Source organism: Gloeotrichia echinulata CP02 (assembly GCA_038087035.1).
In the GTDB taxonomy this organism is placed as follows: domain Bacteria; phylum Cyanobacteriota; class Cyanobacteriia; order Cyanobacteriales; family Nostocaceae; genus Gloeotrichia; species Gloeotrichia echinulata.
This window is the reverse complement of the sequence record CP051187.1, coordinates 4,539,267-5,000,639: the sequence shown is the minus strand read 5'-3', so window position 1 is coordinate 5,000,639 and position 461,373 is coordinate 4,539,267. Positions and strand designations below refer to the sequence as shown.

Below are 461,373 nucleotides of genomic sequence, written 5' to 3'. Positions count from 1 at the left end.
AGCGTCTCGTTGGCGCAGCCTCTCGTAGAGAAGAGATAGCGCTCCGCAGGAATCGCTCAACTTCCTTTTTTTGTACTTCCTTGATCGTGATTGAACTTGAGAATACAGATATAATTATAATTGAGAACGCACAGTTATTTAACTGAATTTTTTATGGCATTAACATCACGTATTATTCATAGCGACCCTGATATTCTAGGGGGAACACCTGTTTTTGTGGGAACTCGTGTACCAATAAAAACCCTGCTTGATTACCTTGAAGCTGGTGATTCATTAGAGGTATTTCTAGACCACTTCCCTAGTGTCACACATAAACAAGCGATCGCGGCTCTTGAATTAGCAAAGGAAATGCTAACAGCCTATGCGAATCCTGCTTTTTGATGCTTATTATTTGTGCGATACGCTTTTTTGCTAAACTATAATCAGGGAAACAGCAAGATGAGATTATGAACTTAGATACAATTCAACAAGATATTGCGTCTCTTCCTCCCCATGCACAACAAATCATAGTGGAACTCGTAGAAGTCCTGAAAAAACGCTACCTTGTGAATCAACACGAATCTTCAGAAAATTCCTTGCAAGACTGGTCAGACTTTATCGGTTGCAGAGAAGCTGAAACAGACCTCTCAAAAAACTATAAAAACTACTTAGACCGTGAACTTAACCAAAAATATGATCATAGTTGATACAGGTTTTTGGTTAGCTCTTGCCAATAAAAAAGATACAGTTCATATATCCGCCAAAAAAACGATAGCTGCGATTTTGTAGGGTGCGTTCCTCACAACAATTCCTAATTACTCAACCGATAAATTTTTGGGAACGCACCAAGATTGTGGACTTTAATCAAGCGATCGCTCAATATCCAAATAAATCAATACTTCTATACATAAGCTGACATGTAATTATTTAAACTCATATATTGCTAATTGCGTATTTATATTGAGAAAAACCCAGGTTTATATTTCAATAGCAAGAAAATAATTATACTTAACTAGGACTTACGCACTGTACAAATTTGGCATGGTATGCTTTTACCAAAATACGTTGTTTCAGACTTTGATTAATTATTACTTCGATGGTAAACAGACCCGCGTTTTCGGGGTTTAGCAATGCTAAACCCCTACGACATCTCCGGTTTTTTCAGCCCATATTTTGTGTTTTTTGTCAATGCGTAAGTCCTATTAACTACAAATCATTATCTTTTGCATAATTCCAAACTATCGGGTCTATTGTTGCTTTCATGCCTATATCTCGAACATGAAGTGAGTCTGGAAAAAGATCGCTCAAGCGGGTGGATAATTTAGGGGATAAGTTTTCATCAAACAGTAATTTCATGCTGATAAGGTCGAAATCATCAGCCGACGTTCACGGTCAGCAGCATAAGCAATACAAGCTTTTAAATCTTCTCGCGTCAGATCGGGAAAATCATCAAGAATTTCCGCTTCGGTCATCTCGGAGGCTAGGTATTCAAGCACTTCATAAACTGTAATTCGCAAGCCACGTACACAAGGCTTACCACCGCGTTTATTCGCTTCGATTGTGATATAGTTTCTATAATTCATAGGTGGCGAGTGCATTTTTGCCAACTTATTTGATGATACCATGTATTTGTGCTAAAAACTCAATAATTTCACCGTTAAACATCTTTGAGAAGTGCGATGGGCAAAGCCCAGTCTGCGACCATCGCTCAATATCCAAACAAAAATACTCACGCCCGAATCACAGTAATCGCACGTTGATTTTCCGTCACCACAACCTGAGTTGACAAACGTTCTTCCATTGGTAGGGCATTTTTGTGCCTATCAAACACAAATAACCAACCAAAATCCAACCCCAAACGCCCTAAATAGGATTCTAATTGCTCAATCCCCTCAGTTACGGGGTCACGCTTTTTCTCCCGCCATACCTTTAACTCGATCCCTAACGTTACATCTTTGTAACGCAAACATAAATCCATTCTGTCACTACCAATGGCATATTCCCGCTCCAGGGTGCCACCACCGTTAATCACACGATGCAAGAAAGCCATTAATACTATGTGGGGGGCGATTTCATGGTAGCCCGTACTACCTAATAATGGTTCCCCGTGCTGTCGCCAAAACTTGAGAAAAGCTTGTAGCAATGCATCTATATTTAACTCACCTTCTGGGGTTAACCAAGTCGGTGCAATCATTGGCAGGGAAGCCATCGGTGTGACAGTTAATACCCTGGGTAAAACTTCCCGATAAATTGGATTAGCAATAGTTAATCCACCCTGGGGATGCATTTTACATAAACCCAAATCAATCACAAATTGAATATCATCGTTGGGTATATCCCCCAATTCCAAACCTGCTAACATCGGTTCGATAATCGCTTTTATCCTTGGTTCCCGTAAGCGTTCGGCTAAAGAATCGAGATGAGTATCTTGACGGGCAATTAATATTTCCTTGGCTTGTAAAATATGTTCTTTTGTAATAGCAATACTTCTATCCTTAACCATTTTTTCCACAACTTCCTTCGCTAATGCATTGACTAACCAAGGTTGTCCCTGAGTTAAATCAAAGGCTGTTGCTGCTGCTTCTTTTGTAAAAATTTGTCCAGTTTCCTGGGTATGTTGTTGGTATAGTTCTACAACTTCCTCAGCATTAAAATTTCTCAGGGTAATCGAACTGACTTTAATATTAAAAGGACTCGATGTGTTTAATCTGTCACTACCACCCGATGCCACCTTATAATCTCGCACATCGCGTAAACCAATTAATCCAACAGTTGAGGGAAAATTTTCTGGACGACTGCGATAACCATCTCGCAACTGTCGCAAAACCGAAATCAAGGTTTCGTCTTGTAAAGAGTCAATTTCATCGATAAATAATACCAACGGACGCTCGATCGCTCGTGACCAAGCTCTTAAATTTTCGCCAATTCTCTGCCCAGGAGCATTATAAACCCAAGTTGGGGGTTGTAGTTCTGGGGGTAGATTATCCTCAATTGTATTCCGCCAAGCTCCCAAAATCGCTAATTCTGCTGCACCTGGGTCATGATTAAATGCGCTTCCCACCTCCGCCGATACCACTACTGCTGCATAACGTCCAGTTGCGGTAAGTTGCTGCGCTAGGGCTAACATTGCGGTTGTTTTCCCTGTTTGTCGGGGTGCATGAATCACAAAATAACTTTCTTGTTCAATCAGCACCGACAAGTCGGGGAGACGACTTGTTGCTGAGAGTGTATAGTGTTTGTCAGCTTGACAAGGACCTGCAATATTGAACCAGCGAGACATGGGATTTTGGCAGTTGGCGGACACTTTGAGTTTAGACGATTTTGGGGTCTGCGACCATCGCTCAATTTTCAAACAAAGAAATCAATCATTCAAAATATTCACGCTCGAATCACAGTAATCGCACGTTGATTTTGGGTCACCACAACCTGAGTTGACAAACGTTCTTCCATTGGTAGAGCATTTTTCCTCCTGTCAAACACAAATAACCAACCAAAATCCAACCCCAAACGCCCTAAATAGGATTCTAATTGCTCAATCCCCTCAGTTACGGGGTCACGCTTTTTCTCCCGCCATACCTTTAACTCGATCCCTAACGTTACATCTTTGTAACGCAAACATAAATCCATTCTGTCACTACCAATTGCATATTCCCGCTCCAGGGTTCCACCACCGTTAACAACACGATGCAAGAAAGCCATTAATACGATGTGGGGGGCGATTTCATGGTAAACAGCGCTACCAAGTAATGGTTCCCCGTGCTGTCGCCAAAACTTGAGAAAAGCTTGTAGCAATGCATCTAGATTTAACTCTCCTTCTGGGGTTAACCAACTAGGACTAATATGGGGTAAACTATCCTGGGTTCCTTGCACTAAAACGCGGGGAATAACTTCGCGGTAAATCGGGTTAGAAATAACTAGTCCTCCCGCAGGATCGCGCCGCAATAACCCTAAATCTAGTAAATATTGACGATCATCGGCTGGGGTATCGGGTAATGCTTGTCCTGATAAAATCGGCTCAATGATATCTTTAACTCGTTTCTCTCTGAGTTTTTCAGCTAAAGAATCGAGATGAGTATCTTGACGGGCAATTAATATTTCCTTGGCTTGTAAAATATGTTCTTTTGTAATAGCAATACTTCTATCTTTAACCATTTTTTCCACAACTTCCTTCGCTAATGCATTGACTAACCAAGGTTGTCCCTGGGTCAAATCAAAGGCTGTTGCTGCGGCTTCTTTTGTAAAAATTTGTCCAGTTTCCTGGGTATGTTGTTGGTATAGTTCTACAACTTCCTCAGCGTTAAAATTTCTCAGGGTAATCGAACTGACTTTAATATTAAAAGGACTCGATGTGTTTAATCTGTCACTACCACCCGATGCCACCTTATAATCTCGCACATCGCGTAAACCAATTAATCCAACAGTTGAGGGAAAATTTTCTGGACGACTGCGATAACCATCTCGCAACTGTCGCAAAACCGAAATCAAGGTTTCGTCTTGTAAAGAGTCAATTTCATCGATAAATAATACCAACGGACGCTCGATCGCTCGTGACCAAGCTCTTAAATTTTCGCCAATTCTCTGCCCAGGAGCATTATAAACCCAAGTTGGGGGTTGTAGTTCTGGGGGTAGATTATCCTCAATTGTATTCCGCCAAGCTCCCAAAATCGCTAATTCTGCTGCACCTGGGTCATGATTAAATGCGCTTCCCACCTCCGCCGATACCACTACTGCTGCATAACGTCCAGTGGCGGTAAGTTGCTGCGCTAGGGCTAACATTGCGGTCGTTTTCCCTGTTTGTCGGGGTGCATGAATGACAAAATAACTTTCTTGTTCAATCAGCACCGACAAGTCGGGGAGACGACTTGTTGCTGAGAGTGTATAGTGTTTGTCAGCTTGACAAGGACCTGCAATATTGAACCAGTGAGACATGGGAGGTTGGCAGTTGGCAGACACTTTGAGTTTAGACGATTTTGGGGATCGTAGGGTGCGTCAGCAGGGAGAAACTCTTGACCCTCCGAATTTTAGATTTTGGATACTTCTCTACGAGAGGCTACGCCAACGACTTCGCTCAGTACAAGTTTTGGATTTTAGATTTTTGGGGTACCTTGCAGACCCCATGTGGTGGATAATTTAATTTCTGGAAGTCCCTTAACGAATCGCGGAAGTCCCCACCCTCAACTCGTGAGTTCGGTGGGGATAGGGAGTGGGGGATGAGGATTACATCTGGAATTGATTTTTTACCAGGTAAAAACAAATTCTGGATGGATGACGAATCCCTAGGATTTTCTGCTAATATATTTACTGTCTTGACCATCAATGCCATAAGCGAAAACTAAGCTAATAGGTATATGTCGCAAGAAGAAGATTTGGGTCTTGGGAATCAGGACTCCTGCCCTTGGAGGGAATGTCAGACCAAAAAAACTACGGAGTTTTTGAGGCTATTCCTGATGAATTGGGAGAGCTACAGACTTCAGCCGTAGGCAAGTCTGAGTAGTTCACATACGTGTCTTGTACTTCCTTAACTGCGTAGACGCGGAGCGGCTTGTCGCTAGACATCGCTAATCTAGGGTTAGGGAAAAATTAGGTAATACCTGAGAAAATCAAATAACTTTTAGCAGAGAAAAATAAATGGATTTACTGCTTGCTGTCTTTGCTTATGGCGTGACTAACCGTGGGTTTATCGCCTAATTTAAGGAAAAGCCAGGGAATCATTACACCTATCCTTGTAAATCCTTACTATATAAGCAATTCCCCAATTTATTTCCATATAACTGCTGTGAGGCCATTGACCGCCTAATAAAGCGTAAATTTCTACAGGTTTGGCTGAAATAGTAATACCGATTTCGTAAGACTTACCAGTGAAGGCGGTAAAGCGTCTACAAGCTTCATCATAAAAGTGGCTTTTGCGATAATTTTTATTGGTCAAATCAATAGCAAATAGACCATAAAAATAGCGGGGTATACTTTGGATCGTTTCGACAATTTGCCCTAAATTTCTCGCTAAAATTGCGTTACGGGGAACTTCTGTACCCCAAGCTGTGTCTAATGCCCAAGATGCAGAAGTTAAGTGGGAACCGCCACAAATCCCGCAAATTCTAGGTGTGACAATTAATCCGGCTTGGGGGTCTTTTCCCCGGAGAATAATTTCAAACCCGCGAAAAAGTTCGGCGTGTGTCCAAGCGTTGACTACATACCCATTTTCAATTTCGACTCGGACATCTAAATCGCCCTCAACTCTGCCAACGGGTGATATATCTAATGTTTGAATTGTCATTTGTCCTTTGTCATTGGTCATTTGTTAGTTGTCATTTGTCATTTGTCATTGGTCATTTGTTAGTTGTCATTTGTCATTTGTCCTTGAACAATGACGATTGACTAATGACCATTGACAAATAACTAAACTGTGAAAAAGTCTTCTTCAGCCCAAGATGGTGCTGTGTCTTTGGCGACCATTGTGAGTAGGGCGTAGTCTTTCTTTTTAATACCTGGTGGTATATCTTTAGGAACGCCCATGACAGTTTGAGTTTTAAATACAGTTCCTGGTTTGAGGTCGTAGAAGGGAAATTCTGGTTCAGTACAACCTAAACAAGGCATTCCGGCGCGGGTTTTGGAGGAAACGCGATTCCACAAAATGCGGTTACAGGAAGAATGGGTCATGGGGCCACGACAACCCAAGTCATAGAATAGACAGCCTTTGCGTTGACCAAATTGGGCGGTTGTGGCTTTGTAGGCGAAATGGACGTTGCGGGTACAACCGGTTTGGGTGTAGGTGTTAAAGAAGGTTTGGGGACGTTGTAGTTCGTCGAGAACAATGTCCGCGATGCGTCCGGTGGCGATCGCCACTAATATCTGAGTAATCCAGTCTGGATGGGCTGGACATCCGGGAATGTTGATGACTGGTAGTCCTGATTTGGCTACGAAATTTTTGCCGAAAAAGCCGCCTGCTTCTCGCTTGAGAAATTGTAAGCCTTCGGATTCGCTGGGGTTGGGTGACATTGCGGGGATTCCGCCCCAAGTGGCGCAGTCTCCTACAGCGACGATATAGTTAGCAGCTTTCGAGAGGTCTGCTAACCATTTTTTCATGGGGCGATCGGCAAAACGATTCCATTCGCCTGTGCCGTTGGGAGCATTGACAACTGAACCTTCAAATACGAGGATATCCAGGGGAATACGTCCGGTAATGCAATCCCACAGCAGTGTTTGCAAGTTATTGCCTAATTCTATTCCCAAAGATGGATGCCAAAGTAAGTTAATGCCAAAATCGGCGATTAGGTCGCAAACTGTTGGTTCTTCAGCATTGAGAAATGACATATTATATTCACTATAGAATATAAATTGACAACGATGACCGAAAAATGGTTTTATGGTCGAGTTTCGACTATCGAGCAACAAGAAGATCGCAACGCGCTAAAAAAACAACTCCAGAGGGGTAAAAATGTTGGGTGCGATCGCTTTTATTGGGACATTCAAAGTCGCACAACAGAAGTCCGTGCTGGCTTGCAGCAATTAATCGATGATTTAAAAATATCATCGAAAGGCACCGTCAGTGATTTAATTGTGACAAGAATTGACCGAATTGGGTCATCATCCAAACTGTTCTACGCGCTGTTAGAAGTATTACGGAGTAAGGGTATTAGGCTGGTAGCACTTGACCAAACAATTGATACAGAAAGTTTGGGCGGTGAGTTGACAATTGATATTTTGCTTGCGGCTAGTAAATTTGAAATTAAAATGTTGTCCAGTCGTGTATCTGCAGAACGCAAACACCGTATGGTTCAGCGCAAAAGCCATAGGTTTGCGCCGTTTGGCTGGAAGGTTGTTGATGATTGTTATGTCAAGGATGAAAGTTGGTGTGTTTCCCTATTAGAGGGAAAGCGCAGTTTTAGAGTTTGGGAACTTGCTTTATTTATATTTAATGTATTTGCAGAATGTGGTAGTGCCAGAAAAACTTGTAATATATTAAATGAGATGTTTGGCGTATCTGGCAAAGTAGACGCAAAAAGCCCAAAATCAAAAGGGAATCATCGCATCATGCCCAATGATATTGAGCAATTGGATTTATTTCCCAATAATAAAAAAACATATCAACGATACCCTTGGACTAGCTTACAGTGGTCGCCGGCTGGGCTAAAAAACTTTTTAGTAAATCCAGTACATGCAGGGGGAACACCGTTTAACGTCACCAAATCTAGTCCGTCAGGTAAACAAATAAACCATTTTGATAAGTGGGATTGCAACTGGGATACCCATGAAGGGATGATTACCCGCGAACGACATGAACAAGTAAAACGCACTATTCGCCAAAATCTTAACAATAAATGGGCTGCACGACAGGAAGATATTAACCCATTTGCCAATTTATTAAAATGTGGTAGATGTGGAGGCGCATTAACCCGCATGTCCTCGCGACGCGATCGCCATCGACAATATACAGCTTACTATCAATGTACCTATTACTCCCTCGGACGTTGCGATGCTAAGGAAATGCTTAGTAGTCCCAGATTAGATTCACAGGTGGCTGATTTGTTAGTAGGTGAAGCTACTAGATTAGCTGGTATGGTAGATTTGGGAGAAGACAAGCATCAAGAAAGTTCAGAAGTTAAAGAACTGCGGGAAACCTTAGCAGGACTGGAAAAGTTACCTACTAATCCTTTTGTAGAAAAAGCCAAAGATGGTATTCGTGACCAAATCGCTAGTATCTTAAGCCTGAACGAAAACATGACAAAACGTAGCCTATTGGTTCTTGAAGAGTTAGTCCAAATGTTTCGTGACCGCGAATACTGGGATAGTCGGACATCTGAGGATAAAAAACGAATGTTAAACAGACTTGTCCGTCGTATTATTGTTGAGGGGCGGGTTGTTTTGGGTATTGAGTTTCTTTAGTTTCCTTTGGCGTAAAATTTCTCGATATTCGTCTAATTGGCGTAACCAAAATTCTTTTTCTGATTCGATTCTCATTTGTAGCGTTCTCCATCCATAAATTTAGATTAGCTTTGAGTGGCAAAATTTCTGTTCTCTGCGAACAACGCTTATTTGTCAGACCACAAAAGTTCTCGGCGAATGAAGAAAAGTCACCAATCCCAAAACCAGCCACTAAGTCGGGGCTGTCCCTCTGGTCCAAGCCAATTTTAGATTTTAGATTTTAGATTTTAGATTGTTTCGGTCCCTTGCAGGCCCCGCAGAATTTTAGATTTTAGATTTTAGATTTTAGATTTTAGATTTACAGCAATTTTCACCCAATAACCACAGATCTTCGTAGGGGCGCAAGGCCTTGCGCCCCAAAAGCGTGGTCTATTTACCTGAAAATGGCTGTAATCCAAAATCCAAAATCCAAAATCTAAAATTGTTTGCCCCTTGTGGTCGGGGTCAATCCAAAACTTGTACTGAGCGAAGTCGAAGTATCCAAAATCCAAAATCGTTTGACTGCTCTATACAATCAGTATTTACGCTGTTAGCATTTGTAAAAATAACAGATAATTGCACCGCAGACATTAAAAGATGGTGTAATCAAAATTCAGGTGGTCGAGGGTAGTTTACAGGAAATAAAAATTGTTGGGAATCGACGATTAAACAATGGATATATTCGTTCGCGCATCCTACTTGGTGCGGGAAAACCCCTGAATGTACCGCGCTTACTAGAAAAGCTCCAACTACTCCGCCTCGATCCGCTGATTCAAAACCTGTCAGCTGAGTTACAGACTGGTGTTCGTCCGGGAAGCAATGTGTTAAGAGTAGAGGTTAAAGAAGCAAATACGTTCACAGTTACCACAACCCTAGATAATGGGCGATCGCCAAGTGTGGGGAGTTTTCGCCGGGGAGTGAATCTACAAGAAGCGAATTTACTGGGCTTAGGTGACACCCTCAGTGTCGGCTATGTCAATACCGATGGTAGTAATACTGTCAATGCCAATTACACATTGCCCATTAACGCCCACAATGGTACTGTCTGGTTTGGTTTTAATCAAGGTTGGAATCACGTAATTGAAGAGCCATTCAGCGTTCTAGATATTCAATCAAATACCACATCTTATGAATTGGGCTATCGACAACCATTGCTGCAAAAACCCAATCAGGATTTAGCTATTGGGCTATCGTTCTCGCGCCAACAAAGCCAAACTGCGTTGGGTATTGATAACATTGGGCCGTTTCGACTCTCACCGGGTGCAGATGAGAACGGTAAAACCAATATTTCTGCTTTACGGTTTTTTCAGGAGTATACCCAGCGCAGTAATCAGTACGTGTTTGCAATGCGATCGCAATTTAGCATAGGTGTAGATTGGTTTGGTGCGAATGTGAGTGAAGATGCTCCAGATAGCCGCTTTTTTGCTTGGCGGGGACAGGCGCAGTGGGTGCGACAATTGGCACCAGACACGCTATTTTTAGCCAGAGGCGATTTACAACTCGCTGCAAATTCCCTCTTACCTTTAGAGCAATTTGGTGTTGGTGGACAGCTAAGTGTCCGGGGCTATCGTCAGGATACATTGCTTACAGACAATGGCATGTTTTTTTCCGCAGAATTTCGGTTGCCCATTGTGCGTGCCCCCAACCAGGGAGGAGTGCTACAATTGACACCCTTTGGCACTACCAATACCATTGTCAACCCAAATGGTAATAACTTTACTATTTTGAATGGAATTGAAAAAGGTAATAATTTATGGCTCTTGCGTGTGTAGCGTGCTTAATTATTAATGAAAGTCGATTAAATTGCTTTAATAACAAGGCTTACAGGCGTTTATAATTTGATTTTTAGTAACAGGAGCTCAAATACAAAAAATAATGGCTTTTATCGGAGCCACGCAAGGGTTTCAAACTTATTTTTTAACAAATTCAGCACGCTAAGTACGGAAGAGCCGCAAGAACCGTCATTTTTATCGACTGGCACAAATAGATCAGCGTTCCTGTTTAGGTTTTTTGATGACCCTTTACCGCAAGCGTTTGACCAGTTCATTTTATGCCATCAAGTCATCTCTGCAGCGTCGTTTGGATTATCTGTTAACTCAACAGGGAAGCGTTTTAAGTGACGACGATTTGGTGGATGTGGATAATGAAGATGATACCATAATTGCGGGACTGGAATCTTTCTTTGAACCAGTAGACCCCCAAGAAATTCAATATCTTGAAGAATTACTACGCCAATTTGAAAACACTGGGGAAGATAGCAAGCTTTCTCGCTTTATTCAAATTTTACGCCAAGAATTAACTGAGCGAGAAAGTGCGATTGTTTTCACCCAGTACACTGACACGATGGACTATCTGCGAGATACATTGAAGGAGTTGTATGGTAGTCAAGTAGCTTGTTATTCTGGTCGTGGTGGTGAATTGTTGACAGTTAACAGTTACCCGTTGACTGAACAATCCAACCAACAGTCAACAGCCAACAGTCAACCAAATTGGTGTTTAGTTCCCAAAGAAGAAATTAAACGCCGATTCCGCCAAGATGAAATCAAAATTCTCCTCTGTACTGAATCTGCTTCCGAGGGTTTAAACTTACAAAATTGCGGAGTGTTGATTAACTATGATATGCCTTGGAATCCCATGCGGGTTGAACAGCGCATTGGCAGAATTGACCGCATTGGACAAAGGTATTCTACTGTGCGAATCCACAATTTTTACTATGATGGCACAGTAGAAGCGAAGGTTTATAAAAAATTACGCGATCGCATTAATGCTTTTGCCACTGTTGTTGGTAATCTTCAACCTATTTTAGCACAAGTCCCCACTTTTATTGAACAAGCGGCTATGAGCGCTGACCCTGAAGAAGAAGATGTTTTAATGTCTGAATTCGATTCTGTGTTAGACAGTCCACCACCTCGTTTAGCAATTGAGGAAATGGTAGCGATGGATTTGGACGCTGATTTAGCAGAAATTCAAAAACCCATTTCTGCTGCTCCCTTTACACCAGAAACAATTGAGCAATTATTCACCTCCTCCGCACTTTTAAAAGCCAATGGTGTGCAGTTTGAGAGAAGGACTGAGGGAACTTGGCAACTGACTTATAAAAGGCAGAATTACACAGTTACTTTTTATCCTAATGTTTTTGATGAAACGCCTTCCCTACGATTAATGAATTTTGGCGATCCTTTGTTTGAACAATTGCTGCAAGTAGTTGATTCCTCTAGTGATAGATAAGTCGGTATTTATTAAAAAAATTGCACAATATTATATATATGTAATCATTTGCAATCTTTGTTAATAAAATCTTCATAGAAAATGTCTAAAAAGGACTACTACTCTGTCAAGATAAAAATGATGGACTGTAGTGTGGGCATCTTGCCCGCGTGAGCGAGACGCTCACACTACCAAAAATCCCTCAAAACAAAATTGACAGACTACTACTCCCGAACCGCTGGAAGATTACCGTTCCCTACGGGACGCTACGCGTAAGCGAAGCTATGCCGCAGGCTTTACGCGGAGCGTCCCGTAGGGAAATAATTTTGAGCTTCTGCATTCGCGTTGGCGGAGCCTAAGAAGAGAAGCGTCTGTCTTCGACACGCTACGCGAACGTAGAGAAGAAGGAAAATTATAGCGGTTATCGGTTGAGTCCAATACACTCGTAAGGGCACGGCGCTGCCGTGCCCCTACACGCGACGATATAATTTTGTATTGTATCCAACTGAGAACCGCTATATAGGTAATCTTAGACCGGGAAGTGACTAATTGACGATTCCCAGGTTTAATGTGGGTATTTCGCTGCTCAAAATCCAAATCTTTGGGAAAATTTAACAACTTTGAATTTTTGTAATTTTTAATTTTTTATTTATAATTTGCTGAAACCCTTGAAGCTTTAAGTGGTATAATCTTTATGAGTAAGTTAATCTTTTTTAGTATATTTAGGTAATTTAGACTTAAAAAACATTACACATAGAAGCGAACGAGTGGATAAAAAGTTGTGTTGAGTACAGAAATGAGATAATTTATTATTTTTTGGAGTTCTGTGACTGCATGATGATTTTTCAGAAAAAGTGATAATTTAGTTACTATAAAAATCCGAAAGTAATTACTCATTCGTCATTTTAAACCTGTGCAAATTCATTCTTTCTCAGAATTCAACCCTGGCTCACCTAGGCGTTATGACGGTGGCTTACAAAGAGTGCTTGAGCGCCTTGTGAGAAATGTTCAGCGAGATAACTTGGTTCGAGAAACGATCATCCAACTCAGAGAATCGCTCCAGGTTGATCGGGTGGTGTTGTATTATTTTTATGGAGAATGGCAAGGCCAAGTGACCTGTGAATCTTTAAGTTCTGATCAATACTCAATCTTCGGTTCAACTGGTGCTGATGATTGTTTTAACCAAGAGTATGCCAATTTATATTTAGCAGGAAGAGTGCGGGCGATCGCGGATATTAACTCAGAACCAATCCAAGATTGTCACCGAGATTTTCTCCACAGTTTGCAAGTCCGCGCCAACCTAGTTGTACCAGTTTTGATGCCCAGAGGATTATGGGGATTGTTAGCAGCTCATCATTGTCAATCACCTTACCCTTGGTCGCCATCAAATATTGAACAGATGACAAAAGGGGCGCAAACCCTAGCAAAAGCGCCTTGTATCCTAGAAAGTTAGGCGCATAAGGTTTTTTTGGCAAAATCAGATATCTTAGATCACTTCGACAGAATGATGGCGCGGAACGCCCACCGTAGCCATCGCGAAATTTTTTGGTTTACTGAATTTGCTGATGAGAACAGGACTTCTGCTGGCAATATTTGCAGTTAAGCTCATTATACGCCTAATCGCCGGGTAATATTAAAGTTTTTGGCCAACTTTTTGGCGTCGTCGCAATATCTGTAGGGGCGCAAGGACTTGGACCCTGTAAGCATGGTTTATTATATTTCCTAGCAACGTATTTATATCTTTATTAAATGGAAATGGTATTATTTATCTGCAACAATTGTCACTTTATAGATGAATATCTGAAAAAGATGATATTTTGGTAAAAGTTAATGGTTTTTTTGATTTTATTATTGTAACTTAGGCATAAAAATATCCTTTGAGTACAAGCTTTTTTGTCCAAATAATTGAGGTAAAAACTTGCCTTTTTCCATAGCCTGTATGGCTTTGAGCTTGAGTACAAAATAGCCCGCACCCTATCCCGTAAATGCTAGTACACCAGCCGAAAAATACTAGAACCCATACCCCAAATAATTTTTTAAACCTTGATAAAGTAAGACTTGTAGGCTTTGAGTACAACCTTAATAAATTTAATAATCTTAATTGAGCTAGGCTAAACTCTGATATCGAGGGGCGACTGATATAAACATTAGTAGGATTTACGCAGAGATTCCCCTCTACCCCCCAACATTCCCAGGTGAAAACCTGACGAACTAGGGGGGACTTCTTAAGTCCTAAATGTTTAATAAACGGTTAACAGTTAACAGTTAACAATCAACAAACTGATAACGTGTTTTTATTTATTATCAGGGCTACAAAATCCTTTATTGTTTGTGAACACTCAAAATTAGTCTTATCTCTCATTTTTGCGCCTATGCGCGTGGAGGGTGAGATTTCTTTGTCGAAATTTACGTTCACAACCTAAACTAGGATAACTGTATTTGCGAAGTAGAAGCAATAACCTACTTGGCCAAACAAAAAAATATTGATATTAATGGGTGCATACTGCCTATGAAGGGAGAGCCAAGATGAGAGTCAAAGTTCTAAATGTTCTCACAGTCTGTGCAATTACCTTAGCTGTGCTGTCTCCAGAAATACTCGTATTAAGCATAGTTTGGGGACGACATATAGAGCTAATAAAAACACAGAGCTTAACTTGTGAAATCAACAATAACATTAGGGTATATGACGCTTTGGCTCTTCAGTCAGAGGGTAAAAATATTCCGCAATCTCAGGCTAGCATAAAAATCTCTGATTGCGCTCTGAATCACCAAAAGCCGATTACTGTTCAACAATACCAATTTACCACTATTTTGCAATTGTTTTTCGTACTTACCCCTATTTGCTTGGGGTTAGGAATTATGATTTACGATAGGTATCTGGTCTATCGTGCTGCAGTTTTGCGAGAACAGGTTGAAACATTAGAAAGATTGTGGCAGCAAAGTATCGAGCAATAAGCATTTCAAATTTCACTCATTCTAAATCTACAAAAGCACCATGACAGAAGAACGCGAACTCTTATATTTTGATTTGATTGACCAGCTACTCAGATGTCCTAATGGTCAGGAACCGGAAGTTTTAGAAGCACAACCAGAATTAATTGATTCTGGCTTTGTATATGCAATGCTGAAAGTAGCAAGTGTATTCGCTCACGAAGGCAATCAAGATGGTGCCCAATTTTTGTTTTTTATTGCTCGTGAATTAGCCAAACAACTAGGATTATACCCTGAAATTGAAGCTACCAATTCTGATGTAGAAGTTTCAAATAAGGAGTAAGAATGTTATTGACAGCAACTGATGCAGGACTTATAGCATTAGAGTTTATCATGGCAGACTGGAACATCTCTGAATCTCACAGAGAGTGGTTCGCAGTTTTTAACTCTCGTCTGATTGGTGAATCTTGGTACGTTGTGGAACTGGGTGTAGCAGGATTTCCTGATCGGTGGTTCATTCAAGTTTACGACACGGGAGCCTGTGACCCAAATTATACATTTATCTCGCCTATTCGTGGTTCAGATGGATATATAGATCTCATCGATTTACCACAATTAGTGGCAGAGGTTTTAGTGTCTGAACGTAATGCCCGATAGTTAAAATTCAAAATCCAAAATTTATATGTGCAATTTAAATGTACATTAATTAAACCTGGAAAATTTGAATTAATAAATTCGAGCATCAATATAATCGATAGACCTCTTGCTAAAGTAGATTGTTTTGAAGTTAACCACGGATATAAATCTGTGGTTACACTGCTGGATTTTGATTTTTTATAGGTTAAACGGAGGTGGTATCTTATTTGATATTGCCTCACTTTATTATGATGGAATTTTAATATATCTACCTAAATAGGTAGAGCAAATGTTATCTTTGAATGACAAATATATGTTATATTAATAGCGTGATGAACGCTACAAAAATATCATTTGCTATGATTGCTGAAGACATCCTAGCCAAGGAATTTACAAGAGTCGTCAATCACTATTACCCAAGTATCGGGGAATTACTTAATGGGTGTTATGTGAAAGTCATCACCTGTTATTGGGGACGACCTGCTAAACGCTTACAATACATAGGAATTTATTGCTCTACCGAAATGATGCCCTATGTGCAAGCTCAAAAAGAAATCTTGAGAGAAATAGCAGACAATATGGGACTCGTTCAGGTAGTTTGTATTAATGCCAAACCAATACTGCGCGATCCGATGTCGAAACTCAAAAAGACCAATCCGCGCTTATGGTTGGAATTACAGTGGGTTGCAACCTAAACAGGACTTACTTACGTGTCACATTTAAAGAATGGTGCGTGACGCCACAAGTCCTGGCGGACAATATTTATCGCAGCGTCACACACCCTAGGATTATTAATGTGCCTCCAGAGTAGGTCTGACTAAAATAGCTATTGCCAAGAATGAAAACTGGACTTTTCTGCAATTACGACAATCATCACCAAGATACCCGTCGCGCCCTCAAAGAGCAAGTCGCGCTGGTCAAACACGCGGAAAGCTTAGATTTTGAAGAAGCCTGGGTGAGCGAACATCATTTTAATGAATTGAATCTCAGTCCGTCAATTTTGGTGTTGATGGCACATTTGGCGGGAGTAACTTCAACTATCCGATTAGGGACAGCAGCGGTGTTGCTGGCGTTTCATGACCCGATTAGGGTTGCTGAGGACATTGCGACTTTGGATAACCTGTGCAATGGACGGCTAGCATTTGGAATTGCTAAAGGTGGACCCTTTCCCGAACAAAATAAGCATTTTGCCATTCCCATGAGTGAATCCCGTGGCATGATGCTAGAGTCAATCGCATTGATTCAAAGGCTTTTATATGAAACAAATGTATCATTTAATGGGCAATATTATCAATGCGATCGCCTGACAATTTATCCGAAACCTTTACAACCAAAAATTCCCGTTTATGTAGCTAGTGGTAGTGATGACAGCATTGAATTTGCTGCTAAAAACGCCTTTGGCTTGATGGGAGGACCACCGTTTTCTCTGGAAAGATTGAAGAAAACTGTTGCCAAATATCGTGCTTTAAATTCCAGTGATTCTGAAGACTTAATACTGGCACGTTTCTTCTTTGTCGGCAGAACTTATGATGAGGCTGTGAGTGAGGCGTTACCTTATATCCGTAAATTTAGCCTGAAAATGAAAGCCAATTCGGCGCAAGTAATGCAAAAGAGTTCGCCCAATCATCAGTTATTTGATCATACAAATATTTGTTATGACGAAGACTATTTAATTGAGAACTCAATTATCGGTGATGTGGGAATCTGTCGCGACAAAATCAAAAAATTTCAGGATGAATTGCAACTAGGTACACTAGCACTTAAACCCTCGTCTTTTGAAGAGCAAAAAAACCTGGACAGCTTGACGCGCTATAACCAAGAGGTGCGGAATTATGTCTAAATTAAACCTGCTTCCTCCTGATGATTTACCACCAACTGAGGTGACAACCCAGGATGGAATGCTGTATCTAGAAATAGAACAATCGATTGGCAGATGCTTTTATCAAGCCTGCGATCGCATTACCCAAGCATTGTTGTCTAATTGTCAGTGGTATCTTACCACTAACTCTACTACTCTGATGCTGATTATTGACTGCCCTGATATAGTATCTTACTGGCATATCGTTAGCAATATTCCGCAATTGGGTAATCGGTTGGAACGGTTTACCAAAAATGCCAAAATCAGGGTTTATCCCCCATTTGGTAAAGGTAATCCGTTTGAAATCGGTGTCAAGGAAATCTCAGCTTATCGCGATTGGTTGTAAATCAAAACTGGTGGGTTTGTGTTGATAGCTATGATCGAGAATTATTAACAGTCCATGTACGTCGATAATTTTGGATAATTATCGACGTTTTTCTGTGCTTAAAGCTGATCTCTCACCTCTTACTCTCTACGACTCTGCGCCTCTGCGTGATACAAACGAAAATGTTTATGCAGAAATTAAACTAGAAGAACTTCCTACCTTTTGAGATAGCCAAGCATACCAATTATCTAAACCTGAGCCAGTCGTAGCCGAAACTTGAAAAATTTGAATTTGCGGATTTACCTGCTTCGCATAGTCTAGACATTTTTGTAGATCAAATTGCAGGTAAGGTAGTAAATCAATTTTAGTAAGAATCATTATCTCACTAGCGCGGAACATGTGGGGATATTTTATTGGTTTATCTTCTCCCTCTGTTACCGAAAGAATTACTACTTTGGCTTGTTCGCCTAAATCAAATAAGGCGGGACAAACCAAATTACCCACATTTTCAATCATCACTACAGAATTTAGCGGTGGGTTGAGTTGTTGTAAACCCCTGTCTATCATTGATGCATCTAAATGACAGCCCGTACCGGTGTTGATTTGGACAACTTTACAGCCTGTTTCTTTAATTTTTTCAGCATCATTAGTTGTTTCTTGGTCGCCTTCAATGACACTGATAGACAACTTATCTTTTAAATCATTGATTGTGCGAGTTAAGAGTGTAGTTTTTCCTGCTCCAGGGGAACTCATTAAATTTAAAGCCAGGATATTTCGACCTTTAAACCAGCCGCGATTTTGGGCAGCTAAAAGGTTATTTTTGGCTAAAATATCCTGTTCTAAGGATATAGTTGTGTTATGTATTTTGGCGTGAATGTGGGATAGTTCCTCATAACTGTGGGAATGGGTAATTACAGTTCCATCGGCTAAAGTGTGAGTATGATGATGGTGATTGTGTTCAACTGCACCATTTTCTAAATTTGTAACTTTAGCTTCAGCATCATCCGAACAACCGCAGGTTACACACATACTTCCTCTATTTCTATTTCTTTAATTTTTAGTTCTTCACCATTGATTAAATCTAATTCCAGGCTACCACATTGACATATACCAAAAGGCTTGTCTAAAGCAATTTCTGCACCACATTGGCGACATTTTCCTAAACCGGTAATTTCTAAAATTTCTAAGGTTGAGCCTGCTAAAACTGTACCTTGGCTGCAAATATCAAAACAAAATCGGATAGCATCAGGCATTATAGCAGAAAGTTTGCCAATTTCTAATAACACTCGGCTAACTTTTGCGCCTTTAGCGTGTTCGCTGACGATAGCGACAATATTTTGGGTAATTCCTAATTCGTGCATAGATTTATTACGCTGCGCGTGTCAATTGTTAGTTGTGCTTTGTTCTTTACTAATAACAAATGATGACTCTGACTAGTAAGGTTTTTTGGCACAGATATACTGATTCAGGACTTACGCTAGTCTCACATTTACAGCACTTTTCAGGTATTTAGACCACACGCGGATATCTGTATTTCTTTGTTCCTTTGCGCCTTTGCGCCTTTGCGTGAGATATAAAAATGTGGTTCATTTACCTGAAAATCGCTGTAAAGAATGGTGCGTGACGCCAGAATTCCTGTACCTGCGTACAATATTTATCGCAGCGTCACGCACCCTACGATTATTAATGTAGTGCAGATGACCAATGACAAATGACCTAATTATTTAACAAATTCGTGGTAATTGATCACCGACAAGCATATCAACGATGCGTTCAGTATTAAAAGCAGTTTTTAACAAAACAACACCAGGAGGTGAAGGAATAACTGTACCGATAATACAGGCGTCTTTTCCCGCTGGGTGCAATTTCATGGCTGATAAAACAGTGTTAGCTTTTTCGCCTGGTACTACTACAACTAACTTACCTTCATTTGCTAGATATAAGGGGTCTAAACCGAGAATTTCGCAAACCCCTTGAACCTGTTCATTGACTGGTATAGACTTTTCATATATCCGAATTCCTACATCAGAACTGAGAGCAAATTCATTTAAGACTGTAGCTAAACCGCCGCGTGTAGCATCCCGCATGGCGTGAACTTCGGGACATACTTTGAGGATAGTTTCTACTAAACTATGCAAAGGCTGACAGTCACTTTCTATATTAGAATCTAATGCTAATTCTCCACGGGCGATTAAAATAGCAGTACCATGATTTCCTAATTCACCATTAATAATGATTGCATCTCCTGGTTGAATATTATGAGCAGAAATATTAACTCCTGGGGGAATTACGCCAATTCCCGCAGTATTAATGAACAATTTATCAGCAGCACCACGATGAACAACTTTCGTGTCACCGGTAACAATTTGGACGCCTGCTTTATTAGCTGCTGCTTTCATACTAGCTACAACACGCCGTAAAGTTTCTATTGGTAAACCTTCTTCTAAAATAACGCTACAGGTAAGATATAAAGGTTTGGCACCACTGACGGCTAAATCATTTATTGTCCCATTGACAGCTAATTCTCCAATATCACTACCAGGAAAAAATAACGGGTCTACAACATAGGAATCAGTTGTAAATGCTAGTCTATCTCCTTGTTGCATGAGACTGGCTAAATTAAAACTGGCTTGGTCTTCTAATTGAGAGAGAATCGGATTATCAAAACTATTAACAAAAATATCATCAATCAAATCGCGCATCGCTTTACCACCGCTACCATGTGCGAGATTTATATGAGTATCTCGCACCTTACCTTGACGACGGCGAACTTGTTCAATTTTTTGAAATAGGGGGTTTTCTAGTGAGTGATTTTGGGATAAATCCATATTTTAACAGTAGATTCATATTTAAATACCAATTAAATACCAGAAATTCCCCTGAATAATATTACGTATTGTTTAACGGCTATACGCAGTAAAAAAAATTATCTACCGGCTTCATCATGTCTACCACGATGTCTATCAGAATGCAATATCCCGCCAACAGCCCAATTTTCTCGTGCAAATTCATCAATATGAACAGTTATCCATTCAGGTTTGGTATCTAAAGCTGAAACTAAGGCGTTAGTAATGGCTTCTACTAGTCGCCGTTTTTTCTCGATGGAATGACCTTGGGCAATTTGAATTGTAACAAATGGCATAGATTTTATCCTCCAATCATGTTTTAGTTTGGCTATTCCACAGGATTAGCACAGGAAGGTAAGGGTTCTTGGTTCAGGCTAACCTTTGATGGTTCAGCCATTGTTTTTTTGGCAATATTCGACAGTTTGCCATATTTATAATAAGCTGCACAAGCCCCTTCAGAAGATACCATGCAAGCACCAATTGGTGTTTCGGGTGTGCAAGCTGTACCAAATACTTTACATTGCCAAGGTTTTAAGACTCCCTTAAGAATTTCGCCACATTTACAGGCTTTATGGTCGGCTATTTTTAGGTGAGGAATTGTAAATTTTAATTCAGCATCAAATTGAGTATATTCAGGACGAATTTTTAACCCTGAATAGGGGATTTCACCCAAGCCGCGCCAATCAAAATTATCTCGGACTGTAAACACTTGATTCATCGCTGTAAGTGCTACAGAATTTCCTTCATTTTTGACTATGCGATTGTATTGGTTTTCAACTTCACAGCGATTTTCTACTAGCTGATGCAATAGCATCCAAATCGATTGGATGATGTCTAAAGGTTCAAATCCTGAGACAACTATTGGCTTATGATATTGTTGAGAAATAAATTGATAAGGGTCAGTGCCAATTACCATGCTGACATGACCAGGACCGACAAAGCCATCTAATTGTAAATCGGGGTTATTTAGTAGTGCTTGTAAGGCGGGAATCACGAGGACGTGATTACAAAACATACTAAAATTAGGAATATTTTCCGCTGCAGCTTGGAGAATTGTAAAAGCTGTGCTGGGGGCTGTAGTTTCAAAGCCTAAAGCAAAGAAAACTACTTCTTTGTCGGGGTTATCTTTAGCAATTTGTAGGCTATCGAGAGGAGAGTAAACCATGCGAATATCTGCGCCCGTGGCTTTGGCTTGGAGTAAGCTGGTGTGAGAACCAGGAACCCGCATGGCATCACCAAAGGTGGCGAAAATTACGTTAGAATTTTGGGAGATGGCGATCGCATCATCTAATCTCCCTTTTGGCATAACACAAACTGGACAACCAGGTCCATGAATTAATTCAATGGTATCTGGCAAAATTTCCTCAATACCGTACTTAAATATAGAATGGGTATGACCGCCACATACTTCCATTATTTTAATAGGTTTCCCTAGGATGTGACATAATTTTTCTATTTGCCATACTAAGGCTTCAGCTTTGTAAGGGTCGCGAAATTCGTCAACGTATTTCATATTAATTCTGGTTATGGCGCTAAAGCGCTACTACGAACTAGTTATTAGTAATCAACCATTAATTCTTCTATTTCTTGCAAAAGTTGTAATGTTTCTGCGGCTTCTTGGGCGTTAATGCGATTCATCGCAAAGCCTACATGAACTAATACCCAATCTCCAATACACGCTTCGGGGGGATGTTGTTCGTCAATGATGCAAGCTATATTTACTTGTCGCTTGACACCAGCAACGTTGACAATGGCTAATTTGTGATTAATGTTTGTTATTTCGACAATTTGACCGGGTATTCCTAAACACATTTTTATTTTCCTTTTTCAGGATAAAGGAACAAAAGAGAAGACGGACAAGAACCTCACCCCCAACCCCCTAAGCGCAAGCGAGGAGGGGGCGATAATATACATCGCTAGACGGGGAAACGTTATATAGCTGAAATCTTGAGCAATGACAAATGACAAATGACAAAGAGTAATGAGTAATGAGTAATGAGTAATGAGTAATGAGTAATGAGTAATGAGTAATGAGTAATGACAAATGACAAATGACAAATGACAAATGACAACCCTAAGCAGTATGGTTTATTTGCACCGACCTACTTAACTAATTAATTGAGATGCAGCAATAATAGCTTGTCCGAGGGATAAACCACCGTCATTAGATGGAACTAAACTGTGAGTTAGGACATTTATTCCTAATGCTTGTAGTCTGGAAGTAACTTGTTCTAATAAAATGGAATTTTGAAATACTCCTCCTGTCAGGACTACTTGATTAATGAGATGTTCTTGAGTAAGTTTTTGTACCATCTCGACAATTGTTTTAGCTAAACCTTTGTGAAATTTAGCGGCGATTATTCCTGGAGGAATCTGCTGCTGTAAGTCATCGAGCAAGGTTTGCCACATTGGACTAGAGTCTATACAATAAATACTATCGAAAATCGTAATCTTAAAAGGATAAGTTTGCGTTTCTTCATTATTCTTTAAGCTATTGACATTGACTAAGGCTTCCATTGCGATCGCCGCTTGTCCTTCATAGCTACATTCTTCTGGATAAACACCGATAGCCGCTGCTACTGCATCGAACAAGCGCCCTACTGAGGAAGCTGGGGGAGAGTTAATACCTTTTTCTATTAGCTGATTTAGTAGCTTTAATGGCTTTTTTTCTAGAAATTTGAATATTTCTAAATCTCCGTATTTTTGGGTTAAATTATCCCAACTGTCGATTGCTAATAATTGGGCGTAGGTGTTACGCCAGGGCTGATATATTGCTTGTTTACCGCCAATCATAGCCACTGGTTTAAATGTTGCTAGTCGCTGGAATTTGCGGTAATCTGCTAAAAGGAATTCTCCACCCCAAAGTGTACCATCTTCGCCATAACCCAAACCGTCTAAAGCAATACCTAAAACTGGTTGATAATTTCGAGGAATACCATTTTCCGCCATACAAGCAGCAATGTGGGCGTGATGATGTTGGATGGAATAAAGTTTGATTTGATTGGCGGTTGCTAGTTCTTGACCGAGTTTTGTAGAAAGATATTCTGGATGTTTGTCAATGGCAATAAATTCTGGTGTATGCTCAAATAAATTTAAGTATAATTTTAAGGTATCCTGATAGGCATTCAAAGCCGCAGCATTTTCTAAATCTCCCAAATGTTGCGAGATAATTGCTTCCCCTTCTCGCAATATACAAAAGGTATTTTTCAACTCGCTACCCATTGCTAAAATTGGCGGAATATTATCAAATCCTGGTGGTAACTTAATTGGTGTTGGTGCATATCCTCTAGCGCGGCGAATTGTTTGCACTTGCTCACCAATAACTCGCACGACCGAATCATCTACCCGGTTAACAATCTCGCGATTATGAAACAGAAAATAATCAGCAATATTGCCTAACTTTTCTCTGGCTTCATCATTATCAATACATTGGGGTTCATCGGAAAAATTGCCACTTGTTAAGACAATTGGACGATGCATCCGCTTGAGAATTAAATGATGTAAAGGCGTATAAGGTAACATGAAACCAAGTGTATTTTGCCCTGGTGCAATTGAAGGGGCGATAGGTGAGTAATCATGAGTTAATTCCCCATTACCAAATCCCTTTTTTCGTAATAAAACAATAGGCGCAGCGGAACTTGTTAATAATTCTCTTTCCTGAGCGTTGACGGTGCAATATTGTTCAATTACTGATATATCTCGCGCCATTAAAGCTAAGGGTTTATAATAGCGTCCTTTACGTTGGCGGAGTTTTTGTACAGAGGTTTCTTGAGTGGCGTCACAAGCAAGATGAATACCACCTAACCCCTTAATTGCCACAATTTCGCCTTTTTGCAGTAGGGTACAGACAGCATCAACATCATCTAGCATCGAAAACATAGAAGCAGTCACAGGCTTACCATCGGGACGTTCTAACCAAGCTTGTGGTCCGCAAATATAGCAGGCGATTGGTTGGGCATGAAAGCGGCGATTTTCTAGATTATGATATTCTTTTTCACATTCTGGACATATGCTAAATCCAGACATACTAGTATTGCATCTGTCATAAGGAATAGTCCGAATAATACTTAAGCGAGGACCACAATGGGTACAGTTTGTAAAGGGGTAACGATAAAAGCGACTAAAGGGGTCAAAAATTTCTTTTTGACATTGGAGACAAGTAGCAGCATCAGGGACAATTTCTGTTTTAACTGCGCTATTTACACTGTGAGAAATTATAAAATCATCAAAATTAAATTCACCCTCATAGACACTTCTAATTAACTCATTAATTCTTGCCAAAGGTGGACATTCTTGCTGTAATCTAGTGACAAATTCTGTTAAATCAGCTTCACTACCAGCAACCCGAATTAACACACCTTCTCCATCATTACAAACATCACCACGCAACCCGCAAGCTTTAGCGATGCGATATACAGTAGGGCGAAATCCCACCCCCTGAACAGTACCGCGAACCCTAATTTCCTCCACCTTCATATTTTTCCCTTCTCTGCGTTCGCGGAGCATGTCGTAGACAGACGCTCCGCAGTTTATATTAGACCTCTTGCAAAAGTACCCTAACACCCCACCCCGCAGAATTTTAGATTTTAGATTTTAGATTTAATCCACAATCCAAAATCTAAAATTCGTAGGGTCAAAGACCGGGTGGGGTTCCTTTTTTTTTGATTTATATAAGAAGTTTATTATCCAACTTCCACAACAAAATTCTATTATTACCAGAATCAGCAATTACCGCCATATCACCACAAACATTCACCCCATAACACCAATTTAAACTATCTCGCCTCGCCAATCCAAAATCCCGATTTTCACCCTTACTTTGAAAATTATTTTGTCCCATGATCGCATCTGCTCCAACCCCTTGCAGTGATAGAATTGATTCTGGCTTCTTCCATCCTAACAAACGAGAATTCGCAGTATCAGCTACCAGCAACCAATCACCAGCAACAGATACACCATAAGGCATACTCAAGGTACTACTATTAGGAAAATAAATCCCTTGATTCATTTGGACAGAATCAAAGCTTTTTTGTCCTAAAACTACTGCAGAAGGTTGATTATTTTCTGTTGGTATCCCCTCCCAAATCATCACTCGGTTATTACCAGCATCGGTGACGACTAAATTTTCTCCCCAAAAGGTGATATCGTGACACCAACGCATACTCGACGCGGAAGGAGAACCCCCGTCATTTTCGTTGCGCGATATCATATCTGGTTGTCCCAAAACTAAATCGGCTGGTTGACCATTTTCTATTGGTAATTGGTGCCAAATTAATACCCGGCGATTTCCGGTATCGGTAACAAATAGCCGTCCTTGATGATAGAAAATGCCATAAGGCCAATGCATTGTATTCGCAGACGCAGTTTGTTTTCCCCTATTAGGTTCTGTGTCGGTAAAATTAGCTTGTCCTAACACCAAATCGGCTGGAATATTGTTATCTTCAGGTAAATTTTGCCAAATTAATACCCGATGATTCCAAGCATCAGCCACCGCTAACCCTTTACCCACAGCACAAATTCCTGTAGGTACACTGAAAGTTGCTTTTCCTGGTGTATGTTTAGCATTTTGTCCCTCATGGTTAAAGTCTGGTTGTCCAATTACCCAATCAGCACTTTGACTGTCTCTGGTGGGTAAGTTCCGCCATCCTAATAACCGATGATGTCCTGTATCTGATACCCACAAAGGACCGATTTCTGATAATAAACAAGCACCGCGAGGAGCAAACATTGTTGTGTCACTTGGTACTACAGGTATTGCTAATTTTTCTGGTTCGATAATGTTACCTAAAATTACCTCTGCACCTTGAGGTGAGAAGAGAGAATTTGGGGAAATTTCTTGGTTTTGTTTCTGCAATTTTGGTTTAAAGATTCCGAATTTTATTTTTTGTAGGTTGTGTTGGGTTAGCCTACGGTAAGCAAGCTACGTTCCTCAACACAACCTACAGTTAGTATTTGCAAATATTCCCTATTTCCTATTCCCTAGCTACAGGTTAACAAAAATGCGATCGCCTTTTATCTGTATGGGATATGATTGTAGGAAAATATCGGGCGCGGTTAAACATTCACCTGTCTCTAATCTGTACTCAAATTCGTGGATCGGACAGGTGATGATCCCATTTTCTACTTGACCCTCAGCTAGGGGATTTCCTAAGTGAGAACAAGTGTTGCGATAACAGGTGACATTCACACCTTGACGATGTAAAATTAAGGAATTACCTAAAACTTGTACTGCCAATACACCAGTTTCGGGAACTTGATCAATAGTTGCTACTCTGATCCAAGTCGATCCTCTCTGTGGGTAAAATGGACTGGTTAAACTAGAAGCATTGCTATCAACAGTCGGACGATTATTGACAGCAATAACTGTAGTAATTTCTGGACAATGGGATTTAATCGCCTGTTCTACTCCTTGCGATAAAGTCAAGGTAGAAGCTGCACAATTACTACAAGTTCCGGTTAACCTGACTTCTACCTTATCTGGTAGTTTAATTGCCACTAACTCTACATCACCGTTATGGCTTTGTAAACCTGGACGAACTTCATCAAGCGCTATCTGAATACGGGTTTCTAATGGTGGTCTTGGCGGTTTTACTAATTCGTGATAAAGCAATACTGCGTATACTACTTCATCAGCAACAGCAAGACGTAAAGCTGACATTGAGTCTTCTTTGAGGCTTTTGATCAACCGCTTCAATGCTGCTTTATGTAAAGACTCAATTGCTCTTTTCAAACCTACAACTACGCATTTCTGACTTTCGTCCCACTCGTCTATAATTGATTCAAAGCGGTTAATTTCTTGAATCAATTCATCAAGTGTTGGTGTGTGTTCAATGAGTGTAATCATTGGTTATTGTTTACTCTTAACTATTCCCTAATGCATGTAGACCGATAACCTTAAACACTCAACTCACACTTACTTCATTTTGAAATCCTTCAGAAGAAATGGCATTACTGCACCTGTCACTAAGCTAGATATTACTATTGTTAACCAAAAGGGAAATTCGGTTTGTGCAAGTGACAACAATATCAAGAAAGCTATGCTACTACCAATAGCTGTTTGTCGGATAAAATAACCAGGATCGCGCAGTAGCTTTCCTTTAAAAAATAATTTGGCGGAAAACCACCCAATATCAAACATATTTCCTCCTATCTATAAATTTTGCAGTAAATTCAGCAACAATAGCCCTAATAATATGGCGGGAATTACTCCAGTCGGTCCAAAGAATCCACCCAATATTGCCGAAAAATTATAACCTATATCTTTTCCAGCTAACAGCATCCCACCAATCGCCCCGCCAATCATAGATAATACCGTGGCTACTAATACCCACACAAATCCTGTGATGATATTAATGTCACCATTTGCGAAAAATGTGATAAAATCCCTAAGATGAGAAACGCTGAAAATCTCACTCATAATTTCTCTTCCGTTTAGTAATGTGTTAACCGTCAACCGTCAACTGTGAAACCTCAAATTGAATTTCTTGCAAAGCTTGCGCTACCACCTCGGCTTGTTCTATCTGTTCATGTTGGCGAAAGATTTCCCCAGCTTCTTGATAATATGTACGCGCTTTTTTGAGATTTTGTAAATTACCCGCTTCTGGTTTTTGTGGGTCGTCGGGTAAGTTGAATAAAGCGTTAGCTTTGTTAGAAATTGTGTTAGCGTATTCTAGCGGCGTGTCTCTGGAGTTACGCACTTTCAACGCTTCGTCATAAGCTGCGATCGCTCGCAAATTATTCTCTACAGGATGGGAACTCACTAAATATTGCAAAGCGTTACCTAAGTTGTTTTGCAACATCGCATATTCCCTAGGGTGGTCAATCAGAGTAATATGCTTGAGTGCTACCTCAAATGACTGCACAGCAAGCCCTTGACGCAAGTATTCCCGTTCTGATGCTAGGGGCATAGAAAGGTAGGCGATCGCAATATTGTTGTATAAAATTGCATAATCTTGTGGGTAATCCTCCCAAGTAAATACCCGCAAAGCTTCATGATAAGCCTGGATGCTATCTGTGATTCGTGCCAAATTAAACGGCACCAACGACTGTAACACCAAACCGAAATTCATCTGCGCCTGGGCCACTTCCTCTGGTGAAGCTAATTGTTGTAAAATCGGTAAGGCCTCTTCATAACCAGCTTTCGCCTGCAGCAGCAGTTCGGACCCCCCATCCGGGATTGTCTGTAAAGTCCCAGCCATCCCCACCAGCGCCTGAGCTTTCAGGAGGGGATAATCCTCACCACACATCTGATATGCTCGATAATACAGCGAAACTGCATACCGCAAATCCTTGGCAGTTTTCGGCCTTTTTTGAAAGCCTAAAGCCATCTCGATCAGGATCTGGATTTTTTCTTCTGTCGTTGCTGATTCCGACGCAATGGCCGCGATCGCAGCCTTCACGGCTGAATCTGTAATACTAGGATTCATAACTACCGTACTCTAGCCCATTGGAGAATTGAGTCTTTCAACACCTACGAAAATTCAACAATAATTAGTGACATCTCCTACACCAACCCTACGGGTATGGTGTAGGCTTCTGAAGTCCTGTTAAGGATGTTCAAAATTTCCTTTGTAATACTGTCAGACATAGTTCCAACTATGTCTATTTTCTTACTACGGCGTTTTATACTTGGCATAATGCCCAAGCCAAGTCTCTTCAAATTGATAGCGGCATTAATGTCTCTATCAACTCTCAAAGATTCAATCTCATCCCAGTAATCTCTAGTATCAAGATTAGGAAATACTATCTCGTTCCGATAACTGAGAATTTGACTAGTATAAGCAGGATTTTGAGGTATCACAACGGCACCAGCTTTTGCGGCTATGTAACCTAATATCTCAAAAAACTGTCCAAATGCTGCATCCATCCAAGATTTATTTAATCCAGACTTTGCTGATTGTCCATTGGGTAAAAACTTACCATTTTCGTCTGGCTTTGGTGCATTTCTTTTACTCAAACCTTGTAAATTAAGTTTTTCATGGAAAAATACTTTCTTACCACTTCTTACAAGTTTATGGGCAGTCTTATATTGAAAATCCTTACGACTTCTAGCGATACGTTGATGCTGTTTACCTTCTTTTTTAGCTAGTTTTCTTCTAGGTTTACTACCAGGTTTTCTTTTATTTCTCTTGATTGATACTTTATCCAGTTTATGTTGGTTTTTACGTAGTGATTTTAAAGAAGGTAGTTTGTCACCTGCGGATGTAGCCAGATAATCATCACCATGTAAAACAGCGTCCAAACCCATTGAATTATCCCAAGCTGGAACAATTAAATCAGGATTAAAATCAGGTACAGAGGTATCTTCCAGACACATCTGGATATACCAACCATCTACTTTTTTGGTTACGCTGATTTGTTTAAGTTTAAAACCACTGGGCAAAGGTCGATGCATTCTGACTTGTACAACACCCAATTTAGGTAATCTTAGATATAACCAGTTTTTCCGAACTAGTTTAATCCAATCATCTTTAGCACTTGCAAAAGTCATTGTGCCAAAACTAGCTGCTGTTTTAAAACGTGGCTTACCCGAACGCTTACCCTTTTTATCACCAACCATAAACCTTTCAAAAGCCTTATCAACTCGCTTACAAATATCTTGCAAAACAGTTGAATCAACACGAGAAAAATCTAGTAACTCTCCACTATGCATTACCTTGATAAAATCTTTCTTTATTTCTGGTAATTGCAACTTTTGAGAGTAGTAACTTGGCCGCTCAAATAAACCAGGGAAAGTGTCTTTCCAAAAAGGAAACGCTTTTAGCTGCAAGTGATTGTTCTGCCACCATGAAAACCGCTCACCCAATTGTCGGTTGTACCAATAACGAGATATTCTTAACCACTCGTTAAGCTCTATCTTTTGATTAGTATCTGGGTAAAACTGATACTGGTAAGTTGTTTTCATCGTGATTCGACCTCTCACTTAACTTGTTATATGCTAGCATGAATGTACGAACAATGTACAGCCATCATGAAAAAGATTAGGGTTAAGGATGTCTGAACGTAGATATAATAAGTTGCAGTTATATTCAATACAAGTTGATAAAACAATGACACAAGTTTTAGAAGAATTTATCGATTCACTACCGAATCCAGAAATTGACAAAAACTCGACTGCCATTCAATCTGTTTCACCTGCGGTAAAAATTGATTGAATGGCGTCTCCTTTTTGTCGCGCAATTCATCCCGACACCAACACGAAGTGTATGGTGCGGGGCTTCTTGCTGTTTAAGCTAATTCGTAATTCCTAATCGCCCTTTTTTACCACAAAGCTGCAAAGGCATGAAAAAAAGAATCAACTTTTTACACTATAAAACACTCTATTGACAAATTTCTAGGGGGTAAATCCCAATATTAAGGACAGTTTTAACTACCTTAAGTCTTGATTAACTTATTCTGTGTCAGCAGAGAACAAAGTCAGAAAAATCTCACAATCTTATTTGCACATATTTTATGCAATTTCTGCATTTTTGTCAAAAATATTAAATTGTTTATTTGTATTTAAATTTAACATTTATTGGTCAAAATCTACTTTTACTTTGCCAGCAAAACCCTTGACATACAAGAACTTCACTGAAAATTTACAATCTGGTAGCACAGCCAAGAAATGACATTGGTTTATATATTATTCATATTTTAGCCAAAAAGTCTGTCATGCCTACAACCTTTTACTTAAAATTTAAATATACTTAAGTTTAGGCGAAATATTAAATTTTATTTAACCACAATGAATTTACTAAAAAAATCCTTTATTTTAGAAGATCAATATCGATAAAAGGGATTGGATATCAGGAATACTCTTCCCCAGTCCCCTTGTTCAACAGGTAAATCATATAAAAATATCTAGCAATTGACACTCTCAGGGCTAAAGCCACTGAGTTTCCCACTTCCCGCGAGGTCCTATGACTAACTTACTCTGGCTACAAGGCGGTGCTTGTTCAGGCAACACCATGTCATTCGTGCAATCGCTATAGAATTAAATTTAGAAGTCCATGATTGCGTGCTGTAAAAGTTTCCTCATAGGAATACGCGGGATGCGGGAAACTCAGCGTCTTCAGACCGCTCGTGGTCAGCGGCACGAGCGACTTCAGTCGCAGTGGTATTTGTGTTAAAATTAGATCGTGAGTAAGAACAAAAAACATCTACGTGTTGAAGCATCCTAGTATCGGAGAAATCCCGGCTCCTATGAAACAACGGTTAGGTTTAAGTCCTGGCGCAGTATGACAGGAAAGAGCAAATAAAGGCTTGTTGCGGAGCGTACCGCAATACTGCGTAGGATTTGCAGGGGAGGCAGGGGAGGCAGGGGAGGCATGGGAGGCAAAACTCAACGCCAGCCTCCATTTCTCCCCCTGCTCCCCCTGCTTGCCTCAACCAAGAAATTCCAAAACCTACGCAGTATTGGAGCGTACCGCGTCTTGGCTTAGTGATGGATTCTGAAAGCATTGGAAAAAATAAAAGTAGCTAGAAACCTAAGCTTGACTTAGAGTGACTAGGTAGACGGCGTTTGACGGTCGTAGCGAGAGTTTTACTCTGTCTGTAGAATCTCAGTGTCTTTAGACCTGAGAGTGTCAAAGTTTTGGCAATTTTTCTCCTGACTGGGGATTGACCAAGCCAATTTTAGATTTTAGATTTTAGATTGTTTCGGTTCCTTGCAGGCCCCGCAGAATTTTAGATTTTAGATTTAATCCAAAATCCAAAACTTGTACTGAGCGTAGCCTTCGGCGCCCGCTCTTAAGTCGTTGGCGTAGCCTCTGTCTGCGACACGCTACGCGAACGTAGAGAAGTATCCAAAATCTAAAATTGTTTGGCCCTTGTGGTCGGGGTCAATCCAAAATCCAAAATCCAAAATCGTTTGACTGCAGTCGGTGCATGGTATCCTATATAAGCCAAACTGTATTTCCTCAACATTATGGGCAGCACCTTCGGACATTTATTCCGCATCACCACTTTTGGCGAGTCTCATGGTGGGGGTGTGGGCGTTGTAATTGATGGTTGTCCACCACGTTTGGAAATTTCCACCGAGGAAATACAATTTGAGTTAGACAGGCGACGCCCAGGACAAAGTAAAATTACGACGCCGCGCAAAGAAGAAGATAAGTGCGAAATTCTCTCTGGGGTGTTTGAAGGGAAAACTCTGGGGACACCCTTAGCGATTTTGGTACGCAACAAAGATACTCGTCCCCAAGATTACGACGAGATGGCACAGAAATATCGCCCTTCTCACGCCGATGCTACCTATGATGCTAAGTATGGAATTCGTAATTGGCAGGGTGGCGGTAGATCCTCAGCGCGTGAGACAATTGGGAGGGTGGCTGCAGGTGCGATCGCCAAAAAAATTCTCCGTCAAGTCGCCAATGTGGAAATTATCGGTTACGTCAAGCGCATTAAGGATTTGGAAGGCGTAATTGACCCCAACACCGTTACCTTAGAAGATGTTGAAAGCAACATCGTCCGCTGTCCTGATGCAGAATTGGCAGAGCGGATGATTGAATTAATTGAACAAACTGGTAGACAAGGCGATTCTATCGGCGGTGTGGTAGAATGTGTGGCGCGAAATGTCCCCAAAGGTTTAGGCGAACCAGTATTTGATAAATTAGAAGCAGATATCGCTCAGGCTGTGATGTCTCTCCCCGCTAGCAAAGGCTTTGAAATTGGTTCCGGTTTTGCAGGGACGCTGTTAACGGGAATTGAACATAACGACGAATATTATATTGATGAAAATGGTGAAATTCGCACCCTCACCAACCGTTCTGGTGGGATTCAAGGGGGAATTTCCAACGGCGAAAATATCATTTTGCGCGTCGCGTTTAAGCCGACAGCGACAATTAGAAAAGAACAGAAAACTGTAACTCGTGAGGGTGAAGAAACCCTACTAGCTGCTAAAGGGCGACATGACCCTTGCGTATTACCACGTGCAGTCCCGATGGTTGAGGCGATGGTGGCTTTGGTGTTATGCGACCATTTGTTACGGAATCATGCTCAGTGTAAAGTTTTGTGACAATTTTGCTGTTTCAGCGATGATTTATGGTTAAAGGGCGACCTGAAAGATCGCCCTTTATTTTACGTGATTTACAGCCATTTTCAGGTAAATAGACCACAGGGTAGGGGCGCAAGGCCTTGCGCCCCTACGAAGATCTGTGGTTCAAATGAGTGAAAATTGCTGTATAAGCCGTTACAGTTTTTAACAGTCCCAGTTGCTTGAGTATATTACTGAAAGGAAATTTCATTATTGTTAATTTTTGCCTCAAGTTTATCCTTAACATCTTGACTAAAGTTGAAATCAGATGCTAATTCATTTAAATCTTGATATTTTGTTGTTTGTCTGCGTTTGATTAATTTATCTATGGTGGTCTGTTTAACACGAGTACCTTTAAAAATACTAGTCAAAGTAGGTTTATCTGCTGTATTTATATCAATTATTTTTTTACTATGCTCATCGTCTGAAATAACTTTAATAACGTTAACTTTATCAGCTTTAATAAACGTAATTTTTTTTAGTTCCAGTTTTCTTTGTAAAAGTACTGGACATTCCGGAGCAATAAGAAAGGCTAAATCGGGTGGAAGTCCGTCTGAGTTAACTGATTTGAAATCAACATCTTTTAACCATTTTTCAAATGTTTCTAAATGACTTTTCAGAAGCTCATAGTTTTTAGCTTCACCAAAAGCTCTTGCAATAACCTTCTCATTGTGTAATAATTCTGCATAACAATCAAAAGCATGACCTTCTAGCACAGTTGTAGTTGAAACTGCTGATAGCTTGTATGTGAACTTGCTTAAATAACTGTGCCATTTTTGTTTACACTGTGCTTCTAGTAATTCACGCGCATTACCTTCAAATAGCTGCTCAGGTGCCTCACTAAAGTATTTCTCATGTATTTCTAAAACTGCTGATGCATAGTCACGGCAGAAAATTCTCAAATTTTTTGCTGGTTTCAATGGAATATTTTTTATTTCTTGCCATGCTTTGTGAAAATCTTTATATCCTTTGTAAGCTCCTTCAATTCGTTTATCAATTTCGCTTCTTATCATTTCAAACTCTTTATTATAGCCAGGACTAAGGTTAATAGGTGAACCTTGTATTATGCTTTCTAAAACTGAATCTCCTGCTATAAATCCTTGTACGTTGTCTGATGTCCCTACTATGTACATTAACAAATGTATTCTTGATTTGAATTTCTGACGTACTCGCTTAATCAATGCTTTAAACAAAGCTCTAGTTTCTTGAATAAAATTAGGAAAACTTTGCAGGGAATCTAATTCATCTGTAAGATATACAAATGTAAAACGTGGTTCAACTGCTGAAACTTCAGTAAGAACATGAAAGAAAAAATCTTCAAATGCAACACCACTTTCAACTAAAAATTTATTAAACTTAGGAGCAAATTGAATTTCAGATTTGGCAGATTTTAATTCATTAACCGGTGACTTATCTAACAAATCATTTAATATACGTTCTGCTACATCTTCGACAGATGAAGTAAGATCTTTATTATGTAATAACTCCCAAAATGTTTGAGCTAAAATATGACAATATAATTTGATACTAAAGCTTTGTTCTCCACCAATAGTAAGTAAATCCGAAAGCTGAAATCTAATAACTATAGCAAGTTCTCTATAAGTAGGTTTATTTTTAGTTAGCTCATGTAGGTAAGTAAGTAATGATGTTTTTCCACTACCAAGCAAGGCTGCTACAAACCTAAACGTAAAGTAACCATCATCAAAACTATGCCTAATATCATCCTCAAGTAGTTCAGTTATATTACTTATTTGACGCCCAGACATACTCTTGGCTATTGAGCCTTCACCAGATACTCCAGGAGGACTCACTACACGTTCAATCCAAATATCTTCAATAAAACCTTCCCCTCCCTGTATTTGTTGAAGAAAGTTTTTGATATATCTTTTTTTTCCTGCATCTTCTGGCATAAATTATTCTACCCATTGAATTAATTCATCATCTTTTTCGGTAACGGCAAATATCTTGCCTTCTGTTTTCAAACGAGCGAAATATTTATCTAATAGTGATTGAGAAATGGCATTTGTTTCCTTAAGTTGCGAACAAATATCTTGACCACGAATAGCAACCACTCCGCGCAATTCTTGCTTATTTTTCTCCTCAATATAAAGCTCTTTAAATTTTTCTACAAAGGTTTCAAACTTCATATCATCAGCAAGCATTGCTGAAGTGTAATCTTGAAAAGATGTTAATGTAAGGCAATATAAAAGAGTGTTTAAAACTTTTTGTCCTTTTGAAGAATTAAATTTATAATCACTTGTTTGAAGATTAGTAACTAATACTTTTTTCCCTTCCTCTGTAATTGAAAGCCGACTTCTTTTAGGTGATTCTAGTAATTTTTTTTTACACAAAGCTTCACAAATTTTATCAGCGTTCTTTTGTTGTTCCTTTGATAAATGTTTTTTTACAATACCTTGAGTCACTGTACCTTCTTCTGAGTAAGCAAGTGTGTAAAGTAAATAAAGTAAATACTCCGTGGCAAGTTTAGTCATAATTTCCTTTTTATGCTTACACTGATGATTTTACAAGAACATGCCAGATTCTTTACATGGTAACAAAAACATTACTGCCTCTATACTATTTATAACATACAGCAAGTAGCTTGTCTAGTTTGTTACCCATAATACTTAAGCAACAATATGTGCTTTATATTACTAAATAATTATTTTATTTACTGAAGAAAAAGTTCAAATCCTGAATGAGTTATTAATCAGGCTGGAAACATTTGATTACTTTCCCTGGTTGTAAAATTACGGGCACGAAGGAAGCAACAAGAGGTTGAGCCAAGATAGCTACATATTCAGATACCCCTGATAACCCTTTTCGCAAAGCGGCGCTAGAATTGCTATATAATTTGCAACAAAACTTACAAGTCACTCAAAATCGAGATGCAGATGATAGGGAATTACTTATGCGATTAGCACCACTTTATCAACAAGACCGTGAACTGGCGATACAAGAAGGAGAACAACGCGGACTACAGCAGGGAGAACGCTTAGTAGTAGAAAACTTGCTGAAAGTGCGTTTTGGTGAATTAGATAATGACCTGCAAGCAATTATTGCAGCTTTATTGGCGTTACCACCAGAAGAGTTTACCCCCTTACTATTGCAATTATCCCGCGAAGAATTAATTGCTCGGTTTCGCTAGGAAACTTCCAATTTCCCAAATAGCCAATGAAAGTAGGGTGTGTTAGCCAAAAGTAGACACCGCAACCAAGGTAGTGTCATACTCTTGTTTAACTCATTCTACAACTGCTAATGGATAATTTATTTTTTGATATTTCGCCAAATAACGGCATTATTTTATTGGGGTCAATTCATGGATTTTGTGACAGTTTTAGGATTAGTTGCTGCTTCCATCACTACGTTCTCATTTTTGCCGCAGATGATGAAAATATGGCAATCTAAATCTGCTAAAGATGTCTCCTTTGTCATGTTGATTTGTTTCAACACAGGCATATTTTTATGGCTTATCTATGGAATTATTCTCCAACAACTGCCGATAATTTTGGCTAATGCTGCCACATTATTTTTCAACTTGATAATTTTATGGCTTAAAATTAGATATAGATAAAGTTCCCCATAAAAAATACCTGTGACATCATCTGTATTTGACTCTGAACGCCTCTTATTTAGCCCCACCACCCCCAACACCGACGCTATCCGGCTGATTTTTGCTTTTCCCAATGAGTACAGCGTGGGTATCACGAGTCTAGGCTATCAGGTGGTGTGGGCTACTTTGGCAATGCGTGATGATTTACAGGTGAGTCGTCTATTTACTGATATTCACGAACAATTACCCCGAAAGCCGGAAATTGTCGGATTTTCGATTTCATGGGAACTAGATTATGTGAATATTCTCAATTTGCTGGAATCTTTAGATATTCCGATTCGCGCCACTTCTCGTGATGATCATCATCCGATAATTTTTGGTGGTGGTCCTGTTCTCACCGCTAACCCTGAACCCTACGCCGATTTTTTTGATGTGATTTTGTTGGGTGATGGGGAAACATTGCTGGGAGATTTTATTGCTGCTTATAAATCAGTTAGAACCGCCTCAAGAAATACTCAACTTATAGCACTTGCACAAATACCGGGAATTTATGTTCCTAGTTTGTATGCCGTGGAATATCATGCAACAGATGATGGAGTCAAGTCCATTAAGCCCATTTTACCAGAAATTCCCGCATTGGTGCAAAAACAAACTTATCGAGGAAATACTTTATCCGCTTCAACTGTTGTCACCAAAAAGGCAGCATGGGAAAATATTTACATGGTGGAAGTGGTGAGAAGTTGTCCAGAAATGTGCCGGTTTTGTTTAGCAAGTTATCTCACTCTACCTTTTAGAACTGCTAGCCTGGAAACTTCGTTAATTCCAGCCATTGATCGAGGTTTACAAGTTACAAAGCGATTAGGATTATTGGGTGCTTCTGTAACTCAACATCCAGAATTTGAAACCTTGCTCGATTATATTAGTCAACCCAAATATGATGATGTGCGCCTGAGTATTGCTTCGGTAAGAACCAATACGGTAACAGTACAACTTGCACAAACTTTAGCCAAACGAGACACGCGATCGCTCACCATTGCTGTAGAAAGTGGTTCGGAAAAATTACGACAAATCATCAATAAAAAGCTACATAACGATGAAATTATTCAAGCTGCAATCAATGCTAAATCTGGGGGATTGACAAGCTTAAAACTTTACGGAATGGCGGGAATTCCCGGTGAAGAACTAGAAGATTTAGAGCAAACGGTAGCCATGATGCGTAGTTTGAAAAAAGCAGCCCCAGGATTACGATTAACATTTGGATGCAGTACATTTGTACCTAAAGCACATACCCCATTTCAGTGGTTTGGGGTAAATCGTCAAGCAGAAAAGCGGTTGCAGATGTTGCAAAAAAACCTGAAACCCCAGGGGATAGAGTTTCGCCCAGAAAGTTATAATTGGTCTATTATTCAAGCTTTATTATCCAGAGGCGATCGCCGACTGTCAAAGCTATTAGAACTTACCCGTAACTTTGGCGATTCCTTGGGTAGCTACAAACGTGCTTTTAAACAACTCAAAGGGCAAATTCCTGACTTAGATTTCTACGTCCACGCCAATTGGTCAACGGAACAAGTATTACCCTGGAGTCACTTGCAAGGGCCATTACCACAGTCTACACTAATCAAGCACTTGGCTGATGCAACCAGTCATTTCGACTCATCCTCCAAAGAACTTCAGCCATTAAAATAATAATTTTTTTACGCCGAAATAAACTCTACATTAAAATTGAGGAGAACACCTAAAGATGCAAACAACTGCTGAGTATTATTGCGCCTATTGCGGCGAACCGAGCTTAACCTTTATTGATTTGAGTGCAGGGGGACTTCAATCTTATATAGAAGATTGTCAAGTCTGTTGTCACCCAAATATTTTGTATGTGCGAGTTGATGAAGATACTCTGGATATCGAAATTGATACAGAATATGAAGAAGGCTGATTTGTAAGTTTTTTTGTTAGGTTTTTCTTTCCATGCGGCACTTTAAACATTCCTCCGTCATTAATGCACCAGTAGAAGTAGTTTGGAAATTTCACGAAAGACCAGACATTTTACAACTGCTGACCCCACCTTGGCAACCTGTTCAAGTCGTCCGGCGTGACGGGGGACTCGAAGAAGGCGCAATTACAGAGTTTCGCCTTTTTCTCGGACCATTACCCTTAACTTGGTTAGCCCGTCACACTGAATACGAAAAATATCGCCTATTTACTGATAAACAAATATCAGGGCCTTTTGAGTCTTGGGTACATAGACATGAGTTTGTAGCCGAAAATGACAAAACTAGGTTAACTGACGCTATTTCCTTCTCTATGCCCGGTGGAGAAGCAGTTGAATTGATCAGTGGTTGGTTAGTGCAGGTGCAACTAGAGGCGATGTTTCGTTATCGCCACTACATAACAAAACGGGAATGCGAATAGAAGGCAATAGGCAATTACCTGTATCCTTGCCAAGGCATGACTTCCAGTTTACCACTAGCCTGGAATACTACTTCGTAGTGGGCTAGAGGTTCATTGCTCTTGGGAGCAACTAAATTGGAGCCATAACGTGCTTGTAACATCGTCGGAAGTGGTGTTTCCTTTTGATAATCTACAGCAAGTTGGTTAAGTGGTTCATAATCGGCGATCGCACCATCTTTGTTAACAGCTACCCGATACTTCAAATCTCGCTCAAAGTTGGGTTTACCAGCCCAATTTTGGCGAACTGTATTATAAAGCTTCTCGTTTAAATCTTTGACTGTGTTAGAGTCAGTAATCTTTACCCCAATTACCTCTGGTGTCTTCGTGTATCCCCGCCAAGGACTGACTTCTGGAATACCTTCTCTTGTAAAAACTACCCTAAATTGGGCAATTGGTTCTTGAGCATTGTTCGTGCGGCTAGCGGGATTGTAAAGTAAATTCGGCAGAGGAGTTTTCCCCACCTCCTCATTTGCTCCTCGATTCACCGCTTTATAACCAACAATCTCACCATCCGCCGCCACACCCACACGATAAACCAAATCCTCTGACAATCCTGAGCGATTAGCCCAAGCGGGATTAATTTTGTTATAAAGTTGGCGATTCAATGCACGTAGCTGGGATGCATCAGTAATTTCGGGAACTGTATTTAAGAGTGCTTCTAAATCTGTAACTGTGGGCGTTGCACTAGCAATCGGTGTGGCTGTAGGACTTACAGCCGCAATGGGGCTTGGAGTCGAAGTAGCCCCAGGATTAGCGCTAGGTATTGTCGAACTAGTCTGCTCTTGTGGCTTCGGTTCTGGTGGGCGTACTTGCGGCGCAGGAATCAAGCTAAAAGCCAATGCAGCCACTGCTAAACCCGAAACTCCGATACCAGCAGGTACCGCCTGTTTGACCAAAGCTTGACTAGCAATGCCACTAGATCTGGCAACTGGTTGTAATTCTAGCGACAACTCTGGTAAAGTTTGGCTGTCAGCAAAAAATTGATCTACTGCTTCCACTAAATCAAACAACTGCACCGTATTTAAATCTATTTCAACAGGCGGTTTATTATGGTTACGATTAGCATCAAAACCGTCTGATTCTACCTCCGAATGCACAATCAATCTGTGTCGGTTGCTGTCAATTTTCCACAACTCTACTAGTTCTGATTCCTGGTTGTGTGCTTGTGGGTTCGGAACATTACTCAAAAATTCTTGGGCATAGCCACTAACCGCCCTCACTAAACTTTCAAAAAATTCCCGCCCTCCCACCAAAGGCTGATTATAGCTAGATAAATAGCATTCTGCATTTACCAAAATTGACAATTCTGGGCGCAATTCCTGAAATTGTACAGCCCTAGTTACATCACTTAGTCCCTCTAACAGCAGAGTACAATTAGGTAGACTATACTTACGTTGAATATTCATTCTACTTCCCCGTCAAAAAGACTAATCCAGAACCGCTGCATCCCAGCCGTGCCAGTACAAAATAATAATTCTCCCAACAAATGTATAGCTAATTCATCTAATTTTTCATCAGAATTTAATGCTAGTACACCAGAACGCCGGGAATTCATCCGGCTTTTAAAATGCACTCTAAATCTTTCTAGGTAATTAGAAAGCCGCAAATTTTGTTCCAGTGGGATCTGCTTTTCATCCATTTGTTGATATATCATCAGCAACTGGCGAATCACAACTGTTAACCGTCTGGCTATATAACAAGCAATTACTACCAAAGCCTTAGCTTCCATGATACTTAATGGACGGCGCATGTGCGCTCTCCGCAAAGGGTTAGAGCTACGCATTCGCCACAAATTCACTCGGTCTTTAATAATTCCTTTCAAATCCAATTCTTCAGCAAATGCCAAAATGGCTTCAGAACCACCCAGTTCTAAAGCTTCAATTGCCAATAAAATCAAATCAATTTGCAACCGGGTTCTCCGGGGACATCCCTGTCCCTCAATCGCCGGGTCAGGTAAAGTGTCCAGAATCATCGGTAGTGACTGGGGGGTTGGACTGTTCAACGGCGTTAAACTCGCGGAGACATTCATTCTCAAAATACCTTATGCGGTGCCAATAAACTAAGTAAATCTAATTTAAGATAAGTAGCCAAACAAGATCATGAAACTTGTGGCAGTAGTAGTGCTGCATGATATATACATTACTTACTAGTTCTACTCAAAGGTTCCCGTATACTTAAATCTAATTTTTTAACACATAACTCCACCTGTCTCATTTAGTAGTGTAATTCCATACCTAGCTTGGGTTACATTCTAATTATCGTCAATGCATGGCGACATATAAGCCGCTATGGTCGGCGTATGACATTATAGTGTACGATTTTTCAGGTATCTAGGAATAGGGACTGGGGATTGGGGATTGGGGACTGGGGACACTTCGGCAAGCTCAGTGCATCGCTGGGGACTGGGGACTGGGAACTGGGAACTGGGGACTGGGGACTGGGGGTTAATCAACAGAAAGTGAAGTTTCAGGCTCTGAGGCTAATACTTGAGCCTCAAATGCTGAAGTTTCTCGTTCCAAACCTGAAGTTTCTCGTTCCAAACCTGAAGTTTCTCGTTCCAAACCTGAAGTTTCTCGTTCCAAACCTGAAGTTTCTCGTTCCAAACCTGAAGTTTCTCGTTCCAAACCTGAAGTTTCTCGTTTCAAACCTGAAGTTTCTCGTTCCGAAGCCAAAACTTGAACTTCTACCAATCCCCAATCCCCATTCCCCATTCCCCATTCCCAATCCCCAATCCCCAATCCCTAATACCAATTTTATGGATTTGAAGTCTCTCATTCGTGACATCCCAGATTTTCCCAAACCCGGAATTTTATTTCGGGATATCACCACGCTGCTGCGCGATCCAGAGGGACTGCGCTACACAATTGACTTTTTTGCCGAACAGTGCGTTGAGAATGGACTAACAGCAGATTATGTTGTGGGTATGGAATCACGGGGGTTCATTTTTGGTTCTCCCTTAGCTTACAAATTAGGCGCTGGGTTTATTCCGGCTCGCAAAAAGGGTAAATTACCAGCAGCAGTGCATTCGATTGAATATCAACTTGAATATGGTACAGACTCCTTAGAAGTACATCAGGATGCGTTACAGCCAGGTAGCCGAGTTTTAATAGTGGATGATTTAATCGCCACAGGTGGAACCGCGAGCGCAACCGCAAAGCTAGTGCAGAAAATTGGCTGCGAACTAGTGGGATTTGGGTTTATCATCGAGCTACGGGATTTACAAGGGCGCAAATATCTACCAGATGTACCTATTATCTCTCTGATTGAATATTAGTCATTGGTCAATAGTCATTTGTCATTGGTCATTGGTCATTGGTCATTGGTCATTGGTCATTGGTCATTGGTCATTGGTCATTAGTCATTGGTGATTGGTGATTGGTCATTGGTCATTGGATAACTGACAAAGGACAAATGACAAAGGACAAAGGACAAAGGACAAAGGACAAATGACAAAGGACAAAGGACAAAGGACAAACTACATATGACTTCTACGAAAATTTCCTTGGAGACATTTTGGGACTGGCTGATCAGACTAGTTACAAGTGAGACTTTTGTTTATGTGGTGAAGCGGCTATTACAGGCGTTGTTGACTTTGTTATTAGCAGCAGCTTTGTCGTTTTTCATTATTCAATTGGCTCCAGGAGATTATGTAGATACACTGAAGCAAAATCCGAAAATTTCCCCAGAAAGACTTGCAGAAATCAAGCGCCAGTTTGGTTTAGATAAATCTTGGCCAGAGCAATTTTGGTTGTGGCTATGGCGAATTATCACCAAAGGAGATTTTGGCACGAGTTTTGTTTACCAACGGTCAGTAGCATCACTTTTGTGGGAGCGGATACCAGCGACTTTGTTATTGGCGATCGCATCTTTAATCATCACATGGGCGATCGCCATTCCTTTAGGTATAATTGCCGCTGTCAAGCAAAATAAGTTAGTTGACCGAGTTTTACAGGTCATTAGCTACACCGGACAAGGCTTTCCCAGTTTTATCACCGTCTTAGCCCTGCTAGTCTTTGCCCAAATTACCTCCCCGCTGTTCCCAGTTGGTAGCATGACTAGTATCAATCATGCAGAACTCTCGTGGTTTGGCAAATTCCTCGATCTAGGTTGGCACATGATTTTACCAACTATTGCCCTCTCGGTTACTAGCTTTGCCGGCTTACAACGTATCACTCGCGGCGAATTATTAGATGTTCTGCGCCAAGATTACATCCAAACAGCTCGTGCTAAAGGATTACCAGAAAACCGTGTAATTTACGTTCACGCTCTTCGCAACGCCATCAACCCCTTAATTACCTTATTGGGTTTTGAGTTGGCTGGTTTATTAAGCGGTGCATTTATTGCTGAACAATTCTTCAACTGGCCAGGCTTAGGGAGATTAACTTTACAGGCTTTACAAGCTCAAGATTTGTATTTATTAATGGCCAGCTTGGTCATGGGCGCAGTACTCTTGATTGTAGGCAATTTAGCCGCCGACTTGATGCTAAAAAGCGCCGATCCACGCATTCGCCTAGAAAATCTCAATTAGTCAGTTGTCATTTGTCATTTGTCAGTTGTCATTTGTCAGTTGTCATTTGTCATTTGTCATTTGTCATTTGTCAGTTGTCAGTTGTCAGTTGTCATTTGTCATTTGTCATTACTCATTACTCATTACTCATTACTGATTACTCATTACTGATTACTCATTACTCATTACTCATTACTGATTACTCATTACTGATTACTCATTACTCATTACTCATTACTCATTACTCATTACTCATTACTCTTTGTCATTTGTCATTACTCATTACTCATTACTCATTACTCATTACTGATTACTCATTACTCATTACTGATTACTCATTACTCATTACTCATTACTCATTACTGATTACTCATTACTCATTACTGATTACTCATTACTCATTACTGATTACTCATTACTGATTACTGATTACTCATTACTGATTACTCATTACTCATTACTCATTACTGATTACTCATTACTCATTACTGATTACTCATTACTCATTACTGATTACTCATTACTCATTACTGATTACTCATTACTCATTACTGATTACTCATTACTGATTACTCATTACTCATTACTCATTACTCATTACTCATTACTCTTTGTCATTTGTCATTTGTCATTATTTATGGTTCTTCAATCTGCAAAATATTCAGCTTCAATAGATATACCAAAGTAAAAATTAATTGGGGCGAAAGGACATCTAGATGATTTTCTCGAATACTAGTAACAGTTTGTTTTCCTTGTTCCTTGATAGTTTCTAAAATAGCCTGAATAATCTGTGGCGATAATCTTTTATCTGCACCATAATTAGTAATCCAATGCTTGTTGATTACTTCTAAACCCTCAGAATTACCTAAGCTACCTAATCCTAGTAACATATCGTCTTTTAACTGAGTAGTCGGGTAATGGGAAAATAACCTAAATGGGTCATCACATAGAGGGTAAGGTGGAGTATTTGGTTGTAGGGGTGCAGATGTAACAGATGATGTCCGAATTTCTGCTAGCCTGTGCCACAGTTGCTCATACTGAGGGATAATCACTTGCCAATCATAAGTTTCTTTTACCCTTTGTTGACCATTCTCCCCCATTTTTTTTCTCAGTTCAGGGTTAGTAATTAAGGTGACTAATGCTTGGGTTGTGGCGTTAATATCTATAGCAGTCGCCATTGAAGATTCAGCTAAATAAGTACTGTAATTGATTTTTTCTACTAAATAATCTGCTGCTAAATTTAATCCCAAACCAGAAGCAGGAGAAACCGAGGGAATTCTCAAACCATCTACTCCATGACGCACTGATTCCTTATAACCATCCCAATCAGAGACAATTACTGGTAAGCCAGAAGCCATCGCTTCAATCGGAGTTAATCCAAAAGTTTCTTGAATATTATCAACTAATGAGATAAAAATATCTGCAGTCTGCCAAATTCCTTGGCGTATTTCAGGTTTACGTCCATCGACAAAAATACAGTTAACTGATGGACAAAAATTTTTAGCACTTTCTTTAAAGCCTATTGCTTCTCTTTCATCTTCAAACCAACCTGCTTGAATTAGATGTATTTTCTGATTTGTGGCTTTTGCAGCTTTTTCTAAAGCGATATACATTGGTACAGGATGCGCTTTAGCATAAAAACATAATCGACCGACAAATAAAACTACTATATCTTCTTGGGGAATATTTAAAGCTTGACGAATATTTTGACGAAAATTTGTGTTGTTCGTAGCTTGAGAGAAAGCAGAAAAATCTACACCTAGGGGAATAATTGGCAGTTGAATATTGATATTTGGTTTACCACCTGTACGTTGTGCCAAATATTCAGCCCAATTATTTAAAATATGTAATACAGCAGTTTTTACAGCTTGAGAAGTGCAGATGAGCGCATCCCAAGATTGCAAAGGTGCGATTAATAAATCACCCATAGATTCCATAATCCCAATACTGGCTATGGTATGGGTAACACCACATAAACTATATGCCTTTTGGTCAACAAATCTTCTTTGCCATGCTAATTTAGAAAGCCTCGGATCTGGATGATAAAGTGTCCCTGGTAATGAAAGGCTAGTGGGATTATCCTTGGGAATCCATATTCCTTGACGAGTTCCTTGTATCCAAGGTTGAATACGTTGGCAAAATTCTATAAATTCAGAACGGGTATCTGTATAGCAGTAGATAGAATCAGCTTTACCATACTGTATCAAAGCTTTGAGAAATCCCTCACCCGCCGATTGACGACCTAATAATCTTTTGTCTTGTGTATCGTAACCATCTCGTTTGTAGAAAATTGCGGATGTAATATTCATGATAATTTTTGGATATTGTAAATAGAGACGACCCAATAGGTCGTCTCTAAATGGAAAATCGTAAATAGAGACGACCCAATAGGTCGTCTCTAAATCGAAATTAGAACACGAAGTTAGTGGAGGTTAAGAGAGTAGCACTGACATTTAAAGTAGCTAGAGTAATAGCAGTACCTGGTCCACTACCATCAATGTCAACCTGAACTTGATTACCAGTTAGTATTAGATAACCGAGATCTTTCGCATTCTGAAAATCAGTAAATGGAGAAGGGCTTGGGAATACACCAGTTAGCCGCAACTTGTCATCGATAACACTAAAGTCAGTGATGTTATCACCAGCTTCACTTACGTTAGAGAAGACAAACACATCATTACCAAGACCACCAGTGAGGGTATCACTACCAGCACCACCACGGAGAGTGTTGTCATTAGCGTTACCAATAATGATGTTATTGCCGCCGTTACCTATACCGTTGATGGCTGTATCAGTGAGGGTGAGGTTTTCCACGTTGGTAAACAATTGCCAATCAACAGAAGAAATTATGGTATCAGTTCCCCCGGTTGAGGACTCCGAAATTAAATCATCAGCACTATCAATAATGTAGGTATCGTCACCAGTACCACCAATCAAGACGTTACTGCCAGCACCACCAGCTAGGGTGTCATTACCAGCATTACCATTGAGGTTGTCATGGCCATCACCACCAATTAGGCTGTCATTACCAGCATTACCATTGAGGGTGTCATCACCAGCACCACCAATTAGGCTGTCATTACCATCGCCACCATTGAGGTTGTCATCGCCATCATCACCACTGAGACTGTCATCACCAGCATCACCATTCAAATTGTCATTACCAACACCACCACTGAGAATGTCATTATCGGCACCACCACCGAGGTTGTCATCGCCATCACCACCAATTAGGCTGTCATTACCAGCGCCACCAGTGAGGTTGTCATCGCCATCACCACCAATTAGGCTGTCATTACCAACACCACCATCAAGGATGTTGTTGCCAGAGTTACCAGTAATGTTGTTATTGAGGCCGTTACCTGTACCGTTGATGGCATTTGTACCAGTGAGGGTGAGGTTTTCCAGGTCGGCACCCAATGCCCAAGTAACAGAAGAATTTACGGTATCAGTTCCCTCGTTTGCGTTCTCGACAATGTTATCGCTCAGACTGTCAACGATATAGCTGTCATCGCCAGCACCACCAGTGAGGGTGTCATTACCAGCACCACCATCAAGGGTGTTGTTACCAGAGTTACCAGTAATATTGTTATTGCCGCTGTTACCTGTACCGTTGATGTTGGCTGTACCACTGAGGGTGAGGTTTTCCAGGTTGGCACCCAATGTCCAAGTAACAGAAGAATTTACGGTATCTGTTCCCTCGCTGGCGTTCTCAACAATGGTATCGCTCAGACTGTCAACGATATAAGTGTCATCGCCAGCACCACCAGTGAGGGTGTCATCACCACCACCACCATCAAGGATGTTGTTGCCAGAGTTACCAGTAATATTGTTATTGCCGCTGTTACCTGTACCGTTGATGGCGTCTGTACCAGTGAGGGTGAGGTTTTCCAGGTTGGCACCCAATGTCCAAGTAACAGAAGAATTTACGGTATCTGTTCCCTCGCTGGCGTTCTCAACAATGGTATCGCTCAGACTGTCAACGATATAAGTGTCATCGCCAGCACCACCAGTGAGGGTGTCATCACCAGCACCACCATCAAGGGTGTTGTTGCCAGAGTTACCAGTAATATTGTTATTGCCGCTGTTACCTGTACCGTTGATGTTGGCTGTACCACTGAGGGTGAGGTTTTCCAGGTTGGCACCCAATGTCCAAGTAACAGAAGAATTTACGGTATCTGTTCCCTCGCGGTTCTTGGGTACTTAGCGTGCTAAAATGTTAAGATATTTTTTAATAATGTTTAATAAAATAAATTATGAAACGAATAATGACTCAACTCCTAAATTTGCCTGAAGTATTAGTAGAATCAAGCCTACAAGAGGGTCAAGTCCTAATTCTATCAGTAGGTAAAAAAGCGAAAAGTGCATCGTGCCCACACTGTGGTCAAAACTCAAGACATTTACATCAAAATCAAAAATGTTTAGTGAAAGATTTACCGATGGGGGATTTTGAAGTAATACTGAATGTCAATAGACGAAGATTCAAGTGTAAAAAATGCCGAAAAACATTTAATGAAAAGCTAGATTTTCTAGGAGCAAGAAAGAGGTATACATACCGATATGCGGAATATATTATCAAACAAGTGATTAATAGTAATGTAAGTAATGTGGCAAGAAATAATGGACTAACTAATGAAGAAGTCATATCAATGCTTGAAGATGTAGCTAAAAATGTGATGCCAATAGATGTCAAAGATTTAAGAAGATTAGGAATAGATGAAATTAGTTTGGTCAAAGGACAAGGAAAATTTATTGTCGTGCTAGTAGATATAGATTCAGGTAAATTGATAGGTTTAGTAAAAGAAAGAAAACAAATTGAAATCAAAAAAACCATGAGAATGTGGGGAGAAAAAGTTTTGTCACAAATAGAAGAAGTAAGTATTGATATGACAGGCAATTATAAATCTTTAATTGAGAAGATTTGTCCAAACGCCCTTGTAACGGTAGATAGGTTCCATGTTACTAAATTAGTACATGAAGAATTAAATCGAGCTAGGATAGCAGAAAAGAAAATAGCATCTGAGTTAAATGCCCCGGAAAGAAAAAAAGTATTTGAAAGTTTAAAAGGAAATAAATTTACAATTCTAAAAGCCGAGAATAAGCTCACCGAAAAGCAAAAAGATAAATTAAATAGAATTAAACAAGCTTCTCCTTTAATAGCTAGAATGCATTCATTAAAAGAAGATTTTCACAATTTATTTGAAGACAATAAAAATGTGGTAACGGGAACGCTAGAATTAATCAATTGGTTAAAAAAAGCTGAACCATATTATCAAAGAAGTGTGCAGACAATTAAACGGTGGTTTGGAGAAATAGTCGGATATTTTGAACGAAGGACTACCAGTGGAGTAGTAGAAGGAATAAATAATAAACTGAAGTTAATAAAGCGAAGTGGATTTGGATTTAGAAACTTTCGTAATTTTGAGATTAGAGCTTTACTTTCTTGGCATTATCCTATCAATTTAGCACGCTAAGTACGCAAGAGCCTCAATTCCCTCGTTTGCGCCTTCATCAATGGAATCGCCAACACTATCAACTGTATAGACATCATTACCCGCACCACCCTTGAGGGTATCATTACCAGTACCACCGTTGAGGTTATCATTTCCCGCACCACCAACAAGGCTGTCATCGCCAGCGCCACCGCTGAGGTTGTCATTACCAGCACCACCATCAAGGATGTTGTTGCCAGAGTTACCAGTAATGTTGTTATTGAGGCTGTTACCTGTACCGTTGATGGCGGTTGTACCAGTGAGGTTGAGGTTTTCTACGTTGGCACCCAATGTCCAAGTAACAGAGGAAATTACGCTATCAATTCCCTCGTTTGCGCCTTCATCAATGGAATCGCCAACACTATCAACTGTATAGACATCATTACCCGCACCACCATCAAGGGTATCATTACCAGTACCACCGTTGAGGTTATCATTACCCGCACCACCAACAAGGCTGTCATCGCCAGCGCCACCGCTGAGGTTGTCATTCCCGTCATCACCATCAAGGGTGTTGTTGGCAGAGTTACCAGTAATGTTGTTATTGAGGCTGTTACCTGTACCGTTGATGGCGGTTGTACCAGTTAGGTTGAGGTTTTCTACGTTGGCACCCAATGTCCAAGTAACAGAGGAAATTACGCTATCAATTCCCTCGTCTGCGCCTTCATCAATGGAATCGTCAACACTATCAACTGTATAGACATCATTACCCGCACCACCATCAAGGGTATCATTACCAGTACCACCGTTGAGGTTATCATTACCCGCACCACCAACAAGGCTGTCATCGCCAGCGCCACCGCTGAGGTTGTCATTCCCGTCATCACCATCAAGGGTGTTGTTGGCAGAGTTACCAGTAATGTTGTTATTGAGGCTGTTACCTGTACCGTTGATGGCGGTTGTACCAGTTAGGGTGAGGTTTTCTACGTTGTCAGCCAATGTCAAAGTAACAGAGGAAATTACGCTATCAATTCCCTCGTCTGCGCCTTCATCAATGGAATCGCCAACACTATCAACTGTATAGACATCATTACCCGCACCACCCTTGAGGGTATCATTACCAGTACCACCGTTGAGGTTATCATTTCCCGCACCACCAACAAGGCTGTCATCGCCACCGCCACCGCTGAGGTTGTCATTCCCGTCACCACCAGTGAGGGTGTTGTTGATAGAGTTACCAGTAATGTTGTTATTGCCGCTGTTACCTGTACCGTTGATGGCGGTTGTACCAGTTAGGGTGAGGTTTTCTACGTTGTCAGCCAATGTCAAAGTAACAGAGGAAATTACGCTATCAATTCCCTCGTCTGCGCCTTCATCAATGGAATCGCCAACACTATCAACTGTATAGACATCATTACCCGCACCACCCTTGAGGGTATCATTACCAGTACCACCGTTGAGGTTATCATTTCCCGCACCACCAACAAGGCTGTCATCGCCAGCGCCACCGCTGAGGTTGTCATTCCCGTCATCACCATCAAGGGTGTTGTTGGCAGAGTTACCAGTAATGTTGTTATTGAGGCTGTTACCTGTACCGTTGATGGCGGTTGTACCAGTTAGGTTGAGGTTTTCTACGTTGGCACCCAATGTCCAAGTAACAGAGGAAATTACGCTATCAATTCCCTCGTCTGCGCCTTCATCAATGGAATCGTCAACACTATCAACTGTATAGACATCATTACCCGCACCACCCTTGAGGGTATCATTACCAGTACCACCGTTGAGGTTATCATTTCCCGCACCACCAACAAGGCTGTCATCGCCAGCGCCACCGCTGAGGTTGTCATTCCCGTCATCACCATTTATGGTGTCATTACCAGAACTACCGATGAGGTTGTCATTACCAGAAGTACCGTTTATTAACATGAGTAATTACTCCTGCAAAAGTTACTGAAATAGGTTAAAATGAGACTGGAAAATGGACAGCGTAATCTTTTATTCCCGTACAAGCGCTAGATCAAAGTGTCAGAAACCCCACGCCTTTAGGCGTGGGCTTGAAAAAGCCACTAATCGGGAGTGTGTGGAGTACGTCACATTTGTCTAGCAAGTCAACTTTGAATGTTTGGTAATCAAGACTAAAGTCCTCACTACCAAAAAATCATTACAAACCTGGCCAGTTGTCTTTTTTAGTATCAGCAACTGACTCCTTACCCCTTGGGAGGGCTGGCTATTTTTATCCTTACCAAAAAACTGGGTCTAGAGCCGCCGTCCTAGAAGGACGGCTTTTTGGTAAAATAGTGGCAACAGGCAGGGCATTGTCTGTCGTTGCTCAGTGTCATGGATTTAGCTAGCTTCTTGTCGGGAGTGACTTTTCCGCACCCTGTTGTTTGTCAGATCGATTCAAAAAACCTTGGCAGTCACTCTCAATAAGAGTTAGATTTTTCTTTGGCGTAGTTTATGTGACATTGATATTCTAGATTATTTTTCCGTAATTGTACGTATACTGATTCACGTTTTACAAAAATATTCCTTGTAATAAGCCAATTTGCTTCCGTTAAGATAAATGATTAGCAAAATATTAAAATTATTTTATACATAAAATATAAGTATTCATGCTGCGGGTCTCTACGTTGAAACGTCAAGTAATGTCTGGTTTGCTCCAGATTTTATGTAGCAGTATTGTGCCGAAAATTTGGAAGTTCCACAGATGCTAATGACTTGCGCCCTTTGGGTGGACGTTGGGGATAAACTACTGGTGAGGGGGATTTTGTGTCGGTATCTTGGGTTAAATCTGTGGGTTGTAATTCAACTTCGGTTAATTGTGATATCTCTGACCAATAATCTTCATTTTCTACAGATGCAGTCGCTTCGGTGACTACCGTAGTATATGAAACGTCTGAACTTTCATTTACTGTTACTGGATAATCTTGCACTGAGGAACTAAAGGTGTTGATGGCTGGATGAATTTCTGCTGCTAATTCTACTTCTGGTTCAGTTTCGGCTTGTTCATTATCTCCTAGGGTTGTGGCTAAAGTGTCCCAGATAGGTTGAGCATCAGTAGTTGCTGGTGGTGATGCAGATGGAGATTGGGAAGCGAAAAACATTTGGATGAGACTATTGAGTTGCTCGTTAATATTTGATGAACCGGAAGCTGAAACTTCTGAGGCGATAATTGGGGAATCATCGATTTCTGACGAGGGGTCTGATTGTGCTGGTGCTGCTGTGTCTGCTTGATCTGACCAGTCCCAAGGAGATGATGGTTCAGAAACAGGGTGATAACTGGTGTATGGATCTGATATTGAAGATGGCGTGTGGGATTGATCTAAATTATCAGTTAAATCATCTGATTCTACTGACCAAGGCTTGATGGGCTGGGCGTTGGGAAACAAAGACCGAGCTTTTTTGGAAAATCTTGTTTGCTTGCTGGCGACGTTCTGGGCAGAATTTGCTGTATCGTTGAAATTGTCATCACTGGGGACCGGTGTCTCCAAGCACTTTTCCAGCGCTGCTTTAAATTGCAAGGTCTGGCGTTGTTGTCGCATCAGCCTAGTACGTAACTCTCGACAAGCGGTTTCTGATTGTAATAGCTGTTGAGACTGTTCACTATAGTTAGTTTGCAACAGCGCACATTCCCGCTCTAATTGGGCAAGGCGTTGTTGACTAATTTGTAATTGTGCTTTATAATTATCTATGGAAATTTCTTGGCGTTGAACCGTTTGGACAGCAGTTTCTAATTGTTGAAACAGAGACTGTATCTGTTCTTGGGCGGCGGCAACTTCCTGAGTTTGTTGGTTGAGCATGGACTCAGTGACGCCAGAGCGTTTTTTCTGCCACTGCAATGCTTTTTCTGACTCGCTTAAATCACCTTTTAACTGCTCGACTTGTTCATACAAGTGATTATTTGCAGCCTGTAATTCTTCATTCAATAAAAGCAGCTTCTGAAATTCAGAGTTAATCAGTGCTTGTTTTTCACTATCAGGCTCTGCAACCCAGTCCTGCTGAGTTGTGGAGCCTGATAACTCTGGAACTGCGGTTTGAGGCGGTTCGTCTTTTGCTGGCACCAGGAGTGGTAAATTCGTAATTCCCACATTTTTATAAGGCACAACTGAGTCAAAAGGAGAGGTTCCCTGCTCCGGTTGTGGCGAATTAGCAGAATTTACGGATTCAATAAAAGCCCCGTTGTTTGAGGTGTCAGATTCATTCATTACTCTTAACCCGCCCGCTTAAAAATGTTCAGCACTGCTGGCATTTGCTTATCAATTATGCCCTGCTTTTAGCCTTGGTGACTAGAGACGCAAGGCGTAGATCCCCTACCTTACAGCCATTTTCAGGTAAATAGACCACGCTTTTGGGGCGCAAGGCCTTGCGCCCCTACGAAGATCTGTGGTTCAAATGAATGAAAATTGCTGTAAAGCCAAGTGTCACTCATTCGTCTTTAATCGGTGTCCGCCATTTTGCATCCATCACTGATGCCGTTATAACACTAACAGGTTATACTCCGTCAACCTGGGAATGACAGGGATTGTTGTGCCCTAGAAATTATTTGTACTGATGTACCCTACTGTATAAAAAAATATACAATCTGTATGGTGCGTCAGAGCGAGAAACTTTTGACATAGCTAGAAATTATTTGTACTGACGCACCCTACTACTCTGTCAAGATAAAAATGATGGACTGTAGTGCGGGCATCTTGCCCGCGTGAGCGAGACGCTCACACTACCAAAAATCCCTCAAAACAAAATTGACAGACTACTACTGTGGATAATTTAATTTCTGGAAGTCCCTAAGAATATTTACAATTCACGGTAGCCAGTGGGGATCAAATCCAACTAAGGGAAGTTTTTCGGGTTTGATTTCGGTATTTGTGCTATCACTGATGGGTAATAGGGGCATTAACCAGAGGCTACTGGTAGCGATCGCCGCTCCATCATCAGTTTTCAAGGTGTTTGCGGATGATGCGGGGTTGGGATTTGTCTGTGTGACTACTTGGTCAAATAACAAGCCTAAACCATCAGGTGATAAATTCATTCGCACGTTCCGTTGGTCGATGGGTAGGACTAGTAGTGGTTTCTGTTGTCCGGTTTTCAGGTCAATGGCGACTAAATAGGGCTGTTCTATGTATTGTTCCTTTGATACTAGCTGTGTCAGCAAGCAGTAGAGGGTGGGTGAAGCTGGATCAAACTGACAGCTAAGTATTGAGCCTGTGGTTTTTAATAAGGGTTTTTGAATGCCTTGGTTGGTTACTAAAAATAAATCTCGCGTAAAATCAGTATTAAACTTTACCATTGCTGCTTGGGAGCCGTCTTTAGAAAAAGCTTGGACTAACCCAAACTGCGGTAGAAAATCTAGGGGTTTACTCGCATCGCCTTGTAGGGGTAAAATGGCTGCTCCCTGTCCTTGAGCAATTGCTATAGCTTTACTATCTGGGGTGATGATAAAGTCTCCCCCTTGTTGGCTTGGTAGGCGTTTAGCAGTGGGTTTTTCTCCTGATGGGCTGTTGGTTGTAGACATTAACCATAGTCCAAAGTCGCCGGGATTATTTTTGTTTCCCCGTTGAATGACGATAATTTGTCCATCTGGTGATAAGTCAAATTTCAGATTTTGATAGTCTTTACTATCTAAAACTTGGTCAACTCTACCTGGTGATTCGGCTGGCTTGTCAGGGTTGTTAGAAATACCGGTTGTCACGGTGTACAACTGCGCTGATAACAAGTCTTGATTTCTGATGGTACGCGCCGAAAATAAAATCTTATCTCCATCTGGAAATGGCTCGAAATCCATGACAATCAGGTCTTTGGGGGTAAGTACCTTTTTTTGTTCTTGGGTTAAGTTGTAGAGAATTAACTGTCCCTGGTCTTGTTCACCAGCTCCTATATAAGTAATGGCGCGATCGCGGCTGCGAAAACTGCCAATAAACGGCTGTATTACCCTATTTTTGCCTTCTTGTTCCGAAAATTTATCTCTGGCTCCTTGCAACTGCACTTTATAATTTGTGCCATAGGGTGCTGGTGTCACCAAAGTATAAACCATCCGCCGCCCTGCCCAACTAACTTTACCTGCTAGGGGCGGCTCGATTTTTAAATTATCTTCTACGCTTTTGGTGTCCATTGGGCGGCTAAAATTGAGGGTAAAAGAGATATCTTCTGCCCCAATTTTTTGGTTTTGCCAAGTAAACTTCCGTACACTAGGTTTTACTGCGTCACCTTGCCAGATGATCAATCCTATCAACAGACTCAGCAGGAGCATCAGTGCGATCGCTACACGATCCAATGGTTGGATAAATGCTTTCGATTTTGTCATTTGTCATTTGTCATTTGTCAGTGGTCATTTGTCATTTGTCATTTGTCAGTGGTCAAGGGTCATTTGTCATTTGTCATTTGTCAGTGGTCAAGGGTCAAGGGTCAAAGGTCAACAATTGGTTAATGGACTTTGGACTTTGGACTTTGGACTTTTGACTTTGGACTTTTGACTTTGGACTAATAAGTATAAGGATTCTTGGGTTGGGGAATTTTTTTCAGGGAATTGGCGGCGATAGTGAGTTGGCGTTTATCTGAGAGAGTTTCTGTAACCATCTGTCCTTCTACTTCTAGCCAGATATCAGCTGGGTACTGTTCGGTATTTGCGGTGAGTTTGACGGGTAATCCTACAGGATACGCATCCGCAGCACAGCAGGTGAGGATAAATCGTGCTAAAAATAAATATTCTTTTCCTAAATCTGGTGGATGAATGACAAAGCCATTTACCTTGACTTTTTGTCCTGTATATGCATCTGGCTCAGGATAGACATTGAGGGTGCGTACCCAGTCTACGAGCGATCGCTCTTCTGGACGAATGGTAGCGCGAAAGCTTTGGGGTTTAACCCGTGATGTTCCTAATAAATCAATGGTTACTCCCCGTTGGAGTGCTTTGTCACTGGCAAAGACTTGTGGTGTGATGATGAAACCCAGAAGCGCGGCTGTCAATAGCAAGCTACTACCCCAACCAGGGGGAAATACATTGATATGCATAGCATTGGATATCTCTTCAGGGCGGCGGCGTCGCCAAAGTTGTCCGGCTTTAAAAAAACCGATAATTAATAACCCAACAGCACCCGTATTTACTAACCAAAAATAATCGGGATGAATCAACAGATTCAGCTTGCCGGTGAACCAGTATTTGATAATTAAAATCCCCCAAGCTGTAATTGCCAAGACATCTAGCCAAGGCATTAAGAAGTTTGGGATTTTAGATTTGGGTTTGGGAATTGAAGTCATGGGTGAAGATTCAAGGGGTCAAGGGTCAATGGTCAAGGGTCAATGGTCAAGGGTCAATAGTTGGTTAATATTTGGACTTGGGAATCTTGACTTTGGACGCTTGACCCTTGACTAATTTTAAATGACGTGCAAATTCAAAAATAGGGTGAACAAAAATGCCAGGAGTGCGGCTAAAGCAAATAGATAAAATAAAGCTTTAGGTTTGAAAATTGATAACATCAAACCGACGCCTTTGATGTCAATCATCGGACCGAATACCAGAAATGCTAACAAAGAACCACTGGTAAAAGTGGAGGCAAAAGACAGGGCGAAGAAGGAATCGACTGTTGAACAAATAGACACCACTGCTGCTAATATCAGCATGGCGACAATTGAACTAATCGGACCTGCACCTAGGCTCAGGATAATTTCACGGGGTGCTAGGACTTGAATTGCGGCGGCGATCGCACTTCCGATGACCATGACTGCGCCTAATTCCCGCAATTCTTGGACGATATTATCCAATAAAAGACGCAGTTTATCTGCTAGGGGTTTACTGGGGCTAGATGATGGGGTAGTCCCCTGGGATAAATTACTATCTAGCCGCCTGGGGATACCTGCTTTTCCTCCTAAAACATATGTTCCTGGTTGCAATAAACTGAGATCTGTTGTTTCTTGTGTGATTACAGAACGTCTACCACGGCGTTTTTGTTCAGGCGATGGGGGAGGATTAAACTTGAGATAACGGGCGATCGCTGGAGTGACAATCGGACTTAAATCCTTTTGAAAACTAAAAACAAAACCGATAATTGTGGCGATTAATAAAGAAAACACGACTCGTAACACTACTATTTCTGGCTGGTCGCGAAACGCTGTCCAAGTTGCCCAAATCACAATGGGGTTAATTGTCGGTGCTGCTAGTAAAAAACCAATTGCTACTGGTGTGGGTACTCCTTGCATCAACATCCGCCGCGCTACTGGCACGTTACCACACTCACACACCGGAAATAAAAAGCCAATTGTACTACCCAATAAAGCGCCCAATAAGGGATTTTTGGGCATTTTTTCTACTAGTTTCCGCTCATCTACAAACAATAACAGGAAACTGGAGAACAATACCCCCAGAAGCAAAAAAGGCATCGCCTCGACTAGCAAACTCAGAAATATAGTGAAACCATTGTTCAGTTGATTCATGGGTGTCGCAGTCAACGGCGGTTTGGAGTTTTTAGGTTATGCCTAGTCATTCTATCGGAATGGGGATCAAATGGACGTAGGGACAATGAAAGATCATTTTACTGATAAATTAGGTATTGAATAGTTCTATAGCGTTGAACAGCGTAAGATGGCTCGCGCTGCGCTATCGAGCAAGGTATCCTTGTGGTCGGGATCAACCCAAAATCCAAAATCGATTGACTCTTGTTCAACCATTGCTAGTCCTAGATAGTTGTGTGTTTTCGGTGCATTTACTGACGATGGTTTTTCCTTTGATTATCTGACTTCGGAAATTGTTCCGCTCCAGAATGTTAGTCCCTACCTGCAAGAGGTTGAATAATCCATAGTTGATTTTTGTGTATTTTTGCTGAATAGTCTGCTATGTTTCACGCTTTTTCATAAATGGGTTACAGTTTTTCAACATTTGGGTATCACTTTTGATGGCTATGATGCTTGATCTTGCGTATTCCCGACAACATCTAATATCAACTTTAGATGCTTTTTTACTATAAAAACTCTCAAATTGCAAGATAAAAGCTTAACATACGCGATAATAGGCGCTCAGTATTTTGTCCAAACATCTTCCTCTGTGTTTCTACAAAGCAGTCCCTACAGGAACTCTAGAACTACAGGCGTGGGCGTTGTCTATTAGCGGGATGACTTTCATGTTTTGCGGGGGCTAGGCGTCTCACCTGTCCCCTGAATTTCCTGGATGGGGGCTGTGAGTTCCACCCCACACGAATCATGCTCAGGTTATGTGCAACGCTATCAGAATGCTTGGTTAGATCATTCATCCCCTGCTGATCGGCTTACCATCGCAGGTGAGGAATCAGGGGGTGGATAAAGCGCAAGGTCAAAAAGAATTGATATTTTTGATGTAAATTGGGAATACAGATCTATTCTTTGGTGTCAGAAGATTTGAGTTTTACCAATCACAAATTTTTTTATTACTTAAAGATATATTTGATTAGACAATTAACAATGCTGCCACCTACTAGGGACTACCAAAAAATAAATTACCCAATATTTGAGTCCGTAGGGTGCTTCAGGAGCGAGAAAACTGGGGTTAGGCAAGAGATTACTGGTACTGACGCACCCTAAAAATTAAGCTATTCAATAATTAATAAATCCATGATGCAATAAATTTATTGTTTATGTTATATTCAATGGCGCTAGTGATAGCTCATCAATGCTAACCTGGGATATTTATGCTAAGGATGCACTGCTGCGACTTATCAGCTAAACTTTCGCTGGATGCTGGTATTCATAATCTTAGTTTAGAGTCTACATTGCTAGAATTGCCGCTATGGGAGCTTCAATTGGAGAGTTCCGACTTGGGTTGTGTATTAGCAAATCAATTTCAAGCTAATCCTCTATTACCTGGTGTCATATTGGTAAAAAAGGGTGAATTTGTAGGTATGATTTCGCGGCGGCGCTTTTTAGAATATATCAGCCTCCCTCATGGACTAGGAACATTTACTCATAGCTCTTTGCAAGATTTATACGAAGTTTTACCATCAGATATTTTGATTCTACCAGGTGAAACGTTAATTCTAGTAGCAGTTAGGCAATCGTTAGAACGGAATCTGGAATCATTATATGAACCAATTGTGGTCAAAACTGGGACACAACAATATGGTTTAGTTGATGTATATCAATTACTGGTTGCTGAATCTTTGATTCATGAATTGACAACAAAATTGCTGCGCGAACAAAACAGAACACAATTAGTCCAAACCGATAAGCTGACAACTTTAGGACGGATGGTGACTGAAATTGCCCACGAAATTAGAAATCCGGTTAACTGTATTCAAAGCAATTTGCCGTTTTTATTACAGTATTTTCAAGAATTGCGGGAGTTAGTCTTAGCTTATGAATCTGAATATCCAGATTCATCACCGATGATCCAGGAAATAAAAAATAAAATAGACCTGGATTTTATTTTGACAGATTTGCAACAAGTTTTGAAAAGTACAAATCTTAGTTCAGTGCGGTTAAAGCAAATCATAGGTAGTCTACGTAATTTTTCTCCTAGGTCGGAACAAAAACGTCAACTATTTGATATACATGAGTGCATAGACAGTACACTATTGATTCTCAATAACCTGATATATGAGGATATTGCCATAATTAAAAACTATGGTGATTTGCCGCTAATTCATGGTTATGTAGGGCTATTGAATCAGGTATTTATGAACCTCCTGACTAATGCCATAGATGCTCTAGCTGACAAGAAAACAACATCAAAAGATGGGCAACCTCGGATTGAAATTACTACAAAAATTATAGAACAGGCAAATTCTCAATGGGTAGTTATTATCATCGCTGATAATGGTGTGGGAATGCCACCAGAAATTCAAAAGCAGATTTTTGAATATTTCTTCACTACTAAACCAGTTGGGAAAGGGACTGGATTGGGATTAGCAATTAGTTATGAAATCGTTACAAAAAAACATAATGGGCAATTACAGGTAACTTCACAACTGGGAGTGGGGACAAAATTCCAAATTTTGCTACCCTTAGTCAGTTGAGTGTTGACTGTAGTTCATTATAAATTTCCCCCCATCACCCCATCCCCCCCTTGAACAGAGATTAGTAGAGGCTAAAATATTAGCTTAATCCTTGCTATTATCTGTAAAAAAAACCAGAGTTTCCAGTGCCACAAGAATTCAGTTTTGAAATATCACCACCATTTTTGTCTCAAGGTAACGATCGCGATCTCAGTTTAGATTCAACCCTCCAGGAATTGTCAATGTACAATTTCCCGGTGGAAGTTAGCTGTACGGCGATAGAAGTTGCTAATTATTTTGAAAAATACCCCTTACTACCAGGTGCAATATTGCTAGAACAGGGACGGTTTTTTGGGATGATTTCGCGACGACGACTGCTAGAGTTTTTGATTCGTCCCTACGGACAAGTGTTGTTTTTACGCGAACCCTTGGGTGTGATCTATAGCTATGCGCGGACAACGATTTTGCAGCTTCCTGATACCACACCAATTTTGAAAGTCATACAAATTACCTTGAAGCGATCGCCTGAATTTGTTGCAGAACCTGTCGTAGTACAAACTGCACCTGATACCTATAAGCTATTAGATGTGCATGAATTAAATCTTGCGGCTTGGCAAATTCGGGGAATCGAAACACAGGTAAGGAATGAACGTAGCCAAGCCCAAATGATTCAACATGATAAAATGGCAAGTTTGGGGCGTTTGGTAGACGGGGTAGCACACGAAATTTTGGACCCCGTAAGTTTTATTTGGGGTAACTTAACTTATGTCTCTAACTATAGTCAAGACCTGCTGAAGCTGATAGCTGCTTATGATAACAATATATCTCAAGTTTCAGATAACATTAACAATCTCAAGGAAGAGATTGAATTTGATTTTTTAGAACAAGATTTCTCCAAGGCGCTAACTAGTATTCGCACGGGCGCAGAAAGATTAAAAAAATTCGTCACCAGTTTACAAAATTTCTGCCATATCGATGAACTTTATCCCAAACCAGCCGATTTGCACGCCTGCCTAGATAATATCGTATTATTAATTAATAGCCGCATTAAAGGAGAAATCGAAATAGTCAAAAATTATGGTCATTTGCCACCAGTTTATTGCTTTCTAGGGCAATTAAGCCAGGTATTAATGAATATTTTCAGTGAATCTATAGATACTTTACTCAATGAAGCTATACGACAGCAGTTTCATCCAGATTCTACAAAACCTGCTGAACAACCACGAATTGAGATTACTACACAAGTTATTTCCCAGCCAGCAACCAAACCAGAAGCACCAGATTCTCGCTGGGCTTTAATTCGCATTTCTGACAATGGTACTGCTATGTCTCAACAGTTACAACAGCAAATTCTTGAATCTTTTTCTGAAAAAAAACGCGCTGATAAAGAAACTAGTTGGTCTGTAAGTTATGGAATTATCACAGCAAGACATGGGGGTAAATTAAATTTCCATTCCCAACCTGGTGTGGGTAATAAATTTGAAATATTATTGCCTTTGGTTTGATGAAAATAGACTGGGGATTGGGGATTGGGGATTGGGGATTGGGAGTGTCAAAGTAGTTTCAAAACACACCCTAATCTCCAGTCTCTCTTAAAACAAATTTTCACCCCGTTGGTAAATTTCACGGGCGTAGTCAGTCCAAGCACCTTGTCCCCAATAACGAAAACAACTAGTTTGTAGCAACAGATTATGTAGCAGAATATGACGATAATTAGATGTTCTAGTAATAGATTCTGCTGAGTCATTTGCTAGCAAAGTATCATATTTTTGGTGAAATAAACTGCTTAATTTATACATAGGAGATAGGACATTTTCATATGCTTTTACCCAACTGATATGATTAGTCCATGAGGCTCCATCTAGATGAAAATTGGGATTGGTTAGCTTTAATTCTTGAATGGCATTTTCTACAGCTTCTGGTTGACAATTGTCTGGGGAGACTTTCTCCCAAATATAATGCTGTCCCACTGGCTGACAAGCGGGAAAGTCTTCAGATTTACAACCAGCTTCTGCAAGTAATTCTAAATATTCTGTACCACACAACCCAACAACGCCTGATTTACCTCCCCCGTTCTGTACCATATCCCACCAAGCTTGTTTAAAAGCGCTGGGAAATTCATTCATCATGACCCCACCATTTTCGCCATCGCCGATTTGGGTGACAATTGGTGGTATTAAAACACTTCCCAATTGTTGTTTTGATAAGGTTTTGGCTTCATAGTAGGGCTGCATTTGAGCAACTAATTTAGTATCTGAACCTTGGGTTTTAATTAAGGCGGTGATGCTAATTGTTTCTCCTTGGGAATTACGGGCAATTAGACGGTGTGGTAAATGTTTATTGATAATCGATTGACCGCTAATTGTTTCTATGGTGTGTTCTTGAACTAATAGCCAATGGTATCCACATTCTTTTAAGGCTTTGACAAATGCAAACAAGGTATCAGGATGATTTGGTAGATGCATTTCTGGAGGTGAAAATCCTTTAACTCGCGCCAGTGCATCCCAACCAAAAATTGCTGCAAATTGATGTTGCCATGCGATGATATGTAATTTTAAATCTGGGATTGGTGTGGAAGGAATCACCGCATGACTCCACATTGTACCCAACCACTCCACATAAGGTTGATAGACCGGGTTGCAAGTGACGCGCTTGAGGTTGTCGAGGATGTCACTACGTCCCATTTGCCTGAGTCCCCACAACAGATTACCAGAGTAATCCAACATCACACGGGGATTACAACCTTGATTTAGCAGTTCGGGAATAAAATCGCCGATACGACTGTAACAATAGGCAAAAGGCCCGGCATTGTGATTATCCCCTTGATGGGGATGTTCAAACATATATTGCAAATTGCTGATGAGTTCGCCACTATGTCCAGCGGGTATAGTTGGCTGGTGCATGTGTAAGGCGATCGCAAATCCAGCCTTGATGTCTTCTAGTTTAATATTCGTTGTCGGCAAAAATACAGGCGCATTCTGGTTAACTACCGATAGCACTTCTGTTTCCCAACCAGAAATATTTGGTAAATCATCGATGATTTCGGGCAAATCTGGAAGATTGGTAGGTACAGTCAACATTTCGAGTTGCTCCGAAACAAAGGTACATCTTATTATCTGATTCCAGCACCTAATTTAGTTAAGAAATTAGCGAAACTGTGAACCCCACCCCCTAAGCGCAAGCGAGGAGGGGAGTAGGGGCGCGGTTCCCGCGCCGTGAGTTGGTGGGGTGTTGTTAAGACTTACGCGCCGAGACGAAAGTCAGCATGTTTCTTGACCAGAGTAAATCGCCAAAACGATGGAATTTTGTCAAAAGACTCCTGATCAGGTTTTGCTGAGGCTGTTGTCTACTTGACTGTGGCGGCATTGCTATGTTTAATATTTGCTCTAGCAACCAAGGTGCAAAGCGTTGACACCAAATAGCTAAATGACTTTGCCATCCGACGACAATTTCTGGGGAATTTTTTTCTAGTCCGGCGACTAGTGCTTGTGCTACTTGCTGGGGAGTCATGGGGATCACCCAGCGAAATAATTTGAAGTCCCGCACCATGTCTGTATCTGTTAGGGAAGGTAGTAATGCTTTGACCTGAATATTGTGTGGAGCTAGTTCGCGGCGTAAGGCTTGGGTAAAGCCAATAATTGCAAACTTGGTAGCCGAATAAGTCGCCATTGTCGGCGCTGCTATTTTCCCCATCAAGCTAGAGACATTGACAATTGTCCCTTCCCGTTGGCTGACCATTCGTCGAGCAATCAAACTGGTGAGGTTGTACATTCCCAATAAATTCACAGACAGTTCGTCTTGTAATTGGGGGAGTTTAGATTGCAAAAATGAATTTTGATATGCGACTCCCGCACAATTGACCAGCAGATGAATCTGTCCATAATTGCGCCACAATTGAGCAACAGCAATATTCACCTCAACTGTCTGAGTCAAATCTATTGGCAAAATCGTGGCTTCGACTCCCATCGCCTCGATTTCCTGGGCTACTTGGGTTAATTTTCGGTCATCGCGTGCTACTAATATGACTCGCTTGATATCTTGTTGTGCTAGTTCCAGGGCGATCGCACGCCCAATCCCACGGGAAGCACCAGTAATTAGTGCTATTTTACCTTGAATCTTCATTGGTTTTTACCTCCAAAATCTTAGTCTTACTGCGCTCTCTGTCACATCCCTGCACAGCGTCAGACAAATCATCAATCCCAACTAAAATCAAAATCATCTTAAGCCTGTTGCCAAGTCATACTTCTGGGCTAATGTGCAATTCCTCTTCATTAGTCTAGAAAACCGCATAAATCTGTCATTTACTACCCAAAAATCAACATTTCCCACAATTGGCTGAATCGATATAGCTCATAACTTATTACATCTCCTCAATCTGAGCGTTCATCTTATCGTTGCCATACACACGTTAACAATTAAATCAAGTTCTCGCAATCTTTTTTAATAAGTATTTCTTAATACTTGTTTATAATATTATATATATCCGAAATATTTTTATATAAGTTTTTATGAATACTACTAGTCAAATATGGAAATCCCTTGACATTTGGCATAACTAGCTGCCATTTACCCTAGAGAAACACCAGGTTTGTCAAATTTCCACTGTTTTCATCAGAACTTTGACACTTAGGTAAAATATAATCTTTCACACTTTATATAGGATTTTTTGTAAGTATATTTGCGATTTAATGTGCAAACACTCACCAAACCAATTTTTCGCAGAAATACATTGATCCCTGTAGTCAATTCGTGATTATGTTTGCGTTTTCGTCTCGTTCCCAGCCTCATAGCTGGGAATGTGATCTCATAGGCTCTGCCTTTTGTCAAGCTACTGGAGGCGGAGCCTCCCAGAATCAATACTGCTCGGATAAGCAGGGGAAGCAGGGGAGGCAGGGGAGGCAAAACTCAACGCCAGCCTCCATTTCTCCCCCTGCTCCAAGAGCTTGCCTCAACCAAGAAATTCCAAAACCTACGCAGTATTGCTCCCAGAATGGGTTAAGAGTCTAGAGGCTCTTAACCAGTCAGGGCAAAGGCTGTATCTTAACTTACTCGCTTCTGACGCACCCTACAAATTGGATATTTTTTTAATTGTCAGTCCCTAACTCACATTAAGGTGAGGCTGGAGCGGCTGATTGTGGAGTCGATCCATTTAATACTTGAGTCAACTGATCTGGCGTTAAAGATTGCAAAAGACTGAGATTGAGCGGCTCTTGACTAATATATTTGGCATAAGATGGCTGTAAATAGGGGCGGTATTCGGGGCGATTGAGCAGATGGGTTTGCAAGAAAGCTACACTCAACGCTTGGAGATAGGAATAACCAGCAGTCCGCACAGGCCCAAGCAAAGCGCCTGGTACAGGTAAGACATCATTCTCTGGAGTTGGTTCCGCAATGGCCGTAAAGTGGGTAGCGTTTTCGAGTAAAACTAGATACTTGTTGGGGCTAGAAAGCCAAGTGAACGGCTGAATCTGTTCAGGTACTGACGGGGCGAAAATATCTTGACTAGCTGCTACTAGCATTGTCGGGACTTGAATTTGACGCAGGCCGCTTTCGCCGAAGATCGTACTGTCAATAGGATTAATAGCAATGATCGCCTTAATGCGATCGTCCTGTAGCTGATAATCTTTTCTTGGTAAATCATTAGCGCCACACTGCAACAGAACCGACACATTCAAGGATCGATTGGGATTACAATCGCGATAAATCTTCTCAAAGTTAATCTTTGCTCCCGCCAAGGCCAAAACAGTATAACCACCATAAGAATGACCAATCGCCGCGACTTGTTGGAAATTGAGTTTCCCTTTGAGGTCAGGATTGGACTTGTCTAGACGCTCGAGTTCATCGAGTACATACTTCACATCCATTGGTCGATTGATAAATTCCATTGGTTCTGGCGACCCAGCCAAACCTGCAAAATATTGCTGAAAGCGTTTAGCATTACTACCAGGATGTTCCAGCACAACAACAGCAAAACCATAGGATGCTAAATGATTTGCAAGGTAAACAAAAGCATAGCGGTCTGAGGCGATGCCATGAGAAATTACAATTAAGGGAAAGGGCGGCACCGGAGAGTTTTGACTGGTTTTCGCTGCTACTTGCGGTAAATAGACATCCACAGGTAAACTGCGATCGCGGGATCGGTCATCGAGAGTAAAGCTGATTTTCTGCGGGCTAAATATTCCCGGCTGACGTAAATCTACCTTTTGGGAGAAGTCAACATTTGCATTAGCTGCTTGTGCGCTCGCCTGTTGTTGAATCAAGCCAACAACTGCATCCCTGGTTTTGAGCAAATCTGACAAATTTTTGACAATTTGTAGCCCTGCTGAGAAATTCAGCCGCAGACTCTGACTGGGAAACCGACGCAAAAAATTTAACACCGTTAAACCTTGGGGATCAGCAGCCGCTACAATCAATGCGCCACGTATAGCATAGAAACCGTTCTGGCGCGAATCAGTCAAAATCAATTCTCCCAGGCGTCGCACCACCTCCTCACCTAAAGGTGAATAGGTAAATTGAGATACTAGAGTAGGTGTTACCTGGAAGCGCTGTTGCAGCAGATCCCGGAGTTGAGCCAGTTGTTGAGGAGTAGCACGATCAGCATAAAATGCTAATTCATCATTGATTTTACCTTCTTTAGCAAAGATTTCCAAAGAATCGGTAGATAAGGAAAATTCGCCAAAGGGAGGGTAAAAAAAGCTAATGCGTTCAGCCCCCAATCCAGGAGTTGCGGTCAAAATCGTAGATAGGAGTCCTAAACTCAGGTATCTCAGCAGTTTTTTCATAACTTGGCGCTAGAGCTAAAATTATTGCTAGCAAATTTTTCAGCCGTAAAATATCAGCAGCGCGATAATTATATATATATATATAGATGTCAAAGTGTATCCTATGTCCTTTTCCTACGCTTGTTCTATTGTCGTCCTCAATCAACAACAAGAAGAAAATAAATCCCACCACAACCAGCACCAAGATGTACGGCTCTTCCGTACTTAGCGTGCTGAATTTGTTAAAAAATAAGTTTGAAACCCTTGCCTGGCTCCGATAAAAGCCATTATTTTTTGTATTTGAGCTACTGTTACTAAAAATCAAATTATAAACGCCTATAAGCCTTGTTATTAAAGCAATTTAATCGACTTTCATTAATAATTAAGCACGCTATACACGCAAGAGCCACTATTTGTTTAGCCGGATAAATTTTTAGATACCTCTAAATCCACACGATATGATACCAGCTGTAGGGGCACGGCATTGCCGTGCCCCTACGCGAAATCTATATGTATCAGCGTTTTTGTAGTATTATATGAGACTTTGAAAACACGCCCTAGTCCCCAGTCCCCAGTCCCCAGCGATGCACTGAGCTTGCCGAAGTGTCCCCAGTCCCTAGTCCAAAGGTAAGACATCGTGAAAGTGGCTATAGTCGATGTAGCGATGCCCATCAGATGGGTGGTGTATAATATCGACAAACCGATAATTCCATAATATTTGACTAAAGCCGTAAGTATGGTGGGCATGGACGACCTGGGACACTGTTTCATCAATACCACTCAAGGAGACAACAATAGTAGTATTTGTCTGGATGAGTGATTCTGCTGTCATTCCATAGAGAGGACTGGATTCATCAATTACATGTATCGCTAGCCAACTTAACGCGAAACCGGGTGACTGGTTCCTCACCAGTTGCAGATCGTAGATCCGACGTAACAATTGTCCTTCTGCGGTAACGTCATCGCGCATCAAGTAGAGCCGCATCTGCGCTTCTAAAATCAAATTGCGGCGTTGGTTAGCAGTGCGAAACATCAGCGTGGGCCTTCCCTCGTGAGGTGTAATAATAGCGACATTACTAAACAGCACACGGGCAGTAGGTCGCGAGAATCGGGCAAATGCGAGTCCCGTCATGACAGCAATTGCCATCAGACCTGCCATTGCTTCAATGGTAACAATAATATTAGCGTAAGTTGTTTTAGGATACATCGCACCGTAGCCGATGGATGCCAAGGTTTGCACACTAAAAAAGAACAGATCTAAAAAAGAACCAGGTCGCGCATTTGTAACACAATCTCCGCCAGCCTGGTAAGCTAGAGCAAAAATTGTATTAGTAGCCAAATACATCAGAGCAATCAGCACCAAAAAGCCTGGCCAGGGAATCGTCAGTAGCAAATGGTAAGGGTCACGCCAGTAGGAGTACCAAGCGCCCATACCCATAATCTGAAACTGTCCGTCCTGAATCTTGATATGAACTCGTGGAAGTAGACGCTGTGGTTGCTTTCGCGAAGGTCTCCTCAGTCGAAATCTCATTGGAAGTAGCCAAAATCACTATAATTCGTTAACATAACTAGGTTTACAATGCTTCTACTGTCAGTATTTTAAAAATAAGTACAGTTAAATAGCAACAAACTGGTGTAATTCATCGTTTATGAATCGAAATTTTTGGATTACTGCTTTAATTGCGTTCATTAATTCCCTGAGTTTTACAATTTTAATTCCCATTATCTATCTTTATGGCAAACAATTTGGACTCAGCGATTTCGAGACTAGTTTGTTATTTTCAATTTACTCGATAGCGCAGTTTTTTGCGACTCCCGTCATTGGTAAACTGTCTGATCGCTTTGGTAGAAAACCTTTACTGATTATCAGTTTAGCAGGGACTGTGATTGCTAACTTGATAGCTGGAACTGCGACCACAGGACTCATTCTGTTTGTGGCTCGACTTTTGGATGGGATCACCGGCGGAAATATGTCTGTTGCTCAGGCGATTGTTTCTGATATCACCAGTCCCAAAAACCGCGCTCAGGGGTTTGGTTTTTATGGAGCCGCTCAGGGGTTAGGTTTTGTATTAGGACCAGCCATCAGTTTGCTGGCGCAGCAGATTTCTTTGGGTGCAGGGTTTTTGGTTTCAGGTGCGGTTGCATTTGTAGCCCTGTTGATGACAATTTTCTTTTTACCAGAAACCCTCGAAAACAAGATTGAGAATAAACACAATATCTTCGATTTGGGTTTAGAAAATTTAGTCACAGGTCTGTTCATGCCTAGAGTTGGTATTCTGCTAATCATCAACTTTTGTATTGGGACAACTTTTACGATATTTACCTATGCCTTTCAACCATATTTTATTAATATTTTAAAGCAGAACAATAGTGCTTTAACACTATTGTTTCTGGCTTTTGGAATATTAGCTGTGATTATGCAGACTTGGGGAATTTCTATTCTCAAACATAGATTTAATATAGTAAATATATTATTTTTTAGTATATTTATCCGCAGTCTGTCGTTTACTTTAATGCCAGTTTTTCCCAACATTGTTTATTTTGTGGTAGTTAGTCTATTATTCTCATTGTTCAATTCTCTAATTCAGCCGATGATTAACACGCTGATTTCTCTAAATACGCAACCACAAGAACAAGGAACAGCAATGGGCTTGAACGCATCTTATTTAAGTATTTCTAATGGAATAGGTCCTGTGATTGCAGGAATGATAATTCATCAATCTAATCCCAGAACCTATGGTTATCCGTTATATTTAGCTGGGGTGCTGACGTTTGTAGTGTTATTTTGGGCAATGACTAGGCGCCAAAAATTTACACCCCAATTTAAGAACTGAGAATTTTAATTTGCTCGTTGATCCCAGTTGAATTTCGTTCCTACAATTAGGATGACGAACTTAGGCGCTAAGGCGGTACTATAAACGGTTTATTTTTCTGATTTTTCAGGCTTTGGTTCTTGACCTTTAGAACAACGGTCAAACCATTCCTGATATTTTTTTTGCTCGGCTTCATTTTCGACAACAATTGACACGCGCACCTGCTGACAGCCGTGATTTCTTTCGAGGGAAATCGCATTCAAAAATAAACTAGCAATTTTGGGTGAGCGAAACAACCCACTCACCGTTAAGCTACCATCCAAATTGGCAAATTCATATATTTCATCGCTAATTAAATCAACACTGGAAAATTCTCCTTCACTTAAATCAATTTCTGCTAGTTGTTTGTGTTCTGGGCTGACTTGTTCGACGATTAGTTTCTCTCGCCGAACAGGAACTTGTACCATCCGAGTTTCGATTTTTTTGCGAACAATGACATCAAATATTTTTTGCGGATTCCTGTTAACAACTAATCGCTCTTCTAGTAACCGAATAATTTTTTCGTCCCCAACTTTTTCTAATCTGGCTATTTCTACAGAGTCATTTGTAATTTGATGATTAGCTTCGGGCGTAGCAGAATTTTCTGAGATTTTTTCCACGTCTATTACAATGATTTTGAGGTAAATAGACCACGTGGTAGGGGCGCAAGGCGTTGCGCCCCTACAAGGATCTGTGGTTCAAAGAAATGAAAATTGCTGTATCAGTACCTTACAGGCTCCGCAGAATTTTAGATTTTAGATTTAATCCAAAATTCAAAACTTGTACTGAGCGTTCGCGTAGCGTCCCGCTCTTAAGTCGTTGGCGTAGCCTCTGTCTACGACACGCTACGCGAACGTAGAGAAGTATCCAAAATTGTTTTCCCCTTGTGGTCGGGGTCAATGCAAAATCCAAAACTTGTACTGAGCGTTCGCGCAGCGTCCCGCTCTTAAGTCGTTGGCGTAGCCTCTCGTAGAGAAGTATCCAAAATCCAAAATCGGTTGACCTCCAAGACAGAAGATATATGTGCCAGTTGCGTAAGTCCTGTAGTTATGAGATTTAAAGTTATTTCAGGACTCGCATAAGTCCTATATTTATGATTTATTACTCATAACTGTGTACTGATGAGGTTAATTAGCGTTCCTCAACCGGGAACCCATGAGGATTCACATCTAACTCTTCTCGACGCACAGTTTCTTGAGCCTCAGCTGTCTCTTGCTCCACAACTTTTTTCACCCTGATTTCTTCCCGCACAAAAGCTTCTTTGCGAATATCAGGAGTTTCTTCGTGGACTTCCACACGAGCAACTTCGCCTTCAAGGAAACTAGCTTCACCAGGAGGAACTGTAGCACCTGCATTTGTTGGCGTTACACGCTCAATCACCACACGCTCTTTTTCCACAGGTACTGCTAGCCTTGCAGTATCGGTTTCAACGTGCTTACCAACTGATACTTCTCCAGTTTTATGGCGAATTTTACTTGCTATCAAGCGTTCTTCATACAATCTAAAAGTTTGATGATCCTGTTCATTGAGTGCATATAAAGAAGGTTCTTGTTGATAAGTGTAGGTATCACGGCTGTAAGCGGGTGTAGTTGTCGGCTGATAACTTGTACCCAAAGGGGCTGATGCTTCCACAGGTGTTGATGTTTCTATTGTCTGTTGAGAGTAATTTGGATTGCGATATACCCCGCGCACCTTCTCTTCATAATCGTAATCAAGGCTTTGACGTTCACTAAACTCAGGTAAATCCTCGGCTTGCAGTCTAGTCATACCAATGGCATAAACGCGATTGCTATTATAATCAATGCGGGAACGACCAATTGGCAATAATACTTTTTTACCAAAAATCCAGAAGCCCAAGTCAACAACTAAATAGCGAAAATGCCCTTCTTCATCAACTAAAACATCACTAACTGTACCAATTTTTTCATTCGTGCTTTCTGTATAGACTCCCAGACCCTTAATATCCTTACCTTGAATAGCATCTCGGTAGTTGGGGTCAAAATCTGCTAATTTCTGAAGTACCATTCTACTTTACCTCACATTTTTCCTGCAATCTCCTGATAGCCAATATAAAAAATAAGACAATATTCTCACTCTTTCTGCCGACTGAATTACCTCAATAAATCGTCATCTTAAGAAATATATTTTTTGTGCTTATTGAGAATAAAGAAATATTTTTTATTCAATTTATACATATAAAATAAGCCCAAACACTATAGCGTTTCTCGCCCTAGTAAGGTACACCCGTAGGGGCACGGCATTGCCGTGCCCCTACACCGCGTGATACAATTTTGTACCTCACTTAACTGATAATCGCTATATAGAATATAGAAATATGATTTTTTTTAATCTCAATATTTGTAGGGTGGGCATTGCCCACCCTACGTAACTTAACTATTGCCTTTCATTATTTACCGTGATTCATTTTGAGTCTTGCCACTTTGATTTACATGCAAATCACCTTTTGTATCAATATCTAACTCTTCTCGACGCACGACTTGTTCTGTTTCAAAAGTTTCATGGTCTACTACTTTCTTGATTCGGATTTCTTCGCGCACAAATGCTTCTTTATGAATGTCGGGTCTTTCTTCGTATACTTCTATGTGTGCTACTTCGCCTTCGTGGAACTTCAGTTCATTGGGATCTACTACAGTTCCTGCTGCTATAGGTAGAACTCGTTCGATCACAACACCCTCTTTTTGAATAGGTACTGAAACCCGTGCAGTATCCCTTTCAACGTGCTTACCAACTACTACTTCTCCAGTTTTGATGCGATTCTTATTCGCAATCAATCGTTCTTCATACAATCTAAAAGTTTGATGATGTTGGTCACTCAGGTTGTATAAATCCGGGTCTTGCTGATAAGTATATGTATGGCGATCATAAGTTACATTGCCAGTTGGTGGACGATAAACGTTGCGAACTTTTTCTTCATATTCGTCATTGATTATCGTTTCTTCTCTGTACTCAGGTAAGCGTTCAATTTGCTGTTTGCTCAATGCATCAACATAGACACGTTTGGCAGAATAATTAATCCGGGATAGACCAATTGGCAGTAATATTTTCTTAGTTGCAGAATCTAAGCTAATATCGATAACTAAATACCGAAAACGTCCATTTTCGTCAACTAAAGCATCGGCGACAGAGCCAATTCTCACTTCACCTTGGGTATAGAGTTCTAAAGCTTTAACATCATCACCACCAAAGGTTTCTCGGTAGTTATGGTCAAATTCTTCAAGTTTGTAGAGAGGCATAACACTATTCCAAAATTCTTTTGACTATCTATTGATCAGCCTAAAGATTATTTGGCTTTTTTTCCTCTGGCTGGCGACGGAATCACAGGGTGATATTTTATTGGAAGTCGGCGGTTTATCCATCCCCTTGTGGGTGGTTGAGGTTGCTCAAGAGGCGACTTAGTAGCGGGTTTTAGCATTGGTGACTTTTCTCCATACCCTATGCCCCAATACATGCCCTAATATGCCCTAAAACTTCATCTCCTTGTGGGTGGAGTTTTTTATGTGTTCTGGTGTACGCATCTGATGATAGCTACTTACCAAATTGCAATTATTATGTATGAATACAATTTCATTTCCCAAATATGAGTATTCTTTTCAGCAAGAAGTTCCACATATCTGTAATATTTGCTACCTTATTCCTTACCAGTTTAGGCAGTATTCATCTATATACGCAGTCAAAAACTCAACAGCTAGCCCAACAACATCAGATTGCTCAGAATATATCTTTTACTCAGCCAGAAAATTCTACTCTGTCTCAATCAGATATTTCCCTCGCCTCAATTAAAGCTGCTCAGATAATTACCACAACTTTACTTAATCCTTTGATTGCTCCACAAACAAGTTATGAAAATCTAGACAAACAAAATAAAACTATATTAGCATCTGCAGCCTATCGAGTCATTGATGAGTTACAAAATTATAAATATAGCGTTGATGGTAATCAGGTTTTCACTGTCGGAAAATTGCCAACTACGAAAGTTAATTTTAATCAAGCAAATTTACTCAGCGTTCTCGTAAATACGAGAAAATATTTCCAAGATTATTCTACAGAAGACCCTGATATTTCCCGGACAGGAATACTTGCTAGTCAAGGAGTTAGCGTAGCAGATATTCTCAAGACCTTAGATTTTATGATTGCTGTTTTAAAAGAGGATATTGCCAATAATCGAGCCACTCGGTTACAAAGCCCTAATTTTATTAACACCCATTTTCGCGTCATTAAATGGTCTGCATATAACCCAAAAACTACCAATCAAAAACAACTGCGAATTACAAAATATGCTGTTTTTATTCATCCAGGTTCGCAGAAAAAAACCTCTACTTTTAATACAGCAATTTATAGCTTAAAAGACAACGCGCTGACTGATAAATTCTATACTAGATACACAAAGCAGGATGTTTTGTCAGGGATTTATGAACCAGGGGGTAAAGAATTTGGCAATGCTGAACCTATCGCCTACCTAACGCGAACTGGCTTAGAAGAAGCCCTGATGCAGGGAACAATCCTGATTAATTTTCCTGATGGCTCGCAAGCCTATTTTAATGTAGACAGAAATAACGAAATACCTTACGTTCGCGGATTAAAAGCGACAGCACAAAAGCGTTACTGGTATTTTAGAAAAGTTGATGCTATCAAAGGTTATGGATATAAAATAGATGCAAAAATTTCTATCAAGCCAGGAGTGACTTTTGCTGGAGATGTCCTCAATATTGGTTTAGGTAAAATAATTGTGATTGAGCAGATTATAGGTGGAAAAAAACACCTACAAATGGGAGTCATCGCTGATACAGGCGGCGCATTTTTACCCAATCTTTATCAACTAGATTTTTTGGCAGGGATTTTCAAGAATCAACAAGATTTTGGGCAGCATATCAAGAAATTGCCTGACTATGCTACAGCATATATTTTAGTCAAAAAGTGACGGTCGCTTTGCTCAAATTCAAAATCTATTGTAGGGGCGCAAGGCCTTGCGCCCCTATCACTTGAACATTTAGGGAGTGACAATTGAAAAAATCCCCATTGAAATAATCCTGATTTTTGTTAAAATGTCTAAAGTTTGGTTATCAAAGTTGCAACAACAAAGAGCGATCGCCGTAATTCGCGCCGATCAAATGAAATTGGCACAGCAAATGGCTTTGGCTGTAGCATCTGGGGGAATGCGGCTCATTGAAATTACCTGGAATAGCGATCGCCCTGCTGAATTAATCGGTCAATTACGTTCTCAATTACCAGATTGTATCATAGGCACTGGGACGTTATATAATGTCCAGCAGCTGCAAGAAGCGATCGCCTCTGGGGCACAATTTCTCTTCACACCCCACGTTGACCCAGCGATGATTCACGCAGCAGTTGAGCAAGATATACCCATCATCCCCGGCGCCCTCTCTCCCACGGAAATCGTCACCGCTTGGAATCATGGCGCCACCTGTGTCAAAGTCTTCCCCGTGGAAGCAATGGGAGGGGCTAACTATATCAAAAGTTTACAAGCTCCTTTAGGTAAAATTCCCCTGATTCCCACTGGGGGAGTCACCCTAGAAAATGCTAAAGGATTTTTGCAAGCAGGGGCGATCGCAGTTGGTTTAAGCGGTCAATTATTTCCCAAACAACTGGTAACAGATGGAAATTGGCAGATCATTACTCAACAAGCTAGAAAATTAATACAAGAATTAGGGTATTTTAAAGTACCAACTCAAAACTATCCCTAAACTCTATTATGGAGGTTTATTTACGATGAAAAGCCTGATTGATTCCAATTGGATGCGTGGTTTAAAAATATTCCTTGCTGCTGCTACATTCTCCTTGAGTGTTGCGAGTCCGGGATCGAGTCTAGTCTCGACAAATTCGCAGAACCAAACGATTATCAAAACTATCGAAACGCTAAAACAATCCGATCAACGCTGGATTCAAGTTAATCTTACAAAGCAACGGTTAATTGCTTGGAAAGGTCGAACGCCAGTTTATGCGATCGCTATTTCTTCAGGGAAAAAATCTACCCCCACTCGCATCGGTATTTTTAAGATTCAATCCAAATTTAAAACTACTCGAATGCGAGGGAAAAATTATGATGTTCCCAACGTACCCTATGTAATGTTTTACCAAGGAAGTTATGGAATTCACGGAGCCTACTGGCACCGGAGATTTGGGACTCCAGTTAGCCACGGCTGTGTAAATCTCGCGCCTAATCACGCTAAATGGCTATTCAACTGGGCATCGATTGGCACACCAATTGTCATCCGTAAGTAACCATCAATTAACAACGCTGCAATTGTGTTAACAACACGACAATTTCATCAATTGCTCGTCGCAAAACACTCACCGGCTGTTCACTTTGATTCACCATAATACTAAAAACCAATGGCTCATATTTAGTCCCATTCACATAACCAGATAGGGAAACAGCACCAGTTAAAGTACCCGTTTTTGCTTGCACAATCCCCTCTGCAGATGTATTGCGAAAACGGTTTTTGATCGTCCCACTTTTGCCGGCGACAGGTAAGGATGCACGATACACAGATGCAACTGGTGTTTTCGCTATTCCTCGTAATGTTTGCACAAAAGCTTCTGGCGCAATTAAGTTACGACGTGATAAACCAGAACCGTCTACCAAAACGTAATTTGTCGGATCAACTCCTAACTTAGTTAAATTGGCTTTGACATTTTCTAAGCCAATATCAGCGGTATTTTTATTTGATAATCTGGGTTGTTGAAAAGCTAATGCTCTCAATAGGGCTTCAGCATAAAGATTATTACTATTCTGGAGAGTTTCCATCAATAAGTCTGATAAAGGTGGGGAATCTACAAATGCTATTTCCTGTTGTTCATTACCACCAGTTGATACCAATGTTGCGCCTAAAGTAATTTTTTCCCGTGTTAAAGCAGTGCGAAAGCGGCGTAAAAAATAATAATTAGGATCAACGACAGGTAAAGTTACTAAATATGGTTCAGAATTCCCTGTTAATTGTCCTTGGATTCGCAAGACGTTTCCAGATAATTCGCGGGTAACGTTAATGAATGTGGGATTTTGCCCCACTGTTGCTGATTGATTAATTATCCGCCATTGTCTGGCTTCGTTGGCATCAGTCCAGGCGATTTGTAATGGTTTTCCTACGGCTTGCGGTATCAGTTTGAAGCTAAAAACATTTTCATTTAAAATAAAGCTGCTAACTGGTGCGCCATAGTCTGATTGTAGGTCTTCCCATTGCCAGGTAGAGTTAACAATATCGCCTTGAATATAACTATCATCAGCAATCAATTGTTTGATTTGGGTAATTCCCTTTTGTTTCAATTGCTGTGCTAATGCTTGCAATTGAGTATCACTTAAGCTGGGATCTCCCCTACCCACGACACGCAAAACACCATCACCGGTCTGATATATAGAGGTGCGAAAGCGAAAATTTGCACCCAATTGCTGCAATGCTGCGGCTGTTGTCAACAATTTAGTATTAGAAGCTGGTGTAAAGTATTTCTGAGCATCTCGACTGTAAAGAGTTTGTCCAGATGACAGGGGTTGTACTAAAATTCCCCAACGCACGCGACTAAATAGGGGACGATTGATAATAGCATCTACGGCTGACCCTAGTTGAGCAGGACAAATTGATTTTGTGGTGCTTGGGGGTGCAACTGGTGTTGGTGTTTGCGCTGTCGCTGTTTGCTGGGTAACACCAATCTGCGTACCCAGCAACAGCAGGATTAAACCTATAGTAATTTTTTTGGACATCACATAGTTATCAAAACTACTTGATGATGATAACTTGGGGTTGCGCTTTTTTGTTGTGCTGCCGGTATCAGTTGTCAATTATCTGTTCAGTGCTATACTGTTATTCTTTTACCGAACACAATAGGGCACAGCATTGCTGTGCCCCTACCAATGATCTGTATTCTATGCAATTGAGAACCGCTATAATTACAAAATTGGATCACGCGGTGTAAGGGCACGGCACTGCCGTGCCCTTACGGGTGTACCTCACTCTTGACGAGAAATGCTATAGTGTTTGCTTTGTTGCTTGAGCCATCCTCCTAGTAGTCTGTCAATTTTGTTTTGAGGGATTTTTGGTAGTGTGAGCGTCTCGCTCACGCGGGCAAGATGCCCGCACTACAGTCCATCATTTTTATCTTGACAGAGTACTAGCTCTACGCCAATGGCAGTGATTAATTTACCTGCATATTCGTAGCGGTCTATGGCAATTAAATTAAAGTCGAATAAAATCCGGGTTTGATAGCGTAAAATATCTAAGTGACTTTGGAGTAATTCTAATTGAGTGAATTTTTCTTGGCTATAACGAGCGACAAGCAACCCCTCTAGTGAATCATACAATCCATTTATCATCCTGTCGCCCAAGGTAAATCTATGATTTTTGGGCAGCCGATTAAGAATTGGAATGTACCATTTGATTAAATCGTAGGTTTTTTGGATAATCGACAATTCTTCCATTAATTCTGTAAATAAAATTTACATGATTATTATCAGCAAACTATGCTATTATTACATTTAATGGTTTAGATGCTGACATCCATAGTTCTAAAAAAAATTGATCGCTCCGCTCCGCTACACTTCAAAAGGGCAAAGAGAAGAAGTGCAGAGGGCAAAAGGGCTAAAGTGTCAAGGGCGAAGAATCCACGCGGCCGCACCCACACACACAACGCGAAAACCGATATTGTAGGAGCGGTTGTCGGGGTAGTAGTTGTTGCGAGAAGCAGAACGGCAATAACCAGGATAGGTGCTCCAAGAACCACCGCGCAGCAGCCGGAGATTTCGATTATCATTATCATTCACCCAAGCACGTCCGTCTCTAGGTGCGCCATTATAATTATCATGCCAATGGTCTTGACACCACTCCCACACATTACCGTGCATATCATACAAACCAAAGGCATTGGGGGCAAAGGTGCCTACAGGTGTTGTTTGCTGACGATATTTACCTTTAGGTTCAGATGCGTAAGTGAAGTCAGAATTATAATTAGCCAAGTCCGCCGTAATTGTTTCACCAAAATAAAACGGCGTATTAGTCGCAGCACGACAAGCATACTCCCATTCTGCCTCACTTGGCAAGCGATAGTTACGCCCCGTTATATTACTTAAGTTTTGACAAAACTCAACCGCATCATTCCAACTCACTTGTTCTACAGGTCGGTTATCACCTTTAAAACTGGATGGATTTGTCCCCATTATAGCTCGATACTGCGCCTGAGTAACTTCATATTTCCCCATGAAAAATCCAGGAACTGCTACTGGATGCTGTGGACTTTCATATTGACTTCGACCTTTCTCCCCCGGTGGTGAACCCATCATAAAATCACCACCAGGAATAGCCACCATTTCTAGAGTTACGCCATTCCCCAAATCTTCCATGAAAGATTTTGCTTGACGTGTGTCTCTATTGGTAATATTTCCTTGTGCGTTGACTCTGACTATTTCAAACTCAAAAGTTTTTAAAGGAGTCGCGCTAGAATTGGGTAAGGTATTAGTATTAGTATTAGTATTTTTCGTAATCGAATCAGCCACCACTGCTATCACTAAACCGCTTCCTCCCCAACCAAGGCGCTGCAAAAATTGTCTGCGGTTGATTAACGAGGGACTAGAGTTTCGTGATTTAGCAAAACTCGGCTCTTGAATTGGTGGTTTAACAACTATTCCCAGCTTTCTTAATACTTTTCTCCACCAAGCATATCTTTTCTGATTTTGTAGAGAGCGACTAAATTCATCTGATACTTTCATCGCCAGTACAGATTGTCCTCTCATAAAGCCTAAAAAAATGTAATCCCGTAATTGACTATTAACAGATGCTTGTTTAGATAATAAATAAAGAATTGGATTAGCTAATTTTGGCAGAAACTGATGATATTGTCTAGCTATTTCTAATTGTAATTTGCTAACAGAACCTTGAACAGCCGTAATTAATAAATTTTGCAGCGCAGTCCGAATTATCTGCTGTTGCTCTGGGGTAAGTGTTGTAATTAGGTAAACACGCAACCAGTCTGGCATATAACCATAACGTAACCACGGTAAACGAGCTAAATCAGTTAATGAACACACTTCTATTAGAGATGCACCTGACTCGATTTTCAGCACATTACCTAAATAAATAGTCATGTTCCAGTGCAACTCTGGAAATACAGCACAAGCACTCAGCCAATAAAAGCCATGCTTACCAAGATATTTTTCTAATGTGTCCAACATAGCATTAATCTGCTCAGTTGGTGGGGGATTACGTTCTATCCAAAAATAAGGACGTGTACGCAACCCATCTGGTAGAGGTATTCGCGTTTCTTCCCCAACAAAATAAGTCGCCCATCCCTGGCGCAATCTTTGACTCAACGCCTCTAACCCTTTGAGTGTTGCGGGTAAAATCATAAATTCTTGTGCCAGTTCTAATTCCTGATACCCCCAATTTTCCACTGGTGTAGGTGTTAAAATTGCCCGGTTATCCCAGTTAGTCAACTGATTTACCCAAGGCTCTAATTCCCCACTAATAGAGCTAAAAAAATTCTCTGTATCAGAAATTATCACCAGAGAATGTTCACTATATTTTGAGATAATATCTCTGAGTCTTAATGGATAACTTTTGTCATCATCGGCAAAACAGATTCGTGGATCATCATCAAAAAAATAGATGGTAATAAATACTCCTTCGTGTTTTAGACCTTCTATTATTCCTTCAATAAATTTCGCTTGATGGTCACGGTAACTAGTGCGGTTAATCAGAAAGAGATATTCTGGGAGAACTTGATAAGTTTGATAAACTGGAGTTAGCCATCCTCCCCGGCTCAGAGTTGCATCAATAGTTTTATTCACATCAATTTCGTTAGATGGCACACGGATGCGATGTCTTAAACTCTGAGCAATTTTTAACAATACAAGGCTGGGAAATAATTTCTCCTCAAATCCAGTAATAGAAATTGTTTGTAGCTCAGGCTTTTGTGTTGTACTATGACGTTGCAGAAATAGGTTAGCACGCCACAACCACCACAGTCGCCAGACTAAAAATATAATAAGATAAATAATCAATACAAATAACAGTATTCGCCAATTAAATGGCAAGCTGGGAGGAGGTGTTTTACTCGGTTCTGTTTTGACTAGTCTTGGCGGTACTGTTGGTAGTGTCCCTGTTGGTGTCGGTAGTGGTTCTGTTGGTGTGGGAATTGGTGCTGTTGGTGTTGGTCGTGGTTCTATGAAAGACCGCTTCTCTGTGTAGGACGGAAATAGGGGAATAGAAATAAAAATAGTTATAGCAATAACAAGAAGTATGAGACGCTGAATTTGATAGGAGTGTGCGCGTTCTGTTTCTAGTTCGGCGGAAAATGCTTCAGCTTCTACATCTACTTTCTCTTGAAAAAGATTGGTGTTGCTAAATAATTTCACCCAATTGTCAAAACGTTGCTGAAATTCTTCTTGCTCAATTGGTGAACTACAAAAAATCGGACTTAAAAAATTTCTTAGTCGCTCTGGACTATCTAGATTTTCTCCCTGAGCAATCAATATTAATATTAAATCCTGGGCTGCAATATATTGAGGTATACCAATTTTGTAACCTGCTTCCCTGAGTTCATCAATGAACGCCATCAAGACATCAGGATTTAGCCAATCTGGGTAGTTTTTTTCTGTTCCTGTATCCACTGTTCTACAACTTTTCTCGCTTTTTCTTGATCTTCTGCAGTTTTGATTAAGCTACTCAGAGTGCGAAAAACTACTTCCCTTTGCATTAAAGGATTTTCTGATTCTTGAGTAAATTTTTGTAAAATTATCAGCCAGCTTAATAATTCAGAAGTTGCAGGTTTTTTTCTCAACCCAATTTGGGGAGAACGTAACCGATAAAATAAACTGAGAGCAGCTTGTAAAAAAGGACTACTACCAGCATTTATCCCTAAACGATTAGCGACAATTTCCCCCAGGCGCTCCAATTCAGGAAAAGGAATATCGTAATAAATACAACGTCTCAAGAAAGCATCTGGTAAATCTTTTTCCGAATTACTAGTAATAATTACAATCGGTTGTAAGTTTGCATCTCCCACAATTTTTTCATTAGCTAATTCAGGAACTCGAAAATACATCAATTCTAATTCATTGAGTAAATCATTGGCAAAGTCACGGGGTGCTTTATCAATTTCATCAATTAAAACTACAGAACGCCCTTTCTCGGAATGTATAATTTCTGATGGTAGTAAATGCTTGACTTCCTCTGGATTTTTACTGCGTAAAATTGCCAATCCTAAAGCTTGGAAAGTAATATAATCTAAAAATTTAGTTTCAGTCACTCCACTTTGCAGATCTTGGAAACGCTTTAATGCATCATAAGTATAGAATAACTCACGAGCAACACTTGTAGATTTAGTTTCAAACTTCAACGGCTCCCCAAGTCCAAGTTCCCATGCTAGACTGTAAGCCAGTTGAGTTTTACCTGTCCCTGGTTCACCAGTCAGGAGTAGAGGTTGTCCTAACAACAGTGCCACATTACACGCATCTTTTAAACCCGCATCTGCAATATAATTCTCTGGCTGGAGTAATTGAGAACGTGGAGACACAGGTAGAGTTACTGGTAACTCAGATTTTTGACGGTTTCCGATACCTGAATAAAAGGGAAACTTCATGTGATTTATCCCTCATCTGATAGATTAGATTTTAGCAGTTTGATTAAGTTCTCAGCTAAATCATCCATCGGTATTGTATTCGATGAGTGTTTTTCTTCCCATTCGTAAAACAACTCTCTAATTTCTTTGAGCAATTTATCAGCCATTGCTTCTCCAATAACATTTTGAGTATATTCCATACGTACCCAATCCTCAACGTCTCCTCGATTTATTCCAGTTAGCTCTGGTAAAACAAGACCTGACAAACGATTAAATTTATCAAAATTAGATTGTGAAAGTAATTCTATCTGCTGAGAAATTTTTTGATTGACTCTCTGGTAGCGATCTAGATTGAAAAAATAACGTACAAACCTCAAAAATAAGCTAATTTTATTAGATTTTTTAGTACGCTTTTTCCGCCTAGTTTGGTATTGAATCAATATACATATTATTAAATTTTGGTTAATCTGAATAGGCAATGTCTGCCAAAAATTCAGGAGATTATGCAAAATTTCAGATTCTTGTTTTTGCAATTGTTCAGTCAATAAACAAGTGTGAATAAGAATAGGAATGGGAGATTTATTAAAAAAACCATTAATTTCTTCTAGAGAAGCAGAATTACGTTTGATAACTATCTCTGCTAATCTGTTGCGTAAGTAATCTGAAATTTCATGGTAATTCTTAAATTTTGGAGGAGAGGGTAAATAATATTTTTTAATTGAGTCTTGTCCTAAAAGTCTAGGTAATAAAACTGTATGCAAACGTTCTAAAAACTTGTCATGGCTTTGAAACTCATCTCCATGAATGATACAGATTATAGGAGAGAGTGGCGCTTTTTGCATTAACTTTTTTATGCTCTTTTCTAGTTCATGCTCCTGCTGGCTACGGTTGACTAAATAGGGTAATAGAGGAGGAATTTTGCGTTGCTGTTGCTGTAACTTCTTATTTATGGGAACAACAAACTGTATTTGGTTATTGTTCCCATAAAATACGGTGTTACTATTTCCCAGAATTGCCTGATTTTTATCCCCTTGAAGTGCGGTGTTTTCATTCCCCTGAAGTGCATTTTTGTTTAGAGAAATATCAGGCGACTGGCTCATATAGTAGTCTAGTTTAATTTTTTCAAAAATCTAAGTATCTGTAATATCTGTAGGGTGTGTTAGCGTAGCGTAACGCACCATCTGAAGGCTTTGGTGCGTTACTACGCTAACACACCCTACGTATATGTTCAAAAATCAATTAGGAATCCTATAATTTAGTTCTATAATCCCAACAGATGAGAACCTGCAGCCGCTCCCAGCCAGAGAGCAATTTTGGTAATAATTGGTTTAGCTATTGTCCAAATTTTCTGACTAGATTCTACAGTTTTACTAGTTTTATCAAGTGTGTCTGCAACACTAGTTAAACGCTCTAATGCTCGGTTTTTATTCGGTTCTTCTTTGTCTGTGGCTTTCTTTGCTGCACCTAAATCTTCAATTACTTCTTCTTTGGTATCTGCTGGTAATCCTGCTTGTTGAATTAATGTTTCCAGTTCTAAAAACAACTTGATAATCTCATCTTTAGTGAGAGCAGTTTCAGCATTAGCACCTACTTGGTTTTGTTGTGTGACTTGATTTCCATCTCCCAGGACTACCTGATTATTGTCTCCTTGAACTGCGCGGTTATTATCGCCTTGAAGGTTATTAATTTTACCACCTGCTGAACCGCCAATTGAAAAACCACCTGGGTTGTTAGTCATAGTGCCTACCTCTGGGATTTGTGTGCTTGAATAAAAATTAGAGCGTGCTAACGCTGTCATTACCAGAAAAATTCTGGTTTTGCTTTAGATACATCATGAGTATCCTATTTTTCGGATTTTTAGGCAATGCCAGTCAAATTACATGACTTAGGCGATAATTCACATCTTGCACCTTTACGCATAAACTCTGAATAGACCCAAAATATGTATCGTCTAAAATTATGGCTCTTGCGTGTGTAGCGTGCTTAATTATTAATGAAAGTCGATTAAATTGCTTTAATAACAAGGCTTACAGGCGTTTATAATTTGATTTTTAGTAACAGTAGCTCAAATACAAAAAATAATGGCTTTTATCGGAGCCACGCAAGGGTTTCAAACTTATTTTTTAACAAATTCAGCACGCTAAGTACGGAAGAGCCGATATATTTACAATATCGCCCAACACATTCAGATGTGGTACAAAATTATATCGCATGGTGTAAGGGCACGGCAGTGCCGTGCCCCTACGAGTTTACAGCTTGGTACCACACTCAGCACAAAAGTTGTGATTGGGAGCATTTTTCGCGCCACAATGGCTGCAATAGACTGGTTCTATCGCAGCTTTTGGTGCTTGCTTTGGTAAGCCAACCATCTGGGCGTTGCTCTTACCTGGCGCTACCATTGGATAGCAGTTTTCATCTCTGGTGACGCGGACATCCACAATTACTGGCCCATTATGTGCTAGCATTTCGGCGATCGCATCTTTGAGTTCTTCATGCTTGCTAATCACCATGCCTTTGATGCCGTAGGCTTTTGCCAATAATTCAATATCTGGCATCCCTACTTCCATGTTAGAACATGAGTAACGCTCGCCGTAGAAGGCTTGTTGCCACTGGCGCACCATCCCTTGCCAGCCATTATTGAGAATTACAGTCTTGACATTAATCTTATATTGTGCTAGCGTCCCCAGTTCCTGCAAACACATTTGGAAACTGGCGTCACCGCTGATACAAATCACTTCTTCATCGGGAAACGCCACTTTCGCGCCCATAGCTGCTGGGACACCAAATCCCATCGTTCCCAAACCGCCACTGGAAATCCAGCGCCGGGGTCCATTTTTGAGGAATTGTGCTGCCCACATTTGATGTTGACCGACATCTGTGGTGTAGTAGGCGTGGGGGGCTTGACTACCGATTTCGACAATCACCTCTTGGGGTGAGATGCTATCGGGATAGTGGGGCACTTCTAAAGGATATTCTTCCCGCCAGCGGTTAATCAAGTTCAGCCATTCTTGATTTTGGTTGGGTGTCGGTTTGATTCCGGCGCTTTTACATCGACGCAAGATATCAAGCAGCACGTTCCGCACATCACCGACGATGGGCACTTCTGGCACCCGATTTTTACCCACTTCTGCAGGGTCAATGTCGATGTGAATTACTTTGGCGCGGGAGGCGAATTCATCTAATTTACCAGTCACGCGGTCATCAAATCTGGCGCCGACACAAATCAGCAAATCACAGTCAGTCACAGCAAAATTGGCGTAGGCGGTGCCATGCATCCCTAACATTGCCACCGACAGAGGATGATGTTCGTCAAAGGCGCCAATACCCATCAAAGTTGTGGTGACGGGGATATTGAATAACTCAGCTAGTTCCTTAACTTCCTCATGGGCAGCAGCGGCGATCGCACCCCCACCCACATACAATAGCGGACGGCGACTCTCACGAATTAATTTAATGGCTGCATTAATTTGTCTGGGATTTCCCTTCACCGTCGGGCGATAGCCAGGTAACTTCACCGTACCCGGTTCCACAGGCACATAATCAAATTGTTCTAAAGCCACATCTTTAGGGACATCAATTAAAACCGGTCCCGGACGCCCCGTACTAGCGATGTGGAAAGCTTCGGCTACAATCCGTGCCATATCCTTCGGGTCGCGCACTACATAAGAGTGTTTGACAATTGGCAAGGTAATCCCGTAAATATCGGTTTCTTGAAACGCATCCGTACCAATTGACGCCCGTGGCACCTGTCCCGTCACCACAATCATCGGAATTGAATCCATGTAGGCGGTGGCGATACCCGTTACCAAGTTAGTTGCCCCTGGACCTGAAGTACCAAAGCACACACCCACTTTGCCAGTAGCACGGGCGTAACCATCAGCAGCATGGGATGCGCCTTGCTCGTGTCTCACAAGTATGTGCTTAATACTACCAGTCTCTTCTACCTTGTAGAGGTCATCATAAATTGGCAGAATTGCCCCACCGGGATAACCAAAAATATACTCAACACCGTGACGCAGGAGACTATCTAGCAGAGCAAAACCACCAGAGGCGCGTGTGGGAGCTACGGGGGCTGAGTTAGCAGCAAAGGGCTGCAAGTGATTCTCAGTTTGTGGGAGACTGATTGGAGAAGGCGAATCTCCTCCGGGCACACTTCGTGAACGCACTGTCAAACCTCAGAGAATAGCTAAGTTAATGCGGAAATTCTGTAGTCACGATTTCATTTTAATAGAAAAGTTTCATTAAAGTCTTATATATCTTTATATTTTAATGTTGGGGACTGGGGATTGGGGATTGGGGATTGGGGATTGGGGATTGGGGATTGGGGATTGGGGATTGGGGATTGGGGGTTTCGGGTTTTGCATAGCGTGGATCTATTTACCATCAAAGTAATGATTAATCAAAGCCTGAAACTCAGGATTTTGATAAATGCACACAATGATTAATTTGTACAGTGCGTAAGTCCTAGATTTGGGAAAATACTGAAAATTTTGCCCAACTGCAGCGAAAGAAACTCATATTAAATCTTGCAGTACTCGACGGGTATTTTGCCAAGCCCAAACCCCAACAGCCGCAACAACAAGGCTCATTCCCACCAGGACAGTGCGTAAACCGAGAGTATCAGTTAACGGACCTGTAATTGCTAGGGGTAAGGACAGGGCAATATTTACGGCATGATTTTGAAAGCCAAATACTTTACCATGCATTGTGGGTGGTGTTTGTTGTTGAATTAGAGTTTGCATTGGTACACCAATTAGGGACGCACCCACACCCAATAACCCACAGAGTCCTAGCGCTAGCAAGAGGTTGTGAGTGAAAGTGAAGACCCCTAAAACCAGCGCCATCATCAAAAATCCAATTAAGGGTAAGGGTTTATGATGCAATTTATCACCCCAGTGACCTAAAAACCCTGCACCAAATACCATACCTACCCCAGCAGCTGCTAAGAAAAAACCAAACTGTTTTTCCTTTAACCCAAAGTCTTCTGCTAATCTAATAGCCAGTACCGTTAATGCTGCAAATACGCAATACAAAGTTGTCAGTTGCAGCATAGCATTCAACACCAACCGGTTTTGCTTCAAATAGCGCAAACTTGCTGTAAATTCTGCCCAAGGTTTACCTGTAGCGCGTCGCTCTGCAGTTGATTTGTGTTCTTGAAAATGAATCGGCTGCATAATCGCACCCGATAACAAATATAATGCACTAACTATCAATTCTTGACCGTACTCTTGTCCCAGATAGCTCTTTGCCCAACTTAATATTGGCTCGCCCACTGCAAAGCCAATTATTAAAGCTCCCATCATCGTACTGCTAAACAGCGCATTGGCTGCCATTAAATTCTCCCGTGGCACCAACAAGGGAATCGCTGCTTGTTCCGCCGGTGCAAAAAACTGCGTCACCGTGGAGATGGCAAATGTGAGTATCAACAGTATCAGGAATTCTCGTGGTAAAAACGGAATTAATAAAGTTAATAGCCCACGCACGACATCCGAGCCAACCATAATCAGCTTTTTGGGCAACCGGTCAACAAAGATACCACCTGCAGAACCAAACAAAATCGCTGGGATCGTAAACGCCACCATCAAAGTGGAGTACATGGTGTTTTGTGCCAATCCTGCAGGAGGTGGATAATTTTCGAGCAAGGCAATCATCAAAACAAAGAATACCTTATCTGCTAACTGGGAAACTAGTTGCCCAATCCACAGGAGCAAAAAAGCACGGTTTTTTACCAGTGAGCCAAACCCATTATTCACAGCAGCAGGTTCAGTAGGAAACATTAGATACTTAAATATATTACTAGGGTAGATGGAGAGTGGGAGAGTCGGAGAGTGGGAGAGTGGGGGAGATGGGGGAGTGGGGGAGAATTTTTATAACTCATAATTCATAATTGATAACTCATAATTGATAACTCCTCACTCCCTATTCCTCACTCCTAGTCACGAAATCTGTTTTCCGGACTATTTTCTTGATAGCGCATTAAGAGCAAATGTAAAAATTCCGCAGCACTGAGGCGATCGCTTGGGGGGGGAACTCCCAAAGACGGGTCTACCCAGCAACCTTGTACGGTTTGAGGCGATCGCCACATCGATAAATGCTCAACTGCAGGTTCGGCATAAAAATTATCTTGCCCAGCGCCGAGCCAAGATGAACTCCAGTGAGTAAAATAATCATGGCTCATCCTATGTATGGGAAAATTACCCACAAGTGGTACGCCCCAGCCATCTATAGCAATAAATGCTTTAATGTTACCTCCTAAAAGTTGCCATCCCGAAGCGGCGACAATCGCCCCGACTACACCAGCACTAAAGCTAATGAATATAACTGGGGATTCTAGCCTATCTTTTAGGCGATCGCCCAAAAAATGCAAAATGTGAAATGCGGATAACGTCAAATAACCCTGTCCAGGAAAAGTGAGTATTTTCTCTGTATTTTTACTGGTTGACCGCTCAGAAATTCGATCTAAACACCCTGATATAAAGCTCTCAGTTAAGGCTGGCTCATGGATTCCAGGGCAAATGATGATGCTCATCTGTCTTTGCTGTATGCAGTTTTCACTATTATCTGGAACGGAAAACTTATCAGTTTTAAATTAAACATATGTTTTCCGTAATTATAAGGCAACTTGACTACAAAAAATCGGTTCACCAGTAACTTCGGGTAAATAAACCACACTTTTGGGGCGCACACCTTTACGCGTAAGGGCACGGCGGTAAGGGCACGGCGCTAAGGGCATGGCGGTAAGGGCATGGCGGTAAGGGCACGGCGGTAAGGGCACGGCGGTAAGGGCACGGCGGTAAGGGCACGGCGGTAAGGGCACGGCGGTAAGGGCACGGCGGTAAGGGCACGGCGGTAAGGGCACGGCGGTAAGGGCACGGCGGTAAGGGCACGGCAGTGCCGTGCCCCTACGAGAAATCTATGCGTATCAGGGTTGTGGTGAAATAGTATCAGTCCTAGTAGTCTGTCAATTTTGTTTTGAGGGATTTTTGGTAGTGTGAGCGTCTCGCTCACGCGGGCAAGATGCCCGCACTACTAGGGTTCTTGCGTACTTAGCGTGCTAAATATGTTGAAAAATAAGCTTGAACTCCTTGCTGGGATAAGATGACAGCCATTATTTACTGCCTTTTAGGTCTGATGATTAAAATTTTGGCTATAAGCGCCTGTAAGCCTTGATTTTAAAACAAAGTTATCGACTGTAATTAAAAATTTAGCACGTTAAGTACGCAAGAACCAAAGCTGCTGATCTATTTCAACAACAAGGCAGAACACAATATTACCAAAAAGTGCTGGAAATACTCAGAAAGTACTCCTAATAGTCACAGCCCCGTAGGGGTTTAGCATTGCTAAACCCCTACAACTTGATCAACGCAGCTTTTATCTCCGTTGACGGAGCTTTTATCTCCGTTGACGGAGCTTTTATCTCCGTTGATGGAGCTTTTATCTCCGTTGATGGAGCTTTTATCTCCGTTGATGGAGCTTTTATCTCCGTTGATGGAGCTTTTATCTCCGTTGACGGAGCTTTTATCTCCGTTGACGGAGCTTTTATCTCCGTTGACGGAGCTTTTATCTCCGTTGACGGAGCTTTTATCTCCGTTGACGGAGCTTTTATCTCCGTTGACGGAGCTTTTATCTCCGTTGACGGAGCTTTTATCTCCGTTGATGGAGCTTTTATCTCCGTTGATGGAGCTTTCAAAGGAAGAAAATCCGAACAATACTAAAAATAGCAGCACTTAAAACTGCACTGGCGGGAACTGTAATTAGCCAAGCAGCGGCGATGTTTTGTAAAGTTGCGAATTTAATGGAATTTATATTTTGCACCAGTCCAATCCCCACAACACCGCCAACTAGGGCGTGGGAAGTGGACACGGGTAAACCTAGCCGGGAGGCGAGTAGGATGGTGGTACCGGTGGCGAGTTCGGCGCAGAAACCACTGCTAGGTTGTAAAGTAATGATATTTTTGCCAATTGTGGCGATAACTTTTTTACCCCAGATAGCTAAACCACTAACAATGCCGATACCACCAAGGATTAAAATCCAAAGGGGGATATTTAAACCATTTGTGGGTACGCTACCAGTTTGATTGATATAAACGATCGCCGCTAATGGAGCGATCGCATTTCCCACATCATTAGAACCATGAGCAAAGGCGACAAAGCAAGCACTGAGCAGTTGAAAGCGTGCAAATACAAGCTCAATGGGGTTGGGAATTGGGGAGTCAGAAATTTTTTCCTCGTACCCCTTATCTCTCCAAGCTCGCAACTGTCGCCAAATGTAAAGGGTTAGTGCAAATGTGGTTACAGCACCTGTTAATAGGGGGATGTCATAAGCGGGTATGTTTAACCCAAATTGATCAATTAAAAAATTGGTTAGCGGTTGAGTCACAGAAGGTAGGACAATGATGCCAAATACCCCCAACAGCAGCGCACTCAACCAGGGAATCCATTCTTGTAACTGGGCTATTTGATTTGGTTGCTCTAAAATCCAGTGTTTGATTTGAGTGTAAAACAAAGCGGCGATCGCACCACTAATTAACGGTGTTAAAATCCAGCCGATTGTAATTTTGCCAATTGATGACCAATCAATTGCACCGACTCCCAAAGCGACCCAACTAAATCCGGCGATCGCACCCACAACTGCATGAGAAGAGGATACAGGCAAACCCCTGGTAGTGGCAATCATCAGCCACACCCCAGACCCCAATAACACTGTCACCATCCCCAATACAAACGTCTGTGGTGTAGCCGCGAATAAAGCGGGATTAGCAATTTTTGTGGCTAGGGTTTCGGTTACCTGATGCCCAAATAATACTGCCCCAGCAAACTCTAACACCCCAGCAATGATTAGCGCTTGCGTTAGGGTGACAGCTTTGGAACCGACAGAGGTACCCATTGCGTTAGCAACATCGTTAGCACCAAGGTTAAAGGCGACGTAAAAAGCTAGTATAGCGACTATAGCGAGGGTGATCAGCATTTTTTGGGGACTGGATTAGTGGGAAGCTTGAGGTTCTAAACCCAATACTTCTCCCAATCTTCCCATCTTTCCATCCCTTGCACCCCAATACTGCGTAGGTTTTGAAAATCGCAAAGCGTGAAACCCTTGTCTTGACGTTACATGTAACGTCTCTACATTCGTTAACCGAGCAGTATTGCCTTGCACCCTAGCACTCTGTCAAGATAAAAATGATGGACTGTATAGCGTTTCTCGCCCTAGTGAGGTACATCGGTAAGGGCACGGCAGTGCCGTGCCCCTACATCGCGTGATACAATTTTGTACCTCATCTGAATAGGAAGTGCTATAGTGCGGGCATCTTGCCCGCGTGAGCGAGACGCTCACACTACCAAAAATCCCTCAAAACAAAATTGCCCGCGTGAGCGAGACGCTCACACTACCAAAAATCCCTCAAAACAAAATTGACAGACTACTAGAAACTATCTCGAATTTCTCCGCAAATCTTGCTCGATAGTCGAAACTTTCACCGCAAAATTGATGATATCTTGTCCAGTGCGGAGATTTTTGGCTTCACCATTATTCAGAGCCACAATGTAAGGGTCGCCGTCAATCACAGCCACAATCGGACCACCCGAAGAACCGCCAGCAGTGGCACAATCATGTAATAAAAAACCACTCTCTTCTCCAACAATACTGCATCCAGCCTCAAAACTTGCCGTCCATCCCGGCCCTGCACTGAAATATTTTTGATAGTTCTCGTTAGGGAAATCCTTAGAATAGCCTACGAAATAGAAAGCTTTGCGATTGCTAATCAGGGTGGCAGAAGGTAGAGATTTCCAGCCTAAATAGCCGTATTTGCGACCTAGAGGCTGATTAAGTTTCAGAATTGCCCAGTCACGAGAACTCAAATTGCTGCTTTGGCTGAAATCTGTACCGTAAAAAACTCGTTTAACTTCTGCTACGTCTCGGTAATTCCTATCGATGACGTTGGGCAGAAACTGGATTCTGGTGCTTAATTTACCAGTTTCGGGGTCAATAACGCAGTGAGCATTAGTTAAAACTAGATTAGCGTCGATTAACGTGCCTGTGCAATAATAACCACTGCCATCGGCTGTCGTTCCTTTGATTCGACCAACTGCTGACCAAGGATATTTGCTGCTAGTCATGGGAATGCGGTTATCTATAACTCCAATAATTCCTCTAGAGTCGCCTTCGTTAGGTTTCGCCGCCCGTCCCAAACCATCTGGGATAAAAGGTTTACCATCACCTTCGAGCTTAAATTCACCTGCTTGTTCAGCATTGATGAATTCGGGTGTGTTGCTTTGCTGTGGTTTGTCCTGTGCTTTTACTTGTACAGATGTCCAACCACCCAAAGCTATAGCACTAAGAATTCCAACCAAAAAAAGAGCGAGAAATTTCCTATTCATTGCTACTAATTCCTCAAAGTAAATATTTGAACTGACTGGGGATTGGGGATTGGGGATTGGGAGTAATGAGTAATGAGTAATGAGTAATGAGTTAGGAGTTATTATTCTCCCTATCTTCCCCAGCGATGCACTGAGCTTGCCGAAGTGTCTCCAGTCCCCAGTCCCCAGTCCCTAGTAGTCTGTCAATTTTGTTTTGAGGGATTTTTGGTAGTGTGAGCGTCTCGCTCACGCGGGCAAGATGCCCGCACTACAGTCCATCATTTTTATCTTGACAGAGTACTAGTCCCCAGTCCCTAGTCCCTAGTCCCTAATCCCTAGTCCCTAGTCCCCAGTCCCCAGTCCCCAATGCCCCATGCCCAATGCCCCATGCCCCATGCCCCAGCCCCCCCTGCTCATCGCCACTCGCCTTGCAAGGTGAAAGCAGCCCAATAATAGGGGTTTCGCCATGTGTCTTGTCGCCAGAGGTTGAGCTGCGCTTGACGCAGGGCAACCGCAGGTGATGTTTTTTGCTGCAACATTGTGGTGTAGAATTGAGGCGTTAATTCTGAAGTGGCTAGATCGTTGACTTGCCACAAGGTGACGACAAGACTTTTTGCCCCTGCATACATAAATCCTCTTGTCAAGCCCACTAACCCTTCACCTTGGACATCTTTACCGACACCAGTTTCGCAGGCACTCAGGACAACTAAATCGGCATCCCAGTCTAAGTTAAAAATGTCACCGAGGCGCAGGGTTCCTGGTGTCTGGGGTTTGCCTTGTTTGTTGAATTGAGCGAGGACAATTCCTGATGATTCTGGGTTGATGGGGTCTGCAAAGCCGTGGGTGGCAAAGAGTATGAATCGATACTGTTTGAGTTTTTGATTAGTGACGAAATTGTAATTGGCGTCAAAATCTAGGGCTTGCAGACTTTGGTCGGGTGAGACTAGTTTTAAGATTTGTTGGGCTTCTGTGCGGGTACCCGGTAGCCGGTTCCATCCTGTACGGTTAAGATTTTTTGCAGAACGTTGAAGGCTGGAGCGTTCGAGGTTGAGTTCAGGCCCTAGGGATGGGGGTTTACCTGTAAGTCGTTCGTCGTCAGTCGCAAATACAGGGTCAGCGAGGACGGCTAGGGTTTTGGGCGCTGGTGGGCGGTTGTGCAAATCTTTGCGGTGGGTGGCTATGGCGGTCACGGAGGGGAGATGGACAATTTCGTGGTTGACTAGGAGGGGCTGATAATTAGATTTCCCTGGCTGTGGTTCTGATAATGCTGCAAAGGGTATTTCTTGCAATGGTCCATCGGCGACAATCACCAAGCGCTTTTTGCCTAATTTCTCTGCAACCGGTGTCAAAATAAGTTTGCTGAGTTCCGTTGCTGCTTGGGTAATTTCTGCAAAATCTTTGGCTTTTTGGTCTGCGGATAACCCCTGACAGTTGATGTATTGACATTTTTTCAATAGTTCTGAGAATTTTCCTGCAGGTGCTTTGATTTTTTCCCGTCCAGGGAGTTCATAACTATCAACAGAATTGGGAGTGATAGCCCAAAGATAACTGCGTTCCTCTCCTAGAGAATATTGCAATAACAGGGTATCTTTATCTAATTGCTGTTGAATTTGGGGTAATTTTAAAGGTTCGGGATATTGCAATGCAGCATATTTAGGGCTACTGGTGCGGATTTTTGTTTGTAGTTCTTTTTGTTGATTGAGCAGAGTTTCAATTTCTTTTTTTAAGGCGGGTCTTTGGTTTTCTTGATTACTGGGTAATTCTTGAAGTCGTTTTGCTAGCGCATCGAGTTTCCACTGTAAGCGGCGTTCTTCTGCTAACAATTTTGGGTCAACGCCTTTACGAATATCTGCACGGGCTTCGGTTAACAGTTCTATTAAACCCCTAGCGCGGGAACGCTCACTAGTGTGAAGGGCTTCGGCGTCGTATCCTTTTGATGGGTCTTGTTTGTGCAGTTCCATCAAAATGTCGATTTTCAGTTGATAATAATCTTGTTTGGTGGCAAAAAAGGAGGTTCGTAAGTCTTGACTAGCAACTTCTTGGCGGATGTTCTCGATGATTTTTATTGCTTTATCTATTTCAGTGAGGGCTGCTGGGAGTTGGTTGTTTTGGCGTTGCAATTTGGCAATATTGTAAAGACTTTGGGCTTGTTCAGGAAATAAGCCCATTTCACCATAAATAGCAAGTTGTTCTTGATAGGCTTGTATGGCTTTTTCTGGTTGTTTGAGAGATGCGTAAGCTTCAGCAGTTCTCGTGATATAATAAGCTGCTATGTTCCTATAGCCGGATTTTAGTGCTAGGTTTCTGGCTTTTTGAGCGTATTCTAGAGACTGGGAATAATTTCCTTGTTTAATCTCAACTTTAGCGAAGATAGAAAGTACATGTGCTTCGTTGATTAATTTATACTCATTAATCTCTAAATTACGAGATAGATCTAGAGCCTGATTGCCAACTTTAATTGCTTGTTGATAATCTCCCAAATTCAAGTGGCTATTACTAATACCAATTAGTGAGCCAACTTCATGATTACACTTTCCCGTTGTTCGGGATATAGACAAGGCTTGCTGATAATAATTTAGAGCTTGTGGGTAATCTTGTAAGTCCCTATAAAACCTACCTATATTGGTAAGAGTACTAATTTGTGTCGAGCGATTACCAAGAATTTTCGATAGAGATAATGCTTGATTATAAGCACTTAAACCCTGAGAATTTGCACCTAAAGACAAGTAAACATCGCCGAGAGTATTCAAAGTATCTGCTTCTGGTGAACGATCTTTAATTTGACGTTGAATGTCTAACGCTTGATTCAGAAAATTAATTGCTTCTTGTTTTTTACCTTGCTTGTTTAGAATATTAGCAATAGAGGTAAGGGTATTTGCTTCTGCGGGTTTTTCACCCATTATTTGCCTTAGTTTTAGCGTTTGTTGATAAACTTCAAAAGCTTTTGGATATTCCCCGATTGGTTCGTATCCCAAACCAGCAATAAATTCTAGAAAACTTACCTCACCTTGAAGAATCTCTTCCTTGCGCGATTCTTGAACTAGTTGGTTCCATTCTTCGATATTATTGTTGGTAACTGCGTCAGAATTAGGGGTTGCGGATTGATTCGACGAATCCTTTGGTTGCTCAATATCGGGAGGCTTTTTTAATGATGCTAATTGATCTGTACAACTTGAGCTGGCTAACGACCCGTATAACAAATTGTATGGTATATCTCTCTTAAATTCTGGATCGAGAGTATTAGCTTGCTTGAGAATTTCAATGCTTTTGTTGATTTCACCTAACGCAAATAAGTAAAAACCACCAATAGATGTAAGTATATTAGCTTGTTGGACGACATCACCTTTTTGTTTCCAGAAATCCAAAGCTTTGTTGTAATAATCAAGTGCTTTCTGTTTTGCGCCTAATTTTTCACCGTAAATACGTCCAACGCTACTAAAAATGCTAGGTAGCAAATTGGAAGTTTCAGGGAACAGTGATGGAACTTGCAGGTAGAGATCAATCGCCTTTTGATATTCTCCCATTTTCTCGTAACTCATGCTAAGTAAACCGGTGGCTGCTCCCTCACATTCTTTATCCCCTAAAGCTTGACAAATAGGTAGTGCTTTGTGAGCATATTCCACAGCTTTGGGATATTCACCTCGAAACCAGTATCGTCTAGCAATTTCATTGAGTGTTGTGGCTTCTTTTTGGCGATCGCCTGCTAAACGCCAATATTTTAGGGCTTCTTCAAATTTAGGAATGATTTGAGTTAATAAGGGTGCATTCTGTTTTTGTAATTCAGAGGCTTCTTGTTGTGCTTTTTGCGCCGCAGCGCGATTTGCATCTTGTGGCGTCCCTGACTGCTGCGCTATTTGTAACTGTGTATTTCTCGGTGTCGCACCCACAGACTCAGCCAGCATTACCACACTCAGCAAAACTGTTAAACTGTAACGGGTCAAATTCGGTAGCCAGCACCAAACAATTGAGCGAGACTTTGCACTCCCCATTATTCACCTCAATGAGTAATTTTTATACCGTTCTTTCTGCCTGCGCTATCTGTGAATAGGCATTTTTGAAATTGTCAATAGGTCAATAGAGATATTATTTATATTTCGCTCTGATTATATAACGTATTTTTAGTAGGGTAAATTGCGGTTACGATTTTAGTAACAAATTGGATGATTTATTTTTTGCTATTCTCTTTTCTCACCGTGATCTACTATGAATAACTTTGACTGGTTAAGAGCCTCTAGGCTCTTAACCCATTCTGGAAGGCTCCGCCTCCAGTAGCTTGACAAGAGACAGAGCCTCTTGAATACATTCCCAGCCTGGAGGCAATACAGTTCAGTTAGGCTCGAATGATATACACTGTAGGGGCACGGCATCCAAAATTTTTTGTTCTAATGACAATTTTATTCGTGCCGTGCCCCTACGACAATTTTCCTTAACTGAACTGTATTGAGCCTGGAGGCTGGGAACGAGAGGAAAGTGAACCGGTCTCAAAACTCCGTTCATCTCCCTCCAAGCTAGATTCATCTCCCTCGGAGCTAGATTCATCTCCCTCGGAGCTAGATTCATCTCCCTCGGAGCTAGATTCATCTCCCTCAGAACTAGATTAATGAAGCTCTATGCCCCATCCCCAATGACATTACAGCAGTTTTCACGTAGTTGAACCACACTCTCAGGGCACAGCAGTGCTGTGCCCCTACGGCAAATGTGGTTTATTTACAGGAAGATGCTGTAACCAGAGAAATTTAATTGCACCTCATCCCTGAAGCACACAGATTATGGCATAATAAGCCGATCGCACACTCTAGTTCAGCTACGAATTGTGGAATATACCAACTCGATGAATGAACTGGCTGAAGCACTCCAACAGCCAGCGGATCTGACCTTTGAACTTCCCGATCCGGAAGATGAAGGGATTCCAGAGATGGAGTTTCAACAACAGTTGGATGTAGCATGGCAAGTATGCGATCGCTTTGATTTGCAAACCGAAATCTGGCGGGGGCGCATTTTACGGGCTATCCGTGACAGGGAAAAAAAGGGCGGTGATGGTCGCGGTACCGGTTTTCTGCGATGGCTGAAGGAACGGGAAATCAGCAAAAGTCAAGCTTATGCCTGGATTCAATTAGCCAACAGTGCTGATACCCTCATAGAAGACGGTAAACTTGACCCTGGTGCAGTCAATAACTTTAGTAAACGCGCCTTTGTCGAAACCGCCAAAGCCGTCCCCGAAGTGCAACAGATGGTCAGTGAAGCCGCGCAAAAAGGCGATCGCATTACTCGGCGCGAAGTCCGTCAACTCAGCGACGAATGGACAGCCATGTCTTCTGACTTGCTACCGGAACCCGTCAGAGCAAAAGCCGCAGATAACACCTTGCCGCCGCGCTACATCGCCCCTCTAGTCAAGGAAATGGAAAAACTGCCCGAATTGCACCAAAAATCCTTACAACGTGACATAGCCGCCAATCCTGATGTTGATACTCTGAAACAAGCAACCTCAGAAGCGCGTTATTTGGCAAAATATCTTAAAGGCGCCGCTCAAGTCCAAGCTTTAAATGAACAAGAGATAGATATTGAAACAGCCTTAGAAGAAGCGCAAAGAATCGGCTGTTTGAGCATAGCTGCGGACTTAGTAAATCAAGCTTCTCAGATAGAACAAACCATAGGCAAATTATATATGACATGGAAACGCATCAGTAATTTAGCCGATAGATTGTATGTTGATACTGGTGCAAGTACACCAAACCTGCGATCGCTCCTCAGTTGCTTAGAACCCCTCGGCGGTGAAGTCATGGAATTACAACTTAGTGGCGCCGTGGAACACACCGTTCGCCTGCAAATTCAGGAAGTTAATTAGGGATTGGGGATTGCACTTCGGCTCCGCTCAGTGACCAGGGATTGGGGAGTTAGGAGTTAGGAGTTAGGAGTTAGGAGTTAGGAGTTAGGAGTTAGGAGTTAGGAGTTAGGAGTTAGGAGTTAGGAGTTGGGAGTTAGGAGTTAGGAGTTGGGAGTTAGGAGTTAGGAGTTAGGAGTTAGGAGTTGGGAGTTAAATACAAATAACCAATGACAAATGACCAATGACCAATGACCAATGACAAATAACAAATGACAAATAACAAATGACAAATGACAAATGACAAATGACAAATGACAAATGACAAATGACAAATGACAAATGACAAATAACAAATCCCTAATTATAGGCTACAGGACAAGATGCCGTATTCATGGCTGGGCTATGGGGGGTAACAGTGGCTGCTTGAGTCACCAGAACCACATTACCATTGCTATCCAGCACCCATCCTTGGGCTTCGACAATTTCAGTAGGGGGATTGACAGAATTATCTTTTGGTGATGTATTTTCTATTTTGCTCGGCTGTTGAATTGCCACCTTGTCGTTGATATCACCAGCACGATTCTCTCCCTCCAGCGTAATCCAATCTGCCAGCACTGCATCAGCCGTCAATGGCTCTGAGGGACCTGCTGCTATTCCACCACGACCCGTGATGACAAACGAACCCATATAGAGTTTTCCCAGAGAACGACAGATAGGAAGAATTTGCTGGGAAATATCAACCACATTTTCGCGTATTTCCACTAATCCTTTACTGGGGTCAACATCGGGTGTGTTGATTTGTATAGTGCCATTTAATGAAGGGTTTTGCTGAGAAAACGCCGTGATATCACTGCTTGGGAGGTTGCTTGGCTTTAGTTTATCTGGGTCTTGTGTTCCCAGCAACCGCTCCAAGTCAGCGCGAGTGCGGACTACAAACCCAAAGATTTGATTAGCGTTGATTGTGATTTTACCGCCAGAGCCATAGAAAGCGTTGGCTGTGATATCGTTATTTCCTAAAGGCTCGGCGATGATGAAGCCATTAGGTGCATTGATCGTGATATTACCGCCATCGCCAGGAGCCTGTGCTGTGCCGGCATTAGTGGTGATTTGGCTGTTACCGCGCATCCGTAAGAACTCCTGCACCTGCAGGTTAATATTTCCACCCTGACCTAAATCACTATTAGATGTGAGTGTTCCTTGGTTATCTAGGAGGATGGAGCCAGCGGTTATATTGAGAGCGCCTGCTTTCCCTAGAGTGGGTACATTCTTGAAAAATACACTCCTGGCAGATCTGACAGATATTGTACTCTTATCCCGGACGATCAATTCTCCTGTGGTAATTGTCACTTTTCCTGCATCTCCGGAAGTATAAGTCCTAGCGAACAAGCCACTGGTAACATTGGGAGTATATATTGAAGTTCCAATGAGTTCTACTGACTTAGAGGCATTCACAGTCAAATTTCCTCCTGCTCCTATACCTGCTATGAATTCTGAATTATTAGAAAAAATTCCAGTCGAATCTGTTGCTATTCTTCCCCCATCTTGGAGACGCAACCTCCCAGTGTTGATATTTATTTCACCCCCATTTCCGGCAACAAAACTTGTACTCGACAATACACTAGGTGAAACAGTATTATCTTTGTTGAAATAACTACCAATTATTTCAACAAAATCGGTGGCATTCACGGTCAACTTTCCTCCATTACCCCTGCCCCTGGTATTAGTAGATATTGTAGCGCCATCCCGAAGAATTAATTTGCTGGTATTAATCGTTAAGTCTCCGCCATCTTTTGCACCAGTAGTTTGAGTGCTTAATATAACATTATCGCCGGTTAGCTCAACGGTGTTACCTCGCACCTGGATATTGCCTACATTACTATCTTTGTTACTAGCTTCTACCTGAGATGGAACTTGAGAACCATCATCACTTCCCCGCTGGATGAATCGAATATTCTGGAAATCCTGGACTTTTTCATATCTCAAAACCCAACCTTGGTTATTTGGATTGAGAGTAACCAAACTATTAGCAGCAACACTTCCTAACTCAATTCGTCCCGATGCTACTGTTAAGTTTCCGCCCTCTAACATGATATCACCGCCTACCAGTGCCAATGTTTTGTCAGGCTGCACTTGTAGACCAACGGGAGATCCCAAACTATTGGTTACTCCATCTGGACTTTTTGCTTGAGATTGATTGATGATGGTAGCCGCAGTTGCTCCAAATTGTAAGCCAATGGGAACACTTACAGTTAGCAAGGGTCTGGTTTGGGGATCTGTGGCACTAAACTTTGTACCATCAGCAAAGTTCAGACTACTCGCCGTAGTCGCTAGAAATGAACCGCCAATTTGTAAAGAAGCATTGGGACCAAAAACAATTCCGTTGGGATTAATCAGAAACAGGTTGGCTGTTCCATCTGCTTTGAGAATCCCTTGAATATCAGAAATAGACTTACCCGTTACTCGACTGATGATATTCTGAATATTTTCTGTATTTTTAAAATAAGCCGTACTACCAGCAGGGACAGAAAATTCCTTAAAACTGTGGAACAGATTGCTTCCTACTTGGGTTCCACCTTCAATATTGATAATATTTCCCTGTGGTGTCACTTGAGAATTAGTGGGTAGAGTCCCATCCTGGGTAATTTGGGCAATAGCTGAGTTTGCACAAAAAGCTATTGGACAACATATTGCAATTCCTAGACTTTTAAACCAGACCCAAAAATTACTCATAACAGATACTGCACCTCACTAAAAAATACGAATAGCTGAACAATGGTTAACCCCCGCACCTAGGGAATAAACAAAACTATATTACGAAACGTAAATATGTCTGAAATCCTTACAAATGACCAATTACCAATGACGACTAAAGCCTGTAATGTTTATTTGCTCCGACCTACTTGTAGCCATTGATAACAGAGTTGAGTATACATCCAAATTAGATTAGGGACACAAAATGTTGTGTCCCTACCCATATAATTCATTCAGATCAAAATTTAGATAGACTACATCGAAATTGGCAACTTGCGTTTAAGTTGAGATGATATAAACAGAAATCTCAAATACATTTGTACTTTTTTTCCTTGTCATCCCACCAGCAAAAATTCTGTAGCTCCATATTAGGAGGCACAACTGAAGCTGGAAAATTCTGAGCTTCTTGGCTGCCAACAGTATAATTCAATTCAGCTTGAGCAGCGTCAATACAATTGTCTTCTGATTCATCTTCATTTCCAATCGCCTCAGCAACTTCAGTGTTATTCAGGCTTAGGCTCGATTGGTTTTGAGTATCGTCTTGTAACTGCTGTGCTGTTTGATTACTCATGACACTTTACGCTCCTAAAAACTTGGTAGATAAGTCAACTGGTCTTGCGATGTCCTAATTACTTATCACCTTGCTTTCCAAGAATTACGCAAAAATTAGGCGAGCTTTACAAAAACTTCATATTTCAGGCTGAATTTCCTCCGGGTTATTACGGTGACTGCAGTCTGCGGGCATGGGGCATGGGGCACTTGTACTGAGCGAAGCCGAAGTATGGGGCATAGGATAATACAGGGATGTTAGACTGGAATGCAATATGTCGTAGGGGCACGGCATCCACAATCTTTTGGTATATACAATTATCAAATTGACGCCGTGCCCCTACCATCTGTGTTCACACCAAGCGTATTGGGGCATGGGGCACGGCATCCACAATCTTTTGGTATATACAATTATCAAATCGACGCAGTGCCCCTACCATCTGTGTTCACACCAAGGGTATTGGGGCATGGGGCACGGCACCCACAATCTTTTGGTATATACAATTATCAAATCGACGTTCCCTACCATCTGTGTTCACACCAAGGGTATTGGGGCATGGGGCACGGCATCCACAATCTTTTGGTATATACAATTATCAAATCGACGTTCCCTACCATCTGTCTTCACACCAAGGGTATTGGGGCATGGGGCACGGCATCCACAATCTTTTGGTATATACAATTATCAAATCGACGTTCCCTACCATCTGTCTTCACACCAAGGGTATTGGGGCATGGGGCACGGCATCCACAATCTTTTGGTATATACAATTATCAAATCGACGTTCCCTACCATCTGTGTTCACACCAAGGGTATTGGGGCATAGTAGGGGCACGGCACCCACAATCTTTTGGTATATACAGTCATCAAATCGACGTTCCCTACCATCTGTGTTCACACCAAGGGTATTGGGGCATAGTAGGGGCACGGCACCCACAATCTTTTGGTATATACAATTATCAAATCGACGTTCCCTACCATCTGTCTTCACACCAAGGGTATTGGGGCATAGGGCACGGCACCCACAATCTTTTGGTATATACAATTATCAAATCGACGTTCCCTACCATCTGTGTTCACACCAAGGGTATTGGGGCATGGGGCACGGCATCCACAATCTTTTGGTATATACAATTATCAAATCGACGTTCCCTACCATCTGTGTTCACACCAAGGGTATTGGGGTATGGGGCACGGCATCCACAATCTTTTGGTATATACAATTATCAAATCGACGTTCCCTACCATCTGTGTTCACACCAAGGGTATTGGGGCATGGGGCACGGCATCCACAATCTTTTGGTATATACAATTATCAAATCGACGTTCCCTACCATCTGTCTTCACACCAAGGGTATTGGGGTATGGGGCACGGCATCCACAATCTTTTGGTATATACAATTATCAAATCGACGCCGTGCCCCTACCATCTAATTCTTCATTCCCGTTGTCGCAATCCCGCGAAGAAACTGGCGCTGACCGATGAGGAATAACACCATGACTGGTACGGTCGTAATTGTCACTGCAGCCATCATCAAGGGCCAATTATTGGTATATTGCTCCTGAAATTCTGCCAAGGCTAGCTGCACGGTTCTTAATTCTGGACGGGTGGTAAAGACTAAGGGCTTAAACAAATCGTTCCATTCGCCGATAAAGGTGAACAAAAACAGCGTCACTAAAGCGGGACGGGCTAGAGGTAACATGACTCGCCACAAAATTTGCAGCCTGTTGGCCCCGTCTATCGCTGCTGCTTCTTCCAACTCCACGGGAATTGTCTGGAAATATTGACGTAACAGGAAAATCCCAAAGCCATTCACAGCTGTTGGTAAAATTAGCGCCCAATAGGTATTGATCATGTGTCCCCACTTCAATACCAAAAAGATGGGAATCACCAACAACGAAAAGGGAATCACTAAAGTTGCCAAGACAATCAGCAGTAGGGCTTGCCTACCCCGAAATTTTAACCTAGCCAGGGCGTAACCTGCCAATGCCGAAGTCGCAATCTGAAACCCCGTCACGGCGATCGCTACCAAGGTAGAATTAGCAAACGCCAACAAAAATTTACCCCGATCCCATGCATCCCGGTAATTAGCGAAAGTCCAGTTATTTTTGGCTAAACCTTCTGCACTTGCTCCTCCTGGAGTAAAAGAAGTAAGGAAGACGACAAACAGGGGTAGTAAAACAATCACAGCCCCCAGTAGTAGGACTCCTAAGCTCAGAAAATTGGCTCCTTTCAGATTCCCATTTGATTTGGACATGAATTTTGCTTCCTAGTATTTGTTTTTCTTGTACTAGAGCATCGCCCCCAGCAACCGCTAATCTATAACATAGTGACTTGTTAAGTTAAATTAAATCACAGTGATCGTTACCCTAAATTCATGGGGTAAATTTAATTTTGGTATCAAATGATTCAAGTTTACAGGGGTGAAGATAGAATGCAGCAGCTTGCAACTCAATCGGAAATTGATTTCCACAGTGACATCTACAAAGACGCCTACAGCCGTATTAATGCGATTGTGATTGAAGGAGAACAAGAAGCCCATGAGAATTACATCCAACTAGCCCAACTGCTGCCGGACAATCACGATGATCTAATTATCTTATCGAAGATGGAAAATCGCCACAAGAAAGGATTTGAAGCTTGTGGACGCAATCTTAAGGTAGTGCCAGATCTCCAATTTGCCCAGGAATTTTTCGCTGGATTACATGCAAACTTCCAAACAGCAGCAGCAGCAGGTAAAGTCGTCACCTGCTTGCTGATTCAGTCTTTGATTATTGAATGCTTTGCCATAGCAGCATACAATATTTACATTCCTGTGGCTGATGATTTTGCCCGCAAAATCACGGAAAGTGTGGTCGAAGATGAATACAAACATTTGAATTTTGGAGAAGCCTGGTTAGAAGCAAATTTTGCCGATTCTAAAACGGAACTAGAACAGGCAAATCGCGAAAACCTCCCCATTGTTTGGAAAATGCTGAATCAAGTGGAAGCCGATGCCAAAATCTTGGGCATGGAAAAAGATGCTTTGGTAGAAGATTTCATGATTAGCTACGGAGAAGCATTAAGTAATATTGGCTTCAGCACTCGTGACATCATGCGCCTGTCAGCCTACGGACTTACTGCCGCTTAAAAAAGCTAGGAGTGAGGAATTATGAGTTATACTTCTAAGTCCTCACTCCTAACTCCCAACTATACTAATTCGACGCAGCACGCACTTAATACATCAATACATGTTTGGTCTAATTGGACATTTGACTAGTTTAGAACACGCTCAAGCGGTAGCTGAAGAATTGGGCTACCCAGAATATGCTGATCAAGGATTAGATTTTTGGTGCAGCGCCCCACCCCAAATTGTTGATAATATTACTGTTACCAGTGTGACAGGGCAGACCATAGAAGGGCGGTATGTGGAATCTTGCTTTTTGCCGGAAATGCTAGCAAATCGCCGGATTAAGGCGGCAACGCGGAAAATTCTCAATGCTATGGCCCATGCTCAAAAACATGGCATTAATATCACGGCTTTAGGCGGGTTTTCTTCAATTATTTTTGAAAATTTTAACTTAGAGCAATTTGGTCAAGTCCGCAACATTAAACTAGAGTTTGAACGCTTCACTACTGGCAATACCCACACTGCCTACATTATTTCTCGCCAGGTAGAACAAGCATCGAAACAACTGGGAATTGATCTTAAAAGTGCGACGGTGGCTATCTGTGGCGCAACTGGGGATATTGGGAGTGCAGTCACACGCTGGTTAGATGCAAAAACAGATGTCAAGGAACTGCTGCTGATAGCCCGGAACCAAGAACGGCTGCTAGAGTTACAAGCCGAATTGGGGCGGGGTAAAATTATGGCTTTAGAAGAGGCGCTGCCCCTAGCTGATATTGTAGTTTGGGTTGCCAGTATGCCTAAAGGACTGGAAATTGACCCCACGGTTTTCAAACAACCAAGTCTGTTGATTGATGGTGGGTATCCTAAAAATTTAGGGACAAAAATTCAGCATCCTGATGTATATGTGTTAAATGGTGGAATAGTAGAGCATTCACTGGATATTGACTGGAAAATCATGAAAATCGTCAATATGGAAGTACCAGCACGTCAGTTGTTTGCTTGTTTTGCCGAATCCATGCTCCTAGAATTTGAGAAGTTATATACGAACTTTTCTTGGGGGCGCAATCAGATTACCGTAGACAAAATGGAGCAGATAGGTCAGGTGTCAGTTAAGCATGGATTTAGACCACTGCTAGTTTAGCTACTGGTAATTGGGGCATGGTAGTATTATTTGCTTATGCCCAATCCCCAATCCCCAATCCCCAATCCCCTTCCAATGCCCAATGCCCCATGCCCCATGCCCAATCCCTAATCCCCAATCCCTAATCCCCAACTATGACAACTACCGAGCGTAAACCGCTACTCTTGGATTTTGAAAAGCCGCTAGCAGAACTCGCGGCGCGTATTGATCAGATTCGGGCGCTGGCAGAGGAAAATGGTGTGGATGTTTCTAGTGAAATTCGTAAACTAGAAGCACGCGCTATGCAGCTGCGCGAGGAAATTTTTAGTAATCTATCGCCTTCTCAGCGCTTACAGGTTGCTCGTCATCCCCGACGCCCTAGTACGCTCGATTACATTCAGGCTATTAGTGATGAATGGATGGAGTTGCATGGCGATCGCTGTGGTGGTGATGATCCGGCTTTGGTTGGCGGTGTCGGTCGTTTGGGCGGACAACCAGTGGTGATCCTGGGACATCAAAAAGGTCGGGATACTAAGGATAATGTCGCCCGCAACTTTGGTATGGCTTCACCCGGTGGCTACCGCAAAGCACTGCGATTGATGGAACATGCCAACAAGTTTAACATGCCAATTATCACTTTTATCGATACCCCCGGAGCTTGGGCGGGTATCGAAGCCGAACATCAAGGTCAAGGGGAAGCGATCGCCTATAATTTGCGAGAAATGTTTTGCTTCGATGTGCCAATTCTTTGCACGGTAATTGGTGAAGGTGGTTCTGGTGGCGCTTTGGGTATTGGTGTCGGCGATCGCCTAATGATGTTTGAACACGCCGTTTATACCGTTGCTACCCCCGAAGCCTGCGCCGCTATTTTGTGGAAAGATGCTAGCAAATCTCCCCAAGCGGCTGTGGCTCTGAAAATTATTTCTCATGACCTCAAAAATTTGGGCATTATTGACCAGATATTACCTGAACCCATCGGCGGCGCTCATTCTAACCCACTCCAAGCAGCTACAACCCTCAAACAGGCGCTATTGGAAAATTTGGATATACTCAACCGCTTAACTGCTGCACAAAGACGCCAACTGCGCTATGAAAAATTCCGCAAAATTGGTGTTTTCACCGAAGCCGCCCACTAAAACCTCTAAAACGAGTGGACATGATCGATCAATATGCCAGCAGTGCTATAATTCGTTTGGTTGCTTAAAGATTTTTAACATTCTTGTCAGACTATTACAGCACAATGGAAACAAACCTACCATTCAAAACAATTGAAAAGCTTATAATACAAGCTTTTTGAACTTTGAATCAGAAATTCTGCACAGCGGTGCTATTACTCGATGTCACTAATTTTGAGGGGTTGTTTGTAGTTGCGCTTGAGTGCTGCGACAATTAAGAGCGCTAAATGGTTTTGCACATGTATCCCGAAGTTTTATGAGTTTTCAGCAGAGACAAAAAGCCCTAATTACTGGGGCTAGTAGTGGAATTGGGAAAGCAACTACTTTGGCGTTTGCAAAGGCAGGAATAGATGTTGCCTTAGTCAGCCGTTCTATTGATAAGTTGGAGGCAGTTGCAGCAACAGCAAGGGAGACAGGAGTAGAAGCAAAAGCTTATGCTGTCGATTTAGCTTGTGTCTGGGAAGTAAAAGACAAAATACAAGCGATCGCCGATGACTTTGGCGACATAGACATTCTAGTAAATAATGCTGGAATAGCTTACACGGGTAATTTGAGCGAAACCCCTTTAGAAGACTGGCAACAAGTGATTAACTTAAATCTCACTAGCGTGTTTCAGTGCATCATGGGAATTTTGCCAGGAATGCGCGATCGTCAAATAGGCACCATTATCAATATTGCTTCTATTGCGGGAAAGCAAACCTTTGCCGGTTGGGGCGCATACTGCGTCAGCAAAGCTGGTCTGATTGCTCTTTCTCAAACCGTGGCACAAGAAGAACGTGCCCACGGTATTCGTGTCACTGCTATTTGTCCCGGGTCTGTCAATACCGAACTTTGGGATACAGAAACAGTCCATGTGAATTTTGACCGTTCAAAAATGTTAACGCCAGAAATTGTGGCTCAGTCGATTCTCTACACAGTGCTGTTACCAAAACAGGCAGTTGTTGATGAATTAACTTTAATGCCCAGTGCGGGCGTCCTCTAAAAGTCGAGTGAGAAGTTAAAAGTCAGAAGTGAGGAAGAAAACTCATAACTCCTAACTCTTAACTCATAACTCTTAACTCTTAACTAATTCCAAGCATAACGAAGACTGACATCATGACTATCGCTGGTTCCAACGGTTCCAATTGCTTTCAATCTCCGCTAATTCCCGATTTGGCAGATACCATCAATCCCAGACCTGATCGCAATACCCATGATGGACGAGAACCGGATTTGCATCCGCCTAAAGAAGAACACATAGAGCAAATGACGGAAGCCGTACGGCAAATAATATTAGGTGTCGGAGAAGACCCCGAACGCGAAGGACTCCTAAAAACGCCCAAGCGTGTAGCAGAGGCGATGCGGTTTCTTACCAGTGGTTACAATCAATCTCTAGAAGAACTCGTTAATGGTGCCATCTTTGATGAAGGACATAACGAGATGGTGTTAGTGCGGGATATTAATTTCTTTAGCCTATGCGAACATCATATGTTGCCGTTTATGGGTAGAGCGCATGTTGCTTATATCCCTAACCAAAAAGTTGTGGGATTAAGTAAACTGGCTCGGATTGTTGAGATGTATTCTCGCCGCTTGCAAGTACAAGAAAGGTTGACCCGTCAAATTGCTGAAGCAGTTAAGACTATTTTGGAACCCCAGGGTGTCGCCGTGGTTATGGAAGCTACTCATATGTGCATGGTAATGCGGGGTGTGCAAAAACCCGGTTCTTGGACTGTCACCAGCGCAATGGTTGGTGTGTTCCAAGAGGAGCAAAAAACCCGTGAGGAATTCTTTAACTTAATTCGCCACCAAGTAGGGTTCTTTTAAGTGGTGAGTGGTGGGTCAATGGTCAATGGTGATAATTCTTGTCCCCCCACCTCCCCACTTCGCCAGGAGTCTAGGTTTTGAAGGACAGCAAATAACTTTGCCACCTTGTCTAAATCCTTGTCGCCAGGTGCCCGTTCTACACCACTAGATAAATCAATGCCTTTGGGGTTAACTTGATTGATGGCTTCGACAACATTATCTGGTGTCAGCCCTCCAGCTAAAAACCAAGGACAACTTGGGCTAAAGTTTTGTAGTATACTCCAATCTATGGTTAGTCCTGTACCACCTAGCTGCTGGGGATGATAGGCATCTAGGAGCAAAGTATCTATATATTTGGTATAATTATCTTTCACCTGAAGATGCTCAAGGCTGCGAATTCTTAAGGCTTTAATAATTTCTATTTTGGGCAGAGCTTGACGCAGTTGGGAGCAAAATTCTGGTGATTCATCCCCGTGTAACTGCACACCAGTCAAACCAGAATCAATCACTGTTTGATTGATTTCTAAAATGCTGGCATTGGCAAATACGCCAATTTTGTCAATTTTTTCCGGTAATTGTGCGATCGCTGCACGGATTTTTTCTGGATTCACATAGCGGGGTGATGTGGGTACACAAATAAATCCTAGGGCTGTTGCACCCAGAGAGGCGATCGCTACAGACTGTGATGGTTGAGTAATTCCGCAAATTTTAATCCGCATGGCTAGCTTGAAAAACTGGTAAGTGCTGAGTTTTGAGTTGAAGAATTAATTTTTCATCCGTTATAGTACAATGGAGTTGATGTCCACTACTAGTACTCTGTCAAGATAAAAATGATGGACTGTAGTGCGGGCATCTTGCCCGCGTGAGCGAGACGCTCACACTACCAAAAATCCCTCAAAACAAAATTGACAGACTACTAGAGATATTTAGATAATCAAAAAAATTAATCTCTATTTTGCCAAGAATTTTGAATGAATTTTCTCCTAATAGATTCTATAATTTTGTAGGATTACATTTATTTTTCAATTCAGGAGACAAAAGCTTGATTTCATCAATCTTACTAGCAGCAGCCTCTGTTCCTACCACACCTATATGGACTCCAACAGTGGGGATTGTGATTAGCGTCAGTAGCATCATAGCTGTTTTGCTAACTTTGAAGATTCAATATCCCCAAGTTGGACCTAAGTTACCTATTCTCCCTATAAGTATTCCTGCATTTGTCGGTGCTATGGCTTTTGGCCATATTATCGGAATTGGTATCGTTTTAGGTCTGACTAACATCGGTCGTCTGTAGATTTAAGATGAGAGAGACTATAAATTTCATGTCACTCTCATAACAGATAATGGTTCTTTTTCCTGCAAAAGTAGGGGCGCAAGGCCTTGCGCCCCTAGAAAGCTTACTAGGGCGTCTTTTAAATAATTAAAATGGGTTTGTGGTTTGATCGGGAAATTTATTCACGGCTCAAAAAAAAAATCGTATTGGGAGTGGTATGTCACCCAACGGTATTGGAATTTAAGCCAGTTTTCTCACACTATTACAAAGAAAATAAAGTATTTGATAAAAAGTCCATCGAATAGGTTTAAGAATAAAATGGAAGATGAAATTATGCATCATCTCTCCAGTTTTATGATTACAATAATATACAATCATCAATATAGGTAAAAATATTGCATATATAATAAATGTAGGAATTAATGAGGAATTTTTGGCAATTTTTCGAGCTATGACTTCACCTTGGGGAAGATTTACAGTGTCTATTTCATCAATGCTTTCCATATAAAAAGCTTGCAAAAGCATACTGTCTCCCTCAGCAATATAAGACTACTTGCTACGTTGTAAAATTCACCCTATCATAATTTGCGATTTAGAAGAGATCAGTATTTTACAAAATATTGCTAATTTGAGTAGATTGGCGCCAATAAAGGGCGCTAGCTTTCGCGTAGCGTCTGGGAGAGGAGAGGGTCGTGATTGGTTATTGGTCATTAGACAGCTGCAAAAAATCAAAACAACCGTCTGACTATTGATATCATGTCCGGTTATATGACCGTAATAAAATAGTCTGTAGAGACGTTACATGTAACGTCTCTACATTGCGGGTATTATGGGTAAGCTCGCGGACATGATATGACTCTTGGTCAAGACTTGGCGAGAAGATTGGATAGGCTTTGCATCAAGTTATATTTTATTACATACCATAAGCAAATATAACTTTCTGGAGAGGAATATTATTTTTATTTGATCAGCGTGATTAAGTAGCGTTAATTGTCTATCCTAGAGGTTAGAGCGTCTGAACCAGTCCAGCATATAGAAATCTGTCTATGAGTTGCTAAACTGCATACAGGTTGACACCCATCACTGGTATTTTTCACAATCTATCTCAATCTATCTAATTGGGATGGCTATAGGAATAATATCGGTTTTCTATGAAGATACACTATATTTGATCCGCCGCAAGCAGGGAAAGTATATTATGACAAATTAGTATAAGTCCTTTGATTAAGGCAGAAAATATGTATAAAGGAGTAATTAATAATGTTTAGATAATTAACGGTAGGAAATATGTAGTTTTAGGAAAATGTAATGCAAACAAATTGGAAAATTGGGTCTTTATTTGGAATTCCTCTGTTTTTAGATCCTTTGTGGTTTGTAATTTTAGGGTTAGCAACCCTGAACTTTGGGGTATCTTACCAAGAATGGGGAAATGCGATCGCCCCGATTGCGGGGATGGTGATGGCACTGTTGCTATTTGCGTCAGTATTATTACACGAATTGGGTCATAGTTTGGTAGCGCGATCGCAAGGGATTAAAGTTAATTCGATTACCCTGTTTTTATTTGGCGGCATTGCTGCTATAGAAGAAGAATCGAAAACTCCAGGAAAAGCGTTTCAGGTGGCGATCGCAGGTCCGTTGGTGAGTATCACCTTGTTTGTCCTGTTGCGACTGCTAAGTAATATACTACCTCAAACCAGCCATATCAGTGAAATGGTTGGAGATTTGGCGAGAATCAACTTAGTTTTAGGTCTATTTAACCTAATTCCCGGCTTACCTTTGGATGGGGGACAGGTATTAAAAGCAGTATTATGGCAAGTAACAGGAAACCGCTTTCGAGCTGTACACTGGGCAGCAAAGGCGGGACAAATTTTAGGTTACACTGCGATCGCCTTGGGATTTGCTATCGATTTCTTGACCAGGGAATTGGCTTTGGGTTTGTGGATTGTGCTGTTGGGTTGGTTTGGTATCCGCAACGCCAAAAGCTATGACAACGTGACGACATTGCAAGAAACCTTGTTGAAGGTACCAGCTGCTGATGCGATGACCCGCGATTTTCGTGTAGTCAATGCTAACCAGACATTGCGTGCTTTTGCTGATTTATACCTATTAAACACCGCCGCTACAGAGGTTTATTTTGCTGCTGCTGATGGACGTTATCGGGGTCTGGTTTCCATTGACGACTGGCGTTTAGTCGAAAGAAGTGAATGGGAAACCAAAACCTTACAAAGCATTGTCCATCCCTTGACAGAAATACCTACTGTTGCTGAGTCAACTTCTTTAGCTGAGGTAATTAACAAGCTAGAAAATGAACAGTTACAGCGGATCACCGTGCTTTCTCCCGCTGGTGCTGTAGCTGGTGTGATTGACCGGGGAGACATTGTGAAAACCTTGGCGCAAAAGTTAAATTTGCGGATTAGCGATGCGGAAATTCAGCAAATCAAGGAAGATGGTAACTATCCATCAGGGTTGGAGTTGGGGGTAATTGCAAAGTCAACTATTAGTTAGGTTAAGATTTTTGGCGTTGCTGAGTGAAAATATGAATTTGTTGGGCTACGTTAATACCAATTTCGTAACGAAAAATCAAGGTTTTAGCCATGTACTGATATACTTTGCAGGTATCTCGGCGACCACCCACAGATCTTCGTAGGGGCGCAAGGCCTTGCGCCCCTACCCTGTGGTCTATTTAGGGACTTCCAGAAATTAAATGATCCACAGTAGGGTGCGTCAGTACAAATAATTTCTAGCTATGTCAAAAGTTTTTCGCTCTGACGCACCCTGCAGATTGTATATTTTTTTATTTGGAAGTCCCTTACCTGAAAATGGCTGTAATTCAGCAACGCGATAAAATTTCGTCCCACTCATTCTCAGTAAGGGGTTGTAGTTCTACCTGGATCTTAAAACAATCAGTAGCTGCAGCAATCAAGGCGGCGATAATCTTTTCAATACTTAAGCTTTGGGGTAGTTGCACAGATGTAAAAGATTCTGCACCAAATACCTCAGCAAATAATTTAGCATCGGGTTGCAAACGGATAGAACCATGTTGCAAAATCGCCCCACCTCGTCGCATTTGGGCACTACCAATGAGTTTACCACCATCGGTTAAAACTAAATCTGCACCAGTCGCAGTACCAAAACAGTTAGGGTTGTGAATGTAGCCCCGCCCTGCTGTACCATATTGCAATTCCACCCCAAGCGATCGCCATCCTTGAATCAAAAATTCACAAATTTTTTGGTAAGCCTCAAGGCGATTACCAGTTAGTGTAGATGTCACCACAGCATAAGTTAAATCACCTTGGTGTAACACCGCTCTACCACCACTGGGACGCCGCACTAAATCTAATTTTTTACCTCCCCAAGTCAGATTTTGCCAAGATTGAGGGTATTGTCGTTGATGATAGCCCAAGGAAATCGCAGCTGGTGACCAAGTATAAAACCGCAATGTTGGGGGATGCTTTCCGCACTGGTGCTGTTCTAGCAACCAGCTATCAATCGCCATTTGTACAGTCCCCGTAGCTTCAAGCAAGGGAATTAGTCGCCAAATTTTAGTGTTCAAGAGTTGAAAGTTAGGAGTTGGAAGCTGAATGTTGGTGATCGGAAGCTGAACTTTGGTGTTCGGAAGCTGAACGTTGGTGTTCGGAAGCTGAACCTTGGTGTTCGGAAGCTGAACCTTGGTGTTCGGAAGCTGAACCTTGGTGTTCGGAAGCTGAACCTTGGTGTTCGCAAGGTGAACCTTGGTGTTCGGAAGCTGAACCTTGGTGTTCGGAAGCTGAACCTTGGTGTTCGGAAGCTGAACCTTAACAATTTTTTCTTAACTCCTAACTCCTAACTCCTAACTTCTAACTCCTAACTCCTATCTAGGGCGAACCGATAAGTTAAGCTAGACCAAATTCAGATTGTAAGGCTTCATCATTATCATCGGCGATTGTTGCCACGATGGTAATCAGTCGGGAGACTTCACCTGGTGACAACTCCGCCAGGGTGCGTGTTGAGATGACAACCACTTGGTTGTCAATAATACCGAAACGGGCTTCAAAGGTGCTAGAACAATTTAATTCCAACAGATACCGCAGTAATCGGCTCTTCCGTACTTAGCGTGCTGAATTTGTTAAAAAATAAGTTTGAAACCCTTGTGTGGCTCCGATAAAAGCCATTATTTTTTGTATTTGAGCTACTGTTACTAAAAATCAAATTATAAACGCCTGTAAGCCTTGTTATTAAAGCAATTTAATCGACTTTCATTAATAATTAAGCACGCTACACACGCAAGAGCCACAACTTGCAAATCCTGGAAATCATATTATTCAGAATATAATTACAATTGGAAATAATAGTATGTCACAGCCTAACAATGGAGATATAAATATGACTAACAACCCAGGTGGATTCTCTGTAGGTGGTTCTCTAGGTGGCGACGTTAACAACGTCCAAGGTGACAACAACCGCGCAGTTCAAGGCGATAATAACCAAACACAGCTTGGTGATGGTAATCAAGTTACGCAACAGAACCAAGTGGGGGAAAATGCTAAAACACCGCTAACTAAAAAGGATGTTATCAAGTTATTAGCAGAACTTGAAGTTTTGGTTAAAACCGCAGAATTGCCAGCAGAAACTAAAGAAGAAATAGTTGATGATTTGAATTCGGCAAAGAAAGCTACCGATAAAGAGGAACCAAATAAAAACCGAGCATTAGACCGTTTGGGAAGCGTTGCAGAAACTCTTGAAAAAACGAGTAAAACTGTAGAATCAAGTCACAAAATCTGGACAACAGCCAAACCGATTATTGTTAAAATTGCAACTTGGTTAGGTGCTGCGGCTGGTTCTCACATACTAGGGTTGTAGTTTAGCCAACTTGTGCATCTCCTACTCTTGACTTTTGACTCTTGACTGTTGTTAAACTACAAACGCCGAATCAGGATAAGCATACCTATGTCTTCTCTTTCCCAAACTGTGCAAAATCAGGATGTACGTTCCTTGGGTATTAACCCAAATCACTGGTATGTGGTTGCGCGTAGTAGTGAGGTAACAAATAAACCCGTGAGTGTGAGACTTTGGCAGCAGGCGATGGCACTCTATCGTGATAGTACAGGAAAAATTCACGCCTTAGAAGACCGTTGTCCCCATCGCCAAGTTAAACTTAGTCACGGACGAGTAATTGGTAATGAATTGGAATGTGCTTATCACGGTTGGCGCTTCAATTTAGCGGGTGAATGTGCAGCAGTTCCTTACTTAGAAGAAAATCAGAAATTACCAACTTGTAAAATTCATCGTTACCCAGTCAAAGAACAAGACGGTTTTATTTGGCTATTTCCTGGAAATGGGGAACCATCTGTAGAACCTATGGGTTTACCAGAATGGGAACATTTGAATTATATTGCCACAGTTTCTGTGATTAACTGTAACGCCCATTATTCCTATTTAATTGAAAATCTGATGGATATGTATCACGGTCATTTACATCAAGATTTACAAGCTTGGGCAGAAGCATCACTAGAAGATATTGACGAAAATGATAACCGAGTTGATGCCCATTATACTGCCCAAAGTTATTATAAAATAGATAAAATTTGGTCAATTTCCCAGTTGTTTTTGCCAGCATTGCGGCGGTTACATCCTGAACCTTTGGATGTGAGTTATGTTTATCCCCATTGGGCTTCAAGATTGGGGAATGATTTTAAGATTTATTGTTTAATATGTCCGGTGAGTGAGACAGAAACTAAAGCTTACTTGATACATTTTACTTCATTAAATGCCTTTTGGCGATTGCACAAATTACCTGTCTGGTTTCGGCGATTTGTGAAAGATAGTTTATTTGGTGCAGCGCAAAAGTTACTTGATGGTTTGGTGGTGCAAGATGTGCAGATGATTGAAGAAGAACAACAGACGTATTTACAGAATCCCCACAGGCGGAATTATGAGTTAAATCGGGCGTTGGTGAGTGTGCAAAAGTTAATGCGGAGTCAATTTGAGAGGTTGGGGTGATTTCTCTGTTCCCTTTTAAGGGAATTGAAATCAAACAAGCATATAATGACACCAGCAATAAAGTAGCGACAGAATGCTAGAATTGCTTTAGCACAGATGCTTTCACAAGAGGCGGCGTGGAAAAAATAGAACTGCAACTCGACGAGAAAACCCTAGAGAAAGCACTCGCTTTGGCTAAGTCGCGCCACTGCGACTTGTCAGACTTGATTGCATACGCAATTGCTCAACTAGCTACAACAGAACCACCAAAAGACCACTTGTTAGGACTATTTGCTGATGATCCTGAGTCAGTAGATGAGATGCTAGAAGAGGTAATGAAGGATCGCGCAGCACACCCATTAAATCAACGATTTGGACAAAGTATTACTTGACACCGATATTTTTTCTGAGCTTCTCAAAGGCATCAATCAGCGTGTTGCCGCGAAGGCTTTTAGCTATCATGGTAACTTTGGTTACTATACTATCTGCACCATTACAGTCTTAGAGATTGTCAAAGGCTGGCACAAGCGCCAACGGGAAGATAAGATTCAGCAGTTTTTTGCTGAAATTATTGAGGCTGAAGTGTTAACACTGCAACTCAGTGATGCTGAGTTAGCAGGACGCATTTATGCAGATCTAGAACGCACAGGGCAACCGATAGGACTTGCTGATTCTATCATTGCGGCTATTGCGATCCAACATGATTTGATTTTAGTCACTGGTAATTTAGGGCACTATGAGCGGATTCAAGGACTGGGTTACAGGCTGAAGTTGGATAATTGGCGAATCTAAAGACTCTTCTGGCTAGTACAAGGCACAATAAAGACATATAAGAGCGATTTGATGCGCCACCCTGACAATGAGCTACTGTCTTAATCCCCGCTGTTCTAAGCCTGAAAATCCCGATAATGTCAAATTTTGCCACAGTTGTGGTTCCAAGTTACTGCTTAAAGAACGCTACCGCGCTATCAAAGCGATAGGACAAGGTGGTTTTGGCCGAACCTTTTTGGCTGTGGATGAGGATAAACCCTCAAAACCGCGCTGTGTGATTAAGCAATTTTACCCCCAAGCCCAAGGTACGGATACTGTGCAAAAGGCGGCGGAGTTATTTAATCAAGAAGCGGTACAATTGGATGAATTGGGACAACATCCCCAAATTCCTGAATTATTGGCATATTTCACCCAAGATGATAGACAGTATCTGGTACAAGAATTTATTGATGGGTACAACTTAGCCCAGGAATTATCCCAAAAGGGCGCTTTTAACGAAATGCAAATTCGGCAGTTATTAACTGATTTGTTAATCATACTGCAATTTTGTCACGCGAAACAAGTTATTCACCGGGATATTAAGCCAGAAAATATTATTTTGCGTAGTAGTGATAGAAAACTCGTATTAGTAGATTTTGGCGCTGCAAAAGCCTTCAATAGTAATGCTGTGAATCAAACGGGTACAAGTATTGGTAGTCCCGAATATGTAGCCCCAGAACAAATGAGAGGACGGGCGCTTTTTGCCAGTGATATATATAGTTTGGGTGCAACTTGTATTCGGTTATTAACCGAGCGATCGCCCTTTGATTCTTATGATATTAATAATGATACTTGGCTGTGGCAACAATATGTCAAAACTCCTGTGAGTAATCAATTGAGCCGCATTCTCAACAAAATGTTAGAAACTATCCCCATGCGGCGTTATCAAACAGTCGATGAAGTTCTCAAAGACTTCAATCAAAATTTACCATTAGCTTCCACACCAGCTACACCAACAAAGTCTATTCCCCAATCACCGCCTATTTCTACACCTGCAGCTAGTCCAAAATCTGCTAGCCAAATTGATAGAGAATTAGAGGAAATGAAAACGCAATTTTTGGGTGGTAATAAACACCAAAATAATATACCCACTGCACCGCCAACTCCATTACCAATACCAAAATCTCAGCCTACTAGCAAAACCCAAATCGATACCGAATTAGAAGAATTAAAAGCTAAATATCTGGAGAATAATAACCCATGATGGGGATTGGGGATTGGGGAGTTAGGAGTTAGGAGTTAGGAGTTGGGAGTTAGGAGTTAGGAGTTAGGAGTTAGGAGTTAGGAGTTGGGAGTTAGGAGTTAGGAGTTGGGAGTTAAATACAAATAACCAATGACAAATGACAAATGACAAATGACAAATGACAAATGACAAATGACAAATAACAAATGACAAATGACAAATGACAAATGACAAATAAGAAAGTGACCCTGAAATTCAGAGTCACTCTCAAATATTCAGCCTAAAACACTCAAAGCATTCGCAAGAGGCCAATCATGTAGAGGCGTGAAAGTTTATTTTTTAGATTCAGTGATGGGAACCCATTCGGTGTGGAAGCTACCAGGCTTGTCGGTACGCAAGTAGGTATGTGCGCCGAAGTAGTCGCGTTGTGCTTGAGTTAGGTTTTGAGGTAAACGAGCGGTGCGATAGCTATCGAAATAATCCAAAGAAGCACTAAAAGCTGGTACTGGAATTCCCAGTTTGGCTGCAGTGATGATTACTTCGCGCCAAGCTGCTTGTCTGTCGAGAATTGTTTGCTTAAATTCGGGAGCTAATAGCAAGTTAGGCAATTCTGCATTTTCGTCAAAAGCTTTCTTAATCTTATTCAAGAAACCAGCGCGAATAATACAACCACCTTTCCAAATCCGCGCCAATTCACCCAAAGTTAAATTCCAATTATAGGTCTTGGAAGCTGTAGATAACAGCGCCATCCCTTGAGCGTAAGAACAGATTTTGGAACAGTAAAGTGCATCACGTACTTTGTCAACAAAATCCTTCACTGACCCATCATACTTGCCGCTGGGTCCTGTGAGTTGCTTAGATGCTGCAATCCGCTCATCTCTAATAGAAGAGATAATCCGAGCATTGACTGCTGCTGTAATTGTGGGAATAGAAACTCCTAATTCCAACGCAGTTTGCACTGTCCAGCGTCCAGTTCCCTTTTGACCGGCTGCATCAACAATCAAATCAACCAAGGGAAGATTTGTTTCCGGGTCAATGTAGGGGAAAATATTAGCTGTAATCTCAATCAAAAATGAATTGAGTTCGTCGGTGGTGTTCCATTCAGTAAACACCTCATGTAGCTGATTATGGTCAAGACCAGCGGCATTTTTCAGCAAATCGTAGGCTTCTGCAATCAGCTGCATATCGCCATACTCAATACCGTTGTGTACCATTTTGACGTAGTGACCAGAACCACCGGGTCCAATATAGGTTACACAAGGACCATCATCGACTTGGGCAGCAATTTTGTTGAAAATTGGCGATAGATACTCGTAGGAGCTTTGTGTACCACCAGGCATCAGTGAGGGTCCATTGAGGGCGCCTTCTTCACCGCCACTGACACCCATACCAATATAGCGAAGTCCAGAGGGTTCTAATTCCTGAGTGCGTCGTTCTGTATCTTCAAACCAAGAGTTACCGCCGTCGATAATGATATCGCCTTCATCCAGCAAAGGTTTTAGCTGGGCAATAACTGCATCCACTGGCTTACCAGCTTGCACCATCACTAAAATTTTGCGGGGACGTTCTAGTGAAGCGACAAATTCTTCCAAGGTAAAGGCAGCTTTGACATTACGTCCGGGGGCACGCTGCGCCATGAAGGCATCGGTTTTTTCTCTGGAGCGGTTGTAAACTGCAATTGGGAAACCATTACGCTCGACGTTCAGAGCGATATTCTCGCCCATAACGGCTAAACCAATCACACCAAAGCTTTGTAGTGTCATAAACTATGTTTTGGCTAACTCTTGCAGATCCTTTTATCTTTTAGGGTAATCCGAGAATTTCGGTTCACTTCTAAAGAAGACATTAAGAGTTTACAGGATCAGGAAAAAACTACAACTAACACAGAAAATTAGTTTTAATTTGTATCAGAATCGACAATTGAGTTCCAAAATTTGCAAAATAGATAGTTGAGGGATGGGGGATTGGGGATTGGTGATTGGTGATTGGGGACTGGGGATTGGGAAAAAATTTAGTTTACCAAATGAGTTTTTCTTTCTAATACCTAATACCTAATCCCTAATACCTAATCCCTAATTCCCAATCCCTAATCCCCAATCCCTAGTTAAAGGAGTACCAAATAATGCTGGCATATATCCTAGCTTTCGCAGTAGGTATTGGTAGTTTAGCTATCTACCTAGTGGCTTTCTTTTTCCCGGAAATCCACCGCAAGAATGACTTTATCTTGAGTGGTGTAGGGCTTTTTTACGCCTTGATATTATGGGTATTTTCACCACGCATTACTGGTGGCCTTTTGCTGGGTCATGTGGCTAGTGTCGCCCTTTTGTGGTGGTTTGGTTGGCAAACTCTTTCGTTACGGCGCCAGCTGACGCCACAGACAGAACAAACACCAGTACCCAGTTCGGAAACAGTGAAAACATCGATTCAGCAGCAGGTAACTAAGTTGTCTGTTCAACAACGGCTAGCCCAGTTGCAACAGGGTATTACTGGTGTCTTCAGCGGTGCGAAAAACCGAGTGCAACAAACTACAACCAAAAAAGCACCCCCAACCCCAGCCGCGAAACCTGCTGTTGAGATTATCGATAAGAGAACTCCTGTGACAGAAAAAGCAGCCGAGGAAATAGTTGTTACTGAATCTCCTACACCAGTAGTAGAAGAAGCAGCAGAGGAAACAGTTACTACTGAATCTCCTACTGTAATACTAGAACAACCAGCGCAGGAAGCAGTTGCGCCTGTTGAGGTAGAATCCAAAACCGACACAGTACCGGAAGTAATTCCACCAAATCCCCCATCTGTCGAATTGGTGGAAGCAGCGCAACCGGAAACTGAGGAGAAACCACCAATACCTGTGGCGGAAGTTGCGCCAGATGCAGTATTAGCGCCTCCTCCAGAAGCCGCGCCAGAGCAAAAGTTGCCAAATAATCAGGCTAATTGAATTGAGTGAAACCCAGCGTTAATCTAAGATACAGCGGGTTGCAATTGAGTGGAGTAAAGATCATCTTACAGCAGTTTTCAGGTATTTAGACCACACCTCGATATCTGTATTTCTTTCTTCCTTTGCGCCTTTGCGCCTTTGCGTGAGATATAAAAATGTGGTTCATTTATCTGAAAATCGCTGTAAGGGCACAGCAATGCTGTGCCCCTACCCGCTTACCTCATTCACTCGAAAATTGCTGTAATGTTGGGTTTCACAAATATAACATGAGTAAAAGTTACAAAATTTATCTCGATGTTTGTTCTTTGAATCGAACTCTAGAGAATTTAGAACAATGTTGCGGCGTTGTTCTTCGCTCATTTGATCACCACAAATATGTAGAATTAGTTGTAGGTGGATGAGGCGCCGTGATTTACTGATATTAACAGATGTCCAAAATCTGCGCCATAACTCACCCTTGTAAACCGGTCAGCCATTCCCCATTCCCTTTTCTCTGCATGACTAGATTTATCCATGACAAATTCGCCAAAGACTATCTAGAAGAACTACTAAAAAATTATGGAGAAGTTCAAGCACCCAGCCGCATTGCGGGAGAAGTGCGAGAAATTGATGTTTTATTTTCTCCCTTTCCCTCGCAAATAGCTAATTTAGAAATCTTAGGATTATTAGGTAAATTAGCAGCAACACCCGCCATTTTTGAACCATTTCGCAATCCAGCAACCAAAGAAGAGATTTGTGATTGTCTATTAAAATTGCTGGAACTGAGAGGCGCATTACAACGAGAAGCTAATCGGAATAAAACGCCAAATTCAGAAATCAAAAATCCCCATCTATGGATACTCACACCCACTGCATCAACACAAATACTCGCGGGATTTAAAGCTACAGAAAAGCCAGAATGGTTGCCAGGAATATATTTTTTGGGTGAGTATTTGCGAACGGCGATTGTGGTGATTCATCAATTACCCCGCACACCAGAAACTTTATGGTTAAGAGTCCTGGGACGTGAAAAAGTCCAGAAACAAGCAATTGATGAATTAATCACACTCCCAGCAAATCACCCATTTCAGAGAGTGATGTTAGAATTGCTTTACAACCTACAGCAGAACTTGAGAATCAATCAAAATTCAGAACCAGAGGATAGGGAGTTAATTATGAGATTAGCACCGCTTTATCAACAAGATAGGGAAAAAGCTATTCAGGAAGGACTTGAACGAGGACTTGAACGAGGACTTGAACGAGGACTAGAGCGAGGACTAGAGCGAGGACTAGAACAAGGTCGAGAACAAGGAGAGCAAAGGTTAATTTTGCGGTTGCTTAATCGGCGGTTTGGTGAGATTGAGTTATCGTTAATTGAGCAAATTAAAAAATTATCGCTGACAAAATTGGAAGCCTTGGGAGATGCATTGTTAGATTTCTCAGCATTGGCTGATTTAGCAACCTGGTTACAGCAGCAAAAGGAAATAAACGGCGAGTTAAAATAGGTATGTAGCGTGGGCACTGTCTAACATCAGATTAAAGCCTGATTTTAATCTTGTCTCCAGTGCCCTAACTATTAAGCTAGATAAACAATGCAGGAGAAACATGAAAAAATTCTCCGAGTGCTTTTGCTTGAGCTTTACTAATTGCTCGTTTTCTATTCACAACCTCAGAAACCACACCTTTAGAACCAATAATTCCTACTAAATCAGATTGTTTAATTGCCCTAGCATCCATTAAATGGTCTAGCATTGCATGGGGAGATGATGGTTCAATAGGATAGTGTTTATTTTCAAAGTCTTCAATAATAGTAACTAATAATTGCAAAATAGCTGTTTGTTCTGGTGTACGTTGTTGATCAGCCATTAATTTTTCAACAGTTTCTAAAGCGTGATCATATTCTTCTTCGGTTGTGATAACTTTGGGTTGATACTCTACTAACAGTTGACTGTAAGTGTTTTTATCTAAGGAGATAGTCATGGTTAACTCCTGTTAAAATAAAGGGTCATTTTTCCATTTTTCTTTATCATACTCAGCATGTGTTAAAAAATATTTGTAGTAGATTGTTTGGATGGCATAATCAATACTAACAATTAAACGGTAAGAATTACCTTTGATGTTGAATACAATAAAATTGCCTACTGCATCTGCTGTGGGGTACAATTGTCTCAGTTCATTAAAATTCTCCCATGATGCAGATTTTATGACTCGATACCAAGAGTTAACCGATTCCACTGCATCTGGGTATTTATCAGCATCAGCACGTAAATTACGAATGCTGATTAGGTGCATATTTTATTTTTCATCTAAGAATACAAATGTTGACTTTATACATGTTCTCATTTAGAGAACCTTTTGTCAATAGCACTCAGATACCCGCCTCACCCTGTCAAGGTGGGGAAAATCGTTAATTTTGCTCCTCATGCCATCTTCTATAATTAATAAAACCTGCACACATAATCCTAGGCATGAGACTGTGACAGAATCAGGAAGCTACAAAGATACAGTAAACCTACCCAAGACTAACTTTGATATGCGGGCGAACGCCATCAAGCGTGAGCCGGAAATCCAAAAATTTTGGTCAGAAAATCAAATTTTCGATCGCCTGTCCCAAAACAACCCAGGTGAATTATTTATACTGCACGATGGGCCTCCCTACGCTAACGGCTCACTCCATATTGGTCATGCCTTAAATAAAATTCTCAAAGATATTATTAACCGCTACCAATTGCTGCAAGGGCGTAAAGTTCGCTACGTTCCTGGGTGGGATTGTCACGGATTGCCGATTGAGTTGAAAGTTCTGCAGAATATGAAGTCAGCAGAACGGCAAAATTTGACACCTCTGCAATTACGCCAAAAAGCCAAACAATTCGCCCAAGAAACAGTCAAAGAACAAAGCCAAAGCTTTCAACGCTACGGTGTTTGGGGTGATTTTACACATCCTTACTTGACATTGCAGCCAGAATATGAAGCGGCGCAAATTGGCGTTTTCGGCGAGATGTTCCTCAAAGGTTACATCTATCGCGGGTTAAAGCCGGTTCACTGGAGTCCAAGCTCAAAAACGGCTTTGGCTGAAGCTGAGTTAGAATATCCCGAAGGTCACACTTCCCGCAGTATCTACGCTGCATTCCCCGTCACGAGTTTGTCTGAGGCTTTAAAACCAACTTTGGGCGAATATCTCCCTGATTTGGGTGTCGCTATCTGGACAACTACACCCTGGACAATTCCCGGTAATTTGGCTGTAGCGGTGAATGGTGATTTGAATTATGCTGTTGTGGAAGTTTCACGCAGAGACGCAGAGGCGCAGAGAGGATTTAAATATCTCATCGTCGCGGCTGATTTGGTGGAACGTCTTTCAGCAACGATCGCATCTGATTTAACGGTAAAAGCCACATTCAAAGGGAAAGATTTAGAACATACAACTTACCGCCATCCCCTATTCGACAGAGAGAGTCCGGTGGTTGTAGGTGGCGATTATATTACCACTGAGTCGGGGACGGGGTTGGTACACACTGCCCCTGGTCATGGTCAAGAAGACTACATTGTCGGTCAACGTTATGGTTTACCTATCCTGGCGCCGGTAGATGATAATGGTGATTTCACCCAGGAAGCGGGACAGTTTGCGGGGTTGAATGTTCTGGGTGATGGAAATCAGGCGGTAATTGATGCTTTGACCGCTGCGGGTTCGCTGTTGAAGGAGGAAGCCTACGCCCATAAATATCCTTACGATTGGCGGACGAAAAAGCCGACGATTTTCCGCGCTACAGAACAATGGTTTGCATCTGTGGAAGGATTTCGCGAAGCAGCATTAAAGGCGATCGCTGTGGTAAAATGGATTCCAGCCCAAGGCGAAAATCGCATCACGCCAATGGTGGCTGAACGTTCTGATTGGTGTATCTCCCGTCAGCGGAGTTGGGGTGTACCCATTCCCGTGTTCTACGATGAAGAAACTGGGGAAATACTCCTGAATGCGGAAACCATCAACCACGTCCAAGCCATTATTGCCGCAAAAGGTTCTGATGCTTGGTGGGATCTGTCGGTAGAGGAGTTATTACCAGAACCATACCGCAATAATGGCAGATCTTACCGCCGAGGTACAGATACAATGGATGTGTGGTTTGATTCTGGTTCTTCTTGGGCATCGGTCGCCCAGCAACGTCCAGAGTTAGGCTATCCTGTAGATATGTATCTGGAAGGTTCTGACCAACATCGCGGCTGGTTCCAGTCGAGTTTGCTCACCAGTGTAGCTGTGAATGGCTTTGCACCTTACAAAACTGTGTTGACTCACGGCTTTGTTCTGGATGAACAAGGACGGAAAATGAGTAAATCTGTGGGGAATGTGGTTGACCCCCAGGTGATGATTTTGGGTGGTAAAGACCAGAAAAAAGAACCCGCCTACGGTGCAGATGTATTGCGGTTGTGGGTGTCGTCGGTAGATTATACTGCTGATGTGCGCTTGGGTGGTAATATCATCAAGCAGCTAAACGATGTCAGGGGTAAGATTCGCAATACAGCGCGGTTCTTGTTGGGTAGTTTGCATGACTTCGACCCAGAAAAGGATACCGTCCCCTTCGAGGAATTACCTGAACTCGACCGCTATATGTTGCATCGCATGACCGAGGTGTTTAAGGAGGTAACAGAAGCTTTTGACAATTTCCAATTCTTCCGGTTCTTCCAAACAGTGCAGAATTTCTGTGTTGTGGATTTATCCAACTTTTATTTGGATGTCGCCAAAGATAGATTGTACATCAGTGCAGTGGATGCTTTCCGTCGTCGCAGTTGTCAAACAGTGCTGAAAATCGCTTTAGAGAACTTAGCACGAGCGATCGCCCCCGTGTTATGTCATACTGCAGAAGACATTTGGCAATTTCTCCCCTACAAAACACCATACAAATCGGTATTTGAAGCCGGATGGGTGCAAGTAGAGGAAGAATGGGAGAATCCCGACTTAGGAGAATTTTGGGAAGCACTGCGACAACTGGGCACTGATGTGAACAAGGTGTTGGAACAAGCCAGGATAGAAAAATTGATTGGTTCTTCTCTAGAAGCGAAAGCTTTGATTCATATACCCCACAAACAGTTAGGCGATGCTATCAAAGCCTTTAACCCAGTTAAAGGTAACGGTATTGATGAACTGCGCTATTTATTGCTGACTTCTCAGGTGGAATTATTAGATTCAACGGAGAAATTGCAAGGATTGAAATATACAGCGCAGACAGAAGACTGGACAATTGGGGTAGTGAACGCAGAAGGACAGAAGTGCGATCGCTGTTGGAATTATTCTGTCCATGTGGGAGAATCAGCAGAGCATCCCCTATTGTGTGAAAGGTGCGTTGGAGCCTTAGCGGGAGAGTTTTAAAACTTCGTAGTCTGTAGGGTGCGTCAGACAGGTTAATTTTCCACGAAGATAATTAATTTTCGGTTTCTGACGCACCTACTTCATATAACTAGGAACTTACGTTATAGCGTTTCTCGCCCTAGTGAGGTACATCGGTAAGGGCACGGCAGTGCCGTGCCCCTACATCGCGTGATACAATTTTGTACCTCATCTGAATAGGAAGTGCTATAGTGAAAATCTATGACTAATCTCTTACAAGAAGCATTTGCCGTCGTCTCACAGCTACCTGATGCTGAACAGAATGCCATCGCTCAACTTATTTTGCAGCAAATAGCCCAGCGCGATCAAGCACTACATAAAATACCTATAGATTTTATGCAATTCGCTGGTATTGCTAGTGCTGAAGAAAGTATAGTTCTGCAAACTCTCGAACATGAGATTGAAGAACAGCGATCATTAGACCTCCAAAGACAACTTGACCTGTGAAAAAAGCTTTATAGCGGTTCTCAGTTGGATGGAATACAAAACTATATCATCGCGTGTAGTAGCACAGCAATGCCGTGCCCCGAAGAGTGTATTGGACTCAACCGAGAATCGCTATAATTGTATTTTGCATCCAACTCGGACTGGGTGTATTGAATCAAATCCTCAAAAAAAGGATATAATCGCTTAAAACGACTTTAATTATATTTAAACGATTTATATGGTCACGAAATCTAACCTCCAGCTAACCATTTCCCTGACTGAACCGGGCTTGGATGATGAAGACTTGCAAGCACAAGTGCAAAACTTGCTCCCCCAGCTAAAAGAAGTAGATGGCGTAGAAGATGCAGATTTAGTTGCGGTGGAAAATGCACCCCAGAATACAAAAGCTTTGGGCGGCTTTTCCTTGGGGACATTCAAAGCCATAGTTAATCCAGCCTTAATCAAACCTGTATTTGAGTTTCTATCTCGGTTTTCTAACAAAACCTTTGAAATGAAAATAGAAGCCTACGGTGAAAAATTCGAGCTTAAAGCTAATAATAAAGAAGATTTTATATTTATCACCCAAGAAACTGAGAAATTTCTGAAAAACGCGAAAAACAGACAAAATAGCAAAGATGGCGAAGATAGCACTGCTGATAGGGATTAGCGAATATGAGCCAGGATTAACACCCCTACCCAGCGCTGTCAAGGATGTTGAGGCGATGCGGCGAGTTTTGGTAAATCCAGACATGGGGGGTTTTGCTGCTGAAGATGTCACAGTGCTGAAAAATTCGGGCTCTTCCGTACTTAGCGTGCTAAATTTATTAAATAATCAGCTTGAAACCCTTACTGAGATACGGTAATAGCCATTATTTCCTGTATTTTTGGTCATATTGCTGAAAATTAAATTATGAACGCCTGTAAGTCTTACTTTTAAAGCAAATTTATAGACTTTAACTAATAATTAAGCACGCTAAGTACGCAAGAACCAGCCGAATGGGAATATGCTTGTCGTGGGGGAACAACCACACCGTTTTATTTTGGTGAAACGATTACCACGGATTTAGCAAATTACAACGGAAATTACACTTATGGTTCTGCACCAAAGGGTGAATATCGCGAGCAAACAACCGATGTGGGAAAATTTCCTGCAAACCCCTTTGCTTTATTTGATATGCATGGTAATATATGGGAATGGTGTCAGGATGAGTGGCACGAAAATTATAATAATGCACCAGCGGACGGCAGTGCTTGGTTAGTTGATAATGATAATCAAAATAGGCTGCTGCGTGGTGGTTCATGGTACGACTTTCCCTGGTTTTGCCGATCAGCGCGCCGCTTCTATCTCGCGTGCGACCACAGGTTGAGCGACCTGGGGTTTCGGGTGGTGGTGTTTCCGGGCAGGACTTTGTAGCGCTTTACATTTGTGCCCTTTAGCACTTTGCCCTTCTTCTCTTTACCCTTCGTAACCCTTTCGCGCTCTGCGCGAAAATCTTTTCCTAGTTTTGAGATTAGTTATTTACCTATAATACAGAAAACCGACGATTTAATCAAGTGGTATGTGCCAGTGAGGTACACCCGTAGGGGCACGGCATTGCCGTGCCCCTACACGGCGTGATATATCGACTCGGATACCAACAAACGTAGAAAAGTGCAATCCCCAGTCCCCAGTCCCTGGTCACTGAGCGGAGCCGTTCGCGTAGCGTCTCGTAGAGAAGTGCAGTACCCTACAGCTTTTCTAACAATTCTTGCGTTAACTGAAAGAATGCTTTAGAACCGGCTGATTGCGGACTGAGTAAGACAACCGGCATAAAACTATCAACAGCCTTTGCAACATTGACATCAACGGGTATTTGATTTTTACAGATTTTTTCCACACCAAAATCTTCAACCACGCGATGCATTACTTGTTTGTAATATCTACCAGTTAATAAATTGGTATTGGACATACTAAAGACAATACCCAGCATTTTGATGTCGATTTTCGCTTCCTGTTCATGACTGTCTTTTAATTGAGAGATGCGTCTTTCTAAAAGTTGAATTCCCACTATCGATAACGGCTCTGGTTTAGCAGGAAGAATGTAAAAATCACTGGCTGCTAAAGCGCTACGAGTCATGAGGTTATAACCAGGGGCGCAATCTAAGAGGATAAAATCATATTCCTGACGCACTGGTTTTAAGATGTTATTTATCAAGACTAGTTCAAAGCGATTCCAAACAGTTTCAAAGTCAGTTTCACCCAAAGCGACTGCTTCGCGATGGAGCATTTCTGAAACTACAAATTCATCATACAAATCGATATCTCCTGGTAATAAATTTAATCCAGGGAGATTACAAACTTGTCCTTGAATGATTTCTTGAATCGGAGTTTTTCCCGTTTCCGCTGGATTGATAATTTGGTCGATGAGATATCTAAATGTCTTTCTTTGTTTGCGGCGTTTAGCAAATTCCAAAGGCGACATGAGACTGAGTGTAGCGCTAATTTGGCTATCTAAGTCCAGAACCAACACCCGTTTACCATGATTTTTCGCTAAACAAGTGGCTAGGTTGACCGTGAGGGTCGTTTTACCGACACCACCTTTCATATTTGCAGTAGCAATTACATATCCCATTGGTTAAGTCCTTTAACGTGTCGCGGAAGTCCCCACCCTCAATGTACTCATAGGGTGGGGATAGGGAGCGGGGGATAAGGATTGCATCTGGAATTGATTTTTTGCCAAGCAAAAACAAATTCCAGATGTATGACGAATCCCCAATTATTTTATTTTAGTGCTTTATCAAAAATGGTATATCGTGGTAATATGGATATATCAAGGAGGTGATTTGAGTGCTGCACAAGGCTGTACAAGTTCGTTTATATCCATCAAAAGAGCAGGAAACACAACTGCGATTAGCTTTTGGTTGTGCCAGATGGTGGTGGAATTATGCTCTGAATAAGTCGATTGAGACTTACAAGGAGACGGGTAAAGGACTTAGCCGTGCTGCACTCAACGCATTTCTTCCTGTACTCAAAAAAACAGAAGATACTAAGTGGCTGGCTGATTGTTATAGCCAAGTTTTACAAGCTACTACACTGAATCTAACTACTGCGTATAAAAACTTTTTTGATCAACGTGCTGGATTTCCTCGATTCAAATCGAAGCATGGTAAACAGTCAATTCAGTATCCTCAAAATGTCAAGATTGTCGATGGTAATATCAAACTTCCAGGTAATATTGGGCTAGTAAAAGCCAAGATACATAGACCAATTGAGGGAAAAATTAAGACTGTCACTGTTAGTAAAACTCCGTCAGGTAAATACTTGGCATCTATCCTGACTGAAGTAGAAGGGGAACACCCTGCTAAAACACAAGGGAAGATTTATGGTGTTGACTTAGGGTTGAAACATTTTGCTGTTGTAACTGACGGTGAAAAAGTTTCTAAATATGACAACCCGAAACACATTGCTAAACATGACAAAAACCTCAAGCGTAAACAAAAAAAGTTAGCACGTAAAGTAAAAGGGAGTAATTCAAGAAATAAGTATAGAAAAATAGTTGCCAAGGTGTACGAACGGGTTAGTAACTCCAGGCAAGATTTTTTACATAAACTTAGTTATAAGTTAGTCAGCGATAGCCAAGCTGTCATAGTAGAGAATCTTCATGTCAAAGGCATGGTTCGTAATCATAAATTGGCGAAAGCAATATCTGATGTGGGTTGGGGAACATTTACCAACTTCTTAGCCTATAAATTGGAACGTAGTGGTGGGAAGTTGGTTGAGATTGATAGATGGTTCCCTAGTTCCAAGCTCTGCTCTAATTGTTTTTATCAGATTGGGGAGATGCCATTGGATGTCCGTGAGTGGACTTGTCCTCACTGTGGCACTCATCATGACAGGGATGGAAACGCAGCGATAAATATTAGAGCAGAGGGTATCAGAATGATCAAGGCGGAAGGTTCAGCCGTCTCTGCTGTAGGAGGGGAGGTAAGTCCTAATCTTGGGCGAAAGTCTAAGTTTAGGCACTCCCCCGTGATTACAGAAGCTCCTAGTTCAGCCGTAGGCAACTAGGAGTAGTTCACTGACGCATTCCCATTTATTTTAGGTACCGTAGATATCACCTGATTAATGGAAACTTCTGCTAAATATAATATTTTTGGGGACACGCAAAAGTATTTTCCGCGATATTCCCTCAGTTGAGGCAGTAAGCATTATATCACTCTGCTTGACTTTTAGTAATTCCTAAGTATGACTTGACAAGCAAAAGCAAAAAATTTGACTTAACATAGAGTAGATGATGTATAACGTCATAAATTAATACATTTTCTGTTAAATAAATATACTGGGTGACAATCCAGGGTGAAGAATCTGAGATACAATGTACCGTCAGATGCCTTCTAGTGGTAGTATGAATACCGACTACAGTTCGACTCTGCAAAATATTTTTTAGGCTATTGCCCCGACTAGTAGTGAATCTGATGTAGAGCAAAAGGTAGTAGTACCCCTGTTGCATCTTCTTGGTTACAGTAGTACCGATTGGCAGGCTCAAGTAGTAATTTTACAATCTAAGCTTGATTTTCTCGTGGGTTCAAGAGACTCAATTTTAATAACACCAGCCTATCTAGTTATTGAAGTCAAAGCACCCAGTAAGAATATTGCTCACAGTGTTTGGCAAATTAACAATTATATGCGCCGCACTGAATCTGTTCTTGGTTTGTTAACCAATGGCTATGATTTTCATGTATTTTCTAACGTAGATAATAAAATTACAAAAATTGTTGAATTCTCTCAACCATCATTGATTAATAAATATAGATTATTTCAGAAAATTCTCTCAAAAAAAACATATTTAAGCTACAGTTCCACCGTATATAAAAATCAACAAAATATCCGGTTACATTTTTTAAGTTTAATTTCCCAAGCGGTACAACAAGAAAATAAGATGTTTGGATTATTCAAGAAAACTCAGACTTCTGTCACGCCACCACAGCAAATCAACCCAGAAAAAACTTTAGTTCCAGTTACTCAGGAGGAAAGAAAATCGATGATTATTACTGTATTTAATAACAAAGGTGGCGTGGGTAAAACCACAACGACTATCAACCTAGCAGCGGCTCTGAGTAAGCTTGGTAAGCGGGTGCTATTGATTGATATTGACGCTCAAGCTAACCTGACAATGGGACTGGGAATAGATCCTTTGGATCATGTTGAAAAACAAGGTAAGAAAGATATTACCCATCTACTTACTGAACCAAGAACTAGCTTAGAAGAAACGATGATTCATAAGAAGTGGGATGATGTCGAACTAGATATTGTTCCATCTCATATTCGTTTAAGCGAGCTAGAAGCTACGCTGACTATGACACCAGATATTGATCGTGTATTGGCAAAAAAACTCAAAAAATACCGTGATCAATATGATTATGTCTTGATTGATCCACCCCCATCATTTGGTAAAGTTAACAATATTTCACTCATGGCGTCTTCAGGAGTTTTAATTCCTACGCATTTAGCTGCTTATCCTATCCGAGCATTAGAGTACGTTATCAACAGGGCTATTGGAGTCCATGAATTTAGAGATGAACCACTACCTATTTTGGGGATTGCAGTGAGTATGTATAATAGAGCAGCAACTAAAATTTCTTTAGCTATGACTCAGCAGATTTTTGATATTCTAGCCAAGAATCCTGAAAGTAAAAATGTAGAATTATTTCCTCAAGATACATGGATTCCCAATCTGAGCATAGTTTCAAGTACGCCGAATAAAGGATATCCAATTTGCTTTGCAGAATTTGATAACGAATTAAGCTCAAAAGACAAAGAAACTGCACAAGATGCTTTTAACTGCTATACCAAACTGGCTAAACACTTGATTTCTGTAACCAAGGAAAAGGAGTAGAAATATGAACGCTGCGGAACGACGCGATCGCATTGTTGAGTATTTACGTATTAAGCCAATATCTCACGGTCAAATATACACTTTTCAGATTGCAATTCCAGAGTCTGAAGTTGTAGAACTTCCTTTCGAGAAACGCGAACAATTAAAGATGAGTCTTACCCAACAAGGGACTAATCTCATTCCTCTAATTGTGCGTCGTACTGAAGCTTACAGTGAGGAAGAAGAATATGAAGTTGTCTATGGTGCTGATTGGTGTCTAGTTGCTAAGGAACTTGACATCGAAAAGCTATGGGTTTGGGTTTTTAATCTGACAGATGAGCAAGCTGCTGCTGCTAAACAAGAAATGCAGCAGTTGTTAGGATATTCAGAAGCTATCCCATTAATATTACCATCTGTTGCTGATGAGACAGAATCAAATAAAGCGATCCTTAAACAGTTTGATAAATTATTTTCACAAATAGAAGCTCTTAACAAAAAGATTGAACAAGTTTCTACATCCGTTAAGAAAATAGATATTATTGAGCAAAAAATTGAAAAAATTTCTGCAATTGTCAAAAACATTGAGGAAGCTGAGACTAAGCAGATAATCAATCACGAAATAATAGAACACATTAATAACCAACTTGAAAAATTTGTTCAATCTGTTAAAATACTTGAGAGTTTCACAGGTAATTTACCTGAAGTTGCTCCAATACAGCCAGTGATAAAACCTCAAAAAATCAACATTAATATCATTAGAACTGCTAAAGAGTTAGAACGATATAAAATACCGCACATAGGAAAAAAGACAGCAGAAGCAATTATTAAACTACGGGAACATAAAGGAAAATTTCAATCTCTCGCAGAACTAATCGAGGTAAACGGAATCACTGAAAGAAGGATTAAGGACTTTGATGCTTACCTATTTTGTGAATAGATCATCCTTTAACAGGATTTGCGCTAGTGTCACATTTAAAGAATGGTGCGTGACGCCATAAGTCTTGTGACTGCGTACAATATTTATCGCAGCGTCACGCACCCTACGATTATTAATGTGTCACCCCACTTCTAAACCTGAAACGATAGAAGTTAAGGCGATATAAATAATAAAGTCCGCTGTCGCGGACAGACCATAAGGGGTAATTGTTACCGATATGGGCAACAACTATGTCAGATGGTTTCTTTATTATTGACCAACAAACTTATCTGGTCAAGTTGCTGAGTTTAAATATTTGGACATAATCCCTTGACTTATGTCTCCCAAGCTTTTTTAATTGAAAATCAAAAGTTTATTTTCAAAATTCAATATTTGCACAAATCTTTCTAGTGTAGCAATTATATATCAATACGGTTCGGTTAAGGAAAATTGTAGGTTGGGTTGAGGCTTTGCGTTCGCCCTTGGCGTTCCCGCAGGGTAACCCAACAAACCCGCCAAATGTTGGGTCTACGTTCCTCAACCCAACCTACATGGGTCAAGGTTTTTGGCTCTAACTGAACCGTATTGAATTATGACTGTGATAGATTAAATAAATAAAGTCCGCTTGCGCGGACATAGGTTAGGCTTTCTGTCACTTTGATTGGCTACAATCATGTACCTTGATGTTTTTATTGTTGACTTTAAAAGTTAATAAATCAAGCCAATAAACTTAAGTCTTTGGACATAATTACTTTAATTGTATCTTTTTATTTATTCCAAAATTGAATTGCGGAGAGGTCACGGGAACCGCACGCTTACACCTCCTTCCTCCCTTGCGGAGTGAGGGGTTTGCTTTGGTTCCATGTAGCCATAACACAATCGCAACCTGTGATAATCTTGTACGCTATTCAACAGGAAAATACTATAATAATACCCTGATTTTTTTGACATAAATCCGAGATTTTTGTCTTTCATATTTGAGGCTGACAATGATTTTTCAATTAAAAATAAAAGGGTGGTCAGGTATTTCAACCCCAGGAATGGAACATTCTGGGGTTTTATTTTGGTCATTTGTCATTGGTCATTTGTCATTTGTCATTGGTCATTTGTCATTTGTCATTTGTCATTGACCGTCAACAGTCAACCGTCAGCAATATTTCTTAATATTGGCGTGGCGTATAAACCGAGATACTTCCATCATTGCGCCTAATTGTCCGAGTTTTGCTGGAACCAACGAGAATAACTGTCCGCATATCGGCGACATCTGGCGCTAACTGCTCAAGGGTAATCACCTTGACCGTCTGTCCTAGTCTACCAAGATTCCGTCCTAACACAACCGGAGTATCGCCCGTTCTATAATCTAGTAAAATATTTCTGGCTTCTGCTAATTGCCAAATACGCTCCTTAGAAACCGGATTGTAGAAAGCAATGACAAAATCAGCTGCAGCCGCTGCAGCAATTCGTTGTGCAATAATTGACCAAGGCTTCAAAATATCAGACAGAGAAATCACACAAAAGTCATGACCAAGAGGCGCACCAATCGTAGCTGCTGCGGCTTGCATAGCCGAGATTCCTGGTGCAACATGAATGTGGATGCTGTCCCATTCCGGTTTATTGTGCTGGTCAACCACCTCAAAAATCGCTGCAGCCATTGCGTAAATACCGGGGTCTCCCGAAGAAACTACTGCTACATATCGTCCCTCAGCGGCTAAATCCAGTGCGATCGCCGCCCGTGCTAATTCTTCCCTGTTATCAGACTCATGGCGTCGCTTCCCATCACCCAAGGAACCCACTAAATCAAGGTAAGTTTTGTAACCCACCAGGTCAGTTGCATCCTTGAGAATTTCTTTCACCTCTGTTGACATCCACCGCGACCCACCAGGACCGGTACCAATAACCGCTAATCGCCCCCGTGGCTGACCGATAGTGTTGGGGTCGATGGGGTGGGGGGAGAGGGAGAGAGATGGGGACTTGGGGAGACTTGTACTGAGCGGAGCCGTTGGCGCAGCCTCTCGTAGAGAAGTATGGGGAATTGGTTCCGTGTTGGTGGCGATTAAGGCTGCTGCTTGGGCGCTTGTGTAACCTTGGGATAATAAATATTCTAGCTGATTTGGAGTAAAGAACCGTGCAGGCACATTCAAGGCGCTAGCAACCGCTTGGATAGCTGGATTTGCAGCAGCGGTGATTGGTGCAAATATTCCCGCCACTGATGGAGGGGCTATTTCCTCATCTGCGAGTAGTTGTCTGACTAAATTTAAATTTACCGCTGCATTCCCCTGGGTGCCACTCATGCCAATTGCCACAGTTGCTGGGTGATAAACTAAACAATTGGGAGAGGGAGTCACCAAACGTTCAGTAATTTTGATCGTCAATTCACCATCAGCATCTATAGGTAGTTGACTATCACTCAACCACGGTGCTGTTCCCTCTAACTTCACTTTTGCACCAGCTAGCAAATCAGAGATAAACGTCTTCGCATCATCTGGATTAGCTAAATAATAACCAGGGGGAGGAGACAACAGCGCCGTGCGAAAACGCAAGTCTCCGGTAGTCGTAATGGCTGCTTGGACATTTAGCGCCGCAGCAATACGGCGTGCTAAATCGTTCACCCCATTCAATCCACCCAAAAGAGGGACAACAGCACTACCATCTTCAGCCACAGCCAGAACAGGCGGTTCCTGGCGTTTATCAGAGATTAACGGCGCTAGGGTTCTAATCAATATACCAGAAGCACAAATACCAATCAAGGGCTTTCCTTGGGCAAACAATTCTCGCAAGGTGTCGCCAAAATTCGTGAAACTAATATCAACCTCAGTGGTGCGACCCGCTAAACCGTATAGGGTCGCCCCTGGTAGAACGCTGATGATTTGGCGTGCTACTGATAGACTATTCTGACCTAATACTACAACGGCGGGTGGAACCTTCATGAGTTAATATTACAGCTATTTTTAGGTAATTGAACTTTTTATCTCACGCCAAGGCGCAAAGGCGCAAAGAATAAGAGGTCAAGAAATGTAATTTTGGCATTTCATATTTAGAGTAGTTTTTATGTATTTAGACCACAAGTTTTCTCTATTTCTTCCTTTGCGCCTTTGCGCCTTTGCGTGAGATAAATTCATATTTTCAATCAGCAACGCCCTATAATTGCTGTTTTGTCGGGATGATAATCATGGCGAAATAGGGTACTTCGGCGGGATCAACTTCATCAAGGGATATTATACGTTGTCTTGCGGTCGTCGCCCGTTCTATATATTTAGCGCGTGATGCTAGTCCTAGCTGATGCAAGATATCCCGCACTTTGGTAAAATGACGACCTAGTTTGATAATTGCGGCGGCGTTGGTCGTCAATAGTTGTTTTGTCAATTCTTCTGCTGGTAATGGGGCTGGGAGGACTTTGAGAACATCGTTGTAGTAGGTGAATGGTACGCCTAATGCTACGGGACAAGCCATGAGTGAGGAAATTCCGGGGACAACTTCGGTTTCGTATTTGTCAGATAATCTTGTGAATAAGTACATGAAGGAACCGTAGAAAAACGGGTCTCCTTCACATACTACTACTACATCCCGCCCGGCGGCGAGATGCTGGGCGATTGGTTCAACTTCTTTGTCGTAAATGGATTTGGCTTTTTCTGGTTCTAGGGCGCGGGGGAGGTGATACTGGACTTCGATTTGATTACCGTTGAGATACTGGGCGATGATTCCCCTAGCAATACTATCGCGATCTGTCGCTGATTGATAGGCAATTACAGGGGCAGTTTGCAATAGCCGCAGTGCTTTTAAGGTCAATAGTTCTGGATCGCCGGGTCCGACACCTATTCCGTAGAGACGACCGCCGCTTTTGTTACTCATTCTTCCTCCGTGGCTAGGGCGTTGACTGCAGCAGTGGCGATCGCACTCCCACCGCGTCGTCCATGTAATGTTAAAAATGGTACGTTGCGGCTATCTTCTGCTAGTGCGGCTTTGGATTCTAATGCACCGACGAAACCAACGGGAAATCCTAAGATGACTGCTGGTTTTGGTGCCCCTTGATCGAGCATTTCTAGCAGGCGGAATAGGGCTGTGGGGGCGTTTCCAATGGCTACTACTGCTCCTGCTAGGTGCGATCGCCATAATTCTAAGGCTGCTGCTGATCTAGTAGTACCCAATTTCTGGGCAATTTCTGGTACTGTCGGCTCGTTGAGGGTGCAGATAATTTGGTTGTTTGCTGGTAAACGCTTTCTTGTAATTCCTTCGGCAATCATGCGACAATCGCACAGAATGCTAGCTCCTGCTGCTAATGCTGTCCTTCCAGATAGCACTGCTGTTGGTGAATATCCCACATCGGTAACAATATCCGTCATTCCACAAGCATGAATCATTCTTACTACTACTTTTGCTACATCTGCTGGGAGGATTTCCAGGTTCGCCTCTGACCGGATGATGGCGAAAGAATTACGATATATTTCATTGGCGTCTCGAATGTAGTCGGGCATGGTATGAGTTGGGAGTTAAGAGTTAAGAGTTAGGAGTTAGGAGTTATTATTCTCCCCATCTCCCTTTGCGCCTTTGCGCCTTTGCGTGAGACTTTCATCCTATAAATTTGCAACGCTGCAGTTTTTCTATTTTCTGGGATTGGGTAAATAAGCGCTTTAAGTCTGCGATCGCATATCGATTTGCAAATTCCCCAAAGGATTCATCAGCAGTCATACGTTGAATTTTATAGACCTTTAACATCCGCTCTATCAATGCTGGTACTTCTGCAAAAATCACTGACTGGTAGAGTAGGCGTCCAAATTGTTGGTCTTTGTCACCATCACCAACATAAACGTTATAGCCTTCCTTAGTTTTATTGTCTTCAATGCTGACACCTAGCAATGCAATATCACTTTTGCTATGCTGGGCGCAGGATTTACCGCAGCCGCTGAAGTGTATATTAACTGGACATTCTAAGGTAATATGAGTTTGAATATACTCTGCTAATGCTAAGGCGTGAGTTTTGGTGTCAGTTGCAGAAGCTGCACATCCTCTATTCCCAGAACAGGCAACTAATGCACTGTGAATATTGGTGGTTGAGCAATCTAATCCTAAAACAGCGATTTGGTTTTGCACATCCGTAAGCCATTCCTGGGGAATATCGGTGAGGAGCAAATTCTGCCAAGGGGTTAGTCTGAGATTACCACGGCTGTATTTTTCTGCCACATCAGCTAAACCCCGAATTTGGTAAGTTTCTAAACGACCGAGGGGTAAAACTACGCCGATATAATATAAACCTAGCTGACGTTGGGGATGAATGCCGATATGCTGATATGGCGTTTCCCGACCTAGTGCGGTACACTCATACGGGCACGGCAATGCCGTGCCCCTACTGGCGATATAATTTTGTACTGAATCTGAATGTGTTGTGCTATGAGCGGTACACTCTTTTGGGCACGGCAATGCTGTGCTACTACAACTGGCGATATAATTTTGTACTGAATCTGAATGTGTTGCGCTATAATTGGTTCTGGAAATTTTCTCTGCAACATCTATATATTGATGACGAGAACGCAAGGGGAAGGGTAGATGTTGCTGAACTTCTTGGAGATAATTTTCACAACCTATATTATGCAATAACTCTTGCAACCTCAGTTTGCGTTTTCTGCTGGGGTCGTTATGCTTGAGATAGACATCAGCCAAAGCTGCTAAAACTGGTAAGCATTCCTCTGGCGCCAATAAGATTCCCATATCGGTTGGTGGTTCTCCCTTCGCACCGACACTCAAATACAGGCGAAAGAAAACACTACCATCAACTAAGACGGCGACAAAGGCGATATCATTTAGGCGATCGCCCACTGAAACTCTTCCACCACCATCAAAGCAAACACTAAATTTTGCCGATAGTCCTGATAACTCAGGATGTGCGACGATGTAATTATCCCAGCTTCGCACAAAGGGACGGGTGTCAATCAATTCCTGACGATCAATACCCGCCGTGGGACTGGTCATAATATTGCGGATGTGGTCTACAATAGTATTGCGAGAACCCAAACCCAAATCCTGTAGACGCTTTAAGACTTCAGCATTCATCAGCGAGCGAATTTCCCTCAGTTGGAGGTTAGCGCGATTCGTTATATCAACATAACCACCGCCAAACTCATCTGCAATGTTGGCGATCGCACGGCACTGTTTACTATTAATCATCCCGCCTGGTATTCTGATGCGAGACAAGATACCATCTTGGGCAGGTGTGGCGTAAAATAAGCCTGGACAGGCGCTAAAACTAGACAGCAAAAACAGAACTCCTTCCCCGTGCGACGCAGGTACTAGATGGTTACTAAACCTGAGAGTTGGCATTCTGACTTGGGCAATCCCATTACAGCTGCGGCACAGTCCCGGAATTTCACCGGAGTTTCCCAACTCTGTGTTTTATCAATTTACCATAATAATCGTAGGGTGCGTGACGCAGCGATAAATATAGGACTCCTATTTGATTTTTGAACAAAATTAGGTATCGTAGGGTGCGTTAGGATGAAATCCGTAACGCACCAAATCTTTGATGATGGTGCGTTACGCTGTCGCTAACGCACCCTACGCATCTTTTCAAAAATCAAGCCGGATTCCTATATTGTACGTAGTCACAAGACTTGTGGCGTCACGCACGATATTATATCGCAAGGTGTAGGGGCACGGCACTGCCGTGCCCAAAAGAGTGTACCTGATGAATCGGATTATTCTCCAGACGTGTTGACTTCTTAACGTTCTTCTTCGATTTTTTGCATAATACTTCTTTCAATTAAAGGCACCTCGAAACAAACTCCATCGTTGCTATCAGGTTTTAAAATTTCTTTTTTAATTAGTTTACCCCAAACTCTACGATCTTCTCTAGTCGGGGTGGTTTTGGTAATTAGATTTTTTATACAATCTCGTTGCTCTTGATTGAGACTGTTCTTCCATAACTCATCAAAATAACCATTACCACTTATCAAAGCTTTATCGATAATGCTATCGACATCTTGGGAATTAGCCTGAATATTCAGAGCATTTTCAGGATACTTTAGGTTTAGATAGTCTACTAATTCAGAACAGAGTAACTGCACGAGATAAGGTTGACAGCGCGTCCAATAAATAATTCTTTCTACGGCTTCTGGAAGATAAATATCAGGAAAGTTGGGTACGGGATGTCTAATTAATTCTTCAGCTTCAGAATTTGCTAAATAAGTTAAACGAACAGAACGAGTATTAATCAGATAATCGCTCCAATAGCTTTCGATTTCATCTAAACTATGGGAACCGCTAAAAAGCAGCGTCCAAGCAGCACGATCTTGAATAATGTGGCGCAAAAAGTTAAGGGGTGCGCGAGAACCAGTGCTAGAAATCACTTCTTCAAGACGTTCAAATTCATCCAGACAAAGTAAAAATCTTTTTCCTGGTGCAGTACGTTCAATGGTGGTAAACCAGTTTCGCAAAGTAGGAAAAGGGTCGGTATTTAGTTCTTTTTGATTGGGTGGGGACAAAGTAAGATTACGAGAAGTTCGTGCAGAATCAATGATTTGCTCTACTAAAGATTTAGCTAATCCTGGAAGAGTGATTGCATCCGCAATTCCTTGAACATCTACCCTTAAAGGAATTAAATTTCCGCCTACTTTCTGGGGTAAATATTTGAGAGTAGAAGTTTTACCCGTGCGTCTACCTCCATAGAGTAATAGGGTAGGTGGAAGCGACGTTAAAGCAATTTTTTCAATTTCCCGAAATAGGTCTTGACGACCTTTGAAACGATTTTTGGCTGTTTCGGGGTCTAAGGCTGCTCCGGCAATGTAAACTTGAGGAATTTCTTGGGCATAACGGGGTTCTCTCTCAAAGTCGCGTCGTGCAGTTTCGAGGATACTTAACCACTTTTGAGCGATGTTACTAGAAGCAGTAGCAACGCGAGGATTTTTAATAAAAGCAACACTCTTTGCTATCTGATTCAAAGAGTCAATGGGATTTTTCAGTATTTCTACCTTGCGATAAGCGGAAGTTGCCATGTCTGCGGATTGGACGCTACGGCTAATATCGAGAAACTGGGGTAATACTCTACCCATTTCCAGAGGAGGAGGGGAAGGAATCCAAGCTAATTCCTCGCTAATAGTAATAATGTCACGGAAAGTACGACAACGTTCTAGGGTATTTAAGGTGATATTAACTATGGCGTTTGCTGCAACTTTTTGTTGATTGGTGGAATTAGTCAGGTAATCGATAGTGTTACGGGCTGCATCTGGGTTTTCATGGTATGCCTCTACTAGCATAGTATCCATAAAAGGTAGAGGTAAATAGATTAATTGGTCGAAATAAGGAGGTAAGTAATGCAGTTTTGATGAAACTCTACCCTGACGTGTGAATAAAAACAGCCATCCTACCCACAATAATTCGGGCAACCAAAAATAAACCCGTAGCACTCCTAATATAAACGCTACACTAAATACTACACTAAATACTACACTAAATACTACACTAAATACTACACCAGATGTTAAACCAGATGCTAAACCAGATGCTAAATTAAGTACTACACTTATAAACACACCGAATACTACACTAAATCCTACACCAACTGGTGCAACAGATGTTACACTCAATGTAACACCTAATATTACACTTACTGTTACACTTGATGCTACACCTAGTGTTACACTTAATGCTACACCATATACTGCACTACATAATACACTAGTTACTACAGCAAACGCCACATTTAATGCTACATCAAATGCTATACTAAATGATACACCTGATGCTACAAAAGATACTACAACAGATGCTATATTTGTCAAGAATAGACTAACAAATGCTAATAGTATCGAAATACCCGGGACCGTAAAATAAAATTCTTCTCCAAAAACAACAGAACTAAATCGCGATATAACCTGACCAAGAACCCAAGCAATTAAAAACATTTCGCTAAGAAACCAAGCAAAATGTTCTTGAGTTACGGCAGTATAAATCAGACCTACCGGCAAAACAACTAACTGAGGGGTGATTGCTGTTAGCCAAAAAACTTGTCCTGCGTAGCGATGTAAACGCTCATTATTAGGAAATTGTTTCAGTTTAATATAAGGATTATCATTAGGTTTTAAGTCAGGATGAATCTCTTGTAACCATCGTTTTAAAGTATAGGGTTTGAAATAAATCCAGTAAAGAAGAAGAGCGCATTCATTAATATAATTCCGCAAGCGATACATAAGCTATTATCCAGAAAAATAGGTTTGAATACTAGATAAATTGCAACCCCTAATTAGCACAGTAGTCGAGCCTAAGAAGAGGCGATCGCATCTATACAGGACTTACGCCACGGGCACAATTAGTAGGGTGTCCCGGAAGCTCAAATCCTCATGCTCTCGATCAAATCTAGGTTCTACTCTTCTATAACTCGATTAAAGTGTCACAATTGCGTAAGTTGTACTATAAATTCTACAGATAAACTAGCGAATTTAAAGTCTGCTTTTATACAAGCTACCAAAAATAAATAGATATTGGTCAAAAATCTTAATTCATCGCGCAAATATACAACGCCAGAATTGGTGAAGACGGGTTACAGGGGTTAAGCGCGATCGCCCGTTCCCTGGTCGAACAACCTACCAAATTTCTGGGAAAATGTCAGGGCGATCGCTGTAGAATAAAGAAGCCAACTCTCAACTTCACGATTAAAAATGTGGACAGATGAGATTTTAGAGGAAATCTACAAAATTCGAGAGGAACATGCAAGAGCTTTCAATTACGATTTGAAAGCAATCTGTGATGATTTACGGCAACGACAAGCAACAAGCGGTAGAACAATTATTTCCAAACCTCTGAGACAACCTCACCAGCCGCATAACAAGCTTTTGTAGCGTGCGTTAATGAAATATAACGCACTTTTCAAACAACCTCTAATCACGGGAGAATAAAGCGAGGAATATTCGTGAAAATTTAGTCTAATTTTTCAAAAGATGTTTGATTTAGTAATTTCTTAGTTAATAACTTAAAATTCTTGAGAAATAATAATTAAAATTACTGATTTTAAAGGACTAATTTTAGTTTGAATAATATCCCAAATAATCTCATCTTCTAAGGAAAAATAAGCATGAACTAAAATATCTCTCAATCCAGCAATTTTGCGCCATTCAATATGTGGATATTTATTTCTTATTTCTGGAGGAATTTGTTTAACCGCTTCCCCAATCACTGATAAATTTCTAATTACCGCATCAAATCTTAATTCATCAGCAAAAAAACTATTATCATCTAATCCTTGAGTATAACGGAGAATTTTATCACAACTAATTAAAATATCATCACAATAAAGTTTTAAGCTACGCGACATAAATAGCGTCTTTTTCTACAGAACTAATAATTTGGGGCTTCAACATTTTTTTTGTGACTAAATCAACAGATAGAGATAAATTATCTTCCAAGAAAAATTTTAAGTCCATATATTGATCAAAGGTAACTTTTCCTTCAAATTCTACCAGTAAATCAAGATCGCTAGTATTTTTTGCTTCATCTCTTGCATAAGAACCAAATAAAGCTAAGGAAGTTACACCATAACTTTTAATCGTGGTTAAGTTTTTTTTCAGGAAGTTAATTAAATATTCTCTATTCATCGAACTCTTTGGGTTTGATAGTGATTTATTCTTGAATAATCATAGACAGTTTGCCTCGATAATATCTGCTTTACTTTTATTACCCCGGATTGAAAATCTCGTCAACCGTTAATGGAAACTCTGGGAAAATCAGAGAGATAACGCTATCGCTTCCACGAAATTGCTGTATTTCATATTCCCCGTCCACTAACGAGCAAACGGTAAAAGTTGGTTGTTTAGGTGAGCCAATATAGCGCCGTCCACCGATACCAAGATAATCTGCAATCCAGTATTCTTGAATGCCAAACTCTTCGTAGTCTGCTAATTTGACAAGATAATCATCTCGCCAATTAGTTGAAACAACTTCTACCACCAGTTTAATCGACTGACTTTTGGTGATGATCGATTCTCGTTCCCAACGTGACTCATTAGCAATAGCAGTTTCATCTAAAACAATGATATCAGGTTCATAACCTGTATCACTAGCAATTTTGACTACACATTCTTTAGGAATAAAATAGGGCTGATTTGCTTGTCGAATAACGGTGCCCAGAGTGAACGCCAAATCACCAGCCAATCTAGAATGCTTACCTCTTGGTTTGGGCATTTCGATAATTACCCCTCGCCTCAATTCATACTGGCTCTGTGAATTTTCTGGATACCAATCAATGAACTCGTCAAATGACACTGGTGTTTTATCAATGACGGCAATCATCAAGGTTGCTGCTCCTAAGTTACCGCTGATTTTGATGGCATCTTGATCTAGATTGCCACCAGTTATTCGATGTAGCTTAAGTCTTAGTGTAACACGAGACTGAACAAGTTGGGTTGAGCTAATGCTAAGAAGATGAGGAGGAATAATAAAATGAGTGCGTGATCTAGCGCCGGAGTAAGCGATCAAGTAGACTCGTAGGGGCACGGCATTGCCGTGCCCTTACACATCGCGATATGATATTGTACCGAATCTGAATCGGAAGCGCTATAAGCCATTTTTGTTATACATTAAAGTCTACCAATTTGTAGAGTGCATCAGACCTAAAATATTGAATTTCATTATTTTCTGGTTCGCTGACGCACCCTACGACTAAGCTATGGTAACATCTGGAGACAAATAAACATCCTGGATGGCGTGAAACAACTCCACCCCTTGATCAAACGGACGCTGGAACGCCTTTCTTCCCGTAATTAATCCCGTACCACCAGCGCGTTTATTAATTACCGCAGTGCGAACTGCTTCTGCAAAGTCATTTTTACCAGAAGCGCCACCAGAATTAATTAATCCTGCACGTCCACAGTAGCAATTCAGCACTTGGTAACGAGTCAAATCAATTGGGTGGTCGGTTGTCAATTCTGTGTAAACTCGCTTGTCGATTTTACCATAACTTTTACCAGTTGCTTTGGCTACGGCAGCGTAACCATGATTATTTTCCGGCAATTTTTGTTTAATGATGTCGGCTTCAATGGTCACACCCAAATGGTTCGCCTGTCCAGTGAGGTCTGCAGCAAGATGATAGTCTTGATCTTGTTTAAAAGCGTTGTTCCGCAGATAGCACCAAAGAATAGTTACCAGTCCCAATTCATGGGCGCGTTTAAAAGCTTTGCTAACTTCCTGAATTTGTCTGGTAGACTGTTCAGAACCAAAATAAATTGTCGCCCCTATAGCCACAGCACCCAAATTCCAAGCTTGTTCTACATCCGCAAATAATACTTGGTCAAATTGATTGGGATATGTCAATAATTCATTGTGGTTAATTTTGACAATCAAAGGGATTTTGTGAGCATATTTACGCGAAATACTACCCAAAACTCCCAAAGTTGTCGCCACAGCATTGCAACCGCCAGCAATTGCCAACTTGACAATATTTTCTGGGTCAAAGTAAATAGGATTAGGCGCAAACGATGCCCCTGCTGAGTGTTCAATACCTTGGTCTACTGGTAAAATCGAGAGATAGCCAGTATTTGCCAAACGACCAGTAGAGTAAAGTTGTTGGAAATTACGCAATACTTGAGGATGGCGATCGCTATTTAGCCAAACACGATCAATAAAATCAGAGCCGGGTAAATGCAATAAATCTTGAGAAACCTTTGCCTTATAGGTAAGTAGGTATTCAGCCTCTTTCCCTAGCATGGACTCGATAGAATTACCTTCTAAGAGCGTTGCAGTCATGGCTTTTTCCTCAAAAATTGAGTGACCTTACCTTTAAACTAGTACAAAACAGCCTAAGTCATCAACCCTGATAATGAATACCGAGTTATTATCTACCCTGAGATTGAGATTTACTCCCTTCCCGCTAGAAAATTATCAAAAATATAATATCTTTTTGACATCCTCAACTTTGCACCTAAAGCAGAGGGCACAGCATTGCTTTCACCCTACCACCTTGTGTGATTACCTTCGTTTGATCTATAACCTATGACACAATGACGACCCTGAGCAGGAGATCTAAACTAGTGAATAAATAATACACTTGTTATTGGCACACCCACGATGTTACCTAAACCCAAGAAACACTGGACGCCCGCAAATTGGGCAAGTTGGAAGCCTTTTGGTATTGGCGAACAGTATCCCAATAACTACTGGGAAGTCTTTCGCGCCATCTGGCAATCTCGTGACCAGCTACCCTATGCTTGGAATATCCTCAACAAGGGTGTCTGTGATGGTTGTGCCCTGGGGACTACGGGGATGAAAGATTGGACGCTTGATGGTATTCATTTGTGCAATGTCCGTCTGCGGTTGTTACAAATGAATACTATGTCAGCCTTAGACCCTGTACTGCTGGGCGATATTTCCCCATTGCAAAACCAAAAAAGTGCCCAATTGCGTGACTTAGGAAGGCTTCCCTACCCTATGATTCGTCAACGGGGGGACAAAGGTTTTCGCCGTGTTACTTGGGATGAAGCAATAAATGTCATTGCCAGTCGCATTCGCGCTACCACCCCAGACCGTCTCAGCTTTTATGTTACCAGTCGCGGCACCGTCAATGAAACTTATTACGCAACTCAAAAAGCTGTGCGGGCAATGGGATGCAATAATATAGATAATGCTGCTCGCATCTGCCATTCTCCCAGTACCGCAGGCTTGAAAGCGTCTCTCGGTGCGGCTGCTACCACCTGTTCTTATAAAGATTGGATTGGTACTGATTTATTAGTCTTCATTGGCTCAAATGTTGCCAATAATCAGCCTGTCACCGTTAAATATCTCCACTACGCTAAAAAAGCTGGCACGAAAATTGTCGTAATTAACACCTACCGTGAGCCAGGAATGGAACGCTATTGGGTGCCTTCAATTGTGGAAAGTGCAATTTTTGGGACGAAATTTGCCGAAGATTTCTTTTTGGTGAATATGGGTGGAGATATTGCCTTTTTAAATGGTACAATCAAACATATAATCGCCAATGATTGGGTAGACTCGTCGTTTATTGAGCGTTACACTACAGGCTTTGACTCACTCCAGGCATCCTTAGAAAGTCAATCTTGGGAAGAGTTAGAACGACTTTCTGGAAGTTCCCGTGAGCAAATGTACGCCTTTGCCAAAATGGTCAAGGAAGCCAACAAAGCTGTATTTGTCTGGAGTATGGGCATTACCCAACATGAATGCGGTGAAGATAACGTGCGGAGTATCATCAACCTCGCACTCACCAAAGGCTTTGTCGGTCGCGAAGGCTGCGGTTTAATGCCAATTCGCGGTCATTCTGGGGTACAGGGTGGCGCGGAAATGGGATGTTACGCCACAGTTTTCCCCGGTGGTAAGCCGATCACCCCAGAAAATGCAGCCCAGTTAAGTCAAAGTTGGGGCTTTGATGTCCCGACAAACAAGGGTTTAATTGCCCCAGAAATGATTGATGCCGCACATAGAGGAAAATTAGATGTATTATTCTCTGTAGGGGGTAACTTTCTGGAAGTATTGCCAGAACCAGATTATGTGGAAGGTGCCCTGAAGCAGATACCCCTACGGGTACACATGGATATTGTGCTTTCCAGCCAAATGCTTGTGGAACCAGCGGATACTGTGGTGCTGTTACCCGCGACCACTCGCTACGAAATCCCAGGGGGAGTCACAGAAACCAACACCGAACGCCGAGTAATATTTAGTCCAGAAATTCCCGGACCGCGTATTGGTGAAGCGCGTCCAGAGTGGGAAGTTTTCCTGGAATTAGCAAGGCGGGTAAAACCAGATTTAGCAGAACAGCTAAGTTTTGTGAATACGGCGGCGATGCGTCAAGAAATTGCTCAAATTGTACCACAATATGCAGGTATTCAACACTTACAACAGGCGGGGGATCAGTTTCAATATGGCGGTTCCCATTTATGCTTTGGTTGGAATTTTCCCACAGATGACTCTAAAGCGCATTTTGCAGTATTGTCTCCACCAAGACGAGAATTACCAGCAGGTTGTTTTTTACTTGCAACCCGTCGCGGTAAACAATTTAATAGTATGGTGCAGGAACGCAAAGATGCAATTACCGGAGCTATGCGAGAGGCTGTGTTAATGAATGCTACTGATGCGGCACAATTAGGATTAAAAGATGGAGATCAGGTAATTCTCAAAAATGATTTGGGACAGTTGGAGGGACAAGTTTATCTGGCGCCAATTCAATCAGGAAATTTACAAGTACACTGGCCTGAAGGAAATGTGTTATTAGATAAAAGTAAGCGATCTTTGGAAGGTGTGCCTGATTATAATGCTGTGGTGCAGTTAGAAAAGGTTGGCGTTTCTACCAACTAAAAAAATATCTAATTTGTAGGGTGCGTCAGATGCCAAAAATCTGTTGAGAATTACGAAAAACTCCAATCTGACGCACCCTATTATACTCTCTGCGCCTCTGCGTGACCAATATCCTAGATAATTAATGAATATACGTATCGGCAGCAAAACTAAAGCCTCTGTCTGGGTGGTCGAAAATGGCAAAATGCGCCCTCGACAAGACCAACTAACTACCGAGGAACCCCTAGAAATTCGCCTGGTATCCCCACGTCGCACGGTAGCTGTGACTATGCGGACACCAGGGGCTGATTTTGAATTAGCTGCTGGCTTTCTCTACGCTGAAGGTGTCATTAGCTGTAAGCAAGATATCCAACGCCTGAGCTATTGTGTTGATGAGTCTGTAGACGGTGAACAGCGCTATAATATTGTCAATGTTGAATTGCGCTCAGGTTTGATTCCAGATTTACAGCCTCTGGAGCGTCATTTCTACACTACCAGCGCCTGTGGCGTTTGCGGTAAAGCTAGTTTGGCAGCTTTGCGGTTGCGGGGTTGTCCTGTAATTTCTCCAGAGCCAACAGTCAAGCCTGAGATTATCTATAGTTTACCAGATAAATTGCGATCTGCTCAAGGTATTTTCACCGCTACCGGGGGTTTGCACGCGGCGGCTGTATTTGACGCCCAAGGGAATTTATTAAATCTGCGGGAGGATGTTGGGCGTCATAATGCTCTAGATAAATTGATTGGTTCGGCAATGCTATCTGAGGAATTGCCGTTCAATAATCATATTGTGATGGTTAGCGGACGTTCTAGTTTTGAGCTTTTGCAAAAGTCTGTGGCTGCTGGGGTGCCAATTGTTTGCTCTGTTTCCGCTCCTAGTAGTTTAGCAGTGTCCGTGGCGCAGGAATTTGGCATTACCTTAATTGGATTCCTACGCGGGGAACGGTTTAATGTCTACACTGGATGGGAGCGGATAAATTTTTCTTGACAGTCTTAATTATCAAAAATCTGGGTCTAAAACCCCGTCATTCTAGGACGGCTTTTGGTATAATAGGCTTTGTGGAAGGGTAATCAACCACATAAAAAACCCATTTGCTACCTAACAAGTAGACGCTGCACCTTCTCCCAAAGGGAGAGGCTACGCCAAGACAACTAAATCTATGGGGTTCTACTTCGTAGTTCTAGTATCGCCTGGAAGTAGGTAAAAGATTTACAGGTACTAGACTAACAGCATTAAACTGCAAACAAATTTTGCACTATGTGCAACTATGGTCGGGCGGACCAAAAGTTAACGCTTGCGGAGAGAACCACCTCTGGCTTAGATACCGCAAGGGGTCTAGGCTAAGTGGACTCGTTGAACCAAGAATCCTTAGCCTTTAGGCTAAGGAGTGTCAAACATTTACTGAAAACAAAAATAAAGGTTTCCCCCATCCTTGTTGCAAAATCTGTAGGGGCGCAAGGCCTTGCGCCCCTACTTAGGGCTGAGAAATTTATTTTGGTATTTTTTGTAACGCTGGCTGTTCTTCAGCTAGTATTGCACCTGCGACTGGGCAAACTTGGAGACATATACCACAGTCGATGCAGGTTGTAAAGTCAATCCAGTACCAATCAGTACCTTTGACATTTTTGCCTGGTCCTTCATGAATGCAAGCTACTGGACAGGCTTCTACGCAGTCGGCAACGCCTTCGCAGACATCGGTAACAATGGTGTGCGGCATATTCTTGATTCCCTCTGTTTTCAGTCAGTCTTTTTTAGGCTAGCAATGGCAGATATACTATTAAAGTAATGGTTCGACTATGGGTGAACCGTCGGCTTGAATCCAGGCAATTTGGGCAATGCGGCGATCGCTTGCATATTGCCGAATTACTTGTGCATCCCGTCCCCCCAAGTCCATTTCGACTCGCACCAAATCGCTAGTATCTCGCAGTTTTTGGGCGTATGTGAAAGCGGGGGCGATCGCACTCGTTGTCTGGGCTACTACCAACCAATTACTGGCTGGGGTATCTTGCGGTAATTGCTGTTTTTCGGCAAGTATTTGGTATAAATCTTCGATATTCAGCGCAAAGCCGATACCGGGAATGTTTTCTCCTTGGGGATGATATAGCCCTAAAAGTTGGTCATAGCGACCACCACGCCCTAAAATCGTGGCTCGTCCGTCGGTATCGTTGACGACTTCAAACACAATCCCTGTGTAGTAGTCGATAGTTTGAATTAGACTCAGGTCAAGGATTAAGGGGAAATTCCCTTTTGATTCCAGTAACTGCACCAAGGATGTGAGGTTATTCACCGCCTCTTGCTGCTGTTTATCTAAATCGAAACTATTGACTTTTTGCAACACATCGGCACTGTTACCGCGTAGATCCAGCAGAATTCTGGCGCGATCGCGTAGTTCATCACTCAGGGGTAAATTATCGATAGTAATGCGGTCGAGATGGGCGATCGCCGTGCGAATTTTCCCTTGTAAATGAACCGGAAAAGCATCCAAAAGCGATCGCGTGATTCCCGCTTCGCCTAAAATTAAATGGCAGCTTTGCAAGCCTAGTGCTTGCAAACAATCTGCCACTAACAACAATATCTCGGCATTTGCGAGCAATCCACCAGCACCCAACAACTCTACCCCAGCTTGATAAAACTCATGCTGGCGATTGTGTCTGTTTTCCCAAATGCGGCGGAACACATTGGCATTATAATATAGCCGTTGTGGATAGTTAGCACCTGCCATCCGAGTCACAACAGTCCGAGCTATCGAAGCTGTCAATTCTGGACGCAATCCTAATTCTTCATCTTCAGGATTTTGCAGTTCAATCACCGCTTGACGCCGAATTGCTTCCCCCGCCATCAGGGTATCCATGCGCTCCAGCGTCGAGGTGATAATCCTATGATATCCCCAACGGTGAAAGACCTGCTCTAACCTATCTTCAATCCAGCGTTTTTGAGCCACATCCAAAGGTAATAAATCCCTGGCTCCCGCTGCTGGTTGATACACCATTATTTTTTCTTCCCACCAAACAAACCACCAAATAAACCATTACTCCCAGACTTCTCTGGTTGCTTACCCGAAGAACTTGGAGATGAAGTTATATTACCACCACCTGATTGTCCTCCCAAAGCTTTGTCTATTTTCGGTTTCCAAGCTAAAGCTGTTTCGTCTTTGGGGTCTAATTTCAACGAATTATCAAAATGAATCTTGGCCATTTTTAGCTGATTTTGCTTCAAATACACCAATGCTATCAGGCTATGACACCGGCTATTCTTCGGAGCCAATTTTAGCGCATCTTGTAACTCTACCTTAGCTTGGGCAAACTGGTTTTTTTCAATTAACGATTGACCCCGACGGATATATTGTTCCACAGCCGCATCTTCTTTGGGCGGTGGTGGTGAAGGAGGAGATACACCATCTGGATTGTTGGGGGGATTTACAGGAGTAGTTGGGTTAGCTGGGGGTTGAACAGCAGACTGCGCTGCTAAGGATTTACCAGCACTCCGCATTAAGTAAACCAAATTCAACTCGCTAATATTAGCAATCAGTTGCGGTACTTGCTGCAAAGAGTCATATTGTGCTTGTGCAAGTTTAGCGATCGCACTTTTATAAAGATGCTCAAAATTCGGCGCATTAGCTAGCTGCTTCGCCAAATCAGTGATAAGTTCCACCGAAGACGATTCTAGTACCAAACGCTTGCCCATTTGAGATAAAACAATCATGTATTCCGAGCGGGTGCGGTCTCCAGAAACTTTTTCATAAGCCGGGTTAACCAACTTCGACAGAAATTCACTCGCCAGCTGTTTCTCCATCGGACTTGCAGTGGGATTACTATCAGGATGCAACCGCCGCGCAATTGTCAAGTAGCGTTTGCGAATTTCTTTCACATCTGCATCAACAGCAACACACAACACTGCATGATGATCTATGAAATCATATTTGAAAAGACCGCGATCTATTCTTAAAGACATAAACTGATTGCACCACTACAGCAGAGAGATTCTCTCTAGTTTACTTCGCTACATCAGTTTGTCAGTAGGGAAAATTCCCTATATTGTTAAGGGTTAAGGGTCAAGGGTCAAGGGTCAAGGGTCAAGGGTCAAGGGTCAAGGGTCAAGGGTCAAGGGTCAAGGGTCAAGGGTCAAGGGTCAAGGGTCAAGGGTCAAGGGTCAAGGGTCAAGGGTCAAGGGTCAAGGGTCAAGGGTCAAGGGTCAAGGGTCAAGGGTCAAGGGTCAAGGGTCAAGGGTCAAGGGTCAAGGGTCAAGGGTCAAGGGTCAAGGGTCAAGGGTCAAGGGTCAAGGGTCAAGGGTCAAGGGTCAAGGGTCAAGGGTCAAGGGTCAAGGGTCAAGGGTCAAGGGTCAAGGGTCAAGGGTCAAGGGTCATTGATTTTTCTCTCCAATCCCCAATCCCCAATCCCCAATCCACAATCCCCAATCCACAATCCCCAATCCCCAATCCCCAATCCCCAATCCCCAATCCCCAATCCCCAATCCCCTCACTTCCACGCAGAAAGTGGTGGAACTTGTAGCAATTCTCGACTGAGGTTGTCGTGAAGATGAGCATTTGTAGCCAAAATTCTTCCTGTATCAATTTTTAAAGGACTAGCATCATAGGCGGTAACTTTCCCCCCAGCCTCCTGTAACAAAATTACCCCAGCGACAATATCCCACGGAGCGATTCCCCGTTCCCAGTAACCATCAACACGACCACAGGCGACATAGGCTAAATCTAGTGCAGCAGAACCACCGCGCCTAACGCCTTGGGTAAGATGGGTGAGGTGAGCAAATTCTGCGTAATTATTGTCTGACGTTTCCCGACGGTCATAAGCAAATCCCGTAGTCAGTAGACTCTTACCTAGTTCCGAAGTTTCCGAAACCTTTATAGGACGGCGGTTACGTGTCGCCCCCAAACCAGCAGCACCACGAAATAACTCATCACGAAAGGGGTCATAAATCACACCAACTTGTGGTACACCATTAATTAATAACCCAATCGAAACAGCAAAACAGGGGTATTGGTGAGCAAAGTTAGTTGTACCATCTAAAGGATCAATAGCCCAGAGAAATTCATTATCTTGATTTCCCAGTTTCCCAGATTCCTCAGCCAAGATAGAGTGGTCAGGAAAGTGACGCCGCAAAATTTCCAAAACCACCGTCTCCGAAGCCTTATCAGCCGCAGTCACTAAATCACCAGGGCGTCCTTTTTCAGTAATTGCATCTTCCAGCTTACCCAAATAACCCTGCAACACAGTACCAGCAGCTAAAGCCGCTTCAGTAGCAATTTCCAGAAAAGTTTGTAGATTTGTCATTGGTCAATTGTCCGTTGTCATTGGTCAATTGTCCGTTGTCATGAGAATTTTCTCAACTAGATTGGGGATTGGGGATTGGGGATTGGGATTTTCAGTGTCGAGTTCCAAGGTTGAAGTGTCGAGTTCCAAGGTTGAAGTGTCGAGTTCCAAGGTTGAAGTGTCGAGTTCCAAGGTTGAAGTGTCGAGTTCCAAGGTTGAAGTGTCGAGTTCCAAACCTGAAGTGTCGAGTTCCAAGGTTGAAGTGTCGAGTTCCAAACCTGAAGTGTCGAGTTCCAAACCTGAAGTGTCGAGTTCCAAGGTTGAAGTGTCGAGTTCCAAGGTTGAAGTGTCGAGTTCCAAACCTGAAGTGTCGAGTTCCAAGCTTGAAAAAATCTTTGCAACACATCGATAATCTGTAGAGGCGCAAGGCCTTGCGCCCCTACCCTATGTGTCAATACAGTTCAGTTAAGGAAAATTGTCGTAGGGGCACGGCACGAATAAAATTGTCATTAGAAGAAAAAATTTTGGATGCCGTGCCCCGTAAGTGTATATCATTCGAGCCTAACTGAACCGTATTGCCCTATGTGTCCCATTCTTTTTTCAAATTGGTATTATTTTAATTCAGTGACAAACCCCCTCTCCCTCTCCTTCCTAATCAGCGAAACCGACGGCGAAACTCAGCCGGAGTCAGACGCATAGGCTTTTCTGGGTTCCAAATACCTTGTCCCATGAGCCTAGCCCATTGTTGAGCGCGTTCTAAAAGCTGGTCATATTTGTGATTAGGCGATCGCGCTACAAATAGTCCATACCCTTGTTTCACCATTTGCTCATTCAACAGGACATTATCCTTCCACACATAAGCCAGAGTCCGCCCAATTTTATCTTTTGTTTCAATATCAAACTCCAGCTTTACAGGTTGTTCAGCACTCCCCATTAGCGCCTCCAAAGCTTCTTTAGCGTCATCACCCCAAGGCTGTTGTCGCAAATCTGGCGCATCAATCCCAATTAACCGCACCTGAGAAATCAAATTTGGTTGTTCAGCCATCCCCAACACTTCCAAACTTTGACCACTCACCACCCGCGCCACCTTCACCAGCGCCTCATTCACCGTCGGCGGACTTTTACCTTGACAACTCACCAACAATAATAAACAAACCAAAATCCCAAAACGCACCACCAAACTCCTCATCTCCACCTTTGCGCCTCTGCGCCTTTGCGTGAACCTAATCCTCATCCAAAGGTAAACCCGCCCTTACCTTACCCCTACCAAAATAGCGCCCAAACTGAAGTTCGTAGACCTCATCTTCATCTTGAGTTTCCACCTCAATATCAGAACGGGGATAACTCACACACAACAGCGCATAACCTTGACGGCGCAACTGGGGCGACAATCCAATCGCCTCCGGTTGGTAAATTTCTCCCGACAATACCCTGACAGCACAGGTGGTACAAGCACCATTGCGACAAGAAAACGGGAGTTCTGTACCTTGCTGTTCAGCACTGTGGAGGATATAGCGGTCTTCTGGAACTTGCAGGCTGTATTCCGTGCCAGTATGGCGATCGTGAACTTTAATCGTGTATGTTCGGGACATCGGGAATGGTAATTTTAGATTTAATCGCAAAAGTCTTTTATTATCATTGCATTTTTTGGAATTTCATTGTAAGATGGTAAATCGTGATGCCTGGAGAGATGGCCGAGTGGTTTAAGGCGCAGCACTGGAAATGCTGTTTGGGGGCAACTTCAACTAGGGTTCAAATCCCTATCTCTCCGTTTTACCATGCAGTGTGTGTTTAATTTGATGGTAAACAGACCCGCGTTTTCAGGGTTTAGCAATGCTAAACCCCTACGAAATCTCCGGTTTCTTTGCAGTCCATATTTTGTGTTTTTTGTCAATACGTAAGTCCTATTTATTTTCATTTCGTCACGAACTTGTGCAATCATGTACTAAGCTACAAAGTGCCATTGCGGTCAGGCAATTTGTGATTTATGCGGTTTTCAGAATATTTTTGTAATAATTGTATCTTGTAAACAACCGAGCTAATTTTTTACATTGGTTATGAAACAAGCAAAATAATAAAAAAATGTTCCAGTCAAAAGTAACCCGAAAGCATTTTCTACAGCAATCCTTGATTGTTCTAAGTGGCTTGCTTGTATTATCTGCCTGCAACCCGGCTAATAACAATTCCAACACAAAAACCATCAAGGTTGCTATAGAACCTGCGTTTCCACCTTTTGAGTCAAAGTCTCAAGATGGAAGACTTGAAGGGTTTGACATTGATGTAATCAATGCAGTAGCCAAAGAAGCTGGTTGGACTGTCAGCTTTGAAAGTCTACCTTTTGATGGTATCATTCCCGCACTTCAGGCTGATAGGGTGGACGCAGCAATTAGTGCTATCACCATCACCCCAGAGCGTCAGAAGACAGTATCCTTCTCTCGACCATACTTTAAAGCTGGTCTGGCGATCGCAGTCCGGGAGAACAACACAGATATCACTTCTATCAATAATCTTCAAAAGAAGAAAATCGCTGTCCAAATTGGAACTACAGGCGCAGAAAAAGCAAAGAGTATTCCTGGAGCGAAAGTTAGTCAATTTGATTCTGCACCGTTAGCATTACTAGAACTAAGCAATGGTAATGTAGATGCGGTAATTAACGATGCTCCTGTTACCTTATATGCCATCAGTGCAGGTAAAATTAAAGGCATTAAGGTCGTTGGTCAGCTAGTAACAGAAGAATTTTATGGCATTGCCACCCCAAAAGATTCAAAATACATCAATGGTATTAATACTGCTTTAGGAAAGTTAATTGAAAACGGTACTTACACTAAGATTTATCAAAAATGGTTTACAGCCGAACCACCAAAACTGCCAGAAACAGTTAAATAAAGTTGAGTCCGCTTTTTTTGGGATGCTTTTATGCTTACCTTTGTACAAATAATATTTGAAGCTTTACCCAGTTTAATGATTGGTACTGGGTTGACACTTCAAATTACCTTTGTTTCAATGTCTTTGGGCTTGATAGGTGGTTCTTTGATTGGAATTGCCCGTTTATCATCTATTACAATAGTCCGTCAGTTAGCACGAGTCTACGTGGATTTCTTGCGAGGAACTCCATTATTAGTGCAGATATTTATGGTTTATTTTGGTTTACCTGCACTGGCTAAAGAGTTTGGGTTGAGCTTCCGTTTGGATAGTATTTTTGCAGGGATTCTGGCTCTTAGCTTTAATGGTGCTGCTTATATTGCAGAGATAATTAGAGCGGGGATTCAATCTATTGATCGGGGACAGACAGAGGCTGCACAATCTTTAGGAATGGGGTCTATGCAAATCATGCGCCATATAATTTTTCCCCAGGCGTTTAGGCGCATGATACCACCTTTAGGAAATGAGTTTATTTCTCTACTCAAAGACACTAGCTTAGTAGCTGTAATTGGCTTAGAAGAATTGTTCCGCAAAGGACAACTTATTGTTGCCAATAACTATCGTGCGTTTGAGATTTATGCAGCTGTGGCTTTAATATACTTAGTTCTAACACTAATTGCTTCTCAAGCTTTTAGCTTTTTGGAAGAGTCAATGGTTCCGATTAAGGGTTCTTATAACAAGGAGTACAAAAATATTAAATGAACCGCATAGTTAGGGCTATGCCCACTCTATCAGGTTCTTGCGTACAAAACGCCTGCTTAATTTTTAATTACAGTCGATAACTTTGCTTTACAGCAATTTTCATTCATTTGAACCACAGATCTTCGTAGGGGCGCAAGGCCTTGCGCCCCTACCCTGTGGTCTATTTACCTGAAAATGGCTGTAAAATAAAGGCTTAGGGCGTGTTTTCAAAGTCTTATACAATACCACTAAAACGCTGACACATGTAGATTTCGCGTAGGGGCACGGCATTGCCGTGCCCCTACAGCTGGTATCATATCGTGTGGATTTAGGGGTATCTAAAAATTTATCCGGCTAAACAAATAGTTTGAAATCGCGGGACTAGGGGCGCTTATAGCCCAATACAGTTCAGTTAAGGAAAATTGTCGTAGGGGCACGGCACGAATAAAATTGTCATTAGAAGAAAAGATTTTGGATGTTCCCTACACTGTATACCACTGGAGTCTAACTGAACTGTATTGGCTTATAGCCAAAAATTTAATTATCTAACATAAAATGCAGAAAATAATGGCTGTCATCTGAGCCAATCAAGGGTTTCAAGCTTATTTTTTAACAAATTTAGCACGCTATAGCGTTTCTCGCCCTAGTGAGGTACATCGGTAAGGGCACGGCACTGCCGTGCCCCTACATCGCGTGATACAATTTTGTACCTCATCTGAATAGGAAGTGCTATAAGTACGCCAGATCCCCTGAAATTCCGATATCATACTTACACTTCGTTAACAAACCCTAGATTATTCATCAAGTTTAAGGACGGTTAACGACAGAGTTCATTTTTTCCACTGGAACAAAATCGTAACCTGTTTGAGAACGAGAGTTAGTAACTGACTTAATTTGTACTAACTGAACACCCCCACTACGATCACCCGAAGGTAAAAACTGAATAGTCTGAGAAACACCAGAAGCGGAAAAATTAGGAGATGATAATGTCTGTTGGATTGCGCTACGAGTTGGATTTGGATTGCGCTTTAAAGCTTCAATAAATGCCTGGGAAGCATCATAAGTGATAGCTGCGTTCCAATCAACATCTGCGCCCCAAAGTTGTCTTGATTCTTTAACGTATTTTGAATTTAAATTCGCATCAAGCAACCAAGCAATTGCTATTACCATGTCAACAGCTTTATCTTGCCCATACTGTAAAATATCTTTATTATAAAGAGCATCTCCCCCCAGCAATTTTAGCTGTTTATTGTTGGAGTTTATGATATTTAAAACAAGTTTCAATTTATCGTCAGGTGCAGCTAACATTAATACTTCTGCACCTCTATCAATTGCTTGTTTTACATTGGCATCGGCATTAAAATTAGGTGAGGAAAAGTCAAAATAATCAACTAAATTTCCCCCATTTTGAGAAATTTCTACCTCAAAAGCATTTTTCAGCGAATTGCTATAGGAACTACCAGAATCATAAAAAACTGCTGCTTTTTTCTTGTTCAAAATATTTAGCATATATTTGGCTAGTTCATTAGCAGCAAATGCATCACTGGGAACTGTCCGAAAAACATAGCGGCTCTGATTTTTGGATTGTGAAAGCTCTACTGATGTACTAGTACTAGAGATTGCAACTAGTTTTTCTGACTCGTAAATCTCTCTTGCTGCTAAAGTTGTACTGCTGGAAAAATGCCCAATTACACCTAAAATTTCCGGATTTTTTGCTAAATCGGTAGCAATTTTTTTAGCAATTTCTTTATCATCATCATCATTAACTATTGCTATCTTTATGGGAACCCCATTTATTCCCCCAGCTTTATTAATTTCATCTTGAGCTTGAGCAACTCCGCGCAATACTTGTAGAGCTAAGTTTTGATAAGTTGTACCAATCGGTGCGACTACCGCTATTGTGTAAGCTTTTTCATCGCAAATTTTGGCATTGTTCAAATAAATTAGAGTTTCTGGTGCGTTACGGTAGTTCTTAATTGCTCTTTCAAATTCGGTAATTGCTCGTGCATAATTGCGAGTAGCCATTGCTTGGACACCGCTTTTTTTAGCTTCCTGAAATTGGGTATTTTTAGTATTATTCTCTTCTTGTTCGATCAAAATTGAATCGCCAAAACTAATTCGTGCTTGTGCAATTGGCGTTGGAATTGGAGTTGAAGTAACTGATGATGTTGGAGATGTTGTCTGTGTTGGAACAATCTGGGTATCATAACCTCTTAATATGGAGATGATCCAAGCCATTATACACCCTGTAATAATTAAAGCTGTAAGATTTAAAATAATTTCGTTTTTTTGGGACATAAATTTACTCCTAATTGGTAGTTAGCTGAAAGTAGTTAGGGAACAGAAAAGAATGATTTATTTACACATACTGACTAAGCATTTCAGTGAATATTTCAGAAATATTCAGAAATATTTTTCGAGAACTTTAAAAATTAAACGATATAAACTAATAAAAGTCACTGCGGAAAGCCCTGACAAAATAGCTAATAAAAATAAAAATAATCCTTGTGGGAGAGTCGATTGAATAGGTAGTATGGTTTGCAACGCAGGAACAATCAGAATCACGAGAAGAGTGCTTAAAGCAATTATTAACCGCTCAATATTAGTAGTTATTAGGCGATGCTGAAGGAAAATTAGGCTAGCTAAAATTAGCATCCCAATCCAAAATCCAGCGCCAATTAAAGATGTTCCCAAGAGACTGACAATTGCAATTAAGAGCAATCCACCCTCAAATCCTGTAAATGCAGCTTTATATAATAATTCCAAAAGTTGTGGAATTGGCTCTGGTGGTTTTGGAGGAGTAGGTTCTGGCGGAACTATAGGGGGTTCCGGTTCAGGAATAGGTGCTGGCGAAACTATAGGGGGTTGCGGTTCAGGAATTATTGTTCTGGGATAATTGTCTCCAAAGATCAACTCTCCCTTTTCGCTTAGTTCCCATGTTTCACCCTGAGAAACCAATTTCGCGGCTTTCGCTACACTAAACTCTTGAGATTGTCCCGATTGATAATTTTTGCAATTAAATAAAGATTCTATTATTTCATCATTATATTCATTAATTTTTAACTTAGGCTTTGGAACTAGATAATCAGAACCATCTATCTTGATGACCCAAGCTATACCTTTATTGCGACCAACTTTTTCTACAGCTACAGGTTTGTTATAACCCAAACGACGATTATCTATACTCTCAGAAGTCTCTAATACTTCTATGGCATATTGTGATAAAGTTTTTGGATTGCTATTAAATATGTCTACGAGATGCGTTTTTATTAATTGGTTTAAACGAGATAAAACTTGCTCATTTTCTTGTTTAATTTTAGTTAATTGCAAATTCAATTCTGCCAAGTCTGAACGAATTTTTTGATTTTCTTCCTCTGCTTGTTCTAATTCCACAGACTTCCGAGAAGGAGTAGAAGCTAAATCAAATTCTAATATTCCTCTTTGCTCCAATTTCCAATCTTTATTATTGGGTGCTAGAGATACTATCGCTGGCTTTTTTACTACAAATTTATTTCCAGTATCTGATTCATATCCCTGACAATCAAACAATAATTGAACTGTTTTATATTCATAAGTATTAATCGTGCCCCTTGCTCGTAATAACCAATATTTATTAACATCGGCTGTGGCTATGAGTAAATAATTACCATAAAGTACTTCCGTAAAAGAGATTAATGATTGACTGGAAGACACTGAGCCTTCTTGTCGTATTGACACCGATACTTTTCTGCCAAATCTTGATAATACTCTCGATTGAGAGTGATAAATTGACAGTAATTCGTCTAGTGATAAGTTGATTTGTACATATTCGTTTAATGACATAATGTGTTTTATGTTTTATTTGTGAATAATTGTTTTCTTCGGCAAATTACCTTTTTCAATCAACTAAGTAATCGCTCAGATACGCGACTTCTTAAATAAGTCGCGTATTTACATAAACTACAATTTAACTTTCAATTTTCTTCAAATATCAATTCTCCCTTTTCACTCAATTCCCATTTCTCTCCTTTTTCCTGAGCAAGCAATTTTGCGGGTATGTTTAATGTAAATTCATTACATAATCCCGATTGATAACTATGACAGATAAATAAAGATTCTATTGTTTCATAGTTATATTCATTAATTTTCAAATTAGGTTTTGGAACTAGGTAATCAGAACCATCTATATTGATTACCCAAGCGATACCTTTATTACGACTAACTTTTTCCAAAGCTACAGGTTGGTTATAACCCAGACGACGATTGTCTATACTTTGGGAAGTTTCTGATACTTCTATGGCATTTTCTAATAATGACTTTGGATCGTTTTTATAAATATTTAGTAGATTGAGTATTGATGGTTCTAATGTGTTTGTTGATGAAGATGCAAAAGATTCCGAATTACCTAAATTTAAAGATGTATTACTATCGATATTGTTTATAGCAGTTGAATTAGTATCAAATAATCCAGATAGAGACTTATCATATGATGTTTTGATTTCGGTTTTTAAATCTGTTTGTGGTAAAGTCGGAAAATGCTTTGATAAATATTCTTTGATTAATGCTCGCACTTCTTCACGAGTAACATAATTGTGTGATTGACCATTTTGAATTTTATCTGATGCGGTTTCCATATCTTCCGCCTCATGAACATCCATAAATTCCAGTAATCCCTTTTGTTTCACATCCCATTCTCCTGCTTCTGAAGATGGTTGAGAAACTATAGCTGGTTTAATTAATTTAAAATTTGGAGATTTTTCTCCACGAAATTCAAAAAAAGATTGAAATTTATCTTCTTCTTTGTGTTTGAAAAGATTATTAATTTCATTTTTATTTGGTAGCAATACATAATCTCTTTCTGAACTTATAGCCCAATAATTCTCATCGTTTTCTATGAAGTTAATATTATTCTGAATCGGATTATTTTTATCAATTAAATCTTGTTTTAATGGTTGTAAAATTCTCTGCAAAGTTTCAGATGATAATTGATTGTAAATATCACTCAAATCATCTGTGTTAAATTTTATTTCAATTAACGACATGATTAAAACTCCTCAACTTATACTTTTACAGACACTATTAAATTAATTAAAACTTAACTCTCCCTTTTCGCTTAGTTCCCATGTTTCACCCTGAGAAACCAATTTCGCAGCGTTCACTAGTTTAAACTCTTGAGATTGTCCCGATTGATAATTTTTGCAATTAAATAAAGATTCTATTGTTTCATAATTATATTCATTAATTGTTAACTTAGGTTTTGGAACTAGATAATCATAACCATCTATCTTGATGACCCAAGCTATACCTTTATTGCGACTAACTTTTTCTACAGCTACAGGTTTGTTATAACCCAAACGACGATTATCTATACTCTCAGAAGTCTCTGATACTTCTATGGGATTTTGTGATAAAGCTTTTGGATTGCTATTAAATCTGTCTATGAGATCAGATTCTGATTGTGGTTGATTTTGTGGTACTGTTAAATTATCTGCGAGAGAACTAGTATCTTCTTTTTCTTCCTTATTCCCATGCTCTCCCCGTTCCTGATTCCCAGACTGATCCGGGGAATTCGATGCTGGAGGCTTTGACTCCTGATGATTATTTGATTCTGTTACAGTCTTTTGTTCTTGTTGACTAGAGTCTACGTGGTTAGATGATTCAGGAGTATTTCCCCCTTCTTCCTTTGTTGTCGAATCCCCAGACTGAACCGAGGAATGCAATTGTCCAGGATTTTTCCCCGCACCTGCTTCCTGACCAGAGCCAACGCTTGGATTTGATTCTGTTTTTCGTTGACTAATTTTTTTAATTAGGTTCGGAATACATTCAGGTCTGAAAATTTGTAATATTAATATCACTAAAGCTATTACACCTGTGGATAATCCCCAGAAAGCCAAGCTTTTAGTATTTTCATTTTCTCGTTTTAAAGCATCAATTTCCTTGTCTAATAAATCAATTCTCGCTGCATCAATTTCATTTTTTAGAGATTTCATCTCTTGCAATAAAAAATCTTTTATTTTCTTTTTAGTAGCTTCATCTAGTGACCCTGTTTCTCCTATCCCTAATTGCTTTTGTATTATCTTAATCTCTACTTCAGTTAAGCCATCTTTCGCTGGTGTAATTACTTGATTGCTAATAGGTTCGATTACTTTCTGAATCTTATTTATTTTCTTTTCTTCCAACCCTTTAAAATTATATATTTCTCCTAATTTATCTTTTTGCTCAGAAGACTTAATGTTTGTTGTGTCTGTTGATTTTTCTAACTGTTGAATAAACTTATCAATCGACAAATCTAAATTTTTGTATTTTTCAGCCAGTTCAACGCTTGTCGTATGACTATCTTCTGTAGATAATCCTTTCGATGGATAAAAACCTACAAAATTTACCAGTAAAGCTAAAATAAACAAGTATTTGTAATTAATTATCTTCAGCATAGAATATTACCTGGTTATAAAATACAACTGACGACAAAATCTTTTGATAATGGTACTTCGCTCAAGAAGCTTGACACTACACATTTATTAGTTCGTAGTTGCGCTTTAGCGCTAAAGCGCAACTACAAACTCAGTTACTTACCAGCCCACTGCTTACTTAAAACCTTCAATAAAGCCTTCAATCCTAAAATAAAAGGAGGCTCCAAACGAATTTCCTCAAATTTTTTGCCCCTAAACTGTAGTAACAAACTAGTTAACTCATCTCCAACTTCACGCCAAAAGGCTTTATTGCTATTTATGTCTGGCTTACGTATATAATTGGGCAAGGGTTTAATATCTTCTATGTCCAAATCATTCAAAGCCATATGAAATTCATAGAGGAATTGGGATAAATTTGTTAGTTCAGGAATTTTAAATTCCCTCAGCTTATCATCCGACTCGAACTTCTTTAGACGAGATTCTGCATCAATAAAATCACCATTGACATAACAGCCTTCACCAGCAATTAATTCATCTTTTGTTTTTGGTTTTCTTTTTTTCTTCTTCTCTTCAACTTCGTCATCATCTTTTTTATTAAGTTCGGTATCATCCAAAACTAAACCACAAGCTACTTCAGCCTTGGGATTCTGGCTCAATCGTGTAGTGATTTCATCATCTTCAAAACCCGAACCCTTGCTTAACATCAAACTAAATAAGTCATTGGCGTCGTCATCAGGAGTAAATTGTCCTCCTTGTGCTAGCCAATGTAACAAGCGCGAACCATTACCCCCGACATAAACCTCTGTTATTTCCTCATAACTGTATTTTTCTTCCCCATGTAGAACCTTGAGTAAAATACCCACATAGTAATACAATCCTGCCATGCCAATACTCATTAATCTGGCAAATCCTTGAAAATCCGAATTATTGCTTACAAATCTTTTACGATTATTTAGCCAATCATCTGCATATTGACGTAGCCAAACGTCTAATTTGGCATTAAATGCTCCTCCTTTTAATCCTCTCCAATCAGTAAGATTAATTTCCAAGTTCTGCTCGAGAAATTTTGGATTAATTTCCAATAATTGTGAGAACAAATCGCGACCTGCTAATTGCACCGAACATTGATGTAGTATTTTATTGTCTTCCCAAATCGAAATATCTGAACTTCCACCCCCAATGTCTATACAGGTGGTCTTAACTAATCTATGTTCCTCTTTATCGCGGAAGTATTGAGCAGTAGCTAAACTCTCGGTTCTAAAATCGTCGTCATCTACCGAATTTGGACAAATCTGTTGAATACCAGTTTTTGCTTGTAGTTCGCTGATTAAATCTTTCCATTCATTAAGATAATCTCTACAGTTCTTACGAGAAAAAGCCGAAGGATAAGAAATACACCACTTAATTGTCGCAATATCTTTTTTCGCGGCTAAAGCGGAAATATGTAGAGCTAAATGTTTGAGAAACAGTTGATTGAAAACACGATTATCCTCTGACCATTTCAAACTTGTCTTAATCCAGCCCTCTTGGGGTCTAAATTCCCCATATCTAGGAGTATATATCCGACCATCAAAAATCAGACGATGAATTTTATCGGTTCTTGTTTCTTTACTTCCTCTAGTTGTCAAGACACTAGATAAAGGTAAAGGTTTATCTTCAGGAATAAAACTTTCTGGAATAAAATATTCCCATAACACTGGTCGTCGTGTCGTTATATCACTATCTGTTATTTTGAGAATTAAATTCTCTAGCTGTAGAGGTTCTGCAATATTATAACTATTGACATAAACATTGGTAAAGGAAGTACCAAAATCTACCCCAACCTTCCAAGAATCTCTGGGTTTAGTTTCTAACGGCGTTGCTAAGACGATTAAACCAATCGGCTTTCTTTGACTATCCCAACATTTAATATGGTCAGGAAATTCTTCTAGCCGCGCTATTTGATAGGAACCTCTACCTTCTTGAAAGATATTAGCTTCTTTTACTTCTGGGAAACTAACTTGGAAAGTCTCTTCACCATGTTCTGCATCGTAGTAAAAAGCATAATATTCCTTCCAGCCAGGAGCGCGAAGATTTGGCCACACCTCCAGTACAGGTACATATGGTAAGGCATTTTCTTCCTTCAAGGTATAGTCTTTTTGAATGCGAAAAGGTGCTTGATTTCCAGCTAATGGTAAATCTACAATTACCCGTAATTCGTTGTTTCTGACTTGAAACTGTACCTTTTTAATTAAATCTTCTGGAGTGAAATAATTTAGTAAAATCGGGTTGAGGGGAATTAACGGAGTGATGCGCTGATTGTTAAAAATCAAAGGTGTGGAAGCATTGGGCAATAAAACACCAGGTAAAGCTTCCTCTTGATCAATAAAAACAAATTCTTTCAGAAATAGATCATCTGATTGAATGAGGATAACGTCTGTCCAAATTCTTTGCAAATTTGGTAAATCTTGTATTTTCAAAGACGCCAAAGTTTTACCCTCGTTAACCCAAAGATTTTGCGCTGGTATATTCCACTGTTTGGCAATCTCTGGGTCAATAATTAGTAAGGGTTTTGCTCCCTTTGTCTGATTGTCGATTAAACGTACACTGGAGGGTTGTTCCGCCCCTTTGACAGGACGATTCAGCGCCGCTAACACTCCTCGGTTTAAGGGAACACCAAAAAATTGGGGGTCATTACTCAGAGTCAGTTCTTGGTCGGGATTTCTTCGCAAACTTTCTTGAAACTTGCCAATTAGACCCCTCATTATATTAATGGCACTTTTTTGCCCCTGATGTTTCGTTAACTCGTTATCCAAATTTTCTAGCCAGAGCCAAAGTAGTGCTTCTTCATCTTCGTTTAAATATTCTTTGGGAGACGATAATTGCCATAAACCATTTTGCTGTCTCCACCAAGGTAAACCTTTCCATTCCCCTTCTTCGGAAGGAACTACTAAGGTACTAGGAGAAGACATTCCTACAGGTTTACCATTCCACAAAAAGACATAAACATCTTGCCAAGCATTTTTCCCAGCAAGTTTGTAAAGGGCGTTTTTTTCTTCTGGTAAAAGTTTAAATAAACTATCAGCAAAATCTTCTTTTCTTAAACTTTCTAGCACTACCAATTGTGCTTTTAAGTCAAATCCCCGCACTTCCGCTAGCGCAATAGCTGCTAACATTCCTTCCCACTGTTCTATTACTTGCGCGTGTAAAGGATGTGCTGGATTATATAAAGCCATCTCCATTAACAGCGGGCGTCCCCACATCGTCGGCACAGAGCTAATACTCTTCATCGCCCCAGGGGCTTGATAGTCTAAGCTCTGAGCCACATCATTAAAGGCCTTCTTTGGTTGTATATCCCATGAACCTGATCTATCTGAAGCTTTTACATCAGATTCAGATTTTAGCTTGGGTAATACTAATATTTTTTGATTTTCCATAAATTTACCAATTTACTTTTTAAAGCCTACATAAGATATACAAAGCCTTTGCTAAACCTGTTGTACCTTGATTAGGTGCTGTAAAGTTATTTCCATCTAGCAATCTTGCTTTGAGGTTTTGTACTGTGTCCCTAGCTTTACTACCTTTGTCACGATTATCCCCAACGACCAAATCCGAAAGCTCTTCTCCCCTCAGTTGACCGTCTAACTTCGCTAAAACGGAATAGTTAAACAGCTTAATATCGTCTCCACCACAACGGTGAATATCAAGAATCCAATTCAGATAATTTTGACACCATCCAGTAATTGATTCAATTGCTTCTTGTTGACTTGCTTGATTAAAATCGGGTAAATCCCGGTTCCCAAAAAATCCTCCTCCCCCAGCACTGAAAAATTTACTAAACCAGGGAGCAGCATCTTGGAATCTCCTGACACCCATTTTTCTCGCATCCGCCAGTTCAGGAGCAATGTTACCTAACCAAACATAGACAAAGCGAGTAGCATTAACTAATTCTGCTCGCACCAATTCCTGTTCTGGCAAGTCGCCCCAGGTGATACTATTATTATTCTCGCGGCTAATTAATACTACTTTTTCCTGTTGTTTGGGACTGTAGGAGGAAAAATGCCTTGCTGCTAAGGCTGCGTAAAATTCAACAAAATGAGTTGCGTTGCGTTGAGTATTTTTGCCAATACTGAAATTAAACTGGGAAAGATTTTGGTTTCCTAACAAATATACTGTGTCAAATTGCTCTGCCTGATTAACGTAATAACGCAAAGCACCTTCAGTATTCAGTAAAAATTGTTCCGAACGGGCATAGACTTCATTTTTATTTTCCCCTGCTTTGGGTGTAAAACCAAAGTAGGGTAATAAGAACAAGCAGGCGATTTTTACATTCTCCCGGACATTTTCTTTTTTTAACTTATTATCCAACAAACGCGCTATTGTTGGTAGTCCAGAAGCTCCAGTTCCCCCAAAAATTGAGCCGCAGAGGAATACTTTTACAGACTTACCACCGCCTGTATCGGCTTGAATTTGTCCAATTATACTACTCCAAGGCTCTTCGTTTAGACTATCTAAATCGATGCGACTCATCACCCCGGAGCCAATTGCAGGTCTACCCCGAAAGCCGATATCTAAGTTTGCTTCCCGTTCTTCTTTAGAGTAGAGAACATCAAATAAATTACCTAAAGCTTGACTTTTTTGCTTCAGGTTGTTGTAATTAAAAAATGCCCCGAGATTTTTGTTAGCACTAGTATTCCCAAAGGGCGACCACACATTATAAGACTCTAAAGGGGTTCTCAACCAAGCATACTGCTGTTTATCCCCTGACATGAGATTAAAATTTCTCTGGTAAATGCTGAGACTGCTTCTAGAACGCTCTAAGTTACCATTAGTTTCATCAGCATCGATGAATAACAGTTTTATTGGTTCTTGAAAAAATAAACCCACAGCAGCTAGTTGAGTAATTGCCTCTAAACACTTAGAACCTGTACCGCCAATTCCAATTACATAAAGCGTCATTTCTAACCTCCTACAATACGACGTAGTAGACGCGCACCTGGCGGAATATACATTAAAAGACTGGGAGAACTGGTTCCTGTGGGCAACCAATATAATATGAGTATGGCATCAATAATATAAAAACCAGTCAACGAAACTAGAGCATCATTGCTATTGTTAAAAACTGAAATTCCTAAACCAATGCTGATAAGTGGCAATAATAATAATACGAACCAAATCACTCGCCATCTATCAGTCTCACTAGCAGTCAGGACTTTTGCATTTGCTGCTAATACATACCAAATAACAGTTGCAATTATCGAAACACCAAAAACTACCCAAGCACCAGGACTGTAATGATCACTTAGCCAATCACCAACAGAAACATCTTTAATGGGGATTATCCGATTATCATACATCCACGGTTGGACAAAGAACATGAGGATAGAACCCACAAAGCCAAATATTACAATCCTAATTATCTCGCCTGCCTTCATTTAATCCCCCTTAATTAATTTTGATATTGTTGGTTTTAAATTCTATTTATAGAAATAAAAAAATAACCAGATTGATTCGTTATTTCTTTTCTAGAAATAATATTTAAAACACTATATAATGACTATTATGGCTAAAAAAAACACATTATCAAGTTAAGCAGTATACTTTACAATCTTAAAAATTACTTGTTATAGTCATTTTGTTGCAAGTTGTATTACCTCAATTTTTCTCTCAATAAAAATAAGCTTGGTGCATCTATAGTAAGTAACCAGAAGCCAGCTTCGTAACCCAAGACATACAGCAATTTTCATTTATTTGAACCACAGATCCTTGTAGGGGCGCAAGGCCTTGCGCCCCTACCACGTGGTCTATTTACCTGAAAATCATTGTAATATCTGTACCTCATTTACCTGCAATCTGCTGTATGTGCCAGTTGCGTAAGTCCTGGATATGTTGAGTGTGACACCTGAGTAAGTCCTGCGCCCCTTCAGCATCAAAATTTAATTGCACCTATCTATTAATTATTCAAAAAAAATGCGTAAACCTAACTGGCTATTAGTAGTATTTGCAACTTTAATATTGGTTGTTTCCTGTAAACCACCAAAAACACCCGATTTTCCTTGCAATTTACCCAATCTGAGTAGCCCTGCGCCAATATCGCAAAATTTGGAAGTCGCAATTTACATAGATGGTACTCCTTCAATGGAGGGGTATGTCTCTACTAACACCAAAAGTCGTTATGCCCAAACCTTAGAATTACTCGACAGCACATTTTCTCTCAGCAGTTCAAAAGTTGAATACCAACGCTTAGGAACAAACACCCAGCAAATTAGCCGCGAACAGTTCAAGCAAGATGCCCAATCACCCGGCTTTTATAACGGCACAAACCCTAATTACCCAGCTTTATCCGTCAGCCAAATCGAAAAAGCCATTACACCCCAATCACAGGATAATCGGCTAGTAGTAATACTTACTGATTTATACCAAAAAAATAGTGATGTGACAAAAGTTAGCAAAGAGATCAAGAAAAACTACTTAAATGCCGAGCAAAAAGAAAAGGGCTATGCTGTGGGAATTATTGCCGTCAAAAGTGAATTTAACGGTGTAGTCTATACCGAAGAAGTAACTACACCAAAATTCCCCTATTCAACCAGCAAAAACCAGTCCGAAAAATATCATCCTTTTTATGTGATTTTTCTGGGTAAATATTCAGATATCGACAACTACTTTAGTAAGTTGACAGAAAAATTACCAGAAGATAGTAAATCTGTAATTTTTTCTCCCCAATATCTTCTCCAAGAAGTCTCACATTTTCAAAAAACTGCACCCAAACAACTACCAAACGATTTAGATATCAATAGACCTCAGTCTTTAAATAACGGTAAGTTAGCAGTAGATAAAAATGAGAGTCTGGAGTTGTTAGAAATAGGCAAGAAAGAAAAAAATGACATATCTCTCAATTACGATGTATCTTTCAAAAAATATAAACATACGTTACTGTTTAAAGATACTTCAATTATTTCATCATTGAAAATTGATAATCCTCAAAGTCAGATAGATAATTCTTCTTTAGAAAAAGCGTTTTCATTGACTGACTTTAAACTCAAAGACCCAGCAAATCAAGAAGAACAGGGTTTATCCTTCACTGTCAAAATAAAACCTAGCGAAATAAGCTCAAACATCTATTTACTGACAGTAGATGCTGTTGCTAAAGATTTACAAGAGCAGCAATGGTGGGATGAGTGGAGTTCCACAGACGCAAACTTGACAGATGGTTCTAAAACTTATAATTTGGCACAGTTTTTAGGTGAGTTAAAAAGTTTAACGACTGACGTGATGAACAATAGTAATCCTCAAGCTGTCGTTGGTCGTTTCTGTTTTGCAATTGACAAAAAATAAGCAACTCTTCGTCAACTTGTCAACTTCGCCGTTCCGGTGAGGTAAAGGTAACACCAATTGTATCGGCCATGTGAGAACAATTCTGGTAGGGGCGCAAGGCCTTGCGCCCCAGAAGGCCTTGCGCCCCAGAAGATCATCATTCGACGGCGCGGAGTTAGGATTTAGGAGTTAGGAGTTAGGAGTAAGTCAGCAAAACCGTAGAGGCTGATGAATAACAATAATAATGCTGTTAGTTGGGTGATTCGCACCTGGGGTGAGGGAGCGATCGCTTCCCGTACTAAGATAGAAATTGATGCGCCAACTACTAAGCTCAAACCCAGTATTAAATAAGGTTTTTCGGGTAAAATCGTGGCAACTCCTAGCATGGCGATCGCTACCATGAGCATTAATAACTCAACAAACCGGGGTGGGTTATATTGGCTAGATAAAATAAAGCTGTTGAACCAAAATTGCCAAAATCTCATAATTAGTTAGGAGTTAAGAGTTAGGAGTAATGAGTAATGAGTAATGAGTAATGAGTAATAAGTTAGGAGTTAAGAGTTAGGAGTTATGAGTTATGAGTTACAAAACCCACAACTCAAAACTTAAAATTTTTAACTCCAAACTCCAAACTCCAAACTCCTAATTCCTAATTCCTAACTCCCACCTTTTGACCGGTGCCGTTTTTTTGTGCATTATCTTCTGGTAGTTCGACGCCAAAGACTCGCGCAAAGGCTTTTGCTACTTTGTAGCCAGAATCAATTGATTCTAAGGGGTCTTTGCGTAGGCGGTGACGCAGACATAAGGTAATGACACGGCGAATATCGTCAATGGTAACTTCGGTGCGTCCTTCAAATGCAGTTAAGGCTTTGGCGGCGCGGTTGGTCACGATGTCACCCCGTAAACCATCTACATCTAATTCTGAGCAGATTTCCGAAATTTTTACCCGCAGGTCATACTCACTTTTTACTTGTGGTAAGAGTTTTTGAGCATTGACAATTTGCTGCTGTAGTGCTTCTTGTTCAGGTTTGCACTTTTCGACGTATGCTAGGGGATTTTGGTCAAATTCTGCCCGTTGTTCGACGATTTGCACCCGTAAGACTGGTTCTTTGACCGTGTGGATTTCGGCGTGCATTCCAAAGCGGTCGAGGAGTTGGGGGCGAAGTTCGCCTTCTTCGGGGTTTCCAGAACCGACGAGTACGAAACGCGCTGGGTGACGGATGGAAATACCTTCCCGTTCCACAGTGTTCCAACCACTGGCGGCGGAGTCGAGCAATACGTCTACCAGGTGGTCATCTAGCAAGTTGACTTCATCTACATACAGGATACCGCGATTAGCCTTGGCTAGCAATCCCGGTTCAAAGGCTTTGACACCTTCAGATAAAGCCTTTTCGATGTCGATAGTGCCGCAAACCCGGTCTTCTGTCGCGCCTAGTGGTAAGTCTACCATTTGGACTTTTTTGAAGTCTACGGGAATTTCTGCCCCTTGTATTAGCAATTGGCGGACTTCATCACTCATCAAATCGGGGTCTGTGGGGTCGCTGTTGAAGGGGTCATTAGCAACGACCGAAATTTCTGGTAAAAGATCGGCCAAGGCCCGGATAGTTGTGGACTTACCGGTACCGCGATCGCCCATGATCATTACACCACCAATTTTCGGGTCAATCACGTTCAACAGCAGCGCCAGTTTCATTTCTTCCTGACCCACAATTGCTGTAAACGGAAATACCACACGTCGCGCACTAGCTGTGGTTTGAGCAGTTGGACTCACTAAATTACCTTATCAATATTTTCTTATCACCGTCTTTCATTGTGCCATAGATCGGGAGTAAGGGAGTGGGGAGGCTAGGCATAGCTGTAAACGATTCCGGTTCAGGTACATCATCGCTTCAGTAAAGAAAAGAATGGTGCGTGATGCCACAAGTCAAGTAAGCTGCGTACAATATTTATCTGAACTTCACGTCATTATTAATAAATGAAGCCTTTTAGATTCTTAATTTCATTATTATTTGTATTTGTAGCGCTGCTGTGTTTTACACCTGCAGCTTGGGCGTTTTGTGGATTTTATGTTGCTAAAGCGGATACAAAGCTGTATAACCAAGCTTCTCAGGTGGTGATTGCGCGGGATGGCGATCGCACTGTTTTGACAATGGCTAATGATTTTCAGGGCGAAGTCAAAGATTTTGCTATCGTCATCCCAGTACCCACGGTGCTGCAAAAAGAGCAAGTTCACGTTGCTGAACCTAAGATTATCGAGCGTTTGGATGCTTTTAGTGCGCCGCGATTGGTGGAATATTTCGATTCTGATCCATGTGCCCCAATTTATCCGTATAATCGAGTTCTACCAGCACCTAGTGCTAGAGTAAATCAACTTGAGAATTCGACAAGCAATCGCAGTTTGGGTGTGACTGTTGAGGCGCGTTTCAATGTTGGTGAATACGATATTGTGATTTTGAGTGCGAAAGAATCTGGCGGACTGGAAACCTGGCTGAACCGCAATGGCTATAAAATCCCCAGAGGCGCGAAAGATTTGCTCAAGCCTTACATCCGTTCTTCAATGAAATTCTTCGTTGCTAAAGTCAACTTAGATAAATTTGAGGAATCTGGCTATAAATTACTGCGTCCGTTGCAAATTGCTTACCAATCACCTAAGTTCATGCTGCCAATTCGGTTAGGTATGATTAATGCCACGACTGAGCAGGATTTGATTGTTTATATCCTATCACCCAAAGGACAGGCAGAAATCACTAACTACCGAACAGTTAAAATCCCCTCTAATGTTAATATTCCCATCTTTGTCAAAAATGAATTTGGCGATTTCTACAAGTCCACGTTTCAAACTAGCTACACCAGAGAAGATAAAAAGGTAGCATTTCTAGAATATGCATGGGATATGGGTAGTTGTGACCCCTGTTCTGCTGAACCTCTGACGCCAGAGGAATTGAAGCAAGCAGGTGTGTTCTGGCTAGAGAATAATTCTGAAAGTAATGTACCAGTATCTCCTGGTTTTCGTCCTCGCGTTTTCAGCAGTAATGTCTTCATCACCCGTCTACATGTCCGCTACACCCGGAACAAGTTTCCTGAAGACCCCATGTTTCAAACAACATCCAACCGCGAATCTTTCCAAGGGCGTTACATTTTGCAACATCCATTCAGGGGCGAAATCAAGTGTGAAGCCGGTAAACAATACAAGCGGTCTTTGTCCCAGCGTTTTGAACAAGAGGCGCAAACCCTAGCCAAGCTCACTAACTGGAACATTCAAGATATTCGCCAAAAAATGAACTTGACTGTCGGTCATCTGACTAATTCCTGGTGGGAAAATTTCATTGCTTGGATCGGATTATAGCGCAATACGGTTCAGTTAAGGAGATTACTCCGCTTACCGAAAGTTTGGGTCTAGAGCCGCCGTTCTTCTAGGACGGCTTTTTGGTAAAATAGTGGCAACAGGCAGGGCATTGTCTGTCGTTGCTCAGTGATGTAAGACGGGCTATGCCTGCTATTGCTGTTTAAATCCAGAATCCCTGAACTTTCAGATCAGGGAGTGTGTCAAGAGACTTGGAACTTCATTAATGAAGCTCTGAACTCCATTAATGAAGCTAAAAGCTCCGTCCACGAGGCTAAAAGCTCCGCTCACGAAGCTAAAAGCTCCGCTCACGAGGCTAAAAGCTCCGCTCACGAGGCTAAAAGCTCCGCTCACGAAGCTAAAAGCTCCGCTCACGAGGCTAAAAGCTCCGCTCACGAGGCTAAAAGCTCCGCTCACGAGGCTAAAAGCTCCGCTCACGAGGCTAAAAGCTCCGTCCACGAGGCTAAAAGCTCCGTCCACGAGGCTAAAAGCTCCGCTCACGAGGCTAAAAGCTCCGTCCACGAGGCTAAAAGCTCCGTCCACGAGGCTAAAAGCTCCGCTCACGAGGCTAAAAGCTCCGTCCACGAGGCTAAAAGCTCCGCTCACGAGGTTAAAAGCCAATACAGTTCAGTTAGACTCAAATGGTATACAGTGTAGGGGCACGGCATCCAAAATCTTTTCTTCTAATGACAATTTTATTCGTGCCGTGCCCCTACGACAATTTTCCTTAACTGAACTGTATTTATTGGGCTAAAAGCTCTGTCCACGAGGCTAAAAGCTCCGCATCAGGGAAGGGTTCATAAAGATCATCAACTATTAACGAGGATATCGCGCTCACCCGCCCCTACGACTTCGGGACGTAGTTCGGTTTGTACCTTTTCCCTGCTAAGAGATCCTTGCTCCCTGCTTCTGATCAAGGGTTAACGCCGACGTTGCCAGAATGTTCGCTCTTAGCGTTCCCGGAGGGTATCAGGAAGTAAGCATCAAACTACATAACATGAGTAGATTTGTCTATTTGTGAGTAGTTATGAATAGGTTTTATGTAACGGTTTTGCTTGTGTGGAAGTTCCTAATAACAGATAAAATGTATAAGACAAAAGACCGTGTTACCAACAAAGGTAATTCTATACACTATTTTTTTTGCTACGCAATACTTAATATATTCTTGCTTTCCTCACCCAGATGGCTATGGTTGACTTGGATGAACATCTGCGCCGTTTAGTTACTCAAGCTTGTCAAAACCCACCCGGAAGTCCACAGCGTCAGAAGCTGCTTACGCAAATTATTCGCTTAATTGCACATAGACTTTGGCGGGAAAGTACCCCCTACTATCAGGACGCTCTACAACAAACTTGGTTGTATTTCTGTCGCAATATTTGTGAAGGTACAACAGGTCAAATCTATGACTCAAATTATGGAACTGTCATTACTTGGCTAAATGCTTACCTAAAACGCAGATTACAAGACTTTTACCTGAATCAGCGCCGAGAACAAGCGATAAAAGTCCCACTGAGGATACACCAGTCTGGTTCCGGTGAAACTAGTGAAATCCTTGACCCTCTTGATACCCTACCTGCTACCGCTGAAACTCCCCCTATTCTGGAAAATGTCAGCTTATGGGCCCAGACAGACCCTGAAGGAGAACTGAGGGGTACTTATATTAAAGGGCGTCCAGAGGTGAATTGTCAGGTGTTAATTATCAGACGCCTTCCCCCAGAAGTTAGTTGGAAAGAATTGTCTGAAGAGTTCGGGCTGTCAATTGGTACGTTAAGCAGTTTTTATAAACGTCAATGTCTCCCTCGTTTACGTAAATTCGCTGAAGAACAAGGGTATTTAGAAGATTAAGTATGAGACATAAAATAAATCATATTCGTGGGTATCGGATATGGGGCATGGCTGATAAACTAGGGAATAAAAAAGTAGCAGTGAATGCTGTGAAATTACGGCATTCTTTCTGGTTGCCTCTTTACTTCCTCATAACTTTGCTGTGCATCCTCGGCTCACCTGCACTGGCAAAATTGCCAACAATTACAATTAATCAAATTACTGCTGCTAGCACTTTAACTGATCCGGCTTCTCTGGTGCAACAGGGTAAAGCACTGTACGACAGCGGTAGGTTTGCCGAAGCGGTGCAGGTCTTACAGCAAGCAGTCCAGCAGCAGAGCGATCGCCTGAAACTAGCTGCCACCTTGAGCAATCTTTCCCTAGCTTACCAGCAACTCGGTGCATGGACACAGGCCAAGCAGGCAATTACACAAAGCTTAAATTTACTAAAAGAGGCACAAAACGGGCAAAATCTGCAAATATTTGCCCAATCCCTGGATATTCAAGGTCGCCTACAACTGGCAATGGGACAGCCAGAAGCAGCTTTAACAACTTGGCAGCAGACAGCAGAAATTTATACCAAACTAGAAAATCATAGCGGTGTGGTGCGATCGCTGATCAACCAAGCACAGGCATGGCGCACTAAAGGTGCTTATCGTCAAGCGGTAAAAATACTAGATGAAGTGAATCAGAAATTACAATTACAACCAGACTCGATCACAAAAGCAGTAGGATTGCGATCGCTTGGGGATACTCTTTTAGTAGTAGGCGATCTGCAAATGTCCCGCACTGCCTTAGAGCAAAGTCTTGTAATTGCTCAAAATCTCCAATCTAAAGTAGATATGGGGGCAAGTCTTTTTAGCCTGGGGAATAATGCCCAGGCACAGCAGCAAAAATCACAGGCGATCGCCTATTATCAACAAACAGTCCAAGTATCCCCTTCGCCTCTAACCAAAGTCCAGGCACAACTCAATTACCTGCGCCTACTCATCCAAGAGCAAAAATTGGCAGAAGCGCAAATATATATACCATTAATTGAATCACAAGTCAAGCAACTTCCCCCCAGTCGTGCTAGTATCTACGCCCAGATTAACTTTGCCCAAACCCTGATGAAAATCCAGAATGCTGAAAATTCTGACTTCCTCGGTCGCATCAAGAACTCAGCCTTCCTCACAGCGAACTCCTCACTCCTAATTTCTGACTCCGCACTCCCCATTCCTAACTCAGCACTGATGCTCACCAATGCGATCCAGCAATCCCGCGATTTAGGCGATCAGCGAGCCGAAGCTTATGCACTAGGGAGTTTGGGCGGTTTATATGCTCAAACAAAACAGTGGTCAGAGGCACAAAACCTCACCGAACAAGCATTAATTTTGGCGCAACCCAGCAATGCGCCAGAAATAGCCTATCGTTTAGATTGGCAGTTAGGTAGGTTGTTGTGGGAGCAAAAAAATATTACAGGAGCGATCGCCGCTTATGATGCAGCCGTGGATATTCTCCACTCTCTCCGCAGTGACTTGGTAGCAATCAATCAGGATGTGCAATTCAACTTCCGAGACACGGTTGAACCTATATATCGGCAATCAGTAGAGTTATTGCTGCAATCTCAAAAAGGCCAACCGAATGAAAAAACTTTAGATAAAATCCGCCAACGGATTGAAGCTTTGCAGTTGGCAGAATTAGATAATTTCTTCCGAGAAGCTTGCTTGCAAGGTCAGAATGTCTCTTTGGATAAAATGGTCGATCAAGATAATCCCACCGCTGCCATCTTTTACCCAATTATTCTCCCGGAACAGATCCAGGTAATTGTCAAAATTCCCAACCAACCCCTGCAGCATTACAGTACTCAAATTCCCCAAACAGAAGTAGACAAAATCCTCACAGAATTACGAAAAAATCTCGTGAATCCGGCGGCGACTAAAGCCATCAAAATCCAGTCGCAACAAGTTTACAACTGGCTAATAAAACCAATAGAATCAAAATTGGCAGCGAGTCGCGTCAATACCCTAGTGTTTGTGCTGGATGGCGCATTACGCAATTTACCAATGGCTTCTCTCTACGACGGCAAGCAATACTTAGTGGAAAAATATGCGATCGCCCTCAGCGTCGGTCTGCAACTGCTTGACCCCAAACCCCTAGTACAACAACAACTCAGAGCCTTAACAGCCGGGTTAACTGATCCCCCGCCAGAGTTCAGCGACTTGACACGGTTACCTGCGATCAAATCGGAGGTTAACCTGATTGCCCAAGCCGGAGTATTAACCACCAGTCTTCTAGATCAGCAATTCACCCGCCAAGCACTGGAGAAAGAAGTTAATACCACTCCATTCAACGTCGTGCATCTAGCAACCCACGGTCAGTTTAGTTCTCGTGCTGATAAGACCTTCATTTTAGCAGCCGATGGTCCAATCAATGTCACCCAATTCGATACTCTGCTCCGCAGTCGCGATCGAACCAAACCACAAGCAGTGGAACTATTAGTTTTGAGTGCTTGCCAAACAGCCGCCGGAGACAATCGTGCAGCCCTCGGTCTAGCTGGAGCCGCAGTCCGCGCCGGCGCACGCAGTACCCTAGCCTCCCTGTGGCAGATAGATGACGAATCAACAGCACTGTTTGTTGGTGCCTTTTATCAAGAACTCAAAGGCCGCAAAATTACCAAAGCCGAAGCTCTCCGCCATGCCCAACTTCAACTACTGCAGCATCCTAACTACAACTCACCCAGCTTTTGGTCTGCCTATGTTTTGATTGGCAATTGGCTTTGATTGGAAGTCGGCGGGAAACTCCATCCCCTTGTGGGTGGTCGAGGTTGCTCGCCGCCGACTTGGGGCATTGGGCATTGGGCATCAATACTGCGTAGGTTTTGGAATTTCTTGGTTGAGGCAAGCAGGGGGAGCAGGGGGAGAAATGGAGGCAGGGGAGGAGTTTTGCCTCCATTTCTCCCCTGCCTCCCCTGCCTCCCCTGCCTCCCCTGCCTCCCCTGCCTCCCCTGCAAATCCTACGCAGTATTGCCCTGCCCCCTGCCCCCTGCCTCTTCGTTGATTGGCGCTGACCCTAATGCATATTTTGTGCCAAAAATTGTTCCACAAATTGTGCCATAAATATAAATATGGCATAAATTTAGTGAATAAGGCCGATATATATATAGCAAGCAGCATTGAACACGGGGAACTGAACCATGACTAACACCACCTATAGGCTAGAAGATTACGCTGTGCCGTTGCCCATCGCCCAAGCAGCGTACAGAAAATCTCAACAATTTGCCAACCAGCAAGCTACTCCAAAAAAGGCAGAGCAAGTCCGGCTAAATACAATAGCTGTGTGGGTGGTGAATGAGTATTTACAAATGATGGATATTCCGACCGACCTGCAAGCTAGTGACAGTTGGAACCCTGTGATGCGCCTCTGTGCAGACGTAGCGGATTTGGAGATCAGCGGAGTTGGTCGTCTGGAATGTCGCCCAGTACAACTGACCGATCATATCTGTTCCGTTCCCCCAGAAACTTGGGAAGAACGGATAGGTTATGTGGTAGTGCAAATCGATGAATCCCTCAAAGAAGCAAAGCTACTGGGTTTTATTCCCAGTGTCGCCACTGAAGAATTGCCTTTGAGTCAACTGCAACCTCCAGAAGCATTCATCGAATATCTGGGACAATTGCGGCAATCTCCAGTTAAACTTGGGGTGAATTTAAGTCAGTGGTTTGCTGGTATATTTGAATCAGGTTGGGAAACTATTGAATCTTTATGGAACTATCAAGAACTCAGACCAGCTTATGCGTTCCGTCGTGGAGATACTTCTGACGAACAAGCTCCCAACCAGGTAGAAGCAGGCACCAGACGGGCAAAATTGCTGGATTTGGGTATCAAAATCGACAACCAACCCATGATGTTGATTGTGGAAATCACCCCCGAAGTTGACCAAAAAACCAGTATTCGCTTGCAGTTACATCCCACAGGTAAGCAAATATACTTACCCCAAGGACTACAACTCACAGTTTTAGATGAATCAGGAGCAGTATTTCTCGACGCCCAAGCCAGAAGTGCAGATAACTATGTTCAATTACAGTTTCGGGGTGAGACCAAGGAGCGTTTTAGCGTCAGGGTGGCATTGAATGATATTAGTATTACAGAACAGTTTGTGATTTAAATCAAGCAGTGATTTTCTGGCTGTCTTAGTATGGGTAATTAGGGATATTTAAAGTCAGAGGGAAACAAAAATTCAGAATGCAAAATTCCATCTGGATTTTTTTGAATTTTGAATTGGAGCATAGTGATGGTCATGGGTAAGTTAGTAGTGCTGAAATTCGCTGTCGGTAGTTTTGAGGAAGGCTATGCTGTTACCTTACAGATAGGTGAAGAAGGCGATCGCCCCACAACAGAAATCACGGGAAAGCTACCTCCGTGTCCGGAAATGCCTTTGTACTATAGCCACTGGCGATCTAATTATCGACGGTTGGGAACAAGTTATCGCTTGGATGCTGACCATGTGCAGGTGACAAATGTGTCTATGACTCAAGACTGTCACAACACCTCGCATATTTTGCGGGCACGTTTCAATACCTGGCTGCGAGCAGAGGAGTTTCGCCCCCTGCGAGAGAAATGGCTGGAGAGATTATTGCCCACGGACGAAGTGCGGGTGATTTTGCAAGCAGAAAATAGTGAATTGCAGCGATTACCTTGGCATCTTTGGGACTTACTAGAACGCTACCCGAAGGCAGAAATTGCTTTGTCTTCGCCGACCTACGATCGCGTTCATCAGCCACCTACTCCCAAAAAAAAAGTGAATATTTTGGCAATAGTAGGTAATAGTCAGGGGATTGACACCCAGGCGGACTTAGATCTACTGCAAAATTGCCAGAATGCGGATGTCAGTTTTTTGGTAGAACCACAACGTCAGGAATTAACTGACCATCTGTGGGGGAAAGACTGGGATATTCTGTTCTTCGCCGGACACAGTTCTAGTCACGAGAATGATCAAAGTGGGCGAATTTATCTGAATCAGACTGATAGCTTCACCATCAGTGAGTTAAAGTACGCCCTCAAAAAAGCCATTGAACAGGGCTTACAACTGGCAATTTTCAACTCCTGTGATGGCTTGGGACTGGCGCGAGAACTGGCTGATTTGCACATCCCCCAGATGATCATCATGCGCGAACCTGTCCCAGACCTGGTGGCTCAGGAGTTTTTGAAGTATTTTCTCACGGGCTTTGCTGGTGGTCAAACTTTATATACCTCAGTACGGGAAGCACGGGAGCGGTTACAAGGACTTGAGCATAGATTTCCCTGTGCAACTTGGTTACCAGTGATTTGCCAAAATTTGGCGCAGATCCCACCAACTTGGGAAGAGTTAATTTATACCAAGGAACCAGAGACGGAAAATTTACCTGTGTCTCCCCGCTGCGAATTTAAGGTAGCGTTGTTCTCTAGTCTGGTGGTGACGGCCGTAGTCTGTGGATTCAGATTTTTGGGACTGCTACAAAGTACAGAATTTCAAGCCTTTGACCAAATGATGCGATCGCGTCCTGACGAAGGACCAGATCCACGCCTGGTGATGATCACAATTGACGATAATGACCTCGCATTTCAACGCCAAAAAGGCGAGGTGTTAAAAGGTGCTTCAGTTTCTGATAAATCTCTCAAAGCACTGCTGACAAAATTAGAGCAGTATCAACCCCGGTCTATCGGCTTAGATATCTACCGTGATTTTCCAGCCGAACCGCCAGATTTAATCTCCCGTCTCCAGAAGACTGATAACTTGATTGGTGTATGCAAGGGAAGTGATACTATCGAAAATACCAAAGGTGTTGCACCCCCACCAGAAATCCCCAAAAAACGCCTAGGTTTCAGTGACTTTATCCACGATTCTGATAGTGTTGTGCGACGCCATCTGATGTTCATGACCCAGGAGGCAGCATCCTTATGTTATACACCCCATGCACTCAACATGCAAGTGGCATTCCGCTATCTGCTGCCTTTAGGAATTGAACCAAAGTTCACTGCTCAAAAGAATTTGCAACTGGGCAATACTGTATTTCATCGCCTTTCGTCTCGCGCTAGTGGCTATCAGGGTATCGATGCTAATGGTGGTCAAATCTTACTCAACTACCGTTCCACGAAAAAGATTGCCCAACAGTTGACGCTAACGGAGTTTTTATCTAATCAGATTGACAAAAGCGCGATCAAAGATAAGATTGTCCTCGTTGGCGTGACCGCAAAGGGAGATTTCCCCGATTACTGGGATACGCCCTATGGAACTAATTTAGACAATCAAATGCCAGGAGTGCTGCTCCACGCACATATGGTCAGCCAAATCCTCAGTGCTGTATTAGATGGGCGTCCCTTACTGCGGGTTTGGTCTGGGTGGTGGGAACTCCTCTGGATTTGGAGCTGGTCTTTGGTAGGGGGAGTGCTGGCTTGGCGGTTGTCTTCGCTTTTGAGATTGATATTGGCAATTAGTGTTACCTCTGGCGTCTTGTATTTATTCTGTTTTGGTTTGTTAATTTCGGGAGCTTGGGTACCATTTGTCCCGTCTACTTTATCGTTGCTGGGAACCGTTGGTGTAACCTCAATTAAAAATTTAAAATCCCAAATTTAAAATTAACAAAATTAACCACTGTTTACCAATTCAGAGGATATTTGAAATGAAGTATATTTCACAATCGCAACAACTATTGTTAACAATAGCTCTTGGTTTTGGTACTTTACTCGCTAGCTCCACCTCGCTCCACGCAATACCAGACTCATTACCCACGACCACAGCAATTCTAGCCCAACCCGTAAACTTTAATCCTCCCTCACCGCCACCAGATCCCGCTCCTGGAGGTCGCGTCCGTGGTGGAGCCAAACGTGGTTTATGTCAACTCATCACCTCTCAACTCACAGCTTTAGCGCCCTTTACCCAGGAAAAGAACTCGGTGACTAATGTCTGGGGATTGACCACAGTCACACATCCAACTTTTTGGTTTTATCTGCCGTCAGTCAAAAATGCTACTTTGCCAGCTGAATTTGTCCTCCAAGATTCAGACTCAAACCCTATCTACGAGCAAGCTATCAGCCTACAGGATCGGCCGGGAGTTGTTGGCGTTACCCTACCTGCGACTGTTCCCCCATTGGCGCTAAATAAAAGATACCGCTGGTTTTTCAGCATTTACTGCGATCCAGAAAAGCAATCGCCCCCAATTTACGTAGAAGGCGTGATCCAACGAGTGGAGCTAAACCCAACAATCACCCAAAAGCTACAAATAGCACAGCCGCTACAGCAGTTTGTCATCTATGCCCACAACGGCATCTGGTATGATGCACTCACAACACTCGCACAACTGCGTCAAAAAAATCTTCAGGATCAGCAACTTCAGACAAAGTGGCAGAATTTGCTCTCAAGTATTCGCCTTGATGATGTAGGGAAGCAACCGATTCTCTCAGCAAAACAGTAGACAAGCAGGTGAAGGGGAACTGGGGTGATTTATCCCCATCTCACCGAAAATATTTTCCTATCGCTGTCCCTTGCGAACCATATTTAGTCCATATAGATACAACTCAGCAACCGCGTAGATACGAGGGGGTGGGTCTTTGGGGCGAGAACGCTCTGTTAGAATACCCGCTTCAACCATCTCCTTGATGAGACGGGCTAATTCGCCATCTTCGACATTCCATATTTCCCGGAGGAGGTTCTCATCGATAGGAGATCTTTCGCCCTGTAGTTTCTCTAGAAAATTTTCTAATTCAGGGTATTCATTACGTACCTCAGCCACACGCTGCTGGGAAACATGGGGAAAAGCATTGATTAACGCTTTTGGACGCAAAGTTACCTGTGAACTGGAACTGTATTCTGTAGAAAATTCTTTCTCAAGTTTAACAGCCTCTTCTAACAGTAATATTAAACTACGTGGGAAACAATTCTTTTGACCATCTGCAATCCGAGTGCGAACCCAGTTATAACTGTAGGCTTTCTTACCACCTCCCATCCTTTCGCCCCATAGGGAATAGAGACTTTGACGTAATTGCTCCGTCCCCATTATATTGAGTCGTTCGACAGTAACCCCCAACTTTTGTTCTAAAGATTTTTTCAGCAACTGAGAACTTTTTAGAGCTTGACGAAGCACCAGTCGCCAAAGGTCAGCTTCTTCCCAACGCAATTGAAGTGAGCGTCCGCTATAATGTCCTGTATTAGTAAAGTTGAGTTGATTCCAGATATCTTCGCGTAAAAATATCTTGGGTACAATCTGCTTGAGACTTGTGCCGCTTTCCAACCACCAAGCCAGCAATCCTTCAACTACCCTTCGGCGTCGCTTATAATCGTCTTGAGTAGAACCAAAGCCAGCATCTAGTTCATCGTAAAGTAGCCAGATCACCTGATTATTCTGCTGTAACCATCGGTCAATTATACGCAACTCGTCAGCCGCTTGTGGTCGCGCTTGGGGAGATTGCGATCGCTCTACCAACCATGAAATAATCCCAGCATGAGCAGGGTTTTCTTGGGCGCTCAATCTAACTAATTTTTCATCTAAACCCGTCAATAAACGTAATTCCGGCTGAGTATTGCACAGTTGTAAAAGACCATAATTGAGCCAAAAAAATTGCCAGTCATTGTCACCAACTTGCTGTTCATAGCTATATAGGTCAACACTTTCTAAAATCGTTTTTGATACTCTAGGCTGACCGTGGGCTGGAATAAAACTAATATTATTTAAATTGAAATCAGTTTGAGCTAATACCTTGGCTTCATTTGGCGTTTCTACAAACAGTCTAAATAAAAGACTTTTCCCAGTTCCCTTAGCACCACGAATTAGCCAAATTTTATTACTTAAAAATTTAGGAAAATCCTCTGTCCTCTCAAAGATATTCGGAATATTATCTAGTTCTAGTTCTTGTGCAGTTGCTGCCTCAAAACGTAATTCATTAAGAATATTTCTCCGATTCTCAACAATTTTAGTTACTATGTTAGGTTTAAGATCTGGCAAACTAGCATCAATGGTATCAGCCAGAGGTAAATAAACATCTATTAAACTCCTGGGTACATCATTGACTAAACTAGACAAAGTTGTGATATTCGCATTGTACAGAACTTCATGATAAAGCTGTCCAACTGTTGTTTCATTAGGTAAACCCCAGTTGTCTACAATCCAATCTTCGACTTTATTGATCCAAATTTGGTGCTGTTCTGCTGCAACTGCTGGCACTGGTGTTAATAGAAATCGCACATCTGGCTTACCCTGATAATTTTGTTGTTTACGAGCTGCTTGCACAACCCAACGCAATCCCTCAAAGCTCTGCTCAGTTGGCGAAAAACAAATTATGGCAGTATCAGCTAAATCGAACAGTGCGATCGCACCTACATCATTAAATCCAGGACGGGCATCAATTAAAATTACATCAGGATCTAGTTGTTCTTTAATATCCTCAATTAATTGCTCAACTGGATTATTTTGTCGCCGATAGAAAGACCGCATATCTAGGTCAGCAAGTCGATGAATATAATTTTCGTCATACTCTCCTACTGGTACTAAAAAAAGTTCGCCGCGAGTTTGCAAATTTATCTGGCGGATACAATCAGCAATATTAGGGATGTTTTCTTGGTTCTTGCGTACTTAGCGTGCTGAATTTGTTAAAAAATAAGTTTGAAACCCTTGCCTGGCTCCGATAAAAGCCATTATTTTTTGTATTTGAGCTACTGTTACTAAAAATCAAATTATAAACGCCTATAAGCCTTGTTATTAAAGCAATTTAATCGACTTTCATTAATAATTAAGCACGCTATACACGCAAGAGCCAGTTATCTTTATTGTGTTCATAACAAATAAGAGACTTTAAAGAGCATTCAATTGCTTGACGCTCCCACCCCTTGAAGGGGTGGGATTCTTGCTTCACTCAGCCGACTTACCTAGAGGAGTTTCCCCACCTAGATAGAGGTCGTTCTGTCCACAAGCTTTGGATTCCGTCCGCCCGACGGTACGCTCAAGCCCTTTGTTCAAAATCATAATCGCTGCATTGTGGTCACGGTGAAAAATTGCTCCACAAGAATGACATTTGTGGGTACGGGTAGACAATGATTTTTTAACCCGTGTGCCACAAACAGCACAATCTTGGCTGGTGTAGTGGGGTGCAACTGCTACTACCCAAGTATCAAAAACTTTGCCGTAGTAGTCCACCCAATCAGTGAACAGTGACCATGATGCATCGCTGATAGATTTAGCTAAATGATGGTTTTTAACCATGTTTTTCACCTGCAAGTCCTCATAGACTACCAAATCGCTAGACTGGACAAGCGCCCTCGCAGTCTTAACTACAAAGTCTTTACGCTGTCTACTTACCTTGAGGTGCTTTTTAGCTAATTTCTTAACAGCTTTGCGGCGATTAGATGAACCTTTTTTAGATTTAGAAGCCTTTCTTTGTTTGCGTTTCAAAGACTTTTCAGACTTACGCAGTAACCTAGGATTCTCAACTGTTTTACCATCAGAATCAGTGTAGAAAAACTCTAAACCTAAATCTATTCCTACTAGCTCCCCAACAAGCTGACGCTGTTCTTTGCGCTCAACATCAACGCAAAACTGACAATAGTATCCGTCAGCACGTTTAACTATTCTGACTCGCTTAATCTGCTTTATAGAGTAAAAGCCTAGGTCACGAGTCCCAACTAATTTGAGTCTACCAATATCAAACCCGTCACTAAATGAGATGTATTTTCTATCAGTAGAAAGCTTCCACCCTGATGTTTTGTACTCAACAGAATGACCACGCTTTTTAAATTTAGGGAATCCTTTTTTACCTGGTTTCTTGGCTTTGCAATTGTCATAAAAACGCTTAATTGCAAGCCATGCTCTATCAGCAGACGCTTGTCGAGCCATAGAGTTAAGCTTATCGGCAAAATCAAATTCTTTGGCTAAGATAGCGCAAAGTTTTTGAAGGTCATTTTTGCCGACATCTTTGTTATCCATCCAATGTCTTAGAGCTTTGTTACGGATAAACAAAGCAGTTCTAATAGCTTCATCTATTGAATTGTACTGACTTTGCTTACCCTTTAACTTAGCTTCTAAGACTAGCATCGTTTGCCTACGGCACGCTCCGCGAACGACCTCTTGACGATAAATATATGTTAGCATCTCTGTGTTCAGATATGCAACCCAATGATGAAAGAAATAAGATTAAGCATTCGAGTGCCTTACCATGAAATGATGATTTTAGAAAAGTATGTAGAAAAGACAAAACGAACCAAGACTGACTTAGTTCGTGAGTGGATACGTTCACTAGAAAGAAAAGATTGCACCTAAAGGTGCTTCTCTTCGAACGCGTAGCGTGTCGGAGACAGACGCTCCGCGAACGCATTCATGAGGGCAGTTCCGTGGGCGGGTTTCCCGACTTGAGGAAACTGCCCGTCCCCACCCCTGAAGGACATAACACCCTGAAAATTTTTGGGATTTTCAGGGTGTTATTGGTGGGCTTTCTGCTCTAATACCTGTAACCACCAAGATAAATAGCACCTGTCCAACGTTTCTGGTTATGTAGAGCCAGAGCATCTTCAAGGCGACGACGAGAAGCACCTAGCTGGCATCGTCTATCGTAAGTATCCATTAATAACCGATTACAATACAGGCATTTACCATATTTTACAGCCTTTTTCAGACAATAACCACAGATATTCGTAGGGGCGCACGCCGTGCGCCCCAAACCCCTGGTCTATTTACCTGAAAAAGGCTGTAAACCGATTTCAATGGGTTAAAAGATTACCCAGCGTTGTAGGGGATCTAGGCCTAGATCCCCTACTTTAGCCATGAGCAATCAGATCAATCTCTACGTATTCCCCCAGCCGCGCATACCGAGGAGTACAGGGACTTCCCAAACAAACTTGCCCAGAAGGCATATCTTTAAAAACACTACTGCGAGCGCCAATTACAGTATTAGCCCCAATTTCCACTCCTGGTCCCACGAAACAGTCTGCAGCTACCCATGCGCCATTACCAATGGTAATACTCGCTGTTTTCAACCCGAAGGCAGGGTCATGTAGATCATGGCTACCTGTGCATAGAAAGCTTTTATGGGAAATTACGCAATGTTCACCGATGATAATTTTATCCAAGCTGTATAAAACTACATCATCTCCAATCCAGCTATAATCGCCAATATTGACCTTCCAGGGGTAAGTAAATCGGGCAGTAGGTCGAATTAATACACCTTTACCAATACGAGCGCCAAACAACCGCAACAAAGCGCGGCGTATATTATTTAACGGTTGCGGAGTGAGAGGAAAGGCGATCGCCTGTACAAACCACCAAAACAAAACATACCAACTCGGACGCCCTCGGTCAAACCACGATTGGTCGTACTTGCGTAAATCTACAAAAGGTTTGTCATTTGTCATTTGTCATTTGTCATTTGTCATTTGTCATTTGTCATTTGTTATTTGTTATTTGTCATTTGTCATTTGTCATTTGTCATTTGTTATTTGTTATTTGTCATTTGTCATTTGTCATTTGTCATTGAAACTCCTAACTCCTAATTCCTAACTCATTACTCCTAACTCATTACTCCTAACTCCTAACTCCTAACTCCTTACTCATTACTCCTTACTCCTTACTCCTTACTCATTACTCCTTACTCATTACTCCTAACTCCTTACTCCTTACTCATTACTCCTTACTCCTTACTCATTACTCCTAACTCCTTACTCCTAACTCCTTGCTCATTACTCATTACTCATTACTCATTACTCATTACTCCTTACTCCTTACTCCTTACTCCTTACTCCTTACTCATTACTCATTACTCATTACTCATTACTCCTAACTCATTACTCCTAACTTTTAACTAGCAGTTTGTCCGACTTCTTGAGTTAGGGATGAGGGCGCAGATTTAGGGGGATTTGCAGTATTTAGCTGACCGCCACAGTTGCGTAATTCGTACAATTTGACTCCAATTTGATATTCATATTGACTGAGCAGGCGGCCATAAATATATCCTGCTATGCCATCTAAAAAACCGCGCCGAATAATGTAAAATAAAATAAACCTTAATAATGGTTTAAATGGCAAGCGCACCCAGACTTTTTTCAAAAAGCGCTTACGTTGTACCGCATCACCAAATAAATTTGCGCCAATGGTGCCGCTGTCGTCTTTGCCTGTTAGGAGATTGAAATAAACACGGGCTTCCCAGTTGGAATAACGATTATGCCGCTCTAACCAGTGGTAAATGTCGCGGAAATCCTCATGGAGCATATCGTTTTTGAGATAACCGACTTTTCCCTGCAAGATAACATGTTCGTGAACTTCATTATCGCCAGTGTTGGGAATATCTTCGGTATTGAGATTTTCGTAGCGACCTTGTTTATGTTTAAACAAGCGCAAATTCCAATCAGGATATTTACCACCGTGACGAATCCACTTTCCCAAGAAAAATACACGGCGGTTGAGATAGTAACCTGCATATTCTTCATTGTCAATGACTTGGGCAATTTCTTCCCATAATTCGGGTGTAATGCGCTCATCACAATCGACAATTAGCACCCATTCATTGCGGAAAGATAGGTTTTCTAAAGACCAATTTTTCTTTTTCGGCCATCGGCCATTAAAGTTAAACTGTACGATATTTACGCCGTAAGTTTTAGCAATTTCAATACTTTTGTCGGTACTTTGAGAATCTACTAGAAATATTTCATCTGCTCTTTGCAGACTAGTGAGACAGGCAGATAAATTTAATTCTTCGTTTTTGGCTGGAATTAATACAGAAATTGGTAATTTAAATGGCATACATTTAGCGGATTATTTATTATTTGATGCAGATAGAAGCCCTTGAATAGCAGCATTTAAGTAACCAATCTGACAATAGGCATACACAAGATTGTCAAAGCGTTCTGCTGGGTCTGGGAAATATCGTATTGCCTTATACAAGCCACGTACAAAACGTTCGCTACCCCGCAGTAACTGACCGATACCGGCAAGACCTGCAAGTTGTTCGCGATAGCATTCACTAATACCTTGCCACCAGCCTCGCTGGAAAAACCAAGAGCGATTGACTCGTTCTGGGGCGACATTGTGAGCAACTAGAGCCTGGGGAAGATAAGCGACTTGCCAACCCTTTTGCAGAGCCAATTCTGTCATTAGCAGTTCTTCATTGGATAATAAGTTTTTGCCCACTCGGCCAAGATGGGGATCAAAACCGCCAATTTCTTCGAGAAAGCGGCGGCGGAGGGAATAATTCAAGCCTCTGGGGGTTAAATTTGGTTTATCGATATAAACAGTGCTGTTACCTAAATCATATGCACCTAAATTGCCGGCTAATCCGGGAGATAGCCACCGTGGTGGTTGAATATTTTGGGGCCATAACAGGGTGACTTTGCCACCAGCGATCGCTAATTTATGGTTATTTTCATAAGCAGAATACAAAACATCAAGCCAGCCAGGGCTCGCGACGGCATCATCATCTAAATAAGCGAGAATATCACCACTAGCGATCCTTGCGCCAGTGTTGCGAGCGACAGACAAACCGATGATTGGTTCAAATACATACTTCAGCCGGGGATTGTGAGTCCGTTCTTCTACAACTTGGACAGTGCGATCGCTAGACCCATTATCTACTACTACAACTTCAAAGTCAGCCGCAAAATCCTGCCCTAAGAGGCTATCAATCGCTGCACCTAAATAGGTATCTCGATTGTGAGTACATATGATAGCAGAGATTCGGGGATCTGGCATAGAATTTAGTGGATTTTGTTATTTGTCGGTTGTGAGCCTTGCAGTCGCCCTAGAGTCTCGCACTTAAGGTAGAGAGGAACGAGGGTCAGTCAGAACGTCACCTGAACGTGAGTGCATCTCCGTTAGGAGAAGGGTCAGTTGTCATTGATAATTTATTCGTTGTCAGTTGCCAGTTACCCTTGAAACTCCCCACGGATAAATCCGGGGGATTCTTAAGGAGTCCAAAAATGAACCCTTAAAGGCGTACTCAAAGCGCCTCTACTGACTCCTGCTAGGTCTTTGCCTAGAGTCGCCGCTACTTTACGTGCAACATTTGCAGCACCGTTACAATCAGCATTAATTAAAAGATTTTTTGCTGTCTTGAACAATCCACGCACAACTCGCTGACCACTGGAGTGCCACCTATCAGGTTTTTCACCGAACTTAGGTAGCACATCATTATCTAGAAACGATGTTTGTGAAGTGTAGCTTTCTTCGGTTTCTACAAATTGAATTCCATACTGCTCACATAATTGAGCTATCCTAGCTTTCAATTTCGCTGTCGGGATCTGAACAAACTTTTGATTGTTGTTTTTTCCCATATTGCTGCTATCTTTTTGACCTTCGTTCCAGCCAAAAACAACAGTCCCAATCTTATTAACTAAGCAGTGGTTGATCACAATTCTAGCTACTTTGTTAACTGCGTCTCGCATCTGCCGATTACGCTTTTCTGTTATGGCAGCAAGCTTGTTAGACCAAAAACCTTGTGGCTGACCCTCTTTGATAGTAGCTATTTGTTTGTTGTAGAACTGATTAATGCTTTTAAGTTTTAATCCGTCAACAATAAAACTTGTCCCTATATTAGACACACAAGTCAACCAATTACCTACCCCGTGGTCTATGCCCAATACCTTTGAGGAGTCTAAGCTAACCAGATCAACAGATTTCTGTTCATAGACAAATTCTACATAAAAACATCGGTTACGTGGAAGTATTCTCAATTCCTTGATGTCTTCAAACTTTAGATTAGATGGCATTATTAAGGTGAAACTATCCAACTTAAACCATCTCTTAACCGTATTACCTAATGGAATCCTAATCAATCCATCTATTAACTTCAATGCCTGCTTAGGATATGTTACTAATGCTAACCCTTTAGGTTTACGATAGTTAGGAGGAAATGGTTTGTTCTTCAGTTCTCCTCTTCTAAACCTGTTTGACAACTCCTTAAATGATTTAAAGGATTCTGCTACACTTCTGAGGATTTGTTGTGCTGCTTGGGAATACAAAGCTTGGAAATGAGGATTAGTTTTGTACTCAGCTTCTAAGTCATACTTGCCGACAATCTTTTTGGTTTTAAAGAATAATTGTCTAGCGTAGTATATTCCAGAATTGGTTAGCTTGTTAGACTCGGAACAAATAAACTCCAGAACAGCAGCTAATTCTTTATCTGGGCTAATTAAATTTTGTTGACAGCCATAGATTATTTCTTCAGACATTTTATGCTTCACAAATGAATACAATAATGAATTTTGACGGCTGTTGAAACAGCCTTGGATTTCATCCCCATGTCTAAAGCCAGGGGCTTTCATCCCGTTTTTTGGTAACTAATGACAAATTACTCAGACAAATAACCCTAGACTCATGGCAACATCCAACAGCCATCTCCAACAGAGCCAATTTATATCAAAAATTCCCTAGCCACCAACCGGGTTTCTTCGGAAATAATCGTTCAAACTTTAAACTTGTTGAATATGACTATGTAAAATTACCAGAGTTTGGGCTAATTGACTGAGGCGAGTTTCTAGATGTTGCTTACGGCCTAAGAGTTGGCGTAATTTTTGGTAACGGGCGATCGCCATACCCACAGCCGGAACCTGATCCGCTGGACAGGGACGGGACCAGACTTTACCATTCGCATCTACACCACAGAGGCGGTAGCCAGTACGGGATGATTTATAGGATACCTGTCCACCATTGGCACAAATTTCTTCTACGTAATCCATCAGGCGCTCAACTTCTGCATGGCGCAGTGTTGCAGTACCTCCCGCTTCTGGTTGGAGTGAATTAGATTCTAACCAGCCATTGACAATTGGACCTTCTAGGTAAATATCTTGAATTTGCTTGAGGATGTTTTGTAGTTCTTCTTGCCAAAGGGCGACATGTTCCTGAATCTCAGACAACAGATTCATTGCCAATGAGGGATTGGCTGCATGACGATGGCTGCTAAAACTAGGAATTTTAAATTTGGGTAAGTTAGGTATTTTGCTATCGCTGTCTTGTGCTGGAAAAGTTTGCACGGAGTGATCGTGGGGAAACTTACTCTCAGAATCTGCCCCAAAGTCAACTGTCTGTGATTCTGTATTAACTTTACCGTCAGATTCTGTATTATCACTGACTGTAGATTCGGTGCTGCCAACACTGATCCTAAAAGAAAAAGACTTTTTTGTAGAATCAGCTGCTTCTGCAGGATCGGCAGTGCCGCGAATTCCTAAATCATGTAGAGTTGCCTCAATGCGTTTTAAGCCTGCTTTCATAAAATATCCTGAATTTTACTGTTCCCAGTGGTTGTGAATCATTCAGAATGGGGTTGTGAGGATTTTTGGCTTGTGCCAATCTGGGCATCAATGATGCTGGTGCTAATTTTATCTCTTAAAAGATATTTGCTACCAACAATCTCATCCAAAAAGCCAAACATGTTGTTTAGACATTACAACCCCAATTTATTAAAGATACTCAGGAAAAAGCTTTGGGTAAAGTCATCTTAGTCACTGGACCTGCAAGATCTGGTAAAAGTGAATGGGCAGAAACGCTGGTAATGCAGTCTGGTAAAGGAGTTGTTTACGTAGCCACAGCGATGGATAACCCATCTGACCAAGAGTGGCACAAACGCATTCAACAACACCAAAAACGCCGTCCCCAAAATTGGGAAACTCTCTTAGTACCTGTGGAACTGTCTGCTACCCTAGCTGACGCCAAGCCAGATACTTGCTTGTTGATTGATTCTTTAGGAACTTGGGTAGCTAATCTCCTAGATCAAGATGAGGTTAGCTGGGAAAACACCCTGACAGAGTTTCTCGAAACAGTGCAGCTGGTTGCGGCTAATCTGGTATTTGTCGCCGAAGAAACCGGTTGGGGTGTAGTGCCAGCTTATCCTATAGGTCGGACATTTCGCGATCGCCTGGGTTCTTTGGTACGTCAATTAGGATTGCTCTGTGACACCGTATATTTGGTCACAGGAGGACATGTATTGAATCTCACTGTTTTGGGTTCACCATTGCCACCGGGGGGATGGGGAGTTAAAAGTTAGGAGTGAGGAGTTTCAATGACAAATGAGAAAATATTCTTAAGTGTTTCTTAAAAATTCAACTGCCAAAATGTGACCAACAAAATCTAAACTTGTGATATGGCAACACAACAAGAAGTTAGACAATATCTTGCCTACTGGTTTCAGTTGGGTAAGAAGGTAATGACGGACAATGGTGCAACAAACTTGTTGCCCCAATCAGTGCTAAAGGGCGATCGCTATAGTCAGGAATTTGAAGACTGCTGGCAGACAATTCTTTCACCAGTAGCAGGTGACTGTTACCTTGATGGGACCCATGAAACTATTGTCGAACTGCTGACACCAGCATGGGATATATCCCCCTGTGGTCGTTGCGATATGCCGGTACCTAGGCGAAATCTTGGTATGCCGGCGGCGTCATGTCCTTGCAGTAATTTACCCAGCTGGCCTAATACTGAATTACCACCACCACGATCCCCAGTTAGTAGCCAAGAGCAACTGTTGGTAATTCATGCTCGCCTTTTAGATAATACCTTAGCAAGCAGCTGAGTAGTTAAGCCGTAAAATTTTTGAAGATTATTGGCGCTCCTCCTGTGGTTTGGCGACAAACAACCACAGGATTTTTGTATGAATATATAGTGGCTTTCATCATTTTTTAGAAGCTGATTGTATAAGCAATTTATGAGTCTATTTATAATAGCAATTTGAAAAAAGAATGGTACAGATAGGGTAGGGATGCAAGGCCTTGCGCCCCTACAGATTATCGATGTGTTGCCAAGATTTTTTGAATTGGTATAACATCAGATTCTTTTGGCTTGAGATTAACTGGAGAAGTATAATTTTGTGATTCTGAATGCAGTTTTGAGCAACCTTGTTTATACGAATCCTCTATAATATTGCACCTTATCCCACACTTCTGTACTCCCCCCGCTTGCTCTTATACACTGGCATATATGGGGTAAAATCTATTACAAATTGACTGATAAATGGTATTAGGCATAAGCTAAAACTGCATATCTAAATTCAATCAAAAGCTTGTGGTTTAGGCATTTTACCTGGTTTCACTATAAAAGTGAAATATGTAACAACCTCCCAAAAAATAAATTTTAATTTTTAGGTATTTTTCGGAAATTCCATTTACATAATTGTGCAATTAAGCTTTCTAAATATGGTAATTAACTTTACAACAACTGGTAAAGACTCCCATAGAACTTCCTTGTATTGTATTAATCAAGCGAGGAGTTGAGCGACAAACAAAAAAGGTCATCAACTAATCGCTTTAGATCACCGACAAGAACCTAATTAAGGAGTAAAGAATCATGCAAGTTATCGAAAATAATGCACTTTTTACCGAAGTTTCCGCTGAAGAATCTGCGACTGTTAGCGGTGGTGGACCATTAAGCTATCTTATTTATTCACTGTTGTCTCAAACCTCGGCTTCTCCAGGAGGTGTTACCGCTACTGTAGGAGAAATACAGGATGGATGGAATATCCTCATCAACGCAGCTCCTGCGGTCGGTAGTATCTTTAGTCTCTAGTTTGTATCCTCTCCCTGAGCTTGTTGACATCATCTGAGGAAATAAACCTCTGACAAAAGCTAGTTTTGTCAGAGGTAGCAAAAAGGTTAAAGGGGAAGGGAATCATTATTCCCTTTCACCCTTCAACTTTTTATTATTCTCGACTATTGATTTTAAATAGTCTTCTCTCGTGATTTTTATTGTTTATAACTGGGCTATTTTTAGCCATGAACACATCAGCTTTGTCCCAGAATGGTTGTGGAAAACGTATCTTTATTTTCAGGAGAATAAGTATATGAAGACAATCGGAAAAAGTCTAATTTTACGAGAAATTCTTGATGAAGAAGCTTCTACTGTGAGTGGTAGTGGACCATTTGAGTATCTCATCTACATGCTATTGGCTCAAACCCCGGCTTCTCCTGGAGGTGTGGCTATCACTTCAGGAGAAGAACTGTATGGGTGGAACATCCTCATAAATGCAGCCCCTCCCGTCAACGCCTTTATTCCGGCTTCTCAAAGCATGAGACAAACAAGCTGGTTGTCATGGTGATGGTAATTATATAGGAGCTTCATCAGGTTGCATTATTTGATCAAATGCTGATGATAAACCCTGAAAAATCAGCAGTTTATTATAGAATAATTCTGGAAATAGCACTGGCTTAATTATGCACCAGACTATTAAAAATCCGGAAACAAACTTTGCTGAAACTTAGAATGACTCAGCTATTTACTAGCAGCTATTGTATGAATCAAGCGAGGAGTTAAAGACCAGACAACGGGTAAGAGACTCACGCCCTCATTCAATTAAAGGAGATTTCCAACATGTCTAAGCAATTGTTTGTTGAAGTAGCAGTTGAGCAACAAGAAATCGTCGCTGGTGGTACTATTTTCAGTTCTTCCAGTGAAGCTGAATTTTTTGAAGCAATATATGCATCTCCAACAGCAAAAACTCCAAATACATTTGCTTCTGTACCTCTGAAACTCATAACCAAAGAGGAAAGCGAAGTTAATGTGTTTGTATGGTACTAGTGGTACTTTAAATAGCCACTTCCTAAGTTGAAAGCACTACATTACTGGTTTTGGGTTTATTTGAAGTTCGAGCAGTAGAAGTCCCTGCGATGAGCTTTATATGGGAGTAATACACTCCTTCCTAAAATACAAATGTGGGTAGTAATCAGCTTGGTAAAAAATAGCCGTTCCATGCCGAAAGCCAAAATCTGACATTACTCTTACAAACCAATTAGGGTTATTATAATAATCCTAATTGGTTCCTTAACAATTTGCATACAGCTTGATTTGAGGAGGAAAATTACATTTATATGGAAACAATTGAATATTTGTCATATCCTGAAGGGTTAAACTCAAAAGAACCTGCACTATTTTTGGATTTATCTCAACATGAACAAGAAGTAGTTTCTGCCGGTGGTTCAATTTCAAGATATTCTTTATTTTTACAATTTAGAAAAGAAATGTCCTTTGCTAAAAGCCAATTAAATATTTCCGAATATGGTAAGAATGTTTTTATTACTCAAGAATCTGGCTCTATGTTTTGGGAATTTAGCATTGGCATTAATATATCTTGATTTTGTGATTAAAATAAAACAATAAAAAACCAAGGTATTTTATTGTTTTATTTATCCTTATTTAAGGTATTTTACTGATGAAATATCAATTTGTAAAACAACATAGTCAAGAAGACTGTGGGGCTGCTTGTCTGGCTACAATTGCCAAATATTATGGACATAATTTCACTCTCAACCGCATCCGTGAAGCCGTAGGTACTGGACAATTTGGAACCACTTTATTGGGTTTGCGACGGGGAGCAGAGACACTTGGTTTTAATGCTAGTCCAGTCAAAACTTCACCGGAACTTCTCAACCGAATAAACGAAGTAACCCTACCAGCAATTATTCACTGGAAGGGTAATCATTGGGTTGTTTTATATGGTAAGAAAGGCAAAAAATTTCTCATTGCTGATCCTGCTGTAGGTCTCCTTTATCTGTCAAGAGAGGATTTAGCAGCAGGTTGGACAGATTGGTTAATCCTGTTACTTGAACCAGATCCCATGCGCTTTTTTTCCCAAGCGGATGATCAAATTGGTGGGTTTTGGCATTTCTTTCGGCGTGTCTGGATTTATCGGGCTATTTTAGCGCAAGCTTTACCCCTCAATCTGCTATTGGGATTGCTATCTTTAGCTTCTCCTTTTTTGCTGCAAATTCTCACTGATGATGTGCTAGTTCGGGGTGATACAAAATTACTCACTACTATGGCGATCGCTGTGGTAGTGATGAATGTCATTTCTAGCAGCCTTGCTTGGGTACAGTCTAACTTAATCGCTCATTTTGCCCAACGTCTACAATTAGGATTAGTGTTAGAATTTGGGCGGCAAATTTTGCAACTACCTCTTGCTTACTACGAAGCACGTCGCAGTGGAGAAATTGTGAGCCGTCTGCGAGATATTAACCAGATTAATCAGTTAGTTTCTCAAGTCGTTGTCACTCTACCCAGCAAATTTTTTATTGCCATAATTTCTTTGAATCTCATGGCTTTATATAGCTGGAAACTTACTTTAGTAGCTGTAGTTGTTTCTGGAGTGATGACTATATCTACAATTGTGTTTCAGCCCAAATTACAACAAAAAACTCGTGAGGTTTTAGTCACAGAAGCAGAAGCTCAAGGCGTTTTAGTAGAGACATTTAAAGGCGCACTTACTCTCAAAACTACTACAGCAGCACCGCAATTTTGGGACGAATTTCAAAGTAGATTTGGTAAAATTTCTACTCTGACATTAAGTACAATTCAAATCGGCATTATCAATAACACATTCTCTGGCTTAGTTTCGGGAATTGGTAGTATTGCGTTGCTTTGGTTTGGCGGAAATTTGGTGATTAATCCAGCTGAAAATCTGAGCATCGGTCAACTATTAGCCTTTAACTCGATGAATGGTAATTTCGTCGGCTTAATTAGTACTGTAATCAGTTTTGTAGATGAATTTACTCGAGCAAAAACTGCTACACAACGTCTAACGGAAGTTATAACTGCTACACCAGAAAATCAAGACGATAGCAAAAAGCCTATTGTTAAAATTCCTCCAGGTCATGAGATTGTTTGCAGTAATGTTAACTTTCATTATGCTGGTCGAGTTGACCTGATACAAAACTTTTCTTTAACCATTCCTGGTGGTAAAGTTATCGCCATCATTGGTAAATCTGGTTGTGGTAAAAGCACCTTAGCTAAACTCATTTCAGGATTATATCCATTGCAATCTGGAAATATTCGGATTGGAATATATAACCTGGTAGACCTGTCTCTTGATTGTCTGCGTCAACAAGTTGTTTTAGTTCCCCAAGACGCTCATTTCTGGAGTCGTTCTATTATCGAAAATTTTCGATTAGGAGCGCCATATGTTTCCTTTGAGCAGATTGTCATAGCTTGCAAAATTGCTGATGCAGATGAGTTTATCAGTAAACTTCCTGACAAATATCAAACTATTTTGGGAGAATTTGGCGCTAATATTTCTGGCGGTCAACGTCAACGACTCGCAATAGCAAGAGCTATTGTGACAGATCCACCAGTGCTAATTTTAGATGAATCTACCGGGGGACTTGATCCAGTGAGCGAAGCACAAGTTTTAGATCAATTGTTTAACCATCGCCAAGGTAAAACCACGATTTTAATTACTCATCGTCCCAAGATAATTAATCGTGCTGATTGGGTTGTGTTGTTAGACCAAGGAAAATTGAAAACTCAAGGTTCTTTGGAACAATTGCGCTCTCAATCTGGAGAACATTTGGACTTTTTAACTCCGTAATTCTTGATAATTATTCAGGTAACTATGCTCTATACCCATAATCGCAAAATTCTGCCGTCCGTTCAAAGTAACGAATTTCTTCCTCCTATTAGTATTTGGACTTCCTTGGCGGGAATATTTCTTTTAGGTAGTGTTGGTACTGGAATTATTCTCTGTGCATGGATTAAATATAATGTCACAGTCAAAGCTCCTGCTACTGTACGTCCTATAGGAGAAATTCGTTTAGTCCAACCACAACTAGAAGGAACCATTGAACGTATCTTGGTTAAAGAAAATCAAATTATTAAGGAGGGAGATGCAATCGCCAAACTTAATGATGAGCAAATGCTTATCAAAAAAAGCCAATTACAAGGAAATATCGAACAGAGTAGATTGCAAATAATTCAAATTGATACTCAAATCAAACTTTTAGATGCTCAAATTGTCGCTGAGAAAAGATTAATAGAAGCAATAATTGCTTCTGCAAATGCAGATTTATCACGCAATGAAAGAGAGTATCAAGAACGCGAAATTACGACTCGCAGTGAATTACTAGCAGCAGAAGCAACTTGGCAAAAAGCGAATGCAAACTTACAAAAAGCCCAAGCAGATTTATATTTCGCAAAAATAGATCGCGATCGCTATCAGGAACTTACAGAAATTGGTGCAATTGGTCGGCGTGAATTTGAGCAGAAAAAGCTAGTTGTTGAGCAAACAAAGTCAGCACTTGAAGCAGGAAAAAAAGATGTTGAAATTGCAAATGCTAAAGTTAAAGGAGCTAAAGCAGCCGTCAATCCTACTAGAGCAATGGTTGATATTGCCGAAGAACGCATTTCCCAAGAAACAGCTAAAGGTGAATCAACAATTACTACTTTGAACAAAGAAAAACAAAGCTTAATTCAGCGGCGAGTTGAAATACAAACCCAACTCAAGCAATCTCAAAAAGAACTACAACAACTGCAAGCTCAATTAAAAAATACCATTATTCGTGCCACATCGGACGGCATCATTCTCAAGCTCAATTTACGAAATCCAGGCCAAGTAGTCCGTGTTAGCGAAGCTATTGCCGAAATTGCTCCTAATAATGCTCCTTTAATTATTAAGGCAGCAATTCCCACTCAGGATATCCAAAATGTGGCAGTTGGTCAACAAGTGCTATTGCGTATTGATGCTTGCCCCTATCCTGATTATGGTACTCTAAAAGGTGTCGTAAAAGCTATTTCTCCAGATGCGATTACACCTGGAAATAACAATGCAGAAACACAAAAAGTAACTTCCAGAACTACTGATGCTAGCTATTTTGAAGGCACAATTAAAACCGAAAGTCTTTCCTTCGGTAATGCCAATCACCAGTGTCGTCTACAATCAGGTATGGATGCAAAAGCCGAGATTATTTCCCAAGAAGAAACCGCGCTACAATTTGTCTTGAGAAAGGCAAGATTGATAACTGATTTATGAGTATTTGTCAATGCAAATTTTAGTGATTATTGCTTGACACCAATTTTTCTGTAAATTGCCAAAATAATGGCGTTTTTGCAAAGCTAGCCAAAAAAATATCTTACATCCACGTGTTTTCAACATCCATTTATCAAAAATCAAAATAGCGCGTTCTGAAAATCATTTTGTCTACTTTAGACAATTGATTCGTAATCGAAAGGCCATGTTCACATCACTATTTTTCTCTAAAAAAATAAAATAAGGATAAATACAAATATCCTGTGAACTTGACATTATGTACCCAAATTATCCTTTTACATGTCTACGTTATTGTCCTTATTTGGGTTTTCTGATTGCGAATTGGAAAGGAGCGTCTTGGCTGAAGACTTACCAGATATTACGTAAAAAATTACTACACAAATCAGGGAGATTTTCTCAGTGGTCAGTAAGAGCGGTGTCTCCCGGTAAATACAATGGTTAGTAGCTGCATATTTGTCTAGACCGCCCATAAACCAGATCTCAGATCATAAGCTTTTACGCATTTAAATTGTATATTTCGCGCTCAGGTTGTCAAAAGTCAAGGGTCTAGGGTCAAAAAATAGCTTAGACCTTAGACCCTTGAAGAAAGGACAGCCTAATCCCGATAATATTCAATCTAGGCGTGCATCAGCTAATCAAACACCAAGACCGATAAACTGGAAGTTGCAGCTAAACAATCGTACTTGCACTGATCTGTGGTTGCAGGCATTGTAACAGTGTTAGTATGTCGAACATAGGCTGTTTGTTTGTAGCTTCTGAGTTCTGGTTGTGCAAGACAATTACTTTACTATAGCAATCCCCATTAGGTTGTAAAAAATATCAGTAGTGACTGTTGCGTGTTAACAATTGACACTCAACAGTCAACGGTCAACAGCCTGTATCGGTAAACCAAATCATTTAGGACTGCTATATCAGCCATCTCTCTTCATTCTCTTTTTTTTGGCGAAGGTATTGATGTAACCAATCTACAGGGTGTGAATGATGAAACAAGCTCTTTCTGAGAAAGCATTGCTCAAAATTCTGGTTATTGATGATCATCAATCAGTTTTAACTGGAACAGTAGATGTGCTGCGACAAAACTACCCTGGGGCTGAATTAATCACTGCTATAAATGTGACGAATGCTCTCAATCAGATGACTGCTTCGCCACCCGATCTCGTAATTATGGATCTTTCCATTCCCGAAAATCTGGGAGAAACAGCACGTCCTGATGTAGGTGTTCAACTTCTCAAAAATCTCATGAAAGATTACCCCAGCCTGAATATTGTTGTTCAAAGCGCTCATATCAGAACGCTGGTGAGAATTAGACCAGATATTGATAGTCATAAAGGAGGTTTTACGGTCGCGGATAAAAGTCTTTCTAGTCAACAAATGTTAACCAGAGTTGATTGGGCGTTACAGGGATTAACTCATACTAAAGACATCAAAGCTATCAATTCTGGATTAGAGATTAAACGCGAGTGGTTCATGGTGCTAACCCTAGCATTTGACCAAGGATTACAAGATAAAATTATCGCTCAAAAGATGTGTATATCTGAACGAATGGTTCGTCATTATTGGAGTAAACTGCAAGATGCTTTGGACGTTTATCCAGAAGAAGGTAAAAACATCAGAATTCAAACGGAAATGCGAGCTAGACAAGAAGGGTTAATTGATTAGTTAAACAGTTTTTGGGGATTAATGGCTAAATAATCAATGCTAAAAGTTAAGCTTATGCAGACTGAAATCTTGAGAAAATTAAAAGAACAAATTGCCATTTTTGGCGTAGGTGCATTACCAGGAATTCTCATAATTTGGCTAGTAATTATTACTCGCCTAACTGGTTATATGCAATATTTAGAGTGGCTAGCTTTTGATAGTTTTCTCAGGTTACGTCCGCCAGAACCTATAGATGAACGAATTCTGATTTTGGGGATTGATGAAAAAGATATCCATAGTCTAAAAACCTATCCCGTACCAGATAAAGAAATCGCAGCCTTGCTAAACAGATTGCAAACCTATTCTCCCAGAGTCATTGGTCTTGATATTGTTAGAGATCTACCAGTTGAACCTGGTCATGCTGAACTGGTAAACACATTTAAAAGAACCAAAAATTTAATTGGTATCGAAAAAGTATTACCTGATAAATTTAATCCCCCACCAGACTTACCCCCTGAACAAGTTGGTTTTGTAGATCAAATTCCAGATAATGATGGTAAATTGAGACGCAGTTTATTGGGAACACCAACGCCTCAAGGATACAAGTTTGCATTCTCTCTACATCTAGCAAAAGTTTATTTAGCTCATCAAGGTATTAGTTTAGAAAATGGTAAACGCGATAGCGCTGCTATGAGATTTGCTGATACTGAACTACCCAGGTTATTACCAAATTCTGGGGTTTACGTGCGAATAGATACCGGCGGTATTCAGTTACTACTCAATTTTCGTAGTGGTCGAGAACGATTTAGAACTTTATCTCTGAACGATATCAAAACAGGTAACTTTCAGCCTGAATGGATACGCGATCGCATTGTCATTATTGGGATGACTACTCCTAGCGCTAAAGACTTCACCACTACTTCTGCAATTCCATCCGCTAAATCTGCACCACCAGGACAAGTTTATGGAGTGGAAATTCACGCCCATGCTGTTAGTCAAATTATCAGCGCAACTCTTGAGAATCGACCACTATTAAATACTTGGTCAGATAATTGGGAATATATATGGATATTCGGTTGGGGAATATTGGGAATTTGTTTAGCTAAATTCACTAAATCTCCACTAAAAAATCTTTTATTTGTTGGTATTGCTAACACCAGCTTAATAGCAATTAGTTATTTACTACTCATTCTTGGTTGGTGGGTTCCAGTAATACCAGCAATACTAGTTTTGGCTTTTAACGGTGTAGCAATGACAGCTTTATACCAATATGATCAAGCTTGGCACTTTAGGATAAAAGCTCACAAAATTGTAATTGAGCGTACATTTGAAACCATTCACAATGGACCTCTACAAACTCTTGGAAAAGCTTTGAAGCGTATTCGAGATCAAGACTTACCACCGCATGAATTACTTGTAGAAATTGAAAAAGAACTAGAGAAATTGAACCATGAAATGCAGGGAATTTATGAATTTCTACTGAGAGAACCTATATCTCAAGATAGAAGTCTTTATTTGGGAACGAGTTTAGAGTTAAATCTGCAAGACCCCATTCACGAACTTCTCTATCAAGTATATAGCCATACTTTAGAGAGAGACTTTCCCTGCTTTAAAACCATAAGGGTGAAAATCCGCACATTTGATTCTATAGATGAGCAAAACTTGAATTTTGAACAAAAGCGAGGACTATGCCGTTTTTTAGAAGAAGCTTTATGCAATGTTGGTAAACATGCTGCAGGTGTAACCCGATTGGAAGTCACTTTTTCTCCTTCTGAAGGCTGGTATATTCTCAGGATTGTAGATGATGGTTTGGGTGTTAACTCATTTAGAAAAGGTCGCGGTACACAGCAATTTAGAAATTTAGCTCGAGAACTAAAAGGGAAATTTAGGCTAATCCAACTTTCGCCTAGAGGAACTCTTTGTGAACTATCTTGGCCTATGTCAAGGTTTTGGCATTTGTCATGATTTAAAGTTGTTTATTAGCCATAAAATTACTGAAGTTTTTACCTGACAATGGCTAATATTTTCCGGAGATTTGAAGAAAATACTATTGTTATAGTGAGTAGCAATAATATTTTATAGCGTTTCCCGCTTGAGGTATATCAGAGCAAGCTCCTCCCTTGCGCTTAAGAGGTTAGGGGTGGGTTTCTTGTACCTCACTCAACTGATAACCGCTATATTCAAATATCAAATCCTTTTTTAACAAGCGTCAAGATAATTCGTAATTCGTAATTATCTTGTCAAGCTTCAAGAGTTATTAATCTGGATATTCGACTCTGAATTCCACGAAACAAAGTGGAAGGAATTTAACGCAGCTTCTGTCCATAGGATACTGCTGAAGACGCCAACAATAACAGAAAAATGGCGTTACTCAACAGTGCCTATAAATGGCGCAAATTTGGTGTGAAAAGATGTTAGCTTCTGCCAAAAAATCAACAGTAATTACTAATTAGTAATTTGTAATTTGTGATTTGTAAAATGACTCACAATAAGTGGCTATTGTACAAACTTTTGAATGTCACGATGATCACAATTTGTGTTTTGAGTTTCAGCCTCAGTGAAACTCAGATTGCACTAGGTGGATATCAACCACCGCGTGATCAAAAATCTCCCAGTGGCTATTCCGACTCATCAGGTGTGAGAGGGGGATGTAAAGCCACCGGTCGTGAAAGATTAAGGTTACTTGCTCCTCTAACCCATGTTGGACAAACAACCTCACCTCGTCCCACTTTGGCTTGGTTAGCACCTCATGACCAAACCCTATTAATAGAATTCAGTCTCTACGAGTTTGACATCAACCTCAAACCGAAAAAACTCAATATCTATACGCGCAGATTGACCACTACACCAGGGATAATGAAGCTATCCCTACCACAAAATTTGCCTGGTTTAAAGGTAGGTAAAAGATATCTTTGGCAATTACAAACCTTGTGCGATACCCACCGTCCATCACGCAACCCATTTACTAGAGCAGAAATAGAAGTTGTACACACACCACAAACTTTGTTAACTGCTCTCTCCCGCACTCAGGAACCCTCTCAAAAAGCTCATTTCTATGCCGAAGCAGGTATTTGGTATGATGCCCTTAACGAAGTTCTACCGCCTACCCCAAATCGCCAACTCTTGAGGATATTTACCAGTTTGTTAACAGACCTTGCTAAGTTTGAGCAACCTTAAGACCCCACCTCTAATATCAAATCACGACAAAATGATGGATTCCTTTTTAGTACAGAACTTTCTCCCTGAAAGTGCAGAAACTGAACACATATTAATTGATAATATGGGCGACTACCCCTTTCGTGGAGTTGATTTTTTTACTCGCTAATTTATTACCCAAAGACGCAGCCTTGGGGGGGCGACAAAAGTTAATTCAATACGCCACCGATACGCAAGACCACACGGTGACTGATACCTTTGTACAATTGTTGCGGACTCAGTGAGGGAGATGAGGGGATATCTAAGAGGATGTTTTAAAGGTATTTTTTGTCACAACATTTAAGTCTCAAAAACCTACCCCCCCTTCTCTACAAGGGAAGGGGAGTTAGGTTTCTGAGGCTTTGGTGTTAGTAATAATACTTTTCAAACATCCTCTAAGAGAGAACCCATAAAACTTGAGTAATAAATAACATTATCAAGATAGTTTAAAGCTCAAGCAAAGATACGATAAAGTTTTGCCTTTTTAAGTAAATTTACTATAAACCTGTCAAAAAAATTATTCTTTTTATCAGATAATTTGAATGTTTGTTTCATAATAGCTAATACCTTAATAAGCTGTCAACAAACCAGTACAAATCAATTCCTCAAACCGCAACAAAATTCTCAAAACCCCGAAGAAAGCTCGGACATCTACGGCAGAAGCTACAATTAATACTCCCAAATCCACACTTGTAGCAGCAATCCCATCGCCACCAGGTGGCCCAATCCTAGTAGTTACATCTGCGACAAATCCCTTTAGCGACTACTACGCCGAGATTTTAAGAACCGAAGGACTTAACTTTTTCAACGTTAGCGATATTTCATCAGTATCATCAGCAACACTCGCTAACCATGACATTGTGATCCTAATGGAACAATAATTGATGTGTTTGGGGCTACTACCCAATTAACTGATGAATCTGGACAGTCATACCCTGACAATATCGATACCCTACTTAATCGGGCGATCGGCACAGAAGGGTATTATGGTGTATTCAACGTTAACGCCCATACAGATGTTCCCACCTCACCAGTTGCCGATGCCGTAGTTAACTCAGCACTAACCCGTGGTGTACCGATTGTCTCTGCCAAACAAATGTTGACATGGCTCGACGGTCGCAACAGTTCATCTTTTGGCTCTTTGACATGGAACAATAATGCTCTGAGTTTTACAATCACCAAGGGAAGCAATACCAATGGTTTGCAGGCAATGTTGCCAATGCGCTCTGGTAATTTAACACTCAGCAGCATGACGGTAAATGGTAGCTCTGTTAGTTATACTACAGATGTAATTAAGGGCATTGAGTATGCCTTTTTCCCAGGAAATAGCGGTTCTTATGTTGCCACATATACTGGTGACACCACTCCACCAACGGTCACTTCCACATCCCCTAGCAGCAATGCAACAGATGTGAGTACTGTTGCCAGCATTACAGCTACCTTCAGTGAGGCTATAGACTCAACCACAATTAATACAACTAATTTTCAGTTGGTTAATTCTAGCAGTGCATCTATACCTGCCACAGTCACCTACAACGTTAATAATCGCACAGCAACTCTTACACCCAGCAGTGCTTTAGCAACTTCTACTACTTACACTGCGACCATTAAAGGTGGAGTAACTGGTGTTAAAGATGTTGCAGGTAATGCTTTAGCAGCGGACTCCGCCTGGTCATTTACCATTTCAGCCAACCAACCGCTTCAAAGCATTTGGAACGATTCAGTCACTCCCACAAACCCATCAGCGTCAGACACCGCTGCTGTAGAGTTAGGAGTCAAATTCCGCTCGAATGTTAACGGCTTCATCGCTGGCGTGCGGTTTTACAAAGGCGCTAGCAACACAGGCACCCACATTGGTAATTTGTGGAGTAGTACTGGTCAGCAGTTAGCTACAGCAACCTTCACTAATGAAACCGCCTCTGGTTGGCAAACAGTAAACTTTGCTAATCCAGTGCAGATTACCGCTAATACCGTCTACGTAGCTTCTTACTACGCTCCTGTGGGTAGGTATGCTGCAGACTTAGGATACTTTGCTAACTCTGGAGTCAGTAACGGCGTACTAAACCTACTGCGTGATGGCGAGAGTGGAGGTAACGGTGTCTTCAAATATGGTGGTGGTTTCCCTGATCAAACCTTTCAGGCAGCTAACTATTGGGTTGATATCCTGTTTACGTGTATTTTCTCAATCCGTCTAATAGGAGAAACAAGTCTGCTATCTAGCAGTTCTCCGTTGGGTTTATACCATTTCACCAAAACTCTGATACATATAGATTTCCCGTAAGGGCACGGCAATGCCGTGCCCCTACCAAGGTATTTGTATCATACTTAAAGTGAAACGGTATTAGTACATCTTTAACTTCTGTTTTAACCTCTCTCCTCATAGGAGAGAGGTTTTGATATCAAGTCCGGGAAATTATACCAATTGATGATATTATTTCAAATTTGCACAACAAATTACCGTTGAATGCGAAACTTAGGAATAATCCCCGGTGCTATATTCACTTTTAGTTCCTGTTGAAAGTAATCACGCAAGTAATAATTTTGCCGTCCGCTGTTATCCAAAAACTGAGTATAGCCTTGCAATAAAATTTCATTGCCAGCATAACCCAAGGTCAACACAGAATTAGCAAAACCTTGATTGTAGATAGTTGTGGCATAATTATGGTTAGTGTCTTGAACATTTAAACCATAAGTTACTAAAGGTTTTGTTCCCCATTCACAATCTGTAGGGTGACATTTACCAAACACTTGAATATTTAATTGATTACCCCCAGCAGAAGTAACAACCAATCGAGTAATCCCGCTAGTATTCGCATTTTTATTCACCCAAGTCCCAACAAAATCACTAGGCGCAGCAGCAGCGGGATTAACTACAGCAGCAGCCATAGCCACACTAGAAGCAGCAATCATCAAAGAACGTTTCAACATTGTAGTAAACTCCATTATTAGTAATTGTGTTTTAGCTGTTTTAACTATTGATTTTTGCTAGATCAAATAACTATCAGCTTTATCGCCACTTTTCACTCCAAGCACCAGTCACATCAAACCCACCACTAACAGGAGTCAATTTCAACGAACCCCAATCAAAAGTATTACAAATTGGTCCTAAACCAGCACCACAAATATCACCAGCACCATAACCATTAAAAGATTTAGTTCCGATGTGGGAATAAGTAGTACCTCCCCAGTTACCATTACCAAACCAAGTAGTATTCTTGGGTCCGACGCGCAGCACACAACGCAAACCTTCACCTTTGCGACTTTCGCCTAAATCGGAAACTTTATATTCATCAAAATAATCACCACAGGTCTGGGGTCTAGGTAAAGGCTTATAATTAGTATATTCGACTAATTGCCATTCTTCATTCCATTCGCCAGTTACACGAATTGTTGAACCACCAATAATTTGTATCTTGAGATTTCCGGGAAAATTGTTCTGGATATTTTCGCCGTTACCATGAATATCAGATGCGAAACCAACAAGATTAGAACCTCTATAAATAGCTTGTCCAACGTGACGATAGGTAGCACCACCCCAATTACCTTCACCGTACCATGCTAATCTAGGTATCGTCGTTCCTCGTCTACCTTCGCTAAACTTGACACAGCGGATACCTTGACCTTCGCGCTTATCCAAAGGCTTAACAATGTAAGTCTTAACATGGGGACCGCAACTAAAGCCTTTGACTTGCGCCAGTTGTAAATTTTGTAATACAGGTACTTGAGCAAAAGCACTAGTTGTAGTAGATATGGCTACTAGACCACCAATTACTAAAGATTTCATCGAAACTCGAAACATGATTCTGATTCCTTGTATTGACTGATTTAACGCCTTCACTGCTTTTATAGTTAGGTTTCTATTTGTTTATGCATCCTCGACAAAGCATCATCGAAATATTTTCAACTTTTGTCCAATTTGTTGGCGATCGCTTCAGTCGTTGGACGACAGAATCAAGATTGCGTAGTAGTATCCACAGTTGTATCAACCGCACACCCCAAGAAACTTCCGAATCCTTTTGGGCACTTTACTGGTATAAGTTTTTGCAGGTTCCAGAAACTCAGACCCTAGCCAAAGAACATCTCATCGCTTATTTACAAGAGTCTTGTTATTGGGTATCCCAGAAAACAGTGACAAATTTAGCCAGTTCTCAATATCAGTTATCAGACTGCTTTCAAATTGCGATCGCCCAAATTGATAAAATACTCAAAGGCTTTAACCCTCATCAAGGTTTCACACTCAAAAACTACGCCAGTTCTATCTTTAGCAATACGATTTCTGAAACTTTACGCCAACGTCACGAAGTTGATATCTGTACAGATTGGGGACTATTGCGAAAAATCTCCCAAAAGCGTTTCCATGAGTCTTTGCAAAATGCAGGTTTATCACCAAGCGAGATTCACACTTACATCCTCGCGTGGAATACCTTCAAAACTCTTTACGTCCCCACCGTCACAGGTACCTCCCGCAAACTTACTCGACCAGATGACCAAACATGGGACGCGATCGCCAAGGCTTACAATTCACAAAATAGCCAAAATGTCAATGCCCAAACCTTAGAGAAATGGCTACTCTCAGCAGCAAAAGCAGCGCGTAAATATCTTTATCCTACCACAGAATCCCTAAATATACAAAGAAGCGGCGATGATTCCTGGGAATTGTTAGATAATCTCCCAGGAACAGAACAACCATCACTCATACAAGAAATTATCGCCCAAGAAGAACAACAAACCAGAAATTCTCAGCACACAGAGATTAACAAAATTTTAGTCAGTGCGATCGCCCAACTCGAACCAGAGGTACAACAAATTTTACAATTATACTATACCCAAAACCAAAATCAAGACAAAATTGCCAAACAACTAGAAATCAAACAATACACCGTTTCTCGACGACTGACCAAAGCCAGAGTTACCCTACTCCAGGCCTTAGCTACCTGGAGTCAAGAAACATTGCATATTTCCATCACCCCAGACCTACTCAAAAATATGAGTACCGTAATGGAGGAATGGCTGCACAATTACCACAGAGTTTAATTCATTTTCTTTGCGACGAATGAAACTAAGTTTACGATCTGATGAGGGGGATGAGGAGGAATAATATTTCTCAATACTCCCTTATCTCCCCCATCTCCCCTTTGCGCCTCTGCGCCTCTGCGTGAGACATTTACCCCAGTAACCACCATGACTACCCTATTTACATTCGCCCATCCCACAGACTTAATTTTAGAAATCCCCACTAATCGCCAAAATCAATCCACTTTTCACGCTCACTCAAGTTCGCGCTATCAAGCTTATATTAATGAACTTTGCCTGAGTGCAGTTTTACCTTGGTTACAAGAGGATTTTACACCCCAGGCAAAGGTCTGGCCAACTACCACTGCTTTACCCAGTTTTTGGGAACTGGTAAATGGAACCGCAGTCACATTAGACGGAAAGCGATTTATTTTGGTTCCCAGCGAGATAATTGATATCGATGAATTGCGAGTCCCACAAGAATGGGTGGATTTACCAACTTGGGCTGGTGATTATTATTTAGCCGTGCAAGTAGAACCAGATGACGGATATGTCAGAGTTTGGGGCTACTGTAGCCATGCACAACTCAAGAATCAAGGTAGTTATGATCCAGGCGATCGCACTTATGCTCTAGATGCTGATTTCATCACCGACATCACAGTCTTAGCTGTAGAGCAAGCATTTTGTACCACAGAACCCACGGATATTCCCATTCTAGAAATACCAATTTTACCACAAACCCAAGCACAAAATCTGATCACTCGCCTAGCAAATCCCGAAATCCTCATCCCCCGCTTGGCAATTCCTTTTCCACTTTGGGCTGGGTTAATGGAACATGGTGGCTGGCGACAAAGCTTATATCAACAACGTGTGGGACTACCAGAACAATGGTCTATTCTCCAATGGTTACAAAGTGGCGTTTCTCAAGCTGCAGAAACTATCGGTTGGGGACGTTTGAATTTACAATTGAGTGCGGCTGGGGCGCGGAGTGTTGAACAAGCACAACCACAGATAATGTTTTCTCGTCAGCTGGCGATCGCAGGTCAAGCATACGAACTCAGCATTATACCACAAGGCGAGTCAGAAGACCTCATTTGGCGCTTTCAGTTACGTAACGTCACCGTTGGTGCAGTTATCCCCGGTGGTTTTCAACTCAGACTCCTCACTGAAGACCTACAATCTTTCCCCAACAACGAAGATATCGCCACCACCGCCGTAGAGCAACTCTTCGTAGAAGTTGCTTTAGAATCGGGTGAAGGCATAGTTTGGGAAATCGAACCCCTCCCCGACAATTATGACCGAGAAATACTTAAATTTTAAATTTTTTCGGGCTTTTTTTATAGATACTAGGAAGGAGATTGATTCTGCAAATCCACCTATAAATAAAAAGCCATGAGAGAAAAACCCAAAAAACAAATTCGTATCTGGGCAATGTGGTGTCATCTCTCGGCTCTGTTAGCATGGATACTATTGTTTTTTTTGGTATTTCTCGGACTTCCTTTATATTTACCCTTGAATCTTGTCATACCACTGACAATTTGGCGATTCCACAAAACAAAGTCTCCCTGGATTGATTTTCAAGGTAAAGAATCATTAAATTTTCAAATTTCCCTCACCTTTTATACATTGATTGTCATCATTATCTCCTTATTGCTTATGTTAGGTAGCTGTGGTATCGCTGTAACGAGCAATGATTCAATCAATGAAGTTAAGACGGTTTTAGACAGTTTACTACTTGTGTGGATGACGTTAATTTCGTTAATGTTAATTATACAATCGTATTTAGTGACTTCAGCCGCACTAAAAGCCTACAGAGGAAAACATTATCGCTATCCTTTAACCATGCGATTTTTGAGATAAGTAGGGGACTGGGGACTGGGGACTGGGGACTGGGGACTGGGGGAAAGTAAAGTTTGAGGTTCTGAGGCTGAAGTTTCGAGTTCTAAACCTGAAGTTTCGAGTTCTAAACCTGAAGTTTCGAGTTCTAAACCTGAAGTTTCGAGTTTCAAACCTGAAGTTTCGAGTTTCAAACCTGAAGTTTCGAGTTTCAAACCTGAAGTTTCGAGTTCTAAACCTGAAGTTTCGAGTTCCAACCCTGAAGTTTCGAGTTCCAACCCTGAAGTTTCGAGTTCTAAACCTAAAATTTGGAGTTCTGAGGCTGAAATTTGAAGTTCCGAACCTGAAGTTTGGAGTTCTGAGGCTGAAGTTTCGAGTTTCAAACCTGAAGTTTCAAGTTCCAAACCTGAAGTTTCGAGTTTTACAGCGATTTTCAGGTAAATGAACCACATTTTTATATCTCACGCAAAGGCGCAAAGGCGCAAAGGAAGAAAGAAATACAGATATCGGGGTGTGGTCTAAATACCTGAAAACTGCTGTAAACCTGAAGTTTCGAGTTCCAAACCTGAAGTTTCGAGTTCTGAGGCTGAAATTTGAAGTTCCAAATCTGAAATTTCGAGTTCCAAACCTAAAATTTGGAGTTCTGAGGCTGAAGTTTCAAGTTCCGAACCTAAAATTTGGAGTTCTGAGGCTGAAGTTTCAAGTTCCGAACCTGAAGTTTCGAGTTCTGAGGCTGAAGTTTGGAGTTCCAAACCTGAAGTTTCGAGTTCTAAGGCTGAAGTTTGGAGTTCTGAGGCTGAAGTTTCAAGTTCTGAGGCTGAAGTTTGGAGTTCTGAGGCTGAAGTTTCAAGTTCCGAAGCTGAAGTTTCGAGTTCCAAACCTAAAATTTGGAGTTCTGAGGCTGAGATTTGAAGTTCCAAACCTGAAGTTTGAAGTTCTGAAGCCAAAACTCGAACTTCTACCAATCCCTCATCCCCAATCCCCAATCCCCAATCCCCTTATGGTTTCTGGATCACAAACAATTGGTGTAGCAATTATCAGAAAAATGGGTTTAAAACCTCCCCCTTCTAGGGGGACTTTACATTAGTACGGCTTTAGCTTACCATAGTGAATGTAGTTTGGTAAGCAGAATGTTAAAAGCCTACAAGTACAGAATCTATCCAACCAGTGAGCAAGCGATATTGCTTGCCAAATCGTTTGGATGTGTACGCTGGTTTTACAACTATGCGCTTAACTTAACTAGCGAAACATATAAAGCAACAGGTAAGGGGTTAAGTCGTAATGACATCATTAATCTGTTGCCGTCATTGAAAAAAGAACATGAATGGTTAACAGAACCCCCCTCTCAATGTTTACAACAAGTAGCTTTGGACTTGTCTAGTGCGTTTTTGAATTTCTTTGAAAAACGGGCTAAGTACCCCAATTTCAAAAAGAAAGGACAAAAACAATCTATTCGTCTTCCACAAGAAATCAAGCTAAATGGTGACGAATTAACACTGCCAAAATTAGGTAAAGTTTACTGTAAAGTATCGCGCCTACCTGAAGGCAAGTTAAAGTCTGTTACTGTTTCATTAACTCCATCTGGTGAATACCATGCTGCTTGCCTTTACGATGATGGTAATGATAAACCTGCTTCAACATCAGAAGGCAAAGCTATTGGTGTGGACATGGGAATTAACCATTACGTTATTACGTCCGATGGGAATAAACATGGCAACCCTAAGTATTACCGGAAATATGAAGTCAAACTAGCCAAGAAACAAAAACAACTTAGCCGCAAGCAGAAAGGGTCTAGTAATCGCAACAAAGCGCGGATTAAAGTTGCTAAAGTTCACGCAAAAATTACCAGATGCCGAGAAGATTTTCTACACAAACTAAGTCGTAAATTAGTTGACGAGAACCAAGTCATAGTTGTAGAAAATTTGGCAGTTAAGAACATGATCAAAAACCACAAACTAGCAAAATCTATTAGTGATGCTGGATGGGGTCAATTCTGTACTATGTTGAAATACAAGGCAGAATGGGAAGGAAAAGTCTACATCGAAGTAGACAGATTTTTCCCTAGTTCCAAAACCTGTAGTAACTGCTTACATCAAGTAGATAATCTCAGTTTAGATATTCGCAGTTGGCAATGTCCTAAATGTCACACAATACATGACAGGGACATTAATGCAGCCGTGAATATCAGAGATGAAGGTTTACGACTTTTGGCGGGAGGGCATCTCGCTACCGCTTCTGGAGAAAGAGTAAGACCAAGTAAAGGCACTGCTTTTGCAAGGCGTTTTTCTGTGAAGGAAGAATCCCCACGCCTTAAGTAGGGGGAGTTGTCAAGTTTCACTTCTACTGTTATCACTGATTATAATTACACTTTGGTGGCCTTTAAATGATTCTGATTGCAATTCTGAAGCTTTTCTGGCATCAAAAATCGGCAAATTTCCAGTACAAGCTAGCAAGGTAGTAGTTCAGCCTTGGCTTGGTGAACACCATGTTTATGGAATTTTTATGGTTCCCGATGAATACAAGCAAGCCCCATTATTTGTATTAACAGTCAAAGGTTTTGGCAGCGAATGTTCCAGACCATTTGGCTACAGCCAAAATTATGATGACATCAATGCCTTACCGGGAACTCATTTGGTGAGGGATTATTTGAGAACTCGAATCGCTGTCAGGTTAATTCTACAAGGTTTGTACTTCCAGATCAATGATCAAAAAAACTGGAATCTAATCTACCCTCAGATTCACAGAAATTGAAGCCGGGTATTAATTGCTTTTCTGCGGCGGCAGCTTTCATCCCAAAATTAGGGGAGAATATTCTGGCATAAATTACTATATATGCCCAGACCTTTTCTATTATCTATACAATATCTTGTCAACTTAGTTGTTGTCAAGCATTCAACCGAGAAATCATGAACCCCACGCCGGGAGTTAAGCGAAAAAAAGCTATCAAAAAATCGCGCTGGCTGCAGCGTTAAGTACAAAATTAGGGGAGAATATTCTGGCATAAATTACTATATATGCCCACACCTTCCCCATTATCTATACAATATCTTGTCAACTTAGTTGTTGTCAAGCATTCAACCGAGAAATCATGAACCCCACGCCGGGAGCAAGTTTGACAACTCGTCTTTTGACCAATTCAATAATTTAACGTAAATTTTAGCACTAGTACCGCTGTGCGTAATTCATAATTCGTAGTGCTGAGTGCTGAGTAAAGTTATTGTTCCCGTCCCCCAGTCCCCAGTCCCCAGGAATTGATATATGCTGGATTTATTACTGATTATGCTCCTGGGCTTCCTCGGCAGTTTTGGACATTGCTTTGGGATGTGTGGACCCCTGACAGTGGCATTTTCCCTGTCGCAAAAACAGGAAAAACCTGATTGGCGACAGCAATTAAAATTTCATGGTTTGCTGAACCTGGGGCGGATGTTGAGCTATGCTCTAGTCGGTGCTGGTATTGGGGCGCTGGGTTCGGTGTTGGTGGAAAGTGGACAGCTAGCGGGTATTGGTAGCGACTTCCGCCGTTGGATCGCAATTATTACTGGCGTGATGCTGATTTGGTTTGGGTTAGGACAACTAAAACCTAACTTCCTACCGCGAATTCCGGTGTTACATCCCCTATTAAAAGCAGGTTTGCACAATCGCCTGAGTGCAGGAATGGTGAAGCTTTCCTTCCAAACCAAATGGTGGACACCAGGACTTTTGGGGATGACTTGGGGTTTAATGCCCTGTGGTTTCCTGTATGCTGCTCAAATTAAAGCCGCTGAAACTGGTAATGTGTGGATGGGTGGCGCCACGATGCTGGCCTTTGGCTTGGGAACCCTACCCACAATGTTAGGTGTAGGGGTATCGAGTTCTTTGGTCAGTCAAGACAAACGCAGTCAGTTATTTCGCTTGGGTGGGTGGGTAACTCTGAGCATTGGCATCATTACCTTGCTGCGGACTGGTGATACAATGGTAGACTATAGCGGACATGCTGCTATAATCTGCTTGATTTTAGCGCTGATTGCTCGTCCGATTAGTAGCTTGTGGGCATCACCCCTGCGTTACCGCCGTGGTTTGGGAGTAGCAGCCTTTGTGCTGTCTGTGGTTCACACTGTCCACATGATTGAACATTCACTGCAATGGAATTTTGCCGCCTTTTGGTTCTTGCCCCTAGAGTTTCAATGGGGCATGGCTGCAGGTATTATAGCATTAGTATTGATGACTCCCGCCGCTTTAACAAGTTTTGACTCATTACAAAAGTCCTTGGGTAAGCATTGGCGACAGATTCATCTATTAGGCGTGCCAGCTTTGGTCTTGAGTGCCATTCATGCCGTGATCATTGGTTCCCATTATATGGGTTCGGTGCATGGGGGGAATAAAATAGCGGCTGTGTTGATGGGAATTGTCACCCTTGGTGTATTGCTGGTACGTTCGCGCTTTTTTTGGTCAACGTTAACCATAGAAAAATATTATGTCCCCCCTAACAAGTCCCAATCAAAGTGCTGAGACGAAAGTGCGGAGTGCTGGCTTAAATTATGTATTATTCCTGAGTTTATTAGTCATATCAGTAACTCCTATTTCCAGCGTCTTTGCCCATAAAGTGAAAATCGCCGCCGATGTTGGCGCCACTCTCCACATTGAACCGAATGATAATCCCCGTGCTGGGGAACCTGCAAAAACTTGGTTTGCTCTCACCCGCAAAGGTGGTAAGGTGATTCCCCTCAAAGAGTGTAATTGTCAATTAGCTGTCTATGCCGAACCTCACACACCAGGAGAACCAGCACTACTTGAGCCATCCTTAAAACCTGTCACCGCTGAACGCTATCAAGGTACACCCGGTACAGAAATTACATTCCCCAAACCAGGAGCATATCAGCTACAACTCACTGGTAAACCAGCCACAGGCGCAAGTTTTAAACCCTTTGAGTTGAAGTTTGAGGTGACAGTAGCCGCCGGGTCATCTGTTGAATCTATACCACAAAATATCCAAAATGTCAACAAAGACGTGGGAGAAAATAAACCGCAACAGATACCTTTGTGGGCGATCGCTCTCCCGATTGTGGCAATTATAGGTATATCATTTGCCGTCGTGGCATCCAAGAGAGTGAGGAGTTAGGAGTTACTCCCGAACCGCCGAAAGATAAAGATTAGGTATAATTTTCCTGACTTTGCGCCTTCTCTGCGTTCGCGTAGGGTTGGTTGAAGCAAGAAGCAGACCCTCTAGAAACTACTTCCACATGGGGTCTGCAAGGTACCCCAAAAATCTAAAATCCAAAACTTGTACTGAGCGAAGTCGTTGGCGTAGCCTCTGTCTACGACACGCTACGCGAACGTAGAGAAGTATCCAAAATCTAAAATTCGCAGCGTCAATTATGTCGCTGTTGATGCCACTGCCAAGCATGTAGGACAATATCTTTGATGTCTGGGAACTGGGGTTTCCAACCTAGGATGTTTCTGGCTTTTTCACCACTACCAATCAAGGCTGGTGGATCGCCAGGGCGGCGATCGCACTCCTTAACTGGTATTGTTAGTCCTGTAACCTGTGCAGCTGCGGCGATAACCTCTTTGACAGAGAAGCCTTGACCATTGCCTAAATTGAAAACTTCGCTATCGCCGCCTTTTAATAAATATTCCAATCCTAAAACATGGGCGTCTGCTAAATCGCTAACATGAATATAATCACGAATACAAGTACCATCGGCGGTAGGATAATCAGTGCCGAAAATTGAGATAGATTCGCGTTTGCCTAAAGCTGTGAGCAGGATTAAGGGAATCAAATGGGTTTCTGGGTTGTGGTCTTCACCTAGCAAGCCCTGGGGGTCAGCACCAGCAGCATTGAAGTAACGAAACCGCACTGATTTGAAATCATAGGCGGGATCAAAATCAGAGAGAATCCGCTCTACCATCAACTTGGTAGCGCCATAGGGATTGATGGGATTTTGCGGATGGTTTTCTGGGATCGGTACCACCTCTGGCACCCCGTAGGTAGCGCAAGTAGAAGAGAAGACAAATTTCTTCACAGAAGCCGCCAGCATCGCTTCTAACAGGGTGAGAGTACCCAAAACGTTATTGCGGTAATATTTAGCAGGGTCTGTCACAGATTCGCCTACATAGGCATAGGCAGAAAAGTGCATAACTGCAGCAATATCGCGAGTTTTAAACAGGTCATCGAGTAGGGGGCGATCGCCCGTATCTCCCTCAATCAGTTCTACTTGTAACACCTTTTCGACCAAATCGCGATGCCCATACACCAAATTATCAAGGATGACGAGGTTATAACCTGCTTGCTTGAGAGCCAGCACCGTATGGGAGCCAATGTATCCAGCGCCCCCGGTGACTAAAATAGTTTGCTGTGCCGACGACATAGTTTTTCCTTGTGAATTGATACCTACTCAATTAATTTAAGTTACTGGTGCCACATTACTCATCTGAAAAATTACAAATAATGGACGCAGTGTCAAAAAATTGCACTAAAATCACTACGACGGTAGTCTTTTGGTGTGAGGATTGAGGTATTTTGAGTCAGGTAACGGTACGATTACAATTTGACGATAAAATAAATCCACTTCCCAATACCTCTAGGCTGACCGCACCAGATAATTTGAGAGTTAATCTATGTTTAGAACGCTCACGTTGATACTAGTGTGGCTATTGATTGGCACTGTTGCCTTTTCCCTGTTCCAGAGATTCTATCCCAAGGGGACTTTTTTAGGGCGCGTAGTGTTAGGACTTTTGTCGCTGGTCTTAGTGCTGGCGTTTGTTAACCCCAATGAGCCAGCTGTGGCCTCTTTGTGGCGATTGGTATCATTTCCGCTAAAGCCTCTGGGAGCATCGACATTAATGTTGATTTTTGCTGCCCAAAAAATTGAAAAGGGCGGTATCAAAGAACCAGGAGGCTACTTACTGGGATGGTCTCTAGCAATTTTACTGCTATCAAGTACACCAGCGATCGCCTACTTCCTAGTTAGGTCCCCTGTTGGCGCTCTACCGCCATCTAGCAGCTTGGTGGCTTTAGCCCCAGCAAATACCTCAGCCAACATCTCAGACGTGCAAGGCAATGCCATCCTACCGCAAGTCAATACTGCTGAGATTACCCTAGCATTCAACACCCCGACAATTAAAGTCCCCGCCTACCTGTTGCAAAATCCACAGGAAATTAGAACACGGGGATTGCGAATTGAAGATTTTGTACCCAGTGCTGAAACCCTGGCACTGACAACCAACGTGTGGGAAAGTTATCTCAACCAGATTTACGGTTTCTTACGTGGTCGCTAATGATCTGTCAACCCAAAATTGTCGGTGGTGTTGACAAGCAGGGGGCGCGGGGGAAGTAATGGCAGTGAAAATTTTACCAAAAATAACACTCTTTGCGCCAAAGCTTCCCCCGCCTCAAAAGCCTCAAGAGCTGGTTTGGCGCACTACTAGTCATCAGCCTAAAACAGAATCCCCGTACCTAATGGTCGGGGAGTGTCAATTCGGTGCGAATCAAAAAAATTATTGCTTGCATGGCAAAATCTCGACGACTTGCTAAACTCAAAGATTATCTACGTCCCTATTGGCGCGAACTAATACTAGGCATTCTCGCCTTATTATCTGTTAATGGGCTTGGTGTTTATATCCCCTGGTTGATTCGCGCTTGTGTGGATCGACTCTCGACAAATTTCCAGTGGCATCAAATACTAGATTACGTTGTCATCATCATTTTGCTGAGTTCAGCACTGTGGTTAATCCGAATGGCTTCGCGTATCTGGATATTTGGGGTGGGACGCCAGGTGGAATTTGACCTCAGACAGCGGATTTTTGAACACCTACTCAAGTTGGAGCCTGGTTATTTTGCCACTAATACCCCTGGGGATTTGATTAGTAGGGCTACCAGTGATGTAGATAATATCAAACGGTTAGTAGGTTTTGCCGTCCTGAGTTTAGCAAATACGTTCTTTGCCTACACCTTCACGCTGCCAGCGATGCTAGTCATTAGTGTTGATCTGACATTAGCCTCTCTGGCAGTATATCCCTTGATGTTTCTGTGCGTGTTTTTCTTTAGCGATCGCCTTCGCAACGAACAAAAAGCAGTACAGGAGGAACTCTCACAGATCAGTGAACTGATTCAAGAGGATATCAGCGGCATTGCTTTAATTAAGATCTATGCTCAAGAAGAAAATGAGCGTCGAGCCTTCGCTCAAAAAAATCAGCAACTGTTGAAGGCTAACGTCAAACTGGCTAAAAGCCGCAATACTCTGTTTCCCATTATTGGTGGGTTAGCCAATATCAGTTCCCTGGTGATTCTCTTTTTAGGGGCTACGCGGATTGCTGCAGGTTCCCTGGCTGTTGGGGATTTTCTCGCACTCCTAATTTATGTAGAGCGTCTGGTTTTCCCCACCGCTCTGTTAGGATTTACAATTACTGCCTATCAACGGGGTGAAGTGAGTATTGATCGCCTAGAGTCGATTCTCTCGGTAACACCCAAAATTCAAGACTCTATCGATGCTATAAATCTGCCTAAAGCTGACGTTAAAGGGGAACTGATAGCGAGAAATTTCTCCTACATTTACCCATCTTACAACACCCCCGCTGTAGATAACATCAACTTTACCATCTCCCCTGGGGAAATGGTGGCAATTGTCGGCGCTATTGGTTGCGGGAAATCGACGTTAGCAAATTCGTTACCACGTTTGTTGGATATTGCACCAGGTCAATTATTTTTGGATGGGTTGGACATTACCAAAATAGCATTAGCAGATTTAAGAAGTGCGATCGCCTATGTCCCCCAAGATAGTTTTCTCTTCAGCACCAAAATCAATAATAATATCCGCTACGGCGACCCCATCAGCGACCAAGAAAATGTCGAATCTGTAGCCAAACTTGCCCAAATTCACTCGGAAATTAAAAACTTTCCCGACGAATATGAAACTATTGTCGGTGAACGTGGTATTACTCTTTCTGGCGGTCAGCGACAACGTACTGCTTTGGCTAGGGCTATGCTGGTCGATGCCCCAGTGTTAATTTTAGATGATGCCCTCTCCAGCGTCGATAATCAAACAGCCGCAGAAATCTTGAAAAATTTTTCCAGTGGTAAACTCAAAAAAACTGTGATTTTTATCACTCATCAACTTTCCGCCGCAGCCACTGCAGACCGAATTTTTGTCATGGATAAGGGGACAATTGTCCAAAATGGCAAACATTTAGAGCTTCTACAACAACCAGGGCTTTACAAAACTTTATGGAGCCAGCATCAGATAGAAGAATTATTGCATTAAGTAGGTCGGCGCAATGAAAAAGCAGGGGAGAAAACAGTTATCAGTTAGTTGAGGCTTTGGGTAGGCGTTCGCGGAGCGTCCCGACGGGAAGAGTAACCCAACAAAGCCTGGGTATTTTTTTGTGAAAGGAGAATTTTCTGACAATTGTCAAGGATGCGAGTATAATTTGTCAACCATACTGACTCGACTAATTACACTCAGTAGATAATCAATGCTGGAATTTTTACAAAACTTGTTTGCGGATGGCTTCTTTATTCCGCATGGACATTGTTACCTCTGGAAGCCAGGCTTGATATGGTTGCACATCATATCAGATACTCTGATTGCTCTAGCCTATTATTCTATCCCGATAACCCTGATTTATTTTGTGCGAAAGCGAGAGGATTTTCCTTTCCAAGGGATACTGCTATTATTTGGAGCCTTCATTATTTCCTGTGGTACAACCCATATAATGGAAATCTGGACACTCTGGCACCCCACTTACTGGCTATCTGGTGCCCTAAAATTACTGACAGCTACTATTTCGGTTTATACAGCCATTATATTAGTGCCGTTAATTCCCCAGGCATTAGCTTTGCCAAGCCCAGGACAACTAGAGGCTGCGAACCACCTACTCCAAGCCGAGATTTTTGAGCGCAAAATTGCCGAAGAAGCTCTTTTAAAAGCCAAAGCAGAGTTAGAAATTAGGGTAGAAGAGCGGACATCTAAATTAAGAGCAGCTATGACCCAATCTCTTGCAAATGCTGCTATCTCCCAAGAGCAAACTCAAAAACTCGAAATCGCCCTTAAGGAACTTGCAAATACACAAGCCCAATTGATTCAAACAGAAAAGATGTCTTCTCTAGGTCAGTTAGTTGCGGGTATTGCCCATGAAATCAATAACCCTATTAACTTCATTTACGGTAATACCATTATTGCCAATGAATATACACAAAATTTGCTTTATGTCATTTCATTATACCAAAAATACTATCCTCAAGCCAGCACAGAAATTGAAAAGTGGATTGAAGAAATTGAGCTAGTTTTTGTTAAAGAAGACTTACCAAAGATTTTATCTTCAATGAGAATTGGCGCAGAGCGCATCCGAGAGATAGTTTTATCATTGCGAAATTTTTCGCGTTTAGATGAATCCGAAATCAAGGCGGTTAATATTCATGAAGGTCTTGATAGCACTTTGCTGATTTTACAGAATCGCTGCAAAACTAAAGCTGGTAATATCGGGATAGAAGTTATTAAATCTTACGGCAATTTACCTAAAGTTGAATGCTATCCAGGAAAACTCAATCAAGTGTTTCTGAATATCCTAAATAATGCTATTGACGCGATAGAAGAGTTAAGAAATATCAGGTTAAATTCATTAGATGATTATTTAGGTAAAATCACGATTTCCACTGAGCTTTTAGACGGCGAAAAAGTGATAATTCGGATAATTGACAACGGATATGGAATGACAGAAGAGATACAACAAAAAATATTTGACCCATTCTTTACTACTAAACCAATCGGTTCAGGTACAGGTCTAGGGATGTCGATTAGCTACCAAATTATCAAGCAGCATGGTGGTCAGTTGAAGTGTATTTCCGCACCACTTCAAGGGACTGAGTTCCTGATTCAGATTCCGATACAAATAAAGTCATCTTGAAAAAGTGCTGTCATTTGTCCCCCCTTGACCCTTGACCCTTGACCCTGACTGAAGTTTATGGAGTTAAGATAAAGTTGAGGAATAGCTGTGTTAGTTTTGCTGAGGATGTGGGTAGGATAAATTACCAAAAAACTAATGACAGTAAATCGATGTTAAAAATTGAGTTGTCAGGAGCTTCTACCTCAGTACAGCAGCGCCATATCGGCGCGATCGCAGCTCTAGTCTTGATTAGCCTGCTCAGTTCATTAAGTGGATTACCTGTTAATCACGCCATCTCTAATTGGTCTGAAGGCTTCCTTTGGGGAATGGCTGAACCAGTAATTCGTTTGGATCATTTAGCTAGTCTCGTGGCCATTGGCTTAATCTCTGGGAGGACTGTTCATGGCGCCTTGATGGCCGCGACTTTTGTCTTAGCAACAATGTTTGGGACAATAATTCATCTATTCCCCCTGTCTTTAGCAGGTGCAGAAATAGCGATCGCAGCTTCTACTATCATCTTTGGCACTATGCTGGTGACTTCAAATCTACCAAACTGGGTAGCATTAACAGTAATAGGAGCGATCGCTGGTTTGTTTCATGGTTATGCTGATGGTGATGGGATTATCGGCACTGGAATCATACCCCTGGTTGCCTATGTGTTGGGCGTTACCTTGACTCAGTATGTTGTTGCTATGAGTGCCAGAGAAATTAAGCCACTATTATCAAGTAAAATTCGCTTTACTGGTTTAGCTTTTTGTGCCCTAGGTATCATGTTTTTGAGCTACTCGATTAAGTATTACTACTAGAGATTAGGGACTAAAAAGAGTATTTTTACAGGCTTTAAAACGCTCCTATTCTACGCAAAACAACCGAGAAAGTTTGGACAATTAACAACAAGTCATACAATGGAGACCATTTTTTTTGATACCGGAGGTCTAAATCAACTATTTGTTCAAAGTTTGTCACAGAAGAACGACCATGAACTTGCCATTCACCAGTTATACCTGGTTTAACATTTAAACGTTCCCAGTGGCGCTGGTTGTAGTTGATGACTTCATCAGCAGTGGGTGGACGTGTACCAACTAAACTCATTTCGCCGAGCAAGACATTCCAAAACTGAGGTAATTCATCCAAGCTAGAACGTCTCAAAAAGTGACCCACCTGCGTTACCCGGAAATCATTTTTGTTTTTAAAGATGAGTCCGTTAGCTTCGTTCTTGACAAAAGACTTTAATTTCTCGGCCTGATTAACCATTGAGCGGAATTTCCACATCCGAAAGGGGCGTCCTTGAAATCCATAACGTTCTTGAGTAAAGAAAATTGGACCTGGACTATCGATTTTAATAGCGATCGCTATCGGCGCAAATACAATTGCTAGAATCAATAGCCCTACCAAGCTCCCCAAAATGTCTAAACAACGTTTAAATTTGGATTCTACTGAAGGGTGACGAGTAAATTTTAAGTCTCGACCTGTAGCAGTAGGATCTTGAACAACGTTTTTTAATGGTGTTTGATACATTCTTCAGCTAAATCTTAAATAACAAGGGTAGAATTACTTACCTTTGATGTTGACCCTAAATTTAGCGTTATCCAAAATAATCGATATGAACTGTATATTTGCTTAATCTTCATCAAAATTTTGAATAACGGCATTTTTTATAAATTTAAGATAAAGTGAATAATGTATATTGAAATGTATATCAAAAGGAGGATGTACAAAAACCACTAATGTGAATGAAGATTTGTTTCAAGATAATTTGCTAATCATCGAGTACGAACGCTAGAACATAGAATTCTTCATTTCCAAAAATGTATCAAACAGACAAAATACATCTCTAAAGGATGAATTTACTCGAAAAAAGCATGGGATAACACATCTTGCACGATAGTTTAACCAATGGGCGTTCAGGCTCACAAATTATCAACAAGCTAGATCAAAAACGCTGCTATTATTCAGTGAAAAAATATCTGGGAAAATGAGGTGATAAAAAAATGATTTCCGCAGCCGTCGAAGTTAAAATAAATCGCTTGGAATCTATTGTTGAACAAATTGGGGAAGCAGTACTCTCGACTACAGAGACAATTGAAAGTCTCGCAGTCAGACTAGAGACGGTCAGTTTGCAAGTCGAGGAACAGGGAAAGCAGGTACAGCAGCAAGGTTATCAAATTTTCGCCTTGTGTGATGCTGTACAAAGTCTTGCTGAATCTCAGGATGATTCACTACAAAAACTCAGCGAACTAACACAAAGCTTAAATACTTTGATGTTATTGCTCCAAGGCTCAGATGAAGAATAGACCTCTTGCAAAAATTAACCAATTTGGGATGTTAGCCGGACGAAACCAGGTGTCACACTCAACATATTTTGTAGGGTGCAAAATATGTCAAAAATAAAAATATTTTGAGATATTTCTCACCCTACTATAGTGCCCGGAGAGTAGGTTCTATTTAGATTTATGACCAGAGAATTTTGGATTTTGATTTTTGGATGGAAAATATACAATCCAAAATTCAAAATCTAAAATTTGTTGATTTTCAATCTTTCAATCCAAAATCCAAAATTTCAAATTAGGTCAAACACTTAACTTGGTGACAGCGATGTTACCGGAAAAACAGACATCCACATCGCTACCAGGAGTGCGCGCGCGTTTGCCATATTCTCCTACATAATAAAAATCATCACCGTCAATCCGGTAATTAATCTGTAAAGGTTTAGTACAAGGTTGACAAAATACCAGTTCAGGATCTGGTTCTCCCGGAAGCAGATGGGGTAAATTCACATTCCAGAAGCTTCCTGATTCTAAAGGACGCTGGAGTAAGTCAGCTAAGATTTCCGATGTCAATCTCGCAGCCATATCCCAATCAAAATTTTGCTTGGCTTTACAATAATGGGAAATTGCAATTCCTGGTATACCGTGAATTGCGGCTTCCCTCACCGCAGCAACAGTTCCAGAAATATAAGCATCCACGCCTAGATTACCCCCAGCGTTGATACCTGATAGCACGAATTTGACATTTTGACTAATTTGTGTTATGGCGATTCTGACACAATCAGCGGGAGTACCGGCGATCGCAAACTCAGTCTCAGAACGCCGCTGGAGATTGATGGGACGATGGGTGGTAACTTGATGTCCACAGCCAGATTGATGGTCTTTCGGCGCAGCAATAATCACATCTTTGCCATTTACAGCTTTGAGCAAGGCTTGGATTCCGGGAGCGTCGATGCCGTCGTCGTTGGTAAGAATGAATGTCATATTATTTAGAATGATACCGACTCAGGCATCTTATACCAATTCATAAAAACCCTGATACATCATTAGGGGCGCAAGGCCTTGGGGGGCGCAAGGCCTTGGGGGGCGCAAGGCCTTGGGGGGGCGCAAGGCCTTGCGCCCCTACATATGTGGACTTTGGTTCTTGCGTACTTAGCGTGCTAAATATGTTGAAAAATAAGCTTGAACTCCTTGCTGGGATAAGATGACAGCCATTATTTACTGCCTTTTAGGTCTGATGATTAAAATTTTGGCTATAAGCGCCTGTAAGCCTTGATTTTAAAACAAAGTTATCGACTGTAATTAAAAATTTAGCACGTTAAGTACGCAAGAACCCACTGTACTTGGAGTAATGTTTGTGCTTTAAATCATAATTTGAGCAAAATTATGAACCATAAACCAAGGAAAATGTAACTTAAACTAAAGATCGCCAATCTAAAAACAGCGTCGCTAGTTCTTCCACTAATGCGTAAATTCTATTATCGTCCGTAGAACTTAGATAGAAAATTTATTACTACAACGGCAGCAAAAGCTATACAAAAACCGCCTGAAGTAGTTTCTAAGTTAAATTTTAAACCTACCATCTCGAATCCACCTTTTTCAGGTCGGTTTCCTGATTTCATTAGATTAAAACCTATCCAAACCAAAAATGTTGCAAATATGAATGTCCCTAAGACTACAATCAATCCAGCTGCATCACTCGGTGAAATTGACTGTGCTAACAGTTTTACCATAAAGTTTTACTCTCTCCTTCACTCGAATTATTCAATTAATCGGTTTAATTTTTAAGCTTTTAACTGATTATTTTACATGAGTCTTTTTGTAATTGAACTCTATCTTTGGAATATATTATCCAGTCCAGAAATGTTGAATCTCGTTACAAAACTTTTGTGGCGATCGCCTGTCTGTCAGAATGCCTGGAAGCGCAAATCATATTCAGATGCGTTTGCCCTGTCTGCCTGCCCACGCTTTGTGCCAGTTGCGTAAGTCCTGCGAAAAATATCTATAAAAAATCGGTGCAGCTTGGCCGCACCGATGGCAAAATTTAATTGTAATTGAAGCGAAAATTTCGCTCACGCCAATGCTGAAGCTTGAGGTTTGGCAAAAATCATCCGTCCGGCGGTAGTTTGTAGCGCACTGGTGACTACTACCCGCAGTTCACCACCAACATAACTGCTACCTTCCTCAACAACTACCATTGTGCCGTCGTCTAGGTAGCCAATTCCTTGACTGGGTTCTTTACCTTCCTTGAGAATTTTCAAATCAAGATTATCACCTGGTAAATAGGTGGGACGGACAGCGTTCACCAAGTCATTGACGTTCAAAACAGGGACTTTTTGAACACTGGCTACTTTAGACAAATTGTAGTCATTTGTGAGCAAGGTGCCGCTGATTTCTTGGGCGAAGCGGACTAATTTGGCATCGACAGTGGTAATATCGTCGTAGTCTGCTGGATTAATCAGGATGCGATCAGGGTAAGCTGCTTTAATGCGGTTGAGAATTTCTAGTCCACGTCTTCCCCTGACCCGCTTTTGGTCTTTGCTAGCATCGGCTACTTGTTGGAGTTCTTGCAAGACAAATTGTGGCACGAGAATTTGCCCTTCTAAAAACCCAGTTTCTAGTAGCGTTTCAATACGACCATCGATAATGCAACTGGTGTCTAAAACTTTGGTATTGGCAGGTTTTAAAGTGCCCTCCGCTACCATCGTCTCTACGGTGTTGGGATTAATAAACCGTAATAAGCCTCTACCGTGGGTATCTGCCAAATTCATACCAGTCACCGACAGCATAATACTGCCGACAACAGCCACCAATGGTTTAATAAAACTAAAATCCACGGGAATCGGTAGCAAAAATAACGGGGCTAGCATCAAGTTTGCTAGTAATAGCCCAATCACTAAGCCAATGGCGCGAGTTAAGATCACTTCCAGTGGCATTTCTCGGACTTGTGCCTCTAGGCGACGATATGTCGTCTGGAAACTCAGCCCGACTGCACCGCCAATAATGGCAGCAAAGACAGCTACAACTAAACGTAAGGCTTCTAAGTTGGTCACTCGGTCGAGGGTGCCATCGGGTAGCAGTTCAATGCTGTAGAACCCGATCCCCGACGCTGCTAGGATAAATGAAAGAATGATAATGGCGTCAAGCATGGTTGTGTTTTTTCCTGCGAGGGTGTTAACCGATAAAATTAAGTATTCTTTATTTCTTCGGTGATCTAGACTCAGAAATATTTATTTACTTAGACTAGGGTTTTTAGCAAGGAATGTCTGCAAATATTATAACTAAATAGTTTTATCTTCATATTTTTCATTGTTTTGTTGTAAAACGATAAACAGTTGTAAAGAAACTACTAATTTTAATTTTTGGCAATTTTCAGTATGGTTAGTTTAATTGTTTCTCATAATGGATCAAAAAATTAATGTTTCTGGTATTCCGAGTTCTGCTTATGTACATATTCCCTTTTGCAGACGACGATGCTTTTATTGTGATTTCCCTGTGTCTGTTGTGGGCGATCGCCTACGTGGTGAAACCTCTGGTACTATCTCCCAATATGTTGAGATTCTTTGCGAAGAAATAGCCATGACACCAGCGTTTAGTCAACCCCTAAAGACGATTTTCTTTGGTGGTGGTACTCCTTCGCTGCTATCAACAGACCAGTTACAACGGATACTAGTAGCCCTAGAGGAGCATTTTGGCATCTCCCAGGGGGCAGAAATTTCAATGGAAATAGACCCAGGGACGTTTGATTTAGCACATATAGCAGGCTATCGTAGCTTAGGGGTGAACCGGGTAAGTTTTGGTGTCCAGGCGTTTCAAGAAGAATTATTAAAAGTTGCTGGGCGATCACACTCACTTGCAGATATTTTTGCATCTGTGGAATTAATCCGCAAAGTCGAGGTTCCCGAATTTAGTTTAGATTTAATATCCGGTTTACCGCATCAGTCTTTGGATCATTGGCAGAATTCTTTAGAAACTGCAGTGGCATTAGTACCCACTCACATTTCCATATATGATCTTACCATAGAGACAGGAACTGCTTTTGGTCGTTATTATCAACCAGGTTCTCATCCTTTACCGACAGATGAAACCACAGTCAAAATGTACCAAATGGCGCAGCAAATTTTGACTAGTGCTGGTTATGAACATTATGAAATTTCCAATTATGCTCAAAGGGGACATCAGTGTCAGCATAATCGAGTTTATTGGGAAAATCGCCCTTATTATGGCTTTGGGATGGGTGCTGCTAGTTACATCCAGGGTAAGCGGTTCACTCGTCCGCGTAAAACCAAAGAGTATTATCAATGGGTGGAAGCTGGGGGTGTGATTGATTGCGAAGTGACTCCAAAAGATGAGGTGTTGTTAGAAACCTTAATGTTGGGGTTGCGTTTAGCCCAGGGACTGAGTTTAGCAACTTTGGCGGCTGAGTTTGGGGAAGGGAAGGTAGAGGAGATTTTGCAATATTTGCGATCGCACTTTGATCAAGGTTGGGTGGAAGTTGTCGCGGGAAGGTTGCGTTTGAGTGATCCCCAGGGGTTTTTGTTTTCTAATGTGGTCTTGGCGGAGTTGTTTGCTAAGTTGGGGGAATGAAACAAATTAGCCCTAGAGCAAACGTAAAGCAATAAAAAACTTGATAAAATGATACAAATTAAACATAACCAGAAGAGCGAAAATGTCTAAAGAATTAAACGAAGTTAAAGGATTGTCCGACAAACTCACACCTGATGAGCAATTGAGTCTCATTGCTTATTTAACCCAAAGACTACAACATTGCGAAATCAAACGCAAACCACGCCGCGACATTATGGAATTTGCCGGTATAGCGCCTAATCTCATGGGAGGAATGGATGCTCAGGAATATGTCAGACGTATACGCAGTGGAGAGTCTTTAGAAATAGAGGGTGAACAAGTGCAATCAAGGAAGCTAGAGTGAATATTAGAGAAAGTTTACATGGAGTAACACGGTTGTTTCTAGACACTGCACCAGTTATTTACTTCGTTGAGCGACACCCAGAATATTTTCCACTTACCAGAATAGTGTTTGAGGTGCTTCGCAACACTTCGTTGATGGGTGTTGCTTCACCGGTTACTTTAGCCGAGTGTTTAGTTCGTCCTTATAATTTAGGACAAAGGCAATTACAGCAAGAGTTCATTGAGTTAATTACTGATAATGACAACATTGAATTTGTACCGATTGCTAACCAACTCCTAGCAATAGAAGCTGCTCAATTACGTGCTAAATACAACATACAATTACCTGATGCTTTTCAAATTGCTGTCGCATTAGCATCAAATTGCGAGGCTTTTTTAACTAATGATGCCATACTTCAGCGGGTTACAGAATTGCGCGTTTTGGTGCTAAATGATTTTCGCTCTGCCCAATAAGATCATAAATGCCAATACCAATACAAACCGTGCATTACACTGCTAAATGATAAACAATTCTCAAAGCAAATTTAGGTGGTGCGTTACACTTCGTTAACGCACCCTACAAACTCTACAAACTCAGTTTTTACGGTACAATCAACACCGGACAAGGTGAAAGATTAATCACGCGGGTAGTAACACTCTCTGTGACACCCTCTTCAGTCAAGCCTAAGCCGCGACAGCCCATAATGATTAAATCTGCCTCGATTTCATCGGCGACATCGCAGATGGTAAACGCTGGTTTACCTTGCCGTTCTAGGATTTCTGCTATAATTCCTTGCTGAGAGAATAACTCTTGGGCATTTTGGAGCAGTTTGGCTACTATTTCTGGGGACAGCATGGGATCGGTACTAGGCTCATCTGTGGCTGGTTCTTCGACCACTGACAGCAGGACTAACCGACTACCATATTTTTGCACGACGTTGGTAACAACATCGGCAGCTTCCCGCGCTTCTCGGCTTTGATCGATGGGAAATAGAACTGTTTTGAACATATCTTTCGCGTGGGCACCCCCGACTCCGGTAAAATCTGGATGGTTCTACTTTCAAAACAATAACAAAAAGGCAATCAGGAGGGTCTGGCTGTGTCCAAAAAAACTTTAGCAAATTTATCTGCTGCTGATGTATCTGGTAAACGCGCCTTGGTGCGGGTTGATTTTAATGTGCCTGTGGATGACCAAGGCAACATCACAGACGATACTCGCATTCGTGCGGCTCTGCCAACCATCCAAGATTTGACCCAAAAGGGAGCTAAGGTCATTTTAACAAGCCATTTTGGTCGTCCCAAGGGTGTGGATGAGAAATTGCGCCTGACTCCGGTTGCTAAACGTCTCTCGGAGTTGCTAGGTCAAGCAGTTTTGAAGACTGATGACTCTATCGGTGATGAAGTTACTGCTGCTGTGGGGGCTTTGCAAAATGGCCAAGTGCTGTTACTGGAAAATGTCCGCTTCTATAAGGAAGAAGAGAAAAACGACCCGGAATTTGCCAAAAAGCTAGCAGCTAATGCTGATTTTTATGTAAATGACGCTTTTGGTACTGCACACCGCGCCCATGCTTCTACTGAAGGTGTGACTAAATTCCTCAGTCCTTCTGTGGCTGGATATTTGGTGGAAAAGGAATTGGAGTATCTGCAAAACGCTATTGAAAATCCCCAACGTCCTTTGGCGGCTATTATTGGCGGTTCCAAGGTTTCTAGCAAAATTGGCGTGATTGAAACACTGCTGGAGAAGTGTGATAAGCTCATCATCGGCGGTGGGATGATTTTCACCTTCTACAAAGCCCGTGGTTTGAGTGTCGGTAAGTCTCTGGTGGAAGAGGACAAGCTAGAACTGGCGAAGTCTTTGGAAGCTAAAGCTAAGGAACGCGGCGTGGCTTTACTTTTACCCACAGATGTGGTAATAGCAGATAAGTTTGCTCCTGATGCCAATTCTCAAATCGTGAGCGTTGAGAACATCCCTGATGGTTGGTTGGGTTTGGATATTGGTCCTGACTCAGTGAAAGTCTTCCAAGCAGCCCTTGCAGATTGCAAGTCTGTAATTTGGAATGGTCCTATGGGTGTGTTTGAATTTGATCAGTTTGCCAAAGGTACAGAAGCGATCGCCCATACCTTAGCGGAAATTGGCAAAACTGGTGCTATCACTATCATCGGTGGTGGTGACTCTGTGGCTGCTGTGGAAAAGGTCGGTTTAGCTGACCAAATGAGCCACATTTCCACCGGTGGTGGCGCTAGCTTGGAGTTACTCGAAGGTAAGGTATTACCCGGTATTGCAGCTTTAGACGAAGCGTAAGCACGGACTAGGGATTAGGGATTAGGGACTGGTTAGTCTGGTGCAAAAAGGCATAACTAACTCCTAGCCCCTAGTCCCGCGATTTCAAAGTCACCAAAAGCTTGAATACATATAGATTTCGGGGAGCAAGGGCACGGCATTACCGTGCCCCTACGGTATCATATCGCGTGGATTTAGCTAAACAAATAGTTTGAAATCGCGGGACTAGCCCCTAACCTTTAGCAAAGAGAGAAATATGGAACCAAAATGGCTGGAATGGGGACAAAAATTACAGGCGATCGCCCAAAATGGTCTGACTTATTCTGAAGGGGTTTATGATATTGAACGCTATAAACAATTAAGAGCGATCGCAGCGGAAATTATGGCGACTTACGCCAATGTAGAACATAGCTATATTCTCGATTTGTTTTCTCAAGAAACAGGTTACGCCACTCCCAAGGTTGATGTGCGGGCTGCAGTATTCCAAGACGATACCATATTATTAGTCAAAGAACGTTCTGATGGTGGCTGGACTTTACCTGGTGGCTGGGCTGATGTTGGTGATACTCCCAGTCAAGTAGCTGTCAGAGAAGTAGCTGAAGAATCAGGTTATGAGGTACGCCCTCTGAAAATACTCGCAGTCTATGACCGACAAAGACAAGGACACCCACCATTACCATTCTACACCTATAAGTTATTTTTTCACTGCGAATTAATTGGTGGTTCTCCATCACCAAGTATCGAAACTGAGGAAGTAGGATTCTTTGGTGAAGATAGCATACCGGAACTTTCCCTAGGACGTGTAACGCGGGCGCAAATTACCCGCCTTTTCCAACATTACCGTCAGCCAGATTTACAAAAAATAACCGATAGGCGAAAAGCCCCGCGTCTTCAGACCAGGGATGTATCGCCAACGTTTAATTTATTAAACGTCTTTTTTGGGTTCTGGCAGGCTATCCAATAATTCTTCTATTATTTGGGTCATCGTCTTATCTTTTTCTACCGCTAATAAACGTAACTTATTAATCCTGCGGTCACTCAAAAGTATATGTAAACCTTTTTTAGCCATAATATGTATTGAATATGGACATATTCATGTTATCATGGTTGTATAGATAAAACAACAGGAGGTGATTAAGCAGTGCTGACACTAGAGTACAAAATCAAAGCCAAAAAACAGCAATACAAAGCTATTGATGAAGCTATTTTGACAACTCAATTCATCAGAAACAAAGCGTTACGCTATTGGATGGATGCGTCAAGAGAAGCCAAAATCAATAAAGTAGCTTTAAGCAATTACTCTACAGCACTGCGTAAAGAGTTTAAGTTTGTCGAGGAACTTAACTCAATGGCTTGTCAGGCTGCTACTGAAAGAGCATGGTCTGCCATTGATAGGTTTTACGGAAATTGCAAAAAGAAAGTATCAGGTAAAAAGGGATATCCCAGGTTTCAAAAAGATAACCGCTCAGTTGAATACAAAACTTCTGGATGGTCTTTAAGTTCAACTAAAAGACACATCACGTTCACCGATAAAAAAGCTATTGGCGAAGTTAAGCTACTGGGTAAATGGGATATTCAAACATATCCTATTAAATCAATTAAGCGTGTAAGGTTGGTTAGAAAGGCTGATGGATACTATTGTCAGTTTTGCATTGACATTAACGCTCAACCCGAACCTAGAACTAGTGATGGCGAGATTGGCTTAGATGTTGGATTGGAGTTTTTTTACTCTGACTCAGATGGGAACCATGTTCGCGAAGCGTCTCGCAGAGAGGAAAATCCTAGGTTTTTGAGGAAGGCTGAAACATCAATCAAACACGCTCAAAGACAGATTTACAAAAAAGAAAAAGGTAAAAACAAGCGACGGATAGCTAGCTCCAGATATGCTCGGAAACATTTAAAAGTAAGTAGGCAACGGAAAGAACACGCCGTGAGATTGGCGCGTAACGTATGCAAAGCTAACGCTTTAGTAGCCTATGTTCGGCGAAGCCGTTGCCGAAGGCTAGATTTGAATATTAAAGGCATGGTAAAAAATCATTGTTTAGCCAAGAGCATTAATGATGCGTCTTGGTCACTTTTTCGCAGTCGCTTAGAATATTTTGCGGATAAATTTAACTCAGAAGTTGTTGCAGTCAATCCGAGAATGACATCTCAAAAATGCTCGGATTGTGGTGTGATTGTGAAAAAATCTCTCTCAACTCGTAGCCATGTATGTAGTTGTGGTTGCAACTTGCAAAGGGATGTTAACGCCGCAAAAAATATTCTAAATCTTGTCTCCGACACGCTCCGCGATGCAAAAGCTAGCTTGGGGCACAAGCGAAGTAACGCTTCAGGAGTCGGAGTCACTACGCTAGTTGGCGCAAGCCTGCTAGAGCAAATTCCGACAATGAATGAAGAATCCCCCGACTTTACGACTAAGTAAGCGTAAAGCCTTCGGCATAGCTTCGCTTAACGCGCAGCGTGTCCGCAGGACTCAGCGAAACTTAGTCAGTCGGGGGAGTGTCAACGACAGATTTCGATTAGGATATATCTGTATTTTTTTTCCCTTGTTTTATATAAACAGCCGGGGTGTGGTAAGGGATTTTATTGCATACCCCATTCCCCAAAAGTGAGACTTGTATCCGGTAGCACTTGTTTCTATCAAGAAACCAGCATAAAATTCTCATGAGAATAGAGTATTAAAAAATGAGCAATAAAAATTCAGATAAAGATAATTTAGAAGATTCAGGATTTAAGATTTTTTGGTTATCATTTCTTTTAGTGGGTGCTATGGTAGCACCAATTCCAGGCATAATAGGAATAGGAAATGTAAAATTTAATTTCTTTCTTTCATACTCACTAATTATTTTATGTATATTTTTATCTAATATAAAAATAGATTTTTCTAATTTTTCTGAAGTTAAATCAGCTTTCAATACACTAGATAATAAATTTAAATATGCGACGTTACTTTTTTTGACGATAGCCATACTAATGACTATCTTTATACCATTAAGTATCGATACAATAGTTTGTCGTAGATAAAACCGAGCAAGTGCATTACACAGTTTTCATCTCTCGGAAACAGTCATTGTTTCGATAATAGGTGCCGGAATTACGCTTACACCAGCCCTCACAGTCAATTCCCACGAAGCGCACAGATCAATCGCAACCCCTATCGCCTTAGTTGATGATTGGGGTTTTGGGAGTGGGGCACGGGAAAATTTAGATCCCCAATTTTCATCCAATCACCACAGACCAAAGTAGGGGCGCAAGGCCTTGCGCCCCTACAGGGTTTTAATTTACTTAGCACTCAGGAATGGTAAAACCTGTTCCAATGCTGTTAAGAGTTTATCCACACTTTCTTTGCGGCTATTAAAGCCCATCAGTCCCACACGCCAGACTTTACCTGCGAGTTCGCCTAAACCGCCGCCAATTTCAATATTATGTTCATTGAGTAACTGTCGAGCGATCGCCTTACCATCTACTCCAGGGGGAATGCAGACAGTGGTCAAGGTTGGTAAGCGAAATTCTCGCTCTACATGCAGACTCAAACCTATGGCTTCCAAGCCTTCCCAAAGATATTCTACATTCTTTTGATGGCGCTGCCAGCAATTTGCTAGTCCTTCTTCAGCAACTAAACGCAATGCTTCTCGCAGGGCATAGTAAAGGTTAATCGGCGCTGTATGATGATATGTGCGTTCAGCACCCCAATATTTGCCCAGCAAGGTCATATCTAAATACCAGTTGGGAACCTTCGTGGGACGGTTTTGTAATTTCTCCAGCGCACGGGGACTGATGGTAAAGGGGGAAGCACCGGGCGGACAACCTAAGCCTTTTTGGCTACAGCTATAAGCTAAATCTACTCCCCAATCATCCAAAAATATGGGAACTCCACCCAAACTTGTAACGGTATCTACTAGTAAAAGTGTGCCAAATTCGCGACATAGTTCACCGACTCCCTCCAAGGGTTGACGTGCGCCTGTGGAGGTTTCCGCATGAACCAAAGCCAAAATAGCCGGACGATGAGTTTCCACAGCGGTGCGGAGTTCATCGAGGGTAAAAACTTGTCCCCAAGGTTTGGTAATAGTGCGGACATCTGCACCATATCGTCCAGCCATATCAACCAAGCGATTGCCGAAGTATCCAGCGACACCAATTAACACTACATCCCCAGATTCGATAGAATTGGCGATAGTGGCTTCCATTGCAGCGCTTCCCGTACCGCTAACGGCTATGGTGAGGGGGTTTTCCGTTTGCCATACGTAGCGCAATAGCGACTGAATTTCATCCATCAGGGAGAGAAAAGCTGGGTCGAGATGTCCTACAGGTGAGGTGTTCATCGCTTGGAGAACTGTAGGATGAGCATTCGATGGACCAGGCCCCAGTAGCAGACGGGATGGGATTTCTAAAGGTGCGAGTTGTAACTTCTGACTGTCGTTAATTGAGATTGTTGGCGTCATGATATTTTGCAAGTAGATGATACTTCTCGCATCATAAAGCGATCGCATCACCGATGATTTACCCAGTGTGAAAATTCTACCACATAGGCGGTACTCAGTTTGGCGGTTGTGTTTCTGCGAATGTCAATCTCCCCTTTGGGCACTTGCTTATGGACAATGAATTCTCCTAGACTTAATTTATGCACTTTTATTTTTCAACATCCAAAATTATGGTTTTTGCAGGTAACCGTCCAAATTATATAGGTGTGCGTGAGGGGAAATTAGCAGCTTGTCCCAACTCGCCTAACTGTGTTTCTAGTCAGAGTACAGATGCACTTCACAAAATTGCTCCATTGGCTTATACATCAACTCCAGAAAAAGCGATAGCTAATCTCAAAAGCATCATTCAATCTTTGCCTAGAACCAAGATAATTACAGAAAAGCAAGATTATTTATACGCAGAATTTAAGAGTGCCTTGCTAGGATTTGTAGATGATGTAGAATTCTATCTCGACCGTCAAGCCAATGTCATTCAAGTACGTTCAGCTTCCCGCTTAGGTCAGAGTGATTTGGGTGTCAATCGTCAACGAATAGAGACGATTAGAGCCAAATTCAACTAGGTCAATTTGAATACTTACAGCATATTTCAGGTAAATGAGGTACGCCGTTAGGGGCGCAAGGCCTTGCGCCCCTACAATTATCTGTACCTCACCAACTTGCAATCTGCTGTAATTGATTTTGAGGATAAATGAGTAGGGGCGGAAAGTTTCCCCCCTACTTATCTGCTTGCAATAATTACCGCTAAATACTGCTGTTACCTAAACTAACAACTTTGGGGATATACCCATTTTGAGCAAATCTGTTTTTCAGAATTTGTTGATAAACGTCTTCATAACCATCGGTCATCTGTTTAACACTAAAACGGCTATTGACATACTCCCGACAGTCGTAGCGGTCTAATTCTATTACCTTGGGAATAGCATTAATGCACTCTTGAATATTATTGCAGATGAACCCAGTTTTTCCATGAGCAATAACTTCTAAAGTAGACCCCAAATTCATGGCAATAACTGGTGTACCTGCAGCCATTGACTCAACCATTACCAACCCAAAAGGTTCTCGCCAAGTAATGGGAAATAAAGTTGCTACGGCACCTCCCATTAAGGCATTTTTTTGAGCATGATTTGCTTCACCGAGATATTCAATTTGTTTTCCATCAATCTGCGGTTTGATTTCTTGCTCAAAATATTCTACATCAACAATATCTACTTTCCCTGCCATTTTTAAATGCCAACCAGCTTGTTTGGCAATAGCAATTGCTAAGTGTGGTCCCTTTTCAGGCGAAAATCGACCTAAAAACGCTAGATAGGGAGGTTCATCTGGTTGGGGATAAAACTTATAACTGCTGACATCAATCCCGTTGTAAACCGTGGCAATATAATTTAGCCCTAACCTGGCTTCTCTTTGTGCATGGGAAATACTGACATAGGGTTTATTTTTGGCATACTTAAAAATTTTTTCGTTGTCCGGGGTAAAAATACCATGCAATGTATGAACTGTGGGTGTTTTGACTAGATTGGCATAGGATAGCGCCCCATAGCCCATATGGGAATGAATAATGTCAAATTCTGCCGCTTGTTCATATACCCAAGCTAGTTGCAACATTTCATAAATACAGAACTCTTTTACATTAGGATCGAGTCGCAAAGCACGGGGATGAACTGACACTAACTCTGCCAGACTAATCGAATCTCCCGATGCAAATAGGGTGACTTCATGTCCACGTCTGACTAATTCATCAGTTAATAACCCCACTACTAACTCTATACCCCCATATGCTGGCGGCGGTACTCTCTCCCATAGTGGAGCTATCTGAGCAATTCGCATTACAAACCTCCTGGAAAATTAGGCTGAAAATAGAGGTTTCTGTGTCACTTTTTTAGTGATTTAATCCAATTCACTCAATCCCAGAAACTCTATTGAAGTAACAACTATATTGATAATTGCCTCAAAATCTTATGCGTTAACTTGAATATTTTTTGTCTACCTTAGTAGGGAAATCATCCCCTCCTTAAGACATAAAATGCCTGATAATTCAATCAATACAAGTTAAGGAGAATCGGAGGTTGGTTTGAGGAACATATAGCGTTTCTCGCCCTAGTGAGGTACATCGGTAAGGGCACGGCAGTGCCGTGCCCCTACATCGCGTGATACAATTTTGTACCTCATCTGAATAGGAAGTGCTATATACCCAACCTACGCTCTATTATCTATTGTCTATTCCCTAGGGAAATAATATCTTGACTTTTTGTCGTATGCATGGTATAAGGAAAAAGCATAAAATATAAGTAAATTAAAACATTAACCCTTAATGAATATTTTTCCACCGCAAAACAAACCGCGTGTCTCATGGCAGGCGGTTTTCTCAATCCTGGTATTTGTGTTCATGTACCTGCCTATACTGGTACTGGGGTTTTATAGCTTCAACCAGTCACCTTACAGTGCAACTTGGCAAGGATTCACCCTCGATTGGTATAGCAAATTGTTCCATGATGAGCGGATTTTATCAGCTTTTAAGAACAGTTTGATTGTTGCTGGTAGTGCAGTTAGCATTTCCGCAGTTCTGGGAACCTTAATGGCGGTGGGGTTAGCTCGTTATCGGTTTCCACTGGTGCAGCTGTATCAGGGGATTTCTTACCTCCCATTAATTATTCCTGATATTGCGATCGCCGTAGCTACCCTAGTTTTTCTCGCAACCTTTGCGATTCCCCTGAGTTTGTGGACAATCGTTGGCGCTCATGTGGTATTCTGTCTTGCCTATGTCGGACTGGTGGTGGCTTCGCGACTCACCAACTTAGACCCCCACCTCGAAGAAGCCGCACTCGATTTAGGCGCTACACCAATACAAGCTTTTATCCAAGTATTACTACCTCAGTTAATGCCAGGAATTATCGCTGGTTGTCTACTAGCTTTTGTTCTCAGCTTAGATGACTTTCTCATCGCCAGTTTCACCGCAGGTAGCGGTTTTAACACTATGCCAATGGAAATTTTTAGTCGCATCCGCACAGGAGTCAAGCCTGATATTAATGCTCTTAGCGTTATTTTAATTTTTATCTCGGCAATTGTTGCTTCTGTGGCAGAATTAATTCGCGCCTCTAATGAGTAATGAGTAAGAAGTAATGAGTAAGAAGTAAGGAGTAATGAGTAAGAAGTAATGAGTAATGAGTAAGGAGTAAGGAGTAAGGAGTAAGGAGTGGATTATTTTTTATTTTTCTTTCAACTTGTTGATTTAACTTGTTAATATCTTAATAATTTTTTCATTACTCATTCCTTATTACTCATTACTCATTACTCATTCCTTATTACTCATTCCTTATTACTCATTACTCATTACTCATTCCTTATTACTCATTACTCATTCCTCATTACTCATTACTCATTACTCATTCCTCATTACTCATTACTCATTACTCATTCCTCATTACTCATTCCTCATTACTCATTCCTCATTACTCATTCCTCATTACTCATTACTCATTACTCATTACTCATTACTCCTTACTCCTTACTCCTTACTTCTTACTCCTTACTCATTACTCATTACTCCTAACTCATTACTTCTTACTCATTACTCCCCCCTGCAGAAAACACGACCCGAAAACCACATATCCTTAACCCACCATCCGACTCATTCCAGCTACGACTGGCGCTGCGACAAAGTTCGGCACTGAAACTCCAAGAACCACCGCGCAACACCCGGCGATGTTCATCACCTCCTGTTTCCCAAACTTTGCCATCTAAGGGTGCGCCATGATAATTGTTGTGCCAAGGGTCATAGCACCATTCCCAAACTAAGCCGTGCATATCGTATAATCCAAAGGCGTTGGCTACATTAAAACTGCCTACATTTGTGGTTTCTTTACGATATTTATTTTTGCCTTCATTACTGTAACTCTCGTTGTCACTGCAGCAGACTAATTCAGTAGTAATTGTTTCCCCAAAGTGAAAGGATGTGGTGGTTCCAGCGCGACAAGCATATTCCCATTCGGCTTCACTAGGTAAACGATATTCACGTCCAGTTTTTTCTGACAACCGCAAACAAAATTCTACAGCTTCGTGCCAAGATACATTTTCGACTGGTCGATTTGGTCCTTTATATTTGGATGGGTTAGGATTTAAAGATTGTTTGATTTTTGGTAATGCTGCTACTGCTCTCCATTGTGCTTGAGTGATGGGATATTTACCCATAAAAAATGGTTCGACGGTGACTTGGTGTTGGGGACGTTCGTCAGCGTCGCCTTCAAAAGCTGGTGAACCCATCATAAAATTCCCGCCGCGAATTGATATCATTTCGAGGTTAATAGCCTTACTCAATTCTTCGGTAATAAACTTGGCGCTACGACAGTCACGGCTAACAACTCTTCCGCCTGTGTCTACTGTGACGACATCAAATTCAAAGATTTGTAAGGGTGGTAATGCTGGTTGAATTTTTTGTGGTGTAGGCGGTAATATCAGTTGGGTAATTGCCAAAATTTGTGCTTCAAAAGCCGATGTAGCTGTTGTCTTGAGATCGTCGATAACTGCTGCGGCTGTTTGATATCTATCACTGGGAAAATGCTGGAGCAATTTATCAAGAATGCTGCTTAAATCTTGGCTGATGGTGATACCATTTTCCTGTAATCGCTCTTGCCATAACCACTTGGCATTCATGGCATCATAAAGACGATCATCAATCAGTCCATAAGCATTTTGTACAGGCAAACATTGAGTTAAAAGTCGCACGCAAGTTACACCCAATGCATACAAATCACTGGCGTGACAAGGAAATCCTGCCATTTGTTCTGTGGGTGCATAACCAATAGTATAAATTACTGTGGCTTGTCTGGCTAAACTGGTTTGTGTTACCTGTTTAGCACCGCCAAAGTCAATTAATACTGGTTTACCATCAGTTTCACGACGGATGATATTTTCTGGTTTGATATCCCGATGGATAACGTTATGGGCGTGAACGAAGTCAAGAACTGGTAATAAATCAGTTAAAAGTTGCCAAATTTTGGCTTCGTTAAAGGGTTGTTTCTCTACTTCTTGTAAAAGAGTTTGTCCTTGAATAAATTCTTGTACAAGATACAAGCTGGAACCTTGTTCAAAGTAAGCTAGCAGTCTGGGAATTTGGGTATGATTTTCTCCCAGTTCATACAAGCGAAATGCTTCTTCTTTGAAGAATTCTGCAGCTTTGGCTCGTTGTCCGGTTCCTTGAACTTGAGGAAAAAATTGCTTGATGACGCAAGGCGCGTCTAGTCTGTCTGCGTCAACTGATGCGTAGGTTCTGCTAAATCCACCTTCACCTAATAGGCTCAATACGCGGTAACGATTTCTGAGAAGTTTGCCAAAGTCGCTTTGTCCGCAACTAATGCAAAATCTATTACCGTCAGGATTGAATGGATTTGAGCAATTGGGATTTTGGCATATTTGCATAATGAGGAGGAGGTAGCATCTTGTCCAAATTTAGCCCCAATAGTCGAATTTAAAAAGATATGTAAACAAATAAAGATTATCCTACTCCAATGAGGAAATACAGAGGAAGGAAATTTATTTATTTGTTGGTATCTGTTGAGAGGTTTTTAAGTATGAATCTAATATTATTCTAATATTATAATATATATGGGCGCACGGATTTCCATTATAAAAATAATAATATCTCCTAGATATCGGATTTGTCAATAGTGTTCTTGGAGTATTTAGCGAAACACTCAAGTACAATTTGGGGATTGGGGATTGGGCATTGGGGATTGGGCATTGGGCATTGGTGACTTTTCTCCATGCTCTATGCCTAATAGACCTGGACGTGACACTCCATCCCCTTGTGGGTGGAGTTTTTTATTGTATAAAGATGTGATTAAGTTCGCGTAAAATTACAGCATTATTTATTGTATTTTATCTTCAATAAATGTAATTTACACCTATCAACAAGTAGTTACTACAAAAGTTGACTACTTCCAAGCAAGAAGGCAAAAAGATGTATCGTTCTGGAATAGCTCTTGCCAGTGTTTTATCTGTAGTATTTGGCACTGCCCAATCTTCCTTCGCAGCCAGTATCGCAGTTTTTGGCGATAACTCGATTAGTTCTTTTATCAATACCCAACCAGGATTGAGTGCTACTGTCGTTTCTGATGCTCAGTTAGCAACGTCGGGATTTCTCAATAGTTTTGATGCGTTCGTCTACACACGAGATCAAGCTTCATTTGGCACTGGTCTTTCCGTAGACGCCGTGGCTAATGTTAAGTCATTTGTTACAGGAAACAAAGTACTTTTCTTAACAGACTTGGCAGATAAAATAGGACCAAACGCACCAGAGGGGGAAGATTTAAATGCAAATAAAGCTTTGCTAAATGCCGTGTCTTTTGCTACTACAAATGGCAAAGGATATATAGGTGAATACAATGGTGCTGGTATAGCCCTGACAGAGAACGTATCAGGGTATTTTGGGGGTCAGACATTAGGTCTAGTACCAGGAACATTTACACAGTTAGGCGGTTTTGTCACACAACCCTTCGACATTGTACAACCATCTCATCCCGTGGTGGCTGATCTACCCAACCCTTTTCCTTCTACTGGGGGTCAGGATTTTTTAGCGAAATCAGATATTCCTGATCAGTACGTTATTGCAGTAGGACCTGCTGGTGGATTTCTAAAATATCCGACAATAGCAGCGTCTGATGAATCACAACAATATCCTGCAATCCCACCGTCTCCTGTAGTCCCACCGTCTGATGTTCCCGAACCTTTAACTTTAGGTGGTACAGTGGTTGCTGCTGCTATGGGATTATGGTTCAAGCACAAAAAGCAAATTACTTCTGCTTCTGCTTAATTTTCCTTTTTTAAGGTTACCAAAAATATGGGATACAAGCCGCGTCCTTCTAGGGTGGCTTTAATAGACCATTTCCTAAAACTCCACCCACAAGGGGATGGAGTTTTTTATATTTTGAAATGTATTTGGCAATTACAGCTATTAGAGGCGAATAGATAAATTATCTCTCTGGAAACAACAATAGACCTGTAGGGGTACATTTCTCAAACCCCAGTTTGCTTTCTCATTTCAGTAGATTTAGCAAGCAAATACAGATATTGCTTTCTCAAACCCCAGTTTGCTTTCTCATTTCAGTAGATTTAGCAAGCAAATACAGATATTGCTTTCTCAAGACAAAACCCGCACTTCTCTGCGAACGCTCTGCGTGTCGTAGACAGACGCACTTGCGTTTGCGCCTTCCCTACGCGAACGTAGAGAATGCGTGAGATAAAAAAATGTGGTTCATTTACAGGAAGGTGCTGTAAATTAGGACTTACGCATTGACAAAAGACACAAAATATGGAATGCAAAAACCGGAGATGTCGTAGGGGTTTAGCATTGCTAAACCCCGAAAACGCGGGTCTGTTTACCATCAAAGTAATAATTAATCAAAGCCTGAAACAACGTATTTTGGTAAATGCATACCATGCCAAATTTGTACAGTGCGTAATTCCTGTAAATAAATAAAAAACCCCCACCCCATTGCAAAGAATAAGGGTGAGGGAAATACAAACAAATAAAGCTAAACTCGCGCCGGCAAAGAAACCCTTGTAGGGGTTTAGCAATGCTAAACCCCTACTGTAAATTACCTTCGCTGTAATTAACTTCTTCCCCCGCTAACAACTCGCGAATTACTCTAGTTAAAGCCTTTTGCACTAAGTGGTTAGTAATTTGCTGACCTAAACGCTGCACATCAGGATTTACTAATAATTGCACAACTTGGGTTGCAAGTTGTGCTGGGTCAAAGCCACGGGTTTCGCGGAGAATACCCGATATCCGCTTAATATGCTCTAAGGTTTGTTGTTGTTCATCGGTCGCTGCTGGAGTTTCGTTAATTGCTGTGATTCCTACTCTCTCTCGCAACAAATAGGTGAAGTTGTGCAAAACGTTTTTACCTAGGGCGTTGATTCCGTTGAGCAATTCATCTACTAATTTGTCGCGAATAAAAGCGCCCCGTTCTGATGCGAGAAAATCTACGCCTTGATTAACTACTAAAGTTAAGTCGTAATCTTCATTTCCTCGCGCATTTTTCAACAAGTTCTCTAAGCGATTCCAGCGGAATTTACCATCTTTAAAGAGTAAATTTCGCAGGGATATTTTTAATTGTGGTGCGGGGTCGGTTAACAAGCGTTTGGCGACGTAAGGATACGCTTCGCTAAGGACTTTGAAGTTAGGATCTATAAAGATAGCAATCCCTTCTAAGGTGACGAGGGAGCGAATAATTAAGGCGTAATATGGTGGTACGCGGAAGGGATATTCATACATCAAAGCTGATAGTTCATCGGTGATGCTTTTAATGTTTAAATCAGCTACACTGGCACCTTGAGCATCGGCGAAGACGTTCGCAAAGGCGGGAATAATTGGTGTTAAGTCGGTTTCTGGTGAGAGGAAGTCTAATTTAACGTAGTCGTTTGCCAAGCCTTCAAAGTCACGGTTGACGACGTGGACGATCGCCTCTATTAAACCATAGCGTTGCGGTGGCTTGATCTCGCTCATCATCCCAAAGTCAAGATAAGCTAGTTTACCTTCGGGGGTGGCTAATAAGTTACCGGGGTGGGGGTCTGCGTGGAAAAATCCATGTTCTAATAATTGTCGCAACGAACACTGCACACCCACTTCGATTAAATAGCGAGCATCAATCCCTTGGGCGTTAATTTCGGCTGTTTGGGTTAATTTTATGCCGTTAATCCACTCCATCGTCAAGACGCGACGATTGGTATATTCCCAGTAAATTTTGGGAACATATATGTCTTTCATATGACCGTAGAGTTGAAAGAAGCGCTCGGCATTTTCACCTTCATGGATATAATCCATCTCTTCAAAAATGCGATCGCCCAATTCATCTAGTATCCCAACTAAGTCACTCCGCACCCGTTTGACGTTTTTCTGCACCCAACCGGCAATGCCACGTAAGATGTATAAGTCAATGGTGATGCGTTCTCGTAAATCCGGGCGTTGGACTTTTATTGCGACTTCTTCCCCAGTTTTCAGCTTACCTTTATATACTTGCCCCAAGGAAGCAGCGGCGATGGGATTGGCTGAGATTGTCGCGTAAATCTCCTCTGGAGGTGCGCCTAATTCTTCTTCGATAAATTGGTAAGCTATTTCGTTAGGGAAGGGCGGTAGTTGGTCTTGGAGCTTGGTTAATTCTTCCAGATATACGGGAGGAACTAAATCGGGTCTGGTGGATAAAGCCTGTCCGATTTTGATGTAAGCTGGCCCCAGCTTGGTGAGTAATTCTCGTAGTTGCACAGCTCGACGGCGGTCATTTTTCACCACAATTCCCCGTTTGCTGTCTGACCACAACCCAAAAACAAAGGAAATAGTGGGTTGCAAAACTGCGAAGATGCGCCGCAACACTTCCAGGGGTCTGTTTTGGTAATCAGCCGTTATCTGTAGGGGATCATAACGCAAGTTTTCCGGTTCAGCTTGTGTCCTAGAAGCCCGTTGTTGTTGGGCTGCTATTAGTCTTGGGGATTTCACCACCAGGGCTGGTGTACCATGTAAAGGCACAATTTGGGCAACGTGTACTTCATCATCGCCATTTTTACCGCTGCGATTGTCATCCTCGAGCGATCGCGAACTAGGGGGAAGTGTCTTTACAATCATGAAGAATGCCACCGGTCGAATTGGTATGTTAAGTATTGTAACTATATGTTAAAGCTCAAGCATCCGCGAAATCAGTTATCAGTAGTAACTGTTTTTGGTAGACTAAAATGGGCTTGCTATTTTCATGGTAATAGGTAATGCCTTGTACCCCAAGTTCCTCATGGGGTAAGTTGGTATTGGTAATTCCCCTACTCCCCTACTCCCCCCTCATGGAGAATTTGGCTAGATGTTACTGTCCCTACTCCATGATTCATATCCGTTTAAAAGATGACAATATTTGGGTTGAGGAAGATGGGACAGAGGATGGAGTGGCGACAGATTCCATTCGCCGAGGCTTAAGTTGACACCTATGGGTCTTGCCGTGCCCCTAGCGCCACGATATAATCTTGTACCGCATCTGAATGGGAATATGGTCACAACAGCACCACTGGCAGAAACAAGAACAATGCTTAACAATATCAGTTGGCAGACGTTCAAAACCATGCTGGATGAGATGGGAGGCGAACGTAGCTCTCGACTTGCTTATGATAATCAAATAGTAGAAATCATGACCCCACTCATGGCGCATGAAAACTCTAACCGCCTAATTGAAAGCTTTATTCTCGTGCTTTGTGAGGAATTTGGCCAAGAAACCAAAAGCACAGGTTCACTGACTTTAACACGAGATGACTTAGAAAAAGGAGGGGAGCCTGATAGCAGTTTTTATATTCAAAATGAATATTTGGTTAGGGATAAAGAAAATATTGATTTACAAAAAGATCCACCACCAGACCTAGTGCTTGAGGTGGAATATTCCCGACCCAAAATAGATAAATTATCTCTTTATGCTGCAATGGGTATCCCTGAACTTTGGCGATACAACGGAACTGTTCTGCGAATTTATAGGCTTTCAAACAATCAATATTCAGAAGTTGAGCTTAGTCCTACTTTTGCGCCAGTCCAAGTCAAGGATATTCCCCAATTTATCCACGAAAGTCGAAAAATTGGGCAACTAGCAGCCAAAAATGCTTTTCGTGTTTGGGTAAGACAGCAAATTTCTGATTCACAAGGCGCTTGAAAGTGAATTATGTAGGGTGTCCTGAACTGGCACATTGATATAAAAACTGTCACATAGAATTAATTTGGCTCTAATGCTTATAAATCAAAGCTTACAAGCATTAAGCTTTAATTGCAGTATATAGCGTTTCCCGACAAGTGACGTACACCCGTAAGGGCACGGCAGTGCCGTGCCCCTACACCTTGCGATATAATGTTGTACCTGCGCGAAATCAGTTATCAGTAGTAACTGTTTTTGGTAGACTAAAATGGGCTTGCTATTTTCATGGTAATAGGTAATGCCTTGTACCCCAAGTTCTTCATGGGGTAAGTTGGTATTGGTAATTGCCCTACTCCCCTACTCCCCCCTCATGGAGAATTTGGCTAGATGTTACTCTCCCTGCGAATTGAAAACTTTGCCCTGGTTGACCAACTGGAACTGGAATTTGGCCTCGGTCTAAATGTCTTAACCGGTGAAACTGGTGCAGGAAAATCTATTATCCTGGATGCCATTGATGCGGCTTTGGGTGGGAAAGTCTCATCGCGTGTGATTCGCACGGGGACAAGTCGGGCGCTGGTAGAAGCGACTTTTACCTCTAACCCTGCTTTAGCGGCTTGGTTGAGTGAACAGGAAATTGATTTAATTGATGATAACTCCGTAGTTATCAGCCGCGAAATTACAGCTACTAGTAGTAATATCCGCAGTCGTTCGCGGGTGAATGGTGTGTTAGTTAATCGCCAGATTATGGGCGGACTGCGCGATCGCCTGGTGGAAATTACCGCCCAAGGTCAAACTGTCCAGGTGGGTCAATCAGCCCAAGTCCGCGAATGGTTGGATTTACACGGTGGTGAATCTCTATTACAGCAACGTCAGTCCATCGTTGCTATTTTTGCAGAGTACCAAAAGGCACGACAAGCCCTAGAAAAACGCCGCACCTCAGAACGGGAACGCCTACAACAATTGGACTTACTCACCTATCAAGTCCAGGAATTAAGCACCGCGAACCTTAATGACCCCAATGAATTAGAACAACTGCTGCAAGAACGGGAACGCCTCAATCATGTCGTGGATTTGCAGCAGATGAGTTATAAGATTTATCAAGCTTTATATCAAAACGATAACGAAGCCCCCGCAGTCGCCGATTTGTTGGGAGACAGTGAAGCGACATTAAACGACATGGTGGAATATGATAACCAACTGCAACCCATGTTGGACTTGGTGCGGGACGCCCAAACGGCGATAATGGAAGTAGGGCGGCAAATAAACGCCTATGGGGAAAGTCTAGAAGCCGATCCCCAACGGTTGGAGGAAGTAGAAGAACGCATTCGTGAATTAAAGCAAATTTGTCGCAAATATGGACCGACATTACTGGAAGCCCTCGCCTATTTTCAACGCATCCAAGGGGAATTAGCCCAACTCAATGACACAGAACAATCTATTGAAAGTTTAGAACAGCAAGAACAGGCATATTTTGCCAAGCTGACCCAAGCCTGTCACCAATTAACACAGTTAAGACGCACAGTAGCGACAGATTTAGAAGCGCGATTAATATCCGAACTCAAGCCCCTAGCAATGGAAAAAGTGCAATTTAAAATAGAAATAGCACCCATTGCACCCACCACCGCCGGTGCAGATAAAATTACCTTTATGTTTAGTCCTAACCCCGGTGAACCCATACAACCCTTAACCGAAATCGCTTCAGGTGGTGAAATGAGTCGCTTTTTACTAGCGCTGAAAGCTTGTTTTTCCCAAGCCGATACAGCCGGAACAATGGTATTTGATGAAATAGATGTGGGTGTTTCTGGGAGAGTAGCCCAGGCGATCGCCGAAAAATTATATCAACTGAGTTACAATCATCAAGTATTATGCGTTACCCATCAACCCTTAGTAGCCGCAATGGCAGATAGGCATTTTCGGGTAGATAAGCAAACTATTAATCAAAATCAAGGTGATAAAACTAACACACAACAGCGCACAGTTGTGCGAGTTACTACATTAGATAACTTGACCACCCGTCGCGAAGAACTCGCACAATTAGCCGGTGGTAAATCAGCAACCGATGCGATCGCTTTTGCAGAATCACTGCTTTTACAAGCTGCTAATCATCGGCGTAATTCCCCGTAATTTTTCTAGCAATGGTAGTCAAAAAGCAACTATTTTTCTGAATATTCCTGAATAATCCTAGGGTGCGGAATGTGAGATATAACACCTAAGTGTAGGAGCGCAAGGCCTTGCGCCCCAGACACGTGGTCTCTAATAAGTTAGAGTGCAGAACATGGGAACGAGAAATTATGCAGCCAAAAATTCAGCTAAAAGAGCCAATTTTGTCCAAGCTTCACCACTTTGCAAAATGTCTTTAGCAAGTATTACAGCTTGCGAAAAAGTATTTACATAATCGCCACTATCTGTTACTCTTTCACCTACATACAATGCTAAAGCAGCATTTAAAGCCACGACATCTTGCTGTGGTGGCGTCCCTTTACCTTGCAAAACTGCTTTGAGAATTTCGGCATTTTCTTCCACATCTCCACCTACTAATGTAGTAATCGGGGCGGGGTTTAAACCTAATTCTTGGGGATCTATTTCTAGTAAGTGTATTTGTTGATTTGAAAGGATAGCCACATCAGTTTTATCACCCAATCCAGCTTCATCTAACCTTTCGCGTCCGTGGAGGGTAATGGCGCGGTGAGTTCCTCGTTCCTTGAGAACTTGGGCGAAAGTCTCTATTAAGGCTGGGTTATTAATCCCAATGACTTGTCCTGTGGGTTTGAGTGGGTTGAGTAACGGACCGAGGAGATTAAAAACTGTGCGGACTTTGAGGGTTTTTCGCAATGGGGCGATCGCCTTGAGTGCGGGGTGCCAATCTGGCGCAAATAAAAAGGTAATCCCCACCGTCTCTAAGGCCGCTTGAGCTTTTTCGGTGCTGGCTTTGAGGTTGACGCCTAAAGCTTCTAACACATCCGCTGAACCAGTTTTACCAGAGGCGGAACGATTACCATGTTTTGCTACTTTTACCCCAGAAGCTGCAGTCACAAAAGCCACCGCCGTGGAAATATTAAAGGTAGATGCACCATCGCCACCTGTTCCGCATGTATCGACTAATGGTAAATTGCCAATCACTGGTGCTGCTAAGGTCGGTTTAACAGACTGGGAGTATAATACCTCGACCATACCCACTAGTTCGGCTGCTGACACTCCCTTGGCTTGAATTGCGGCTAAGATTGCACCTGACAATACATCAGGGATTGCTGTAGCCAGCCAGCCTTGCATTAAATCTGAGGCTTGGGAAACAGAAAGTGATTGACCGTCCAGCAATTGCTGTAGAATTGCAGACCAATAGGAGGACTCCTGAGCTAACGGAGTTTGTGAATTACTAATCTGGACCATAATTGTTCAGCTTCACAAGTAGCACTGTGAAATAGCTTATCAATTTATCAGCGATCAACCGAACATGATATCACGGTCATTTTGCCAAAGCCTTTGGCATAATGCTAAGGGACTTCCATGAATTAAATTATCCACAGTAAGATGCCTCAGTACCAATAATTTCGGGTTATGTCTTGAGTTTCTCGCTACTGACGCACCCTACGATGGTATGTTTTTTTTATTTCTCAGTCCCTAAAGCACCTTGTTTGGGGTCTTGCAGCAATTTCTGTCAATCTCGCTAAATACCTAGTCAAAAAGTAGTAATCTGAAATAAGCGCTTAACTTGATATTGCTAATTATTTAGACATATCAAGACAAGATGACTGACAACGTTTTTTCGGCTGGGCATTGTGCATCAGCAAATAAATATTCATTAAATAGGCTTTTGTGGTATCAGCCAGCCTAGGATTTGGACTCTAATCACATTGAGAAATTATATGCCTAAAAAAACCTCATCTCGCTCCCAAAGTACTACAACAACAGTCCTGGCTCTCTCATCAGGGCATATCCGTCTAGAAGTACTTGACAAAGAACACCAACGACTGCTCAAAAAGATCAATAAAAAAAAGACTGAACTCAATAACTTTGTCGAGCAAATGCGTTCTTTAGGTGCGGACATATTTAATCGCTGTACCCCCAGTTTCCATAAATTGGTAGATATTGACCAAGAAATTCATGCTCTGTTTGCAGAAATTTTTGCCACCAGAAAGTTAGGCAAAAAAAGTAAGAAAGATATTGAAGGTGTTTATAGGAGTATGCAGTTAATGGGAATCATCAGCCCAAAACGCGATCATCAAGATATTGATACAGACTCAGAAGCAGAAGTATTGGAAACAAATGAGGAAGAGAATGATGACTCCTCCTCGCAAAGGCAAAACTACTATCGAGATCAAGAGGCACCACAAGACCTAGAAATTCCCTCAAGGAATAAAACTGATGCATCGAGAAAAATTCGCGAGATATTTTTGAGTTTAGCTGAAGTTTTCCACCCTGATAAAGCTAAAAATGGCGAAACGCAAATGCGCCATACAGAAATTATGAAAGAAATCAATAAGGCTTATCAAGATGGTGATTTGGCTCGACTATTAGAAATTGAACAGCAACATCAATTAGGGGAAATTATTGATAAGAATAACGAAGATGATTTAACTAGGAAATGTACTCGCTTAGAGCAACATAATGAATTACTCAAAAATCAATTTAATCAATTAAAACGGGAACTATCGGAAGTAAAACATACCCCAGAAGGAACAATGGTTTCCGATTGTCGAAAAGCCGTGAAAGTCGGGATAGATCCCGTTGCCCAAATGTTGAATCAACTAGAATCGGAAATTGAAAAAATTGCTGCTATTCGCGATTTTGTCAAGGATTTTCGAGAAGAAAAAACCAGCATCAAGGAATTTCTCGGTGGTCCACAAATTCTGCGACAGATGCAGGAAGACGATATGGAAGACTTACTTGATGAGATGTTTGCCGATTTCGATGAAATTATGGCATTTTAAATAAAAACAATGCATTCGTAAAAATTGAGATTCCTGATTTTTTTACAGCGATTTTCACCCAATAACCACAGATCTTCGTAGGGGCACAAGGCCTTGCGCCCCAAAAGCGTGGTCTATTTACCTGAAAATGGCTGTAATATCATGTCCGGTTATATGACCGTAATAAAATATTCTGTAGAGACGTTACATGTAACGTCTCTACATTGCGGGTATTATGGGTAAGCTCCCGGACATGATATGAAATCTAATTTCTGCACATCAGCCAAAATAAAAAATGGTACAGGGAAAAATTTTACTAAAACCTGGCACGTTATGGAATAGTGTCAAGGAACGCACAGAGTATGCTTTGGGATGCGGTGCGCTCCAGTCAATACCCACAGAGTTTGAGTTTGTTGAGCAAGGTGGGGTTAATTTTTTAGTGCGGATTTTGTCGAACCTAAACCGTAAAAAAGTAGCCAAACAAAAGCAAGAGAAACAAATAGCCACAACTGGTAAAGAGTTTAATCCATTTTTACCTTATGAAGAAGATTTATTTGTGGCAGATATTTCTGATAGCCATGTGTGTATATTAAACAAATTTAACGTTGTTGACCATCACCTGCTGATTATTACCCGTGCTTTTGAGGAACAGGATAGCTTACTCACCTTAGAAGATTTTGCGGCCATGTGGGCGAGTCTTGCTGATTTCGATGGTTTAGCATTCTACAATGGCGGTAAAATTGCAGGTGCAAGTCAACGACACAAACACCTGCAACTTGTACCCTTACCACTTACACCATCAGGCTTACAGATACCTATTGCACCGCTGCTACCAACTGCGACAGTTCCCAATTCAATTGCAACTATACCCCAACTGCCTTTTTTAAACGCTTTCGCCACCCTCGATCCTAGTTGGGCAAATTCCCCATTCACCGCTGCTGCAGCCACTCTGGAGATATATCACAGCTTACTACGAAAGGTGGGTTTAGAGTCTGTTCCTTATAATCTTCTAGCTACGCGACAATGGATGTTAATTGTACCGCGATCGCAGGAAGAATTTGAGTCAATTTCGGTCAACTCATTAGGATTCGCGGGTGCGCTGTTGGTACGAAATCAACAACAAATGCATTTTGTCAAAGACCTCGGACCGATGACCATCCTCAAGAGTGTCGCCATACCAAACCCGTAAAAAAAGTGCTGAATGCTGAGTTATTTTGTAGGGTGCGTTCACCTTTCCGAAATAACCTATTGCGGTTTTCTACTTAAGAATGGTATAATCAACATATAACATAAACAACAAAGGGGGTGATTAAGTTGCTAGTTCTAGAGTACAAAGTTAAAGCTAAAAAACTTCAATATTTAGCCATTGAATCAGCTATTAAAACTACTCAATTCATTAGAAACAAATGTTTGAGATATTGGATTGACGCGCCAAGAGAAGCAAAAATTGATAGATTCGCACTCAACAAGTATTCAACGGAACTACGCAACGAATTTAAGTTTGTAGCTAACCTAAACTCGATGGCGGTACAATCCTCAGCCGAAAGAGCATGGTTAGCAATATCAAGGTTTTACGATAATTGTAAAAAGAAAGTATCAGGTAAAAAGGGATATCCCAGATTCCAGCGTGATAATCGCTCGGTTGAGTACAAGACATCAGGCTGGAAGCTAAATCCAATCAAGCGCCGTATTACCATTACTGATAAAAAAGGTATTGGTGAGTTGAAATTGTTGGGCAAATGGGATATTCAAACCTACCCTGTAAAATCAATTAAACGTGTTAGATTGGTGCGTCGTGCTGATGGCTATTACTGTCAGTTTTGTATTGATGTTGAAGCTTCAGATATTCAACCACTGACAGGTAATGAAATCGGTTTAGATGTTGGGCTAGAGAGTTTTTACACTGATTCTAACGGACATCAAGAATCTAATCCCAAGTTTTTGATCAAGGCTGAAAAGTCAATTAAACATGCTCAAAGACGTATTTACAAAAAGAAAAAAGGTTCTTCAGGACGTAGAAAATCTAGAGCTATATTTGCCTCTAAGCACTTGAGAATAAGTAGGCAACGGAATGAACACGCTAAGAGAATAGCGCGTAACGTGTGCAAGTCTAACGACTTAGTAGCCTATGAAAACCTGCAAGTGCGTAACTTACTCAGAAACCATTGTTTAGCTAAGTCAATTGCTGACGCTAGCTGGTATTTGTTTACGCAGTGGATTGAGTATTTTGCTGGTAAATTTGGTAAGTTAGCGTTCAGCGTGCAACCACATTACACATCACAAAAGTGTTCAAATTGTGGCGTGATTGTGAAAAAATCTCTATCAACTCGCACCCATGTTTGTAGTTGTGGATGCAAGTTGCATAGGGATGAAAATGCAGCGATTAACATTTTAAATCTTGTCTCCGACACGCTCCGCGATGCTACACTTGCTAGGGATGGGCAATCCCGAAGTAACGCTGTAGGAGTCGGAATCACTACGCTAGTTGGCGCAAGCCAGCAAGAGCAAATTCTGACGTAGATTACAGAATCCCCGCTCCTTCAGGACGGGGAGTGTCAATCCTCAAGACCATTTTTTGTGTTAGCTTGTCCAGCATTACTGGAGGAGTTTAATATGCAACCTCTTGACTTAAAATGGATACGTGCCCAGTTTCCGGCACTTACACAACAAATCAATGGACAACCTGCGATTTTCTGTGATGGTCCTGGTGGTACTCAGGTACCCGGAGCAGTGTTAGACGCGATGAGTGATTATCTGGTGAAGTCAAACGCCAATGCCCACGGCACTTTTGCTACTAGTATACGTACAGATGCCCTGATTAATGCTGCTAGGGCTGCTAGTGCTGATTTCCTAGGATGTGCCAATGATGAGGTGGTATTTGGTGCGAATATGACCACCCTCACCTTTAGTTTGAGTCGCGCTATTGGTCGAGAACTGCAACCAGGTGATGAAATCATTGTTACCCGGCTTGATCATTATGCTAATATTTCCCCCTGGTATGCTTTGGAAGAAAGCGGTGTTAAAATCCGGGTGGTTGATATTAATGTGGAAGACTGCACCCTCAACCTGTGCGAACTGGAACAGCACCTCAATTCCCAGACACGCTTGGTAGCAATTGGCTATGCATCCAACGCCGTGGGGACAATTAACGATGTCGCCGAGGTGGTGCGCCTCGCCCATGCTGTTGGTGCTTTGGTGTTTGTTGATGCAGTCCACTACACCCCTCACGGACCGATTGATGTCCAGACCCTAGACTGTGATTTTCTGGCCTGTTCGGTTTACAAGTTTTTTGGTCCCCATATTGGTATTCTCTATGGTAAACGGGAGCATCTAGCCCGGTTTCAACCTTATAAACTACAACCAGCCCCAGAGGAAGGCCCATCGCGCTGGGAAACAGGGACTTTGAATCACGAAGCTTTAGCCGGATTAGTCGCAGCAATTAATTATTTGGCAAAACTAGGTTGCCGTGTTTCACCTACAATTAGTAATGAAGTGCTGGCAGCTTTTTTAGAGACACATACAGAAAAATGGGAAACCTTCCACTGTCCCCGCATTCCGACGACACCGGATGAACCTACACATTTAACATCCAGTTCCTATCCTAATCGGCGTGCTGCTTTGCTTGTAGCGATGTCAGCAATTCAGCAATATGAACAAGAACTCAGCCAACATTTAATTTCTGGACTTTTGGCGATTCCTGGCTTAACCTTATATGGGATCACAGATACTCAACGCTTGGCTTGGCGGACACCAACCTTTGGATTGCGACTCCCAGGACAAACCCCTCAAAGTTTAGCACAAACATTAGGCGATCGCGGTATTTTTTCCTGGCATGGCAATTTCTATGCGAACGGTGTAACTGAGAAATTAGGCTTAGAAGCGAGTGGCGGTTTGCTGCGGATTGGACTAGTACACTACAACACCGTTGAAGAGATTGATCGAGTTTTACATGCTTTGAAGGAAATAACAGCCGCGATCGCCGTCTCATAACCAAAGCACCCTGCCCATAACTCAGTTTGGGTAGGGAATGCACTTATATAGTGTGTATCAATATATCAACCCAGACAATGACAATAAGTCCAGCCTTGAGAAAAAAACTCCACCCATCAAGGGATGGAGTTTTGTCAGTGGCCAGTGGTCAGTGGCAAAGAATTAGACCAGATTTAAAAACAACTGACAACTGACACGGGCAGCGCCATAAATAAACGAGGATTGCTCACATTTTTGTTGACAAATATGAATGATGCTCATCATATTTAACTCACATAAGCAATCAACTTAATGGAGTACCTGAAAATGAGCCAAGATTTACTGACCCTACCCCATCCCAATCCTGTAACTGCCCTAGAAGAATACGGCCGCGATCGCTTGGGATTTATGCAACGCTGTACCCAAGACTATGAGGTTCTTGCGTACTTAGCGTGCTAAATTAATATTATAATGCCAAGAAAGTAAAGCTCTAATTTCAAAATTGCGAAAATTTCTCAAACCAAATCCACTTCTTTTTATCAATTTTAATTTATTATTCATTCCTTCTATTACTCCATTAGTAGTTTTTCTTTCAAAATATCCTATTATCTCTCCAAACCATCGTTTAATTGTCTTAACACTTTTTTGGTAATAAGGTTCAGCTTTCTCTAACCAATCTAGTAGACCTGAAATTCCTTCTCCTAAATCTTCACTGTTATCAAAAATATCATGGAATTCCTCTTTCAATGAATGCATTATTCTTAATAAAGGTGACGCTTACCTGATTTTATCTAATTTATTTTTTTGTTTATCCGTAAGTTTATCTTCAGCTTTTAAGAGCGTAAATTTGTTACCTTTCAAACTATCAAATACTTTTGACAAATGACAAATGACAAATGACAACTGACACAGAATAATTGCAAAATAAATACAGTTCGTCATTGTGAATACTGAGAAATGCCCACTACACTTACTGACGCCCAAAATTTACTGTCTGACCTGATTGTGCGTTACTCATCCCACGTAGATTATCTGATGATTCGCCTCGAAGAGTCTGAAGGGACTGATATAATGTTGCGTGGTGATAAGGTAGAAAGCCTCAGCGAAGGCATCTCGATAGGTGGACATATTCGCGCTTGTTATAAAGGTGGGTGGGGGTTGAGCAGCTTTAACCTAATTGCGTAATTCCCCTTCCTCAGCCGTTCGCGCAGCGTGTCGTAGACAAGGCAGGGAGGGGATGTAAGCAAGTCAAAAACGAAACGTCTTCTTTTTTCACAAACTCTACGGCTCTTCCGTACTTAGCGTGCTAAATTTATTAAATAATCAGCTTGAAACCCTTACTGAGATACGGTAATAGCCATTATTTCCTGTATTTTTGGTCATATTGCTGAAAATTAAATTATGAACGCCTGTAAGTCTTACTTTTAAAGCAAATTTATAGACTTTAACTAATAATTAAGCACGCTAAGTACGCAAGAACCAGTCAGAGGAAACGTCAAAAATCTCAACTTACTGATGGGGATGTAGAAACCCCATCTTCAACGAAGTAAGATGGGGTAGTTCATCCAACTTTTGACAATTAAAGAACGGATTGAAGAAGCGATCGCCGCAGCGCGAATTGTTGGTGATGAAGAAACTGTACTAGCACCTATTGACCCGGTGCAAGCAGTATGCTTTCTACCCCTGACAGGTACCGACCCCCGCAAAATTTCTCGGACGCAGAAAAAAGAATTGTGCGATCGCTATTCTGATTTGCTCAAAAGTTGTGACCCCCGGATTACTACTACTTCGGTTCGCTACGGTGACAGCGCCCAAAGAGTGATTATTGCGACCTCAGAAGGAACTCTGATTGAGCAATCTTGGGTAGATATGGAAATGCGCTTTGCTGCTACAGCCAGAAACGGCGAAACTGTGCAAACCGGAAGGGAAACAACAGGCTCCCGCAAAGCCTATGAAGATTTAACTGATTTGGATCAACAAGTTAAGGGTGCAGCCCAAAGAGCGATCGCTGCTTTAACTCTACCACCAGTCAAAGGTAATACCTACACCGTAGTCATTGACCCGATTCTCTCTGGGTTATTTGTCCATGAAGCTTTTGGACATCTTTCCGAAGCAGATATGGCTTACGAAAATCCCGATTTACTCGAAGCCATGACCATTGGACGCCGATTTGGTCCCAAAGAACTGCAAATTTTTGATGGTGCTGCGCCTACAGGACATCGCGGTAGCTATTTTTACGACGATGAAGGTACACCCGCCACTACTACCCAACTGATTGAAGATGGGGTTTTGGTCGGACGTTTGCACTCCCGTGAAACTGCAGGTAAATTGGATGAAGCACCAACAGGCAACGCCAGATGTCTTAATTATCACTATAGCCCCATTGTCAGGATGACAAATACCTGGATTGAACGGGGTCAAACCCCAGTTGAGGACTTAATTACTGGTATTAAAGAAGGAGTATATGCCCGCAATTGGCTGGGTGGGATGACAAATGGAGAAATGTTCACCTTTAGTGCTGGGGAAGCATGGATGATTAGAAATGGTAAAATTGCTGAACCTGTGCGGGATGTCACACTATCGGGTAATGTTTTCCAAACTCTGGCGGATATTGAAGCAATTGGTAATGATTTTTATTGGGATGAATCCGGCGGTTGTGGTAAAGGTGGACAAAACGGTTTAGCTGTAGGTTGTGGTGGTCCGAGTCTGCGAATTCGAGATGTCGTAGTGGGAGGGGAAATTTGAGCAAGAGGGATTGGGGATTGGGGACACTTCGGCAAGCTCAGTGCATCGCTGGGGACTGGGGATTGGGGATTGGGGATTGGGGATTGGGGATCTTTCAAGGGTAGGTTTTTTAGAATCTCGAAAATAGTTGAGAAAATTCTCAATTGCTTAACGTGGTTTGGTTGTTTCAGAGTTTAAGCAGTTGGCTGAAATGGTCAAAAAATGACCAAATACAAAATACCTACCCTTGTAAGGGATGGGGGATTGGGGATTGGGAGAGGATGAATTTTCAGGTTCTGAGGCTCAACCGTCAGCGTAATATCATGTTCGGATAAATACTTGTCATTTTATAAGCGATCAACCGCACATGATATAAAAGCCTAAAATTTCACCCATCTCTGCTGTACGCGCCAAAAGCTATATCCACCTGTTTCAAGAGAGCTTCTTGAGTGGAAGAGTTATCTAATACAATGTTTGCACCAGCGACTTTTTCTGTAAGTGATAATTGGCTATTAATGCGAGCTAGTGCTTGTTCTCGATTCAAGTAATTTCGCTGCATTAATCTTTCGATTTGCTGTAATTGTGAGCAACTAACTACCCAGATTTCTGTGACTAAATTAGTCATCTGAGCTTCAAATAGCAACGGTATTACCAAGACCAGTGTTTCTGAAGGGGATTCAGCAATGGCGTTGAGAAAGCGATCGCGCACGTAGGGATGAATCAAATCTTCTAGCCATTTGCGTTCAGCTTGATCATTAAAGATAATTTCCCCCAGCTTTTGGCGATGGAGATCACCATCTGGCTGTAAAATTAATTCGCCGTAACGTTGTGCGATCGCCCTAAGAAGGGGTGAACCTACAGATACTGCATCTCTTGCATAAATGTCAGCATCTAAAATCGGTAAATTGTAAGCACTAGCCAAATAATTGCTAACAGTACTTTTACCTGTAGCGATACCCCCAGTTAAGCCGATGATGCGTTTGGTCATTTGTCATTTGTCATTTGTCATTTGTCATTTGTCATTTGTCATTACTCATTACTCATTACTGATTACTCATTACTGATTACTCATTACTGATTACTCATTACTCATTACTCATTACTGATTACTCATTACTCATTACTCATTACTGATTACTCATTACTCATTACTCATTACTCATTACTGATTACTCATTACTCATTACTGATTACTCATTACTCATTACTCATTACTCATTACTCATTACTGATTACTCATTACTCATTACTCATTACTGATTACTCATTACTCATTACTCATTACTGATTACTCATTACTCATTACTCATTACTCATTACTGATTACTCATTACTCATTACTCATTACTCATTACTCATTACTGATTACTGATTACTCATTACTCATTACTCATTACTCATTACTCATTACTCATTACTCATTACTCATTACTGATTACTCATTACTCATTACTGATTACTCATTACTCATTACTCATTACTGATTACTCATTACTCATTACTCATTACTCATTACTCATTACTGATTACTCATTACTGATTACTCATTACTCATTACTCATTACTGATTACTCATTACTCATTACTCATTACTGATTACTCATTACTCATTACTCATTACTGATTACTCATTACTCATTACTCATTACTGATTACTCATTACTCATTACTCATTACTCATTACTCATTACTCATTACTCATTACTCATTACTGATTACTCATTACTGATTACTCATTACTCATTACTCATTACTGATTACTCATTACTGATTACTCATTACTCATTACTCATTACTCATTACTCATTACTCATTACTCATTACTCATTACTCATTACTCATTACTCATTACTCATTACTCATTACTCATTACTCATTACTCATTACTCATTACTCATTACTCATTACTCATTACTGATTACTCATTACTCATTACTCATTACTCTTTGTCATTGGTCATTTGTCCCCTTCCCAATCCCCAATCCCTATTCCCTATTCCCCAATTCCCATTTGATTAGTGCTTGGGTTAAACCATCTAAAGTATATTCTTCAGCCTCTACATCGACGCGACCAAATAAATTCTGACAAGTTTTTGAAGTTTGCGGACCGATAGAAGCAATACAAACTCCGGCGAAGTAATTTTTTACAGCATCTGATTGATTAACACCAGCATTGTCTGAGAAGATATTACTTGTAAGTTGACAGAAAAATTCCACAGTTTTAGAACTGGCAAAAGTAATTATATCTATTTCATGGTTTTTTAGAGCTAATTCTGCCGATGCTGGAATACTACTAGGACAACAAGATTGATATGCAGCAACTTCGATGACTTCTACTCCCTTGGCGGTTAATTCTTTAACTAAAACTTCTCTTCCACCGCTTTCGACTCTGGGAAATAAAACCTTTTTACCTACCAATTCTTCGCTTAAATTTTCTACTAAAGAATCTGCAACAAAATTGGGGGGAATAAAATCTGGTTGGAGATTTCGTTGTTGAAGACTTTGGGCAGTTTTTTCACCGACAACGGCAATTTTAACAGCAGCTAAGGCACGGGAATCTTGACCACGGGCGATTAATCTGGCAAAAAAATAGTCTACGCCATTAGTCGAGGTGAGAATCAACCAATCGAAGTCAGATAAATTAGCGATCGCATCATCCAAAGCTTGCCAACTCGAAGGTGGTCCAATTTCTAGGGTAGGCATTTCAATTACTTTAGCGCCAAATGCAGTCAGGCGATCGCTAAATTGACTCGATTGTCCCACTGAACGTGTGACGAGGATAGTTTTCCCAGCCAAGGGGAGGGGAGAGGGACGGAGATTGGTATTCACGGTTTGCGCGTCAGGAGTTGTGGCTATGAGAGAATCATTAATATATATATTCTCAGGTTGTAAGTACTTGCGTAAGCCGACAACTTCACCAATTACCATGACCACAGGGGAGAGAGATAACCCAGTGGTTTGTTCTTGAATATTGCTCAGTTGCGCTGTCCAAATTTGTTGACGAGGAGTGCCTGCCCAACGGATGATGGCAATGGGTGTGAGGCGCGATCGCCCATGCCGCACCAATTGATGTATAATCTCTGGCAGATGTTGCCCTCCCATCAAAATTACCAGAGTTTCTAAGCGTGACAATGCTTCCCAGTTTAAAGCATCTGGTTCATGAGCCGTAAACACCGCAAAACAGCGACTCAAAACCGGATCTGTCAGGGGAATTCCGGCTAATAAAGGAGCTGCGATCGCCGAAGAAATTCCTGGTACTATCTCAAAATCACAACCAGATGCTTTCAACGCCTCAATTTCGGAAGTACAGCGCCCAAAAATAAACGGATCGCCTGATTTTAGTCTGACAACTTTTTTCCCCTGCAGGCAGTAGTTGACCAATAATTTGTTAATTTCAGCTTGGGGTGTACTGGGTTTACCACCACGTTTACCCACATCCAATTTGACACAATCAGGTGGTACACATTGCAATAATTGGGCATCTACTAGAGCATCATAAACCAACACTTGAGCTTGACCCAACAGATTATACGCTTTTACTGTCAGGTATTCTATATCTCCTAACCCACCACCAACCAGGTAAACCTTACTCATTTGTCATTTGTCATTTGTCATTGGTCATTTGTCATTGGTCATTTGTCATTGGTCATTTGTCATTTGTCATTTGTCATTGGTCATTTGTCATTGGTCATTTGTCATTGGTCATTTGTCATTGGTCATTTGTCATTTGTCATTTGTCATTTGTCATTGGTCATTTGTCATTTGTCATTTGTCATTGGTCATTTGTCATTTGTCATTTGTCATTTGTCATTTGTCATTTGTCATTTGTCATTTGTCATTTGTCATTCCCCCCAATCCCCAATCCCCAATCCCCAGCGATGCACTGAGCTTGCCGAAGTGTCCCCAATCCCCAATCCCCAGTCCCTTTAAGCTAGCTTGACTTAGCGCTCATTTTCTCTAAAAGTTGAGCAATTTTTTTTGCTTGTTGAGGTTGGCGTTGTTTTTGCAATAAAGCTTGAGCTTGTTGCAGATTATTTTTTGCTGCTTCTGTCTGTTCTTGTTGCATTAAAATACTCGCAAGACGCAAATAACCTTGAGGATTTTTCGGACTGCGGCGAATTACTTCTTGAAATAATTCCGTCGCTTCTTCCACCTTTCCTTGCTGATTTAACACATCTCCCAAAAACAAACGCACTACATCATTAGTAGAATTTTGAGCAATTACCTGACGAAAAACTGCTTCTGCGCCTTGATAATCTTTTTGCTCATAAAGATTGACACCCTTTTGGAACAAGTTGGAAGTAATCAAAGTTTTTGCAGCAAAATAAATTAGCAGCACAATACTTGAAATTACTACAGCAAGGGCAAAAATATCAGTAGATTGAAAGGTTTCTAGCATTGTTTTAAGTCAAAAGACAAGCTATAGGAAAAATCAGATATTCGATAAAAAAGAGTTTCCAGATAAATTGGTAAAACCGAGATATCACCGTTTTATCTTGCAAGTCCACCGCCCAACTTTGTAACCACATCCACACCAACAAGGCTAAATGAGTCACTACCAGAAATATTGTGTTAACCGAAGCAATACGTAGCACACCAACTAGAATCATTCCCAGATAGCAGATAGTTAACACCCAAAGGGCGAGATTAAACACTGCTTGGGGTCCAAGTTGAATGGTCAAAGTAGTGATATTGTAGCGGAGATCGCCTTCCATATCTGGGATATCTTTAAAGATGGCGATCGCAAAGGTAAACACCAAAATAAATAACGTCAACACCCACACAGTAGAGGGAATGGCTTGATTTAGTCGCGATAGTGAATTAAAGTGCAAAAATAGCCCTAAATTAACAATCGTCCCCCTCACTGAAAAGATACACAAAGCTGCCCAAAAAGGAAACCGCTTCAAGCGAATTGGTGGTAAAGAATAAGCAGTCCCAATCGACAGACTAATAGCCACCATCCCCAATAAAAATGGTCCATTTAACCACGCCACAACTAGCGCTAAAATTCCAGTAATGACCACAATTAATTGTCCTTGCTTCAGAGAAAATTCCCCTGAAGCCAGAGGTAAACTCGGCTTATTAATCTTGTCAATCTCAATATCTTCGAGTTGATTCAACCCCACAATGTAAACATTACCGCATACACAAGCAAACCAAGCCCCCAACAAAGGTAATAGAGAAAAATTACGATTTCCAACAGCAACAGCAATTAAATACAAAGCCAACACACTCAAACTGGTGCCAATAATCGTGTGGGGGCGAGAAAATCGCCAAAAAGCATTAAGCCAGCCACCCCGAACACTACCAGACCCTGGGCTAGAAAACTGATTCATTTTCTCCTCATTCTGCGCTTGTGCGGTTTATCAAAAATCTGGGTCTAAAACCCCGTCGTTCTACGACGGCTTTTGGTATAATGGGCTTTGTGGAAGGGTAATCAACCACATAAAAAACCCATTTGCTACCTAACAAGTAGACGCTGCACCTTCTCCCAAAGGGAGAGGCTACGCCAAGACAACTAAATCTATGGGGTTCTACTTCGTAGTTCTAGTATCACCTAGAAGTAGGTAAAAGATTTACAGGTACTAGACTAACAGCATTAAACTGCAAACAAATTTTGCACTATGTGCAACTATGGTCGGGCAGACCAAAAGTTAACGCTTCTCTACGTTCGCGTAGCCTTCGGCGCTCGCAGAGAAGCGTGTCGTTCGCGGTAGCGTTGCGTAGCAAAGACAGACGCTCCGCGAAGGGGAGAGAACCACCTCTGGCTTAGATACCGCAAGGGGTCTAGGCTAAGTGGACTCGTTGAACCAAGAATCCTTAGCCTAAAGGCTAAGGAGTGTCAATTCTTTATTTCCGCACAACAACCCAAAGCGAATCAACCCCCGTTCATAACCTCGACGCATCAAACCCAGAGATAACGCGCCTTGAATGGTAGTCCAACCCGCACTCAGTAACCCCCAAATTGCTTGGGGAGTAATCGCCGAATCAATCACCACATTCCAAAAGGGCGCGACAGCGGTTGACCAATCAGCGGTGCGGATATTTTGTAATGGTAATTGATGAGCGATCGCCTCGTACTCTGGTAGCGAAATCACATAAGGTAAACAATACACCCGATAAATGTCCTGCAAGTGCTTTTGCTCATTCGCTGTCAAAGGTGATACATCCGTTGGTCGATGACACCAAGTCACCATAATCAACTTCCCACCCGGTTTGAGAACCCGATAACACTCCTGCAAAAACTTGGTTTTATCTGGCATATGTTCACCACTTTCCAGTGACCACACCAAGTCAAAAGAATCGTCAGCAAAGGGCATTCCTTGAGCGTTAGCCACGATAAACTGACTTCTACCACCCAAATTTGCCTCCTGGGCGCGTTCTTTGGCTCTAGCGACTTGTACAGGACTCAGTGTAATCCCAGTAGCCCTAGCATGAAACTTGGCTGCCAGGTATAGAGAACTACCACCAATGCCACAACCCACATCCAGGATATTCTCAGCTTGTTGTACTCCAGCCCAATTGAGCAATTCCTCGATTAAATCAATTTGCGCCTGACGGCGGTCTTTTTTTTCGGTACCATAGACACCGTAGTAGCCGTGATGCATGTGTTCCCCCCAGATCTGTTCCCACAGACCAGAGGAAGCATCGTAAAATTGCTGAATTTGCTGGTAAAGTGTTGCACTCATAGATCAAGCAATGTAAAGACCAAGCAAAATTTAAGTAAACATATTGGTTAGGCTACCATATGTGCTTTTAATTAAATAAGAATGTTTTTGCTTCGAGGGTAGGTAAACCCTGTTGATCCTGCGTGAGAAAATAATTTTTACCTTGAGCAACTGATAAGCATTTAAGCTGAATACAGTCAATAGCCAAAATCATTGCTACCCTTGAATTTGTTGAATTTAAATTTTAGATTTTGAATTTTGAGTTAATTATGACAGTTTCTCGGACGATTTGCTTAGGATTTATAGCTGTCATTGTGGTAGGAGCAATCCTGCTGATGATGCCATTTTCAACTAGCAATGGTACTTGGAATGATCCAATTGTGGCATTATTTACCTCCACATCTGCAGTTTGTGTAACTGGTTTATCTGTAGTTGATCCAGGGACTTATTTTTCCTTTTGGGGTCAGTTTTTTATTGCACTGTTAGCTCAGATTGGTGGTTTGGGCTACATGACAACCACCACATTTTTAATTTTGCTAATTGGACGCAAGTTTGATCTGCGGCAAAAAATCGCCATTCAACAAGCTTTAGACCGACGGGGAATGAGTGGTAGCGCCCAGGTCATTCGCTCAATTATTGTCACTACTGTGATTTTTGAACTGACTGGAGTATTTTTGTTATTGCCAGCTTTTGTTCCCGATTATGGATGGAATCAAGGACTTTGGTTAGCAGTTTTTCATAGTATTAATGCGTGGAACAATGCTGGGTTTAGCCTGTTCAAAGATAACTTAATTTCCTATCAATCATCTTATTTGGTGGTATTTACCATTACATTCTTGATTATCTTTGGGGGGATTGGTTATCAGGTAATTTTAGAAATGTACCTTTGGTTACGCGATCGCTTTCGCAGGCAACCTAATAAATCTGTACTCTCTCTAGATTTTAAAGTTGCCACCAGTACAACTTTAATCCTATTATTGCTAGGAACAATTGCATTTTTATGTATAGAATTAAGAAATCCACAAACCTTTGGTTCTCTCAATTGGAATGAAAAATTCTTATTAGCATGGTTTCAATCAGTTACTTCCAGAACTGCTGGATTTAACACTATTGATATTGGTAAAATGACAACGGCTGGGTTATTTATTATGATTGCCCTGATGTTTATTGGTGCAAGTCCAGGAGGTACAGGAGGCGGAATTAAAACAACAACCTTAAGAGTTCTCACAAGTTGTACCAAAGCCGTTCTTCAGGGAAAAGAAGAAGTTTTATTATATGAACGAAAGATAGCAATATCGTTAATTGTTAAAGCTGTGGGAGTCTTGATGGGTTCAATCGCCACTGTGATTTTCTCTACAACTTTAATTGCACTTACAGATCCAGAATTAGATTTTATTCAAATTCTGTTTGAAGTAGTATCAGCCTTTGCTACAGTTGGTCTTTCTATGGGTATTACAGGAAGTGTATCCGTAGCAGCAAAACTAATATTAATTATCACAATGTATATTGGGCGAGTTGGTGTTTTACTTCTGATGTCCGCAATCCTCGGCGACCCCAAGCCCACAAGGATTCACCATCCTGAAGAAAATTTACTTGTGGGATAATTAGCGTCATTTGTCATTTGTCATTTGTCATTTGTCATTTGTCATTTGTCATTCGTCATTCGTCATTCGTCATTCGTCATTTCTCATTGGTAATGTTTCGGAATCCTAACCCCACCTCTAACTCCTAACCCCACCTCTAACTCCTAACTCCTAACTTCTAACCCTTAACCAAGGATAACCACCATGAATCTTTCATCATTAGGCTTTTTTCGCAGTTTACGTAAAGAGAACCAACAATACGCCGTAATTGGTTTAGGTCGTTTTGGTCGTTCTGTTTGTTCAACATTAAACAAATTAGGCCATGAAGTGCTAGCAACAGATATTGATGAAAAGCGAGTATCAGAAGCATTGAGTGAGCAAATCGTTGGTCATGCTTTAAAATTAGATTCAACTCAACCTGCTGCACTCAAAGAAGCTGGTATTTTTGAATTTGATACGGTAATTGTAGCGATTGGTAACTACATTCAAGAAAGTATTATTACTACTCTGAATGCAAAAGAGGGCGGTGTACCCCACGTAGTCGCCAAAGCCTCTAGTGAAGTTCACTATAAACTGTTACAGCGAGTGGGCGCTGATCATGTTGTTTTTCCTGAATATGAAGCGGGTTGTGCTTTAGCACGTACACTGACTAAACCATCAATTCTAGAGCGATTAGATCTCGATCCAGATCACAGTATTGTAGAATTAATTGTCCCTGATGAATTTCATGGCAAAACTATCAGCGAACTCCAACTACGTAACCGCTACGGTTTGAATTTGCTTGCGGTGAGTCAAGAGGGTAAATTTCAAATTAATCCAGAACCAAATAAGCGTTTAGAACGAGGTTTAGTGATGGTAGTTATTGGCTGCAATAAAGATATTAATCGCTTACCAATTTGATTTTTTATATTCTCACACCAATTCAAAAAATCTTTGCAACACATCGATAATATGTAGGGGCGCAAGGCCTAGATCCCCTACCCTATCTGTCCCATTCTTTTTTCAAATTGGTATCAATAAAAAAAGAACCCCATCCCGTCTTTGATTTAACTCAAATTCTCCCCTCCTCGCTTGCGCTTAGGGGTTGGGGGTGGGGTTTTAGGGAGTTTGGATTTTTTTCAATTTTGAATTTTGAATTTTGAATTTTGAATTCAGTGAAAGAACAGTCAATTAGCCCTTGACCCTTGACCCTTGACTTTTGACTCTTGACTATTGTTAACTACTGTATTTGCAGGTAATTCCATTTGATTTGACTGCTGTGGCTGAGGTTGTAACACTACGTTGGTTGTAGGTGTTGGAATCTGGGAGGGAGGAGATGTTTTTTGCTGTTGTGCTGCTATTTGCTGGACAACTTGGCTGATTAACTGCTCAGTTTTCTCAGTTTGCCTAACGTTGCCTTGCTCATGATACTCCTGCCGGGCGCGTTTTAATGCTACATTGGCTTTTTTTATCTCACCTTGATTGTATAAAGTAACGCCCAAATTATAATAAGCTAAAGCATTCTTAGGATTTTGGCGAATAGCTTGCTGGTAAACAGAAATAGCTTCATCAGGTTGATATTCAATTACCATTAGGCTGCCCAAGTTGGTATAAGCTATGGCATTATTAGGATCTCGTGTTAATACTTGCCGATAAGTAGCGATCGCTTGTTTGATTTCACCTTGTTCTTGCAGGGCGATCGCTAAGTTAAAGTAGGCATTGGCATTGGTGCTATCAAGCTCAATTGCTTGTCGATATGCGGCGATCGCTTCCTGTGGCTGTCCTTGTTCATACAGCACCAATCCTAGATTATACTGCGCTACAGCCATTTTCGGATCTATCACCAAACTTTGGCGGTAAGCCGTTATCGCTGCTTCTTTTTGTCCTTGTCGATGTAACGCTAATCCTAAATTATAATACGCCACGCTGAAATTAGGATTGAGCCTAATTGCTTCTCCATACTCTTGCACGGCTGCATCCAGGCGATTTTGTTGTAGGTAGATATGTCCCAGATAATTCCGTGCCATCCCGATATTGGAGTCTCGCTGTAACGCTTGACGAAAGGCGAATTCTGCACCCTGAAAGTCTTGACGATTATAGCGCGTGACTCCCTGCTGGTACAAGGTAGCTGTTTCTAAATCCTGTGAGACAACGTTCTGTGCTAATAGTTTGCTTCCTGGTAAATCAGTAATTGTGGATGCAGCCAACATCAAAAACATTGAACCCGCCCAGACAAACCTCAACAGCGGTTTTTGCTGCTTTGAACTGCGGCGGAAATCGACCTGATTAACCCAGTAATAACACTGCGATAGCTGATTCTTTTTCGACATAAATGGCAGACCTTTACTTATGGTTTAAGCCCTAAAAGTAAGAGTACCCACCACAGCAAAAAAAATTTAAAATTCAATAAAAAAATTTAAAGATTCTTCACTCAGCACTCACTTTCATAGTCCCCAATCCCCAATCCCCAATCCCCAATCCCCAATCCCCAATCCCCAATCCCCAATCCCCAATCCCCAGCGATGCACTGAGCTTGCCGAAGTGTCCCCAATCCCCAATCCCCAATCCCCAATCCCCAATCCCCAATCCCCAATCCCCAATCCCCAATCCCCAATCCCCAGTCCCTAGGGCGTGTTTTCAAACTATTTGTTTAGCCGGATAAATTTTTAGATACCCCTAAATCCACACGATATGATACCAGCTGTAGGGGCACGGCATTGCCGTGCCCCTACGCGAAATCTACATGTGTCAGCGTTTTAGTGGTATTGTATAAGACTTTGAAATCGCGGGACTAGTCCCCAGTCCCTTCTGGTAAAATGAGCATCGCATCTCCAAAGGAATAAAAGCGATATTGAGAAGCGATCGCCTGTTGGTATATATTCAACAACCTTTGCCTGTCAATTAAAGCACTTACCAGCATGAGCAAACTAGAACGCGGTAGGTGAAAATTAGTAATCAAGCCCTCCACCACCCGCCATTGGTAGCCTGGATAAATAAACAAGTTGGTTTTACCGCAAAATGCTTGCAAATCACCCGATTGAGCCGCCCCTTCTAAAGCACGTACTACCGTTGTACCCACAGCAATAATCCGACCGCCAGCTGCTTTAGCGGCACGGATTTGCTCTACTGTTGAGGGGGGGACTTCCATCCATTCTTCATGCATTTGGTGAGTAGTTACATCTTCCACCTCCACAGGGCGAAAAGTTCCCACACCGACATGGAGGGTAATAAAAGCTTGATTGATTCCGCGATCGCGCAACTTTTGTAGTAATTCTGGAGTAAAATGTAACCCCGCCGTAGGCGCGGCTACCGCACCTGGATGTTTAGCATAAACAGTCTGATACTGTTCGTCACCAGCCGCCGAGGCAGTGATATAAGGTGGTAAAGGTACTTCGCCAAAGACATCTAACAATTGTACCAAAGATGTACCCTCTGGCAGATCAAATTGCAACAGACGCCCCCCAGTCGCCTTATCTGTGCCCAAAACCGTCGCTGTTAGTTGAGTTGTGAGTTTTGCTCCCCCTACCCCCCCATCTCCCCTAGGGTAAAAAATAATCTTCGTTCCCTGCTTGAAGCGTTTTCCAGGCTTGACTAAGGCTAACCAACAGTTATACTGGCGTTCCTCCAACAGTAACACCTCAATTTCCGCACCTGTAGATTTGTGACCATACAACCGCGCCGGCATCACTTTTGTATTGTTCATCACCAGTAAATCTCCTGATTGCAGCAACTCAGCCAAATCACGGAAAATATGGTGTGAAGGTGCTAATTCGTTGCCTGTATTGGGAGATTTCACCACCAATAAGCGAGAGCTATCCCTGGGAACCACTGGGTTTTGGGCAATTAGTTCTGTCGGTAGTTCGTAGTCATAACCAGCTAACGAACAGTCTAATTCAACATTTTTTGCCCCTGGAGGAGAGGATTGATGGGAATTGTCCTGTGTTATTTGTTGCTCCATATTGATTTATACTGCTTTGAACAAGCTGGTTTGGGCTTTCCTTCATCAAGAAACTGTAAAGCATTACCGCTCAATTTCATCCCTAGACTTAAAAATTGATACGATTAGCTAACACTGAAAGAGAAATATGAAAATTGGGTAAACCTCCCCATCAAAAAACGGGGGCTTTTACCCTACCCGGAACAGCCAATTATTGACGAATATAGATATGTAGGATTGGCTTTGATCCCAAGCACCAACATGGAATACTTGTATTACCTGGCAAATGCCAGTCTAACTCTGAGGGTCGTTCAATACCTGCACGGCAGACCCGATATGCCTGTTTCGTTCGTTACCGTCATACATCAAATAGATGGCTGGGTGGTTAGGGTCAAACTCAAAGGTCACGTCTCGTCCCAAGTTGATGGCGACTTTCGAGCTTTTCTAAACGAATTAGGAATTAGCTACGAGCCGCCAATGCGGGTGCAAATGGCACTTTGGAGTTTGGAAGCGGGACAATGCCCTGTGGACGTGATGCGTCGCTACCAGGTAGCTATTGTCTCACATGGAAATCCAGAAAAAGAGGAAATTGAGGCATTCCGCCAACAGTTTGTCAGAGGATTGGGATATTGTCCAGAAACGCTGGCGTAATTCCGTCTACTCTTAACATTCACAAAATAATTCAGTAATTGGTCATTGGTAAGTAAGATATTTTATATTGCCAATGACCAATTGGTCATTGGTCATTTGTCATTGGTCATTGGTCATTGGTCATTACTCATTACTAATTACTCATTACTCATTACTAATTACTCATTACTAATTACTCATTACTAATTACTCATTACTCATTACTCATTACTCATTACTAATTACTCATTACTCATTACTAATTACTCATTACTAATTACTCATTACTCATTACTAATTACTCATTACTCATTACTCATTACTAATTACTCATTACTAATTACTCATTACTCATTACTCATTACTCATTACTAATTACTCATTACTCATTACTCATTACTCATTACTCATTACTAATTACTCATTACTAATTACTCATTACTCATTACTAATTACTCATTACTAATTACTCATTACTAATTACTCATTACTCATTACTAATTACTCATTACTCATTACTCATTACTCATTACTCATTACTAATTACTCATTACTCATTACTCTTTGTCATTGGTCATTGGTCATTGGTCATTGGTTAAGCATTAGGATCAACAAAGTCGAAAGCAGCGGGAATATATTCTTGTAGTTGGAACTCGTAACCAGCTACTAAGGAACTAGCTAGGGCTTCTTGGATAAATTTGACACTCCTGTGGTTTTTTGATAACTTTTGACAGTAGACAATAGCAACGTCAAATCGGCATGGGTAATCTGCCTTGTGAGGGTAGTCAGCTAAAAATATCTGGGCTGTATTACAAATTTTTGCTTGCTTTTGTGGCGTAATTGCGCTTCTTCCCCCAGCATCCCAATTCCCTGAACTACGAGTTTTAACTTCCACAAATGCCAAGGTAGGGTACTGAATACAAGACTGGGAGTTATTTTCAGGTCCTGATACCCCATCATACTGAGCAATAATATCGATTTCACCCCACCGACAAGAAAACCGACGATAGAGAATCACCCAACCTGTAGATTCTAGCCATTTTGCTACGAGGTCTTCACCTAATTCACCAATATCGGGATAATGAGATGCAGGAGGATTCGCCATTAGTCAACAAAAAATAATATGAATTCTAAATTAAGTCTTAGACTTTGGGCAAATATACTTAGTGTATTGCTCCTGGCAGTAGTTTGCATCACAACAACCCTAGGTTTTGCTTCCACAGCTTTTGCTCTGGAATACAATAAAGAAATTTTGATTGGGGCTGATTTCTCAGGACGTGATTTAACAGACTCCAGTTTTACCAAAGCTAATCTTCGCCAGAGTAACTTCAATCATGCTAACTTGAGAGGTGTTAGATTCTTTGCGGCTAATCTGGAGTCAGCCAATTTTGAGGGAGCTAATCTCACAAATGCTACTTTAGACTTAGCTCGCCTGATCAAAACAAATTTGACAAATGCGGTGTTAGAAGGTGCGTTTGTTGCTAACGCCAAATTTGATGGTGCGATAATTGATGGAGCGGATTTTACTGATGTGCTGCTGCGTCGCGATCAACAAAAAAACTTGTGTCAGGTTGCTAAAGGCACAAATCCCACGACAGGACGGGATACCCGTGAAACTTTATATTGTTGGTAAGGGACTACCAATTTGAGTCCGTAGGGTGCGTCAGAAGCCAGAAAATTTCCCAATAGCAAGAGATAACTGGTACTGACGCACCCTACAAGTTAGATATTTTTTTTGCTTGGAAGTCCGTAGGGTGTAGTCAGTTCTATATCTAATGGTTTACGTCGGGCAGAAATTTGCGTAAAATAATCTCATCAAAAGACTCGCAGAAATTTAACATTACGCGGAAGTCCCCACCCTCAACTCTTAGTAGGGTAGGGATAGGGAGCGGGGGATGAGGATTGCGTACCCGACCGATATCAACCGCAAGGTTGATAAGGAAGTGGTACGTATGACGAATACCCACCTATTCTACAGGTACTTCTTGAGATTTTATATATTGCTTTACTCTTTCAATCGGTGCGCCTCCGGTCGAAGCAACATAATAAGAACTAGACCAAAGGACTGGTTTGTTATAGAAAGTGGATAAATGCTCTGCAAATTCTTTCTGTATAACCCTGCTAGAAGCCGATTTTAGGCTACCAACAAGCACAGATAAATTGTTGTCAGGATGGAAGTCTACCAATAAATGAACGTGGTCAGGCTCTCCAGAAAACTCAATCAGTTGGCACTTAGTTTTTATGCAGACGTTAGCAAATATTTCTTGTAACCGTTCCAGTATCGGGGCGGTTATTACTTTGCGCCTATACTTGGTGACGAATACAAGGTGCAGGTGAACCGAAAAAACCGAGTGCGAACCTTTTCTAGAAATCATTTGACAACCGTACAGGTCAATAGTAATATTATAGGGTAAAGAGAAATGAGAGGCAAGAGAAACAAAGTGGCTACGAGGCGAATGACTTTCCGGTTATATCCAAATAAGCAAGTAGAGCAATCTTTGCGATATCACCGAAAGTTGCACAAAGACCTCTACAATGCCGCAGTTAATAACAGGTTTACTCAATATCAAAAATTCAATCATCGGGTTGATTATTTTGAGCAACAGAATTGTTTGCCAGATTTTAAAGAAGTCTGGACTGAGTACAAAACAATTAACTCCCAAGCTTTACAGGCAACCTTGAAGCGTGTTGATTTTGCTTTTGAACGTTGGTTCAAAGGATTAGGAAAACGCCCAAGGTTCAAATCAATTCGCAATTATTCTGGATGGACATATCCGGCTAAAACTGGATATTCTGTTGAGTCTAACGGTGATAATGGGTATCTCAACTTATCTAAAATTGGTCGGATTCAGATGCGTGGACAGGCTAAGTATTGGGGAGTTCCCACTACTTGCACAATCGTTTTTCGTAACGGCAAATGGTACGCATCTATTACCGTCGATGTTTTAGATCAAGCGCTCAAGCCAGAGGTTTTACCAACTGGTGCGATTGGTATTGATTTAGGCTGTAAGTCAGCATTATCAATCACTGATGGGGAAAAACATCAGCAATTTGATGCTCCTAAGTTTTTGAGACAGGCTGAACCCAAAATCAAAAAATCTTCTAAGGAGAAGAGACGCAAACGCGCACCAAATAGGAAGAAAAAGATTAAGGCTTCTAGAAGATGGAAAAAAGCCCAAAACAAAGTTAGTAAACTAACTCGTAAAGTTGCTAACCAGCGTCAAAATTGGGTACATCAAGTTGCAGCAGAAATAGTCAGCGGTAATAGCTTTGTTGCCACGGAAAAACTAGAAGTCAGAAATATGATAAGTATTGCTAAAAAAGGCAAGCGGAAAAAGCAAAAAGCAGGTCTAAACAAATCGATTCTGGATGTGGGTTTTGGGATGCTACGTAGTGCCATCAAATACAAAGTTGAGCAGATTGGTGGATTATTTATAGAGGTTCCAACTAAGAAGGTAAAGCCTTCTCAAACCTGCCCTAAATGTGGACACCAGCACAAGAAAACACTCGATATCAGAGTTCATGAGTGTGGTGTTTGTAGGTACGTTCAAGATCGAGACCTTGCTGCTGCTGAAGTAATGCTTTACTGGGCAAAAGGCACTCTACCGGGGTTAGGAACTAGCCTCGTAGACGCAGAGTCGTCTGGCTCTACTTCATGCACCAAGGCGCGTAAGCAAGCGGGAAGCATGAAGCAACTAGGGGCGAAGAAGCGTCAAAAATCTGTGGAAGTCTCCGCTAATAACGAACTGAGGGATGTAGAAACCCACAGTTCAGGCGGAGCCAACTGTGGGTAGTTCATATGGACTGGATAACGTTACTGCGATCGCTACAGTCTGATTTTATTAAGAGGTTATCAAATAGTTGCCTGCTTCATTGTGAAACAGAAGGTCATTATAGCGAACTGACTATAATCTCTGGAGAAAGATTAAAGGCACTACGGGAATTTTGCTGGGATATGGCCGAAAAGTATAAGCGCACTTCGCCAGTACGTGACGTTTTTATCAACAACCTCAAAGGTAAATTAGGTGAGGAAGTTGTGAAAGAACGGTTAGCTGATTTTATTACCGAAGTCGATTATGAAAAACGATTTGGCGGTGATGGTAAGATTGATTTTACGCTGACCGCTGAACCATCGATTGGCGTTGAAGTCAAATCTCGTCATGGTACTATTGATAAAGTTAGATGGTCACTGAGTAAAGAAGAAGTCGAAAAAAATGCTGTTGTGGTCTGCATTTTGATTCAAGAAGATGTCAGTGAAGCACAACCTGAATATCACCTATTTTTGGCGGGCTTTCTCCCCACCCAAATGATTAAACTCAGAACTGGTAGAATCTCTTTTGGGATAGAACAATTGCTTTATGGTGGGGGATTATGGTGTTATCTAGAACAGTTACAAGCTTCTAAATATAACTCTCATCGTCAACTATCTAGGCTAGACAAATATCAACCTAAGCCAGAAATCACACCTCAGTTAACCAAAAATAACTTAATTAAACCCTTATTCTCTCCTGCAAAAAATCAATCTCTACTCTCCACGGATACCGATATTAATCTATTTTATATTAAATTGGGTGATGAATGTTTTGCTAGAGGTGAATTTGCTGCTGCAATTACCAATTATAACCAAGCATTAAAACTTGAACCTGATGATGCCGAAATTTATTATAAACGTGCTTTAGTGCATTATGAAATAGGCGATTATGAACAAGCAATTGAAGATTATAATCAGGCGATAAAAATTAATTTTAATGATGCTAAAGCTTATAGCAAAAGAGGTTTAGCTCGTTATCAACTAGGAGATTACGAAGCAGCCATTGAGGATTACAATCAAGCAATCAGAATTAATCCCTATGTGGCTATTGTGTATATCAATCGTGCTGATGCTCGTTCTCATATAGGCGATAACCAAGGAGCAATTGAAGATTACACTCAAGCAATCAAAATTAATCCCAATTATGCAATTGGTGACAAACACAGTGGTATGGCGCGTTATTTAATCAAAGAACAGCCGAAAGTTACTCAGATCAAGATTGCTCCTTATGACGCCGTTGCTTATAAAAATCGTGGTAATGCTTGTGCAGAATTCAGCGATTATGACGGTGCAATTGCCGATTACACTCAAGCTATTAAGATAAATCCTAATTATGCCGATGCTTATTACCACCGGGGCAATGCTCATTATGACATAGAGAGATACGCGGATGCAATTGCCGATTACACTCAAGCTATTAAGATAAATTCTCATTATGTTGAAGCTTATTATAACCGTGGTAATGCTCGATTTGCACTAGGAGATAAGCAAGGGACAATTGAGGATTTTCAAAAAGCAGCAGACTTGTATTGGAAAGAAGGCAAAATAGAGGAACATCAAGATACACGCGCCAGAATTTTAGATTTAGAAATTGAAGCATCATTAGATATTTTAAATTTCTAGAACCTCACCTCCCCAATACGGTTCGGTTAAGAGCCGTAGTTGTTTTCTAGCTTAAAGCTTCAACCCATTGAAATGGGTTAAAAGGATTTTGCTGCAATTAATGCCTTGGTGCTGTAAAATAATTTAAAAGCTATACGCTGGGTATTGTCCATCAATATGAAAGTCAAGCGCCTGAAAATGCAAGCGTTCCGAGGAATCGGCGATTTGACCCTGGAATTCGATGAAACGACTCCAACGGTACTTATTGGGATTAATGGCGTCGGAAAATCAAGTATTCTGGATTGTCTCGCTATTCTTTTGTCACAGCTTATCGGTAGGATTGTACCAAATGAGAATATTTCTGCGCCAGCAAACCAGTCCATAAATATTCTGGGAAGTAATATCAATATTCAAGGTGATATCTACGGTCACGTTAATCTATATGGTGATAGAAGCCAATCAAGATTATTTACAGAGCAGGACAGTAAAATACGTGATTTCAACGAACAAGATATTAAAAACTACTGTGACGAAACATCCAACGAAATTACTATTTTACATGAATCTTTATCAGTAACTTGGCTGCTTAAAAATGCGGCTCTTCCGTACTTAGCGTGCTGAATTTATTAAATAATCCGCTTGAAACCCTTGCAGAGCTAAGATAATAGCCATTATTTTCTGTATTTTATATCATATGCTAAAAATTAAATTATGAACGCCTGTAAGCCTTACTTTTAAAGCAAATTTATAGACTTTAATTAATAATTAAGCACGCTAAGTACGCAAGAACCAAATTTTATCATCTTTAGCATCTCGACAAGCAACAATAGTCTTGCTAATTTCAATAAAATTAAGTGATTCAGTCAACCAACCTAGAAATAAATCTCTCTCAATTGCAGTAACATACTTTTCAAACTTTGGTCTTGTTAAAACCTCTATTATTTCTTGCCAAATAGATTGAGACATCAGAATAGTTCCTTGATGTCTAGCTTTATCTAAGGCTTGACGCGGTTGACTATTTTTAAACAACAAAGCACTAACAACAATATTGGTATCTAACACATAGTTAGGGGGATTCTTCATGCAAAATTGTCTCCAAAATTTCTGGTGTCAAGCCTCTGGAAACTGCTCTATCACTAATTTCATCCATCAATTTACCGAGAAAATCAACTTCCTCATTTATATCCTCTCTTAAAAATAAACTAACCAGTGTTACCAAAGATTGCTTTTTACGTTCTGTTGCTTTTTGATAGGCTTGAGCAACGTTAGGACTAACTTTAATTGTGATTTCTTCGCTAAGAAGCATAGTCAAGACTTGTTGATAGTATTTGCTATTATTATATCAAATCAGGGCGATCGCCTGTAGTCACTGTCTTGAATTTCAAGTGATTATCAAGCTTATCAGTTTGGTTGAGTAGGATAGAGTTCAATACTGCTCGGTTAGTATTATATCACTCCACTTTTTGCAACTGCGCTACCCTGGGGTCAACAATTTTTTGTCCCAAACTAGCAAATTTAACAGCCACAGATATCTTATTCCCTTCACCAAAAACGTGTGTAATTTCACCAAGTCCAAAAGTTTTATGTAATACTCTATCCCCAACTTGCCAATTTTCCTTACCACTATTTGCGGATGCAACTTTGGTATAAGTTTGGCGAGTCTTGCGTCCAGTAGTTAATAACTCTTCTGGTAATTCGTCGAGAAATTGCGATCGCATGGCGGGTTCCCGCGAACCATACAAACGGCGCTCTCTGGCGTGTGATATAAATAACCGCTCTTTGGCGCGAGTAATTCCCACGTAACACAGGCGGCGTTCTTCTTCCAAGGATGCGGGGTCATTCAGCGAACGGTAGTTAGGAAATAGTCCCTGTTCTAAACCCACCAAATAAACTACGGGAAATTCCAGACCTTTGGAAGCGTGTAAGGTCATCAAAGATACTGCTGCTTGCCCTTCTTTCAAGTTATCTAAATCAGAACTCAGAGCAGCACTTTGCAGGAACGCTTGCAAGGAGACATCTTCATTCTCTTCTTGGAATTGTAATACAGCGTTGTACAGTTCTTTGACGTTGGCGATGCGGTCTTCAGCTTCATCTGTTCCCTGATTTTGCAAGTCTTGAATATAACCAGACTCTTCTAGCAGTCCATCCAAAACCTCGGAACCTGGAAGCGTTGCCATTTGGTCTTTCCAGTGGCTAATCATCTTAGCAAAGCCATTTACAGCTTTGGTGGCACGTCCAGCCAAGGTATTAACCGATGTCTCATCGCTGAGTATTTCCCACAGGGTGACACCTAATTGCTGGGAGGCGTTCACCAAAGCATCAATGGTGGTTTTCCCGATACCACGGCGGGGAATGTTAATAACTCTTAATAAACTGACTGTATCAGCGGGATTGGCGATCGCTCTTAAATAAGCTATGACATCTTTAATTTCTTTGCGGTCATAAAATCTCATTCCCCCCACAACCGTGTAAGGAATTTGATTTCTTACCAACAATTCTTCAAAGGGGCGTGATTGGGCGTTGGTACGATAAAGAATGGCAAAACTTCCCCAATTTAATTCGGGGTTTTCGTTTTCTAAAGTGCGAATTTGATTAAAGACAAACTCCGCTTCCTCCAGTTCATCATCAGCTTTGTGACAATAAATTTGTTCACCAGGTCCCCTTGTCGGCTTGAGGACTTTATCAATACGTTCTGTGTTATTTTCTATTAACTCATTAGCCGCTTGCAGAATATTTTCACAAGAGCGATAGTTTTCTTCTAATTTTACCATTGTGCGAGTATCGTCATCTGGCAAACCATCGCCAAAATCTTCCTGAAATTCTAACAAAATGGTGAAATCAGCCATTCTAAAGCTGTAAATTGATTGGTCAGCATCACCCACCACAAACACCGACCGATTTCCCCATTCCCACTCACTCTTGTTATCTTCACCATTCGTCACCAACAAACGGATCAAGTCGTACTGGGTGCGGTTGGTGTCCTGATATTCATCAACTAGAATATGGGAAAACTTGCGGTGCCAATAAGCTAATACCTGCTCATTTTGTTGAAATAGTCTCACCGGCACCAAAATTAAGTCATCAAAATCAAGAGCATTATTTTGTGCTAGTCTATCTTGATAAGAATTGTAGACTTCAGAAATTACCCTACCGCGATAATTTGGTTGTTCTCGCTCAAATTCTGACGGGGATAAACCTTGGTTTTTAGCGTTACTGATAGCATAGCGGACAGAACGGGGTTCAAATTTTTTATCGTCCAGGTTTAGCTGTTTTGTAACGATTTCTTTGACCAAGCTTTGAGAATCTGAATCATCAAAAATCGAGAAATTTTTATTCCACCGCCGTCCTTTTTCGTCTTGATATTTCTCAATATCAAAGCGGAGAACGCGAGAAAACAGACTGTGGAAAGTGCCACACCACAAATCTTTGATAGTAGTACGATAGACTTGCGATCGCAGTTGCATTTGTTGGTATTCTGTCAACAAATCAAACCGCTGACCATGTTCATTCATCGCCAACTGTTCTGCAAATATCCTTTGAATCCGTTCCTTCATCTCCTTTGCGGCTTTATTGGTGAAGGTGACAGCCAGAATATTTTCGGGAGCGACACGGTGTTTTAGAATCAGGTTAGCAATCCGATAAGTTAGCGCTCGTGTTTTACCGGAACCAGCACCAGCAACAACTAGCAACGGGCCGCAGTGGTGTTCCACGGCTTGACGTTGGCTGGGGTTAAGGTGGCTGAGGAAGTCAATAGTTGTAGTCATGGATAGCCCAGGCGACTGGAAAAAGAATCGCTTCTTTTGAGAGTATCGCAATTAACGTATATTATTTTATGTTACAGCTATTTTCCGGTAAATAGATCAGCTTCTTTAATCCAATACAGTTCAGTTAGACTCAAATGGTATACAGTGTAGGGGCACGGCATCCAAAATCTTTTTTTCATAATGACAATTTTATTCGTGCCGTGCCCCTACGACAATTTTCCTTAACTGAACTGTATTGTTCTTTAATCTGAATAACGTTAAAGTCGTAGTATGATTAGGAACACTAAAACCCAGATGCAAGCTGATAAATACCCTTTTGCTCAAGAACTAATTACCGATATTGAAGGTAATATTCGTAAAGTAGTCATAGATTTTCATGACTATCTCCGCTTGCTGGAAGCTATTGAGGATGAAGGACTCATCTTAGCGATGAAGGAAGTAGAACATGAAATACCTCTAAATATTGATGAAGCATTAGCACAACTACAACAAGAGTGATTACCCAGTATCTACCCAGCTTTATTAAGGATCTTAAAGCTCTCAAAAGTACACCTTACTATGAGACTGTTAAAACCCTTGTCTTTAAAGAAACGTAGACCCGAAGGGACTTCTCGAAGAGTAACCCAACAAACTCGCGAAAATTTTGGGTTTCACTACCCTTCTGGTGTCTACATTCAACCCAACCTACAAATATTTTAAGAATATTAATTTTGTTGCCTTTCTGATAACCAATTAGTTAAATCACTAACCGAGGTAAAATCAAGCAAATCCTCACCTAATGCTTCCAACTCTTCAATGGTTAAAGAACGCACCTGCTCAAGTAATGTGTCATCAATATTTCCTAGACGACGATTTAGTTGCCGTGTCAGCAATGATAATGCTTCTTGTAGCCTAGCACTCCGCTCGAAAGAAGTTACATATTTCATACGTCGTCTCGCCTCAAGTTGTTGTATTTCTAGTTTAAACTCTGCTTCTAAATTGGGTGGTAAAGTCAACATCCAATCCACGAAAGCGATTAAATTCAAAACATCCTGCTCCGCAAGTCCTTTTTCATACAACGAACGGTAATCTTCTAGCCCAAAGGGAGTAAGACTATGAATTTTGTTGTCTTCCTGATAACCAATTAGTTAAATTACTAACCGAGGTAAAATCAAGCAAAGCCTCACCTAATGCTTCCAACTCTTCAATGCTTAAAGAGCGCACCTGCTCAAGCAATGTGTCATCAATATTTCCTAGACGACGATTTAGTAGCCGTGTTACGAATGACAATGCTTCTTGTTGCTTACCAATTTCAATCCCACTCCGCTCGAAAGAAGTTACATATTTCATACGTCGTCCCGCCTCAAGTTGTTGTATTTCTAGTTTAAACTCTGCTTCTAAATTGGGTGGTAAAGTCAACATCCAATCCACGAAAGCGATTAAATTCAAAACATCCTGCTCCGCAAATCCTTTTTCATACAACCTTTGTACCAAAGCCAATTTTTGCTCTTTACGATTGTTCCGGTCATTACGGGTATTAAGTGCAGCCAAGTGTGCCATCACTATCGTCGCGAATGGGTTACTGTCGTTTTCTAGTTCCGATAACCGTTGCTGATAGTCTACCAATTTAATAATGGGAAATTGGAAATCCAACTTACAGCCAAACAGACTATAACCAAATTGTTGCGGGCGCCAAGTTGCTCTTTCATCTCCCAGAATCGCCAGGGAGACTACGGTTTTTTTATATCTATCGTAGATGCGATAATTATAAGTATACATTCTTGCCGCAAAGTCTGAATCTTCTTGAGACTGCACCTCGACATGGATTAACACCCACTGTTCTTGACCATTTTTGAGATACACTTTTACCAATTTATCGGCGAACCTGCGACCGATTTCGGCATCGGCGACTACTTCTTGTAGTTCTGGTTCTTGCGTACTTAACGTGCTAAATTTTTAATTACAGTCGATAACTTTGTTTTAAAATCAAGGCTTACAGGCGCTTATAGCCAAAATTTTAATCATCAGACCTAAAAGGCAGTAAATAATGGCTGTCATCTTATCCCAGCAAGGAGTTCAAGCTTATTTTTCAACATATTTAGCACGCTAAGTACGCAAGAACCGAAATAATAAAAATTGTCATCATCGTTGATTTTTAGTTTGTAATTTACCTTGGGTTTACTTCTCTTCCATACAATATGTTCAAGATTTGTTTTGGGGAGAAAAGATAATGAGCAAACTAATGAGCAAAGACATAAAAAAAACGTAGTTATTAGAAAACCTATATGTATGGATTTAGGTATATTTGATGCGGCACTTAAGTAAGTTAATGTTGCTGCTATACCTGCTCCAGAAAAACCAAGAAGAATAGCATTTTTTGCTTCTGCAAATTTTAGCAATTCGTTTATTATCTGAAATATTTTCGTTAACTTTTCTGTCAATTCATCCATACCAATTCACTCATACCAATCATTAAATTCACATCATTACCAAATACATAAAACTGTCGAACAGCAAGTGTAAATTCCCCAAATTAAAACTTGGCTTAATGTGGTAAATACTACATTCTTACTCTGTTGACATTTATTACCACCAGAACTCAAACAGGGTCGCAGCCCCGAAAAATTGCTATAAAACGAAAAAAAATACTGTAATTGCCAATTCTTAGATACTGAGTTCATCTAATTCCATCTCATGCTAACTCACTCGTTGCAAGTCCCAATTAAAAATACATTTTAATAATCTTAAACCAAAGAGAACTATTGTAGTATAATATAAAACGGTACTAAATACAGTAGTAATTTTACGGGTTCTCGCCAGGGTGTTAGGGATGCGGCGTTGCTGGCGATATTGCGCGGTGCGGGGTTGCGACGGGCTTGACTAAGTAATATCATGTCCGGGAGCTTACCCATAATACCCGCAATGTAGAGACGTTACATGTAACGTCTCTACAGAATATTTTATTACGCTCATATAAACGGACATGATATAAGTCGGCGCGAAAAAACAAAACTATATTACGAAACATAAATATGCCCCAAATGCTTACCAATGACCAATGACCAATGACAAATGACCAATGACAAATGACCAATGACAAATGACAAAGAAAGCCAGTATTGTTCAATAGACCACCTACTTACCATCAATTTTTAATCTTGCACAGTCAGTGGTAGGCGAACAATAAAAGTAGAACCTACTCCCGGCTGACTTTTAACAATAATTTCCCCACCCATCATCTCGCAAAAATGGCGGCTAATTGCTAAACCCAATCCTGTACCGCCATACTTTTTTGTAGTTGAATTATCCCCTTGAATGAAGGGTTGAAATAACTGCTGTTGTTGACTCTGCGACATCCCAATTCCCGTATCAGTAACGGTGAAAGTAATAATCCCAAAAGGAGCGTCTAATACTAATTCTTGTTTTTCGCTCCGCACTGTTAGCGTTATCTTACCGTTAGTGGTAAACTTGGCAGCATTACTCAACAGATTTAATAAAACTTGCCGCATCCGAGTTTGATCGGCGTACATTGTTCCCAGTTGGTCATCACAATCTATTTCTAAAACATTGCTATTTTTTTCGATAGCAGGCTTGACTGTGAGGACAATATTATTAATCAGCATCCCAATCTCAAATGTCTCTGGGTAGAGATTCATTTTCCCCGCTTCAATTTTTGACAAGTCGAGGATATCGTTAATTAGTTCTAGTAGATGTTTACCGGCTGAGTTGATTGTTTCTAGATCTGTGATAAAATCTAGAGATAAGTCCAAATCTGTAGCATCGTCTTCCAGCAGTTGGCTCAAGCCAATAACAGCATTTAAAGGTGTACGTAATTCGTGACTAACATTGGCCAAGAAAATACTTTTTGCTTGGCTAGCGGCTTCGGCTAATTCTTTAGCTTGTTGTAGTTCTTTAGTCCGCTCAGATACTCGTTCAATTAAACGATTCAAAGATTTAGCTAATAACCCAATTTCATCTTCTGTGGTAATGGGCGCTCGCAAATCGAAATTAGATTTTCTCGCCACCTGTTCAGCTACTTGGGTGACAGTGATCACTGGTTCGGCGATCGCCCGACTCGTCCGCCATGCTACAATAGCTGCGATCGCCACAGATACCAGCATACTCGCGATCACAATTAATCGCTCAACTCCTTTTGCCTGCTCAAATGCTTCTGTCCTTTGCTGCTCTTGTTCTTCAGCATTTTGCAGAATGTTGCTCAATTTTTGCGAAAGTTGATCCAGTTGCATGGCTGTTTCACCACGCATAATTTCCAACAATTTTCCTCTGGCTGTAGCCATCTGCTGCGGCTGCATTTTCTGGTAGTCAATTTCTGCCAATACTGCTTCTATTTGGTTAGTATAGGATTTTAAAGTAGTTCCATAATTCTGCAATAAAGTCTGCAAAGTAGAACTTGTAGCAGCTAATGTCCTTGGTTTACTATCAATAAAATTAGTAATTTTTTGATCCAATTTTTTAGCTTTCTCAAAACTCTTGATAAATTCGGCTTTCTTGATTTCCAGTTGTTGTGAGTTGTCTAATACAGCCACTAAGTTAGAGCTATGCAATTGCGTCCCTACTACCGCATCTTTATAATTTATTAGTAGTTGTCCTTGCTCATGGGCTTGATTTAATTGCCTAATTTCTCTTCCCCGATAGTAGTTGGCCATGACCAACCCAGTCAATGAGCCAAAAAACCCAATCCCAATAGCCACAAAGTATCCATAGCCAATTTTTTGATGGATACGCCAAGAACTAGCTTTGAGTTTCCCGCGTGAAGGAAATTCTATAGTCGGGAGTTCGTCTGTCGATGGCTCTTCTGCTGACACTATTTTGCTTTCTGAACTACTGTCAATAGGGGTTGGCTTTTGAGTTTGCATCTCACAAATGTGCTTACCCTCCCGCCAAAATCACCAAGTTTCACCCGTAGCATCACTCCCATGACTGAATTAATACCTAGATTCTAACTTTTCCTAATCAAACGAAGTACATGATACCCCCTCCTCGCTTACGCTTAGGGGGTTGGGGGTGCGTTTCTCATGAGACTCTATTATATATATTTCTTTCAGTGGTTTAGATATTCATCGTGACACAAAAATTTGATGCCGACAAACAAATCTGTAGGGTGCGTCAGACTTGAGTTTTTCGTGATCAACCACAGATTTTTGGCATTCTACTCTCCATACTAATGTGCCCGGAGAATAGGTCTTAGGCTGCAAATACACCTCAAAATTACGACAGACGCGGTTTAATTTAGGTAAAAATACTATAAGTCCTTACCAATAACAAATGACCACTAATACCGTTTCACTTTAAGTATGATACAAATACGTTGGTAGGGGCACGGCAATGCCGTGCCCCTACTGGCTTCTATATGTATCAGAGTTTTGGTGAAATGCTATAACACCTGTGAACTGTATTTGCAAGTCCCTGAATCCAAACTCAAAGGTGTTGTAAGGGCGCAAGGCCTTGCGCCCCTACTGTTAAATTAGAGTCTAAGCGATCGCTTGCGAAAGTGAATCGTTGACGGCTTGCTTCAACAATTCTGCCTTATCGGTTTGCTCCCAAGGCAAGTCTAAATCACTCCGCCCAAAATGACCGTAAGCCGCGACGTCCTGATAAAAACGTCCGCCTCGTTCACTTGGTAAGTTACGTAAGTTGAAGCTATGGATAATCCCCGCCGGACGAAGCTCAAAGTGCTGATTAATTAAATTCAGCAAGGTGTCTTCATCTACTTTACCAGTTCCAAAGGTATCTACCAGAATACTGGTTGGTCGCGCTACGCCGATAGCATAGGATAGCTGGATTTCCACTTTGTCTGCTAGCCCTGCAGCGACAATATTTTTTGCCACATAGCGAGCCGCATAAGCTGCAGAACGGTCTACCTTTGTGGGGTCTTTACCGGAGAAAGCGCCCCCACCATGTCGTGAGTAGCCACCGTAGGTATCAACAATGATTTTTCTACCAGTTAGACCAGAGTCTCCCTGGGGACCACCAATGACAAATTTGCCAGTGGGGTTGACTAAAAACCTTGTTTGCTCATCCGGCTTCACTTCCAAATCGCCAAACACAGGTTCGACCACTGCTGACCAGAGGTCTTCCTTAATTTTGGCCTGCACCTGCACTTCATCTGTGATTTCTCCAATACTAGCTGTATGCTGGGTGGAAATCAGGATGGTATCAATGCCTACAGGACGGCCATCTTCATAGATGACGGTGACTTGGGTTTTACCATCGGGACGTAGGTAGGGTAAATCACCTGTCTTTCGGACTGCTGCTAGTCGGCGAGCGATGCGGTGCGCTAGACTGATGGGTAAGGGCATCAGTTCTGGTGTTTCGTTGCTGGCAAAGCCAAACATTATACCTTGATCACCTGCACCAATTTTGTCGAATAGTTCTTCACTATCCTGTTCGCGGGTTTCTTGGGCGGTGTTAACACCTTGGGCGATATCAGGTGATTGTTCGTCCAAAGCTACCAAAACGCTGGTGCTGTTAGCAGAAAAGCCGTTATCAGCATTGGTATAGCCAATTTCAGCAATTTTCTTGCGAGCCAGATTGACGAAATTCACATTGGCTTTGGTGGTAATTTCGCCTGTGATTAGCACCAAGCCAGTATTGACTACCACTTCAGCCGCGACACGGCTAGTGGGATCTTGTGTCAGCAAGGCATCCAGAATCGTATCAGAAATCTGATCGCAGATTTTATCTGGATGACCTTCGGTGACTGACTCGGAGGTGAATAGATATCGACGAGACAAAGGAATTTCCTCCTTTTAAAGTATTTTCACTGGCTAAATGTGGTTATTTAGTTCAGTTACTCTAATTTATGAAATCATAACAATAATTACACAAACATTAGTAAGTGTTTTCATATCTTCTCAAAAACTATTAAAATCTCCTCAATTGACTCTTGACCCTTGACTCTTGACGAAAATGTTTTCAACAACACAAAAAAGGGGATACCCTGAAGTACCCCCCAAAGATTTGACACAAAAACTGCTGCTTTAAACTTGAACTGCTAACTTAGCTTCCTGTGTTGTCAACCTCTCATAAGCGGCTCGCATTTTCAAACCTGTAAGCACTTGGAAAAATCCAGTTCCATTGTTGGAACCGGGATATTCACGGTGCTGAAGTAACAAGTGAGTCAACTCACCCTGGTATTTAGTAGATGTTTTGCTGAGATGGGTTTCGATGTAAATCACTTCTTCTAGGTTGTCAAATTGACCATCCACCTCTAATACTGAAACGTAGCGACCATAGTAAACATCTGAACCATAGTACAGCTGCATACCAGGGTAAGAACAAGTCAGCTTACGTCCGCAAGGAGTCCAGGTAATTGTTGACCCTTCATCAAAGAGGTAACTTGGGTCAAAGCCTTCCTTCCCTTCTCTTTGCAGCATACGTACCCGCAGGACTTTGCGCTCTGTATCGTTTTTGATTAAGTTAGTTGGCAATACTTGCAGAACCACATCAGCAAATTCTCTTTGTGGTTCAATATACTTTTCAAAATCAGGCTTACGGGAATTGATTTGCGCTAACACATCTTCATAGCGATGACCGCGTTCAGCCATATCTCGCTGAATTTTCCAGGCAATTTTGACTTCATCGCTGATGTCGAAATAGACACTGAAATCGATTAGCGCTCGCACCCGTTCATCATATAAAGGATGCAGCCCTTCCACAACTACAATATGATTTGGTTCGATCCGCTCTGGTGGATCAATCAAGCCAGTTTCGTGGTTATAAATTGGCTTATCAATCGCTTGACCATTCTTGAGTGCTTGAATTTGCTCATACATCAGGTCAAAATTGTTCGCCCTGGGGTCTAGTGCTGTTATCCCAGTTTCTTTGCGCTGTTTACGATCCAGAGAGTGATAGTCATCTAAACAGATGACCGTCATTAAATCTTCACCAAATAAATCTATCAAACGACGCAAAAACGTAGATTTACCGCACCCGGAGTCTCCGGCTACTCCAATCAGTACCACGCGTTCCGGCTTACTTGTCATAAATCTCCTCTAAATACTAAAGTTGTGTCAATCAATAATTTTTCACACAGCAGATTTTGAAGCCAGGATTTTACCTGATTGGTTCTTCCTGCGTTCTTGCTACCCACAGCTCTAATAAGAAGTCAGTCGTGTATACAACCACGTAATAGTTGTTACTCGTCCGCCCAATCTAAATTCGTTGCTGGTAAGTATTTAATCCTAGTGGTATATTTGATTTTAACAGAAGGGGGTTATTCTATACAAGGTTTACTGTCAGGAATAATCTGGTGCTTCGTCAATCATGCTGATGATTTAATTAGTGATTTTAAAAGGCATCCGCTTACCACCCACAACTAGTGTGGCCGGCAACAGTTACCTGATTGTGTGTCTATTATTCAAGTGTATAATGTATGATTTTCTTTTGCAGATAAATTTTTCCCATTTTTGAATTTTAATTGGCCAGGGAGTAATGCACTAGTACTGTAAGGCATTCGTTAAAAGTTAAAAGTCAAAAGTCAAAAAGCTTATAGGGCAGAGTTTTTGCCGATTTGGAATGGGGGGCTTATTTACGCCTTACTGTACTAGGTATTCAAAGTCAAGATCTATCCCACAAATCAGTCAGCAACTTGGCTTTAAATCCAGCCAGAGCAAATGGTAGCAGTGGTAGTTCTGGAAAAACAACCCTGGGCAAATTAATTTTAGGTTTATACCCTGCGACAGATGGAAAAGTCTTGATAGACCGTCATGATGTCTCTGGTGTTTCTTTGCAACCTCTCCGCTCTCAAATAGGTCTTGTCGATTAAGATACCTTCCTGTTTGGTGGCACTATTCATGAAAACATCTCCATCGCTCACCCAGAAGCTTCTTTAGCAGAAATTATCCAGGCAGCAAGATTTGCAGGAGCAGATGAATTTATTCAGCAACTGCCAATCGGTTACGAATCCCAAATTGGTGAAGCGGGCGGAATGCTCTGGGGCGGACAACGCCAACGCCTAGCCATTGCTCCTGCAATACTTGGAAATCTCCGATTGTTACTTTTTGATGAAGCCACAAGTCACTTAAACTCGGAATCAGAACGTATTATTCAAAACAACCTCAAAACAATTCTCCCAGGGCGCACCAGTGTAATTATTGCCCATCGCCTGTCTACTGTCCGCAATACTGATTTGATTCTAGTTTTAGATCTCGCCATATTGCTGGAAAGTGGTACTCACGACAAAATTAATCCTCAAAAAAGGTCATTGCTACTACCTCAATCAACAACAATTAGCTCAAGCAGTCTAGTAACTAGAGATTGGAAGGGGAGAATGGCACGAAGATAAGAGATATGGTTATACGGTTCGGTTAAGAATATTCGTAGGTTGGGTTGAGGTAATGCGTTACCCAACAAACCGCGTAAAAGATTGGGTTGCGTTTGGTCCCCCTTCCCTATGGGAGGCTCCGCGTAGCTTGCTTCTGGGTTCGCGCAGCGTCCCGTAGGGAAGGAATACGGAATCTTGCTAGGTTCCTCAACCCAACTTACACATTTTTATTTTTTAGTCTTAATCGAACCGTATTGAGAGATATTGGGGAGATAAGGGAGTATTTAAATTAGATGTTTCCATGTTTTTGATAGACCCAAATTTCCAGTAATTTACAAATAAAAAATAATTACGATAGATTTATCTTGGCATTAAACAAATGTTTACTGCCTAGATTTTTTTTGCATTTTTAGGGAAACAAATATTAGCTATAGATAAATATCTTCCCAGGAATAATAATTTTTTTTAATCAATAAAAACCTCAAAAAGTGTTGACTTATTGGAAATAATATTTTAGAGTATAAATGTGGATGGAAAGCAAACCACCCACAAAAAAATTCCCAAAAGAACTAGTTAATTCTCAGGATAGAACCAATGATTATCAACGATCTAGGCTATTTAGAAATCTGCAACGAAGAAGTATTTGGTGGTAGTAAATCTGGTGGTACTAACTATTCCTTCACCAAGAATGTGGCTGCGACATTTAACAATACAGCTAACATTTCTATCAGCAGCACAGTTAAGGATACTCTGACAAAGAAAGCAACCTACGAGGTTAGCTCAACAGTAAAAGGTAATTCCGCTTCTATCGCTTTCGACAACGAAGCAATAGGCAAAGCTAGCAACACTCAATCCGCATTCTCCCAAGTAGTGGTTGGCGGAGAAAGCTCCAGCCAATCTGGTACTATCGTTGCTTCAGCAGCATAGTTAAAGACTAAAAAGTTGCCCTATTTCAGGCAACTTTCAGATAAATAAAAGCTCATGAGCATTTGAAAAGAGTTGCCCACTTAGGGCAACTCTTACTGACGAGATACCAATACTGCGTAGCGTTTGAGCCGTTTTAGCTCAAACTCATTGAAATGGGTTAAAAGATTGCCTAGTGAGCTTTTAGCTTACTTTAGCTATTAGCACAAAATGCAATTTTTGCAAAAATCATATACGTATTATTGGGAGGCATCATACTTTTGTAAAAACACAGATTATTTATATTTGCAAATTCGCTTTTTAATGGCGTCAAGAAAACTACATGGGGTATCGAGAAGCGATGATAATTTCTGATCTGGATTATTTAGATTTCATCCCCGAAACATCTGCTTGCCATTTAAATGGCAGTGGTGCTACAGCAATGTCTGTATTTTCAGCATCTGCTTTTGGTAGTTCGACTTACACAGATACTTTTGTTAACAATCTAGCAACCATTCAACCGAATATTTCCTTTGCTCTCTCTTATATTCGTGTGATTTCCAGAGCTTCTGGTTCTAATCCTGTCTCTAGTGTTTCTGCTTCTTCATTTTCTTCAGCATCAAATTAGGCAAAACCTACCCGTATTGATTGTGTTTGAGGTTTTCTAATAACAATATATATATATGGCTTACATCAACGGAAAAAACGACAATGACACCATTAGAGGTACATCTAGTGGTGATCAGATCTTCGCTCGTAAGGGAGACGACATCTTGGTCGGATTGGCAGGTAATGACTATATCTCAGGAGGTGAGGGTAATGACATTATTTCGGGTGATGGTGCTGTTCTTAATCTGATTGATCCATTCAACCCCATTTTTTCTGCCGCAACCCCAAATGATGGCAAGGATTTACTTTTTGGGGGCGATGGTAATGACTTTATCTGGGGTGGGGGTGGTAACGATATCCTTGACGGCGGTAATGATGATGATACCCTCTATGGTGGGTCGGGTAATGACAGCATCAGAGGTGGCTTTGGGAATGATTTCCTCTTTGAGCGCGATGGTAATAATCGCCTTGATGGCGGTTTTGGGAATGATGTACTCCTTGCCGGCACAGGGAATGATTTATTACAAGGGGGGTTTGGGGATGACTTCCTTGATGGAGCAAGCGGTAATGATACTCTTAGAGGGGGCAATGGGAATGACACCATTTTTGGCGGATCTGGTGATGACCGGATCTCCAATGGACTAAACGCAAACCCAATCAATGATCCTAACCTTCCCCCTGGTCTTGATATTCTCGTAGGGGAGAGCGGGAACGACACCATCAACGGAAGTGTTGGAGACGATCTGATTTTTGGAGACTTTTACGCCAACGTAGACACTGCAGGGGAGTTCATTACAGTTAGTGATGACCCTAACAATCCTGATGGTAATGACGATATCACTGCAGGAACGGGTAATGACACTGTTTTTGGTGGTGGTGGTAATGACACCATCAACGGAGCGGTGGGCAATGATTATCTTGATGGCGGTTATGGTGGCTGGGGCATTAATTTTGACGCAGATTTGAATCTTGCTCTCAATGACCTCGGTAGCAATGACTTGCTTTTGGGAGGTGCTGGTAATGATACCATCGTTGGTGGATTTGGTAATGATACCCTAAATGGTGGCGGTCAACCTGGCGACTACGACGTGTTAATTGGTGGTGTCTACCTGTTGAACAATGGTCAAAGAGTCGCATTGTCTGAGGGAGATTTTGGAATATCCACATCAGATACCTTTGTGCTGGGTTCTACAAGTGGTAACTTTTATGCGGGTGGTACTGGTGGTGTCCTTTCCGGTAAGGTGGTCGGATTTGAAGATCGCGCTGATATTCTCGACTTTGAGAATGGTGTTGATCAAATCCAAGTGAGTAATCCTGGTGGTATAACTACTGCAAATTACAACGGAAATAAACTTATTTTGGTTGAGTCCGGTAGCAACTTTGAAGTTATTGCCCAGGTAGTCGGATTTACTGGTACATTTGCCGCTAACACCTTTATCCCTGCTGTGTAGCAGACTAGGAATGGATACAATACGGTTCGGTTAAGAGAATGTTTGAAAAGTCTGTGAGGGATTTGGTATTGGTTCAAAAACTCAAAAATAATCACTTTAATCTGGATATTTAACTTTGCTAACAAGTATCCAGATTCTTTTCATTTATCAATTTTTTTACTATGTAATACCAATTTTAAAAAAGAATGGGACAGATAGGGTAGGGGCGCAAGGCCTTGCGCCCCTACAGATTATTGATGTGTTGCAAATATTTTTTGAATTGGTATAATTTTTATTGATTAATAGATTATATCAAGTCCCGTTACGGTCACACAAACATGCGGTAACATTGCTGTGCCCCTACAAATACCACGTGCAATCACTCGGATTTTGTATGAGATATTTTTATTAATTAAAGCCTCAAAAAAATTGCTTATTAAACACAAAAAGATTAAAATATAAAGATGGGCAATTAAAAAATAATTGCCCATCATAAAATTCCCAAAATTAGTAATTCCCGGGATAATTTCCCGTTTTCTATCTTAACCATAAGGTAACAGGGAAGAGGGTGTTATATGTCTTATCCCCTTTTTCCCTTGTCCTTACCTTTGCGTTAACTGACATACATCCTCTTCCTAAAGGAGCGAGGATTCCTTGACGCTCCGCGAAGACAGAAACCCGCTACTAGGTAGTCTTACAGTCTCTCCACGTCCGTTTATAGTCTCCCAATGCCCTATGGCGACTTTTTTCTATTGTAGCAAAAATTTTGGTAAAGCTGTCCTAGCAGTATTGGGTATGACCCCTGACGGCAGGGAAAAATCACGGTTTTTGGCGTTGTTCGATGATCTTCCGGGGGACAAAGCCTTGCGCCCCAAACCACAATTGTCCTCACATAGCCGATAAAATGGGTGTTATCCCTATTCGCGACTCAGCATCCTCAAGTCGGGAGCTAGGGGTGGATATGTTGGTAATTTTAATTGCCATGAACATGGTATGATTAAGGTGTCAGTACAACACATGACAACCTACCCGAACACTTCGGGTGGTAGTTCATCGAAAAAAAAGATTAAATTGACTCATTATTAACATTCTCCAAAAGACTTATCCTCTACCGTAGAAGGTGAACAGGTGTGTTTTGGCGCAGCCTGCATGTCTTTGGTGAGTGTACTTAGCAAGGCATTAGCTTGATGATACCCCTTTTCCAGGTAGCCAGTTTTGGGAACCAAAAATCCGGTAAACTAAAGCTTGCTGAAGATGGGAAAGGTTTTTTTCAAAAACGGTTAAGTAAAGATCGGAGTGGTAGAAAGAATGTACAACCAAGGTGCTGTTGAGGGTGCTGCTAACACAGAATCAGGTAGCCGCGTCTTCGTTTACGAAGTAGTGGGTCTGCGTCAGAACGAAGAAACTGATACAACCAACTACCCAATTCGTAAAAGTGGCAGTGTATTCATCAGAGTGCCTTACAACCGCATGAATCAAGAAATGCGACGTATCACTCGCCTAGGCGGCAAAATTGTTAGTATTCAAACCATAAGTGCTTTAGGGCAAGTTAATGGTCAAGCTGCATTTGGATTTGCTAACAGTGAGGGAAATGGTCAAGCCACACCTGTGAATGGAAACAGTGAAGTCGAAGGCTTCGCTCAATCATCAGCTGCAGAACAGCTTAAGAAGAAGGATAAAGAAGGCAACACCATGACTCAAGCGAAAGCCAAAAAAGATGCTCACGCTGATGTTCCTGTTAACATTTACCGACCCAACGCTCCTTTTATTGGTAAGGTAATCTCCAATGAAGCGTTAGTCCAAGAAGGCGGGATTGGTATTGTTCAGCACATCAAATTTGACCTTTCCGGCGGAAATTTGAAATATCTCGAAGGTCAAAGTATCGGCATTATTCCCCCAGGATTGGACAAAAACGGCAAGCCTGAAAAGCTGAGACTTTACTCCATCGCCTCCACTCGTCATGGAGATGATGTAGATGACAAGACAATATCACTGTGCGTCCGTCAGTTGGAGTACAAGCACCCAGAAAGCGGCGAAACAGTCTACGGTGTTTGCTCAACTTATCTAACTCACATCGAAGTAGGAGCAGATGTTAAAATCACAGGGCCAGTGGGTAAAGAAATGCTATTACCCGAAGACCCCGAAGCTAAAGTCATCATGATGGCAACCGGAACAGGTATCGCCCCCATGCGGACTTATCTGTGGCGGATGTTTAATGATGCCGAAAGAGCCGCTAACCCAGAATACCAGTTTAATGGATTCTCTTGGCTGATATTTGGTGTGCCCACCACTCCCAACATTCTGTATAAGCAAGAATTGGAAGAAATTCAGGAAAAATATCCTGATAACTTCCGCCTGACTTACGCCATCAGCCGGGAACAGAAAAATCCCCAAGGTGGTAGAATGTACATCCAAGACCGGGTGGCAGAACATGCAGATGAATTGTGGCAATTAATTAAAGATGAAAAGACCCACACCTACATCTGTGGTTTGCGCGGTATGGAAGATGGTATTGATGCAGCTTTAACAGCAGCAGCTGCTAAGGAAGGCGTGACCTGGAGTGATTACCAGAAAGACCTCAAAAAAGCCGGTCGCTGGCACGTAGAAACCTACTAAGTTAGTTATTAGTCATTTGACAAGTGACAAAAAACAACTGAACAAAGGATAATTAGTAGGGTGGGCTGCTTTGCCCACCCTACAATTGTTATTGCGGAAATAGGGTGTAAGATTTGTGGGCGTGAAACTGGGAATCCTCGGATTAGGCACTGTGGGAACGGGTACAGTCAAATTGTTGCAAGATACAACTGGACGCCACCCATTGTTGCAAGAGATAGAAATATATCGGGTGGGAGTGCGATCGCAGGGTAAACCCCGTGAGGTAGAACTGCCAGAGGGTGTCATGACTACAGATTTAGAGTCAATTGTCAATGACCCAGAAGTGGATATAGTCGTGGAAGTGATGGGCGGACTAGAACCAGCGCGATCGCTGATTCTCCAAGCTCTACGAAATGGTAAGCATGTTGTCACCGCCAATAAAGCGGCGATCGCCCGTTTTGGGGCAGAAATTTTCACAACTGCTAATCAAGCCGGCGTATATGTCTTATTAGAAGCTGCTGTGGGTGGTGGTATCCCCGTCGTTCAACCCCTAAAGCAATTTTTAAGTGTTAACCGTATTTATACTATAACTGGCATTGTCAACGGTACTACTAATTACATTTTGACACGGATGCAAACCGAAGGCAGCAACTTCAGCGATGTGTTAGCTGATGCCCAACGATTGGGTTACGCTGAAGCTGACCCCACCGCTGATGTCGATGGCTTAGACGCAGGGGATAAAATTGCCATCCTCGCATCATTAGGCTTTGGCGGACGGATTAACCTACAAGATGTTTATTGTGAGGGAATTCGGCAAGTTAGTAAAACAGATATCGCCTATGCCGAAAAATTAGGCTTTGTCATCAAACTTTTAGCGATCGCCAAACGAGTTACTCCCTCGTCTCCCCTCTCGGTTCGCGTTCATCCCACCTTAGTACCTAAAGCACACCCCTTAGCTAGTATTAACGGTGTGTATAATGCCATTCTCGTAGAAGGTGAACCCATTGGTCAGGTAATGTTTTTTGGACCTGGTGCAGGTGCTGGAGCAACAGCTAGCGCAGTATCATCGGATATCTTAAATCTAGTAGCTACCCTCAAGACCAGTACAACTAACCCCAATCCCCTATTAACTTGTGGGCATCACGATTACTGCGAAATTGCGCCAATTGCGGAACTTGTGACGCGCTTTTATACCCGATTTTTGACGAGAGACGAACCGGGAGTGATTGGTCAATTGGGTACTTGCTTTGGCAATTATGGCGTAAGCTTAGAATCGATTGTCCAAACCGGTTTTCAGGGAGAACTAGCAGAAATTGTAGTTGTCACCCACGACGTTCGGGAAGGGAACTTCCGCCAAGCTTTAGAACAAATACGTAACCTGGAAGGGATAGATAGTATTCCTAGCTTACTGCGCGTACTGTGAAAGTTAGGAGTTATGAGTTAGGAGTTATACCGCTTTACTTTAAGTATGATACAAATACGTTGGTAGGGGCACGGCATTGCCGTGCCCTTACGGGAAATCTATATGTATCAGAGTTTTGGTGAAATGGTATTAGGAGTTAGGAGTTAGGAGCATTACCAGTAGTTCATGAGCCAATTTCCTCACGACCAATTTGCGAAGAACTTGCTAGAGTCGCTGCTGTCACCCTACGGTCAAGTCAAAACAGCGCTGACGCTCAATAGTGAAGTGCGCGAAATTGATGTCTACTTTACCCCGAATGCCAATTTATCTGCTACTTCAGACCTGGGTTTATTGGCTCAATGTGCTGCAAATTCAGCAGCATTTGAACCATTTCGTAATCCCGTAACGGCGCTAGAGATTCGCAGTTGTATGTCGAAACTCTATGACTTACACTTAGAAATCATCCGCCAAGCTAGACGCGAAAAGCAACAGAAGATAGCTGATGAAGATTTACCTTGGTTATGGATTTTCACACCGACCCTAGCTGCACCAACATTGTTAGGCTTTGGTGCTATAAATGAGGTAGAGAGTTGGGGAAGCGGTGTATATTTGCTACCGCCACTTCAAAAAACCGGAATCATTGTGATTCACCAGTTACCAGCAACGCCACAAACCCTGTGGTTGAGATTGTTGGGAAAAGGAAAAGTCCAGTCCCAGGCGATTACCGAAGTAGGCGCATTACCAGCGGATAGTCCCTATCGTGCAAATGCACTGGAGCTATTTAGCAACCTGCGGGTGATTCTGGAAGCGAAACAAAATATGGAACCAGAAGAACGGGAGTTAATCATGCAGTTATCACCTCTTTATTTAGAAAAAATTAGAGAAGCTGAAGAGCGGGGTATTGAGCAGGGTGAACTACGAGGACAAGTTGAAGGGAAATTAGCTTTAGTTGTGCGTCTGTTAGCTAGACGTTTGAAGGTGGAACAATTACCATCAGATCTGCTGTTGCAAATTCAATCTCTCCCCCTAGTTAAGCTCGAAGAGTTAGGCGAAGCTTTGTTAGATTTTCAGCAAATGGCGAATTTGATGGTTTGGTTAACAAATAATCATCCTCAAATTTAGGTTTTGCTCATTCTGTGTGAGCTTCTTTGAGCTTCAAGAAGGCTCTAGCCTTAGCCATTCTGACTTTCTAGAGGTTCGTTAGCGAGCATCGCACGCGCTCTACCTAAACTTACTTCATCCCAGCAAAATGTTCCAGCAACATCCGATGGACGAAGATGTAACCACCCCCAACTTTTTGCAGAAAAATGCGATCGCTGGCGTAGTTAAGGAAACGGGCATAATTCATCGGGATAAAACCCTCAACCCAGAGGAGCAGTCGTAAGCTGAAGTGTTGGATGCAGGCTATTCCACCCCCAAAAAGCAGCCCTAAAATTAGTCCCCAATTTATGACAGAAGTTATTGATTTTAACTCTTTGGGAAACAAACCAATCGGTGGAGGAAAAAAAATAATCAAGCCCAAAATCAGCCAGCTAAATCCTGCTATTATCGCTGCATTTTTAGCAGAACTCCAAATGCCCTGGTTGGGAATATTTTTTGTTTCTATTTCTGCGCCTTTCAATCCATGAATTAATCCTATAATCAGCCCTAAGATTAATCCTGTAATTAGTCCAAAGATGATTATCTTGTTAAATCGTGAATCTGAATTTTGACTGCCTGGCCAAGCTACATAACACCATAACACACAAAATAGGGACAAAACTAGACTCCATTTAAGTCCATATATTAAGCCATTAAGCAGATGTTTTTGTGTTTTTTTCCAAGGATAAGTCAAAGTTTCAAAAGTTTTTATTTCTGCTTCGCCACGTCCGAAATTCAACCACAAAACTAGCCCCCATATTATTAGAACTAGCCCCCACATTCCTGCATTCATCGATATTATCTTAGGCAGGTTGTTCAGGTTATTTGGCAGCTTCGATATTTCATAAAAAGAATGATCTAACCCATAACCTAGTAATAATATCAATCCGATAGCCAGTATCCCAATCAGAGTCATTTCAAATTTATAAAGTATTCTTTCAAGATCAGACTGCAACCAAGTCGGTTGTATTTGCTCAATTAGAAAAACTGTTTGAGACGATTGAGATATGTGTTGCGCCAGCCAAGTTAGCCAGTGTACTGTCAGATCTTTCGGGTATTGCTGATTAACTCCCTTTCGCTTGAACATCCGCTCAATATAAGAATTAAACAGGTGTTCACGACGTGCTTCCACCGAATCTGTTTGAGGTAGTTCTTTTACTTTTTTGCCTTGATAAGCCAGAGTCATGACACTAAGTGTTAAAGGAGACTTTGCTAGCTCTTGCAGTGCGGTATCTTGCTGAAGCAAAGTTTTGACTGCTCCTAGTTGTTCGCCAACCGCGTCCAAATATTGGTTAACTTGCTCAGGAGTCAGACCCGATGACCCGCATCTATCCTCTGAACAATTTGCTTTCGCACTTCATCAGCCATTAGTATCAATGGTGGACACGCAAGCAAAATCGACCATTGCAACGGAGATAGGGGTGCAGTCGCAAAGATTTTTTGTAAGGGTGGGACATAGATAATAGATAAAATCAGTGTCCACTCAATAGCAATACCTAACCAAATCAAACGGTTGCTAAAGAAGCCCAAGGGAAAAATCGAGATGCGTTCACTGCGGCAGGCAAAAACGTTACCATCCTGACAAGCGACAATCGCCGCCAGTGTCACAGTTGTTGCTTGATGATAAATTGCCATCTGGGTAGCATTCGCCGAGTGTGCTAGAATAGCGGAATTCATAGCCTGCAACTCGGTAATCCCGTAGCCATTTGCCCACCAAACCAGCAGAAAACCTGTCATACCTGCCAATCCTTCCAGCAAGCCGAGAAAGCAATAGGCACGCAACAATAAAGACATATCCAGTAATGGTTTCGACTTCTGGCGTGGTGGTTGAAGTAAGATCCCTGCTTCCGGTTGTTCTGCGCCCAAGGCCAGGGCGGGAATCATATCTGTGCCCAAATCGATAGCCAAAATTTGCAGAATTACCAAAGCTGGGGGAATCTTTAAAAAAACCATCGCCAGGAAAGGGATAAACTCTGCCATGTTGGATGATAGAATATATGTGATAAACTTACGAATATTTTGATATACCGCTCGTCCCTGCTCAATCGCACTGACGATAGTGGCAAAGTTATCATCAATCAGCACAATATCAGCCGCTTCCCGCGCCACATCCGTACCGCTCATACCCATCGCAATACCGATATTTGCAGATCTTAAGGCGGGAGCATCATTCACCCCATCACCCGTCACCGCTACGATATGACCCATTGCAATGTAAGCTTGAACCAGCCTTAACTTCTGTTCAGGCATCACACGGGCAAAGACTAACCCAGATTTTTGCTGCAAGATTTGACGCAGTTGGGCATCTGAGATATGACCCATTTCTTCGCCTGTAACCACCCTAACTTTACCATCAACCAAACCAATTCGCCGGGCGATCGCTTCTGCAGTTAATCCATAATCCCCCGTCACCATCGTCACCTGGATACCCGCTTGATGACATCGAGCGATCGCCTCCGCCACTTCTGGTCTGGGCGGGTCAATCATTGCTACCAACCCCACGAAGATCAGATTTTGCTCTAGTTCCTGGGCTGCTTGCGGTGGGCGCTCCTGTTTTTGTTGGGTAGCAACGCCCAAAACTCGATAACCTCGACTGGCAAATGTATCATTAGCGGCAGTCACCTCTGCCCGTGCTGCGGCTGATAATGGTTCTATATGCCCATCCTTGAGAATCTGTTGACAGTGTTGCAGCACATCCAATGGCGACCCCTTGGTAAAAATTAGATAGGGAGCCGTGAGCGTTTTGACATGGGACGATTGCCCTTCTAACTCCAACCCTAAACCTGAATCATCGGCAGTTTTTTGTAGCAAAACACTCATCATCCGTCGGCGCGAATCAAAGGGAACTTCCTGAATTCTCTTCATCTGACCCTGTAATTGTTCCAGATTCAATCCCTTTTTGAGAGCAGCCACCAGGAGAGCGGCTTCCGTAGGATCACCAATCTCCTGCCACTGACTGGAACCTGCTGGATGGTTCAGGCGGGCGTTTGAGCAGAGCGCCGCCCCTGTCAACAGTAGATTTACCTGTGACTCCTGTCGCTGATTTGTCAGTCGTACCTCTCCGGTTGGCTCGTAGCCCACTCCCGTGACTTCAATCTCAGTTGTCGGAATCCAGAGTTGACGCACCGTCATCTCATTCTTGGTCAGTGTGCCAGTTTTATCCGTACAGATGACCGTTGTCGCACTCAATGTCTCCACTGCCGACAGACGACGCACCAAAGCATTGCGCTTGGCCATGCGCTTGACACCAATTGCTAGAGCCAGAGTCACCGTTGGTAGCAGTCCTTCTGGGACAAACGCTACAATAATGCCGATCGCAAAAATGAAGCTTTCCTTGGCTCCCATACCCACCAGCAGATTAGTCAGCAGAAACACCAAAACACCCATGCCGAGGGCGATGGCTGTGATTACATGCACCACCCGATTAATTTGAACTTCCAGGGTGCTGGGTTCTCGCTTCACCGTTGCGGTTAGGTGGGCAACCTGACCAAACTCAGTCTGAGTTCCTGTAGCATAAACTACAGCTAATCCCCGCCCTGCGGCAACGGTAGAACCGGCAAAAACAAGATTGCTGGCTTCCGACGCACGCATCTTTTCAGTAACGACAGGTTCAGCTAATCTCGCAACCGGCAAGGATTCTCCAGTCAGCACTGAGACATCGACATACAAAGACTGTGCTGAAACCAGTCTGGCATCAGCAGAGATGCGATCGCCCTCTTCCAACTCCATGACATCTCCCGGCACCATCTCCCTCACAGCAATCTCACATAACTTCCCATCTCGATAGACTTTAGCTTGGGCAGGCAACATTTTATTGAGTGCTGCTAACGCTTGTTCAGCCTGGAATTCTTGCCAAAAACTGAAACCGGCATTAATCCAAATCACCGCCCAGATTGACCAGGCGAGTTCTGGTGTACCAGAGATAAAAGCTAGGGTACCTGCGACCCAGAGCAACAGTGCCATGAAATGAGTCAATTGATCAATGAAGCGGAGTAATAGCGATCGCCTCGCAGGTTCGGGTAATTCATTAAACCCGTAATGCTTGATTCTGATTGCTGTTTCTGACTCAGAAAGTCCCTGTGCCGAAGTTGACAGAGTTTTATAGACTTGCTCAGTTGTTAGCGTCCAAACAGGTGAATGAGGTGCCATAGAGGATTGACAATTTGCCTCATAAGGGATTTGTAAAAGGCACTGGGTACTTATGATATTAATAAGATAGTAAGTAACCTTTTAAAGCCTCTTTCTCAAGAGATATTTTATGCAATAAACTGCGTAAAATTTTGGGCATTTCCTATCTTACAGCTTGGCGACATTACAAAGCAGATAAGATACCATACCCAACTTCCCAACTTCCCCACAGGCACGGTAATTGTTGATTACAGGACCTACGCACAAACTACGATTTTAGGTCATTAGGAGCTTGGCGATTACATCGTTAAGGCTGATTTTTCGTCACAAATGCGTAAGTCCTATTTTAATCAAAGCTAATTTTTTTAGATTCATATGCTGGTGGCTCGACGTGTATTAAAATTCTGACTGGACGGAAATTTTCTTCGAGTCGGCTTTCTACCGCTTCGGTGATGCGGTGGGCTGTTTCTACGTCTGGTGCTTCTACTATTAAATGCATTTCAATAAACATTTGACGACCAAGAACACCGCGAGAAGCGATGTCATGACAGTTAATTACTCCAGGAACACCAACGGCGATCGCATGTATGGCTTCCGGTGCGATCGCCATTTCATCTACAAGGGAAGGCAGATTTTCTTTTAAAACTGACCAACCACTCCAAAACACTAACAAAGCGACAGGAAAGGCTAAAAATACATCCAACCATTGAATATTTAACCACCAAATCCCAATCAAACCACCAAGGACAGCGATTGTCACCCAAACATCGCTCATGGTATGAGTAGCATCAGCAATCAGAATTGGGCTACCTACTCGCTTACCTTCACTGCGTTCATAAAAGGTAACAAAAATATTCACCCCCAACACCAGCAGTAATAGCCATAATTCAGGCGCTGATACTTTTACAGGTTCACCACCTTTGAGAATTCTCTCGACTGCTCCCTGGATAATTTCAAAACATGCTATTCCTAAAAAAGCAGAAATACCTAATGCTCCCACAGCTTCAAATTTCTGGTGTCCGTAGGGATGTTCCCGGTCTGGGTGTGGCGAAGAAAACTTACTAGTAATCAATCCTAAAATGTTGTTGGCGCTATCCGTCACACTATGCAAAGCATCTGCTAGCAAGCTGAGAGAACCTGTTGAGTAGCCCACCACTGCTTTTAACGCCATCACAAATAAATTTAGCAGTAGGGTAATAATTAAAACTCTTCTCACCGTCGCGCGATTGTCGTAAGTCATAAAACATTTTTAACATCAACTTCTACCATTACTTATTAAACCTTAAAACACAAAGAAAATGTATCAACCTTTTACACAGTAAGAGTTACAAGTCTCTACAGTCTCAGATTTTTTCGTTATTTATTGAGATTGTTTATAACTTAGAATAGCTACAAGCTTGATATATATTAGTGAATGCTTTGTAAATTACAGAATATTTTTAGCATTACTAGCTGGAATATTTTTATTAACGAGGGTGTGTAAGCTTGGATGAAAGGGATCTTCGCCTAACTGGCGTAATGTTTGTTCAATCAGGGGTCTAAGATTCGGGTTTTTACGGATTAGACGTTTAAAAGCACGAAGGGACTTGGGTGTCCAACCGATTTTCATGGTTGATCTAATTCTGCTAAGAATTGATCTACTGAGCCAAATTTTACGTTTCCTGAGGCAAATTCTTGTTGAATTTCGCGAACTTCTTGGTATAAGTTAGTTCGTCGCCGTTCTTGTAATCGTTTTTGCAGGATATCCAGCAAGATTTCTTGATCTTCTATGGGTAAACTTTCTACTGATTCAATGGCTTGCTGAAGTGCTGATGTTTTCATAGCGCTCAAGGTGATTTGAGTTTGACAACTATTTTACAGCCATTTTCAGGTAAATAGACCACGCTTTTGGGGCGCAAGGCCTTGCGCCCCTACGAAGATCTGTGGTTCAAATGAATGAAAATTGCTGTAAATCTCTTTGATGCGATCGCCCATGCTGGGGAGAACGCGATCGCGTCTCGCGGAAATTGTTCGAGCAAATGATAATGGTGTAGGGGTTTCGCGTTAAGTTGACACGTATGGGCAGTGCCGTGCCCCTAGCCCGTGGTTTATTTACGTGAAAACTGCTGTAAGAGTAGCAATTTCCGTCTTGACGGAAACAACTTCAGCTTTGACGTTTACGTGTTTCGCGCAGCCTGAAGCAACTTCAGCTTTGACGTTTACGTGTTACGCGCAGCCTGAAGCAACTTCAGCTTTGACGTTTACGTATTACGCGCAGCCTGAAGCAACTTCAGCCAAGACGTTATCAGAAACTTGGCGATAGATTATTTAAAGTACCTGATGATTGGTTCGGTGGCTTACCTGTTAACGCACCCTACGCGAACGTTAACGCACCCTACAACATCTACAACATCGCACTAGCACTACGTATCCCAAATGGTATTAGGCATTTCTGTAATTTCATTCATCCCCCAATTTGGCGGATAAATGCCTTGGGTGATAAATCGATGAATGCTGGAAAATTGCCAATCCTGGGGAATCTGACATAATTTATGTCGCACAGGATTGTAATGAATATAATCGCAATGCTTGACAAAATCTCTTTCATCCCGAATTAAATGTTCCCAAAATCGTCTTTGCCATAAATTGCGCTCTTTGCGTTTTTGTCGAGAGTTAGAAATATCAGCATTAATTTCTAATTTCTCCCCATATTGTTTAGTGACAAAGGTTTTAATTAATCGCAATCGAGTTGAGAAATCGCTATCTCCTTCTGGTAATGTCCATAAACAATGAAAATGATCGGGTAGTAAAACAAATGCATCGATAGTGAAGGGGTATTTTTGACGAACATGAGTAATAGCAGCGCGGAGTGCAAGGCGTGCGATGTCGCTGATAAGCCAAGGTTGACGATGATGGGTTACTTGAGTAATGAAATAAGTAGCACCAGCAACTTTAGCTCGGCGGTAATTGGGCATGGGTATTTATCGATGAGTTGATTGTCTTAAAATACCCATTGTTTATCCTAAATCAACATCTCTCGTAGGGTGCGTTAGCGTCAGCGTAACGCACCGGAAATTAGGATGGTGCGTTACATTTCATTAACGCACCCTACAAGATCGCTTAGTTATATTGTATCGCTGAATCAATATGTCTCGTAGGGTGCGTTAGGCGTTCGTGTTTGGATATTTGACAACAGATGTGGTGGTTTACGCCGTAACGCACCTGATGATTGGTTCGGTGCGTTACTTGCCTACGGCACGCTACGCGAACGTTAACGCACCCTATAAGATCAGCGATCGCACTACCGCTAACGCACCCTACAAGATCGGCTCTTCCGTACTTAGCGTGCTAAATTTATTAAATAATCAGCTTGAAACCCTTACTGAGATACGGTAATAGCCATTATTTCCTGTATTTTTGGTCATATTGCTGAAAATTAAATTATGAACGCCTGTAAGTCTTACTTTTAAAGCAAATTTATAGACTTTAACTAATAATTAAGCACGCTAAGTACGCAAGAACCATAACTTGCAAAAGATTATATAAATCTTGAGCTTTCCAAGATGTTCCACAGTCTAAACAAGCATTAACATTTCTATCTTCACCTGTAACAGCCCCAACTGCACCACCGACAATACCAAATAGAGCATACCCAGCAATCGCACGTCCCCAATTTACATCAGTTTCTTGTTTAATTTGGATATGATTAGAACCACAGTTAGGACAGTTAGCCATATTTAGTCATTTATACTGCTAATATACTGACACTATTATACACGGTATTTACGCACTGGAAATGCATAAAAGGAGGCTCCGCCTCCTGTCATCAGTTCAGGAGACGGAGCCTCCTAGATATACGCTCCCACGCATAGCATGGGAGCTAGGTAATCCCCCCATCACCCCATCACCCCATCCCCCCAATCCCCAATCCCTAATCCCTCAAGCTAAGTGCTTGATAGCGACCTAAAGCTATTAAAGGAAAATATTGCTGATAGAGGTGATATTTTAAATAAAAATGGCAGGGGAAGCCGGTTCCTGTAAAATCTGCCTCGTACCAAGTACCATCAGGCTTTTGTGTCGCTAAAAGGTAAGCAATTCCTCGCTCAATGGTGTCACGAGCAAAATTGCTAGTGGCTTCACCGGCGGCGATTAGCCCAATTAACGCCCAAGCAGTTTGAGATGCGGTACTTGTCCCTTGTCCTTTGAGGCTAGGATCATCATAGCTGCGACAAGTCTCGCCCCAACCACCATCTGGATTTTGACATGCGACTAACCAAGCTGCTCCCCGTGCGATACTGTGTTTATGTCTTTGTGGTTCAATTAGGGCAAGGGCAGAGATCACGCCACTGGTACCATATATATAATTGACTCCCCAACGACCAAACCAACAGCCTGCGGTTTCTTGCTCATCCATCAGATAGGCGATCGCTCTTTCTAAATTACGATCATCAATTAACAGGTTACAAGCCCCCAGCATTTCTACCACTCTGGCGGTAACATCTGCGGTGTTTGGGTCAATCATGGCTTTCAAGTCGCCATAGGGTACGGCGTTCAACCAGTCTTGATCATTATCAATATCAAACGCTGCCCAACCGCCTGGTTTACACTGCATAGAAGCAATCCATTTCAGGGTACGGTTAATCGCTGCCTGTTTTAACTTTTCATTGGGGAGTTTCGCCTGATCTAAAGCCATGACCACCACAGCAGAATCATCGACATCGGGATAAAAGCGATTGTCAAACTCAAAAGCCCAAGCCCCTGGTTGACCCTGGTGATTTTTGACAGCCCAATCTCCATAATCGAGAATTTGCTTCGACAATAACCATTCTCCAGCCTGTACCACAGCGGGATGATCTGGTGTCATGCCAGAATCTATCAAAGCCCGGATGACCCAAGCTGTATCCCAGACTGGTGAGACACAGGGTTGCACGCGGTAGCTATCTTCTGTAATAATGGCAAAATTGTCAACTGCTATAAGTCCGCGTTCGATAATCGGGTCAGAGACATCGTAATCCAGACACCGCAAAGCTAGGAGTGAATTTAGCATCGCCGGAATAATTCCCCCCCAATCGCCTGTAGCTTCTTGGCGTTCTAATATCCATTTTTGGGCCGCTTTAATACCTTCTTCCCGGAAGGGTACTAAATTTAGGCTTTCTGCGAACTTAAACCCTTGATCTAGGGTGATAAATAAATCTGTCCAATCGCCATTTCGAGGCAATTCATACTTAACTTGATTAACACCTTCAGTATAAAGTTCATCTAAATTGATGGTTGGGTCAGTGATAAAAACAGGTTTACGGTCAAATACAATCAGTAGAGGTACGGTACTAGAACGTGCCCAACTAGACAACTCATATATATTGACTGGGAAAGCCGAGGGTAGAAGCATGACCCAAGGTGGTAGGGAAGGTAAACCGCGCCAGTCGTAGCAGCCAATCAGGGCTAGGTGTAACTTGGTAAAAATGCGAGTTTTGCTGATACCACCATGTTGGAGAATAAAAGCCCGTGCCTGAATCATCGCCGGATCGCTAGCTGGTACACCCAGCAACTTCAGCGCCATATAAGCTTCCACCGAAGTGCTAATTTCACCGCCATCGCCGTAAAAAAGCTCCCAACCTCCATGCTCGCGTTGTTGAGAACGTAAATAGGCTTCGACTTTGTGCAAAGGTCGAGTTTTATCTGTCCCCCAAATTTTATGTAAGAGGACAGCTTCAGCGGTGATGGTGACATTAGATTCTAACTCTGCCCACCAGTAACCTGCCGGATTTTGAATGGAAAGCAGATATTTTTGGCTAGCGGCGATCGCCCCGGCGACTTGATTGACATTTACTCTATCTTGTGTTTGCATCAAATACTACTCAACGGTTGATGTTGACGGTTGACAATCATCAGTCAACCATCAATAGAACAGCTTAGTATTGTGTCTGAGTCACGTCGAATTTGCAAGAGCTTATGGCTGCAATTGTGTTCGGATTAACGCTTTTATCCTTAGTCATCTGGATAGGACTACTGAGTTTACGAGGGCAATTTTGGCGGACAGACCAGCGATTAGAGGTTGCAGACATTCCGTTGCAATCTTTACCGAGGGTTTGTGCAGTCATTCCTGCGCGTAACGAAGCTGATTTGCTCCCAATTACCCTGCGATCGCTTCTCAATCAAGACTATCCCGGTGAGTTTAACGTATTTTTAGTAGACGATCGCAGCACCGATGGTACAGAAGCTTGTGCCCAAGGGGTTGCCTACGCTGTCAATAAACCCCAACAATTACATATTATCTCTGGAGAACCCCTGCCTCATGGTTGGTCGGGGAAACTCTGGGCTGTGGAACAAGGGATTCAAAATGCAAGTGGATTCACACCAGACTATTATTTACTAACCGATGCAGATATTGAGCATGATATTAGTAATCTGCGGCGAATGGTAGCCAAAGCCGAAAAAGACGATTTAGATATGGTGTCTGTGATGGTGCGGCTGAGATGTCAAAGCTTTTGGGAACATCTGTTAATCCCCGCTTTCGTCTTTTTCTTTCAAAAACTCTACCCTTTTCGTTGGGTGAATAACCCAAAAAATGCAACTGCAGCAGCTGCTGGCGGTTCTATCTTGATTCGCTCACAAGCATTACAGCAAATCGGCGGGATTTCCACTATTCGCCAAGCCTTAATTGACGATTGTAGCCTAGCTGATGCCGTTAAAAAGAGGGGGAGAAATCATCCATCCTCAAAAGGACGCATCTGGTTAGGACTGAGTACGTTAACTTGTAGTTTGCGTCCCTATCCTGATTTAGATACAATTTGGAATATGGTAGCGCGGACTGCTTACACCCAATTAAATTATTCTCCGCTGCTGTTAGCGGGAACAGTCGTCGCCATGACCTTGATTTATTTGGTTCCACCAGCGGCTATAATTCTAGGTGGGTTGCTGGGGAGTCAAGCAATCACACTTACGGGTTTATTAGCTTGGGTATTGATGACCTTGGCTTATCTCCCAACAATTCGGTTTTATAAATGTCCACCTTGGTTAGCTTTGTGCTTACCTGCGATCGCTTTTCTTTACACCCTGATGACTGTCGATTCTGCCATCCGTCATACCCAAGGGCGCGGCGGTTCTTGGAAAGGCCGAGTTTATCCTTGATAATAACCACAGATCTTCCTAGGAGCGCGTAGGGGCGCAAGGCCTTGCGCCCCTACCATATCTGTTCACCCGGCTTTGATCTGACGCTTGCATAGGTCATAATATGGTTTAATTACAGTTGGCGTTGTGTCCTAAATTCCTGATGATTAACCGCCGTAATTTGCTCATTGGTTTAGCTGCTAGTTCCTCAATCTTAGCTTTACCCCTCAAACCGGGGAAAGCATCAGAGCCACCATTATTAAAACCCAAACGGTTGCAAGCTGGCTCTGTAGTAGGAATTGTCAGTCCTGCAAGTGCAACCTTCGTCCGTGAAGAATTAGAGGTGGTGACAGATGCAGTTAAAGCTTTGGGACTTGTCCCCCGCCTTGCGCCTCATCTACTAGAACGTTATGGTTATTTAGCAGGGAAAGATCAACAACGTGCTGCTGACATTAATCAGTTTTTTAGTGATGTTTCTGTAGCCGCTATTTTACCAATCCGTGGTGGTTGGGGATGTAGTCGAATTTTGCCTTATTTAGATTACAAACTCATCCGTCAAAATCCCAAAATTATTATCGGTTTTAGTGATTTAACAGCTTTAATTCTCGGTTTGAATGCTCAGACAAACCTAGTCACATTTCACGGACCAAACGGACTAACTTCATGGAGAACAACCCAGACAGAATATTTTCGCCGTGTGTTATTTAACGGTGAAACTGTGACTTTTCAAAACCTCAAAGATGGAGATGATGAAACCCGTCTGATGCAAGTTAAGAATCGCATACAAACTATTACTTCTGGTCGCGCACGTGGTAAGCTCATCGGTGGGAATCTTTCAGTTTTATCGGGAATTGTCGGTTCTCCCTATGTACCAAATTTACAAGGTGCAATTTTATTTGTAGAAGATATTGGTGAAAATATATATCGTATTGACCGCATGATGACTCACCTAAAAATTGCGGGGCTATTTGACAAACTTGCTGGTTTTATTTTTGGACAATGTAAGGGATGTTCGCCTGACGCTGACTACGGTTCTCTCACCTTAGAAGAAGTAGTCACAGATCATATTAAGCCTTTAGGTATTCCAGCTTGGTCTGGTGCCATGATTGGTCATATCGAACCAATATTGACATTACCTATTGGTTTACAGGTGGAAATAGACGCTGATACTGGAACAATTCGGATGCTAGAACCTGCTGTGGTTTGACAATCCCACAACTTTACAGCGGTTTTCAGGTAAATGAACCACATCTTTATATCTCACGCATTCGCGCAGCGTCCCGTAGGGAAGGCGCAAAGGCGCAAAGGAAGAAAGAAATACAAATATCAGCTTGTGGTCTAAATAGATGAAAACTGCTGTAAGCGGTGGGATGATCAATTAGAGGAATTTCCCCTTAATTTCTCCCATTCGGTCTTTGAATAATCGTTTCCACCACCCGACGCTTCGCCTTTGGATCAATACCTACCAAACGCAGATATTCACCGCTATATTCAACTAGACAAGATTCCAAAGCTGAGATAGCATCAGAATGAGCATCAATGTGGGTATTGACACAACTTTGCCATGAACCCGTGCGGAAGCGGCGTTCATCTACATGTTCAATGCTGATTTTATAACCCTGAGCCAAAATTTGCCGAATCTGTTCTTGTGTTTCTAGGGTTAAATGAGTATTCGATACTTCTTTTTTCTCGAATCCATTGCTTGACGGTTGACTAATTGGCGTCACAATTTGCGGTACAGGTTGATAATTTCTCCCTCGATTCAATCGATTATATTCATCAACCAACTGGGAATTTTCCACCCGTTTTTGTTCACCAACCATCAAGTTACCAGAGTCGATTAAATGAGACAGGGTGAAATCTGGCTTTTTGAATTCTGGTGGACCTTCAACGCTATTTACAACACGCAAAGATATACGTTCAAATCCTATTTGATGGATAAATTTACGGATTTGTTCGTCATAAATTCGAGAACGCAAAGCGCTAAAAAAGTCAATAGATTGATTGGGAAATGTATCAACTAACTGCTCAATTTCTCGCTGCGAAAGACCATCTGGTGCAAAAATCCCGCCGACAATCCCCACCTTATCATCTCTGTCAGGTTCCCAATAAAATTTCTCCATCCGTCCATCCCGAATTAACGGCGCATAGAGAGTGGTAAAATCATTACCTGTAACAATAATTGGCACCCGGCGTAAAGGTGTAGAATCATAACTACCAGGTAACTGCACATCTGTGGGATTATCAGCAATATTCATCAGAGTGGCATTTACCAACTGAGTATTTACAGTGTACTGAGTACCTTCATCAAAGCGTCCCGCACCTGCATCTAAATCGTTAATCATCAGCACACACATTTTACCGCGTACTTTGATTAATTCTGCAGTTTCACGATAGCGCAGGCGAATCAACCGCGCTGGATCTCCAGCATCTGGACTTTCCAATTCTCCACCAGATATCAAAGTCACCTCGATACCCATTTTCTCGAAGACTAACTCACATTGAAAGGACTTACCCTCACCTTTGCGTCCATGAATACCTAAAATCAAGGGTACGCGCACACCAGGAAGATTGAGGAAGTTTTTGGTGATGTGAACAGCAAGTTTATCAAGAAAGCGCGGAGCGATGTAGTAACTCATAAAATTATTTTTACCTAGCACTGCTTAAAATCATGTTAGGATTTTTTGGTGCTTGCTGCTCATTTATCTTTTGGTAGATCAGGAACGCTACTCACCATAAACGTTTAATGGGATAGGCATCAAAAATCTGATCAGCACTCAGTATAGGTATATTTTCCACTATCGCTTGTGCAATCAACATTCTGTCAAACGGGTCACGATGATGAAGGGGTAGTGTAGTGATCACAGCAATATGCTCTAATGTGATTGGCATTAATTCAATCCCATTCGTAATTATTTGCTGTTCTATAAATTCGTTAAAGCTAGGGGCGAGTGTGAGTTTACCGATACTATACTTGATTGCCATTTCCCAAACACTGGCAATACTCAACAGATTATCATTATTTTCAATTTGCGATCGCAAACTAAGGTTGATTCTTGGATCTCCCATAACGAACCAAATCAAAGTATGAGTATCCAGTAGTTGTCTCATTCCATATATTCCTTAAAATCTTCAAGTGGTTCATCAAAATCATCAGCAATTGTCACAAGTCCCTTGGCGCTACCAAATGTGGGACGGCGTTTAACTGGTAATACAGGACTTAATTTTACAGCTTGTTGGTTATCTTTGATGATGATAATTTCCTCACCACCAAGTGCTGCTTCAACCAAGTCAGGTAAATGTAAAACTGCTTCCGCTAAAGTAATTTGCGTCATGATTTTTACCTCTATATTTTCAAATCAGGTATTAACATTATTCCACCCTGGCGATTTAAGCATGGTTTGATAGCTGCTGCACAAATCCTTGATGTTCTTGGGAGTTTAAACCATTTTGTAGCACTGCTAAAACTTGCGTCATTTCTCCGGTGCGTAACGCCTGCACATCTAACCACAAACCGGGAAAGACGCGACTTTTTATTACTCCCTCAGCATCGGGTTCTAATGACACATATTCGCCATTGTGTAAGCTAAACCAATCAAGTTTATTGTCTAAACTTTGCCAGATAATATATTCTTTAACACCATTACGACGGTAGACTTTTTTCTTATCATATAAATCATTTGCGGCGCTGCTGGCTGCAACTTCTGCAATTAATTCTGGTGCGCCTTCAATATAATCATCACTACTGATACGTGCTTGACCACCCAATAGTTCATCAATCAATAACACAACATCAGGCTGGGGTTCGTTATCTAAATCCAGACGGACTGTGGAATTATCGCCTAACTCCACACCTGGAGTAGCAATTTTGTAATTCCACAACCAGCCGATAAGATTCGCATGGGGTTTTCCATGACTGTTGAAACGTAATGGTGAGGCCACGTAGACGACTCCTTCTATTAGTTCTACTTTTTTAGTATCCGGCATAGCGTGATACCGGCGCTCAAATTCGTAGCGGGTGAGTCTGTCCCCGCTTTCTAACGGCGGAATTTTGGCGTCTTTGTTAACGTTTTGTTCTACTGAGGCTGTCATTGGTAGGTTCCTCACAGGAGTGTTACTGCATCTAGTATAGGCAATTCTGATCTCAACCAATTTAACCAAGCTGCAACAGGTATTAAGGTTGAGGATGGAAACGAGAACGTTGCGGTTTCAAACGAGAACGTTGCGGTTTCAAACGAGAACGTTGCGGTTTCAAACGAGAACGTTGCGGTTTCAAACGAGAACGTTGCGGTTTCAAACGAGAACGTTGCGGTTTCAAATGAGAGCGTTGCGGTTTCAAACGAGAGCGTTGCGGTTTCAAACGAGAACGTTGCGGTTTCAAACGAGAGCGTTGCGGTTTTGAGGCTGACGCTTGAGGCTTTGAGGCTGAACGTTCAGGCTTTGAAGCAGAAACTTGTAAGCGATCGCACTATGTTTGACTATATTTTAGATATGCGCGAGCCATCGCACTTGATAATTAACGATTATAGTGTTTCCCGCCCTAGTTAGGTACACTCGTAGGGGCACGGCATTGCCGTGCCCCTACACATCGCGATATCATATTGTACCGAATCTGAATGTGTTGGGATATAAAACCCCTCTTACCTTCCTCTTTGCGCCTCTGCGCCTCTGCGTGAGACAAAAAAATCTATGGAATATCGAACCGCAAAGGACACGTTCGCATTGGCGGAGCCTCTCGTAGAGAAGCGTCTCGAAGAGAAGGACACGAAGGAAGAGAGAATAGAGTGCGATCGCTACACCTATCCCAGGCATCGCGTTAAGATGATAATATGCTGGACTTATAAAACTAACCTATTCACCCAGATGCTTAACTACTTCCAGGGGTAACTTTAACGCCTCTGCAATTTGCTCATCGTTTAAGCCAAATTGTCGTAATTTATCAATTGTTTCAAGAATAGATTGATTCTGACTAGGTTGCTGCAAGTTAGAAGTAACAGGCTGACTTTTATTTGGAGTGGCAATGGATTGTTCATCACCAAGATTTATACACCCAATTATATGACTATTAATGTTTCTATCACCAAAAGAAATATTTAGATTTGCTTGCCGTTCTAGAACTGATTTAAGATTACCTTTATGAACAGATTCACCAAAAACATCAGATAACATTTGCAGAAGTTCGTACCCTATATCTTTGGCATGACCTGGAGTACAATCATATTGTTCAGCAATTTCAGAATACTTTTGGCGCTTCAGTGTTCCCTCGATAATTCCACGCTGCAAGTCATTTAAATGGTTCCCTGTTTTGAAATAAATAGCTTCATCCACCAGTTGCAATATCTCCTGAATGTGCATCATGAGGAATGTGAGAGGACGGTAATTATTTTAGCCGTCTTTTTCCTGCTTTTTCCGTCTTTTGTCGATTTTTTAAATCAATGTTACAAACATCCGCCCTTTTCCGCTTTTTGGTTTTTGAGTACCAAGTTAGTATATATCAAGAACAAGATTTACGCAAATATAACTAGTTACGTCAATAGGTTTATAGTTCGGCTTGAGCGTTGCAAAGGGTGTCTTTACATAGCCTTACTCATCGATTTCATCAACTAGTTGCCTAAATTCTGTTCTGTTGTAGGAAATGACATGTATTCCGGCTGAATAATTTCTTGACTCTAAATAATTTCCCTTGCGAGGACTTGATTATGAAAAAGTTGTCATCTGTTCTTGTTGTGTCTTTAGCTTTACTTAGCCCTTTTGCATATACACCAGCATATCCACAAGCAGCCAGAGTTTTGACTAACTCAATTGATGACTTGATAAGATTTGCTCAAAGGAATGCTGGGAAAATTCGTGTTCAGAGAACTTACAAAATTCTCCAAACAACGCGAGGAGCAGCTGGGGAATTTGTAACTACAGTTTCAACTGTTGGTGGTGTATATAAGATTGCTATTGATTGCCGAAATGGCAGAGCAAGTAATAACTTATATGCTTTACGTCAAGAAGAACAAGTTAATTTTGTAAGAGATGTCTGTCGCAATTTCTTGTAATTTTTGAGCAACTATCGCCCGTTTAACTGATAATCTCTTGGGGGGGGTTGCCAAATCACGAGATAATTTCTGTGGAATTAAAACCAAATTTCTATCGTTTTAATCATCAACTTATCTCGCAAATAAGCAACGCCCTCTTGGGTAAGATTCGATTAATCGATAAGGTTACAAATATTAATGTTTCCATTCTGTCTATATGAATAGGCTAAATAAGATATTTTTTCATCTTTCCAGAACAAGTATCAATTTTGTATTTATTGCTCTGATTTTGGGAATAGTATCTAAATCTAGTTATGCCCAATCAATGAGATTTTTTACAAAAATATGGCTGAGTAATATCCAAGAAATTGAATATATGAAATCTCAAAAAATATGTAACTATCTATCAAATGATAAAGGTTGTCAAAGAATAGCGCTCAATGAGATTTGCAGAAAAAAACATTTATTTAATGCTTTTTGGCAGTCAGATAATCAATCAAAATATGGTAGTTGCTGGAGAATAAATAGATATGAAACTTTCTTTTGAAATAACACCTGAATTATATTCCCTTACTCAAGGTATCCGTTAACCACAGTAACCAGTAGGGTGCGTTAGCCTTCGGCGTAACGCACCTTCAATTGTAGACTTAACTGCAATTTTTATTTCTTTGAACCACAGATACTCGTAGGGGCGCAAGGCCTTGCGCCCCGCCCCTAATACCATTTCACCAAAACTCTGATACATATAGAAGCCAGTAGGGGCACGGTATTGCCCATACGTGTCAACTTAACGCGAAATCCATGTCCCGACTCCGAATGAATTCGGAGTCTAATAGCAAAAGTCATCTAAAGATGACTAAATACCCCCGCGAAATCTTGAGTCTACTTCAGTAGACTTTAGCTATTAGCCTTGGAATTCATTCCAAGGTGGGTAGGTAAGCCTTGCGATCAGCTATCTGTGGCTTAAGTTGACACCAATGGGCATTGCCATGCCCCTACCAACGTATTTGTATCATACTTAAAGTGAAACGGTATAACACGTGAGTTGTGTTATGCCTAATCACTTATTATTAGTTGTCAACCAATTAACTGCAAAATCAACAGCATTTATGATAGAAAATAATTTGATTTTTGCCAAACCAACTGTAGAGAATTTGACATCACCAGTTTTTTCCAAAGCTTCGCCTATTTCCACAAAACAGTCATCCTCAAACTCAATGTCTGTATAAACTTTCCAGACTCGCTGTCCATTTTCTAGAATTGGCGCACCTCTGTTCACTCGCTCTTTTTGACCAATGCGATACTCCGCTAAATGAAAACTGGTACAACTATCGTACCCAACTCCTAATAACAGCACCCAAGCATTCAAATCATAGAGACGAGCTAAGGGTGAATTTTCTCCCAAAGAATTATCTAAAGAATGATGGGAGACGATTTTTTCAGACTGGTTTCCCCAAGCTGCAAAGGAAACCGCTGGATGAGAACTCCGCACTACATTTTGCCAAGTTCGGAAAGCTTCAACAATTTGACCCATACCTCGTGTAGGAGTCACCTTTGGATCAAAAGCCGGCATAGTTTCACGGATAATCGGCCACCACTCACTGGGGACTGGTGGTGCTTCCCATGTAGCAGGGTCAGACAAATCACCTGAATGGGTAGGCATTACTATAGTCCCATCAGGAGTAATCACATCCATCAAAGCCTGAACCACTGCAACTGAACCACCACAAACCCATCCCAGTGAACTCAGAGAAGAATGTACTATTACCGTCATACCTGGAGTTAGTCCTGCATTGAACAAGTCTGTAGCCAGAGTTTGGCGAGTGCGCGGTGATGGTGTGCTAAGTATTATTTTTGATTCTCTATCATCCACTTGACAAATTGGATATTTTTTTTATTGGAAGTTCCTAAGTACAGGATTGCACAAGTTCGTGACGAAATAAAAACTCCAGCCACAAGGGCATAGGTTATGGAGAAAATGACCCATTACCAATCATACACTGCGTGCTGTAAAATTAAAATATCAAACTATTCTAAAACACAACTACTAAAAAAATGGCAACTAAAGAAAGTATCAAACAAGAAATAGACCACTTAAGCGACGAAGAATTTCAACTTGTAGCTGATTTTATTGAATTTATTAAACTCCGCAATCAAAAAGTTGCTCCCACTGCAAAAAAAAGACTGAGCGAATTTTACGGTGCATTTAGAGCAAATCAACCTGAAGCAGATAAGGAAGAAATGCGGAAAATTGTTGGGGAATCTTTGGCTAAAAATATAATTAATCAACAATAATGACTGATTTTTGGATAGATGCTAATGTTTTGCTTCGCTTTCTCACAGGAGAACCTCCCCAATTAGCAGAACGTGCTTTGAGACTAATACAAAGGGCTGAACAAGGAGAAATAACCCTCAGACTTTCACCAATTGTAGTTGCAGAAGTCGTTTGGGTATTGAGTTCATTTTATAAATATTCTCGTAGGCAAATAACTGACGTTTTGTTACCCTTAATTGCATCTGATGGTATTGCATTAGATGAAATACAACAAGTAACTGCAGCCTTAAATCTTATGGCTAGTGCAAATGTTGATTTTGTTGATGCGTATCTTGCAGAAATTGCTCGTCAAACAGGTGGAACCGTAGTTTCTTTTGATAAAGATTTTAGGCGTTTAGGAATTTTCTGGATTGAGCCAGATTGACACTCCCCGACCTAAAGGTACGGGGATTCTTGATTCAACGAGTCCACTTAGATTAGACCCCTTGCGGTATCTAACCCAGAGGTGGTTCTCTCCTCTTCGCGCAGCGTCTCGTAGAGAAGCGTTAACTTTTGGTCTGCCCGACCATAGTTGCACATAGTGCAAAATTTGTTTGCAGTTTAATGCTGTTAGTCTAGTACCTGTAAATCTTTTACCTACTTCCAGGCGATACTAGAACTACGAAGTAGAACCCCATAGATTTAGTTGTCTTGGCGTAGCCTCTCCCTTTGGGAGAAGGTGCAGCGTCTACTTGTTAGGTAGCAAATGGGTTTTTTATGTGGTTGATTACCCTCCCACAAAGCCTATTATACCAAAAGCCGTCCTAGAACGACGGGGTTTTAGACCCAGATTTTTGATAAACTAGAGAATTAAATTGCTGACAATTCTTCTGGTAAAGTGTAACGAGAACGCAAATTGGCTCGAATTTGTGCCATTGCAGTCGGACCATCAACAACTTCACCTCGCGAAGACGCCTCCAATCCTATCTGCGCTGCTTCTTGAAGCTCTTTTAATCTTCCTTGGTAAATATCTTCTTGCTGCTCCAAGAGTTTAACCCCAGCGAGGATAACTTCGAGAGCGTTCGCATATTTACCTTGGGCTACTTGGCGTTGTACTATAGCCTCAACTTCAGGAGGTAAAACGATTTGCATAGCGCTTTGTGGCAGAAAGATTAATTATAATCTAGCCGATTATTAGGTCGGAGTGTGTCATCCACGCTAATATTAGGGACTTCCAGAAATTAAATTATCCACACTCAGGTGCGTCAGTACCAATAATTTCGGGCTATGTCTTGAGTTTCTCGCACTGACGCACCCTTTAGTTAGGCTCGAATGATATACACTGTAGGGGCACGGCATCCAAAATCTTTTCTTCTAATGACAATTTTATTCGTGCCGTGCCCCTACGACAATTTTCCTTAACTGAACTGTATTGGGATATAGGTAATCTTAGACCGGGAAGGGAGTAATAAATAGGAGAGGTAGATAATTCCACCTCTCCTATTTGTCATCAACAAATTACTTCCAGCGTGTCAGCTTTAGTATCTGCTGGGTTTGTGAACGATGAAGCTGAGAATTTGACACTGCTTGATGTTGTCAAAACCCACAACACGGATGTAGTTGCTGGAATACTGAGAACGACAAGCTTGAACTTCGTTCAATACTTCTTGAGTGGTTCTAGCATTGAACAAAGGCAGCTTCCACAGTGTCCAGTATAATTCTGTAGGCTCAGAAGTTTCGTTAAACTCAATCGCGGGAATGTAACCTTGGCTCAAAATGTACTGGATCTGCTTCGCAATTTGAGCGTCAGACAGGGGTGGAAGGTAGGACAGGGTTTCGTAACGACGCTCTTTTGGTAAAGTTTGCATAGCTTTTGATAATGGGTTGCGATTTTTTATGACTACGTTGACCGACTAACTGGATAAGTTATCCAAATTCGGGTCTTTTGTTGCTTGCTGTTCTGGTGACAGACTGGGGTTTGATGTATCTATTCTCGTGATGCGTTCTAGATGCTGGCGACGCTGTTCCATATTCGCTTGCTGAATTCCGGTCTGAACCATTTCGGGTAAAAATTCTGTAATTTCTGCCGCAATGTGTTCCCTGACAGTCATGATTCGCAATGCTAACTCTGGCTTCTCCCGCAACAGTTGCTCAATATATGCTTCTCCATCGTGGATTTTGTCGGCGGAAAAGTTATGTAGCCAAAGTTGTAATGGAGGATTTGTTTCACCTAGCTGTGCCAGTACTGTCCTCAGCGCCTGATAAGTCAGGTAGCGTTGGATAGTCTTGGCTGTGTCCTTCGCAATTTGCTTGAGATTCATGCTTGACCCCAGCCCTCAAAAGTTATGAGTTATGAGTTATGAGTTATGAATTAATTTAACTCTTAACTCTTAACTCTTAACGCCTAAGTCGGTGATCAGACGGTATCCATTGCTTCAAACTCGAACTTGATTTCTTTCCAAAGTTCGCAAGCTGCAGCTAGTTCAGGAGACCACTTAGCTGCTTCGCGGATAATGTCGTTACCTTCGCGAGCCAGGTTACGTCCTTCGTTACGAGCTTGAACAACTGCTTCCAAGGCGACGCGGTTAGCGGTAGCGCCAGGAGCGTTACCCCAGGGGTGACCTAAAGTACCACCACCGAATTGTAGTACGGAGTCATCACCGAAGATTTCTACCAATGCGGGCATGTGCCATACGTGGATACCACCGGATGCAACAGCCAATACTCCAGGTAGAGAAGCCCAGTCTTGGGTAAAGTAAATACCGCGTGACTTGTCTTGCTCAACGTAGTTTTCACGCAACAGGTCAACGAAGCCCATTGTGATGCCGCGCTCACCTTCCAATTTACCAACTACGGTACCTGTGTGGATGTGGTCTCCACCAGATAAGCGTAGAGCTTTAGCCAATACACGGAAGTGGATACCGTGATTCTTTTGACGGTCGATTACAGCGTGCATCGCCCGGTGAATGTGTAGCAGGACACCGTTGTCGCGGCACCAACGAGCCAAGGTGGTGTTAGCGGTGAAGCCTGCGGTCAGGTAGTCGTGCATGATGATGGGCTGTTTGAGTTCTTTAGCGTACTCAGCCCGCTTCAGCATTTCTTCGCAGGTGGGAGCGGTAACGTTCAGGTAGTGACCTTTGATTTCACCGGTTTCCGCTTGAGCTTTGGCAATAGCATCTGCAACGAAATAGAAGCGATCGCGCCATCTTTGGAATGGTGCGGAGTTGATGTTTTCGTCGTCTTTGGTGAAGTCCAAACCACCGCGCAAACACTCGTATACTGCGCGTCCGTAGTTCTTAGCAGACAGACCTAATTTGGGTTTGATTGTACAACCCAACAGCGGACGACCGTATTTGTTTAATTTGTCACGCTCAACTTGGATACCGTGGGGAGGTCCTTGGAAAGTCTTGATGTAAGCTACAGGAAAGCGGATGTCTTCTAGACGCAGTGCCCGCAACGCTTTAAAACCAAATACGTTACCAACGATAGAGGTCAATACGTTGGTGATAGAGCCTTCTTCAAACAAGTCCAAAGGATAGGCGATATAGGCAATAAATTGGTTGTCTTCGCCGGGAACTGGTTCGATATCGTAACAACGACCTTTGTAGCGATCTAGGTCGGTGAGCAAGTCTGTCCACACAGTTGTCCAAGTACCAGTGGAAGACTCAGCCGCTACTGCTGCAGCCGCTTCTTCAAAGGGAACACCGGGCTGGGGTGTAACACGAAATGCCGCTAAAATATCTGTATCTTTTGGAGTGTAATCGGGTGTGTAATAAGTTAGTCTGTAATCTTGAACCCCGGCTTTATACCCAGTTTTTGCCTGAGTCTTAGTTTGAGCGTAAGACATAAATTCCCTTCCAAGAAGTCACACTGTATATTTATCAAATCACATTGGGTGCAATTTTCCTCACCCGGTTTTTTCCATGACATCATACCGCTCCAAAGCTACCCTATCCAAAGCTACTCACGCCTTGGTGAGTATGGGTCTTGCACTTTACCCCGTCAGATGATCTAGGGTTAGAACTAACTGGCAAATCTCGTTGATTTCCTGGATTTACAGGGAATACACCAAGCGAAACTTTAACTGAGGCTGGTTGAGAGGAGTCGTGAGGGAAAGACAAAAATTGCACACCAACTAATTTGTAACCTGTTTCACAATATATCAATAAATCGATAAGTTATACTTTGAATCTTTTTAACTTATTGATTTAAATTTGTTATTACATAAAGTTTTAAACATTTTGTTAAGAGTTATTTACAAAGTCCAACACTAGGTTGTATAGGCATGGGGCATAAAATCCCCAATCCCCAGCGATGCACTGAGCTTGCCGAAGTGTCCCCAGCTTGGAGTCGAGAAATATTGGCGGTGACGATGGAAAAATCCCCAGGAGGGGAACACTGAAGTTACTCCAAGCGAATAAAGGAAATGTGAACATGGTATGCTTTGCCAAGCGCAGAAGTTTATTAATGACTTCTATTCTGGTTGGGTTGACGGTTTTACCGAGTGTGGAAACTATCGCCATCGCAAATCCAGCGATCGCCCAAACTAAGAGTAGTCCGGCGCCACCATCAAAAAACCCTGACAAAGACCCATCTGAGTTAACCCCCTCCTATCCAGCCGCCCCACCGCCACCGGGAGCCGCTCCCTTACCCGATCAACGACAATTGCAAGAGGTGACAATACCAACTGATTATCGTGTCAACAACTTGCTGGGAGATTTTACTGGTAATCTTTGGGTCGGTTCTTGGCGGGGACTATCGCACATTGACCCTAACACTGGTAAAATTTTAAATCGCGTCAGTTTACCCAATACCGCCATTGGTGCTTTAGCCCAAGACAAAGTAGGACGCTTGTGGGTGGGAAGTTATGAAGGATTAATGCGAGTAGACCCCAAAACTAGCGAAATCACAGCCCAGAATTTATTTTTACCTTCCAAACGGGTATTGTCACTATTACTTGACAAAAGGGGTTATTTGTGGACGGGAACCGATAATGGTTTAGCCCTAATTAGTCCTGACGAGGGCTTAATTATGACCACATTAAAAAATCTTCCTGGAGTCAGCGCCAACGCCCTCACTTTAGATGCAGAAGGACATCTGTGGGTGGGCACTTTAGATGGTTTAATCAGAATTAATACCGCCAACGCCTTGATTATCAAGCGAATCGCCGAACTACCAGGAACGACAGTCCAAGCCCTAGCTATTAGCCCAGAAGGCTTAATTTGGGCAGGAATGCCGAATAATTTACTCGTCATTAACCCCAAAACCGGTGCAATCCTACGGTCTGTCACCCGTTTACGAGGACGTAATGTTACAGCAGTGCGCTTTGCTAAAGATGGTAGCCTTTGGGTAGGTACTAACAATGGTCTGTTACGATTAAATCCAAACACAGGAGCTGTATTAGACCAAGTTGCTGGACTTCCTTCTAGTCGCGTTCTCACCCTTATCCCGGACATCGGTAATAAATTATGGATTGGTACAAGTGAAGGTCTAGCTTGGTTAATGCCAAAAATGGGTAGCGCCAAACCCCATCTGGCTTTTAGTCGCGCTGTCAAGTAGGGATTGCACTTCTGGTGCGGACGCTACGCGAACGGCTCCGCTCTGTTACCAGGGATTGGGGATTGGGGATTGGGGATTGGGGATTGCACTTCTCTGCGAGACGCTACGCGTAGCTTGCTTCCACGTAGTGGTACGGCTCCGCTCAGTTACCAGGGATTGGGGATTGGGGATTTATCTTACAGCAGTTTTCAGGTAAATAGATCACGGGATAGGGCACGGCAGTGCCGTGCCCCTACAATATATGTTGTTATTGTCTGAAAATTGCTGTAACTTCTAACTGCAAACTTCTCAGTAAATAGATCACGGGATAGGGCACGGCAGTGCCGTGCCCCTACAATATATGTTGTTATTGTCTGAAAATTGCTGTAACTTCTAACTGCAAACTTCTAAGTTCTAACTTCTAACTCACCACTCAGCACTCAGCACTCAGCACTCAAAAAATGGCAGTTACTACCAAGCAATTAATTCAATGGAAACAACAGGGACGGTCAATTGTAGCGTTGACCGCTTGGGATTATGCGATCGCCCAACTCCTCGATGCAGCCGGGGTAGACTTAATCCTGGTCGGGGACTCTATGGCGGTAATGTTGGGGTATAAAACAACGCTGCCAATTTCTCTGGATGAAATGCTGTACCACGCTAAATCAGTGGTTAGGGGTGTGCAACGGTCATTAATTGTCGTAGATTTACCATTTTTAACGTATCAAGAAAGCATTCAACAAGCGATGCATTCCGCTGGGCGAGTGTTGAAGGAAACCGGGGCGCAAGCTGTGAAGTTAGAGGGTGGCTATCCGGCGATGGTGGAAACTATTGCGCGTTTAGTACAAGCCGGGATTCCTGTCATGGGTCATGTGGGGTTGACGCCCCAATCAGTCCATCAAATCGGTTTGCGACAACAAGGAAAGACCCAGGAAGAGGGCGAGAGGATTTTACAAGAAGCGATCGCCCTGGAACAAGCGGGTGTATTCTCTATAGTGTTAGAGCATATCCCCGCCGATTTGGCAAAACAGATTACAGAAACATTGAGTATTCCTACCATTGGTATCGGCGCAGGTTCTCACTGCGATGGTCAGGTATTAGTTACCTCTGATGTGTTGGGGTTGTCAGAGAAGCACCCGCCATTCGCCAAAGTTTATACCAATCTGCGCGAGACAATTACCAAAGCCGTGCAAGATTATGTAGTAGATGTGCGCGAGCGGAAGTTTCCATAATAGTAGAATCTGAGTCCATTGTCAGGCAATACAGGGATGTTAGGCTCGAATGATATACACTGTAGGGGCACGGCATCCAAAATTTTTGCTTCTAATGACAATTTTATTCGTGCCGTGCCCCTACGACAATTTTCTTAACTGAACTGTATTGCATTGTAAGGCCTTGCGCCCCCACCCCGTGATCTATGTAGGGGCGCAAGGCTTTGCGCCCTTACCCCGTGATCTATTTACTCCGTCAACGCAGTTCCGAGGGAGATGAACGCAGCTTTTTACTCCGTCAACGCAGTTCCGAGAGAGATGAACGCAGCTTTTTGCTCCGTCAACGCAGTTCCGAGAGAGATGAACGCAGCTTTTTGCTCCGTCAACGCAGTTCCGAGAGAGATGAACGCAGCTTTTTGCTCCGTCAACGCAGTTCCGAGAGAGATGAACGCAGCTTTTTGCTCCGTCAACGCAGTTCCGAGAGAGATGAACGCAGCTTTTTGCTCCGTCAACGCAGTTCCGAGGGAGATGAACGCAGCTTTTTGCTCCGTCAACGAGTATTAATACTACTTCACCAAAACCCTGATACCTATAAATGTCTTGTAGGGGCACGGCACTGCCGTGCCCTCACCAATGTATTGGTATCATCGTCTTGTAGGGGCACCGCACTGCCCTGCCCTTACCAATGTATTGGTATCATCGTCTTGTAGGGGCATGGCACTGCCATGCCCTCACCAATGTATTGGTATCATCGTCTTGTAGGGGCACCGCACTGCCCTGCCCTTACCAATGTATTGGTATCATGACTAAACTAAAACACTATAAAACCAATTCAAAAAATCTTCGCCACACATCAACAATATAGAGGGGCGCAAAGCCTTGCGCCCCTACCTCATGTATTAGTCCTGTTCGTTGTTGAAACTGGTATAATTTATTGAGGCGTCGCCGTAGATTTGGTAGATTTTGCTCTGATAGCTTTAAAACGTTCCCCTAACTGTTCCGCCACAGTTTTTAAGCCAGGAGTCTTTTTCGCCGCAGTCTTCACATAATCATAAACCGTTAAACTGCTCGTCATCGCTTCACTACCCACAGCCAACAAAGTATCATCTACTTGTTCAGAGACTTGGCGCATCGAGGTTAAGATTTCAGTCAGACTGGTAGCCAATTGATAATCGCGGACAAATTCCTCAACATCAAAACTGGCTGGGAGAATTTCCCGGTTAGACTGAGCCGCAGTCACGCTATTGTTGACAAAAGCCAAACTTTTATCACCCATTTTCACTAGTTTACGCCGTTCCTCGGCGCTGAGGGTGACAAGAAACGGTAGCTTTTTTTGGATGGTTTGTAGCGCCGCTTTGATTTCTTGGATATCTTCTGCGGAGATGCTGGCGTTAATGTTTTGATAGCCCATCGTATAATTACCCTGGATATTTTGAGATTACAGTAGCAAAAAAGCTAAGTATATAATTCCCATTGGTCAGAGAAAATGCACATAATTACAAGATTTCTTGCACAAATCACAAAAAACAACCCCTCATAGACCACGCGGTAAGGGTTTAGCAATGCTAAACCCCTACAAACAATGTGGTTCAAATCGATGAAAATTGCTGTAATTACGAATTACGAATTACGAATTACGAATTACGAATTACTATTTATTCTCCCACTCCCTCAACTGCTTCTCGGCATACCCCCGCACAACCTCATCTGCGTCATTCTCTGCTCTGTCGCGCAACAGTGGTAAAGTATCGGGATGCTGAGGAAATTGCTTGATAATTATCTCCAATGCAACGCGCCGGGGGTTGGGTTTATATCTGTCATGGCTACCCTCAAAGGGGTCATTAACAGCGCAATTGTAGTAAATTGCAAATAACTGAGGGTCATCTGGGAATTTCTCGCCTAATGCTTGGACTGCAGCACCTCGCACACCTGATTTATCATCCTGGGTAGCGCGGTCTTTGAGGAAGGTTTTGGTGTCGGGGTCATCTTTGAAATTCTCGGCTAATGCGGAGACTGCAGCACGTCGCACATAGTAATTATCATCCTGGGTAGCGCGGTCTTTGAGGATGGTTTTGGTGTCGGGGTCATCTTTGAAATTCTCGGCTAATGCGGAGACTGCAGCACTTCGCACATACTCATAATCATCCTGGGTAGCGCGGTCTTTGAGGATGGTTTTGGTGTCGGGGTCATCTTTGAATTTCTCGGCTAATGCGGAAACTGCATTACCTCGCACATACTCATAATCATCCTGGGTAGCGCGGTCTTTGAGGATGGTTTTGGTGTCGGGGTCATCTTTGAATTTCTCGGCTAATGCGGAAACTGCATTACCTCGCACATACTCATAATCATCCTGGGTAGCGCGGTCTTTGAGGATGGTTTTGGTGTCGGGGTCATCGGGGAAATTCTTGGCTAATGCTTGGAGTGCAACGATCTGCACATACTCATGATCATCCTGGGTAGCGCGGTCTTTGAGGAAGGTTTTGGTGTCGGGGTCATCGGGGAAATTCTTGGCTAATGCTTGGACTGCAACGATCTGCACATACTTATCATCATCCTGGGTAGCGCGGTCTTTGAGCCAGGTTTTAGTGTCGGGGTCATCTTTGAAATGCTGGGCTAATGCGGAGACTGCAGCACTTCGCACATCCTCATGATCATCCTGGGTAGCGCGGTCTTTGAGGATGGTTTTGGTGTCGGGGTCATCTTTGAAATTCTCGGCTAATACTTCAACTGCAGCACGTCGCACATACTGATTATCATCCTGGGTAGCGCGGTCTTTGAGCCAGGTTTTGGTGTCGGGGTCATCTTTGAAATTATCGGCTAATGCAAGGACTGCAGCACCTCGCACATACCTTTGATCATCCTGGGTAGCGAGGTCTTTGAGCCAGGTTTTGGCGTCGGGGTCACCTTTGAAATGCTGGGCTAATGCAAGGACTGCAGTACCTCGCACATCCTCATGATCATCCTGGGTAGCGCGGTCTTTGAGCCAGGTTTTGGTGTCGGGAGATTCTATCCAAATCGTTGAAATTGCTGCAACCGCTTGAGTGTGAATTTCCCGAACTAGTTTAGTTTTTTCATATTTTACGATAATTTACGGTATAGCACTTCCTATTCAGATGAGGTACAAAATTGTATCACGCGATGTAGGGGCAAGGCACTGCCGTGCCCTTACCCATGTACCTCACTAGGACGAGAAACGCTATATAACGAAAAACTATTCAGATGAGGTACAAAATTGTATCACGCGATGTAGGGGCAAGGCACTGCCGTGCCCTTACCCATGTACCTCACTAGGACGAGAAACGCTATATAACGAAAAACTATTCAGATGAGGTACAAAATTGTATCACGCGATGTAGGGGCAAGGCACTGCCGTGCCCTTACCCATGTACCTCACTAGGACGAGAAACACTATATAACGAAAAACTATTCAGATGAGGTACAAAATTGTATCACGCGATGTAGGGGCAAGGCACTGCCGTGCCCTTACCCATGTACCTCACTAGGGCGAGAAACACTATATAACGAAAAACTATTCAGATGAGGTACAAAATTGTATCACGCGATGTAGGGGCAAGGCACTGCCGTGCCCTTACCCATGTACCTCACTAGGACGAGAAACGCTATATAACGAAAAACTATTCAGATGAGGTACAAAATTGTATCACGCGATGTAGGGGCAAGGCACTGCCGTGCCCTTACCCATGTACCTCACTAGGACGAGAAACACTATATAACGAAAAACTATTCAGATGAGGTACAAAATTGTATCACGCGATGTAGGGGCAAGGCACTGCCGTGCCCTTACCCATGTACCTCACTAGGACGAGAAACGCTATATAACGAAAAACTATTCAGATGAGGTACAAAATTGTATCACGCGATGTAGGGGCAAGGCACTGCCGTGCCCTTACCCATGTACCTCACTAGGACGAGAAACGCTATATAACGAAAAACTATTCAGATGAGGTACAAAATTGTATCACGCGATGTAGGGGCAAGGCACTGCCGTGCCCTTACCCATGTACCTCACTAGGACGAGAAACACTATATAACGAAAAACTATTCAGATGAGGTACAAAATTGTATCACGCGATGTAGGGGCAAGGCACTGCCGTGCCCTTACCCATGTACCTCACTAGGGCGAGAAACACTATATAACGAAAAACTATTCAGATGAGGTACAAAATTGTATCACGCGATGTAGGGGCAAGGCACTGCCGTGCCCTTACCCATGTACCTCACTAGGGCGAGAAACACTATATAACGAAAAACTTCCTATTCAGATGAGGTACAAAATTGTATCACGCGATGTAGGCAAGGCACTGCCGTGCCCTTACCCATGTACCTCACTAGGACGAGAAACACTATATAACGAAAAACTTCCTATTCAGATGAGGTACAAAATTGTATCACGCGATGTAGGGGCAAGGCACTGCCGTGCCCTTACCCATGTACCTCACTAGGACGAGAAACGCTATATAACGAAAAACTGATAACTTGGAATTGACATGAGGAATAATTTTATGGTTCTACAAATACAACCAATCCGCAAAGAACCAAATATTACTTGGGAACCACTTCCCGCCGACTACATTTTACCAGACGACCCAGCGGAAAATATTCAACAACCAACACTCGCAGCAGCGCTTACCGATGCTTTAGGAACTGCAGGATTTATTCTCCCAGAAATGTTGATTGGCTCTAATTTTGGACTAGTAGCCACAATCAACAAAAAAATTATTGTCAAAGCGCCTGACTGGTTTTATATCCGCCAAGTTCAGCCAGTACCCCCCGAAGTAATTCGCCGTAGTTACACCCCAAATTTAGAAGGTAGTCCCGTTGCTGTGGTGATGGAATTTCTTTCTGACACCGAAGGTGGAGAATTATCAGTGCGGTCAACTCCACCCTATGGTAAACTACATTTCTACGAACAAATTCTGAAAGTTCCCACCTACGTCACCTACGACCCTTACGAACCAATTTTAGAAGTAAGATGCTTGCAAAATGGAAAATATTCATTACAACAAGCAGATATAAATGGGCGTTTTTGGATTCCTGAATTAGAGTTATTTCTGGGAATTTGGCATGGTGAAAGATTATGTCAAACTACAAACTGGCTGCGCTGGTGGGATAGGGAAGGAAATTTGCTGTTGTGGAGTAGCGAACAAGCACAACAAGAACGCCAACGCGCCGAACAAGAACGCCAACGCGCCGAACAAGAACGAGAACGCGCTGATTTATTAGCCGCCAAGTTACGCGAATTAGGTATTGATCCTAACTCGCTCAGTTAACACATGTAGATTTCGCGTAGGGGCACGGCAATGCCGTGCCCCTACAGCTGGTATCATATCGTGTGGATTTAGGGGTATCTAAAAATTTATCCGGCTAAACAAATAGTTTGAAAACACGCCCTAGGGGTGGGGTGTTATTTTCCAATCAACTACGTAATTTCCAGCTTGCAGCAGTAAAGAATATGACTACAATATAATAATTAGCCTATCCAACAGCAAATCAAGGTGTAGCTGAAGACAGGAGAGACATCAACACCGCACCATGAAAAAGCAAAAAAATCAATATAGCCATTTGACAGCAATAGAAAGAACCTACCTGTCATTTCCTGCACAGTATTTATTAAACCAAAATTTGCTGCAAGGTAAAATACTAGATTTTGGTTGTGGCTTTGGTAATGATGTAAAAATATTACGCGAAAAAGGCTTTGATATTACAGGCTATGACTCACATTATTTTCCACAATATCCTCAAGAGAAATTCGATACAATCATTTGCTTTTATGTGTTAAACGTTTTGTTTCCTGAAGAACAGGCTAAAGTCCTCATGGAAATCTCGCATTTATTGAACCCAGGAGGTAAAGCTTATTATGCAGTGAGAAGGGATATCAAAAAAGAAGGTTTTAGAGAACATTATGTGCATAAAAAACCGACATATCAATGTATTGTCAAACTTCCTTTTCATTCACTGCACTTAGATGAACATCGAGAATTTTATGAATATGTTCATTATAATTACCAGCGTAATTGCTCAAATAATTGTATATTTTGCAATCCCCATAGACAGCTAAAATTATTAACAGAATCAGCAACAGCCTATGCTATGTTTGATGGTTATCCTCTAGCTAAAGGACATGTTTTAGTTATTCCTAAACGCCATGTTAGCAGTTATTTCGAGTTACCATTTAAAGAGCAATCTGCTTGTTGGTTCATGGTCAACAAAGTCCAAGAAATCCTCCAAACAGAATTTGCACCTGATGGTTTTAATGTAGGAATGAACATCAATCGCGAAGCTGGACAAAATATGATGCACGCCAGTATTCATATCATCCCGCGTTACAAAGGTGATACTGTCGGCGCTAAAGGTGGAATTAGGAATGTCATTCCTAAAAAGAAATAATTTGCTGGTAAATAGATCCGCACTTTTAGGGTTTAGCAATGCTAAACCCCTACGAAAGATGCGGTTAACCAAGATTATCTGGATCTATCCCTAAAGAGCGCAATTTTTCCGCCAATTTTTGGGCGCGTTGCGCTTCTTGTTGGGCGCGTTGCGTTTCTTGTTGGGCGCGTTGCGTTTCTTGTTGGATTTGCTCTTTTGGTGTAGGATATCGCTTTCCTTGTTCGTCGTACCAATAAAGCCATTCCCGCGTTACACCAGAATAGTTTCCCCGTTCGCAACCAATTCCTAAGCCAATTTCGGGTAGCCAAACCGGGTTTCCAGTTTGCAATTCATATTTACCATTAACTAATTTATGCACTTCTAGATGTTGTTTGCGGCGACGACGGGGAGAATAAATCACGTAATACAATATGCCTAATGCTGCATATTGATCTAATTTGGTGGTGTATTCTTTGCGATAAGTTTGGGAAACTATCTCTAGGGTTAAAGTAGGTACAACGTTTTCCTCCCACAGCACATAACTGGGGCGTAATTCTTCGTCATAAAACCTTTCTACTCCTAAACTCAAAAACCCATCTGGCACAATTGGTGGCTCATCAGGGTTATAATAGAGACCCATATCTATGCCAAATAACCAGTCCATACGTTCTGACCAAAGGATGAGCAGTATGGACTTCAGCAACCCTGGTATTAATTCTTGCAGTTCGTTATCCACTGGCGTATCATCAGAATCTGGTAGTTCTTCGGCTGATGGTAAGTACCTCGGCAGGTTGTAGTTTAACATGGCTACTTTCCCCAAAACTCACAAAAAAAATTATAGCGATTTGTCGGTTATTGCTGTAGTTTAGTTAATTCTGATAATAATCTGGAACAACTTACTATAGAACTCCTATTTGATTTTTAGCTAAATCCAAAATCCAAAATCCAAAATCGTTTGACCCTTGACTCTTATAAGCTATATGTCGCTTTAATAACTCAGCACCCACCACTGTTGAGGTAACTTTTAATTATTAATAAATAAATAGGTGTTTGCCCCTATTTATGGTTTATATTTACCAAAAGGTGGCGGAAAAAGCCACTGATATTAAAATATAGGAGGCAATCTCATATCACGGTGGCAACTGATGTTCTCATACCATCACCAGGAGGAGTCAGTTAAAACTAAGTTGATATTCAAACAAACATTTTTGCTGAATTGCGACCGATAAAGACTAAACTAAAAAGTCTTGTGCAGCAATACCTATAGCTTTAAATGAAGTAATCATGTCTAAGGTTCTCGTCTCCGATCCGATTGACCAAGCTGGGATTGACATTCTATCCCAAGTTGCTACTGTTGATGTGAAAACAGGTTTAAAACCAGCGGAACTGATCGAAATCATTGGTGAGTATGACGCGCTGATGATTCGTTCGGGAACCCGCGTTACCAAAGAAATCATTGAAGCTGGCACCCAACTCAAAATCATCGGTCGTGCTGGCGTAGGTGTGGATAATGTCGATGTACCCACAGCCACGCGCCGAGGAATTGTGGTCGTCAATTCTCCAGAGGGTAACACAATCGCCGCTGCAGAACACGCCCTAGCGATGATGTTATCTTTGTCTCGTCACATCCCCGATGCTAACGCTTCAGTTAAACGGGGTGAGTGGGACCGCAAAACCTTTGTTGGTGCTGAAGTCTACAAAAAAACCCTGGGGATAGTCGGTTTGGGCAAAATCGGCTCCCATGTTGCTGCTGTAGCAAAAGCAATGGGGATGAAACTCCTAGCTTTTGACCCATTCATCTCTACAGAACGTGCAGAACAAATTGGTTGTCAGTTGGTGGAATTGGATTTGTTGATCCAGCAAGCAGATTATATCACATTGCATATCCCCAAAACCCCAGAAACCACCCACATAATCAATGCCACAACCCTGGCAAAAATGAAGCCCACAGCCCGGATTATTAACTGCGCTCGTGGTGGCATCATTGATGAAGCAGCTTTAGCAGTGGCGATTAAAGAAGGTACTATAGGGGGTGCAGCCCTAGATGTGTTCGAGTCAGAACCACTAGGCGAATCAGATTTGCGATCGCTAGGCAAAGAAATTATCCTCACCCCCCATTTAGGCGCTTCCACCACCGAAGCTCAAGTAAATGTCGCCATAGACGTTGCTGAACAAATTCGCGATGTTCTCTTGGGACTACCAGCACGTTCAGCCGTCAATATCCCCGGACTGGGCCCCGACGTGTTGGAAGAACTTAAGCCCTACATGCAACTGGCGGAAACTTTAGGCAACTTAGTTGGACAGTTAGCTGGCGGTCGGGTAGAATTACTTAATGTCCGTCTCCAAGGTGAACTAGCAACCAACAAGAGTCAACCTTTAGTAATAGCAGCCCTCAAAGGTCTACTTTACCAAGCCTTACGGGAACGGGTAAATTACGTCAATGCCACCATTGAAGCCAAAGAACGCGGAATTAGGGTGATTGAAACACGAGATGCATCCGTGCGCGATTATGCCGGTTCCCTCCATCTCGAAGCCACAGGAACTTTAGGGACTCATTCCGTCACCGGCGCGTTGTTAGGTGAAAAAGAAATCCACCTTACAGACGTTGACGGTTTCCCAGTTAACGTCCCTCCCAGTAAATATATGCTATTCACCCTGCACCGCGATATGCCAGGGATCATCGGTAAACTCGGTTCCCTACTCGGCAGTTTTAATGTCAATATTGCCAGTATGCAGGTAGGGCGTAAAATCGTCCGTGGTGATGCCGTAATGGCTCTCAGCATCGATGACCCCTTACCAGAGGGCATTTTAACTGAGATTATCAAAGTCCCAGGGATTCGAGACGCTTATACCGTTACTTTGTAAATAGTTAGGAGTGAGGAGTTATCAGTGATGAGTGAGGAATTTTTAATTTTTAACTCCCAACTCCCAACTCCTAGCTCCTAACTCCCAACTCCCAACTCCTAACTAACTCCTAACTGTGGCAAATACTTGGTGGGAACTACAAATTTTATGTGAACCAGACCAAGAAGATTCTATCTTTTGGCGACTGGAAAATTTTGGCTGTCGTGGCACAGCAAGTGAAAATCAAGGAAATTCTGCTCTGGTCAGGGGTTATGTGCCAAAATTTCAAGCACAGCTACTAGATTTGGCAGCTTTATCACTGTGGCTACGTCAAGATGCTCTTTGTGTAGGACTATCGGCGCCTTCCTTGCATTGGAAATTAATTGACGAAGAAGATTGGGCGACTAGCTGGAAGCAATATTGGAAACCAGAGGAAATCGGCGATCGCTTCCTGATCAATCCCGCATGGCTACCATTACCAGAAACAACCGAAAGATTGGTGATTCTCCTTGACCCAGGAGTAGCATTTGGTACAGGAAACCATGCCACAACCCAGCTATGCTTAGAATCGCTGGAAATGCGCCTGAGTCAAGTACCTCAATCTTTTATCGGTTCAGCTAACAACCAGGAGCATGTGGTAATTGCGGATATTGGCTGTGGTTCTGGTATCCTTTCCATAGGAGCCGTGCTACTGGGAGCAGAGAAAGTCTATGCAGTCGATACTGACCCCTTAGCAGTACAATCAACCTTTAGCAATCGCGCACTCAATAGCATTAGCCCAGAACGCGTAGTACCAGCTGAGGGGAGTGTAGACATTTTGCGGAAACTGGTAGAAAAACCATTAGATGGGATCGTCTGCAATATTTTGGCGGATGTGATTATAGAATTAGTCCCCCAAATGACTGCGATCGTTAAACCCAGTACTTGGGGCATCTTCAGTGGTATTTTACTAGAACAATCCAAAGCTGTAGCTGATGCGTTAGAGCAAAATGGCTGGGTGGTTGCTACCTTATGGAAACGCAAAGAATGGTGTTGTTTAAATGTCCGACGTTCTTAGGGACTGAAAATTCAAAAAATCGCCAATTTGTAGCCATTGCCTGAAACCTTTATATTTATGTTGGTGGGCATTGCCCACCCTACGGTTATTAAGAATGGCGCAAAATATCAGTTACAGCCATTTTCAGGTAAATAGACCACAGGGTAGGGGCGCAAGGCCTTGCGCCCCTACGAAGATCTGTGGTTCAAATGAGTGAAAATTGCTGTAAGCTATTGAATGCCATACAACTGAATTTCTACAGGTGGATTGGGTTGGTCTGGCGGTGAAAAGTTATCAGGCGTTGGTTTAGCACGTTTGCGGGAAATCACAATTTTGTGTTTCAAGCCGCGATCGCGCAGATAGCCAGCTACTTCCTCTCCCCGTTCTTGTCCAAGACTCTGATATGATTCAGAATCACCAAAATTTGAAATCACCCGAATAGCGACAGTTTGCGGATCAAATTCAGCAATTTTTTCAGCCAATTTATTCAGCATTTGTACACCTTCATCAGGGATTTGAGTAGAGTCATTTGGAAATTTTACCAGCCCTTTCACCTGGTATTTACCAATATCATTTGCGGTTTTCAGTTGTTTGGTAATCGGAGTGGGAGGTAATGTATTCTTGTTTGGCAATTTACTCACAGGTTCTGGTGTCGATGTATATACCGTTTCAAATTCCGAATCATTTTCTACACCAGAATTTAATCCCAACCCAAATTGGTGTGCCCACCAAATACCAGCCACACTCACACCAAAAGTCGCTATCAGAGTTAAAACTAATACTGCCGGATTGTCACGCTTACTCATAAAACCCCTGACCGTTCTTTAGGGAACTTACTTCGTTCTTTTACAATATTTCCGGCTGATTTTCTAGGACAAATTGATACTCAATATCGATAAATTTGTTATTTTATTTGCCAATACAGTTCAGTTACAGGTTCAAAATTTAAACCACCAAGACACAAAGAGCAAGATTAAGTAGCCGTCATTCCCAACTTACACCAGGACACATGAAAAACTTCTTATTCCCCTCCATCTCGTGGTGGAAGGACTAGGGCGTGTTTTCAAACTATTTGTTTAGCCGGATAAATTTTTAGATACCCCTAAATCCACACGATATGATACCAGCTTCCGGGGCACGGCATTGCCGTGCCCCCACTCGCTCCTACATGTGTCAGCGTTTTAGTGGTATTGTATAAGACTTTGAAATCGCGGGACTAGGGATGGGGTCTTATTTTCAAGTGAGTGTGAGATTGCACATTTGAAAGAATCCCCAATCCCCAATCCCCAATCCCCAATCCCCAGTCCCCAATCCCCAATCCCCAATCCCCAGTCCCCAGTCCCCAATCCCCAGTCCTTATTGTCAAGCCAACTAAGTAGCAATTTTCCTGACTTTTACTATATGTTTTTTTTACCTTGGATAAGATAAAAATGGTAGAATCCTCAGGTACAAAGTTAGGATACCCCAATGCCAGTTGTAGCTAACTCGATCAAGTTTGGTACAGACGGCTGGCGGGGCGTTATTGGTGATGAGTTCACCTTTGAACGCCTAGCCTTAGTCGCACCAGTTGCCGCAAAAGTATTATACAATACATATTTTTCTACGACGGGTAGCCGGACGATCATAGTAGGTTACGATCGCCGATTTATGGCTGAAGAGTTTGCTCGCGTTGTCGCCGATTCTGTCATAGCTGTCGGCTTTGATGTCATCCTCAGTGAAACCTATGCTCCCACACCAGCTTTTAGCTGGGCTGCAAAACAACTTAATGCTTTAGGAGCATTAGTAATTACAGCTAGTCATAATCCAGGAACATATTTAGGGTTAAAAGTCAAGGGTGCTTTTGGTGGTTCCGTACCGCCAGAAGTTACCCAAGAGATAGAAGGATTGTTGTCTGTTGGCGTGTCACCTGTAACAAACCCCGGCAAGATAGAGCGATTTAATCCCTGGCCGAGTTACAATCAAGCACTCGAAGGGAAAGTAGATATTGCGAAAATTAGAGAAGCAATTGCCTCAGGTAAACTGACAGTATTTGCCGATGTCATGCATGGCGCGGCGGCTGGTGGATTAGCCCAACTATTAGGCGATCGCGTCCAAGAAATCAACAGCAACCGCGACCCCTTATTTGGTGGTGGTGCGCCAGAACCCTTACCTAAATACCTTTCTCAACTATTTGAGGTAATCCGAAACCACCGAGAAAACAATCCCACAGGTTTAGCCGTAGGGTTAGTATTTGACGGAGACTGCGATCGCATCGCCGCCGTGGATGGAGAAGCCAACTTCTTGAGTTCCCAAGTATTGATCCCAATATTAATCGACCACTTAACCAGACGACGCAGCTTTAAAGGTGAAATCGTCAAAACTGTCAGCGGTTCCGACTTAATGCCCCTTGTAGCAGCATTACATAACCTATCAGTATTTGAAACAGCCGTAGGTTACAAATACATAGCAGATAGAATGTTAGCCGCAGAAGTATTACTCGGCGGCGAAGAGTCAGGAGGAATTGGCTATGGCAGTCATATACCCGAACGAGACGCACTGCTATCAGCATTGTACGTCCTAGAGGCGATTGTCGAATCAGAGCAGGATTTAGGTGAATATTATCGCCACCTGCAAACACAAACAGGTTTCACCTCAGCATACGATCGCATAGATTTGCCCCTCGCAAGCATGGAAGTGCGATCGCGGCTTTTACAACAACTGCAAACCCAACCCTTAACCGAAATTGCTGGACTTGCAGTCATCGATTGTCAGACAATAGACGGGTACAAATTCCGTCTAGCCGACAACAGCTGGTTAATGATTCGATTTAGCGGCACAGAACCAGTATTACGCCTCTACTGCGAAGCACCCACACTCGAACAAGTCCATCAAACTCTGGCGTGGGCGAAACACTGGGCAGAGTAGAATTAGTCAAGAGTCAAGAGTCAAGAGTCAAGAGTCAAGAGTCAAGAGTCAAGATTTTAGCTCTTGACAACTGACAAATGACTTTTGACAACTGACAAATGACTTTTGACAAATAACAAATAACAAATAACAAATGACAAATGACTTTTGACAAATAACAAATGACAAATAACAAATGACAAATGACAAATGACAAATGACAAATGACAAATGACAAATGACAAAATTACTTGTAGTAGCCACAGGAAACCCAGGTAAGTTGCGGGAAATGCAAGCTTACCTTGCTGGTTCTGGTTGGGAATTAACCCTCAAACCTGAAGAATTGGAAATTGAAGAGACAGGGGACACCTTTGAGGCCAATGCTTGTCTCAAAGCCTCAGAGGTCGCTAAAGCCACGGGAAACTGGGCAATTGCTGATGATTCCGGCTTGGAAGTAACAGCCTTAAATAACGCACCAGGGGTGTATTCTGCTCGTTATGGCAAAACCGACTCGGAACGCATTGCTAGAGTATTAACAGAATTGGGTAACGAAGTCAATCGCCAAGCCCAATTTATTTGTGTAGTAGCGATCGCTCGTCCTGATGGTGCGATCGCCCTACAATCTCAAGGCGTTTGTCGTGGCGAAATTCTCCATACACCCCGTGGACAATCTGGTTTCGGCTACGATCCAATTTTTTACGTTCCCGATCAACAATTGACCTTTGCTGAGATGACACCAGAATTAAAGAAGTCAATTAGCCATCGCGGAGAGGCTTTTACAGCTTTACTTCCCCAGTTGGACAAAATTCAACGTTAGGAGTCAAGCGCAAGGAGTTTGGAGTAAGAAACTTTCATCCATAACTCCTAACTCCTAACTCCTAACTCCCAACTCCTAACTTTCTCAAACCGCTTCTGTGTTCTTTTCCCCAGTACGAATCCGAATCACTTGTTCAACAGGTGATATGAAAATTTTGCCATCACCGATTTCACCAGTTCGGGCTGCAGAGATAATTTTCTCTACTACCATATCAACCTGGTCGTCCTCAACAACGATTTCTACCTTGAGTTTTTGCAGAAACTCAACGGTATATTCAGAACCACGATAACGTTCAGTTTGACCTTTCTGCCTTCCAAACCCGCGAACTTCAGAAACAGTCATACCAACAATACCAGCATTCACCAAGGCGATTTTTACCTCATCTAGCTTAAACGGGCGGATAATAGCTTCTACTTTTTTCATCTTTCGTTCTCCTTACTTCTACTAGCTTCGATTATCTATCTAACCAGATTCACTGCCTGATGCTGTAACTAGTAGCACTAACTCAAAAACCTATGTAATAAGAACCACTCTTTTAAGTGTAGATACCCTCTCTCTATATTTCTGACAGTAATAGCGGTAAATCTTACTAATCAGAGATTTTTTCAGATTATGACATCATCTATTTACCCTCATCCTAGCATTGATGTTTGTAACTTATGCGACTCAAAAATACATGAATTCCCTTAGTTAGTAGATTCACTACCAATAATCCAGGGCTGAATTGATTTGTTCGTAGTTGCGCTTAAGCGCTGCGACAATTAAGGGCGCTAAAGCGCAACTACAAACCCAAATGACCCCAATTAACGATTCTGATGTTCAAACATGGGACGCACAATCAAATACCCAGCACTAAAAGCGGTAAGCATAATTAACAATGTGGTGATTAATAACCACCAGATACTAATTTCCTTTGTTTTTGGTTCAGTAGAGGGATAAGATCTAACTTGCTGCTCTTCGACGAAGACAGGTTCTGGCATTGGTGAGATTATTTCCTTTACAGAGACAGAAAACTCAGAACGAGGGCTTTTACTGGTCTGCGCTTCTTTTGTCCCTACTGGACGCGGACGTGAAACCTGCTGACGGGGACGTGCTTGAGGGATTGGAGGCTGGGTGGGATGTTTAATATCTGTAGCCGAATGGGGAACTTGGCGATCGCCAGGCGTAGCACTTGTAACTTGGGGATCAACCAACTTTTGCAGGTGTAACAAAGACTGAACGACTTTAGTAATTTCTTGGCGCAGTAATTGATTTTCTTGGGCTAGTTGCTGATTTTTAGCGGTGACTGTATCTAACTTAGCCTGAACTGTCTGTAACTCCGTTGCCAATTCCCGGTATACAGACAATGGTACAGACGGGGGGTAGACTGGAGTCGTTGGTGCTGTTGGCTTGGTGTGAACATAACCTGTGGTTGTTCGCATTGGTTACTTGGTATCAAAAATCTAGGTAATTTATATCAGCCAGAGATAATGTCAGAAATAGTAAATCCTGAAGCTATGCCCAAGAATAATAGAAAAATGCCGCTAGAGCAAAGATTTGTTATTTACATTTTCAATTCAGTATATATGTTGAACAAAAATGTTGAGCGCAGTCCCTACCTATAATGAAGTTTAGGTAGGGTTAGCGAAACCCAGGGTACGTGGTACAATACAGTTGGTACGGTAAAAGGCAAAACCTGGAGACACGACCATTTTTATATTAGTAATTATGAGTTTTGTTCCTAATATTACTAACATTTTTACTAGAGTGTATGCGCGGAGCGCAGGCTTCGCCAACGTAGGCAAAAGTTCCAACGACACACTGAGAACGCCAGTTTTTCTGGTAACGCTATTTTTAGCGCAAAGTTTCCCCAACTATATTGCCTTTATTGTTCGGGTGCGTTCAATCCAAAAACTGCATCATAGGGGATTGGGGATTGGGGATTGCGGATTGGGGATTCATTGGGTTTTTGTAACAATGGGAAAAAGTATCCCACAGGGTTTTGACGCTTGACGCTTGACTTTTGTCCCCCTGTCCCCCTGTCCCTTGATTCTCGTGAAAAATCAATAAGTTTCGCAATCTATCGTTAAAGTATTAACTTTTCTGGGCATTTTAACTACAGAGACGGTTTAAGAAAATCAGATCTGTACGGAAAGTATAAGCACGCTGTAGCTAACTATCTAAAAATATATAAAATAGATCAGAACCCAGTATGTCCACTGAAGCCCTACACGAAGAGTTAACAACCCTACGCCAACGCATTGAGCAACTAGAAAGGGCATTTTTGTTTGCAAGTCGTTCAATCAAACAGCAATATAGACTGTGGATGAATTCCCAGCACACAGGCGAAACTATCAAGGAATTACAGCATAAGTTATCCTTTTTGATGCAGCGTCATCCCCTAGGGGTGATTACCTGGAATCTGTCCTTTGAGGTGACTGAGTGGAATCTGGCTGCTGAAAATATCTTTGGCTACAGTCAGAGTGAAGCACTAGGTCGCCATGCGGTAGGGCTGTTACTACCAGAAAGTGCTAGAACAACACTAAACCAGTCATTCACAGCATTACTCAAGCAAAAAAATGTGATTTTCAGTACCAGTGATAATTTGACAAAAGACGGCAAAATTATTACCTGCAAGTGGTACAACACCCCTGTGACTGATTTAAATGGTACAATCATTGGACTGCTGTCAATAATTGAAGATATAACTTTTGTTCAACAAACAGAACTTACTCAAAGCAACAGTGAAGTCCACCACAAACAGCAGCAAGCACTCGAATTAGAGCAAACCCTCAACCAACTCCAGCAGATTCAATCCCAACTCATCCAAAGTGAAAAAATGTCCTCTCTGGGTGAATTAGTAGCTGGAGTTGCCCACGAAATCAATAACCCAGTTAACTTCATCTATGGCAATCTCGGCCACGCCAACAACTATACCCATGATTTATTAAATATACTTAACCTTTATCGGATACATTACCCAGATCCTGTCCCCGAAATTGAAGATGAAGCCGAAGCTATAGACCTCGAATTTTTGCTCGAAGACTTACCAAGCCTCATTTGTTCCATGAAAGTTGGTGCAGAACGCATCCGCAAAATCGTTGCTTCTCTACGCACTTTTTCCCGCGTCGATGAATCTGAATTAAAAGCAATCGATATCCATGACGCTATCGACAGCACCCTCATTATCTTGGAATACCGCCTCAAAGCAAAAGGCAATCGTGAAAAAATTACATTGATTAAAGAATACGGCGATTTGCCTTTAGTCGAGTGCTACGTCGGACCGCTCAATCAAGTCTTTATGAACATCTTAGCAAATGCCATAGATGCCTTAGAAGAGTCATTATTGAATAACGAAACTAGCAAAAATCCTGAGATTCGCATCTCTACAGAAAGGCCAAATGCCCAACAAATCATTATCCGCATCGCCGATAATGGGCCTGGAATGTCAGCAGCAGTACGAGAACGATTATTTGAACCCTTCTATACAACCAAGCCTATAGGCAAAGGTACTGGTTTAGGTTTATCTATTAGCCACAAAATTATCACGGAGCGACACCGAGGTTCATTAGAGTGTATTTCATCTCCTGGACAGGGAGCAGAATTTGTGATTCAAATTCCATTTGAACAATCCGAAGGGTAAGGAGTTAGGAGTTCATGAAAGCTACTTAACGCTTGAAATTGCTCCTCACTCCTCAGTCATAACTCTCTGCAAATACTTACCCCATTCTGCTGCTAACGGGATTTCTGTAAATGGAATGCGTACCGAATTAGTCGGTTCGGGAAATAAAAATTCTAACTCAATAGTACGACCTTTATTTGGTGGATTTTCTATTTCTATTTGTTTATCATCTATCAAAAGGCGGATTTCTTTGACATTCGCCAGAGAAAAAGTTTCTAATTTAATCGGACCTTTTGGTGTCGGTTTTCCCCAGGTGATATTGTTGTCTTTTTGACCTAAGACAGCATAAATATCGTACTTAGCTCGTTCAAATTGCTCTGCCCAAGTACGATAAGCCTCTACTTTTTGATATTCCTGTGACCCTTGCCAAGCCAACCAGAAAAAAATTGCTAACAGGGGTAACCATAAAAGACCACGTTCCATTGTCTAAAAATGCCTCAGTCCTGAGTAACTACAATGCAAAATACACCAACAGCGACGTAGATAAGTTATCGTAGTGAGCAAACTGGCAAAAAGCGGTGATGACTTGCTATGAAAAAACTTATATTATTTTGCTTGTTTATCATTGGGTTAGGAGCAGCTGCGGTGGCTTACCTGAATTTTCAGGGACTGGCAGCTAAAGGTGATTTTGAGACGATTTTGCTAGATTTCCGCGAAAATATTCCCGCACAGGTCATACAACAGGATTTGCAAGCGATCGCCCAACAATACAAGGTTACACCCGAACTAGATAATAAATTTTCGGCGCTGGATAATGTCTATATTATCAAAGGCGATCGCCAACGACTCAAAGAGCTACAAAAGTCTCCTTTTCAGTCAGCGACGGAATTTATCGAACCAAATTATATCTACAAGACAGTTCCCGTAGGTACACCTTCTTGGTTGGCAGACTTTTTACGCCCCCAAGATGATGACGAGCCAAGTACCTCCTTAATTGGTCCTAATGACGAATATTACAGCAAGCAGTGGAACTTGCACAACATCGGTGTTGAAGGTGCATGGACTCAAACCAAGGGTAGCGGCGTGACAGTTGCGGTAATTGACTCCGGTATTACTCGTGTCCGCGACTTGTATGAGACGAAATTCGTCAAAGGCTACGATTTTGTTAACGACCGCGAAGACGCCAAGGATGATAACGGACACGGTACCCATGTTGCCGGTACTATTGCCCAAGCCACTAATAACAAATATGGCGTGGCTGGAATCGCCTACGAAGCCAATCTGATGCCGTTGAAGGTACTGAATGCCTTTGGCGCTGGTACAGTGGCCGATATTGCCGAAGCGATAAAATTTGCCGCCGATAAAGGCGCAGATGTAATTAACATGAGCTTGGGTGGTGGCGGAGAAAGTCAATTGTTGAAGCAAGCAATTGATTATGCCCACAAAAAAGGTGTAGTCATTATTGCCGCCGCTGGCAATGAAAATGAAAATGGATCTAGCTATCCAGCCCGCTATCCCCATGTGATCGGCGTTTCAGCATTCGGTGCTGATGGAGAAAAAGCCCCATACTCTAACTTTGGTGCTGGGGTGGATATCTCAGCCCCTGGTGGTAGTGATGCTGGTACGATTCTGCAAGAAACGATCAACGAACAGGGCGAAGGCGTCTTTCTTGGCTTACAGGGTACAAGTATGGCTTCGCCCCATGTCGCAGGGGTTGCAGCCTTAATCAAAGCTAAGGGAATTAAAGATCCAGAGGAAGTGTTAAAAGTCCTCAAACAATCAGCACGAGTTATCCAGGATGATGGTTTAAATTATTACGGTGCAGGAAAACTCAACGCCGAAGCCGCAGTCAAACTAGCCACCCAGGGACAAATCAGTTTTACAGATTTCTTCCGCTGGCTACGGGATAACGGCTATCTCAACCCCGGCTTTTGGATTGATGGCGGTGCTATAGCCCTAATACCCAAAATTTTAATGGTAGTTGGTTCCTATCTATTAGCTTGGTTTTTACGGGTTTACTTCCCCTTCACTTGGAGTTGGTCTTTATCCAGTGGCTTAATCGCCGGCAGTTCTGGGTTATTCTTCCTCAAGGGAATTTATATCTTTGACCTTCCCCAGTGGCCTCTCCGGCTTTTAGGCAGTTCAATACCCGAACTTGGCAACAGCCTTCAAGGAACCCATGCTTTAAATCCCCTATTTGCCAGTGTACTGATTCCCATTATTTTAATGGGATTGCTACTAGGACATCCTAACTGGAAATGGTTTGCAATTGGTTCAACCCTAGGCATAGCCGCCAGCTTAACAGTCACTGGGATTTACGACCCAGCCGTTTGGGGATTAGGAAGCGGTAACTTGGCGCGGATCTTCCTCATTGCCAATGCCCTACTCTGTTATGGACTAGTTCGTTTAGCATTGAAAAACGAACAGCAAACAGCATAAATTAGGCATGGGGCATAGGGCACTTGTACTGAGCGAAGCCGAAGTATGGGGCATGGGGCATGGGTAGAATAGACATCTGGGGAAACGAGGTAAGGGCGTAATGCCTTGCGCCCCTACCAAGACTTTCGATCAGAGCATAATTAATTTTCCCATGAGCAAAATATGAGCATCACAGTTACAGGAACTATCCAACGTCGTGAGATTGGTACTGGCGCGTGGGCGCTAGTCACAGACGAGGGCATTACCTACGAAATTTTGAAAAATGTTGACAAAAAGTTACTTACAGCAGGGCAAAAAGCCAAAATCACAGGGCAAGTACGTGAAGACATCTTGACTCTGGCGATGATTGGCCCTGTGCTGGAAGTAGAATCCTTTGAGGTGTTCAGATCTGACTAGGTGTAGAATTGAGAACTTCTTGTAGACGAGTTTTGAAAATACCAGGACATACTGTCTTGGAGGTCAACAGTTAAGGGTCAAGAGTCAAAAGTCAGGGTTTTTGGACTGTTGAGTTTTGACGCCAGAGCGGAGCTATCCAGCGCTCCGCTCTTGTCTGCGACACGTTGCGCGATGACAACCTCAGCGAAAAAAAAATATGACAGTCAGGGACTGGCATATAGAGTTATCAAAAACAATGATAAAATAGAAGGGTGGATAGTTATAGTTGGTGGTTGACACTCCTTACCCTTTAGGCTAAGGATTCTTGGTTCAACGAGTCCACTTAGCCTAGACCCCTTGCGGTATCTAAGCCAGAGGTGGTTCTCTCCCCTAGCGTTAACTTTTGGTCTGCCCGACCATAGTTGCACATAGTGCAAAATTTGTTTGCAGTTTAATGCTGTTAGTCTAGTACCTGTAAATCTTTTACCTACTTCCAGGCGATACTAGAACTACGAAGTAGAACCAGCAAGATAAAGTAGTCAAGGTGCAGCGTCTACTTATTAGGTAGCAAATGGGTTTTTTATGTGGTTGATTACCCTGACACAAAGCCTATTATACCAAAAGCCGTCGTAGAACGACGGGGTTTTAGACCCAGATTTTTGATAAAGTAGCTTCTGTAAAGCAGCTATGCTATACAACCTCAACCAAAGGTCGGATGATGAATTTGTCTGTAGTGTGGATAGCAGTAACAGCACGCTCCTAGTGCTAGGATATTGCCCCAATCAAATAAAAGTTCTCCTCAAAAAATCCCCCAATAGGTCTAAACCTACTAGGGGAGTTAGTTATCAGGGTGCATCTACCAGTTAATTGTTCTTTAGAGCAGCGCTAGCTTCCGGATAAATTTCGACCAAGGTTGGTTGTTGTTTAGCATTAAAAATCAAAAATCCCCCAATAGGTAGCCTAGTAGGGGAGTTAATTATCAGGTTATAGAGATCTGGAAGTTTTTCTACTTAAAAAAATTCCCTAGCAGGTCTAAGCCTACCAGGGAGTTAATTATCAGGGTGCATCTACCAATTAATTGTTCTGGGGTCGATTACCATCCTCCGGATAAATTCGTCACCAAGCAGGTGGCTATTTTCCACTTAAAAAAATTCCCTAGCAGGTCTAAGCCTACCAGGGAGTTAATTATCAGGGTGCATCTACCAATTAATTGTTCTGGGGTTGATTACCATGCTCCGGATAAATTTGTCACCAACCTGGGGGCTATTTTCCACAAAAAAATTCCCTAGCAGGTCTAAGCCTACCAGGGAGTTAATTATCAGGGTGCATCTACCAATTAAAGGTTCTAGGGCTAACCACGATGCTCCGGATAAATTCGTCACAATGAATCTGACGATTTCTTCCATAAAAAAATTCCCTAGCAGGTCTAAGCCTACCAGGGAGTTAATTATCAGGGTGCATCTACCAATTAATTGTTCTGGGGTTGATTACCATGCTCCGGATAAATTTGTCACCAACCTGGGGGCTATTTTCCACAAAAAAAATCCCCCAATAGGTCTAAGCCTACCAGGGGAGTTAATTATCAGGGTGCATCTACCAATTAATTGTTCTAGGGTTGATTACCATGCTCCGGATAAATTTGTCACAATGAATCTGACGATTTCTTCCATAAAAAAATCCCCCAATAGGTCTAAGCCTACCAGGGGAGTTAATTATCAGGGTGCATCTACCAATTAATTGTTCTGGGGTTGATTATCATGCTCCGGATAAATTCGTCACCAAGCAGGTGGCTATTTTCCACAAAAAAAATCCCCCAATAGGTCTAAGCCTACCAGGGGAGTTAATTATCAGGGTGCATCTACCAATTAATTGTTCTGGGGTTGATTATCATGCTCCGGATAAATTTGTCACAATGAATCTGACGATTTCTTCCATAAAAAAATTCCCCAGCAGGTCTAAGCCTACCAGGGGAGTTAGTTATCAGGGTGCATCTACCAATTAATTGTTCTGGGGTTGATTACCATGCTCCGGATAAATTTGTCACCAACCTGGGGGCTATTTTCCACAAAAAAATTCCCTAGCAGGTCTAAGCCTACCAGGGGAGTTAGTTATCAGGGTGCATCTACCAATTAATTCTTCTCAAACACAGTGCCATTATCCGGATAAATTTGTTACAAACTAATTAGCGGTTTTTCCTCCCAAAAAAATCCCCCAATAGGTCTAAGCCTACCAGGGGAGTTAATTATCAGGGTGCATCTACCAATTAAAGGTTCTAGGGTTGATTACCATGCTCCGGATAAATTGAGCAAAAGGTATATTTGTCGTTATGTGCAAAAAAATCTTAGTGGATGGCAGCCTGGGGAGTAGATGATCAAGTTGTATTTAGCCCATTTTGTAGTAAATGACCACAAGAACTTTGTGGGTTTGTAGCTGCGCTTTAGCACTGTTGATTGTCGCAGCGCTAGAGCGTAACTACCAACAAATCAAAAGACAAAAATCCCTGCATGGGGGGTTGTTGTTGTTTGTCTACATAAAAAAATCCCCCAGTAGGTATAAGCCTACCAGGGGAGTCGAAGATCAAGGTGCATCTACCAATAAACTGTTCTAGGCGGATGCGAACCGATCCGGATAAAGTTGTAAAAGCGAAAAAAGCAAAAAAAACTTCAATCAGAAACATTGAGTGACAGGATGCATCTAAGGTATCAGAAGGAGCGAAAAATCGACTTGAAACTTTCGCGTTTCAAACCTGATTTAGGAGGCGAACAGGAAAAGTTGTGACCCAGGAATTTCACATTTCCGTAACCCCAGTAGGGCAAGATGACTACTTGGTACGGACGGAACAAGTCGCGCCTGGGGTGCCATTGGCAGAAGAACTGGTGAGATGGCCTGTAGCTGATTGGTTGACGGCGGCGGGGCATTTGATGAATGACCCTTTAAAATCGGTGTTGCAGGGTGATGTGATTGCTAGAAACTCTGTCAACTTGGTGGCTTTGGGTCAGCAATTTTATAACGCTCTGTTTCAAGGCACTCTCAGAGATAGTTGGATTACCGCGCAAGGTATTGCCCAGAATCACCAGCAGGTGTTGCGCTTACGTTTGGGGCTAAAAGATACAAGGTTAGCTCGTTTGCCTTGGGAAGTAATGCACGCTGGGGATCGTCCCTTAGCGACGGGTCCCTATATTGCTTTTTCTCGCTACCAAAGTGGGGTTTTGGCGGGATCTCGGTTGCTATCGGCAAAAATCCCTAAACCACCAGGTGAAGGTGGTGTAAAAGTATTGATGGTGATTGCGTCCCCTACAGATCAAGTCCGGCTCGAATTGCTCACGCAGGAAGCTGTCAATCTCCAAGCTGAACTGCAACGTCCTATATCACGACCGGGTGAAAATGGCAATTCTCTGCCAGAGATTGAACTAACCCTGCTAGACCAACCAGGGCGGGAAGAATTGACGCAAGCCTTAGAACAAGGAAGATATCATGTTCTGCACTACTCCGGTCATAGTAATTTAGGGATGAACGGTGGTGAAATTTATCTTGTTAGTAGCAGAACTGGCTTAACGGAGACCCTAAGTGGTGACGATTTGGCGGGTTTACTTGTCAATAATAATATTCAAATGGCTGTGTTTAACTCCTGCTTGGGGGCTTACAGGGCTAGCTCCGATGCGGGGGGAGAAACAGGGGAACGTAACCTGACAGAAAGCCTAGTCAAGCGCGGAATCAGGAGTGTGTTAGCAATGTCGGAACGCATTCCCGATGAAGTGGCGCTGACGTTAACACAATTGTTTTACCGCAACTTGAATCAGGGATATCCTGTAGATTTATGCGTGAGTCGGGTACGTCAGGGATTAATTTCTGCTTATGGTTCTCACCATATGTACTGGGCGTTACCGATTTTGTATCTGCAACCGGAATTTGACGGTTTTCTCACCCCGGAAGTTCCTGGGACTGCGGAGCTACTTCAGGGCTATAATTCTCCTGTAAGGGCAACTCCAAGTGTAAGTTACTCTGGTGTCGCTGAGGAGACGGAGATACCTTTAGCTATCGAGGAAATGATTCCCTCTGGTTTGTCACGGGATTCTTCTGGGCTAGACTGGCTAGGTGAAGATACTTGGGGTGATATCTCTGATGAAATTGAGTATGATGACTCAAACTATGCTGAAGATTCGGCTCTTGTTTCGGATCTGTTTCGTCAGCTAGATGCTCAACAGTTAGCATCTGAGCAGGGGCTGTTAACAGCGGAACTTGTGCAACAGGTTACAGAAAATAGTCAAAAGACAAAACAAGTTACTGGCGAGATAGCTGCTTATGATCAGCAAGCAAGCTTGTGGGAAGAAGTCCCAGGGACAACTCAACCTGCTGGTAATTTTCCTGGAAATTGGGAAAATTCCCCCATCAATTCATCACAAGCAGTACTATCGAAACCACTCAATTTACGCCAGCTTTTGCCGATTATCGCCTTTATTGGAGGGAGTGCGATCGCTCTTTTGATTGGTTTTGGTTGGTGGTGGCAAAATCGACCGATTTCAAGTTTACCTGATATCCCGCCCATTCCTTCGTCGTCTCCAATACAGCCCACAACTCCAATTGATTTAAAGACGGCTAACACCGGAATTGTCACCGCTACCGCTACAGAAAAATTAAGCCAAGGTGACATAGAAGGTGGTCTTTTGGCTGTAGAAGAACTACTTAACCGTGGTGTACTTCCATCGGCTCAAGCTGCGCTGAATCTGATTCCCCCAAAACAAGCTGATAGTCCCGCTGTCAACTTTTTTAAGGGGCGATTAGCTTGGCAATCTGTGCAGATTGGTGATAAAAAATATAGCATTGATGATGCTCGTCGCTACTGGGAAAGTGCTGTGAGATCTCAACCGGATTCGTTTGTGTATAACAACGCTTTGGGTTTTGCTTATTACGCAGAAAACAATCTGAACCGAGCTAATGATTCTTGGTTTAATGCGTTGAATTTAGCCCTCAAACAGCAGAATACGGTCGCTGCTACTAAATCACTCCCTACTAAGGGAGGAGTGCCCAAAGATGCTTTAACTTCTTATGCGGGGTTAGCTCTGGGACTGTATAAATCTGCATATAATCAACCGATTGCTAAACAGTCTCAATATATTAACGAAGCGATTAAATTGCGCCAAGTGGTGCTACAACATGATCCGATAAATTTTCAAATCGATAAATTGGGTAATAATTGGCTGTGGACAGAAAACGCAATTACGGATTGGCGATCGCTCCAGCAGGAAAAGGCTAAGGTAAGATAGGGATTGGGGACTGGGGATTAGGGACTGGGGAAAGCTAATGCAGGAAAAATCTGCGAACAAAAGCGTTCTAGCTGTTCCTATAAATGATAATTTTAAGGATTGGGAAGCCTTGAAACTTGAACGTTATGAACGCAGCCGACGATAAAACGATTGTTCGTGAGTATTTCAATTCCACAGGGTTTGACCGATGGAAGCGGATATACGGCGATGGTGAAGTCAACAAAGTCCAGTTGGACATCCGCAACGGACATCAGCAAACCGTGGATACAGTAATCGCCTGGCTGAAAGCTGATAACAATTTGGCAGAGTTATCAATCTGTGATGCTGGTTGTGGTGTGGGTAGTCTCAGCATCCCTCTAGCGACAGATGGCGCGAAAGTCTATGCTAGCGATATTTCGGAAAAAATGGTGTCAGAAGCCAAGGATAGAGCCTTACAAGCCTTGGGAAACGCCGAAAATCCCACATTCGCTGTGCAGGATTTGGAATCATTAACTGGTAATTACCACACCGTCATTTGTCTCGATGTTCTCATCCACTACCCCCAAGAAAAAGCAGATGAGATGATTTCTCATCTGTGTTCTTTAGCACAGTCACGGCTAATTCTCAGTTTTGCCCCCAAGACCTGCGCTCTGAGTATACTCAAAAAAATTGGCAGTTTCTTTCCAGGACCTAGTAAAGCCACTCGCGCCTATTTACACCGTGAGGCTGATGTGGTCAAAATCCTCGAAAGTAACGGCTTTTCTGTGCAACGTCAGTCCATGACTCGCACTCGCTTCTACTTTTCCCGCATCTTGGAAGTTACACGCACTTAAGGGATTGGGGGTTGGGGATTGGGGGTTGGGGATTGGGTGACAATCTCTCCCTCCCAAGTTAGCCGATGCTGTCAATGATGCTAATTTTTATGAATGTAGTAGACAAGTAGAATATAAAGTAATCAGGTTAGAATCTCAAAACAAGGTTCAAATGTGAGGTGGAACTATGAAAACTGCTGAAAAATTGGCTACAGGTTGGCTACTCACACTCGGATTTATGTTTTTAACATTATCAGTCTCAGCGGCGCTAGAGAAAAATAGCATGTTAAAGCCAATCCCAATAGCCCAAGAAGATGAAGAATATGGGAAAGAGTTTGTCAATAAGGACGCTATTTATTTCCTTGATACTACTACTAGGCAAGGTTTGATTTTTGGTGTTCCTACCTTAATATTGGGCGGATGGTTAAGTTTAGGATTGTACCGTGAAAGTCAGGAGGAAAAAAGGGCGATTAATCAACAGATGAACGAACATCTGCAATCTCTATTTTATCAAATGCTGCAAGAAAATAAAGGCAGAATGACTGTTGTCGGTTTTGCGATGAAGTCCCAACTACCAGCCGCATCTGCTAGGCAATATTTAGATGAAAAAGCTAAAGAATTTAATGCTAATTTTAAGGTGAGTGAAGAAGGATCTGTATCCTATCATTTTGAAATCTAATTGAAATCTAATTTCGGGGAGTTAATAATTACTAATTCGTAATTCGTAGCGGGGGGTAGCCGATTACGAGTTACGCATTAAGAATTGTTAATATTTTTGAGGAATTGATAATTTTGTCCCGTTCAATTATACACGAATTTACAGTTAGGTCTCATGACGCAGATTTTTGTGAGTGTAGCAGCCTTTTTAGGCGGTTTGTCTGTTGCTGCTGGTGCATTTGGTTCTCATGCTTTAAGGGAAAAAGTTAGTGAGCGATCGCTCGAAATCTTTGAAACCGGCGCTCGTTACCAAATGTACCACGCTCTAGCACTTTTACTAATCGCACTACTGCTAAGTCGCGCCGAATCTCCTCAGCCCCTCCTCATAGCTAGTGGATGGCTGTTTATCATTGGTATCGTTATTTTTTCAGGAAGTTTATACGCTCTGAGCTTAACTGGAATTAAAGTCTTGGGAGCAATTACCCCAATAGGAGGAGTAGCCTTTATTGCGGGTTGGGGTATGTTGGCTGTTGCAGGTTGGAGTTTGAAATTTTAAACAAGTTAGGAGTAATGAGTAATGAGTAATGAGTAATGAGTTAGGAGTAATGAGTAATGAGTAATGAGTAATGAGTTAGGAGTTAGGAGTTAGGAGTTAGGAGTTAGGAGTAATGAGTAATGAGTAATGAGTAATGAGTAATGAGTAATGAGTAATGAGTAATGAGTTAGGAGTTAGGAGTAATGAGTAATGAGTTAGAAGTTAGAAGTTTGGAGTTTGGAGTTTGGAGTTTGGAGTTTGGAGTTTGGAGTTTGGAGTTTGGAGTTTGGAGTTTGGAGTTTGGAGTTTGGAGTTAATATAGGAATCATATTTGAATTTTGAAAAAATCTAAGTAGGTAGGGCTATGTATATTTCAAAAATAAAATAATAGTCCTGTAACAGATAACTATATTACGAAACCTAAATATACCCCAAATCCTTACCAATGACCAATGACAAATGACAAATGACAAATGACCAATGACAAATGACCAATGACACTTTTACAAATAAAAGCTTTCAGCTTTGAAATAAATTTTATTTGGTGGCTCAATGAAGTAAGCTAAAAATGCTGGACATAACCAGCATTCTAATTTTCTTTTACTCCAGTAATACCAATGACTGTTATTTTCTACTCGTAGCCAAAGTAGTTCTATCTGATATCCAGGAAAAGGAGTTGGAGAAAAAAAAAGTTTAAAACCTTCATCAACATTAGCTATGTCTTGAACCATAATCTCAATCATGTCAGGTATACCCTGGAGAAAAGGTTTTTGAACTAGTCCCCTTCGCTCATCGTCAAATACCCAAATTTGATTTAGCCGATATGGGAAGATCACCATTAGAGAGTTAGCCATTGAGTAATTGGTCATTATTCGCCTTTTTTATCTCTTTCTTATACTTCAACCCCACAGCCCATAATTACGCCAAAATTATCTAAATTTCTCTAAATTTCTGTAAATTTATCTAAAATATTAGACAGGAGCATGTTTTGCACTTTTATCAGGGATATAGGCAAAGTGTAAATAGCAAAAAATCTCCGCATCTATGCTAGGGACGATGATGAACCAACTTCCCAGTCTTAAAATTTTAACTGCGATCGCCTAATTTTTAAGACAACTACAGTACACAACATACCTATTTTGCTGGTAGTTTGCCTAGGTTTATCCGATACTTTCTGTAATATAGTGGTTATATTTTTAACTGTATTAATACAGCAATTTTCATTTCTTTGAACCACAGATCCTTGTAGGGGCGCAAGGCCTTGCGCCCCAAAAGCGTGGTCTATTTATCTGCAATCTGCTGTATCATGTTCGGTTGATCGCTTATAAAATGACAAGTATTTATCCAAACATGATATAAACTGTTCCACTTGAAAATTAGATATTTCATCGTGTTAAAATAATTAGTAATTGATAGTAGCCTGCACCCAGGGAAATTAAACCCAAAAATTACCGCAAGAGGGAGCGGCTTTTATCAGGTTATTACGAATTAGGTTAGCGTAGCCGATTACGAATTAGTTATATAGCGTTTCTCGCCCTAGTGAGGTACATCGGTAGGGGCACGGCAGTGCCGTGCCCCTACATCGCGTGATACAATTGAGTACCATCACTGAATAGGAAGTGCTATAGCAACCGCCAAAGTGCTTAGGACATTAACTGATGATAAAACCTAGACACAATCAGACTTGTACCCCAGTCCCCAGTCCCCAGTCCCCTGCTATAACTGTTAACCAATGGGAAGATTTCCTGGATTGACAGCATGAATATACTCACTACCAGAAAGCGGTCTTCCGCGTTTATAGTTGGCTTCTTCCGGTTTACCCCATCCCAACTGCAAAATTATTTCTAGGAAGTTAGAATTTTCCCATTTCCATAAACTAGCCCATTCTGTTCTTTGAGCAATTCTCTCTACATCTGGTGCTATAATTTGTTGGTATTGTTTGCTGTTATTAAAACTCAAATACAAGTCCATCCCCACTGTTACCTCAGACCAAAATTCGAGGATAGAATGTTTTGCAGCTTTTAATGTCTCCAAGTCGCTGGTTAAGGCAATTAACTCAGTATCGACTTTGGGATATTGCAAAGTTTTACCTTTGAGAGTTATATCTTCCCAGATAATCCCTGAAATTTGATGCTCTCTCTGATATTCGTGAATCGCAGCTTTAAAATCTTGATAGGCTGTGAATCTTTGTAGTCCATCGGTTCTGATAAACTGGTCTATTAGAGGATTTCCAGAGACTGTAACCTCTAACTTTAGGCGTTCTCCCTTGAGACAAGCTTGGCGTTCGGCTGTCAAAACTTGAATTAGCTCTTTAGTAGTGTAAACCTTTGACATGAGAAAACACTCTATTAGTCATTGGTCATGGGTCATTGGTCATTAGTCATTAGTAAAAGAGAAATAACAACTGACTAATGACAACTGACAACTTATTAAAGTTTAACGCTGGCGATAACTCAATTGTGGTATCACATAGCACTAAAAATTAGGGTAGACCAAATTGGTCCACCCCGAAAATCACTTACTCAGTTCGCTGCTGAACTCATTGAAGGCTCGTCGCTTTAATGTCGTTGATTCGGTTCGTGGTACTAAATCGAATATTTCGCGAAACTTATCGTCTATGGCCTCAAAAGGTACTTGACCCTTCTGATTCAAGACTACCTGACCAGAGGGATTAAACACTACAACTTGGGGAAGCTCCCCAGAATAGTAATATCCTGGTTCTGTGGGTTGATAGGTCTGTTGGTCTGGGATAGTATCTACATTGATGGCAATAATTTCGGCTGCGCGACCATAGAATTCCTGTACCCGTGAAATTGAAATGGCATATTCCTTACAGTCGCTGCTGTCATCTACATAGAAAGCCAAAAATATAGGTCTATGTTCCGCTAAAGACTGTGCCAGTGTCTGTCTGGGTGGAACTAGTGAACCATTACCAGCATAAACCACAAACATGTTGCCGTCATAATTGTCATCTTTAATACCAGCTAATGCCGCTGGGATATTTATAATGAACAGACAAGCAAGCAGCACCAATGCTTTTGATACTAACCGTCGCCAGTCAGCTTTTTTTTGTAAAAACAGAAACTTTATGCTTTTCATCAAAAGAAACCTTGAGAGCTACTATTTTAAGTTTGTGCTGAATTCAGCCAACAGCGCTGGATAACTGTGATCAGCTATCCGTTAACAATTATCAGTTATCATGTACCAGCATTATCGGTTCAGCTAACAACCGCCAGCAGATTAGGATAAGGATGTGGGAAACAAAATACAATTGATAGATAGGCTGCGACTGGGTTTCGCGGTGTCAGTGGCAAAAAATGTAACGTTGATCGTGCGATCGCTCGGTCTTGGCGCTGCTAGTGTATTACCAGGCTCGATTGCTCGTCGTATCGAACCTAGACTACTGCAATTATTGAGTCAGCAGGTAAAAAACGGGGTAATTATCATTGCTGGGACTAATGGTAAAACCACTACCTCACTGCTGTTAAAGACGATGCTAGAACGCCAAGGATACCGCATCGCGCATAATTCTACAGGTGCCAATCTAGAAAATGGCTTGATGACGGCGCTGCTAGAAAACACCAATTTGGTGGGCACGCTGGCTGCAGATTATGCCATTTTAGAAGTGGACGAGAATATTGTACCAAAGGTATTAGCACCACTACAACCGCGCATCATCCTTTGTTTAAACTTGTTCCGCGACCAACTTGATAGGTACGGGGAAGTAGACACAATTAGTAAACGGTGGACCAAGGTAATCTCGACCCTACCAAAGGAAACCGTAGTGATTCCCAATGCTGATGACCCAACTTTATCTCATCTCGGTCAGCAGTTACCCCAGCGGGTGTTATTCTTTGGCTTGAATGAACCAGAACAATATTTAGAAGCCATTCCTCACGCTGTGGATTCTATATATTGTCCTAGATGCGGACATTCCCTAGATTATCAAGGTGTTTACTTGTCCCATTTGGGAGATTTCACCTGTCCTAGTTGCGGCTTTACTAAAAGTAAACCAGCACTGGAAAGCAGCGAATGGCCACAAATTCTCGTGGGTTTGTACAACAAATATAATACTTTAGCAGCCGCTACTGCAGCCATTGAGTTGGGAGTAGATGAGGCGAGTATTAGGGATACTGTTAGTAACTTCCAAGCTGCTTTTGGTCGCGCCGAAGATTTAAATATTGACGGTAAAAAGGTGAGAATTTTATTATCAAAAAATCCCGTGGGGACGAATGAAACCATTCGGGTAGTGACTCAAAGCGCCGACAAAACCACATTGCTGGTGTTGAACGATCGCACACCCGACGGCACAGATGTATCCTGGATTTGGGATGTGGATACAGAGAAATTAGTCGAACGGGGAGGAACATTAGTAGTTAGCGGCGATCGCGTCTATGATATGGCACTACGCCTGCGTTATAGCGAAAAAGCCGCCGACTCGAAATTAAACTTAATTGTAGAAGAAGATTTACGGCAGGCGATCGCCACTGCATTAGAGCATACACCAGACAATGAAACCTTACATATTCTGCCTACTTATTCAGCCATGCTAGAAGTCCGAGAGGTCTTAACTGGTCGGAAAATCCTTTAATTTAGGAGTTAGGAGTTAGGAGTTAGGAGTTAGGAGTTAGGAGTTAGGAGTTAGGAGTTAGGAGTTAGGAGTTAGGAGTTAGGAGTTAGGAGTTAGGAGTTAGGAGTTAGGAGTTAGGAGTTAGGAGTTAGGAGTTAGGAGTTAGGAGTTAGGAGTTAGGAGTTAGGAGTTAGGAGTTAGGAGTTAGGAGTTAGGAGTTAGGAGTTAGGAGTTAGGAGTTAGGAGTTAGGAGTTAGGAGTTAGGAGTTAGGAGTTAAGAATTGTAATACCAATTCAAAAAATCTTTGCAACACATCGACAATCTGTAGGGGCGCAAGGCCTTGCGCCCCTACCCTATCTGTCCCATGCTTTTTTCAATAAGAATTGTAATACCAATTCAAAAAATCTTTGCAACACATCGACAATCTGTAGGGGCGCAAGGCCTTGCGCCCCTACCCTATCTGTCCCATGCTTTTTTCAAACTAGTATAAACTCTTGTTCTTTGCGCCTCTGCGTGTTAGCGAAGGGGGGGTAGCCCAAGAAATTCCTATTTTCAATCAGTAATAGGGACACAGTAATGCTGTGTCCCCAGTAATTTAAACTAAATAACTGGTGTTCGGAACAATGGGGAAGAAAGCGTATTCATACCAAGCAGTCCAAATAAAACTTCTCAACCACCGTTGACGTTTTTCAGGAGTGAATTCATACTCAAAAACTCCACGAGAAGCATCAATAGAAGATAGGTGAGAATTGCAACCGCAACCATGTTGATAGGTAAAACCATATTTAGAGGCTATGCTTTGCACTTTCATTTGCATAGCAAATACCTTACCTGCATGGAGTATGGCATCCCAAGAACGCTTATGTTTAATATCACGTTTATCAAACCGTAAAGCGCGTTCTTCAAATACATGATCTCGGTAAATCGGTGCTAAATGTACATGATAAAAGCTCGCTGGTAGTTCATATCCAAATTCCTGGAAAAGTTCCATTCCTATCCCAGCTACTTTTGCTTCATTTGCATACTCTGCTCCCTTTGATTCTAAATCTTGAAGCACTGCGGCAAAATCGGGATAGCTGCTTTTAATAAAGTCATGTCCGAAAAATTCGAGGGTTTCCCAGGCTAACTTGCCGAATAGTTGGGAAAATGAAGCTTTGAACTCATCTAATTCTGGACGTTCGTTAAATAAGTCAACATCCCCTTGTTCTAACTTATATTGAAACAGCTGTGCCATCTCAACATAACTCTGTGGGTCAGAAATTCCGACATTCGCCACGCCTTTGGCAATATCTTGCCACACAGCAGGTAGTTGAGAAACAGGAACTGCATTTTCAAACGCAATCACTGTCAAATTGGGAGCTTCAATCGTCGGCATATAATCTCCATTGAGAGAGGAAAAATCTATCGCTTGATTCCAGCAATTTACAGCATCTTCCTGTAAATAGACGACAGTTTGGAGACGCAAGGCCTTGCGCTATGAAGACAAATGTGGTCTAAATAAATGAAAATTGCTGTAACTTTTCCTCAAATTGTAACAAAAAGCGTGTAACTAATGACATTGATGTGCAAATTACAGCATCTTCCTGTAAATAGACCACAATTAGGGAGCGCAAGGCCTTGGGACCCGGAGAGGATTTGTGGTTATTACATGAAAACTGTTGTAAATGTGCGACAGCTTACCTTGGCGAATCTGCGGTTGTACGATATGCTGATCCAAACAGAAATGGCTCCTCCTGTTCTGGGTATGCACCGGATTCTTGGAGTATAGGCAGAAAAAAGTTATAAGTTATCAGTGATAAGTGAAGAATTATGAGTTCTCAACAATTGGAAATCACAATTGGTTGGCTATATCCGACCCTGATGAGTACCTATGGCGATCGCGGCAATGTGATTACTATACAACGTCGCGCTGAGTGGCGCGGATATGATGTCAAGGTATTACCCCTAGATCAAAACGCCACAGCCGATGATATTAAATCGGTAGATGTAATTGTTGGTGGTGGCGCACAAGACCGTCAGCAAGAAATTGTCATGCGCGATTTGCAAGGCGCCAAAGCCGACGCCATGCGCGATAAAATTGAAAATGGGACACCAGGTGTTTTTACCTGTGGTTCACCCCAATTGCTAGGACATTATTATGAACCAGGATTAGGACAACGAATTCAAGGCTTAGGAATACTTGATTTGGTCTCGATCCATCCAGGTGAAAATACTAAGCGCTGTATAGGTAACTTAGTCATAGAAGTCACAGCATCTCGCCTAGCCCAAGATTTAAAAGCAATGACAGGTAACACACCCTATTTAGTTGGCTTTGAAAATCACGGCGGACGTACTAAGCTAGGTAAGGTAGAAGCTTTAGGGCGTGTGGTTTATGGCTTAGGCAATAATGGTGAAGATGGTACAGAAGGCGCATTTTATCAGAATGCCATAGCCACCTATTCCCACGGTCCCCTGTTACCGAAAAATCCCTTTGTAGCTGACTGGTTAATTCAAACAGCCTTGCGGTTAAAGTATCAGCAGCCGATTACGCTGTCTCCGTTAGAAGATAGCCTAGCTTTACAGGCGCGGGAAGCGATGTTCAAGAAATTGAAGCTGAATTTGTTGACATCCTCCCACCACTAATTCGGAGTACCGAATATAGTGGGGGATTCCAAAGATCGCTCTTTGGGTTTCCTCTTTCCACGACCCGACTTACTTGGAGGAGTTTCCCCACCCATACAGAGGTCGATGTCTCCAGAGGCGTTAGTTCCGACGTGACCCGCCGTACTCAATCCTTTTTCTAATATGTTCCGCGCTGCGTTCCAATCCCTATCTTGGGTATACCCACAATGAGGACAAACATGAGTTCTGGTGCTAAGAGTCTTTTTGACAACCTCTCCACAATTAGAGCAATTCTGTGAGGTATAATGTGGTGGAACGGCAACCGTGACAACACCAAACACCTTACCAAAATACTCAACCCATTCACGAAACAGCGACCATGAAGCGTCACTAATCGACTTAGCCAATCGGTGATTTTTCACCATATTTCGCACCATCAAATCTAGCCTTCGGCAACGGCTTCGCCGAACATACGCCACGAGGTCGTTAGACCTCACCACGCACCTTGCTGTCTTAACAGCAAAATCTTTACGCTGGCGACTTACTTTGAGGTGTTTACGAGCAAGTTTATTTCTCAACTTAATTCTATTTTGAGAACCTTTTCTAGTCTTAGACATCCGCCGTTGCAAACGCCTCAAGGACTTTTCACTTTTACGAAGATGTCTAGGGTTGGCGACTGTTTCTCCGTTACTATCTGTATAGAAGTGGTTTAACCCCACATCAATACCAATAGTTTTACCAGTTGGTTCTCGCTTTTCTACTCGTTCATGGTCAATGCAAAACTGGCAATAATAGCCATCTGCACGACGGACAACCCGCACCCTTTTAAACTGTTTCCTGTGGTAGAAATGCAGGTCACGAGTTCCCCAGAGTTTGAAAGTTCCTGCTTGAAACCCATCAGAAAAAGTGATATACCTGCGGTCTTCAGAAAGTTTCCATCCACAAGTTTTGTACTCAACAGAACCATGTGTTTGTTCTTTCTTAAACTTTGGAAATCCCTTTTTTCCTGGCTTATTTTTCTTGCAGTTATCAAGGAACCGAGCAATTGCAGACCAAGCTCTTACCCTTCGGGAAGGCTTCGCCAACAGCACTAGCTTGACGAGCCATCGAATTAAGCTTGGCGACCCAAGGAAACTCAATATTAGCCGCAAGTACAGCGCAGAACTTACTGAGGTCGTATCGCCCAATACCCTTGTTATCCATCCAGTATCTAAGGCTGGCATTGCGAACAAAACGGGCAGTTCTAATCGCTTCATCAAGCGCTTGATACTGTCCGTCTTCTCCCTCAAGTTTGGCCTCAAATACCAGCATATTTACGTCATGTACATTAACGTAAACTATAACATGGATTGGCAAAAAACTCAACTGTTCCCTTTCCCTTACTGGCTTACAGCCAGTTGTGGTCGGGGAACGTTTCGTTTTTTACCCTCGATTCATCTCGCCGCCAAATCAAAGATTATGGCGGGAGCCTTCTCTCCGATTTAGGTAACAAACGGAGTAATTCGTAGTTAAAAGAGTGAATCGCTCAATCCGGTATTGAAGCAACGGCGATCGCCTGTTTTCAATCTACAGTTAATTAACTGGCGATCGCCACTGATTTTTTGCGCTTAGAACGCTTGCGTTCTGATTTTTTCTTCAGTCCCACTGCTTGTGCTTGATCGCTATCTGATCCATATTGCCCGCGTATGACTTCTTTCATCGCTAATACAGTATTATGAAATTCCCATTCAGCTAATCGCGCCGCATCCGCCGCAGCACGGTATAAAGTTAGTTTCTCAGTTTCGACTTGTTGCTGCGCCAACATCGCCTGATAAACTTGCTCTAACTTGGCTACAGTTGCATCAGCACGGGTTGTGTTGTAGCCGCTGATAGTTTGCAAACCGTGCCATGAATTTATATCTTGACTAATTAGTTGGGGGCGCAAACGGCGTGTTGTATCTTGGGCTGGCATGGAAGTATAAGTGGTAAACTATATATTTAATGTACCCAATAGGACAAAAAATTTATCAGTAATGTAAAAAAAAGGGTAATTCATACCAATTCAAAAAATATTTGCAACACATCAATAATCTGTAGGGGCGCAAGGCCTTGCGCCCCTACCCAATCCATTTGTCGCCTTAGATCCTCCTAGGGGCACAGCACTGCTGTGCCCCTACCGGTCTATTTACCTGAAAATGCAATTCAATTGCAGGCGGATGCAACTCAATTGCAGGTTGATGCAATTCAATTGCAGGCGGATGCAATTCAATTGCAGGTTGATGCAATTCAATTGCAGACCGATGCAATTCAATTGCAGGTTGATGCAATTCAATTGCAGGTTGATGCAATTCAATTGCAGGTTGATGCAATTCAATTGCAGACCGATGCAATTGCATTGTCAAGGTATGTAAAAGGTTTCCCCAAACCTGAGCAACAATTGCCTCCCGCCGCTATATCTCAATATAAACTCATATCAACCTATAAATGCAACTTCTCTACGGGAGGCTGAGTTGGAAATTAAAGCAGCGGTGGCTTATGAAGTGGGTAAGCCGTTGACGATAGAAAAAGTTCAACTATCCAAACCACAAGCTGGGGAAGTATTAGTTGAGATCAAAGCGAGTGGGATTTGTCATACCGACGCTTACACCCTTTCTGGCGCCGATCCTGAAGGTTTGTTCCCTGCGATTTTAGGACATGAAGGCGCTGGTGTGGTGGTTGAGGTGGGTGCTGGTGTCACCAGTGTCAAACCAGGCGATCATGTAATTCCCTTATATACCCCAGAATGTCGCCAGTGTGAATATTGTCTGAGCTTAAAAACGAATCTTTGTCAAGCAATTCGCCCGACTCAAGGACGGGGTGTGATGCCTGATGGTACAAGTCGCTTTAGTCTTGATGGACAGATGATTCATCACTACATGGGAACTTCTACCTTTGCCAATTATACAGTCCTACCGGAAATTGCCGTGGCAAAAATTCGCGAAGATGCCCCTTTTGATAAGGTTTGTTACATTGGCTGCGGTGTGACAACGGGTATTGGTGCGGTGATCTATACAGCCAAAGTCGAACCAGGGGCAAAAGTCATAGTTTTTGGCTTGGGCGGTATTGGGTTAAATGTCATCCAAGGAGCGCGAATGGTAGGCGCCGATATGATTGTCGGGGTAGATATTAATCCCAACAAACGCACTTTGGCAGAAAAGTTTGGGATGACACACTTTGTCAATCCCCAAGAAGTCGAGGGTGATTTAGTTGCTTATTTGGTAAATTTAACCAAAGGCGGTGCTGATTACACCTTTGAATGTATCGGGAATGTAAATGTGATGCGTCAAGCCTTAGAATGTTGTCACAAAGGTTGGGGCGTCAGCGTGATTATCGGTGTGGCTGGTGCTGGACAGGAAATCAGGACTCGTCCTTTTCAACTGGTAACTGGGCGGGTGTGGAAAGGTTCCGCCTTTGGGGGCGCCAGGGGGCGTACTGATGTACCGAAAATTGTTGATTGGTATATGGAAGGGAAGATAAATATTGATGATTTGATTACCCATGTGATGCCAATTGAGCAAATCAATGATGCTTTTGATTTGATGCATAAAGGGGAATCAATTCGCAGTGTAGTGACATTCTAGCCAAGGGCGTTCCACTGTAGCGGGAATAATGTAAGTCAGGGTCAACCATCAAGAAAACTCTTGTTCTGTATGTACCACCATTTTGATAAGTTAGTACATATAGGGCTACTATTTTATTTTTGAATTACAAGTAGGTAGGGCTATGCCTTACACATCAGTATCTTGCTTGGCATTGCCTAGCCTACAGATACTTAGATATATTCAAAAATCAAATGGGTTCTATAGTTGGAAATAATTTACAGTGAAAACAAAAAAGGGATGACGTTGAGTTACCATCCAGATACCATTGCTCCCCACGGTGGACAGTTGGTGAACCGTATTGCTACACCAGAACAACGGGCGGAATTTCTTTCAAAAGCGGACTTTTTGCCACGAGTGCAACTTGACGAGCGAGCCGTTTCTGATGTAGAAATGATTGCGATTGGTGGTTTTAGTCCACTCACCGGTTTTTTGAACCAAGAAGACTACGAGCGCGTGGTTACAGAAATGCGCCTTGCTAACGGCGTGGTCTGGTCAATTCCGATTACACTTTCGGTAACAGAAGCAGTTGCTTCTTCTTTAACTGAAGGTAGTTTAATCCGGCTAGACAACCCCAAAGGTGAATTTATCGCCGTTTTGCAACTGACGCAAAAATATCACTACGACAAAACCCGTGAGGCGATCAAAGTTTACCGCACTGACGATATCAAACATCCAGGTGTAAAAGTCCTCTATAACCAAGCGCCTGTCCATCTAGCAGGTGATATCTGGCTATTGCAACGTGATTCCCATCCTCTGTTTCCCGCCTATCAAATTGATCCTGTCGAGTCTCGGCAAATGTTCAAAACCAAAGGCTGGAAAACTATCGTTGGTTTTCAAACTCGCAATCCCATTCACCGCGCCCATGAGTATATCCAAAAGTGCGCCTTAGAAACCGTCGATGGTCTATTTTTGCACCCATTGGTAGGGGCGACAAAAGAAGATGACATCGCCGCTGATGTGCGGATGCGCTGCTATGAAATCTTGCTGGAAAATTATTATCCCTTAGATCGGGTCATTTTGGCAATTAATCCAGCCGCAATGCGTTATGCTGGCCCTAGGGAAGCAATTTTCCACGCTTTAGTTCGCAAAAACTACGGTTGTACTCACTTTATTGTGGGACGAGATCATGCTGGTGTCGGTGACTATTACGGTACTTACGATGCTCAATACATCTTTGATGAGTTTGAGCCTGGTGAGTTGGGAATTGTCCCCATGAAATTTGAACACGCTTTTTACTGTACCCGTACTAAACAAATGGGCACGACTAAAAGCAGTCCCAGCAAACCAGAAGAACGGGTTCACCTATCAGGAACAAAAGTCAGGGAAATGCTGCGCCGGGGTGAATTACCCCCACCAGAATTCTCTCGTCCTGAAGTAGCTGCAGAGTTGGCGCGGGCTATGCAAATCCAAACTTCAGTTTAGGGTGCAAAAATTCAGTGTTGACCGTTGACAGTTGACTGTTGACGGTTCGCTGTTGACTTTTGACCAATGACAACTGACAACTGTCAACTGTCAAAAGTTGAATATATTGGGAAGTGTCTGAGGACAGTTGGTAAACTGGAAAACAGTATAAAGTTTAACTTTACACTACAGACTGTAGCCCTATAAGCTGTTAGCTGACGGGCTGGAGGCTGAGATGATTATGAAAAGGCGGACTTTTTTACAGAGGATTGGCTCAATACTCACGGTTTTGGGAGTAACTGAGGCTGAGTGGTTGACCTTAAGCAATCGCTATTACCAAGCTTTAGCAGCACCTAGCCCACGTAAATTAGGATTGTTGATTGGGATTAATAAATATCCACAAAGTCCAGCCCTCAGCGGTTGTCTGACTGATGTGGAACTGCAAAAAGAACTCTTAATTCATCGCTTTGGCTTCCAAGGGTCGGATATTCTGACCTTAACTGATGAACAAGCCACCGCAGAAGCGATCGCATCTGCTTTTTTGGAACATCTGGGTAAACAAGCCAAATCTGGTGATGTCGTTATCTTCCACTTTAGTGGTTACGGCACTCGCGTCAAATTGGGAATGTTACCCAGCACAACTCAAAATGCTCTATTGTTAGCCAATGAGAATCCGAAAACACCAAATTCACAAAATGATAAAATAGTCAATTATTTATTAGAAGAAACCCTCATGCGGTTGTGGCGATCGCTCCCCACAGACCGTGCTACAGCAGTATTAGATACCAGTTACTATGCACCTAGCACCATAGTTCCTACAGGATGGCGAATTCGCGCCCTTCCACAACTAGAAGCACAGCTAGCATCTGCAGAACTCGACTTGCTTCAGCAATTCAAAACCGAAAATTTACTCGACAATCTTGTGCTTACAGCTACATCAGATGCCCAACAATTGGCACCAGAAGCGCTGTTATCGGGTTTTAGTGCTGGGTTATTTACCTACGCCTTGACACAATACCTCTGGGAAGCTATCCCAGCCACTACAATTCAATTTAGCCTAGTCCAAGTAGAAAATACTCTGTACAAACTAGGTAGCAGACAACAGCCAGGATTAATAAGTGGTCGAAAAAATCCACAGTCGGTATTACTGGGCAATAATTTTCTGCCCAACAACAGCAATGTTGCCTGTGGAGTTATCATTGCCACAGAAGAAGATGGCAAAACAGTCCAGTTGTGGTTAGGAGGACTACCACCGCAAGTCCTAGAATACTACGGTGTTAATTCCCGATTCACCCTAGGAACAGGAGAACAGCTAATACTGCGATCGCGTACTGGTTTAAGAGCAAAAGCCCAAATCTCCAACCTTGATGATATAATCGCCTTACAAGTTGGGCAACTTGTATCTGAAGCAGTCCGAGTTTTACCCCGGAATATTGGTTTAACAGTTGCCCTGGGTACTGGTTTAGAAAGAATTGAGCGCGTAGACGCGACCAGCGCCTTTGCCACAGTTTCCCATGTTTCAACGGTAGTAGCAGGAGAACAACCAGCTGATTATGTGTTTGGCAGGGTACTGCAAACACCCAGTAACTATGGTTTATTTTCCCTTGGTGGCGAGCTAATTCCCAACACCACCGGAGAAATGGGGGAAGCCGTGAAAGTCGCAGTGCAGCGATTAGCGCCAAAATTACCCACCCTGCTAGCCACAAAGTTATGGCGACTCACAGATAATGTCGGTTCTTCCGGTTTACCTGTTAAAGGAACTTTAGAGATTATTCAGGGTATATCGTCTCGCCCAGTTATTAAACAAGAAACAGTGCGACCTGTCAACAGTGACACAGCGATTAAAAAATCACTCAATACAGCAATAGTGCCGATTGGTAGCCGGATACAGTACCGAGTGGAAAATCTCGGCGATCGCCCAGTATATTTAATCTTGCTGGGATTGAGAAGCGGTAGCATTGCGATCGCACTTTATCCTTGGCAAAGTCACCAAGAAGCCAACATTCAAGAACCATTACCCCTATTGCAACAAATAGTTATCGCCCCTGGTCAAACATTGACGATACCAAAAACTGGTGCTACATCTGGATGGTTGATTCCGGGGCCAGCTTACGAATACGAACATCAACTGATATTCAGCATAGCCCCTTTCACCGAAACCCTTTCGGCCTTAGAAACGGCTAAAAATCGCACAGCCGACCAACAGCCCATTGGCCCATTGTTTAACCCTTTAGAAGTTACCCAAGCCTTGCTACAAGACTTGCATAACGCCAGTGCAGTCAACGCCGAGAACAACGGCACAGATGCTGATTCCTATATATTAGATGTAAATAATTGGGCTAGTCTCAATTTTACTTTTCAAGTCGTTTGACACTTTTCATTAGAAGTCGGCGGTTTATCCATCCCCTTGCAATACTGCTCGGTTAACGAATGTAGAGACGTTACATGTAACGTCTCTACAAGGGTTTCACACTTTGCGATTTTCTTAACCGAGCAGAGTAATAATCGTAGGGTGCGTGACGCAGCGATAAATATTGTACGTAGTCACAAGACTTGTGGCGTCACGCACCATTCTGTAAATGTGACACGTAAGTAATACCGTTTCACTTTAAGTATGATACAAATACGTTGATAGGGGCACGGCATTGCCGTGCCCCTACTGGCTTCTATATGTATCAGAGTTTTGGTGAAACGGTATAAGTCCTGCTATTAACGAGGATATCGCGCTCACCCGCCCCTACGACTTGGGGACGTAGAGAAAGCAACGGTCAGAAAAATCTGGTGAGAAATCCGGGTATTCTCAAAAGTATTTGTGTAGCAATAACCCTAACTTTTCTTTAGTCGCCGCTGGTGCTTTGTCTAATTGAGTTAAAATTGCATACTTCAAAGCTGAATGTGCATCACTAGGCGGCGGATTTTCACTCAAACGCCGCACTGTCTCTTGAATCACCTTTTGAGCATTGACCGCATTTCGCTGTAAATTACCAATTACCATCTCTACAGTCACGCTATCATGATCTGGATGCCAACAATCGTAATCTGTTACCAGGGCTAAAGTTGCATAGGCAATTTCTGCTTCCCTGGCTAACTTGGCCTCCGGTAAATTTGTCATCCCAATTATCGTTGCACCCCAACTGCGATAAAGATGGGATTCCGCTTTGGTGGAAAATGCTGGGCCTTCCATACATACATAAGTACCACCGCGATGAAGGGTAACATCTGGTAAATTCAGAGAGGCGATCGCATCTGCCAACACCACCGCCAAATTGTGACAAATCGGCTCACCAAAGGCAATGTGAGCTACAATTCCTTCACCAAAAAACGTAGAAACTCGATTTTTTGTCCTGTCAATAAACTGATCAGGCACCACCATATCTAGTGGTTTCGCCTCAGCTTTTAAGGAACCAACCGCACTTGCCGAGATTAAATACTCCACACCCAGTTGCTTCATCGCATAGATATTAGCACGAAACGGCACCTCAGAGGGTAACAGCGTATGATTACGACCGTGACGCGCCAAAAACGCTATCCGTGTCCCCGCCAATGTCCCCAGAATCAAAGCATCAGATGGTGAACCAAACGGTGTCTGTACCTCTACCTCTTTCACATCCTCAAGCGCATCCATTTTGTATAGACCGCTACCACCAATAATTCCAATCTGAGCTACATCCATTATCTTTAACCTGTTACTTACGCATTTAAATTGTATATTTCGCGCTCAGATTTTCAAAAGTCAAGACTAGTCGCGCATTATCATACTCGAAAACCCAGTCCGCTAAGGTAGTACTTTAACTCATCTCTACCTTGTGATGGAGGAATTCAGGGTGGGGTTATTTGATGATTGCCCTAACTAAGCTGATCGAGAATGGTGCAAGATATCCAAGAGAAAGAAAAAAAGGTTTGGCTCATGACCAAACCTTTATTTAAATCCAGTGCATAACAACATCCCGGATTAATTTACACTTTATTTTTGGAGTTAGTCATCTTCCTATAGTATGTATCCAAATCAACCAAAAGCTGATAGGAGATTGTCGAAAAAATCTGAATTATTACAGATGATAAATAAAATAAATATCCTTGAGAAAAAATCAGGTTATCTTTTATATCTACAACGAACCAAAGGACATAAAATAGCTTTCACCGCCACCCATCTACAAGATTGATTAGGTGCGGTAATCGCATACATGGACTATATATGGGAAATAATGGTTAAGCCTTTTTTTTTGGATGATAGAAGGGACTAAAAATCCCTAGCTTGAACCTGACAGGCTTTAATTAGCCAAGGTTTAAGTATTATTCTGATTGGAGATGACGAAACTAACTTTTAATTAACTATGAATTTATCAGTATTTCCATGAAAAACCTGAATTACTGCCAGATTTGAGTAGGACTCATCAAGTAAATCAGGATACCTAAACAGATGAAAAGCTGAAACTATAGTGTTTTTCCAGCCAAAAATAAGATAAAGGACGGGTGTTATCCCGTCCAAATAGCTTGAAAGTGGCAATACACCTTGAACTCTGGAAAAAATATCGTAAATACAACTCTATAGGTTGTCAGGATTGCAAAGGAGACAAACATAAAGAACGGTTAATTATCCGTGTAGAATGTTGTAACCAAAGTTAATTCTTGCAAGTCTAATCAATATATCATAGTTAGATTTTCATCAGTTGCCAAAATGCCAAATAATCAAACGCAAAAAACCGAAATAAAAGCGTAGTGAGGATGATTGTCGATAGGGGCGCAAGCAATACTGCGTAGGTTTTGGAATTTTTTGGTTGAGGCAAGCAGGGGGAGCAGGGGAAGCAGGGGAAGCAGGGGAAGAGTTTTGCCTCCCCTGCAAATCCTACGCAGTATTGGGGGCGCAAGGCCTTGCACCCCTACAAATCATCGAACAACTCCAAAAACCCCGATTTTTCTGTGCAATGAGAGGTTAAACCCACCATTCGCGACTCAGCATCCTTCTAGGGCGTGTTTTCAAACTATTTGTTTAGCCGGATAAATTTTTAGATACCCCTAAATCCACACGATATGATACCAGCTGTAGGGGCACGGCAATGCCGTGCCCCTACGCGAAATCTACATGTGTCAGCGTTTTAGTGGTATTGTATAAGACTTTGAAAACACGCCCTAGGGGTGGGAGTCAATACTGCGTAGGTTTTGGAATTTCTTGGTTGAGGCAAGCAGGGGGAGCAGGGGGAGAAATGGAGGCAGGGGAAGCACAACTCTTCCCCTGCCTCCCCTGCCTCCCCTGCAAATCCTACGCAGTATTGTACGCCGACCTACTTATTTATTTACAGCTAGCGTCGCCTTGAGTGCAAAAATTTTCTCAATGACTTCCTCGACGACCTTATCGGGTGTAGAAGCACCAGAAGTAATTCCTACAACTATTTTGCCATCGGGTAACCAGTTTTCTGTAATTACCAATTCCCCATTCAATTGTCGATGTTCAATGCTATTTATTGATTGAATGCGCTCGACGCTATCGATGTGATAAGAAGGAATACCTCGGTGATCGGGAATTTCTTTTAAGTGTGTAGTATTTGATGAATTAAACCCGCCAATTACTACCATTAAATCTAACTTTTCTTCCACTAAATTAAACATCGCATCTTGGCGTTCTTGGGTGGCGTCGCAGATGGTGTTGAAGCTTTGGAAATGCTGATTTAATTGACTAGGGTCATACTTCCGCATCATGGTACGCTCAAAGAGTTTACCAATTTGCTCAGTTTCGCCTTTGAGCATTGTAGTTTGGTTGGCAATGCCAACACGTTCTAAATCTGCATCAGGATCAAATCCATGAGAGCAAGCGTTAGCAAATTTTGCCAAAAATTCTTCACGGTTTCCCCCGTTGAGAATATAGTCAGCAACGTACTCCGCTTCTGCTAAATTTAAAACAATCAAATATTTACCTGCAAAGGAACTTGTAGCTACAGTTTCTTCGTGCTTATATTTGCCGTGAATAATTGAGGTGTAATCGATTTTTTTATGCTTTTCAACAGTATTCCAAACTTTAGAAACCCAAGGACAAGTTGTATCGACAATTTTACAACCTTTATCGTGCAGTAACTGCATTTCTTGGACGCTGGCACCAAAGGCGGGGAGAATGACTACATCAGCAGTTTCTATAGCCGAAAAGTCTTTTTTATCACCATCGACCGGGATAAATTCTACTTGCATTTCCCGCAAACGCTGATTAACAGAGGGATTGTGAATAATCTCATTAGTAATCCAGATGCGTTCGGTGGGGAAATGCTGACGGGTTTCGTAAGCCATAGCTACAGCACGTTCTACACCCCAGCAAAAACCAAAAGCCTGGGCTAGGCGGATTGTTACATCACCTTGTTGTAAGATGTAGTTGCGATCGCGAATTTCCTGAATCAAGTCACTTTGATACTCAGACTCTAATTGGGTAGCAACTTCTTCTTGATGCCCAAAACCCTTACGGTTGTAGTTTTCTGAATGTTGCAGGCTACGCTTAAAAGCTTTTGTATCCATTAGATTGTTCTACTCAAATCACTATCTCTTATTTTCTCGTGCCACGACATGATTTAGATCAGGAATATGCACAGATAATGCCATTTTACAAGTATTAGACTATGTGAAGACGATTGTCGGTAGGGGCGCAAGGCCTTGCGCCCCGGAAGATCATCGTTCGACGCCAAAAATCCTGATTTGACAGTGCGATGGGGTAGCAGGTCAAGAAGACCCTGATAGATATTACAGGTAAATAGACGACGCGGTATAGCGTTTCTCGCCCTAGTGAGGTACATCGGTAAGGGCACGGCACTGCCGTGCCCCTACATCGCGTGATACAATTTTGTACCTCATCTGAATAGGAAGTGCTATAGACGTGTCTCAAACCCTTACAAATGACAAATGACGACCATAGCCAATATGATTTATTGGCGCCGACTGACCTGATACATCTCCAACGCAGTTCGCCAAACTATATAACCTTGGGAACTCAGATGTAAGCCATCAGTAGTGAATTCGCGGCGGAGATTACCTTGTTTATTGGTAAACAAGGGATGTAAATCTAGATATTTGACACCTTCTTTTGTCGCTATGGCTTGTAGTTGCTGATTTAACTGGCGAATGCGACCATTACCAATAGCTAGTAATTTGTTTCTTGCTTCACTCGTTGCTTCTTCTCCCCCATGTGGCAAAATGGACTGGATGAGAATTTGCGCTCTTGGATGCACCCTTCGCAGATAACTGATAATTTGCCGCTGATTCTCTAAAATTGTCTCATCCTTTGCGCCCCGAATCAGATCATTAATTCCAATCATGACAAAAATCACTTCTGGCTGGGTGCGGTCAAATATATCTAATCTTTTCAAGAGTCCATCGCTGGTTTCGCCAGAAATTCCCTGATTTAACCAATTTCTATCTTCTGGTAATAATTCAGTCGGAAACCACAGACTCAGAGAATCTCCCGCCAGTATAGTTAAATGTTGAGGATGGTTGTCAGCGGCGACTTTAGCTTCTTGCTTGAGAATATCTACCCATTGTTGATAATTGAGTTTGTGACGCGGACCTAACTCTAGTGTGACAGATTGAGGGGAATTTGCCGTTTTCAATAAAGCGGTCAATCTTTGCTGTTTCCAAATTAGCAGCATCACCGCCAACATCAGGAGTCCGTTGATTAACAGTGAGAAAAATGCCCAGATAGGAAAGGCTTTTACAGGAGTGGACACGACTAGCACCGCTTTGCAAAATTGAAACTTCAAAAACCTGATTTATCAATCAATTCTCTAAAATCCGACAACAGATTGATACCTTGAAATTTATTTCCCGGCTCTATCCCTTGCAGTAGACACGTAGGGTGCGTTATCGCCGAGAGTACGGCACCAAATCTTTGATGATGGTGCATTACGGATTTCATCCTAACGCACCCTACGATACTTACTTAATTACAAATTACGAATTACTTAAGGTGACTGACCATCAATAACATTGAGAAAATCGTCAGCAGTAATAATCGGGCAAGAAAAATTATCTTTTAAACTGAGTAAATCTTGATCGCCCGTCACGAGATAATCAGCCTTACTAACTACAGCCAGAAGTAAAAAAGGCACATCAAACGGGTCACGACATTCAGGAATTACAGGCAAGCGATCGGGTATCGCTACAGCCTCACAAAATAGTATATAGTCTGATAATAAATCTTCTTGCTCAGTTGGCGTGAGTTTAAACTTTGGATAAGCCAGCACTCGAATTAACTCTGTCGTTGTCGCTTTAGAAACTAGGGGAGTGAATAAATCCTCCTGCCATGCCAAACGCAGCCTAGATACTTTGCCCCCAAATATCAGCGCCGAGACTACAAGATTAGTATCAACTACAACACGCGGACAAACCATCACGACTGACGCGCCCAAGCTACCGCATCAGCCACATCCTGCTCACTCAGCCCTAAATCCGCCAGCTTAGATCGAACTGCGTCAGCCCGCTGAATTTTTACAGGAGTGAGAATAATTTGCCCACCCTCCACCTTTACCTCAAAATACTCTGCCTCCCCAATTTCACGGGTAATACTTTTAGGCAGCGTTAATTGATTCTTAGAGGTTAATTTGGCGAGCATAACTTGCCTCCTAGCATAAAGCTTAATGTAAGGATTCCTTACTTGAGTATATCGCCTTTTGGGCTTCGATACTTGGCACCGTCATTTATTTTAGCCTAGCTACGTGCGATCGCATTCTGCCTTTAACCAAATTCCGCACTTATTTGAACCATATATCTTGTAGGGGCACAGCAGTGCTGTGCCCAAAAAGCGTGATATACTTAGCTAAAAATCGCTGTAATGCTTAGTTTATCGTGATAGATTGCTAGTAAAGAAAATGTTTGGACAAAAAAATCACACCGCAGATATTGCAGTTTGATTTACTGCTGGGCGTGTTTTCTTGCGATCTGATCTGCGCTTTCCACCAGCCATCCCATACTCATCACTATTTTTGCCATAGCGAGATGCAACACTCAGCAGCATTTGCTCAGAATAAATATTTAACTCACGTTCTGCTTCTAGTAATGCATTCTGTGTCTTATCCACCAGCGCTCGTGCTTGATTGTAGGCGGCTAGTTTCTCTCGAATCTCCAGAATTTTGGTGTTGTAACTAGCGATTGATAACCCATTGCCAAAGTCTAACTCAGGATTAATCATCTGTATCCCTTCAATCCGTCGTTCCGCTTTGGTAAGTGCGAGGGAGTTACGTTTGCGTTGCGGCATAAAGTTTTCCTGCTTGGATGTTAAATGGAGTTGTTGAGATCTCATTAAATTTATGCAACAAGCTGCTATGCGAGCCTGAGTAAAGCTACAGAACTTTAAAAGCATAAGCAAGCTGGATTAATTTGCGTATTTTTGCTTAAATAAGTTAGTAAAAGCAGGTTTATGAGTTGTGAAGTTAAAATCTGAGTCAGAAAGTTAGTTTGCCAGTCGCAAAAGTTAAAATCTGAATCAGAAAGTTAGTTTGCCAGTCGCAAAAGTTAAAATCTGAGTCAGAAAGTTAGTTTGCCAGTCGCAAAAGTTAAAATCTGAGTCAGAAAGTTAGTTTGCCAGTCGCAAAAGTTAAAATCTGAGTCAGAAAGTTAGTTTGCCAGTCGCAAAAGTTAAAATGTGAGCGATTGGTAGTAACTCTATAGGCTGAGTAAGAATTGTCCTTCGTCTTTACTCTTCAGCACATTTGGTATTATATTTTCCCTCAATTGCCCATTTAGAAACAAGAAAAAATTAAAAAAAACATAAAATTAATAATAATCAGGTAGGGGTTTAGCACTGCTAAACCCTGATTTAATCAACAACATGGAATATAGCGTTTCTTGACAAGTACATCGGTAAGGGCACGGCAGTGCTTTGTTATGATATTTTCCCTCAATTGCCCATTTAGAAACAAGAAAAAATTAAAAAAAACATAAAATTAATAATAATCAGGTAGGGGTTTAGCACTGCTAAACCCTGATTTAATCAACAACATGGAATATAGCGTTTCTTGACAAGTACATCGGTAAGGGCACGGCAGTGCTTTGTTATGATATTTTCCCTCAATTGCCCATTTAGAAACAAGAAAAAATTTAAAAAAAACATAAAATTAATAATAATCAGGTAGGGGTTTAGCACTGCTAAACCCTGATTTAATCAACAACATGGAATATAGCGTTTCTTGACAAGTACATCGGTAAGGGCACGGCAGTGCTTTGTTATGATATTTTCCCTCAATTGCCCATTTAGAAACAAGAAAAATTTAAAAAAAAACATAAAATTAATAATAATCAGGTAGGGGTTTAGCACTGCTAAACCCTGATTTAATCAACAACATGGAATATAGCGTTTCTTGACAAATACATCGGTAAGGGCACGGCAGTGCTTTGTTATGATATTTTCCCTCAATTGCCCATTTAGAAACAAGAAAAATTTAAAAAAAAACATAAAATTAATAATAATCAGGTAGGGGTTTAGCACTGCTAAACCCTGATTTAATCAACAACATGGAATATAGCGTTTCTCGACAAGTACATCGGTAAGGGCACGGCAGTGCTTTGTTATGATATTTTCCCTCAATTGCCCATTTAGAAACAAGGAAGAATTTAAAAAAAAACATAAAATTAATAATAATCAGGTAGGGGTTTAGCACTGCTAAACCCTGATTTAATCAACAACATGGAATATAGCGTTTCTCGACAAGTACATCGGTAAGGGCACGGCAGTGCTTTGTTATGATATTTTCCCTCAATTGCCCATTTAGAAACAAGGAAGAATTTAAAAAAAAACATAAAATTAATAATAATCAGGTAGGGGTTTAGCACTGCTAAACCCTGATTTAATCAACAACATGGAATATAGCGTTTCTCGACAAGTACATCGGTAAGGGCACGGCAGTGCCGTGCCCCTACACAGCGTGATTTTGGTACTGATTTTAGACCTGTAGAGACGCGAAATTTCGCGTCTCTACCAAGGATTTCGGGCTTAATTGAACCGTATTGCTTCATATTTCAATACAGTTCAGTTAACGAAAATTGTCGTAGGGGCACGGCACGAATAAAATTGTCATTAGAAGAAAAAATTTTGGATGCCGTGCCCCTACAGTGTATATCATTCGAGCCTAACTGAACTGTATTGCTTCATATTTCACTTTTCACTCAGTCAAAGGCGATCGCCCACTAATGTCGAAATCGTGGTTGCGCTACGCGCAACCGCCAATTTGTCATTGGCGATCGCACTAATTTCTGGATCAGAAGCACCCGGATTTTCATAACCCGCAACTTGGGTTACTAGGAAATGTTAATGCGATCGCTAAATTCGGAGTTATAACCTTCTTCGCCGTGTTCGTTGATATCTAGTCCTTGGACTTCTGCTTCCTCTTTGACTCGTAGCCCAATTGTGGCATCGATCAACTTCAGAATAATCCAAGTACCAACCCCAGCGATAACATAAGCAATAGCAATAGCTGCTAGTTCAACCAAGATTTCGCTCACATTACCACGTAGCACCCCATCTTTACCGCCGGCGTTGACTTCGGTAGTAGCAAAGATGGCTGTTAAAATTGCACCCACTGTACCCCCAACGCCATGCACGGGGTAGGTATCTAAAGCATCATCAACGTGCAGTTTGTGTTTGAAGCTGACAGCATAGAAGCAAACGAAAGCGGTGATGAACCCAATTAAAATCGCTGATAGGGGAGTGACGAATCCCGCACCTGGAGTGATACCCACCAAACCAGCAACGGCGCCTGAAGCCGCACCTACAGCGGTTGGTTTACCGCGTAAAACACCTTCCAAAATTAGCCACATTAAAGCACCCGCAGCTGCTGATGTATTGGTAGCAACAAAGGCCGTTGTTGCTAGATTGGTTACTAAGTTACCCGAAGTGCCACTAGCTACAGATAAGGCACTCCCCGCGTTGAAACCGAACCAGCCAAACCAAAGCAAGCCAGCACCCAACAAAATAAAGGGAACGTTATGGGGAGGAGTGAGACGGTCAGGATAGCTTCTGCGAGGACCGAGAACGATGGCCGCTACCAGGGCTGAAACACCGGAACTAATGTGAACTACTGTACCACCTGCAAAGTCTAGGGCACCCAAACCACCGTATAAGCCCAAAAATCCACCTTTAGCCCAGACCATGTGGGCGAGGGGAGTGTAAATAAAGGTTGACCACAGTAGCACAAATAAGCAATAGGCGCGGAAACTGATGCGTTCGGCGATCGCTCCCGAAATTAAGGCTGGGGTGATAATGGCAAACATGGCTTGATAGATCATGAATGCTTGGTGAGGAATCGTCCCAGCATAGGAAACTACTTCGGCTGGGTTTGACCCTTTGAGATAGTTGGTTGTTTCTAGCCCCACACCATTCAAACCTAGCCATTGTAACCCGCCGATAATTGGGTTCCCTGGTGCAAATGAAAGGCTATAGCCCCACAGAATCCAGGTAACTCCTACAATCGCCATCAACACAAAACTCATCATCAAGGTATTCAGGATGTTGCGCGATCGCACAAATCCACCATAGAAAAATGCCAATCCTGGTGTCATCAGCAGGACCAGGGCTGATGATATCAGCATAAATGCTGTATCTCCAGTATCCGCAGCAGGTGGAGTCGCCGCAGCTTGAGCATAAGCATTACCCATCAGCGGTCCGACCAGCAGCAATAGGGTCATAGCCCCAATCATTACAACTTTCTTCAACACTTCTTTTTGTCCCTGGGCAGCAATTTTGTTGTATTACCTGACAACATTAAAGTATTTTTTGATACTTATTTTTGTCGTAAAAGTTACTCAACTGTACTTTTTTTTGAAAGACTTACAAAAATATATAGCCGATTGTAGATGGGAAATATTGAAACTTGTGTCTCAACGCAAAGCTTGCATATTGTTTAGCGATCAATAGCATTTTGCTTTCTTGATATAAAACTAGGAGTTATTGAGTGATATATTTACACAAATCCCTCCAGGACAAAGACTTTGCTGGAATGGTGAATTATACAAGTTTCCGAGAGCGCAGTTGCACAATCAGGCGATGATTTTGGTTTGTATATCTGGTAAATATGTTAAATAAACTTTACATTTTTGCCTTTTTGGCTGATGTAAATATTTAACTGACATGCAACTATATCAAATAATTTGCACGGGAATAATTATGAATTTATACTTAAATTATCGGTGCATACATGATAATTAAAACACTTACCAAAGCTAAAACTGCTCCCAGCCAGTCAAGAAAGAGGACGGCGGGGAGGGTTTGAAAATGCCCAAAGCCCAAAGCCGCCGACTTCCAATGAAAAACCCGCCACCTGCATCACAAAAAATTAGCAGGGGCGGGTTTTGATCAGCAATCAAACTTTACGAGAATTACTTGTAAGCGCGATATTCTTCAGAGTGGCCCTCAGCACTTGCTGCTTTGAGGAATCCACTGTAGGCTTCCATACCGTGTTCGGAGATATCCAAACCTTCCAACTCTTCTTCTCTAGTAACTCTGATACCTAAAGTCGCCTTCAGTACCAGCCAGAAAATACTGCTCAGAAGTACCGTGATACCAGCAACCGATACAATGCCAACTATTTGGGGAATCAGTGTTGTGAAGCCACCACCGAAAAATAACCCATGTGGACCTATAGGCTTACCTGCCAAAAACAACCAAGAATATTTACCAGGACCTTCAGCAAATAGACCTACTGCTAATGTCCCCCAAGTACCGCAAACGAGGTGAACGGAAGTAGCACCTACTGGGTCATCAATACCCAGTTTGTCAAAAAATGGCACGGAGAAAACTACTAAAACTCCAGCTACCAAGCCAATGATTACAGAACTGCCAATGCTGACATAAGCACAAGATGCTGTAACGCCAACCAAGCCAGCCAAAATACCGTTGATAATCATGGAAAGGTCTGGCTTACCTAAGTACAGCCAAGCTGTAGCTGTGGCAACTATACCACCAACTGCACCAGCCATGTTAGTTGTTAAAGCAATATGAGTAATTGCATTGGGATCTGCAGCCATGACAGAACCGGGGTTGAAACCAAACCAGCCTAACCACAGAATCAAACAGCCTAAGGTGGCGATACTCATGTTGTGACCTGGTAGGGCCAAAACTTGTTTATCTTGATATTTACCAATACGCGGGCCAAGGAATGCAGCCCCCATCAAAGCAGCCCAACCACCAACTGAGTGAACTACAGTAGAACCGGCAAAATCCCAAAAACCCATATCTGCCAGCCAACCACCGCCCCAAATCCAGTGTCCGGTAATTGGGTAGGCGATACCTACAAGTAAGACGCTGAAAATCAGGAAGTCAATAAACTTAATCCGTTCTGCTACTGCGCCAGAAACAATTGTGGCAGCTGTTCCCGCAAATACCAGCTGGAATAAAAATTTGGCAGCTAAAGGTACCCCAGTCCAATTGAGAGAGCCGAAGACGCCTTTATAAGCATCTCCGACGGCAGGACTGTTATCTTGTCCTACTAGAAAAAACCCATTAAGTCCAATGAAGTCATTACCATCGCCAAACATCAAGCCAAAACCGATTGCCCAAAATGCTACTGTCGATAGAGCAAATACAATCAAGTTTTTGGCTAACACGTTGACTGCATTTTTCTGGCGACAGAAGCCGGTTTCTAACATACAGAAACCAGCGTTCATGAAGAATACCAAAAAAGCGGCGATCGCTACCCATAACGTGTCAATTGCCACTTTCAAATCCGCTGTTGTTGGCCCTGCTGCTGGCGTTTGAGCAACTGCTACATAACCCCATCCCAACACAATCAAACACGCTAGCGGTATGCAGGCTTGCCAACTGGGTGACAATCGCTTAATTGCTCTACTCAATACCTGAAATTTTGATTTAGACGGTACAGTTTGAGTCAAGTTGATTGCAGGCTGACGCCTATTTCTTGTTCTCGATTTCTGTTTGTGCATGAACTTTAGCATCATCCTCCAACACCTTCCTTAATGGAAAAAACGTTAAGTGGCAATAACTAACACTCACTGCAAAATTAAGTATTTTTGCAATTTGGCTTTGAGGTTATTGGTTTGCCAATCAAAAAGTCAAATAACCAAACTATAACTTGAAGAAAGTAGTCCTACCTTTGGGAAACATTGCGCTTGTTATAAAGAAAGTATTATGTCATTTATGAAATAGTCAAGTGTTTTTTACCTAAATCAAAACTTTTCTTGAACTAAAAAAAGCTAGAAAAAACTGACAAACCATTATTGTAAATTATTCTCGTCAACAGATATAAAAATATTGTCTAAATTTGCAAAGCTTCTCTAAAAAACAATTGCAAAATTGAAATTTACTGTTTTATAAACATAGAAATATTCTTCCAGGAATTCTGAAAATAACTCCTGGACAAAACTGTACTGTGATGAACACAGCAATAAATTTGATTGATTATCTATTTAACTAATTCAGGATTCTGTATCATTAGCTACTGTTTTCTTTTTTTAACTGCGGCAAATCCCCTGCAACAGATCTGTTATATAAACTGTATGCTTTGCTGTGTCAGCTTTTCCTCACTTCATCACAGAAAAGTTCAACATTTCATTAAATTTTGTCTACAAATGCTTAATGTTTTGTTACATTTTATTTACAGCAGTTTTCAGGTAAAAAGACCAGGCGTCCGGGGCGCAAGGCCTTGCGCCCCTACGTTCACTGTGGTTATTGCCTAAAAATAGGGGCGCTGGGATGAGAGAGTAGGAAGCCAGCTTGGGTGTGATTAAAGTATTAATACTCTGCTGGCGATCGCGCAACAAAATAATTTAACTTTCAAGCTGTAGATATTGCTCATAACCGAGTTCTTGGAGTTTGGCTTGCTTTGCCAAAACCGATTCACAGAGGTTTTGGCGATATTTTTGGACTTTTGCTAATAATTCTGGTTGGTGGGTAGCGAGAATTTGCACCGCCAAAAGTCCGGCATTTTTGGCATTACCAATCGCCACAGTAGCGACCGGAATACCCGCAGGCATCTGTACAATTGAATACAAAGAATCTACACCTTGCAATTGACGGCTGGATACGGGAACACCGATAACCGGAAGCGGAGTTAAAGATGCAACCATACCAGGGAGATGAGCAGCACCACCGGCACCAGCGATAATCACCTTGAGGCCGCGTTGGTGTGCCTGTTGGGCATATTGCACCATCCGTTCTGGAGTACGATGAGCAGAAAGGATTGCTACTTCGCGTTCTACACCAAATTCATCACAAATAGCGATCGCTTCTTTCATGGTGGGCAAATCGGAATCGCTGCCCATGATAATACCAACAATGGGTGTCATAAAACTTGAGGATATTTTGAACTACAGATGCACGCAGATGATTTGATGATAATTATCGGCGTTGATCGGCGGTTGTAATTTTACCTATTTTCTTGCCATAGTGATCAGTGAACTACACAAAATCCCAATCCTACGACTGTGAGAATTATCAATGCGCGAGTAGCTGGTTACAAAGATTTGCAAATGCTCTTGGTTAATGATCAGGGGATAATTGAGCAAATCCAACCAATGCTGACAGTTGGACAAATTCCCCCAAGCGAATTGTCTGTGTTGGATGTCGCTGGGGACTGGATTTCGTTAGGTGGTGTGGATTTGCAGATAAATGGGGCGTTGGGATTGGCGTTTCCCGATTTGCAAACCGAAAATTCGCACATGCTACAGACAATCTCAGAATTTTTGTGGGATGTCGGGGTAGATGGATTTTTACCCACACTGGTGACAACCTCCATCGAGAATATACAGCGATCGCTCGCCATTATCTCTGATTTCTCTACCTCCCTCTCCGTTCACAGGTCAGGTGCGAAGATTCTGGGAGTACATTTAGAAGGGCCATGTTTAAATTTCTACAAGCGCGGCGCCCACCCAGGGGAGTATTTATTACCCCTAACCATTGACGATATTAAAAGAGTTTTGGGCGATTATGCCCATGTTGTCAAAGTCATCACCTTAGCACCGGAATTAGACCCCACAGGTGAGGTAATTCCCTATTTGCGTTCTTTGGGTATCACCGTCAGTTTAGGCCATTCCCAGGCAACATTTGCCCAAGCCCAAGGTGCTTTTGCACAGGGTGCGACGATGGTAACTCACGCTTTCAATGCTATGCCACCATTACACCACCGCGAACCAGGATTATTAGGCGCAGCAATTACCCATCCTGATGTCATGTGTGGTTTTATCGCCGATGGTGAACATGTTGCACCCCCAATGTTGCAAATTTTACTCCGCGCTAGCGATCGAGAAAAAGGGTTATTCCTGGTTAGTGACGCCCTCTCACCCCTAGGGCTACCCGATGGCGTGTATCCTTGGGACAGTCGGCAAATTGAAGTCAAAAACGGCACAGCACGACTAGACGATGGTACTTTATCGGGGACGACTTTACCCTTATTGGTGGGAGTGCAAAATTTGGTTAAATGGGGCATTTGTGAAGTAGAAACTGCGATCGCACTCGCTACCGATGCACCCAGACAGGCAATTGGCTTATCGGCAATTTCCCCCAAGCAAGCCGCAAATTTATTACGTTGGCATTGGGATGAACCCACAAGACAACTAACGTGGCAACGATTATTGCAGCATCTCCGTGATTTGTTCTACTAGTGTCAAAGGGTCAAATGGTTTGGTAATTACCCCTTTAACTCCTAAGCTGTTATATAGTTCTAAATCTGAATTTTGGACTTTGGCAGTCATGAAAATTACTGGTATTGCTTGGGTCTTAGGTTCACTTTGCAATAAACCAAATAAAGTTACACCATTCATTTCTGGCATCATTACATCTAAAAGTATGATATCCGGTTTTTGTGCTTTTGCTAAATTTAAACCTTCTTCAGGATGATTAGCTATCGACACTTTCCATGATCCAAATTCTTCCAGACAAGTGGAAACAAGAAATCCCAAATCATCATTATCATCTATGAGTAAAATACGTTTTTGTGTCATTTTTTTATTTAGAGGATGTTTTAAAAGTGGGGGGCTGTTGTAAGAGGTTATTTGAAAAGTCTAAATTCCTGCTTCACTTTCATCTCTTTTACCTGTAAGCTGTCACCTACTTAGGGATAGAAAAATAAAAAGTGCTACCTTGTCCTAAAACACTTTCTGCCCAAATTTTGCCCCTATGTTGTTGGATAATGCTGCGACAAATAGCTAAACCTAAACCTGTTCCTCCTTTTACACGGGAGTCACTAGCATCTACTTGTTGAAACTTACCAAAAATGGTTTCTATTTTATCGCTAGGAATCCCTCTCCCTTGATCTTGAATTTTAAATAAATGGCTATCTGGCGTTTCTTCCACACTGATTTTGATGGTAGTGTGAGGGGGAGAAAATTTAATGGCATTACTGATTAAGTTGACAATAGTTTGCAAAATTCTGTCTTCATCTACCCACAATTGCACAGAATTACCTAATATTTGCAAAGAAATATTCTCTTCTTTGGCTATTGTTTGGATAGAGTCTAGAGCCAGGTTTATTAGTGTCATGGCATCGCAGGATTTTTTATTCAGGACAAAATTGCTAGTTTCCAGTCGCTCTAAATCAAGAATGTCATTTAATAACCTGGTTAAACGTTCGGCATTACTAGCAGCAACATCTAATATTTTCTGCATTTTTTCGGGTTGATTTCTGATGCTACTAGTAGTTAGTAATCCTAAAGAACTACGAATAGATGTTAATGGAGTTCGTAATTCATGACTAACTATAGAAATGAACTCACTTTTTATTTTCTCCATTAAGCGACTATCTGTAATATCTTCGATAGTGCCGACATATCCCACAAATTCATTAGCATCATATAACATGGGAACAACAGTTAGCCGACAAATCCGAACAACTTGATCTTCATGGAAAAAACGTATTTCTGTAGATAGTTGCTGATGTGTTGATATTGCCGCATTCCACTGAGGTGAAAATATTTCTAAATCTTCAGGATGAATAAAATTGATCCATTTATCTCCTAATGATTGCTCTAGGGTAAAACCACAAATTTGCTGACAGCTAGGATTGTTATAGATCATTTTTCCTCGGGTATCTGTTTTAAAAATACCTACAGGTGCAAATTCATTGAGCGAACGAAATAATTTTTCGCTACGTTGCAAAGCTGTTTCAACTTTTTGACGCTCTTGTAGTTCTTGTTCTAATTGTTGGTATAGTTCTGATTGTTGAATGGCAATGCCTACTTGTGTTGCTAGTTTTTGGAAGAAATCAATTTCCCAAGGTTGCCACTGTCTTGATGTCGCACATTGGTTGGTAACTAATAGCCCCCATAATTTTTGTCCCTGCATAATAGGAACTGACAAGTTGGCTTTGATCTGAAATTGCGCTAGTAAATCACGGTGACATTCAGTTAGGTCGGCTGTATAAATATCTGCTATGGCTAGAAAGCCTCCTTGTGTGTATCTCCCTCCATGAGTTTCCATCAAGTAAGTATCTTCAATTCCAGCATTTAACGCAGGAGTGTAATCACCGTAAACAGATTCCACCACTACAAACCCACTATAGTCTGGCTCAAAACGATAAATAAATACTCGGTCTGCTTGCATAAATTCCTGAACTTCAGTTACAGCAGTTTTGAGGATTTGATCCAGATGCAAACTTTGACGAACACGTAAGGCGATCGCCATTACCAGTCGTTCCTGTTCTACTTGCAGTTGTAATGATGTTTGGGAATTTTCTAGGTCAAAAGTCCGGCTTTTAACTCTATTTTCTAACTCTAAATTTAGTTCTTGGAGTTGAATTTCGGCAAGTTTGCGCTCGCTAACTTCTACTATAGTCCCTAAAAATCGCACAGCTTCACCTGCATCATTTAAGAAATATTTACCTCTACTTTCCAGCCAATGAATATTACCATCAGGGCAAAGAATCCGAAATTCCTGATAATAATCATGCTGTTCAACTAAAGCCCGATTCATAGCTAAATCTACAGCTTCCCGATCCCTTGGATCAATCAAGGATTTAAAACCCTCATAAGTATCTAGGCGATTCGCATCTAACAACCCACACAACTGATTATTACCAACAGTCCAAACAATCTGATTTTGCCGTAAATCCCAATCCCATACTGCCATTTGTGCTGATTTTAAAGACTGCATTAATTGTTGATGAATTTTGGCGATTTTCTCAGCTTGCTGCAAAACCAACCCGACAATTATATTTCTCAATTCTTTGGCTATGGCAATTTCGCATAACTTCCAAGGTAAAGATTTTAATTTTACTATTTCTTGCCACAAATCAAAGGATTTACGGGGAGATAGACGCAGATCACCATTGGTAGTTATTTCCACTGGTTTATTAGGATCACCCCCCCAATTAACAGTTTGAATTACTTCAGGACGAAACCACAAAATATACTGTTTATATTCCTGAGAAATCATCACCGCTAATAAACCGCTACTGACATTTTTAAACTTTTCTGCTTGTGGATAAATTTTAGATAAACAATCTGTTTCATAAAAATACTTATCTACACCTTGATTAAAAATATGATTTTCTAAAAAATCACAAATCTTTTTAACTTCCTCTAATACAGGAGTTTTGCCAATCATCGTCATATTTACAGCATCACAAACGGCTGCACCTTCAGCAGCTACAAATTCTAAAAGCTTACTTCTATTTTGAATTAAAGCTTCTCTCCAATTATCATTTTCAGCAAAATTATTCAAAAAATTAGATAAAACTTCTTTCAAAATCAGTTTATAGTCTAAATCTTCATTTTCTTCTTTGGCTGTAAGTTCTAAAGACATTACTCTACCGATTAATTCGCAAGCAGTCCGCAATTTATAGGTGATATATTTAGGCGATAAATAATTATGACAGGCAATTAAACCCCATAACTTTTGTTCTCGGATTAATGAAATTGACATAGAAGCAGTCACACCCATATTTTTGAGATATTCAATGTGTATGGGAGAAACACTTCTTAAAACACTGTGACTAAGATCCAACGGTTGATTAATAGTGTCTGAATTCTTAATATATATTAGTTCTACAGATTGATAATTCACATCAGGAATTAACCGCAAAGGATTAAGAGTATATAAGACTCTAGCTTGTTTAGGAACATCCGAAGCGGGATAATGTAAACCCAGAAAAGGACTTAAACTTTCTAATTTATCTTCTGCTATAATGTTACCTGAACCTTCAGCCTCAAATTTATAGATCATTACTCTGTCGAAACCTGTCAGGTTACGGATTTCTGTCACCATTATTTGGCACAATTCATCCAAGTACAGTAATTTTTGCATTTTGCAAATAATCGGTTGTACTAATTGGTAAAAACTTAAAAAATCATTTTGATTGTTTCCAGTAACAGCTTCTAATTCCAGAATTGTGAATCCATTTGATTTATTAATAATACCATCAAAGTGTTTTCTACCTGTTTTGGTATCAATATATAAATCTAAGGGGTTAAGTTTTTCAGATATTTCTGCTAAAGATTTTTTGATTAGCTGAATTTGCGAGGTATTAAATAATATTTTCAGGTTTTTACCTAAAATATCTTGAGGAGGAATACCAAGTATTTCAATAGTATTCTGACTAATTTGAATAATGTTTAATTTAGGTTCTTCTAAAACCATGAGAATACCATGAGGCTGAATCAAACCAGGAATATGAATAGGTTCTTGATCACAGTTGCTTAAATCTATTGGTGTATTTACTGGTAAAAAATTGATTTCGCTCATATAGAACTCTCATGGTAAACGATAAATATTAAAAAGGTAAGCAAAATTATTAGAAATAAACTCAAAAAAAGCCCTGCTGAATCAAAATCTGCATCAGATATTTGACTAAAGTTGCTATTGCAATACATGCATTTATTATAAGAAAAATTTCTAATAGTTAACCCTCTAACACTATCTAACTAAAGGTAGATATAAGAGGGTGTTTGAAAAGTCGGACAGGGTGTAAAAAAGCTCTCTCAGTGCTGTGAATATAAAGAACACAGCACCTTGGGCTACGCGAACGCCTATCTTGTAGCGTGCGTCAATATGCTACACTAAGACAAGAAAAGTTCAAAACAGGATAGATGCAACCACAAACCCTAGAGGGAACTTGGGAAGAAATTCTCCAACATAGCGCTGAATTAGCAGGTCAGCGAGTCAGATTGACCATTTTGCCCCATCAATCTTCAAATTCCCCCACCAAACCAACCCTAGACCAAATATTAAAAGGAAGAATTGGAAGAGTCAATTTTCAGCCATCAGACTTATCTGAGCGACTAGGAGAAGCCTTTACAGAACTTTTAGACACTAAAGACTCATCCACATTGAATCAATGACCTTTTGCGATGCTTCTCCCCTAATTGCCCTAATCAATCAAGGTGATAACAATCATCAACGCTGCGTTGAAATTTTACCATCACTGTCAGCCCCCCTCATCACTACATGTGCTTGTTTTACCGAGGCTATGTATTTATTGGGTCGATATGGGAGTTGGTTAGCACAACAAGAATTATGGGGTTATGTAGCTGATGAAATATTAGTCATATATCATCATACTTCAGATGAACTAACCAGAATGGAAACTTTAATGGAGCAATATCGAGATGTTCCAATGGATTTAGCAGATGCTTCTCTGGTAGCTATGGCTGAAGTGCTTAATCAAAGACAAATATTCACCCTTGATCGAGATTTTTATATTTATCGATTGTCTGGAAATCAATCGTTTGAGGTTTTGCCCTAAAAAAGAAACAATAGATCATACGATATTTTTCTAATTTATCCATTGTAAAATTTCCGCCAGAACTGCTTCGGGCGTTCGTGTAGCCTCTGTCTACGACACGCAGAGCGTAAAGCCTGCGCCATAGCTTCTCTGAGTGGGTAGACGTAGCCCGTCGTAGATATCCCCTCATCTCCTATCGCTTTTGAGTATGGATATTTAGCAGTTTTCCCGCACACTTTTGGATCACTTTGTGCTACTTTATCAGCACGAGAACTGCTATTAAGATTATTGTTGCTTTGTGAAAATACCATTCTCTAGTTAGATTGGTTAAGGGCGGCTATAGTTGCTAGGCTCACGATGTCAACCTTGTGCCAGCAGCAACCCCCCGCACAATAATTTATCCACCTCTAGATTAATTTACTTTGTATCAGCCTATGACTCCTGCCCTTACGAAAATCGGCGCTCAAATGTCCAACCTGACTGGCGTGCGAGCGATTATGAAGGATATTAACGAAACTTTACGCGCTGGTGCTGGGCAGGAATTAAATAATTTGAGTGCTGGAAATCCGCTGATTTTACCAGAAGTCGAGCAATTATGGCGCGATTGTACGGCTGAATTGCTCGCTAGCTCAGAATATGGTGAAGTGGTTTGTCGCTACGGTTCCAGTCAAGGTTATGCGCCATTAATTGAAGCGATCGCCAATGATTTTAATCGCCGCTATGGGTTAAACTTAACAAACAGCAATATTCTTATTACCCCCGGTAGTCAAAGCCTCTACTTCTATGCAGCCAACTCCTTTGGCGGTTACACTAGTAGCGGCGAACTCAAACAAATTGTTTTACCCCTCAGTCCCGATTACACAGGTTATGGTGGTGTTAGCTTGGTTCCCGAAGCTTTAATCGCCTACAAACCAACTCTCGATATTGACGAAACTGCACACAGGTTTAAATATCGACCTGACTTCAGCCAACTATCGATCAACGAAAACACAGGTTGCGTGATCTTCTCTCGTCCTTGTAACCCCACAGGTAACGTCCTCACCGATGAAGAGGTGAAAAAAATAGCCGCAATAGCTGCACCTTATGATGTACCAGTATTCATAGACTCAGCTTATGCGCCGCCTTACCCAGCGTTGAACTTTACAGAAATGACACCAGTGTTTGGAGAGAACATCCTCCACTGTATGAGTTTATCCAAAGTCGGCTTACCAGGGGAACGCATCGGTGTTGCCATTGGCAATGAAAAAATTATTCAAGTGCTAGAGTCATTCCAGACAAACTTGTGTATTCATCCCTCACGCTACGGACAAGCGATCGCAGCTCGTGCAATTAGTTCTGGCGCCATTGGCGACATCGCGGAAAATGTCATTCGTCCATTTTACCAGAAGAAGTTTGCAGTATTGGAAAATACATTAGAAGCGTCAATGCCCAAGGATTTACCTTGGTTCCTCCATCGCGGTGAAGGTGCTATCTTTGCTTGGTTATGGTTACAGGATCTACCAATTACAGACTGGGAATTTTACCAAGAACTGAAGAAAGTAGGTGTAATTGTTGTACCTGGTAGTACCTTCTTCCCCGGCTTAAAAGAAGAATGGTCACACAAACACCAATGTTTACGCATCAGCCTCACCGGCAGTGACCAAGAAATCGTCACCGGAATGCAGCGTCTTGCTAAGGTAGCTCAACAAGTTTATCAGGCAAAAGTCAAGAGTCAAGAGTCAAGAGTCAAAAGTCAAAAATAATGACAAATGACCAATGACAAATGACCAATGACAAAGAGTAATGAGTAATGAGTAATGAGTAATGAGTAATGAGTAATGAGTAATGAGTAATGAGTAATGAGTAATGAGTAATGAGTAATGAGTAATGAGTAATGACCAATGACCAATGACCAATGACAAATGACAAATGACCAATGACAAATGACCAATGACCAATGACCAATGACAAATGACCAATGACCAATGACAAATGACCAATGACAAATGACAAATGACAAATGACAAATGACAAATGACTGGCTAAAAATTGGTAAAATTGTCGCACCGCAAGGACTATCCGGGGAAGTGCGGGTTTATCCCAACACCGATTTCCCCGAACGGTTTGAGGTATCAGGAACACGCTGGTTATTGCGTCCTGGGCAGACGACACCACAACCGATAGAATTATTGGCAGGACGTTACATTGAAGGCAAAAATTTGTATGTGATCAAATTAGCTGGGGTCGAAAATTGCAACCAAGCCGAAGAGTTGCGCGGTTGTGAAATCATGATACCAGCTAGCGATCGCCCGGAATTAGCAGAAGGTGAATATTACGTCCCCGATTTAATTGGCTTATTCGTCTATCTACAAGCATCTGGCGAACTTGTGGGTACAGTGGTTGATATAATTCCAGCAGGTAATGATTTATTGGAAGTCAAATTACACCCCGGATTTGCTGGCGACAAAAAACAAAAGACTGTTTTGATTCCATTTGTAGAAGCGATCGCACCCGTGGTTGACTTACAAAGTAGTCGGATTGAAATTACACCACCCCCCGGTTTGTTAGAACTTAACGATTAAGCGTTGACCCCCCATATCTAGCGCTGGAGCATGACACAAATCACATTACTCCTAACTCCTGACTCCTAACTTTCGCAAATGTGCTAACCTAGGAAAGTTCAATAATCTCGCACATCCAGGCATTCGGGTGTTTCCTATTTTGGGAGATACATCTGGGTGGAGGTTTAACCCGAATCGGAGTAAAATAAATTATGCCAGTAGTTTCGTTGGCTCAAATGATGGAGTCTGGGGTTCACTTTGGGCATCAGACCCGCCGTTGGAATCCAAAAATGTCTCCTTATATCTACACCTCTCGCAATGGTGTACATATCATCGACTTGGTGCAAACAGCCCAGTTGATGGAAGATGCTTATAGCTACATGCGTACACAAGCAGAACAAGGTAAAAAGTTCCTGTTTGTCGGCACCAAGCGCCAAGCAGCGGGAATTATTGCCCAAGAAGCTAGGCGTTGTGGTTCTCATTACATTAACCAGCGTTGGTTGGGTGGAATGCTAACGAACTGGACAACCATTAAAACCAGGGTAGACCGCCTCAAAGATTTGGAACGTCGCGAAGAAACCGGGGCGCTGGATTTATTACCCAAAAAAGAAGCCTCAATGCTGCGTCGGGAAATGGCGAAGCTGCAGAAATACTTGGGCGGGATTAAAACCTTACGCAAAATACCCGATGTAGTGGTAATTGTAGACCAACGCCGGGAATATAACGCCGTTCAAGAATGCCAAAAGCTGTCAATTCCCATTGTGTCGATGTTGGATACCAACTGCGACCCGGATGTAGTAGATATTCCTATCCCAGCCAACGACGACGCCATCAGGTCGATTAAGCTGATAGTTGGCAAATTGGCAGACGCCATCTACGAAGGTCGTCACGGTCAGCTGGAAGTGGATGATGATGATGATTCGGAAATGAGTGAGTACGACGAAGAGTACGACGACAGTGAATATTCTGACTCAGTGATTCCTGACGACGACGAAGAATAATAGTGCGGAGTGCTGAGTAAGATAGAAATACTCAGCAGTTTAGATTAGTGTTGAGTCCTGATTTTTAATTTGCCAGTTGTGAGTTGCAGACTAAAACTCATGATTGAACATTAAAAACTCAGTACTCAAAACTGAGAACTGGTGAAATTTACTTTGGTGAGCGATTAAAACTCGATGTCAACGAGGAATTGAGGCAACATGTCGGAAATATCTGCAAAACTAGTCCAAGAGCTACGCCAAAAAAGCGGTGCTGGTATGATGGACTGCAAAAAGGCGCTAAAAGAAACTGAAGGTGATATCGAAAAAGCCATAGATTGGCTGCGACAAAAGGGAATAGCTACGGCGGGTAAAAAAAGCGATCGCGTTGCAGCAGAAGGTCTAGTGGATACCTACATTCAGCCGGAAGGCCGCGTGGGTGTACTCATAGAAGTTAACTGCCAAACCGATTTTGTTGCCCGTAACGAAGCTTTTAAAGCCTTAGTTAAAAACTTAGCCCAGCAAGCAGCCAATGCTGATAGTGTTGAATCTTTACTGGCTCAACCCTATATTGAAAATACCACCATCACTGTACAAGAATTCATCACCCAAACTATTACCACCCTTGGTGAAAATATTCAGGTGCGTCGCTTTATCAATTTTAGAATATCAGAAGGCTCCTATGGTGCGGTAGACAGCTACATTCACACTGGCGGTCGTGTCGGTGTTTTGGTAGAATTGAAGTCTCAAACTGGGTCAGCCGCTGCTAATGAAGAGTTCAAAGCTTTGGCACGAAATGCTGCGATGCAGGTTGCAGCTTGCCCTAATGTTGAGTATGTCAGCATAGACCAAATCCCTCCTGAAGTTGCCCAAAGGGAAAAAGATGTGGAAATGGGGCGGGATGATTTGGAGAAGAAGCCAGATAACATCAAAGAAAAAATCGTTCAGGGACGGATTGAAAAACGCCTGAAAGAATTCACTTTGCTCGATCAACCTTACATTCGCGATCAAAGTATTGCTGTGGAAGATTTGGTGAAGCAAGTTCAGGGTAAAGTAGGCGAAGAAATTCAAGTTGTACGCTTCGTCCGCTTTGTGCTTGGTGAAGGCATTGAAAAGCAAGAAAGTAATTTTGCTGAAGAAGTGGCTGCACAAATGGGCATAAACTAATTTAGTTATTAGTCATTAGTCATTAGTGATTAATATGCGTGATTGATTCATCAGCTGTTACGCTTTTAAATTGCATAGTTACTCATGAGGTTTGTCAAGAGTCAAGGTGAGTCGGGACTCTGGACTTTTGACTTTTGAAGGACTTTATTGATTGATGTGCAAATTAGATGCGGGACAGCTTAATTATTTCAACAATAATGATTAGTAGTTTACCAAGCTAACAATGCTTGGTAGTTGCGCTGTAGTTGCGCTATAGCGTTTCTCGCCCTAATAAGGTACACCCGTAGGGGCACGGCATTGCCGTGCCCTTACACCGCGTGATACAATTTTGTACCTCACTTAACTGAGAATCGCTATACTCTACGGGAAAGCTGTGCTAATAGCGCTCTGAAATTCAAGAGCGCTAAAGCACAACCACAAACAACAGATAAATGTGGTTAAAAATTCTTAATATTTATTTGAAAAAAAAACGTACATTTGTACCATAAACAGGTCAGATGGTAATAAAGAGTAATTAGAAGATATGGCCAGAGCAATCGAGCGAATTGAAAAGGATATAGCAGATCTCGAAGAAGCGATCCGGGCGATCGCCTCAGAACTGCAAAACGCTGATACGATTTATTTAAGCAGTTTGGGACAATCCGTACGGAAACAGTTGATTCTGGCGAGTTACCATTTGTGTACCCAGGGGTATCCTGAAAATTTCCTGAGTTTATCATTGAATCAGCGGCAACAATTGCAACAAGCTATCCGCAAATTGGGGCAACAAGCAGCTGAAAACTTGCTGACTTCTCTGAGCAGTCAAGAAGATGAGGAGGAGGAGGATGAGGATGAGGATGAGGAGGATGAGGATGAAGAGGATGAGGATGAGGATGAGGATGACAGTAATTTTTCCTTTCTCTCACCCCCTCCTCGTCTCTACCCCTCCTCTTATCCTGATTTATCTAACCCGATAGAACTGGGAAGATGGCAACAGAAGATGGAAGCAGTGATTCAAGATACACTGAAAAAACTTTCCCATGAAACTAATGTTGTATTACAAAAAGCGCGGATTTTACCCAAAAAATTACCAGAACGGATTTTAGAAGTGGCTGCGGCTGCATCAGAAGCATCTGCCGAGGTGATGCCAGGACCACCAAATCTATTAAACTTAGTAATTGAAATTGAAAATGATCAAGATCCAGACGAATCTAGCCTGACACAGATCACAGCTATTAACCTGCGTCTGGGTGAAATTGAATTCGCTGACCCAGCAGTATCATCTGCACGCAAGCAAATTCGCAGTCTCTTGGTTCAACTAAGCAAGCTAGGACGGGAGTATGAAAAAAAGCACCGGGAACTATCAACAGCCGAAGCAGAAGCTGCATGGCGTGCTAGTTGGTTTGAAAATTAGTTATTTGTCAATTATTCTTTACAAATGACCAATAACCAATAACCAATAACCAATGACCAATGACCAATGACCAATGACTAATGACCAATGACCAATGACCAATGACCAATGACCAATAACCAATGACCAATAACCAATGACCAATGACTAATGAGCAACCAGATTGGATAAGATTGCAAAAAGCCTTGGCAATAGAGGCAGAAACCGGGTTTACAGACTTGGTGGGCAAACAATACCCCTTTAGTACCTTCCTCAGCCTCACTTTTGGGCAATTCCCTACAGCTTTGTCGCGAAATGAACGCAGCCGCTGGCAAGAATTAGCGGTTCAATTTGGCGATTATCCCAATCTGGGGCTGGAAGATAGACAACACTTGGTAGCAGAAACTCGTAGATATCTCTATTGGCTACAGCAAGGGGGAGATGAGGGGGAGAGAGGGGGAGAGGGGGAGAAGAAATATCAATCTCCTGTGGGAAATCCCAAATCGCCAATTGTGGCTGAGGTGAGTCGGAGTTTTGCGCCGAAAAATGACCAAAAACTCAGTGATGTACCAGAAATTGGTATGAGAAAAGCTGAAAATTTGGCGCGTCTAGGTTTGTATACGGTGCGTGACCTGCTGTTTTATTATCCCCGCGATCACATTGATTATGCGCGTCAAGTGAGTATCGCTGAGTTGCAGGGTGGTGAGACGGTGACAATAGTCGCTACGGTGAAGCGTTGTAATTGTTTTACTAGTCCGAAAAATCAGAAATTATCCATTTTAGACTTGATTCTTAAGGATAATACTGGTGAAATCAAAGTAAGTCGCTTTTGGGCAGGTTCGCGCTTTAGCAGTCGCGCTTGGCAAGAAAGTTTAAAACGTCGCTACCCTGTGGGTAGTGTGTTAGCGGCTTGTGGTTTGGTGAAAGAAACTAAATATGGCTTGACTCTGGATAACCCAGAGTTAGAAGTTTTAGCCCATCCAGGAGACACGATTGATTCCTTGACGATTGGTAGGATAGTGCCAATTTATGCTCTGACTGAGGGTGTGGTGGCGAATGCAGTCAGACAGGCGGTAATCGCTGTTTTACCAGGGGCGGCGCACTTGAAAGACCCGTTACCCAGTGGTTTGCGGGAGAAGTATAATTTGATGGAATTGAAGGATGCGATCGCCAATATCCATTTCCCTGCAGATAGCACCAGTCTGCAAGTTGCCCGTCGTCGCCTAGTCTTTGATGAATTTTTCTATCTGCAACTGAGTTTACTGCAACGCCAGCAGCAAGCAAAGGCAGTGCAAACCAGTGCGATTTTGGCGCCCAAAGGTCAACTCATCGAAAAATTCCACGAAGTCCTGCCTTTTAAACTCACAGGCGCCCAGCAGCGAGTTATCAATGATATCCTCAACGATTTGCAAAAGCCTGCACCCATGAATCGTCTGGTACAGGGCGATGTGGGTTCTGGTAAAACTGTGGTGGCAGTAGTTGCAATTTTAGCAGCAATTCAATCTGGCTACCAAGCAGCGTTGATGGCACCCACCGAAGTGTTGGCAGAACAGCATTACCGCAAGTTGGTTAGCTGGTTTAACCTGTTGCATATACCAGTAGAATTGCTGACTGGTTCGACTAAAACTGCAAAAAGGCGACAAATTCATTCGGAGTTAGAAACGGGGGAATTACCCCTGTTAGTTGGTACCCATGCCTTGATTCAAGACACGGTAAATTTTCAACAATTGGGTCTGGTGGTAATTGATGAACAGCATCGGTTTGGGGTAGAACAACGGGCACGTTTACAGCAAAAGGGAAACCAACCCCATGTATTAACTATGACGGCTACTCCCATTCCCCGGACACTGGCGCTAACGGTCCACGGGGATTTGGATGTGAGTCAAATTGATGAGTTACCACCAGGAAGGCAAAAGATTCAAACGACAATGCTAACGGGTAAACAACGCACCCAAGCTTACGACCTGATGCGGCGAGAAATTGCCCAAGGAAGGCAAATTTATGTAGTTTTGCCCTTGGTGGAAGAATCAGAAAAATTAGATTTGCGATCGGCGGTAGAGGAGCATCAAAAGTTAAAAGAAAGCGTTTTCCCCGAATTTCAAGTGGGACTGTTGCATGGTCGCATGACTTCAGCCGAGAAAGACGAAGCAATTACGAAATTCCGCGATAATGAAACACAAATTTTGGTTTCTACAACCGTGGTGGAGGTGGGGGTAGACGTGCCCAATGCCACAGTTATGCTCATTGAACATGCGGAACGCTTTGGCTTATCGCAACTGCACCAACTGCGAGGACGTGTTGGTCGGGGTGCGGCGCAGTCTTATTGTTTATTAATGAGCAGTACCAGAAGTGCTGATGCTCTACAACGGCTGAAGGTGTTGGAACAGTCCCAAGATGGCTTTTTCATCTCAGAAATGGATATGCGTTTTCGCGGTCCTGGGCAAGTTTTGGGAACTCGCCAATCGGGGGTGCCTGATTTTAGTTTAGCTAGTTTGGTGGAAGACGAAGAAGTTTTAGTGTTAGCGCGACAAGCTGCAGAGAAGGTGATTGAGATGGATGTGACTTTAGAGCGTTGGTATTTGATGAAAGAAGAGTTAAAGTATCGGTATGAGCGGTTAATGGGTGGTGCGATTATGACGTAGTACCAAGCGGTGTAGGGGCACGGCAGTGCCGTGCCCCTACGGGTGTACCTAACTAGGGCGAGAAACGCTATAGTCTGCGTCAAAATATTGTTACCGAGAAGAAGAATCAGTAATTAGAATTATTTCCGCCCGAAAAGCCACGAAAAACGAAAGTAAACATTATCGAGACGCAAGCTATGAAACCAGAATATGACCTTGATAAAATGAAAAGCCGACCAAATCCCTTTGCAAAACAATTGAAGCAACAAGTAACTTTACCCTTGGGGATTGACGTAATTGAATATTTTGAGGCAATGGCTCAAGATAATGAAAAATCACATTTTTACAAGGGTTTCGCGTTAAGTTTACACCAATGGGCAATGTTCGCCACGAGGGTCTGTGGTTCAAGAGAAATGAAACTTGCTGTAAAATGTAAATACAAATACAGATTCGATAAACTCAGATAATGGCTGAACTCAAACTCAGGTCAAAAGATCCAGATTCCCTCAGACGAATTATTCAAAGTGCTTTGTCAGAAAGATTGCAAAGTGTGATCAGAGGAATTAAAAGATGTGAAGAACGTCTTAATGAATTTGAAACCAAATATCAATTATCAACCGAAGAATTTATCACTCGCTTTAATAATGATGAATTCTCCCATAATTTTGATTTTGATGAATGGATTGGAGAAGCTCGAATGCTGACACATTTACAACAAACAAAAGAGTCGATTGAGGAGATTCATTTTGTTGATTGAAGATTATTTTCAGCAGATTGATATTTTAATTAAATCTTCGCCAATAGTTAAATTATTTAATATAGAACATGAAACCAGAGGAATATATGAAGGTTTTATCAGAGGAAAGCTCGAATTTCTAGATAATTCTTTGCTGCATTTGAGAGAATTTGTCTATGTGGAAATATCCATAGATAGAAAAATGTATAGTTATCAATATATGAATTGTGAGAATAATTTAATTTTTCGCTATGACAATACTGAACATCACCGAAAATTAAATTTGCCTACCTTTCCCCATTATAAACATGATGGAAGTGAGGATAATATCGTTAAATCAGATGCTCCTTTTTTAGCTGAGGTACTCAAAGAAATTGAAAAAATATTAGCTTGATGTTGAAGTTAAGTAGGTAGGGCTATGCCCTACATATCGGGGTTTTGCTTGGCATTGCCTAGCCTACTTTGGCAACTTGGTGAGGTACAGATAATTGTAAGGGCATGGCAGTGCCATGCCCCTACCTGCGTACCTCATTTACCTGAAATACGCTGTATTTTCAGCAGATTCATATTTTAATTAAATCTTCGCCAATAGTTACAGCAGATTGCCAGTTGGTGAGGTACAGATAATTGTAGGGGCACGGCAATGCCGTGCCCCTACGACGGTGCTGCCCACTTTTTTTTATAAAAATAAAGACGCCCTTTGAGCGTCTTTTGGTCATATTTCGCTGAAATTTTGAGACTAGGTAAACTCAATCGTCTCAACGAAATCTAAAAGATTTTCCTTGAGTTCCTCCGCTTCGTCTTCAATAGAACCGGGAGCTTGTCCGTTAAAAAAGCTGCGCTGGTTGCTAATTATATACAAAAAGTCAGCTTTGATAAAAGCCAGTAGCCCTCGGTATGCATCTAATCTGATGGCGGTGCCGTTATTTTCTTGCTTGGAAATTGTGGAACCTTGGGGCATATCTACTAATATATAGTAAGCCCCTGCTAGCGTTTCTTCCAGATATTCGCTATACTCTATTTGAGCATTTGGTAAATTGACAATAATTGCCTGAGGTACATATTTTTCTACTAGAACTGATTGGAGATATTCTTGCTGTCCAGTAGACTCTATTTCCTCGACTTGTTCGTCCGGGAGAGGATAATAATCAATTCTCAGGAAAGTGCCAAAATCATCAGAAAAGCCAACTACTCCTTCTTGACTTTGAATTCTACCGCCTTGCTGGGGGTCAACTGGAATTGGGAGTGAAAAATTACCTAAAGGCGACTCATAGACTTGTTCGCTGTATTCTTCAACTACCACTGTTTCATCTTCATCATCTGCAAATTCGTCATTTTCTGCTTCTTGAAAAGCAGCAATTACCTCTTGTATAATTTCTTGGGCTTCTTCATCCTCTAGATCCAAAGCTTCCTGTAGCTTTTTGAGATAAGGCTGTTTCTTTTTAGGGAGAACCAATTCTTCTGGGTCTAAAAGTATGATCACCCCAGCCGCAAAAGCATCCAATAGTACATCATCAGAGAGGGATTCCCTGGCGATATTAAATAGGGCGCCCAGCCCCTCTTCCTCCCCAATGTATATGAGTCTATCAACTATTTCAGTGATTTCATCTTCGGAGTATTCCTCAAAGATCTCAAAATCCCAGAGGATCGTAACTAAAGCATCTGCATCTAACTCATCTAAAGAAGAATCAGCCCCTGCGGTGATGACTGCGATCGCCGCTACCCCTTCTTCTGGACTCAGCGATTCTTTTGAAGTCTGTTTTGAGTTGAATATTTTATCATATTTTGTCATGATTGTTACCTCCAATCGTACATTGTAGATGTTTGTCAGTTGTCAGTTGTCATTCTCCCCCTTGACCCTTGACCCTTGACCCTTGACAATCTTCGCTGTCTAACGTTGTTCCATAGAGTTCTAATTTATCGAATGGTCATTGGAGTCATAGAGGAAGTGATCAGCAATACTTTCATAAAAGGTTAGATCAGTCCAGTAACCCAGGTGTCCTTGTCCTCCCCAGGATGCTTGATATTTCATTTCAATGTTCTCTAGGTTATCGTAGTAATCTAGATTACCGCTGATTGGATCTTTCTGGTGATAGTAATTAAACCAACGTATTTGCTCTAGATTACATACCACTGGGGGATTAGTAAAGTATGAAGTTTGCTGCAAAAATTTTGATTTGACGCGGAAGGAGTGGAGGTGTTGTAAAATCCGCTGTCGAATATACTGTCCTTCCCCCGCTATCTCGCGAAAGAAAAAGGCTATTTTGTCTAGTGGTGAACCAAAGGTAACTAGCCCCTGAAGTTTATCGATCAACAGACTTTTACCTTTGTCTTGAGTCAGACTTGCTTCAATACAGAGAAGGTTTAATGTATCATAGGCAATACAGCTGCCAAGAGAATGTCCCACCAGTATTACTTGGTCGTAATTTGCTTGCTTATCTTTGAGAATTGCTTTGAGTAATGTTAAGCATTCTCTGAGGATTTGCTGGCGAATATTTTGGTAAGGTGATTTTGGATCAGTTATGCTGTAGAGGGTGATATCACCCACGAAATTAACTAATGGCGGAGTTATCATTTCTTTACTGACCTTCCAGGCTGATTGCAGAAAGCGTCCGCTCAGAAATGGACTTAGCAAATACAGAATTAACGATAATACCAGCCTTAACCCAGGGTAGAGAATGTTATATAGGCGCAAGAATATGGTCAGTAGGCGCAGGCGGAATTTAAAATAACCTTTCTGATTCCGGTTCTCGAGAAGATCATCTAATAAGACTTGGTTATCCTTACGGTTATAAAACTTGATTGTCCCATTTAGTGTCTGCTCTGCCCACTGCAATATCTGAGATACTTGGATTTGATTTCCTGTACTAGGTGCCCAGTAGTACTCATGAATATCAATTATCCAGTCTTGTTGAGGATCGGTTGAACTCAATCTGACAAAGCTTTCTGTCCAAAAAGAGCCTACTGATAGTCTGCGTTTAGCCAGTAAATGGTCTAACTGGATTTTTAAGTTCTGTGTTTCAAAGTATTTTAGCCAGTTCTGGGTAAAATCATTGACGGTTTCAAAAGGGTATTGTTCGCCAATACCGTGGATCACTAAAAATGCTGTACGTCCTTTGGGGAATTTCACATGGATAGGTGTTTTAGTCATGGTAATTACGATTTAAATACGAAGATATTTTGGCTTTACTAGTTGAGCCTGATAGAACAGCTACCGTTACTCCTGCATTGCCGTCTTGATTTTGTCATTTGTCATTTGTCATTTGTCATTTGTCATTTGTCATTTGTCATTGGTTATTTGTCATTTGTCATTTGTCATTACTCATTACTCATTACTCATTACTCATTACTCATTACTCATTACTCATTACTCATTACTCATTACTCATTACTCATTACTCATTACTCATTACTCATTACTCATTACTCATTACTCATTACTCATTACTCATTACTCATTACTCTTTGTCATTTGTCATTTGTCATTGGTAAGCATTTGGGACATATTTACATATAGTAATATAGTTTTGTTTTTTCGTGCCGACTTACTTATCTCACTATCAAGGGTCATGGCTATGAACTAATGACCTATTTTCACTAAAATTGTATCAATAAAATCTTGACAATTTCCTGGAGCTAGAAATCCGAATAAAACCTCTAATTATTAGAGTATACGATTAAGCCTCTTGAAGGTGAGCAGGAGAATGAGATAAAATGTTGATTGCAGAAACCCATTGAGCGAAAATATCCGAAATTTTGCCCAAAGCAGAGGGAGCAATCATTCATGAGTAAAGCAACGCTCTACGATCAGGACTTTCTGCTGTGGACGCAGCAACAAGCTGAGAGCCTGAAAAAAGGACGCTGGGCTGAATTAGATGTGGAACATTTGGTAGAGGAACTAGAAGCTTTGGGACGAAGTGAACAAAAGGAAATTGGCAGTTACTTGCAGGTGCTTTTAATGCACTTACTAAAATGCCAGTATCAACCAGAGCGCAAAACCAAAAGTTGGCTAAATACAATCTTAAACTGTCGAGATAAAATTCAAGATTGCTTGGAAGATACTCCCAGTTTGCAACGTTTTATTGAAGACTGGGAGTGGATACAAAAATATTATCTACGTGCCCGTCGAGATGCAGCTAAGGAGACTGAAAAACCAGTAGAAACTTTTCCGAGTGAGTGTCCTTTTACTATTCAACAGGTTCTTGATTCTGACTCAATACAGTTCAGTTAAGGAAAATTGTCGTAGGGGCACGGCACGAATAAAATTGTCATTAGAAGAAAAAATTTTGGATGCCGTGCCCGTACAGTGTATATCATTCGAGCCTAACTGAACTGTATTGGATTCTGACTTCCTCGTCTAATCTAGAGATACACACAAATTGACATATTATATAGCGCTTCTCATTCAGATGAGGTACAATATCATATCTCTAGGTGTAGGGGCACGGCATTGCCGTGCCCCTACGGGTGTACCGCACTAGGGCGTGTTTTCAAACTATTTGTTTAGCCGGATAAATTTTTAGATACCCCTAAATCCACACGATATGATACCAGCTGTAGGGGCACGGCAATGCCGTGCCCCTACGCGAAATCTACATGTGTCAGCGTTTTAGTGGTATTGTATAAGACTTTGAAAACACGCCCTAGGCCGGGAAACGCTATAATGTTCACTTATTTGGTTGAGCAATCCGCGCTTCAATATCTTCAAATGTTTGCAATAATAGACGCTTTGCCTGCAATTCCCAACCCCATTTCTGAATTTTAAATGCGAATACAGACCCAGCGATCGCAGCCAATAAGCCTATGGGTTGATTTAAAGAAATTCCTAATAATAAACCCAAGCCGGCAATTCCCCAAAATGGTAAGGCTGCTACTTGTCTTTGTTCTTCGACAATTTTAGCAATTTGACCAGTTTCCATAATAGCTAATAATGCCTCTTTGACTTCTCGCTGTTCTGCAGCCGATACCGATATACCAATTTTCCGACGCAGTTTTTCTATTTTGCGAGCATCAGTGCTGTATTCGGTTAGCTCATCTTCTGCCATTTTCAGTAATCGTTCTAATTGAGACATTTTTCTTTACATGTATTATTGTGATACAGCCATTATCGCGAATAATTGTTAATTTTTCTTGACTATACCCTGGCATTTAATCGCACCATCGAAAATTTCAAATCTAAAATTGAACATAGGGAAAGGGCTTGTTATGTCTTTAGAGCAGTTTTCAGGTAAATAGACCACGTGTCCGGGGCGCACGGACTTAGCCCCGGAGAGTGGAGCGTGAGGAGTTGGGAATGCAGAGTCAATTTCCTGCGAATTGATGAAACTGTGTACCAAGGGCTTTAAAAGGGATACTGAAAGAATTAATGTTAAAGACGTGAGATGTTAGGTCTCTATTTCATGTCTGCACCCTGGAAATGACTCAAACTGGAAATTAATGCGATTGGAATATTGACTAATGAGTAAAAAATTGAGTACAAATTCTGTTCTTTGGTTCCGAATTGGGATGGCGGGTATATTTCTTCTATCCCTAGCCTTGCGCTTTTGGGGACTGGAGCGATTTAATACCCTGGTCTTTGATGAAGTTTACTTCGCGACATTTGGCAATAATTATCTCACCCATACGCCATTTTTTAATGCTCATCCACCCCTGAGTCAATATATTATTGGTATTGGGATTTGGATTAGCAGTCATTTTCCCTTTTGGCAAGAACCTGTAAATGGGCTGACTGGTTCATTGCGATCGCCTTGGAGTTATCGTTGGTTAAATGCTCTCACTGGCTCATTTATTCCCTTAGTTGTTGCTGGTGTTGCTTATCAGTTGAGTCATCGCCGGAGCTTTGCTTTACTTGCTGGTTTCTTTACAGCTTGTGATGGCATATTTTTGGTTGAGTCTCGCTATGCGCTGAATAATATTTATATTGTCATCTTTGGTTTGTTGGGGCAATGGTTTTTATTATTAGCATTAGACAACCAAAAACACAGGCGTTCGTTATGGTTAATTTTGGCGGGAATTAGTTTTGGTGCGTCAGCCGGTACTAAATGGAATGGTTTATGGTTTTTGTTGGGTGCTTATTTGATTTGGATAACAGCTTGGGGAATTCATTGCTTACATTTTTTGCCATACTGGCGAAGCTTTTTATCTAAAAAGCGCGATGCAATCAATCAAATTTTCACTCCACAACCCTCATCAGTTCCAGTTGAGACACCGCTACAAAATCTGACTCAGCTAAATGTTTTCCAGATGCTATTTTATTTAGGAATTATCCCAGCTTCGGTCTACAGCCTCATCTGGATTCCCCACCTACAGCTAGATACAAGATTTGATTTTATCAAGGTACATCAAGAAATTTTGTATTTTCACCTGCACATGGGTGGAAATAGTCCTAATGTACATCCTTACTGTGCCGCATGGTACAAATGGCCATTGTTGACGCGACCAATGGCTTATTATTATCAAACGGCGCAGAGTTTCAGTGATCCATTACCTGTACTAGGTCCAAATTTACCTGCAAATGCGGGAAAAGTTATTTATGATGTCCATGCAATGGGTAATCCATTTTTGTGGTGGTTTGGTGTCGCTGCTATGTTGTTTTTAGTCGGGATGCTATTATCACAAGTCGTCATTCCTTGGATTAAACAAAAGCATTTTTCAGTACCAGCGACACCGAATGTTGATACTTGGATTGCTTTGTTTTTGGTATTAAATTATGCAGCTAACTTATTACCTTGGGTAAAGGTGACAAGGTGCGTTTTTATTTACCACTATATGTGTGCGGTGGTATTTGTATTTTTAGCGATCGCCTGGTTTGTAGACCAGTGTCTTCGCAGTTATTATCGCAGTCTACGTGCAGTCGGTATCACGATTACTTTTCTCATCATCGCTGCTTTCATTTTCTGGATGCCGATTTATTTGGGTTTACCTCTCTCCAGTCACGATTATAAACTGCGAATGTGGTTTAATTCTTGGATTTGATTTGATCACCGCAGGGGGGGAATGAGTAATGAGTAATGAGTAATGAGTAATGAAAGAATTAAGTAGGTAGGCTTATCCGAACTACATAAACTTATGTAAAGCATCAGAAACGCTTTGAATATAAGCTTTTAAGCGATTTACATTTCTTAATCTAGTTGCAATACTGCTCGGTTAAGGAAAATGGTAGGTTGGGTTGAGGCTCTGCGTACTCCTTCGGAGAACCCGCAGGGTAACCCAACAAAGCCCCGTCCAGGTTGGGTTAGCCTACGGCAAGCCCCTTCGGGTCTACGTTCCTCAACCCAACCTACGAATTTTAAGTTTTTTGAGCTTAACCGAGCAGTATTGAATCTAGTTGTGTTTTTTAACGCCCACTTACTTATTAAGATATTAACAACTTCAATCAACAAGCAAGTTGAAAGAAAAATCAAAAATAATCCACTCATTACTCATTACTCATTACTCATTACTCATTACTCATTACTCATTACTCATTACTCATTACTCATTACTCATTACTCATTACTCATTACTCATTACTCATTACTCATTACTCATTACTCATTACTGATTACTCATTACTCATTACTGATTACTCATTACTCATTACTGATTACTCATTACTCATTACTCATTACTCATTACTCATTACTCATTACTCATTACTCATTACTGATTACTCATTACTCATTACTGATTACTGATTACTCATTACTCATTACTCATTACTCATTACTCATTACTCATTACTCATTACTCATTACTGATTACTCATTACTCATTACTCATTACTCATTACTGATTACTCATTACTCATTACTGATTACTCATTACTCATTACTCATTAAAGTTTTGGTTTGTATAGGTGCAAAAACTAGTTTTGTCAATATCGAGTCAGCCGCACCTCAAAAAACCTTACAGAATATTCTCTGATCGTAAAATTTTTGTAAAAATTAGGTATATTTCTGGTGTTTGTTTGCGATTATATGATAGTAACATGTAAAATATTTTAGTAAAAAAAATAACTAACATGATGGATTTTAGCACCCTTCTCCCGCTGGTAAAATTTATTGATGACCCTAGGATTTACCCAGTCTACAAGTAGGACGTTATATATAAGCCATATATATATAACCTATAATCTTAGGTTAGCCTTTGGGCATCTACCTTTGGATAGATAATTTAGTCCTGGACTGTAGCAGTCATCGCTCACTTATGATGGATAAATAAACCATTAATACGTGAAAAGCCGTACTCCATACCTGATAATTTTTGGCATAACACCTATGTACAAAAAGGTCAAAATGGGGGGGGGATAACAGCAGATAACAGGTTAATTTGAGATGTTTTCTAGATTTTGTAACAAAGTGTATCAAGAATTATGAATTTGCGTAAAAATTCCCAGTGGAGATGAATCTAATAGTAGTTTAAGAGCGTATCAGACGCTATTAGTGTGCCTATTGATTTTGGCTTTTACCATTTAGAGGTATCAATTTTGAATTGCTTATGTCCTACTATCAATCAAAACCTGAGACCAAAGAGCCAAGCTATTTAGGAGGTAACTTTTTAACAAGATTTCAGCGTAAAATACTGCAAAAAAGTTTACAAGAGGATTTACCCGAATCTTACAGCCAGCGGATTGAAATCATGTTGTTAGCAGATGAGGGAAGAACTCAAACCGAAATTTGTCAAATATTGGGCTGTTGTCCAGCCACAGCACGACATTGGACCCACATAGCCCGCTCTGGGATGGCGCACCAATGGGAAGATTGTCCAATTGGTCGCCCTAAAGCGGTGAATGAACAATATTTAGACCGTTTGAAAGAACTGGTCAGCCATAGTCCCCGTGATTATGGTTATTCTTTTGGACGCTGGACAACGAACTGGCTTCAGAAACATCTGACAAAAGAATTTGGGGTCGAGGTGAGCGATCGCCATCTCAAACGTCTGCTCAAACAGATGGGATTGTCCACGCGACCAAAACCCAGCAATGTGGAAGACAACGCGAATGAGAGCAAGCAAGGTGGCAAAATCTTGATTGCAGACCTCAAATCTGCAAATATTTCGGATAATACCGAATTTTTGCCGATCAACTTTGTCAAATTAGATAAAGATTTAGACATTCATGGTGCAACATCTATCCAATCCATTGGTTACCCTGGAACAGTTGAGCAATACTTTGGGGTATTCTCTGACCCCAGCAGAATTCCAGCACTATCTCAATCAAGTTAAATTTATCACCCCAAAAGTCGGCAAATTCTGGCAAGGGACGGAAGTTGAACCAGGTATTTATATAGTCATCGCTGGCAAGGTAAGATTGCTAGATGCTGCTGGTGAGTTAATTGCCACACTCGAGGACGGCGCTTCATTTGGAGAATTTACCTTGTTCCCAGATGCAGAGTTCCAGCCTTATGCTGCCAGGGCTTCAGTAAATTTACATCTCTGCTTTGTGCCCGGTGAGGTGTTATTGCCCCTGATGGCTAAGTATCCCCCAATTCGCGAGCATTTGTGGGGTGAAGCCTTCTCCCGTAATTCCGGAGTCGTGGACTCCGAGCCGCCCCCTGTAAGCGCAGAAAAAATCGTAAATCATAATGCAGAGATTTTGTCAATATCTGCGTCCGATCCGCACCAAAAAAAGATTAGTAAAGCCTATTTTCCCAACCCCACGCAGCGAGTTGGGCATTTATGGCAGAAAGTGCTGCGGCGCTATCCGTTTTTTGCCCAACAGAGTGGTTCAGACTGTGGTGCAGCTTGTTTGGTGATGGTGTCTCGCTATTGGGGGAAACGCTTTAGTGTCAACCGTTTGCGGGATATCGCCAATGTAGACCGCAATGGTGCATCCTTGCGGGGGTTATTGACAGCGGCTGAAAGTCTTGGTTTTGCCACAAGACCTGTGAAAGCTAGTCTAAAGCAATTGGCGAAGCAAAAGTTACCTGCCATTGCCCACTGGGAAGGCAAACATTACATCGTTGTCTACGAAATTACCCCTAAATACGTTATCGTCGCCGACCCCGCCATAGGTCAACGCACCCTCAGCCACGCCGAATTTGAAGCCGACTGGACTGGTTATACACTGCTGCTGCAACCAACAGCCATGCTGAAGGATACCAAAGAGACTTCCACACCTTTTTGGCAATTCTTTGAGTTGATGAAGCCGCATTCTTTGGTGATGGTAGAGGTGTTAATTGCTTCCATCTTTATCCAGATATTTGGACTGATTACCCCCCTATTTACCCAGTTAATTTTAGACCGCGTTGTCGTGCAGCGATCAGAACTGACGTTAACAGCAGTCGGGATAGGGTTACTGATGTTTAATCTGTTTCGCGTGGCGATGACAGGGTTACGTCAATATCTGCTAGACCACACAGCCAATCGGATAGACTTAGCACTGATTGTGGGATTTATCCGCCATACTTTGCGGCTACCCTTGAATTTCTTCGAGTCACGTTATGTGGGAGATATTATCTCTCGCGTTCAGGAAAACCGCAAAATTCAACGCTTCCTTTCTGGCGAAGCATTATCAATCCTCCTAGATTTACTTACAGTTTTTATCTATGTAGGATTAATGTTTTGGTACAGTTGGAAAATGGCTTTATTGGTGTTGGTAATTATCCCGCCGTTTGCTTTATTAGCCTTAATAGCCACACCTTTTTTACAAAGAATTTCCCGCGAAATATTTAACGCTGTTGCCAAGGAGAGTAGTTACTTAATTGAAGCCTTAACTGGTGTGCGAACAGTCAAAGCTACGGCGGTAGAACAAACAGTACGTTGGCACTGGGAAGAGTTATTAAATAAAGAGATAAAAACCAACTTTTCTGGACAAGTCATCAGCAACCGCCTGCAAATTTTTAGTAACACAATTCAAGCCATAGTCACTAGCGTCTTGCTGTGGTTTGGGGCTTATTTAGTAATTCACGACCAGCTAACTATTGGGCAATTAGTAGCATTTAATCTGCTGCTAGGGAATATTATTACCCCCTTCCAACGTTTAACAGTGTTGTGGAATCAAGTGCAGGAAGTGCTGATTGCAGTAGAACGCATTAATGATGTATTAGATGCCGAACCAGAAGAAGATTTACACCAGCAACCCCGGCAAAACTTACCCCAACTTCAAGGTAACATTCGCTTTGATAATGTCACATTTCGCTATCACCCAGAAAGCGATATCAATATTTTAGAAAATCTCAGTTTTGAAGTGAAATCAGGACAAATGGTAGCGTTAGTGGGACGTAGTGGTTCAGGAAAAACAACCATTTCTAAATTAGTTTTGGGGTTGTATCCTGCTACCGATGGTAAAGTATTAATTGACGGACAATATCTTACTAGTCTTTCCTTACGGTCCTTTCGTCAACAGGTTGGGGTAGTTGACCAAGATACCTTTTTATTTGGTGGTACAATTCGGGATAATATTAGCTTAGGACATCCCGGTGCGCCATTAACAGAGGTAATTGAAGCCGCAAAACTCGCCGGTGCTGATGAATTTATTACAAAATTACCAATGGGGTATGAAACTCAAATTGGTGAAGGTGGTGGATTATTATCTGGTGGACAAAGACAGCGCATAGCTATTGCTAGAGCTTTATTAGGAAATCCCCAATTGTTGATTTTAGATGAGGCAACTTCCCATCTAGATACAGAATCAGAAAGGATTATTCAGAGGAATTTTAACACAATTCTCAAAGGCAGAAGCACTTTAGTAATCGCCCATCGCCTTTCCACAGTGCGGAATGCTGATTTGATTTTGGTATTAGATAAAGGTGTGTTAATTGAGAGCGGAACCCATACAGAATTAATGGCAAAAAAAGGACATTATTACTATCTCAATCAACAGCAATTAGATGTCACTGGTTGAACAGTAGGGGTCTCCCCGCCCCTTTTATCTCGTTTTATCTCGTTCCCAGCCTATCTCGTTCCCAGCCTCCAGACTTATCTCGTTCCCAGCCTGGAGGCTGGGAACCAGTCAAAAAAACCAGTCAAAAAAACCGAAGCATAACATCAAAGTCCCAGAAAAATATGCCAAATGTATTGAATGGAAGGCTAACAGCCTCCCCATCTGAAGATACACTACATCAGGAAATATCATTACCACAAACAACCGCCATAAAAAGTGAAGATTGGTCGGAAATTACCAAAGAATCACTTGATAGTTTACCCCAGGTGTGGACTAGAGGTTTATTATATTTTTTAGCCATATTTGTGTCTATAATTTTACCTTGGGCGATTCTATCTAAGGTTGATGAAACAGGTACAGCTAGAGGACGAACTGAGCCTAAAGATAAGACAATTAAACTCGATGCTGCTGTAGCAGGAACTGTTGCTGAAATTCGGGTCAAGGAAGGTGATTCAGTCAAAGCAGGGGAGACATTATTATTGCTAGAATCAGAATTAGTCAAGTCTGAATTACGCCAGGCTCAAGATAAGTTAGAGGGACAATTAAATCGACTTTCTCAGTTAAATTCATCCAAAAATCAGTTAATTGTATCTTTAGCAACTCAACAGCAACAAAATCAATCACAACAGTTAGAAAAGCAGGCTCAAGTTGACCAAGCGCAACAGAATATTATTACTCTAAAAAATGCCTATGAATTACAAAAAGAAGAAAGATTGTCTCAACTCAATCAGGCACAACAAACCCTAGAAAATAGTCGAACTACTAGTAAATTAGTTGAGAGTAGTTTGGCAAGTAGCCAGCGCGAGGTGCAACGTTATAGTAAGCTAAATAAGGCGGGAGTTGTTCCAGAAATTAATCTTGTAGAAAAGCAAGATATAGCTAAAGATAAGCAAAAATTGTATGAACAAACGAAATCAGATATTGAACAAGCTAAGTTACGGCTGCAAGAACAAAAGAGTAGTTACGAGCGAAATCTCCGCCAAGCTAACGCCGACATTGAACAGGCTAAATTACGACTAAAAGAACAAGAAAGAGGTTATCAGACTTTAACCCGTTCTGGTCAACTAGCTGTACTAAGAATTGTCGAACAGCAGAAAAATTTAGATACAGATATTAGTTCCCTAAAATCAGATATTGCTCAAAGTAAGAGCCAGATTGATTCCTTAAAATTTCAACTAGGACAACGAGAATTAAAAGCGCCAGTGAGTGGTATATTGTTTCAGTTACCAATTCAAAAAGCCGGGTCTGTTGTACAATTAGGGACAATGGTAGCAGAGATAGCCTCAACAAATTCGCCTTTAATTATTCGGGCACAAATGGCGACTACCGAAAGTGGTTCGTTACGCACAGGAATGCCAGTCAAATTGAAATTTGATGCTTATCCATTTCAAGATTATGGTATTATTTCAGGAGAATTAATTAAAATATCTCCTAATACCGTAGAGGTCGATACCCCTAATGGTAAAACAGCAGCTTATAACTTAGAAATTTCCCTCAAACAAAATTGTGTTCCCTCCCATGATAAGTGTATTCCTTTGCGTCCAGGCGATACGGCGACAGCTGAAGTGATTGTCCGTCAGCGTCGGATTATTGATTTTCTAATTGATCCGTTTAATAAATTGCAAAAGGGAGGGGTGAAATTGTAGAAAACTTACAGCCTTTTTCACTTAAATAGACCATGTGGTAGGGGCGCAAGGCCTTGCGCCCCTACGAGGATCTGTGCTTATTGCATGAAAATCTCTGTAACCCTTATCCAGCTAATAATTCATGCGCTCATGTTGAATTTTGTTAACCAAATTTAGGATAAATATCATGTCACAACCTATCACCATTACCAACGAAGAAATTCTTCACCAAATTAAAGTATCTTGTAAAATTCCAGAAATAGTTGAGCAGATTGTTAGCCGCAAGGTAATTATAGCTGCTGCTGAAGAAGCTGGGATAACAGTAGAGGTTGAGGAACTACAGAAAGCAGCAGACCAAATACGGTTAGCTAATAAACTCGATAGTGCTGATGATACCTGGAACTGGTTAGAAAAACATGGTTTATCTATAGATGATTTTGAAGAAATTGCTAACATCAGTCTCATGTCTGGGAAGTTAGCTAATCATCTTTTCGCTGATAAAGTTGAACCCTATTTCTTTGAAAACCAACTAGATTATGTTGGCGTGGTGATGTATGAAGTTGTTCTGGATGATGAAGATTTAGCCATAGAACTCTTCTATGCAATTAAGGAAGGTGAGATGAGTTTCTATGATGTGGCTCACAAATATATTCAGGATGTGGAATTGCGGCGCAAAGGTGGATATTTGGGGATAGTGCGCCGCAAGGATTTAAAACCGGAGATTTCTGCTGCTGTTTTTACAGCTAAACCGCCACAGGTTCTGAAGCCGATAGTGACTTCTAAGGGCGTACATCTAATTTTCGTGGAGGACATTATCGAGCCAGAATTGGATAACAAGCTGCGTAATCAAATTATCTCTGATTTGCTTGATGGGTGGATTAAGCAACAAATTGAGCAAGTTAAAGTTGACTAAAACCTTGACTGATATTCCAAAGCTTTATGTTTATAGATTTGCAATTATGGCATAGAGCGGTTTCATTTTAATCTGCGAAATTAAAAAGTAATAGTTAAGACCAGCATAGGCTTTAATCATGATTAAAACCTATGCTGGTCTTCAAATTTTTCAGAGATTAAAGACCTACAGTGTATTATCACCAAGCTAATACAATTAAGCGCCAAAAAGCGATATATACAAGCTGCTTGGAATTTCTCTACTAGCCTTAATCCCAGGAAATTTCAATTAAGCCCCAAAATATCGATACAGTGACCTTTCCGCCTAAAATATCCCCAATTTCTTGCTCATCTAGTTCATGGAGAAAGCTCTCAGTGTCTTGGGTAATAGCGATGTCAGAGATTACAATTTTAGCCATTTTTTTACCTACTTTTAAATCAATTTTCGCCGTTGAGATTAGACTTTAAATTGCCTTATCTCATTTCTATAATCTGCGATTTCTTCTATTAATTCAAGGAGTTTCTACGGAATAGTAGTGACATAAATACTACATTTAAGCACCATTTTTAACAACCGTAGGGTGGGCGTCCACAACATAAAAATAAGGGTTTGAGGGCATAATAGGCAATGTCCACCCTAAAAAAATAGTGTAATAAAAATAAAAAGTAAATTACAACGCAAACAGAGTCTCTTAAAAAGGGACAAAACTAAAACAATTATGTCACCATAAATTATCCAATTGAGCAAAAAGTATAAAAAAATCAGCCCAAGAGTAATCTTGCACTGAATTGTAAACTCTTATTTGTAACTAATGTGCCAGTTGCGTACGTCCTGTGACTATCAATATGTACTAAAATTTTCTTGTTACTACAGAGGAAACTCTTATGTCTCAATTTAGTCGCAGACAAGTACTCTTGTTCTTTGCAAGTAGCGCCGCTGGATTCGTATCAACGAATACAAAATTGCCGAGTATTTTTAACGTTGCTGAAGCGAAAACTGTACCCTTAAACTTTACACCAGTTCGCTTACCTCATCCCTTACCAGTTTATCAACAGCAGAAGAATTTTCTGCCAACGGGAATCAGTCAGGGACAGGTACTAAATCCTGCAGATGATGTGAAATTAACTACCTACAACGTCATTGATGATGTGGTAGTACCGCCAGAGTACGAACGTTATATAATTGTTAGTTGGGGCGATCGCGTATTTGCCAATCAGGATGAATATGTCGGCTACAATTGCGACTATACTGGTTTTGTTCCCATTGGTAAAAGCCAAGATCAAGGCTATTTGTGGGTAAATCACGAATATGTTAGTTACCCCATATCTGCTTTAGTCCTAGACGATAATAGTGATTTGCAAGGATTACCCACCGCATTTTCTACCGTCATTGGGCGGAATTTACCCTCAACCAAAAATCTGGAAGTGGAAGGGGAATTTTTATACAACATAGGCGGTTCAATTATCCGCATTTCTCGCCGCAATAATCGCCAGCGGTTTGCTGTGGTCAAAGATCGCAAAAATCGCCGAATTCATGGACTTTCGGGATTGGGAATTAATAGCCAACGCACTGATGACTATCAAAGCGTCACTGCTTGGGGAAATCTCAGTTACCAAAAAGGCGACCAAAATTATTTAATTGCTACAGGCCCTGCTGCAACCCAAGTTTTTAACCTCAGTGCTGATGGACTGGGTAATAAAATTATTGGCACTGGCTACAACTGTTCTGGTGGTACAACTCCTTGGGGAACTATTCTCTCAGCTGAAGAAAACTTTCAAGGTAATGTCACAGAAGCAGTTAAGCCTAATGGCACGCAAACAGACTACACAAATAATAGCATAGGTAAGACTTTTGGTCTAGTAGGCGAAAAATACGGCTGGATAGTCGAAATTGACCCTGCAAATCCCAATTTCCGCCCCCGCAAACACACAACTTTGGGTCGTTATCGCCACGAAAACATAGCCTTGCGGGTGGAATCTGGAAAGAAATTAGTCGCCTATTTGGGTGATGACAGACGTGGAGGACATACCTGGAAATTTGTCAGTACAGGTAAGATTTCCTCGCCAACCAGTAAAAGTAACAGCAAGTTATGGGAAGATGGAACTTTGTATGTTGCCCGTTACAATCCCGATGGTACCGGTCAATGGATACCCCTACTTTTAACCACGGCAACTAATCCCATTGCGCCATCGGTGCTTTCAGAGGTAGAATTTGCGGCGTTGGGTTCAGCACAGAGAAATGGCCGTTTACCCCTACCGAAGCGTAATGGTATTGCAGGTCAAACTCAAGATGGCGGTTCGTTCAACTGCGATCGCACTAATGAAGCCACAAGCTTATCTGCTTATCAAAACAAAAAGCTATCCGACTTTTACCCTAGCCAAGGCGCCCTGCTAGTTGATGCTTTTTTAGCTGCAAACTTAATTGGGGGAACTCCCACAGCCCGTCCAGAAGATGTAGAAGTGCATCCGCGCACCAAAGAGGTGTTTATCGCCTATACTGATGGTGCCCCAGGAAGCGATGGTTATCCTGATTCCCGCATCTTCCAAGTTGCCAAGTTAAGCAAGGATGTCAATGCAACACAGCAATCAGGGGGACTGTACAAGATTATTGAAGATAGTGCCGACGCTACAGGTCTTACCTTTAAATGGCAGAGATTTGCCCAAGGTGGAGAAGCCGGTTCAGTATCAGGTGCTGGTTTTGCCAATGTAGATAATCTGGTGTTCGACGCTCGCGCCCATGTTTGGGGTGTCACGGATATGTCCACAAACACTCACAACGGTTTTAATAACGGTGCCGCCAGCAAGCCTACCACTATCGATCATACAGCAAATGGTAATGTTTCCGATTTCACCGGAGTTTTTGGCAATAACTGGCTATTCTTTATTCCCACCAGTGGTGCCAATGCTGGACAGGTAATACCCTTTGCCTATGGCCCAGTACGTTGTGAAATGACCGGACCTACTTTTGTCGGCGATACTCTAATTATTTCCGTGCAGCATCCTGGTGAAGATTGTCCCATTAATGATGGCACAATTCTCAACCGCCAGATAGAGTTACTCAATTTAAATGGTACTACATTTGAGCAGACTCGCACTGTACCTCGTGGCAGTAGCTGGCCCAGTAATATCCCCACTACTGATGGTGGTAAAGGTCAATCTACAGGTGTTCCCCGTCCCTCTGTAATTGGTATTCGGCCCAAAAAATCTCAGGGAAGATTTATCTAATCTCAGGGACTTCTAAAAAATAAATCCCACATTATTTGTACATTTGTAGGGGCGCAAGGCCTTGCGCCCCATCCACGGGAGATTTTCTGAATTGGAAGTCCCTAAGTATAGGATTGCACAAGTTCGTGACCAAATGAAAATAAACTCTATCGTTCGTAGTACTCTGTCAAGATAAAAATGATAGACTGTAGGCATCTTGCCCGCGTGAGCGAGACGCTCACACTACCAAAAATCCCTCAAAACTCTGTCAAGATAAAAATGATAGACTGTAGTGCGGGCATCTTGCCCGCGTGAGCGAGACGCTCACACTACCAAAAATCCCTCAAAACAAAATTGACAGACTACTACGAACCAAAACCTCACGAATTTATGAAACGCTGTACTTAGTTGAAATTTCGGAATACCTTTATTTATTTGGGAGGAAACTATACGTGTATTAGTTCGATATAATATTGACTCATTGTTTGTTTTCCTATGTGGAGAAACTAATGGGTCGCGCCAAAAAGGTTGTCCTGGCATATTCTGGTGGTGTTGATACTTCCGTTTGCATCCCCTACCTGAAGCAGGAGTGGGGTGTGGAAGAGGTAATTACCCTCGCAGCAGATTTAGGACAGGGAGATGAATTAGAGCCAATTCGAGAAAAGGCTCTCAAATCGGGTGCAAGTGAATCTCTAGTAGCAAATGTCAAAGACAGTTTTATTAAAGATTACGCCTTTGCAGCGATTCAAGCCAATGCCCTTTATGAAAATCGTTATCCTCTGGGAACTGCCCTTGCTCGTCCCCTGATTGCTAAGATTTTAGTAGAAACCGCCGAAAAATATGGTGCTGATGCGATCGCTCACGGTTGTACTGGTAAGGGTAATGATCAGGTACGTTTTGATGTCTCCTGTACTGCGCTGAATCCTCATCTGAAAATCCTTGCGCCAGCACGGGAGTGGGGAATGAGTCGTGAGCAAACTATCGCCTATGGTGAACAGTTTGGCATTCCCGCACCGGTGAAAAAATCTTCTCCCTACAGTATTGACAAAAATCTCCTCGGTCGTAGCATTGAAGCCGGTCTACTGGAAGATCCAGGTACAGAACCACCAGAAGAAATTTATGAAATGACAAAGGCGATCGCTGATACCCCCAATGAGCCAGAATATCTGGAAATTGGTTTCTTACGAGGTATTCCTACAACTATTAACGGTACGCCAAAACATCCAGTTGAGCTAATTGAACAACTCAATCAACTGGTGGGAAATCACGGCATTGGGCGCATCGATATGATAGAAAATCGCTTGGTGGGTATCAAATCACGGGAAATTTACGAATCACCTGCAATGTTAGTGCTGATTCAGGCACACCGAGATTTAGAAAGCCTAACTTTGACAGCAGATGTTAGCCACTACAAACGCGGCATTGAAGAAACTTACACCCAAATAGTTTACAACGGTTTGTGGTACAGTCCACTCAAAACAGCAATTGATGCTTTTATTCAAAAGACACAAGAGCGAGTATCTGGTACCGTGAGGCTCAAACTTTTCAAAGGTAATGCCACAACCGTCGGACGTTGGAGCGACAATTCCCTATATACTCCTGATTTAGCAACCTACGGAGCCGAAGACCAATTTGACCACAAGGCGGCCGAAGGCTTTATCTACGTTTGGGGACTACCAACTCGTATTTGGGCCCAGCAGACCAGAAGTTAAGAGTTAGAAGTTAAGGGACTTCCAATTAAAAAAATATTCCATTGTAGGGGCGCAAGGCCTTGCGCCCCTACTTTAACTATGAGCAATCAATTTATTGCAGGGCGGGATTTTGGGCAAAACCTAGCCGTATTGGGGAGTCACTTTCAACTCCTCACTACTTTTCGGCGGTCTCCTTGACTTGGCGAGACTCCCACCAAAGTGGCACAACGATCACGACAACAAGTATAAGTAAGGCTAATATCGCAAATTGACTCATCCAAGAAATCAATTGTTCTAAAGAAATAATTCTACCGGCAAAGAAAGCTAATGTCACCATCACACTAGCCCAAGCGGTTGCTCCTGCTAAGTTGTACACAAAGAATTTGCCAAAGGACATATCGACGATCCCTGCTAGTGGCGCCGCAAAAATTCGCAGCACCGCGAAAAATCGCCCAAAAAATACAGCTTTAGGTGCGTTTTCATTAAACTGCTCTTTGATGCTCAACAGTCTTACTTCCGTAATCCGAAAGATCTTACCTATGAGCAGCAGGAAATTCCAGCCAGCACTTCTACCAACCCAATAGCCTAAACTACCGCCTATTACAGCACCTACAACGGCGTTACCTACCACTAGCCAGTAATTTAGTTCATTACTACCCGCTAGAAAACCCCCTACTAGGGTCATGGTTTCACCAGGAATGGGAATCCCCAAACTTTCTAGCAAAATTCCCAAAAAAATAGCCCAATAGCCATATTGGTGGGCAAATTCCTGGATGTTTTCTAGTGAAATTAGCTCAAGAGACATCCCGCACCGCCGCCTTTACAAATTTTTACTTGTACTATCATCTTTGCTCTTTTGTGGGTAGGGTGTCAATCAAACCACTAAGGGGAGCCTGTAATCTTTAGTTTATAGTAATTATCGGCTCTTGAGGGTTGAAAATTTTTCTAGTTATTACTACCACAAATACATAGGTAATTAAAGAAAGTATAATCTATTTATCAAAAGTTTATCTAAACCCCAAAAAATATAAAAATTTTGTAAAAGATACGTAGGCTACGGAAATTGTCTGGTGGTTATGCCTATATTGAGTTAAGTTAAGACAAATTATACGGCATGAATACCGAAAAATCTTGTCGCAGATCCACTGCTGTCAATCCCGAGTTTTCGGGATATAATAGCCGTTTGGCAGTTGAAAGCAAAGCGGTATTGATGTCAATTTTTTGTTTTTTGTGATAACCTTTCGGCTACCCAGTTAAATTTATGACTCTTACACAAGAAGTACAAGTAATTTTGTTCAAGCCCCAAGGCAGAATAGACTTGCACGGTGGTACAGCTTTAAGCGATGAGATGGCAGCAATAATACCCAAGCCTCATCAACTCTGGGTGATTGATTTGGCAGGGGTGGATTTCATGGATAGCTCTGGTTTAGTGCCCCTAGTCAAAGGATTAAAAGCTGCACGTCAAAGTGGTTGCCGCTTGGTTCTTTGCAATGTGCAAGCCCCTGTGCGCTTGCTTTTGGAACTCACCCAACTAGACTCAGTGTTTGAAATTTTTAAGACTTACGACGACATCTTGGCTAAAGTTAATAATCGCAGTTTGGTTCTAGCAGGCTGAAGTATCATTTGACCGAATAATGTATGGTGAGGTCAAGCAATGTTAGCAGTTCTTAACAATTTCCCCTATATCCTCACCATGCTCAATCAATGTTAGATTTTGGCTTGACCCTTCCTTTGCTGCTACATAAAATCTGGACAAATCCAGACATTACTTGACGTTTCAACGGGAGCATGGGAGCAGTTATCCCTTAACGTCCAGACACGGTTGAGCCAACCGTGCATATTTTTCGAGATTTTTAGACGCATTTAAATCTCGGTCTTCGGTATGCTGACATCTTTTACACTCGTAAACCCGCTGTGATCAACTAATTTCTTGAATTTCTCCACAATTTGCACAAGTTTTACTAGATGGGTAAAATCTATCCACAAATACGACAGTTCCACCATATCTAATTACTTTATATTCTACTTGTCTGCGGAATTCATAAAAATTAGCATCGCTGACAGCACCGGCTAATTTATGATTTTTCAACATCCCTGAAGTATTCAAATCCTCCAAAGCTACTACTGCGTGGTTTTTGCAGATAAATGTAGTTGCTTTATGAGTCGCATCTTTGCGTATATTAGTAATACGTCGATGCAGTTTAGATATTCTCAACTTTTGTTTTTTGTAACGATTACTCCCCTTGATTTTCCTTGTAAGTTGACGTTGTAATCTTGTTAACTTCCTCCTGGCTCTTTTTAAAGCTTTCGGATTAACAAAAATCACTCCTGTTGATAAAGTAGCTAAGGTTTTTATCCCTAAATCAACCCCAACATAATCATGTTCTTTTTTGGTGATGTCTGGTTCTATTTCATAAGAACAAGAAATGTACCAATCTGCCGCTGATTGAGATATAGTAACCTTTGTGGTTGTGGTATGAGGCAAAGATTCATAAGTTGAAACCCAGCCAATCGTTGGTAATTTAATGCGTTTACCACCGATATTTATTGGTTTACCACCCGCATTAATTGTAAAACTCTCATTTCTCCCTTTTCTTTTGAACTTGGGATAGTCTGCTCGTTTAGAAAAGAAGTTCTTAAAAGCTTTACCTAAATTATCAAAAGCAAATTCTGTGATTTTTTGACAAATACCTGGTTCTTTAATCCAAGTCAAAACCGGCTTGATTTGATTATTAAAGAACTTTTTCAAAATCAAGTGATTGGGTTGATATCCAGATTGATACAATGCTTGCCATGTCGCGAGTCCCCAATTGTATGTAAATCGGGATATGCCAGCGTGTTTTGACATCAGAATTTTCTGGTCGGCAGTCAATTTTAACTTGGTTTTGATAGAAGTCAGTAACACAAATTTACTTGTAAGGCAAGCTTTTCAAATCATCACATAAATAGTACAGGTGGGTCTAGAAGGTTTATGTAAATTTTCTTGAAACATGTGGTGACAGAGCCAATCGAGCGCGTAGGGTCTGCACCATTCCTGTGGACGGTTTTTGGTGCGGTTTGTCAATAAATGTCCGTGGAAGTCCGGCAAATACCTGACTAGAAGATTACTCTAAAACAATGTACTAAAAAAATGTATCTCTGTGCTGCCATTCTGCCAAATTTAGGCATTTGGCACAGTAGTGATATTAGTTTGTTCCGATACTGGTCGGGGAAAGTTCGGTAAATCAATACCACCATGACTAGCAGTGCGGGTTTTCAGTGCTAATCGGTAACTGACACTTTGCAGTTCTGCTTGGAGTTGGCGATTTTCTCGCTGGAGCATGGCTACCTTGTCTCTAACTGGAGCCATCCGCTCCTCAAACTTACGACGGTAAATTTGAGGTAACTCTTGTACTACTTGCTCCAACATCCGACTGCGATCGCTTAATTCTTGCACTGACTGCCGTAATTGGTAAATTTCGGCATCACGAGTTGTAATTTGCTCTTGGTAGAATATTACCTGCTGCTCAACAGCCTCTAGTTGTTCTTGTAAAGCCTGTAGCTGACTTAGATCATGCTCAGGCTGCGCTTGTTGCGGGAGAAAATTCGTATTACCCTTCACCAAGCGGAAGAGTTCTTGCGATAGCTGTTGTACTAATTGATCGCGAAGTTGCAACTCTTGGCGCAGTTGCGACACTTCCGTCGAGAGAGCTTCGATGTTGGGTGTGTCAGATTGGCTCACAGTGGCTTGCAGCTCCCATTCAGAATCTTGTCCACGTTTAGGTATAACCGTAGTAGTACTGCCTTTGGCAAGTAATTGTTAATTTAGCATCCCCTAGCCAAATCAGGAGAAAAGAAAAAGGAAAATTTTTAGTAAATTTTCACATATGATCTGAATTGCTGTTCAAGAGTGTGATTTTGATTGATTTATTGAAAGTTAGCGGGAAACTTCACCCACAAGGGGATGGAGTTTTTTATGTCTTTTAGATGCGTTTAAGCGTATCTATCGAAATTACTCATTGACACAAAATACAAAATATGCATACTTACAAATAATATTTGTCGTAGGGGTTTAGCATTGCTAAACCCCAAAAGTGCCGGTCTACTTACTCAACATATCTTGTAGGGTGGGTCAGACTCAAAAATCTGTTGAGAATTACCAACTGCTAAAAGCTGACGCACCCTACTAAACTCAGAACTTGACCTAAGCAGTCACAGCGACTGGCTCGGCTTTTTCCTCATGGACATCTTGCTTAACAGTCAGATAGCGAATTACTTCTTCGCTCAAACGCATAGCGCGTTCCAAGATAGCAATAGCAGTTCCCGGACCTGTATAGTTGAACTGAATGTAGATGCCATCGCGGTGCCTTTTAATTTCATAAGCCAGACGACGCTTACCACGATTTTGAATTTGGATATCTTCAACACCTTGGTCTCGGAGCAAGTTCTGGTATTTTGTAATTGCTTGCTCTACTTGTTCATCTCCTAGATCTGGGCGGAGGATAAACATTGTTTCGTAAACTATCGACATGGTTTTGAGTCTCCTTTTGGACAAAAAGGTTGCTGAGTATTAATTAATACATGTATTGTGATTGACAATACCAGTACGAATCAACATCTGAAGCAACAAGGAATTATAATCTTACCAGTTTTAAATTAAAATCATTAGCCAAATCTGCCAAAGTTCGGGATCTTAAATCAGTTCCAGGGGATTTACACTTATCAGGCGTATGATGTGGTCTTAGTGTGACCAACGCCAAAGAACCAGTCAAAGACCAGCATCTAACCGCTTAGGCGTTCTAGCGGGGACTTGTAAAAGCTTGGGTTGACCGTCAATCCCAAATCGCAAATCTAAAATCCGGGTATTGCTTGACCGTTCACCGTTGGCTCTGTTGAGTTCTCAAAAAAGCTGACCAACGATTCCTACCAATTAACAGCTTTTCATCGCATCCAAAAGGATATTAATCAAGGTTATGGCGCAGCGCTATGTGCGAGTTCAAAATCAAGAAGGACAGATTTACTACGGGTTACTACAACTATCCCTGAATGTCCAGGTGCTAGATGCTCCACCCTGGTTGCAAGGGCAAGCAACTGATGTCATATTGGAGCCAGAGAATTATCAAATTTTGGCTCCCTGCGCTCCCTCAAAAATTGTGGCTGTGGGCAAAAATTATGCAGATCATGCGGCGGAAATGGGTACATCTGTACCTAGTGAGCCACTGATCTTTTTCAAGCCACCCACCTCCATCATTGCTTCGGAGATGGAAATTAAGTATCCTGCCCTGTCCCAGAGAGTAGACTACGAAGGAGAGTTAGCATTAATAATTGGCGATCGCACCGTTGACTGTAAACCAGCAGAAGCCCAAACTAAAATTTGGGGTTATACTATCGCCAATGACGTAACAGCACGGGATTTACAAAAAAAGGATGGTCAATGGACAAGAGCCAAGGGTTTTGATACATTTTGCCCCTTGGGTCCTTGGATCGTCAGAGAATTAAATCCTGGAGCCAGACTACAAACGTTTGTGAATGACGACACCAAGCCAGTACAATCAGCCTGTATCGATGAAATGGTGTTTGCTCCTGACTTTTTGGTGTCCTATATTAGTCAGGTGATGACCCTGCTACCAGGCGATGTAGTGCTAACAGGTACGCCAATGGGTGTCGGTCCATTACATCTAGGCGATCGCGTCCGTGTAGAAATAGAAGGCATTGGTCGCCTAGAAAACACCGTAGTAGCCCGTAACCCCTAGCGAACTTGCATATAAACAGCCTCAGAAATTGCCGGAATTTCTGCATAACGCCCCATCAGGGACTGGATCGTCGAATACGCAACTGCAGCCACGATACCTAGAAAGATGGTACTTGCTACTGTTTCAACTGCAAAATCTACACGAGGGAGTGCTACAATCCGCAAAATTATGCTTCCCAGAAACACAATGATGTCTAAAAGGATTGCCTGCATGGTATTAAACCGAATAAAATGAATTATTTTGTCGTTTCTTACCACTAAAAAAAACAAGGCAAAGAAAACAAGCAGTTGACCCAATTGTCCTAATGCACCGTAAATTTGGATGACCGGACTAAGAGGCAGAAGTAACACTTGTAGTGCCGGGAATTGTTTCAACAAAGACATATAACCGAATACTAGCCCATCAATTAAAGGAAGCAAATAAGGTAAGCAAGCAAGAATCCGGTCCCAAACAGTTGTAGACCCGCGCCAAGTCATCGTGCGTTCTCCTGTGGCTAAATTTCAACAGCTACTTGAGCCTAGGATAACGCAACTGCTCGGTCTGGCTAGTAAATCAACATTATTCTATATGGGCGATACGAAAACCCATAATACATTCATATTGCTCTGGTTGCTGTTCAGAGAGTTTACGTACTTGTTGAGCGCAGCGCAGTTGACCTTGATTCCATCGGGGTTGACCGCTGTGATCTGCTAGCAAACAAGACTGACAAACCTGCTTAGGGGCAAGAATTTGATCGTCCAGTGACATCTCCCACCACTGAACGGAGTACCGTTTCAGTGGGGGCTTCCAAGACAATCCGGCTAACGCTTAGGAGGCTCTTGGCTTTTTGAGAACGGGATGACCCTCCGCCCTTTTTCTTATATTTATCGCGGCGTTGTGATCGCGATCTAAACTGCACCCACAATTAGGACAGTCGTGCCACCGGATATGCAGTTTCTTGGGAACCTCGACACCACAGCTAGAACAATCTTGACTAGTACCTGATGCTTTGACTGGGACAACTAATAAACCAGCGTTCGCAGCTTTGTTTTTTAGTATTGACAGAAAGCTTGACCATCCGGCATCTAGTACAGACTTAGCTAGTCGTGTTCGTGCAAGTCCTTTTACGTTCAAATCTTCAACCGCTACAACATCATATTTTTTCAACAGATTGTTAGCGGTTTTGAAATGAAAGTCTTTGCGTTTATCAGCAACTTTTTTGTGTTGCCTTCCTAATTGTTTGACAGCTTTCTGTCTGCGCTTACTACCTTTTTGGCGGCGTGATACTCGTTTTTGAATAACCCGCAACCGTTTTTGAGACTTGCGATAATACTGCGGAATGGCAACAACTTCATTATCGGAAGTTGTCAAGAATTCTTTTAGCCCAACGTCAATACCTGTTATTGAATCAGGATTTAAATCTGTTTTAATTGTAGGCACAGTATTATCTTCGAGGCTTAGAGTTACATAATAACCATCAGATTTTTTAGTAATAGAACACGTTTTTATTTTGAAACCGTCAGGGATAGTACGATGTTGTACCAACCTTACTTTTCCAAACTTAGGCAGGGTTATAAAACCATTCTCAATACAATCACTTTTGACTTTTGCATAAGTAAAAGTTTTGTATTGATTCGCCCCTTTGAATCTTGGTCTTCCACTCCGTTTGCCATTACAGTCACCACTAAGAAATCTATCTAAGGCTAACTCTACTCGTTTAGCTGCATTTTGCAACACCTGAGAGTGAAGCTCTTTGTACCAGGGGCGGTCTTTCTTTAGTTGTGGTAAAGAGTCTTGTTGACTATTGTATGTAGGGTTATTTCGTAAATCTGGTAGATAACAAACGAATAAAGAGCAGGAGTTTATTGAACATCGATTTTCTTCATACCAACGGAACCGATCCGCCAACAGATAGTTGTACTGGCAGCGTAGCATATCTAGCCACCTATCAAATTGAACAGCTTGTTGTTTTGTGGGGCGTAATCGGTATTGGTGCGAAGTTTTCATTTTTTCCCCTCCTTGCCTGTATGCTAACATGAATGGGTAGCGTTTAACCACCCAATATGAAAGAAAAAAGACTAAGTTTGAGGCTTAGTGCAAAAAGAATGTATGCTTTGCAGATTTATGCAGCATCAAAAGAGAAGAGTATCACGGCTGTGATTGAGGACTGGATAGATTCTTTTAGGCAAAATGCTCATTCCTCATCTCTTCTTGAGGCTTCTCTACGAGAGGCTTTGCCAACGCCAACGACTAACATCCCTGATTGAACTACGTTCAATCAGGGATGTCAGTCAATTCGTCAATCGCCACCTTATATCCCGCCACTGATTTTGAGTACAAAATTCAGTGGGGGACTTACGGTGAATAGTTAAAATATATAATCTTAACAGTGGAAGCTTACGGAAACAGGCCACAATGCCTGAATCCACAATCTTGCCAATTTTTATAAGGATAGCTAAAGTGACTAGGAATAACCAAGACTTTCTTAACTCCTGTGATCCGGCGATCGCGGAGTTGATTAACGACGAATTACAGCGTCAACGTGATCACTTAGAGTTGATTGCCAGTGAAAACTTTACCTCACCCGCTGTCCTAGCGGCTCAAGGTTCGGTACTCACAAATAAATATGCCGAGGGGCTACCAGGTAAACGCTACTATGGCGGTTGTGAATTTATCGATAAAATAGAGCAGTTAGCCATTGACCGTGCTAAACAACTGTTTGGTGCTGCTCATGCCAACGTTCAACCCCATTCTGGCGCTCAGGCGAATTTTGCCGTCTTCCTGACGCTGCTAGAACCAGGAGACAAAATCATGGGGATGGATTTGTCTCATGGCGGACATCTCACCCACGGTTCACCGGTGAATGTGTCGGGTAAATGGTTCCAAGTTAGCCATTATAATGTTAGTCAACAAACAGAACAACTCGACTACGACCAAATTCGGGAGCTGGCGCTAAGGGAGCGTCCTAAGCTCCTGATTTGCGGTTATTCGGCTTATCCCCGGATCATAGACTTTGCCAAGTTCCGCAGCATCGCTGATGAAGTCGGTGCTTACTTGTTAGCAGATATTGCCCACATCGCTGGTTTAGTCGCCAGTGGTTTGCACCCAGACCCCATTCCTCATTGTCATGTTGTCACAACAACTACCCATAAAACCCTGCGTGGACCACGTGGTGGTTTAATTTTGACCGGCGACGCAGAACTGGGTAAGAAGCTCGATAAATCAGTATTTCCCGGTAGTCAAGGCGGACCATTGGAACACGTCATTGCTGGGAAAGCAGTAGCTTTTGGCGAAGCTCTCAAGCCTGAATTTACAGATTATTCTGCCCAAGTAATTGAAAATGCCCGTTCCTTAGCAACTCAACTGCAAAATCGGGGATTAAAGCTAGTATCAAATAGCACTGACAATCATTTAATGCTAGTGGATTTACGGTCTGTGGGACTGACTGGTAAGCAAGCCGATCAGCTGGTGAGTGGTGTAAATATTACCGCTAACAAAAATACGATCCCCTTTGATCCCCAGTCGCCATTTGTGACCAGTGGTTTGAGGATAGGTTCTCCAGCCATGACTACACGAGGACTGGGAGTGGCAGAATTTAGCGAAATTGGGAATATTCTAGCTGATCGCTTGCTATCTCCAAATTCCTCTGAGGTGGCTGCTGATTGTCGGCGCAGGGTAGCAGCATTGTGCGATCGCTTCCCCCTATACTCTCATCTAGAGATTCCCGTACCAGCCATAGTTTGAGAAAGAGCAGTTACAGCAACTTCGGGTAAATAGATCAATCTGTAGGGGCGCAAGGCCTTGCGCCCCTACGAATATCTGTGATTATTGCCTGAAAATTGCTGTAATATTTTTGATTTCACTCCCAAATCTTGTTCAGGAATCAAATATAGCAACCGCCAAAGTGCTTAGGACATTAACTGATGATAAAACCTAGACACAATCAGACTTGTAACCCAGTCCCCAGTCCCCAGTCCCCAGTCCCCAGTCCCCTGCTATAGTAGTCCCATCTAACCACCAAATTAACTTTGATCAGGGCGCGGTAGCTGACGTAATTTATGAGCAGTATCTAATTCACTATTATTTTTTCTACCATACCCCCAGCCCAAAGTGCGACGATATTCGCCCATAATCCCACTTTCAATTAAATCACCCTCATTAACTTCAATCTCGGTATGGGATTGGGGTGCAACATAGAGCGCATCTACCGGACAATACGCCTCGCACATAAAACAAGTTTGACAATCATCCTGTCGAGCAATTACAGGTGGTTGATTGGGGACTGCATCAAAGACATTAGTCGGACATACTTGGACGCAAACATTACAGTTTATACAGAGGCTATGGCTGACAAGCTCAATCATATTGCTCCTAATATAATTTTTACACTGAGGCTGTTGTTTGAGTATTTGATACTGCCTGTGTCGCAACGGCATCCGTAATCCAATCGCGTCTTACCCATAGCTGATCCAAGCCACCTGTAGCTTGGTAGTAACGCTGATTTGGGTCTGTTTCCGGGTAGTCCACGCGAATATGTTCGCTGCGCGTTTCCGTGCGATGTAACGCGCTAAAATACGCCCATCGGGCTACAGCCGTCAGAGCAGCAGCTCGGCGAGAATGTTCGACATCGCGCACTGTATCCTGTTTTGGATTTGCTTGCACCTGCTGCCACAGCACTTCTAATTTAGCCAACGACTCCAAAAGTCCCGACTCGGAGCGGAAGTGATTTTTTTCCAACGGGAACATCTCTGCTTGGACGCCGCGCACAATTTCCGAGCTATCGAATGTTTCTGGAGTTGAGGACTGCATTCTCAACCCAACTTGACCAGCTGGACGCACAGTTCGTTCATGGGAGCGTGTGCCCAGGCTCTTAGCAAAAGTCGCCGCACCAACTCCTGCCCATTGTCCCGTGGAAATTGCCCAAGCGGCATTGGGACCGCCACCCCCAGAAGCTAAACCAGCTAAAAACTCCCGCGATGCGGCATCCCCAGCAGCATATAGTCCGGGAACTTTTGTACCACAACTATCGTTGATAATCCGAATTCCACCCGTGCCACGAACTGTGCCTTCCAATACCAGCGTTACAGGCACCCGTTCGGTATAGGGGTCAATGCCCGCTTTTTTGTAAGGTAGAAAAGCAATGAAATGAGACTTTTCAATCACAGCCTTGACTTCAGGCGTAGCTCTATCTAAACGGGCATAAACAGGGCCTTTCAGGAGCGCATTGGGAAGGAAAGATGGGTCGCGACGACCGTCGATATAGCCACCAAGGTCATTGCCTGCTTCATCAGTGTAACTCGCCCAGCCAAAGGGAACGCCCCGCGTCACTGTAGCATTAAAAGCGGTCGAGATAGCATAGTGATTGGACGCTTCCATGCTGGAGAGCTCGCCACCAGCTTCCACAGCCATCAGCAGTCCATCGCCCGTATTGGTATTACAACCGAGAGCTTTACTTAAGAACGCGCAACCGCCATTCGCCAAGACTACTGCACCAGCACGAACAGTATAGGCACGATGATGTTGCCGTTGCACTCCTCTTGCACCCGCTACCGAGCCATCGTCAGCCAATAAAAGCTCTAGAGCAGGACTTTGGTCGAGAATCTGGACGCCAACACGCAAAAGGTGTTTGCGAAGTACCCGCATATATTCAGGGACATAATAACTTTGGCGCACCGATTCCCCATTTTCTTTGGGGAAACGATAGCCCCAATCTTCCACAAGGGGCAAACTGAGCCAAGTTTTTTCGATAACTCGCTCTATCCAACGTAAATTAGCTAAATTTTTCCCCACGCGGTAGCGCTCCGATAAAACTTTTTCCCAGTTTTCGGGGGAAGGAGCCATAATGCCATTGCCACTAGCTGCTGCTGCACCGCTCGTACCCAGAAAACCTTTATCAGCAATGATGACTTTAGCTCCTTGAGATGCAGCTGCTGATGCTGCCCAGGCGGCGGCTGGTCCACCACCAATAACTAATACGTCAGCGATTAATTCTAGTTCATTGTGGCTATCAGCTGTTAGCAATTTTTTCGCCTCCCTTTTTATTTTTATACTTTGCCATTACTAGTAGCTTCTACAGGCAAAAATCCCCCAGCCTGCATTTTCCATAACTTATAGTAGGCACCATGTTTTGTGAGTAATTCCTGATGGGTTCCATCTTCGACAATGCGACCGTTATCAAACACTAAAATACGATCTAGGTGGGAAATAGTGGATAAGCGATGAGCTACTACGATAACTGTTTTCCCTTGCATTGCTAAATCGAGAGTATCTTGAATCGCTTTTTCAGTGATTGAATCGAGGCTGGAAGTTGCTTCATCTAAGATCAGGATTGGCGCATCTTTGAGGATGACCCTAGCAATGGCAATGCGCTGTCTTTGTCCTCCAGAAAGTTTGACACCGCGTTCGCCCACCAGGGAATCGTAGCCTTCTTCAATCCGGGAGATAAAATCGTGAGCGTAAGCTTTACGCGATGCCTCAATTACTTCCTCATCCGTTGCTTCTAATCGACCGTAACGAACATTTTCTAATAATGTTCGATGGAACAAAGATGGGTCTTGGGGAATCAAACTAATTTGCGAGTGGAGGGCTTCCTGGGTCATATCCCTAATATCAACCCCATCAATGAGAATTTTCCCAGATTGAGGGTCGAAAAGACGCAAAATCAAATTCACAAAGCTGGATTTTCCAGAGCCAGAAAATCCCACCAGTCCCACACGTTGTCCTGCTTGAATTACAACAGAGAGGTTGTTAAATACTTGCTTCTCATTTGAGTAGCTGAAATTGACTCTCCGAAACTCAATGCGTCCCTGAGTGATGGAGTGAGAGATGGCATTTTCGCGGTCGATGATTTCGTGGGGTTGAATAATGGTGGAAACTCCATGACTGATGTTACCAATATGTTCAAAAATTTCTAGAAACCTTTTACTTAAATTGCGGGCTTCACTGATGATCAACAGCGACAAACTGGTTGCTACTACAAAATCAGCAGCAGCAATCTTTCCCTGACTCCAAAGGGAGAGCGAATAATACAAAGTACCAATTTTCAAAATTGCCGATGAGATAAACTGAAACCAGCGGATGCGTTCTGAATACCAGTTTGACTTTCTCACCTCTACGAGTTCGCGCTTTAATTGCTCATTTAAATAGCGTCGTTCAAAACCTAGACGTGCGAATAGTCGGCTACTGGTAAGATTGGTAACAGAATCTACAATCATGCCCGTAGTTTCACTTCTCTTGCTGGCGGCTCTGCGAGCGTAAATTCGGCAGCGTGTCGCTAGCCAGAAGGAAATACTCACAAAGAGAACTGCCCACCCGCCCACAAATGCAGCCAGTGGAGGATAGGCGCGATACAGTAACACCGTGGAGACGACATGTACTATAATCACGGGCATTAATTCAGTAATCAGCATTTGCATCGTCTGGGTTACACCCAAAGAAGTTTCGCTGATGCGGTGTGCCAATGCCCCGGCAAAACTGCTGCTTAGGTAGCGGTGGGAATGCTGTTGTAAGTAGGCATACAGCGAGCGGACAATGTGCTGTCGGTGGATTGGATGGCGGACAGTTTGCAAGAATCCAGATGACCGTCCGAATACGACTTCCCCCACACTCAATGCGGCGAAGAGCATAAGGGGTTGCCTCACGGCATCAAAAATGTACTTGCTATCACCCGTCGATTTTGTCACACTGCGAATAATCTCACCAATCGCATAGGGCAACATGATGCCGCATGTCGCGTGTATTGCCTCCAGAATGACTATTACTACATACCACCAACGGTAATATTTGACGAAATAGCAAATAAACCCAAAGGGCGTTGTAGGTAGCGCTGGCGCTTCAGCAGCCCTGGAAAATGTTTGAGATAAAAGAGATTTTTTGTTTTTAGTATATGTCTCTGAATTAACCATTGCTAGCTTCCAGAATCTCCCTTGCGATATTCAGCAGTAATATCATTAAGTTTTTGTTACAAATTATCATCAAGTTTTATTTCTACCGCCTTTAAGCTATCAGCCAATTGTTCTGGACGGCTAACGCCAATAATAGGAGCAGTAATAACCGGATTGGCTAGCACCCAAGCGACTGCGAGAGTAGCAAGCAACCATCGAGCAGCATCTGCAACTGTACGTAATTCCTCAACGGTATTAAATAAACTGGCGCTCGTGCCAATAACGTTCTTGATAACGTTAGGCGGTAGTACCCAAAGTAAAATGAGTTCCAGCCGCTGGACCTTGAGCGAGATTGTGTTTGCCTGTCAGTAAAACTATTGTAACCTAATAATTAGGTTATCAAACATTAAGTATTGCTAAGTGTTTGTTAGTCTCAAACCGCATCTATTTTGAGGCGAGGATAATACCACCTTCATTCCTCAAAGCCTCTGCTGACTCAATAACCTGTCCGGTTTCTAAAGAAATGTCGGTGTAAGTCCGGCAAATACTTGACTAGGAGATTGCTCGATAAATGCCAAATACTGAGGTATAACCGTGGAGGAAGGTACTACCAGCAATAGGACCGATTTCGCCGTTACAGAAAAAGCCGCCTACAGGGATATCCTTGAGGTAGCGTCTAAATAGGTCAGAATCAAAATTGCTTTGGCCGTAAAGTCCTTCGCCACGACCGACACAGGAAAACATCAACGCAGCAACAGCAGAGGTTTGGGAGGTTCGTTGGTTTTGATACCGTTGTAGCAATAATTCCAGGTCTTCGGCGGAGGCTTCAGCATCGCGGAGGTGGAATTGCAGCCGTTGACCGGGACGGACGCGATCGCCAATGGCGATCGCCCCGGCTGATGGATCTACCCCAAGTATGCTACGAATTAAAAAGTCTCCCTGCTGCAAAGTCAGCTTAAATACATCCATTGCCAGACCGACAAACAATGAATGCTGTGCCAACATCCGCTCTTTTTCGCTCAGATTAGAAATCAATTCTCGCAAAACCATTAGAGGCACTTGTTCATCCAGTTCTAGGATGATATTACGTTCAGATTTTGTGACTTGCAATGGTTTACCAATTCGTCGGCATCCTTGGGAGACAATTGTTTCTACAGCAATATTGCCACTCAAAGCCAAGCCTAGGGTTCCCTCACGATACAAGCGTTGGCGCTTCCCGCCGCAGGGATCGTTACAAAATAGGGCAATACGACCACTCATCCCCCCTGCACTAGCCTGTCCCCCCACCGTTACTGACCCAGGATAAGCAAAATCCAGACCCTGCAATAAATCACTGATTCCCGATGAAAATGAACCGCACAGCAAGATAAACTGGGGTGTTGGTGATGGTGGTACACCGATCAAATCAATCCAAGCATCTGGTGAACTATCCAAGTCAGGTAATTCTTCGGACACAACATGAAATACTTGCAAATCCACCCCTGGAAGATGTGCCAAAGTCAAACTGATAGCTGCTTCTGCTTCCAACTCTTGGATTTCTCCATTAGCCGTTGTGCCAATCACACCACCACCACTACATCCAATCAGCACACGTACTGATAGTTTCTCGGCCAACAAGGGTAATAGTCGGGAATACTCACTTGCAAAAGCAGAAGAAATGAATACCAGCCCTAAATCCGCAGGTGCTGTTAACAATGAGACAGCCTGTTCTACAACATCTGTAACAGCTGCTTCCAAAGAAGGACGGGTTGATAGGGCGTTTGCCCACTGCATTTGGTCTGCCATGAGTTTTCGGCTCTTTCTGTTGTGAGGCTAGTAGTTTTTGATTTTTGATCTGCGGAAGAATTGCACTCTAGAAGTCTTGACAACAGATATCTTAATCTGCTAAATAAAATTCTGGACAAAACCAGACATTACTTGACGTTTCAACGGGAGCATGGGAGCGCGTAGCCACTGGATGTCCAGGCACGATTTAGCGATCCTTTGCATATTTTTCCAGATTTTTAGACCTCCTCGGTGCGCTTTCTCATCCCAGAAGCTAAGGTTGTCATTCTCCATTAGATGCACTAAATATATTGTATGATTGTACTTTTCGCATACTGACTCTAGGAAATCTTAAAAGATAAATATAAATACAGTCTAGATACCCTAATTCGTTGTATTAGTTATAGATTACCAGTCTAAAACACTAACTTAACTGCTAGGTGGTTAGAATGGTGAGCGATAGAACAAAAAAACTGCCATTTTTGCAAAATTTCTATACGGGTATTAACACCACACAACGAGATTAAAGCTATGACCAACATCCAAACAAAAGCCACAGACGACATCCAAGAAAAAATCCAAGAAGAAGTTGAACAAGCTCGTACTGTCTGTGATGTAGCAGGTAGTACATCTGCTGAATGTGCTGCGGCTTGGGATGCAGTTGAAGAACTGCAAGCTGAAGCCTCCCATCAGCGCCAAAGCAAACCAAAAAACTCCCTAGAGCAATACTGTGATGACAACCCAGAAGCAGTTGAATGTCGGCTTTACGAAGACTAGAAATTAAGTTAACAAATTTTCTACTCTTCTGACGGGCAAGCACCTTGTCCAAACGACTAGAAGTCACGGATAAACAAACCAAGTCCGCCTGCGTAAAGTAAGCTAAAAGCGAGGTTTACTCGTTTAGCCAAACCACTGCGTTGGGCGGCTTCTCTGCATAAGGACAATAGGTTAAAAAAATCATGGATTTAATGTTAGGAACCATACAGGAAGCGATACAGCCAGAAAATATTTGGTTTCGCCCCTATGTCTGGATTGACTACCGACTGGCGGTATTATTTGCCGTAATTATTCCCCTAATTCTGTTGATTTGGGCTTATGTACAAAAAACTGAAGCCATACAACGCTTGTTGATAATTTACTGGAAAGTATCCAGTTTGCTGGCAATCACAATTTATCTCATGATTGGTGGGTTTGGGGTCAGTTTTATCTCAGGATTGATGGCACAAATACTAATTCCCGTTTCGCTGTGGTTTTGGGTGGATCTCAATGATGAAATTGAGTATCAGGCTAGCGGTTCGTTGAAACTGGTTTTTACCTCTTGGCGCTGGGCTATGAGTGTTTATTGTATTTTGGGCACTATTGCCTTTATACCTTTTTTAGGTTGTGCTTTTTCCGATCCCGCCCAATCTTCTTACTGTAGCGTCTGGTTTGAAGCCCCGTTACTCTTTAGAGAATATTTCCATGCGAATAGTAAACCTGGCTTCCTGGGCTTTCTGGGAATAAGTGGTTTAATAATTTACGTCCTTTATTTAAGTTACTTTGTCCTCATCAAGCTTGCCAAGCAGGGACGTTCAGCCACACAGTCTTGAGTGATCAAAACTCCATCCACAAGGGTTAGTAAGTGTAACTTAATTTCTGCTCACCTCTACTCATTGCTACTCATTTTCGCTTGGAGCTGCAATGAGTTGGTCAACAAGATACACTGATGCAATTAAGTAATTGAAAAGCTGGTAATTAGGAGGTGGTTTAATGCTGGTTGGTTTCCAAACTGAGTTGAAGTTGAATAACCAACAACGCACAGCATTGAGAAAACATTGTGGAGTAGCACGTCATGCTTGGAATTGGGGATTGGCTTTAACTAAACAGATACTTGACCACAACAAAGCGAATCCTGAGTCTAAAATCAAATTTCCGACGGCAATTGACTTGCATAAATGGTTAGTAGCATTGGTAAAATCTGAAAATGAATGGTATTACGAATGTTCTAAAAGCACTCCACAGCAAGCATTGATGGCTTTACGCGAAGCTTGGAAGCGTTGCTTTCACAAGACTGCTGGTGTGCCAAAGTTCAAAAAGAAAGGTAAACGTGATTCTTTCACGTTAGAAGGTACGGTCAAAATTATCGGTAGTAACAAAATTCAAGTACCTGTGATTGGCGTCCTCAAGACCTATGAGCGCCTACCACAAGTATTAACTAAATCTTGTACAATATCTCGTCAAGCCGACAGATGGTTTATCAGTTTCAGATTCGATGTAGAACAACAGGATTTAGGCAACAGGAGTATTGTCGGCGTTGACCTTGGTGTTAAGGAACTGGCTATACTCTCCACTGGTGAAGTTTTTTTAGGAGGCAAATCCTACAAGAAATATGAAGTCAAGCTGTCAAGAATGCAATGGTTGAATCGTCATAAAGTCATCGGTTCAGCTAACTGGAAGAAAGCACAGATAAAGATTGCTAGACTGCATAGAAAGATTGCCAACATCAGAAAAGATACATTGCACAAACTCACAACATTACTTGCTAAGAACCACGGCATAGTAGTGATTGAAGACCTCAATGTGTCCGGTATGATGGCTAACCATAAGCTAGCTAAATCTATTGCGGATATGGGATTTTATGAGTTTCGCCGTCAATTGACCTACAAGTGTGAGTTATATGGTTCAAAGCTTGTAGTGGTTGACCGATGGTTCCCATCCAGCAAAATCTGCTCTCATTGTGGAACCAAAAAAGAAACACTCACCTTGAATGAGCGAGTGTTTGAATGCGGTAACTGCGGCTTGATGATTGACCGAGATTTAAACGCAGCAATTAATTTGAGTCAAGCTGTCAGTTAGACAGTTTTAGCCTGTGGACTGGTTAACGCCGACGTTGCCAGAATAAAGCAGGAAGTAAGCATCAAACTACATAACATGAGTAGATTTGTCTATTTGTGAGTAGTTATGAATAGGTCTTATGTAACGGAATGGATAAACCGCCGACTTCAATTAAACACTAATCACAACTGACAATTGACAACTGACAACTGACAATTGACAACTGACAATCGACAACTGACAATTGACAAATAATAAACAATGGATTCCATTGGCAAGAGACTGGAACAATATACCGCCAAACGTCCACAAGAAGTTTTACTGCTAACGGTGGAAATCGACAACGAGGAAGAGAAAATTGCTATTTTCAAAGGTTTTTCCAGTTCGTTGATGCGCCCGACGGCGTTTGATCCCGATGTACCCGTGCTACCAGATGGGGCAAAGATTCTCAGTATTGACCGAATAAAAAGTCCTTATAATCCTGAAGCGCCTCGTTATATCCAACAAGGACTATCCTGGGAGGCTATGCAAACTTTATTATCTGAAGTAGGAATATAGTATCTGTAGGGTGGGCATTGCCCACCCTACGTATATTTCTGGGAGGCTATGCAAACTCTACTATCTGAAGAAGTAGGAATATAGAGGAGTTAGGAGTAATGTCCCGTTCTGGATACACTCTCCCTGTTTTTGCCTGTGCGGCTGCTGTGGCTGCGTTACACTGGTTACGCTATCGTCAAGCGCTAACAGCAGTGTCGCTGGATTTGCTTGAACCAGCCGAAATAGTAGAAATACCGATTGAACAGGTCGCAGGATTATCTCAAAGTATAGCGTTGGCAATTACGCGTAGTGATCCGGGTGATAATCTTGACTTGACTAGAAATACACCAATTTGGGCAATGGTGGAATGGAGAGGGGGGGAGGGGGAGAGAGTAATTATTCAGGGGGGAGAGGGGATTGGTAGACAGATGAATGCTGGTGATGTACCGGCTATTTATGCTTATGCTCAAAGGCTGTTGCGCGAGAATTTGCAGCGGATTTTGACACCGACGGAAAAAATCACGGTGACGATTATTTTACCCCAAGGGCGATCGCTCGCTGTTCGCACTTCTAATGCTGCATTTGGTGTGGTTGACGGTCTGTCGCTGTTGGGGACAACGGGGATTTCTCAACCTTTAAGCACCCCTGATCAGTTAACGGCTTTCCGCAATGAATTGCAACAAAAAGCTCATCGTTTTGATACTTTGGTCTTCTGTATTGGCGAAAACGGCTTGGATTTAGCGCGAAAAATAGGTATTAATCCTGAGCGATTGGTGAAAACTGCTAACTGGCTAGGACCAATGTTAGTTGAGGCTGATGTCCTAGGGGTGCAAGAAATTTTATTGTTTGGCTATCACGGTAAGTTGATGAAATTGGCGGGGGGGATTTTTCATACCCACCATCACTTAGCTGATGGGCGCCGGGAAATTTTGGCGGCGCAGTGTGCCCTAGCTGGGTTACAGTCATCAGATATACAAGCGGTTTTCAACAGCCCCACGGCTGAAGCAGCACTGGGACACCTACGAGCGCTCGATGGGGCGACTGGTAGCAATTGGGTAAATCAAGTTTATAGTGCGATCGCTGAAAATATTGATTCCCGTTCTTGTGAATACATCCAAAATCATAGCCAACGCGGCACAGCAGCTACAGTTTGTGGTTCTATCCTCTTTGACCGCGATCGCAAAATTATCATAAAGAGCAAAACTGCTTGTATCTTATCCGGAAAATTATGTTAACTTATTATGAATCATCATAAATACTCAAAAATAAGATTCTTTTTAGTAAGAACACTAGGGTAAGTTTTTTCTTCTTATACCATGCCAAGTTCACAGGCTAAACAAACGCGCCACATATCGCGTTTGTCAAGGATTCGTTTACCATTGCGAACCTGACTAGCCAAAAATAATGGTAGCAGTTAGACCAACGACGATTTATCCTTACAGACACACTTCCTGATCATGAATAAAGCGGTGACTCTACTGACAGAACAAGCTCCTCAAGCATCAGAAAATTGGGGTGGACTCAATCGCCAAATGATTGTGATTCTGGACTTCGGCTCTCAATATTCGGAATTGATTGCCCGTCGCATCCGCGAGACCCAAGTATACTCTGAAGTCCTGTCCTATCGTACTCCAGCTTCCCAGTTACGGCAACTAAATCCTAAAGGGATCATTCTTTCCGGTGGACCGAGTTCAGTTTATGGCGATCGCGCTCCCCATTGTGACCCAGAAATCTGGAATTTGGGAATTCCCATTTTAGGTGTGTGCTACGGTATGCAGCTAATGGCGAGTAAACTTGGTGGAGAAGTCGCCAAGGCTGACCGAGGTGAATATGGCAAAGCATCATTATATATAGATGATCCCACTGATTTGTTGACTAATGTCGAAGATGGGACGACGATGTGGATGAGTCATGGAGACTCCGTAACTCAAATGCCACCAGGATTTGAATTACTTGCCCATACAGAGAATACACCATGTGCTGCCATTGCCAACCATGTGAAGAAACTTTACGGTGTGCAGTTCCATCCAGAAGTGGTGCATTCCGTTGGCGGCATAGCATTAATCCGTAATTTTGTCTACAAAATTTGTGAGTGCGAACCCACCTGGACAACGGCGGCTTTTGTCGAAGAATCAATTCGCGAAATTCGCGCCAGAGTCGGTGAAAAGCGGGTGCTATTGGCGCTGTCTGGGGGTGTAGATTCTTCCACCCTCGCCTTTTTGTTGTATAAAGCCATTGGTGATCAGTTGACTTGTGTATTTATCGATCAAGGCTTTATGCGAAAGTATGAGCCAGAGCGGTTAGTCAAGCTTTTCCATGAGCAATTTCATATTCCCGTAGAGTATGTTAACGCCCGCGAGCGCTTCTTAGCTAAAGTTGCTGGTGTTACCGATCCTGAAGAAAAACGCCGTCGGATTGGACATGAATTCATCAATGTATTTGAAGAAACATCCAAACACCTCGGACATTTTGATTATCTAGCTCAAGGTACCTTATATCCAGATGTGATCGAATCTGCTGATACCAACGTTGATCCCCAAACTGGTGAACGGGTAGCAGTGAAAATCAAGAGCCATCATAATGTAGGTGGCTTACCCAAAGACCTGCGATTTAAACTAGTAGAACCACTGCGGAAATTATTTAAAGATGAAGTCCGCAAAGTTGGGCGTTCCATTGGTTTACCAGAAGAAATTGTCCAACGTCAACCCTTCCCCGGTCCTGGTTTGGCGATTCGCATCCTAGGCGAAGTCACCGCCGAACGGTTGAACATTTTGCGCGATGCTGATTTGATTGTCCGCCAAGAAATCAACCAACGTGGCTTGTATCACGATGTTTGGCAGGCTTTTGCTGTCTTACTCCCAATTCGCAGTGTTGGCGTCATGGGTGATCAGCGCACATACGCCCACCCTATTGTATTACGGATTGTCACTAGTGAAGATGGGATGACCGCTGATTGGGCGAAAGTTCCTTATGAGGTTTTGGAAGTGATTTCCAACCGCATTGTCAATGAAGTCAAAGGTGTGAATCGAGTGGTGTATGACATCACCTCCAAGCCGCCTGGAACCATAGAATGGGAGTAAGGAGTAAGGAGTTAGGAGTTAGGAGTTAGGAGTTAGGAGTTAGGAGTTAGGAGTTAGGAGTTAGGAGTTAGGAGTTAGGAGTTAGGAGTTAGGAGTTAGGAGTTAGGAGTTAGGAGTTAGGAGTTAGGAGTTAGGAGTTAGGAGTTAGGAGTTAGGAGTTAGGAGTTAGGAATAGACTGAAATCTCATAACTCTTAACTCTACTAGTACTTACGAATAGAAGGTAACACCCATTTGATCGGCTATGTGTGGACGATTGTGGGTAGGGGCGCAAGGCCTTGCGCCCCTACAGCTGATAACTGTTAAATCTACTAGGAGTTACTCCCTTCCCGCTGGAAGATTACCGAAATAATTTTTAGCTCACACAAAGGCGCAAAGGCGCAAAGAAGGAAAATTATAGGTAATCTTAGACTGGGAAGGGAGTAGGAAGAGAAGGTAACACTCATTTGATCGGCGATGTGTGAACGATTGTGGGTAGGGGCGCAAGGCCTTGCGCCCCTACAGATCATCGAACGACTCCAAAAAAAGAGATTTTCCGGTGCGATGAGGGGTTAGACCTACCATTCTCGACTCTGCATCCTTTGAGAAGTCGGGGATCTGATTTCTATTGAATGATTTAGGACTGCTACCAGTATCCGCACTTTGGCGAAATGGTATAAAAATCGCCTATGTTATTTCCTTTCAAGGCAAAGGTGGTAATATCCAAATTGTTACCCAAGGATTATTTCGCTCTGTTGATAGTGATATTACGGCTTCTTCACAATTGGGTATCAATGGCAGTGTGAATATCTCCGTATTAAATGTCAATCAAGAGAAAGCTTTAACTACTCAACCAAGTAACTTTATCAGCACAGAGCAACTAATGGCTAGTAGTTGTCTGGCGCGTCGCAACGCCCAGCAAGGTCTATTTATCGTCACAGGTAACAATGGCTTACCGGAAACTCCCTATGGTGTATCTGCTATATCGTATGATCTACTACAGGTAAAACCTGTGGCTATCAGACAGCAGGAGGACAGAGGAGGGAAAACTACCTCGACTACATATCCAATTGCTACTCCTTGGAAGCTTGGTGATCCGATTCAGGAAGCGACAAGCTTAGTGGTGACAGCAGATGGACGAAGGCTTTTGGCTACTCATGCTCAGGCTGTGGCTAATGTTGCCAATTTGACCTGTGAAATATAATTCAATTATGAATTATCGGTAACTTAATTGTGAACGTGGCACCTTTACCAAGACCGGGGCTGGCTGCTTGAATAGTACCGCCATGTAATTCGACTAAATGACGAGCGATCGCTAAACCTAATCCTAAACCACCTTGTTTATCAGTTCCTTGATGATAGCGTTCAAATACGTTCGGTAGAAATTCAGGGCTAATCCCAATACCTGTGTCACTGACTGTGATTTGGGCAAAGTTTGGGGTTAAGGTTTGAGTATTTTCCCTTGATTTTCTTTCTGTGAAAGATGACAGCCGCACTTGCACTGTTCCTGCTGATGGGGTAAACTTAATAGCATTAGAGATTAAATTTGACATAACCTGTAGCAAGCGGTTGCTATCGCCCATCATTGGTGGGATGGAGTCGTCAGTGACAAACTCTAGACGAATAGATTTATCAATTGCCGATGGGTAGGCAGCCTGAATGGCGGCATTAATAATGCTTGATAAATTCACTAGAGTCATCTCAATTTCAAGTTTACCCTGAAGGATGCGGGAAATATTCAAGAGGTCTTCTAGAAGTTTTGCCTGGGATTGAGCATTCCTTTCAATCGTTTCTAGGGCAATGGTAACGGTAGCTTGCTCCATTTGACGACTCCGCAACAGTTTTGCCCAGCCAAGAATAGCATTGAGAGGAGAGCGCAGGTCATGGGATACCATAGCGATAAACTCATCTTTAGCGCGGTTAGCGCCTTCAGCTTCAGTGCGGGCAACTTGCTCAAGTTCTAAAAGTCTGGTATGCTCAAATTCTAAGTGTTTGCGCTCGTCTATATCTGTACTTGTGCCAAACCACTCGATGATATTTCCTTGCTCATCCTTGAGGGGGATACCACGCTCTAAATACCAGCGATAGATACTGTCAAATCTACGATAGCGAGTTTCGTGTTCGTAAACTTCCCCGGTTCGCACCGCTACTGACCATCCCTGGACAACTGCGGACATATCATCTGGATGCACAATCTCTGTCCAGCCCAACCTCATCGCCTGCTCAACTGTTTGTCCAGTGAATTCATACCATCGTTGATTGAAATAATGGTATTGACCCTTAGCATTGCAGATCCAGACAAGTTGAGGTATTGCATTAGATAAGTAGCGGTAGCGTTCCTCGCTTTGGCGCAAGGCGGTTTCTGCAAGTTTGTTTTGGGTGATATCAATGGACGTACCAACTATCTGACACGGTAAACCGTCAGATTTCCTAATGAATACAGTATCTCGACTGGAAAACCAACGCCATTCGCCATTGGCGTGGCGTATTCGATACTCATTTTCGATAATTTCGCCATTCTTAACGGTGTCAAATTGTTGGAAGGCTATAGAAAGTCGAGCAAAATCATCAGGATGCATTAACTGTGTAATCAACTCTGTTCCTAGAGCCTGAATTGTTTGGGGACTATAACCCAGCAGTTTAGTTATCTGAGGATTAATATAGATATTACGCCGTTCAACCAAATCATAAACATACACAATTCCTGGTGTTGTTTCAGCAATGCGTTCGATAAAGCGCTGAGTTTGGCGTAAATGCTCCTCGCTTTGTTGCAGTTGCTGACTAAGTTTAGCGTGCTTAATTGCCGAACTGATAGTAAAGCGCAAATGTTCTCCCGTCGTCTGTTCCTTCACGAGATAATCTTGGACACCACTTTTCATTGCTTTAACAGCAATGGCTTCATTTCCACACCCTGTTAACATAACCACAGGTGAAATATCACGCTGGGACTGCTGTTTTAACTTCGTCAAAAATTCCAATCCATCCAAGTCTGGGAGCAAAAAATCTAATAATATCCCATCAGGGTGAAAGCGTTGACACAATTCTAAAGCCGCTTCTCCTGATTCCTCTTCGATAATTTCATAGTCATGTTCTTGATCTTGCTGTAGATAACGACGATAAACCTGGCGGTCTTCAAGACAATCATCGATGATTAAAACAGTCAAGGGATGCATCATAAATAGCTTTAAAATAAGGACTCAATAGGCGCTCAGTGAACCGTATTGGGTTAAGAGCCGGGAAATAAATTTCGGGCTTAAAGCTTAAACCCATTGAAATGGGTTAAAAGATTACCCAGTAAGCCTTGTAGGGGCGCAAGGCCTAGATCCCCTACTTTAGCTATGAACAAGTACTTTAGTTATGGGCGGCGTTTCGGGCTTAACCTAAGCAGTATTGCAATCGAACCTACGCTGTTTAAGGTTTTTGGGCAAAACTTACGGAGGATTGGTAGTAGTCTGTCAATTTTGTTTTGAGGGATTTTTGGTAGTGTGAGCGTCTCGCTCACTACAGTCTATCATTTTTATAGCGTTTCTCGCCCTAGTGAGGTACATCGGTAAGGGCACGGCAGTGCCGTGCCCCTACATCGCGTGATACAATTTTGTACCTCATCTGAATAGGAAGTGCTATATCTTGACAGAGTAGTAGTATGTAGTTAATTATGGTTACTGACTGAATCAGGAAAAACTACAATGTCTAACCAATAAGCAATGAAGGTTGAAATTGTCTTGACTAACCGGTTAATGTCAACTGGTTTTAATATATAACTGGCAACAGAATATCGGTAACATATTTCTATATCTTTAGGGTTAGACGAAGTGGAGAATACAACCACAGGTATATATTTGAGATTTTCATCCTGTTTCATTTGCGCCAATACTTCTCGGCCATCAGTACCTGGTAAATTTAGGTCGAGCAAAATAATCGCGGGACGGGGAGCAATTTGGACGTTTTCGTAGATTCCGGTGTGGTAGAGAAAATCCAGCGCCTCATCGCCATCGGTACAGCGAAATACAGGGTTAATTACAGATTGTTGGCGCATGACTCGACACAAAGCTTCATAGTCTTCGTCGCTGTCTTCAATCACTAATAAAGGTTTAGCACTGTTACTTATCATCGCTGTTCTCAACTCTCTGTAGTGTGAAATAAAAGGTACTACCTTGGCCATAGGTTGATTCCACCCAAATTGTACCACCATGAAGCTCCACAATTTTCTTGGCAATCGTTAATCCTGCCCCAGTACCCTCGCTATATTTGCTCTGACTATGCAGTCGTTTGAAAATGCGAAAAATGGCGTCAAAGTGTTTTTCGCGAATGCCTATGCCATTATCTCGTATATAGAATGTAATTGGTTGAGGAGAATCGTCAATGTAACCAATTTCAATCAATTTTTCGGTTCTGTCGTTATATTTAATAGCATTGGTAATTAAATTGCTGAAAACTTCGCCTACCTGAACGCGATCGCAATATACTGTTGGTAGGGGTCTGGGAATGCGGATTTCTACGCCTGTTTCTTCAATTCTGGCACTCAATAGGTCTAAAATTCCACTCACAATCATATTGATATCATTTTGCTGCATCGAAAGCTCCACCCTTCCCAAGCGAGAAAAATGCAGCAAGGAATTGATTAAATCTTCCATCCGCTGGCTGAGACGAATTAGGGTTTGTAACTTTGCTTTACCCTCTTCATTTAATATTGTGCCGTAGTCTTCAATCAGAAAATTTGAGTAGTTGTGAATACCCCGCAATGGTTCTTTCAAATCATGAGAAGCAATGTAGGCGAAAGCGTCTAATTCGCTGTTGCTGCGTTCGAGTTCAATATTTAGCTGTGCTAATTCATCCGCTTTCCGCAGGACTACACTAATAATTGCATTTCTAAGTTCCAAAGCTGCATTCACTTCACAGGTTTTCCAGGGAAGAGATTGCAACTTCACTGTTTCTTTCCATAAATTAAATGATTTGCGGGGAGATGAATGCAAACTACCGTCTTCCATGACTTCGACAGGGTTCTTCGGGTTCCCTCCCCAATTTACGGTTTGTATCACCTCTGGACGAAACCACAAAATATAGTTTCTCTGACTTTTAGAGATAGGAAATACCATCAAACCGCTAGCAAAATCAGAGAATTTTTCTGCTTCTGGGTAGATTTTTGATAACCCGTCCGTGTGAAAAACTTCTTCATGCACGTTTTTATCTATCCACTCTATTAAATGTTGAATTTCTAGTTTTAATGGAGTTTCTCCAAGGGTATAATACTTACCTTCAAAATAGATAGCAGCACCTTGAGAATTAGTGAGATTCAGTAGATTAGGCTGGTTATTTATCAACCCATCAATGAAGTGTTTTTCTGCTGACATATACTCGACTAATTTTGCCACTACAGATTTTAACTGTATTTTGTATTCAGAATCTTCGCTGTCTTCTTTAGCTACCAATTCAATAGATATCATTCGCCCAAAAAATTCACAAGCATTACGAATTTCATATGATATATATTTGGGTGATTGATGATGACAAGCAATTAGTCCCCAGAGTTTTTGGTTTTTCATGATGGCAATTGACATTGATGCCGTCACGCCCATATTATGCAGATACTCAATATGGCAAGGTGAGACACTCCGCAACACTGAATTGCTTAAATCCAAAGACTGGTTAGTTAATGGGTTATTCCTAGGAACAATTGTCGCCGACTCATCGTTAACATTTGGGATCAGCCTGAGCAAATTTTGACTGTAGAGCCTTCTTGCTGGTTCAGGAATATCGGAAGCGGGGTAGTGGAAGCCTAAATAAGCAGTGAGACATTCTGCTTTTTCTTCAGCAATCACTGTGCCATTCCAATCTTCATTAAATCGATAAAGCATTACTCGGTCAAAGCCAGTGATTTTTTTCACCTCTTTGATAACGATTTCACTGAGGTCTATAACATTCGCAGCACCCTGTAATTTAGATAAAGCGCGTTTTAGTAAGTTATAAAATTCAAAAAATCCATGATTTTTATCATCGGTTAATTTATGTTCTAATTCCAGAATTAAACCCCCATTATTTCGATGCATAATGCTATCAAAAGATACAACATTATTACCTAATGGTATGAAAATTTCCAGGTGGTTAATGAATTGTAAATCTTCATCATTAGTGATATCTCTTAATAAATTAATTTGGTCTTGATCAAGCAAAAGGCTTAAAGGTTGATTTAGCAAATCTTCGGGATTTAACCCTAAAAAATCATATGTATTGTTGCTAACTTGCAGGATGGTTAATTCTGGTTCTTTTAATACTAAAATCACTCCATGCGGCTGAATAGAGTCTGGAATATGAATTACCTCTTTGTCACAGGTTGTGAGGTCAACTTGAAATGGAGTAGGAATATGGTTTATACTCATGTTTCAACTTTAATGATTACAACTAAATTTGAGCCAGGGTGAATTCCATTAGCGGCTACAAAGACAAAACCTACCTCTGCAGGTTAAGAGAAAACTTGCATTAGGGACTACCAAAAAAATAAATAAATTACCCAAGATTTTAGTCCGTAGGATGCGTCAGGAGCGAGAAAACTTGGGTTAGATAAGAGATTACTGGTACTGACGCACCCTACTTATTGGATATTTTTTTAATTGTCGGTCCTTAAGCAATACTGCGTAGGTTTTGAGTCGATCCCCCCAACCCCAATACAGTTCAGTTAAGGAAAATTGTCGTAGGGGCACGGCACGAATAAAATTCTCATTAGAAGAAAAAATTTTGGATGCCGTGCCCCTACTACAGTGTATATCATTCGAGCCTAACTGAACTGCATTGCCCCCAACCCCCCTTTTTAAGGGGGGCTAAAAATGCCTTATTTTCCCCTCGTCACTCACGCGCCATTCATCCCACGCTCATTCGAGTGAGCGTGGGGCTTCTGTCGGGAAAGCTAAAGTATTAAGAATTGCGTCAACAGCTTGTTGAACTTTTTCTAGTGTTAATTCTGTAGATACTACTTGCACCATTGTTTTATTACGATTGAGATTCAATTTGCCTAACCACTGTCAACGCCGAATAACTCACCCCAGCGGTACCTTCACCGGGATGGGTAGAGTCACCGACTAACCACAGATGCTTGATGGGTGTACGATTGCCAATGCCAAAGGGACCAAAAGTGGGTATGCGTTGACCAATACCACCAACTATACCGCGATCGCGAGCTGTGTAACGGGCAAAGGTGCGCGGTGTGGCAACTTCTTGATGTATTATGGTTTCTGGTTTGAGGTAGAAATATTCGCCCAGTCGAGCGATCGCCTCTTCTGTATACTTCTGTTTGAGTCCGACATAATCCTTAGTCTCCCACCACTGGGTAGGGTCTACAAATGAAGAAGCAATTATTGTCGCTTTACCATCTGGGGCCCGTCCATCTCCGCTATGGCTGACGGATACAAATAAGGAATTATTCTCGCCTATCGGTCCATTGGCATTGTACATAAATTGCAGATGGGGCGGACAACCAACAGGAATGGCGCTAGCATCTACACCCAAATAGACGACAAATGCGCCTGATGCTGGGGGCAATTTTTTTACTCGCTGTTTATACCCAATTGGAGCCTGTTCACCCAGTAGTCTCACTAAATCCTGTACGGTGACATTGGCAACTATATGATCTGCTGTTTCTGTCCAAATTTCGCCTGTTTGCTGATTTTTGATGACAACAGCAGTGGCTTGATTATTTTCCACTTGGATATTTTCCACGGTGTGGCGCATCAACAACTTACCCCCGTCTCGTTCCAAGGCTTGTACCAGGCGATCGCTCAGTACCTGCATACTACCCTGGAGATGAAATAAACCTTGGGGTAGTTGGGATACACTTAAGGCTGTAGCGGCGTAAAGTAATGCTGTTTCCTCAGCATTTACTTGGGAATATAGCTTCAATTGCAAATCCAAAAAAGTTCTCAGCCGGTAGTCATTTCCTAGCCCACACAACCGTAAAGCATCGCCCACGGTCAACAAGGTAAAGGGTACTGTAATTAAAGTACTAGGACGTACAGCTTGAACTAATTGCCACAAATCCCACAAATTACGCGGTGGTAACACCGGATCACGTCCTTGAAATTCCCAACTCGCATGGAATAAAGTTGCCAGCAATTGCCAAAACGGCTCACTACCAGGAAACTGTCGTTGGCGTTCTGCTTGCCATTTTTCTGGGTTACGCCAGACATTAATTGGCGTTTTTTCACCAGGGAGATAGACCACGCAAGCCGGATCACAAGGCGTTGCGGCTGGTAAGTCCTGAGCCAATTCTGAAAATATGCGGTGGTGAATACCCCCCACCTCCAACCCAGCAACCTGAGTTGCTCCCACATCAAAGGTAAAACCTTTGCGTTTAAACGTCGAAGCACAACCTCCAGGCACGAGGGCTTGGTCTAAGATGAGAACGCTGTAGCCTCTATGGGCTAATAATGCACCAGCAGTTAGCCCACCAATTCCCGCACCGACGACGATAACGCGGGGTTTACTTTTGTCAAGAGAAATACTGGGCATTGATACTTAAATTTATATTTCTTAATATTATTCATAATTCTAACAAAAACAGGACTTACGCTAGTGTCATATTTAAAGAATGGTGCGTGACGCCACAAGTCTTGTGACTACGTACAATATTTATCGCTGCGTCACGCACCCTACGATTATTACTTCCTTCCCGGTCTAAGATTACCTATATCCCAATACAGTTCAGTTAAGGAAAATTGTCGTAGGGGCACGGCACGAATAAAATTGTCATTAGAAGAAAAGATTTTGGATGCCGTGCCCCTACACTGTATACCATTCGAGCCTAACTGAACTGTATTGACCTATATCCTTCTTCTCTGCGTTCGCGTAGCCTTCGGCGCTCGTAGAGAAGCGTGTCGGAGACAGACGCACTCGCGTTTGCGCCTTCTCTGCGTTAAGAGCGGGACGCTACGCGTAAGCGAAGCTATGCCGCAGGCTTTACGCGTAGCGTGTCGAAGACAGACGCTGCGCGAATGCAGAAGCTCAAAATTATTTCCCTACGGGACGCTCCGCGTTCGCGTAGCGTCCCGTAGGGAACGGTAATCTTCCAGCGGTTCGGGAGTAATGTGCCCCCAGAGTAGGTCATAAAAAAAGACTGAGGTAAGGTTGACTCTACCCCAGCTATAAATGAGCAGTTGTCTGCTGAGATTTCCTCGTGATGCTAAATATTCGCCTGTTGTCGTTGATATAGCGACCAGTACAAACCCTTTTGTTGTAACAAGTGTGAGTGGGTACCACGTTCAGCAATCACACCTTTTTCTAACACCACAATTAAATCAGCCCGTTTGAGGGGAGCAAAACGGTGAGCAATCAGAAATACTGTGCGATTAGTGGAAATTTGCTGTAGGTTTTGCAGTACCTGTTGTTCAGTTTCACTATCTAAAGCGCTGGTAGCTTCATCTAATATTAAAATCGGTGCGGAGGAAAGAAATAACCGCGCTAAAGCAATCCGTTGTCTCTGTCCACCAGATAAAGCTGTACCCCGTTCACCTACATTAGTTTCGTAACCGTAGGGTAATTGACTGATGAAGTCGTGAGCTACTGCTAGTCTGGCGGCTTGTACTACTTGCTCGGCGGTAATATCTGGATTACCAAGAGTGATATTTTCCAAGATGGAACCGTTAAATAAAAAGTCTTCTTGGAGAACTACACCAATTTGTTGTCTAAGGGATGCTAAATCTGCACTTTTAATATCAAAACCATCAATGAGGATGCGTCCTGATTCAATCTGATAAAGGCGTTGCAATAGTTTAGAAAGGGTACTTTTACCAGAACCACTGCGTCCCACAATGCCGACAAATTGCCCTGGTTCGACGTTGAAAGAAATCCCTTTAAGTACTGGTTCAATATTCGCTTTGTAGCGAAAAAATACCTGTTCAAAAGTGACTTGACCTTTGAGGGGTGGTAAAACTAAACCTGTTCCAGCTTCAGCTTCTGGTGCGACATTGAGAATATCACCAATGCGGTCTACAGATAGCAGAACTTGTTGCAGGTTTTGCCACAACTGCACTAAACGTAATAGGGGACCTGTGACTCTGCCTGATAACATTTGAAAAGCCACAAGCTGACCCACGGTGAGTTTTTGATCAATTACTAATTTGGCGCCAAACCAAAGAATTAGTAAAGTGGAAAAATTGGTCAGAAAATCACCAATATTACTGCTAATATTAGAGGTAGTAGAAGCTTTAAAACCAGTGCGGATGAAGCGAGCAAACAAGCCTTCCCAGCGATCGCGTGCTACGGGTTCGGCTGCGTGGGCTTTGACTGAGTGAATTCCGGTAACTGTCTCCACCAGAAACGATTGACTATCAGCACTGCGGTTAAATGTTTCGTTGAGCCAGTTACGCAGAATTGGGGTGGAAACTATTGTCAAAGTAGCAAACAATGGCAGTACAGCCAAGGCTACAAAGGTCAGGGGAATATTGTAGTAAAACATCAATACCAGATACACCACGGCAAAAATGCTATCTAAAATCACCGTCAATGCTGTACCTGTGAGGAACTGACGGATTTGTTCAAGTTCCTGAACTCGTGCTACTGTGTCACCGACGCGCCGCGACTCGAAATAAGCTAAAGGCAGACGCATGAGGTGGCGAAATAGCTGGGCTGATAAACTGAGATCTAGGCGTCGAGCTGTATGGGTAAAGATGAATAGCCGCAGGATACCGAGTATAGCCTCAAATATAGCGACTAACAAAAGTGCGATCGCCATAACATCGAGTGTTGGTAAACTCTCTTGCACCATCACTTTATCAATCACGACTTGGGTAATCAGCGGTGTCGCTAACCCCAAAAGCTGCAACGTAAAAGATGCTACTAAAACTTCTCCTAATAATCCCCGATATCTCCAAACTGCTGGGGTGAACCAACCGAGATTAAATTTTTCTTGTTGGGATATGAGTTCTACTTGCCATATTTTCCCATCCCAGGCTGACTCAACCGTTGATTGGGGTAGACTTTCGCAAGTAAGATCACGATTGAGGGGATTGGCAATAATTAGGCGATCGCCTTTCACTCCATAGGCTACCACCCATTGCGGTGTTGGTAATGAGTCAGGATTCCACAGCAGTAATGCGGGAAATGATAATTGGCGCAGCTGACTCCAATCTACTTGCAACCGTCGCAACATCAGCCCTAACTTTTCGCCTGCTTCCACTACATGTTTTGGGCGTTGTCCCCTGAGTTGGCGTTGTACCCATTCCAGTTTCACCGCATTTTCTAACTGTTGCGCCACCATTGTTAAACAAGCAGCGCCGGTGTTCCAACTGGAAACAAAAGGATAGCTGGAGGTTATGGGATTGGAGGCTAGGGACTCTTTACTAGGGACTAGGGACACTTCGGCAAGCTCAGTGCATCGCTGGGGGAGTGGGGACTGGAAAACATTCGCCTCCTCTTCCCCTTTCCCATTGTCCCCCGGTTGTTGGGAAGTTTGCCAGAAGCTTTCAATTTGTGGCGTGGAAACTTCCGCCCACAATGTTACAGCCCAACAGACTAACACGACTTCTTTACTAACAGCGCTAGCTTTGCACTCAACAGAAAATTTTTGTAAGTCGCCAAACCAATCCCCTTCTTGTAGGACTGTCAATGGCTTACCAACTCCTTCTTCTCGCAAGCGCACTTTACCTGTAATAATCAAAAACTGGTACCCCCCCGTCTCGGTTGACCAGATTTTTTCACCAATCCGATAGCGACAGATTTTCAACTGATTTTGCCATCGGGCTTGTTGATCAGAAGTTAGCCAGCATAAAGGCGGTTGATTCCACGGTACTAAAGCTAGCACGTTTATTTGTAGAGATTCATCATCCAGAAATTTTAGTTCACTTGTAATTTGACTGTCAGCTTTTGAATTTTCTCTGCTAGCCATTTCTCAAACAACTCATTTTGTAGTGCTTGCTTTAGTTGAATATCTTCTAAAGACGCTGGCAGAAATTGTTCTACTCGAAACAAACCATAACGTCCTTCTATTTCTATTGGTCCAATCAATTGTCCCGGACTGGCCGCATCAATAGCAGCCCTGAGTATATCGGGCATTGTTCCTCGACTGATTGGTCCCATCATTCCATTAACAATTCGTTCATCTGCTACTGAATACTCTTTAGCAAGTTGCTCAAAGTTACCTCCTTCTTCGATTTGGGTTTGTAGTTCCTCAGCTAATTCGCGATTTTCCACAACAATCCGAGAGATTATTACCCGATCCAGATAAATCTTCCGTTCAATAAAATATTCGGGAAGTTTTGGTTCTGTCAGAACAGCTTTCAGTTTTTCTAACTTAAAGCTCAAAGTAATTGATGAGTAAAATGTCGCGTAATCAGTGCCATTTTTACTCAACCATTCTTGAAAAACTTGAGGTTCAGTTAGTTGATTTTTTAGCCGAAAATCAATTATTGTTTGTTCCGTTACAGCCGGGCTGATGTCAATATCTTCTCGCTTTTGGATTTCTTGTTCGATGACGTACTGGCGAAGAATATCACCAATGAAATGCGTCAATTTTCCTGATGCTTGCAGATATTTGATTGCCTGCTCAATCAAAATTGGTTGGTCATTGATGGTCAAAAATGATAAATTTTCCATGAATTAGTTACTAGAAAAGTGCTAGGAAAATATATAACTCTAAATACGGAAATATGCAATTTTAGGTTTAACTGAACCGTGTTGCTTCTTATTTCCCTCCTCCCGTCGCCTGAGTAAATCCATCTGGGATATTTCTGACCAAAGAAAAACTTTGCCTAGACTTTGTGCAGAATCGCAAATCTAAAATCTGGGCATTGCTTGACAGATACCATTAATTAATATTTTATAAACTCGATGCAGAGAAAAATGTTTAACTAAAACAATCTCCCATTCCTACTTTCAATTTTCCTGCGGCGTACAATTTTTTACCTCAGTACTAGTACATCACTTCGCCAAATAGAACCACATACTAGCATAACCATTGGGAAATCATTTGTCATAAGTAAATAAATAAATAAATAAATAATTAATTAGAAAGTGGCACTAGACCAAACCAAAGCAATTAGGATAGCGGCGATCGCGCCGATTAATGTATTCAAAATATTGACCACTTCATTGGTCAGCCACGTATATTTTGATTGCAATGTTGCTCCAATAACACTTTCTAAATTGGTGGCAATAAACGCTGCTATTACACACCAAGCGATTCCCAATGCATCAATCAAACCAACTCCCCAACCAAGAAAGGCGATCGCAATTGAAGCTACCACACCGGCTAAAGTTCCCTCTAAACTAATAGCCCCTTCTGTACCTCTAGGTACTGGTTGCAGTGTGGTAATTAAAAACGTACTTTTTCCGTATGCTTTACCAACTTCGCTAGCACAGGTATCAGAAAGTTTGGTACTAAAACTCGCTACATAGCCTAACACTAATAGATACTGCAGACTAGGGACTAGGAACCCGGATGTGGGTGCAAATAATTCCGAATTGATTACCCCTACTCCCAAGGCACATAACGCCGCAGTCAACGCCGAACCCCAAACATTTTCCGGACCCCTAGCCCCAGAACGCTTTTCGGCAATTCCTTCGGCTTCTTTTTGTGCTAGACCGATGCGTGTCACCCCGGAACCAACCAGAAAATAGAACCCTACTACTAGATATCCTTGCCAACCTAACGTTCCCCAAATGAGTACACCCAGTAACCAAGCGTGGAAGATTCCTGCAGGAGTAAGCAGTTTTTTAGGAGCAATCCAAACTAAACCCAACAAAATTGTGTTTAATCCTACTCCAATCAGCCAGGGACTCGCAGAATTAATCAAAGATAGCATATTCAATAAATTATGAGTAGTTTTGCCAGAAAATCAACAAAATCACGAATTTAGAACTTTAGCACTTGATCTAGGCGACCCCTTAATCTAGAAAATGCATACTTTCTCTGCTGTTTCCGGATAAAGAAGGAAAAACTTTTGTTGATCGCCCTTGTCCATAAAAACATCAATAGTATAGCTCTCCGGGCACATTAATAATCGTAGGGTGCGTGACGCATCGATAAATATTGTACGCAGTCGCAAGACTTGTGGCGTCACGCACCATTGTTTAAATGTGACACTAGCGTAAGTCCTGAACTGATAACTGTTGACTGTTCACTGATTTAAACTTGAACCTTAATTGGTTCTGCTAATGCTTGTGCTACTATTGCCAAACTCCTAGAGTCTGTCAACATCCACGGATGTAAGGCAACAGGTACTGTCACATTTGTTCCCAGTGGCATTTGTGAACTATTCCCTGGCACAATCATCAAATCATAGGGCGTCCAAATCGATGTAAAGTTCAGTTGCTTCAACATCGCAGCATCAGAATTCAAATCCTTGAGAAAAATACTATTCGGGCGCATTTGCACGCAGCCAGGACGCTGGGAAGCATAAGCCATCACAGTTCCATAATGGGGTGAAGAAATAGTCGTAAACCGCTGCACACGCTCAATTCCGCCCAGCCGCTGGACATAGTAACGGCTGACAATTCCTCCCATGCTGAAGCCGACTAAATTGAGAGGTTGTTCTGGTGCAAAATTAGCCACAACATAATCTGCTACCTGCTTTGCCAACTTATCTAGTCCCACATCACCATTATTCGGAACTAGATCTAGGGTATACACAGACCAACCCCTTTCTCCTAAGTAGCCTCGCATTTTATTAAAAACTGCACCCGTGTCATCAATACCATGTATCAATAACACTGGATTTCGCTGCTGATTTTCAGTATTCATTTTATTTGTCATTTGTCATTGGTCATTTGTCATTTGTCATTGGTCATTGGTCATTGGTCATTGGTCATTTGTCATTGGTCATTGGTCATTGGTCATTGGTCATTGGTCATTGGTCATTGGTCATTGGTCATTGGTCATTGGTCATTGGTCATTGGTCATTACTCATTACTCATTACTCATTACTCTTTGTCATTGGTCATTGGTCATTGGTCATTGGTCATTGGTCATTACTCATTACTCATTACTCATTACTCATTACTCATTACTCTTTGTCATTGGTCATTGGTCATTGGTCATTGGTCATTGGTCATTTGTACCCCATTACCCCTTGACCCTTGACCCTTGACTCTTGACTCTTGACTCTTGACCCTTGACCCTTGACCCTTGACCCTTGACCCTTAACTCGTGTTAATTTTTGTTAAGCTAGCTTTAAGAATCTTGCTCTAAGTTACGGTAAAATTTAATAATTAGTCTCCGGTGTATACAAGTTACAAGTCCTGGCAAAAATGACTTAAAAAGGCTTGTACTGTCGCTTTCATAGAATGTTGATTAAGCCTTGATTAAGGACAAACCTATAGTGGTTGTCACCAGAAGGTGGTGGCGCACAGCAAGAAAATGTAACGTTTTGACGTAGTTTTTAATAATTACGGTCAAATTCCAGATATAAAATGCAGGAGAAATTGTCATGGATTTTATCAAAAAATTGATCGCAGGAATTCTGGGTTTCCTAACTGGGCTATTACCAGGGAAGAAGAAAAGCAACGGCTTCTACTTGGAACTAGACGAAGCTGCTACTGGCGCTACCCCAACAGTTACAGCTAAACCAGCAGCAGTATCGAATGGTAAAAAAACTCTCCAAGCAGTAGTCCCAGAGGCGCCAGCCACTCCCGCACCTAAGCCTGTTAATGTAGAGGCATCACAGAATGGCAATGGCAAAGTACCTAAAGCAGAACCAGCTAAGGAGCCAATTCCAACCACATTTGCACCTCAATATGTTGCTGCTACCGTTCCTAGCTCTAACAGTCGTCGCCGTCCAGGGGCAAATATGAGTGCATACTTAGACTTGGCAAGTCAAATTAAGACTCCTGGTTAATTTTCGCCATTGGGGATTGGGGATTGGGGATTGGGGATTGGGGATTGGGGATTGGGGATTGGGGATTGGGGATTGGGGATTGGATTAATTTACTCATTACTCCTTACTCATTACTCCTAACTCCTAACTCCTAACTCCTAACTCCTAACTCCTAACTCCTAACTCCTAACTCCTAACTCCTTACTCCTTACTCATTACTCCTTACTCCTTACTCCTAACTCCTTACTCCTTACTCATTACTCCTTACTCCTTACTCCTCACTCCTCACTCTTCAGGTTCAAAAATACAAGTCCACTATATAAATGAAAAGCTGGGTCCCAATTAGTCTTTTCCCTCCGCAACAGGTGAATGTGAGACTGAATGTTACCCAGCATTTCTGTTTGATCTAGTACTGTTTCTGCAAAGGGCTTGAAATCTGACCAAACTTTGACTTGAGGTAGTTGCTGCTCTATCGAGTTTATTAGACGATTCCAATTAATTCTGATGGTGTTTTGACTACCTTGGGCAATATTTTCTACACTTGGGTGAAATTCATAGCCGTTGTCATAAAGTCTTAGGATACAATGTCTGCTGGGTAGGTGTAAATCGCAAAATTGGGCATAGTCTTGGGTTTGAGTTTTACGTTCTAGTTTATGGTGGGCGTCAACATCTACAACTTGCTCAAAAATGGGTAACAGTCCTACCACTCGTGCTTTGACTTCTGACCAGTTAAAGGTGAGAGAACCGAGTTGATTTGCTTGGTTATGGCAAATAACAGTAGATTGTGGCGCAAATTGTCCGAAATAGTTGACTTGAAATACTTGAATTTGTTTAATTGCAGTTAGAGTTGCCCAAAAGCAGGGAATACCAGCCTTTTGTAATTGTTTACCATAAAATTTAAGTTCTCCTACTTGTCCAGTACGATACAATCGCCAGGAGCGACTGGGTAACACCAAGCGGGCGGTGTAAGTGTCTATCTGCATAATCTGGGCGAATTTCAGCGCTGCTGCGGCTTTGAGTTCTTGACTCAGAGGCTCTAATACTAGTACACCTAATTCGGTATTGTTGGGTTCGGCTGTTGCTTGGACAATTGCACGCTGTCTTTCTTCTTGCTCTATTTCTTGCAGTCGTTGCAAGCCTTGGCGTGCTAGTGTCAAGATTTTAGCATTGGCTGTTTCCCGCAGCAGTTGGCGATAAATTTTTTCTGCATCCCGACGCTTTGCGGATACTTCATACAGCCGTCCGAGGTAAAATTGCACCCAAGGATTATCTGGGGATTCTTTTAGCAGCTGTTTGAGTAGTTTAGCAGCTGTTTGATAATCTCTATGTTCAAAGGCGATCGCAACCTGCTCAATCATTACTTAGTTTCAATGCACACTGGATTCATGTCTCGCGGCTATGGGTGAGACCTAGATCCTTTATACCTCATAGGCTGCGGAAATCAAGGATAATGCTACAATTGGGGCTGTGACTGCTCGCAGGATACGACGACCAAGGGAAACTGGTTGGAATCCAGCTGCTATGGCATTTTCAACTTCTGTTTGTGTCCATCCCCCTTCTGGGCCAATCGCCATCACAATTGTGCTTTGTCTTTTGTCGTGTAAGCAATCTTTTAAATGGGGGGAGTCGTCACGAGTCACACAAATATATGGCTGGCTGAATGATAAATTACTGATGACCGATGATAACCCAGTGCTAAAGGCTACAGGTTCTAATATGGTCGGCACGAAAGAACGCTCTGATTGTTCAGCTGCTTCGGCTGCAATCCTTCGCCAGCGTTCCAGCTTTTGGGGACTGGGATTTAGTAAAGTGCGATCGCTCAATACCGGGGCAATGCAAGTTACTCCTAACTCCGTACAATACCGGACAACTTCATCAAATCCATTGCCTTTCGGTAAAGCCATCATCAATGTAATTGATATAGGTAATTCAGTTTCTACTACCAGTGGTTCTAATACCTGCGCCTGTTCCCCTTCTAGCTGTGCTAACCACCATTTACCCATACCATCCATTGCAATAAAGCGATCGCCTCCACGCAAACGCAATACACGCGCTAGATAATGTAGTTGCTGGGCTGTTAGTAAAATTTGCCCTTGTTCGAGTTGATCCGGTGCGATCGCAATTCGTTGTAGTTGAGACATGATATTGGAAACCACAGATGGATTTATCTATGTCCATCTGTGTTTATCTGTGGTGAAAATTTTTGCCTACAGAGTCTCAAAATAAGCCGTTAACGCTGCTTGTACGACCTCAGTCATGGGCTTGCCTTGACGTTCTGCTTCTGTTTTGAGTTTAATATAAAGCTCATCCTGCAGGCTGACCCGATGGCGCGATTTGCTTGTACCATTGACAGCTTCGGGGTCGTAGGTAGTAGCAAATTCGCGGATTGCATCAAATCCAACGCGATCGCAAAAATTGCCGAAGCTTTCCTTTTGCTTGCGCGTCTTTTTGAAGAAGACAAAAATTGGCTCTAGGAAGCTTTCTATATCGTTATGGTGCAGCTTTTCTGTGTAAGGCTGTGCTAACCGCGTCTGATTTGGTGAACCCCCTAACCATAATTGGTAAGATTCGGGGGCGCTACCCACAAAGGCTAATTCTGCCATATAAGGACGGGCGCAGCCGTTGGGGCATCCTGTCATCCTTACCACAAAATGTTCATTTTGTAAACCCACTTTATCCAACAAAGCGCGAATCCGTTCTAAAATACCAGGTATTGCCCGTTCTGATTCGGTGATTGCCAAGCCGCAGGTGGGTAAAGCTGGACAAGCCATTGCAAACCTGACTAAAGGTTCGATTTGGCTGGGGTCTGCAATAACGCCGCAACGGTCAAGAATTTCTTGAATCGCTGGCTTGTTATCTGGTTCGATATCGTAAAATAGCAGATTTTGGTTGGGTGTTAGGCGGATGGGTAAGTTAAATTGTGCGACAATTTCGCGCAGGGCGGTTTTCAGATGAAACGAACCTTCATCTTTGACTCGACCATTGTCAATGGAAATGCCCAAAAATAGCTTACCATCCCCTTGTTCGTTCCAACCGAGAAAGTCTTGATATTTAAACTCTGGCAGTTTTTTGAAGGGTGCGACTGCTTTCCCAAAGTATTCTTCAACCTGGGTGCGGAATTTATCGACACCCCAATCGTGGATTAAATATTTTAATCTAGCGTGACGACGGTCAGAGCGATCGCCATAATCTCTTTGGGTAGCCACAATCGCCTTTACTAGGTCGTAAACGTCATCCTTAGCGACATAACCAATGGGGTCTGCTAGTCTGGCGAAGGTTTCTTCTTTATTGTGTGTTCGCCCTAAACCGCCACCAGCCAAGATGTTAAAGCCTTCGAGTGCGCCTTTTTTATTGGTAATGACTACCAAAGTCAGGTCTTGGGAATATAAATCTACAGAATTATCACCAGGTACTGTCACGCAAACTTTGAATTTGCGGGGCATATAATGAGTACCATAAATTGGCTCTTCTGTGTTCTCCAAGATTGTCCCATTACCGTTGCCTTGTCGCGCCGCTTTCACCTGTGGGTTTTCTTCACCGCTAATTACCTTTTCCCCATCTAGCCAAACTTCGTAATAAGCGCCAGTTTGGGGTGATAGCAAGTCAGCGATATTTTGGGCATATTCCCAAGCGTATTCGTACTCTGGGCGATTTTTAAAGGGTGCAGGTGGCGCCATCACATTGCGGTTAATGTCGCCGCAAGCGCCCAAAGTTGAACCCAAGTTGTTGACAATTGTGGCAATTGCTGTCTTGAGATTCTGCTTTAAAATTCCATGCAGCTGAAATCCTTGACGGGTAGTTGCTCGTAAAGTATTGTTACCATATTCATCAGCCAGCTTATCTAAAGCCAAATAAAGCTGTGGTGGTACTAACCCACCAGGATTTTTCGTCCGCAGCATCATCTGATAATCTTTCTCCTGTCCCTTGACACGATGATCACGGTTATCCTGCTGATAAGACCCATGAAACTTCAGGATCTGTACTGCATCTTCGCTAAAGTGAGTTGTGTCCTGAAGTATCTCAGTGGCTACGGGTTCACGTAAAAAATTACTATTTTCCTTGATTCCTTCTACTTTGGAAGGGTTACGGCTAGCGATCGGGGAAGCAGGGGATTTAACCATTAGAGTTGTACGCAGTTCTTAATAAGGCATCATTTGAAGCCGAAGCTGCAAACTTGAGAAGCACCCATTCGGCTACTTGATCCCCGAAAATCCGGTCTGAATTATGAGGAATATTTTAATTTTAACACGGCAAAAAGCCGACTCTGTGATTTAAACATTTTAAGAGCTACTCTGGGGGCACAATAATAATCGTAGGGTGCGTGACGCAGCGATAAATATTGTACGTAGTCACAAGACTTGTGGCGTCACGCACCATTCTTTAAATGTGACACTAGCGTAAGCCCTGTAGGTAAATGAAGTACACAGCATTGCCCTGCCCCTACAATAATGCGATAAAATAACTTTTTCACACCCATTTTGGCTACTTTTCACATAGGATGAAAAGTAGGCTGTAGCAGCTATTGCAATAAGCTTTATAGGGAATCTCTAAAGTTAAGTTTTAGTAGTTTTCATGGAGATTGAATAATGCTAACTGCTGCAAAAACTTTGTCTGGTTTGATGGGTTTATGTGTCGGTGATGCGTTGGGTGTGCCGGTGGAGTTTACTAGCCGCGCTGAACGAGTTAAATCTCCGGTGACAACGATGATGGGTTATGGCACCTGGAACCAACCGCCAGGAACTTGGTCTGATGACAGTTCGCTGACGTTTTGCTTGGCAGAAAGTCTTTGTAGGGGGTATTCTCTGGATGCTATAGCCAATTCATTTTGGCGCTGGTACAAGGCAGGTTACTGGACTCCTCGTGGGGAATTATTTGATATTGGCACTACCACCCATGCAGCGATTATGCGCCTTAAACAGGGCATTCTACCACAAGATGCGGGTGGAAAAATTGAAAATACCAATGGCAATGGTTCTTTGATGAGAATTTTGCCGATGGCATATTGTCACCAAATCTTAACTTTCGATGAATTGATTTCGCGGGTACATGACGTTTCCGGAATTACCCACGCCCATCCGCGATCGCTCATGGCTTGTGGTATCTATATTAGCATCGCCGTAGCCCTACTCGAAGGCGCTGACCCCCAAGCAGCTTATTTACAAGGCTTAAACAAAGTCCAGACAATTTATTCTGCACGTGATTTCCTTTTAGAAAAGCCTTTGTTTAGCAGAGTATTGAGTGGTGAAATTGCCAATTTACCTGTAGAAGAGATTAATTCTGGCGGCTATGTAATTGATACCCTGGAGGCATCCCTTTGGTGTTTATTAAATAGTTCATCCTACGCCGATGCTGTACTCACAGCTATCAACCTAGGCGGAGATACCGATACTACCGCCGCAGTTACAGGTGGGTTAGCAGGAATTTATTACGGGATAGAAAATATTCCCCAAGATTGGATTAACCAAATTGTCCGCAAACAAGACATTATTAACTTGGCAAACCGTTTCGCAGCGGCTGTTTATAGTTAATAGGACCTACTCTGGGGGCACATTAATAATCTTAGGGTGCGTGACGCTGCGATAAATATTGTACCCACTCACAAGACTTGTGGCGTCAGGCACCATTCTTTAAATGTGACACTAGCGTAAGTCCTGGTTACAGCCATTTTCAGGTAAATAGACCACAGGGTAGGGGCGCAAGGCCTTGCGCCCCTACGAAGATCTGTGGTTCAAATGAGTGAAAATTGCTGTAAGTTAGGAGTTAGGAGTTAGGACTCCTAACTTGTAACTCTAAACCGTAGACAAAGAGTAGACCTGACCATCAATTAACAGCCGGGTGATTCCCTTAGCTTGGAGATGAGTACGAGTCTTGTGCAGCATTTTACTATCGGGAACTTTAATTACGCGATCGCGCTTGGTAGAAAAGCGCTTTGCAACTCGGTGGTTATCAAACACCGGCAGGGTTTTTTGCTGGGTTTCGACGATGGGAATTTGTCCCAAATCACCAAAGTCCTTGAGTGGTCGGGTAATTAATTCCGAGGCGCGGTCAATCACCAAATAGCAAGTTTTCGGCAAATGAGCTGCTGATAATGGTAAGACGGGAACAGATGCTTCCCCTGGTCTACGTCTTGTGACTAGAGGTGTGGCTTCCTCGAGGTCGTCTTCGTCATAGTCATCATCGTATTCTTCCAAGTCATCATCCAAATCTTCCAAATCATCTGATTCGTCTAGCAAATCTTCGCCTAGCATTTCAGCTAAGACCTTGACTTCAGGACGTTCATCGTCTAATAAGGGATTAGGAATGCTGGAAATGATCGGCGGCTTGGTTTGTAAAAGCTCTAACTGTTCAGCCACTGGTTGTGGCGTTGGTTTGGCGATAGGCGTTGCTTTTTTTGGGAGCGTTGGTTTGACAATAGGCGTTGGTATTTCCTCTGACAAAGAACGCTTTCGCACCCGGCGAATACCCGTGGTTAAATCGTCTTCTTGTGGTTCCTCCTCGACTAAG

The 461,373-nt window shown here is 41.9% G+C and carries 394 protein-coding genes, 1 tRNA gene, 13 pseudogenes and 1 riboswitch (1 of these 409 cut by a window edge); of the genes and pseudogenes, 194 read left to right on the top strand and 214 right to left on the bottom strand.

Annotation, left to right across the window (positions count from 1 at the left end):
• Window positions 1-153: 153 nt before the first annotated feature.
• Window positions 154-381: a DUF433 domain-containing protein gene (locus HEQ19_21955; GenBank protein WYM01776.1), complete on the top strand. Its 228-nt coding sequence runs from the start codon at window positions 154-156 to the stop codon at window positions 379-381.
• A gap of 65 nt (window positions 382-446) precedes the next feature.
• A complete protein-coding gene (locus HEQ19_21950) occupies window positions 447-686 on the top strand; it encodes a hypothetical protein (GenBank protein ID WYM01775.1) in 240 nt (79 codons plus the stop codon).
• Between the two features lie 499 nt (window positions 687-1,185).
• Here the strand turns inward: HEQ19_21950 and HEQ19_21945 are convergent, their stop codons facing one another.
• The 4 genes from HEQ19_21945 to HEQ19_21930 form a co-directional block, all read right to left on the bottom strand.
• Window positions 1,186-1,335 carry a DUF5615 family PIN-like protein gene (locus tag HEQ19_21945; protein WYM01774.1) on the bottom strand — a complete coding sequence of 50 codons (150 nt, stop codon included), beginning with the start codon at window positions 1,333-1,335 and terminating at the stop codon, window positions 1,186-1,188.
• Entirely contained in the window at window positions 1,332-1,562 is a 231-nt protein-coding gene (locus HEQ19_21940; protein WYM01773.1) for a DUF433 domain-containing protein, read from the bottom strand. The genes HEQ19_21945 and HEQ19_21940 overlap by 4 nt, the downstream gene beginning before the upstream one ends.
• Window positions 1,563-1,708: 146 nt before the next feature.
• Entirely contained in the window at window positions 1,709-3,259 is a 1,551-nt protein-coding gene (locus tag HEQ19_21935) for an ATP-binding protein (GenBank protein WYM01772.1), read from the bottom strand.
• A gap of 98 nt (window positions 3,260-3,357) precedes the next feature.
• On the bottom strand, window positions 3,358-4,908 hold the full coding sequence (locus HEQ19_21930; protein WYM01771.1) for an ATP-binding protein: 1,551 nt from the start codon (window positions 4,906-4,908) through the stop codon (window positions 3,358-3,360).
• Between the two features lie 281 nt (window positions 4,909-5,189).
• On the opposite strand from HEQ19_21930, the gene HEQ19_31240 reads away from it, so the two are divergent.
• On the top strand, window positions 5,190-5,315 hold the full coding sequence (locus HEQ19_31240) for a hypothetical protein (GenBank protein ID WZI66982.1): 126 nt from the start codon (window positions 5,190-5,192) through the stop codon (window positions 5,313-5,315).
• Window positions 5,316-5,743: 428 nt separating this feature from the next.
• Here HEQ19_31240 and HEQ19_21925 read toward each other — a convergent pair.
• Together HEQ19_21925 and HEQ19_21920 are read right to left on the bottom strand one after the other, a co-directional pair.
• Window positions 5,744-6,253, bottom strand: a pseudogene (locus HEQ19_21925) (nickel-dependent hydrogenase large subunit).
• A gap of 122 nt (window positions 6,254-6,375) precedes the next feature.
• Entirely contained in the window at window positions 6,376-7,290 is a 915-nt protein-coding gene (locus HEQ19_21920; protein WYM01769.1) for a hydrogenase, read from the bottom strand.
• A gap of 33 nt (window positions 7,291-7,323) precedes the next feature.
• Between HEQ19_21920 and xisF the strand changes: the two genes are divergently transcribed.
• From xisF to HEQ19_21870, 10 genes and pseudogenes are all read left to right on the top strand, one after another.
• A complete protein-coding gene (xisF, locus tag HEQ19_21915) occupies window positions 7,324-8,862 on the top strand; it encodes a fdxN element excision recombinase XisF (GenBank protein ID WYM01768.1) in 1,539 nt (512 codons plus the stop codon).
• A 500-nt stretch (window positions 8,863-9,362) separates the two neighbouring features.
• Window positions 9,363-10,556, top strand: a pseudogene (locus HEQ19_21910) (ShlB/FhaC/HecB family hemolysin secretion/activation protein).
• A gap of 337 nt (window positions 10,557-10,893) precedes the next feature.
• On the top strand, window positions 10,894-12,108 hold the full coding sequence (locus tag HEQ19_21905; GenBank protein WZI66981.1) for a helicase-related protein: 1,215 nt from the start codon (window positions 10,894-10,896) through the stop codon (window positions 12,106-12,108).
• A gap of 892 nt (window positions 12,109-13,000) precedes the next feature.
• Window positions 13,001-13,540: a GAF domain-containing protein gene (locus HEQ19_21900; GenBank protein ID WYM01767.1), complete on the top strand. Its 540-nt coding sequence runs from the start codon at window positions 13,001-13,003 to the stop codon at window positions 13,538-13,540.
• Between the two features lie 1,073 nt (window positions 13,541-14,613).
• A complete protein-coding gene (locus HEQ19_21895) occupies window positions 14,614-15,042 on the top strand; it encodes a hypothetical protein (protein ID WYM01766.1) in 429 nt (142 codons plus the stop codon).
• Between the two features lie 40 nt (window positions 15,043-15,082).
• Window positions 15,083-15,361: a hypothetical protein gene (locus tag HEQ19_21890; protein ID WYM01765.1), complete on the top strand. Its 279-nt coding sequence runs from the start codon at window positions 15,083-15,085 to the stop codon at window positions 15,359-15,361.
• A gap of 2 nt (window positions 15,362-15,363) precedes the next feature.
• Window positions 15,364-15,675: a hypothetical protein gene (locus tag HEQ19_21885; GenBank protein WYM01764.1), complete on the top strand. Its 312-nt coding sequence runs from the start codon at window positions 15,364-15,366 to the stop codon at window positions 15,673-15,675.
• A gap of 311 nt (window positions 15,676-15,986) precedes the next feature.
• On the top strand, window positions 15,987-16,349 hold the full coding sequence (locus HEQ19_21880; protein WYM03543.1) for a hypothetical protein: 363 nt from the start codon (window positions 15,987-15,989) through the stop codon (window positions 16,347-16,349).
• Window positions 16,350-16,492: 143 nt separating this feature from the next.
• Complete coding sequence (locus tag HEQ19_21875; GenBank protein WYM01763.1) at window positions 16,493-17,494, top strand: LLM class flavin-dependent oxidoreductase; 1,002 nt, start codon at window positions 16,493-16,495, stop codon at window positions 17,492-17,494.
• Complete coding sequence (locus tag HEQ19_21870) at window positions 17,487-17,858, top strand: hypothetical protein (GenBank protein ID WYM01762.1); 372 nt, start codon at window positions 17,487-17,489, stop codon at window positions 17,856-17,858. Before HEQ19_21875 ends, HEQ19_21870 begins: the two co-directional genes overlap by 8 nt.
• 165 nt (window positions 17,859-18,023) lie before the next feature.
• On the opposite strand, the gene hypB is transcribed toward HEQ19_21870, so the two are convergent.
• From hypB to HEQ19_21800, 14 genes are all read right to left on the bottom strand, one after another.
• On the bottom strand, window positions 18,024-18,866 hold the full coding sequence (gene hypB, locus HEQ19_21865; GenBank protein WYM01761.1) for a hydrogenase nickel incorporation protein HypB: 843 nt from the start codon (window positions 18,864-18,866) through the stop codon (window positions 18,024-18,026).
• Window positions 18,857-19,198, bottom strand: coding sequence for a hydrogenase maturation nickel metallochaperone HypA (locus tag HEQ19_21860; protein WYM01760.1), 342 nt, complete (start codon window positions 19,196-19,198; stop codon window positions 18,857-18,859). Before HEQ19_21860 ends, hypB begins: the two co-directional genes overlap by 10 nt.
• A 363-nt stretch (window positions 19,199-19,561) precedes the next feature.
• Window positions 19,562-20,665 carry a hydrogenase expression/formation protein HypE gene (gene hypE / locus HEQ19_21855; GenBank protein ID WYM01759.1) on the bottom strand — a complete coding sequence of 368 codons (1,104 nt, stop codon included), beginning with the start codon at window positions 20,663-20,665 and terminating at the stop codon, window positions 19,562-19,564.
• Window positions 20,666-20,763: 98 nt separating this feature from the next.
• Window positions 20,764-20,979, bottom strand: a complete 216-nt coding sequence (locus HEQ19_21850) for a 4-oxalocrotonate tautomerase family protein (GenBank protein ID WYM01758.1) — start codon at window positions 20,977-20,979, stop codon at window positions 20,764-20,766.
• Window positions 20,980-21,011: 32 nt separating this feature from the next.
• The gene (gene hypD, locus HEQ19_21845) at window positions 21,012-22,196 is read right to left on the bottom strand and encodes a hydrogenase formation protein HypD (protein ID WYM01757.1); all 1,185 of its coding nucleotides are present in this window, start codon (window positions 22,194-22,196) and stop codon (window positions 21,012-21,014) included.
• A 44-nt stretch (window positions 22,197-22,240) separates the two neighbouring features.
• Window positions 22,241-22,495, bottom strand: a complete 255-nt coding sequence (locus HEQ19_21840; GenBank protein WYM01756.1) for a HypC/HybG/HupF family hydrogenase formation chaperone — start codon at window positions 22,493-22,495, stop codon at window positions 22,241-22,243.
• A 119-nt stretch (window positions 22,496-22,614) separates the two neighbouring features.
• A complete protein-coding gene (locus HEQ19_21835) occupies window positions 22,615-22,755 on the bottom strand; it encodes a hypothetical protein (GenBank protein WYM01755.1) in 141 nt (46 codons plus the stop codon).
• A gap of 34 nt (window positions 22,756-22,789) precedes the next feature.
• Window positions 22,790-25,159, bottom strand: coding sequence for a carbamoyltransferase HypF (hypF, locus tag HEQ19_21830; protein ID WYM01754.1), 2,370 nt, complete (start codon window positions 25,157-25,159; stop codon window positions 22,790-22,792).
• Window positions 25,160-25,349: 190 nt separating this feature from the next.
• Window positions 25,350-26,537, bottom strand: coding sequence for a hypothetical protein (locus tag HEQ19_21825; GenBank protein ID WYM01753.1), 1,188 nt, complete (start codon window positions 26,535-26,537; stop codon window positions 25,350-25,352).
• Between the two features lie 129 nt (window positions 26,538-26,666).
• Entirely contained in the window at window positions 26,667-27,527 is an 861-nt protein-coding gene (locus HEQ19_21820) for a NifU family protein (protein ID WYM01752.1), read from the bottom strand.
• Between the two features lie 69 nt (window positions 27,528-27,596).
• Window positions 27,597-27,821, bottom strand: coding sequence for a hypothetical protein (locus tag HEQ19_21815; protein ID WYM01751.1), 225 nt, complete (start codon window positions 27,819-27,821; stop codon window positions 27,597-27,599).
• Window positions 27,822-27,833: 12 nt separating this feature from the next.
• Window positions 27,834-28,100: a hypothetical protein gene (locus tag HEQ19_21810; protein WYM01750.1), complete on the bottom strand. Its 267-nt coding sequence runs from the start codon at window positions 28,098-28,100 to the stop codon at window positions 27,834-27,836.
• 25 nt (window positions 28,101-28,125) lie between these two features.
• Complete coding sequence (locus HEQ19_21805) at window positions 28,126-29,109, bottom strand: hypothetical protein (protein WYM01749.1); 984 nt, start codon at window positions 29,107-29,109, stop codon at window positions 28,126-28,128.
• 77 nt (window positions 29,110-29,186) lie between these two features.
• Window positions 29,187-30,587, bottom strand: a complete 1,401-nt coding sequence (locus tag HEQ19_21800; protein ID WYM01748.1) for a transposase — start codon at window positions 30,585-30,587, stop codon at window positions 29,187-29,189.
• A gap of 88 nt (window positions 30,588-30,675) precedes the next feature.
• Between HEQ19_21800 and HEQ19_21795 the strand changes: the two genes are divergently transcribed.
• Together HEQ19_21795 and aroC are read left to right on the top strand one after the other, a co-directional pair.
• Window positions 30,676-30,837: a hypothetical protein gene (locus HEQ19_21795; protein ID WYM01747.1), complete on the top strand. Its 162-nt coding sequence runs from the start codon at window positions 30,676-30,678 to the stop codon at window positions 30,835-30,837.
• Between the two features lie 1,754 nt (window positions 30,838-32,591).
• Window positions 32,592-33,680, top strand: coding sequence for a chorismate synthase (gene aroC / locus HEQ19_21790; GenBank protein ID WYM01746.1), 1,089 nt, complete (start codon window positions 32,592-32,594; stop codon window positions 33,678-33,680).
• Window positions 33,681-33,889: 209 nt separating this feature from the next.
• On the opposite strand, the gene HEQ19_21785 is transcribed toward aroC, so the two are convergent.
• Complete coding sequence (locus HEQ19_21785; GenBank protein ID WYM01745.1) at window positions 33,890-35,608, bottom strand: hypothetical protein; 1,719 nt, start codon at window positions 35,606-35,608, stop codon at window positions 33,890-33,892.
• Between the two features lie 3 nt (window positions 35,609-35,611).
• On the bottom strand, window positions 35,612-36,190 hold the full coding sequence (locus HEQ19_21780; protein ID WYM01744.1) for a hypothetical protein: 579 nt from the start codon (window positions 36,188-36,190) through the stop codon (window positions 35,612-35,614).
• A gap of 362 nt (window positions 36,191-36,552) precedes the next feature.
• On the opposite strand from HEQ19_21780, the gene HEQ19_21775 reads away from it, so the two are divergent.
• The 5 genes from HEQ19_21775 to HEQ19_21755 all read left to right on the top strand — a co-directional run bounded on the left by HEQ19_21775 (window position 36,553) and on the right by HEQ19_21755 (window position 39,660).
• Window positions 36,553-36,846 (top strand): hypothetical protein, encoded by a 294-nt coding sequence (locus tag HEQ19_21775; protein ID WZI66980.1) that lies wholly within the window; start codon window positions 36,553-36,555, stop codon window positions 36,844-36,846.
• Window positions 36,847-37,017: 171 nt separating this feature from the next.
• On the top strand, window positions 37,018-37,272 hold the full coding sequence (locus HEQ19_21770) for a SemiSWEET transporter (GenBank protein WYM01743.1): 255 nt from the start codon (window positions 37,018-37,020) through the stop codon (window positions 37,270-37,272).
• Between the two features lie 21 nt (window positions 37,273-37,293).
• The gene (locus tag HEQ19_21765) at window positions 37,294-38,937 is read left to right on the top strand and encodes a radical SAM protein (protein ID WYM01742.1); all 1,644 of its coding nucleotides are present in this window, start codon (window positions 37,294-37,296) and stop codon (window positions 38,935-38,937) included.
• A gap of 55 nt (window positions 38,938-38,992) precedes the next feature.
• Entirely contained in the window at window positions 38,993-39,184 is a 192-nt protein-coding gene (locus HEQ19_21760; GenBank protein WYM01741.1) for a CPXCG motif-containing cysteine-rich protein, read from the top strand.
• Between the two features lie 32 nt (window positions 39,185-39,216).
• Window positions 39,217-39,660 (top strand): SRPBCC family protein, encoded by a 444-nt coding sequence (locus HEQ19_21755; protein WYM01740.1) that lies wholly within the window; start codon window positions 39,217-39,219, stop codon window positions 39,658-39,660.
• Window positions 39,661-39,674: 14 nt separating this feature from the next.
• Here the strand turns inward: HEQ19_21755 and HEQ19_21750 are convergent, their stop codons facing one another.
• The 3 genes from HEQ19_21750 to HEQ19_21740 all read right to left on the bottom strand — a co-directional run bounded on the left by HEQ19_21750 (window position 39,675) and on the right by HEQ19_21740 (window position 42,437).
• Window positions 39,675-41,105 carry a DUF4335 domain-containing protein gene (locus tag HEQ19_21750; GenBank protein WYM01739.1) on the bottom strand — a complete coding sequence of 477 codons (1,431 nt, stop codon included), beginning with the start codon at window positions 41,103-41,105 and terminating at the stop codon, window positions 39,675-39,677.
• Window positions 41,102-41,728, bottom strand: a complete 627-nt coding sequence (locus HEQ19_21745) for a DUF3038 domain-containing protein (GenBank protein WYM01738.1) — start codon at window positions 41,726-41,728, stop codon at window positions 41,102-41,104. Before HEQ19_21745 ends, HEQ19_21750 begins: the two co-directional genes overlap by 4 nt.
• Window positions 41,729-42,143: 415 nt before the next feature.
• Window positions 42,144-42,437 carry a hypothetical protein gene (locus tag HEQ19_21740; protein ID WYM01737.1) on the bottom strand — a complete coding sequence of 98 codons (294 nt, stop codon included), beginning with the start codon at window positions 42,435-42,437 and terminating at the stop codon, window positions 42,144-42,146.
• A gap of 17 nt (window positions 42,438-42,454) precedes the next feature.
• Here HEQ19_21740 and HEQ19_21735 point away from each other — a divergent pair, with 17 nt between their 5' ends.
• The 3 genes from HEQ19_21735 to HEQ19_21725 all read left to right on the top strand — a co-directional run bounded on the left by HEQ19_21735 (window position 42,455) and on the right by HEQ19_21725 (window position 44,628).
• The gene (locus HEQ19_21735) at window positions 42,455-42,973 is read left to right on the top strand and encodes an adenine phosphoribosyltransferase (protein ID WYM01736.1); all 519 of its coding nucleotides are present in this window, start codon (window positions 42,455-42,457) and stop codon (window positions 42,971-42,973) included.
• Between the two features lie 207 nt (window positions 42,974-43,180).
• Window positions 43,181-44,227, top strand: coding sequence for an ABC transporter permease (locus tag HEQ19_21730; GenBank protein WYM01735.1), 1,047 nt, complete (start codon window positions 43,181-43,183; stop codon window positions 44,225-44,227).
• A gap of 11 nt (window positions 44,228-44,238) precedes the next feature.
• Window positions 44,239-44,628 (top strand): hypothetical protein, encoded by a 390-nt coding sequence (locus HEQ19_21725; GenBank protein WYM01734.1) that lies wholly within the window; start codon window positions 44,239-44,241, stop codon window positions 44,626-44,628.
• 213 nt (window positions 44,629-44,841) lie between these two features.
• Here HEQ19_21725 and HEQ19_21720 read toward each other — a convergent pair whose 3' ends face one another.
• Both HEQ19_21720 and HEQ19_21715 read right to left on the bottom strand, forming a co-directional pair.
• The gene (locus HEQ19_21720) at window positions 44,842-46,515 is read right to left on the bottom strand and encodes a glycosyltransferase family 4 protein (GenBank protein WYM01733.1); all 1,674 of its coding nucleotides are present in this window, start codon (window positions 46,513-46,515) and stop codon (window positions 44,842-44,844) included.
• 100 nt (window positions 46,516-46,615) lie between these two features.
• Window positions 46,616-48,355, bottom strand: coding sequence for a calcium-binding protein (locus HEQ19_21715; GenBank protein WYM01732.1), 1,740 nt, complete (start codon window positions 48,353-48,355; stop codon window positions 46,616-46,618).
• A 119-nt stretch (window positions 48,356-48,474) separates the two neighbouring features.
• Between HEQ19_21715 and HEQ19_21710 the strand changes: the two genes are divergently transcribed.
• Window positions 48,475-49,680 carry an ISL3 family transposase gene (locus HEQ19_21710; protein ID WYM01731.1) on the top strand — a complete coding sequence of 402 codons (1,206 nt, stop codon included), beginning with the start codon at window positions 48,475-48,477 and terminating at the stop codon, window positions 49,678-49,680.
• Here the strand turns inward: HEQ19_21710 and HEQ19_21705 are convergent.
• The 3 genes and pseudogenes from HEQ19_21705 to HEQ19_21695 all read right to left on the bottom strand — a co-directional run bounded on the left by HEQ19_21705 (window position 49,669) and on the right by HEQ19_21695 (window position 55,939).
• Window positions 49,669-51,564 (bottom strand): annotated as a pseudogene (locus HEQ19_21705) (calcium-binding protein). The gene HEQ19_21710 and the pseudogene HEQ19_21705 overlap by 12 nt on opposite strands.
• A gap of 740 nt (window positions 51,565-52,304) precedes the next feature.
• The gene (locus HEQ19_21700; GenBank protein WYM01729.1) at window positions 52,305-53,843 is read right to left on the bottom strand and encodes a hypothetical protein; all 1,539 of its coding nucleotides are present in this window, start codon (window positions 53,841-53,843) and stop codon (window positions 52,305-52,307) included.
• A gap of 596 nt (window positions 53,844-54,439) precedes the next feature.
• Window positions 54,440-55,939 carry a hypothetical protein gene (locus tag HEQ19_21695; protein WYM01728.1) on the bottom strand — a complete coding sequence of 500 codons (1,500 nt, stop codon included), beginning with the start codon at window positions 55,937-55,939 and terminating at the stop codon, window positions 54,440-54,442.
• Between HEQ19_21695 and HEQ19_21690 the strand changes: the two genes are divergently transcribed.
• Entirely contained in the window at window positions 55,933-56,094 is a 162-nt protein-coding gene (locus HEQ19_21690; GenBank protein ID WYM01727.1) for a hypothetical protein, read from the top strand. The two genes, HEQ19_21695 and HEQ19_21690, sit on opposite strands and share 7 nt — an antisense overlap.
• A 21-nt stretch (window positions 56,095-56,115) precedes the next feature.
• Here the strand turns inward: HEQ19_21690 and HEQ19_21685 are convergent, their stop codons facing one another.
• Window positions 56,116-56,892 carry a TIGR03943 family protein gene (locus HEQ19_21685; GenBank protein WYM01726.1) on the bottom strand — a complete coding sequence of 259 codons (777 nt, stop codon included), beginning with the start codon at window positions 56,890-56,892 and terminating at the stop codon, window positions 56,116-56,118.
• Between the two features lie 117 nt (window positions 56,893-57,009).
• Window positions 57,010-58,065 (bottom strand): permease, encoded by a 1,056-nt coding sequence (locus HEQ19_21680; GenBank protein WYM01725.1) that lies wholly within the window; start codon window positions 58,063-58,065, stop codon window positions 57,010-57,012.
• Between the two features lie 1,226 nt (window positions 58,066-59,291).
• On the opposite strand from HEQ19_21680, the gene HEQ19_21675 reads away from it, so the two are divergent.
• Complete coding sequence (locus tag HEQ19_21675) at window positions 59,292-60,614, top strand: ATP-binding protein (protein ID WYM01724.1); 1,323 nt, start codon at window positions 59,292-59,294, stop codon at window positions 60,612-60,614.
• Window positions 60,615-60,739: 125 nt separating this feature from the next.
• The gene (locus HEQ19_21670; protein WYM01723.1) at window positions 60,740-62,098 is read left to right on the top strand and encodes an ATP-binding protein; all 1,359 of its coding nucleotides are present in this window, start codon (window positions 60,740-60,742) and stop codon (window positions 62,096-62,098) included.
• Between the two features lie 87 nt (window positions 62,099-62,185).
• On the opposite strand, the gene HEQ19_21665 is transcribed toward HEQ19_21670, so the two are convergent.
• The 4 genes from HEQ19_21665 to HEQ19_21650 form a co-directional block, all read right to left on the bottom strand.
• A complete protein-coding gene (locus HEQ19_21665; protein ID WYM01722.1) occupies window positions 62,186-63,673 on the bottom strand; it encodes a glycosyl hydrolase family 57 in 1,488 nt (495 codons plus the stop codon).
• Window positions 63,674-63,827: 154 nt separating this feature from the next.
• Complete coding sequence (locus HEQ19_21660; protein ID WYM01721.1) at window positions 63,828-64,715, bottom strand: SDR family NAD(P)-dependent oxidoreductase; 888 nt, start codon at window positions 64,713-64,715, stop codon at window positions 63,828-63,830.
• Between the two features lie 986 nt (window positions 64,716-65,701).
• Window positions 65,702-67,375, bottom strand: coding sequence for an alpha/beta hydrolase (locus HEQ19_21655; protein ID WYM01720.1), 1,674 nt, complete (start codon window positions 67,373-67,375; stop codon window positions 65,702-65,704).
• A gap of 595 nt (window positions 67,376-67,970) precedes the next feature.
• Complete coding sequence (locus HEQ19_21650; protein ID WYM01719.1) at window positions 67,971-68,885, bottom strand: ion channel; 915 nt, start codon at window positions 68,883-68,885, stop codon at window positions 67,971-67,973.
• Between the two features lie 118 nt (window positions 68,886-69,003).
• Here HEQ19_21650 and HEQ19_21645 point away from each other — a divergent pair, with 118 nt between their 5' ends.
• A complete protein-coding gene (locus tag HEQ19_21645; protein WYM01718.1) occupies window positions 69,004-70,188 on the top strand; it encodes an MFS transporter in 1,185 nt (394 codons plus the stop codon).
• Window positions 70,189-70,277: 89 nt separating this feature from the next.
• Here HEQ19_21645 and HEQ19_21640 read toward each other — a convergent pair whose 3' ends face one another.
• From HEQ19_21640 to HEQ19_21630, 3 genes are all read right to left on the bottom strand, one after another.
• Window positions 70,278-70,826 (bottom strand): DUF2382 domain-containing protein, encoded by a 549-nt coding sequence (locus HEQ19_21640; protein ID WYM03542.2) that lies wholly within the window; start codon window positions 70,824-70,826, stop codon window positions 70,278-70,280.
• Between the two features lie 511 nt (window positions 70,827-71,337).
• Window positions 71,338-72,231 (bottom strand): DUF2382 domain-containing protein, encoded by an 894-nt coding sequence (locus HEQ19_21635; GenBank protein ID WYM01717.1) that lies wholly within the window; start codon window positions 72,229-72,231, stop codon window positions 71,338-71,340.
• Window positions 72,232-72,617: 386 nt separating this feature from the next.
• Entirely contained in the window at window positions 72,618-73,460 is an 843-nt protein-coding gene (locus tag HEQ19_21630; protein ID WYM01716.1) for a DUF2382 domain-containing protein, read from the bottom strand.
• A 344-nt stretch (window positions 73,461-73,804) separates the two neighbouring features.
• Here HEQ19_21630 and HEQ19_21625 point away from each other — a divergent pair, with 344 nt between their 5' ends.
• The 3 genes from HEQ19_21625 (at window position 73,805) to HEQ19_21615 (ending at window position 76,467) form a co-directional block, all read left to right on the top strand.
• Window positions 73,805-75,145 (top strand): hypothetical protein, encoded by a 1,341-nt coding sequence (locus tag HEQ19_21625; protein ID WYM01715.1) that lies wholly within the window; start codon window positions 73,805-73,807, stop codon window positions 75,143-75,145.
• A 124-nt stretch (window positions 75,146-75,269) separates the two neighbouring features.
• On the top strand, window positions 75,270-75,929 hold the full coding sequence (locus HEQ19_21620; protein WYM03541.1) for a bifunctional 4-hydroxy-2-oxoglutarate aldolase/2-dehydro-3-deoxy-phosphogluconate aldolase: 660 nt from the start codon (window positions 75,270-75,272) through the stop codon (window positions 75,927-75,929).
• Between the two features lie 25 nt (window positions 75,930-75,954).
• On the top strand, window positions 75,955-76,467 hold the full coding sequence (locus HEQ19_21615; GenBank protein WYM01714.1) for a L,D-transpeptidase: 513 nt from the start codon (window positions 75,955-75,957) through the stop codon (window positions 76,465-76,467).
• 7 nt (window positions 76,468-76,474) lie between these two features.
• Here the strand turns inward: HEQ19_21615 and dacB are convergent, their stop codons facing one another.
• The 7 genes and pseudogenes from dacB to ilvB form a co-directional block, all read right to left on the bottom strand.
• A complete protein-coding gene (gene dacB, locus HEQ19_21610) occupies window positions 76,475-77,941 on the bottom strand; it encodes a D-alanyl-D-alanine carboxypeptidase/D-alanyl-D-alanine-endopeptidase (GenBank protein ID WYM01713.1) in 1,467 nt (488 codons plus the stop codon).
• A 375-nt stretch (window positions 77,942-78,316) separates the two neighbouring features.
• Window positions 78,317-78,655 carry a diversity-generating retroelement protein Avd gene (gene avd, locus HEQ19_21605; GenBank protein ID WYM01712.1) on the bottom strand — a complete coding sequence of 113 codons (339 nt, stop codon included), beginning with the start codon at window positions 78,653-78,655 and terminating at the stop codon, window positions 78,317-78,319.
• A gap of 168 nt (window positions 78,656-78,823) precedes the next feature.
• Window positions 78,824-79,795: pseudogene (locus HEQ19_31235) on the bottom strand (formylglycine-generating enzyme family protein).
• A gap of 2,003 nt (window positions 79,796-81,798) precedes the next feature.
• Window positions 81,799-82,809, bottom strand: a complete 1,011-nt coding sequence (locus HEQ19_21595; GenBank protein WYM01711.1) for a MoxR family ATPase — start codon at window positions 82,807-82,809, stop codon at window positions 81,799-81,801.
• Window positions 82,810-82,814: 5 nt separating this feature from the next.
• Complete coding sequence (locus tag HEQ19_21590) at window positions 82,815-83,888, bottom strand: hypothetical protein (GenBank protein WYM01710.1); 1,074 nt, start codon at window positions 83,886-83,888, stop codon at window positions 82,815-82,817.
• A gap of 161 nt (window positions 83,889-84,049) precedes the next feature.
• Complete coding sequence (locus HEQ19_21585; GenBank protein WZI66979.1) at window positions 84,050-84,526, bottom strand: hypothetical protein; 477 nt, start codon at window positions 84,524-84,526, stop codon at window positions 84,050-84,052.
• A 511-nt stretch (window positions 84,527-85,037) separates the two neighbouring features.
• Window positions 85,038-86,954 carry a biosynthetic-type acetolactate synthase large subunit gene (gene ilvB, locus HEQ19_21580; protein ID WYM01709.1) on the bottom strand — a complete coding sequence of 639 codons (1,917 nt, stop codon included), beginning with the start codon at window positions 86,952-86,954 and terminating at the stop codon, window positions 85,038-85,040.
• Window positions 86,955-87,074: 120 nt separating this feature from the next.
• On the opposite strand from ilvB, the gene HEQ19_21575 reads away from it, so the two are divergent.
• Window positions 87,075-87,233 carry a hypothetical protein gene (locus HEQ19_21575; GenBank protein WYM01708.1) on the top strand — a complete coding sequence of 53 codons (159 nt, stop codon included), beginning with the start codon at window positions 87,075-87,077 and terminating at the stop codon, window positions 87,231-87,233.
• Window positions 87,234-87,302: 69 nt separating this feature from the next.
• On the opposite strand, the gene HEQ19_21570 is transcribed toward HEQ19_21575, so the two are convergent.
• The 3 genes from HEQ19_21570 to HEQ19_21560 all read right to left on the bottom strand — a co-directional run bounded on the left by HEQ19_21570 (window position 87,303) and on the right by HEQ19_21560 (window position 89,647).
• Window positions 87,303-88,565 (bottom strand): MFS transporter, encoded by a 1,263-nt coding sequence (locus HEQ19_21570; GenBank protein ID WYM01707.1) that lies wholly within the window; start codon window positions 88,563-88,565, stop codon window positions 87,303-87,305.
• Between the two features lie 155 nt (window positions 88,566-88,720).
• The gene (locus tag HEQ19_21565) at window positions 88,721-89,317 is read right to left on the bottom strand and encodes a hypothetical protein (protein WYM01706.1); all 597 of its coding nucleotides are present in this window, start codon (window positions 89,315-89,317) and stop codon (window positions 88,721-88,723) included.
• 81 nt (window positions 89,318-89,398) lie between these two features.
• On the bottom strand, window positions 89,399-89,647 hold the full coding sequence (locus HEQ19_21560; GenBank protein WYM01705.1) for a hypothetical protein: 249 nt from the start codon (window positions 89,645-89,647) through the stop codon (window positions 89,399-89,401).
• A gap of 478 nt (window positions 89,648-90,125) precedes the next feature.
• Between HEQ19_21560 and HEQ19_21555 the strand changes: the two genes are divergently transcribed.
• Window positions 90,126-90,503, top strand: coding sequence for a hypothetical protein (locus HEQ19_21555; protein ID WYM01704.1), 378 nt, complete (start codon window positions 90,126-90,128; stop codon window positions 90,501-90,503).
• On the opposite strand, the gene HEQ19_21550 is transcribed toward HEQ19_21555, so the two are convergent.
• The 4 genes from HEQ19_21550 to HEQ19_21535 form a co-directional block, all read right to left on the bottom strand.
• A complete protein-coding gene (locus tag HEQ19_21550; protein WYM01703.1) occupies window positions 90,475-91,755 on the bottom strand; it encodes an inorganic phosphate transporter in 1,281 nt (426 codons plus the stop codon). The genes HEQ19_21555 and HEQ19_21550 overlap by 29 nt on opposite strands.
• Before the next feature lie 458 nt (window positions 91,756-92,213).
• Entirely contained in the window at window positions 92,214-93,161 is a 948-nt protein-coding gene (locus tag HEQ19_21545) for a trypsin-like serine protease (protein ID WYM01702.1), read from the bottom strand.
• A 91-nt stretch (window positions 93,162-93,252) separates the two neighbouring features.
• Complete coding sequence (locus HEQ19_21540) at window positions 93,253-93,390, bottom strand: hypothetical protein (protein WYM01701.1); 138 nt, start codon at window positions 93,388-93,390, stop codon at window positions 93,253-93,255.
• A 163-nt stretch (window positions 93,391-93,553) separates the two neighbouring features.
• Window positions 93,554-97,129 carry a CHAT domain-containing protein gene (locus HEQ19_21535; GenBank protein ID WYM01700.1) on the bottom strand — a complete coding sequence of 1,192 codons (3,576 nt, stop codon included), beginning with the start codon at window positions 97,127-97,129 and terminating at the stop codon, window positions 93,554-93,556.
• Window positions 97,130-97,953: 824 nt separating this feature from the next.
• Here HEQ19_21535 and HEQ19_21530 point away from each other — a divergent pair.
• On the top strand, window positions 97,954-98,985 hold the full coding sequence (locus tag HEQ19_21530; protein ID WYM01699.1) for a hypothetical protein: 1,032 nt from the start codon (window positions 97,954-97,956) through the stop codon (window positions 98,983-98,985).
• Between the two features lie 175 nt (window positions 98,986-99,160).
• Here the strand turns inward: HEQ19_21530 and HEQ19_21525 are convergent, their stop codons facing one another.
• The 4 genes from HEQ19_21525 to HEQ19_21510 form a co-directional block, all read right to left on the bottom strand.
• The gene (locus tag HEQ19_21525) at window positions 99,161-99,310 is read right to left on the bottom strand and encodes a hypothetical protein (GenBank protein WYM01698.2); all 150 of its coding nucleotides are present in this window, start codon (window positions 99,308-99,310) and stop codon (window positions 99,161-99,163) included.
• A gap of 11 nt (window positions 99,311-99,321) precedes the next feature.
• The gene (locus tag HEQ19_21520) at window positions 99,322-101,694 is read right to left on the bottom strand and encodes a filamentous hemagglutinin N-terminal domain-containing protein (protein ID WYM01697.1); all 2,373 of its coding nucleotides are present in this window, start codon (window positions 101,692-101,694) and stop codon (window positions 99,322-99,324) included.
• Between the two features lie 328 nt (window positions 101,695-102,022).
• Complete coding sequence (locus HEQ19_21515) at window positions 102,023-102,286, bottom strand: hypothetical protein (GenBank protein WYM01696.1); 264 nt, start codon at window positions 102,284-102,286, stop codon at window positions 102,023-102,025.
• A gap of 1,409 nt (window positions 102,287-103,695) precedes the next feature.
• Window positions 103,696-104,523, bottom strand: coding sequence for a carbohydrate ABC transporter permease (locus HEQ19_21510; GenBank protein ID WYM01695.1), 828 nt, complete (start codon window positions 104,521-104,523; stop codon window positions 103,696-103,698).
• A gap of 177 nt (window positions 104,524-104,700) precedes the next feature.
• Here HEQ19_21510 and HEQ19_21505 point away from each other — a divergent pair, with 177 nt between their 5' ends.
• The 5 genes from HEQ19_21505 to folE all read left to right on the top strand — a co-directional run bounded on the left by HEQ19_21505 (window position 104,701) and on the right by folE (window position 109,473).
• Complete coding sequence (locus HEQ19_21505) at window positions 104,701-105,396, top strand: aldehyde oxygenase (deformylating) (GenBank protein WYM01694.1); 696 nt, start codon at window positions 104,701-104,703, stop codon at window positions 105,394-105,396.
• A 100-nt stretch (window positions 105,397-105,496) separates the two neighbouring features.
• Window positions 105,497-106,516: a long-chain acyl-[acyl-carrier-protein] reductase gene (locus HEQ19_21500; GenBank protein ID WYM01693.1), complete on the top strand. Its 1,020-nt coding sequence runs from the start codon at window positions 105,497-105,499 to the stop codon at window positions 106,514-106,516.
• Window positions 106,517-106,650: 134 nt separating this feature from the next.
• A complete protein-coding gene (locus HEQ19_21495) occupies window positions 106,651-107,631 on the top strand; it encodes an acetyl-CoA carboxylase carboxyltransferase subunit alpha (protein WYM01692.1) in 981 nt (326 codons plus the stop codon).
• Window positions 107,632-107,926: 295 nt separating this feature from the next.
• Complete coding sequence (locus HEQ19_21490) at window positions 107,927-108,652, top strand: SDR family oxidoreductase (GenBank protein ID WYM01691.1); 726 nt, start codon at window positions 107,927-107,929, stop codon at window positions 108,650-108,652.
• Window positions 108,653-108,765: 113 nt separating this feature from the next.
• On the top strand, window positions 108,766-109,473 hold the full coding sequence (folE, locus tag HEQ19_21485) for a GTP cyclohydrolase I FolE (protein ID WYM01690.1): 708 nt from the start codon (window positions 108,766-108,768) through the stop codon (window positions 109,471-109,473).
• Here folE and HEQ19_21480 read toward each other — a convergent pair.
• A complete protein-coding gene (locus HEQ19_21480; protein ID WYM01689.1) occupies window positions 109,470-110,171 on the bottom strand; it encodes a phosphoribosylanthranilate isomerase in 702 nt (233 codons plus the stop codon). The two genes, folE and HEQ19_21480, sit on opposite strands and share 4 nt — an antisense overlap.
• Before the next feature lie 323 nt (window positions 110,172-110,494).
• Here HEQ19_21480 and psaK point away from each other — a divergent pair, with 323 nt between their 5' ends.
• Complete coding sequence (gene psaK / locus HEQ19_21475) at window positions 110,495-110,746, top strand: photosystem I reaction center subunit PsaK (GenBank protein WYM01688.1); 252 nt, start codon at window positions 110,495-110,497, stop codon at window positions 110,744-110,746.
• A gap of 1,287 nt (window positions 110,747-112,033) precedes the next feature.
• Window positions 112,034-113,230: a site-2 protease family protein gene (locus tag HEQ19_21470; GenBank protein ID WYM01687.1), complete on the top strand. Its 1,197-nt coding sequence runs from the start codon at window positions 112,034-112,036 to the stop codon at window positions 113,228-113,230.
• Between the two features lie 325 nt (window positions 113,231-113,555).
• On the opposite strand, the gene HEQ19_21465 is transcribed toward HEQ19_21470, so the two are convergent.
• Together HEQ19_21465 and HEQ19_21460 are read right to left on the bottom strand one after the other, a co-directional pair.
• Window positions 113,556-114,221, bottom strand: a complete 666-nt coding sequence (locus tag HEQ19_21465) for a biotin/lipoate A/B protein ligase family protein (protein ID WYM03539.1) — start codon at window positions 114,219-114,221, stop codon at window positions 113,556-113,558.
• 376 nt (window positions 114,222-114,597) lie between these two features.
• Window positions 114,598-114,801, bottom strand: a pseudogene (locus tag HEQ19_21460) (YbjN domain-containing protein).
• Between the two features lie 286 nt (window positions 114,802-115,087).
• Here HEQ19_21460 and HEQ19_21455 point away from each other — a divergent pair.
• From HEQ19_21455 to HEQ19_21435, 5 genes are all read left to right on the top strand, one after another.
• Window positions 115,088-115,564, top strand: coding sequence for a hypothetical protein (locus HEQ19_21455; protein ID WZI66978.1), 477 nt, complete (start codon window positions 115,088-115,090; stop codon window positions 115,562-115,564).
• Window positions 115,565-115,651: 87 nt separating this feature from the next.
• Window positions 115,652-116,704, top strand: a complete 1,053-nt coding sequence (locus tag HEQ19_21450) for an aromatic ring-hydroxylating dioxygenase subunit alpha (GenBank protein ID WYM01686.1) — start codon at window positions 115,652-115,654, stop codon at window positions 116,702-116,704.
• Between the two features lie 116 nt (window positions 116,705-116,820).
• Window positions 116,821-117,075: a hypothetical protein gene (locus HEQ19_21445; GenBank protein WYM01685.1), complete on the top strand. Its 255-nt coding sequence runs from the start codon at window positions 116,821-116,823 to the stop codon at window positions 117,073-117,075.
• Window positions 117,056-117,475: a PIN domain-containing protein gene (locus tag HEQ19_21440; protein ID WYM01684.1), complete on the top strand. Its 420-nt coding sequence runs from the start codon at window positions 117,056-117,058 to the stop codon at window positions 117,473-117,475. The genes HEQ19_21445 and HEQ19_21440 overlap by 20 nt, the downstream gene beginning before the upstream one ends.
• A gap of 67 nt (window positions 117,476-117,542) precedes the next feature.
• Complete coding sequence (locus HEQ19_21435) at window positions 117,543-118,697, top strand: serine/threonine-protein kinase (protein WYM01683.1); 1,155 nt, start codon at window positions 117,543-117,545, stop codon at window positions 118,695-118,697.
• A 63-nt stretch (window positions 118,698-118,760) separates the two neighbouring features.
• Here HEQ19_21435 and HEQ19_21430 read toward each other — a convergent pair whose 3' ends face one another.
• Together HEQ19_21430 and gndA are read right to left on the bottom strand one after the other, a co-directional pair.
• Complete coding sequence (locus HEQ19_21430) at window positions 118,761-118,910, bottom strand: hypothetical protein (protein WYM01682.1); 150 nt, start codon at window positions 118,908-118,910, stop codon at window positions 118,761-118,763.
• A gap of 98 nt (window positions 118,911-119,008) precedes the next feature.
• Window positions 119,009-120,439, bottom strand: a complete 1,431-nt coding sequence (gene gndA, locus HEQ19_21425) for an NADP-dependent phosphogluconate dehydrogenase (protein ID WYM01681.1) — start codon at window positions 120,437-120,439, stop codon at window positions 119,009-119,011.
• 359 nt (window positions 120,440-120,798) lie between these two features.
• Here gndA and HEQ19_21420 point away from each other — a divergent pair, with 359 nt between their 5' ends.
• Window positions 120,799-121,611: a Ycf66 family protein gene (locus HEQ19_21420; protein ID WYM01680.1), complete on the top strand. Its 813-nt coding sequence runs from the start codon at window positions 120,799-120,801 to the stop codon at window positions 121,609-121,611.
• Window positions 121,612-122,108: 497 nt separating this feature from the next.
• Window positions 122,109-123,095, top strand: a complete 987-nt coding sequence (locus HEQ19_21410) for a DUF4351 domain-containing protein (GenBank protein ID WYM01679.1) — start codon at window positions 122,109-122,111, stop codon at window positions 123,093-123,095.
• Window positions 123,096-123,171: 76 nt separating this feature from the next.
• On the opposite strand, the gene HEQ19_21405 is transcribed toward HEQ19_21410, so the two are convergent.
• On the bottom strand, window positions 123,172-123,570 hold the full coding sequence (locus HEQ19_21405) for a transcriptional regulator (protein ID WYM01678.1): 399 nt from the start codon (window positions 123,568-123,570) through the stop codon (window positions 123,172-123,174).
• A 12-nt stretch (window positions 123,571-123,582) separates the two neighbouring features.
• On the bottom strand, window positions 123,583-123,882 hold the full coding sequence (locus HEQ19_21400) for a type II toxin-antitoxin system HigB family toxin (protein ID WYM01677.1): 300 nt from the start codon (window positions 123,880-123,882) through the stop codon (window positions 123,583-123,585).
• Between the two features lie 184 nt (window positions 123,883-124,066).
• Between HEQ19_21400 and ileS the strand changes: the two genes are divergently transcribed.
• The 5 genes and pseudogenes from ileS (at window position 124,067) to HEQ19_21375 (ending at window position 128,807) form a co-directional block, all read left to right on the top strand.
• A complete protein-coding gene (gene ileS, locus HEQ19_21395) occupies window positions 124,067-126,949 on the top strand; it encodes an isoleucine--tRNA ligase (protein WYM01676.1) in 2,883 nt (960 codons plus the stop codon).
• Window positions 126,950-127,168: 219 nt separating this feature from the next.
• Window positions 127,169-127,414, top strand: coding sequence for a hypothetical protein (locus HEQ19_21390; GenBank protein ID WYM01675.1), 246 nt, complete (start codon window positions 127,169-127,171; stop codon window positions 127,412-127,414).
• Window positions 127,415-127,631: 217 nt separating this feature from the next.
• A complete protein-coding gene (locus HEQ19_21385; GenBank protein ID WYM01674.1) occupies window positions 127,632-128,060 on the top strand; it encodes a sugar ABC transporter permease in 429 nt (142 codons plus the stop codon).
• Window positions 128,029-128,184, top strand: a pseudogene (locus HEQ19_21380) (caspase family protein). Before HEQ19_21385 ends, HEQ19_21380 begins: the two are co-directional and overlap by 32 nt.
• A 200-nt stretch (window positions 128,185-128,384) precedes the next feature.
• Window positions 128,385-128,807: pseudogene (locus HEQ19_21375) on the top strand (formylglycine-generating enzyme family protein).
• A gap of 313 nt (window positions 128,808-129,120) precedes the next feature.
• Here the strand turns inward: HEQ19_21375 and HEQ19_21370 are convergent.
• Window positions 129,121-130,005, bottom strand: coding sequence for a ParA family protein (locus tag HEQ19_21370; protein ID WYM01672.1), 885 nt, complete (start codon window positions 130,003-130,005; stop codon window positions 129,121-129,123).
• A 215-nt stretch (window positions 130,006-130,220) separates the two neighbouring features.
• Between HEQ19_21370 and HEQ19_21365 the strand changes: the two genes are divergently transcribed.
• The 4 genes from HEQ19_21365 to HEQ19_21350 all read left to right on the top strand — a co-directional run bounded on the left by HEQ19_21365 (window position 130,221) and on the right by HEQ19_21350 (window position 135,294).
• Window positions 130,221-131,441 carry an RNA-guided endonuclease TnpB family protein gene (locus tag HEQ19_21365; GenBank protein ID WYM01671.1) on the top strand — a complete coding sequence of 407 codons (1,221 nt, stop codon included), beginning with the start codon at window positions 130,221-130,223 and terminating at the stop codon, window positions 131,439-131,441.
• Window positions 131,442-131,877: 436 nt separating this feature from the next.
• Window positions 131,878-133,269, top strand: a complete 1,392-nt coding sequence (locus HEQ19_21360; protein ID WZI66977.1) for an AAA family ATPase — start codon at window positions 131,878-131,880, stop codon at window positions 133,267-133,269.
• A gap of 4 nt (window positions 133,270-133,273) precedes the next feature.
• Entirely contained in the window at window positions 133,274-134,185 is a 912-nt protein-coding gene (locus tag HEQ19_21355; GenBank protein WYM01670.1) for a helix-hairpin-helix domain-containing protein, read from the top strand.
• Window positions 134,186-135,153: 968 nt separating this feature from the next.
• Window positions 135,154-135,294, top strand: coding sequence for a hypothetical protein (locus tag HEQ19_21350; GenBank protein WYM01669.1), 141 nt, complete (start codon window positions 135,154-135,156; stop codon window positions 135,292-135,294).
• Between the two features lie 30 nt (window positions 135,295-135,324).
• Here HEQ19_21350 and cobJ read toward each other — a convergent pair whose 3' ends face one another.
• From cobJ to HEQ19_21325, 5 genes are all read right to left on the bottom strand, one after another.
• Window positions 135,325-137,091, bottom strand: coding sequence for a precorrin-3B C(17)-methyltransferase (gene cobJ / locus HEQ19_21345; protein ID WYM01668.1), 1,767 nt, complete (start codon window positions 137,089-137,091; stop codon window positions 135,325-135,327).
• A 211-nt stretch (window positions 137,092-137,302) separates the two neighbouring features.
• Window positions 137,303-138,013 carry a precorrin-2 C(20)-methyltransferase gene (locus HEQ19_21340; protein ID WYM01667.1) on the bottom strand — a complete coding sequence of 237 codons (711 nt, stop codon included), beginning with the start codon at window positions 138,011-138,013 and terminating at the stop codon, window positions 137,303-137,305.
• Entirely contained in the window at window positions 138,010-138,636 is a 627-nt protein-coding gene (locus HEQ19_21335; protein WYM01666.1) for a precorrin-8X methylmutase, read from the bottom strand. Before HEQ19_21335 ends, HEQ19_21340 begins: the two co-directional genes overlap by 4 nt.
• Window positions 138,637-138,730: 94 nt before the next feature.
• Window positions 138,731-140,476: a precorrin-3B synthase gene (cobG, locus tag HEQ19_21330; GenBank protein ID WYM01665.2), complete on the bottom strand. Its 1,746-nt coding sequence runs from the start codon at window positions 140,474-140,476 to the stop codon at window positions 138,731-138,733.
• A riboswitch (cobalamin riboswitch) is annotated at window positions 140,450-140,579 on the bottom strand. (Overlaps the previous gene by 27 nt.)
• 295 nt (window positions 140,580-140,874) lie before the next feature.
• Window positions 140,875-143,340: an AAA family ATPase gene (locus tag HEQ19_21325; protein ID WYM01664.1), complete on the bottom strand. Its 2,466-nt coding sequence runs from the start codon at window positions 143,338-143,340 to the stop codon at window positions 140,875-140,877.
• Between the two features lie 468 nt (window positions 143,341-143,808).
• Here HEQ19_21325 and HEQ19_21320 point away from each other — a divergent pair, with 468 nt between their 5' ends.
• Window positions 143,809-143,988 carry a hypothetical protein gene (locus HEQ19_21320; GenBank protein WYM01663.1) on the top strand — a complete coding sequence of 60 codons (180 nt, stop codon included), beginning with the start codon at window positions 143,809-143,811 and terminating at the stop codon, window positions 143,986-143,988.
• 131 nt (window positions 143,989-144,119) lie between these two features.
• On the opposite strand, the gene HEQ19_21315 is transcribed toward HEQ19_21320, so the two are convergent.
• The 4 genes from HEQ19_21315 to HEQ19_21300 all read right to left on the bottom strand — a co-directional run bounded on the left by HEQ19_21315 (window position 144,120) and on the right by HEQ19_21300 (window position 146,887).
• The gene (locus HEQ19_21315; GenBank protein WYM01662.1) at window positions 144,120-144,461 is read right to left on the bottom strand and encodes a DUF86 domain-containing protein; all 342 of its coding nucleotides are present in this window, start codon (window positions 144,459-144,461) and stop codon (window positions 144,120-144,122) included.
• Window positions 144,451-144,741, bottom strand: a complete 291-nt coding sequence (locus tag HEQ19_21310) for a nucleotidyltransferase family protein (protein WYM01661.1) — start codon at window positions 144,739-144,741, stop codon at window positions 144,451-144,453. Before HEQ19_21310 ends, HEQ19_21315 begins: the two co-directional genes overlap by 11 nt.
• A gap of 79 nt (window positions 144,742-144,820) precedes the next feature.
• Window positions 144,821-145,639, bottom strand: coding sequence for a Uma2 family endonuclease (locus tag HEQ19_21305; GenBank protein ID WYM03538.2), 819 nt, complete (start codon window positions 145,637-145,639; stop codon window positions 144,821-144,823).
• Between the two features lie 165 nt (window positions 145,640-145,804).
• Window positions 145,805-146,887, bottom strand: a complete 1,083-nt coding sequence (locus HEQ19_21300; GenBank protein ID WYM01660.1) for a class I fructose-bisphosphate aldolase — start codon at window positions 146,885-146,887, stop codon at window positions 145,805-145,807.
• A gap of 321 nt (window positions 146,888-147,208) precedes the next feature.
• Between HEQ19_21300 and HEQ19_21295 the strand changes: the two genes are divergently transcribed.
• Together HEQ19_21295 and fdhD are read left to right on the top strand one after the other, a co-directional pair.
• Entirely contained in the window at window positions 147,209-149,446 is a 2,238-nt protein-coding gene (locus tag HEQ19_21295; GenBank protein WYM01659.1) for an FdhF/YdeP family oxidoreductase, read from the top strand.
• A 124-nt stretch (window positions 149,447-149,570) separates the two neighbouring features.
• Entirely contained in the window at window positions 149,571-150,410 is an 840-nt protein-coding gene (fdhD, locus tag HEQ19_21290) for a formate dehydrogenase accessory sulfurtransferase FdhD (GenBank protein WYM01658.1), read from the top strand.
• A 502-nt stretch (window positions 150,411-150,912) separates the two neighbouring features.
• Here fdhD and HEQ19_21285 read toward each other — a convergent pair.
• The 7 genes from HEQ19_21285 to HEQ19_21255 all read right to left on the bottom strand — a co-directional run bounded on the left by HEQ19_21285 (window position 150,913) and on the right by HEQ19_21255 (window position 156,282).
• On the bottom strand, window positions 150,913-151,140 hold the full coding sequence (locus HEQ19_21285) for a ferredoxin family protein (GenBank protein ID WYM01657.1): 228 nt from the start codon (window positions 151,138-151,140) through the stop codon (window positions 150,913-150,915).
• Between the two features lie 60 nt (window positions 151,141-151,200).
• Window positions 151,201-152,412, bottom strand: coding sequence for an ATP phosphoribosyltransferase regulatory subunit (locus HEQ19_21280; protein ID WYM01656.1), 1,212 nt, complete (start codon window positions 152,410-152,412; stop codon window positions 151,201-151,203).
• Window positions 152,412-153,374 (bottom strand): DnaJ domain-containing protein, encoded by a 963-nt coding sequence (locus HEQ19_21275; protein WYM01655.1) that lies wholly within the window; start codon window positions 153,372-153,374, stop codon window positions 152,412-152,414. Before HEQ19_21275 ends, HEQ19_21280 begins: the two co-directional genes overlap by 1 nt.
• Before the next feature lie 524 nt (window positions 153,375-153,898).
• On the bottom strand, window positions 153,899-154,711 hold the full coding sequence (locus HEQ19_21270; protein WYM01654.1) for an inositol monophosphatase family protein: 813 nt from the start codon (window positions 154,709-154,711) through the stop codon (window positions 153,899-153,901).
• A 24-nt stretch (window positions 154,712-154,735) separates the two neighbouring features.
• On the bottom strand, window positions 154,736-155,071 hold the full coding sequence (locus HEQ19_21265; protein ID WYM01653.1) for a hypothetical protein: 336 nt from the start codon (window positions 155,069-155,071) through the stop codon (window positions 154,736-154,738).
• A 274-nt stretch (window positions 155,072-155,345) separates the two neighbouring features.
• A complete protein-coding gene (locus HEQ19_21260; GenBank protein ID WYM01652.1) occupies window positions 155,346-155,924 on the bottom strand; it encodes a thermonuclease family protein in 579 nt (192 codons plus the stop codon).
• Window positions 155,914-156,282 carry a 2Fe-2S iron-sulfur cluster-binding protein gene (locus tag HEQ19_21255; protein ID WYM01651.1) on the bottom strand — a complete coding sequence of 123 codons (369 nt, stop codon included), beginning with the start codon at window positions 156,280-156,282 and terminating at the stop codon, window positions 155,914-155,916. The genes HEQ19_21260 and HEQ19_21255 overlap by 11 nt, the downstream gene beginning before the upstream one ends.
• 92 nt (window positions 156,283-156,374) lie before the next feature.
• Here HEQ19_21255 and HEQ19_21250 point away from each other — a divergent pair.
• Window positions 156,375-156,461: transfer RNA gene (locus tag HEQ19_21250), tRNA-Ser, on the top strand.
• Window positions 156,462-156,772: 311 nt separating this feature from the next.
• Window positions 156,773-158,314, top strand: a pseudogene (locus HEQ19_21245) (ABC transporter permease subunit).
• A 786-nt stretch (window positions 158,315-159,100) separates the two neighbouring features.
• Here HEQ19_21245 and HEQ19_21240 read toward each other — a convergent pair.
• The 7 genes from HEQ19_21240 to HEQ19_21210 all read right to left on the bottom strand — a co-directional run bounded on the left by HEQ19_21240 (window position 159,101) and on the right by HEQ19_21210 (window position 170,096).
• Window positions 159,101-160,591 carry an ABC transporter substrate-binding protein gene (locus tag HEQ19_21240; GenBank protein ID WYM01650.1) on the bottom strand — a complete coding sequence of 497 codons (1,491 nt, stop codon included), beginning with the start codon at window positions 160,589-160,591 and terminating at the stop codon, window positions 159,101-159,103.
• 105 nt (window positions 160,592-160,696) lie between these two features.
• Window positions 160,697-162,115: a hypothetical protein gene (locus HEQ19_21235; GenBank protein WYM01649.1), complete on the bottom strand. Its 1,419-nt coding sequence runs from the start codon at window positions 162,113-162,115 to the stop codon at window positions 160,697-160,699.
• Window positions 162,116-162,246: 131 nt separating this feature from the next.
• Window positions 162,247-163,314 (bottom strand): hypothetical protein, encoded by a 1,068-nt coding sequence (locus tag HEQ19_21230; protein ID WYM01648.1) that lies wholly within the window; start codon window positions 163,312-163,314, stop codon window positions 162,247-162,249.
• Window positions 163,315-163,356: 42 nt separating this feature from the next.
• Window positions 163,357-164,703 carry a hypothetical protein gene (locus tag HEQ19_21225; GenBank protein WYM01647.1) on the bottom strand — a complete coding sequence of 449 codons (1,347 nt, stop codon included), beginning with the start codon at window positions 164,701-164,703 and terminating at the stop codon, window positions 163,357-163,359.
• 134 nt (window positions 164,704-164,837) lie between these two features.
• The gene (locus HEQ19_21220; protein WYM01646.1) at window positions 164,838-168,098 is read right to left on the bottom strand and encodes a hypothetical protein; all 3,261 of its coding nucleotides are present in this window, start codon (window positions 168,096-168,098) and stop codon (window positions 164,838-164,840) included.
• 19 nt (window positions 168,099-168,117) lie between these two features.
• Window positions 168,118-169,620, bottom strand: a complete 1,503-nt coding sequence (locus HEQ19_21215; GenBank protein ID WYM01645.1) for a tubulin-like doman-containing protein — start codon at window positions 169,618-169,620, stop codon at window positions 168,118-168,120.
• A 2-nt stretch (window positions 169,621-169,622) separates the two neighbouring features.
• Entirely contained in the window at window positions 169,623-170,096 is a 474-nt protein-coding gene (locus HEQ19_21210; GenBank protein WYM01644.1) for a hypothetical protein, read from the bottom strand.
• A gap of 535 nt (window positions 170,097-170,631) precedes the next feature.
• On the opposite strand from HEQ19_21210, the gene HEQ19_21205 reads away from it, so the two are divergent.
• Window positions 170,632-171,996 (top strand): hypothetical protein, encoded by a 1,365-nt coding sequence (locus HEQ19_21205; protein WYM01643.1) that lies wholly within the window; start codon window positions 170,632-170,634, stop codon window positions 171,994-171,996.
• A 161-nt stretch (window positions 171,997-172,157) separates the two neighbouring features.
• Here the strand turns inward: HEQ19_21205 and HEQ19_21200 are convergent, their stop codons facing one another.
• Together HEQ19_21200 and bchI are read right to left on the bottom strand one after the other, a co-directional pair.
• A complete protein-coding gene (locus tag HEQ19_21200) occupies window positions 172,158-172,460 on the bottom strand; it encodes a hypothetical protein (GenBank protein WYM01642.1) in 303 nt (100 codons plus the stop codon).
• Between the two features lie 164 nt (window positions 172,461-172,624).
• Complete coding sequence (gene bchI, locus HEQ19_21195) at window positions 172,625-173,746, bottom strand: magnesium chelatase ATPase subunit I (GenBank protein WYM01641.1); 1,122 nt, start codon at window positions 173,744-173,746, stop codon at window positions 172,625-172,627.
• Between the two features lie 204 nt (window positions 173,747-173,950).
• Between bchI and HEQ19_21190 the strand changes: the two genes are divergently transcribed.
• The 6 genes from HEQ19_21190 to HEQ19_21160 all read left to right on the top strand — a co-directional run bounded on the left by HEQ19_21190 (window position 173,951) and on the right by HEQ19_21160 (window position 184,572).
• A complete protein-coding gene (locus HEQ19_21190) occupies window positions 173,951-175,321 on the top strand; it encodes a DUF2330 domain-containing protein (GenBank protein ID WYM01640.1) in 1,371 nt (456 codons plus the stop codon).
• 1,185 nt (window positions 175,322-176,506) lie between these two features.
• A complete protein-coding gene (locus tag HEQ19_21180; GenBank protein ID WYM01638.1) occupies window positions 176,507-177,163 on the top strand; it encodes a sigma-70 family RNA polymerase sigma factor in 657 nt (218 codons plus the stop codon).
• A gap of 47 nt (window positions 177,164-177,210) precedes the next feature.
• Window positions 177,211-179,904, top strand: coding sequence for a CHAT domain-containing protein (locus HEQ19_21175; GenBank protein ID WYM01637.1), 2,694 nt, complete (start codon window positions 177,211-177,213; stop codon window positions 179,902-179,904).
• A 413-nt stretch (window positions 179,905-180,317) separates the two neighbouring features.
• The gene (locus HEQ19_21170; protein WYM01636.1) at window positions 180,318-181,286 is read left to right on the top strand and encodes a DUF1822 family protein; all 969 of its coding nucleotides are present in this window, start codon (window positions 180,318-180,320) and stop codon (window positions 181,284-181,286) included.
• 132 nt (window positions 181,287-181,418) lie between these two features.
• Window positions 181,419-183,734 carry a CHASE2 domain-containing protein gene (locus HEQ19_21165; protein WYM03537.1) on the top strand — a complete coding sequence of 772 codons (2,316 nt, stop codon included), beginning with the start codon at window positions 181,419-181,421 and terminating at the stop codon, window positions 183,732-183,734.
• 46 nt (window positions 183,735-183,780) lie between these two features.
• Window positions 183,781-184,572: a DUF928 domain-containing protein gene (locus HEQ19_21160; protein ID WYM01635.1), complete on the top strand. Its 792-nt coding sequence runs from the start codon at window positions 183,781-183,783 to the stop codon at window positions 184,570-184,572.
• A 57-nt stretch (window positions 184,573-184,629) separates the two neighbouring features.
• On the opposite strand, the gene HEQ19_21155 is transcribed toward HEQ19_21160, so the two are convergent.
• The 4 genes from HEQ19_21155 to hpsU form a co-directional block, all read right to left on the bottom strand.
• Entirely contained in the window at window positions 184,630-186,669 is a 2,040-nt protein-coding gene (locus tag HEQ19_21155) for a ParA family protein (GenBank protein WZI66976.1), read from the bottom strand.
• A 333-nt stretch (window positions 186,670-187,002) separates the two neighbouring features.
• Complete coding sequence (locus HEQ19_21150; GenBank protein WYM03536.1) at window positions 187,003-188,181, bottom strand: transposase; 1,179 nt, start codon at window positions 188,179-188,181, stop codon at window positions 187,003-187,005.
• Between the two features lie 403 nt (window positions 188,182-188,584).
• Window positions 188,585-188,707, bottom strand: a complete 123-nt coding sequence (locus HEQ19_31230; protein WZI66975.1) for a hypothetical protein — start codon at window positions 188,705-188,707, stop codon at window positions 188,585-188,587.
• Between the two features lie 193 nt (window positions 188,708-188,900).
• A complete protein-coding gene (gene hpsU / locus HEQ19_21145; protein ID WYM01634.1) occupies window positions 188,901-189,494 on the bottom strand; it encodes a hormogonium polysaccharide biosynthesis acetyltransferase HpsU in 594 nt (197 codons plus the stop codon).
• On the opposite strand from hpsU, the gene HEQ19_31225 reads away from it, so the two are divergent.
• Entirely contained in the window at window positions 189,488-189,616 is a 129-nt protein-coding gene (locus HEQ19_31225) for a hypothetical protein (GenBank protein WZI66974.1), read from the top strand. The two genes, hpsU and HEQ19_31225, sit on opposite strands and share 7 nt — an antisense overlap.
• A 320-nt stretch (window positions 189,617-189,936) precedes the next feature.
• Here HEQ19_31225 and HEQ19_21140 read toward each other — a convergent pair whose 3' ends face one another.
• From HEQ19_21140 to HEQ19_21125, 4 genes are all read right to left on the bottom strand, one after another.
• Window positions 189,937-190,878 carry a glycosyltransferase family 2 protein gene (locus tag HEQ19_21140; GenBank protein ID WYM01633.1) on the bottom strand — a complete coding sequence of 314 codons (942 nt, stop codon included), beginning with the start codon at window positions 190,876-190,878 and terminating at the stop codon, window positions 189,937-189,939.
• 12 nt (window positions 190,879-190,890) lie between these two features.
• Complete coding sequence (locus tag HEQ19_21135) at window positions 190,891-191,823, bottom strand: glycosyltransferase family 2 protein (GenBank protein ID WYM01632.1); 933 nt, start codon at window positions 191,821-191,823, stop codon at window positions 190,891-190,893.
• A gap of 212 nt (window positions 191,824-192,035) precedes the next feature.
• Entirely contained in the window at window positions 192,036-193,301 is a 1,266-nt protein-coding gene (locus HEQ19_21130) for a transposase (protein ID WYM01631.1), read from the bottom strand.
• Between the two features lie 240 nt (window positions 193,302-193,541).
• Complete coding sequence (locus tag HEQ19_21125) at window positions 193,542-194,339, bottom strand: hypothetical protein (GenBank protein ID WYM01630.1); 798 nt, start codon at window positions 194,337-194,339, stop codon at window positions 193,542-193,544.
• 212 nt (window positions 194,340-194,551) lie between these two features.
• On the opposite strand from HEQ19_21125, the gene cobU reads away from it, so the two are divergent.
• The 12 genes from cobU (at window position 194,552) to HEQ19_21065 (ending at window position 208,985) form a co-directional block, all read left to right on the top strand.
• Window positions 194,552-195,112: a bifunctional adenosylcobinamide kinase/adenosylcobinamide-phosphate guanylyltransferase gene (cobU, locus tag HEQ19_21120; GenBank protein WYM01629.1), complete on the top strand. Its 561-nt coding sequence runs from the start codon at window positions 194,552-194,554 to the stop codon at window positions 195,110-195,112.
• 96 nt (window positions 195,113-195,208) lie between these two features.
• Window positions 195,209-195,637, top strand: coding sequence for a hypothetical protein (locus HEQ19_21115; protein WYM01628.1), 429 nt, complete (start codon window positions 195,209-195,211; stop codon window positions 195,635-195,637).
• A gap of 770 nt (window positions 195,638-196,407) precedes the next feature.
• Window positions 196,408-196,626, top strand: a complete 219-nt coding sequence (locus HEQ19_21110; GenBank protein WYM01627.1) for a hypothetical protein — start codon at window positions 196,408-196,410, stop codon at window positions 196,624-196,626.
• A 274-nt stretch (window positions 196,627-196,900) separates the two neighbouring features.
• Window positions 196,901-197,155, top strand: a complete 255-nt coding sequence (locus HEQ19_21105) for a hypothetical protein (GenBank protein ID WYM01626.1) — start codon at window positions 196,901-196,903, stop codon at window positions 197,153-197,155.
• 272 nt (window positions 197,156-197,427) lie between these two features.
• Complete coding sequence (locus tag HEQ19_21100; GenBank protein WYM01625.1) at window positions 197,428-197,634, top strand: CTB family bacteriocin; 207 nt, start codon at window positions 197,428-197,430, stop codon at window positions 197,632-197,634.
• Between the two features lie 290 nt (window positions 197,635-197,924).
• Window positions 197,925-198,188: a hypothetical protein gene (locus HEQ19_21095; GenBank protein WYM01624.1), complete on the top strand. Its 264-nt coding sequence runs from the start codon at window positions 197,925-197,927 to the stop codon at window positions 198,186-198,188.
• Between the two features lie 77 nt (window positions 198,189-198,265).
• Window positions 198,266-200,416: a peptidase domain-containing ABC transporter gene (locus HEQ19_21090; GenBank protein ID WYM01623.1), complete on the top strand. Its 2,151-nt coding sequence runs from the start codon at window positions 198,266-198,268 to the stop codon at window positions 200,414-200,416.
• 24 nt (window positions 200,417-200,440) lie between these two features.
• Complete coding sequence (locus HEQ19_21085; GenBank protein ID WYM01622.1) at window positions 200,441-201,853, top strand: HlyD family efflux transporter periplasmic adaptor subunit; 1,413 nt, start codon at window positions 200,441-200,443, stop codon at window positions 201,851-201,853.
• Between the two features lie 999 nt (window positions 201,854-202,852).
• Window positions 202,853-203,530, top strand: a complete 678-nt coding sequence (locus tag HEQ19_21080; GenBank protein ID WYM03535.1) for a response regulator transcription factor — start codon at window positions 202,853-202,855, stop codon at window positions 203,528-203,530.
• 54 nt (window positions 203,531-203,584) lie between these two features.
• Complete coding sequence (locus tag HEQ19_21075) at window positions 203,585-205,474, top strand: CHASE2 domain-containing protein (protein ID WYM01621.1); 1,890 nt, start codon at window positions 203,585-203,587, stop codon at window positions 205,472-205,474.
• A gap of 513 nt (window positions 205,475-205,987) precedes the next feature.
• Window positions 205,988-206,686, top strand: coding sequence for a DUF928 domain-containing protein (locus HEQ19_21070; protein ID WYM01620.1), 699 nt, complete (start codon window positions 205,988-205,990; stop codon window positions 206,684-206,686).
• Window positions 206,687-207,590: 904 nt separating this feature from the next.
• Entirely contained in the window at window positions 207,591-208,985 is a 1,395-nt protein-coding gene (locus HEQ19_21065; protein WYM03534.2) for a DUF4082 domain-containing protein, read from the top strand.
• Window positions 208,986-209,158: 173 nt separating this feature from the next.
• On the opposite strand, the gene HEQ19_21060 is transcribed toward HEQ19_21065, so the two are convergent.
• Both HEQ19_21060 and HEQ19_21055 read right to left on the bottom strand, forming a co-directional pair.
• Window positions 209,159-209,632 carry a hypothetical protein gene (locus HEQ19_21060; GenBank protein ID WYM01619.1) on the bottom strand — a complete coding sequence of 158 codons (474 nt, stop codon included), beginning with the start codon at window positions 209,630-209,632 and terminating at the stop codon, window positions 209,159-209,161.
• A gap of 79 nt (window positions 209,633-209,711) precedes the next feature.
• The gene (locus HEQ19_21055; GenBank protein WYM01618.1) at window positions 209,712-210,503 is read right to left on the bottom strand and encodes a hypothetical protein; all 792 of its coding nucleotides are present in this window, start codon (window positions 210,501-210,503) and stop codon (window positions 209,712-209,714) included.
• A 68-nt stretch (window positions 210,504-210,571) separates the two neighbouring features.
• Between HEQ19_21055 and HEQ19_21050 the strand changes: the two genes are divergently transcribed.
• From HEQ19_21050 to HEQ19_21040, 3 genes are all read left to right on the top strand, one after another.
• On the top strand, window positions 210,572-211,738 hold the full coding sequence (locus tag HEQ19_21050; protein ID WYM01617.1) for a sigma-70 family RNA polymerase sigma factor: 1,167 nt from the start codon (window positions 210,572-210,574) through the stop codon (window positions 211,736-211,738).
• A gap of 147 nt (window positions 211,739-211,885) precedes the next feature.
• Complete coding sequence (locus tag HEQ19_21045; protein ID WYM01616.1) at window positions 211,886-213,037, top strand: DUF1822 family protein; 1,152 nt, start codon at window positions 211,886-211,888, stop codon at window positions 213,035-213,037.
• A 72-nt stretch (window positions 213,038-213,109) separates the two neighbouring features.
• Window positions 213,110-213,577, top strand: coding sequence for a DUF4870 domain-containing protein (locus tag HEQ19_21040; protein WYM01615.1), 468 nt, complete (start codon window positions 213,110-213,112; stop codon window positions 213,575-213,577).
• Here the strand turns inward: HEQ19_21040 and HEQ19_21035 are convergent.
• Window positions 213,547-214,005, bottom strand: a complete 459-nt coding sequence (locus HEQ19_21035) for a hypothetical protein (GenBank protein ID WYM01614.1) — start codon at window positions 214,003-214,005, stop codon at window positions 213,547-213,549. The two genes, HEQ19_21040 and HEQ19_21035, sit on opposite strands and share 31 nt — an antisense overlap.
• A gap of 66 nt (window positions 214,006-214,071) precedes the next feature.
• A complete protein-coding gene (locus HEQ19_21030) occupies window positions 214,072-214,539 on the bottom strand; it encodes a hypothetical protein (GenBank protein WYM01613.1) in 468 nt (155 codons plus the stop codon).
• Between the two features lie 144 nt (window positions 214,540-214,683).
• Between HEQ19_21030 and tnpB the strand changes: the two genes are divergently transcribed.
• From tnpB to HEQ19_21015, 3 genes are all read left to right on the top strand, one after another.
• Window positions 214,684-215,871 (top strand): IS200/IS605 family element RNA-guided endonuclease TnpB, encoded by a 1,188-nt coding sequence (gene tnpB, locus HEQ19_21025; protein ID WYM01612.1) that lies wholly within the window; start codon window positions 214,684-214,686, stop codon window positions 215,869-215,871.
• 940 nt (window positions 215,872-216,811) lie between these two features.
• Complete coding sequence (locus HEQ19_21020; GenBank protein WYM01611.1) at window positions 216,812-218,041, top strand: sulfite exporter TauE/SafE family protein; 1,230 nt, start codon at window positions 216,812-216,814, stop codon at window positions 218,039-218,041.
• Window positions 218,007-218,651 carry a hypothetical protein gene (locus HEQ19_21015; GenBank protein ID WYM01610.1) on the top strand — a complete coding sequence of 215 codons (645 nt, stop codon included), beginning with the start codon at window positions 218,007-218,009 and terminating at the stop codon, window positions 218,649-218,651. Before HEQ19_21020 ends, HEQ19_21015 begins: the two co-directional genes overlap by 35 nt.
• Window positions 218,652-218,901: 250 nt before the next feature.
• On the opposite strand, the gene galE is transcribed toward HEQ19_21015, so the two are convergent.
• Entirely contained in the window at window positions 218,902-219,900 is a 999-nt protein-coding gene (gene galE, locus HEQ19_21010) for a UDP-glucose 4-epimerase GalE (GenBank protein ID WYM01609.1), read from the bottom strand.
• 250 nt (window positions 219,901-220,150) lie between these two features.
• Here galE and HEQ19_21005 point away from each other — a divergent pair, with 250 nt between their 5' ends.
• The 4 genes from HEQ19_21005 to HEQ19_20990 all read left to right on the top strand — a co-directional run bounded on the left by HEQ19_21005 (window position 220,151) and on the right by HEQ19_20990 (window position 225,219).
• Complete coding sequence (locus HEQ19_21005) at window positions 220,151-220,810, top strand: hypothetical protein (protein WYM01608.1); 660 nt, start codon at window positions 220,151-220,153, stop codon at window positions 220,808-220,810.
• Between the two features lie 230 nt (window positions 220,811-221,040).
• Window positions 221,041-222,792, top strand: a complete 1,752-nt coding sequence (locus HEQ19_21000) for an ABC transporter ATP-binding protein (GenBank protein WYM03533.1) — start codon at window positions 221,041-221,043, stop codon at window positions 222,790-222,792.
• 211 nt (window positions 222,793-223,003) lie between these two features.
• The gene (locus HEQ19_20995) at window positions 223,004-224,434 is read left to right on the top strand and encodes an ATP-binding protein (GenBank protein WYM03532.2); all 1,431 of its coding nucleotides are present in this window, start codon (window positions 223,004-223,006) and stop codon (window positions 224,432-224,434) included.
• A gap of 149 nt (window positions 224,435-224,583) precedes the next feature.
• Complete coding sequence (locus HEQ19_20990) at window positions 224,584-225,219, top strand: HupE/UreJ family protein (GenBank protein ID WYM01607.1); 636 nt, start codon at window positions 224,584-224,586, stop codon at window positions 225,217-225,219.
• A 34-nt stretch (window positions 225,220-225,253) separates the two neighbouring features.
• Here the strand turns inward: HEQ19_20990 and HEQ19_20985 are convergent, their stop codons facing one another.
• Complete coding sequence (locus HEQ19_20985) at window positions 225,254-225,931, bottom strand: sugar transferase (protein ID WYM01606.1); 678 nt, start codon at window positions 225,929-225,931, stop codon at window positions 225,254-225,256.
• A 473-nt stretch (window positions 225,932-226,404) separates the two neighbouring features.
• Between HEQ19_20985 and HEQ19_20980 the strand changes: the two genes are divergently transcribed.
• The gene (locus HEQ19_20980) at window positions 226,405-226,707 is read left to right on the top strand and encodes a hypothetical protein (protein ID WYM01605.1); all 303 of its coding nucleotides are present in this window, start codon (window positions 226,405-226,407) and stop codon (window positions 226,705-226,707) included.
• Window positions 226,708-226,983: 276 nt separating this feature from the next.
• Here HEQ19_20980 and surE read toward each other — a convergent pair whose 3' ends face one another.
• From surE to HEQ19_20965, 3 genes are all read right to left on the bottom strand, one after another.
• Window positions 226,984-227,664, bottom strand: a complete 681-nt coding sequence (surE, locus tag HEQ19_20975; GenBank protein WYM01604.1) for a 5'/3'-nucleotidase SurE — start codon at window positions 227,662-227,664, stop codon at window positions 226,984-226,986.
• A 494-nt stretch (window positions 227,665-228,158) separates the two neighbouring features.
• Complete coding sequence (locus HEQ19_20970; protein WYM01603.1) at window positions 228,159-228,413, bottom strand: hypothetical protein; 255 nt, start codon at window positions 228,411-228,413, stop codon at window positions 228,159-228,161.
• A gap of 339 nt (window positions 228,414-228,752) precedes the next feature.
• Entirely contained in the window at window positions 228,753-229,829 is a 1,077-nt protein-coding gene (locus tag HEQ19_20965) for a PIN/TRAM domain-containing protein (protein ID WYM01602.1), read from the bottom strand.
• A 253-nt stretch (window positions 229,830-230,082) separates the two neighbouring features.
• Here HEQ19_20965 and hemW point away from each other — a divergent pair, with 253 nt between their 5' ends.
• The 3 genes from hemW to HEQ19_20950 all read left to right on the top strand — a co-directional run bounded on the left by hemW (window position 230,083) and on the right by HEQ19_20950 (window position 232,062).
• Entirely contained in the window at window positions 230,083-231,267 is a 1,185-nt protein-coding gene (gene hemW, locus HEQ19_20960) for a radical SAM family heme chaperone HemW (protein ID WYM01601.1), read from the top strand.
• Between the two features lie 82 nt (window positions 231,268-231,349).
• Window positions 231,350-231,610 carry a hypothetical protein gene (locus HEQ19_20955; protein WYM01600.1) on the top strand — a complete coding sequence of 87 codons (261 nt, stop codon included), beginning with the start codon at window positions 231,350-231,352 and terminating at the stop codon, window positions 231,608-231,610.
• Entirely contained in the window at window positions 231,607-232,062 is a 456-nt protein-coding gene (locus tag HEQ19_20950) for a PIN domain-containing protein (GenBank protein ID WYM01599.1), read from the top strand. Before HEQ19_20955 ends, HEQ19_20950 begins: the two co-directional genes overlap by 4 nt.
• Window positions 232,063-232,189: 127 nt before the next feature.
• Here HEQ19_20950 and HEQ19_20945 read toward each other — a convergent pair whose 3' ends face one another.
• Entirely contained in the window at window positions 232,190-232,597 is a 408-nt protein-coding gene (locus HEQ19_20945) for a universal stress protein (GenBank protein ID WYM01598.1), read from the bottom strand.
• 90 nt (window positions 232,598-232,687) lie between these two features.
• Between HEQ19_20945 and HEQ19_20940 the strand changes: the two genes are divergently transcribed.
• From HEQ19_20940 to HEQ19_20930, 3 genes are all read left to right on the top strand, one after another.
• Window positions 232,688-233,890 (top strand): phosphoglycerate kinase, encoded by a 1,203-nt coding sequence (locus HEQ19_20940; GenBank protein ID WYM01597.1) that lies wholly within the window; start codon window positions 232,688-232,690, stop codon window positions 233,888-233,890.
• Window positions 233,891-234,125: 235 nt separating this feature from the next.
• The gene (locus tag HEQ19_20935) at window positions 234,126-234,833 is read left to right on the top strand and encodes an NUDIX hydrolase (GenBank protein ID WYM01596.1); all 708 of its coding nucleotides are present in this window, start codon (window positions 234,126-234,128) and stop codon (window positions 234,831-234,833) included.
• Between the two features lie 177 nt (window positions 234,834-235,010).
• Window positions 235,011-236,291 carry a transposase gene (locus HEQ19_20930; protein ID WYM01595.1) on the top strand — a complete coding sequence of 427 codons (1,281 nt, stop codon included), beginning with the start codon at window positions 235,011-235,013 and terminating at the stop codon, window positions 236,289-236,291.
• Window positions 236,292-236,547: 256 nt separating this feature from the next.
• Here the strand turns inward: HEQ19_20930 and HEQ19_20925 are convergent, their stop codons facing one another.
• Window positions 236,548-236,838 carry a hypothetical protein gene (locus HEQ19_20925; GenBank protein WYM01594.1) on the bottom strand — a complete coding sequence of 97 codons (291 nt, stop codon included), beginning with the start codon at window positions 236,836-236,838 and terminating at the stop codon, window positions 236,548-236,550.
• A gap of 312 nt (window positions 236,839-237,150) precedes the next feature.
• Entirely contained in the window at window positions 237,151-238,311 is a 1,161-nt protein-coding gene (locus HEQ19_20920) for an alanine--glyoxylate aminotransferase family protein (protein WYM01593.1), read from the bottom strand.
• Window positions 238,312-238,520: 209 nt separating this feature from the next.
• Between HEQ19_20920 and HEQ19_20915 the strand changes: the two genes are divergently transcribed.
• A complete protein-coding gene (locus HEQ19_20915) occupies window positions 238,521-238,910 on the top strand; it encodes a DUF1499 domain-containing protein (GenBank protein ID WYM01592.1) in 390 nt (129 codons plus the stop codon).
• Between the two features lie 181 nt (window positions 238,911-239,091).
• On the opposite strand, the gene HEQ19_20910 is transcribed toward HEQ19_20915, so the two are convergent.
• On the bottom strand, window positions 239,092-240,177 hold the full coding sequence (locus HEQ19_20910; protein ID WYM01591.1) for a glycosyltransferase family 4 protein: 1,086 nt from the start codon (window positions 240,175-240,177) through the stop codon (window positions 239,092-239,094).
• A gap of 484 nt (window positions 240,178-240,661) precedes the next feature.
• Between HEQ19_20910 and HEQ19_20905 the strand changes: the two genes are divergently transcribed.
• Window positions 240,662-241,456, top strand: coding sequence for an ABC transporter permease (locus HEQ19_20905; GenBank protein WYM01590.1), 795 nt, complete (start codon window positions 240,662-240,664; stop codon window positions 241,454-241,456).
• Window positions 241,457-241,911: 455 nt separating this feature from the next.
• Here HEQ19_20905 and HEQ19_20900 read toward each other — a convergent pair whose 3' ends face one another.
• Window positions 241,912-243,765 carry a bifunctional serine/threonine-protein kinase/formylglycine-generating enzyme family protein gene (locus HEQ19_20900; GenBank protein ID WYM01589.1) on the bottom strand — a complete coding sequence of 618 codons (1,854 nt, stop codon included), beginning with the start codon at window positions 243,763-243,765 and terminating at the stop codon, window positions 241,912-241,914.
• A gap of 511 nt (window positions 243,766-244,276) precedes the next feature.
• Here HEQ19_20900 and HEQ19_20895 point away from each other — a divergent pair.
• On the top strand, window positions 244,277-245,158 hold the full coding sequence (locus tag HEQ19_20895) for a PEP-CTERM sorting domain-containing protein (protein ID WYM01588.2): 882 nt from the start codon (window positions 244,277-244,279) through the stop codon (window positions 245,156-245,158).
• A 774-nt stretch (window positions 245,159-245,932) separates the two neighbouring features.
• On the opposite strand, the gene HEQ19_20890 is transcribed toward HEQ19_20895, so the two are convergent.
• The gene (locus tag HEQ19_20890; protein ID WYM01587.1) at window positions 245,933-247,966 is read right to left on the bottom strand and encodes an AarF/ABC1/UbiB kinase family protein; all 2,034 of its coding nucleotides are present in this window, start codon (window positions 247,964-247,966) and stop codon (window positions 245,933-245,935) included.
• 137 nt (window positions 247,967-248,103) lie between these two features.
• On the opposite strand from HEQ19_20890, the gene HEQ19_20885 reads away from it, so the two are divergent.
• The 3 genes from HEQ19_20885 to recN all read left to right on the top strand — a co-directional run bounded on the left by HEQ19_20885 (window position 248,104) and on the right by recN (window position 251,126).
• On the top strand, window positions 248,104-248,310 hold the full coding sequence (locus HEQ19_20885; GenBank protein ID WYM01586.1) for an element excision factor XisI family protein: 207 nt from the start codon (window positions 248,104-248,106) through the stop codon (window positions 248,308-248,310).
• Between the two features lie 65 nt (window positions 248,311-248,375).
• The gene (locus tag HEQ19_20880) at window positions 248,376-249,023 is read left to right on the top strand and encodes a Uma2 family endonuclease (protein ID WYM01585.1); all 648 of its coding nucleotides are present in this window, start codon (window positions 248,376-248,378) and stop codon (window positions 249,021-249,023) included.
• Window positions 249,024-249,389: 366 nt separating this feature from the next.
• Window positions 249,390-251,126, top strand: coding sequence for a DNA repair protein RecN (recN, locus tag HEQ19_20875; protein ID WYM01584.1), 1,737 nt, complete (start codon window positions 249,390-249,392; stop codon window positions 251,124-251,126).
• 165 nt (window positions 251,127-251,291) lie between these two features.
• Here recN and trpD read toward each other — a convergent pair whose 3' ends face one another.
• Window positions 251,292-252,389, bottom strand: coding sequence for an anthranilate phosphoribosyltransferase (gene trpD, locus HEQ19_20870; GenBank protein ID WYM01583.1), 1,098 nt, complete (start codon window positions 252,387-252,389; stop codon window positions 251,292-251,294).
• 476 nt (window positions 252,390-252,865) lie between these two features.
• Between trpD and HEQ19_20865 the strand changes: the two genes are divergently transcribed.
• From HEQ19_20865 to HEQ19_31220, 5 genes are all read left to right on the top strand, one after another.
• Window positions 252,866-253,930: a J domain-containing protein gene (locus tag HEQ19_20865; protein WYM01582.1), complete on the top strand. Its 1,065-nt coding sequence runs from the start codon at window positions 252,866-252,868 to the stop codon at window positions 253,928-253,930.
• 274 nt (window positions 253,931-254,204) lie between these two features.
• Window positions 254,205-255,098 (top strand): phosphorylase, encoded by an 894-nt coding sequence (locus HEQ19_20860; protein ID WYM01581.1) that lies wholly within the window; start codon window positions 254,205-254,207, stop codon window positions 255,096-255,098.
• Between the two features lie 125 nt (window positions 255,099-255,223).
• A complete protein-coding gene (locus tag HEQ19_20855) occupies window positions 255,224-256,429 on the top strand; it encodes a transposase (GenBank protein WYM01580.1) in 1,206 nt (401 codons plus the stop codon).
• A 93-nt stretch (window positions 256,430-256,522) separates the two neighbouring features.
• Complete coding sequence (locus HEQ19_20850) at window positions 256,523-257,899, top strand: cysteine desulfurase-like protein (protein ID WYM01579.1); 1,377 nt, start codon at window positions 256,523-256,525, stop codon at window positions 257,897-257,899.
• Between the two features lie 306 nt (window positions 257,900-258,205).
• Complete coding sequence (locus tag HEQ19_31220; protein ID WZI66973.1) at window positions 258,206-258,337, top strand: hypothetical protein; 132 nt, start codon at window positions 258,206-258,208, stop codon at window positions 258,335-258,337.
• Here the strand turns inward: HEQ19_31220 and HEQ19_20845 are convergent.
• On the bottom strand, window positions 258,326-258,634 hold the full coding sequence (locus tag HEQ19_20845; protein WYM01578.2) for a transposase: 309 nt from the start codon (window positions 258,632-258,634) through the stop codon (window positions 258,326-258,328). The two genes, HEQ19_31220 and HEQ19_20845, sit on opposite strands and share 12 nt — an antisense overlap.
• Before the next feature lie 21 nt (window positions 258,635-258,655).
• Window positions 258,656-258,820, bottom strand: a complete 165-nt coding sequence (locus tag HEQ19_20840) for a hypothetical protein (protein WYM01577.1) — start codon at window positions 258,818-258,820, stop codon at window positions 258,656-258,658.
• 15 nt (window positions 258,821-258,835) lie between these two features.
• Between HEQ19_20840 and HEQ19_20835 the strand changes: the two are divergent.
• Window positions 258,836-259,060 (top strand): annotated as a pseudogene (locus tag HEQ19_20835) (DNA gyrase modulator).
• A 384-nt stretch (window positions 259,061-259,444) separates the two neighbouring features.
• A pseudogene (locus HEQ19_20830) lies at window positions 259,445-260,623 on the top strand (TldD/PmbA family protein).
• A gap of 367 nt (window positions 260,624-260,990) precedes the next feature.
• Here HEQ19_20830 and coaE read toward each other — a convergent pair.
• Entirely contained in the window at window positions 260,991-261,590 is a 600-nt protein-coding gene (gene coaE, locus HEQ19_20825) for a dephospho-CoA kinase (protein ID WYM01576.1), read from the bottom strand.
• A gap of 997 nt (window positions 261,591-262,587) precedes the next feature.
• Window positions 262,588-264,195: a uroporphyrinogen-III C-methyltransferase gene (cobA, locus tag HEQ19_20815; protein WYM01575.1), complete on the bottom strand. Its 1,608-nt coding sequence runs from the start codon at window positions 264,193-264,195 to the stop codon at window positions 262,588-262,590.
• A gap of 7 nt (window positions 264,196-264,202) precedes the next feature.
• On the opposite strand from cobA, the gene HEQ19_20810 reads away from it, so the two are divergent.
• Window positions 264,203-264,541, top strand: a complete 339-nt coding sequence (locus HEQ19_20810) for a hypothetical protein (protein ID WYM01574.1) — start codon at window positions 264,203-264,205, stop codon at window positions 264,539-264,541.
• On the opposite strand, the gene HEQ19_20805 is transcribed toward HEQ19_20810, so the two are convergent.
• The 3 genes from HEQ19_20805 to HEQ19_20795 form a co-directional block, all read right to left on the bottom strand.
• Window positions 264,533-265,000, bottom strand: coding sequence for a tetratricopeptide repeat protein (locus HEQ19_20805; GenBank protein WYM01573.1), 468 nt, complete (start codon window positions 264,998-265,000; stop codon window positions 264,533-264,535). The genes HEQ19_20810 and HEQ19_20805 overlap by 9 nt on opposite strands.
• Before the next feature lie 4 nt (window positions 265,001-265,004).
• Entirely contained in the window at window positions 265,005-265,937 is a 933-nt protein-coding gene (locus tag HEQ19_20800; GenBank protein WYM01572.1) for a homogentisate phytyltransferase, read from the bottom strand.
• A gap of 489 nt (window positions 265,938-266,426) precedes the next feature.
• A complete protein-coding gene (locus HEQ19_20795) occupies window positions 266,427-267,290 on the bottom strand; it encodes a methyltransferase domain-containing protein (protein WYM01571.1) in 864 nt (287 codons plus the stop codon).
• A gap of 248 nt (window positions 267,291-267,538) precedes the next feature.
• On the opposite strand from HEQ19_20795, the gene HEQ19_20790 reads away from it, so the two are divergent.
• Together HEQ19_20790 and HEQ19_20785 are read left to right on the top strand one after the other, a co-directional pair.
• A complete protein-coding gene (locus tag HEQ19_20790; GenBank protein ID WYM01570.1) occupies window positions 267,539-268,873 on the top strand; it encodes a TrkH family potassium uptake protein in 1,335 nt (444 codons plus the stop codon).
• 183 nt (window positions 268,874-269,056) lie between these two features.
• Entirely contained in the window at window positions 269,057-269,752 is a 696-nt protein-coding gene (locus HEQ19_20785; protein WYM01569.1) for a TrkA family potassium uptake protein, read from the top strand.
• Window positions 269,753-270,018: 266 nt separating this feature from the next.
• Here the strand turns inward: HEQ19_20785 and HEQ19_20780 are convergent, their stop codons facing one another.
• The 3 genes from HEQ19_20780 to queA form a co-directional block, all read right to left on the bottom strand.
• Window positions 270,019-271,161, bottom strand: coding sequence for a tetratricopeptide repeat protein (locus tag HEQ19_20780; GenBank protein WYM01568.1), 1,143 nt, complete (start codon window positions 271,159-271,161; stop codon window positions 270,019-270,021).
• Window positions 271,162-271,262: 101 nt separating this feature from the next.
• Entirely contained in the window at window positions 271,263-271,472 is a 210-nt protein-coding gene (locus HEQ19_20775; GenBank protein ID WYM01567.1) for a hypothetical protein, read from the bottom strand.
• A 150-nt stretch (window positions 271,473-271,622) separates the two neighbouring features.
• Window positions 271,623-272,789 (bottom strand): tRNA preQ1(34) S-adenosylmethionine ribosyltransferase-isomerase QueA, encoded by a 1,167-nt coding sequence (gene queA, locus HEQ19_20770; protein ID WYM01566.1) that lies wholly within the window; start codon window positions 272,787-272,789, stop codon window positions 271,623-271,625.
• 240 nt (window positions 272,790-273,029) lie between these two features.
• Here queA and HEQ19_20765 point away from each other — a divergent pair, with 240 nt between their 5' ends.
• Window positions 273,030-273,419, top strand: coding sequence for a hypothetical protein (locus HEQ19_20765; GenBank protein ID WYM03531.1), 390 nt, complete (start codon window positions 273,030-273,032; stop codon window positions 273,417-273,419).
• Between the two features lie 45 nt (window positions 273,420-273,464).
• A complete protein-coding gene (locus HEQ19_20760; GenBank protein ID WYM01565.1) occupies window positions 273,465-273,605 on the top strand; it encodes an alpha/beta hydrolase in 141 nt (46 codons plus the stop codon).
• 388 nt (window positions 273,606-273,993) lie between these two features.
• Here the strand turns inward: HEQ19_20760 and HEQ19_20755 are convergent, their stop codons facing one another.
• Window positions 273,994-274,503, bottom strand: a complete 510-nt coding sequence (locus HEQ19_20755) for a YraN family protein (GenBank protein ID WYM01564.1) — start codon at window positions 274,501-274,503, stop codon at window positions 273,994-273,996.
• An 18-nt stretch (window positions 274,504-274,521) separates the two neighbouring features.
• On the opposite strand from HEQ19_20755, the gene HEQ19_20750 reads away from it, so the two are divergent.
• Window positions 274,522-275,031: a pentapeptide repeat-containing protein gene (locus HEQ19_20750; GenBank protein WYM01563.1), complete on the top strand. Its 510-nt coding sequence runs from the start codon at window positions 274,522-274,524 to the stop codon at window positions 275,029-275,031.
• Between the two features lie 334 nt (window positions 275,032-275,365).
• On the opposite strand, the gene tnpA is transcribed toward HEQ19_20750, so the two are convergent.
• The gene (gene tnpA / locus HEQ19_20745; protein ID WYM01562.1) at window positions 275,366-275,773 is read right to left on the bottom strand and encodes an IS200/IS605 family transposase; all 408 of its coding nucleotides are present in this window, start codon (window positions 275,771-275,773) and stop codon (window positions 275,366-275,368) included.
• A gap of 81 nt (window positions 275,774-275,854) precedes the next feature.
• Between tnpA and HEQ19_20740 the strand changes: the two genes are divergently transcribed.
• The 3 genes from HEQ19_20740 (at window position 275,855) to HEQ19_20730 (ending at window position 279,432) form a co-directional block, all read left to right on the top strand.
• Window positions 275,855-277,192 (top strand): transposase, encoded by a 1,338-nt coding sequence (locus HEQ19_20740; protein WYM01561.1) that lies wholly within the window; start codon window positions 275,855-275,857, stop codon window positions 277,190-277,192.
• A gap of 5 nt (window positions 277,193-277,197) precedes the next feature.
• Window positions 277,198-278,832, top strand: a complete 1,635-nt coding sequence (locus tag HEQ19_20735) for a tetratricopeptide repeat protein (protein ID WYM01560.1) — start codon at window positions 277,198-277,200, stop codon at window positions 278,830-278,832.
• Between the two features lie 156 nt (window positions 278,833-278,988).
• Window positions 278,989-279,432: an AAA family ATPase gene (locus tag HEQ19_20730; GenBank protein ID WYM01559.1), complete on the top strand. Its 444-nt coding sequence runs from the start codon at window positions 278,989-278,991 to the stop codon at window positions 279,430-279,432.
• Between the two features lie 153 nt (window positions 279,433-279,585).
• Here the strand turns inward: HEQ19_20730 and HEQ19_20725 are convergent, their stop codons facing one another.
• The 3 genes from HEQ19_20725 to pcrA form a co-directional block, all read right to left on the bottom strand.
• Window positions 279,586-279,894: a putative toxin-antitoxin system toxin component, PIN family gene (locus HEQ19_20725; protein WYM01558.1), complete on the bottom strand. Its 309-nt coding sequence runs from the start codon at window positions 279,892-279,894 to the stop codon at window positions 279,586-279,588.
• The gene (locus HEQ19_20720; GenBank protein WYM01557.1) at window positions 279,878-280,117 is read right to left on the bottom strand and encodes a hypothetical protein; all 240 of its coding nucleotides are present in this window, start codon (window positions 280,115-280,117) and stop codon (window positions 279,878-279,880) included. The genes HEQ19_20725 and HEQ19_20720 overlap by 17 nt, the downstream gene beginning before the upstream one ends.
• 145 nt (window positions 280,118-280,262) lie before the next feature.
• On the bottom strand, window positions 280,263-282,575 hold the full coding sequence (pcrA, locus tag HEQ19_20715; protein ID WYM01556.1) for a DNA helicase PcrA: 2,313 nt from the start codon (window positions 282,573-282,575) through the stop codon (window positions 280,263-280,265).
• A gap of 270 nt (window positions 282,576-282,845) precedes the next feature.
• Here pcrA and HEQ19_20710 point away from each other — a divergent pair, with 270 nt between their 5' ends.
• Window positions 282,846-283,073, top strand: a complete 228-nt coding sequence (locus tag HEQ19_20710) for a hypothetical protein (protein WYM03530.2) — start codon at window positions 282,846-282,848, stop codon at window positions 283,071-283,073.
• 206 nt (window positions 283,074-283,279) lie between these two features.
• On the opposite strand, the gene HEQ19_20700 is transcribed toward HEQ19_20710, so the two are convergent.
• The 7 genes from HEQ19_20700 to HEQ19_20675 form a co-directional block, all read right to left on the bottom strand.
• Window positions 283,280-283,600, bottom strand: a complete 321-nt coding sequence (locus tag HEQ19_20700) for a DUF4351 domain-containing protein (protein WYM03529.2) — start codon at window positions 283,598-283,600, stop codon at window positions 283,280-283,282.
• A gap of 67 nt (window positions 283,601-283,667) precedes the next feature.
• Complete coding sequence (locus HEQ19_20695) at window positions 283,668-284,450, bottom strand: DUF4351 domain-containing protein (GenBank protein ID WYM03528.1); 783 nt, start codon at window positions 284,448-284,450, stop codon at window positions 283,668-283,670.
• Window positions 284,451-284,608: 158 nt separating this feature from the next.
• Window positions 284,609-285,004, bottom strand: coding sequence for a hypothetical protein (locus tag HEQ19_20690; protein WYM01555.1), 396 nt, complete (start codon window positions 285,002-285,004; stop codon window positions 284,609-284,611).
• 567 nt (window positions 285,005-285,571) lie between these two features.
• The gene (locus tag HEQ19_31215) at window positions 285,572-285,700 is read right to left on the bottom strand and encodes a hypothetical protein (protein ID WZI66972.1); all 129 of its coding nucleotides are present in this window, start codon (window positions 285,698-285,700) and stop codon (window positions 285,572-285,574) included.
• A 6-nt stretch (window positions 285,701-285,706) separates the two neighbouring features.
• A complete protein-coding gene (locus HEQ19_20685) occupies window positions 285,707-287,431 on the bottom strand; it encodes an ATP-binding protein (protein WYM01554.1) in 1,725 nt (574 codons plus the stop codon).
• 615 nt (window positions 287,432-288,046) lie between these two features.
• Window positions 288,047-289,309, bottom strand: a complete 1,263-nt coding sequence (gene metK / locus HEQ19_20680; protein WYM01553.1) for a methionine adenosyltransferase — start codon at window positions 289,307-289,309, stop codon at window positions 288,047-288,049.
• A 246-nt stretch (window positions 289,310-289,555) separates the two neighbouring features.
• On the bottom strand, window positions 289,556-290,560 hold the full coding sequence (locus HEQ19_20675) for a phosphoribulokinase (GenBank protein ID WYM01552.1): 1,005 nt from the start codon (window positions 290,558-290,560) through the stop codon (window positions 289,556-289,558).
• Between the two features lie 632 nt (window positions 290,561-291,192).
• On the opposite strand from HEQ19_20675, the pseudogene HEQ19_20670 reads away from it, so the two are divergent.
• The 7 genes and pseudogenes from HEQ19_20670 (at window position 291,193) to HEQ19_20640 (ending at window position 299,901) form a co-directional block, all read left to right on the top strand.
• Window positions 291,193-291,823, top strand: a pseudogene (locus HEQ19_20670) (ATP-binding cassette domain-containing protein).
• A 611-nt stretch (window positions 291,824-292,434) separates the two neighbouring features.
• Window positions 292,435-292,767 (top strand): hypothetical protein, encoded by a 333-nt coding sequence (locus tag HEQ19_20665; GenBank protein ID WYM01551.1) that lies wholly within the window; start codon window positions 292,435-292,437, stop codon window positions 292,765-292,767.
• 319 nt (window positions 292,768-293,086) lie between these two features.
• Window positions 293,087-293,371, top strand: a complete 285-nt coding sequence (locus HEQ19_20660) for a hypothetical protein (protein ID WYM01550.1) — start codon at window positions 293,087-293,089, stop codon at window positions 293,369-293,371.
• 55 nt (window positions 293,372-293,426) lie between these two features.
• Window positions 293,427-294,803, top strand: a complete 1,377-nt coding sequence (locus HEQ19_20655) for a calcium-binding protein (protein ID WYM01549.1) — start codon at window positions 293,427-293,429, stop codon at window positions 294,801-294,803.
• Between the two features lie 1,287 nt (window positions 294,804-296,090).
• On the top strand, window positions 296,091-297,398 hold the full coding sequence (locus HEQ19_20650) for a ferredoxin-NADP reductase (GenBank protein ID WYM03527.1): 1,308 nt from the start codon (window positions 296,091-296,093) through the stop codon (window positions 297,396-297,398).
• Between the two features lie 115 nt (window positions 297,399-297,513).
• Window positions 297,514-298,800 (top strand): homoserine dehydrogenase, encoded by a 1,287-nt coding sequence (locus tag HEQ19_20645; GenBank protein WYM01548.1) that lies wholly within the window; start codon window positions 297,514-297,516, stop codon window positions 298,798-298,800.
• 165 nt (window positions 298,801-298,965) lie between these two features.
• Window positions 298,966-299,901 carry a DUF4351 domain-containing protein gene (locus tag HEQ19_20640; protein ID WYM01547.1) on the top strand — a complete coding sequence of 312 codons (936 nt, stop codon included), beginning with the start codon at window positions 298,966-298,968 and terminating at the stop codon, window positions 299,899-299,901.
• Window positions 299,902-300,010: 109 nt separating this feature from the next.
• Here HEQ19_20640 and HEQ19_20635 read toward each other — a convergent pair whose 3' ends face one another.
• From HEQ19_20635 to shc, 8 genes are all read right to left on the bottom strand, one after another.
• Window positions 300,011-301,204, bottom strand: a complete 1,194-nt coding sequence (locus HEQ19_20635) for a hypothetical protein (GenBank protein WYM01546.1) — start codon at window positions 301,202-301,204, stop codon at window positions 300,011-300,013.
• 23 nt (window positions 301,205-301,227) lie between these two features.
• On the bottom strand, window positions 301,228-304,068 hold the full coding sequence (locus tag HEQ19_20630) for a cation-transporting P-type ATPase (protein WYM01545.1): 2,841 nt from the start codon (window positions 304,066-304,068) through the stop codon (window positions 301,228-301,230).
• A gap of 325 nt (window positions 304,069-304,393) precedes the next feature.
• Window positions 304,394-305,287 (bottom strand): cation diffusion facilitator family transporter, encoded by an 894-nt coding sequence (locus HEQ19_20625; GenBank protein WYM01544.1) that lies wholly within the window; start codon window positions 305,285-305,287, stop codon window positions 304,394-304,396.
• Between the two features lie 186 nt (window positions 305,288-305,473).
• Window positions 305,474-305,656, bottom strand: a complete 183-nt coding sequence (locus HEQ19_20620) for a hypothetical protein (protein WYM01543.1) — start codon at window positions 305,654-305,656, stop codon at window positions 305,474-305,476.
• Window positions 305,653-305,868, bottom strand: a complete 216-nt coding sequence (locus HEQ19_20615; protein WYM01542.1) for a hypothetical protein — start codon at window positions 305,866-305,868, stop codon at window positions 305,653-305,655. Before HEQ19_20615 ends, HEQ19_20620 begins: the two co-directional genes overlap by 4 nt.
• 581 nt (window positions 305,869-306,449) lie before the next feature.
• On the bottom strand, window positions 306,450-307,001 hold the full coding sequence (locus HEQ19_20610; protein WYM01541.1) for a transposase: 552 nt from the start codon (window positions 306,999-307,001) through the stop codon (window positions 306,450-306,452).
• A 511-nt stretch (window positions 307,002-307,512) separates the two neighbouring features.
• Window positions 307,513-307,761, bottom strand: coding sequence for a hypothetical protein (locus HEQ19_20605; protein WZI66971.1), 249 nt, complete (start codon window positions 307,759-307,761; stop codon window positions 307,513-307,515).
• 196 nt (window positions 307,762-307,957) lie between these two features.
• Complete coding sequence (shc, locus tag HEQ19_20600; protein ID WYM01540.1) at window positions 307,958-309,874, bottom strand: squalene--hopene cyclase; 1,917 nt, start codon at window positions 309,872-309,874, stop codon at window positions 307,958-307,960.
• A gap of 104 nt (window positions 309,875-309,978) precedes the next feature.
• Between shc and HEQ19_20595 the strand changes: the two genes are divergently transcribed.
• Both HEQ19_20595 and HEQ19_20590 read left to right on the top strand, forming a co-directional pair.
• Complete coding sequence (locus HEQ19_20595; protein ID WYM01539.1) at window positions 309,979-311,157, top strand: glycosyltransferase; 1,179 nt, start codon at window positions 309,979-309,981, stop codon at window positions 311,155-311,157.
• 142 nt (window positions 311,158-311,299) lie between these two features.
• Window positions 311,300-312,343 (top strand): LD-carboxypeptidase, encoded by a 1,044-nt coding sequence (locus HEQ19_20590; GenBank protein WYM01538.1) that lies wholly within the window; start codon window positions 311,300-311,302, stop codon window positions 312,341-312,343.
• A gap of 187 nt (window positions 312,344-312,530) precedes the next feature.
• Here the strand turns inward: HEQ19_20590 and HEQ19_20585 are convergent, their stop codons facing one another.
• From HEQ19_20585 to HEQ19_20560, 6 genes are all read right to left on the bottom strand, one after another.
• Window positions 312,531-313,775 (bottom strand): ribulose bisphosphate carboxylase small subunit, encoded by a 1,245-nt coding sequence (locus tag HEQ19_20585; GenBank protein ID WYM01537.1) that lies wholly within the window; start codon window positions 313,773-313,775, stop codon window positions 312,531-312,533.
• A 91-nt stretch (window positions 313,776-313,866) separates the two neighbouring features.
• Entirely contained in the window at window positions 313,867-314,247 is a 381-nt protein-coding gene (locus HEQ19_20580; protein ID WYM01536.1) for a type II toxin-antitoxin system VapC family toxin, read from the bottom strand.
• Window positions 314,244-314,471: a DUF2281 domain-containing protein gene (locus HEQ19_20575; GenBank protein WYM01535.1), complete on the bottom strand. Its 228-nt coding sequence runs from the start codon at window positions 314,469-314,471 to the stop codon at window positions 314,244-314,246. Before HEQ19_20575 ends, HEQ19_20580 begins: the two co-directional genes overlap by 4 nt.
• A 55-nt stretch (window positions 314,472-314,526) precedes the next feature.
• Window positions 314,527-315,228 carry a Uma2 family endonuclease gene (locus tag HEQ19_20570; protein WYM01534.1) on the bottom strand — a complete coding sequence of 234 codons (702 nt, stop codon included), beginning with the start codon at window positions 315,226-315,228 and terminating at the stop codon, window positions 314,527-314,529.
• An 82-nt stretch (window positions 315,229-315,310) separates the two neighbouring features.
• The gene (locus HEQ19_20565; GenBank protein ID WYM01533.1) at window positions 315,311-315,517 is read right to left on the bottom strand and encodes a hypothetical protein; all 207 of its coding nucleotides are present in this window, start codon (window positions 315,515-315,517) and stop codon (window positions 315,311-315,313) included.
• A gap of 470 nt (window positions 315,518-315,987) precedes the next feature.
• On the bottom strand, window positions 315,988-316,494 hold the full coding sequence (locus HEQ19_20560) for a hypothetical protein (protein WYM03526.2): 507 nt from the start codon (window positions 316,492-316,494) through the stop codon (window positions 315,988-315,990).
• A gap of 341 nt (window positions 316,495-316,835) precedes the next feature.
• Between HEQ19_20560 and HEQ19_20555 the strand changes: the two genes are divergently transcribed.
• Window positions 316,836-317,180, top strand: a complete 345-nt coding sequence (locus tag HEQ19_20555) for a hypothetical protein (protein ID WYM01532.1) — start codon at window positions 316,836-316,838, stop codon at window positions 317,178-317,180.
• A gap of 1,039 nt (window positions 317,181-318,219) precedes the next feature.
• Here the strand turns inward: HEQ19_20555 and HEQ19_20550 are convergent.
• Complete coding sequence (locus HEQ19_20550) at window positions 318,220-319,032, bottom strand: AAC(3) family N-acetyltransferase (protein ID WYM03525.2); 813 nt, start codon at window positions 319,030-319,032, stop codon at window positions 318,220-318,222.
• A gap of 182 nt (window positions 319,033-319,214) precedes the next feature.
• Here HEQ19_20550 and HEQ19_20545 point away from each other — a divergent pair, with 182 nt between their 5' ends.
• Entirely contained in the window at window positions 319,215-319,454 is a 240-nt protein-coding gene (locus HEQ19_20545; GenBank protein ID WYM01531.1) for a hypothetical protein, read from the top strand.
• Window positions 319,454-319,858: a type II toxin-antitoxin system VapC family toxin gene (locus HEQ19_20540; GenBank protein ID WYM01530.1), complete on the top strand. Its 405-nt coding sequence runs from the start codon at window positions 319,454-319,456 to the stop codon at window positions 319,856-319,858. The genes HEQ19_20545 and HEQ19_20540 overlap by 1 nt, the downstream gene beginning before the upstream one ends.
• Before the next feature lie 425 nt (window positions 319,859-320,283).
• On the opposite strand, the gene HEQ19_20535 is transcribed toward HEQ19_20540, so the two are convergent.
• The 5 genes from HEQ19_20535 to HEQ19_20515 form a co-directional block, all read right to left on the bottom strand.
• The gene (locus HEQ19_20535; protein WYM01529.1) at window positions 320,284-320,565 is read right to left on the bottom strand and encodes a type II toxin-antitoxin system ParD family antitoxin; all 282 of its coding nucleotides are present in this window, start codon (window positions 320,563-320,565) and stop codon (window positions 320,284-320,286) included.
• A 386-nt stretch (window positions 320,566-320,951) separates the two neighbouring features.
• Window positions 320,952-321,281, bottom strand: coding sequence for a ribulose bisphosphate carboxylase small subunit (locus HEQ19_20530; protein WYM01528.1), 330 nt, complete (start codon window positions 321,279-321,281; stop codon window positions 320,952-320,954).
• Window positions 321,282-321,326: 45 nt separating this feature from the next.
• Window positions 321,327-321,734, bottom strand: a complete 408-nt coding sequence (locus tag HEQ19_20525; GenBank protein WYM01527.1) for a chaperonin family protein RbcX — start codon at window positions 321,732-321,734, stop codon at window positions 321,327-321,329.
• A 95-nt stretch (window positions 321,735-321,829) separates the two neighbouring features.
• Window positions 321,830-323,260, bottom strand: a complete 1,431-nt coding sequence (locus HEQ19_20520; GenBank protein ID WYM01526.1) for a form I ribulose bisphosphate carboxylase large subunit — start codon at window positions 323,258-323,260, stop codon at window positions 321,830-321,832.
• A gap of 397 nt (window positions 323,261-323,657) precedes the next feature.
• Window positions 323,658-323,849 (bottom strand): hypothetical protein, encoded by a 192-nt coding sequence (locus tag HEQ19_20515; GenBank protein ID WYM01525.1) that lies wholly within the window; start codon window positions 323,847-323,849, stop codon window positions 323,658-323,660.
• On the opposite strand from HEQ19_20515, the gene HEQ19_20510 reads away from it, so the two are divergent.
• From HEQ19_20510 to HEQ19_20495, 4 genes are all read left to right on the top strand, one after another.
• The gene (locus tag HEQ19_20510) at window positions 323,848-324,972 is read left to right on the top strand and encodes a two-component regulator propeller domain-containing protein (protein ID WYM01524.1); all 1,125 of its coding nucleotides are present in this window, start codon (window positions 323,848-323,850) and stop codon (window positions 324,970-324,972) included. The two genes, HEQ19_20515 and HEQ19_20510, sit on opposite strands and share 2 nt — an antisense overlap.
• A 3-nt stretch (window positions 324,973-324,975) precedes the next feature.
• A complete protein-coding gene (locus HEQ19_20505) occupies window positions 324,976-325,230 on the top strand; it encodes a hypothetical protein (protein ID WYM01523.1) in 255 nt (84 codons plus the stop codon).
• Between the two features lie 182 nt (window positions 325,231-325,412).
• On the top strand, window positions 325,413-326,183 hold the full coding sequence (gene panB / locus HEQ19_20500; GenBank protein WYM01522.1) for a 3-methyl-2-oxobutanoate hydroxymethyltransferase: 771 nt from the start codon (window positions 325,413-325,415) through the stop codon (window positions 326,181-326,183).
• Window positions 326,184-326,401: 218 nt separating this feature from the next.
• Window positions 326,402-326,872, top strand: coding sequence for a hypothetical protein (locus HEQ19_20495; GenBank protein ID WYM01521.1), 471 nt, complete (start codon window positions 326,402-326,404; stop codon window positions 326,870-326,872).
• 221 nt (window positions 326,873-327,093) lie between these two features.
• Here the strand turns inward: HEQ19_20495 and HEQ19_20490 are convergent, their stop codons facing one another.
• A complete protein-coding gene (locus HEQ19_20490) occupies window positions 327,094-327,573 on the bottom strand; it encodes a hypothetical protein (GenBank protein ID WYM01520.1) in 480 nt (159 codons plus the stop codon).
• 240 nt (window positions 327,574-327,813) lie between these two features.
• Window positions 327,814-329,172 (bottom strand): HEAT repeat domain-containing protein, encoded by a 1,359-nt coding sequence (locus HEQ19_20485; GenBank protein WYM03524.2) that lies wholly within the window; start codon window positions 329,170-329,172, stop codon window positions 327,814-327,816.
• A 1,513-nt stretch (window positions 329,173-330,685) separates the two neighbouring features.
• Here HEQ19_20485 and HEQ19_20480 point away from each other — a divergent pair.
• Together HEQ19_20480 and HEQ19_20475 are read left to right on the top strand one after the other, a co-directional pair.
• Window positions 330,686-331,453, top strand: a complete 768-nt coding sequence (locus tag HEQ19_20480) for a Uma2 family endonuclease (GenBank protein WYM01519.1) — start codon at window positions 330,686-330,688, stop codon at window positions 331,451-331,453.
• Between the two features lie 262 nt (window positions 331,454-331,715).
• Window positions 331,716-332,570 (top strand): HIT domain-containing protein, encoded by an 855-nt coding sequence (locus tag HEQ19_20475; GenBank protein WYM01518.1) that lies wholly within the window; start codon window positions 331,716-331,718, stop codon window positions 332,568-332,570.
• Between the two features lie 64 nt (window positions 332,571-332,634).
• Here HEQ19_20475 and HEQ19_20470 read toward each other — a convergent pair whose 3' ends face one another.
• Window positions 332,635-333,354, bottom strand: a complete 720-nt coding sequence (locus HEQ19_20470; GenBank protein ID WYM01517.1) for a Uma2 family endonuclease — start codon at window positions 333,352-333,354, stop codon at window positions 332,635-332,637.
• Between the two features lie 479 nt (window positions 333,355-333,833).
• Here HEQ19_20470 and serA point away from each other — a divergent pair, with 479 nt between their 5' ends.
• Both serA and prmA read left to right on the top strand, forming a co-directional pair.
• A complete protein-coding gene (gene serA / locus HEQ19_20465) occupies window positions 333,834-335,414 on the top strand; it encodes a phosphoglycerate dehydrogenase (GenBank protein WYM01516.1) in 1,581 nt (526 codons plus the stop codon).
• A 115-nt stretch (window positions 335,415-335,529) separates the two neighbouring features.
• Window positions 335,530-336,450, top strand: coding sequence for a 50S ribosomal protein L11 methyltransferase (gene prmA, locus HEQ19_20460; GenBank protein ID WYM01515.1), 921 nt, complete (start codon window positions 335,530-335,532; stop codon window positions 336,448-336,450).
• A gap of 209 nt (window positions 336,451-336,659) precedes the next feature.
• Here the strand turns inward: prmA and HEQ19_20455 are convergent, their stop codons facing one another.
• Entirely contained in the window at window positions 336,660-337,235 is a 576-nt protein-coding gene (locus HEQ19_20455) for a hypothetical protein (protein WYM01514.1), read from the bottom strand.
• A gap of 410 nt (window positions 337,236-337,645) precedes the next feature.
• A complete protein-coding gene (locus HEQ19_20450; protein ID WYM01513.1) occupies window positions 337,646-337,897 on the bottom strand; it encodes a hypothetical protein in 252 nt (83 codons plus the stop codon).
• Here HEQ19_20450 and HEQ19_20445 point away from each other — a divergent pair.
• Window positions 337,897-339,333: a phosphoglucomutase/phosphomannomutase family protein gene (locus HEQ19_20445; protein ID WYM01512.1), complete on the top strand. Its 1,437-nt coding sequence runs from the start codon at window positions 337,897-337,899 to the stop codon at window positions 339,331-339,333. The two genes, HEQ19_20450 and HEQ19_20445, sit on opposite strands and share 1 nt — an antisense overlap.
• 56 nt (window positions 339,334-339,389) lie before the next feature.
• Here the strand turns inward: HEQ19_20445 and HEQ19_20440 are convergent, their stop codons facing one another.
• The gene (locus HEQ19_20440) at window positions 339,390-339,557 is read right to left on the bottom strand and encodes a hypothetical protein (protein WYM01511.1); all 168 of its coding nucleotides are present in this window, start codon (window positions 339,555-339,557) and stop codon (window positions 339,390-339,392) included.
• Between HEQ19_20440 and rdgB the strand changes: the two genes are divergently transcribed.
• On the top strand, window positions 339,551-340,129 hold the full coding sequence (gene rdgB / locus HEQ19_20435; protein ID WYM01510.1) for an RdgB/HAM1 family non-canonical purine NTP pyrophosphatase: 579 nt from the start codon (window positions 339,551-339,553) through the stop codon (window positions 340,127-340,129). The two genes, HEQ19_20440 and rdgB, sit on opposite strands and share 7 nt — an antisense overlap.
• An 84-nt stretch (window positions 340,130-340,213) precedes the next feature.
• On the opposite strand, the gene HEQ19_20430 is transcribed toward rdgB, so the two are convergent.
• Window positions 340,214-340,552 carry a P-II family nitrogen regulator gene (locus HEQ19_20430; GenBank protein ID WYM01509.1) on the bottom strand — a complete coding sequence of 113 codons (339 nt, stop codon included), beginning with the start codon at window positions 340,550-340,552 and terminating at the stop codon, window positions 340,214-340,216.
• Window positions 340,553-340,932: 380 nt separating this feature from the next.
• Window positions 340,933-341,550: a hypothetical protein gene (locus HEQ19_20425; protein WYM01508.1), complete on the bottom strand. Its 618-nt coding sequence runs from the start codon at window positions 341,548-341,550 to the stop codon at window positions 340,933-340,935.
• A gap of 286 nt (window positions 341,551-341,836) precedes the next feature.
• Here HEQ19_20425 and HEQ19_20420 point away from each other — a divergent pair, with 286 nt between their 5' ends.
• Window positions 341,837-342,121 carry a hypothetical protein gene (locus HEQ19_20420; GenBank protein ID WYM01507.1) on the top strand — a complete coding sequence of 95 codons (285 nt, stop codon included), beginning with the start codon at window positions 341,837-341,839 and terminating at the stop codon, window positions 342,119-342,121.
• Window positions 342,122-342,320: 199 nt separating this feature from the next.
• Window positions 342,321-343,751, top strand: a complete 1,431-nt coding sequence (locus tag HEQ19_20415) for an ATP-binding protein (GenBank protein ID WYM01506.1) — start codon at window positions 342,321-342,323, stop codon at window positions 343,749-343,751.
• Between the two features lie 45 nt (window positions 343,752-343,796).
• On the opposite strand, the gene HEQ19_20410 is transcribed toward HEQ19_20415, so the two are convergent.
• The gene (locus HEQ19_20410) at window positions 343,797-344,213 is read right to left on the bottom strand and encodes a hypothetical protein (protein WYM01505.1); all 417 of its coding nucleotides are present in this window, start codon (window positions 344,211-344,213) and stop codon (window positions 343,797-343,799) included.
• A 108-nt stretch (window positions 344,214-344,321) separates the two neighbouring features.
• Here HEQ19_20410 and HEQ19_20405 point away from each other — a divergent pair, with 108 nt between their 5' ends.
• Both HEQ19_20405 and HEQ19_20400 read left to right on the top strand, forming a co-directional pair.
• A complete protein-coding gene (locus HEQ19_20405) occupies window positions 344,322-346,169 on the top strand; it encodes a S8 family peptidase (GenBank protein WYM01504.1) in 1,848 nt (615 codons plus the stop codon).
• 162 nt (window positions 346,170-346,331) lie between these two features.
• Window positions 346,332-346,565, top strand: a complete 234-nt coding sequence (locus tag HEQ19_20400; protein WYM01503.1) for a hypothetical protein — start codon at window positions 346,332-346,334, stop codon at window positions 346,563-346,565.
• 1,178 nt (window positions 346,566-347,743) lie between these two features.
• On the opposite strand, the gene HEQ19_20395 is transcribed toward HEQ19_20400, so the two are convergent.
• A complete protein-coding gene (locus HEQ19_20395) occupies window positions 347,744-347,950 on the bottom strand; it encodes a hypothetical protein (protein ID WYM01502.1) in 207 nt (68 codons plus the stop codon).
• A 314-nt stretch (window positions 347,951-348,264) separates the two neighbouring features.
• On the opposite strand from HEQ19_20395, the gene HEQ19_20390 reads away from it, so the two are divergent.
• From HEQ19_20390 to HEQ19_20370, 5 genes are all read left to right on the top strand, one after another.
• Complete coding sequence (locus HEQ19_20390) at window positions 348,265-348,546, top strand: hypothetical protein (GenBank protein ID WYM01501.1); 282 nt, start codon at window positions 348,265-348,267, stop codon at window positions 348,544-348,546.
• 772 nt (window positions 348,547-349,318) lie between these two features.
• Window positions 349,319-351,808, top strand: a complete 2,490-nt coding sequence (gene hetF, locus HEQ19_20385; GenBank protein WYM01500.1) for a cell division protein HetF — start codon at window positions 349,319-349,321, stop codon at window positions 351,806-351,808.
• 125 nt (window positions 351,809-351,933) lie between these two features.
• Complete coding sequence (gene bchM, locus HEQ19_20380; GenBank protein ID WYM01499.1) at window positions 351,934-352,620, top strand: magnesium protoporphyrin IX methyltransferase; 687 nt, start codon at window positions 351,934-351,936, stop codon at window positions 352,618-352,620.
• Between the two features lie 166 nt (window positions 352,621-352,786).
• Entirely contained in the window at window positions 352,787-353,278 is a 492-nt protein-coding gene (locus tag HEQ19_20375) for a hypothetical protein (GenBank protein WYM01498.1), read from the top strand.
• A 153-nt stretch (window positions 353,279-353,431) separates the two neighbouring features.
• Window positions 353,432-353,812, top strand: coding sequence for a DUF423 domain-containing protein (locus tag HEQ19_20370; protein ID WYM01497.1), 381 nt, complete (start codon window positions 353,432-353,434; stop codon window positions 353,810-353,812).
• Between the two features lie 482 nt (window positions 353,813-354,294).
• Here HEQ19_20370 and HEQ19_20365 read toward each other — a convergent pair whose 3' ends face one another.
• The 3 genes from HEQ19_20365 to HEQ19_20355 form a co-directional block, all read right to left on the bottom strand.
• Window positions 354,295-354,645 (bottom strand): DUF6717 family protein, encoded by a 351-nt coding sequence (locus HEQ19_20365; protein WYM01496.1) that lies wholly within the window; start codon window positions 354,643-354,645, stop codon window positions 354,295-354,297.
• Between the two features lie 871 nt (window positions 354,646-355,516).
• A complete protein-coding gene (locus HEQ19_20360; protein WYM01495.1) occupies window positions 355,517-356,125 on the bottom strand; it encodes a hypothetical protein in 609 nt (202 codons plus the stop codon).
• Window positions 356,126-356,305: 180 nt separating this feature from the next.
• Window positions 356,306-356,890, bottom strand: a complete 585-nt coding sequence (locus tag HEQ19_20355; GenBank protein ID WYM01494.1) for a thylakoid membrane photosystem I accumulation factor — start codon at window positions 356,888-356,890, stop codon at window positions 356,306-356,308.
• Window positions 356,891-357,044: 154 nt separating this feature from the next.
• On the opposite strand from HEQ19_20355, the gene HEQ19_20350 reads away from it, so the two are divergent.
• The gene (locus HEQ19_20350) at window positions 357,045-358,382 is read left to right on the top strand and encodes a Mur ligase family protein (protein WYM01493.1); all 1,338 of its coding nucleotides are present in this window, start codon (window positions 357,045-357,047) and stop codon (window positions 358,380-358,382) included.
• A gap of 575 nt (window positions 358,383-358,957) precedes the next feature.
• On the opposite strand, the gene HEQ19_20345 is transcribed toward HEQ19_20350, so the two are convergent.
• Complete coding sequence (locus HEQ19_20345; protein ID WYM03523.1) at window positions 358,958-359,737, bottom strand: hypothetical protein; 780 nt, start codon at window positions 359,735-359,737, stop codon at window positions 358,958-358,960.
• A 434-nt stretch (window positions 359,738-360,171) separates the two neighbouring features.
• Here HEQ19_20345 and HEQ19_20340 point away from each other — a divergent pair, with 434 nt between their 5' ends.
• Window positions 360,172-360,984 (top strand): type 1 glutamine amidotransferase, encoded by an 813-nt coding sequence (locus HEQ19_20340; GenBank protein ID WYM01492.1) that lies wholly within the window; start codon window positions 360,172-360,174, stop codon window positions 360,982-360,984.
• Here the strand turns inward: HEQ19_20340 and HEQ19_20335 are convergent.
• Together HEQ19_20335 and HEQ19_20330 are read right to left on the bottom strand one after the other, a co-directional pair.
• Window positions 360,981-362,274, bottom strand: a pseudogene (locus HEQ19_20335) (transposase). The gene HEQ19_20340 and the pseudogene HEQ19_20335 overlap by 4 nt on opposite strands.
• Window positions 362,275-362,539: 265 nt before the next feature.
• The gene (locus tag HEQ19_20330) at window positions 362,540-362,914 is read right to left on the bottom strand and encodes a hypothetical protein (protein WYM01491.1); all 375 of its coding nucleotides are present in this window, start codon (window positions 362,912-362,914) and stop codon (window positions 362,540-362,542) included.
• Between the two features lie 195 nt (window positions 362,915-363,109).
• Between HEQ19_20330 and HEQ19_20325 the strand changes: the two genes are divergently transcribed.
• The 4 genes from HEQ19_20325 to HEQ19_20310 all read left to right on the top strand — a co-directional run bounded on the left by HEQ19_20325 (window position 363,110) and on the right by HEQ19_20310 (window position 368,355).
• Entirely contained in the window at window positions 363,110-363,451 is a 342-nt protein-coding gene (locus HEQ19_20325; protein ID WYL98125.1) for a hypothetical protein, read from the top strand.
• A gap of 1 nt (window position 363,452) precedes the next feature.
• Window positions 363,453-364,562 carry an S-(hydroxymethyl)glutathione dehydrogenase/class III alcohol dehydrogenase gene (locus HEQ19_20320; protein ID WYM01490.1) on the top strand — a complete coding sequence of 370 codons (1,110 nt, stop codon included), beginning with the start codon at window positions 363,453-363,455 and terminating at the stop codon, window positions 364,560-364,562.
• Between the two features lie 264 nt (window positions 364,563-364,826).
• Window positions 364,827-366,005, top strand: coding sequence for a sulfate adenylyltransferase (gene sat, locus HEQ19_20315; protein ID WYM03522.1), 1,179 nt, complete (start codon window positions 364,827-364,829; stop codon window positions 366,003-366,005).
• A 220-nt stretch (window positions 366,006-366,225) separates the two neighbouring features.
• The gene (locus HEQ19_20310) at window positions 366,226-368,355 is read left to right on the top strand and encodes a caspase family protein (GenBank protein WYM01489.1); all 2,130 of its coding nucleotides are present in this window, start codon (window positions 366,226-366,228) and stop codon (window positions 368,353-368,355) included.
• Window positions 368,356-368,784: 429 nt separating this feature from the next.
• On the opposite strand, the gene HEQ19_20305 is transcribed toward HEQ19_20310, so the two are convergent.
• The 9 genes from HEQ19_20305 to purE all read right to left on the bottom strand — a co-directional run bounded on the left by HEQ19_20305 (window position 368,785) and on the right by purE (window position 382,250).
• Window positions 368,785-369,657, bottom strand: a complete 873-nt coding sequence (locus HEQ19_20305) for an S-methyl-5'-thioadenosine phosphorylase (protein WYM01488.1) — start codon at window positions 369,655-369,657, stop codon at window positions 368,785-368,787.
• Between the two features lie 1,613 nt (window positions 369,658-371,270).
• Window positions 371,271-372,482, bottom strand: coding sequence for a 4-hydroxy-3-methylbut-2-enyl diphosphate reductase (locus HEQ19_20300; GenBank protein ID WYM01487.1), 1,212 nt, complete (start codon window positions 372,480-372,482; stop codon window positions 371,271-371,273).
• 404 nt (window positions 372,483-372,886) lie between these two features.
• Window positions 372,887-373,684, bottom strand: coding sequence for an SGNH/GDSL hydrolase family protein (locus HEQ19_20295; GenBank protein WYM01486.1), 798 nt, complete (start codon window positions 373,682-373,684; stop codon window positions 372,887-372,889).
• 234 nt (window positions 373,685-373,918) lie between these two features.
• A complete protein-coding gene (locus HEQ19_20290) occupies window positions 373,919-374,347 on the bottom strand; it encodes a putative toxin-antitoxin system toxin component, PIN family (protein ID WYM03521.1) in 429 nt (142 codons plus the stop codon).
• A complete protein-coding gene (locus tag HEQ19_20285; protein WYM01485.1) occupies window positions 374,347-374,568 on the bottom strand; it encodes an AbrB/MazE/SpoVT family DNA-binding domain-containing protein in 222 nt (73 codons plus the stop codon). Before HEQ19_20285 ends, HEQ19_20290 begins: the two co-directional genes overlap by 1 nt.
• Window positions 374,569-374,841: 273 nt before the next feature.
• Complete coding sequence (locus HEQ19_20280) at window positions 374,842-375,210, bottom strand: hypothetical protein (protein ID WYM01484.1); 369 nt, start codon at window positions 375,208-375,210, stop codon at window positions 374,842-374,844.
• Window positions 375,211-377,249: 2,039 nt separating this feature from the next.
• Window positions 377,250-378,665 (bottom strand): ammonium transporter, encoded by a 1,416-nt coding sequence (locus tag HEQ19_20275; GenBank protein ID WYM01483.1) that lies wholly within the window; start codon window positions 378,663-378,665, stop codon window positions 377,250-377,252.
• Between the two features lie 660 nt (window positions 378,666-379,325).
• On the bottom strand, window positions 379,326-380,888 hold the full coding sequence (locus HEQ19_20270; protein ID WYM03520.1) for an ammonium transporter: 1,563 nt from the start codon (window positions 380,886-380,888) through the stop codon (window positions 379,326-379,328).
• 843 nt (window positions 380,889-381,731) lie between these two features.
• Complete coding sequence (purE, locus tag HEQ19_20265; GenBank protein WYM01482.1) at window positions 381,732-382,250, bottom strand: 5-(carboxyamino)imidazole ribonucleotide mutase; 519 nt, start codon at window positions 382,248-382,250, stop codon at window positions 381,732-381,734.
• 183 nt (window positions 382,251-382,433) lie between these two features.
• Here purE and nagA point away from each other — a divergent pair, with 183 nt between their 5' ends.
• Window positions 382,434-383,564, top strand: coding sequence for an N-acetylglucosamine-6-phosphate deacetylase (nagA, locus tag HEQ19_20260; protein ID WYM03519.1), 1,131 nt, complete (start codon window positions 382,434-382,436; stop codon window positions 383,562-383,564).
• On the opposite strand, the gene HEQ19_20255 is transcribed toward nagA, so the two are convergent.
• Together HEQ19_20255 and HEQ19_20250 are read right to left on the bottom strand one after the other, a co-directional pair.
• The gene (locus HEQ19_20255; GenBank protein ID WYM01481.1) at window positions 383,532-383,903 is read right to left on the bottom strand and encodes a response regulator; all 372 of its coding nucleotides are present in this window, start codon (window positions 383,901-383,903) and stop codon (window positions 383,532-383,534) included. The genes nagA and HEQ19_20255 overlap by 33 nt on opposite strands.
• A 106-nt stretch (window positions 383,904-384,009) precedes the next feature.
• A complete protein-coding gene (locus HEQ19_20250; protein ID WYM01480.1) occupies window positions 384,010-387,639 on the bottom strand; it encodes a GAF domain-containing protein in 3,630 nt (1,209 codons plus the stop codon).
• Between the two features lie 344 nt (window positions 387,640-387,983).
• Between HEQ19_20250 and HEQ19_20245 the strand changes: the two genes are divergently transcribed.
• Both HEQ19_20245 and HEQ19_20240 read left to right on the top strand, forming a co-directional pair.
• Window positions 387,984-388,235, top strand: a complete 252-nt coding sequence (locus HEQ19_20245) for a hypothetical protein (GenBank protein WYM01479.1) — start codon at window positions 387,984-387,986, stop codon at window positions 388,233-388,235.
• Entirely contained in the window at window positions 388,232-388,639 is a 408-nt protein-coding gene (locus tag HEQ19_20240; protein WYM01478.1) for a nucleic acid-binding protein, read from the top strand. The genes HEQ19_20245 and HEQ19_20240 overlap by 4 nt, the downstream gene beginning before the upstream one ends.
• 35 nt (window positions 388,640-388,674) lie before the next feature.
• Here the strand turns inward: HEQ19_20240 and HEQ19_20235 are convergent, their stop codons facing one another.
• On the bottom strand, window positions 388,675-388,929 hold the full coding sequence (locus HEQ19_20235; GenBank protein ID WYM01477.1) for a hypothetical protein: 255 nt from the start codon (window positions 388,927-388,929) through the stop codon (window positions 388,675-388,677).
• A gap of 123 nt (window positions 388,930-389,052) precedes the next feature.
• Between HEQ19_20235 and HEQ19_20230 the strand changes: the two genes are divergently transcribed.
• Window positions 389,053-390,360 carry a valine--pyruvate transaminase gene (locus tag HEQ19_20230; GenBank protein WYM01476.1) on the top strand — a complete coding sequence of 436 codons (1,308 nt, stop codon included), beginning with the start codon at window positions 389,053-389,055 and terminating at the stop codon, window positions 390,358-390,360.
• Here HEQ19_20230 and HEQ19_20225 read toward each other — a convergent pair.
• Window positions 390,351-390,617 carry a hypothetical protein gene (locus tag HEQ19_20225; GenBank protein ID WYM01475.2) on the bottom strand — a complete coding sequence of 89 codons (267 nt, stop codon included), beginning with the start codon at window positions 390,615-390,617 and terminating at the stop codon, window positions 390,351-390,353. The two genes, HEQ19_20230 and HEQ19_20225, sit on opposite strands and share 10 nt — an antisense overlap.
• 7 nt (window positions 390,618-390,624) lie before the next feature.
• Between HEQ19_20225 and rimM the strand changes: the two genes are divergently transcribed.
• The 4 genes from rimM (at window position 390,625) to HEQ19_20205 (ending at window position 394,695) form a co-directional block, all read left to right on the top strand.
• Window positions 390,625-391,179, top strand: coding sequence for a ribosome maturation factor RimM (gene rimM / locus HEQ19_20220; GenBank protein ID WYM01474.1), 555 nt, complete (start codon window positions 390,625-390,627; stop codon window positions 391,177-391,179).
• Window positions 391,180-391,370: 191 nt separating this feature from the next.
• Window positions 391,371-392,159 (top strand): 30S ribosomal protein S2, encoded by a 789-nt coding sequence (gene rpsB / locus HEQ19_20215; protein ID WYM01473.1) that lies wholly within the window; start codon window positions 391,371-391,373, stop codon window positions 392,157-392,159.
• A 198-nt stretch (window positions 392,160-392,357) separates the two neighbouring features.
• A complete protein-coding gene (tsf, locus tag HEQ19_20210) occupies window positions 392,358-393,302 on the top strand; it encodes a translation elongation factor Ts (protein ID WYM01472.1) in 945 nt (314 codons plus the stop codon).
• 523 nt (window positions 393,303-393,825) lie between these two features.
• Window positions 393,826-394,695, top strand: a complete 870-nt coding sequence (locus HEQ19_20205) for a hypothetical protein (GenBank protein ID WYM01471.1) — start codon at window positions 393,826-393,828, stop codon at window positions 394,693-394,695.
• 18 nt (window positions 394,696-394,713) lie between these two features.
• Here the strand turns inward: HEQ19_20205 and HEQ19_20200 are convergent, their stop codons facing one another.
• Complete coding sequence (locus HEQ19_20200) at window positions 394,714-394,839, bottom strand: hypothetical protein (GenBank protein ID WYM03518.2); 126 nt, start codon at window positions 394,837-394,839, stop codon at window positions 394,714-394,716.
• Between HEQ19_20200 and recG the strand changes: the two genes are divergently transcribed.
• The 4 genes from recG to HEQ19_20175 all read left to right on the top strand — a co-directional run bounded on the left by recG (window position 394,839) and on the right by HEQ19_20175 (window position 398,425).
• Window positions 394,839-397,316 carry an ATP-dependent DNA helicase RecG gene (recG, locus tag HEQ19_20195; protein WYM01470.1) on the top strand — a complete coding sequence of 826 codons (2,478 nt, stop codon included), beginning with the start codon at window positions 394,839-394,841 and terminating at the stop codon, window positions 397,314-397,316. The two genes, HEQ19_20200 and recG, sit on opposite strands and share 1 nt — an antisense overlap.
• 176 nt (window positions 397,317-397,492) lie before the next feature.
• Window positions 397,493-397,762 (top strand): hypothetical protein, encoded by a 270-nt coding sequence (locus HEQ19_31210; protein WZI66970.1) that lies wholly within the window; start codon window positions 397,493-397,495, stop codon window positions 397,760-397,762.
• Window positions 397,762-398,052: a hypothetical protein gene (locus HEQ19_20180; protein ID WYM01469.1), complete on the top strand. Its 291-nt coding sequence runs from the start codon at window positions 397,762-397,764 to the stop codon at window positions 398,050-398,052. Before HEQ19_31210 ends, HEQ19_20180 begins: the two co-directional genes overlap by 1 nt.
• Complete coding sequence (locus HEQ19_20175; GenBank protein WYM01468.1) at window positions 398,042-398,425, top strand: DUF6516 family protein; 384 nt, start codon at window positions 398,042-398,044, stop codon at window positions 398,423-398,425. Before HEQ19_20180 ends, HEQ19_20175 begins: the two co-directional genes overlap by 11 nt.
• 345 nt (window positions 398,426-398,770) lie before the next feature.
• Here the strand turns inward: HEQ19_20175 and HEQ19_20170 are convergent, their stop codons facing one another.
• Window positions 398,771-399,823, bottom strand: a complete 1,053-nt coding sequence (locus tag HEQ19_20170; protein ID WYM01467.1) for a tellurite resistance TerB family protein — start codon at window positions 399,821-399,823, stop codon at window positions 398,771-398,773.
• A 120-nt stretch (window positions 399,824-399,943) separates the two neighbouring features.
• Complete coding sequence (locus tag HEQ19_20165) at window positions 399,944-401,182, bottom strand: hypothetical protein (protein ID WYM01466.1); 1,239 nt, start codon at window positions 401,180-401,182, stop codon at window positions 399,944-399,946.
• A gap of 42 nt (window positions 401,183-401,224) precedes the next feature.
• Here HEQ19_20165 and HEQ19_20160 point away from each other — a divergent pair, with 42 nt between their 5' ends.
• Both HEQ19_20160 and HEQ19_20155 read left to right on the top strand, forming a co-directional pair.
• Window positions 401,225-401,548 carry a hypothetical protein gene (locus HEQ19_20160; protein WYM01465.1) on the top strand — a complete coding sequence of 108 codons (324 nt, stop codon included), beginning with the start codon at window positions 401,225-401,227 and terminating at the stop codon, window positions 401,546-401,548.
• A gap of 267 nt (window positions 401,549-401,815) precedes the next feature.
• The gene (locus tag HEQ19_20155) at window positions 401,816-402,262 is read left to right on the top strand and encodes a DUF29 domain-containing protein (GenBank protein WYM01464.1); all 447 of its coding nucleotides are present in this window, start codon (window positions 401,816-401,818) and stop codon (window positions 402,260-402,262) included.
• A gap of 436 nt (window positions 402,263-402,698) precedes the next feature.
• On the opposite strand, the gene HEQ19_20150 is transcribed toward HEQ19_20155, so the two are convergent.
• On the bottom strand, window positions 402,699-403,103 hold the full coding sequence (locus tag HEQ19_20150; protein WYM01463.1) for a hypothetical protein: 405 nt from the start codon (window positions 403,101-403,103) through the stop codon (window positions 402,699-402,701).
• A 385-nt stretch (window positions 403,104-403,488) separates the two neighbouring features.
• On the opposite strand from HEQ19_20150, the gene HEQ19_20145 reads away from it, so the two are divergent.
• The 6 genes from HEQ19_20145 to HEQ19_20120 all read left to right on the top strand — a co-directional run bounded on the left by HEQ19_20145 (window position 403,489) and on the right by HEQ19_20120 (window position 412,432).
• Complete coding sequence (locus tag HEQ19_20145; protein WYM01462.1) at window positions 403,489-405,006, top strand: phospholipid carrier-dependent glycosyltransferase; 1,518 nt, start codon at window positions 403,489-403,491, stop codon at window positions 405,004-405,006.
• A gap of 180 nt (window positions 405,007-405,186) precedes the next feature.
• A complete protein-coding gene (locus HEQ19_31205; protein WZI66969.1) occupies window positions 405,187-405,936 on the top strand; it encodes a hypothetical protein in 750 nt (249 codons plus the stop codon).
• Window positions 405,937-406,509: 573 nt separating this feature from the next.
• Window positions 406,510-407,235, top strand: coding sequence for a helix-turn-helix domain-containing protein (locus HEQ19_20135; GenBank protein ID WYM01461.1), 726 nt, complete (start codon window positions 406,510-406,512; stop codon window positions 407,233-407,235).
• Window positions 407,129-409,855, top strand: a complete 2,727-nt coding sequence (locus HEQ19_20130) for a peptidase domain-containing ABC transporter (GenBank protein ID WYM01460.1) — start codon at window positions 407,129-407,131, stop codon at window positions 409,853-409,855. The genes HEQ19_20135 and HEQ19_20130 overlap by 107 nt, the downstream gene beginning before the upstream one ends.
• A 161-nt stretch (window positions 409,856-410,016) precedes the next feature.
• Window positions 410,017-411,540 carry an HlyD family efflux transporter periplasmic adaptor subunit gene (locus HEQ19_20125; GenBank protein WYM01459.1) on the top strand — a complete coding sequence of 508 codons (1,524 nt, stop codon included), beginning with the start codon at window positions 410,017-410,019 and terminating at the stop codon, window positions 411,538-411,540.
• A gap of 166 nt (window positions 411,541-411,706) precedes the next feature.
• Entirely contained in the window at window positions 411,707-412,432 is a 726-nt protein-coding gene (locus HEQ19_20120) for a peptidylprolyl isomerase (protein ID WYM01458.1), read from the top strand.
• 247 nt (window positions 412,433-412,679) lie between these two features.
• Here the strand turns inward: HEQ19_20120 and HEQ19_20115 are convergent, their stop codons facing one another.
• Complete coding sequence (locus HEQ19_20115; protein WYM01457.1) at window positions 412,680-412,829, bottom strand: hypothetical protein; 150 nt, start codon at window positions 412,827-412,829, stop codon at window positions 412,680-412,682.
• Between the two features lie 466 nt (window positions 412,830-413,295).
• On the opposite strand from HEQ19_20115, the gene HEQ19_20110 reads away from it, so the two are divergent.
• Both HEQ19_20110 and HEQ19_20105 read left to right on the top strand, forming a co-directional pair.
• Window positions 413,296-415,635: a PhoX family phosphatase gene (locus HEQ19_20110; GenBank protein WYM01456.1), complete on the top strand. Its 2,340-nt coding sequence runs from the start codon at window positions 413,296-413,298 to the stop codon at window positions 415,633-415,635.
• A 488-nt stretch (window positions 415,636-416,123) separates the two neighbouring features.
• Window positions 416,124-417,326 (top strand): argininosuccinate synthase, encoded by a 1,203-nt coding sequence (locus tag HEQ19_20105; protein ID WYM01455.1) that lies wholly within the window; start codon window positions 416,124-416,126, stop codon window positions 417,324-417,326.
• Window positions 417,327-417,480: 154 nt separating this feature from the next.
• Here HEQ19_20105 and HEQ19_20100 read toward each other — a convergent pair whose 3' ends face one another.
• Complete coding sequence (locus tag HEQ19_20100) at window positions 417,481-418,110, bottom strand: DedA family protein (GenBank protein WYM01454.1); 630 nt, start codon at window positions 418,108-418,110, stop codon at window positions 417,481-417,483.
• A 456-nt stretch (window positions 418,111-418,566) separates the two neighbouring features.
• Here HEQ19_20100 and HEQ19_20095 point away from each other — a divergent pair, with 456 nt between their 5' ends.
• On the top strand, window positions 418,567-418,920 hold the full coding sequence (locus tag HEQ19_20095; protein WYM01453.1) for an STAS domain-containing protein: 354 nt from the start codon (window positions 418,567-418,569) through the stop codon (window positions 418,918-418,920).
• 183 nt (window positions 418,921-419,103) lie between these two features.
• Here HEQ19_20095 and HEQ19_20090 read toward each other — a convergent pair.
• The 3 genes and pseudogenes from HEQ19_20090 to rpsF form a co-directional block, all read right to left on the bottom strand.
• Window positions 419,104-420,153: pseudogene (locus HEQ19_20090) on the bottom strand (RNA-guided endonuclease TnpB family protein).
• 312 nt (window positions 420,154-420,465) lie between these two features.
• Window positions 420,466-421,026, bottom strand: coding sequence for an Npun_F5560 family protein (locus HEQ19_20085; protein ID WYM01452.1), 561 nt, complete (start codon window positions 421,024-421,026; stop codon window positions 420,466-420,468).
• A gap of 462 nt (window positions 421,027-421,488) precedes the next feature.
• On the bottom strand, window positions 421,489-421,815 hold the full coding sequence (gene rpsF / locus HEQ19_20080) for a 30S ribosomal protein S6 (protein WYM01451.1): 327 nt from the start codon (window positions 421,813-421,815) through the stop codon (window positions 421,489-421,491).
• Window positions 421,816-422,257: 442 nt separating this feature from the next.
• On the opposite strand from rpsF, the gene HEQ19_20075 reads away from it, so the two are divergent.
• Entirely contained in the window at window positions 422,258-423,037 is a 780-nt protein-coding gene (locus tag HEQ19_20075) for a fumarylacetoacetate hydrolase family protein (protein ID WYM01450.1), read from the top strand.
• On the opposite strand, the gene HEQ19_20070 is transcribed toward HEQ19_20075, so the two are convergent.
• The 3 genes from HEQ19_20070 to HEQ19_20060 form a co-directional block, all read right to left on the bottom strand.
• Window positions 423,034-423,513 (bottom strand): Tic20 family protein, encoded by a 480-nt coding sequence (locus HEQ19_20070; GenBank protein WYM01449.1) that lies wholly within the window; start codon window positions 423,511-423,513, stop codon window positions 423,034-423,036. The genes HEQ19_20075 and HEQ19_20070 overlap by 4 nt on opposite strands.
• Window positions 423,514-423,595: 82 nt before the next feature.
• Window positions 423,596-423,784, bottom strand: a complete 189-nt coding sequence (locus HEQ19_20065) for a hypothetical protein (protein WYM01448.1) — start codon at window positions 423,782-423,784, stop codon at window positions 423,596-423,598.
• Window positions 423,785-423,844: 60 nt separating this feature from the next.
• The gene (locus tag HEQ19_20060; GenBank protein ID WYM01447.1) at window positions 423,845-425,023 is read right to left on the bottom strand and encodes a transposase; all 1,179 of its coding nucleotides are present in this window, start codon (window positions 425,021-425,023) and stop codon (window positions 423,845-423,847) included.
• A gap of 453 nt (window positions 425,024-425,476) precedes the next feature.
• Between HEQ19_20060 and glyA the strand changes: the two genes are divergently transcribed.
• Window positions 425,477-426,760 carry a serine hydroxymethyltransferase gene (gene glyA, locus HEQ19_20055; protein ID WYM01446.1) on the top strand — a complete coding sequence of 428 codons (1,284 nt, stop codon included), beginning with the start codon at window positions 425,477-425,479 and terminating at the stop codon, window positions 426,758-426,760.
• A 278-nt stretch (window positions 426,761-427,038) separates the two neighbouring features.
• Here the strand turns inward: glyA and HEQ19_20050 are convergent, their stop codons facing one another.
• From HEQ19_20050 to HEQ19_20030, 5 genes are all read right to left on the bottom strand, one after another.
• Entirely contained in the window at window positions 427,039-427,380 is a 342-nt protein-coding gene (locus tag HEQ19_20050) for a ferredoxin family protein (GenBank protein WYM01445.1), read from the bottom strand.
• A 19-nt stretch (window positions 427,381-427,399) separates the two neighbouring features.
• Window positions 427,400-429,037, bottom strand: a complete 1,638-nt coding sequence (locus HEQ19_20045; protein WYM03517.2) for an FAD-binding protein — start codon at window positions 429,035-429,037, stop codon at window positions 427,400-427,402.
• 23 nt (window positions 429,038-429,060) lie between these two features.
• A complete protein-coding gene (locus HEQ19_20040) occupies window positions 429,061-430,920 on the bottom strand; it encodes an ABC transporter ATP-binding protein (GenBank protein ID WYM01444.1) in 1,860 nt (619 codons plus the stop codon).
• 56 nt (window positions 430,921-430,976) lie between these two features.
• Window positions 430,977-431,111: an aldo/keto reductase gene (locus HEQ19_31200; GenBank protein ID WZI66968.1), complete on the bottom strand. Its 135-nt coding sequence runs from the start codon at window positions 431,109-431,111 to the stop codon at window positions 430,977-430,979.
• A gap of 340 nt (window positions 431,112-431,451) precedes the next feature.
• A complete protein-coding gene (locus tag HEQ19_20030) occupies window positions 431,452-432,684 on the bottom strand; it encodes an FIST N-terminal domain-containing protein (GenBank protein WYM01443.1) in 1,233 nt (410 codons plus the stop codon).
• Window positions 432,685-433,194: 510 nt separating this feature from the next.
• On the opposite strand from HEQ19_20030, the gene HEQ19_20025 reads away from it, so the two are divergent.
• The 7 genes from HEQ19_20025 (at window position 433,195) to HEQ19_19995 (ending at window position 440,276) form a co-directional block, all read left to right on the top strand.
• The gene (locus tag HEQ19_20025) at window positions 433,195-433,440 is read left to right on the top strand and encodes a Calvin cycle protein CP12 (GenBank protein WYM01442.1); all 246 of its coding nucleotides are present in this window, start codon (window positions 433,195-433,197) and stop codon (window positions 433,438-433,440) included.
• Between the two features lie 182 nt (window positions 433,441-433,622).
• Complete coding sequence (locus HEQ19_20020; protein WYM03516.2) at window positions 433,623-434,252, top strand: DUF3177 family protein; 630 nt, start codon at window positions 433,623-433,625, stop codon at window positions 434,250-434,252.
• A 160-nt stretch (window positions 434,253-434,412) separates the two neighbouring features.
• Complete coding sequence (locus tag HEQ19_20015) at window positions 434,413-435,498, top strand: RNA-guided endonuclease TnpB family protein (GenBank protein ID WYM01441.1); 1,086 nt, start codon at window positions 434,413-434,415, stop codon at window positions 435,496-435,498.
• A gap of 240 nt (window positions 435,499-435,738) precedes the next feature.
• Window positions 435,739-436,035 carry a hypothetical protein gene (locus HEQ19_20010; protein WYM01440.1) on the top strand — a complete coding sequence of 99 codons (297 nt, stop codon included), beginning with the start codon at window positions 435,739-435,741 and terminating at the stop codon, window positions 436,033-436,035.
• Between the two features lie 98 nt (window positions 436,036-436,133).
• Window positions 436,134-437,249 carry a cobalt-precorrin-5B (C(1))-methyltransferase CbiD gene (cbiD, locus tag HEQ19_20005; GenBank protein WYM01439.1) on the top strand — a complete coding sequence of 372 codons (1,116 nt, stop codon included), beginning with the start codon at window positions 436,134-436,136 and terminating at the stop codon, window positions 437,247-437,249.
• 222 nt (window positions 437,250-437,471) lie between these two features.
• Window positions 437,472-439,094 (top strand): glutamine-hydrolyzing GMP synthase, encoded by a 1,623-nt coding sequence (gene guaA, locus HEQ19_20000; protein ID WYM01438.1) that lies wholly within the window; start codon window positions 437,472-437,474, stop codon window positions 439,092-439,094.
• A gap of 606 nt (window positions 439,095-439,700) precedes the next feature.
• A complete protein-coding gene (locus HEQ19_19995) occupies window positions 439,701-440,276 on the top strand; it encodes a hypothetical protein (GenBank protein WYM01437.1) in 576 nt (191 codons plus the stop codon).
• 1 nt (window position 440,277) lies between these two features.
• On the opposite strand, the gene HEQ19_19990 is transcribed toward HEQ19_19995, so the two are convergent.
• The 8 genes from HEQ19_19990 to HEQ19_19955 form a co-directional block, all read right to left on the bottom strand.
• A complete protein-coding gene (locus HEQ19_19990) occupies window positions 440,278-442,248 on the bottom strand; it encodes a PAS domain-containing protein (protein WYM01436.1) in 1,971 nt (656 codons plus the stop codon).
• A 473-nt stretch (window positions 442,249-442,721) separates the two neighbouring features.
• Window positions 442,722-443,183 carry a response regulator gene (locus tag HEQ19_19985; GenBank protein WYM01435.1) on the bottom strand — a complete coding sequence of 154 codons (462 nt, stop codon included), beginning with the start codon at window positions 443,181-443,183 and terminating at the stop codon, window positions 442,722-442,724.
• Window positions 443,173-445,449 carry an ATP-binding protein gene (locus tag HEQ19_19980; protein ID WYM01434.1) on the bottom strand — a complete coding sequence of 759 codons (2,277 nt, stop codon included), beginning with the start codon at window positions 445,447-445,449 and terminating at the stop codon, window positions 443,173-443,175. The genes HEQ19_19985 and HEQ19_19980 overlap by 11 nt, the downstream gene beginning before the upstream one ends.
• A 607-nt stretch (window positions 445,450-446,056) precedes the next feature.
• Window positions 446,057-447,571, bottom strand: a complete 1,515-nt coding sequence (crtD, locus tag HEQ19_19975; GenBank protein ID WYM01433.1) for a C-3',4' desaturase CrtD — start codon at window positions 447,569-447,571, stop codon at window positions 446,057-446,059.
• A gap of 670 nt (window positions 447,572-448,241) precedes the next feature.
• Window positions 448,242-450,944, bottom strand: coding sequence for a peptidase domain-containing ABC transporter (locus HEQ19_19970; protein WYM01432.1), 2,703 nt, complete (start codon window positions 450,942-450,944; stop codon window positions 448,242-448,244).
• Window positions 450,893-451,651, bottom strand: coding sequence for a peptidylprolyl isomerase (locus tag HEQ19_19965; protein ID WYM01431.1), 759 nt, complete (start codon window positions 451,649-451,651; stop codon window positions 450,893-450,895). Before HEQ19_19965 ends, HEQ19_19970 begins: the two co-directional genes overlap by 52 nt.
• A gap of 410 nt (window positions 451,652-452,061) precedes the next feature.
• On the bottom strand, window positions 452,062-452,859 hold the full coding sequence (locus HEQ19_19960) for a TIGR00297 family protein (GenBank protein WYM01430.1): 798 nt from the start codon (window positions 452,857-452,859) through the stop codon (window positions 452,062-452,064).
• Between the two features lie 323 nt (window positions 452,860-453,182).
• Window positions 453,183-453,797 (bottom strand): triacylglycerol lipase, encoded by a 615-nt coding sequence (locus HEQ19_19955; protein WYM01429.1) that lies wholly within the window; start codon window positions 453,795-453,797, stop codon window positions 453,183-453,185.
• 5 nt (window positions 453,798-453,802) lie between these two features.
• Here HEQ19_19955 and HEQ19_19950 point away from each other — a divergent pair, with 5 nt between their 5' ends.
• Entirely contained in the window at window positions 453,803-454,129 is a 327-nt protein-coding gene (locus HEQ19_19950; GenBank protein WZI66967.1) for a hypothetical protein, read from the top strand.
• 353 nt (window positions 454,130-454,482) lie between these two features.
• Window positions 454,483-454,890 (top strand): hypothetical protein, encoded by a 408-nt coding sequence (locus tag HEQ19_19945; protein ID WYM01428.1) that lies wholly within the window; start codon window positions 454,483-454,485, stop codon window positions 454,888-454,890.
• A gap of 257 nt (window positions 454,891-455,147) precedes the next feature.
• On the opposite strand, the gene HEQ19_19940 is transcribed toward HEQ19_19945, so the two are convergent.
• The 3 genes from HEQ19_19940 to sir form a co-directional block, all read right to left on the bottom strand.
• Window positions 455,148-456,227, bottom strand: coding sequence for a tetratricopeptide repeat protein (locus HEQ19_19940; protein ID WYM01427.1), 1,080 nt, complete (start codon window positions 456,225-456,227; stop codon window positions 455,148-455,150).
• 60 nt (window positions 456,228-456,287) lie between these two features.
• Entirely contained in the window at window positions 456,288-457,010 is a 723-nt protein-coding gene (locus HEQ19_19935; protein ID WYM01426.1) for a 16S rRNA (uracil(1498)-N(3))-methyltransferase, read from the bottom strand.
• A 66-nt stretch (window positions 457,011-457,076) separates the two neighbouring features.
• A complete protein-coding gene (sir, locus tag HEQ19_19930) occupies window positions 457,077-458,990 on the bottom strand; it encodes a sulfite reductase, ferredoxin dependent (protein ID WYM01425.1) in 1,914 nt (637 codons plus the stop codon).
• Window positions 458,991-459,455: 465 nt separating this feature from the next.
• Here sir and HEQ19_19925 point away from each other — a divergent pair, with 465 nt between their 5' ends.
• Window positions 459,456-460,397 (top strand): ADP-ribosylglycohydrolase family protein, encoded by a 942-nt coding sequence (locus HEQ19_19925; GenBank protein WYM01424.1) that lies wholly within the window; start codon window positions 459,456-459,458, stop codon window positions 460,395-460,397.
• A gap of 261 nt (window positions 460,398-460,658) precedes the next feature.
• On the opposite strand, the gene HEQ19_19920 is transcribed toward HEQ19_19925, so the two are convergent.
• Window positions 460,659-461,373: the 3' portion of a transposase gene (locus tag HEQ19_19920; protein WYM01423.1), read on the bottom strand. It continues 311 nt past the right edge of the window; the window shows 715 of its 1,026 coding nt (coding positions 312-1,026); its start codon lies beyond the right edge, outside the window; its stop codon occupies window positions 460,659-460,661.

Excerpts from the sequence above, each read along its gene's own strand:
- HEQ19_21955 (WYM01776.1), top strand. The coding sequence starts at position 154 with ATGGCATTAACATCACGTATTATTCATAGCGACCCTGATATTCTAGGG.
- HEQ19_21950 (WYM01775.1), top strand. The coding sequence starts at position 447 with ATGAACTTAGATACAATTCAACAAGATATTGCGTCTCTTCCTCCCCAT.
- HEQ19_21945 (WYM01774.1), bottom strand. The coding sequence starts at position 1,335 with ATGAAATTACTGTTTGATGAAAACTTATCCCCTAAATTATCCACCCGC.
- HEQ19_21940 (WYM01773.1), bottom strand. The coding sequence starts at position 1,562 with ATGAATTATAGAAACTATATCACAATCGAAGCGAATAAACGCGGTGGT.
- HEQ19_21935 (WYM01772.1), bottom strand. The coding sequence starts at position 3,259 with ATGTCTCGCTGGTTCAATATTGCAGGTCCTTGTCAAGCTGACAAACAC.
- HEQ19_21930 (WYM01771.1), bottom strand. The coding sequence starts at position 4,908 with ATGTCTCACTGGTTCAATATTGCAGGTCCTTGTCAAGCTGACAAACAC.
- HEQ19_31240 (WZI66982.1), top strand. The coding sequence starts at position 5,190 with ATGAGGATTACATCTGGAATTGATTTTTTACCAGGTAAAAACAAATTC.
- HEQ19_21920 (WYM01769.1), bottom strand. The coding sequence starts at position 7,290 with ATGTCATTTCTCAATGCTGAAGAACCAACAGTTTGCGACCTAATCGCC.
- xisF (WYM01768.1), top strand. The coding sequence starts at position 7,324 with ATGACCGAAAAATGGTTTTATGGTCGAGTTTCGACTATCGAGCAACAA.
- HEQ19_21905 (WZI66981.1), top strand. The coding sequence starts at position 10,894 with ATGACCCTTTACCGCAAGCGTTTGACCAGTTCATTTTATGCCATCAAG.
- HEQ19_21895 (WYM01766.1), top strand. The coding sequence starts at position 14,614 with ATGAGAGTCAAAGTTCTAAATGTTCTCACAGTCTGTGCAATTACCTTA.
- HEQ19_21890 (WYM01765.1), top strand. The coding sequence starts at position 15,083 with ATGACAGAAGAACGCGAACTCTTATATTTTGATTTGATTGACCAGCTA.
- HEQ19_21885 (WYM01764.1), top strand. The coding sequence starts at position 15,364 with ATGTTATTGACAGCAACTGATGCAGGACTTATAGCATTAGAGTTTATC.
- HEQ19_21880 (WYM03543.1), top strand. The coding sequence starts at position 15,987 with ATGAACGCTACAAAAATATCATTTGCTATGATTGCTGAAGACATCCTA.
- HEQ19_21875 (WYM01763.1), top strand. The coding sequence starts at position 16,493 with ATGAAAACTGGACTTTTCTGCAATTACGACAATCATCACCAAGATACC.
- HEQ19_21870 (WYM01762.1), top strand. The coding sequence starts at position 17,487 with ATGTCTAAATTAAACCTGCTTCCTCCTGATGATTTACCACCAACTGAG.
- hypB (WYM01761.1), bottom strand. The coding sequence starts at position 18,866 with ATGTGTGTAACCTGCGGTTGTTCGGATGATGCTGAAGCTAAAGTTACA.
- HEQ19_21860 (WYM01760.1), bottom strand. The coding sequence starts at position 19,198 with ATGCACGAATTAGGAATTACCCAAAATATTGTCGCTATCGTCAGCGAA.
- hypE (WYM01759.1), bottom strand. The coding sequence starts at position 20,665 with ATGGATTTATCCCAAAATCACTCACTAGAAAACCCCCTATTTCAAAAA.
- HEQ19_21850 (WYM01758.1), bottom strand. The coding sequence starts at position 20,979 with ATGCCATTTGTTACAATTCAAATTGCCCAAGGTCATTCCATCGAGAAA.
- hypD (WYM01757.1), bottom strand. The coding sequence starts at position 22,196 with ATGAAATACGTTGACGAATTTCGCGACCCTTACAAAGCTGAAGCCTTA.
- HEQ19_21840 (WYM01756.1), bottom strand. The coding sequence starts at position 22,495 with ATGTGTTTAGGAATACCCGGTCAAATTGTCGAAATAACAAACATTAAT.
- hypF (WYM01754.1), bottom strand. The coding sequence starts at position 25,159 with ATGAAGGTGGAGGAAATTAGGGTTCGCGGTACTGTTCAGGGGGTGGGA.
- HEQ19_21820 (WYM01752.1), bottom strand. The coding sequence starts at position 27,527 with ATGATTACACTCATTGAACACACACCAACACTTGATGAATTGATTCAA.
- HEQ19_21815 (WYM01751.1), bottom strand. The coding sequence starts at position 27,821 with ATGTTTGATATTGGGTGGTTTTCCGCCAAATTATTTTTTAAAGGAAAG.
- HEQ19_21810 (WYM01750.1), bottom strand. The coding sequence starts at position 28,100 with ATGAGTGAGATTTTCAGCGTTTCTCATCTTAGGGATTTTATCACATTT.
- HEQ19_21805 (WYM01749.1), bottom strand. The coding sequence starts at position 29,109 with ATGAATCCTAGTATTACAGATTCAGCCGTGAAGGCTGCGATCGCGGCC.
- HEQ19_21800 (WYM01748.1), bottom strand. The coding sequence starts at position 30,587 with ATGAAAACAACTTACCAGTATCAGTTTTACCCAGATACTAATCAAAAG.
- HEQ19_21795 (WYM01747.1), top strand. The coding sequence starts at position 30,676 with ATGTCTGAACGTAGATATAATAAGTTGCAGTTATATTCAATACAAGTT.
- aroC (WYM01746.1), top strand. The coding sequence starts at position 32,592 with ATGGGCAGCACCTTCGGACATTTATTCCGCATCACCACTTTTGGCGAG.
- HEQ19_21785 (WYM01745.1), bottom strand. The coding sequence starts at position 35,608 with ATGCCAGAAGATGCAGGAAAAAAAAGATATATCAAAAACTTTCTTCAA.
- HEQ19_21780 (WYM01744.1), bottom strand. The coding sequence starts at position 36,190 with ATGACTAAACTTGCCACGGAGTATTTACTTTATTTACTTTACACACTT.
- HEQ19_21770 (WYM01743.1), top strand. The coding sequence starts at position 37,018 with ATGGATTTTGTGACAGTTTTAGGATTAGTTGCTGCTTCCATCACTACG.
- HEQ19_21760 (WYM01741.1), top strand. The coding sequence starts at position 38,993 with ATGCAAACAACTGCTGAGTATTATTGCGCCTATTGCGGCGAACCGAGC.
- HEQ19_21755 (WYM01740.1), top strand. The coding sequence starts at position 39,217 with ATGCGGCACTTTAAACATTCCTCCGTCATTAATGCACCAGTAGAAGTA.
- HEQ19_21750 (WYM01739.1), bottom strand. The coding sequence starts at position 41,105 with ATGAATATTCAACGTAAGTATAGTCTACCTAATTGTACTCTGCTGTTA.
- HEQ19_21745 (WYM01738.1), bottom strand. The coding sequence starts at position 41,728 with ATGAATGTCTCCGCGAGTTTAACGCCGTTGAACAGTCCAACCCCCCAG.
- HEQ19_21735 (WYM01736.1), top strand. The coding sequence starts at position 42,455 with ATGGATTTGAAGTCTCTCATTCGTGACATCCCAGATTTTCCCAAACCC.
- HEQ19_21730 (WYM01735.1), top strand. The coding sequence starts at position 43,181 with ATGACTTCTACGAAAATTTCCTTGGAGACATTTTGGGACTGGCTGATC.
- HEQ19_21720 (WYM01733.1), bottom strand. The coding sequence starts at position 46,515 with ATGAATATTACATCCGCAATTTTCTACAAACGAGATGGTTACGATACA.
- HEQ19_21710 (WYM01731.1), top strand. The coding sequence starts at position 48,475 with ATGACTCAACTCCTAAATTTGCCTGAAGTATTAGTAGAATCAAGCCTA.
- HEQ19_21700 (WYM01729.1), bottom strand. The coding sequence starts at position 53,843 with ATGAATGAATCTGACACCTCAAACAACGGGGCTTTTATTGAATCCGTA.
- HEQ19_21695 (WYM01728.1), bottom strand. The coding sequence starts at position 55,939 with ATGACAAAATCGAAAGCATTTATCCAACCATTGGATCGTGTAGCGATC.
- HEQ19_21685 (WYM01726.1), bottom strand. The coding sequence starts at position 56,892 with ATGACTTCAATTCCCAAACCCAAATCTAAAATCCCAAACTTCTTAATG.
- HEQ19_21680 (WYM01725.1), bottom strand. The coding sequence starts at position 58,065 with ATGAATCAACTGAACAATGGTTTCACTATATTTCTGAGTTTGCTAGTC.
- HEQ19_21675 (WYM01724.1), top strand. The coding sequence starts at position 59,292 with ATGCTAAGGATGCACTGCTGCGACTTATCAGCTAAACTTTCGCTGGAT.
- HEQ19_21665 (WYM01722.1), bottom strand. The coding sequence starts at position 63,673 with ATGTTGACTGTACCTACCAATCTTCCAGATTTGCCCGAAATCATCGAT.
- HEQ19_21660 (WYM01721.1), bottom strand. The coding sequence starts at position 64,715 with ATGAAGATTCAAGGTAAAATAGCACTAATTACTGGTGCTTCCCGTGGG.
- HEQ19_21655 (WYM01720.1), bottom strand. The coding sequence starts at position 67,375 with ATGAAAAAACTGCTGAGATACCTGAGTTTAGGACTCCTATCTACGATT.
- HEQ19_21650 (WYM01719.1), bottom strand. The coding sequence starts at position 68,885 with ATGAGATTTCGACTGAGGAGACCTTCGCGAAAGCAACCACAGCGTCTA.
- HEQ19_21645 (WYM01718.1), top strand. The coding sequence starts at position 69,004 with ATGAATCGAAATTTTTGGATTACTGCTTTAATTGCGTTCATTAATTCC.
- HEQ19_21635 (WYM01717.1), bottom strand. The coding sequence starts at position 72,231 with ATGGTACTTCAGAAATTAGCAGATTTTGACCCCAACTACCGAGATGCT.
- HEQ19_21630 (WYM01716.1), bottom strand. The coding sequence starts at position 73,460 with ATGCCTCTCTACAAACTTGAAGAATTTGACCATAACTACCGAGAAACC.
- HEQ19_21625 (WYM01715.1), top strand. The coding sequence starts at position 73,805 with ATGAGTATTCTTTTCAGCAAGAAGTTCCACATATCTGTAATATTTGCT.
- HEQ19_21620 (WYM03541.1), top strand. The coding sequence starts at position 75,270 with ATGTCTAAAGTTTGGTTATCAAAGTTGCAACAACAAAGAGCGATCGCC.
- HEQ19_21615 (WYM01714.1), top strand. The coding sequence starts at position 75,955 with ATGAAAAGCCTGATTGATTCCAATTGGATGCGTGGTTTAAAAATATTC.
- dacB (WYM01713.1), bottom strand. The coding sequence starts at position 77,941 with ATGTCCAAAAAAATTACTATAGGTTTAATCCTGCTGTTGCTGGGTACG.
- avd (WYM01712.1), bottom strand. The coding sequence starts at position 78,655 with ATGGAAGAATTGTCGATTATCCAAAAAACCTACGATTTAATCAAATGG.
- HEQ19_21595 (WYM01711.1), bottom strand. The coding sequence starts at position 82,809 with ATGAAGTTTCCCTTTTATTCAGGTATCGGAAACCGTCAAAAATCTGAG.
- HEQ19_21590 (WYM01710.1), bottom strand. The coding sequence starts at position 83,888 with ATGAGCCAGTCGCCTGATATTTCTCTAAACAAAAATGCACTTCAGGGG.
- HEQ19_21585 (WZI66979.1), bottom strand. The coding sequence starts at position 84,526 with ATGACTAACAACCCAGGTGGTTTTTCAATTGGCGGTTCAGCAGGTGGT.
- HEQ19_21570 (WYM01707.1), bottom strand. The coding sequence starts at position 88,565 with ATGTTTCCTACTGAACCTGCTGCTGTGAATAATGGGTTTGGCTCACTG.
- HEQ19_21565 (WYM01706.1), bottom strand. The coding sequence starts at position 89,317 with ATGAGCATCATCATTTGCCCTGGAATCCATGAGCCAGCCTTAACTGAG.
- HEQ19_21550 (WYM01703.1), bottom strand. The coding sequence starts at position 91,755 with ATGCTGATCACCCTCGCTATAGTCGCTATACTAGCTTTTTACGTCGCC.
- HEQ19_21545 (WYM01702.1), bottom strand. The coding sequence starts at position 93,161 with ATGAATAGGAAATTTCTCGCTCTTTTTTTGGTTGGAATTCTTAGTGCT.
- HEQ19_21535 (WYM01700.1), bottom strand. The coding sequence starts at position 97,129 with ATGGGGAGTGCAAAGTCTCGCTCAATTGTTTGGTGCTGGCTACCGAAT.
- HEQ19_21520 (WYM01697.1), bottom strand. The coding sequence starts at position 101,694 with ATGAGTAATTTTTGGGTCTGGTTTAAAAGTCTAGGAATTGCAATATGT.
- HEQ19_21515 (WYM01696.1), bottom strand. The coding sequence starts at position 102,286 with ATGAGTAATCAAACAGCACAGCAGTTACAAGACGATACTCAAAACCAA.
- HEQ19_21510 (WYM01695.1), bottom strand. The coding sequence starts at position 104,523 with ATGTCCAAATCAAATGGGAATCTGAAAGGAGCCAATTTTCTGAGCTTA.
- HEQ19_21505 (WYM01694.1), top strand. The coding sequence starts at position 104,701 with ATGCAGCAGCTTGCAACTCAATCGGAAATTGATTTCCACAGTGACATC.
- HEQ19_21500 (WYM01693.1), top strand. The coding sequence starts at position 105,497 with ATGTTTGGTCTAATTGGACATTTGACTAGTTTAGAACACGCTCAAGCG.
- HEQ19_21495 (WYM01692.1), top strand. The coding sequence starts at position 106,651 with ATGACAACTACCGAGCGTAAACCGCTACTCTTGGATTTTGAAAAGCCG.
- HEQ19_21490 (WYM01691.1), top strand. The coding sequence starts at position 107,927 with ATGAGTTTTCAGCAGAGACAAAAAGCCCTAATTACTGGGGCTAGTAGT.
- folE (WYM01690.1), top strand. The coding sequence starts at position 108,766 with ATGACTATCGCTGGTTCCAACGGTTCCAATTGCTTTCAATCTCCGCTA.
- HEQ19_21480 (WYM01689.1), bottom strand. The coding sequence starts at position 110,171 with ATGCGGATTAAAATTTGCGGAATTACTCAACCATCACAGTCTGTAGCG.
- HEQ19_21470 (WYM01687.1), top strand. The coding sequence starts at position 112,034 with ATGCAAACAAATTGGAAAATTGGGTCTTTATTTGGAATTCCTCTGTTT.
- HEQ19_21465 (WYM03539.1), bottom strand. The coding sequence starts at position 114,221 with ATGGCGATTGATAGCTGGTTGCTAGAACAGCACCAGTGCGGAAAGCAT.
- HEQ19_21455 (WZI66978.1), top strand. The coding sequence starts at position 115,088 with ATGACTAACAACCCAGGTGGATTCTCTGTAGGTGGTTCTCTAGGTGGC.
- HEQ19_21450 (WYM01686.1), top strand. The coding sequence starts at position 115,652 with ATGTCTTCTCTTTCCCAAACTGTGCAAAATCAGGATGTACGTTCCTTG.
- HEQ19_21435 (WYM01683.1), top strand. The coding sequence starts at position 117,543 with ATGAGCTACTGTCTTAATCCCCGCTGTTCTAAGCCTGAAAATCCCGAT.
- gndA (WYM01681.1), bottom strand. The coding sequence starts at position 120,439 with ATGACACTACAAAGCTTTGGTGTGATTGGTTTAGCCGTTATGGGCGAG.
- HEQ19_21420 (WYM01680.1), top strand. The coding sequence starts at position 120,799 with ATGCTGGCATATATCCTAGCTTTCGCAGTAGGTATTGGTAGTTTAGCT.
- HEQ19_21410 (WYM01679.1), top strand. The coding sequence starts at position 122,109 with ATGACTAGATTTATCCATGACAAATTCGCCAAAGACTATCTAGAAGAA.
- HEQ19_21405 (WYM01678.1), bottom strand. The coding sequence starts at position 123,570 with ATGACTATCTCCTTAGATAAAAACACTTACAGTCAACTGTTAGTAGAG.
- HEQ19_21400 (WYM01677.1), bottom strand. The coding sequence starts at position 123,882 with ATGCACCTAATCAGCATTCGTAATTTACGTGCTGATGCTGATAAATAC.
- HEQ19_21390 (WYM01675.1), top strand. The coding sequence starts at position 127,169 with ATGACTAATCTCTTACAAGAAGCATTTGCCGTCGTCTCACAGCTACCT.
- HEQ19_21385 (WYM01674.1), top strand. The coding sequence starts at position 127,632 with ATGGTCACGAAATCTAACCTCCAGCTAACCATTTCCCTGACTGAACCG.
- HEQ19_21370 (WYM01672.1), bottom strand. The coding sequence starts at position 130,005 with ATGGGATATGTAATTGCTACTGCAAATATGAAAGGTGGTGTCGGTAAA.
- HEQ19_21355 (WYM01670.1), top strand. The coding sequence starts at position 133,274 with ATGAACGCTGCGGAACGACGCGATCGCATTGTTGAGTATTTACGTATT.
- HEQ19_21350 (WYM01669.1), top strand. The coding sequence starts at position 135,154 with ATGATTTTTCAATTAAAAATAAAAGGGTGGTCAGGTATTTCAACCCCA.
- cobJ (WYM01668.1), bottom strand. The coding sequence starts at position 137,091 with ATGAAGGTTCCACCCGCCGTTGTAGTATTAGGTCAGAATAGTCTATCA.
- HEQ19_21340 (WYM01667.1), bottom strand. The coding sequence starts at position 138,013 with ATGAGTAACAAAAGCGGCGGTCGTCTCTACGGAATAGGTGTCGGACCC.
- HEQ19_21335 (WYM01666.1), bottom strand. The coding sequence starts at position 138,636 with ATGCCCGACTACATTCGAGACGCCAATGAAATATATCGTAATTCTTTC.
- cobG (WYM01665.2), bottom strand. The coding sequence starts at position 140,476 with ATGCCAACTCTCAGGTTTAGTAACCATCTAGTACCTGCGTCGCACGGG.
- HEQ19_21325 (WYM01664.1), bottom strand. The coding sequence starts at position 143,340 with ATGTATCGCTTGCGGAATTATATTAATGAATGCGCTCTTCTTCTTTAC.
- HEQ19_21320 (WYM01663.1), top strand. The coding sequence starts at position 143,809 with ATGTGGACAGATGAGATTTTAGAGGAAATCTACAAAATTCGAGAGGAA.
- HEQ19_21315 (WYM01662.1), bottom strand. The coding sequence starts at position 144,461 with ATGTCGCGTAGCTTAAAACTTTATTGTGATGATATTTTAATTAGTTGT.
- HEQ19_21310 (WYM01661.1), bottom strand. The coding sequence starts at position 144,741 with ATGAATAGAGAATATTTAATTAACTTCCTGAAAAAAAACTTAACCACG.
- HEQ19_21300 (WYM01660.1), bottom strand. The coding sequence starts at position 146,887 with ATGACTGCAACGCTCTTAGAAGGTAATTCTATCGAGTCCATGCTAGGG.
- HEQ19_21295 (WYM01659.1), top strand. The coding sequence starts at position 147,209 with ATGTTACCTAAACCCAAGAAACACTGGACGCCCGCAAATTGGGCAAGT.
- fdhD (WYM01658.1), top strand. The coding sequence starts at position 149,571 with ATGAATATACGTATCGGCAGCAAAACTAAAGCCTCTGTCTGGGTGGTC.
- HEQ19_21285 (WYM01657.1), bottom strand. The coding sequence starts at position 151,140 with ATGCCGCACACCATTGTTACCGATGTCTGCGAAGGCGTTGCCGACTGC.
- HEQ19_21280 (WYM01656.1), bottom strand. The coding sequence starts at position 152,412 with ATGGTGTATCAACCAGCAGCGGGAGCCAGGGATTTATTACCTTTGGAT.
- HEQ19_21275 (WYM01655.1), bottom strand. The coding sequence starts at position 153,374 with ATGTCTTTAAGAATAGATCGCGGTCTTTTCAAATATGATTTCATAGAT.
- HEQ19_21270 (WYM01654.1), bottom strand. The coding sequence starts at position 154,711 with ATGACAAATCTACAAACTTTTCTGGAAATTGCTACTGAAGCGGCTTTA.
- HEQ19_21260 (WYM01652.1), bottom strand. The coding sequence starts at position 155,924 with ATGAGGATTAGGTTCACGCAAAGGCGCAGAGGCGCAAAGGTGGAGATG.
- HEQ19_21255 (WYM01651.1), bottom strand. The coding sequence starts at position 156,282 with ATGTCCCGAACATACACGATTAAAGTTCACGATCGCCATACTGGCACG.
- HEQ19_21240 (WYM01650.1), bottom strand. The coding sequence starts at position 160,591 with ATGTCCCAAAAAAACGAAATTATTTTAAATCTTACAGCTTTAATTATT.
- HEQ19_21235 (WYM01649.1), bottom strand. The coding sequence starts at position 162,115 with ATGTCATTAAACGAATATGTACAAATCAACTTATCACTAGACGAATTA.
- HEQ19_21230 (WYM01648.1), bottom strand. The coding sequence starts at position 163,314 with ATGTCGTTAATTGAAATAAAATTTAACACAGATGATTTGAGTGATATT.
- HEQ19_21225 (WYM01647.1), bottom strand. The coding sequence starts at position 164,703 with ATGCTGAAGATAATTAATTACAAATACTTGTTTATTTTAGCTTTACTG.
- HEQ19_21220 (WYM01646.1), bottom strand. The coding sequence starts at position 168,098 with ATGGAAAATCAAAAAATATTAGTATTACCCAAGCTAAAATCTGAATCT.
- HEQ19_21215 (WYM01645.1), bottom strand. The coding sequence starts at position 169,620 with ATGACGCTTTATGTAATTGGAATTGGCGGTACAGGTTCTAAGTGTTTA.
- HEQ19_21210 (WYM01644.1), bottom strand. The coding sequence starts at position 170,096 with ATGAAGGCAGGCGAGATAATTAGGATTGTAATATTTGGCTTTGTGGGT.
- HEQ19_21205 (WYM01643.1), top strand. The coding sequence starts at position 170,632 with ATGCGTAAACCTAACTGGCTATTAGTAGTATTTGCAACTTTAATATTG.
- HEQ19_21200 (WYM01642.1), bottom strand. The coding sequence starts at position 172,460 with ATGAGATTTTGGCAATTTTGGTTCAACAGCTTTATTTTATCTAGCCAA.
- HEQ19_21190 (WYM01640.1), top strand. The coding sequence starts at position 173,951 with ATGAAGCCTTTTAGATTCTTAATTTCATTATTATTTGTATTTGTAGCG.
- HEQ19_21180 (WYM01638.1), top strand. The coding sequence starts at position 176,507 with ATGGTTGACTTGGATGAACATCTGCGCCGTTTAGTTACTCAAGCTTGT.
- HEQ19_21175 (WYM01637.1), top strand. The coding sequence starts at position 177,211 with ATGGCTGATAAACTAGGGAATAAAAAAGTAGCAGTGAATGCTGTGAAA.
- HEQ19_21170 (WYM01636.1), top strand. The coding sequence starts at position 180,318 with ATGACTAACACCACCTATAGGCTAGAAGATTACGCTGTGCCGTTGCCC.
- HEQ19_21165 (WYM03537.1), top strand. The coding sequence starts at position 181,419 with ATGGGTAAGTTAGTAGTGCTGAAATTCGCTGTCGGTAGTTTTGAGGAA.
- HEQ19_21160 (WYM01635.1), top strand. The coding sequence starts at position 183,781 with ATGAAGTATATTTCACAATCGCAACAACTATTGTTAACAATAGCTCTT.
- HEQ19_21150 (WYM03536.1), bottom strand. The coding sequence starts at position 188,181 with ATGCTAGTCTTAGAAGCTAAGTTAAAGGGTAAGCAAAGTCAGTACAAT.
- HEQ19_31230 (WZI66975.1), bottom strand. The coding sequence starts at position 188,707 with ATGGATACTTACGATAGACGATGCCAGCTAGGTGCTTCTCGTCGTCGC.
- hpsU (WYM01634.1), bottom strand. The coding sequence starts at position 189,494 with ATGACAAATGACAAACCTTTTGTAGATTTACGCAAGTACGACCAATCG.
- HEQ19_21140 (WYM01633.1), bottom strand. The coding sequence starts at position 190,878 with ATGCCATTTAAATTACCAATTTCTGTATTAATTCCAGCCAAAAACGAA.
- HEQ19_21135 (WYM01632.1), bottom strand. The coding sequence starts at position 191,823 with ATGCCAGATCCCCGAATCTCTGCTATCATATGTACTCACAATCGAGAT.
- HEQ19_21130 (WYM01631.1), bottom strand. The coding sequence starts at position 193,301 with ATGTCTGAAGAAATAATCTATGGCTGTCAACAAAATTTAATTAGCCCA.
- HEQ19_21125 (WYM01630.1), bottom strand. The coding sequence starts at position 194,339 with ATGAAAGCAGGCTTAAAACGCATTGAGGCAACTCTACATGATTTAGGA.
- HEQ19_21115 (WYM01628.1), top strand. The coding sequence starts at position 195,209 with ATGGCAACACAACAAGAAGTTAGACAATATCTTGCCTACTGGTTTCAG.
- HEQ19_21110 (WYM01627.1), top strand. The coding sequence starts at position 196,408 with ATGCAAGTTATCGAAAATAATGCACTTTTTACCGAAGTTTCCGCTGAA.
- HEQ19_21105 (WYM01626.1), top strand. The coding sequence starts at position 196,901 with ATGAAGACAATCGGAAAAAGTCTAATTTTACGAGAAATTCTTGATGAA.
- HEQ19_21100 (WYM01625.1), top strand. The coding sequence starts at position 197,428 with ATGTCTAAGCAATTGTTTGTTGAAGTAGCAGTTGAGCAACAAGAAATC.
- HEQ19_21095 (WYM01624.1), top strand. The coding sequence starts at position 197,925 with ATGGAAACAATTGAATATTTGTCATATCCTGAAGGGTTAAACTCAAAA.
- HEQ19_21090 (WYM01623.1), top strand. The coding sequence starts at position 198,266 with ATGAAATATCAATTTGTAAAACAACATAGTCAAGAAGACTGTGGGGCT.
- HEQ19_21085 (WYM01622.1), top strand. The coding sequence starts at position 200,441 with ATGCTCTATACCCATAATCGCAAAATTCTGCCGTCCGTTCAAAGTAAC.
- HEQ19_21080 (WYM03535.1), top strand. The coding sequence starts at position 202,853 with ATGAAACAAGCTCTTTCTGAGAAAGCATTGCTCAAAATTCTGGTTATT.
- HEQ19_21075 (WYM01621.1), top strand. The coding sequence starts at position 203,585 with ATGCAGACTGAAATCTTGAGAAAATTAAAAGAACAAATTGCCATTTTT.
- HEQ19_21070 (WYM01620.1), top strand. The coding sequence starts at position 205,988 with ATGACTCACAATAAGTGGCTATTGTACAAACTTTTGAATGTCACGATG.
- HEQ19_21060 (WYM01619.1), bottom strand. The coding sequence starts at position 209,632 with ATGTTGAAACGTTCTTTGATGATTGCTGCTTCTAGTGTGGCTATGGCT.
- HEQ19_21055 (WYM01618.1), bottom strand. The coding sequence starts at position 210,503 with ATGTTTCGAGTTTCGATGAAATCTTTAGTAATTGGTGGTCTAGTAGCC.
- HEQ19_21050 (WYM01617.1), top strand. The coding sequence starts at position 210,572 with ATGCATCCTCGACAAAGCATCATCGAAATATTTTCAACTTTTGTCCAA.
- HEQ19_21045 (WYM01616.1), top strand. The coding sequence starts at position 211,886 with ATGACTACCCTATTTACATTCGCCCATCCCACAGACTTAATTTTAGAA.
- HEQ19_21040 (WYM01615.1), top strand. The coding sequence starts at position 213,110 with ATGAGAGAAAAACCCAAAAAACAAATTCGTATCTGGGCAATGTGGTGT.
- HEQ19_21035 (WYM01614.1), bottom strand. The coding sequence starts at position 214,005 with ATGTGGTTCATTTACCTGAAAATCGCTGTAAAACTCGAAACTTCAGGT.
- tnpB (WYM01612.1), top strand. The coding sequence starts at position 214,684 with ATGTTAAAAGCCTACAAGTACAGAATCTATCCAACCAGTGAGCAAGCG.
- HEQ19_21020 (WYM01611.1), top strand. The coding sequence starts at position 216,812 with ATGCTGGATTTATTACTGATTATGCTCCTGGGCTTCCTCGGCAGTTTT.
- HEQ19_21015 (WYM01610.1), top strand. The coding sequence starts at position 218,007 with ATGTCCCCCCTAACAAGTCCCAATCAAAGTGCTGAGACGAAAGTGCGG.
- galE (WYM01609.1), bottom strand. The coding sequence starts at position 219,900 with ATGTCGTCGGCACAGCAAACTATTTTAGTCACCGGGGGCGCTGGATAC.
- HEQ19_21005 (WYM01608.1), top strand. The coding sequence starts at position 220,151 with ATGTTTAGAACGCTCACGTTGATACTAGTGTGGCTATTGATTGGCACT.
- HEQ19_21000 (WYM03533.1), top strand. The coding sequence starts at position 221,041 with ATGGCAAAATCTCGACGACTTGCTAAACTCAAAGATTATCTACGTCCC.
- HEQ19_20995 (WYM03532.2), top strand. The coding sequence starts at position 223,004 with ATGCTGGAATTTTTACAAAACTTGTTTGCGGATGGCTTCTTTATTCCG.
- HEQ19_20990 (WYM01607.1), top strand. The coding sequence starts at position 224,584 with ATGTTAAAAATTGAGTTGTCAGGAGCTTCTACCTCAGTACAGCAGCGC.
- HEQ19_20985 (WYM01606.1), bottom strand. The coding sequence starts at position 225,931 with ATGTATCAAACACCATTAAAAAACGTTGTTCAAGATCCTACTGCTACA.
- HEQ19_20980 (WYM01605.1), top strand. The coding sequence starts at position 226,405 with ATGATTTCCGCAGCCGTCGAAGTTAAAATAAATCGCTTGGAATCTATT.
- surE (WYM01604.1), bottom strand. The coding sequence starts at position 227,664 with ATGACATTCATTCTTACCAACGACGACGGCATCGACGCTCCCGGAATC.
- HEQ19_20970 (WYM01603.1), bottom strand. The coding sequence starts at position 228,413 with ATGGTAAAACTGTTAGCACAGTCAATTTCACCGAGTGATGCAGCTGGA.
- HEQ19_20965 (WYM01602.1), bottom strand. The coding sequence starts at position 229,829 with ATGCTTGACGCCATTATCATTCTTTCATTTATCCTAGCAGCGTCGGGG.
- hemW (WYM01601.1), top strand. The coding sequence starts at position 230,083 with ATGGATCAAAAAATTAATGTTTCTGGTATTCCGAGTTCTGCTTATGTA.
- HEQ19_20955 (WYM01600.1), top strand. The coding sequence starts at position 231,350 with ATGTCTAAAGAATTAAACGAAGTTAAAGGATTGTCCGACAAACTCACA.
- HEQ19_20945 (WYM01598.1), bottom strand. The coding sequence starts at position 232,597 with ATGTTCAAAACAGTTCTATTTCCCATCGATCAAAGCCGAGAAGCGCGG.
- HEQ19_20935 (WYM01596.1), top strand. The coding sequence starts at position 234,126 with ATGGAACCAAAATGGCTGGAATGGGGACAAAAATTACAGGCGATCGCC.
- HEQ19_20925 (WYM01594.1), bottom strand. The coding sequence starts at position 236,838 with ATGGCTATCGTCAAAAAAAGTAACGTCGCATATTTAAATTTATTATCT.
- HEQ19_20920 (WYM01593.1), bottom strand. The coding sequence starts at position 238,311 with ATGACGCCAACAATCTCAATTAACGACAGTCAGAAGTTACAACTCGCA.
- HEQ19_20915 (WYM01592.1), top strand. The coding sequence starts at position 238,521 with ATGGTTTTTGCAGGTAACCGTCCAAATTATATAGGTGTGCGTGAGGGG.
- HEQ19_20910 (WYM01591.1), bottom strand. The coding sequence starts at position 240,177 with ATGCGAATTGCTCAGATAGCTCCACTATGGGAGAGAGTACCGCCGCCA.
- HEQ19_20905 (WYM01590.1), top strand. The coding sequence starts at position 240,662 with ATGAATATTTTTCCACCGCAAAACAAACCGCGTGTCTCATGGCAGGCG.
- HEQ19_20900 (WYM01589.1), bottom strand. The coding sequence starts at position 243,765 with ATGCAAATATGCCAAAATCCCAATTGCTCAAATCCATTCAATCCTGAC.
- HEQ19_20890 (WYM01587.1), bottom strand. The coding sequence starts at position 247,966 with ATGATTGTAAAGACACTTCCCCCTAGTTCGCGATCGCTCGAGGATGAC.
- HEQ19_20885 (WYM01586.1), top strand. The coding sequence starts at position 248,104 with ATGCCTTGTACCCCAAGTTCCTCATGGGGTAAGTTGGTATTGGTAATT.
- HEQ19_20880 (WYM01585.1), top strand. The coding sequence starts at position 248,376 with ATGGTCACAACAGCACCACTGGCAGAAACAAGAACAATGCTTAACAAT.
- recN (WYM01584.1), top strand. The coding sequence starts at position 249,390 with ATGTTACTCTCCCTGCGAATTGAAAACTTTGCCCTGGTTGACCAACTG.
- trpD (WYM01583.1), bottom strand. The coding sequence starts at position 252,389 with ATGGTCCAGATTAGTAATTCACAAACTCCGTTAGCTCAGGAGTCCTCC.
- HEQ19_20865 (WYM01582.1), top strand. The coding sequence starts at position 252,866 with ATGCCTAAAAAAACCTCATCTCGCTCCCAAAGTACTACAACAACAGTC.
- HEQ19_20860 (WYM01581.1), top strand. The coding sequence starts at position 254,205 with ATGGTACAGGGAAAAATTTTACTAAAACCTGGCACGTTATGGAATAGT.
- HEQ19_20850 (WYM01579.1), top strand. The coding sequence starts at position 256,523 with ATGCAACCTCTTGACTTAAAATGGATACGTGCCCAGTTTCCGGCACTT.
- HEQ19_31220 (WZI66973.1), top strand. The coding sequence starts at position 258,206 with ATGAGCCAAGATTTACTGACCCTACCCCATCCCAATCCTGTAACTGCC.
- HEQ19_20845 (WYM01578.2), bottom strand. The coding sequence starts at position 258,634 with ATGCATTCATTGAAAGAGGAATTCCATGATATTTTTGATAACAGTGAA.
- HEQ19_20840 (WYM01577.1), bottom strand. The coding sequence starts at position 258,820 with ATGACGAACTGTATTTATTTTGCAATTATTCTGTGTCAGTTGTCATTT.
- coaE (WYM01576.1), bottom strand. The coding sequence starts at position 261,590 with ATGACCAAACGCATCATCGGCTTAACTGGGGGTATCGCTACAGGTAAA.
- cobA (WYM01575.1), bottom strand. The coding sequence starts at position 264,195 with ATGAGTAAGGTTTACCTGGTTGGTGGTGGGTTAGGAGATATAGAATAC.
- HEQ19_20805 (WYM01573.1), bottom strand. The coding sequence starts at position 265,000 with ATGCTAGAAACCTTTCAATCTACTGATATTTTTGCCCTTGCTGTAGTA.
- HEQ19_20800 (WYM01572.1), bottom strand. The coding sequence starts at position 265,937 with ATGAATCAGTTTTCTAGCCCAGGGTCTGGTAGTGTTCGGGGTGGCTGG.
- HEQ19_20795 (WYM01571.1), bottom strand. The coding sequence starts at position 267,290 with ATGAGTGCAACACTTTACCAGCAAATTCAGCAATTTTACGATGCTTCC.
- HEQ19_20790 (WYM01570.1), top strand. The coding sequence starts at position 267,539 with ATGACAGTTTCTCGGACGATTTGCTTAGGATTTATAGCTGTCATTGTG.
- HEQ19_20785 (WYM01569.1), top strand. The coding sequence starts at position 269,057 with ATGAATCTTTCATCATTAGGCTTTTTTCGCAGTTTACGTAAAGAGAAC.
- HEQ19_20780 (WYM01568.1), bottom strand. The coding sequence starts at position 271,161 with ATGTCGAAAAAGAATCAGCTATCGCAGTGTTATTACTGGGTTAATCAG.
- queA (WYM01566.1), bottom strand. The coding sequence starts at position 272,789 with ATGGAGCAACAAATAACACAGGACAATTCCCATCAATCCTCTCCTCCA.
- HEQ19_20765 (WYM03531.1), top strand. The coding sequence starts at position 273,030 with ATGGAATACTTGTATTACCTGGCAAATGCCAGTCTAACTCTGAGGGTC.
- HEQ19_20755 (WYM01564.1), bottom strand. The coding sequence starts at position 274,503 with ATGGCGAATCCTCCTGCATCTCATTATCCCGATATTGGTGAATTAGGT.
- HEQ19_20750 (WYM01563.1), top strand. The coding sequence starts at position 274,522 with ATGAATTCTAAATTAAGTCTTAGACTTTGGGCAAATATACTTAGTGTA.
- tnpA (WYM01562.1), bottom strand. The coding sequence starts at position 275,773 with ATGATTTCTAGAAAAGGTTCGCACTCGGTTTTTTCGGTTCACCTGCAC.
- HEQ19_20740 (WYM01561.1), top strand. The coding sequence starts at position 275,855 with ATGACTTTCCGGTTATATCCAAATAAGCAAGTAGAGCAATCTTTGCGA.
- HEQ19_20735 (WYM01560.1), top strand. The coding sequence starts at position 277,198 with ATGGACTGGATAACGTTACTGCGATCGCTACAGTCTGATTTTATTAAG.
- HEQ19_20730 (WYM01559.1), top strand. The coding sequence starts at position 278,989 with ATGAAAGTCAAGCGCCTGAAAATGCAAGCGTTCCGAGGAATCGGCGAT.
- HEQ19_20725 (WYM01558.1), bottom strand. The coding sequence starts at position 279,894 with ATGAAGAATCCCCCTAACTATGTGTTAGATACCAATATTGTTGTTAGT.
- HEQ19_20720 (WYM01557.1), bottom strand. The coding sequence starts at position 280,117 with ATGCTTCTTAGCGAAGAAATCACAATTAAAGTTAGTCCTAACGTTGCT.
- pcrA (WYM01556.1), bottom strand. The coding sequence starts at position 282,575 with ATGACTACAACTATTGACTTCCTCAGCCACCTTAACCCCAGCCAACGT.
- HEQ19_20710 (WYM03530.2), top strand. The coding sequence starts at position 282,846 with ATGATTAGGAACACTAAAACCCAGATGCAAGCTGATAAATACCCTTTT.
- HEQ19_20690 (WYM01555.1), bottom strand. The coding sequence starts at position 285,004 with ATGGATGAATTGACAGAAAAGTTAACGAAAATATTTCAGATAATAAAC.
- HEQ19_31215 (WZI66972.1), bottom strand. The coding sequence starts at position 285,700 with ATGGTAAGTAGGTGGTCTATTGAACAATACTGGCTTTCTTTGTCATTT.
- HEQ19_20685 (WYM01554.1), bottom strand. The coding sequence starts at position 287,431 with ATGCAAACTCAAAAGCCAACCCCTATTGACAGTAGTTCAGAAAGCAAA.
- HEQ19_20675 (WYM01552.1), bottom strand. The coding sequence starts at position 290,560 with ATGACAAGTAAGCCGGAACGCGTGGTACTGATTGGAGTAGCCGGAGAC.
- HEQ19_20665 (WYM01551.1), top strand. The coding sequence starts at position 292,435 with ATGATTATCAACGATCTAGGCTATTTAGAAATCTGCAACGAAGAAGTA.
- HEQ19_20660 (WYM01550.1), top strand. The coding sequence starts at position 293,087 with ATGGGGTATCGAGAAGCGATGATAATTTCTGATCTGGATTATTTAGAT.
- HEQ19_20655 (WYM01549.1), top strand. The coding sequence starts at position 293,427 with ATGGCTTACATCAACGGAAAAAACGACAATGACACCATTAGAGGTACA.
- HEQ19_20650 (WYM03527.1), top strand. The coding sequence starts at position 296,091 with ATGTACAACCAAGGTGCTGTTGAGGGTGCTGCTAACACAGAATCAGGT.
- HEQ19_20640 (WYM01547.1), top strand. The coding sequence starts at position 298,966 with ATGAGCCAATTTCCTCACGACCAATTTGCGAAGAACTTGCTAGAGTCG.
- HEQ19_20630 (WYM01545.1), bottom strand. The coding sequence starts at position 304,068 with ATGGCACCTCATTCACCTGTTTGGACGCTAACAACTGAGCAAGTCTAT.
- HEQ19_20625 (WYM01544.1), bottom strand. The coding sequence starts at position 305,287 with ATGACTTACGACAATCGCGCGACGGTGAGAAGAGTTTTAATTATTACC.
- HEQ19_20620 (WYM01543.1), bottom strand. The coding sequence starts at position 305,656 with ATGAAAATCGGTTGGACACCCAAGTCCCTTCGTGCTTTTAAACGTCTA.
- HEQ19_20615 (WYM01542.1), bottom strand. The coding sequence starts at position 305,868 with ATGAAAACATCAGCACTTCAGCAAGCCATTGAATCAGTAGAAAGTTTA.
- HEQ19_20610 (WYM01541.1), bottom strand. The coding sequence starts at position 307,001 with ATGCCCAATTACCGCCGAGCTAAAGTTGCTGGTGCTACTTATTTCATT.
- HEQ19_20605 (WZI66971.1), bottom strand. The coding sequence starts at position 307,761 with ATGGCTAACTGTCCTAACTGTGGTTCTAATCATATCCAAATTAAACAA.
- shc (WYM01540.1), bottom strand. The coding sequence starts at position 309,874 with ATGCAAACACAAGATAGAGTAAATGTCAATCAAGTCGCCGGGGCGATC.
- HEQ19_20595 (WYM01539.1), top strand. The coding sequence starts at position 309,979 with ATGGCTGCAATTGTGTTCGGATTAACGCTTTTATCCTTAGTCATCTGG.
- HEQ19_20590 (WYM01538.1), top strand. The coding sequence starts at position 311,300 with ATGATTAACCGCCGTAATTTGCTCATTGGTTTAGCTGCTAGTTCCTCA.
- HEQ19_20585 (WYM01537.1), bottom strand. The coding sequence starts at position 313,775 with ATGAGTTACTACATCGCTCCGCGCTTTCTTGATAAACTTGCTGTTCAC.
- HEQ19_20580 (WYM01536.1), bottom strand. The coding sequence starts at position 314,247 with ATGAGACAACTACTGGATACTCATACTTTGATTTGGTTCGTTATGGGA.
- HEQ19_20575 (WYM01535.1), bottom strand. The coding sequence starts at position 314,471 with ATGACGCAAATTACTTTAGCGGAAGCAGTTTTACATTTACCTGACTTG.
- HEQ19_20570 (WYM01534.1), bottom strand. The coding sequence starts at position 315,228 with ATGACAGCCTCAGTAGAACAAAACGTTAACAAAGACGCCAAAATTCCG.
- HEQ19_20560 (WYM03526.2), bottom strand. The coding sequence starts at position 316,494 with ATGATGCACATTCAGGAGATATTGCAACTGGTGGATGAAGCTATTTAT.
- HEQ19_20555 (WYM01532.1), top strand. The coding sequence starts at position 316,836 with ATGAAAAAGTTGTCATCTGTTCTTGTTGTGTCTTTAGCTTTACTTAGC.
- HEQ19_20545 (WYM01531.1), top strand. The coding sequence starts at position 319,215 with ATGGCAACTAAAGAAAGTATCAAACAAGAAATAGACCACTTAAGCGAC.
- HEQ19_20540 (WYM01530.1), top strand. The coding sequence starts at position 319,454 with ATGACTGATTTTTGGATAGATGCTAATGTTTTGCTTCGCTTTCTCACA.
- HEQ19_20535 (WYM01529.1), bottom strand. The coding sequence starts at position 320,565 with ATGCAAATCGTTTTACCTCCTGAAGTTGAGGCTATAGTACAACGCCAA.
- HEQ19_20530 (WYM01528.1), bottom strand. The coding sequence starts at position 321,281 with ATGCAAACTTTACCAAAAGAGCGTCGTTACGAAACCCTGTCCTACCTT.
- HEQ19_20525 (WYM01527.1), bottom strand. The coding sequence starts at position 321,734 with ATGAATCTCAAGCAAATTGCGAAGGACACAGCCAAGACTATCCAACGC.
- HEQ19_20520 (WYM01526.1), bottom strand. The coding sequence starts at position 323,260 with ATGTCTTACGCTCAAACTAAGACTCAGGCAAAAACTGGGTATAAAGCC.
- HEQ19_20510 (WYM01524.1), top strand. The coding sequence starts at position 323,848 with ATGGTATGCTTTGCCAAGCGCAGAAGTTTATTAATGACTTCTATTCTG.
- HEQ19_20515 (WYM01525.1), bottom strand. The coding sequence starts at position 323,849 with ATGTTCACATTTCCTTTATTCGCTTGGAGTAACTTCAGTGTTCCCCTC.
- panB (WYM01522.1), top strand. The coding sequence starts at position 325,413 with ATGGCAGTTACTACCAAGCAATTAATTCAATGGAAACAACAGGGACGG.
- HEQ19_20490 (WYM01520.1), bottom strand. The coding sequence starts at position 327,573 with ATGGGCTATCAAAACATTAACGCCAGCATCTCCGCAGAAGATATCCAA.
- HEQ19_20480 (WYM01519.1), top strand. The coding sequence starts at position 330,686 with ATGGTTCTACAAATACAACCAATCCGCAAAGAACCAAATATTACTTGG.
- HEQ19_20475 (WYM01518.1), top strand. The coding sequence starts at position 331,716 with ATGAAAAAGCAAAAAAATCAATATAGCCATTTGACAGCAATAGAAAGA.
- HEQ19_20470 (WYM01517.1), bottom strand. The coding sequence starts at position 333,354 with ATGTTAAACTACAACCTGCCGAGGTACTTACCATCAGCCGAAGAACTA.
- serA (WYM01516.1), top strand. The coding sequence starts at position 333,834 with ATGTCTAAGGTTCTCGTCTCCGATCCGATTGACCAAGCTGGGATTGAC.
- HEQ19_20455 (WYM01514.1), bottom strand. The coding sequence starts at position 337,235 with ATGAGTAAGCGTGACAATCCGGCAGTATTAGTTTTAACTCTGATAGCG.
- HEQ19_20445 (WYM01512.1), top strand. The coding sequence starts at position 337,897 with ATGCCAGTTGTAGCTAACTCGATCAAGTTTGGTACAGACGGCTGGCGG.
- rdgB (WYM01510.1), top strand. The coding sequence starts at position 339,551 with ATGACAAAATTACTTGTAGTAGCCACAGGAAACCCAGGTAAGTTGCGG.
- HEQ19_20430 (WYM01509.1), bottom strand. The coding sequence starts at position 340,552 with ATGAAAAAAGTAGAAGCTATTATCCGCCCGTTTAAGCTAGATGAGGTA.
- HEQ19_20425 (WYM01508.1), bottom strand. The coding sequence starts at position 341,550 with ATGCGAACAACCACAGGTTATGTTCACACCAAGCCAACAGCACCAACG.
- HEQ19_20420 (WYM01507.1), top strand. The coding sequence starts at position 341,837 with ATGAGTTTTGTTCCTAATATTACTAACATTTTTACTAGAGTGTATGCG.
- HEQ19_20415 (WYM01506.1), top strand. The coding sequence starts at position 342,321 with ATGTCCACTGAAGCCCTACACGAAGAGTTAACAACCCTACGCCAACGC.
- HEQ19_20410 (WYM01505.1), bottom strand. The coding sequence starts at position 344,213 with ATGGAACGTGGTCTTTTATGGTTACCCCTGTTAGCAATTTTTTTCTGG.
- HEQ19_20405 (WYM01504.1), top strand. The coding sequence starts at position 344,322 with ATGAAAAAACTTATATTATTTTGCTTGTTTATCATTGGGTTAGGAGCA.
- HEQ19_20400 (WYM01503.1), top strand. The coding sequence starts at position 346,332 with ATGAGCATCACAGTTACAGGAACTATCCAACGTCGTGAGATTGGTACT.
- HEQ19_20395 (WYM01502.1), bottom strand. The coding sequence starts at position 347,950 with ATGGAAGAAATCGTCAGATTCATTGTGACGAATTTATCCGGAGCATCG.
- bchM (WYM01499.1), top strand. The coding sequence starts at position 351,934 with ATGAACGCAGCCGACGATAAAACGATTGTTCGTGAGTATTTCAATTCC.
- HEQ19_20375 (WYM01498.1), top strand. The coding sequence starts at position 352,787 with ATGAAAACTGCTGAAAAATTGGCTACAGGTTGGCTACTCACACTCGGA.
- HEQ19_20370 (WYM01497.1), top strand. The coding sequence starts at position 353,432 with ATGACGCAGATTTTTGTGAGTGTAGCAGCCTTTTTAGGCGGTTTGTCT.
- HEQ19_20365 (WYM01496.1), bottom strand. The coding sequence starts at position 354,645 with ATGGCTAACTCTCTAATGGTGATCTTCCCATATCGGCTAAATCAAATT.
- HEQ19_20360 (WYM01495.1), bottom strand. The coding sequence starts at position 356,125 with ATGTCAAAGGTTTACACTACTAAAGAGCTAATTCAAGTTTTGACAGCC.
- HEQ19_20355 (WYM01494.1), bottom strand. The coding sequence starts at position 356,890 with ATGAAAAGCATAAAGTTTCTGTTTTTACAAAAAAAAGCTGACTGGCGA.
- HEQ19_20345 (WYM03523.1), bottom strand. The coding sequence starts at position 359,737 with ATGCCGACGATTGAAGCTCCCAATTTGACAGTGATTGCGTTTGAAAAT.
- HEQ19_20340 (WYM01492.1), top strand. The coding sequence starts at position 360,172 with ATGAGTTCTCAACAATTGGAAATCACAATTGGTTGGCTATATCCGACC.
- HEQ19_20330 (WYM01491.1), bottom strand. The coding sequence starts at position 362,914 with ATGCCAGCCCAAGATACAACACGCCGTTTGCGCCCCCAACTAATTAGT.
- HEQ19_20310 (WYM01489.1), top strand. The coding sequence starts at position 366,226 with ATGAAAAGGCGGACTTTTTTACAGAGGATTGGCTCAATACTCACGGTT.
- HEQ19_20305 (WYM01488.1), bottom strand. The coding sequence starts at position 369,657 with ATGGATGTAGCTCAGATTGGAATTATTGGTGGTAGCGGTCTATACAAA.
- HEQ19_20300 (WYM01487.1), bottom strand. The coding sequence starts at position 372,482 with ATGGATACAAAAGCTTTTAAGCGTAGCCTGCAACATTCAGAAAACTAC.
- HEQ19_20290 (WYM03521.1), bottom strand. The coding sequence starts at position 374,347 with ATGGTTTGTCCGCGTGTTGTAGTTGATACTAATCTTGTAGTCTCGGCG.
- HEQ19_20285 (WYM01485.1), bottom strand. The coding sequence starts at position 374,568 with ATGCTCGCCAAATTAACCTCTAAGAATCAATTAACGCTGCCTAAAAGT.
- HEQ19_20280 (WYM01484.1), bottom strand. The coding sequence starts at position 375,210 with ATGCCGCAACGCAAACGTAACTCCCTCGCACTTACCAAAGCGGAACGA.
- HEQ19_20270 (WYM03520.1), bottom strand. The coding sequence starts at position 380,888 with ATGCACAAACAGAAATCGAGAACAAGAAATAGGCGTCAGCCTGCAATC.
- purE (WYM01482.1), bottom strand. The coding sequence starts at position 382,250 with ATGACACCCATTGTTGGTATTATCATGGGCAGCGATTCCGATTTGCCC.
- nagA (WYM03519.1), top strand. The coding sequence starts at position 382,434 with ATGCTCTTGGTTAATGATCAGGGGATAATTGAGCAAATCCAACCAATG.
- HEQ19_20255 (WYM01481.1), bottom strand. The coding sequence starts at position 383,903 with ATGACACAAAAACGTATTTTACTCATAGATGATAATGATGATTTGGGA.
- HEQ19_20250 (WYM01480.1), bottom strand. The coding sequence starts at position 387,639 with ATGAGCGAAATCAATTTTTTACCAGTAAATACACCAATAGATTTAAGC.
- HEQ19_20245 (WYM01479.1), top strand. The coding sequence starts at position 387,984 with ATGCAACCACAAACCCTAGAGGGAACTTGGGAAGAAATTCTCCAACAT.
- HEQ19_20240 (WYM01478.1), top strand. The coding sequence starts at position 388,232 with ATGACCTTTTGCGATGCTTCTCCCCTAATTGCCCTAATCAATCAAGGT.
- HEQ19_20235 (WYM01477.1), bottom strand. The coding sequence starts at position 388,929 with ATGGTATTTTCACAAAGCAACAATAATCTTAATAGCAGTTCTCGTGCT.
- HEQ19_20230 (WYM01476.1), top strand. The coding sequence starts at position 389,053 with ATGACTCCTGCCCTTACGAAAATCGGCGCTCAAATGTCCAACCTGACT.
- rimM (WYM01474.1), top strand. The coding sequence starts at position 390,625 with ATGACAAATGACTGGCTAAAAATTGGTAAAATTGTCGCACCGCAAGGA.
- rpsB (WYM01473.1), top strand. The coding sequence starts at position 391,371 with ATGCCAGTAGTTTCGTTGGCTCAAATGATGGAGTCTGGGGTTCACTTT.
- tsf (WYM01472.1), top strand. The coding sequence starts at position 392,358 with ATGTCGGAAATATCTGCAAAACTAGTCCAAGAGCTACGCCAAAAAAGC.
- HEQ19_20205 (WYM01471.1), top strand. The coding sequence starts at position 393,826 with ATGGCCAGAGCAATCGAGCGAATTGAAAAGGATATAGCAGATCTCGAA.
- recG (WYM01470.1), top strand. The coding sequence starts at position 394,839 with ATGACTAATGAGCAACCAGATTGGATAAGATTGCAAAAAGCCTTGGCA.
- HEQ19_31210 (WZI66970.1), top strand. The coding sequence starts at position 397,493 with ATGAAACCAGAATATGACCTTGATAAAATGAAAAGCCGACCAAATCCC.
- HEQ19_20180 (WYM01469.1), top strand. The coding sequence starts at position 397,762 with ATGGCTGAACTCAAACTCAGGTCAAAAGATCCAGATTCCCTCAGACGA.
- HEQ19_20170 (WYM01467.1), bottom strand. The coding sequence starts at position 399,823 with ATGACAAAATATGATAAAATATTCAACTCAAAACAGACTTCAAAAGAA.
- HEQ19_20165 (WYM01466.1), bottom strand. The coding sequence starts at position 401,182 with ATGACTAAAACACCTATCCATGTGAAATTCCCCAAAGGACGTACAGCA.
- HEQ19_20155 (WYM01464.1), top strand. The coding sequence starts at position 401,816 with ATGAGTAAAGCAACGCTCTACGATCAGGACTTTCTGCTGTGGACGCAG.
- HEQ19_20150 (WYM01463.1), bottom strand. The coding sequence starts at position 403,103 with ATGTCTCAATTAGAACGATTACTGAAAATGGCAGAAGATGAGCTAACC.
- HEQ19_20145 (WYM01462.1), top strand. The coding sequence starts at position 403,489 with ATGAGTAAAAAATTGAGTACAAATTCTGTTCTTTGGTTCCGAATTGGG.
- HEQ19_31205 (WZI66969.1), top strand. The coding sequence starts at position 405,187 with ATGGTAGGTTGGGTTGAGGCTCTGCGTACTCCTTCGGAGAACCCGCAG.
- HEQ19_20135 (WYM01461.1), top strand. The coding sequence starts at position 406,510 with ATGTCCTACTATCAATCAAAACCTGAGACCAAAGAGCCAAGCTATTTA.
- HEQ19_20130 (WYM01460.1), top strand. The coding sequence starts at position 407,129 with ATGGTGCAACATCTATCCAATCCATTGGTTACCCTGGAACAGTTGAGC.
- HEQ19_20125 (WYM01459.1), top strand. The coding sequence starts at position 410,017 with ATGCCAAATGTATTGAATGGAAGGCTAACAGCCTCCCCATCTGAAGAT.
- HEQ19_20120 (WYM01458.1), top strand. The coding sequence starts at position 411,707 with ATGTCACAACCTATCACCATTACCAACGAAGAAATTCTTCACCAAATT.
- HEQ19_20115 (WYM01457.1), bottom strand. The coding sequence starts at position 412,829 with ATGGCTAAAATTGTAATCTCTGACATCGCTATTACCCAAGACACTGAG.
- HEQ19_20110 (WYM01456.1), top strand. The coding sequence starts at position 413,296 with ATGTCTCAATTTAGTCGCAGACAAGTACTCTTGTTCTTTGCAAGTAGC.
- HEQ19_20105 (WYM01455.1), top strand. The coding sequence starts at position 416,124 with ATGGGTCGCGCCAAAAAGGTTGTCCTGGCATATTCTGGTGGTGTTGAT.
- HEQ19_20100 (WYM01454.1), bottom strand. The coding sequence starts at position 418,110 with ATGTCTCTTGAGCTAATTTCACTAGAAAACATCCAGGAATTTGCCCAC.
- HEQ19_20095 (WYM01453.1), top strand. The coding sequence starts at position 418,567 with ATGACTCTTACACAAGAAGTACAAGTAATTTTGTTCAAGCCCCAAGGC.
- rpsF (WYM01451.1), bottom strand. The coding sequence starts at position 421,815 with ATGTCGATAGTTTACGAAACAATGTTTATCCTCCGCCCAGATCTAGGA.
- HEQ19_20075 (WYM01450.1), top strand. The coding sequence starts at position 422,258 with ATGGCGCAGCGCTATGTGCGAGTTCAAAATCAAGAAGGACAGATTTAC.
- HEQ19_20070 (WYM01449.1), bottom strand. The coding sequence starts at position 423,513 with ATGACTTGGCGCGGGTCTACAACTGTTTGGGACCGGATTCTTGCTTGC.
- HEQ19_20065 (WYM01448.1), bottom strand. The coding sequence starts at position 423,784 with ATGTCACTGGACGATCAAATTCTTGCCCCTAAGCAGGTTTGTCAGTCT.
- HEQ19_20060 (WYM01447.1), bottom strand. The coding sequence starts at position 425,023 with ATGAAAACTTCGCACCAATACCGATTACGCCCCACAAAACAACAAGCT.
- HEQ19_20050 (WYM01445.1), bottom strand. The coding sequence starts at position 427,380 with ATGATTGAGCTTGTCAGCCATAGCCTCTGTATAAACTGTAATGTTTGC.
- HEQ19_20040 (WYM01444.1), bottom strand. The coding sequence starts at position 430,920 with ATGGTTAATTCAGAGACATATACTAAAAACAAAAAATCTCTTTTATCT.
- HEQ19_20030 (WYM01443.1), bottom strand. The coding sequence starts at position 432,684 with ATGGCAGACCAAATGCAGTGGGCAAACGCCCTATCAACCCGTCCTTCT.
- HEQ19_20025 (WYM01442.1), top strand. The coding sequence starts at position 433,195 with ATGACCAACATCCAAACAAAAGCCACAGACGACATCCAAGAAAAAATC.
- HEQ19_20020 (WYM03516.2), top strand. The coding sequence starts at position 433,623 with ATGGATTTAATGTTAGGAACCATACAGGAAGCGATACAGCCAGAAAAT.
- HEQ19_20015 (WYM01441.1), top strand. The coding sequence starts at position 434,413 with ATGCTGGTTGGTTTCCAAACTGAGTTGAAGTTGAATAACCAACAACGC.
- HEQ19_20010 (WYM01440.1), top strand. The coding sequence starts at position 435,739 with ATGGATTCCATTGGCAAGAGACTGGAACAATATACCGCCAAACGTCCA.
- cbiD (WYM01439.1), top strand. The coding sequence starts at position 436,134 with ATGTCCCGTTCTGGATACACTCTCCCTGTTTTTGCCTGTGCGGCTGCT.
- guaA (WYM01438.1), top strand. The coding sequence starts at position 437,472 with ATGAATAAAGCGGTGACTCTACTGACAGAACAAGCTCCTCAAGCATCA.
- HEQ19_19990 (WYM01436.1), bottom strand. The coding sequence starts at position 442,248 with ATGATGCATCCCTTGACTGTTTTAATCATCGATGATTGTCTTGAAGAC.
- HEQ19_19985 (WYM01435.1), bottom strand. The coding sequence starts at position 443,183 with ATGATAAGTAACAGTGCTAAACCTTTATTAGTGATTGAAGACAGCGAC.
- HEQ19_19980 (WYM01434.1), bottom strand. The coding sequence starts at position 445,449 with ATGAGTATAAACCATATTCCTACTCCATTTCAAGTTGACCTCACAACC.
- crtD (WYM01433.1), bottom strand. The coding sequence starts at position 447,571 with ATGCCCAGTATTTCTCTTGACAAAAGTAAACCCCGCGTTATCGTCGTC.
- HEQ19_19970 (WYM01432.1), bottom strand. The coding sequence starts at position 450,944 with ATGGCTAGCAGAGAAAATTCAAAAGCTGACAGTCAAATTACAAGTGAA.
- HEQ19_19965 (WYM01431.1), bottom strand. The coding sequence starts at position 451,651 with ATGGAAAATTTATCATTTTTGACCATCAATGACCAACCAATTTTGATT.
- HEQ19_19960 (WYM01430.1), bottom strand. The coding sequence starts at position 452,859 with ATGCTATCTTTGATTAATTCTGCGAGTCCCTGGCTGATTGGAGTAGGA.
- HEQ19_19955 (WYM01429.1), bottom strand. The coding sequence starts at position 453,797 with ATGAATACTGAAAATCAGCAGCGAAATCCAGTGTTATTGATACATGGT.
- HEQ19_19945 (WYM01428.1), top strand. The coding sequence starts at position 454,483 with ATGGATTTTATCAAAAAATTGATCGCAGGAATTCTGGGTTTCCTAACT.
- HEQ19_19940 (WYM01427.1), bottom strand. The coding sequence starts at position 456,227 with ATGATTGAGCAGGTTGCGATCGCCTTTGAACATAGAGATTATCAAACA.
- HEQ19_19935 (WYM01426.1), bottom strand. The coding sequence starts at position 457,010 with ATGTCTCAACTACAACGAATTGCGATCGCACCGGATCAACTCGAACAA.
- sir (WYM01425.1), bottom strand. The coding sequence starts at position 458,990 with ATGGTTAAATCCCCTGCTTCCCCGATCGCTAGCCGTAACCCTTCCAAA.
- HEQ19_19925 (WYM01424.1), top strand. The coding sequence starts at position 459,456 with ATGCTAACTGCTGCAAAAACTTTGTCTGGTTTGATGGGTTTATGTGTC.